The sequence below is a fragment of the Streptomyces sp. NBC_00887 genome (assembly GCF_045207585.1).
On record NZ_CP108788.1, the window covers coordinates 3429426 to 3890798 of the forward strand.

Here is a 461373-nt window from a genome sequence, read left to right on the forward strand (position 1 = left end):
TGGTCGAGGGCGAGGCCCGCACCTACTTCGCCGGGGACACCGGGCTGTTCGACGACATGGCCGATGCCGTGGGGCCGGTGGATGTGGCGCTGCTGCCCGTCGGCGGCTGGGGTCCGTATCTCGGCCATCACCATCTGGACGCCGCCCGCGCCGCGCAGGCGCTGGCCATGCTGGCGCCGCGCTCCGCGGTGCCGGTGCACTACGGAACGTACTGGCCGATCGGGATGGACGGGGTCCGGCCGCACGAGTTCCACGCGCCGGGCGACGAATTCGTACGGCAGGCCGCGCTCGTGGCGCCGGGGGTGGCGGTGCACCGGCTGGGGCACGGCGAGCATGTGCGGCCGGAGGCCCGTAGATGATCCAGGAAGTCGTGCGGCAGCTGCCGACGGAGTCGACGCAGCAGGCCTTCGGCTATCCGTCGTTGTTCGCGCTGGTGGCTTTGGGGTCGCTGGTGCCGGTGGTGCCGACGGGGGCGCTGGTGAGCTCGGCCGCCGTGGTGGCGTTCCACCAGACGTCACCGTTCGCCCTGCTGGTGGTCTTCGTGGTGGCGGCGGCCGCTGCGTTCCTCGGGGACATGTGCCTGTACTGGCTGGGGCAGCGCGGGGTGCGGTCCAAGAACGGCTCGCGGTGGCTGGAGGCGATCAGCAGCCGGGCCGCTCCGGAGCGCCTTGCGCAGGCGCAGCAGAAGCTGGACGAGCACGGCGCGACGGTACTGGTGCTGTCCCGACTGGTGCCGGCCGGACGGATACCGGTGATGCTGGCCTGTCTGCTCGGCGGAATGCCGCTGCGGCAGTTCGCCCGCGGTGACGTGCCGGCCTGTCTGGCCTGGGCCGCGACGTATCAGCTGATCGGTATCCTGGGCGGTTCCCTCTTCGCCGAGCCGTGGCAGGGCGTGCTCGCCGCGGTCGCCCTGACGCTGCTGATCAGCGGGGCACCGGCGGTGTGGCGCAGGCTGCGGGCACGGCTGGGCCACTGACCCGGAGCGCTCAGCCGCCGAGGACACGTGAACCGCCGACCGGCAGGTCCCAGAGGTCTTCGCGGGGGTATCCGGCCTGGTGCCAGGCGGTGCGGAGCCGGATCAGCGGTTCGAGTACGGGTTCGGCGGAGAGCAGGAACGTCGCCCAGTGCATCGGTGCCATCGCGCGCGCGCCGAGGTCCTCGTACGCCTGGACGGCCTCCTCAGGGTCCGTGTGCACGTCCGAGAGCCACCAGCGCGGTTCGTACGCGCCGATGGGCAGCATCGCCAGGTCGAGTCCGGGGTAGCGGCGGCCGATCTCCTTGAACCAGTGCCCGTAGCCGCTGTCCCCCGCGAAGTAGATCCGCCGCCCCTGCCGGTCGCCGAGTACCCAGCCGCCCCACAGTGAGCGGCAGGTGTCCACGAGGGTGCGCTTGGACCAGTGGTGGGAGGGTACGAAGTCGAACCGCACGCCGCCGAGTTCCGCCGACTCCCACCAGTCGAGCTCGGTGACGCAGGTGAACCGGCGGCGCCGGAACCAGGAGCCGAGCCCGGCGGGGACGAACAGCGGAGTGGCCCGCGGCAGCCTGCGCAGCGTCGGGGCGTCCAGGTGGTCGTAGTGGTTGTGGCTGATGACGACGGCGTCGACGGGCGGCAGTTCCTCCCAGCGGACGCCGACCGGGGTGATTCTCGCCGGGGTGCCGAGGATCCGGCGCGACCAGACGGGGTCGGTGAGGACGGTGAGCCCGCCGACCCTGACGATCCAGCTGGCGTGTCCTGCCCAGGTGACGGCCATCGTGTCCGTCACCGCGGCGGGCAGCGGGCCGGGCGCGTACGGCAGCCGGTGGATCCCCCGCAGCCCTTCGGTGCTGGGCCGGATGGCGCGCTCGCGGGCCAGCCGGGTCATGCCCCGGACACCCGGGAGCGGAGCGGTGAGGCGGTCCGCGAAGCTGCTGGGCCAGGACCGGACCTCGCCGAGGGGGCGCGCCGGGACGACGCGGCCGGTGGCCGCGGGACCGGGATCCGCGACCGGGCGCTCGGTCTGTTCCGTCATCGAGAGGCTCCTGTCATCGGAGTTCATCGAGGGCTGCTGCGAAAATGCTCAACGCATGTGCGACATGGGGCAATTTCAAGGGCTCCACCGCAGTGAGGGACTCCATCTGCTCCTGCGGGGTTGAGCCGAGCAGCGGTCCCGTGCCCAGCCGGACCCTCAGGGCGCCCAGTTCGTCCCCGAACCGGTGCCCGCCCGGAGTCGGCGTGCCGAGGCGTTCCGTCAGGTACTCCTCCAGCTCCATGGAGTCCGTGACGCCCCTGGCGGCCAGTCGGGTGCGCAGCGGGCCGAGGTCGGCGTAGAGGTGCCGGCCCGCCTGCGGAGGCCTGGCGAGCGCGCCGGCGGTGAGCACGGCTCGGTGCGCGGCGGGAGCGACCTGGGCCTGGAGGCCGGCGGCCTGCCGGATCCTGTCCGTGACCCCCTCCGGTTCCCGCAGCGCGTGGGAGGCCGCCCGCGCGACGGGTTCCGCCACGAGGGCGCCGAGTGCGGTGAGGACGTCGAGGGCGCGCGCGCGGCGGACGGCCGCGCGCGGGGTGGCCGGGAAACGCGCGACGGCGACCGGCCACGCGGACGGGGTCAGCGCACCGGCGAGGTCCACGAGGACGGTCACGTCGTCGGGGCACATCTCGGCGGGGCTGAGCAGGACCGTCTCGAGGGGCCGGTACACGGTGTCTCGCCAGGTCTCGTCGCTGACGATGTGCAGACCCTCGCCGACGGCGGCCTCGCAGACCTCCCGGACCAGCTCCGGAGGGGCGACGGTGGCGGTCGGGTCGTCGACCACGGAGATCAGCAGCAGCCGGGGCCTGCCGCCCTCGGCACGCACCCTGCGTACGGTCTCCAGCAGGGCGAACGGGTCCGGTATGCCGCCGCACTCGGCCGGAGTGGGCACGTGGTACGCGGGCCGGCCGAGCAGGCGGGCCTGCGGCATCCAGGTGACGGGGCAGGGACGGGGCATGAGCACATCGCCGCCGTGCGCGGCGATGAGCGCGAGAAGCAGCGGCTGGGCGCCCGGGGCCGCCGCGATGTCCCCGGGGCCGCTGTGCAGGCCTCGCCGCTCCCAGTAGGCGCAGGCAGCCTCGCGCAGGATCGTTCCGCCACCCGGGGGCTCGGGGCTGGTCCTGGCGGCCGAGGCGGCCAGGACGTCGGCCAGCTCCGGGAGCACGGGAAGGCCGGGCTCGGGAGCGGGCGGCCCGTACCGCACGGGGCCGTGGTCCTGCCGGACGGCGTGGGGCTGCTTCCGTTCGCTCCAGTGCATCCCGGGGCCTCCTCCGCCTGCATCACCCTGGGCCCTTTATACGGAGGTTTCACCCGCTCCGCCCCCGCACCGGACCCAGATGTGGCGCCCGGGGCCGACGGAAGGCGACCTGCGGACCGGGCGTCCGGAGACCCGCCGCCGGTCGAGCACGCAAAGGTGCCGGTCACCCCGCGAACGGAACCCCGGCCACCCCTCGCCCCGCGTCTGCCAGCACCAGCAGGGATCCCGACAGCGGATGCGGCGCCACGAGACCGGTCCGGGCCGAGGAGATGTACAGATCGGCGAGGTCCGGCCCCCCGAACGCGCATGCCGTCGGCCGGCGGACCGGCAGCTCCACGACCAGGTCCAGCCGGCCGTCCGGCGTGTAGCGCCGCACCGCCGCACCGTCCCAGAGGGCGGTCCACACGCAGCCCTCGGCGTCCACCGTCAGCCCGTCGGGCCAGCCGGCGCCCGGCTCGACGACGGCGAACGGACGGCGGCTGCGGATGTGCTCGCCCTCCACGTCGAACACGTCGATCCGCCGTGTCGGGCTGTCGATGTGATACATGAGCCGCCCGTCGGGGCTCCAGCCGGTGCCGTTGCTGACCGTCACCGCTTCCGGCACGACCGTCACGCTGCCGTCCGGCCCGATCCGGGACAGGCTGCCGCCCGCCTCCCGCTCGTCGTAGCGCATGGTGCCCGCCCACAGCGCACCGTCCGGTGCCACGGCCGCGTCGTTGCCCCGGCGCCCCGGGACGGGGTCGCGGGCCAGCCACGAGAAGGCCCCGTCGGGGTCGTACAGGCCGACGCCGTCCCGGAGGTTCACCACGAGCCCACCGCCGGCCCGCGGCTTCGCCGCTCCGACGTGCTGCTCGGTGGCCATGACCGTACGGCGACCGCTCGACGGGTCGTACGTGTGGATCCGGGAGGAGAGGATGTCGACCCAGATCAGCCGTCCGGCAGCCGGGTCCCACGTGGGACCCTCACCGAGCTCGGCCCGTTCCCGTACGGCCACCTCCGCGGTGTGCCTCACCCCTGCGCCCGGTGGTGTCCGAGCCTGCCGGACAGCGCGTCCGCGCCGCCCGCGGCGAGCTGCGCGAGCTCCTCCTCACGCTCCTCGCTCCAGCGGATCATCGGCACGGAGATGGAGAGCGCCGCGACCACACGTCCCGAACGGTCCCGGACGGGCGCCGCCACACAACTCACATCCGGGTTCGACTCCCGGTGCTCGACCGCTATCCCCCGCTTGCGCACGGCGGCGAGCGCGGCGCGCAGCTCCGTCGCGTCGGTGAGGCTGTTGTCCGTCATCGCGACGAGTTCGCGTCCGTCGAGCCGGGCGTCGAGCTCCGCCTCGGGCAGGGCGGCCAGGAGCAGCTTGCCCACGGAGGTGCAGTGTGCGGGAAGCTTGCGCCCGGCGGCCGAGACCATGCGGACGGCGTGCGTGGAGTCCACCTTGGCGATGTAGATGACCTCGGTGTCCTCGAGGATCGCCACATGGACCGTCTCGCCGCAGGTCTCGGCGACCTCCCGGGCCACCTGCTGCCCCTCGGCCGCCAGGTCGAGCTGTTCCGCGTACCGGCTGCCGAGCTGGTACGTCCGCACGCCGAGCCGGTAGCGGCCGGGCTGCTCGGGGACCGTGACGAGGTAGGAGCGCGCGGCCAGCGTGGTCAGCAGTTCGTGGACGGTGGTCCTCGGCAGTTGGAGCTTGCGGGTGACCTCCGGGGCGGAGAGGGTTCCCTCGCCCTGGAGGAAGAGCTCGAGTACGTCCAGCGCCCTGGTCACCGCAGGGACGAGTCGCCCCATGATCGCCCACCCATCTCGTTCGACACTCCGGCCATTGGCCGGAATTACGAACGCAGGCTAACGGCAGGGAACTTGTCCGGGCAATGTCCATGACGCCGTAGAGGCCGGACACCGGGGCAATTCATCGGATTGTCCTCGATCCGACCGGGTTCCGACAGGGGTCGGTGTGCGCGCCTCCTGGTTCACGCCGCTTCGGCAGGGTATTCGCTGTCCCATGTCGACACCGCGCAACCTCTCCTCGCCCACCCGCTGGCAGACCTGGCTCCATCAACGCGACCTCGCCGCCTTCCAGAGCGTGGCCGTACGGCACTGGCCGGGCGCCGAGCCCCTGCTGCCCCGGCTGAGCCGCAGCGCCAATCACGGGCTGCTGTGGTTCGGGGCGGCGGCAGGCATGGCGGCACTGGGCAGCAGCGCACGCTCACGCAGGGCCGCACTACGCGGCATCGCCTCACTGGCCGTGGCCTCGGCCGCGATCAACACCGTGGGCAAGGGCGCGGTGCGCAGGGAACGTCCGATACTCGATCTGGTGCCGGTGATACGACAGCTCAAGCGGCAGCCGTTCACCACGTCCTTCCCCTCCGGGCACGCGGCGTCCGCCGCGGCCTTCGCGACGGGTGTCGCCCTGGAGTCGAAGGGCTGGGGTGCGGTCGTCGCCCCGGTCGCGGTCGCCGTGGCCGCTTCCCGCGTCTACACAGGCGTCCACTATCCGAGCGATGTGGTGGCGGGTGCGGCGCTCGGCATAGGGGCGGCGTTCGCACTGCGGGGCGTCGTACCGACCCGTGGACAGCTGCCCGCGCCCGGGAGACCGCCCGCCGGCGCTCCGGCGATGCCGACCGGGCAGGACCTGGTCGTGATCGTCAACCGGGAGTCCGGTTCGGCGACCGCCACGGCCGGCCTGGTCCGCGAGGCGCTGCCGCTCGCCGAGGTGCTGGAATGCGCGCCCGCCGACCTGTCCGGGGCGCTGGAGAAGGCGGCACGACGGGGCAAGGCTCTGGGCGTCTGCGGCGGCGACGGCACGGTGAACCTGGCGGCGGCCGTCGCGGCGACGCACAGCCTGCCGCTCGCCGTCTTCCCCGGCGGGACCCTCAACCACTTCGCCTACGACCTCGGCATCGAGACGGTGCAGGACACGGTGGCCGCGCTCACCGCGGGTGACGCGGTCCGGGTGGACCTCGGCCGTTTCCGGCCCGGCCCGCAGGGGCCCGGCGGGGCGCACGGCTACTTCCTGAACGCCTTCAGTCTCGGGGTGTATCCGGAGCTCGTACGGACCCGGGAGCGCTGGGCGCCCCGGATCGGCGGCTGGCCCGCAGGAGTGCTGGCGGCCGTCGAGGCGTTGCGCGGCGGACGCCCCCTGACGGCGGAAGTCCAGGGGCGGCGCCGGCCCCTGTGGCTGCTCTTCGTGGGCAACGGACTGTTCCAGCGGGTGGGCCCCGCGCCCGGCCGACGGCACAACCTGGCGGACGGCCTGCTGGACGTCAGGGTGGTGCACGGCGGCCGGACACCGGGCCTGCGACTGCTCGCGGCGGCGGTCGCCGGGCCGCTGACCCGGTCACCCGTCCACGCGGCGGAACGCCGACACAGGGTCCGCATCTCCGGCCTCGCGCCGGGCACTCCGTACGCGTTCGACGGCGAAGTGGCCCACTCCGGGAAGGAGCTGATGATCGACAAGCTCCCGGAGGCGTTGACGGTCTACTGCCCGATGCCGACCTGACCTGTCCGGATCGCAAGACGCCTATCTCAGGATGCGACATCGCGGCGTACCGTTGCCCTACCGCTCGCGAAGTCCCGAGAGAGGACGTTCGGCCATGCCCAAGGAGACCGCCGTGTACACCCACGGTCACCACGAGTCGGTTCTGCGCTCGCACCAATGGCGCACCGCGGCCAACTCGGCGGCCTACCTCATCGGTGAACTCCGCCCGGGTCAGGCGGTGCTGGACGTGGGCTGCGGACCGGGCACCATCACCGCCGATCTGGCGGCGCTGGTCGCCCCGGGCCGGGTGACCGCGGTCGACACGGGTCGCGACATCCTGGACCGGGCGGCCGCGACGGCTGCCGAACGCGGCCTGGACAACATCGAGTTCGCCACGGCCGATGTGCACGCGCTGGACTTCCCCGACGACTCCTTCGACGTGGTCCACGCCCACCAGGTGCTCCAGCACGTGGGCGATCCGGTGCAGGCACTGCGCGAGATGCGGCGGGTGTGCCGGCCCGGCGGTGTGGTCGCGGCGCGCGACAGCGACTACGCGGCGATGACCTGGTACCCGGAAGTGCCGGGCATGGAGCAGTGGCAGGAGCTGTACGGACGGGTGGCGCGCGCCAACGGGGGCGAGCCCGACGCCGGACGCAGGCTGCTGTCCTGGGCCCGGCAGGCCGGGTTCAGCGACATCACCCCCACCGCGGCGGCCTGGTGCTTCGCCACCCCGGAGAACCGGGCCTGGTGGAGCGGCCTGTGGGCGGACCGTACGACGGCATCGGTGTACGCGAAACTGGCGGTGGACGGCGGGCATGCCGACGCCGGCCGGCTGACGGCCGTCGCGGCGGCCTGGCGCGCGTGGGGCGAGGAGCCCGACGGGTGGTTCATGGTGCCGCACGGCGAGGTGCTCTGCCGGCCCTGACCACCGGCGTTCCCGGGCGGATTCGATCACATGCCGTCCGGTCGCCGACTACCCTCGTGGGCATGGAAATCCTGGGAACCACGCTGCGAATCTGCGTCGACGACCTGGAGGCCTCGGTGGCCTTCTACGAGGGCCTCACCAGTACTCCGGCGCTGCGCTTCGAGCGTGGCGGGGTCTCGGTCGCCGCGATCGGCTGCTTCTTGCTGATGAGCGGCCCGGAGTCGGAGCTGGAGATTCTGCGCAAGGTGTCGGCGACCATCGCCGTCAAGGACGTCGACGAGGCCCATGCGGCTCTGACCCGGGTGGGGGCGCGGATCGTCGCGGGCCCGGTCCCCACCCCGGCCGGCCGCAATCTGATCGCCCTGCATCCGGACGGCTCGGTCTTCGAGTACGTGGACCGGAACGTGGCCGCCTGACGCGGATCGGCCGATGAACGCGGTGGCGTCATCGGCCCGATCACGCGCGGCGGCCGCGGTCCTCGGCGCTCGGAGTCTCAACGCAGGGGACGCATCCTGAAGTTGTAGAGGTCCGGCAGTGGATCGTCGGTGACAGCGCGCCAGATCTCGTCCAGGATCTCGGCCCCTTCCCGCAGGTCTGCGACCTCGAAGCCGGCGTCGAAGACCGCGCGCACGGCCGCGGTGTCCCCTTCGGCCAGCAGGACTCGGGCCTCCAGCAGGCGGAAGCGGCCCCGTGCCCGGACCTCCGGGCGCAGGCTTTCGAGCACCGCACGGGAGGCGGCGGTGCGTCCGGCCGTCAGCAGTGCCTCGATCGCCTCACGGCCGAGGGCGGACGTGGCCACCGTCCAGATCTCGCCGTCGTCGCGGCGCTCCGCACACAGGTCGTCGAAGGCTTCCGTGTAGTGGTCGGCGGCCCGTTCGCTCTGGCCGCTCTCCCGTGCCGCCACGGCGAGACAGCGCAGCAGGGGCCAGCGGGACGGCGCGAGTGCGAGCCCCCGCTCCCAGCTGCGCACCGCCTGGGCCCGGTCGTCGGCGTGCCACTGGGCGATGCCCAGGTGGTATTCGGTGAGAGGTTCGGCGGGGGCGGTCTCCAGCATGTCGCGCCAGTGCGGGGAGACCAGGGACGGTCCGGGCGGAGCCGCCTGGAGCGCTTGCGGGAAGGTTCCCTGTTCCAGCAACTCCACCCAAGGGGCCTGCTGTTCGCCGAGCGTGGACCGGTCGAAGGGCGTACCGGGAAGTTTGTGGCCGGCCCGCCGGACCTCCAGGGCGCCCCAGCCGGAGCCGGTGGCGAGCACCTCGCCCGGTTCGATGTCGGCGCAGCGGCGCCACGCCTCGTACGCTCCGTCCACGTCGGCACGCGGCAGGGCGCGGGCGAGCTGCTGCTCGGTCTCGGCCCGGGCCGCCGCCCAGTCGTCACCGTGTACGGCGGCGGGGTCCGCGGACAGCGGACCGTACGCCTCCAGCCAGCTGAACTCGGCGCCGGCTTCGAGGGGAACGTGCTCCAGCTGGGTACGGGCGAGTCCGGCCTGGATCTCGGCGTAGCCGCCGGTGCCGGGCTCGGTCAGCCACCGCTGCCAGCGGCGTCCGCCGGTGCCGCTGCCCCAGAGGAAGAGCTTCCGGCCGCGCAGGACGTCGGTGGAGGTCTGGACGAGTCCGTGGCCGTCCCCGTCGAGGGAGGCGATCCAGCGCCGGGCGCCGTCGGGGACCTCGTAGAAGTAGTCGGCGGGGTATTCGCTGCGCAGGGGGTATGTGCGGTCGGTGCCGTCGGTCACCGGGACGGGGACCCGGGTCAGGGCGTGTTCGTAGCCGAAGTGCCAGGCTTCGTCGGCGGGGGCCAGGACGCGGGTGTGCTCGTCCTCGGGGACGGCGATGTTGGACCACCAGTAGACGGGCGCGGGATGCTCGTGCGGGTTGCGCACGCGCACGCCGACGTACAGGAAGTCGGAGTCCTCGGGCAGCCACAGGTCCACTTGGAAGGGCAGGTCGCGCAGCCGTTCCCACTCCCAGAGCCGCAGCATGTCTCCGCCGTCGGGGGCGGTGACGAGGGCGGCGTGGACCGGGGCGCAGGACAGGGTGGTGTGGCCGGTCGCCCCGATGTTCCACTCGATGCCGCCGGAGAACCAGGCGCCGTTGAGCGCGAAGTCCGCGGGCTGCAGGACCGGGTTGCGGTACACGAGTTCGCGGCCGGTCGGCTTGTGGTGGAGGGAGTGGATGCGGCCCCCCAGTCCTGGCAGGACGGTGGCGCGCAACCGGTCGTTCTCGATGACGATCGCGTCCAGGTCGGTGGGCGTGCGGTCGCGGTCGTACCCGTCGAGAATCCGGACCGGAAGGACGGTGCGCAGCGGCTCGTGCCCGAGCTGCCGCGCCATGTCCCGGGGCAGACCGTCCCGTTCGCGGCTCCCGACGGCGTGCATCTCGTCGAGTGGCCGCAGCGCCGCCAGTGGGTTCTCCGGCCCGGTGTGCGCTGCGGGCAGGGTAAGTACGGCACGTCGTACGGTCGTGGCCAAGACAACCTCGCTCCCTCGCGGGCCGCCACAGGTCCGGGCGCCCCCCCGATGACCATGGAACACGCTGGACGGCGCCCCGGCCAGGGGGTCGAGGTGTCAGTCTTCGGCAAAGGCGGCGACGACAAGGTCGGTGAGCAGGGCGCCCGCGGTGGCGTCGGGGTCCAGATCCGGGTCGTAGACGGTGACGTTGAGCCCGGCGCAGCGCGGCGAGCGGACCAGGATCCGGAGCAGCGTCCCGAGCTCGTCGGGGAACAGCCCGCCCTCGTCGGGGCTGTCGACGGCGGGCATCACGCCCGGATCGAGCACATCGGCGTCGAGGTGCACCCAGAAGCCGTCGAGGAGGGGGATCTCCAGGGTCTGCAGCACGCCGTTCGCGAGTTCTTCGACGCCCCATTGCCGGAGCTCCCCGACCGTGGCGTTGGAGATCTTCAGCGCGGTCATCTCGGCCCGGTCCTCGTCGTGGTCGCGCATTCCGAAGAGCCGGATGTCCTCGTCCCTGAGATAAGGTCCGAGCCCTTCCAGGTCGCTGAGGTCTGCCTGCCCGCGCCCGGTGGCGAGGGCCAGTTCCTCCCCGGCCGCGGCGCCGATCCGGGTGCTGTTGCCCGGGTGACGGAAGTCCGCGGAGCCGTCGACAGCGGCGAGTCCGTACCGCCCGATGCGGCGCAGGGCGAGGGTCGCGCCCAGCTGGATGGAGCAGTCGCCCCCGAGCACGAGCGGGAACTCACCGGCTCTCACGTGGCCCTCGATACGGTCGGCGAGGGTGCGGGTGTAGCCGGCGATGGCCGCCGCGTTGAAGACCCCGTCGCCCTCCTGCCAGTCACCGAGGTCGTAACGCGGAGGTACGACGACACCGCCCTCGAACGCCCCGAGCCGCTGCACGATCCGCTGCTCACGCAACGCGCCGGCCAGTTTGTAGCAGCCGGGGACGGTGCCCGGCGCCGGAGGCCGGAGCCCCAGGTTGGAAGGGGCGTCCAGGACCACGATATTCCGCATGCGCTCCATCCTGACCGCCGTAGCCTTCGTCCTCAACGGTTTTCCAGCAGAGGGCAGGCAGGACGATGGACACGCAGCACACGTACCGGGTGATCGTGCGGGGCACCTGGGAGGAGCTGACGGACACGGACCGGGAACGGTTGCTGTCCGAGGCGTCGGACCACGGGCTGACGGGGATGCAGTTCACCGAGGAGGGCACCCTCACCTACGACTCCGCCCTGAAGCACTTCAGCTTCCGCTACGTGGTCGTCTCGGATGCCGCGGACGGCGAGGAGATGGCGGTGGCGATCGCCGAGGACCGTGCGCAGACGCAACTCGCGGAGCGGGGCCACGGCCACGGGGTGCTGCGCTCCACCGCGACGGACATGGACACGATGAAGATCAACTACAAGGGGCGGCGGGGTCCGGGGGCGGCGTGACGGTTCGCTCCCGGGCCGGCTCAGCGACAACCCCAGGTGTCTCCTTGAACTTCTACAGATCGGGCGCTCGCGGTTGGTCCATGGTGGTGCCGTCAGGTCTCCGCCCGAAGGCTGCTTCGAGAACGGCGGGGAGGTCTGCCTCGGGGACCGTGGCGCGCACCTCCGGTAGGACCTGCCGAAAGGTGTCATCGTCGATGGCACCCATGTGCTCCTGACGGAGTCGGTGGATGATCTCGACGAGATCGGGCCTCAGCCGCATCCAGGCACGGGAGGTGCGGACTTCTTCATCGACTTGGTGCATGAACCACGTCATGACCTCGTACGGGAGGTCCACGTGCCCTCCGTGAGGGTTGAAGCACACTGTCGGCTTCCGTCCCGGATCCTCGTCGGGGACGATCGCGATCACGAGATTCCGATTCTCGGCCACGAGGTCCAGTTCCAGATACCAGGCGTCATCGGGCACGGAGTACATCGTGGTGATCGCGTAGTCGCCGTCGGGGTGTCTGAAGGCCATTGCCGCATGCTGTCACGCCGGCTGTGCTTCGCCGCAGGCGGTGGCAGATCAGGTCATGGGGCGGGGCTGAGATGGCTGCCGGATCCCGCGTCGGAGAGGCGATCGGGCACATCGAGACCACTCGTCCACCTGACGCATGCGGTAGAACTTGCTCCACTTCATCAAGGCTCCTCGCTCCGCTCGACGCGCACTCCCCGGCTACGCCGGTCGCGCAACTGGAGTGAGAGAAACGACGACCTTGGTCGTCAGCCAGTCGCCTTGGCGATGATGCCCTCCATCTCCTCTGCGCCGAAGGCCCGCAGAGTGGTGGAACGAATATTGCCCACACCACCAAGTTGCAGGAGTGCAGCCGTGGCAGTTTCGTCGTCGGGCGCCTCGACGACGGCCACGAGGTCGTACGGACCGACGGTCCAGTAGATACTCAGGAGCTTCGCACCGAGCTTGTGTGCCGCTGACCTGAAGGCCTCGGAGCGCTTTGCGGTGTCCTTGTAGTTTCGGACCCCTTGATCGGTCCAGTTCAGCAGGGCGACGTACGTCGGCATGTTCTTGCACCTCCACGAGGAAACATGGTGTGAGACCAAGCATGGACATCTGGTCTGGAAGCTGCACGAGATGTGCACCCGAACGAGCAATGCGCGCGGTCAGTGCTGCTCTTCACTCCGCAGGGGTGTCGGAGGCAACGGAGACGGGCTGCCTGCCACGGTCGGTCCGGCACGTCGCAGTCCCAGGGTTCTGACATGCTTTCCTCCGGTGCTCGGAAACCCACTTCTGGAGGCGTGTTCTCGTCGCTGCCGCGCCCAGGACGACGGCGGCGGCTCGCCGCGGCTACCGCGGCCTGTCTCGCGCGATCGCCGGCGGCATGTGGCTTCTGAAGAGGCCACCGGTTCAAGCCCTGCAGCCGGCCAGGCGCCCAGCCTTACGGCTGCTTTCTCTGCAGGACGTACGTACTGCGGGAGTCAGGGTCGCCGAAGAAGAAGTAGAGCTCCAGGTCTTCCCTGTTGTCGCGCCGCAACTCGAACGTCCACGTGTAGACCTGAGGCGCCGAGGGGCGTTCGGTCTGCTCGGTGAGCGGCTCGGTCGGATCCGATGCGCGAGTGGTCGATGCCGTGCGCGAGGTGAGAGCCACCCGGACATGCTGACCGTCGTTCCATCCCATGCGCTTGCCGGTCAACTCCCACGTTCCTGTGCCCGACAGTCGCCACCTGTCGTCGAAGTCGAACTCCTGCCCGTCCAGGAGGTGAATGACGGCTTCTCCGTCAGGGCGGAGAGTGATCTCGGTGTGGTCGACGGAGTGCCACGAACCCGCAATGTCCGCCCGCTTCGCGTCACGCAGCGCGGGTACCTCGTCGTACATGTGTGGATTGCATCCCACCAATGCGAGCAGGCAGGCGACAGCACTCACGGCTCGGCACCTTGGCAGCAGGCCCGGTGATCTGATCTCCACGAGCCTGCCCCCGTCGCGGCACCAAAACAATGGCGGTTCGATGAGTCGTCGAGCCTGTGCTCATCATCCTGTCAGCAGTAATGAACATGTTCAACTCCTTCGTCGGACTGCGCGCATGAGCACGGTGCGGCAGGCCTCCCAGGCGGCGGCTCGACCAGGCCGGTGTGCAGTTGCTCGACTCCATCCGCTGCCGTACCCAGCATGCAGCGCAGCCATCCGGCGCGTCCGAGTCGCGCAGCAGCCACACACTGACGAGCCGATACCCGGCACACCACCCGGGCAACGCCCGACAGAGGTGCTCCCGATTCCCCCTCGGATGACACCACGCACCCCCGCCCCGTGCGGTTGCGAGGCCCTCGCACCCGGCCCGGACCGCGGAACGGGCACGTGAGCTGCGGTGTCGCGGTGTGAAGTATGGTGACGAACCGTACGGAGGGAGCGTGTGCGTTGGCAGTTCGGGTCACCATGGCCGATGTCGCCCGTGCGGCCGGGGTGTCGACGGCGACCGTGTCCTACGTCCTCTCCGGCAAGCGAGCCGTCGCGGACGAGACCCGGCGGGTGGTCGAAGCAGCCATCGCCGATCTGGGCTTCACCGTCAACACGGTGGCTCGGAGCCTGCGGACCGGGCGTTCCAGCATCGTGGCACTGGTCGTCCCCGACCTGTCCAACCCCTTCTACGCCCAGCTCGCGGCCTCCCTCCAGGAGGAGCTGCGGACGCTCGGTCTGCACGTCATGGTCTGTGACACGAAGGCGGACCGGGACGAGGAGCGGGCGTTCCTGCGGGAGGCGGTCCAGCAGCGGTTCGCGGGGGTCGTGATCACCCCGTTCCGGCTGGTGGCGAAGGACTTCCTGACGCTGTCGGAGGCAGGTATCCCGGCGGTCGTCAGCGCCGACCTGCGTTTCGGGGAGACAGACCTGGTGACGCCGGACGCGCGGGCCGCCATGCGCGCGGCGCTGACGGAGGTGACGGGCGCCGGACGCCGGCGGATCGCCATGATCGCCGGCCCGCGGGACGCCACCGGCGGCGACCCCCGGATGGAACTGCTGCGGACCCTGGCCGTCCAGTTCGGCACCACGCTCCCCGGCCGACTGGTCGTGCGCGGTGAGCACACCCGGGAGGCCGGCGCGACGGGGTTCGGGCACCTGATGCGCATGAAGCACCGCCCGGACGCGGTCTTCTGTGCGAACGATGCGGTCGCGATCGGCGCGATGGACAAGGCGGAGGAACTCGGCGTCGGCATCCCCGGCGATGTGGCGCTGATCGGCCACGACGACGCGTCGTTCGCATCGCTGGTGCGTCCGCGTCTGACCACGGTCAGATATCCGGCGGTCGACGTGGGAAAGGCCGCTGCGCGGCTACTCATCGAGCGCCTCGACGGACGCGTCGCGCGGAAGACCGTGCACGTGAAGGCGGAGTTCGTCTCGCGCGGGACCGTCTGAACCGGCTCGTCCGCCGACCCACCCGCCGGGATGTCCGCCGGCCCGTCGGCCCGCCCCTCTCGCGGCACTCACGGCGGTGAGCAGCACGCTCCCCCGCCCCACCGGACGGCGCGATCATCGCCCGGAACCGGCCCGCTACGTAATCGATTACGTCACCTTCTCCGCGAAGACTCACGGGATCGCTCCCACCACCATATTCGCAGCTCAAAGCACGTTCGAGGGCAACAGCACCACACTCTTCCGCATTACGAAACGGTCGCGGTGGACACCAAAGTTCACCACAACTGTTGACTTCTGTTGATCTCTGTTGTGAAGGTAGCCGCCATTGCCTCACTCAGGCGTGACAGCGTCGGCTCAAAGGAGAGCACTCTCATGGCAGTTCTTAAGCACGGCCCGGTCGCCCGGCGCGGCTCCCTCGTCCGGCGCAGCTTGGCCGGGGGCGTGGTTCTCACCCTCGCGGCGCTGACCGCGTGCGGCGGCGGCGCGGACGACAGCACGGACTCGGCGGGCTCCGCGTGCGAGCCCGCTTCCGGCAAGGTCACGCTCGACTACTGGTCCTGGGTACCCGGCATGCAGAAGGCCGTCGACCTCTGGAACAGCGAGAATCCCGATGTCCAGGTCACACTCAAGACGACGCCGTCCGGCAACGCGGGCACGTACCAGAACCTGTCCAACGCTCTGAAGGCCGACAAGGCCCCCGACCTCGGGCAGATCGAGTACGACTCACTGGCCAGCTTCCGCCTCAAGGGCGGCCTGACGGACATCGCGAAGTGCGGCGGCGTCACGGAGGCCGGATCGAAGTTCGTCGACTGGACCTGGTCGCAGGTGGACTTCGGGGCCGACGGCAAGGACGGCGTCTGGGCGGTGCCCCAGGACACCGGTCCGATGGCGCTCTTCTACCGCAAGGACGTCTTCGACAAGCTCGGCCTGGCCGCGCCGACGACCTGGGAGGAGTACGAGGCCGCCGCCCGGAAGATCAAGGCGGCGAAGAAGGGGCAGTACATCACCCACTTCTCACAGACCGACCCGAACTGGTTCACCGGGCTGCTGTGGCAGAACAAGGCCCCCATGTTCGAGCGCGACGGAGACACGTGGAAGGTCAGCATCGATCGGCCCGAGAGCCGCCAGGTGGCCGACTACTGGCAGAAGCTCATCGACGACGAGCTCGTCGCCACCGACCTCCAGGGTTTCTCACCCGCCCTGTACAAGTCGTGGAACGACGGTGAGGTCGTCACCTGGATCAGTGCCGCCTGGGGCTACAGCACCATTCGGGACAACGCGAAGTCCACCTCCGGCAAGTGGGCCGTCGCCCCCATGCCGCAGTGGGAGAAGGGCCAGAAGCAGGCAGGCAACTGGGGCGGTTCGACCACCGCCGTCCTCGCGGGCAGCAAGCACCCGGCCGAGGCGGCGAAGTTCGCGCTGTGGCTGAACACCGACGCGAAGGCGCTGGAGATACTCAACCGGGAGGGCGGCCTCTACCCCGCGGCCACGGCCGGTCTGGAACTGCCGGCACTGCAGCAGCCGGTCGACTTCTACGGCAAGCAGAAGATCTTCGACGTCTTCTCGGAGGCATCGGCGAACGTCGACACCGATTTCACCTGGGGTCCGACCATGACCGACACCTACCGCTTCCTCAGTGACGGCACCGCGAAGGCCACCGGGGGCGGCAGCACGCTCGCCGACGTACTGAAGGACACCGACTCCCAGAGCGTCGAGTCGCTGCGCAAGCAGGCGCTGGACGTGACGGACTGACCCCTCCGGCCGGTCTTCTCCCGCTTCCGCTCCGCCGGTACGGCCCAACCCGAAGGTCACCCGTGACGACCACCCGCACCCCGGTGGCGGCGCCCCGCCGCCACCGCCACACCCTCGCACCACTCGCGTTCCTCGCCCCTTTCCTGATTCCCTTCGTGTTCTTCACGCTCGTGCCGGTCGGCTACGCGTTCTGGCAGAGCCTGCACAGGACCGAGCGCACGGGTGGCACCTTCGGCCGCACCGAGACGGTCTTCGCCGGGTTCGAGCAGTACGGCGACGTGGTGTCCGAGCCGTTCTTCGTGGACAGCCTGCTGCGCGTGGCGCTCTTCGCGCTGGTGCAGATCCCGGTCATGATCGCGCTCGCCCTCGCCCTCGCCCTTCTGCTCGATTCGGCGGTGGCCCGCCTCAAGCGGTTCTTCCGCCTCGTCTACTTCGTCCCGTACGGCATCCCCGGCGTCGTGGCCGCCCTGATGTGGGCATTCCTCTACGACCCGCGCCTCTCCCCCGTCGTCGACCTGCTCCGTTCGGCGCACATCGACGTCGACCTCCTGGGCCCCGACGCCATGCTGTGGTCAATCGGCAACGTCGTCACCTGGACCTACACCGGCTACAACATGCTGATCATGTACGCGGCGCTGCAGGCCGTGCCCGCCGATCTCAGCGAGGCCGCGCGGGTGGACGGGGCCGGGCCGTGGACGATCGCCCTCCGCATCAAGGTGCCGGTCATTCGGCCGGCGCTCGTACTGACGGGCGTCTTCTCCCTCATCGGCACGTTCCAGCTGTTCACCGAGCCGCAGGTGTTCCGTGCCATCTCCACCAGCGTGACCAGCACGTACACCCCGAACCTGGCCGCGTACTCGCTCGCGGCGGGCGACCGCTACAGCGAGGCCGCCGCGCTGTCGGTTCTGCTCGCCGTGGCCACCTTCGTGCTGTCCTTCGTGTTTCTCCGTTTCACTGCCAGGAGGCAGGGATGACCCTCCTCACCCGTACCGACGGTGCGCACGCCCCCGCGCCCGTACGCCCGCGCCGCATCCCCGGCCTGTCGACCGTGCCGGTGTTCGTGTTCATGGCGCTGGTCGCCGGCTACATGCTGCTGCCGGTCTACTGGCTGCTCGTCTCCGCCACCAAGAGCCAGAGCGACCTGGTCAGCACGCCCGGCCTGCTCCCCGCCGACTGGCACCTGGGCGAGAACCTCAGCTCGCTCTTCGCCCAGCAGGACGGGGTGTACGCACGCTGGCTCGTCAACAGCCTCGCGTACGCAGGGGCCGGGGCGGCAGTCGGCACACTGCTCGCCGCCATGGCCGGATACGCGCTGGCCGTCTACCGGTTCAAGGGCCGTGAGGCGGTCTTCTCGGTGATCCTCGGCGGCGTACTGGTGCCCGCCACCGCACTCGCGCTGCCACTGTTCCTGCTCTTCGCCGAGGCAGACGCCACCAACACCTTCTGGTCGGTGTTCCTGCCCAGCGTCGTCAGCCCGTTCGGCGTCTACCTCTCGCGGATCTTCGCCACCGCCTCCATACCCGAGGAGGTCATCGAGGCGGCCCGCATCGACGGCGCCGGCGAGTGGCGCATCTTCCGCAGCATCGCGCTACGCATGATGTCGCCCGCCCTGGTGACCGTCTTCCTCTTCCAGTTCGTCGTCATCTGGAACAACTTCCTGCTGCCGCTGATCATGCTCCAGGACGAGCGTCTCTACCCGGTCACCCTGGGCCTGTTCACCTGGCAGTCGCAGACCAGCCGGATGCCCGAGCTCCAGACGCTGACCCTGGTCGGCGCGCTCGTCTCGGTCGTGCCGATCGTGATCACGTTCCTCCTGCTCCAGCGCTACTGGCGTGCGGGCCTGGCTGCCGGGGCGGTGAAGTAGTGACCTCCCCGAAAAGCGTTCCGACCGGCCCCCTGGACGCACTCTCCGAGCGGCTCGGCGGCATCGCCTACGGAGGCGACTACAACCCGGAGCAGTGGCCCGGGGAGGTCTGGCACGAGGACGTGCGCCTCATGCGCGACGCGGGGGTCAACCTCGTCACCCTCGGGGTGTTCTCCTGGTCCCGCCTCGAACCCCGCGCGGGCTCCTACGACTGGTCGCTGCTCGACACGGTCCTTGACCTGCTGCACGACAACGGCATCGCCGTCGACCTCGCCACCCCCACCGCCGCTCCCCCGCCCTGGTTCAGCAAGGCGCACCCCGCCTCGCTCCCGCAGAACGCGTCCGGCACCCGCCTCACCCACGGCAGCCGGCAGGCGTTCTGCCCCAGCAGTCCGGACTACGCCCGGGCGGCCGACGCCGTCGTCGCCGCGCTGGCGACCCGGTACGCCGCCCACCCGGCCGTCACCATGTGGCACGTGCACAACGAGTGGGGCAACCACAACGCCCTCTGCTACTGCGACACCAGTGCCGCTGCCTTCCGCGACTGGCTGCGCGACCGGTACACCACCCTGGCCCGGGTCAACGACGTCTGGGGTACCGACTTCTGGGGCCAACGCTACGGCGACTGGGACGAGATCGACCCGCCGCGCGACACCACCGCCTTCCGCAACCCGGGCCAGGAACTCGACTACCGGCGCTTCTCCTCCGACGCCCTGCTCACCCGGCACCGGGCGGAGAGTGCGCTCCTGCGTGACCTGGCGCCCGGCATCCCGATCACGACCAACCTGTTGGGCACCCTGGAGAAGAAGGTCGACGGGCACGCCTTCGCCCGGCATTCCGACATCGTCTCCATCGACCACTATCTCGTCGCGGCCGATCCCGGCAACCACGTCGACCTGGCGCTCAACGCCGACCTCGCCCGCGGCATGGCCGGCGGCCGCCCGTGGCTTCTCATGGAACACTCCACGTCCGCGGTCAACTGGCAGCCCGTCAACGTGCCCAAGGCGCCCGGGGAGATGCGCCGCAACAGCCTCACCCACCTGGCCCGCGGCGCCGACGGCATCATGTTCTTCCAGTGGCGGCAGTCCCGGGCGGGTGCGGAGAAGTGGCACTCCGCGATGCTTCCGCACGGCGGCACCGGAACCCGCACCTGGGCCGAGGTCACCGCCCTCGGCGCCGAACTCGCCACCCTGGCCGAGGTATGCGGCACCCAGGTGCAGGCGGACGTGGCACTGCTCTTCGACTGGCACACCTGGTGGGCCCTGGAACTCGGAGCCCGCCCCTCCGAGCGCCTGCGCTACCTGGACACGGTCAGGGACTGGTACCGGGCCCTGTGGGATCTCGGCGTCACCTGCGACCTTGTGGCGCCCGACGCCGACCTCACCCCGTACCGGGCCGTCGTCGCGCCCAGCCTCTATCTGGTGTCCGACGCGGACGCGGACGCCCTGCACGCCTACGTGCGGGGCGGGGGCCACGTCGTGCTCGGCCCGTTCAGCGGCGCCGTCGACGCGTACGACCGGGTGCGGACCGGCGGACACCCCGGCGCGTTCCGGGACCTCCTCGGTCTCGTCGTCGACGAGTACGTCCCCCTGCGGGAGGGCGAGTCGGCCCTGCTGTCAGACGGCGGCCGCGCGCTGCTGTGGACCGAGCGGGTCGAGTCGCGCGGATGCACCGCCCGGCTACGGTTCGCGGCCGGCCCGGACGGGGGCCCTGCCCGCGGCGGCCCCGCCGTGACCCGGCACTCCTACGGTGCCGGTGCCGGCTGGTACGTGGCGGCGGCCCTGCCCGCGCGTTCCCTGCGCGACCTGCTGGCCTCCGTGTGCCGGGAGGCCGGGGCCGCCCCGGTGGCCGCCGTTCCCCCCGGCGTCGAAGCCGTACGCCGCAGCGCAGGCGACCGGTCGTACCTCTTCCTCGTCAACCACACGGACGGCGAGGTGACCATCCCCGTCGACGGCCGTACGCGGCTCGACGGTTCGGCGCTGCCGGGTTGCGCGAGCGTCCCGGCGGGGGATGTCGTGGTCCTGCGGGAACAACCTGTACGGGAACGGGCCGTACGACACCGGGAAGAGGACCGCTGATGTCTCTCGTCGAGATCGACCGACCCTCCGGGACCGTACTCCTGCGCGCCGCCGACACCGGCTACGTGCTGCGGGTCGACGCGTCCGCCGGGACCGTCCGCCTGCTGCACTGGGGAGCGCCCCTCGCCCTGGAGGACGCCCTCGTCCTTCGGGAAGCCGATTCCGCAGGGAGCAGTTTCGACAGCCCGCTCGACGGTACGGAGGAGCTGGCCGTCGACGGACAGGTGCGGTTCGCCCCGCCTGCCCTGGACGTGCGGTACGCGGACGGCACCAGTGCGACCGAACCCGTCGTGGACGGCTACGAGGTCCGGGAGGACGGTGACAGCGCGATGTTGTCCGTCAGCCTCCGCGACGCCGGCCGCCCGCTCGGGTGGCACCTTCACTACCGGGTCCGCCAGGACTGCCCGGTGATCGAACGGTGGACCGAACTTCAGCACACCGGGGCACGCGGGGAGCCGCCGCTGTCGCTGGTGCGGCACTCCGCCGCGCAGTGGAACCTGCCCGTCCTCCGGGCGTACCGGATGAGCTCCGTGCACGGGCAGTGGGCGGACGAGTTCCACCTGCTGAGGACCCCCCTCGCCGTCGGCGAGACGACTCTCACCAGCAGGCGCGGCCACACCGGCCACCAGAGCAACCCCTGGCTCGCCCTCGACGCCGGGGACGCGACCGAGGAGAGCGGCGAGGTGTGGACCGTCGCCCTCGCCACCGCGGGGAGCTGGCGGATGACGGCGGTGCGGTCCGCGGACGGCCGGTGCAGCGTGCTGGGCGGCAGCGGCCACGAGGGCGTGGAGATCTCCCTCGCACCGGGCGAGACCTGGACGACTCCGGTGAGCACGGGGCAGTACACGCCGGGCGGATTCGGCGGGGCGTCCCGGGCCCACCACGCCTACGTGCGGGACCAGGTCCTGCCCGCACCCGGGGAAACGCGGCCCGTGCTGTACAACTCCTGGGAGGCGACGGCCTTCGACGTCTCCTTCGAGGGGCAACGGAAACTGGCCGATCTGGCCGCGCAGACCGGCGCCGAACTGTTCGTCGTCGACGACGGCTGGTTCGGTGCCCGTGACAACGACCGTGCGGGGCTGGGGGACTGGACCCCCCGGCCCGCCGCCTTCCCCGATGGGCTGCGCCCGCTGGCCGACCACGTCCACGGACTCGGTATGCGGTTCGGGCTGTGGGTGGAACCGGAGATGGTCAATCCCGTCAGCGATCTGTTCCGCGAACGGCCGGAGTGGGTCCTGCATCTGCCCGACCGCACCGCCCACCCCCTGCGGAACCAGCTGGTGCTCGACTTCTCGCGGCCCGAGGTCACCGACTGGGCGTACGACTGGTTGCTCCGCACGGTCGACGGGTTCGATGTCGACTTCCTCAAGTGGGACTTCAACCGGTCCTTCACGGAGGCGGGTTCCGCGGCCCGCCGCCCCGACGGACGCAGGGTCTTCGTCGAGCACGCCCTCGGCGCCCACCGTGTCCTCGATCGGCTGCGCGCCGCACGTCCTGCCCTGCGGATCGAGACCTGCTCGGGCGGCGGCGGACGGGTCGACCTGGCGAGCCTGGCCCGTACCGACCAGGCGTGGACCTCGGACAACACGGACGCGGTGGACCGGCTGACCATCCAGTACGGCTTCGCGCAGCTCTATCCCGCGCAGGTGATGGGCGCCTGGGTGACGGACAGCCCGAACCCGTACACCCGGCGGGCCGTGCCCCTGCGGTTCCGCCTGCACAGCGCGATGGCCGGGGCGCTCGGCATCGGCGGCGACCTGACGCGCTGGCCGCAGGCGGAACTGGACGAGACGGCCGCGTACGTCGCCCTCTACAAGGAGGTGCGGTCCACGATCCAGACCGGCGACCTGTACCGCCTGGGCTCCCCGGCGGACCGTTCTCACGCCGTGCAGTACGTGGCGCGTGACGGCGGCGAGTGCGTGGTCCTCCAGTGGCGGGTGGGACCGGCGGAACGCTCGGCCGTGCCCCGCCTACGGCTGCTCGGTCTCGATCCGGATGCGGTGTACAGCGTCGACGACGACAGCGGGGCGCTCCCGCCGGGGACGGAGCACAGGGGCTCCGCGCTGGCCGCGTACGGGGTGCCGGCGGAGCTGCCGCCCGGTGGGTACGCGAGCCGGATGCTGATTCTGCGCCGGACGGGGTGAAGGCGAGCGGTCCAGGTGTCCGGGCCCTGCCCCGCTCGTGCCCGGGAAGGCGCGAGCGGGGCCGGTCTCATCGACCTCGGGTGGCCTGCCGTCGCGGCCGCGCCCGGAAGAGCAGGACGCCGACGATCAGCAGGACCGCTCCGGCGGCGGAGGGCCACCACTGGGCGCCGGTGGAAGCCAGTGCACCCTTGCCTCCCGCCTGCGGCGCGGAGCCGGCGTTCTGGACCACGCCACCGGTGACCGGGGCGCTCGACGCGCTCTTCGGCGCAGGGGCGGCGGTCCTCTCTCCCGCGTCGGGGGCCGCCTCGGGTGTCACGTCCCGGGCGGGGGCACTTCGCGCAGGGGAGGGCTCGACACCCTCGCCGGACGGAAGCGCGGGCGCCTCGGTGCTCTTTCCCCGCGGCGGCCCGGGCCGCTCGGCCTTCGCTTCGTCGGCGGTGGGCCGCTCGGCCTTCGCTCCGTCGGCGGTGGGCCGCCCGGCCGGCTTGTCGGCGGTGGGCCGCGCTGCCGGTGCGTCCGTGGTGGGCCGCGCTGCCGGTGCATCGGCAGTGGGCTGCGCTGCCGGCGCGTCGGCGGGCGGCGGTTTCTGAGGGCCGGGCTCCTTCTCACCCTCCGGCCGCTCCGGACCGTCCTCACCGCCCGGCCGGTCGGGTTCGCCCTTGCCTGGATCGCCGGCTCCGGCTCCCGGGGCGGCCCCACCCTCGTCGTTGCCGTCGCCGGCGCCGCACTTCCGGCCCTCGTTGAGGCAGCCGACGAGCTCTGCCATCAGCGTCTCGTCGAAGACGTTGATGAAGTCGCCGTGATCCGTCACCGGCTTGTGCAGCTGCTCGGGGAACGAGTCCAGCGCGAAGACCACGGGCCTCTCACCGTCGAAGACCGGAGGCGGCACGTTGTAGACGATCCGCTGCACCAGCTGCGGGATCGCCCGGAACCCCTCCGGGCAGGCGCCGTTGCCGTCCGCGAACGCCACATGGGTCCGGTGGTTCGCACTGTCCGTGTTCCGGCCGTCCCAGCAGCTCTGGAACGCGAAGGTGCGTACGACCTGGCTGCCGGCCGGGCAGATCGGGTACTTGTCGCGCAGCTGCCGGTCCTCCGAACCGGTGCAGCTCCATGAGGCGTTCACGTTCTTGTCGCCGTTGACGAACGCCTTGGCGTCCCCCGTGATGATCCGCAGGAAGCGCGGCATGGCCGTCACCCGGCCGGCCGGGCTGCCGACGAACGTCAGGGTGACCTGCGACGGAGTGAGGATCTTGCCGACGTTCAGGTCGGCTCCACCACCACCCGCCTTGGCGTCCTTCTCCTCCTGCCCGTCCTGCAGCCGCAGCACGGGCCAGTAGTACGTGGAGCGGTCACCCTGGTCGCGGCAGGTCGTCGCACCGGCGGCGAGGTCGTCGTCGCTCGCGAACGCGTCGTTGGCCTGGTTGCCGACGTAATCGTGCATGTGGTGCGCGCCGTTGCTCACGCCGGGCGCGACGATGACGTTGTCAGGGTTGAACTTCCCGTTCGCGTTCACACCGCACTCGGTCACGAAGGTGCCCCGGGAGGCGTCGGGGCCGAAGACCGGCCGGGCCGCCTTCGGCTCGACGGAGGTGATGTCGGCGAAGTCGGACGCTGCGGGGCCGTTGCCGGCCTGTCCGCCACTTTCCTCGGCCTGTCCGCCACCGTCCCCGGCCTGCCCGCCGCTGTCCCCGGGCTGCTCCTGGCCCGGAGCGTCGGAGGCCCCCTCCCCGCCTGTCCCGGCCGCGTCGGCACCCGCGTCCGCCTCGTCCGCTTTCACGGAACACGAGGCCAGCCCGTCGAACCCGGCGGGAGGTGTCCCCCCGGCCTTCTCCACAGCGGAGGCAATCCGCTGGATGCCCGCCGCGCGCTCACTCCTCAGCGGGCCGAGTACCTCCTTCTCAAGGACCTGCGGATCCTTCTCGATCCGCTGCCTGCGGTCGGCGAACCGCCGGTAGGCGTCCGTGATCCGGGAGTCCAGCGTGGCGAGTTCACGGTCGACCTCCGCCCTCGCCGCCTCCGGCACCTCGGTGAGGGTGTCGGCAAGCTCGGGACAGCTGACCGTGGCCGCCCCGAAAGCGGCCTCCTGGGTCCGGGTCCCTGTGTCCCCCCCGGGCCAGGCGCCTTGGCCCTCGCCGGCCGCGGCGTAGGTGTTGACAACGATGAGTCCGCCGCCGCCGAGGATGAGCGCGGCCGAGGCTGCGACCGTGCGTCTGCCTCTCTTCGATCGTTTCCGTGTGGACCTGCTCACCGAGAACTCCTCGCGCCTCTGCCGTGTCGGACGTGACCGTCCCGGCCATGAGCCGGGTGCGCACCCTCATACGTAAGCGAGCGGTGAGGTGTTCAGAGCTCCGGCGGAACGACGAGGCCCACTGTGGCGGGGCGGTGCTGTCGTCTGCGAGCGCTGTCCCTGGGGCCATGAGGCCGAGAATCGCAAAGACCTTCGTCGCCGGAAGGGCCGACAGGATGAAGACCGGCCCCGGAGATCATTTATCGGACGGCCCTTCGGATAAGCACCTTGGGCAACCACTACGTCGACGGCATGAACCGTCGGCGGCGCGAGGGCGAGGAATTGCAGCCGGTCGAGGCCGACACGTTCCGCATCACGCGGCAAGCACGACTCCGATGAACCGTATACCTTCCGGTGCTTCACGCGGAGTTCCGTCGGACATCTATTCGAGAAGTCGGTGCGGGCTCTATAGTCGACGCAGTGCCGGGCCATTCCGGCGCGGGGAGGGGAAAAGAATGCGTAAGCATGCACGCAGTCTCGGAGTTCTGGCGGCTGTCGTCTTGATGGCGGGCGGACTGACGGCCGCAACCACTGCCACGGCAACCGCGGCACCCACCGGGGTCCAGTCCTGCCTGGGCGGCGCCAAGTCGTTCTCCAGCACCAGCACCGCACCGTACCGCTGGCCCGGGTCCGGCTCGGTAACCACCACGTCCACCTGCAACGACATCAACGTCAAGCCCTACTACGGCGACAACGTGCGCACCTGCTTCCTGCCCAGCAGCGGCGGCACAAGCTGCAATGCCTGGCGCTGGATCTCGGGCGGTGTCTGGGGGCTGGCCGCGACCGACGTCAAGGACGGCACCAAGTTCTACCTGGAGTTCCAACTCGGATACGAGTACGGGAGCGTCGCTTACTGATCCGACGCACCCGGTTGTTCCCGAAGGGCCCTGGCGCACCGTGCGCCGAGGCCCTTCGGGGTTTAGTCAGGTGACGGAAAAGGAGTCTCGCGAAACGCGCCTCCGGAAGGGCAGGCGCATGAGCCGCCGCGCACCTCCCAATTCAGGTCGTCGCACGATTCCGGAACGGCTGGGCCGCCGTCAGCGCGATATCCGCACACCCGAATTCACAAAAAGTCGCACCGGTCGACAGGCTCCTATTCCGAATTCACGCCATCTCCTCGTTCGGCACCGTCCCGCTGAGCAGGGCAGCCCCTAACGGCGTCAGGACATGCAGAACGACGCTGCTGTGCCGTTGACTGCTGATGAGCTTCGCGTCCCGGAGCGCCCGGGTGTGAAAGGTGACGGTCGCCGGGGAAATCCCGGCGAGCCGCGCGAGCTCACTGCTGGACGCTCCGTTCGCCACGATGCGCAGCAACACGGCGCGGGTGCTGCCGATCAAGGCCGCGAGAGGAAGGTAGTCCTCACAGTGGCGGCTGGTCGTCGCGCTCGGCTCGTGGTTCAACGGGTAGATCAGCACCGGGGGAAGCGAGGGATCCGCAAGGGCGACCGGATAGTTCCAGCAGAAGTAGGAGGGCACGAGGGTCAGACCACGGCCGTCGAGATGGAAGTGGCGGTCCTCGGCCGGGTAGTCCACCTCAAGGACCGGCGGCCGCCAGCGCATCCTGGGCGTCAGGCTGTCCAGCAGCCCGGCGACGCCCCCGGACAGCAGTGCACGGCTGCGCATCAGCCGATCCGTCGTCACACCTGTAAGGATCCGGTCGCTGTGCGGTGCTATCACAGCGTCGTGATACTCGCGCAGCAGCTGGACCAGGTCTTCCCGCTGGTCGCGCTCCGCGAACCGGCGCAGCCCGGGCGGTGTGGAGATCACCCTCCGGGTCAGCAGGTCGAGCTCGCCCTCGACGTGCTTGGCGGGCGCGTCCAGGACGGCCTTCAGCCCCGGTGTCAGCCCGGCCGCCCCTGCTGCGGGAGTGAGAAAGTCCGGGAAGTACGCCGCCCGCACGAACAGTGGCAGCAGCACGGTGCGTAACGCCCGGGACAGACCGGCCTCGTGGATGCGGGGCCCGAAGTCCCGAAGCCAGTCGGCATAGGCCCAGCGTCCGTTGCGGGTCTGCAGACGATGGAGACTGCCCGTGATCTCCCACAGGGGATCGGGCCTGGTCGCGACCGTGACTCTGGCGAGGTCGGCGTCGGTGAAGTGGATCCGGAGCAAGTGGTCCCCCCAAGGCGGTTCGCGACCGAGGCGGGTCGCGCCCGACGTGCTTCAGCGGATGCGCGGCATGCCGACTGCATGACAGCACCTCAGTTGACCAGATCCTCCGATCGTCGGACAGCTTCGGTGCGCAGGGCAGCCAGCTCCTCCAGCTCCTTCGCCCGGGCGGCCGGAAGCCCTCTGGTGTAGCCGCGCCGGAGCCCCTCGACGGTCCGGGCGAGACCGGCAGTACCGGCCCACTGCGCGTCCACGTCCGCGATCTCCTGCTTCGCGGCGGCTGTTCCGGTGCTGGACTCATGGGTGGCCGCGGCCTGTGGGCGGGCGAGCTGTCCGCAGCTCTCGCCGATGCAGCCGGCGGCGGGGAGCGTTCTCAGGCGCCGAAGTGGCACCTGCGAGATGGTCGTGGACACGTGCGTTCCCTTCTCCTGCCCCACGTTCCGACTGACTTTCGAACGCATAGTGCCCATGCCGACAACCGGTGCGCCACGGTGTTTGACGGGCGTCGAAATCCGCAGGGCAAAAGGCCGTTCAGGGGCGAGTCGCCCCCGGACCGCCAGATCCCCGGTCATCCGCCGCACGCGAGGAAGTCCCGCCACAGCGCCGCGAACCCGCGCCCCTCACAGCGAGGACGGACGCGGTGACCGGGTGCGGTTCAGGCCGCCAGGTGGGCCAGCACCGAGCGCATCGCCCGGTGCACGGCCTCGCGCGACTCCTCCGTCGGGTCGACGGTATCGAAGGAGTGGCGGCCGTTCGGTACGTCGACCACCTCGACGTTCGCCCCGCACTCCGTGGACGCGGTCAGGAACTCCTCGACGGTTGCGGCGATCTCGGGCATCTCACGCCCCACCCTCGTGACCACGACGGGAAGGGTGCCCGCGTCCGCCACCGCGTCCACCGGGTGGAACCGGCTGTCGAGCAGCCCCCAGTTCGGCAGCGGCGCCAGGATCGGGTAGCTGGCCGCCAGGCAGCGCAGCCACGCCGGAGGCCGGCGCAGCCAGTCCGCCGCGATCAGACCGCCGCCCGAGAGGAACCACAGGGCGACCCGGTCCCCGTCCACCCGCGGATCGGCCCGGACCAGCTCCACCGCCGCGGCCACGTCCGCGGCGGCGCGCTTGTAGTCGGCCAGGTCGTGCAGGCGGTGGTCGAGGGTCACGCCCACCACCCCCTGCCCGGCCGCGTACCGGGCGTATCCCCTCAGGCCCGGCCAGTCACGCGGGGTCGGCCGGGCTTCGGCGGGCACCGGCCCGCCGTGCACGAACACCACGGTCGGCCGAGGGCCTTCGGCATCGGGCAGGTACAGGTCGACGTTCCCGGTCCGCTCACGGGGGATGTCGGGCACGTCCAGCAGGAACGGCCGCAGGTGCGCGGGCGGCTCGGCGGAGCCGGGAGGCACCAGCCGGTGCCCGCCGCCCGCGGCGGCCCGCATCAGAACGTCCGCGAGCTCGGCGGGGAGGGAGAGCATCGGCCAGTGTCCGGTGGGGAGTTCGAAGAACGTCACCCGGGGATCGGTCAGCGCCTGGAGGGCGGGGTCACCGAAGCCCACCCGCATCTGGATCAGTTCGATGCTCACACCGTTTCCGTTGCACAGCACCCCGGTGATGGGCAGCGAGGCCGCCGCTCCGGTCAGCCTCAACGGCTGGAGCAGGGTGCGCAGCGGCTGCGGCGCTGCCAGGGCGGTGAGCCGGTCGAGCGCCGCGTCGGGAATTCCAGCGGTGCTGCCCCAGCGCCGCCACTCGTCGCGGGCCGGGGAGGGCAGCTCCCGACGGGGCCCGTCGGCACCGGTGTGCCCGGCCAACTCCTCGCGCAGGGACTGGTCGGGGACCGCGGCCAGGGCGGGAACCCCGTCCTGCGGCATTCCCGAGTCCAGGTGGACGATCCGGTCGATCAGTTCCGCCCGCCGGTCGGCGGCGCCCAGCGCCGGGTGGATGCCGTAGTCGTGGCCGACCAGCACGATCTCCCGGCCGCCCGCGGAGCCGACCGAGTCGATCACCGCGAGGACGTCCGCGATGTGGGTCTCCAGATCGATGCCGGCCGCCTCGGCTGCGCGGGACCGGTCGAGTCCGGTGAGGGCCACGGCGTGTACCTCGGCTCCCTGCGAGGCCAGTTGCGCGGCTGTGTCCTCCCATACGTGCGGGCCGGTGAACATCCCGGAAACCAGGATGAATGCAGTCATGGGCCTCTCCTCCGTGCGCTGTCGTCGGCGGACCGCCACGATCGGCGGGCCGCGCTCGCCGGTACGGTAGAAGCTCCCCCTGAGGGAGGTTCAAGTGTTCACGCCGCACGACGGCCTGTGCAGCATCGGCGAACTCGCCGAGCGCGCGGGCGTCACCGTCAAGGCCGTCCGCTTCTACTCCGACCGCGGGCTGCTGCCGGAAGCCTCCCGCAGTGCCGGCGGGCATCGCCGGTACGGCCCCGAAGCGCTCGGCCGGCTGCGCCTGGTCCGCTCCCTGCGTGCCCTCGGTCTGCCCGTGCGTGAGGTGCACCGCATCCTCGACGAGGAGGACGCGGCGGGCAGTGTGCTGGAGGACGCCGTCGCCGAGCAGCTGCGCGCACTCGGCTCCCAGCTCAAGGCCCTGCGCTGGCGGGAGGCGGGTCTGCAACTGGTGCAGGAGTGCCCGCCCGGGGAGCGGGCCGACCGGCTGGCCCTGATCGGCGCCCTGGCCGCCCCGCCGAGCACGGCCCCACTGGCCCGGTTCTGGCGGTCCTGGCTGCCCCCGCGGATGCCGGCCCGGGCGACGGCCGCGTTCCTGGAGGCGGCGGTCCCTGAGCCTCCCGACGACCCGGAACCGGCCCAGGCGCTCGCCTTCGCCCGGCTGAACGCGTTCGTGACCCGCCCGTGCACGGGCGCCGAGCAGCCCCGGCCCGAGGCGCACAGGACGGCGGGGGCCCACGGACCGGCCGTGCTGTACGCCGGTCTGGCCCAGGCGTACGAACTGGCGGGCACACAGCTGCGTCGCGGCCGGGAACCGTACGCGGGCGAGGAGCTGGACAGTTTCGTGGGCGCGTACACGAGTGTGTACGGCGCCCGGGACACCCCCGCCTTCCGCGAACGGCTGGCCCGGCAGCTCGCGGCCGACCCGCGGATCGACCGTTACTGGGAGCTGGTGACCGAGGTGATCAGCACCCCGGGCGGTCCGCCGGAGCCGACCCCGGGGTCCGCACACGACTGGCTGTTCGCGGCGCTGGACGCGCAGACCAGCGCGGCGGCCTGAGGACCAGGGTGCTACCTGGCCCTGGCCGCCCGCCCACGCCGGTACATCACGTAGCCCCCGCAGAGCAGTCCCGCCACGAACACTCCCAGCAGCGCGGCCCAGAGCGGCATCGTGACCGTCGGGATGATCACGCGGATGGTGACCTCGTCGGTGTTGACGCAGATGAAGACGATCGAGAGGACCGCCAGGACGGTGACGGCGATCCGGGCAGGGCTGAGCGCGCCCGATCTGCCGGTGGATACGTCCTTGGGGCTCATGCGCGGCCCTTTCGCTGGGTCCTGGATCGGCTACCGGGAACGGCGGTCCCCGGACCCCAGGATCTCTCCGTGCGGGGCCCGGGGGCAGTGGAACAGGGCCGTTCGGGTGAGGGTCAGCCGACCACGGGGAGTTCCAGGACCCCGGTGTCCTGCGGGGTGCTGACGACGGTGACCGGCTTGATGCCCCGGTTGCCGAAGTACGCCGTGTCGCTCGCCGCGATCACGAACCGCAGCCGGTGACCCGGCAGGAAGCGGTGGACGATGCCCGGCAGCTCCACGGTGAAGGGGCGCGTGACGTCCGGGACGCGCACCGGCGCGACCAGACGGTTGACCAGCTTCTTGCTGCCGTCGGGCGCCACGTCGTAGAGCTTCGCGAAGAGAACCAGTTTGTCCGCGGCGTCCCCGCTGTTCTGGACCCGCTCCGTCTTCGGTGAGACGACCTTCAGGGTGGCCTTCGGCGCACCGACGACATCCACCGCGGAGGTGAGCGGGGCGCTGGTCCAGCCGAGGTGGGTGCCGTTGGTGTCGTACGGTGCCGGGTCGCCGAGCCCGATCAGGCCGGCCAGCGAGCTCTCGGAGTGGCTGGTCGGCAGGGGCCAGTTCGTGTACTGGCGGCTCCCCCGGGTGACCTGCGCACGGCTGCCGGCCAGGGTGCCGTCGCCGGAGAGGTACATCTTCCGCGAGAGGGCGGGGACGACGGCCGCGGTTCCGTAGCCGCCGGCCCAGTCGCGGTAGTAGGCGAACGCGGGCCCGGTGTCGGTGTCCTCCTCGTGCTGGAGGTAGCGGTCGAACCAGGCGAGGATCCGCTGTCCGACGTAGCTGGTCTCCAGATTGCCTTCCGCAAGGTCGAGTTCGCCGGGCACCTCGCCTCCGCTGTGGCCCCAGGCCTGCCAGATCATCTTCGTCGTCGTGCCCTGCGCCGCGAGCGTCCGGTAGGTGGCGGTGGCCTCGTTGAGGTTGAACAGGCTGTCGGCCTGGCCCTGGACGAGCAGGGTGGGTGCCGTGACGCCCGGCAGGTAGGAGGCCGGTGAGACGCTGCGGGCGTAGTCCAGCATGGCGTCGGCCTCGGCGGCCGGGTAGCGGCCTGAGTTCAGGAGTCGGATGGTGGCGCACGCCTGCGGGGCGAAGTGGAGGCAGGTGAGGTTGCCGAAGCGCGACGGGTCGAGGCTCGGGACCAGGAGCGGCTGGGCCTCGCCCATCAGGTAGAAGCCGTTGGTCCACTGCCACTTGAAGACACCTGGGGTGTCGGAGGAGACACCCCGGGCGGCTCCGGTGGCGTTGGGGGCGAGAGCGTACGCCAGGTCGTTCCAGGTGATCAGCGGAACGAGTGCGTCGACCCGGCGGTCGGCCGACGCGGTGGCCAGCTGGACGGCCCCGCCGTACGAGCCGCCGATCATGCCGACGCGCGGGTCACCCGGGCCGTCGCCCGTGACGTAGTCGACCCTGGTGCCGTCGTCGGCGGCCCGTGTCCCGGCGAGGAAGTCGATGAGCCCGGAGGCCGCCTTTCCGTCGACGGCCGGGTCGTCGAGCGTGATGAGGCAGCCGGACTCGCCGAAGCCCAGTCCGGAGTAGACGAGGCCGACGTAGCCGCGGGAGGCGAAGGCCCTGCCGATGGCGTCGGTCGAGCCGTCGGACTTGCTGCCGCCGAAGCCGTTGGTCGCGAGGACCGCGGGGGCGGGGTGCTCCGCGTCGACACCGGCGGGCCGGTAGAGGTCGGCGTCCACGGTGCAGGAGCGGTCGCCCGCCCGGACGGTGAACTCCAGCGGCGTCACGGTGAACGCGGATGCGGCCGACGCGGGACCGGCGCCGAGCAGGGCGAGCGGGGCGATGAGCGCCGCCCCGGCGAGGAAGGTGAGTGGACTGCGGAACCTGGGGACAGCGCGCGACACATGGACCTCCACACCGAGGACAACTTACTGACCGGTAAGTACCGGACCGGGCCCATGCTGTGACACCCGTCATACCGCTGTCAACGCAACGCACCGGACCGCGGTTTCATGACAGATGTTCAGGAGATCTGCGTGGTGCGGCACTTCACACCAGGGCCGGCACCTCCGTGGTGAGCGTGCAGCGCCCGCCGTCGGACGGCGCCTCCAGCACCGCGGGCACACCGAACGGAATCGTCAGCGCCGCGGCGCAGTGGCCGAAGCCCAGCTCCTCGACGACGGGTATCCCGAGTCCGCCCAGCCGGTCGTGGAGCACGGCCCGGACCTGCTCGTACGGTCCGCACCCCTCCCAGGAGCCGCACGCCACCCCGGATATGCCGTCGAGTGCTCCCATGCGCAGCAGCCGGGTGAGTATGCCGTCGAGCCGGTACGGGTCCTCCGTGATGTCCTCGAGCATGAGCAGGCCGCCCCGGGCGGAGGTCCGGGCCTGCGGGGTCCCCGCGTCGGCCGCGAGCAGGCTCGAACAGCCGCCGTACGTGATCCCCCGGGCACGCCCGGGGACCAGCGCGGCCGCCGCGCCCAGTCCGAGCGTGCGCACCGCCTCGGGCTCGAACAGGGTGGAGCGCAGCGACTCCTGGGTGGCGGCGTCCTTGAGGAAGACCTCGGTGGCGATCATCGGTCCGTGCAGGGTCGAGAATCCCGACCGCAGGGCGAACGCCTCGTGCAGCACGGTGATGTCGCTGTAGCCGACGAACGCCTTGGGTCCGGCCGTCCGCATCGCCGGCCAGTCGAGGAGATCGACCATGCGGGGGACGCCGTACCCGCCGCGGGCGCACAGCACCGCGTCCACGGACGGGTCGCACCACGCCTCCTGCAGGTCCCGGGCACGGTCCTCGTCCGTACCGGCGAGGTAGTCCAACTCCGGGTGCACATCCAGGACGTGGGGTGCGACGACGGGGTCCAGGTCCCAGCCGCGCAGCAGCTCGAGGCCCGTCTCGAGGCGCTCGGCCGGCACGGAACCGCTGGGGGCCACGATCGCGACCCGGGCGCCCGGGCGCAGCCGGGCCGGCCGGGTGAGGGGCTGCAGGGTCACTTCTTCAGCTCCAGTCGGGGGATGTCGGTCCGGTCGATGCCGAACGTCTGCGTGTAGAGGGAGAGTTCGGCCTCCAGGGCCCGGCGTACGGTGTCGGCGCGGCGGAATCCGTGGCTCTCCCCCTCGAAGGTGATGTACGCGTGGGGAATGCCGCGGCCCTCGATGGCGGCGAGGAACCGTTCGCACTGGACCGGTGGGCAGATCGGGTCGTCGAGTCCCTGGAGCAGTACGAAGGGAACGGTGAGCCGGTCCGTGCGGTTGATGGGTGAGCGCTCGCGGTAGCGCTCGGGCACCTCGGCCAACGGGCCCACCAGCGACTCGAGGTACTGCGACTCGAAGTCGTGCGTCTCACCGGTCGCCCAGCCCTCCAGATCGAGGATGGGGTAGATGATCGCCCCGCAGGCGTACACGTCGGTGCCGGTGAGGGACGCGGCTGCGGTCCAGCCGCCGGCGCTGCCGCCCCTGATGGCCAGCCGTTCACGGTCGGCCGAGCCCTCCTCGGCCAGCCCCAGGGCGACGGCGGCGCAGTCCTCCACGTCGACCACGCCCCACTGTTCGCGGAGGCGTTCGCGGTAGAGCCGGCCGTAGCCGGTGGAGCCGCCGTAGTCGACCTCGGCGACGCCGATGCCGCGGGAGGTGAAGTAGGCGATCTCCAGGTCGAGTGCGACCGGGTCGCGTCCGGTGGGACCGCCGTGCGCCCAGATCACGTAGGGCGGCAGCTCGTCACCGGGGCCGGTGACTGCGGGGTGGCGCGGTGGGTGGACGTGGGCGTGGATCTCGCGGCCGCCCGGTCCGGTGAAGGTGCGGATCTGCGGCTCGGGGTAGTACGCGGGGTCGACGGCGTCCCGGTGGGGCGGGCCGATGGTCCGGGTGTGGCCCGTCGCGGTGTCCAGCTCCACCACCTCGTAGGAGCTGTGGGGGCTCGCGGCGATGCCGATGACCCGGGTGTCCTGCACGGCGAGCGTCTCGGCCCACGCGGTCCAGGGCCCGGCGACGTCGACGAGCTCGCCGGTCTCCGGGTCGAGCACTCCGAGCCGGGTGGTGCCCCGGCCGTGGATGACGGCGATCAGCCCGCTGTCCAGCAGCCGGAACCAGTGCAGGCCGATCTTCCACAGCGGCCCGCCGAACTCCTCGCACCGGCCGGAGCAGAGCCGGCTGCTGGGCACCACGGCGCCCGCCACGGCGTCGGGCCGGATCCGCTGGAGCTCCCACCAACCGCCGACGTCCGACACGAAGAGCAGCGAGCCGTCCCGGTCCCACTCCACCTGGACGACCGATTCGTCGATGTCGCCGACGATCGGCCGTTCGCCGGTGAAGGAGCCGTCTTCGGTGACCTCGGCGACCATCACGACCGTGCCGTCCCACGGCATCTGCGGGTGGTCCCAGGCGATCCAGGCAGCCCTGCGGCCGTCGTGGGAGAGCTTCGGCCCGGTGACGAAGCGGTGCCGGTCGCTGCTGAGTTCCCTTACGGCGCTCCGGTCACCGGCCGCCGAGCCGTCCAGGGGGACGGCGGCGATCACCCGGCGGACATCGGTGGGCGACTCGCCGGTGAACTCCTCCAGCACGCACCAGACTTCGCCGTGGGCGCCGCGGTCGAGGTGCAGCTGGGGGTCGACCCAGCGCAGTCCGCCGCCGATGTCCGACACGGGGCTGAGCGGCCAGGGCTCGTCGGGCCCGTCCGGGGCGTAGGCGTACAGCCGCTGGTCGGGGTGGTGGACGAAGACGACCAGCGGTCCGCCCTCCTCGCGCGCCGCCCCGGCCCACGGCCGGCCGCCGTACTCGATGACGCGGCTGCGGGCGTTCCACGGGGCGGGCAGGACGGAGGCTGCGGTGCCGTCGGCCCGGCGGCGTACGAGGGCGCGCCGGCCCCCTTCCGACGGGCGCGGTTCCGTCCACCACACCTCGTCGCCGACGTCGCCGACGAACTCGGGGCGGCCGTCGTGCGAGGCGGCCAGTGCCGCGTCGATCGGTGACGGCCACGCGCCGTACGCCGCTGTGGACACCATGGTCGGTTCCCCCGTAGTCGTCAGGCGTTGCGCAGGAAGTGGTCCAGGACCCGTACACCGAAGTGCAGGGCGTCGACGGGCACCCGCTCGTCGACACCGTGGAACAGGGCCTGGTAGTCGAAGCCGACGGGCAGCTTCAGCGGGGAGAACCCGTAGCCGGTGATGCCGAGGCGGGAGAACTGCTTGGCGTCCGTTCCACCCGACATGCAGTACGGGACGGCATGGGCGCCCGGGTCGAACAGTTCGACGGCGGCGCGCATCTTCGCGTACGTCGGTGAGTCGACGGGAGCCTGGAGCGCCACCTCGCGGTGGTGGAACTCCCAGTCGACGCCGGGTCCGGTCAGCCGGTCGAGGGTCTCGACGAACTCGTCCTCGCCGCCCGGCACCATGCGGCCGTCGACCAGGGCGGTGGCCCGGCCCGGGATCACGTTGACCTTGTAACCGGCTTCCAGCATCGTCGGGTTGGTGCTGTTGCGAATGGTCGACTCGACCAGCGCGGCGGCCGGGCCGAGCTTGCCCAGCAGCTCGTCGACATCGAATCCGGGCGCGTCGAGGTCGACGCGGATGTGGTGGAGCGCGGCGATCTCGGTGAGGGCGGCCCGCACGGTCGGGGTCAGCCGCACCGGCCACTCGTGCTGCCCGATCCGGGCGACGGCGGCGGCGAGCGCGCTGACGGCGTTGGCCCTGTTGACCTTGGAGCCGTGTCCTGCCTTGCCCTCGGCGGTCAGCTTCAGCCAGCCCGTACCGCGCTCGCCCGCCGCGATCGGGTAGAGCGACATGCCGGGTCCGGCGTGGAAGGTGAAGGCACCGGACTCACTGATGCCTTCCGTGCAGCCCTCGAAGAGCTCCGGGTGCCGGTCGGCGAGGAACCCGGAGCCGTCGTCGGCGCTGGCCTCCTCGTCGGCCGTGTAGGCGATGACGATGTCACGGCGCGGGCGGACACCGGCGCGCGCCCAGGCCCGGACGACGGCGAGGACCATCGCGTCCATGTTCTTCATGTCGACGGCGCCGCGTCCCCAGACGACCCCGTCGCGCACCTCGCCCGAGAACGGGTGCACGGTCCAGTCGGCGGCCTCCGCGGGCACCACGTCGAGATGCCCGTGCACGAGGAGGGCGTCGGCGGACGGGTCGGTTCCCTCGATCCGGGCGACCACGTTGGTCCGTCCGGGCGTGCGCTCGAGCAGCGTCGGTTCCAGTCCGGCGCCGGCCAGTCGTTCGGCGACGTACTCGGCGGCCGGGCGCTCCCGGCAGCTTCCGTCGCCACGGTTGGTGGTGTCGATCCGGATCAGTTCGGAGGTGAACGTCACGGATTCGTCGAGCGCCAGGTCGTCGACAGCTCCGGGCGGGTTTGTCGTCTCAGCCATACTGTTCCTCCACGGCGGACGACACGATCGTCGTCACCGCCTTGAACGTGCGAATACCTTCGTACATCGTCCCGCTGGTATAGGCGACGCGCCGCTCGCCACTGGGCGCCACGCCGGGGACCACGGTCGCGGCCGCCGCCAGATGCGCGGCGTCGAATTCGAGCTCCACCGTGAAGGAACCCCCGGTCACGGGTGTGTGGCGCACCGCGAGGGCGGTCGCGTCCTTGGCCGCCGCCCTGATGTCGGCGGCGGTACGGGCAGGGGTGCGGCACACGGCGGCGTACCGCGAGACATGGTCCTTCACGGCGACCTTGCGGGCGTCGGGGGCGTACAGTTCTGCGTCCTTGCAGGTCAGGTCGTCCCCGGTGACCAGGATGACGGGGACACCGTACTCCGCCGCGACATGGGCGTTGAGCAGGCCCTCGCTGGCACGGACACCGTTCAGCCAGACCCCGGTGACGGAGTTGGCGAGATAGGTGTGCGCGAGTACGCCCTCCGTGCCGGCACCGGTGTGGTAGCCGACGAACGCGATGGCGTCGACGTCCCCGTGCTGGATGCCCTCGACCATGGAGAGGGACTTGTGCCGGCCGGTGAGCATCTGCACGCGGTCGTCGAGCCGTTCCAGGAGGAGGTTGCGCATCGACCAGTGGGCCTCGTTGACGAGTACCTCGTCGGCGCCCCCGTCGTAGAAGCCGAGGGCCGCCGCGTTCACGTCGGAGGTGAACAGGGGGCGGCACCTCTCCCACTGCGGGGTGCCGGGCAGCACGTCGGCCGGCCATGTCACACCGGTGGCGCCCTCCATGTCGGCACTGACGAGGATCTTCACGGTGCACGGTCCTGTCGCTGGTCGGTCGGGAGCGGTCGAACGGATACCGCGCCGGTCGTGCGACATCGGTACCCGCACGGCAGACGGATATCCCCCGCCCGCTCCCCGGGAAGAAGATCTTCGTGCCGCATCACGGTACGCGCCGCGAGGGCACCGGACCAGAGCCGTCGGCATCTGTCACTGGTCCAGTCCGGTGACGCCGGGGGGCGGCCGACGGACGAGCCCGCGCCGGTGGCACACTGGCCGCCGATCGTGCGAAGGAGCCCCCCGTGACGATGATCCGCAGCCTCCGCCGCGTGGTGCGCCGTGCCTACCGCAGCAAGGTGGACCTGAGCCACCCCGCGCGCTCCCCGCTCGGCAGCGCGGTGGTCAACTGCGTGCTGTACGAGGACGGGGTGCGGTATCCGTCCGACTGCCCGGCGGACGAGGCCCTGCGCCGGGTCCGTGCCTCCGGCCGGGGCTTCGTCTGGCTCGGGCTCCACGAGCCGACCGCGGCCGAGTTCGCCGGTGTGGCCGAGCTGTTCGCGCTGCATCCGCTGGCCGTCGAGGACGCGGTGCACGCCCATCAGCAGCCCAAGGTGGAGCGGTACGACGAGACGTTGTTCTGCGTGTTCAAGACGTGCCGTTACGTCGAGCACGAGGAACTCACCGCGACCAGCGAGGTGGTGGACACCGGGGAGATCATGGTCTTCACCGGTCCCGACTTCGTGATCACCGTCCGGCACGGCAGCCACGGCTCGCTCGGCCCGCTGCGCGAGGGCCTGGAGTCCGCGCCGGAGCAGCTGGCGAAGGGCCCCGCGGCCGTACTGCACGCGATAGCCGACCATGTGGTCGACGCCTACCTGGTCGTGGCCGAGTCCATGCAGAACGACATCGACGCCGTGGAGACCGCCGTCTTCAGCGAGCACGCCGGCCGGGGCGACGCGGGCCGCATCTACCAGCTGAAGCGTGAGCTGCTGGAGTTCAAGCGGGCGGTGTCCCCGCTGGACCGGCCGCTGCAGGCCCTGGCGAGCCGCACGATGGAGCCGGTGGGGCCGGACTTCCAGCCCTACTTCCGCGATGTCGCCGGGCACCTGGCCCGCACGGCCGAGCAGATCGCCTCGTTCGACGCTCTGCTCGACTCCGTGCTGCAGGCCCATCTCGCGCAGGTGACCGTCGCCCAGAACGAGGACATGCGCAAGATCACCGCATGGGCGGCCGTCATCGCCGTACCCACCATGGTGTGCGGGGTGTACGGCATGAACTTCGACCACATGCCGGAGCTGCACTGGACGTACGGCTACCCGTTCGTCGTGGGTGTGATGGCGGTCGCCTGTTTCGTCATCCACCGCGGCTTCCGGCGCAACGGCTGGCTCTGACCCTTCGGGCCGCCGGTGCGCCGGCCGTCGGGGCGGCGGGCCGCCGGTGCGCCGGCCGTCGGGGCGGCGGGCCGTCAGGGCCGGACCGTGCCCTTGACGAGCTCGTCGATGCGGGCGAGCTCGTCCTCGCCGAACTCCAGGTTGCGGACCGTCGCCACACTGTTCTCCAGCTGGGCGACGCTGCTCGCGCCGACGACGGCGGAGGTGACCCGGCCACCGCGCAGCACCCAGGCCAGCGCCAGCTGGGCCAGCGACTGCCCGCGCTCCCGCGCCAGCTCGTTCAGCGCGGCAAGCCGGCCCACCAGCTCGGGGGTGACGGCGTCGGCCGACAGGAAGGGGCTGGTACCCGCGGCGCGCGAGCCCTCCGGGATGCCCCGCAGATAGCGGTCGGAGAGGATGCCCTGCTCCAGGGGCGAGTAGGCGATGGAGCCGGTGCCGAGCTCGTCCAGGGCGTCCAGCAGCCCGTCCTCCACCCAGCGGTCCAGCATCGAGTAGCGGGGCTGGTGGATGAGGAGCGGGGTGCCCAGGTCGTTCAGGATCCGGGCGGCCTCGCGGGTCTGCTCGGCGGAGTAGTTGGAGATGCCGGCGTACAGCGCCTTGCCCTGGCGGACGGCGGTGTCGAGCGCCCGCATCGTCTCCTCGAGCGGGGTGTCGGGGTCGAAGCGGTGCGAGTAGAAGATGTCGACGTACTCGACGCCGAGCCGGGTCAGGCTCTGGTCCAGCGAGGAGCGCAGGTACTTGGCGGACCCCCACTCGCCGTACGGGCCGTCCCACATGTGGTAACCGGCCTTGGTGGAGATGACGATCTCGTCCCGGAGACGGGCGAAGTCCGTCTTCAGGGCACGGCCCATCGCGATCTCGGCGGAGCCGGGGGGCGGGCCGTAGTTGTTGGCGAGGTCGAAGTGGGTGATGCCCAGGTCGAACGCCCTGCGGAGGATCTCGCCCTGGCTCTCGGGGGTCCGGTCGCCTCCGAAGTTGTGCCAGAGCCCGAGCGACAGCGCGGGAAGCAGCAGGCCGCTGCGTCCTGTGCGCCGGTAGGGCATGGCGGTGTAGCGGTCGGCGGACGGAAAATACATGCGAGCACTCCACGGGAGAGGTCCGGGGGGAGCGCGCCAGGTCTGGTGCGCAGCGTCCAGACTGGCGGAGAACGATCCAGCGGTCCAACAGGAGATTGCGCTGGGATTCATCGATAGGATTGCTCAATCATGGAACTGCGTCAGCTGGAGCACTTCGTGGCCGTCGCGGAGGAGCAGCACTTCACCCGCGCGGCCGAACGCCTCGCCGTGTCCCAGTCCGGGCTGTCCGCGTCCGTCCGGGCGCTGGAGCACGAGCTGAAGACCCCTCTGTTCAGCCGTACGACGCGCACGGTGCGGCTCACCGAGGCCGGTCAGGCGCTGCTCGTGGAGGCGGAGCGCACGCTGGCGGGGGCGAGGGCGGCGCGAGACGCCGTCGACGCCGTACGGGGGCTGCTGCGCGGCACACTGACGCTGGGGGTCGAGCAGTGCGTGGCCGGGGTCAGCCCGGCCCGGCTGCTCGCGGCCTTCCACCGGGACCATCCGCACATGGAGATCCGGCTGCGGCAGGAGGGCACCTCCAGCCTGCTGGAGGGGGTGGCCGGCGGGCGCCTGGACCTCGCCTTCGCCGCCACCGTCAGCCCGCTGGAGTGGCCGGGCGAGCTGATGCCACTGGCGCGGGAGCCCATGGTCGTCCTGTGCGCCCCCGGTCACCGTCTCGCGGAAGCGCCCCGGGTGGCGTGGACCGGGCTGCACGGCGAGTCGTTCATCGACTTCCATCCGGACTGGGGCCCGCGCCGCGCGGCGGACGAGGCGTTCGCCGTGGCGGGGGTCCGCCGTACGGTGGCGCTCGAGGTCAACGACGTGCACAGCCTGCTGGAGCTGGTCCATGAGGGCCTCGGCATCGCGGTGGTGCCGCACCACTTCTCCCGCAAGCAGGAGGCGCGGGGGCTCGTGGTGGTGGAGCTCGCCGGTGCGCACCGGCCGGTCTACGAGAGCGTCGTGCTGCTTCCGCCGGCCAGGGCCATGAGCCCGGGGGCCAAGGCGCTGATGTCGCTGGTCCGGGAGGACCCGCTGCGCTGAGCTCTCGGAGCGTTCGACCGGGCCGCTCAGCTCAGGGCTTCGGCGCGCGCTCCCGGCTCCTGTGCGACGCCGCTGCAGCCGTCGTCGGCCACCGTCGTGTCCTCGCCGTCGGCGCACGGCCGGTCGCGGAAGGACGCCCCCATGGAGAGCGCGCCGACCCCCTTCCGGGTGGCGAAGCCTCGTAGGGAAGCCGCGTCGGCGCGGGCGAAGGTCCCCCCGCCACGTCGTCGACCCCGATCATCACATTGAGGTGAAGCGCCTGCCACGCCGCCGCCTACATCCCGAGTACGTCCACGAGCTGGTCGTGGGCCGCCGCCGCGGCCTGCTCCGCGTCGTCACCCCTGTCGCCGCGGTGGGACGAGCTGTAGTTCATGGCCATGATGTTGACCGCGGAGAGCCGGACTCCCCGGTCGGCCGCGTCCTCGACGAGGGCGAGCCCGGAGTCCTCGAGTCCGTCGGGCGTCACGGGGAGCGTGTACGTGCTGTCGAGGTCGCGCTCCTTCTGGAGGAGGGCCAGGGCCTCGTCGCGGCGGGTGACCGAGGCGCGGCCGGTCGGCGCGTCGCCCTCGATGTCGAAGTCGGCCTCGGTGGCACCGACCGCGTCGAGCACCTCGGCATACTCGTCGGCCAGTTCCTCCGCGCTGTCGCAGGCCAGTGCCGTCTCGGTGCCCGCGGCACCGCCGAAGGAGACCCGGATACCCGCCCCGGTGGCGGTGAGCGCGGCCACCCGCGCCACGACCGCCTCACTGGTGACGGGTTCGGTGCCGCCCCGGACGGGCGGGCAGCCTGAGCCGTCGGCGGTGACGAAGGCCAGGTTGTACGTGTCGGCGGAGACGGCCGTATCGGTGTCGGCGGGGGTCGTGGCGCTCACGTACGGGGTGTAGGCGGTCTGCGGTGCGCGTTGCGGGGAGGGGGCGGGTGGCCAGAGCGCGGGTCTGGGTGCCGTTGCCGCAGCCGAGGTCGACGACCGGCAACGAGGCGTCGGCGTACGGCAGGAGCAGCCTGCTGTGCGGCAGGGCGGCCAGGGCGGGGTCGGCGTCCCGGAGGGGCCTCACCCGGCGGGGGCTGATGTCCTCGGGCCCGGCGGGGCCCGGCGGGGCCCGGCGGGGGCGGCGCGGCCGCGGCGCCTCGTGCGCCACTCGGCTCGTTCTTCACCAGAGTGATCCCACCCACCACGTGACGCTCCCCTCGTCGCTGCTGCGCCGCCCATTTCTCGCATCAGGCGGCAAGGCAGGGCAAACGCGACCGGGCGCGCGGGAGGCGCACACAGAGGGCTTATGCGCCGGTGGGAGGCGCTACGGCGCACAACCGGCCGTCCCGGAAAACCACCCGTTCCGGTGAGGCCGGTTGTGGAACCGACGGGGGCGGCCGACGGGCTACTTCTCGACCTCGGTGGCGAGGTTCTGCAGGAGCTCGTCGTAGATCCGGCCGAGGCCCTTCGGCGCGAAGGTCCTCTCGAAGAAGCCGCCCACGCCGCCGGCACCGTCCCAGACCGTCGAGACGACGGCCCTGGACCTGCCCTCACCGGCCGGAGTGACGGTCCAGGTGGTGACCATGGAGGAGTTGCGGTCCTTCTCGACCAACTGCCCGTCGGTCGGCTCGGTGACCTCGAGCAGGCAGTCGCGGACCCGCTTGCTGGTGGCCTGGAGCTTCCAGTGCACGAGGGTGCCTTCGCCGTCTCCGCCCTCACGCACCTCGTACTCGCTGAAGTGGCCCGTCAGCACCTTGCCCCGGACCTCCTTGTAGTCGGCCAGCGCATCGAACACAGTCTCTGCGTCCGCCGCGATGATCCGCTCCGTCGTGGCCTCGACCTGCGCCATGCCTGCTCCTCAGCACTCGGTTGTTCGGGGTGTAGCTGAGCCAACCACCTCCGGTACGGCCCCTCAAAATCGGGCCTCGTGATCCCACCGCGCACGATCAAGGGAACAAGTGTTCTATTCTCTGCGCAGTGCTACCAAGGAGGCGTCCATGCGCTGGGACAATTTGACCGAGAACACCGCAAAGGCGGGTAACGGCGCGCTCTTCGCCGCGGACGCGGTGACCACGCGCACCTTCGACACCCCCGAATTCCGAGGGATCACCTTCCACGAGATCCGGGCCCGCTCGATCGTGAACCGGGTGCCCGGCGCGTCCCGCATGCCGTTCGAATGGACCGTGAACCCCTATCGGGGCTGCTCCCACGCCTGTGTGTACTGCTTCGCCCGCAAGACCCACAGCTATCTGGACCTGGACACCGGCCTCGGTTTCGACTCCCAGATCGTCGTCAAGATCAACGCCGGTGAACTGCTGAACCGCCACCTCGACTCCCGGCAGTGGCACGGTGCGCACATCGCGATGGGCACCAACGTCGACTGCTACCAGCGGGCGGAGGGCCGCTACCGGCTGATGCCGGGCATCATCACGGCCCTGCGCGATCACGCGAACCCCTTCTCCATCCTGACGAAGGGCACCCTGATCCTGCGCGACCTGGAGCTGCTGCGGCAGTCGGCCGAGGTCACCGAGGTCGGCATCTCCGTCTCCGTCGGCTTCACCGACCCCGGACTGTGGCGCACGGTCGAACCGGGTACCCCCTCCCCCGAGCGCCGCCTGGACGTCGTGCGCACCCTCACCGACAACGGCATCGGCTGCGGTGTCCTGATGGCGCCGGTCATCCCCTTCCTCAGCGACGGCCCCGACCAGCTGCGCACCACCGTCCGCGCCATCGCCGCCGCGGGAGCCACGTCGGTGACCCCGCTCGTGCTGCACCTGCGCCCCGGCGCCCGCGAGTGGTTCATGCAGTGGCTGGGCGAGCACCATCCGCACCTGGTGCGCCGGTACGAGCGGATGTACGCGGACGGGGCGTACGCGCCGACCTGGTACCAGCGCCGCATCACCCGCCGGGTGCACGAACTGGCCGCCGAGTTCGGCATCGGTCCCGCGCACCGGGGCGAGCCCCGCCGGGTCTCCGCGCCCGAGGTTCCGGTACCCCAGCCCGACGGTCCCGCAGGCGGCCCCACCCAGCTGACCCTGCTCTGACCGCGCCCGCGCGACTGCCCGATCGGGTCAACTCTCCGTCGAATCTGTCCTGCCGTGCCCGAATTCGGGGAGCATCCGGCGGGGGCTGTGCCGCTCACAGGCACGTTCCCTCCACCACGGGAGGCCCATATGACGAAACGTGCAGGAATTCTGGTCGCAGTCGGTGCCACGGTCGCGGGTCTGGTGACCGCCGCGCCGTCCACCGCGACCGCCGGAACGGGGACGGGCGCACCGCGCGCCGTCGCACCGCTCAAGTGGACCGCATGCGGGACGGCGACGTATCCGACCCTGCAGTGCTCAACGGTCCGCACTCCGCTGGACCATGACCGTCCGTCGGGCAGAAGGGTCACCCTCGCGCTCTCCCGGATCCCGCACACGGCGAAGACGTCGCAGGGTCCGCTGCTGGTCAACCCCGGCGGCCCCGGCGGCAGCGGGCTCTCGATGGCGGGCTTCGTGGCGGGCTCGCTGCCCAAGAAACTCGCCGCCCAGTACGACGTGATCGGGTTCGACCCGCGCGGGGTCGGGAAGAGCACCCCCGCACTGAACTGTGTGCCGAAGCACTTCGCCCCGGTGCGCCCCGACACCGTGCCGGTCTCCTATGCGGCCGAGAAGGCCAACAGGGACCGGGCCGCGTCCTTCGCCACCGCCTGCGGCCAGAAGCACGGCGACCTGCTGCCCTTCATGGACACCGTCAGCACCGCGAAGGACCTCGACGTGATCCGCAGGGCCCTCGGCTCGCAGCAGATCAACTACTTCGGCTACTCCTACGGCACCTACCTCGGCGCGGTGTACGCGAAGCTGTTCCCGGAGCGCGTGCGCCGCCTGGTCCTCGACTCGATCGTCGACCCGGACGGCGTCTGGTACGAGGACAACCTCGCCCAGGACCACGCGTTCGACTCCCGCCACAAGGCATTCGCGGCCTGGGTCGCGAAGAACGACGCCACGTACGGGCTCGGCACCGACCCGGCGGGCGTCGAAGCCGCTTGGTACGACATGCGCGCCGCGGTGAAGGAGCACCCCGCGGGCGGCAAGGTCGGCCCCAGCGAGCTCGAGGACACCTTCCTGCCCGGCGGGTACTACGACGGCTACTGGCCCTCCCTGGCCCAGGCGTTCTCGGCGTACGTGAAGGACGAGGACCAGGAAGCGCTGGTCTCCGCGTACGAGAACTTCGCGGCCATGGACGCGAGCGGCGACAACGGCTACTCCGTGTACGCGGCCGTGCAGTGCCGCGACGCCGCCTGGCCCCGGACCTGGAGCACCTGGCGCAACGACACCTGGAAGGCCCACCGCAAGGCGCCCCTGATGTCATGGAACAACACCTGGTACAACGCCCCCTGTGCCACCTGGCCGGTGGAACCGCTGGAGCCGGTGCGGGTCACCAACCGCAGCATCCCGCCCGCGCTGCTCTTCCAGGCCACCGACGACGCCGCCACGCCCTACGAGGGCGGTGTCACCATGCACCGCAGGCTCAAGGGCTCCAGCCTGGTCGTCGAGGAGGGCGGCGGCAACCACGGCATCACCCTGAGCGGGAGCAAGTGCCTGGACGCGTACCTGGTGGACTACCTCACCGACGGCAGCCTCCCGCGTGCCGCCGGCAGCGGGGCCGACGCGGTCTGCGAGGCGCTGCCCGAGCCGAAACCGCCGAAGGCCACGAAGGCGGGGACGAGCACGAAGGGCAGCACGCTGCACGGGCTTCTCGGCTTCCGCGACTGAAGCCCGTCCGCGCAGCCGCCGGGAGCGTACGCCAGGACGGACCGAATGACGACACGGCCCACTCCCGCGTACGCCCCCGGCGTTCAGGTCGAGGACATGACGCTCGACGACTGTGCCGCCGTGGCGGAGATCCGGGTGCGCGGCCGGCAGACCGCGTACGCCGGAATGATCCCGCAGCCGTATCTGGACGCGATGGACATCGCGTCGGACGCCGAGCGCCGGCGCGCCTTCCTCACCCGGGTCCGGCCGTCGACGTCGTCTCCCGGACGGCACCGGACTCCACCGTGACCGGCTGGGCCTGTTACGGCCCGACCGTGACGGCACCGGCGGGGCCGGGCGCTGCGAGCTGTACGCGATCTACGTGCACCGGAACGGACCGGAGCGGGGGCAGGCCGCGCACTCCTGGCCGAGCTGACCACCCGTGCCGTGGCCGCCGGTTTCCACGAGATGGCCCTGTGGGTGCTGAAGGAGAACTGGCGCGCCCGCCGCTTCTACGAGCGGGCGGGTTTCCTGCCGGACGGCGCCGAGGAGCCCTTCGAGGTGGGCGGCGCCGTGGTGCCCGAGGTCCGGTACGTGCGGGCTCTCATGGGGCCGGCAGCCGCCTGAGCGCCTCCGCCGCGGCCCGGCCGAGGCGGGGGTGCGGCAGCGCCGCCTCCAGGACCGGCCTGGCCTCGCCGTCCCCCAGGGTCCCCAGCCCCTCCACGCAGGCGAGCGCGACGCGCCAGTGCGGTTCCTCCGGCGTCAGCAGCCGCCGCAGGGTATCGACCAGGGCGGGCACCGATTCCGGCGCGCGCAGGGCGGTCAGCAAGCGCACCGGGTGCATCGCGTAGGCGGTGCGCAGTGTGTTCGTGGCAAGTGCCGCGGCGGCCCTGGGTGTTCGGGGGTCGTCGAGGAGCAGCAGGGCATGGGCGGCCGACACGCAGCGCTCGGGGTCGCGGTGGTTGAGGAGGAGGATCAGCGCCTCGAAGGCCCGTCGGTCGCCCCGGCAGCCGAGCCGGAACGCCGCGATCTCGCGCGCCCACAGCGGGCGCGCGGGCTCGATGAGGACGCGGGCCAGCTCCTCGTCGTCGTCCGTGGCCAGGAGCCGTTGGCAGACCGCCGGTTCCTCGGCCTCGTCCCGCAGTCTGTCCGCCAGCGAGCGCAACTCCTCATCCATGACAGTCAGCTTATCGGCGCACACGCACCGTGTCGGCCCCAACTGTGTGCCAGCGCACATCCGTCCAGGGCTGGCGCGCTCATTACTTGCCGGTTAACCTCATGTGAGCGGGACACACACCCGCCGACTCGGGTGGCCTGGTGACGCAGCCACCCGGAGTGCTTGTCGGTTCGGCAGCTTTGAGAGACGCGACTCGGGACAGAGTCCGTCACCTTTTCCCCGGTCCTGTGCGTGCCCAGCACGCCCCGGGCCCTGAGCACCACGACACAACTCCCGCACGCAGAGCGCCGGTTCTCTTCGACCGCACGCGCCGCCCGTGCTCCTCTCAGTCGTCACTCACCCTGGAGTCCCGTGATGGACACCCCGCTCAGCACCATTGCCGTCGTCGGCCTCGGCACCATGGGAACCGGCATCGCCGAGGTCCTGGCCCGTGCGGGCCGCGAGGTCATCGGCATCGACATCAGCGAAGCCGTCGCCCGTCAGGCCGTCGCGTCCCTGGAGGCCTCCACCGCACGCGCCGTGCAGCGCGAGCGGATCACGGAGCAGGAGCGGCGCGACATCCTCGCCCGCTTCCGCACGTTCTCCGATCTGCAGGCCGCCGCGGACGCGGAGCTGGTCATCGAGGTCGTGCCCGAGTCCTACGAGATCAAGCAGCAGGTCTTCCGGGAGCTCGACGCCGTCGTCTCCCCCACCGCGATCCTGGCGACCGGCACGAACGCCCTGTCGGTGACGCGGCTGGCCGCCGAGTCGCAGCACCCCGAGCGCGTCCTGGGCCTGCACTTCTTCAACCCGGCGCCCGCGATGAAGCTCGTCGAGGTGGTCTCCTCCGTGCTGACCGCGCCGACGGCCGTGGACACCGTCACCCGGCTGGCACGCGAACTGGGCAAGGAGCCGGTCGCGGTCGGCGACCGGCCCGGATTCGTCGCGGACGGGCTGCTGTTCGGCTACCTGAACCAGGCCGCCTCCATGTACGAGGCGAACTACGCCTCCCGTGAGGACATCGACGCGGCGATGAAGCTGGGCTGCGGGCTGCCGATGGGCCCCCTCGCCCTGCTCGACCTGATCGGCATCGACACGGCCCGCACGGTTCTGGAGGCCATGTACTCGGCGTCCCACGACCGGCTGCACGCACCGGCTCCCGTGCTCGGGCAGCTCAGCGAGGCGGGCCTGACCGGCCGCAAGGCGGGCCGCGGCTTCTACACGTACGACGCCCCCGGCGGCCAGACCGTGGTGCCGGACGCCCGTACCCCCCTGGCCAGTGCGGGTTCGGTGGCCGGGCGCGAGGTGTCCTCGGTGGGTGTCGCCGGCTCCGGGACGATGGCCTCGGGCATCGCCGAGGTCTTCGCGAAGGCCGGGTACTCCGTGGTGCTCGCCGCGCGCAGCCAGGAGAAGGCGGACACGGCCAAGGCCCGGATCGCCAAGTCTCTGGACCGTTCGGTCTCCAAGGGACGGCTGACGGCCGAGGCGCGCGAGGAGACGCTCGCCCGGGTCACGCCGGCCGGGTCCCTGGACGCGTTCGCCGAGGTCGACCTCGCCGTCGAGGCGGTCGCCGAGGACCTGGACGTCAAGCAGCAGCTGTTCGCGACGCTCGACAAGGTCTGCAAGCCGGGTGCGGTGCTGGCCACGACGACCTCCTCCCTGCCGGTCGTGGCGATCGCGAAGGTCACCTCACGTCCCCAGGACGTCATCGGGATGCACTTCTTCAACCCGGCGCCCGCGATGAAGCTCGTCGAGGTGGTCCGCACGGTGCTGACCGCCGACGACGTGCACGCCACGGTGCGCGAGGTCTGCATGAAGGTGCGCAAGCACCCCGTCGACTGCGGGGACCGCGCGGGCTTCATCGTGAACGCGCTGCTGTTCCCGTACCTCAACAACGCGATCAAGATGGTCGAGGAGCACTACGCGACCCTCGACGACATCGACGCGGCGATGAAGCTGGGCGGCGGCTACCCGATGGGCCCGTTCGAGCTCCTGGACGTCGTCGGGCTCGATGTCTCGCTCGCCATCGAGAAGGTTCTGCACAGCGAGTTCCGCGATCCGGGCCTGGCCCCGGCGCCGCTGCTCGAGCATCTGGTGGCCGCGGGCTGCCTCGGCCGCAAGACGGGGCGCGGCTTCCGCGAATATGCCCGCCGCTGAGAGGGTCCGGCAGCGGGCAGCGCGGATGAAGGAGCGGGGCTGGGGTGCGTGCATCGCAAGGCGGAGGATTGAGCATGGCGGAGCCATGGTGATTGACGACAACCCTGCGAGGCGCGTGCCCCAGCCCCGCGACGCCGCGAAGCCCGCTGCCGGACCCTCTGAGGCGGGAGCCGGGTGGGGCGGGCTGCTCGGGCCCTCGGGCGACCCGCCCCCACGGGCGCACTCTCCTGCACGGATGAGTTACGTTCACACCATGTCGCAGCCTGCCAGGTCCACCCGTTCCGCCGCCGCGCCCGACGCCACGGAGAGTGCCGCAGGCACCCGCGCCGCTGCCCAACGGCTCAAAATGCGCCGCGAACTGGCCGCCGCGGCGATGGAGCTCTTCGCCACGAAGGGCTACGAGGCGACGACGGTCGACGAGATCGCGGGCGCTGCCGGGGTCGCCCGGCGTACGTTCTTCCGCCACTTCCGCTCCAAGGAAGAGGCCATCTTCCCGGACCACGACGACACCCTCGTCAGGGCCGAGGCCGTCCTCAATGCCGCTCCCGCGCACGAGCACCCGCTGGACACCGTGTGCCGCGGCATCAAGGAAGTCATGCGCATGTACGCGGCGAAGCCCGCGGTCTCGGTGGCGCGCTACAAACTGACCCGTGAGGTCCCCACGCTCCGGGAGGCCGAAATCGCCTCGGTGGCCCGCTACGAGCGGCTGTTCACCCGCTATCTGCTGGGCCACTTCGACGAGCGCGACCATCATGTGGGCAATGACGACCCGTTGCTGGCCGAGGTGGCCGCGTCCGCCGTGGTGACCGCGCACAACCATGTACTGCGGCGCTGGCTGCGGGCGGGCGGCCACGGCGATGTGGAGGCCCAGCTGGACCATGCCTTCGCCATCGTCCGGGACACGTTCGGGACGGGGATCGGCGCCGGACGGACCGCGGGGAGCGAGCCCGCGAAGACCCCGGTCGCCTCCGTGGCCACTGAGGGTGAGGTGCTGGTCGCGGTGGCGCGGACCGACGCACCGCTCGACGAGGTGATGCGCACGATCCAGCAGGCCCTCAAGGACCGCTGAGCGGGCGTTCAGCTCTCGGCGGGCTGTACGGCCTCCCCGGCATGCCAGGGCAGAGGAGCGCCGTACTCACTCCATGCGGTGAGTCCGGCCAGGTCGACGCACACGATGCCGCACTGCTCCGCGTACCGGCGAGCCGGTTCGGTGAATTCACCGGTGGTGACGACGACGGCCGTCCCGGCCTCGTGGACGGCGTAGCACGTACCGCCGAAGCGCTGGAGATCCTGCGAGCCGACCTTGTTCTCGGCCGTGTACCTCTTGCACTGGACGACCAGGCGGCGGCCGTCAGGCGTGGTACCCACGACATCGGCCCCCAGATCTCCGGCACCGCCGACTACTTCGGCGTCCGTGCACCCGTCCCGGCGGCAGAGGGCGGCGACGGCCTCCTCGAAGTCGTACGGGTCCATGCCCTCCCAGTCGACCGGCTCGGGGCGCAGCACAGGTTCGGGGCCGGCTACGGACCGATCCTCCAGCGCGGTGTCCACCACCTCGTACGCGGCGTCCAGAGCCGCCGACGCCGCCCTGGCGGCCACCCTGCGGTTGCGGCGGCGACGCAGGAGCGCCACCGCCCCGGAGACCACCGCGACCACCGAGAAGACGGCCGCCACCGGATGCCGAGGGGCGCTCTCCAGAGCCGTGCGGAGGGTCAGCCCGGCACCGCTGACGAGTACGGCGACAAGAAGGAAACCGAACGCCGTCCGGCGGACGTTGAATTCGGACCGGCGGTCTCTTCGGACGCGTCCGCCCACCTGTATCGGCATCGGGTGCCCCACCCCTGTTCGTCGTGACCGGATCAAGATCACTTCCATCTGCCCCCGCCCGCCCCGTTGACGCACCTGCCCGGGGAAACCCGATGGCCCGATGGCGCACCGCATGGTCGGATGCGCGGATGGATCCCCAGAGCACACTGGCCCTCTTCGACCACGAGATGCGTGAACACGCGCGCCCAGACGGCCCGGGCGTAAGGGTCGAACGCACAGGAGACCTCGTACGGCAGACCGGCGGCGCCGACGACTGGAACGGCGTCGTCTGGACCGCTCCGGATCTCGGTCCCGAACAGGCGGACGCGGCGATCGCGGCGCAGGTGGAGCACTACACCTCGCTCGGGCACGACGAGTTCGAATGGAAGCTGTACGCACACGACAGCCCCGCCGATCTGGGCGGACGCCTGGCCGCGGCCGGTTTCGAGGCCGAGCCGGCGGAGACGCTGCTGGTCGCCGAGGTGGCGGAGCTGCCCACGTCCGTGGAGCTCCCCGCAGGCGTCGAGCTGCGCACCGTGACCGACGCGGCCGGGGTGGAGCTGATGGTCCGGGCCCACGAACTGGCCTTCGGCACCGACGGCTCACGACTGCGTCACCAGACGCTGGCCAGGCTCTCCGAGGCCCCTGACACCTTCGCGGCCGTCCTGGCCGTGGCCGGCGGCGAGCCGGTGAGCTCTGCCCGTATGGAGCTGTATCCGGGCACCGGCTTCGCCGGCCTCTGGGGCGGCGGGACTGCCGCGCCCTGGCGGGGCAGGGGCATCTACCGGGCACTGATCGCCCACCGGGCCCGTATCGCCGCCGAGCGCGGCTACCGATATCTGCAGGTCGACGCGACCGACCAGTCGGCCCCGATCCTGCGCCGGCTCGGCTTCACGGCCCTGAGCACGACGACCCCGTACGTCTACCGCACCACGCCGTAACCGCACCATCTCCGGGAGCTGTCGGGCATAGCGCCCATCATGTTGCTCACGCGTGCCGTGCAGATGACAAGTGAGAGAAATTGTTGGCACTCGGTGCCTTGCCACCTGTCACGGAGTGCCATACGTTGAAGGTGTCCGGGCGGCCGGCGTGCAGAGACCTCTCGTACGTCGGCTGTCCCCGCAATCCACCGTGTCTGCGCGCCCGGACGCCTGCGTCACAGGCAACCCTTCTGCTCCACCGAGCAGGCCGAAGCACCACCCCGCCGAACCGACGGCACACCTCCACACCGCACCGCCCCCCCCTGTCCACAGGGGTCCCTCCAGCGTTCCCTCGGCGTTGGAGACCCGATCTGCCGGAGGCATCACCGTGAAGGAAATCCTGGACGCGATCCAATCGCAGGACAGCACCGCTGCGGATTTCGCGGCCCTGTCCATCCCCGAGTCGTACCGCGCGGTGACCGTGCACAAGGACGAGGCGGAGATGTTCGACGGGGTCGCCAGCCGCGACAAGGACCCGCGCAAGTCCCTCCACGTCGAGGACGTGCCGGTTCCCGAGCTCGGCCCGGGCGAGGCCCTCGTCGCGGTCATGGCCAGCTCCGTGAACTACAACTCCGTCTGGACCTCGATCTTCGAGCCGGTCTCGACCTTCGGCTTCCTGGAGAGGTACGGCAGGCTCAGCGACCTCAGCAAGCGCCACGACCTTCCGTACCACGTCATCGGCTCCGACCTCGCGGGCGTCGTGCTGCGCACCGGCCCCGGCGTCAACGCCTGGAAGCCCGGCGACGAGGTCGTCGCGCACTGCCTGTCCGTCGAGCTGGAGTCCTCCGACGGCCACAACGACACGATGCTCGACCCCGAGCAGCGCATCTGGGGCTTCGAGACGAACTTCGGCGGACTCGCCGAGATCGCGCTCGTGAAGTCCAACCAGCTGATGCCCAAGCCGGACCACCTCAGCTGGGAGGAGGCGGCGGCCCCCGGTCTCGTCAACTCGACGGCGTACCGCCAGCTCGTCTCGCGCAACGGCGCCGGCATGAAGCAGGGCGACAACGTGCTGATCTGGGGCGCGAGCGGCGGACTCGGCTCGTACGCCACGCAGTTCGCCCTGGCCGGCGGCGCCAACCCGATCTGTGTCGTCTCCAGCGACCAGAAGGCGGACATCTGCCGGAAGATGGGCGCGACCGCGATCATCGACCGCAACGCCGAGGGCTACAAGTTCTGGAAGGACGAGCACAACCAGGACCCGCGCGAGTGGAAGCGCTTCGGCAAGCGCATCCGTGAGCTGACCGGCGGCGAGGACGTGGACATCGTCTTCGAGCACCCGGGCCGCGAGACCTTCGGCGCGAGCGTGTACGTGACCCGCAAGGGCGGCACGATCGTCACCTGCGCCTCGACCTCGGGCTACAACCACGAGTACGACAACCGCTACCTGTGGATGTCCCTCAAGAGGATCGTGGGCTCGCACTTCGCCAACTACCGCGAGGCCTGGGAGGCCAACCGGCTGGTGGCCAAGGGCAAGATCCACCCGACGCTCTCCAAGGTCTACTCCCTCGAGGACACCGGCCAGGCCGCGTACGACGTGCACCGCAACCTCCACCAGGGCAAGGTCGGCGTCCTCGCGCTGGCGCCCCGCGAGGGCCTGGGCGTGCGCGACGAGGAGCTCCGCGAGCAGCACATCGACGCCATCAACCGCTTCCGCAACGTCTGAGGTTCATCGATGACCGAACGTCAGAAGGACCGCCCGTGGCTCATGCGGACGTACGCCGGTCACTCGACCGCCGAGGCGTCCAACGAGCTCTACCGGCGCAACCTCGCCAAGGGTCAGACGGGTCTGTCGGTCGCCTTCGATCTGCCGACGCAGACCGGGTACGACCCCGACCACATCCTCGCCCGCGGCGAGGTGGGCCGGGTGGGCGTGCCCGTCTCACACCTCGGTGACATGCGGCGTCTGTTCCAGGACATCCCCCTGGAACAGATGAACACCTCCATGACGATCAACGCCACCGCCATGTGGCTGCTGGCGCTCTACCAGGTGGTCGCGGAGGAGCAGGGCGCCGACCCCGACAAGCTCCAGGGCACGACGCAGAACGACATCGTCAAGGAGTACCTCTCGCGCGGGACGCACGTCTTCCCGCCGGCCCCCTCGCTGCGGCTGACCACCGACATGATCACGTACACGGTCAACCGCATCCCGAAGTGGAACCCGATCAACATCTGCAGCTACCACCTGCAGGAGGCGGGAGCCACTCCGGTCCAGGAGATCGCGTACGCCATGTCGACGGCCATCGCGGTCCTCGACGCGGTGCGCGACTCCGGACAGGTGCCCGAGGACACGTTCGGCGAAGTCGTCGCCCGTATCTCCTTCTTCGTGAACGCGGGTGTCCGCTTCATCGAGGAGATGTGCAAGATGCGCGCCTTCGGCCGTATCTGGGACCGGGTCACCCGCGAGCGGTACGGCATCGTGAACGCCAAGCAGCGGCGCTTCCGATACGGCGTGCAGGTCAACTCCCTCGGGCTGACCGAGGCGCAGCCGGAGAACAACGTGCAGCGCATCGTCCTGGAGATGCTCGCGGTGACGCTCTCCAAGGACGCCCGCGCCCGCGCCGTGCAGCTGCCCGCCTGGAACGAGGCACTGGGGCTGCCGCGCCCCTGGGACCAGCAGTGGTCGCTCCGCATCCAGCAGGTGCTCGCCCATGAGAGCGATCTGCTGGAGTACGAGGACATCTTCGCCGGGTCGCACGTCATCGAGGCCAAGGTGGACGAGCTGGTCACCGAGTCGCTCGCCGAGATCGACCGGATCCAGCAGATGGGCGGCGCGATGGCCGCCGTCGAGTCCGGCTACCTCAAGTCGGAGCTCGTCTCCTCGCACGCCGCGCGGCGGGCACGGATCGAGGGCGGCGACGAGAAGATCGTCGGCGTCAACATCTACGAGACGACGGAGCCGAACCCGCTGACCGCCGACCTGGACGCGGCGATCATGACGGTGGACCCCGCCAACGAGGCCCGGGTGGTCGCGGCGCTGCACGAGTGGCGCGACAACCGCGACGAGGCCCGTGCCTCCGAAGCGCTCGCCGCGCTCAAGAAGGCTGCGGCCGGCACCGAGAACATGATGGAAGCGACCGTGGAGTGCGCCCGCGCGGGTGTCACCACCGGCGAGTGGTCCTGGGCGCTGCGGGACGTCTTCGGCGAGTTCCGGGCCCCGACGGGCGTCTCGTCCGCGCCGGTCGCGGTGACCGCCGAGGCCGGCACCCCGCTCGCCCTGGTCCGTGAGAAGGTCGCGCGCACCGCCGACGACCTGGGCGCGGGCCGGCTGCGCCTGCTGGTGGGCAAGCCGGGCCTGGACGGACACTCCAACGGCGCCGAGCAGATCGCCGTACGGGCCCGCGACGCGGGCTTCGAGGTGGTCTACCAGGGCATCCGGCTCACGCCGGAGCAGATCGTCTCGGCCGCCGTCGCGGAGGACGTGCACTGCGTCGGCCTGTCGATCCTGTCCGGCTCGCACGCCGAGCTGGTGCCGGACGTACTGACGCGGCTCCGCGAGGCGGGCGCGACCGACATCCCGGTGATCGCGGGCGGCATCATTCCGCCCGCCGACGCCGCCGCACTGATCGGGGCCGGCGTCGCCGCCGTCTTCACCCCGAAGGACTTCGGTATCACGGAGATCATCGGCCGTATCGTCGACGAGATCCGGAAAGCCAACAAGCTCGACCCTCTGGAGGTCCCCGCATGACCACGCCCAGCCCGTCGCCCGCCACCACCCCGAATTCGGGCGGCTCCGGCGCGCATCCCTTGAATCGTCTGCGTCCGCGCCGCTCCTGCCTGGCCGTGCCGGGCTCGAACCCGCGGTTCCTGGAGAAGGCCCAGGGCCTTCCCGCCGACCAGGTCTTCCTGGACCTGGAGGACGCCTGCGCGCCGCTCGCCAAGGAAGGCGCCCGACACCACATCGTCGACGCGCTCAACAACGGCGACTGGACGGGCAAGACCCGGGTCGTGCGCGTCAACGACTGGACGACGCACTGGACGTACCGCGATGTCATCACGGTCGTCGAGGGCGCGGGCCCGAACCTCGACTGCATCATGCTGCCGAAGGTCCAGGACGCCCAGCAGGTCGTCGCGCTGGACCTGCTGCTGACCCAGATCGAGAAGACGATGGGCTTCGAGGTCGGGAAGATCGGCATCGAGGCGCAGATCGAGAACGCCAAGGGCCTGGTGAACATCGACGACATCGCCGCCGCCTCGCCCCGCCTGGAGACCCTGATCTTCGGCCCGGCCGACTTCATGGCCTCGATCAACATGAAGACCCTGGTCGTCGGCCAGCAGCCGCCCGGCTACCCGGCGGACGCGTACCACTACATCCTGATGCGCATCCTGATGGCGGCCCGTACGCACGACCTCCAGGCGATCGACGGCCCGTTCCTGCAGATCCGCGACGTGGACGCGTACCGCGAGGTCGCGGGCCGTGCCGCGGCGCTGGGCTTCGACGGCAAGTGGGTGCTGCACCCCGGTCAGGTCGACGCGGCCAACGAGGTCTTCTCGCCCTCGCAGGAGGACTACGACCACGCCGAGCTCATCCTCGACGCGTACGACTGGTGCACCTCGGAGGAGGGCGGCAAGAAGGGCTCGGCGATGCTCGGCGAGGAGATGATCGACGAGGCCAGCCGCAAGATGGCGCTGGTGATCGCGGGCAAGGGACGCGCCGCCGGCATGCAGCGCACCTCCAAGTTCGAAGCCCCGGAGGCCTGATCATGCAGTTCGGCCGCACATACGAGGAGTTCGAGGTCGGTGCTGTCTACAAGCACTGGCCCGGAAAGACGGTCACGGAATACGACGACCACCTCTTCTGTCTGCTGACCATGAATCACCACCCGCTGCACATGGACAGCAACTACGCCGAGAAGACGACGGATTTCGGAAAGAACGTCGTCGTCGGCAACTACGTCTACTCGCTGCTGCTCGGCATGTCGGTGCCGGACGTCTCCGGCAAGGCGATCGCCAACCTGGAGGTCGAGTCGCTGAAGCACGTCGCGCCGACCTTCCACGGCGACACGATCTACGGCGAGACGACCGTGCTCGACAAGACGCCGTCGAGGTCCAGGAGCGACCGCGGCATCGTCTACGTCGAGACGAAGGGCTACAAGCAGGACGGCACGCTGGTCTGCGTGTTCCGCCGCAAGGTGATGGTCCCCACCGAGACGTACATCAAGGAGCGGGGCGGCGAGCAGCCCGGCCGCCCGGAGCTGGTCCAGCCGCCGCAGAAGAACGTGGAGAAGTAGCCATGAGCCGACTCGCGCAGACCGCCGGTCTGACCGATATCCAGCAGGAAATCCTCTCCACGGTCCGGGATTTCGTCGACAAGGAGATCATTCCTGTCGCGACCCAGCTGGAGCACCGCGACGAGTACCCGACGGAGATCGTCGAAGGACTGAAGGAACTCGGCCTGTTCGGGCTGATGATTCCCGAGGAGTACGGCGGTCTGGGCGAGTCGCTGCTCACCTACGCGCTGTGTGTGGAGGAGATCGCCCGCGGCTGGATGAGTGTGTCGGGAATCATCAACACGCATTTCATCGTGGCGTACATGCTCAAGCAGCACGGCACACAGGAGCAGAAGGACACCTTCCTGCCGCGGATGGCACTGGGCGAGGTGCGGGGCGCCTTCTCGATGTCCGAGCCGGCACTGGGCTCCGATGTCTCCGCGATCACGTCCAAGGGCGTCAGGGACGGCGACGAGTACGTTCTCAACGGCCAGAAGATGTGGCTGACGAACGGCGGAACGTCCACTTTGGTGGCCGTCCTGTGCAAGAGTGACGAAGGACACCCCGAGGGCACCGCCCCCCACAAGTCGATGACGACCTTCCTGGTGGAGAAGGAGGCGGGCTTCGGTGAGGTCCGCCCCGGTCTCACCATCCCGGGGAAGATCGACAAGATGGGCTACAAGGGCGTCGACACGACCGAGCTCATCATGGACGGACTGCGCATTCCGGCCAATCGCGTGCTGGGTGGCACCACCGGCCGAGGTTTTTACCAAATGATGGACGGTGTCGAAGTCGGCCGCGTGAATGTCGCCGCGCGTGGCTGCGGTGTCGCACAGCGTGCATTCGAACTGGGCGTTTCGTACGCCCAGCAGCGGCACACCTTCGGAAAGCCGATCGCCCAGCACCAGGCGATCCAGTTCAAACTGGCTGAAATGGCTACCAAGGTCGAAGCAGCTCATGCGATGATGGTGAATGCAGCGCGCAAAAAGGACTCCGGGGAGCGAAACGACCTGGAGGCAGGGATGGCGAAGTACCTCGCATCCGAGTACTGCAAGGAAGTCGTCGAGGACGCCTTCCGTATCCACGGCGGCTACGGCTTCTCCAAGGAGTACGAGATCGAGCGCCTCTACCGTGAGGCACCGATGCTGCTGATCGGTGAAGGTACCGCCGAGATCCAGAAAATGATCATCGGTCGCCGGCTCCTCGAGGAGTACCGGTTCCAGGGCTGATTGTCCCCTTCGGGGCGATTTGGTGGCGAAGAACATCACACCGAGTCACCCTCGTCCGGAGCCTTTCAGCTGTCCGACTCGGCTGCTGGCTTGCCCAGTTGCCGCTCGCACCCGATAGCATCGCCGGAAAGCCGCCGTCCCCCCGTTGCCAGCGCGGCATCATCCGCTACGAAGGTCATCCATGCCCGACAGCCAAACCTCTGCACCACGCGGCGGGGTCCGCCTTGCGCGCGGAGCATCGCCGTGGCTCCTCCCGACCGTCGCCACCGCGGCACTCAGCCTCGCCCGGGCCCGCAGGTCCGGGCGCTGGGCCGCTGTGGCCGTGCCCACCACCGCGCTCGCGGCGGGCATGCTGTGGTTCTTCCGTGACCCCGAGCGCGAGATCACCCAGGGCCGCGTCATCTCGCCGGCCGACGGTGTGGTGCAGAGCATCATGCCGTGGAAGGACGGGCGCACCCGCGTCGCGATCTTCATGAGCCCGCTGAACGTCCACGTCAACCGGGCACCCCTGGCCGGCACCGTGACATCGGTCGAGCACATCCCGGGTGGGTTCGTCCCGGCGTTCAACAAGGAGAGCGAGAACAACGAGCGCGTTGTCTGGCACTTCGACACCGAGCTCGGCGACATCGAGATGGTGCAGATCGCGGGAGCGGTCGCCCGTCGCATCGTCCCCTACATCCCGCAGGGTACGAAGGTGGAGCAGGGCGAACGCATCGGTCTGATCCGGTTCGGCTCGCGCGTCGACATCTACCTTCCGGAAGGTATCGATGTCGCGGTCGAGGTCGGACAGGCCACCACCGCGGGGGTGACTCGCATTGACCGTGATTGATCCTGATACACAGGCCGGCTGGGTACCGGAGGCCGAAGAGGATGCCGACGCCGAGGACATGCCGCTCTCGATGCGGCTGTCGATTGCGGACACCCTCACTCTCGGTAACGCCACGTGCGGATTCATGGCGGTGTACTTCACCACCACGGGGATCCTCATCCCGCACCTCACCGGCAGCGACGAGACGGGCATGGCCCGTCACTCCGCCGCCACCGCGGTGATCCTCATGCTCATGGCCGCGGTGTTCGACCTCTTCGACGGGCTCGTGGCACGCAAGCTGCGTTCCTCGCCGATGGGCGCGGAGCTGGACAACCTCTCCGACCTGATCAGCTTCGGGCTCGCCCCGGCCTACTTCGTGCTCGTGTACGGGATGGTCGCGGACGACGCGCACCAGCGGGTGTCGGCACTCGCGGCGATCGTGGTGCTGCTGGCGGTGGTGCTCCGGCTTGCGAGATTCTCCTGCGTGACGCTGAAGGACGGCATGTTCCAGGGCATGCCGAGCCCCTTCGGAGCACTGACGGTCGTCTCGATCGTGCTCCTGGAGCTGCCCTTCGTGCCGACGCTGCTCGCGATCGTCGGAGTGGCGTGGCTGATGGTCAGCCGGGTCGAGTACCCGAAACCGCGGGGTGTCCTCGCGGTGGCGATGCTCGGCTGGATCGTGGCCGCGATGGGGCTGCTCGCCGCATGGGCGTTCGACGCCCCCGGCGGCCAGCTGCTCCTGCAGACCGGCTGCGCGCTTCAGGTCGTGCTGGGTGCGGTGATCCCGCTCTTCGCCACGGCGCGGCGGGTGAACACCTTCCGCGACAACCGGCGTGAGGCGCGGGCGGCCCAGCTCCCGTAACGCACGGCACAGACAGTCACGAGGGCCCGGATGCTCCCCGGCATCCGGGCCCTCGTGCGTCCCGGTACACCGCGATGTCCTCAGGACCCAGTGGGCGTATTGTCCATATATGCCGCATTCGGTAATGGGCGCCCCGCCGCTCGTCACGGTGAGGGGTTGAAGCGTGCAGGACCAAGCCGCCTCCGTCGCCGCCACGGGGGCCTGGACGGAGCTGCTGGACGGCCCCGTGGCCCGTGTCGTCCAGGAGGCCGACGCGTCCGTGGCCATGCTGTACCTGCTGCCGAGGAACGAGACCACGCTGCGCCTGACGGTGCTGGCCGGAGCGCCGGGCCAGCTGGCCATTCCCTGGAACCGGGTGACGCTGTCCGCACCGATGCCGGTGTCCGACGCCATGCGCCACCGGTGTCTGATCTGGCTCGGCAGCCAGGAGGAACTGGCGCGCCGCTATCCGCGCCCCGCACTGGTGCTGCCCTACAGGTTCTCCCTGGCCGCCGCACCGATCCGTACGGGAGACACCGACTGGGGCGGGCTGGTCCTGCTGTGGCCCGGCTCGCACCCTCCTCAGCTGGCGCCCCAGGAGCGTGATGCCGTGGTCCGCGGCTGCCGCAACATCGGCATGCTCATGCAGCAGTCCGAGAGCAGCGGCTACCCCGTGCTGCCGGGGACCCAGCCACGTGTGCTGCCCCCGCCCGAGCCGCCTGTCCCGGATCCGGCCGAAGGCACGGCAGCGATGGAGTTCGTGCGGCGGCTGCCCGGGGGGAGCTGCGCGCTCAGGATGGACGGGACCGTCGGTTTCCTCACCCCCGCGGCTGCGGAACTGCTCGGGGCCCGCCCTGAGGACGTCCTGGGCACCCTGCCGTGGGTGTCGCTCCCCTGGATGGACAATCCCGCCGTCGAGGACCACTACCGGGCCGCGGTCATCAGCCGCCAGCAGACGTCCTTCACCGCTCTGCGCCCACCGGACCGGTGGCTGTCCTTCCACCTCTTCCCGAACGCCACGGGCATCAGCGTCCGGATCCTTCCCGCCGTCAAACCCGAGTCGGCGGACTCCCCGCTGCCGCAGGCCGCGCCGACGCCCACGACGCCCAGCCGGGCCACCGCCCTCTACCACCTGATGCACCTCGCCGCGACCCTCACCGAGGCCGTCGGTACCCGGGACGTGATCGAGCTGGCCGGTGACCAGCTCATGCCCGCCTTCCGGATCCACTCCCTCGTCGTGCTGACATCGGACCAGGGACGGCTGCGGATCGAGGGCGGCCGCGGCAGTCATGCCGCGCTCGTCGACGGCTTCGACGGTGTGGCGCTGTCCGCGGACAACCCCGCCGCGCACGTGCTGACCACGGGCGTCCCCGCCTTCTTCGCCACCGCGGGAGAGCTGGAGCGCGCCTACCCCGCACTCGTCCTCCGGGAGACGGTCGCCGCCTGCTCCTTTCTCCCCCTGGTCGTCTCCGGGCACCCCACCGGCTCTCTGGTGCTCTCCTACGACCGTCCCCACGACTTCCCGCCCGAGGAACGTGCCCTGCTCACGTCCATCGCCGGTCTGCTCGCCCAGGCGCTCGACCGCGCACGCCTCTACGACACCAAGGACAGGCTCGCGCACAGCCTGCAGGCGCACCTGCTCCCCCACACCCTGCCCCGCATCCCCGGACTGGACGTCGCGGCCCGCTACCTCCCGGCCGCCCGTGGCACGGGCATCGGCGGGGACTTCTACGACCTGATCCGGCTGGACGACACGACGGCCGCGGCAGCCATCGGCGACGTCCAGGGCCACAACGTGAACGCCGCCGCTCTCATGGGCCAGGTCCGTACGGCCGTGCACGCCTCCGCCGGAGCGCCGCCCGACGAAGTGCTCGCCCGCACCAACCGGCTGCTCACCGATCTCGACCCCGGCCTGTTCACCAGCTGTCTGTACGTCCATCTCGACCTCGCCGGGCACCGTGCGGTCCTGGCCACCGCCGGCCACCCCGCACCGCTCCTGAGGCAGCCGGACGGACAGACCGAGGTGCTCGATCTGCCGCCCGGCCTCCTGCTGGGCATCGATCCGGCGTCCCGGTACCCGACGGCCGAGATCCCGCTGCCGCCGGGTGCGACGCTCGCCCTGTTCACGGACGGCCTCGTGGAGGCTCCGGGGGTGGACTTCGAGGACGCGACGGCCGAGCTGGCCGAACACTTCGCGCTGGCCCTCGACCAGGACATGGACGACGTGGCCGACACGCTCGTGCGGTACGCGGAGCGGTACACACCCGGCACCGACGACATCGCCCTGCTCCTCATCAACGCTCTGGGGACGGACGCCCCACCGCGGCCGGAGCGGTGAGGCTCGGATTCTTGAGGCGCCCGGGGCATCCGGCGGCTTCCGGAGCGGCGGCCTGCCACTACCGGAGGACGGATGCGCCGTGGGTGTCCCGGGGTGCCGAGGCGGTGGGGTTTCATCGGCACCCCAGGACGGTCAACGGGTTGTGCTGTGTGCGCTGTTCGGGATTCAGCCGCCGTACAGGTCGCCCAGGCTGATACCGGTGGTGGCGGTCGCGCCGCCGAGCCTCACCTGGTGGTCGAGGCTGACGAACTTGCCGCCCGACTGCCAGAGCGCCGGCTTGAGCAGGGCGTACTTGGCTTCGTCCCACGTCGTCCAGTCGTGGTTCAGCAGCCCGCCGGTGTCACCGGAGTTGGGGTTGATGCACCAGAAGGTCTGGTGGATCCCGTTCTCGACGATGAGGTCGCGCAGCGCCGTCATCCACTTCTGGTTCGGGCCGTTGTCGAGGAAGCCGCCCCATTCGCCGATGAGCAGGGGTGCGGTACCGGTCTTGTGCACGAAGAGCCAGTTCGGGTCCCAGACGTCGCGCTCCAGTGTGGTGCGGCTCCACTCGCCCTGGAACCAGGGCTGTTGGTAGACCAGCGGCCCGTAGTCGTGGGGCGAGTAGACCAGCTGGTCCTGCTGGGCACCCAGGTCGACCGGGTGGTCCTCGACGCCCCGCAGGTTCCCGCCCCACCACATGTTGTGGTAGTCCGTCGCGGTGGTGGAGGACCAGTTCGCGCCGTCCTTGGGGTAGATCTCGATGCCCTCGCACAGGACGAGGACATCGGGGTTGATCGCGAGGATGCGCCTGCCCGTGGTCTCACAGGTGTACTTGAAGTTGTCCTGGTCGGTGGAGCTGTCCCACTTCGCCCGCGGGCTGTCGGACTGCTTGCCGTGCGGCTCGTTCTTGATGTCCATCGCGACGAGGGTGTCGTTGGTCCGGTATCGGGCGGTCACCCACTCCCAGGCTGTGGAGAACTGCTCGGTGGTGATCGCCCCCTTCCACCACACGGGGTACACATGGCCGGAGTTGTCGGCCTCCGCGCTGTGCACGTCGAGCATCACCTTGATGCCGTACTTCTCGGACACCGCGAGGAAGGCGTCGAACACCTGGAGTGTCGTCCTGTCCTTGAGCTCGGGGTTCGCCCATGTGTTGACCGCGCTGGAGACCGCGGCCCGGCCGTCCTTCCACTCCAGCAGGAGCTGGGTGGAGATCGGTACGCGGACGATGTTGATGCCCCGTTCCGCCATCTGCCGGGTGACCGTCTCCAGATTCGCGGACCACAGTCCGTGGAAGACGCGTTCGTTGGCGTTGAAGCCGAACCAGTTGGCTCCGGTCAGCCAGACCCGGTTGCCCTGCTCGTCGACGATCCGGTTGCCCTCGGTGTGCAGCCAGTCCTTGCCGGTTCCGGCAGCGGCCTTCGTCTGCGCGGCGGGGACCGCCGCGGTCGCCGACGGTGAGCCGGTCGCCGCCTGCGCGTCAACCGGGCCCGACAGCGTCATCAGCACGGCTGTCGCCGTGACGGCCGCGGCAACCGCCGCACCCAGGCGCTTTCTCATCGATAACTTCATCCGTCGTTGCCTTTCATGGGGTAAGGCAGGCAATGGATCATGGGAGCGCTCCCATTCATCGCTCACATGAAGCCAGCGCGGCGGATGCGCTGTCAATGGGCATGTCAACCTTCACTTGTTGAAGGCGGCGGACAGGGTGCCCGAGGGTCGAGCGCAAGCAACACCCGACCCGCACGCCCCGACAGCCCCCGCCGCACCTGGGCCACACCTCCGGACGATCGGTGCACACGGGGTGTGCGCCCTGGACGGAGCTCAGTATTCACGCATCCGAGTCATTAATTTGAGTTCTGAACACAAAATCTTGCGCAGCAGCGTGGACTTCCTTGCGGAGATGCTCCTAGCCTGTGGGGCGTCCGCAGAGCCCCCACGAGCCGCAAGGACGACCGACACGTGACCTCACCACCTGGACGACGCCTGCTCAGGCGCTCCCTGTCCGCATCCCTCTCCCTGGCCCTCGCAGCCGTCGGCACCGCTGCCGCCGTCGTGATGGCCGGCGCACCGCCCGCCCAGGCCGCCGGTGTCCCCGCACCGTCGCCCGTCGGGATACCCGGCCGGGGCGCCACCGTTCCGTTCACGGAGCAGGAAGCCGAGTACGCCGCCACCAACGGCGCGCTCATCGGCCCCGACCGGCTGTACGGTTCGCTGCCCTCGGAGGCATCGGGCCGGCAAGCCGTCACGCTCGACTCGGCGGGTGAGTACGTGGAGTTCACCCTCACGGCCCCCGCGAACGCGATGACCTTCCGCTACTCACTGCCGGACAACTCCGCCGGGACGGGCCGGGACGCCTCGATCGACCTACGGGTGAACGGCTCCTCGCTCAAGAGCGTGCCGGTGACCTCGAAGTACGGTTGGTACTACGGCGGTTACCCCTTCAACAACAACCCGGGCGACACCAACCCGCACCACTTCTACGACGAGACCCGCACCATGTTCGGGTCCACGCTGGCCGCCGGCACGAAGGTCCGGCTCCAGGTGACCTCCACCGCCGCCTCCCCCTCCTTCACGATCGACCTTGCGGACTTCGAGAAGGTCGGCGCGCCGGTCGGCAAGCCCTCCGGCGCCCTGGACGTGGTGGGTGACTTCGGTGCGGACCCGACGGGCAACACCGACTCCACCGCGAAGTTCCAGGCGGCGGTCGACGCGGGCCGCAGCCAGGGCAAGGAGGTGTACATCCCGCAGGGCACCTTCCAGGTCAACGACCACATCGTCGTCGACAAGGTGACGCTGCGGGGCGCCGGTCCCTGGTACAGCGTGCTGACCGGACGCCACCCCACCGACCGGAGCAAGGCGGTCGGCGTCTACGGCAAGTACGCGGCCCAGGGCGGCAGCAGCAACGTCACCCTCAAGGACTTCGCCATCATCGGCGACATCCGCGAGCGCGTGGACAACGACCAGGTCAACGCCATCGGCGGGGCCATGTCGAACTCCGTCGTCGACAACGTCTGGATGCAGCACACCAAGTGCGGCGCCTGGATGGACGGTCCGATGGACAACTTCACCATCAGGAACAGCCGGATCCTGGACCAGACCGCCGACGGCGTCAACTTCCACTACGGCGTCACGAACTCCACCGTGACCAACACCTTCGTCCGCAACACCGGCGACGACGGTCTGGCCATGTGGGCGGAGAACATCCCGAACGTGAGGAACAAGTTCACGTTCAACACCGTCATCCTGCCGATCCTCGCCAACAACATCGTGACCTACGGCGGCAAGGACATCACGATCTCCGACAACGTCATGTCGGACACCATCACCAACGGCGGCGGCCTGCACATCGCCAACCGCTATCCGGGCGTCAACTCCGGTCAGGGAACCGCGGTATCGGGCACCCACACGGCAGCCCGCAACACCCTGATCCGCACCGGCAACAACGACTTCAACTGGCGCTTCGGCGTCGGTGCGATCTGGTTCAGCGGTCTCAACGAGCCGATCAGCAACGCCACGATCAACATCACCGACAGCGAGATCCTGGACAGTTCCTACGCCGCGATCCACCTGATCGAGGGCGCGTCCAACGGGCTGCACTTCGACAACATCAAGATCGACGGCGCCGGTACGTACGCCCTGCAGATCCAGGCGCCGGGCACGGCCTCGTTCAACAGGGTCGTCGCCACGCACCTCGCCCAGTCCAACCCGATCCACAACTGCGTCGGCAGCGGCTTCCGGATCACCCAGGGCACCGGCAACTCCGGCTGGTACGCGAACCCTCCCGCCTGCACGGGTGTCTGGCCGGACCCGGTGTGGACGAACGGCGGGGTGCCCGGGAGCGGCGGTCCCACGGACCCGACCGACCCCCCGGACCCGACGGACCCGCCCGAGGAGACGGGCAACCTCGCCCAGGGACGTACGGTCACCGAGACCAGTCACGTCGATGTGTACGGCGCGGCCAACGCGGTGGACGGCAACGCCAACAGCTACTGGGAGAGCCGTAACAACGCCTTCCCGCAGTCCGTCACCGTGGACCTCGGTGCCGCCAAGGCCGTCAAGCGGCTGGTGCTGAAACTGCCTCCGGCCGCCGCCTGGGCCACCCGCACGCAGACCCTCGGCGTCACGGGCAGCACCGACAACTCCACGTACAACTCGCTCAAGGCCTCGGCGGGTTACACCTTCAACCCGTCGAGCGGCAACACCGCGACCGTCACCCTGCCGGGTACGCCGACCCGCTATGTGCGGCTGACCTTCACCGGGAACACCGGCTGGCCGGCGGCTCAGCTCTCCGAACTGGAGGCCTACACCAGCTGATCGGACGACCGCAGTGACGGGCCCGGCCTTCACGGCCGGGCCCGTCATCGCGTACAGGGGTCAGGACTTCGACGCGAAGCCCTCCGCGGCCGTCGACACCTCGGCCGGGCGGACCACCTTGAGACCACCGGGGGTCTTGGCATCCGGCTTCATGATGACGGTCTGGTTGGTCGACGGGGCCGCGGGGTCGGTGAAGTCGTGCGAGATCCCGAAGTCGCTGCCGAAGCCCTTGACGGTGAGCAGGGCCTTGTCGACGCCCTCACGGGTCAGGTCCTTGGACTCACAGGCCTTCTTCAGCGCCTCCCCGAAGACGGCCGCCGCGTTGTATCCGGCGACGACCCCGTTGTCGAGACCGTCCTTCGGGTACTGGGCCTTGTACGCCTTGGAGAGCTTGGACGGGCCCGCCGCCGCGTCGCCGATCGGCAGGGTGGAGGAACCGATGTAGTAGTCCTTCTGCAGGGCCGGGCCCGCCTGGGTCGCCAGGAGCTGCGGCGCGTAGGCCGAGTTGTTGCCCACGACGGGGACGTTGAAGCCCGTGGCGGCGGCGACGCCGACCAGTGAGGCCGCCTGGCGCGGTCCGGCGCTGATGACGATCGCCTTGACGCCCGCCTGCTTGAGCGCGGAGACCTGGGCGGTCATGTCGTTGTCGGTCGGCTTGATCTTCTGCTCGACGACGGTGAGGCCCGCCTCCTTCGCCGCGTACTTGGAGCCGGCCAGGGCGTTCTCGCCGTAGTCGCCCTCGAAGTACACGTGACCGATCTTGTCACCCTTGGCGATGCGCTTCTCGTCGAGCAGGAAGTCGACCAGGTTGATCGTCTCGACGTCGTACGTGGCGCCGATGACCCGGACGTACTTGGAACCGAGGAGGTTCGCCGACCAGGCCTGCGGCAGGACGATGCCCTTGTCCTGGCCGTCGATGCGCTGCTCGACGGCGGCGACGAACGGGGAGCCGATGAACTGGGCGAAGCCCAGCACGTCCGGCTCCAGCTCCGTGTAGGCCGCGATGGCCTTCTGCGGGTCGTAGCCGTGGTCGCGGACGGTCAGTTCGATCTGCCGGTCGCAGATGCCGCCCGCGGCGTTGGTCTCCTTCACCCACAGCTGCTGGGCCTGGGTGACGCTCTTGCCGAGCGAGGCGTACACCCCTGTCATGTCGGTGAGGGCACCGAGGGTGATCTTGGAGTCGGTGACTCCTTCACCGGTCTTCACGCCGCTCTTGTCGGTACCGGCGGCGTCCCCCTTGCCGGCCTTCTCGCTGCACCCGACGAGGGTGAGGGTGAGGGCCGCAAGGACCGCTCCGTACACACGCATTTTCATTTCTTCTCCCCTGGATTCTTCAGACGCGTAAGGCCGCCGGGCAGGAACAGGACCACCGCGACCACCGCGGCGCCGTACAGATAGCGGGACGCCTCACCCGGTGTGAGTCCGCCCGTACCGGGGGCGGAAACCAAGGGCAGGGAGTCGCTGTAGTGGGTGAGCACCTGCGGGAGCAGTGATACGAACGCGGCGCCGACGACGGCCCCCGCGACACTGCCGAGCCCGCCGATGACGATCATGGCGAGGTACTCGAGGGACAGGACCATGCCGAAGTACTCGGGCACGGTGCGCTGGAAGACCAGCGCGAGCAGGACACCCGCGAGGCCCGCGTACATCGAGGAGAGGACGAAGACCCCTGCCCGGTACTTGGCCACCGGCACGCCCATCACGCCTGCGGCGATCCGGTGGTCGCGGATGGCGTTGAGCGCGCGGCCGGGCCTGCCTCGCAGCACCCCGCGGGCGAAGAGCCCGCTGAAGGCGAGGGCGAGCAGTCCCACGTACCAGAGCTTCTCGGAGGACTGGAAGGGCACCGCGGCGACGATCACCTCGGTGTCGTCGAAGGTGAACCCGAACAGTGAGAGCGGGGGCACGGCACGGCCGTTGAAACCGCCGGTGAGGGAGCCCGCGTTGAACAGCACGTGCTGGCCGATGAAGATCAGCGCGAGCGTGGCGATACCGAGGTACGCGCCACGCAGGCGGCCCGCGATCGGGCTGAACAGTCCGCCCACCACACCCGCCAGCAGGACGGCGAGGATCGCGGCGAGCCAGGTGGGCAGGCCGAGCCCGGAGAGTTCGTGACCGTTCTCGGTGCTGCTCTCACCGGCCAGGATGCAGTAGCTGTACGCACCCACGGCGAGGAAGAAGGCGTGGCCCATGGAGAGCTGGCCGGTGCTGCCGGTGAGCAGGTTGAGGCCGATCGCCCCGATCGCGGCGGCCATCGCGAACAGTCCGGCCTGGAGCCAGAAGCGGTCCAGGTAGAAAGGGAACAGGAGAAGCAGGACGGAGCCGACGAGCCACAGGTAGGGGCGGGGGTGCCGCAGCCGTCCGGTGAGCGACTGCCCCGAGCCGGGCGGCACGGGAGCCTGGGTGACGCCGGCTTCGGCGGGCGTCCCGGCGTCCTTGACGGTTTCAGACACGGGCCAGCTCCTTCGTACCGAAGAGTCCCGCGGGCCGGATGAGCAGGACGATCACCATCACGAGATAGGGCGCGAGGTCTCCGATGCCGCGTCCCAGGAAGGAGAGGTCGCTCTGGTAGCCGGTGGCGAGGGACTCGGTGACTCCGACGACGAGCCCTCCGACCAGCGCGCCGGTCGTCGAGTCGAGGCCGCCGAGGATCGCCGCCGGGAACGCCTTGAGCGCGGCGAAGGACGTGGCCCGTTCGAGGCCCGGGGTGGGGAAGACGGTGAGGAAGAGCGCGGCGACCGCGGCGAGTGCCCCGGCGACCGCCCAGGCCGACAGCGACACCCGGCCGAGCTTGATGCCCATCAGGGCCGCGGTCTGCGGGTTCTCGGCGGCGGCCCGCATCGACACGCCCCACGAGGTGTAGCGGAACGCGAGCAGGAACACCGTGATGAGCAGCCCCGCGACGATGAACGCCGCGATGCGGGTCTCGGCCAGGGTGATACCGCCGATGGTGACGACATCGTCGCCCCACGGGTCGCCGAGCGACATGACCTCGGTGCCCATCTGCCGGACGAGTTCCGTGGTGATGAGGATGTCGACGCCGATGGTGACGATGGCCAGGACACTGTGGTCGCTGCCCCGGTAGCGGCGCATCACGAAGAACTCGACGGCGGAGCCGACGACCGCGGCGCCCGCGATCCCGACGCCGAGCGCCGGCCAGAAGCCGATGTCGTCGTGCAGTACGGCGGTGACGTATCCGCCCGCCAGCAGGAGGGAGGCGTGGGCGAAGTTGACGACCTCGGTGGCCTTGAAGATGACGACGAAGCCGAGCGCGATCAGTGCGTAGACCGATCCGATGGAGAGCCCGCCGAGGAGGAGTTCGATGAAGGTGGTCATTCCTGTGTCCCCAAGTAGGCCTGGACGACGGCCGGATCGTTCTGGACCTCGGCGGGGGTGCCGCCCGCGATCCTGCGTCCGAAGTCGAGTACGGTCACGGCGTCCGCGAGCCGCATCACCACACCCATGTCGTGTTCGACGAGCACGATGGAGATGCCGAGGCTGTCGCGTACGTCCGCGACGACGGCCGCGACGCGACGGCGTTCGTCGGCCGTCATGCCGGCGATGGGCTCGTCGAGCAGCAGCACCTGCGGCTCCATGCAGAGCGCACGGCCGAGCTCCACGAGCTTCTGCTTCCCGTACGGGAGCGCGCCCGCCGGCCGCTCCAGTTCCTTGTCCAGGCCGATGAACTCGGCGATCTCGCGCACCCGTTCGCGATGGCGCCGCGCTTCGCGGGCCGCCGACGGCAGCCGCAGTCCGCTGGCGAGGAAACCGGCGCGGGTGAGGCGGTGCCGGCCGAGCAGCAGGCTGTCGGCGACGGTGGCGTGCGGGGGCAGCGCCAGGTTCTGGAAGGTGCGCGCGACGCCGAGACCGGCGATCTTGTGCGGGGCGAGGCCGGTGAGTTCGGTGTCGCCGAGGTGCACCGAGCCGGAGGTGGCGCGGTAGACGCCGGAGAGCACGTTGAAGGTGGTGGACTTGCCGGCGCCGTTGGGTCCGATGACGGCGTGCACGCTGCCGGGTTCGACGGTGAACGAGACCGCGTCGAGGGCGGTGAGCCCGGCGAAGCGTACGGTCACGTCGCGCACGGCGAGTGCGGCCGGGGCGGTGACGGGGGCCGTGGTGGCCGGAGCTGTTGTCACGCGGACCACCTGCTCAGGGTGCGTGAGGGGCCGCCGACGGCCTGCCGCGCGACCTCGGCCGCCTCCTCGTCGACGACGCCCAGATAGCGGCGGCGTACCTCGTCGGAGGCTGCGAGGTCGTCTGCCGGGCCCTCGATGGCGACCTCGCCGACGTCCAGGACGTACGCCGTGGAGGCGAGCCTGAGCGCGATCGCCGCGTTCTGCTCGACGAGCATGACGGAGGTGCCCGCCGCGTTGATCTCCTGGATCGTCTCGGCGATCCTGGCCGCCATCAACGGCGCCAGGCCGAGGGAGGGTTCGTCGAGCAGGAGCAGGCGGGGCCCGGCCATCAGGGCCCGTCCCATCGCCAGCATCTGCTGCTCCCCGCCGGACAGCAGCCCGGCACGCTGGTGGGCACGCTGGGCGAGGACGGGGAACAGCTCGTGGACGCGTGAGAGCGCCGCGGTCGTCGCCTTGCGTCCGCCCCGGGCACCGAGTGCACCGGCCCGCAGGTTGTCCGCCACCGTCATGCGGGCGAACACCTGTCGCCCCTCCGGCACCTGGATCACTCCTGCGGCCACCACCTGGGCTGGGCGCAGCCCGTCCAGGGGTACGCCGTCGAAGCGGATGGTGCCCGTGCCCGTCCCGCGGTGGAAGCCGAGGGTCCGCGACACGGCCCGCAGCAGCGTGGTCTTGCCGGCGCCGTTGCCGCCGAGTACCGCGGTGATCGCGCCGGCCGGCACGTCGACGGAGACGTCGCGCAGTGCCCGTACCGGGCCGTAGCCCACGGACAGTTCGCGGATCTCGAGCGTTGCCATGCGTCCTCCTCCTTCCGACTGGTCGTTGTGGTGCCACAGACCAGCAGGGGGCGGGCCGCGCGTCCACGGTCCGCGGCGCAATCGCTGCGGCTGACCAGCGTTCGAAGGGTGCGGTTGTGCACACGCACAGAGCCACGTGATCCGCTGTCGCACGCCTCGCGGCGGGTGGCATCGTCACGAGCCATGAGCGGCCCGGCTGCGGAACGGAGCGATGACATGCAGCGGCGCAGTGACGAACGGGTCCAGGCGCTGCTCGACGCCCTCCTCGAGGACCGGTCCGCGCCGGGACTCGCGGCGCGTGCGGCGGCCGGTCTCGGGCTGCCGGAGCAGGGCCGTTACGCGGTGGTGGTGCTGCGGAGGGGCGGCGGGCCGGACCGACCGGTCATGGACGCGGACGGGATGACGTTCCTCCGGCGGATGCGGGCGGACTGCGAGATCGTGGTCGTGGCCCTGGGCGAGCGGGGTACGGACGAACTCACCGCGGTCCTGGTGGAGCGGTGTCCGGGTCCTGGCGGGATCAGTCCTGTGGTGGACTCGCTCGCCGAGCTGGGATCGGCGCGCCGACTGGCCGATGTGGCGCTGCTGACCTGTCCCCCGGGCACGGCCCGGATCGTGCGGCTGGAGGAGCGGCTGCCGGCGGCGCTGGTGGTGAGCCGGCCGGAGCTCGCGGCCCGGCTGGTCGCGAGTGTCTTCGGCCCGCTGCTGGGCCTGGACCCGGCGGACCGGGAGCTGCTGGTGCGGACGCTGGAGGCCTGGCTGGACTGCGGAGGGTCTGCGGGGCGGGCGGCGGGACTCCTGTACTGCCACCGCAACACCGTGCTGAACCGGTTGCGGCGGCTGGAGCAGCTGACGTCGCGGTCGCTGTCACGGCCGCGTGAACTGGTCGAGATCATGCTGGCCCTGGAGGCCTTCAGGCTCTCGGTGGCGGCACAGCGGTGAGGGGGGTCCGCGGACCCCCCTCACCGCTGTGCATCACGACAGGAAGCTGTGCGTCACGACGACAGGAAGTCGCGGGCGATCGCCTCGGCCACGCGTTCCAGCAGGGGGCCTGCCTGGGCCATGCAGAGCGCCGGGTCGGGTTCGAGTTCCATCAGGGCGTAGGCCCGCCGGATCCCGGCCCCTTCCAGCGCCTCGGGCGGCAGGGCGAGCCGTCCGCAGACGGCGACGACCTCCACGCCCGCGGCACGGGCCGCCGCGGCGACGCCCGCCGGGGCCTTGCCGTGCAGGGTCTGCTCGTCGAGCGATCCCTCGCCGGTGACGACGAGCGTGGCGCGGGCGAGCGCCGGGGCGAAGCCCAGGACGTCGAGCATGACCTCGATGCCGGGCCGGAAGCGTGCCCCCAGCGCGACCAGTGCGCCGTAGCCGATGCCTCCGGCGGCGCCCGCCCCGGGGAGCGCGGCGTGCTCGGGTCCCAGGACGGAGGCGTAGTGGGCGAGCGCCGCGTCGAGGACCGCGATGTCGTCCTCGGTGGCGCCCTTCTGCCGCCCGTACACCTCGGGGGCGCCCTTCGGGCCGGTCAGCGGGTTGTCCACGTCGCTGGCCAGGATCAGGTCGATGTCCGTCAGCCGGGGGTCGAGCCCCGACAGATCGGCCTCGGCCAGCTCGGCCAGCCCTCCGCCGCCGGGGCCGACGGGCTTGCCGTCCCTGTCCAGGAAGCGGGCACCGAGCGCGGCGAGCATACCGGCGCCGCCGTCCGTGGTGGCGCTCCCGCCGACCCCGAACACGATCGTCCGCGCGCCCGCGTCGAGTGCGGCCCGCAGCAGTTCGCCGGAGCCGTACGTGGTGGCCGTGAGCGGGGCGAACTGCCCCGCAGGAAGGTGCTGGAGGCCCGATGCCTCGGCCATCTCCACCACGGCCGTGGTGTCGCGCACCGCGTACGCCGCGTCGACGGGTGTGCCCAGCGGTCCGGTCACCCGCGCCTCGCGGCGCTCGAATCCGGCGGCCACCGCCGCCGCGACCGTGCCGTCGCCGCCGTCCGCGACGGGCAGGGTCTCCACCTGCACCCCGGGTACGACGCGCCGCAGTCCGGCCGTCACCCGCTCCGCGACCTGTACGGCCGTGAGCGAGCCCTTGAACTTGTCCGCCGCGACGAGCACGCGGGCGGTCTCGATCACTGCTCCGTCCGTCACCTTGCATCCTTTGCTTTCGAACAGGCAGTCGCGCCGCCCCGACCCTATCCGGACCACCCCCTCTCTGCCCATGGCTGTCCAGGACCGTCCGGCATGCCTCTACGCTGCCGCCATGACCTCCACTGACTACGCCATGTACATCGCGGGCCTGCCCCGGGTCCTGGCCGCGGCGGCATCGCTCTTCCTCGACGGGCAGGGGCGGATCCTGATCGTCGAGCCGAACTATCGCGAAGGCTGGGCGCTGCCCGGCGGCACGGTCGAATCCGATGCGGGCGAGAGCCCCCGGCAGGCCGCGCGCCGGGAGACGGCGGAGGAGATCGGCCTCGATCTGGAGCCGGGCCGGCTGCTCGCGGTCGACTGGACGCGCGGTCCGGCGCGTCCGCCGATCGCCGCGTACCTGTACGACGGCGGCGTCCTGTCGGCGGAGCAGTTCGCGTCGATCCGCCTCCAGGAGGAGGAGCTGCTGTCCTGGAAGCTGGTGGACCGCGGCGACCTGACCGGCCATCTGCCCGGGTCGCTCGGCCGCAGGGTCCTGGCGGCGCTGGAGGTACGGGACTCCGGGGCGGGCACGGCCGAGCTGGAGGACGGCGAACCGGCAGGGCGGTGACGAAACCTGATCGCGGGCGGTACGGGCCGGTGCGTACGCTCGTTCCATGACTCTCGTCGCGATCCTCAGCGGCGCCGGCATCTCCACGGACTCCGGCATCCCCGACTACCGTGGGCCGCAAGGGCTCTGGCGGAAGGACCCGGAGGCGGAGAAGCTCGTCACCTACGACTTCTACATGGCCGATCCGGAGATCCGGCGCCGCTCCTGGCAGATGCGCCGCACGAGTACGACCTGGAAGGCCGAGCCGAACGCGGCCCACCGTGCCGTCGCAGCACTCGAGCGGTCGGGTACACCGGTGCGGGTCCTCACGCAGAATGTGGACGGACTGCACCAGCTGGCCGGTCTGTCCGCACGCAAGGTCGTCGAGCTCCACGGCACGGCGCGCGAAGTCGTCTGTACGCGGTGCCATGTCCGGTCCTCCATGGAGGAGGCCCTGTCCCGGGTCGATGCCGGCGAGGCGGACCCGCCGTGTGCTGTCTGCGGCGGGATCCTGAAGTCCGCGACGGTCATGTTCGGTGAGCGCCTGGATCCGCAGGTCCTGGCCGAGGCGATGGCGATCACCAAGGCGAGCCAGGTGTTCGTCGCGGTGGGCACGACCCTTCAGGTCCAGCCGGCAGCCTCCCTGGCAGGCATCGCCGTGGAGCACGGCGCCCGGCTCATCGTGGTGAATGCCGACCCGACCCCGTACGACGAGCTGGCGGAGGAGACGATCCGCGAACCCATCGGGACGGCCCTGCCGGCACTGCTGGAGCGGCTGTCCGCCGGAGAGGGCCCGTAGCCGCCGCCGTCACGCTGTGATCGTTTTCGTACGGGCGGCTGGGCGGTGCCGGCTGCGCCGCCGGCGGCCGTCTGCTTCGGCGCCTACGGCGTCTTCCTCCGGTGGAAGGACTCCTCCCGGCGGAGCCGGCACCGCGGCGGCACAACTCCGACGCCGCCTAGTCCTCCAGGCCTCCCTGGACCCGGCGCGACGGCGTGAACACGTACAGGTCCAGGATCTCGGGCGCCTCGGCGAGACCGGGTCCGCCGTCCCCCGCCCAGGTCACGATGTCCGCGACGGCGTGCGGATCGTTCACCAGGCCGAGCCAGACCGGCCTGCCACCGGCGCCGCGCCCCTCGGCGGAGGGCTGCACCACGATGACGTTGCCCTGCTCGCAGGCGTCCAGACACTCCACGGCACGCACGGTGGCGACCCCGTCGAGGGACTGCCGCAGCTCTGCCAGCTGTCCGGCGTGGTCCACACCGGGGATCTTCGGGGTGCCGCAGCAGCAGCCCCGGCAGACGCTGACGGTGGGCCGGGAGGGTCCCGGCCCGGCGGCGGGCCTGCGGGTACGGCGGCTCATGCGGAGGAACTCCCGGTGGTGGCGCGGCTGATCACCGTAGGACTGTACCGAGCAGCTCCCATGACGCTCCGGGCGCCGGGGTGGGGTAGTGTTGACGGCTGCGAAGGGGAGTAGCCCCGCAAACCGGTCGTCGACACACTGGAGCCCTCGGGTTCCCGGTGGCCGGGCTCGTAGATCGTTACGGGTGGGCGAGACCTTCGGTCAGGTATGACACGCCCGCGTCTGCGGGCGCTGCCGTCATGCCGGGCCGAGTGGTCCTCCGAAAAGCCCGAGCGGCGCTTCGCGAAAGGCCCGGGGCCCGGCTCGTACAGAAAGCCACCCGGAATGCATCTCGACCTCCTGGCGATCCTCACCGCCTTCGGGCTGATCTTCCTCGCGGAGCTCCCCGACAAGACGATGTTCGCCTCGCTGGCCATGGGCACGCGCATGCGGCCGCTGTACGTCTGGTTCGGTACGTCGTCCGCCTTCATCGTGCATGTCGCCATCGCGGTCGGCGCGGGCGGTCTGATCGGCCTGCTGCCCGACTGGATCGTCAAGCTGGTCTCGGCCTCCCTCTTCGCCTTCGGCGCGTTCATGCTGCTGCGCAGCGGCGGCGGTGGCGAGGACGACGAGGACGAGATCAAGACCGTCACCGGCTTCTGGCCGGTCTACTCCACCGCCTTCATGGCCGTCTTCATCAGCGAGTGGGGCGACCTGACGCAGATCACCACCGCTAACCTCGCCGCGAGCGACGGCACCTGGTCCACGGCCGTCGGGGCTGCCGCCGCCCTCATGTCCGTCTCGGCGCTGGCACTGCTGGCCGGGCGCTTCATCGCCAAGCGGGTGCCTCTGAAGACCGTGCAGCGCATCGGCGGGGTGTGCATGCTCGGGCTCGCGATCTGGTCGGTCGTCGAGATCTTCACGGGCTGATCCGTACGACGGGCCGGGCGGGCCCTCAGAACAGGACGTGCACCTCGTCCCCGGTCCCCCGCTCGAAGTCCAGCAGCCGCTGCTTGCGCTCCAGCCCGCCGCCGTACCCCGTGAGGCTCCCCGACGCTCCGACGACCCGGTGGCAGGGGACGATGATCCCGATCGGGTTCTTGCCGTTGGCGAGGCCCACCGCACGGGAGGCGCCGGGCTTGCCGAGGTGTTCGGCCAGTTCACCGTACGAGCAGGTCTCGCCGTACGGAATCTCCTGGAGCCCGGCCCAGACGCTGCGCTGGAACGGGGTGCCCGCCAGGTGGATCGGCAGGTCGAACGTCCTCAGCTCTCCGGCGAAGTACGCGCCCAGCTGGCGGACCGTCTCGGTGAAGGGCCGCGGGTCGGGCTCGCCGAAGGTCTCCTCCGGCGGCCGGTGGCGCTGTCCGGTCATGTACAGGCCGGCCAGTACGCCGTCGGTGGCGACCAGGGTGAGGGCCCCGTACGGGCTGTCGATGACCGTGTGCTGTCTGGTCACCGCAAGTGTGGCGGTCATGGTTCGTCCTTACGCCCTCAGACGGGCAGGTGGTTGATGGGGTGGTCGTCGACGGTCCACAGGTACTGGACGGCGTACGCACGCCAGGGCCGCCAGTGCGCGGCGCGTGCGGTGAGCGCCGCGGGGGTCGCGGGGAGCCCGAGTTGCTCGGCCGCCCGGCGGATGCCGAGGTCGGTGGGGAGGAACGCGTCCGGGTCCCCGAGCGCCCGCATGGCGATCACTTCGACCGTCCAGGGGCCGAAGCCCGGCAGGGCGGTCAGTTCCGCCCTGGCCGCGTCCCAGTCGGTGCCCTCCCCCAGGTGGAGCGAGCCGTCGGCGAGCGCCCCGACCAGGGTGGTGAGCGTGGTGCGGCGGCTGCGCGGCAGGGCGAGGGTCTCGGGATCGAGTCCGGCCAGGGCCTCCGGGGTCGGGAAGAGGTGGGTGAGGCCGCCCTCGGAGTCCTCGACGGGCACACCGTGGGCGGTGACCAGGCGGGCGGCGTGGGTGCGGGCGGCGGCCGTGGAGACCTGCTGGCCGAGGACCGCGCGTACGGCGAACTCCGCGGCGTCGACCGTGCGCGGCACACGGCGGCCGGGGGCCGCGTCGACCAGCGGCGCGAGCAGCGGATCGGAGCGCAGTTGCTCGTCCACGGCCACGGGGTCGGCATCCAGGTCGAGCAGTCTGCGGCACCGGCTGATGGCCTGGGTGAGATCACGCGGATCGGTGAGGGAGAGCCGGCAGGCGATGTGGTCGGGCCGCGGGGTGAGCGCCACGATGCCGTGTCCGTGCGGGAGGGTGAGCGTGCGGCGGTAGGCACCGTCACGCCATTCCTCGACCCCGGGGACCGCCGTCGCGGCGAGGTGCCCGAAGAGGTTGCTGGGGTTGAGCGGGGCGCGGTACGGCAGCCGCAGAGCGATGACACCGGGGGCCTCGGCCGCCCCGGCCCCGCGTGCCGCACGGGTGCGCAGCTCTCCGGGAGCGAGCGCGAAGACCTCGCGAACGGTGTCGTTGAAGGTGCGGACGGAGGCGAATCCGGCCGCGAACGCCACCTCGGCCATGGGGAGTCCGGTGGTCTCGATGAGCACCCGCGCGGTCTGGGCACGCTGGGAACGGGCCAGCGCGAGCGGGCCCGCGCCGAGCTCCGCGAGCAGCTGGCGCTCGACCTGCCGGGCCGAGTAGCCGAGCCGCGCGGCGAGACCCGGTACGCCCTCCCGGTCGACCACCCCGTCCTGGATGAGGCGCATGGCGCGGGCCACGGAGTCGGCTCGGGCGTTCCACTCCGGTGAGCCGGGGCTGGTGTCGGGCCGGCATCGCTTGCAGGCCCTGAATCCGGCCTGCTGGCAGGCGGCGGCGCTGGGGTAGAACGTCATGTTGCGGACCTTGGGCGGCACGACGGGACAGCTGGGCCGGCAGTAGATCCGGGTGGTCAGGACAGCGGTGAAGAACCAGCCGTCGAAACGGGCGTCCTTCGACTGTACGGCCCGCACGCAGCGCTCGGTTTCGGTGTGCATGCTTCAAGCATCGGGCATCGACGGCAGCAGGGCTGGCGGAAATCCGACGTCAGCCTTGCGCTGCCAGGGCCTCCTCGAACTCGGCGTAGGCATGTGCGTCGAACAGCACGAAGCGCACCTCCTCGACGGGCGGAGTCGCCTCGGCCAGCACCGTACGGACGGCGATGCGGGCGCCGTCGTCCATGGGCCAGCCGAAGATACCGGTGGACACGGCCGGGAACACCACCGTGCGCGCACCCAACTCCGCTGCCACGCGCAGGGATTCGCGGTAGCAGGAGGCGAGCAGCTCCGACCGGTCCTCGGCGCCGCTCCAGACCGGTCCGACGGTGTGGATGACCCACTTGGCGTCGAGCCGGCCCGCGGTCGTGGCTACGGCCCTGCCGGTCGGCAGCCCTTTTCCGTAGTGCGAGGCGCGCAGTTCACGGCAGGCGGCCAGGATCTCCGGGCCGCCGCGGCGGTGGATCGCGCCGTCGACGCCGCCCCCGCCCAGGAGACTCGAATTCGCGGCGTTGACAAGGGCGTCGGCCTTCTGCCGGGTGATGTCGCCGCGGGCCAGGGTGACGGTGACGGCCTCAGATCTGCTCATGCGGACATCATGCCGTTGCCGGGCGGGGCAGTGCGGGACGCTCACGTGGCCCGCAGACGGCGCCACACCGCCTTCGCCGCGTGATGGCCGGACATTCCGTGCACGCCGGGGCCGGGCGGGGTGGCCGAGGAACAGAGGAAAACCGCTGGGTGGGCGGTGGCGTACGGGACGCGGGCGAGTTTGGGACGGATCACCGTCTGGAGTCCGGCGAACGCCCCGGTCGCGATGTCTCCGCCGACGTAATTGGCGTTGCGCACGGCGAGTTGGGGCGGGCCGGCGGTCGCGCGGGCGAGGACGAGATCACGGAACCCGGGGGCGAAGCGCTCCAGCTGCCGCTCGACGACCTCCGTCGCGTCGCCCTCCCAGCCTGCGGGGACATGTCCGTACGCCCAGAAGACATGGCGGCCCTCGGGGGCGCGGGACGGGTCGACGAGGCTCGGTTGCGCGGTGATGAGGAAGGGGACGTTCGGGTCGCGGCCCGACACGGCGGCGCGCAGGGCGGCGTCGATCTCACCGGCCGTGGGGCCGACATGGACCGTGCCGGCCCGCCTGGCCTCCTCGGCGGTCCACGGGACGGGGCCCGACAGGGCGTAGTCGATCTTGAAGCAGGAAGCGCCGTAGCGGTAGCCGCTGTAGGCGCTTCCGAGTCCCGCGATGCGGGCGAGTGCGGTGGGAGAGGTGTCGAAGATGTACGCACGGGCGGGCGGAAGCTCGTCCAGACGCTTGACCTCGATGCCCGTCCGGATCTCGCCCCCCATTTCACGCAGGTACGAGGCGAGGGCGTCGGAGATGGCCTGTGAGCCGCCGCGGGGCACCGGCCAGCCCCTTTCGTGCGCGGCGAGCGCGAACATCAGGGCGACTCCGCTCGTCGCGATGCCGCTGGTGGGGGCGATGGCGTGGGCGGCGAGCCCGGCGATGAGTCCGCGTGCCCTGGCGCCCTTGAAGCGGCGGGAGAGCAGCGTGGCGGGCTGGATCGCGTCGAGGCCGAAGCGCGCCCAGCGGTAGGGGTCGCGGGGCAGCCCGTCCCACGGGGTCCGCAGGAAGTCCGCGGCGAGTGTGCCCCAGTGGCCGGTGTAGGGCTCGACCAGCCTGCGGTACGCGCCCGCGTCCTCGGGGCCGAGGGACATGGCGCTCTCTCCCACGGACCGGGTGAGCACGGCGGCGGATCCGTCCGGGAAGGGGTGGGCGAGCGCCAGCCGGGGCTGCAGCCATTCGAGGCCGTGCCGGGCCAGCGGCATCGCGTCGAAGGCGGGTGAGCCGATACCCAGAGGGTGCACGGCGGAACACGGATCGTGTCGGAAGCCCGGAAGGGTGAGCTCCTCGGTACGGGCACCGCCTCCGACGGTCTCCGCAGCTTCGAAGACCTCGACGGCGAAGCCGCGGCGGGCCAGTTCTGCCGCGGCCGTCAGCCCGTTGGGGCCCGCCCCCACGACGACGGCATCCAGCATCGATGGCACCTTCGGACTCCTCTGTCAGCCGGTGGCGAGGACACCCAGGATATTCCGGCGCGCCGACAGCTGGCCCGCGGGTAGCCTCCCGACCGATGAACAACACTTCCGCACCGTCGCCCGCCGTCTCCGTGATGGCCTCGCGGCTTGCCGCGCTGCCCGGTGTCAGGGCCGTCGTCCTCGGCGGCAGCCGGGCCCGCGGCACCCACCGGCCGGATTCCGACTGGGACCTGGGTGTCTACTACCGCGGCACCCCCGACCTGGCAGGACTGACCGCGCTGGCCTCCGAGTCCCAGGGTTCCCCGGTGGCGGTTGCGGGGCCGGGCGGCTGGGGACCGTGGGTCAACGGCGGTGCGTGGCTGACGGTGGACGGCGTCGCGGTCGACTGGATCCTGCGCGACCTGGACCGGGTGGAGTCGGTCTGGTCCGACTGCCGCGAGGGCCGCTTCGAGGTGGGCGTGCAGCCCGGCCACCCGCTGGGCTTCTGGTCCCCCTGTTATGCGGGTGAGGTCGCGCTCGGGCGCGTACTCGAGGATCCTTACGGGGAGTTGACGGCGCTTCAGGAGGCGGTGCGCTCCTACCCTGAGCCCTTGCGCAAGGCGCTCGTCGACGCCGCGTGGGAAGCCGGCTTCTCCGTGGCCTCGGCCCGCAAGTCCGCCCCGTCCGGCGACACGCTCCATGTGGCCCTGTGCCTGTCGAGGGCGTTCGGCGTCCTCGCCCAGTCCCTCCACGCCCACCACCGCACCTGGTGCCTCAACGAGAAGGGCGCGCTCGCGGCGGCCGCCGCCCTCCCGGACACCCCGGCCGGCTTCGCGGACCGGGCATCCCGGGCGCTGCGCGGCCTGGACCCGGACGCGGTGGAGACGGCGGCCGCCGTCGTGCGGGAGGTCCAGCGGGTGCTGGACGGCGGCGACGCGGCCTCAGGCGCCGGAGAGGCCTGAACCGGCCGTGCCGTTGCGCAGCGCGGTGAGGACCGCTTCGGCCGTCGCCGCGTCGCGGGCAGCCGTGAAGGGGAGGGCGTTGCCGCCGGTGATGCGGTACGGGACCCCGGCGAGCGTGGACTGGGTGCCGCCCGCCTCGGCGACCAGGAGCAGGCCGGCCGCGTGGTCCCAGGCCAGTTCCCAGTTGAAGGCGACCGCGTCCTGCGCACCGCAGGCGACGGCGAGGTACTCGAGGCCCGCCGATCCGCAGGAGCGCGCCTCGATGCCTTCGGTGCGCAGGCCGAGCAGTGCACGCTTCTGGGCGTCGGAGGTGTAGTCGGGGTGGGACATCGCCACCCTGAGGACGGCGCCCGGAACGGGCGAACCGCTGTGCAGCGGCGTGCCGTTGAGCGTGGCCCCACGGCCTCGTACGGCGACGGCCATCTCGCGCAGCGCCGGGGCGTACGTCCAGGAGGCGAGCACCTCGCCGCGGTGGGCGAGGGCCACCAGGGTGCAGAAGCCGGGTTCTCCGTGGACGAACTGGCGGGTGCCGTCGACCGGGTCGACGATCCAGACGGGCGCGTCCTCGCCCAGTGCGTCGTACACCGACGGGTCGGCGTGGACGGCCTCCTCGCCGACGACGGCCGAGCCGGGCAGGAGCCGGGTCAGCGACGCGGTGAGGTGCTCCTCGGCACGCCGGTCGGCCGCGGTGACGAGGTCGTGCGGGCCACTCTTCTGCACGATCTCGTGCGTGGCGAGCTGCCGGTACCGCGGCATGATCTCGGCGGCGGCCGCTGCGCGGACCGCCGCCTCGACCTCGGTCAGGTTCCCTGCGTCCGCAGCGAGGAAGTCATCGATCATGCCTCCAGCTAAGCACGGTCGCCGGGGGACATCGCAGGTGGGCGGTCAGCGGCCGACCGCGTACCCCTGCATGCCGCGCGGATTGGCGGCGGCCGACAGCACTCCGGTCTCCGGGTCGCGGGCGACGGCGCACATGCGCCCTTCGGACCACGGGTCGCCGACCGTGACGTCGTGGCCGCGGCGGCGCAGCTCCTCGATGACCTCCGGGTCCATTCCCTCCTCGACGGTCATGCTGCCGGGCCTCATTCCCCGGGGGAAGAAGGAGCCGGGGAAGCTGTCGTTGTGCCAGTTCGGGGCGTCGATGGCGCCCTGCAGGTCGAGACCGCCGCGGACCTCGGAGCGCAGGGCGACGGCGAGGAAGAAGTGGAGCTGCCACTGGTCCTGCTGATCGCCGCCCGGCGTGCCGAACGCCATGACCGGGACGCCGTCGCGGAGCGCGAGGGACGGGGTCAGGGTGGTCCGGGGACGGCGGCCCGGGGTGAGGGAGTTGGGCAGCCCCTCGTCGAGCCAGGCCATCTGGAGGCGGGTGCCGAGCGGGAAGCCGAGCTCGGGCACGACCGGGTTGGACTGGAGCCAGCCACCGCTGGGGGTGGCGGAGACCATGTTGCCCCAGCGGTCGACGACGTCGAGGTGGCAGGTGTCGCCGCGGGTCGCGCCGTCCTTGGCGACGGTCGGCTCGCCCGCGCCGGCGGCCGGTATGCCCATGGCGTCGAAGCCGGACTCGCCGGATGCGACGGCGTGGGCGTGGGCGCTGAGGACGGGGGTACGGCCCCCGGGGCTGCCGGGGCGCAGCTCGCACGAGGCCTCGGCGGTGACGAGGTCGCGGCGTGCCGCGTTGTACGGCTCGGAGAGGAGCACGTCGAGGGGGACCTCGGCGGCGTCGCCGTACCAGGCCTCGCGGTCGGCCATGGCGAGCTTGCAGCCCTCGACGAGGAGGTGGACGTAGTCGGCGGAGCCGTAGGCGGGCAGCTCGGCCGGCAGCAGGGCGAGCTGCTGGAGGAAGGCGGGGCCCTGGCTCCAGCCGCCCGCCTTGGCCAGGGTCCAGCCGTTCCAGTCGTACGTGGCCGGGGCCTCGTAGGACGCGGACCAGCCGGCCAGGTCGGCGGCGGTGAGGGTGCCCGTGTGGTGGGCGCCGCTGGTGTCCAGGGTGGGTACGGCGGCCTGGCGGACGAGCGCCTCGGCGATGAAGCCCTCGCTCCAGACCTTCCGGGCGGCCTCGATCTGTGCGACGCGGTCGTCGCCGCCGGTCTCCTCGGCCTCGGTCTGCAGGCGCCGCCAGGTCGCGGCGAGTGCGGGGTTGCGGAACAGCTCACCGGGCCTGGGGGACTTTCCACCGGGCAGGTACACCTCGGCGGACGACTGCCATGCGTTCTCGAACAGCTCGCGGACCGTCTCGACGGTCTGCCCGATCCGCTCGACCGGTGCGTGGCCGTCCTCGGCGTAGCCGATCGCGTACCGCAGCACCTCGGCGAGCGTCTTGGTGCCGTGGTCGCGCAGGAGCAGCATCCAGGCGTCGAACGCGCCGGGCACTGCGGCCGCGAGGGGCCCGGTCCCGGGAACGAGCTCGAGGCCGAGCCCGCGGTAGTGGTCGATGGTCGCCGCCGCGGGCGCCGGGCCCTGACCGCACAGGACCTGTACGTCGCCGTCCCTGGGCGCCAGGATCATCGGCACCTCACCGGCGGGCCCGTTGAGGTGCGGTTCGACGACGTGCAGGACGAATCCGGCGGCGACGGCCGCGTCGTAGGCGTTGCCGCCGTCCTCCAGGACTGCCATCGCGGACTGCGAGGCGAGCCAGTGGGTGGAGGACACCATGCCGAATGTGCCCTGGAGGGTGGGCCTGGTGGTGAACACGGGATAGGGCTCCTTGGTGCGGTGGTGCTGTGAGGTGCGCTGTTCGGATCGTAGGGACGACGCGTCAGGATGCCGCGGCCGGGGCCACGGCATCAGGGGCAGCCGCGTCCGGGGCAGCCCCGTCGTCGTCGACGAGGTGGCAGGAGACCTGGCGCCCGCCGGGCAGCTCGCGCAGCACGGGGACCTCGGTGCGGCACCGGTCGGTGGCGAGCGGGCAACGGGTGTGGAAGCGGCAGCCGGGCGGCGGGTCCAGCGGGCTGGGCAGCTCGCCGTGGAGAACGATGCGCCGGCGGGAGCGCTGGTCGACCGGGTCCGGGACGGGAGCGGCGGAGAGCAGCGCCTGGGTGTAGGGGTGCTTGGGCGCGGCGAACAGTTCGGCGGTCGGGGCCTGCTCGACGATCTGGCCGAGGTACATCACCGCGATCCGGTCGGCGAGGAACTCGACGGCTGCCAGGTCGTGGGTGATGAAGAGGCAGCCGAAACCGCGGTCGCGCTGGAGGTCGGCGAGGAGGTTGAGGACGGAGGCCTGGACGGAGACGTCCAGGGCCGATGTCGGCTCGTCGGCGACGACCAGGTCGGGGTCGCAGGAGAGCGCGCGGGCGATCGAGATGCGCTGGCGCTGCCCGCCGGAGAGTTCGTGCGGATGCCGGTCGGCGTGTTCGGGGCGCAGGCCGACCTGGGCGAGGAGCTCCTCGACCCGGGCGCGCACGGCGGGCCCGCGGGCCTGCCGGTTCAGTCTCAGCGGTTCGGCGATGATCTGGCCGATGGTCATGCGGGGGTCGAGCGAGGACGACGGGTCCTGGAAGACCAGGTGGAAGTCCTTGCGCAGTGGCCGCAGGGCCCGGCGGGAGAGGTGGGTGATGTCGGTGCCGTTGATGCGGACGCTGCCGCCGGTGGGTTCGTCGAGGCGTACGGCGCAGCGGCCCACGGTCGACTTGCCGCTGCCCGACTCGCCGACGAGGCCGACGACCTCACCGCGGCCGATGGTGATGGAGACGCCGTCGACGGCGCGGACGGTACCGCCGCCGGAGGCACCGAAGTGCCGTTCCATGGCCTCGATCTCGAGCACCGGCCCCTGGGGGCGGGGCGCGTTCTCGTCGTCGCTCCCGCGCGGTGCGGGGACGGTCTGCGCTGTGGTCACTTTCCGGCCTCCTGGGTGGTTCGCGCGGTCTCGCCGGCGGCGGCCGGGGCTCCGGCCTCTCCGGCCGGGTCCGCGGTGTGCGGGTGCCAGCAGGCGGCCCTGTGCGCCGCGTCGGCGCCCGCCTGAAGGTCGATGGCCGTGAGGCCGGGCCGGGACGAGGTGCAGGTGTCGTCGGCCCGGGCGCAGCGCGGCGCGAACGTGCAGGCGTCGGGCTGGGTGTCGAGGCTGGGAACCAGTCCGGGGATCTCGGGGAGCCGCCGCTTGCCCTCGCCGCCGGGCCGCAGTACGGCGCCGAGCAGACCCCGGGTGTAAGGGTGGCGTCCCGAGCCGAACAGATCGTGGACCGGGGCCTGTTCGACGCCCCGTCCCGCGTACATCACGAGCACCCGGTCGGCGGCGTCCGCCACCACACCGAGGTCGTGCGTGACCAGGACGATGGCGGTGCCGAGCCGCTCGCGCAGCGACTGCAGGACCTCCAGGATCCCGGCCTGCACGGTCACGTCCAGCGCCGTCGTCGGCTCGTCCGCGATGAGTACCGCCGGGTCGCAGGCCACGGCGATCGCGATCATCACGCGCTGGCGCATGCCGCCGGAGAGCTGGTGCGGGTATTCGTCGATGCGGCGCGACGGGGCCGGGATGCCGACGAGTTCGAGGAGTTCCACGGCACGCGCCCTGGCCTCCTTCTTGCTCAGCCCCTGGTGCCTGCGGACCACCTCGCCGATCTGCCGCCCGATGGTGAGGACCGGGTTCAGCGAGGTCATCGGCTCCTGGAAGATCATCGCGATGTCCTTGCCGCGGACCTTCTGGAGCTCCTTCTCGGATGCCCCGACCAGCTCACGGCCGCCGAGCCGTATCGAGCCGCCGATGTGCGCGGTGGGCGGCAGCAGCCCCATCACGGCCATCGAGGTCACGGACTTGCCGCAGCCCGACTCCCCCACCACGGCGAGGACTTCGCCGGGGGCCAGGTCGTAGGAGACCCCGTCGACGGCGTGCACGGTGCGGGAGTCGGAGCGGAAGGACACCGACAGGTCGCGCACGCTCAGGATGGGTTCGCGCACGGGTGTTCCGGTCATCGGGTTCCTCCACGGGGGTCGAGGACGTCACGCAGCCCGTCGCCGAGCAGATTGAAGGCCAGCGTCGCCGCGACGATCGCCAGGCCGGGGAAGACCGCCAGCCAGGGGGCCGGGGCCAGGAAGGACTGGGCGCCGGACAGCATCACGCCGAGTGAGGGGTCGGGCGGCTGGACACCGAGGCCCAGGAAGCTGAGCAGTGCCTCGCCGATGATCGCGGCGGGGATGCCGACGGTCGCCTGGACGATCAGGGCGGAGGTGGCGTTGGGCAGGATGTGCCGGAAGAGCACGGTGGCGTCGCCGCCGCCGTTGGCGATGGCCGCCGCCACGTAGTCGACGTGCTTGAGCCGCAGTGTCTCGGCGCGGGTGATGCGGATGACCGCGGGGATCTGCGAGATGCCGATCGCGAGGGTCGCGTTGGTCAGCGACGGGCCGAGGATGGCGGCGAGCCCGACGGCGAGCACCAGGAACGGGAACGCCAGCATCGTGTCGGTGAGCCGGGAGATCGCACCGTCGGCGAACTTTCCGTAGTAGCCGCCGATGAGCCCGAGCGGTACGCCGATGACGAACGCCAGCACGACGGCGACGAGACCGACCTGCATGGAGGCCCGTGCGCCGAACACGATGCGGGACAGCTGGTCACGGCCGAGGTCGTCGGTGCCGAGCCAGTGGGCCCCGCCGGGTTCCGCGAGTACGTTGCCGAAGTCGGGCTGCGAGGGGTCGTACGGGGCGATGAGCGGGGCGAACAGTGCGACCAGGATGAAGACGGCCGCGATGATCCCGCCGGTGAGGGCGAGCCGGTTCTTCCGCAGGGCCCGCAGCCGTCCGCCGCCGGCACGCCGCCCGGTGACCTTCGGCGTGGCGGGGAGCGATGGGGTAACTGTGGTCACCGGGCACCTCCGAGCCGGATGCGCGGGTCGATGACCGAATAGATCACGTCGACCAGCAGGTTGATGAGGATGTACGCGGCCGAGGTGCAGAGCACCACGGCCTGCAGCGTCGCGTAGTCACGGGTGAAGACGGCGTCGATGGTGAGCTTGCCGAACCCGGGCAGGACGAAGATCTGCTCGGTGACGACGGCCCCCGAGATCAGATGGCCGAGCTGCAGGCCCAGGACGGTGACCACGGTGACGAGGGAGTTGCGCAGGGCGTGACCGCCGATGACCTCGCGCCGGGAGAGGCCCTTGGCACGTGCCGTACGGACGTAGTCGGCGGACAGCGAGTCGAGCATCGCGGCCCGGGTCTGCCGCATCACGACGGCGGCGAGCCCTGACCCGAGGACGATCGCGGGGAGCACCATGCGGCGCAGGTTGTCGACCGGGTCGGTGCCGAAGGGGACGTAACCCGAGGCGGCGAAGACGGGGACGGCGATGGCGAGTCCGAGGACGAGCACGATGCCGAGCCAGAAGGTCGGGACGGAGAGGCCGATCAGCGCGATGGCGTTGGCCAGCCACTCCTCCGGCCTGCCGCGGCGGACCGCGGCGACCACTCCGGCGCCGATGCCGACGACGACCGCGAGGAGGAGGGAGAGCGCGGCGAGTTCCAGGGTGACGGGCAGTGCCTGGGCGATGGCGTCGCCCACGGGGAGTCCGGTACGGGAGGAGGTCCCGAGGTCGCCGGTGAGCGCGTGGCCGATGAACCGGGCGTACTGGACGACGATGTTGTCGTTCAGTCCGTAGCTCTCGCGGATCGCGGCGAGCGCCTCCGGGCTGCGTTCCTCACCGGCGAGGGCGAGTGCCGGGTCTCCGGGCAGCGCCCGGATCCCCGCGAAGACGACCATGCTGACGAGGAAGAGGGTGATCAGGGACTGGCGCAGGCGCGTCAGCAAGTACTTGGTCATCGTGTGTACCCCGCAGTCGTGACGCGCACCAGTCCGTCGCCGTAGACGCGGATGCCCGCGACGTTCTTGTTGGCGACGACGTAGTTCTTCTGCCGGTAGAGGTAGATCAACGCGTGGGCGTCCTGGACCTTGCGGGTCAGTTCGTCGTAGATGCCTGCGCGCTCGGCAGGGTCCGCGACGGAGCGGCCTTCGGCGATGAGTTCGTCGATCTCCGGGTCGCCCAGACCGTAGGCGTTCATCGCGCCCGCGGTCTTGAGGAAGTTGGAGACGTTGCCGTCCGGGTCGAGCCGGCCGGACCAGCCGCTGGTGAAGACGTCGTACTTCCCGGCGTCCGTCTCGGCCAGCATCGTGGCGTACTCGGTGGGCCGCAGGGAGAGTTCGAAGCCCGCCTCCTTGACCATGGCCTGGAGGACCTGACCGACGCGCCCCTGTTCCGGGGTGGTGGAGGTCTTCAGTTCGACCTTGACGGGGGTCTTCACCCCCGCCTCCTCGAGCAGCTTCTTCGCCTTGGCGACGTCGCGCTCGGGGCAGTCCTGCGGCGGTACGCCGGGGGCGATGGCGGACTGCGGGGAGATCGGGCCGCAGGCCGGTTCGTACATGCCCTGGAAGACGACCTTGTTGATCAGTTCGCGGTCGATGGCGAGCTCGAGGGCCTCCCGTACCCGGACGTCACGGCCGAGGGGGGTATCGATCTTGCCGGGCTTCTCGCCGAGGCCCTTGACGTTGCCGACGTTGAGGCCGATGCCCTGGTAGCCGAGCGAGGGCGAGTTGAAGAGCTGCAGCTTGGGCTCGGTGAGTGCGCTCCGCACGTCGACCGGGGCCATCTGGTCGCCGATCTGCAGGTCGCCGGAGCGCAGATTGGCCAGCCGGACGTTGCCGTCGGGGATGGGCTTGTAGACGACTTTGTCGAGGTGCACCTTGGCGGCGTCGTAGTAGTGGGGGTCCTTCTCCAGGACGATCCGGTCGCCGCCGACCCGCTCGACGAAGCGGAAGGGGCCGACGCAGGACGGGTGGTTGGTGAAGCTCTTCCCGTACTTCTTGAGCGCGGTCGGCGACATCACCATCCCGGCGCGGTCGGCGAGCACTCCGGTGAGCGGGACGTAGGGATGGTCGAGCACGATCCGTACGGTGTGCGGACCGGTGGCCTCGATGGTGCGCGCCGGAGCGAGCTCCGTACCGCGCGCCGAGCCGGGGAGATCGCGGTGGCGCAGCAGTGAGGTGACCACGGCGTCGGCGTCGAGTGCCGTTCCGTCGCTGAAGGTGAGGCCGGACCGCACCTGGACCGTGACCGTGAGGCCGTCGGCCGAGGTGGTGGGCAGGGCCGCGGCGAGCTGCGGCACGAGGGTGCCGTCCTCGTCGATGTCGTAGAGCTTCTCGCACATGCCCGCGAAGACGGTGCGGCCCACGAGCGTCTGGGCGAGCGTGGGGTCGAGCTTGTCGGGATCCGAGTTGAGAGCCACCGTGATGGTCCCGCCGTCGCGCACGGACCGATCATCGGTCTTCCGTACACCGCCGACCTCGGTCGCCGAGGACTGCAGCGAAGCGCAGCCCGAGGTCAGGAACACCAGGGCAACCGCCACCATGGCAACCGCTTTTCGGCGCACGAAGGCCTACCTCCTGCCAGGAGTGATCAAAGGAATATCGCAGACCGTATTTCGCATACAGTCCGCAGTGCAAGGGGGTCTCCCACATAGCGGACGGATATTTCTGACGATCGGGTAACTGAGCGGGCAGGTCGCCCAGGGATGCGCGGATTGCCTGAACTGTGCAGGTGGGAGCTGGTCACCCGCCGCTTTCGGATGCGCCGGCCCGGGATGACGTCCGGTGAAAGTCAGGTACCTGACAAGCAATGCGTGGTGGCTGCACACATGCGGGAGCGGGCCTCCGGGGCTTCCCCGGGCCGGCCGGAGCCGGAGCACGGGGAAGCGACGGGACCCGCTGTCCGCACGCCTCGTTCTATCGCGAGGCCTTGGACCGCCACAGCAGCCAGCCGAAGTACGGGGCTCCGATCACCGCCGTGACGACGCCCACGGAGATCTGCGCGGGCGCGATGACCGTACGGCCGACGGTGTCGGCGACGACCACCAGCAGGGATCCCATCAGGGCGGCCACCGGAAGCACCCGCCCGTGACGCTGCCCCACCAGGGCGCGCGCCGCGTGCGGTGCCACCAGTCCGACGAAACCGATCACGCCTACCGCGGCCACCGCGGCCGCGGTGAGGACGACGGCGATACCGAGCAGCCCGAGCCGTGCCCTGCCGAGCCGGATCCCGAGCAGCCTCGGGGTGTCGGCGTCCAGACCGATGAGGTCGAGCTCCCGGCGTCTGACGGCGAGAACCGGCAGTGACACGGCGAGCGCCGCAAGGACGGGAAGGACCTCGGGGAACGTGCGCCCGTAGGTCGAGCCCGAGAGCCAGACGAGCGCCTTGGTCCCGTTGTACGGGTCGGTGAGCACGATCATCAGACTGACCAGCGCCGCCGTACCCGCGGAGACACCGATACCGATGAGCACCAGCCGGTCCTGCTCGAGTCCGCCCCGTGCCGCGAGTCCGAAGACCAGCGCCGCGGCGGCTGCCGCCCCGGCGAGCGCCGATCCGCTGATGAGCCAGAAGCTCGCGAGCGGGACGACGGTCAGGGTGATGACGGCGCCGACTCCCGCTCCCCCGACGACCCCGAGGATGCCCGGTTCGGCGAGCGGGTTCCGTGAGACGGCCTGCACCACCGTTCCCGCGGTCGCCAGCGCGGCACCGGCGAGCAGTGCCGCGGCGATACGCGGCATGCGGGTGTCGAGTACGAAGGTGACGAGCCTCCCGGAACGGCCGGTGAGCCAGTTCCCCACGTCGCCGAGCAGCAGGGGGGCGTCGCCGAGGAGGGTCGCCGCGACGACCGCGAGGACGAGGGCGGTGCTCACCACCGTGAGGGTGAGGACGAACGCGCGTCGGCTGCGCAGCCGGGCGAAGGCCGCCTCGGGACCGGTGGATCCGCCTCCCCGGGACCGGTGGGCGAGGAGGACGAGCACCACGGCGCCGAAGAAGCTCGTCACGATGCCGGTCGGCACGGACGCGCCCGCCTGGGCACCGAATACGGCGCGCAGCAGCACATCGGCTCCGAGCACGACGAGGACGCCCGCCACCGCCGAAGCCGGGATGAAGGCGCGGTGCCGGACGAGTGCGGGCACCTTGGCGCCGACCAGCCGGACGATCGCGGGCGCGCAGAGTCCGACGAACCCGATGGGTCCGGCGACGGTGACGGAGACGGCGGAGAGAACCACGGCCAGGACGACGGCCGTTGCCCGCGTGAGACGCGGGTTGACGCCGACCGCGACGGCACCGTCGTCGCCGAGTGCGAGGATGTCGAGCCGCCGGCCGAGCACGACCAGCCCGATCAGCGCGAGGAGCGCGACCGGGGCGAGCCGGTCGATCGCCTGCATGCCGATCTGTGCGAGGGAGCCGTTGCCCCAGGCGTAGAGACCGGTGGTCTGCTGGGCGCGCAGCAGGAGGAGCATGTGGCTCAGACCGCCGAGCCCGAGGGTGAGTGCCGATCCGGCGAGTACGAGCCGGGTGGTTCCCGCTCCGGCGCGGGCGAGTCCCAGCACGATCCCGGCGGCCACGAGTCCGCCGATCAGGGCCGTGCCGCCGGCCGGGAGCGGCGGCAGGCTGATGCCGAACGCGGCGACGGCGACGACCGCGAAGTAGGCGCCGGCGTTCACGGCGAGCGTGTCGGGCGAGGCCAGCACGTTGCGGGACACCGACTGCAGTACGGCTCCTGCCGCGCCCAGGGCGCAGCCGACGACCAGCCCCGCGGCGAGCCGCGGCAGCCGGGATGCCACCAGTACGGCGTCCGCCTGGTGGGTCCCGTCGGTGTCGGTCCACAGGGTGGCGAGGGCGCCCCACAGGGTGCGCAGTCCGACGGGTGCCGTGCCCTGGCTGATGTGCACGACCGCCAGGGCGAGCAGGGCGGTCAGCGCCCCGAGCGCGAGGAGGAAGAGGGGCCCACGGCGGGCGGGCCGCCCGGCCCCGACGGACGACGCGTCCTCCGTCGGGGCGGTCGACGACGCCGGCTCGGCCTTCGTCGTAAGGGTGCTCACGTTCACTTGGTCAGTGCGTCCACAAGCGCGTCGACGTACTGCGTCATCGACGCCGTGCCACCGAACATCCAGATGCCGTCGGGCAGTCGGTGGACGTCGCCGTTCTTCACGAAGGGCAGCGACTTCCACACGGCGTTGTCCTTGAGGCCGTCGGCGAACGGGTCGGCGGTGTCCGCGCTGTTCGTGATGTAGACGAACTGGGCGTCGCCGATCTTCGTGAGGCCCTCGACGTCCGTGGCGGCCAGGCCGTAGCCCTCGTCGCCCTTCATGGACCAGGGGCTGACCAGGCCGAGTTCGGTGTTGATGTCGGTGAGCAGTGCTCCCTTCACGTACGGGCGCACCGAGACCTGGCTCCCTTCCTTCCAGCCGTCGGCGAAGGCGACCTCCTCGCCGCCGAGGCCGGCGGTGGCGAGCTCCTTCTTGCCCTCGGCGAGCTTCTTGCGGAAGGCGGCGATCTCCGTCTTTGCCTTGTCCTCGGTCCCGGTGGCCTCGGCGATGAGGTTGACGTTGTCGGTCATCTGGTCGATCTGCCGACTGGCGTCCGCCGCCTTCACCACGATGAGCGGGGCCACCTTGGAGAGCTGCTTGACGGCGGCGTCCGGCAGGTCGGTCGTCGCGACGATGAGGTCGGGCTTCAGGGCGGCGACGGTGTCGACGCTGGGTTCGCCGCGGGTGCCTATGTCCTTGACGTCGCCGGTCAGCGGCGCCGCGGTGTCGTAGGCCCGGTAGCCCTTCACGTCGGCGACGCCGACCGGGTCGATGCCCAGCGTGATGAGCGATTCGACGACGTTCCACTCGGTGCCGACAACACGCTTGGCGGGCCCGTCCAGCTTCACCTTCGTGCCGCGTGCGTCGGTGACGGTCAGCGTGGAGTCGGAGGCGGACGCCTCCTTGGGCGCCTCGGTGGTGCCGCAGCCGACGAGGGTCAGCGCCGCGGTGCCGGCGATCACAGGCCATGCCCAGTGCTTGGTCGTCATGAGGAGTTCAGGGCCTTTCGAGCCGAAGGTGGTGTCTTCCCACCGCGCGGGTGCGGGGGATGCCCGTCGAAGGGTCGGGTTCGACCTCGATACGGATGCCGTAGGTGTCGGTCAGGAGCCCGGGTTCGTAGACCTGGGCGGGGGTTCCGGCGGCGGCGACGCGTCCGGAGGACAGCAGGACGACCTGGTCCGCCACTGCGGCTGCCTGGTCCAGGTCGTGCAGGACGACCCCGATCGTCACGCCGTGCGTGTCGGCGAGGCTCCGGATGAGGTCCAGGATCTCCACCTGGTAGCGCAGGTCGAGATAGGTCGTCGGTTCGTCGAGCAGCAGCACGTCGGTGTCCTGCGCCAGGCAGCAGGCGAACCAGACACGTTGCAGCTGGCCGCCGGAGAGACTCTCGACGCCGCGGTCGGCGAGATCGGTGACGTTCGTGACGGCCAGGGCGTGCTCGATGAGCCGCGCCCCGTCCGGGTCGCTCCCCCGCACACGGCTGCGGTACGGATGCCGTCCGAAGCCCACCACTTCGCGGACGCTGAGGCCGGCCGGGGTCGTACGGCTCTGCGCGAGCAACGTGACGCGCCGGGCGAAATCGGTGCGCGAGAGGGCGAGGGCGTCGACCGGGTCGTCGTCGGCGCCGACGGTCACACTCCCGGTGCGGGCCCGGTGCAGGCGCGCGACGGCACGCAACAGGGTGGACTTCCCACTCCCGTTCGGGCCGATCAGCGCGGTGACCTGCCCTCGCGGAAGACGGAGGTCCGCCGCGTGTACGACGTCGACGCCGTCGTAGGCGACCGTGACTCCCGTGGCGGCGAGGCCGGACGGGGCAGCGGTACCCCCGGCGGGAACGCCGGGGTCTGCCACGGCGCGGGGAGGCGGTGGCGATTCTTCTCGGTCGGGTGCAGTCACGATCACCCGGCAGAGGTTAGTCTAACCTAACTTGAAGGCGAAATTCGGCCCCACGGATGGCCCTGTGGCTGGAAACGGACCATCACCCTGCCGCGGTCGGCAGACTGTTCCACCAGCATCGGAAACCGGGCCCCGGATCACGAACCCGCAGGAGCCGCACCCCCTCGAAGCGCGGCGCAGGTTCGGCTCGGTGGGGCGGAGTCGGCGAACGACGGGGAGAATTGATACTGCGTCACCATCCGTGCCTGCAGGGGCCGGAGCCAAATGGCTCGCTCAGGCATGAAGAGCCCGGAGGTGCTGGTGGCAGCACCGGCCACCGGACACCCACTTCGAGTCCGGTTCGTCGACGCCCGCCGCCTCGGCGTATCCCTGGGGCCCCACCGCCGGTTCCGTCCGGCGCCTTGGCCACGGACGGTGTCCTCCAGGTCCGTCATGGCCCCGTTTGCCCTCAGTTGCCACTCGATGCCGTTTCCCGGCCCAGCCTGTCGACGGGCCTTACGACCTGTCAGCGCGGCCGTCCGGGAGCGTCGGCACCCTCAGGGAGGAAAGCTTCCCCAAACCCCCCACCCACCTCCCGGATGAACGCACGGCTCGAATCCCGGCGTTCGACCCGCGACCCTCGAGCGTCGGCCCGCGCACCTTTCCCGGACCCCCGAACGAGTGAATGAGGGCTTTCGAACCCCGAGATTCAAGACCCGAGCGCCGCAAGGGCGACCGCACCACCACGACGGGATCGCAGTGGACTCGACCACACGTGATCTCCCTCGTCCACGGCCTGAGCCGCTAGGAGGCCCAAGACCTCGACGCCGCACCCGTCGAGGCTGGCCGCCTCCCGGGGCCAGGCATCGATCCGGAGCCCGAATGCCCAGGTCGGCCCAGCCGCCCGCACGAATGAGGGGGCCGTCGTATTCGACGGCCCCCGTTCGGGGTGACCAGCAGCGCAGGGCGGCCGCGATGTCGCTGCCGTGTGCGCCGCTTCAGGCCCGGTGGATCCAGAGGTGCCGGTCCCGGACAACGGGACCGCGTCAACTAGCTCGCGTAGGTCTCGAACTCGGCGACCTTCGGCGTTCCGGTCGAGCCGGTGATCTCGAAGGTGATCTTGCTCAGCGAGGTGCTGGGAACCGCGATGGCGCCCGCGCCGGTACCGGACTTCAGGACCGCACCGGTGTCGCCGTTGAGGACCCTCCAGGATCCGATGCTGCCCGCGGAGCCGGATGCCTCCCGGATGTTGATGCGGGCCACGGTGGTGGCGGAGGACCACTTGACCGAGACGGAACCGGTCGAGCCCGCCGGCGACCAGAAGGTGCTCAGGTTGCCGTCACGCACGTTGCCGAAGCTCGTCCCACTGGCCTTGCTGGAACCGTCGGCGCCGGCGCCGATGCTGAGGTTGGTCCCGCTGGGCTGGGTCGGGTCAGGCGTGGGGGTGGTGGGGTCGGGAGTGGGGGTGGTGGGGTCCGGCGTGGGAGTGGTCGGGGTCGGCGACGGGTTCTGCGGCGTGCAGCTTCCGTCCGACACCTTCAGGCCCTTGTTGGCCCCTGCCGTCTGGCCGACGACGCTCGGCACGCAGTTGGCCGCGTCGAGGCTGAAGGAGTAGGGGATGCTGACCGTGGTCGTGGACTGCACGTTGGGCCCGGCGGGCTTGGTGTCGGTACCGGGGGCGGACCATGTCACGTTGTCGAAGATGTTCCCGGCGACCTGCCAGTAGCCGGCCGCGTCGGTGTAGAAGGTGCCCAGGACGTCCTTGGAGTCCTTGAAGTAGTTGTTGTCCACCTTGGCGCGAGCCCCGGCACGGGAGTTGATCCCGGACTCGTTGAGCTTCAGGTAGTAGTTGTTGTACATGTGGGCGATGCCGCCGCGCAGCAGGGGCGCACGGGAGTCGATGTTCTCGTACAGGTTGTGGTGGTAGGTCACAAAGCCGTTGGAGAGCTCGGTCTCGCTGGACCCGATGAGGCCTCCGCGGCCGGAGTTCCGCAAGGTGCTGTAGGACAGCGTCACGTACTGGGTGTTGTCCTTCATGTCGAAGAGGCCGTCGTAACCCTCCGACTCACCGCCCGATGCCTCAAGGGTGGTGTGGTCGACCCAGACGTTGCGGACGTCGCTCTCCATGCCGATGGCGTCACCGCCGTTGGACGTGGGCGAGCCCGACTTCTTGACGTTCTTGACGGTCACGTTCTGGATGATGATGTTGCTGGACTGGCGAATGTGGATGCCCAGCTGGTCGAAGACGGCTCCGCTGCCGACGCCGACGATCGAGACGTTGCTGATCTGCTTGAGCTCGATGACGCCGTCGGCCGTGTTGCAGCTGTCGCCCGACACCTTGGCGGTGTTGCCGTGGTTGATCGTGCCCTCGACCTGGATGACGATCGGGGTGCTGGCGCTGGCCCGGCCGCACAGGGCCTGATGGATCGCGGTGCCCGTGGTGGCACGCACGGTCTGCCCGCCGGCCCCGCCTGTGGTCCCACCGTTCTGGCTCGCGTAGCCGGTGGCGCTGCCGGTCACTGCCGCGGATGCCGAGGGCATCGCCACAACCACACCGGCCGCGGCGGCCAGGGCCGTCGTGGCGAGCGCCGCAGAAAGTCGCAGTGCGACTGGTCGTCTCATGTCCGTCTCCCGATTCGTCTTCGAACTCTGGGTGTTGGTACTTGTACGGTGGTCATATTCATGAACGTCCGAGACTGCGTCCTGCCACTGGGCAGTCCCTCGTCGGTCCGATTGCGGGCGCCCTCCCCGTCGCGGCCGGGCCGACAGTTCCGCCGCACAGGTACCGGCCCATGCGAAAGTCGCGGTCGATGCCATGGAAACCACATCAACCGGAACGAGGCTCGCGAACGAGGAAAGCGCTTTCTGTCCGCGAGGATAGGGCCGTCCACGGCGGGCTGACAAGGTTCTTGTCACATGCGGAATGCGTCGCGCCACGCTTCGGGCGACACCGCCGCCCCACCCGGCCACCGCTCCGGAGAAGCTGTTCCCGCCGCCCGGCACTCCAGCCGCAGGTCTTCCCGGCCGACGCACACCGGACGGACCGATCGCCTCGGGAGAGAAATCGCCGAGGTTCACAAGGGTAGTCATCGTTCGAGGACATGAACTTTGTGTTATCGCCGGACCCCTCGGGACCGCGAGCCGGCTCGCGAGGGTCCGATTCCCGACACCCGGCACTCTCCTCGGTGTTGAGCTGGTGGGCGGAGCTGTTCGGACGAAACCGCGTCCGCACGACGCATGGCGCGGACAAACCGGCCGGAAGCGGAGTTCAGGTCCGGCACCTACGAGTGGAGAGTCGGCCCGGGCACCCTGAGACCTCCCGGCCTCAACGCAGACCGCCCCGGCAGGCGGGTGCCTGCCGGGGCGGTGCTTGCGCTTCCAGGAAACTTCCCGGAGCGCGGTGACGGGATCTAGCCCAGGGTCGCGATGGCCTGGTTGAAGGTGGCCGACGGACGCATGACGGCCGCGGCCTTCGCCGGGTCGGGCTGGTAGTAGCCGCCGATGTCGACCGGCGAGCCCTGCACGGCGATCAGCTCGTCGACGATTGTCCGCTCCTGCTCGGCCAGCGTCTTGGCCAGCGTCGAGAACGCTTCGGCGAGCTTGGCGTCCGCGGTCTGCTGCGCCAGCTCCTGGGCCCAGTAGAGCGCCAGATAGAAGTGGCTGCCGCGGTTGTCGATGCCGCCGAGCCTGCGGCTGGGCGACTTGTCCTCGTTGAGGAACGTGGCCGTCGCACGGTCCAGCGTGTCCGCGAGGACCTGGGCGCGGGCGTTGTCCGTGGTCTGCGCGAGGTGCTCGAAGCTGACCGCGAGGGCGAGGAACTCGCCCAGGCTGTCCCAGCGCAGGTAGTTCTCCTTGACGAGCTGCTGGACGTGCTTCGGGGCGGAGCCGCCGGCGCCCGTCTCGAACAGTCCGCCGCCGTTCATGAGCGGAACGACGGAGAGCATCTTCGCGCTGGTTCCCAGCTCGAGGATCGGGAAGAGGTCGGTGAGGTAGTCACGCAGCACGTTGCCGGTGACCGACACGGTGTCCTCGCCGCGGCGGATGCGCTCCAGGGAGAACGCGGTGGCCTTCACCGGCGACATGATCTCGATCTGCAGACCGTCGGTGTCGTGGTCGGCAAGGTACGTGCGGACCTTCTCGATGAGCTTGGCGTCGTGCGCGCGGTCCTCGTCGAGCCAGAACACGGCCGGGTTGCCGGTCGCACGGGCGCGGCTGACGGCGAGCTTGACCCAGTCCTGGATCGGCAGGTCCTTGGCCTGGCACATCCGGAAGATGTCACCGGCGCCGACGGCCTGCTCCAGCACCGCGTTGCCGGCGGCGTCCAGGACGCGCACCGTACCCGTGGTGGGGATCTCGAAGGTCTTGTCGTGGCTGCCGTACTCCTCGGCCTTCTGCGCCATGAGGCCGACGTTGGACACCGAGCCCATCGTGGCCGGGTCGTAGGCGCCGTTCGCACGGCAGTCGTCGATGACGACCTGGTAGACGCCCGCGTAGCTGCTGTCAGGCAGGACGGCGAGGGTGTCGGCCTCCTGGCCGTCCGGACCCCACATGTGACCGGAGGTGCGGATCATGGCCGGCATGGAGGCGTCGACGATCACGTCGCTGGGGACGTGCAGGTTGGTGATGCCCTTGTCGGAGTCGACCATCGCCAGGGCGGGGCCCTCGGCGAGCTCGGCCTCGAAGGACGCCTTGATCTTCGCGCCCTCGGGCAGGGCCTCCAGGCCCTTGAGGATGCCGCCGAGACCGTCGTTCGGGGTCAGGCCGGCCGCGGCGAGCGCCTCGCCGAACTCGGCGAACGTCTTCGGGAAGAACGCACGCACCACGTGACCGAAGATGATCGGGTCGGAGACCTTCATCATCGTGGCCTTGAGGTGCACGGAGAACAGCACGCCCTCGGCCTTGGCCTTGGCGATCTGCGCGGTGAAGAACTCGCGCAGCGCGGCCACCCGCATCACGGCTGCGTCGACGACCTCGCCCGCCAGGACGGGTACCGAGTCGCGCAGGACGGTGGTGGTGCCGTCGTCGCCCACGAGCTCGATGCGCAGGGTGCCGGGCTCGGCGATGACGGCGGACTTCTCGGTGGACCGGAAGTCGTCGACGCCCATGGTGGCGACGTTCGTCTTCGAGTCGGCCGTCCAGGCGCCCATGCGGTGCGGGTGCGCCTTCGCGTAGTTCTTGACCGAGGCGGGGGCCCTGCGGTCGGAGTTGCCCTCACGCAGGACGGGGTTGACCGCGCTGCCCTTGATCTTGTCGTAGCGCGCGCGGACGTCCTTGTCCGCGTCGGTCTTCGCGTCGTCCGGGTAGTCCGGCAGCGCGTAGCCCTGCTTCTGCAGCTCCGCGATCGCGGCCTTCAGCTGCGGGATCGACGCCGAGACGTTCGGCAGCTTGATGATGTTGGCGCCGGGAGCCTTGGCCAGCTCGCCGAGCTCGGCGAGTGCGTCATCGATACGCTGACCGGCCTCGAGGTGCTCCGGGAAGCTGGCGATGATCCGGCCCGCCAGGGAGATGTCGCGGCTCTCCACCGTGACCCCTGCGGTCGAGGCGTAGGCCTCGACGACGGGCAGGAACGAGTAGGTCGCCAGGGCAGGGGCCTCGTCGGTGTGCGTATAGATGATGGTCGAGTCAGTCACCGGGTGCTCCGCTCCACGTCTGCAACATTGCTTGATATCAAGATATCTCGTGCCCGCCCCCCTCTCCACAGGGGCCCGCCCTCGTTTTCGGCCGGAACCGGTCAGTCGCGTCCGGCCGCGGAGGGGGCGGACCCCTGCGCCCCTGGCGGCCTGCGCGCCTCGACCAGCCCCGACTCGTACGCGAAGACGACCAGCTGTGCCCGGTCGCGGGCGCCCAGTTTGATCATGGCGCGGCTGATGTGGGTCTTGGCCGTGAACGGGCTGATCACCATGTGGGCGGCGATCTCCTCGTTGGTCAGCCCCCGGGCGGCAAGGGCGGTGACCTCTCTCTCGCGGCGGGTGAGGGCCTCGAGGCCCGGAGCGGTGGCACGGTCCGGGGGCCGGGAGACGAACGCGCCGATGAGCCGGCGGGTGATGGCGGGCGACAAGAGGGCGTCGCCGCGGGCCGCGACCTCGATGGCCCGCAGGAGTTCGGCCGGTTCTGTGTCCTTGAGCAGGAATCCGGCGGCCCCGGCGCGCAGGGCGTCGAAGACGTACTCGTCGAGGCCGTAGTTCGTCAGGATGACGACGTGCACAGCGGCCAGCAGGGGGTCGGCGGCGATCTCGCGAGTCGCCTCGATGCCGGTCATCACGGGCATCTGTACGTCGATGAGTGCCACGTCCGGGGTGTACCGGCGGACCAGCTCGACGCCCCGCCGCCCGTCGGCGGCCTCCCCGACGACCTCGATGCCGTCCTCGGCCTCCAGCAGGGCCCGGAACCCGGCACGCATGAGGGCCTGGTCGTCGACGATCAGCACGCGGATCATCCTGTGGACTCCCCTGACACCCCGGACACCCTCGACTCCCCCGGCATCCCGGGCGACAGGGGCAGCTCGGCACGTACCGAGAAGCCTCCGTGCGCGCCCGGCGCGGCCTCGAGGGTGCCGCCGAGCGCGGTGACGCGCTCCCGCATGCCTGTCAGCCCGGTGCCCGGAGTGATCCGGTCGCCGGGCAGGCACGGCCCCCGGTCGTCGACGCGGAGGGCGAGCGTCGAGTCCGTGTAGAGGAGACGGACGGTGGTCTCGGCGCGGTCCGCGTGCCGGGCCACGTTGGTCAGGGCCTCCTGCACGATGCGGTACGCGGCTCCGCCGACATCGGCGGAAGAGGCCGTTCGACGCCGTCGACGGTGACCACGAGCGCGATGCCCGCGGCCCGCGCCCGTTCGGCCAGCTCGTCGATGCGGTCCAGCCCCGTGCCGGGGTCGAGCACGTCCGTGCGCAGCACCTCCAGCGTCGAGCGGAGTTCCCGCATCGCCTCGCCGCTGGCCTCCTGGATGGCGAGCAGGGCGGGCTCCACCTCGGTGCCGCGTTTGCGGGCGAGATGCACGGCAACGCCCGCCTGGAGCTTGACGATCGAGATCGAGTGGGTCAGCGAGTCGTGCAACTCCCGTGCGATGCGCAGCCGTTCTTCCCCGGCACGACGCAACGCGGTCTCCTCGCGGGTTCGTTCGGCGTCGAGTGCCCGCTGTTCGGTCTGGCGCAGGTAGGCCTGCCAGTTCTTGTCGATGAGGCCGGTGACCCCCGCGCAGAGGAACCAGCCCAGCAGGAGCAGCGTCCGCTCGACGGTGTCCTGGACTCCCGGTACGGCGACGATCAGCACCACGAAGTAGCCGAGGAGGAACAGGGCCCCGGCCCCGACCGCCTCCGCCCGGTGTCCGCCGCGCGCGGCGGCGTGGACGGCGACCACGACAGGCAGCGCCACCCAGCTGCCCGGGTGGGCGTGGAGGACGTACGCGAACATGCTCAGGGTGGTCACGGCCAGCACCGTGCGGGGTGCCCGGCGGTGTGCGGCGAGGGCCAGGGAGCCGGCCGCGACGAGCAGCAGGTCCAGGCCGTCCGGCGAGGACGCCGCCCAGGCCGCCGCGGTCACGGCAGCACCGATCACCGCGGCACCTGCCGTGTCCAGCAGGAGTGCCCGCCGGTCGATGTCCCCCCGCACCTGCATGAGCCGCACCCTAACTCCCGTACGGGTGCGGGCGCGTCGTCCTCCGGGACGGGTTCCGGGCTGCTCCCCGGGGAGTAGTGGGGTCGCCCACCCGTCGGGCCGGCGCAGCCCGGACCGCCTTCCGCCGTACGACGACGGGAGGGGGTGGCGGGGACGAGCATCGTCGCCATGACCGGACCTTTCCGATACACCTCGCCCGAACCTCCGAAGTCGGCCACCGGTGCGGTGGCCGACGTCTACGCCCAGCTGGCCACCGACTTCGGCATCAAGGACGCCACGACCTTCGTCGTCCTGTCCGCCTCCCCTCCGCTGCTCACCGCCACCTGGGCCCTGATGCGGGAGTCCCTGCTGGCCGGGCAGGCGTCCCGTACCGGGAAGGAGGTGGTGGCGGCGGGGGTCTCGCTCGCCAACCGCTGCCCGTTCTGTGTGCACGCGCACGCCGTGCTGCTGCACGCCACCGGTGATCACCGGCTGGCCGAGACGATCCTGCGGGGCGACGATCCGGACGAGCCGGGCCATCGCCGACTGCTGGCCTGGGGCAAGGACATGAGTACGCCGCAGCCGTTCCCGGCGGGGGAAGCACCCGAGTACGTGGGGACGGCGCTCGCCTTCCACTTCATCAACCGCGTCGTGTCCTCGTTGTTGTCCGAGGTGATGCTGCCGGGTGGCGCCGAGAAGTACCGGCTGGTGCGGAGCACGGCGGGCCGTTCGCTGGCCCGCACGGTGCGCCGCGAGCTGCGGCCGGGCGACAGCCTCGCGCTGCTCGACACGGCCGGCGACCCGCCGCGGTGGGCCGGGGACACCCCGGTGGGTACGGCGTACGGCGCGCTGCGCACGGCGGCGCAGCTGGGTGCGGGCCTGTTGAGCGACGAGGACGCCGCGCTCGTACGGGAGTCTGTGGCCGGCTGGGACGGCGTCACGCCCCTGCCCCTGACCGCCGCGCTGCCCGACCGGGCGCAGCGGCCGGGCGCGCGGCTTGCCCTGCTCGCGGCGCGCGCCCCGTACCGGATCACCGACGAGGACGTGGCGGCGTGGCGTGTGCCGCCGTTCACCGATCACTGCCTGGTCCACCTGGTGGCCTTCGGCGCGATGTGCGCCGTCGAGCGGGTCGAGGCCAATCTGCGGACGGCCGCCGGGGAGCGGGCATGAGCGTCGCCGCCGTGTGGAACGGTCCGGTCGGGATGCACTGGGCGGCCAACTCCGAGCGCTACGACGCGATGCCGGCACCGTTCGACGCGCCGTTGCTCGACGCCGCCGCGATCAGGGCCGGCGACCGAGTGGTCGACATCGGCTGCGGCAGCGGCCACACGACCCGGATGGCCGCCCGCCGGGCCCCGCGGGTCCGGGTCACCGGCGTGGACATCTCGGCACCTCTCCTGGAGCGGGCCCGCGCCCTGACTGATCTCCCGCATGTTTCCTACGAGTTGGGGGACGCCCAGGTCCATCCGTTCGAGCCGGGCGGCTACGACGTGGCGATCAGCCGGGGCGGTGTCATGTTCTTCGCGGACCACATCGCGGCGTTCACCCGGATCGGCGGGGCGCTGCGTCCGGGCGGCCGGCTGGCATTCGTCTGCCCGCAGCCCTCGCCTCCGCAGGGCGAGGAGTCCGTCACGCTCGGCCTGATCGTTTCCCTGCTGGGGCGGGACCACGCTGCGGAAGGCGACGTGGCGGCTGCGATGGCCTCCCTCTCGGAACCCGAGCGGATCCGGCAGGTGCTGGGGGCGGCGGGATTCGAGGACATCGGAACGGCCCCGGTGACCGCCGCGGCCTGCTGGGGCAGGGACGCGAGGGACGCGGTGGAGTTCTTCGTCTCGCGTGCCCCGGGGACCGTGGTCTCCGACGCGACCCGGGCCGCGATGCTGGAGGCCCTGCTGCCGTACGAGACTGCGGACGGTGTGTTGCTTCGGGCGGGGGTGTGGGTGGTCAGCGCCCGTCGGCCGTTGTGAGCGGACGCGGGGTGTGGGTCACCGGGACAAGGGCATCTGATGTGTGGGCCGGGGCGGGCCCCTGACGGCTCCCGCTCCGGCCCGCACCCGATCAGGCGCGCTCGCCCCTGGGCGGCCGGTGCTCGTACCAGCGCTGATCGGCTTCCAGCTGGGCGGCGAGCGAGACGAGCCGTTCCTCGCTGCGCGACGGGCCGAGCAGCTGGGCCCCGAGGGGCAGGCCGTCGCCGGTGAAGCCCGCCGGGACGTTGACGCCGGGCCAGCCGAGGACGTTCCAGGGCCAGGCGTACGGGCATGCCGCGGTCATCGCCAGGTCGGTGCGCCAGGCGCTCAGGTCGTCGAAGGTGCCGACCCGGGGCGGCGGGGCGGCGGTGGTCGGGGTGAGCAGCACGTCGTATCCGCTGCTCGTGGCCGTGTCGAAGAAGGCGCCGATCCTGCGGTGCTGGCGCACCTCGCGGGCCCGGGCCGCCCGGACCACCCGGCCGCCGAGGCGTGTCCCGGTGCGCAGGGCGCTGCGGGTGCGCGGGTCCAGCAGCGCGGGGTCGGGGTGCAGCGCTGCGAGTTCGGCGATTCCGGCGGTGGCACGGGGGACGAAGGAGAGACCGATCAGTCCGTAGCGGGGGCGGGCCTCCTCGACGTGATGGCCGAGGCGGGCCAGGACTTCGGCGAGTGCGGTGACGGCGCGCACCACCTCGGGGTGGGGTGCGTTCCGGGTGAGGGTGAGCGGGGGCCGCAGGGCGACGCCGATCCGCAGCGTGCCGGGGTCGCGGCGGGCGGCTGCCGACGCGCTGACGGCGGGCGGCCGGTGCGGGTCGCCGGGGTGCGGGCCCGCGGCGGCGTCCAGGAGCAGCGCCGCGTCGGCGACCGTACGGGCGAGGGGGCCGTTGACGGTGAGGCCCTGGAAGGCGTCACTGTTGGGGTGGACGGAGATGCGGCCGCGCTGTGGCTTGATGCCGACGAGGTGGGTCCAGGCGGCGGGGATACGGATGGATCCGGCGCCGTCCGAACCGAGTGCCGCCGGGACGAGTCCCGCGGCGACGGCCGCCGCGGAGCCGCCGGAGGAACCACCGGGCGTGTGAGCGGTGTTCCACGGGTTGCGGGTGACGCCGAAGGCGGGCCCCTCGGTGAAGGCCCACTGGCCCAGCTCGCAGGAGTTGGTCTTGCCGACGATGACGGCTCCGGCCGCACGCAGCCGGCGGACCGCCTCGCTGTCGGCGGTGACGGGCGGCAGGTCGCCCGCGCAGCCGAAGTGGGTGGGCATACCGGCGACATCGGTGTCGTCCTTGACGGCGACCGGCACGCCGAGCAGGGGCAGCCGTTCGCCGGCCGCGAGCCGCCGGTCGGCTTCGGCGGCTTCTTCGAGTGCGGCTTCGGTCCGCAGGTGGCGGAAGGCGTTGAGGGTGTCGCGGCTCGCCTCGATGCGCGCGAGCGCGGCGGCGACGAGCTCCTCGGATGTCGTCCGGCCGTCGGCGAGTTCCTGTGCGCTGCCGACGAGTCCGTGGGGTTCGGCGGGTTCGTCCGGCCTGCTCGGTCCGGTCCGCTCCGCGGGGTCTGCCGAAGACATCGCTGCCGCCTCCTCGCTGCCGCCGGAGCACTCCCCGAGGTCCACCCCAGGGCCGCCCGAGCGGTCCTACTGGAGAGTAACCATGGGGCGGGGTCCACTCAAGCATGCCTGCCGGACGGACCGTCCGCGCCGCGCGCGGCGCAGACGGCGCGAAGGCCTACGGCCTCACATGGATCTCGCCGATCCCCGAGCCGAGACCGGCGCAGTGGGCGGTCGACTGTCCGGACTGGCCCGGGTTCAGCGTGACGTGCTCACCGTCCACGTCCGGGGACCAGCCGCAGACCAGATGGACCCAGAAGGTCTGCGGCGACGATCCGTTGTTCCGGCACAGCGCGTACCCCGTGTAGTCGTCGATCGCATGCTTCCCCGTGTGGCAGGACAGACCGGGCGGCACCGCGGCCGGTGCCACGGCGACCGCCGCGGTCACCGGCACGGCCAGCGCCACGGTCAGGCCCGTGACGGCCGCACCGCGCAGCAGGGTGCGAACGGCGTTCCCCCTGGACAGCTTCTTCATGACTCCCCTTTGATCCCTTGCTCTTCACGACAGCTCTCCCCCACGTTCCGTAACCGAAAACACCGCCGAACCTCACTTTCCGTGCACCCTTTCCGCCGCGCGGGCGAAGAATCTCCGGCGTACGCTCGCTTCGGGGGAACGCACGCTCGAATGAAGCCTGGACAAGGCTGTTTCCGAGGAGGCGCCGTGACCGGACAGCGCATCACCGCCCGTGCGGCCGCCTGCGCGGCGGTGGTCGTACTCACCGTGACGAGTGGCGCGGTGGCCCACGCGGACGACGACATCGAGTCGCTCCCCGCCCGTGAGATCGCCGACCGCTCCCGTGACGCCCTGCTCGACGCCCGGTCGCTGCACCTGCACTCGGAGGGCGATCCGGGCGAGGGACGTTCCTCCATGACGGTCGACCTCACACTGGACCAGGACGGCAACTGCGTGGGCGGTATCGAGCTGGGCAAGGACGAGGGCTCGGTCGAGATCGTCAAGCGTGGCGACATGGTCTGGCTGAAGCCGGATTCGAACTTCTGGAAGAACCAGGTCCCGGTCGGGGGCACGACCTTCGACGCGATTCTGGCCGGGCGGTACATGAAGGGCGAGGCCTCGGACGCGAGGCTGCGCACCATGGTGCAGGTGTGCGACCTCGACACGTTCCACGAGCTGCTCTCCGACCATGCCGATGCGCCCGGGGGAACGCTCACCAAGGGCACCCGCACGACGGTCGACGGGGTACGGGCAGTCCCCGTCACCCGGACCGGGGACGACCAGGAGCTGACGTTGTACGTGGCCACCGAGGGCAAGCCCTACCCGGTGCGGATCACCGTGGAGGGCAACGGGGCGGACGCGGCCGTGGACTTCTCCGGTTTCGACAGGCCGGTACCCGCGGCCACGCCGCCCGCGGAGGACACGGTGGACGTCAGCGCCCTGCTGGGCGAGACGCCCGCGCCCGTCTGAGGCGCCCAGGCAGCAGTCCGGTCCAGCCTGCACCAAGTCCCCCGGCAGTACTTCGCAAAGACACGACGTCGTCCAACTACCGCCCGAGGTAGTGCCGTTGCCCCACAATGGCTGTGGTTATGGCGACGGGAGACATGAATGCGGGCGCTCGTGGTCGGGGTGGAGTCCTACGAGGCGGGGTCGGCCTGGAATCTCGACGGGCCGGTGCACGACGCGTTGGGGTACGCGGACTGGCTGAGGGAGATCGGGGTGAGGGACGAGTCCCTGACCCTGTTGCTCTCTCCACTCGAGCGCAACCGCGAACTCGCCGACGGCTTCGGCCTGCCGTACCGCCCGGCCGACCGGAACACCGTGCACCAGGTGCTGACCCGGGAACTGGCGGACGAGCGGACCGACTGGCTGTTCGTCGCCTGGTCCGGGCACGGCCTCATCGACGCCGATCACAGCCGCCGACTGCTCTTCGCCGATGCGGTCCACCGGGACCTGCGCGGCCTGGACGTCGAAGCGGTGCTCGCGATGTACCGGTCGGACGGCGCACCGGGGCATCCGCGCCAGCTCTGGCTGTTCGACGCCTGCCAGACCTACGCCGACCCGGCGACGACGGCTGGGACCCTGCGGCCCGACCCGATACCGCGTTCGACTCCACGTCAGCAGGCTGATCAGTACGTGCTGTTCGCCTGCGGTCCGGGCGAGGCGACGCGCAATGGACTGCGCTCGGGCGTGTTCAGTGCCGAGGCTCTGCGGATGCTGCGCGAGCACCCCGACTGGCGGCGGTCTCCGCGCCCCCTGGCCGAAGCGCTGCGCCGCCGGTTCGGGACCACCACCTCTCTCTGGTTCGAAGGGGACGGGGAGGCCGGGCGGACCGCCGTGAGTCGGAGGATTCCTCGGCAGAGACTCGAACTGTCCGACAAACGCCGTCTGCGCGACGCACTGGCGGCGGTGGGAGTGATGCGGCAGCCGGAGTCGCGTAGTCAGGTCATCGCCTTGCTTCCTGCCGAGATGGCGGGAAGTGTCGCCAGATCAGGGGTCATGCTCCTGGAAATCCTGGATCTCGTCGAAACCTGTCTGGCATTCGGTGACGGACTGACGCACTTGTGGTCGGCGGTGTCCCTGGTCGACCCTGGTACGACCGCGCTCGACGACCTCCTGGAGGCCTTCCGGAGTTATCCGGAGTGGTTTACTCCGCCTCATCTCGACGCGAATTGACGCTTCGTGATTCAGCCACTTCAGGCCTGTGATGGCGCAGGCTTGACCGGTTGAGCATGTTTCCAGCAGCGCATGCATAGGACATCATGTAAGTGCGGGTCGAACATCGCATCGCACTGACTCGGGGGAGGTCTCACGGCAGTGGTAAAGCCGAAAAGCGCCGCCATATCGGATCTGCCTGATCTCACCGGCACGTCCCTGGAGGCGTTGCGCGCTCGATCGAACGACGACAGAGCGGCCGCCAAGAAGCGGCTGCTGGAGGAAGTCGGGCGGTCGGCCAGAAGCGTTGCAGGCGGGGAGAACAGCTGGACCGCCTGACGTCCCCGGCCCGTCCTGATCCGGCGCCAAGGCAGAGGGAGCGTATGTGCCCTGACTCACTGCACGAAGCGGAGTCGCGGCATTCACTGACACCTCAGCAATTCCGTGAACTCGCGCGCGCCGACGGCAGTCCCGCCACGCTCGCCGCGCTGTCGCGAGCCGAGTACAGCCACCGCCTGCTGTTGTTCGATCTGCTGATGGACGCTCTCAGCCCTCTGGCCGGGGTGACCGGCCGGCTCCCTTCCGCCCAGCGGGCCTGGGACCTGCTCGCCGCGGCACAGCACCGGAATCCGGCAGCGGTGGAGGAATTGCTCCTCCTTCCGGAAACCGGGCTGTGGCTTACCCGTCTGCTGACCCGGCTGCGCTCCGCCGGCCGCGCCGAGACCCCTTTGTGGGCCGAGGCAGGACATCTGCACACCCTGGCCGCCGTGGCCGCCGCACGGGCGGGCCTCACCTTCAGCTTTCCCGTCCCGGCCCTCCAGGAGAGCGTCTGGCTGCCCACGATGGGACTGGCACGGCTGCCCTCGGTGCACCGGCAGCGGAACGCCTGGACCGTGGCAGAGGTCCGGTCGGTGGGCGGCCGGCTCACCCTCATGGGCGCATACGGCCATCTCCGTCTGCCCTCCGGCCCGGAGCGCCCTGCGCGTGGCTGGCTGCCCCAGCGTCGGCCGGCTCTCGGCGCAGGCGCTTCCCGCCGGATCACCCTGGACGACCTCGGCCACCACCGGCTCGCCCCTCTGCCGGACGGTGCGGCCGAGCGGTTGACACAGAGCGCGTACGACTCCTGGAGCAGACTGCTGCAGGACGCGTACGGGCTGTTGACCACCGCGGATCCGCCGACGGCCTACGCGGCCGTCGGGTTGCTGCGCTCCCTCCAGCCGATGCCGGCCCACGAACGGTTCCGGGTACGCAGCGTCAGCAGCGGGCACGGCGTCGGCGGACTGGCATCGTCCATGCCGGATACGGCGCCCCTCTGTGCGGCCACGCTGGTGCACGAACTCCAGCACAGCAAGCTCAGCGCACTGATGCACCTGTATCCGCTCCACGAGCCCGCGCCCCCGGCCGAGCAGCAGCGCTTCTACTACGCTCCTTGGCGAGATGACCCCCGACCGCTCGGGGGAATGCTGCAGGGCGCCTACGCCTTCACGGCGGTGGCGCGGTTCTGGAGTGCCTGCGCCGTACGGCTCACCGGTCACATCAGCAGCCTCGCCCGCTTCGAAAGTGCCCTGTGGCTCGGCCAGCTGGCCGACATCGTGCCGGACCTGACCACGGACCCCACTCTGACCGCGCTGGGACGTGACGCCTTGCAGGACCTGCTCGGGGCGGTCCTCAGGCTGCACGACCGGACCCGTGAGGGCCCTGAGGTGACGATGGCCCGCCGGATGGCCGCCGATCACCGGGCGACGTGGAGGCTGGCCCATGTGCGGCCTCATCCGGACGACGTGGGGCGGCTGGCGGCCGCCTGGTGTGAGGGCCGGAAGCAACCGCCCGCGCTGCCACCACGTCCGCACGCGGACATCCGGGAATCCGGGGCGCGGCACCTCGACGCCCGCGCCGTGCTGGTGCGCGTCGGCCTCGCCGACCCCGCTGCACTCGACAAGATGCGCGGCAGCCAGGGTGACCACGTGCCCGGGGTCGCCGGGGCCCGGCCGGCCGATGTCCTTTGGGCCTGCGCCGACTTCGCCGCTGCGCGACGCCTCTACGCGCGGGAGATCCGGAGCGCATCCGCCGGCCCCGGGGCATGGACGGGCCTGGGGCTGGCCCTGGCGGACGCCGGCCGCGCTCCGGAGGCCGTCCAGGCCCTGACGGCGGTGCCTGAAGTGGTCGCGGCCGTTCACAGTGCCGCCCGGCGGATGTCACAGCGGGCCCCGGACCCGATCGCCCTGGCTGCTTGGCTCGGCCAGGGCGATACCGGTCCACCCGGCGTCCGTTAGATCGGCATGGGGTCGACATCGCAGTTGGCCCGGCGCCAGGCGAGCGTGTCGGCGCTGGCCCGGTGATCCGGTCCCAACTGCTCGTTGATCGCGTCCACAGCACTCCGGTGCAGTTCCTCGGCCTCCCCGGTACGGCCCAGCGCCCTCAGGTCCGACGCGGTGTTGCCACGCAGCACCAGCACGGTGGGGTGGGATTCGCCGAACTTCTCGATCAGCGCTGCCGTCGTCCTCCGGTCGAGTTCCAGAGCGGCGGCGGCATCTCCCTGGGCGAAGAGGTCGTTGGCCAGGTTGATCGCGCAGATCAAGGTGTGCGGGTGTGTGTCGCCGAGCGGTGCCCGGAAACGGGCCAGTGCCGACTCGTTCAGCTTCCGCGCCTCGTCCACCCGGTCGAGAAGCCGCAGCGTCACGGCCAGATTGGCATCGGCCGCGACGGTGTGCGGATGGTCCTTGCCGAATACCTCCGCGTACAACGCCCGGGTCCGCTCCCCCAGCGTCAGCGCCTCCTGGAGCTTCCCGTTCTGCCGCAGGTCGATGGAGAGGTTGAGCGAGGCCTGCAAACCGTCGGGGCTGCGCTCGCCGTACCGGTCGATGAGCGCGGTCCGGGCCAGCTCGGTGCTTGCCTGCGCAGCCTCGTGATGGCCCGCCTTGCGCTGCGCCACCCCGAGCCTCGCCACCGCCCGCAGTGCGGACGGGTGGAATTCGCCGAACGTACTGCGGAACGTGTCGACCGCGTCCTCGCAGGCCTTCTCCGACGCGGCGTACTCCCCGAGTTCCTGCTTGTCCAGGGTGAGTGAGACCTCCGAGTTGAGGGTGGTGGGAGCGTCCGCGCCGAACATCTGCACCTTGGTGCGCCAGCTCGCCTCGTCCAGGTCCCGCGCTTCGCGGAAGAGGCCGTTGCCGCGCCGGGTCACCGCGAGGTTGTGGGCGTGGAGCAGGGTCTCGGGGTCCTCGTCGCCGTACGATCTGACGGCCCGCGCGTAGACCTCCTCGTCGAACTCCAGCGCGCCTCGGAAGTCCCCGCGCGCTCGGCGGTCACCGGACACCTGGCCCTTGACGCGCAGGTACTCCTCCTCGAGATCCGGGCTGGCCCCCTCCAGTGTGGCAAGCATGCGCTCCCCGAGGGCCGCGGCCTGCGGATAGCGGCCCATCGTCCACATGATGAAGCGCACATGCCGACCGAGAATCAACGTCTGGGGGTCGTCCTCGCCGAAGAGCCGGCACCAGTTCTCGTACGTCTCGCTGGAGAAGTCCAACGCCGCCTCGTGATCGCCCCAGTAGAAGAGGTACTCCGCGACGTTGTAGACCATCTGGCGCACATTGCGGTGGGGTGAGAGCGACGCCTTGGAGGCGATGACATGCGGGTAGAGCTCACCGAAACGCGTCCAGTTCTGCGGGGCACGCGGGTCGCTGGGAGCGTTCGCCGCGAGGAGCAGGTGCGCTCCGTGCCGGAACGTACGGCGTTGCTCCTCGGCCATGCGCGCTTCGAGCACCGCCTGGACCAGCCGGTGCATCTGGATCGAGTTGGTGCGGTGGTCGATCTTCGCCAGGGAGTAGCGGCTGATCTCGCGGATGGCCCGGCTGAGCCGGATCGGGTCGGTGAAGATCCGGTCCAGCTCCGGGGCGATCGGCTCGGAAACCGCATTGGAGAAGAACTGCCTGGAAACCGGTTCCGGCGCAAAATAGGCGCAGAGTTCCAGGAGTTGGATGGCCCCGGCGTTCTTCCCCTCGACATGGTCGAGGGAGACGTTCCACGCGGTGGCGACGGTCTTCTCGTACTGAGTCGGCGGGGACACCGCCATCAGCTCAGCGCTCTTCTCTTCGAACACCCTCAGATATTCGGCCGGAGGCATGCCGGTCTCTGCGCGCCACGCCGATGCCTGCTCCACCGCGAGCGGCAGGTCGCCGAGGACCTCGGCGAGCATGTCCGCGTCCGCGGTGGACAGATCGGGGTTGCGCCGCCGCAGCAGCTGGATGCTTTCTTCCCGCTCGAACACATCGACTTCCAACGGGTGGGCCAAGGTGTTCCACTGGGGATTACGCGATGTCACGATTACGGAGCCTACCGGTCCGCCCGCAGGCGTGCTCGGGAAGTATTCCTGCACCGCGGCCGGACTTTCGGCATTATCGAACACCAGAAGCCATTTACCGTACGGGTTTCCGATACGCAGCGCCTCCAGGACCGCCGGCACTGCGGTAATCGCCTCGCTGCTCACCGGAAGGTGGAGTCGCCGGGCCAGTTCGACAAACGCCTGTTGAATTTGCGTGGGCCGTTCTGCCGGGATCCAGCAGACAACTTCGTATTCGGCGGCATGCCGGTATACGTATTCGAGTGCGAGTTGTGACTTCCCGACACCGCCCATTCCGTGCAGCGCATGCGGGAGCACCGCGGTCGGCCCGTCCTGCAGACCGCGTTCCAGATTGATCAGCAATTCTTCGCGTCCGGTGAATACGAGGTTCCTCGGAGGCATGTTGCCCCAGACGGCGGGCATGGGCGGCCGCGCACCGCCTCCGGCCGGGGGTGCCGGGGGTACCGGGGCCGGGCTCTCTACCGAGGGGCGGACCGTACTCACTTGTGGGCCTCCAGGGGCGGGGATCGTACTGTCGGTGTCGTCGGGGAGTGTCTCATCGGGAGAAGGCCGTGAAGGGTTGCGTACGGCATCGGACCCGGGCGTGTTCTCAGCGGCCGGCGGACCGGCCCCGATGTGCTCGCCGAGGCGCCGGGCGCGGTGGAGATGGTTTCCGGAAATCGCCTGCAGAGCCGCATGTTCGGCCTGCCGGAAGCGAAGGTTCTCCGTGGTCGACTCGACCGTCGTGAGCGCTTCCTCATGGTGCGGCGATTCTTCGGAACCATGTAAGTAGCCGAGGAACTCACGCGCCGCTTCATTACGCGGGGCCAAAAACTCTGCCGCCTTTTTCAGTGCTCGTGCCGTGGCCGTTCTGCTGCCTGCGGCGAGTAGCTCCTCGCGGGCACCGTCGACGAATACGTAGGATTCCCCGTCACACCCGGGCAGGGGATCGACCAGTGGGCTGATCAGCAGCTCCGCGAGATGCGCTCGCGAAGCGCGTGGCATGACCTGCCGCTTCACCTCGGACATGGTTTCCAGGTCCAGCTGTACCGCGGCCAGGCGCGTGGCCAGCGAAAACGCCTCAGCCGAAGCCCTCGTGCGGAACCGCGCAACCAATTCGGCGGCGGTCAGCCCCTGAACGGGTGACGGCGCGGGGGACGGCAGCGGCCGGGTGCTGGTGAGGATCGCCGCCATGTCCGCCCAGCGCGGCGTGGTTCCCGCCACGAACCGGGCCCAGGGACCGAGCCACTCGGCGCCCAGTTCCAGCACCGGGACGAGGACGACCTGGTCGGAGGGATCGCGCGGGAGCGACGCGGCAAGCGGTTCTGCGGGCTCCCAGTGCACCTGCGCATTGGCCGACCAGGGCCCTTGGGCACGGAGTCTCACCCGTACCGGAAAGAGTCCTGTGCTGGGCCACAGGCGCTGTGGCAGCAGCTGGAGCACCACCACGGGCTGGAACTTCCCCCAGAGGGCGGCCAGTCGTTGCGCGGCCCCGGAGCGCCAGGCCGGCGCGACGCCGTCCGTCACCAGGAAGACGATCTGCCGCGCCGTCGGGTCGACGAGGCCGCGTGGCGGCTGCGGGTGCGACGCCTGCCCGTGGCCACGCAGCAGCACACGCGCGGCATCGGCGGTGTCGAGCGTCATCATCTTCACGTCGCGCATTCCGCCGTACCGGCTCAGCATCGTCCGGAAGTGCTTCACCGCCGGCCGCCACATGGTCATGTGCGGGGCCGTGTCGATCACCAGGACCGCGCTCCGTTGCCGCTCCGGCTCGGGCGTGAGCACCGGTGGCAGGTGCGGGGCCGCCGCGATCCGTTCCGCCGTCGCCGATTCGTCCAGGACGTCGGAGTGGGCGGACGCGACGAAGGAGCGCAGCGGACGCAGCGCACGACCGAGGCTCAGACGGTCGCGCGGAGGGCGGTCGGCCGCGCCGGGGCCGACGGCGGTACGCAGCTGCGGGACCGCGGGCAGTTCGGCCGTCGGCGCGAGGGTGTCCCTCGTACCCGGCCCGTCGACGGATGGCGGTCCGTCGCCCCCTGCGGCAGGCGGCAGCGGTTCGGGCCTCGGAGGCCGCTGCTGTTCCGGTTGCGGCGCATCGTCACCGTCTACCTGCTCCGGCTCGGTCACCCGGTCGTCGTCCTGCCGTGCGGGCGCAGGATCCGACGGCTCGGCGTCCTCACGACCGGTGTCCGCCAGGTCCTCGTCGGTGGCGAGTCCAGGATGGTTTGCCGCCAGCCATAACGAGTCGGCCACCTCCCATGGGTACAGACCGGTGAGAGGCAGCGGATCGCCGTCAGGCGGGCTCATCGGACCGTCGCGACGGTGCTGCGCACCAGTGCCTCCGGCCCTCGAAGATTCCCCGGTCACCCCGAATCCGCCCCTTCACCGCCCAGCGGGTGCCAAATGGCGGCGAGGACCGATTGCCACTCGTTGGCGTCGCTTCCGTCCTGCTGGTAGAGGCCCGATGTCGCCAAATGCGCGGCATTCAGCAACTGATCGGCGGCCAGCCCGCCCATCCGGGAGCTCCGTCGGAGAAAGTCACGGATCAGCGCGTCCTGCCTGTCGCCGAGAAGATCGCCGAAATGTCCGGAGACGAGTTCGCCCAACGTCTCCGCGTCGGGGTCAGGAATGTTGAGCCGCAGACAGCGCCGCATAAACGCTTCGGGGAAATCGCGTTCACCATTCGAGGTCATGACGACGACGGGGAAGACGTGCGCCCTGACCACTCCGTTCTCGACCACCGCGCTGTGCCCGGGATCAGCCGTATGGACGGTGGTTGATGCTTCCGCCTGCTTCACCCGTACGAGGGGTGGCACTTCGAACCAGGCGTCCTCGAACAGGGTCAGCAGGTCATTGGGCAGATCGGCGTCGCACTTGTCGATCTCGTCGATGAGGACCACGCGCGGCAGCCGGTAGGGGAGCATGCCCGTGCCCAGCGGCCCCAGCTGGACGTAGTTCCCGACGCCGGGCCGTCCGGCGCCCTCGGCCGCGTCCTGGGTGGCCTGCGCCCGTCCGATGGCGTCGTACTCGTACAGACCGGAGGTCAGCGTCGTCCGGCTGGTGACGGGCCAGTGCAAGACCCGTCCGAGCCGTAACTCCCGGGCGATCCGGTAGGCGAGGCCCGATTTTCCCACACCTGGCCGGCCGGTGACCAGCAGGGGCCTGCGAAGCAGGAGCGCGGCGTTCACCAGGCGAAGCTCCTCGGCGCGAGGGACCCGCCGTCGTCCTGGCGGGCCGAGCCGGCGGTCGGCCTCGTCGTCGTCCGGTGGCTGAGGCATGGTCGCCGCGCTGCGGAAGGTGCGCCACGGCGGCCCTTCGGGCCAGGTGCGCTGCTCGTACGCCTCGTCGGGTAACGGGTCTCCGGTGCCCCGGTAGAGCCGGCCGTCGTTGTCCGCCGCGTTCACTCGGTCCCCCCTACAAAGGTGGCAGGAGCGTTCTGCCCGCCCTCAAGAAGATGCTCGGGGTCGTCCCAGATCATGCTCATCGAACGGATCGCGTCAACGTCTCGCTCCCGTACAGCACTTGACTCGCCTGCGACCGTGGCGCGGACGGCAACGTCGGACTTCCACTGTTGCGCACTTTCCGGAAGGTGTGCCAGCCCCTCATTGGCCAAGCTTTCACGAATAATGCTCCGGAACACCGCTGACGCGGGATCCGCCCGGTGGTAGACGACTATGGGCACTCCGAGGTCCAGGGCGAGACTCAGCTCGCGCAGTCCCAATTCGCTCTCGCGGTGCGGCGGCCTGCTGAGCACCATGCCGACCACGTCGTCGTCCCGCCCGATCTTCGCGTCCAGCAGGGCGAGGTGCTCGGCATCCGTCAGCCCTTCGGGAGCGCATTCGTACATCTGGCCCCGGCCGTCGCCGGTCCGCCAGTGCGCCCAGCGGGCGCGCCACGCGTTGTGGAAGGTGGGACGCTGTACGCGCTCCAGGCTGTGCAGCATGATCTCCCGGTATCGGCTCAGCAGAGCATTGGGAAAGCCCAGCGAGGGATCACGATCCCACCACTCCACGGGCTCGGTGAGCAGCTCCGCCGGAAGGAAGACCTCCAAGGCGGCGTTGTCCGCGCGGGAGTGGCGCAACTGCGTCATGTGAGTGAGTAACTTGGCCATTTCATATGGTAGTTGAGATCTGGTCACTGATACCAGCGGCTCGGTGTGAGGATCCCGCTGGAGTGCGTTCGAGTCCGGATATCTGACACAGGCGGAGACGTAGTAGCGCTGCGCCCTGCTCATCCGCCGCCTGCCCGCGCCGCTGTGGGGAGTACGGTCCGGCTCCACCTTGACGTAGATCCTGATCAGCGGCCGGGCCTGGCCACCCCGCCCGCGTTCCGGGACGTCATCGGAGCCGGCGGTGCGGGAGTCGGTGCCGTCCCTGAGGGCGGCCCGCAGATCGGCCAGCGGCGCGGACAGGTTCCACAGGTCGGCGAAGTGATCGTTCCACGTACGCAACTCCCCCACCCCCGAAGCTACTTCGGAGAAGGGTGACAGGTGCTCCAGGAAGGCCATGGCGGGCATCAGTTCGCCGGGGCGCCCGTTCTGGTCAGCCAGATGCAGGAACGCCTCCCAGGGCGTGGCGCAGTTCTCGGGCAGGCGTGCCAGACCGTCCGTCGCCCGGTCCACCAGGGCACCGAAATCGGCCACCGGCACATCCAGCACGCGGCGCAGTGGCTCCCAGTCAGGACCCGGGAACGCCAGCCGCGCCTTCCACTGCGACAGCAGGAGGAGCAGCGCCGGCTCCAGAGCGGGCGTGACCAGGCAGGTGGCCTCGACCAGGAGGTCCATGCCGTCGTCCAACGCCGCGCAGCTGTACACGATGCTGACGAATTCCTGACGTGTCACGGTGAAGCTCGCAGGCGTCAGGCCGGGAATGTGCTGGTGGATCATCTGACGCCACAGGTCCCGGCTGCTGTCGTTGAGGAGCCGCCCCGCCGGGTCCTCCAGCACGGTGATCACCGCGCGCAGGACGCGGTGTTGTACGGCATCGAATCCTCCCGTGGCCACGCGCGTCCTCTCTTGCACCGTGACGTGTGTCCGAGTCGAGGTGGGGGCCCAGGGTAAGGGCTCCCCGATCAGCCGGGAAGTGCATCGGCCAGGACCTGGTAGAGATCCGCGTTGGCCCAGTAGGAGCTGTGGGCCGCGGAGACCGGCTGGCGGTTGTCCACCGCCACATCCGTGACGCGCGGGTCGTTCCCGAAGGCCTCGGCCGCAACGTAGGAGAGCAGGTCGCGGCGGTCGTGGACGTTGAGCCAGCGGGGGAACGCGCCGGGCAGTCCGGTGCCGTAGGGAAGGGACGGCAGCGCGTCCAGTTCGTACAGCAGGGGCGCCTGCGAACCCACGGTCACCAGCATGTCCGCGACGGGGTTCGAGGCCTGGGCCGCCAGCAGGTCGAAGGCGATGATCCCACCCAGACTGTGCCCGAGCAGGACCACGGGCCCCCGGTCGGGAAGCGCCCGAATGGTGCCGGCCACGTGGTCACGCACTGCCTGGCCACGTGTCAGATAGCTGAGTATGTCTCCGAAGAAGCCCACCGAGCGATTGCTGAGCCGGGCTCGCCGGGACACCAGCATCCGCGAGCCGAACGAACGCTCGAAGAGTCGTGCCGAATACCCGAGGGCGGAGACCAGGGCGTCGTTCAGCCCCTTGGCGTCGCCTCCGAGTTCGTTCGTGAGGAGGTCCACGAGATCGTCCCGCTCCGGGACCGGGAACGTGCCGGCCTCCCTGGGCGACTGCGTCATCGCCCAGGCGGTCAGAGCACGGGCGGCCAGCCGGGGAAGGGCGTCGCCCCCGGCGGGCGCGACAACGACGGCCCGGCGCAATTCCTGCGCGGCCAGCAGGGCTGCGACTCCTTCGGTGAGTGAAGGGCCGGACACGAAGGATGCCCACGCCTCACGCACGGCATCGGACGCCTCCAACCGGGACAGCACCGCCAGGAGTTGGTCGCCGGTGGAGATCACACCCGGGGTGAAGAGGGCCGGGGATCCGGAACCGGACGGCTTCCCCGACATGGCGTACACGCCGAGCTCGGCGAAGGGATCGGCGTACAGCATCGCCCAGCGCAGCCGTGCCTCGTCCGTTTCACCGCCACCCTCGAAGCCGTCGGAGGGAAGCGGGTGCGACCCGGCCGCCACCACCCCGGATTCCGCCGTTCCCGCTCCTGCCTCCTCGGCGGTAGCCGCCAGGTACTCCGGGTATCCGGGTATCGACACGCCGCCCGCCCTCAAGTACGACCCGAGTGAGGTGCCCCAGTCACAGGGTTCGACGTGGGCATCGGGGCGGACGCGGGCCATGCCGTTCCGTATCTCTTCCAGCGCCTGGCTGTAGGACGGCTCGCGCACGCCCGTACCGTGTACGAATAGAACCGTGACCATATTCGAGGACCCCCGTCCGAACTAGCCCGCAACGCGCGCCACTTGGCGATACTAACGGGGCTCGTGACGGCATGCAGCAGGGTCGGGGCGCCCTGTAAGGTCACCTGTCGCACAGCCTGAGAACCGCGGTGCCTGCCGCGGAAATGCCTGGGCACCGAGGCGAAAGACCTCATGGTGCCCATACATCTGCTGGGATGCGCAAAGGCCGTCCACGCAGTCACGACGCCCAGCTACTTCGAACCCTGGGATCGATCCCGGCCACGCCGTACGACGAAGGGACACCTCATCGATGCGCCTCCTCCTGATCGGGCCGCCCGGAGCCGGCAAGGGCACGCAGGCACTGCGCCTTGCCGCGCAGCTGTCGATCCAGCACATCTCCGCCGGTGACCTGTTCCGCGAGCACATCGACCAGGGCACCGAGCTCGGGCGGAACGCCCGCACGCACATGCGTGCCGGCCTCCTGGTGCCGGACGAGGTCACGATCGGGGTGATCGAAGAGCGGCTTGCCCGCCCGGACACCACGCGCGGGTTCCTGCTGGACGGCTTCCCCCGCAACCTGGTCCAGGCGGAGGCGCTGGACGGCATTCTGGCCGATTCGGAGTCGAGGCTGGATGCCGTGCTCGACCTGGAGATCTCCGAGGCCGAGGTGGTGAGGCGGATCGCTGGACGGCGGCTCTGCCGTCGGGACCGCGAACATATCTTCCATGTCGGCCACAGCCCGCCCGAAGTGTCAGGAGTCTGCGATGTATGCGGCGGTGTGCTGTACCAGCGCGATGACGATCGCGAGGCAACTGTCCGTCAGCGACTGGAGGTTCATCGCAGCCTGACGGCGCCGGTCGTCGACCGCTACCGGGCCCAGGGTCTGGTGACCACGATCTCGGCCCTCGGCCACGTCCAGGAAGTCCTGGACCGCGCCCTGGTCGCGATCGGCCAGGGCCAGGCCGATGCCTCCGGCGCGTCGAGCTGCTGACCCCTCCACCGGGAAAGTGCGTGGCTGCGTGCCTGACGGCCGCCGTCGAGGACCGCGGGCTTCCGCCCTCCCCCTATGAAAGGAGCACCGTCGCGCAGGCGCCCAACCGGCAGCTGCTCCGAGCCTCGTTTCCCAGAGACTGTCGAGGGGCGCCCAGAAGGGGCCTCCGATGCATCCGATGCAGGTCAGAGGCCCTTCCAGGGCAGAACCGCTGGTAGCGGCAGACGGGTCGGGCCGTACGCCGGGTACAGGCTCCCCAAGGGCTCTCAGCGTCTGGTTCGTTCGCCGGCGCTGAGGAGGGTGTAGAGGAGGAGGGACGAGGCGAGGCCGACAGCCCAGCCGTAGTCGGCGAGGGGCTTCAGGAACGGGATCAGGCCGTCGGCGGGGAACGGCCCCTTGCCCGGGGCGGAGTGGGAGCCGCCCACCGCGAGAACGCCGCCGGTCACGAAGGCCGCCACGGCACGCCCGTTCCAGCCGTTCGTGTACCAGTAGCGGCCGCCGGGCCGGTAGAGGTCGGGCAGGTCCAGGACGGTGCGGCGGATGATCCAGTAGTCGGCGATCAGGATGCCTGCCACCGTGCCGAGCAGACCCCCCACCAGGCCGAGCCAGGTGAAGATGTACAGCTCGGGGGTCTCGGTGAGCTTCCACGGCATGATCAGGACGCCGACAACTCCCGTGATCAGGGCACCCGTGCGGAAGTTGATGTACTTCGGGGCCAGGTGCGCCAGGTCGTACGCCGGTGACACGACGTTCGCGGCGATGTTCACGGAGATCGTTGCGATCAGCACCGTGATCAGGCCGAAGAGGAGCCCGAAGACGTTGTCGGTCTTGGCGACGAGCTGCACCGGGTCCCAGATGGCCTCCCCGTACACCGCCTGCGAGCCGGAGGTGACGAAGACGGAGAGCAGCGCGAAGAACGTCATGGTGGTCGGCAGTCCGAGCGACTGGCCCCAGATCTGGGCGCGTTGACCCGCCCCGAAGCGGGTGAAGTCGGGGATGTTCAGCGACAGCGTGGACCAGAAGGCGATCATGCCCATCAGGGACGGGAAGAAGACCGGCCAGAAGTCGGACCCCCAGCCGAGCGCGGACGGCTGGTCCAGGAGCGGGCCGAGACCGCCCGCCTTGACCGCGATCCACACCAGGAGGACCACCGCGCCGACGATGACGAAGGGCGCCGCCCAGTTCTCGAAGCGCCGCAGGGTGTCCATACCCCGGTAGATGATCGCGAGTTCGAGTACCCAGAAGAGGGCGAAGCAGAGCCAGAGCGTCCACGGCTGCCCACCGATCTCGTCGGCCTGTGCCCAGCCGCCGAAGATCTTGCCGAGCAGTGTGAAGATGCCGACTCCACCGATCCAGGTCTGGATCCCGAACCAGGCGCAGGCGACACCCGCCCGGATCAGCGCGGGCAGGTTGGCTCCGCGCAGCCCGAAGGAGGCCCGGGCCAGCACGGGGAACGGTATCCCGTACTTGGGTCCGGCGTGCCCGGTGAGCAGCATCGGTGCCAGCACGATCAGGTTGGCCAGGGCGATCGTGAAGACGGCCTGCTTCCAGTCCATGCCGAGGGCGACGAGCCCCGAGGCCAGGAGCCAGGACGGGATGTTGTGCGCCATCCCGATCCACAGGGCGGCGAAGTTGTACGTCGTCCAGCGGCGCCGCTCCAGGGGGACGGGCAGCAGGTCGTCGTTGACGAAGCGGGGGTCGCCGGGGACGGACCCGGGGGCGAGTTCGATCCGGCCGGACGGGTCGACTATCTGCTCCCCGGGACCGGACGGTGTGCCGGCTGGGCCGGGTGGGACGGTGGCGGTCATGGCGACGGGACCCTTCGCTCGGGAGCGGTGCCGTGCGGGGCGCGGGGGGTTTGCGGTGCGGACGGTGGGTGGAGACGGTGGCGTGGGAACGGGTCAGGCGGAGAGCGCGGGAATGATCGTCGAGCCGTAGGCGTCGATGGTCGCCTCCCGCGCGTCGTGCATGTTGTAGACGGCGAACTGGTCGACGCCCAGGTCCCGCAGGGCCTGCAGCTTCTCGATGTGCGCCTCGGCCGGGCCCAGCAGGCAGAACCGGTCGACGATCTCGTCGGGAACGAAGGCCGTGTCCGGGTTCCCGGTGCGGCCGTGATGGCTGTAGTCGTATCCCGACCGTCCCGCGATGTACGCCGTGAGGGCCTCGGGCACGAGGTCCGAGTGCTCCCCGTACCGGGAGACGAGGTCGGCGACGTGGTTGCCGACCATCCCGCCGAACCAGCGGCACTGCTCGCGGGCGTGGTCCAGGTCCTCGCTCACGTAGGCGGGCGCGGCAACGCAGATGGTGATGGAGTCCGGGTCACGGCCGGCCTCGGCCGCCGCGTCCCGCACCGCCTTGACCATCCACTCGGTGAGGTAGGGATCGGCCAGCTGCAGGATGAACCCGTCGGCCTTCTGTCCGGCGAGTGCGAGGGCCTTGGGTCCGTACGCCCCCATCCAGACGGGAAGTCGGCCGTTCTTCACCCAGGGGATCTGGACGGGCTGCCCGTCGACGGTGGCCTCGCGCCCCTCGGCGAGGTCGCGGATCACGTCGATGGCCTCGCCGAGCCTGGCCAGGGTGTTCGGCTTGCGGCCGGCCACGCGCATCGCCGAGTCGCCGCGCCCGATGCCGCACACGGTGCGGTTGCCGTACATCTCGTTGAGGGTGGCGAAGGTGGAGGCGGTGACTTCCCAGGTGCGGGTGCCGGGGTTGGTGACCATCGGGCCGACGACGAGCCGCTCCGTGTGTTCCAGGATCCGGCTGTAGATGACGAAGGGCTCCTGCCAGAGCACCGCCGAGTCGAAGGTCCATCCGTAGCGGAATCCGTTCCGCTCGGCGCGGCGCATCAGCCCGACCACGGCCGAGGCGGGCGGATCGGTCTGGAGGACGAGTCCGAAGTCCATGGCGGTTGCTCCTAGTCCAGGTACTGACAGGTGGCGCGCGGGGTGTACATACCGTGACCGGCCCGGCCGGTGAACTTCCGTTCGTCGACGACGACTTCACCGCGCGAGAGGACGGTCTCCACCTGGCCGGTGAGCTGCCGTCCCTCGTACGCCGAGTAGTCGACGTTCATGTGGTGCGTTTCCGCGGAGATCGTCTGCCGGGCATGCGGGTCGTAGATGACGACGTCGGCGTCCGCGCCCGGCGCGATGGTGCCCTTCTTCGGGTAGAGGCCGAACATCCGTGCCGGAGAGGCACAGGCGATCTCGATCCAGCGGCGCCGGGTGATGTGGCCGTCCACGACGGCCTGGTGGAGGAGGTCCATGCGGTTCTCGACGCCGGGCATGCCGTTGGGGATCTTCGAGAAGTCGCCCCGGCCCATCTCCTTCTGCCCCGAGAAGCAGAACGGGCAGTGGTCGGTGGAGACGACCTGCAGTTCGTTGTTCCGCAGACCGCGCCAGAGCACCTCTTGGTGTTCCTTGGGGCGCAGCGGGGTGGAGCAGACGTATTTCGCGCCTTCGAAGTCGGGCTCGGCGAGGTTGTCCGTGGAGAGGAAGAGGTACTGCGGACACGTCTCGCCGAAGACCGGGAGCCCTTTGTGGCGGGCTGCGGCGATCTCCGCGACGGCTTCGTCGGCGGAGACGTGGACCACGTACAGCGGCGATCCGGCGACCCTGGCGAGCTGGATGGCGCGGTGAGTGGCCTCTGCTTCCAGCGCCACCTTGCGTACGTCACCGTGGTAGCGCGGGTCGGTGCGGCCCTCGGCGAGTGCCTGCTCGACGAGGACGTCGATGGCGATGCCGTTCTCCGCGTGCATCATGATCAGTCCGCCGTTGCCGGAGGCCCGCTGCATGGCGCGCAGGATCTGCCCGTCGTCGCTGTAGAAGACGCCGGGGTAGGCCATGAACAGTTTGAACGAGGTGATGCCCTCGGCCACAAGGAGGTCCATCTCCTTGAGCGAGGACGCGTTCACGTCGGAGAGGATCATGTGGAACGCGTAGTCGATGGCGCAGTTGCCGTCGGCTTTCGCGTACCAGCTGTCGAGGCCTTCGCGCAGGGACCGGCCCATGCTCTGGATGGCGAAGTCGACGATCGTCGTGGTTCCGCCCCAGGCGGCGGCCCGGGTGCCGGTCTCGAAGGTGTCGGCGGCGAAGGTCCCGCCGAACGGCATCTCCATGTGCGTGTGCGCGTCGACACCGCCCGGGATGACGTATTTCCCGGTGGCGTCGATTCTCCTGTCGGCGCTCCAGCTCTCGGCCGCGTCGGTGCCGTGGGCGGCGAGAGCGACGATCCGTCCGCCCTCGATGAGTACGTCGGCGTGGATCTCGTCGGACGCGGTGATGACCAGGCCGCCGTGAATGACAGTGCGACTCATGTGCCTCTCCTCGCGGTGGCGGAATGGGTCTACGCACGTAGACACGGTGCGTGGTGAAGAACGTAGAAGTGGGTTACCCACTGTGGCAATACCGCTGCTGCTAACCCATGAAGACGTTTCTGTTTCCGGCCCGGCACACCCCACCGGCCCAACGGACGGGGGACGCGCTGCCCGCCGGGAGACGGAGCGCTCCGGCGCCCGGCGGGCAGGGGTCAGGTCGCCGCTTGCAGGGCGTCGGCCAGGATCGCCGCGCCCTCCTCGGCCTCGGCGACGGTGAGCGACAGGGGCGGTGCGATCCGCAGGACGCTGGTGCTGTGACCGCCGCCCTTCCCGATGAGCAGTCCGCCCGCGCGGGCCGCTTCGAGCACGGCGGCCGCGGCATCCGGATCCGCCTCGTCGGTGCCGGGTTTCACCAGTTCGATGCCGATCATGAGGCCCCTCCCCCGCACCTCGCGCACGGCCGCGCAGCCCGCGCCGACCGCCCGGATGCGCTCGATGAGCAGTCCGCCGACCCGGCGCGCGTTGCCCTGGAGGTCGTGCTCCAGGTGGTACGAGAGGTTGGCCAGGCCCGCCGCCATGGTGACCGGAGAGCCGCCGAACGTCGAAATGGAGTTGGCGTCCAGGCAGTTCATGACCTCGGCGCGGGCGACGACACCGCCGATGGACATGCCGTTGCCGATGCCCTTGGCGAAGGTCAGGATGTCCGGCGGCCCGCTCGAAGCATGCGCCTGCCAGCCCCAGAAGTGCTCACCGGTGCGTCCCCAGCCGGTCTGCACCTCGTCGGAGATCCACAGGATGCCGTGCCGGTCGAGTACCTCACGGAAGGCCGCGTACAGCCCGTCGGGCGGCGCGGTGAATCCGCCCACGCCCTGGATGGGCTCGGCGATCAGCGCCGCGGGCTCCCTGGTGTGCCCGAGCAGGTCCTCCAGATCGGCCACGCACGCCTTGATGAACCGGTCGTCGCTCAGCTCCGCGTACGGTCCGCGTGTCCGGACGCCGCCGTGTACGTACAGCGTCTGGAGCGGTGACAGGCTGGTGGGCGACCAGGCCTGGTTGCCGGTGATGGACACCGCGGAGAACGACCTGCCGTGGTAGCTGTTGCGCATCGCCAGGATCTGGTTCGACCTGCGGTATGCGGTGGCGAGCAGCAGCGCGGTGTCGTTGGCCTCGGTGCCCGAGGTGGTGAAGAAGACCCGGGCGTCGGGGATGCCGGAGAGCGTGGCGATGCGCTCGGCGAGCTCCACCATCGGCCGGTTGAGGTAGAGCGTGGAGGAGTGGATGATCCGGCCGGCCTGCTCGGTGACGGCCTTGGTCACCTCGGGCAGGGCGTGCGCGGTCATGGTGGTGAGGATGCCGCCGAAGAAGTCGAGGTAGCGGTTCCCGTCCGCGTCCCAGACGTGGCGCCCCTCGCCGTGGGTGATCTCCAGCGGCTGCCGGTAGTAGAGGGCGAGCCAGTCGGGGCTGACGGCAAGGTGCCGCTCGTGCAGTCCGGTCACGGCTCCACCAGCCCGTCGTACGCGTCCGGCCTGCGGTCCCGGTAGAACGCCCACTGCTGGCGGACTTCGTCGATGAGGCCGAAGTCGAGGTCGCGTACGAGGAGTTCCTCCGCCTTGTCGCTGGCGACCTCGCCGACGAACTGGCCGCGCGGGTCGACGAAGTAGCTCGTGCCGTAGAAGTCGTTGTCGCCGTACTCCTCCTGGCCGACGCGGTTGATCGCGGCGATGAAGTACTCGTTGGCGACGGCGGACGCGGGCTGTTCCAGCTGCCACAGGTAGCTGGAGAGGCCGCGCGAGGTGGCCGACGGGTTGTACACCAACTGGGCACCGTTCAGTCCGAGTTGGCGCCAGCCCTCGGGGAAGTGACGGTCGTAGCAGATATAGACGCCGACCCTGCCGACGGCGGTGTCGAAGACCGGCCAGCCGGCGTTCCCGGGCTTGAAGTAGTACTTCTCCCAGAAGCCCTTGACCTGGGGGATGTGGTGCTTGCGGTACTTGCCGAGGTACGAGCCGTCGGCATCGATCACCGCCGCGGTGTTGTAGTAGAAACCGGACTGTTCGAGCTCGAAGACCGGCACGACGATCACCATGCCCGTCTCCCGGGCCAGATCCTGCATCCGCCGGACGGTCGGCCCGTCCGGGACGGCTTCCGCCCAGCGGTAGTGCTCGGGCTCCTGCACCTGGCAGAAGTACGGGGCGTTGAACACCTCCTGGAAGCCGATGATCTTCGCGCCCTGCCGGGCTGCCTCGCGAGCATGGTCCTCATGCTTGGCGATCATGGATTCGGTATCGCCGGTCCAGGTCGCCTGGACAAGTGCGGCGCGTACGACGTGGGACATGAGCTGCTCCTTCGACGCGGCGTCAGAGAGCCTCTACGCGATTTCTACGCCCGTAGACACGATGCATAGGAGGAGAACGTAAGCCCCGTCACACAGCGGGGCAAGACCATCGCCGTGAACCGGCGGAGTCGATCATGTTTCACACCCGAGCGGTCCACACCGCTTCCGGCGGCCCGTCCAGTGCGCGCAGGGTCCCGTAGGCGGCCTGGACGAAGGGCGCCAGCGGGGTGGCGGCCGAGTTCGTCCACGCGACGAGTCCGGTACCGGAGCCGGGGAGGAAGCCCGCGAACGCGGTGAAACCCCGGGTCCCACCGGAGTGGTGGAGCAGTGCTCCGTCCGGGCGCGGCCGGAGGTTCCAGATGAGGCACAGCCGCGAACCGGTCCGCGGAACGCTCAGCCGGGGACGCTGGACCTCCGCGAGCGCGGTGCGCAGCACGGGGCTCGGAGCGGTGTCCGGGTCGATCAGCGCGGCGAGGACGTGGAGCAGGTCCCGGGCGCTGGACCGCACCGCGCCCGCGGCGGCCAGCCCGGGCATCACCAGGGCCGGACGTGCTCTGCCGTGCCAATGTCCGGTCGCCTGGGGCCGGTTGGAATCGCAGTCGGTGTCTGTCAGGCCGAGGGGGTTGATGACGCGCTCGGCCAGCAGCGCGGCGTAGTCGCTCCCGGCGCCGCCCACCGCACGGGCGAGCACGTGACCCAGCAGGCCACCGCCGAAGTTGGAGTAGTGGACTCTGGAGCCGGGCCGGTGCCGGAGTCTGGTGCGGGCGAGCGACACGAGCAGGTCCGTCTCGGAGAAGCCCGCGTACGGATTGCTGAACCATCCGCTGCGGACCGCGCGGGCGAGGAGCCCGGGCGGCAGCCGGGGCAGCCCGGAGGTGTGGGTGGCCAGGTGCAGAAGGGTCATGGGCGGCCCGGGAAGCCTGAACGGCAGGTAACGGTCGGCGCGGTCGCCGTAGCTGACCTCGCCCCTGGCGGCCAGTTCGGCGAGCAGCAGGGCGGTGAACGTCTTGGTGAGCGAGCCCGTCTCGAACCGGGTGTCCGCCGTGACCGGCCCGTGGCAGAGCACCGCACGTTCGTCGCCGCGGAGGGCCGCCACCGCTGCACCCGGCCCCTTGGCCGCCTCCAGCAGGGGCTGGAGGCAGCCGGCCAGCGGCAGTTCGGTCACCGCGGCCCCGCCGCCCTGGCCAGTGCGACGGATCCGGCGACGGCGGTGACGACGACGGTGTGCTGGTGGTCCGTGAAGCGGCGCTGCGGGTCGGCGTCCACCGGGTCGCTGTCACGGGGCACGAGTCCGTCCTCGTGCTGGAGCGCGGCCAGGGCCTCCCAGTCCTCCGGAGCGCAGTAGGGCTCCGGGAGCGAGGCGCCGACGATGAGCAGCTCCGCCACGAGGTCCCACTGGCCGACCTCGCGCCAGATGTCGATCCATACCGGCAGCCATGTGGTGACGTACGCGGCGAGTTCGGGCGGCAGTCCGTCCGGGTCCGCACCCCAGTCGGTGAGGTGGAAGACGGTGTGGGTCATCGCGTAGGCGGTGATCCAGTTGATGGCCCAGGGTTCCGGCGTCGCGCCGAGCCAGGTGGCACCGGCCAGCGCCGTCAGGTCCTCGGCGTGCTCCAGGCCGACGACGCGGGCGGCGTTGGCGACGGCGAGCCGGCGGTTGGGCAGCATCTCGACGCTGTTCGCCGACCGCATGCGGGCCCGGTGGGCCAGCAGCTTGTCGAGGCCTTCGTGGCGGTACCCGCAGCGGACGAAGGGGGCGTACATCTCCAGCGGGTCCGTCATCAGGGTGTGGCGGAGCTGGCGTTCGTAGATCATGTCGCCGCGCCGGAACTGCTCCCAGGTGAAGTCCATCAGGCTCTGGGCGGCGACCAGCCGGCCCGGTCCGGCAACGCCGTCGCGCAGGATGAGCGATGCGGCGAGGGTGGTCTCCCCCAGAGGTTTGTAGACGCTGTCGGGGTCGGCCATCGTCTCGGTGGTGTCGGACGGCAGGCCGCCGAGGGCTCGGTTCGCGTGCAGCCACGACAGGGCCCGGTCGGCCATGCTCCGGGCGGCCCGGGTCACGGGCTCGGGAATCGTCATCTGTGTGCCGCCTTCGGGACCGTACCGGGGCGCCGTTCGAGGAGATGACGCACGATCGCCAGATCGAGGGCCGTGCGCGCCCCCGCCCCGCCGACGAGCCATACGTGTTCCGCAGCGAGAGCCGGGTCCAGCGGCAGTTCCGTGCCGTCGTACCGCAGCCGGGCGAGCCAGCGGATGAGCCGTACGGCCGTCGGGAAGTCACGGCGCAGGATCGAGCGGCTGACGCCCCGGCTCAGCGGGAGGGCACCGCCGCGCGCAGCGTCGTGCACCGGCCCGTCGAGGCCGAGGGTGGCGAGCGGGGAGAGTTGGGCCATACGGACGGACCACGTCTGCCAGTGCCCGGTTCCGGCGAGCTCCGCATCGTCCGCGGGCGGGGGCGCGACGGCCCGGAGGGTGTCGTCCCCGGTGAGGCGGGCGAGGAGCTGCGCGGTCGCCCAGTCGCGGCGGGCGGCCGTTCTCTCTTCCATGGCATCCAAGGCCGGGAAGGACTCGAAGGCCTTGGCCACGATGGCCGCGTCCTGCGCCGGGAACGGATGGCCCGCCAGGAGCTGAGGGCTGAGGGCATCGACCCCGAGCACCCGGACGGCGGCGAGGGCCGCCAGGGTGTCAGGGGCGTCGTCGACGTACCGCGCCAGCTGTACAGCGTCCCCGGTGCCCGTGAGGGCACCGAGGACACTGCCTGCCAGGGCATCGGTCGCCGCGGCGAATGCTGACTGGGAACTCACTTGCCCCGGGGCTCCTTCGGCTCCTTCGGAGACAGGAGCAGGAGCGCGAGCAGGAAGCCCGCGGCTTCCGGGGTGTAGAGCGGGGCATCACTGACGGCGGCCTCGGGCTCCACCATCAGCGCGCCGAGCGCCCTGGTCTCGGTCGTCGTTGCGGTGAGAGTGATTTCCTGGGCAAGCATGGTGCCTCCTCATCACTGGGACATGCGGGGACATACCCCTTTTACAGGGATACGCCTCGACCGAGCCTAAAGGGTGGAATGAGATTTCTCTCCCCAAGGCCGGGCTCATGGGGATCTCGTACGGGAGGGCACGCCAATTCGTAGCCTCCGGTAACCATCCGACGGAAGGGGTTCCCTTGCGTTGCGCACTGATCGGCAGGACCGGATGGCGGGTCAGCGCGAGAGTGGTCCTGAAGTCGGTCCTTACCGTGTCGGTACGGGCACATCACCCTGACGCCGCACCCGCACGCCTTCCACGGCAGCCACGGCAGCCACGGCACAGCCTGCCCGGGGGACGAGGTGGCAGAACCGGTGAGGCACGACTATCGGTTCATGGAACATCGTGCTCGGTCAGCCAGACCCTTCCCGATTCATCGGAATTGTCGAAGGCCGAGCGCAGCCCTCTGCGGATGACCAGCGCGCGCAAAGGGCGAGGAATCTCGTTGGGGAGGGGGATTCTGTGGCAGGCATCCGAAACCGTCTCGATGCGTGACCACGGCCCCTCGTCCGCATGGCCATCACCTCCCGGCGGCAGCGGCAGCCCACCACGGGCGAGAGCGTGAATCTCCTCCATGCCGGCCAGCAGCAGTGCGTGGGCGGCCTGTTCCGGCGTCGCCGGTACGGGCATCCGCCACGGACCGGCCTTCAGCGCCACATCGCTGGCACGCAACAGTTCACCGAGTTGCTCGTCACCGCTTCTCGGGGTGGACCGCCAATCGCTCGAGTACCACTCACTCGAACGAATATGGCCGAGGTCCTCCGCGCACCACTTGATCCATTGACGACCACCGGCTTCAGACTCTCCCCAGGCAAACGCCACCAAAGCTGCCGCTCCGCCCGGAATTCGACTTTCACTCGAAACAACCCAGGTAAGGAAGTGATGCACACGAGCGACCTCTGCGATCAACTCGCCCACGACGTCGAACCCAGGAGCACAGCCGAGTTCCTCCGCTTCCTCACTCCCGATTCCGTACCGCGCCAGCACCCGCACCTGCGAAAACCCGCGGCGTTGCAGACGAGACAGCACCTGGCGACAGTTGCTCTCCAACGGGGACACGTGGACCTCTCCCTCCAGGCCCTCAACCCGAATCCCAGGATGGCCGAAGAACACGGCTTTGCCTGCGGCGGGTGAGGTGCACTTGGGGCAACGATCCCAGTGCGGCCTACGGTGCCGCGATGCCCGCCACCCGCAGGGCGTGGACCAGGTCCCACTCCCGCGCAGCGGACACCTCCCGGGCGGCGGCGAGCAGTTGGGGGACGAGATGGCTCGGGCCGCCCTCGGCGATCAGCGCAGCGTCCTGTGCCGTCCGTACGCGTACGAAGGCGCCCAGCAGGGCCCGCGCCTCGGGTTCCAGGCCGGCCCGGTCGAGGGCGACCACGGCATCGGCGATCTCCGCAGCGGGCCGGGCCACGCCCTGCCGGAGCAGCTGGCCGCAGTCCTCGGCGCGGCCCGCTGCGGCCAACGCGCCTGCGGTTGCGGCAAGTTCGGCGGGTGGTAGAGAGGACACCTCCCACAGCAGGGTGCCCCAGTCGGCGGCCAGACCGGCCCGGTGCAGGGCTACGGCGAGTACCGGCAGATGCCCGGCCGGCCAGGCCGCCGCCTCGCAGATCACCACGTGCGCCTCGCCGCTGCGGCCCTCCGCACGCAGCCGTACGAGCCGGGCGACGGCGTCCTCGGCGGCGCGGTGGGCGGCCGGGTCGGGGGCGGCCTGCGGCGCCGACGCGGTCGCGTCCTCCGCGTGAGCACCGCCGAAGCGGGCGCCGCGCGGTACGGCGGTGGCCTGTGAGGGCTCGGGCAGCACGGGAACGACGGACGGGGCGGGGGCCGCTTCCGTGTCGTCCTCCAGTTCCAGGCCGGCGAACCGGGCTCCGCGCGGCTTCTTGCGCCTGGGGGCGGGCCGCGCCTCCGGCTCGGGGCCGGTGTCCTGGGCCCGCGCGCCGGAGGGGCGGCGGGGTTCGGGGACCAGAGGCGTACTCCCGGCTTGTACCGCTTCCGGTGTGCGCCCGTCCCCGTCCGCACGGAACCAGTTGTCGGGGACGGTGCTCTCCACGGCAGCCAGCCGGTTGCGGAGTTCCGCGCAGCGGGCCGTGGCGCGGGCATGGTCGTCGCGTGCCCAGGCCAGGGCGTCAGGCTCCGCACCCAGCGTGTGTCCCCCGTCGCCCCGGGCGGCCCGCAACCGCCGGTCGGCATGGGCCTGTTCCCGGAACATGAGCCCCAGGCGGTCGACGAGGGCCTGCCGTCCGCCCGGCCGCAGGTCGTGCGCACGGGCGGAGGCTGTGTACAGCGCGGCGGCCCAGACGGATTCCTGCGCGGCGACTTCGTGGCCGCGGGCCGCGGCGAGGTCCTGGAGGAGTGATTCGACCACGTCCCAGGGGGGCACCTCCACACCGTCGAAGCATGCACGCATGCCCTCCGGATCGCGCGCACAGAAGACCCCGTACCAGCCCCGCCCCGGATCGAGCAGGGCCGCAAGATCTCGTAGGTATTGTGCGAACTTCCTTACGTCCCACGCATGTTGATGCACTGTCACCGTCGCCCTCACCGACTGCCGACTGGAACATTCCAGCCGCTGGCATTCGACCGCAGGCGTGTTACGGGCGGGCTACGCAAGCTTTTCGGGCGTGGTGCGTCCGGAGCGCAGGACGGATGGCGCGCGCCCCTCAGAAGGTGACGGCGATCCCGGTGTGGGGGCGCTTGCCGAGCCGTACGACCATGGCGGGCCAGTCCGCGATCCAGAACTTCCAGGTGTACTTGCGGGCCAGCAGCTTGCGCACCCCGGCCATCTCCGTCCCGTCGAGCAGGCGCGCGGTCCCGTCGGCGCTCGGCGCGCCCTCGGCGATCCGGCCGCGGACGTCGCACACGGTGACGACGACCCGGGGGTCGTTGCGCAGCCGCTTCACCTTCCACGAATCGCTCCGCGTCCAGACATACAGGACGTCGCCGTCCGCCGCGGCCCAGACGGGCGTGGCGACGGGCGTGCCGTCCTTCCGGTACGTGGTCAGGCTGACGTACTCGCTGCGGGCGAAGTCCTGGAGAGTCACGGGCGTGACCCTACTCCGCCCTACGCCGTGAGCGGCAGCGCCCCCGCTGCGGGCAGCACCCCGGGGAGCGGTCCGGACGCGGGTACGGGCCGGGACGACGGCCGCGGTCCGGCCACCGGCTCCGGCGCGCACCGCGTCATCACGTCGTCCATCGACAGGCCGAGGACACCCGCCACCGCCGCCACGGTGAAGAAGGCGGGGGTGGGGGCCCGGCCCGTCTCGATCTTGCGGAGGGTCTCGGCGGAGATTCCGGCGCTCGCGGCGACCGCCACCATGCTGCGTCCGCCGCGTGCCTCACGCAGCAGTTCGCCGAGCCGCTCGCCGCGGCGGCGCTCTTCCGGGGTCAGGGGTGTCCGTACCATGCCGTCATTGTAATACCGCTTCGACCGGTATAGTAATTGGCATGGTGCAGCTCAAGACAGACACACATATCGAAGCCATGCGTGAGGCCGGCCGGGTCGTCGCGCAGGTACTCACTTCCGTACAGAAGGCGGCCGCGGTCGGCGTATCGCTGCGCGAGCTCGACGGGACCGCGCGCGAGATCCTGCGGGAGGCGGGGGCCGCCTCGCCGTTCTTCAACTACCGGCCGCACTTCGCTCCCACCCCGTTCCCCGCGGTGATCTGCGCGTCCGTGAACGACGCGATCGTGCACGGCATCCCGAACGACTACCGGCTCCGCGACGGCGATCTGGTGAGCATCGACGCGGGCGCGACGCTGAACGGCTGGGTCGGCGACTCGGCGGTCAGCTTCACCGTCGGCCGTGCCCGCCCCGCCGACACCCGGCTGATCGACACGGCCTTCGCGGCCCTGGACGCCGGCATCGCGGCGGCGCGCGTCGGCAACCGGATCGGCGACATCGCCCACGCGATCGGCACCGTGTGCCGGGACGCCGGCTACGGCATCATGGAGGACTTCGGCGGCCACGGTGTGGGCCGGACGATGCACGAGGACCCGTCCGTGCCGAACGAGGGGCCGGCAGGCCGCGGCATGCCGTTGCGGCACGGGATGGTCCTCGCCATCGAACCGATGCTGATCGGCAGCGGCCGCGACGACTTCCGTCCGGACCCGGACGGCTGGACCCTCCGCACGACCGACGGCAGCCGGGCCGCCCACGCCGAGCACACGGTGGCCATCACGGACAGCGGCCCCAGGATCCTGACGGCGCTCTGAGCGTCGGCCGGCCGCAGGACCGCGAGCCGGACCTCCGCATCAAGCCCCGTCGGCAACGAACTTCCGGGCCAGCTCCCGACCGGCGGTGACAGCCGCTTCGGGGTTCTCGATCGGCGACACCCTGGAGTTCTTGAACAGGATGTAGGTGACGCCGGACGCGGTACCGCCGGTCTTCGGGTCGGGATCGACACCGAGCGCCTCCGCGGCGGCGTACGACGCCTCGCCGATGATCCCGGTGGGACCGGTGTCCCCGACGACGGCGTACTGGACCTTTCCGCGGTAGATGACGGCGGCCACGCCGCCGCCCACTATTCCGGACCTGGTGTGGTTCCAGAGCGGGCCGGGGCCGGGCACGACGACGTACGGCAACCGGGCGGAGTCCAGGGGCTTGCCGCCCGAGGTCCGGAACGCCGTGTCGGGCAGGAAGGAGGGGTCGGTCTTCCCGCTGCAGGCAGCGGTGACCCGGCCGTCGCAGTCGATGTCCATGTCCGCCTCCCAGAACACGGCTCCCTTCGTCCCGCACACCGGCACCTTCGCCGGTCCGCCCTGGTCCGTTCGGTACTTCCCGTGCGAGATCGGGGTGCAGGTCTTCACCCGCGCCAGCAGGTCGGCAGCGCTCACCGCGTCCGTCCCGGTCTCCCCGCCGTGGCCCCCGGCGACGGCGGGGAGAGCCGCGGCCGGAAAGGCCGCGGCGGCGAGCAGAGCGGCGCCTGAGACGACGGAGAGAACGAGCATTCGTGTACGCACCGTGGGGGATGCCCTTTCACTGGACGCGAAGAAGCCCGGCGGGTCCTTCCTTGCCGACGCGGCCGGGACAGACCCGTCCGCGTCATGCCTCGGGGCCGGTACGACGCGGCTGAGCGCGTCGTACCGGCCCCGAGGGCACTGCTACTGCCGATCGGTCATGAACGTCCGCTCGGATGCACCACCATGGCCGAGCCGCCGCCCCGCCGCACCTTTTCCGCAGCCGCGAGCCAGCGCCCGTCGGGCAGCCGCTGGACACCCGTGGCCGCCCCGATCTCCGGGTTCACCCTGAAGACGTGACCAAGCGATTCCAGCTCCCCGCGCACCTTGCTGTCCCACAGCCCGGGTTCGATCTCGGTCGTGGCCGAGTTGCGCTGACTGGCACGGGGCGCCGCGATCGCTTCGACGAGCGGCAGCCCCCGGTCCACATGCCCGGTCAGCGACTGCAGCACGGTGGTGATGATCGTCGCACCGCCCGGCGATCCCAGGGCCAGTACGGGCTTGCCGTGCTCCAGCACGATGGTCGGCGAGATCGACGACCGCGGGCGCTTGCCGGGACCGGGAAGGTTCGGGTCGTGGACCGCCGGGTTGGCGGGCGCGAAGGAGAAGTCCGTCAGCTCGTTGTTGAGCAGGAAGCCGCGCCCCGGCACGGTGATGCCGCTGCCGCCCGTCGACTCGATGGTCAGCGTGTACGCCACGACATTGCCCCACTTGTCGGCGGCGGTCAGATGCGTCGTGTTCTCGCCCTCGAACGTCGTCGGGGCTGCGGCGTCCCCGGCAGCGCACGGGACGGGGTTTCGGGGGTCGCCCGGCGCGAGCGGGCTGGTGAGCACGGCGTCGTCCTTGATCAGGCATGCGCGCGAGTCGGCGAAGCGCCGACTGAGCAGCTCCCGTGTCGGCACGTCCTCGAACGCGGGGTCGCCGAGCCAGCGTCCCCGGTCGGCGAAGGCGATCCTGCTCGCCTCGATGAGCCGGTGCAGGTACTGCGCCTGGCTCGCCTTCGAAAGGTCCGTCGACTCGAGGATGTTGAGCGCCTCGCCCACGCTCGTGCCACCGGACGAGGAGGGCGCGATGCCGTAGACGTCGAGGCCGCGGTAGCCGATCTTGGTGGGGGCCTGGCGCAGGGCACGGTACGACTTCAGGTCCTTGGCCGTCAGATCCCCGGGACGGACCACACGGGTGGCGGCCGGGTCGACGGGGGGCCTGCGCACCGTCTCCACGATGTCCTCGGCCAGCTCGCCGCGGTACAGCTCGTCGATGCCCTCGCGGCCCAACGTCTCGTACGTACGGGCGAGATCGGGGTTCTTGAAGACCGATCCGACCACGGGCAGCTGCCCCTCGGGCAGGAAGAGCTCCGCGGACGCGGGGAAGTCGGCGAACCGCGCCTGGTTCCCCGCGGTCTGTGAGCGGAAGGTCGCGTCCACGACGAATCCGTCGCGGGCGAGGCGCTCGGCCGGCTTCAGCAGTTGCCGCAGCGGCTTGCTGCCCCAGGCGTCCAGGGCCTTCTCCCAGGTGGCCGGGGTGCCGGGGGTACCGACTCCGAGGCCGCTGGTGACGGCGTCGTTGAACGGGATCGGCTGCCCGTTCTCCAGGAAGAGCGAGGAGTCCGCGCTGCGCGGCGCGGTCTCACGGCCGTCGATGGTCTGCACGGTGCGCTTCTCGGCGTCGTACAGGACGAAGTAGCCTCCGCCTCCGATGCCCGCCGAGTAGGGCTCGGTGACACCCAGTGCGGCCGCGGTCGCCACGGCCGCGTCGACCGCGTTGCCCCCCTTGCGGAGCACCTCGATCCCGGCCGCCGAGGCGTCCACGTCGACGCTCGCCACCGCTCCCCCGTATCCCACCGCGACAGCCGACTTGGGTGGTGGTCCGGACGGCTCCGATGCCGCCGGGGCCGCGGCACCGAGCGAACCGATGACAGCGATGACGCTCAAGAACGACACATTCCGGCCGACGGAACGACGCATCCGTACCTCCAGTGAAGGATCGTCCGCGCAGGGTAACGCCGCCCCGCCCTGATCCACAGGACCGCCTCGGACACGGGCTCGGATGACCGCTAATATGCCCGCCCATGACTGACGACGTGCGCAACATCGTGCTGGGTGTCATAGCCGCGGGACTCAGCGCCTCCCTGGGCTGGATCGCCCGTACCTACCTGTGGCGGCGCAGACTCCGCCGCAAGCAGGCCTTCTTCGGACTGCCCGGGAACTCCGAGTGCATGCTCGTGGTGAATCGTGAGGCCGGCGGCGACGGCGCTGTCCACCGGCACGACGTCTTCGCCCTGCTCGAGCTCTCGGCGCTGATCAAGGACTGCCAGGCCCATGCGCAGATCGTGTCCCACGACGTGACCCAGCAAGGGTTCGGTGAGCGTACGGAGTTCTGTGTCGGCGGCCCGGTGTCGAACCGGCGGATGGCCGCTCACCTGCAGTCCCTGCTGCCCGGTGTGAAGGTCAACACGGATCCCGAGCCCGGTCCGGACCGCGCCGCCTTCCAGGTGGGATCGGAGCGCTACCGGCTGGAGTCCGGCGTCGCCGAGCACGTGCTGCTCGCGCGCCTGACGGGTGGTCAGGACGCCCGCCCGGTCTTCCTGTTCTGCGGACAGCGCGCCATCACCAATCAGGCAGCATCGCGTTACCTCGCCCGCAACTACGAGAAGTTGCAGCGCAAGCACCGCAACAACAGCTTCGTCCTGCTGCTGAAGGTGGTCAACACCCATGCGTACGGGCCCGATGTGGTGGAGCTCATCGGCGATGTGACGCGCACCGCGCAGGCCCCGCTGCCCGTCGCACCCCCCGCCTCGCACCGAGCCGCCGACTGAGCCCTGCCGACGGGCACGCAGCGGCACTCATTGTCATACGATTGTCACGTCCGTACGCCCTCGGTGCCGAACCGCACGCCACGGTCGCCGGACCGAAGGAGAGCGGCACCCCCGTCGCCTCCTCCGCGACGTGGGCCCGCTCGGCCTCCATGCTGGTCGGCAACGCCCCCTATGGGTTCCACGGACGGACACGGGCCCGCCTGATGATCGACACCGTCGATCCGCTCCGCGTCGAGCGCGATCCGACCGGCACACAGCTGACCTTCCCCCCGCCCGGCGCGGAGCCGGGGCCTGTCCCGGTTCCGCTTGCACGAGGAGTGATCACCGGCTGCTGCCGGGCGGCACTGCCCTTTCCGGCCCGCCCCGCGGGGCGGCTGTCGGTTACTTCGCGCCCGGCAGGAACGTCCCCGGTTCGGTGGGGGTCACGCCCACCGCCTTGGTCTTCGGGTTGCGGCGCTCCCGTCCGGCCACCCAGTTGGCGAACCAGGAGAGCAGCATGCACATCCCGATGTAGATGGGCGAGATCACCATCACCACGGGGATGAACGGGAGCCCGTAGTCGAGGTTCGAGGCGATCAGCTTTCCCGCGTGGAGGAACTCCTCGTAGGTGATCAGATAGCCGAGAGAGGTGTCCTTCAGGGCCACCACCAGCTGGCTGATGATGGTGGGCAGCATGGCGCGCACGGCCTGCGGGGCCAGGACGAAGGTGGTGACCTGTGTCTTGCGCATGCCGAGGGCGTACCCCGCCTCCCGCTGGCCCCGGTCGACCGAGTTGATTCCGGTACGGAAGACCTCGGCGAGCACGGAGCCGTTGTAGAGCGTCAGTCCGGCAACCAGCGCGGGCAGCGGCTGCACCTTCAGCGCGACGAAGATGAAGAAGATCATCACCAGGACGGGCATGGCCCGGAAGAACTCGACCAGCAACGTCGAGACCCAGCGCACCGGGCGGTGCACGGACAGCCGCCCGACGGCGAGCACCGCCCCGAGGGCCAGGGAGAGCACCGCCGCGTACGCGAACGCCTTGAGGGTGTTGCCCAGCCCGCGGAGCAGCAGCTCCTGGATGCCCTTGTACGTGAAGGGCCGCCACTTCTCGCTGGTGAACTGGTCGGTGTCGAAGAGCAGGTACAGCACCCAGCCGACCAGCGCCAGGAGCACGATCGTCGAGATGACGCCGTAGGCGAAGTGTCTCTTGCGGGTGACCGGCCCCGGAATGTCGTAGAGGGCGGTCGCGGAGACGGTGGAGTGGGTCATCGGGCGACTCCCCAGCGCTTCTCCATCACGTTGAAGAGCGCACTGATGGTCAGGGTGATGATCAGGTATCCGACGGCGATCCAGACGAAGGTCCAGATGATGCTGTAGCCGAGTTCGTTGAGGGGCTTGTACACACCGAGCAGCTCGGTGACGCTGAACGCGCCGGCGATCGCCGAGTTCTTGGCGAGGGCGATGAGCGTCGATCCGATCGGCGGGATCACCGAACGGAAGGCCTGCGGCAGCACGACGCTGCCGAGCGTCTGGCCGAAGGACATGCCGAGGCTGCGGGACGCCTCACCCTGTCCCGTGGGCACGGTGTTGATGCCGGAGCGCAGCGCCTCGCAGATGAAGGCCGAGGTGTAGCAGCCGAGGGCGAGGACTGCGAAGACCTGGAACGGCAGCACCAGCCCGAAGCGCGGCAGCCCCAGCAGGACGGCGAAGAAGAGCAGCGTCAGCGGGGTGTTGCGGAGCACCGTCACCCAGACGGTGCCGATCACCCGGAGCGAGCCGACGGGCGCGACCCGGAAGGACGCCATGAGGAAGCCGAGCACGAGCGCCAGGATCGAGGCGTAGACGGTGAGCTCGACGGTGCCGATGAAGCCCTCGCCGTAGAGGGAGAAGTTCTCTGTGAGTACATCCATGGCGGCCGGCCCCTCAGTTCGCCGGATAGTTGTCGATGGGCGGAGGTGTCGGCGCGGGCACCCCGGACAGGCCCAGCGTCGCCTCGAAGGCCTTCGTCCAGTTGCCGTTCTTCTCGTTCTCCTCGAGGGCGTCGTTGAGGGCGAAGCGGAGCGCGTTGTCGCTGCGCGGGACGCCGATGCCGTAGGGCTCCTCGGAGAAGGGCTTGCCGACGACCTTCATCTCGTCCGGGGCCTTGGCCGCGAAGCCCAGCAGGATGGCGTCGTCGGTGGTGACGACGTCGACCTGGTAGGTCAGGAGGTTGTCGACGCAGATCGAGTACGTGTCGTAGGCGACGAGGTCCGCCTTCGGGTAGTCGGCGGCGATGCGCTGGTACGGGGTGGATCCGGCGGCCGAGCAGACGGTCTTGCCCGCCAGGTCCTGCGGCCCCTTGATGTCGTTCTCGTCGGTGCGCACCAGCAGCCCCTGACCGGCCATGTAGTACGGCCCCGCGAAGCCGACGAGCTTCTTGCGCATGTCGTTGATCGTGTAGGTGCCGACGTAGTAGTCGATCTGCCCGTTCTGGAGTGCCGTCTCACGGTTGGCGGAGGCGATGGTCCGGAAGCGGATCGTGTCCGGTTCGAAGCCGAGGGACGCTGCCATCATGCGGGCGATCTCGATGTCGAAGCCGGAGAAGATGCCGGTGGCCGGATCCTTCTCGCCGAGATAGGGCTGGTCCTCCTTGGCGCCGACGACCAGGTATCCACGCTTCTTGGCCTTCGTCCAGGTCTTCGACTCGGGCAGCTCGAAATCCTTGTCGACCGTGTACCGGGGCAACGCTCCGGCCTTCGGACCCTTGACCGGCGGGCTGCCCTCCCGGCCGCAGCCGGCGACGAGCACGGCGAGCAGGAGGCAGGCCAGCGCGGCCGCGAGGTTTCTCGTACGCAACACGGTGCCCCCTGTCAGTGCTTGAGGATCTTGGACAGGAAGTCCTTGGCGCGGTCGCTCTCCGGGGCGGTGAAGAAGTCCTCCGGGGTGCGGTCCTCGATGATGCAGCCCTCGGACATGAACACCACGCGGTTGGCCGCGGACCGGGCGAACCCCATCTCGTGGGTGACGACCACCATGGTCATGCCCTCCCGGGCGAGTTGCTGCATGACCTCGAGCACTTCGTTGATCATCTCCGGGTCGAGCGCCGAGGTGGGCTCGTCGAAGAGGAGCGCCTTGGGATCCATCGCCAGCGCGCGGGCGATGGCCACGCGCTGCTGCTGGCCGCCGGAGAGCTGGGCGGGGAGCTTGTCGGCCTGCGAGGCGAGCCCGACCCGCTCCAGCAGTTCACGGGACCGCTGGTCGGCCTCGTCCTTCTTGCGCTTGCGGACCTTGATCTGGGCGAGCGAGACGTTGTCCAGCACGGTCTTGTGCGCGAACAGGTTGAACGACTGGAAGACCATGCCGACTTCGGCCCTGAGCTGAGCAAGCCCCTTCCCCTCCTCGGGAAGGGGTGTCCCGTCGATGGCGATGTAGCCGGACTCGATCGTCTCGAGTCTGTTGATGGTCCGGCAGAGCGTTGATTTGCCTGATCCGGAAGGGCCGATGACCACCACCACCTCCCCGCGGCCGACGGTGAGATTGATGCTCTGCAGAACGTGCAACTCTCCGAAATACTTGTGTACGTCCCGCAGCTCGATCAACGGATCGACGGCCATACGCTGCCCTACCCACTTATCGCTGTGTCGAGGTCAGCGCAAACTATCCAGGCCCGCAACGGACTTCTCGCCCGACACGCACCGAGAGCGCATAAGGCTGCTTATCGCGCTTTGGGTCCTGGCCCGATCTCGGCCGACTCCGCGTACATCTCGGAGAGCTCCGGGCTGCCCGTCATCGCCCAGTCCAGACCTGCCGCGACGACGTCGATCTCCCGGCCCGAGGCCAGGCGCACGACCGGCCGGCCGCCGGCCAGGATGTCCCACACCGCGCCGGGGACGGTGCGCACCAGAACGGTGCCGAGGTACAGGCCCGCGTCATTGCCCAGCCAGGGCAGCTCCTCCGGGTCGTCGCGCCACAGCGGCGGGAGCTGGTCGAGCGCGGACAACGAGGCGGGGCTGTCGTCGAGTTCGAGTCCGGCCTGCCCTGCCCGGGCACGCAGCAGCTCGCATTCTGCGAACAGTTCGGCGATGCCGTCCGGATCGGTTCGGACGGCAGCCGCGAGAGCCACCCCCTGCGTACCGCCCTGACGCTTACGCCAGTTGTCCAGGAAAGGGATGTTCATACCACTAGGATCCCACCTCAGGCCTGTTCCTCGCCGCAGGGCGCGCGACTGTTCCTGTTTCGGGACCCGGGACGGGTTGCCCCGGGCGACCTACCTAGGCTGCGGATATGACATCGCAGAACTACCTCTCCGAACTCTTCGCCCTGGACGGCCGGGTCGCCGTGGTGACCGGCGGCAGTTCCGGCATCGGCCGGGCGATCACCGGGGCTCTCGCACACGCGGGCGCGAGCGTCGTGATCGTGGCGCGCAGGGAGACGGAGTTGAAGCGGACCGTCGACGAGCTCACGGCGGACGGCTGCCGGGCCGCGTGGGTGAGCGCGGACCTGGGGACGAGCGAGGGTGTGCGTACGGCGGGCGACGCGGCGGCGGCCGCGTTCGGCGAGCCGGACATCCTTGTCAACTGCGCGGGGATCAATCTGCGGCCGCCGATGGACGAGCTCGACGAGGACGTGTGGGACACCACGATGGCGGTGAACCTCAAGGCTCCCCATCTGCTGGGCCGGCGGTACGGACCGGGCATGGCGGAACGGGGTTACGGGCGGATCATCCACATCACGTCGCAGCAGGCGCACCGGGCGTTCGTGCAGAGCGGTGCCTACGGGGTCTCCAAGGGTGCGCTGGAGTCACTGGCCCGCTCGGAGGCCGAGGCCTGGTCCCCGCACGGCGTCACGTCCAACACCCTGGTGCCCGGCTTCGTCATGACGCCGCTCAACCGGCGGCTGTCGTCCGATCCCGGAAAGGTGGCGGCACTGGCCGCCCGCACCATGGTCGGCCGTAACGGCCTGGCCGAGGACTTCGCCGGCGCCGCGGTGTTCCTGGCGAGTGCGGCCTCGTCGTACGTCACCGGGCAGTCGATCTTCGTGGACGGCGGATTCTCCGTCCACTGACCGGTACGGGAACGCGCGATGCCGCCCCCGACGGGGGCGGCATCAAGGCGTACGGGCGCCCGAGATCGGAGTCGGCGACGGAGACAAGATGCTGGGCCGCTGCACCACAGCCCGGCCGGAGCCGGACCGCCAGGATTCGAACCTGGGTCCTCTTTTTTGCAGAAAGAAGTATCCGTTGCCTGCGCACCGGGCGCTCGACGACCTCACCCTAGTTGTCGGTGCCCCCGGCCGCCGCACCTTTTTCCCCGGCGGCGGTCTCCGCGGCGATGGACGCCGTCGCCGACTCCTTGTCGACGCCCAGCCCCGTGAGCACGCCCGAGCCGCCCTCGAACTCCAGCAGGGCCAGCAGGATGTGCTCCGTCCCCACGTAGTCGTGGCCCAGTCGCAGCGCCTCCCGGAACGTCAGCTCCAGGACCTTGCGCGCTCCCGCGTCGTACGGGATGAGCTCGGGGACCTCGTCGGCCGCGGCCGGCAGGGCGAGCGCAGCTGCCTCGCGGACCGCGGCCGGTGACACGCCCTGTCCCGTGATCACCCGGGCGGCGAGGGTGTCGGGATCTCCGAGGAGCCCGAGGACCAGGTGCTCGGTGCGCACCTCGTCGTTGCGGGCCGCGTGGGCCTCGTTGTGCGCGCCCACGGCGACGTTCCGGGCCTGCTCGGTGAACCGCCCGAATCCCTGACTCGGATCCAGGTCCGCCGTCTCGTCGGGCTTCTTGGCCACGAACCTCTTCTGGGCGGCCTGCCGGGTGACGCCCATGCTCCTGCCGATGTCCGTCCACGAGGCGCCCGAGCGCCGCGCCTGGTCGACGAAGTGGCCGATGAGGTGGTCGGCGATCTCGCCGAGGTGATCCGCGGCGACAACTGCTCCGGAGAGCTGCTCCAGTGCGTCGGCGTGGGTCTTCTTGATCGCCTCGATGAGGTCGTCGAGACGGATGGGAGGGTTGGGCCCGAGCGGCTTCGTCATGGGGCAACCCTAGGTTGACAGCGAGAGGGTGTCAACCGATGGTTGACACCCGTAGTCCCTTGCCCCTGCCGCCGCCGCGGGGTTGGCTGAGTCCGAGCAACGGGCGTGAACACAACAGAGGGGCATTCGATGACCGGGGACCGCGACGGCATGGTCGTCTACTGGCGGCCCGGCTGCCCGTTCTGCATGAACCTGCGGCTGCGGCTGCGCTTCTCGGGGCTGGCCTACGACGAGGTGAACATCTGGAGGGACCCGGAGGCCGCCGCCTTCGTGCGCTCGGTCGCAGACGGCAACGAGACCGTGCCGACGGTCCGGGTGGCTGGGCACGCGATGGTGAACCCGTCCAGGCGCGAGGTGGTGCGTGCGGTCACCGAGCACGCCCCGCACCTGCTCCCCACGAAAGGCGGCTGAGTCGCCTCCCCTCAGAAAAGGCCCTCCTGGTTCACGGGAGCGACCGGGCGCCGCTCGGTGCGTGCGGGGCGCGGTGCGGGTTTCTCCACCCCGAACAACGGCGGCGTACCGCACTCGGCCGGCTCGGCCGGGATGACGACGGGGCCGGTGCCCACGTCCAGCAGGAGTGGGGCCTCGGGATCGAAGTCCGCAGGGGTCATGGCCGTCCAGTCGCGGCCCTCGCGTTCGTTCACCGGACTCCCCCGCCCGGCACTCAGAGGTCGAGGTCCACGACCACCGGGGCGTGATCGGACGCGCCCTTGCCCTTGCGCTCCTCGCGGTCGACGTAGCTGTCCTTGACCGCCGCCGTGAACGGGGCGTTGCCGTAGACGAGGTCGATGCGCATGCCCTTGTTCTTCGGGAAGCGCAGCTCGCGGTAGTCCCAGAAGGTGTACGGGCGGTCGTACTTGAGCGGGCGGGGCACCACGTCCGACAGCCCCTCCTCGCGGAGCGTGGCCAGCGCGGCGCGCTCGGCGGGGGTCACATGGGTGGCCCCCTCGAAGAGCGCCGGGTCCCAGACGTCCTCGTCCGTCGGCGCGACGTTGAAGTCACCGAGGACGGCGAACGGCAGGGTCCCGGCGGCGTCCGCGGCGACCGCCTTCTGCAGGGCCTCGAACCAGCTCAGCTTGTACGCGTAGTGATCGTGCGCGATCTCGCGGCCGTTGGGGACGTAGACCGACCAGACGCGGACCGGACCGCACGTCGCGGAGATCGCCCTCGGCTCCTGCACGCCTTCGTAGGCGGGCCCGTCGGGCAGGCCCGTCACGACGTCCTGGAGGCCCACCCGGGAGACCAGCGCCACCCCGTTCCACCGGCCCGTGGCGTTCACGGCGGACTCGTAGCCCAGTTCGCGCAGCGCTTCGGCGGGGAACTGCTCGGCCGTGCACTTGGTCTCCTGGACGCACAGCACGTCCGTGCCGGTGCTCTCCAGCCAGGCCAGCAGCCTCGGGAGCCGGGCGGTGATCGAATTGACGTTCCAGGTGGCAATGCGCATGCAGTAAACCTATCCGCTCCCACTGACAGTCGTACTGCGGTCCCCCGCTCCCGGCGGGTCAGAGCCGGGTCGTGTCGCCCGGAGTCAGCCGGCCGTGATCGGCTCCGCCCAGGCCGCCGATCTGCCTGTCGTAGATCGGGCGGGCAAGATCGGTGAGCAGGGCGTCATGGATGTCGATCGCGCGGCGCGGCTTCACCTCACGTACGTAGTCGATGACCTCCGAGATCTTGTTCCAGGGGGCCATCACCGGCAGCATCAGCGTGTCCACGGGGTGGTCCGGCACGGTCAGGGCGTCGCCCGGGTGGAAGACCGAACCGCCCACCAGGAAGCCGATGTTGGTGACCCTCGGGATGTCCGGGTGAATCACCGCGTGCAGCTCGCCGTGCACCTGTACCTCGAACCCGGCGGCGGTGAACGTGTCACCGTGGCCGACCGTGTGGACGCGCCCGGGGAACGCGGCGGACAGCTGCCCGGCCACGCTGCGCAGGGTCCACACCTGCGCGGCCGGGTTGGACTCCAGCCCTGCCCGCACCCGGGCCTCGTCGAAGTGGTCCGGGTGCTCGTGCGTCACCAGGATCGCGTCGGCGCCGACGGCGGCGTCGTCCTCGGAGAAGCCGCCGGGGTCGATGACGAGCGCCTGGCCGTGTCGCTCCAGCCGGATGCAGGAGTGCGTGTTCTTCGTGAGGGTGAGAGACGGTGCGTTCATACCCACATCCTGCTACGCGGGAGGTGTGGTTTCCTCCTGGATCACGGACTGCGCGATGGCGAACGCGGCGCCGGCTGCCGGGATGCCGCAGTAGACGGCCGTCTGCAGCAGCACCTCCTTGATCTCGACGGGGGTGAGTCCGTTGCGCAGCGCCGCCCTCACGTGCTGCGCAAGGGTCTCCAGATGGCCGGAGCCCACCACCGCGGTGAGCGTGACGCAACTGCGGGCCCTGCGGTCGAGACCTTCACGGTTCCAGATCTCGCCCCAGGCGTAGCGGGTGACGAGCTCCTCGAAGTCGTCGGTGAAGGCGTCCGACGCCGCCGTGGCAGCATCCACGTGGGCGTCGCCGAGCACCTCGCGCCGGATCTTCATCCCGCTGTCGTACCGGTCCGGCCGCCCCATGGTGGCCGCTTCGGGTGCGGCCCCGGATCCGATCTCCGCGACCGGCACCACGGGCACGAACGGAGCGGCGAGCCCCGGCGCTGCCGGTACCGGGATCGAGGCCAGGGTGTCCTGCCAGGCCGAGGAGAAGTGCATGAGGAGCAGATCCGTGACGGCACCGGGCTGCTCGACGGGGGCCAGGTGGGAGGCTCCGGGGACGAGGGCGAGCCGGGCGTCCGGGATGCCGGCGACGAGGGTGCGGGCCTCCGCGGGTCCGGTGACCTCGTCCTCGGCGCCGACCAGGACGAGGGTGGGGACGCCGATCCGGGAGAGCTCCGTACGGATGTCGAAGGCGGCCAGGGCCTCGCAGGAAGCGATGTAGCAACCGGGGTCGGTGGTGCGCACCATCTGGACGGCCCACTCGACGATGGCCGGCTGGGCGGCGGCGAAGTGGGGGGTGAACCAGCGCTCCGGGGCGGTGCGGGCGATCGGCTCCAGTCCGTTGCTGCGGACGATCACGCCACGCTGCCGGAATTCGTCGGCGGTGCCGAAGCGGGGCGAGGCGGCGACCAGCACGAGCGAGGCGACCCGGTGCGGGTGGCGCAGCGCGAGGTCGGCGCCCACGGCGCCGCCGATGGAACAGCCCGCGTATCCGAAGCGCTGGACGCCCACGCTGTCCAGCGTGGCGAGCAGACGGTCGGCGAGGTCGGTGACGGCCGCCGCGGGGTGGGCGGGGGCTCCGCCGTGCCCGGGCAGGTCGTACCGGAAGATTCTCCAGTGCTGCGAGAGCTCGGGTATCTGGCGGTCCCACATGTGCCAGGTCGTACCGAGGGAGGGACCGATGACCAGGACAGGTGCGTCGTCCGGCCCGTCGAAGCGGTACTGGAGCAGCTGACCCGCCTGCGAGGCCTGGGGCTGCGGGATCGGCCGGCCCTGAGGCTGCGGGCTCTGGGGTTGTGGGATCGGCTGGCTCTGGGGCTGCGGGACCGGCTGGCCCTGCGGCTGCGGAGCCGCCTCGAAGCTCTGCGGGCCGTGCGGCGCCCGGCTGTGCTGCGGGGCGCTGTGCGTTGCCTGCGACGGCCCGGGGTACTGCGGTGCCTGCGAGAGCCCCTGCTGCCGCGACGGCTCCGGGTGCTGCTGCCCCTGCGAGGGCCCGGGGTACTGCGGAGGCGCGGCAAGCTGAGGCGCCTGGGCCGACTGCGCCTCGGCCGGGGCCCCCGGGTACTGCTGGAGCGGCCGGAGCAGCTGCAGGGGTGCGAGCTGCTCCGCCGAGAGCGGCTGAGTGGTCTCGACGGACCGACCCGGCTCCGCGTGCCGTGGGCCCGGTGGCGTACCGAGGTGCTGCGGCGGGACGACCTCCCCGTGCGCCGGTGCCGCGCCTGCGTACTGCTGCCCGGGTATCGCCTGCGGGGTCAACTGGACCGGCTCGCCCTGCACCGGCTGTGCCGCCGTCCGCGGCCGGCCGTCCCCGTGCGGGGGCTGCGGCGCCGGTTCGTGCGCGGGGCCGGGCTGCCGGCTCCGGTCGCCCTGTTCCGGATTCACGGGGTGCGGGGGCTGCGGTTGCGCGGGGTGGGGGGCTTGGGCGGGCTGCGGGGTCGTCTCGCTCACTTCACTCACTCGCTCCAGGGTAATGAGCAGCCCGGCCGCTCCCTGTCAGGGGGTCGCCGCAGACACGACGTAGACCACCGGGGCGGCCGGATCCGTCATGTTGACGGTGATGTCCTGCGTGGGGCGGGGGTCCTTGTTCTTGTGGACGGTTCCCGCCCAGTCGACACCTGGCCCGAAGTACCAGCCGGTGATCTTGACATCGCGTTCGGCGATGGTGACCTTGCCGGTCTCCAGCGCCGCGCGTCCGGTCCCCACACCGCTCAGGAACCGGTCGAGCCCTGCCGATGTCGTACGGAACTTCACGTACATCCGGCTGGCCTTCCAGTTGTTCGTCTCGTAGTACTGGACCCCGATCGCGTTGCCGGGGATCGGCAGCTCGAAGATCCGGCGCTGCATGCCGGACGGCCAGCTCTCGCGCAGGCCCTGCGCGGCGGCCTCGGCCTCCTTGTCCTTGCCCGAGCGCCGGCTCTGCCCGGCGGAGATCACCAGGTAGCCGGCCGGGATGCCGATCAGCAGCACGATGATCGTCAGGGTGATGAGCCGTCGGCGGATCACCCTGCGCCGGTCCGGCGGAGGTGTCCCGTCACCGCCGGAATCCGAAGACCCGGGAGGAGGGGACTGGCGCGGCACGGCGCGGTGCTCGGCTGCGGTCATGGTCGGTGGTCCCTCGAAGCTACGGTGCGGAGGTGCGGAGCACGGGCGGAGTACGGCTGGCCAAAGGTGCCGCTGATCAGTCGGCGGCGCGGGTGCTCCGCGAGTTGCGGATGGTGCTCGCCGCCTGGTCGTAGAACTGCGCGTACCGCTCGTACCGCTCGACGCGCCGACGGTTGGTCCGGCGGAATCTGCGGGCGACCAGGCGTGCCAGGTCCGCGGCGCCGACCATACCCGCCTCCGGGCCGAGCTGGGCCTTCGCGATCCGGGCCTCGGGTCGGTATCCGCGGCCGGTGAGGTGGCGCTTGAAGGCGTCCCTGGCCGGGCCGATCAGGAGGTCGTCGGCCGCGCTCACACCACCGCCGATGACGAAGCAGGACGGGTCCAGCGCGGCCGCGAGGTTGGCGATGCCGACACCCAGCCACTGGCCGATGTCCTGGAGGAGCTCGACGCACATCGCGTCGCCCTCGCGGGCCAGTTCGGTGATGAGCGGCCCGGTGATGTCGGGGATGTTGCCCTTGACCCGGTCGATGATTCCGTGCGCCACCGGGGAGTCCGCCACGGCCAGTTCCCTGGCTTCGCGCACCAGGGCGTTGCCCGAGCTGTACTGCTCCCAGCAGCCGCGGTTCCCGCAGGGGCAGCGGTGCCCGCCGGGCACCACCTGCATGTGCCCGAACTCACCCGCGACGCCGTACTTGCCTCGCTTGACGTGCCCGTCCTCCAGGATCGCGCCGCCGATGCCGGTGCCGAGCGTGATCATGACCAGATGGTCCTCGCCGCGGCCGGCGCCGAAGCGCCACTCCGCCCAGGCCGCCGTGTTGGCGTCGTTGTCGACCATGACGGGGACCACGAGGCGGGAGGCGATGGCGTCCCGGAGGGGTTCGTCGCGCCAGGCCAGGTGCGGGGCGAACAGCACCTTGGAGCGGTCGGCGTCGACCCAGCCCGCCGCGCCGATGCCGACGGCGTGCACGTCGTGCCGGTCGGAGAGGTCCAGGACCAGTTCGACGATGGTGTCCTCGACGACCTTGGGGCTCTTGGACTTGTCCGGCGTCTCGGTGCGCAGGGTCTCCAGGATGTTGCCGTCCGCGTCGACGACGCCGGCCATCACCTTCGTACCCCCGATGTCGATGCCGACGGTGGGGACACGGGGCGCGGTGAGGTGCGAGCGCCGCTCCCGGGTTCCTACGGTCCGCAGGACGGTGGCGCGGGCGGAGCCGCGGTGTGCGAAGTCGCGGTACGTGCTCATCGTCCCTGCGCAGGTCGGGGGGCCGGCTGGTCGTTCTTCCGGCGGCGGACGGTGCCCGCCGTGCTCGATTCTGCCATTCCCGCGCCCCCGTGACCGGTGGACGGCCCGGGGGCGGGGAACATCAGGGACGTCTACGGGGTGTCGTCGCCGGCCGGACGGCCGCCGATGTGGCCCGGCGCGGGGGCCCGCTCGAGCTCGTGGCTGAGCTCCTCCAGCTCGCTGCCACCGGCCATCTGACGGGTCAGTTCGTCGAGCGTGACGTTGTCCCGGGTGTGGCTGCCGGACATCGCGCCGCGCTTGAGCAGGACGAAACGGTCGCCCACGAGGTAGGCGTGGTGCGGGTTGTGCGTGATGAGAACCACGCCGAGCCCGGCGTCCCGGGCGGCCGCGACGTACTTCAGCACGACACCGGACTGCTTGACCCCGAGCGCCGCGGTGGGCTCGTCCAGGACGAGGACCTTGGCGCCGAAGTACACGGCGCGGGCGATGGCCACGCACTGGCGCTCGCCGCCGGACAGGGTGCCGATCGGCTGGTCGACGTCCCGCAGGTCGATGCCCATGCGCAGCAGCTCCGCGCGGGTCGTCGTCCGCATCAGATCCACGTCGAGGCGCTTGAACGGGCCGGCCCCCTTCGTCGGCTCCGAGCCGAGGAAGAAGTTGCGCCAGACCGGCATCAACGGGACGACGGCGAGGTCCTGGTAGACGGTGGCGATGCCCCGGTCCAGGGCGTCGCGCGGGTTGGCGAGCGTGGTCTCCTCGCCGTCGATCAGGAACGTCCCGGAGTCGTGCCGGTGCAGTCCCGCGATGATCTTGATGAGGGTGGACTTGCCCGCGCCGTTGTCCCCGAGGACGCAGGAGATCTCGCCCGCGTGGACCTCCAGCGAGACGTTCTCCAGGGCCTTGATGTTGCCGTAGAACTTGCTGACGTGCTCGAGCGCGACGAGCGCCCGCCGGGCCGAGTCCCGGGGAGCCGGATCCTGGGGGGCCGTCATTTCGTCGCCTCCGCGCGCTTGCGTACCCATGCGTTGAGCAGGGTGGCCAGGAGCAGCATCGCTCCCAGGAAGAACTTGAACCAGTCGGGGTTCCACTCCGCGTACACGATGCCCTTGCTGGTCATGCCGAAGATGATCGCGCCGACCGCGGACCCGATCGCGGACCCGTAGCCGCCGGTGATCAGGCAGCCGCCGATGACGGCCGCGATGATGTACGTCAGTTCGTTGCCGACGCCCTCGCCCGACTGCACCACGTCGTAGGAGAACAGCAGGTGCTGTCCGGAGACCCAGGCGGCGAAGGCGACCCCGAGGTAGAGCCCGACCTTCGTACGGATCACCGGTACGCCGACTGCGCGCGCCGCGTCGGCCTCGCCGCCGACGGCGAAGATCCAGTTCCCGAAGCGGGTGCGGAGCAGGATCCAGGTGGCGACGGCGACGATCACCACCCACCACAGGATGGTGACCTTGAGCTCGATGTCGCCGATCGTGAGGTGGGAGGCGAAGACCTTGCGGGCCGAGTCGAAGCCCTCCATGTCGCCGATCGCCTTGGTCGACACGGTGCCGCTGATCAGCTTGGTGAAGCCGAGGTTGAGACCGGTCAGCATGAGGAACGTGCCGAGCGTGATGATGAAGCTGGGCAGTTTGGTGCGGGTCAGCATGAAGCCGTTGAACGCGCCGAAGCACAGGGTGACCAGCAGCGACACGAAGACGCCGACCCAGACGTTAGCCGTCATCTGGTAGCTGAACATCGACGAGATCAGCGCGGAGCTGGTCACCATCACACCGGCGGAGAGGTCGAACTCGCCGCCGATCATCAGGAGCGCCACCGGCGCCGCCATGATCCCGATGGTGGACGCCGCGTACAGCACCGTGCCGAAGCTGGACATCTGCAGGAAGTTGTCGGCGACGATCGCGAAGAAGAGGAAGACGGCCACGGCGCCGACGACGGAGCCGAGCTCGGGGCGGCCGAGGAGCCTGCGCAGCGGTGAGGTGCGCAGCAGCCGTTCGTCGGTCTTCTCCGGGGCCACCGGTTGCCCGGTCGCTGTCATCGGGTCCCCCGCTTCGTGTACTCGGCGAGCTCGTCGGCGTCGTCGGCGGTGATGATCTGCGGCCCGGTCAGGACGGGCAGGCCTCCGCCGAGCACATTGCGGTTGTAGCGGTAGAGCCAGAGCAGGTCGACGGCCTCGTACCCCTGGAGGTAGGGCTGCTGGTCGACGGCGAAGCCGAGCGTCTTGTTCTGCAGGCCGGTGGCGACACCGGCGTTCAGGTCGAAGGTGTCGATCTCGGCCTTGCTGCCCGCGGTCTCCTTCGCCTTGACCGCGGCCGCGGCGAACGGGGCGCCGAGGGTGACGACCGCGTCGATGCTCTTGTCGGCGTCGAGCTTCGCCTCGATGGAGGCCTGGACGTCGGGCATGTTGGTGCCGTCGACGTACAGGTTCTGCATCGTGCCGTCGAAGCTCTCCTTCGCTCCGCCGCAGCGCTGCTCGTGGCCGACGTTGCCCTGCTCGTGCAGGACGCAGAGCGCCTTCTTGCGGCCCCGCTTGTCGAGCTCGTCGCCGACTGCCTCGCCCGCGATGGCCTCGTCCTGCCCGATGTGGGTCAGGGCGCCGAAGGACTTGGACTCGGCGGAGCCGGAGTTCACCGTGATCACGGGGATGCCGGCCTCGGTGGCCTTGGCGACGACGGCCTTCATCGCGTCGGGTTTGGCAAGCGAGACGATCAGCCCGTCGACGCCCTTGTCGATCGCGGTCTGGACGAGCTGGGCCTGCTGCTGCGCCTCGTCGTTGTGCGAGTACAGGAAGTTGATGTTGTCCTTGACTGCTGCCTGCTCGGCGCCCTTCTGGACGATGTCCCAGAAGGTGTCGCCGTCGCCCGAGTGCGTGACCATGGCGAAGGTCCAGCGGGGCGTGTTCACCGCGGACCGGCCCTCTGCCGCCTCCTCGGCCGCGCGCTCCTCCGCCCGCTTGCCACCGGTGCTGCTGCATCCCAGGAGGGAGGCTCCCAGGACCGCTGCCAGCACGGCACCCATCGCACGTACCCCTGTCCGAACCCTTGCCACGACGCCGTGCCCTTCTTGTGCTGCTCGCTGTGCTGCCTGGTGGAGCCGGGGAGAGTGGACTCCCGGCCCGGCCGCCCAAGTATCCCCGAGCCGGTGCCGTCGTCGCTCGGCAGGGGCTGGGCGGCGATTCGGCGTGGCCACGGCCGGGCCCGTCATCGGGTTCCGCGAGCGGTGTACTTCTCGAGCAGCGGTACGTCGTCGGCGGTGACGATCGCGGGACCGGTGAGTACGGGCTTCCCGCCGCCGATGACGTTTCCGTTGGACCGGTTGAGCCAGAGTTCGTCGACGGCGAGGTACCCCTGGAGATAGGGCTGCTGGTCGACGGCGAAACCGATCTCCTGCGCCTTCAGCTGCCTAACGACCTCGGCGTTGAGGTCGAAGGTGTCGATCTCGGCCGTGCTCCGGGCGCCGGCCCGGGCCTTGACCGAGGCGGCGGCGAAGGGGGCGCCGAGGGTGACGATCGTGTCGATGCCCTTGTCCGCCTGCAGCTTCGCCTCGATGGAGGAGGTGGCGGCGGGCATGTCGGTGCCTTCGACGCCGAGGTTCTCCACCGAGCCGCCGAACGTCTTCTTCACGCCGGCACAGCGCTCCTCGAGGGACACGTTGCCCTGTTCGTGGATGACGCACAGGGCCTTCTTCCGGCCGCGTCCGTTGAGTTCCTCGCCGACCGCCTGGCCCGCCACCGCCTCGTCCTGCCCGATGTGGCCGAGGGCGCCGACCGCCTGGGAGTGCTGCGCGCCCGAGTTGATGGTGACGACGGGGATGCCCGCTTTCACGGCCTTGGCCACGACGTCCCGGACGGCTTCCGGTTTGGCGAGTGTGACGACGATGCCGTCGACCTTCTGGTCGATGGCGGCCTGGACGAGCTGGGCCTGTTCCTTGCCCTCCTTGTTGGCCGAGTAGAGGAAGTCGACGTTGTCCTTGGCCGCGGCCTGCTCGGCGCCCTTGCGGACGATGTCCCAGAAGGTGTCGCCCTCGCCCGAGTGCGTGACCATCGCGATCCTCATCTCCGGGGTGGAGACACCCTGGGTGCCTTTCGGGGCGCCGTCCCCGGAGCCGGCCTCCGAGTCCTTGCCGCCGGAGCCGCTGCATCCGGCGACCGCGAGGGCGCATACGGCGATCAGGACTGCTGCCGTGCGAGTCGTACGCATCGTGGGCCCGCCTTCTCTCCCGGCCGCCCGAGTGCGGCTGGGGGAGTTCTAGCCGCCTTACATGACCCCGTCAAGAGTTTGTCCGAACATTCTTACCCGAGGGTGGTGCGGGGAGAAGGGCTCAGGGCCGTACCAGCAGCTGGAATTCGAACGCGTACCGCGAGGGGCGGTAGACGTGGGAGCCGAACTCGACCGCCCTGCCTCCGTCGTCGAAGGTGGTCCGCTCCATTGTCAGCAGGGGCGCCCCTTCGGCCTCCGTGAGCCGCTCCGCCTCCTCCGCCGTCGCGGCGCGCGCCCCGACGGACTGGCGAGCGCTGTGCAGCGTGATCCCCGACAGGCGCATCATCCGGTAGAGCCCCGTCGACTCCAGCCGCTCGGTGGTGAGGTCGAGCAGGCCCGGCGGCAGATGGTTGCACAGGAGGGCCATGGGCTCGTCGTGCGCGTACCGCAGCCGTTCCACGAGATGGACGTCACTGCCCTCCTCGACACCGAGCGCCGCGGCGACCTCGGCCGTCGCCGCCTCGACGGTGTTGCGCAGGACCCGGGTCGCGGGGTGCTGACCGGCCGCCTCCAGATCGTCGTAGAGGCTGCTCAGTTCGAGCGGGCGCCTGATCCGGCTGTGGACGACCTGGGTGCCCACGCCCCTGCGGCGCACCATCAGCCCCTTGTCGACGAGCGACTGGATGGCCTGGCGGACGGTGGGCCTGGACAGGCCGAGCCGTGCGGCGAGTTCCAGCTCGTTGCCGAGGAGGCTGCCGGGTGTGAGCCGGCCCTGCTCGATCGCCGCCTCCAGCTGCTGGGCCAGCTGGTAGTAGAGCGGGACGGGGCTGGTGCGGTCCACACCCAGCCCCAGAGCGGCGGAGTCGGCGGTGGGTTTGGACACGGCACGGAGCGTACCCCGTCCCGCACCACACCACCCCTCGATTTGTCAGGACATATAGTTGACAGGGCACCCGGCGGGCGGCACGTTGGGTCCATGCGCATCGGACTCATCGGCACCGGCCGGATCGGCTCCTTCCACGCGGGCGTCCTGGCACGCCATCCCCGGGTCGGATCCCTCGTGGTGACGGATCCCGACGCGGCCCGCGCCGCACAGGTCGCGGACCGGACGGGCGCCACGACCGTCGCTTCCGCGGCCGACGTCCTCGGCGCGGGGGTGGACGCCGTGGTGATCGCCTCGGCCACCGCCGCGCACGCGGAGCTCATCGGCCGGGTGGCGCGGGCGGGTCTGCCCGCCTTCTGCGAGAAGCCGATCGCGCTGGACCTGCCGGGGACGCTGGGCGCTCTGCGCGAGGTCGACCGCGCGGGCAGTGTGCTCCAGCTCGGTTTCATGCGCCGGTTCGACCCGGGCTACGCCGCGGCACGCGCGGCCGTGCGCAGCGGCGCCCTGGGCCGGCTGCACACCGTACGGGCGACGACCGCCGACCCCGCTCCGCCGCCCGCCGCGTATCTGCCGCTCTCCGGGGGCCTGTTCAGGGACTGTCTCGTGCACGACTTCGACATCCTGCGCTGGGTGACGGGCCGTGAGGTGACGGAGGTGTACGCCACCGGGTCGGATGCCGGGCACCCGATGTTCCGGGCGGCGGGCGACGTGGACACGGCGGCCGCCCTGCTCACCCTGGACGACGGGACGCTCGCCTCCGCCACCGCGACCCGGTGCAACGGGGCGGGGTACGACGTACGGATGGAACTGGCGGGCGAGCAGGACCAGATCACGGTCGGCCTCGACGACCGTACGCCGCTCACGTCGGCCGAGCCGCAGGGTCCCGCCGCTCCGGACAAGCCGTGGCCGGGCTTCCTGGAGCGGTTCGCCCCGGCGTACGAGGCCGAGCTGGACGCGTTCGTACGCGTCGTCCGCGGTGAACTGGCGAACCCCTGCGACGGCCGGGAGGCCTTGCACGCCCTGCGCATCGCCGAGGCCTGCGAACTGTCGCGCCGCGAGCGCCGCCCGGTGGCGACGGCCGAGCTGGCCGGGACCTGACGTCAGGCTGCCGGCCCGGTCGGGAGAACCGTTCCCTGGGCCACCGCGCACAGCACTTCGGCCCCCTCTTCGTCGACGGCGTAGACCTCGCAGCGCACGACGGCCTGTCTGCGGCCGGTGTGCGCGACGGCGGCCCTGGCAATGAGGGTACGGCCGGCGGCGGGACGGACGTACTGGATGGAGAAGCCGCCCGTGAGCACGGCGGGGCCGAGCGTCGTCCCCGCCGCGAAGGTGATCGAGTTGTCGGCCGCGTAGGCCAGCACACCTCCGTGCAGGTACCCGTTCTGCTGCTTCAGGTCCTCGCGGACGTCGATCTCGAGGGTGGCGACCCCGTCCCCGAACTCCGTGATCCGCGCACCGACGAGCCCACTGAAGGGCTGGCTGTCGAGGATCTTCTGTGCCATCCGCAGAGTTGGTTCCGTCACAGCGCTTCTCCCGATTCCGTTCCTACCAGGTCACGGGCAGACTACGGACCCCCGGATCAGCATCCCCGGCAGCCGGTCCGGCTCCCCGGCGTCCGGATCCCGTACGAGGCCGGGGCACCGGTCCAGCAGGGCGCGGAGCGCGATCCGCCCCTCCATCCGGGCCAGCGGTGCGCCCATGCAGAAGTGCATGCCGTGCCCGAACGCGAGATGCCCCTGGGCGTCGCGCCGGATGTCGAAGGTGTCCGGGTCCGGGTAGCGGTCGGGGTCGCGGTCCCCCGAACCCAGGGCGACCAGGACCGCCTCCCCCGCCGGAATGACACGGGAGCCGACCGGGACCGGCTCCCTGGTGAAGCGGAGCGTCGCGTTCTCGACCGGTCCGTCGTACCGCAGCATGTCCTCGACCGCCCCGTCGATGAGCTCCGGACCGGCCCGGAGCACGGCGAGTTGATCCGGGTGGTCGAGCAACGCGCGTACCCCGTTGGAGATCAGGTTCACCGTCGTCTCGTGGCCCGCCACCAGGAGCAGAAAGGCCATGCCGACCAGTTCGTCTGACGACAGCCGGTCGCCCCCCTCGTCGCGCGCCTGGATCAGGGCGCTCAGCAGGTCGTCGCCCGGGGCGCAGCGCTTGTCCTCGATCAGCTCGTCGAGGCAGGCGCCCATGGCATGGACCGCCGCGTCCTCCTTCTCGTGCGAGACGGGCGCGACGATGGCGTTCGACATCTACCGGAAGGCGTCCCGGTCCAGGTCGGGTACGCCGATGAGTTCGCAGATCACCGTCATCGGCAGGGGGAAGGCGAGCGCGTCGACGAGGTCGGCGCTCCCCGCGGGCACCATCGCGTCGAGGAGTCCGGCGGTGATCTCCTCGACCCGCGGACGCAGCGCCTCGATCCGCCGAGGTGTGAACTCACGGGCGACGAGCCGCCGCAGCCTGGTGTGATGGGGTGCGTCCATCTCCAGCATGTTGGCGTTGATCGGATTGCCCGCCGCCGACCAGCGCTCCGTCCCCCGCCAGTCCTTGCTGAACCGCTGGTCCGCGAGGGCCGCGCGGGCCTCCTGGTAACCGACGATCAGCCAGATGCGGTCGACGGTGTCGGTACGGACGGCGTGCACCGGTCCCTCGGCGCGCAACTTCGCGTAGTGCGGATACGGATTCGCCCTGAAGTCCGGCACCTCGCGCAGATCGATCACCGACATCGGCCCGCCCCCTGTTGCCGGTCTGATCCGTTCAGCGTAGGCCGCCGTCGGGCGGTCCGTCCTCGTCCAGCAGGCCCGCGTCGTGGACCAGCAGCGCGATCTGGACACGGTTGTTGAGCCCGAGTCGGGCGAGGATCCGGGAGACGTGCGTCTTCACCGTGGCCACGCTCAGGTAGAGGGCGGCGGCGATCTCCGCGTTGGAACTGCCGCGTCCGACCGCCACCGCCACGTCCCGTTCGCGGTCCGCGAGCTCGGCCAACCGTTGCCGAGCGCGGTCCGCACGGGCCGGCCGGTCGTCCGCCGTGCCGCCCGCCGCGTGGGCCATGAGGCGGCGGGTGACGGCGGGTGAGAGGACGGGTTCGCCGGCTGCGACCCGTCGGACCGCCTCGACGATCTGGGCGGGAGGGGTGTCCTTCAGGACAAATCCTGCCGCCCCCGCGCGGATGGCCCGCAGCACCTGCTCGTCGGCGTGGAAGGTGGTGAGGACGACGACCTCGGGGGCCTCGGGCCTGAGCCGCAGCGCCTCGGTCGCGGCCAGCCCGTCCATGACCGGCATCCGGATGTCCATCAGCACCACATCGGGGCGCAACCGGTCGACCAGGCCGTCGACCTCGGTGCCGTCGGCGCCCTCCCCCACGATGTCGATGCCGTCGGCTCCGCCGAGCATCAGGGTGAGCCCGGCCCGGACGAGCGGGTCGTCGTCGACGATGAGCAGCCGGACCGGTGGCGGTGCGGGCGTGGGGGTGTTCATGCGGGCCACGGTAGCCAGGCCCGGACAACGAATCCGCCGTCGGCCCCGGATCCGTGCTCCAGGCGGCCACCTGCCAGGGTGGCGCGCTCGGTGAGGCCGATGAGTCCCTGGCCCGATCCGGGGACCCTCTCGAAGGGTTCGGTGGGAGCGGGGTTGCGGACCTCGATCGTGAGCCCGTCGCCCGGGCCGCCGGTCACGGTCACGGTGACCGGGGCGCCGGGTGCGTGTTTGCGGGCGTTGGTGAGGGCTTCCTGTGCGATGCGGTAGACGGTGCGTCCGGTGGCCGCGGGCGCCCGGGCCGGGTCGGCGACGCGGTTGTCCAGGGTGACCTTCGCCCCGGCCGACACCGACTCCTCGACCAGCGCGTCCAGGGTGACGAGCGTGGGCTGCGGCCGGTTGCCCTCGTCGCCCTCCCCAGGGCCGCGCAGGACGCCGATGATCTCGCGGAGGTCCTGGAGCGCCTCGTGGGCGCTGTCCCGGATGACTCCGGCGGCCCTGCCGACCTCGGCGGGGGGCGCGTCGGGCCGGAATTCGAGGGCGCCCGCGTGGACGCTGAGCAGGGTCAGGCGGTGGGCGAGGACGTCGTGCATCTCGCGGGCGATGGCCTCACGGGCAAGCCGCTGGGCCTGTTCGGCCCGGAGCGCCGCCTCGGCCTCCGCCCGGCGCGCCCGTTCGCGCAGGGTGACCACGAGCTGGCGCCGTGACCGTACGACCATGCCCCAGCTGACCACCAGCAGGACCAGCAGCACCCCGATGATCGTGGAGGCGATGAAGGAGGTGGCCGGGTCCGGCCGCAGGAGGGGCTGCAGGGGGGCCACGGCGAGAGCGCCCGCGCCGACGATCGCCACCGGCTTGAACGGCCGGTGCACGGCCAGGCTGAACAGGGCGATGAGCAGCGCTCCGACCGCGACGGGTTCCAGGATGCCGACGACGGTGAGCGACACCGCGAGCCCGACGGGCCAACGGCGCCGGAGCCAGAGGGCACAGCAGGCCGCGGCCCCGACCAGGGAGTCGAGGAAGACGACCCCGTCCGGGGTGGTGTGGTCCGCGTCGATCGCGGCGAGGGCGAGCATTCCGATGAACGCGGCGCACAGGAAGGCGGTGATGTCGTCGATCCAGTCCCGTGCGGTACGGCGCGACCGGCCCCGGTCGCCGCCGGACAGCTCGTGGTCGGCGAGGGCCGAGGGCAGCAGCCAGCGGTACTCCGTGCGCGTCATATCGACAAAGCTACGCAGGCCGGACCCGCCGCAGACCTGTTGCGGCCCGGGCAGAGACCAAAGTCGCACGATCCCAGACTTTCGTCGGGCCCCGCACGACCGGTGGCCGATGCCGGGGCTGGGCCGTGCGCGACAGGCTAGGATCATGAAGAAATTCGTGGAGACGGCCGGGTTCATCGTGTTCGTCCAGGGAGCCGCCGGACTGCTCCACGAGTGGACGGGGTGGTTCCGGCTGTGGACCGTGGTGGCGCGACTGGACTTCCTCGAGGACTACGGGCTCTTCGTCAGCATCGTGCTGGTGGTGACCGGCGGGGCGATCATGATCGCGGCGGACGGCATCAGGTCGTAGCCGACGGCCTGTCCACGCTGCGGCGCCCCCAGGCGGTTCCCCCCAGGACGAGCACCGCTCCCAGCCCCCCGAGGATCCCCAGCCGTTCGCCCCCGAGGGAGATGCCCACCACTGCCGCCCAGAGCGGTTCCGTACCGAGCAGCAGGCTGACCCGGGACGGCGAGGTGCGGCGTACGGACCACGCCTGCACGAAGAACGCGAAGAGCGTGCAGAAGACGGAGAGGAAGACCAGCCCGGCCCACTCGGCGGCGCCGAAGTCCGCCGCCACCGTCCAGGGGGCGGGGCCCGTCCCGGGGACCGCGGCCAGCACGGCGAAGACGGCGACCGCGCTGCCGAGCTGCACGGTGGTCAGCGACAGTGAGTCCGCCTCCTGGACCGCTTTGATGCGGGCCATGGCCAGGACGTGGACGGTACGGGCGAGAGCGGCGAGCAGCATCAGGAAGTCGCCCGCCGAGGGGCTGGTGAATCCGCCGCCCTGGGTCAGGAGCACCACACCGGCGACGGAGAGGCCGGCTGCGGCGAGAAAGGCCCTGGGCGGCCGGATCCGGGTGACCGCGGCCTCGGCGAGCGGCGTGAAGATCATGGTGAGGCTGATGATGAGCCCGGCGTTGGTGGCCGAGGTGTGCACGACGCCGTACGTCTCCAGCAGGAAGATCCCGCTGAGTGCCAGCCCCAGCAGCCCGGCACCCCGCCACTGCTGCGCACTCAGCGCCCGCAGCTTGCGCCGGCCGGCCACGGCGAGGACCGGCAGCACGATCGCGAAGCGGAGCACGAGTACGGCGATCACGGTGTGCGTGGTGGTGATGCCCTTGGCGGCGAGGTAGCTGGCGCCCCAGACGAAGGCGACGAGCAGCACGGGCAGATCGGTGGCCCACGCGCGGCGGGGCGGGGCGAAGGCGGGCAGGGCGACGGAGGACATGTCGGCTTCTCCTGGTTCTCCACAGCGGGAAACGATGTGGAGACTTCGCCGGCTCACACGCGGAGCGATCACCGTATCGAACGGCCGCCCCCTCGAGAACCCCTGTCCACGGGGTGAGTCGGCCACCTGTTCGCAGGGGTCGTCAGCAGCAGAAGCGGTCCTACGGTGGTGCCGGCTCCTCCTAGGATGTCGGTCCTGGGACGCTCGGACACACGGAGTTGGCACATGGGTGGAGCGCGGCTGGACGGACGGGTCGAGCGGGGGAACCAGACCAGGCAGCTGGTGCTGGGGCGCGCGGTCCACGTCGCCTCGAGCGAGGGACTGGAGGGCCTGTCGCTCGGCCGGCTGGCCACGGAACTGAAGCTGAGCAAAAGCGGTGTGTTCGCCCTCTTCGGCTCCAAGGAGGAACTGCAGCTCGCCACCGTGCGCGCCGCCGTGACCGTCTTCGTCGAGCACGTGCTGACTCCCACCAGGGCGGCACCGCCCGGACTGGGGCGCGTCTGGCGCATGTGCGAGAGCTGGCTGTCCTATTCGCAGCGCCGGGTGTTCAGCGGCGGTTGCTTCTTCTACGCGACCATTGCCGAGTTCGACTCGAGGGAAGGCAAGGTCCACGACGCGCTGGCCTCCACCCAGACGGGCTGGGTCACCTTCGTGGAGGAGACCATCGAGGAGGCCAGGGTGCGGGGTGAACTCGCGGCCGGCACGGACGTCTCGCAACTGGCCTTCGAGCTCATCGCGTTCATGGAACTGGCCAACGCCGAATCCGTACTGCACAACAACAACCCCGGCTACACCAAGGCGGCCCGGGCCATCCTGGGACGGCTGCAAGTGGCCGCCACCGACCCGTCCCTGCTGCCGACGGCTCCGTGAACGAATGTAGGTGCACGACCGTTCGTTTAGTTATACGGTCGGCGTGAGGCCGGGCACAGGTCCGGCCCGTCCACCTCGACGGAGGGGTCCCGCCATGCCGTCCGGCATCTTGAAGACGTCCTGGAGCTACGGTCCGGCTGCGCACGGCACCGGCCCCCGCGCGGCCCTCGTCGTCAGCGTCACCGAATTCGTCACCCACCGCGCGTGGGGCACTCCTGCCGTCGCCGCCGAGGGCATGCGGCTGCGGCGCAGCTGGCCGCTGACGCCCGGGGCGGTCGCCGTCCGGCTCTGGATGGACAAAGGCTTCCGACTGAACCGCTCGGGGTCGGTCACGGTCTGGACCGACGAGGCATCCCTGATGAAGTTCGTCGCCCGGCCGGACCACATGCGCGTCGTCAGGGCGTTCCGGGGGCGGGGCGTGATGCGGTCGGCCCTCCGCGAGACCGTGGCTGCCGCACCCTCAGGACCGGCCGCCGGTCCTGACCTGACCCCGGTCTGGGCCTACGCGGAACGCATACTGACCGGCGCCGAACCCTGGAGCCGAGAGGACGTCGTGGGCCTCGACCCTGGGCCGTGAAAGCGGTGACCTGCGGGCCGGTGGGTACGGATCGCGATGCCGCTCACGGTGGTCCGGGCACCGGTCAGCTCGAAGGGCGTCGGCTGCCCGCCGTCCGCCCCTTGAGCCCGGCGCGTGCCCCGGGCTCGGCGTCCGTTTCCCGCCGGTACGCGTACCCCCGAAGGGCTTTCCTTGTTCTTGCCGCCGCCGAACGGGCGCGGCAGCCCCGGCAGACAGGGAAGTACGCGATGACCAGCACCACCAGGACCGCGCTCGTGACGGGCGGAAGCCGCGGCATCGGTGCGGCGACCGCTCTCCGCCTCGCCCGCGACGGCGTCGACGTGGCACTGACGTACGTCCGTGACAAGGAGGCCGCCGAGGCCGTCGTCCGCCGGATAGAGGGGTACGGGCGCCGTGCGGTCGCCCTCCAGTCGGACGCGGCCGACGCCGGCGCGGCAGAAGCGGCCGTGCACGAGGCGGCGGACACCCTGGGGCGGCTCGACGTCCTCGTCAACAATGCGGGAATCGGTGTCCTCGGCCCCATCACGGACCTGACCACGGCCGATGTCGACCGGGTACTCGCCGTCAACGTGCGCGCCGTCTTCCTGGCCTGCCGGGCGGCGGCGGGACGAATGGCGGACGGCGGACGCATCATCTCGCTCGGCACCGCGCTGAGCAGGCACGCGGGCGGGCCCGGCGGCACGCTCTACACCATGAGCAAGTCCGCCCTGGCCGGCCTCACCAAGCCGCTGGCCCGCGAGCTCGGCCCGCGCGGCATCACGGTGAACATCGTCCAGCCGGGCCCGGTCGACACCGACCTCAACCCGGCCTCCGGCCCGTTCGCCGCCGGACAGCGGTCCGCCACCGCACTGGACAGGTTCGGCACGGCGGACGAAGTTGCCTCCCTGATCGCCTACTTGGCGAGTACCGAAGCCGCGTACATCACCGGGACCGAGGTGGTGGTGGACGGCGGCCACGCGGCCTGATCGTCACGGATCGAACACTTCGGCCGCGACTCGCACGGAGGTGGGGTGGGATGGCTCCATGCGAGCCGTACTCACCACCGCCGCCGGAGTCTGCGCACTGCTGGCACTCAGCGCATGCACGCATGAGGCGGCGACGTCGCCCGGGCAGCGCCCGACCACGGCCGCTTCGGCGCCAACGAGCCCGCCGGTGGACATGGCGGCGCTGGAATCGTCCGTACGCGCCTATGTGAAGGCCTACTACGAGCCCGACACCGCCGCCGCCTACCGGCTTCTCTCCGCGACGTGCCGGGACGAGTGGACGGAGGAGTCCTTCGCCGGACTCCCCGAGCGGGCGACGGCGACGGCCCGGCAGCTCGGAACGACGTACACCCTGCGGCGACTGATCGTGGGCAGGGTCACGAAGGACACCGCACAAGTGGCCTACGGCGTCGGTGAACCGAGATTCGACGAGATGTCCACATGGGTCCTGGAGGACGGCGGGTGGCACAACGACTCCTGCTGACCGGGGCCGCTCCGCGCTGCCCCGTGTCGCTGCCGGTCCTACGCTGGCCGGGACGACAGCGAACGAAGTGGGAGACCATGAGCCAGACCCCGATCCCGGTCCACACCCTCAACGACGGCCGCTCCGTTCCCGCGGTGGGGCTCGGCACCTGGCCGCTCGACGACGAGGCGGCCGAGCAGGCTGTCGCCGGGGCACTGGGCCTCGGCTACCGCCTTGTGGACACCGCTCTGAACTACCGCAACGAGACCGGCACCGGACGCGGGATCGCCCGCAGTGGCGTACCGCGCGAGGACGTCTTCGTGACGACCAAGGTGCCCGGCCGGCATCACGGGTACGAGGAGACGCTGGCCTCATTCGAGGAGTCCCGTGGCAATCTCGGGCTGGAGTACGTCGACCTGTACCTCATCCACTGGCCCCTGCCCGGCGTCGGCAGGTACGTGGACACCTGGAAGGCGATGATCAAGCTCCGTGCGGAAGGGCTCGTACGTTCCATCGGCGTCTCCAACTTCACCGCGGCCCATCTGGCCCGGCTGGAGCAGGAGACGGGCGTGCTGCCCGCGGTGAACCAGATCGAGATGCACCCCCTGCTGCCGCAGGAGGAGTTGCGGGCGGTGCACACCGAGAAGGGCATTCTCACGGAGAGCTGGAGCCCGCTGGCCCGGGGGCGCAAGGTGCTCGAGGCCCCGGAGGTCGTGGCTGCCGCCGGGGCGCACAGGGTAACACCGGGCCAGGTCGTGCTCCGGTGGCACACCCAGCTCGGCGCGGTACCGATCCCGAAGTCGGCCGATCCCGGGCGGCAGCGCGAGAACCTGGACCTGTTCGGGTTCGAGCTGACGCCCGAGGAGCTGGCACGGATCGGGGGCCGGCCGCAGCATCGCTTCGGCGGCGACCCCGAGTCGCACGAGGAGTTCTGACGTCCGGCCGGGTGCCGCGAACGGTCGCCGTCGGCGGCAGGCGTTCGCCGCGGCGGGTCACCGGTTGCGCGGGGTGACCTCCGACATCCGGGACCAGTCGTCGCCCGGCACCTCGACGTTGATGATCTCCGGGACCTCGGCGACGAGCCCGGACATCGTCTCGATCGCCGCCTTGAAGTGCTGCGAGTTCACATGCGCCACGCCCGCCTCCTGCGAGGCGAAGGCTTCGAGCAGGACGAACTGGTCCGGGTTCTCGACGCTGTACGACCACTCGAAGAAGAGGTTGCCCGGCTCCTGACGGGTGGCGAGGGTGAAGTCGTCGACCGCCGGAAGCCAGTTGTCACGCTCGGCGGTACGGACGGTGAACCTGACGGCGATGAAGATCATGGCGACTCCTGGTCGACGGCGTGCCGCGGTGCGGGCGTCGACCAGGGTCCCATATGCCTTCAATCAGGGCATGCCCGGCACACCCGTGTGCCTCCGACGGGCCCTGCGATTCCTAACCGCCCAGCTCCTCGTGACGGGCGGCGAGCTTGTCCGCTCCTAGCGCGGTCAGCGAGCCGAAGAGCCGCAGCCTGGAGATCCCGCCGTCCGGGAAGATGTCGATCCGGACGTGCGTGCCGAGCGCGGGCTCCGGTAGGACGAAGCGGTGGTTCGTGTCGGGCTGCAGCCGGGTGCGGGGAAGGATCTCGGTCCAGTCACCGCCGCTCCCGTCGCGTACCGAAAGGGTCGCCCAGCCCGCCGCGTTGCCCTTGAGGTAGGCGGTGTCGATCTCGACGGCCCGGATCTCCGACTGCGCCGCGAGCCGGTAGCGGATCCAGTCGTTGCCCTTGTCCCGCCTGCGCCGCGTCTCCCAGCCGTCGTCCATCTTGCGGGAGCGGCCCGGGGCGATGGTGTTCGTGGCCGGGGAGTAGAAGCGGTCGGAGGCGTCCTCGACCTGGCCGCCGTTCTCCAGGGCCACGAGGTCGAACGTGCCCAGGGCTGACAGCCAGGCGGGGTCGGGGGCCACCTCGCCGTGGACCCTCAGCCGGGCTATGCCGCCGTCCGGGTGCTGGTTGACCCTGAGGTGGGTGAAGCGCTGCCCGGCATCGACCGTGAAGCCGTTGGCCGCGTGGCCGCCGACAGCCGTACGGGGCACGAGCGTTGTCCACTTCACATCGGGCGCGAGGAGGTCCTCGGGCGACGGGGAGCCGGGCACCGAGGTCGCTTCGACGGAGACCGACTGCGGGTAGTTGCCCCGGAAGTGGGCGGTGTCGACGACGAGTCCGCGCACGATCCCGGGGGCGCCGAGGCGCACGAGGGCCCAGTCGTGGTCCTCGTCGGTGGGGTGCGGCTCGGCGGCACCCGTACCGCGTCGGCGGCGGGTCTCCCAGCCGTCCATGATCTTGCCCTTGTGGCCGAAGCGCTCCGGGTCGAACTCGGCGGGCTCCGGCTTCAGCAGGTTCTCGCGCTCGGCGAAGAACTCGTCGTTGGCGGCGATCACCCCGGCGCCGAGCCGGCGGTCCGCGAGGTCCACGAGATGGGTGAAGGGAAAGTCCGCGGTCCGGTAGTCGGCGTACGGGTCGCCACCTCCGTACGGGCTCGCGTCGCCGGTGAAGTGGGGTGTCGCCGTCATGGTCAGTGGTTCCTTTCGAGGAGGCGGCCGGCGGGTTCGCCGAGTACGCCGTCGGCCGCGATCCGCTGCCCGCGCAGCCATGTCGACCTGACGACGCCGTACAGCGTCCGGCCCGCGTAGGCGGTGACCTGGTTGCGGTGGAAGAGCTCGGCCGGGTCGACGGTGAAGGTCTCGTCGGGGGCGAGGACCGCGAAGTCCGCGTCGCGCCCCGCCTCGATGGCGCCCTTGCGGGTGAGACCGGCGAGCGCGGCGGGGGCGGCGGACATCCAGCGCGCGACGTCGTCGAGCGTGTGGCCGCGCCTGCGCGCCTCGGTCCAGATGGCGGGGAGGCCCAGCTGGAGGGAGGAGATGCCGCCCCACGCGGAGGCGAAGTCCGGTGTCTTGAGGTCGGTGGTGCAGGGCGAGTGGTCGGAGACGATGCAGTCGATGGTCCCGTCCGCGAGTCCCGCCCACAGGGCGTCCTGGTTGGCGGCCTCCCTGATGGGCGGACAGCACTTGAACTCCGTCGCGCCGTCCGGGACTTCCTCCGCCGTGAGGGTGAGGAAGTGCGGGCAGGACTCGACGGTGACGCGTACACCCTCGCGCTTGGCGGCGGCGAGCAGCGGCAGGGCGTCGCTGGAGGAGAGGTGCAGGACGTGGACGCGGGCGTTCAGCCGCTCGGCGTGGGCGATGAGGCCCTCGATGGCGGTGTTCTCGGCGTCGCGCGGCCGGGAGGCGAGGAAGTCGGCGTAGGCGCGGCCGCTGCGCTGCGGTGCGGACGCCAGGTGGTGCGGATCCTCGGCGTGCACGATCAGGAGTCCGCCGAAGCCGGCGATCTCGGCCATGGAGCGGGCCAGTTGCTCCTGGTCCAGCTCGGGGAACTCCTCGACCCCGGAGGGCGAGAGGAAGCACTTGAAGCCGAAGACCCCGGCCTCGTACAGCGGACGCAGGTCCTTCGTGTTCGACGGGATCGCGCCGCCCCAGAAGCCGGTGTCGACGTGTGCCTTGGGCGCCGCCACCTGCTGCTTGGTACGCAGGTGCTGGACGGTGGTGGTCGGCGGGAGGGAGTTGAGCGGCATGTCCAGCAGAGTGGTGATGCCGCCTGCCGCGGCTGCCCGGGTGGCGGTCCAGAAGCCTTCCCACTCGGTGCGGCCCGGGTCGTTCACATGGACGTGGGTGTCGACGAGGCCGGGCAGCAGTACGTCGTCGCCGAAGTCCTCGGTACGGGCCCCGTCGGGCGCCTCGGTGTCATAGGGCAGGACCGCCTCGATCGTCCCACCGGCGACGACGACCGCGGCCGCGCGGGTCCCCTCGGGGGTGACGACGCGCGTCGAGCGCAGTACCAGTTTCATGTCCGCCTTCACGTCCGCACCGGGCACCCGTGCTCCTCACTCAGAATTTCAACGAATTGTTGAAGGAGTCTTCACTCGGGAAAGCACCCCGTCAAGACCTCACCTTCCCCGCGGGGCGCCGAGCGGGCCACCGGCGACCCAAGAACGGCACTACATGGAGAATTCCACAAAGTAGAAGTCACATTTCATCATGCGGAACGTAGAATGGGCCAAGGGCGGCGCCACCACACTCCGGACCGACCGTGGCCCGGACTGTCGACACCGGGACAAAACAGGTTCTGACCGGCAAGGACGCCGCACCGGGAGCAGTGGGCCGATCGGGAACAGCCCGGTAGGCTGCTGCCTTGCCTCCGCTTCGAAAGGACCGTTGACGTGCCGCCGTCCCACGCCAGCACATCCGACTCCAAGCCCGCCGGTCCCAGTGGCGGGGTGCAGTCTCTCGAGCGCGCCTTCGATCTGCTGGAGCGCATGGCGGATGCCGGGGGCGAGGTCGGACTCAGCGAACTCTCCGCGAGCAGTGGCCTTCCGCTGCCGACCATCCACCGGCTGGTGCGCACACTGGTCGTGTGCGGATACGTACGCCAGCAGCCCAACCGCCGTTACGCGCTGGGCCCGCGGCTGATCAGGCTCGGCGAGTCGGCGTCCCGGCTGCTGGGCACCTGGGCACGCCCGTATCTCCAGCGCCTGGTCGAGGAGACCGGCGAGACGGCGAACATGGCGCTGCTCGACGGGGACGAGATCGTCTACGTCGCGCAGGTGCCCTCGAAGCACTCGATGCGCATGTTCACCGAGGTGGGCCGACGGGTGCTCCCGCACTCCACGGGGGTGGGCAAGGCCCTGCTCGCGAACACGCCTGCCGACGAGGTCCGGGCGCTGCTGGCCCGTACCGGAATGCCTGCGGCCACCGAGAAGACGATCACCACGCCGGACGGCTTCCTCGACGCGCTCGAACAGGTGCGCAGGGCGGGGTACGCGGTGGACGACAACGAGCAGGAGATCGGGGTCCGCTGCCTCGCGGTGTCCGTACCCAACTCCCCCACCTCGGCCGCCATCTCCATCTCGGGTCCGGCCGGACGGGTGACGGAGGCGGCGACGGAGCGGATCGTGCCGATCCTCCAGCAGATCTCGAAGGAACTGTCCGAGGCCCTGGCCAGCAACGGCTCGACGGCCTGAGCCTCAGGGGCCGTGACGGCCCTTGAGGCTCAGACCCGCAACGGTGCCGACAGACAGCCGTCCTCCATCGCCACCGTCCCGTCCGCCCGGTCCAGGTGGGCCCGGTCGTGGGTGACCATCACCGTCGCCGTCGACCGTTGCCGGGTCAGCCCGATCAGCAGGTCGAGGACCGCCGCGCCCCGTTCGTGGTCGAGCGCGCTGGTCGGTTCGTCGACGAGCAGCACCGCAGGGGCGTTCATCAGGGCCCGCGCGATGTTGACCCGCTGACGCTGACCACCGGACAGCTGGTGCGGTCTGCGGTCGGCCTTGTCCGCCAGGCCCACCGCGTCCAGCAGCTCCAGTGCCCGGCGCCGTGCTGCCCGCGCCGAGCCGCGCGACAGGTGGGTCATGACCTGCAGCTGCTCCGCGGCCGTCAGGGACGGCAGCAGGTTCGGCTGCTGGAAGACGATGCCGATGCGCTCCCGGCGCAGTGCCGCCCTGTCCGCGCGGCTGAGCCCGGCGGTCTCCGTACCGGCGACGACGACACGTCCCCGGTCCGGGGTGACGAGCGTGGCCGCCACCGCGAGCAGGCTGGACTTGCCGGAGCCGGACGGTCCGACGACCGCCGTCAGCGAGCCCGCGGCGACATCCAGCGAGACCCGGTCGAGCGCCGTGAGCCGGGCATCCCCGTCGGGGTAGGTCAGGGTGACGTCTCTGAGGGTGAGGGTCATCGGGCACTCCCGAGTGCGGTGAGCGGGTCGACGGCGGTGATCCGCCGGATGGACAGGGCGGCCCCGAGAGCACCGAGTGCGGTCATCACAGCGGCGGGCACGAGGACGGTCGACGCGTCGAGGACGAACGGCACGGTGCCGTCCGGGCCCCCGACCAGCGCCCCGATGCCCGCGGTGAGCGCGGTGCCCGTCCCCGTACCGACGACGAGCATCACCACGGCCTGCCCGAGCGCGTCCCGCAGCAGGTACGGGGTGGAGGCGCCCAGGGCCTTGAGTACGGCGACGTCGCCGCTGCGCTGGATCGTCCAGACGGTGAAGAAGGCGCCGGTGACCAGCGCGGAGATGGCGAAGAGGGCGCCGCGCATCAGCTGGAGCGAGCCGTTCTCGGCCTGATACGAACCGATCGCCGCGAGGGAGCCGTCGAGGGTCAGGGTGCTCGTGCCCGCCGCCTCGTCACCGGCCGCCAGATCGGCGCCGGGGGTGGTGGTCAGGGCGACGACGGTGGCCTGGTTCCCGGTGCCGCCGATGCTCTGCCAGTCGGCGAGGGACGTCCACACCACCGGCGTGTGGCTGTAGGAAGCGTTGCCCCGGACCGCGTCCACGGTCACTTCCGCGGCGCCGAGCAGGACCGCGTCACCGACCCCGGCGCCGAGGTCGGCCGCGGCCTTCTCGGAGAGCACGACCCGGCCGGTCCCCACATCGCCCGGTGCGAGGCCGCCGTGCGGTTCGACTCCGAACGCCGAGACCGCGGCCGTCCTGTCGCCGTCGGCCGTCCCCGCGTTCAGCGTCCGGATCCCGAGCGGTTCGGCGGCGGTGACCCCGGGCTGGCCGGTCCAGGCACGCCAGGCGCTCTCCTCGACGGTCGAATTCGTGAACGACTCCGACTGGCCGTCCGGCGGGGCCGCGAACGCGAGACGGTCGGCTTTCAGCCCTGTGACGGCCGAGGTGTTCTCCCTGGCCAGGCCGGCCGTGAGACCGGACAGCAGGCCCACGAGCAGTGTGATCAGCACCACCACCGTGCCCATGAGGGCGAACCGGCCCCTGGCGAACCGTAGGTCTCTCCATGCAACGAACATGACTCCAGACTCGGGCCGCGGGACTCGGGAAACATCGCGCGCCGGAGGGGGCGGACATCAACCTTTCGATTGACCGGCCGCGCGTCCGGTGCGCCTAGGCTGGAACGACCATGGATTCGCGTTCGCACACCCCCGTCACCGCCGCGCTGCGGCTCTGCCTGCACGCGCTGCTGATGGGGCTGCTGGCACTGGCCGCGGCCCGCGCGGTGAGTGACGGCACGGCGCACTCCACGGCCGTCGTCATCGTGGCGGGGGTGATGGCCGCGCTGTACGCAGCGGGCGCGTCGGCCCCCGCCGTACAGCCGCGGACCCGCGCCGCCGCCGTGTGGCTCGCCGCTCTGGGCGCGGTCTGGCTCGCCCTGCTCGCGCTGTCGTCCGACGCCCTGTGGGTGGCCTTCCCGCTCTACTTCCTGCAGCTGCACCTGCTCCCCGTGCGGTGGGGCCTGCCCGCCGTGGCGGCCACGGCGGCGGCTGCGATCACCAGCTTCGTCCTGCACGGCGATGCCGTCACGCCCGGCACCTTCATCGGGCCGCCGCTCGGTGCGGCGGTGGCCGTGGCGACCGTGCTCGGGTACGACGCACTGTTCCGGGAGAGCGAGCGACGCCGCGAGCTGATCGAGGAGCTCGTCTCCACCCGGGCGGAGCTCGCCGACGCCGAACGCACCGCGGGCACCCTGGCCGAACGGGAGCGGCTGGCCCGCGAGATCCACGACACCCTCGCCCAGGGCCTGTCCAGCATCCAGCTACTCCTGCGGGCGGCCGAACGCACGCTCCCCGAGGATGCTCCGGCCACCGCGCACGTCCGCCGGGCCCGTGAGGCGGCGCAGGACAATCTGGCCGAGGCCCGCCGCTTCGTACGCGCACTGAGCCCGCCGGACCTGGAGCACGGTTCGCTGGCCGCGGCACTCGCACGTCTCTCGTCGCGCACCTCGGCACCGGAGCTCACCGTGCAGTTCGCGGTCAGCGGTACGCCGGTGGAGCTGCCCACTCCGTACGAGGTGGCGTTGCTCCGTACCGCCCAGTCTGCGCTGGCCAACGCGGTGCGCCACTCGGGTGCGCGGCGGACGGAGATCACCCTCAGCTTCATGGAGACAACGGTGGCCCTGGACGTCGTCGACGACGGGAAGGGCTTCGACCCGGCGGTCGGCGGGGGGCCGGGGGGCACGGAGAGCGGGGGCTTCGGGCTGCCCGCCATGCGCGCGCGGGCCCGCTCGCTGGGCGGCACCCTGAGCGTGGAGTCGGCGCCTGAGCAGGGTACGGCCGTCGCCGTCACACTGCCGCTGCCGGCCGCCGAGCCGGAGGGCGCCGCCGGATGACCGACCCGATCCGGCTGCTGCTCGCCGACGACCACCCGGTGGTCCGGGCAGGCCTGCGCGCCCTCCTGGACACCGAGCCGGACTTCCGGGTCGTCGCCGAGGCGGCCACGGCGGAGGAGGCCGTCGCTCTCGCGGCGACCGGGCGGTTCGACGTCGTCCTGATGGACCTGCAGTTCGGTACGGGGATGCACGGCGCGGAGGCCACGGCCGCGATCACCGCGGCGGCGGACGCACCCCGGGTGCTGGTCCTCACCACGTACGAGTCGGACGCGGACATTCTGGCCGCGGTCGAGGCGGGGGCCGGCGGCTACCTGCTGAAGGACGCCCCGCCGACGGAGCTGGCGGCAGCGGTGCGTACGGCGGCTGCCGGCCGTTCGGCGCTCGCCCCGACGGTCGCGCACCGCCTGATGGACCGGATGCGGACCCCTGCCCAGGCCCTGACCAAACGTGAACTCGAAGTGCTCCAGCTGGTCGGTGAGGGTCTGTCGAACCAGCAGATCAGCAAGCGGCTCTTCCTGAGCCAGGCGACGGTGAAGTCCCATCTGGTGCACATCTACGCCAAGCTCGGCGTCGACTCACGCACCTCGGCGGTCGCCGCGGCGACCGCACGCCGCCTGATCCGCCGCTGACCGGCGCGCTTCCCCCACGGGCGCGGCGGCGGACCCGGCCCGTCTCGCTGCCCTCACGGGCGGGGCGGCTCCCCGAAGAGGTCCACGGCGATCCTCACGTCCCGCAGGCCGGGAGCGAGTGCGCTGACCGAGCCGATCGCCCCCGCGACCAGCAGGAGGGAACGGCGCAGCCGGGGAATCTCGGGCGTGCCGCTGACCGCCATGGCGTCCAGTGCGGCCAGCTCGTCCTCGGCGATTCCGCGGTCGGGGAACTCCACGGGGTGTCCGGCCAGTTCACGGCGGAGCCGGGACACGGCCGTACGCAACTCCGCGACTCTCGGATCCTCATCACTGCCGGTCAACCGCTTCTGCCCCACGCTTCGCAACAAAGCACTCCCCCTCGCACGTCTCTGCGCCGGTGTCCCGACCAGGTCCCTGGCGGCGGTCAAGTGCCCGGGGCCGTCGTCAAGTTAACGCCATGAAAGGTGGCGTGCGCCACTCAGCGGCCGGAAAATGAGGGTACTCCCTGAGAGTGACCTCCATTTCGCCAGTGCGAACGGAGCAGTGGTATCCAGAGCGCATGGCTGACAAACAAAGGATCCCCGTGGTCGCCGGGGTACTGCTCGCCGCAGGTGGCGGCCGCAGGCTCGGCGGCCGGCCGAAGGCCCTGCTGGAACACCGCGGGCGCCCCCTCGTCGAGCACGCGGTCCGGGCGTTGCGTAACGGCGGGTGCGGGCCGGTCCATGTGGTGCTGGGCGCCTCGGCCGACGAGGCGCGGGAACGGGCGGACCTCTCCAGGTGCACGGTGACCGTGAACCCCCGTTGGGAGGACGGCATGGGCTCCTCGCTGCGTGCGGGGCTCGACGCGCTCACCGGTTCGGACGCGGACGCGGCCCTGGTCCTGCTGGTCGACCAGCCGGGTATCGGCGCGGAGGCGGTGGCGCGGGTGCGGTCGGCGTACCGGTCCCGGACGAGCCTCGTCGCGGCGGTGTACGACGGGCGGCGGAGCCATCCGGTGATGTTCGGCGCCGAGCGGTGGGCGGACGTAGGAGCGGGCGCGGTCGGCGATCAGGGCGCGCGGGCGTATCTGGAGGCGCACCGCGATGCGATCACGCTCGTCGAGTGTTCCGATGTGGCTCAGGCGTACGACATCGACACGGCGGAGGATCTGGGGCACCTGGAATGAACGGAGGGTACCCGCCCTGGCACTTTGCGCCATCCTCTCCCCACTTCTGTCGACCCGGAGAATCTCGATATCAACAAACCATTGAACTTCCACCATGAGGAAACTAATATCCACTGATCAGAAGCGCGGAGTACCACTTCCGCAACCGGACAGCATTCACGGCCGCATCCCGGAGCCATGGCACGCAGTGCCGTAGTCCCAGGCGACCCGGCAGCCGTGGGCCGCCGTCCGCACCACCGCTGAAGGAGTGACAGCTCATGTCCGCACCAGCGCCGTCCCCGCTGGCCATCGTCGACGCCGAGCCCCTGCCCAGGCAGGACGAGGTCCTGACCGATGCGGCTCTCGCGTTCGTGGCGGAGCTGCACCGGCAGTTCACGCCCCGGCGTGACGAGCTGCTCGCCCGCCGCGGCGAACGCCGCGCCGAGATCGCCCGCACCTCCACGCTGGACTTCCTGCCGGAGACGGAAGCGATCCGCGTGGACGACACCTGGAAGGTCGCCCCGGCCCCGGCCGCGCTGGACGACCGCCGGGTGGAGATCACCGGTCCGACCGACCGCAAGATGACCATCAACGCCCTGAACTCGGGCGCCAAGGTCTGGCTCGCCGACTTCGAGGACGCGTCCGCCCCCACATGGGAGAACGTGATCACCGGCCAGCTCAACCTGATCGACGCGTACACCCGGAACATCGACTTCACCGACCCGAAGTCCGGAAAGTCGTACGCCCTCAAGCCCGCCGGGGAGCTCGCGACCGTCGTCACGCGCCCGCGCGGCTGGCACCTGAACGAGCGCCACCTCCAGCTGGACGGCACCCCGGTGCCCGGCGCGCTGGTCGACTTCGGCCTCTACTTCTTCCACAACGCGCAGCGGCTGATCGACCTCGGCAAGGGTCCGTACTTCTACCTCCCGAAGACGGAGTCGCACCTGGAGGCCCGCCTCTGGAACGACATCTTCGTCTTCGCCCAGGACTACGTCGGCATCCCGCAGGGAACGGTCCGCGCGACCGTCCTGATCGAGACGATCACCGCCGCGTACGAGATGGAGGAGATCCTCTACGAGCTGCGCGACCACGCCTCCGGGCTGAACGCGGGCCGCTGGGACTACCTCTTCTCCATCGTCAAGAACTTCCGTGACGGCGGCTCGAAGTTCGTCCTGCCGGACCGCAACCTCGTCACCATGACCGCCCCGTTCATGCGCGCCTACACCGAACTCCTGGTCCGCACCTGCCACAAGCGCGGCGCGCACGCCATCGGCGGCATGGCCGCCTTCATCCCCTCCCGGCGCGACGCCGAGGTCAACAAGGTCGCCTTCGAGAAGGTCAAGGCGGACAAGGACCGAGAGGCGAACGACGGCTTCGACGGCTCCTGGGTCGCGCACCCCGACCTCGTCCCGATCGCGATGGCCTCGTTCGACGCGGTCCTCGGCGAGAAGCCGAACCAGAAGGACCGGCTGCGCGAGGACGTCTCGGTGGCGGCGGGCGACCTGATCGCCATCGACACCCTGGACGCGAAGCCCACGTACGACGGCCTGCACAACGCCGTCGCGGTCGGCATCCGTTACATCGAGGCGTGGCTGCGCGGTATGGGCGCGGTCGCCATCTTCAACCTGATGGAGGACGCGGCCACCGCGGAGATCTCGCGCTCGCAGATCTGGCAGTGGATCAACGCGGACGTGGTCTTCGAGAACGGCGAACACGCCACCGCGGACCTGGCCCGCAAGGTCGCCGCCGAGGAACTGGCCGCGATCCGCGCGGAAGTCGGCGACGAGGCGTTCGCCGCGGGCAAGTGGCAGCAGGCCCACGACCTCCTGCTCCAGGTCTCCCTGGACCAGGACTACGCGGACTTCCTGACACTGCCGGCGTACGAGCAGCTGCGCTGACGCACACCCCGGAGCGCCGTACCCCGCGGGTCACCGCGCCGGGGTACGGCGCTTCCGGCATACGGGCAGGTCGGCAGCGACCATGCGCCCGAAACACACCACGGCCCGGACGAGCAGCACATTCACGACCGCCCCGAGCCCGCACGAGAGGGCCAGGCTGAACGGACCGGCGTCGCCCCCACCCCCACCGAGGTCGCCGAACACCACGGTGAGCGGCACGAGGACGAAGACGTACAGGAAGTTCAGCCCGGGCTGCGACAGCCAGACCAGCGACGACCCCCCGTGCGAGGGGCCCTGGGCACCCAGGACCAACCCGCCGACGACCATGGCGACGACGTACACGAGGGCCACGGCCCGGGCGGTACGGGGACGGATGGTACGGCTCATCACTGCGGGCCTCTCGTCACGGCGCACCGAGGTGTGGCCGCGCGACCCGGCCACACCCTCATTACTGAACACGTTCGAAACGTATCATCACTGAGAGGAGGGTCGGTGGGTGTCACCGGTTGAGCCGCGGCCCGGAAACCGGCTGCGCTGCTCCCGGGCGGTCCGGGAGCAGCGCAGCCGTGTGTACGGTCTCCGACTCAGTGCGGTGCGGCGACCCCGCCGGACGGGATGTCCGCGTAGTCCCTGAACAGGAGCGACACCGCGTGCTCGTCCGAAGGCCAGTTGGGCACCGCGATGGTCGCGTCCGCCCCGCCGGTCCCACGCATCGTCTGGGTGACGGAGATCGTTCCGCCGGCCCGGGCGTCGGCCGGGAGGTAGAGGTCGGTGGCCGTCAGGAACGGGACCCGGTCGAAGGGCGGCAGGGGCGCGTCGAGGTGGCTCGCGCGGTCGCAGTCCTTGTCGAACGCGAACATACCGAGGATCTGCCGCAGTTGGGGTGCGACGGCCGGGTTGAGCACGTCGGCTCCGGCGATGCGGAGCCGGTCGTCGTCCGCCGTGCCCGACCGCCACTCGCGGGCGCGGACGATGGTGAGCGCCGTGTGACCGGGGCAGGCGTCCATGTCGTCCGCGACACCGCCGGGCGGGGAGACGAGGAGCCGTAGGAAGCGGTCGCTGCGTTCGAACGGTTCGAAGTAGAAGTGGCTGGTGCGCTCACCGCTGCGGATGAGGGCCAGTTCGTAGTGTCCGCGCCCGTTGACGCCGAGCGGGCCGAAGGCGCCGTCGGCACCCACCCGCACGATGTGCTGCGGCAGGTGGCCGGCACGGGCGCCGGTGGCGGGGTCCAGCCTCCATACCTCGAGGCGGCCCTGGAGCCCCGCGTTCTGCGGGAAGTGCACGACGCGGCCGGCGATCTTCACGAGGCCGGGCAGTTCGGGCAGCACGCGGGTGGTGAGGGGTGGCCTGCCGCGGAGGAACTCATAGATGTGCGCGAAGCTTTCGGCGGATGTGGCGCTCTCCGTGTGTCCCGCCTGTGGCTCGTGGACGTTGACCGCTCCGCCGATCGATCCGTTCGGCTGGAGGCTGCTCCAGATGGCGAGCGTGGGGACCCCGCCGGGAGGCGCGGTTGCCGTACGGCCGTCCAGATTGACGTACTTGGCGACCTCGGCCGCCCGTTCCGGCACGGAGAGGTACGCGTGCACGACCCTCGTGCCCCGCGAGTGCGCCAGGATGTCGACCTGCGCCGCTCCGGTGCGTGCCCGGACGGAGTCGACCAGCGCCTCCAGCCCGGCGATCGCGTGGTCGTCGGTGGCGATGGAGGTGTCGTACTCGTGGACGTACAGCAGGTCGTCGCGGTAGCCGTTGCCGGAGAACCGCTTGGCCTGGGACTGCCATTGCTGCGCCGAGCCCTGCTGGCCGTGGACGAAGATCACCGGGTTGGCCGTCGTGCGCGGTGCGGCCGCGGACTGCGTCGGGGTCGTCAGGGCGGTGATCGTCCCTGCGATGGCCAGGAACACAGCGAGCAGGACGGTCCGGGCCGGTAAGGAACCGGTCATGATCTCCTCCGGGTGGCGTGTGCGGGGTCGTTGTGCCGTCGGAGTCGGAAACTACGGCCGGCGCCGACGGCCCACCAGTCGCCGCCGCGAGCGTGAGACTGCGGTCTCAGATCCGTCCCGGTGCGGTGCGGAGGGTTTGGTGGAGTACGGCTCGGGCAGTGCGTTCGGCCAGGGCGGGGTCGAGCCGGCGGCTGCTCAGCAGCTCGGCGTACAGCGCGGATTCGACCACCCGGACGTAGAGGTAGGCCAGCTCGTCGATGCCCGACGCGGGCCAGAGCGGTCCGCTCTCCCCCGACTCCTCCAACAGGATGCCCCGCTGGGCCAGCACGGCCTGGCGGTGCACGCCCCCGCCCGTCAGCAGACGCCTGGCGGTCTCGGGCTCGGCACGGAGAAAGTCCCGGAAGGGGGCGGAGCCGCGCAGGGCCGTGACGAAGTACCGGGTGATCTCCAGGACCCCGTCCACGCCCGCGCTGGTGCGCCGGCGCCGCGCCCGGTCCAGCAGGTGGTCCGCCAACTGCCACAGCACGTCCTCCAGGAGGCCGTCCCGGCTGCCCACCACGCGGTAGAGCGTCGCCCGGCTGATCGCGAGGTCCTGGGCGAGCGCGTCCATGTCCACCGTGCCGTGCCGCAGGAAGTACCGGCAGGCGCTGTGCACGACGTGGCCCCGGCTCACCACGCGTCGGGCAGGTGCCGCACCCGGCATGGCAGGCTCGCCTCCTCCTGGGCCGGCGCCCCGAGCGGCCCCGGGGCGGGGGCCGGTACCTTACCGCGTGCGCCCCCACCCGGGCGCCCCCACCCGGGCGGCGCCCTCAGCCGGTGAGCACGACCGTGCGCTGGGCCGAGAAGTCGCCCCACGTCCCGTCGGGCAGTTTGGGCCGGATCTTGAGCGAGTAGCGCGTGCCGGGCGGATCGCTGAGGGTGAGCCGGTACGTCGCGCGGCCTGCGGGCGGGGTGCCGCCCCAGACGATCGTGGTGGTCAGCTTCCCGTTCAGGTACAGCTCGTACGCAGGGATCGTGCCGCCGGTGTCCGGCTGGTCCCAGGAGAGGTCGACCAGGAACTCCTTGCTCCCGGCGGTCGTCCTGGTCCGCAGCCCGGTGGGTGCCGTGCTCGCGGGGGCTCCGGGGGCGGCGGCGGTGGTCAGGTCGAGCGCGTTGCTGTCGGGTGAGGACCTGTCGGCGGCGTCCCTGGCCCGGACGGTGAAGGTGTAGACGGTGCCGGGGCGCAGTCCGGTGAGCCGGGCCGTCGTCTGCGTGCCCGGCACGGTGTGGATCCTGGCGTCCTCCTGGTAGACGTCGTACGCGGTGACGCCGACGTCGTCCGTGGCGCCGCCCCAGGAGAGGGTGGCCGTCCTGCTGCCGTCGGCCGTGCCGCGCAGTTTCACCGGGCGGGTCGGGGGCTCCTCGTCGGCGGGGGTGGGAGCGGGGGTGGTGACGGGGACGGCCGCGCTCGGTGCGGACAGGTTTCCGCTGCCGTCACGGGCGCGGACGGTGAAGGTGTAGGCGGTGGCCGGGGTCAGGCCGACGACGTCGGTCATCTGCTGGGTGGCCGGGACGGATGCCGCCTTCTTCCCTTCGCGGTAGACCTCGTAGCCGGTGATCTTCTTGTTGTCCGTGGCCTGCTCCCACATGACGTGGACGGACGTGGCGCTGCCCGCCTGCGCGGTCACCCCCTCGGGTGCCGTCGGTTTCTGGGTGTCCGCTTCCGCGGCGCCCGCGCAGGCGGTGAGAGAGGCGAGGAGCAGGGCGGCGGAGCAGGCCAACGCGGTGCGTGCGTGGGGGCGTTGCACGGTGATGCCTTCCATCCGGCAGCAATTGGTCCAGACCTGTATGCCATGCAGGTGGGGGTGTCCACAAGGGCGTGGATCAGAACGTTCCGCAATGTCCCGCGATATGTGCGATGAGTTCCGGGCGCCGGAGCAGTCTGAGGAGTATGGATACGCTCAGCGGGAACGCACCCGCCCTCGATCTGGAACCGGCGGCCAGGCAGATCAGCGAACTGATCAGCTCCATCGACGACCACCAACTCTCCGGGCCCACGCCCTGCCCGGACTATTCGCTCCGTGAGCTGCTCGCCCATGTGCTCGGCCTGTCCGTCGCCTTCCGTGACGCGGCACGCAAGGACCTGGGGCCGACGACGGGCACTCCGCCGGGCTCGGCGCTGCTGGTCCTCCCCGACGACTGGCGGAAGTCGCTGCCTCCCCTGCTGGACGAGCTCGTCGCGGCGTGGCGCGCTCCGGCCGCCCTGGAGGGCATGACCCAGGCCGGCGGGGTGAACCTGCCCGGCCCGGTGGCCGCCAGGGTCGTGTCGAACGAGTTGGTCGTGCACGGCTGGGACCTGGCCCGGTCGACCGGTCAGGAATTCCGGGCGGACGAGGCGAGCCTGCGCTCGTCGGAGGCGCTGCTCGCGCCCGGGGACGACGACAGGTCCGGTCCTGACGCGCCCTTCGGCCCGCCGGTCCCCGTCCCGGCCGACGCACCGCTGCTCGACCGCGTGATCGCACTGAGCGGTCGTCGGCCCGACTGGAAGCCGGGCGACTGACGGACGGCGGGAGCCCGGGACGGCAGGCGGGAGTCCGGGACGGCTCAGCTGGTGAAGAACTCGGTGATCTGCTGGGCCACCTCGTCCGCGTGCCGCCGGTGCACCTGGTGCCCACCGCCCAGCGTGATCAGCCGGCAGTCGGGGATGAGGGAGGCCATGTCCGGAAGACGCTCCTGCGGCATTCCGCTCTCCGGCCCGCCGGCGATCATCAGCGTCGGTGCGACGATCTGTCCCAGCTCCTCCTCCCACCGCGGGTCGGGCGCGGTGATCTGCGCCCTGACGGCCGGGACCACGTTCTCGTCGTAGTCCACGGGGCCGGTGGGGCGATCGTCCAGCTCCTGCCCCGCGAACGGCGGAGGGGTCTCCACCAGCACCAGCCGCTCGACCCGGTCGGCGTGCTCCTCGGCGAGCAGGTAGGCGACGACTCCGCCCATCGAGTGGCCCACGACGCCCACCCGGTCGAGGTCGCACTCGTCGAGGAAGCCGAGGACGTCGTCCCGCATCTGCTCGAGCGCGTACTCGTCGGGCCAGTCGCTCTCGCCGTGCCCGCGCATGTCGAGTGCGTACACCCGCCATTCCTCGCCGAGCAGCCGCGCCGCCGGCTCCCAGCTCGCGCCGGAGCCGCCGAGGCCGTGCAGCAGCACCACCGGCGAGCCGAAGGGGTCACCCCAGGTCCGGTACGCCAGCCGCATATCGCCGACATCCACGACAGACCGATCGTCCATGCCTCGCACGCTACAGCCGTCGGCCGCGGTCCGGTCCCGGATCCCCGCCTGGCAGGCTTGTCGCGTGAAGCACCTATGTCGCGCCCTCGCCGTTGCCGTGGCCCTCGCCCTGTCGGGCTGCTCCGGAACGGACGCCGCCGCCCCGGAGAAGGGACTCGACGATCCCGCGAAGAAGGACGTCGCCATGCAGCTGGTGTCCAGCGCGGAGAACTCCTCACTGGACTGGAAGGCCCAGTACGACTACATCGAGGACATCGGCGACGGCCGCGGCTACACCGCCGGCATCATCGGATTCTGCTCCGGCACCGGCGACATGCTGAAGGTCGTCGAACGCTACGGGGCGGCTCGCCCCGGAAACGCGCTCGCACGCTTCCTGCCGGCGCTGCGCGCGGTGAAGGGCAGCGACTCGCACGCGGGGCTCGGCGACCCGTTCACCGAGGCCTGGGCGAAGGCCGCGTCGGACCCGGCGTTCCGAACCGCACAGAACACGGAGCGTGACCGCTCCTACTTCGATCCCGCGGTCGGCCAGGGCGAGGCCGACGGGCTCAGCGCCCTGGGCCAGTTCATCTACTACGACGCCTATGTGATGCACGGTTACGAGGACGCGGAGGGCACGGTCGGCTTCCGCACGATGCGCGCCCAGGCCGTCGCGGCTGCCGAGCCGCCCTCCGCAGGAGGCGACGAGGAGGCCTATCTCAACGCCTTCCTCGATGCCCGGGTGGCCGCGATCCGCAAGGAGCCCTCCCACAGCGACACCAGCCGCGTGGAGACCGCCCAACGCGTGTTCGTACGCGAAGGAAAGCTTCAGCTGGAATCGCCCCTGCGGTGGAAGGTGTACGGCGAGACCTACCACATCGACTACTGAGCGTCACCGTTCCGGGCCCCGCACCGCGTGTCTGCACGCGGCGCGGGGCTCTTGCGTGTACGGAAAAGGAGTCCCGCGCATCCGTGTCCGGGGTCTGTACCGCAGGCTCAACTACCTGATAGGAAAGCTTCCTAACAGAACATCGGAACGACGAACTCCCGTTTGGAGGACTGGTGCACTACCCCCACAATGGCACCGCACGTCGCACCACCCGTCTCACCCGTCTCCCCCGCCTCACCCGACCCCTCGGTCTCGCCGCAGTGGCCCTCGGGCTGACGCTCACGGCGATCCCGTTCACCGCTCAGGCCGGCGCCCCCACGCCGTCGGCCGCGCACCACCTGGAGGCCGCCGCGACCGGGCTCGACGACCCCGCGAAGAAGGACATCGCCATGCAGTTGGTGTCCAGCGCGGAGAACTCCTCACTGGACTGGAAGGCCCAGTACGGCTACATCGAGGACATCGGCGACGGCCGCGGCTACACCGCCGGCATCATCGGGTTCTGCTCCGGCACCGGCGACATGCTCGGTCTGGTCGAGCTGTACACGGAGCGCAAGCCGGGCAACGTACTCGCGAAGTACCTGCCCGCCCTGCGCGCGGTGGACGGCTCCGACTCGCACGAGGGACTCGACCCCGGCTTCACCGGTGACTGGGCCGAGGCGGCGTCCGACCCCGCCTTCGAACAGGCACAGAACCACGAGCGGGACCGGGTGTACTTCGATCCGGCGGTGAGTCAGGGCAAGTCCGACGGCCTCGGCACGCTGGGCCAGTTCGCGTACTACGACGCCATCGTCATGCACGGCGGCGGCAGCGACAGCACGAGCTTCGGCTCCATCCGCCGGATGGCTCTGGAGCAGGCACGGCCGCCGTCGCAGGGCGGCGACGAGGTGGCCTACCTCGACGCGTTCCTGGACGCGCGGGTCTGGGCGATGAAGCAGGAGGAGGCCCACTCGGACACCAGCCGGGTGGACACCGCCCAGCGTGTCTTCCTGCGGAACGGCAATCTGCATCTGGATCCGCCGCTGGACTGGCACGTGTACGGCGACAGGTTCCACATCGGCTGATCCCGCCAACACCCGATGCGCGTACGGCGGTTCCGGCAAGGTTCCGTCGTACGCGCCTCGGGCGCACGGCCGTCCGGTCAGTGGGCGACGGGCAGGGCGACCGGATCCTTCGACGGTTCGCTTCCGGCTGCCTCCTCGGCGCCCTCCGGCTTCCGGCCCAGGTGGTTGAAGGCCAGGTTCAGCAGGATCGCCACGACACAGCCCGTGGAGATGCCCGAGTCGAGGACGACGAGCAGGTCCTCGGGGAAGGCGTGGTAGAAGTCCGGCGCGGCGATCGGGATCAGGCCGATGCCCACGGCGGTCGCGACGATCAGCGCGTTCTCGCCCTTCTCCAGGGCCGCGGCGGCCAGCGTCTGGATACCGCTCGCGGCGACCGAGCCGAAGAGGACGATGCCGGCGCCGCCGAGTACGGGCAGCGGTACGAGGGCGATGACGGACGCGGCGACCGGGACCAGTCCGAGCACCACCAGGATCACTCCGCCGGCGGCGACGACGAAGCGGCTGCGGACCTTGGTCATCGCGACCAGCCCGATGTTCTGGGCGAACGCGCTGCACATGAAGCCGTTGAAGAGCGGGCTGATGGCACTGCCCAGCGTGTCGGCGCGCAGACCGCCCTCGATGGTCCGCTCGTCCGCCGGACGTCCGACGATCTTGCCGAGGGCCAGCATGTCCGCGGTGGACTCGGTCATGCAGACCAGCATCACGATGCACATCGAGACGATCGCGGCGATCTCGAACTGCGGGGCACCGAAGTGGAACGGCGTCGGGAAGCCGACCAGGTCGGCGTCTCCCAGGGTCCCGAAGTCGGTGATGCCGACCGGGATCGCGATCAGCGTGCCGATGACCAGGCCGAGCAGGATCGCGATCTGCTGGAGGAAGCCGCGCAGGAGTTTGCGCAGGGCGAGCACGATCACGAGGGTGACGGCGGCCATCGTGATGTTGGTCGTCGAACCGTGGTCGTCGGCGCCCGCGTTGCCGCCCTGGGACCAGTTGAAGGCGACCGGCAGCAGCGAGACGCCGATCAGGGTGATGACGGTGCCGGTGACGACGGGCGGGAAGAACCGGACGAGTTTGCAGAAGTACGGGGCGAGCAGGAAGCCGAGGAGGCTGGCGACGATGATCGCGCCGAAGATGACGGCGATGCCGTCGTGCCCCCGGTCCTTGCCGATCGCGATCATCGGGGTGACCCCCGCGAACGAGACCCCGTTGACGAACGGCAGCCGGGCGCCGATGCGCCAGAAGCCCAGGGTCTGGAGGAGGGTGGCGATGCCCGCGGTGAAGAGGCTCGCCCCCATCAGGAAGGCGGTCTCCTTCGCGGTGAGGCCTACGGCGGGTCCCACGATCATCGGCGGGGCCACGACACCCGCGTACATCGCGGCCACGTGCTGCAGACCGCTGGTGAACATCTTCAGTGGGGGAAGTGTCTCGTCGACCGGGTGTTTCCGGTCGGTTCCTTCGGATATCTCTGTGCGAAACCTGGGCGTAGCTGCCACGGCGGCTTCCTCCGGTCGGGTACGCGTCGGGGACGCGGGTGTCAGGGAGGTGGTGCTGAGTGGTGCGTTGGTGCAGGTCGTGCAGCTGATGCGGCAGCTTTCGTCACCGGTGCGGGGGCGGGTACGTATGGGTACGCGCCCCCGCACCGGCTGCCGTGGACCCGTTTCGGGGCCACGGCGGCCGGCCCAGGGCCGTCCCCCTCGGCCGGCCAGTCGGGGGAAGGGTGCGGAGCGTCAGGCTCCGGCCGACATGCGTCAGGCTCCGGCGGCGATCTGCGCCAGGCGCCTGGCCTCGTCGCGGGTCGCGCGGGCGATGGCGTCCTCGTCCACCGTGGTGAGGTGGTCGTCCTCGACGACGGTTCTGCCGTTGACGAGGGAGAGGGTGACGGGTGCCGCAGCGCCGAAGACGAGTGCGGTCACCGGGTCGGCGATGGAGGCGTGGGCGAGGGTGTCGAGCTTCCACAGGACGAGGTCGGCGAGCTTGCCGGCCTCCAGGGAGCCGATCTCCTCGGCGCGGCCGAGGACCTGTGCGCCGCCGTACGTCCCCAGGCGCAGTGCCTGGCGGGCGTTGAGTGCCTTCTCGCGGTGTGCGCCGAGACGGTTGATGAGGAGGGCGTTGCGCAGTTCGGTGTGGAGTTCGCCGGACTCGTTGGACGCGGTGCCGTCGACGCCGAGACCGACCGGGACGCCCGCGGCGAGCATGTCGGGGACACGGGCGATTCCTGCGGCGAGGCGGGCGTTGGAGGACGGGCAGTGCGCGACGCCGGTGCCGGTGCGGGCGAACGCGGCGATGTCGGAGTCGTTCATGTGGACGCAGTGCGCCATCCACACGTCGTCACCGAGCCAGCCCGTCGACTCGAAGTAGTCGGTGGGGCCCATGCCGAAGAGTTCCTTGCAGAACTGCTCCTCCTCGACGGTCTCCGATCCGTGCGTGTGCAGTCGCACTCCTCGCCGACGGGCCAACTCAACTCCCTGCCTGAGGAGTTCGGTCGAAACGGAGAAGGGCGAGCAGGGCGCGACGGCAATGCGGGTCATCGCGTCGAACGAGGCGTCGTGGTGTGCGTCGATGGTCGCCTCGGTGCCGGCGAGGGCGCCTTCGAGCGTCTCGACCGCGAAGTCCGGCGGCAGTCCGCCGTCCTTCTCGCTGCGGTCCATGGAGCCGCGGGCGAGGGTGAACCGCACGCCCATGTCGCGGGCGGCGCCGATGATCGCGCCGGACAGGTCGCCCGCGCCCCGCGGGTAGACGTAGTGGTGGTCCATCGCGGTGGTGACACCGCCGCGGGCCATCATGGCGAGCGAGCCCTGCGCGGCCACGCCGGCCATCCGCTCGTCGATGCGCGCCCACGTCGGGTACAGGGCGACCAGCCAGTCGAAGAGGTTGTGGTCGGTCGCGAGCCCCCGGGTGATCCACTGATAGAAGTGGTGGTGGGTGTTGACCAGTCCGGGTGTGACGAGGTGGCCGGTGCCGTCGATGCGTCGTACGACATCGGTGAGGCCTTCGGGCGCCTTGCCCGCGCCGACGGATTCGATGCGGTTGCCCGCCACGACGACATGGCCCGAGGCGTACTCGGTGTCGTGGGCGTCGACGGTCGCGATCGAACAGTTCTCGATGACGATGCGCTGTGTGGGCCTGGGGTCCGCCGAAGCTGCCATGGTGCTTCCTTCTTCTGTCTCTGGCGATGTGGGCACGGCAGGACCCTAGGAGGATTTGAGTGCCACAGCGTCGGGGCCGTGGGTGCCGAGGGGTGAGGAGGACGTCCGGCCCCCCGCACGACTGCGGGGTGTCGGGAGGCCGGCTCGGTGCTGTGTCAGAGGTTGGTCATGTCGACCGGGATCCTCGGCTCGACACCGTCCCGGAGCACCGTCGCCTCGATGAGGCCGTACGGCCGGTCGGCGGCGAAGTAGACGGCACCGTCGGCGGTATCGTTCTTGAGGCCGAAGGGCTCCAGGTCCACCAGGAAGTGGTGGTTGTTCGGCAGCGAGAAGCGGATCTCGTCGATCTCGCTGCGGCTGTTGATGACCCGCGAACCCATCTGGTAGAGGGTCTGCTGGAGCGAGAGGGAGTACGTCTCGGCGAAGGCCTGCAGCATGTGCTTCTTGGCCTGCTCGTACGACTTCTCCCAGTTGGGCATCCGCTCGTCGTCGCTGGTCCAGTTGTAGCGCCAGGCGGCCGACACGTCGGTGCACAGGACGCGGTCGTACGCCTCCTTGAGCGTGGTGTACCTGTCCTTGACGTAGCCCCAGAACTCCGAGTTGGTCGAGTTCATGACGGTGAGGTCCTTGAGACCGGAAATGATCTCCCAGTTCTCGCCGTCGAAGGTGATCTGGGTGGTGCGCAGCTCCTGACCCTTGCGGGCGAAGGAGTGGTTGACCTCGTCGGCGCCGATGAACCTGGAGTTGCCGTCCGAGGTCGCGATGCGCTCCCAGGCGTACTCCTCGATCCGGATCCGCGCCGTCTTGATCGGCTCCTGGGAGGTCACGAAGTGCCGGGCGAGGTGGATGCCGAACTGCTCGGCGGACGCGATGCCGTGTTCCTTGGCGAACGCGAACACCGTGTTCTTGGTGGTGTCCGTCGGCAGGACGTTCGCGTTGGAACCGGAGTAGTGGACCTCGTCCATGTCGCCGGAGAGGGCGACCGAGACGTTGAGGTCCTTGATGTGGTGGGTGTCGCCGTCCCGCGTGATCCTGACGACGCGGTTCTCTGCTTTGCCGTACTGGTTCTGGCCGAGAATCGTGGGCATTGTCTGCTAGCTCCCTCGGTAAACGGAGTAGCCGAACGGGTTGAGCAGCAGCGGTACGTGATAGTGCTCGCCCGGCGTGACGGCGAACGCGATCGCCACCTCCGGGAAGAACGCACCGCTGTCCCTTACGCGGGGGGCGTCCTGCTGCGCCTCGGCTTGCTTCTGACTGGTGAAGTACGACTCGGTGTCGAAGACGAGCCGTACGTGGGTGGTGCCTTCCGGCAGGGCCGGCAGGTCCTTGCAGCGCCCGTCCGCGTCGGTCGCGGATCCGCCGAGCGTCACGTACTGCGCGTCGCCGCCGCGGGCGGCGAGCGAGACGGTGACGGCTTCGGCGGGGCGGCCGATGCTGGTGTCCAGGATGTGGGTGGACACCGATGCGGTGGTGTCGGTGCTCAAGGCCGTCACGCTCCTTGTTCCGGGGTTTCCTGTACGAGGCGGGTCAGCCGGATACGGTTGATCTTGCCCAGTTCGGTGCGTACGATCTCGCGCTCCTGCTCGGGTGAGTTCCCGATCCGGGACTTCACCGCGTCGCGCATCTGCTCACCGGTGGCTCCGGTGGCGCAGATCAGGAAGACGTGGCCGAACCGCTCCTGGTAGGCCAGGTTCAGTTCGAGCATCTCGGTCCTGAGCTCCTCGGACGCTCCGGCCATCCCCCGCTGTTCACGGGCGGAGGCCGGATCCCCGGGCTTCGGGCGGCCGATCGGCGGGTGGCCCGCCATCGCTTCGGCCAGGTCCTCCGGGGAGAGCTCGGCCGTGGCGGCGTCGCTCGCGGAGAACAGGGCTTCCGCGGTGGCGTACGGCCGGTGGGCGAGAACCGCGCTCCCCCATGCCGCGCTGGCGCACACCTCGTGCAGCTCGGCAGCGGCCTCTGCGGCCGTCAGGGTGTTGAACCGGGTGAGGCCCGGTGTGGAGCTCGAAGTCACGGGAGCCTCCGTGGCTGTTTTTCGCTGTGCGTTGTACGGGCTGCGGATAGCTAACGCCTTTCACAACATCACGTCAACAGTTTGTTGAAATTCCGCGAACGCGGAGAGCCGCCGTCCCGGCATCCGGACAGCGGCTCTCGGTGCGCTCGGCTCACCTCTGGGTCAACTACTCACTCTTGGCGCCGTTCTCGCGGTTGAGGTAGTTGTAGACGGTGAAGCGGCTGACGCCCAGGGCGCCCGCCACGGTCTCCACGCCGTGTCTCACGGCGAAGGCACCGCGTGCCTCCAGAGTCCGGACGATCCGCTGTTTGGTCTTGCGGTCCAGGTCGGCGAGCGGCATCCCGTGCCGCCGCTCCATTCCGGCCAGGATGTGGTCGAGCGAGTCGGAGAGCTGCGGGAGCCGCACGGCTATGACGTCCTCCCCCTCCCAGGCGAGCACGACGTCGTCGGCCTGCGCCTGCTCGGGCCCCAGCAGCTCGGCGCCCATGGCGTCCACGAGCGGCTTCACCGCGGCGACCAGGGGGTGCTCCCCCTGTCCGGTCACGGGGTGTCCTCCCCGATCACGTTGACCTGGAGCGACACTCGGGTGGCACCCGAGGCCAGCGCCTTGCGCAGCAGGGAGTCCACGGCTGTGAGGACCTGGTCGGCGCCGCCCTCGGCCGTGTTGCCGAACGGGCCGACGTCCACCGAGTCCAGTTCGGCCGTCCGGATCACCTCGCGGGCCACCACCGCATGGGCGGGCGCCTCGTCGAGATCGAAGGGCTCGGTGGTGAATTCCACCCTCAAGCGCACAGTGCCTCCCTCATGTCCCCGCCGCGCTCGTCGGCTCGCACGGCTGGCTCCCGACCCTATGGCACGGCGGTCAGGAGCCCGACTGGATGTCCCCCCGGGTGGAGGAGGTGATCGGGTCGCCGTGCGCGAAGTCGCCGGGCGGGATCCCGGGGTGGTGCCCGTCCCTGACCAGCCCCGCGGCGGCAGCCGCGGGACCGAGCGCGAGCCGGGAGACGATCCGGTACCGGTCGCCCCGGTAGAGCGAGTGGACGTACTCCACGGGCCGGCCGCCGGTGTCCGAGGTCAGCCGCTCGAAGAGGAGCGCCGGGGACAGTTCCGGGACCTCCAGGAGCCGTGCCTCCGCCCGGGTGACGACGGTGGGCTCGATGGCCTGGACCGCCTCGTGGACGTGCACGTGGTGGGTGTCGCGCAGATGCTCGTACAGGTCGCCGTTCTCCAGTTCCTGGGCCGAGAGGCCGGGGACGAGCGCCGCCCTGATGTGCAGGTGCTCGATGGCCATCGGCGCCCCGTCGACCAGGCGCAGCCGGGCGACGTACACGATCTCCTCGGCGGGCGACATCCGCAGCTTACGGCCGACCCGGGCGCCGGCCTGGAGGGTGGTGAACTCCAGCAGACGGCTCGACCACGCTCCGGCCGCCTGCGGGACGCTCAGGGCGAGGTCGGCGGAGACGAGCTCCTGGGTGATCTTCTCGGGTGCGACGAACATGCCGCGGCCGTGTTCGCGGACCAGGAGCCCGGCGGCCACCAGCTCGTCGATCGCGGCGCGCACCGTGGGCCTGGACACGCCGAGCAGGGTGCAGAGGGCGCGCTCGGAGGGAATGGCGTCCCCCGGACTGCGCGACTCGATGAGCTCGAGGACGGCGTCGCGGGCCCGCTCCCGTTTGAGCACCGTCCCCGGTACGTCGTCTGCCATGCCCTCACCCTCCTGACGTCAGGTTTTCCTTACCAGTTGACCAACTGGTGGCCACTGGTCAGGGCAGTGTAGCCGCCTTTCGCGAGGAGGGTAGGGGTCTCCGGCACTCGGAGATCTTCAAGGGCCCTTTGTGCACAAGGGGTTGACGGCCCCATTGGTCTATGCCACCTTCATCCACCATCAAGAGGTGAGCTGTCCAGTGGGCTTCACTGGTCAGGTGGTCAGGTCTCGTTCTCGTTGAGGTGAACCGTGAAGTACCGCTTGCTCGCATGTGGTTCCGCGCTGGTGATGGCCGCCGCACTCAGTGCCTGTAGTTCCTCCTCGGACGACGCCGATGAGGCCGGGGGTGTGACGACGGTCGACGTCTGGCTGATGCGTGACAGCGTCTCGGCCGCGTTCCAGGAGGAGTTCGTCAAGGGCTTCGAGGCCCAGCACCCGGAGATCAAGGTCAAGGTCCAGATCCAGGAGTGGGACGGCATCGGGCAGAAGATCACCGCGGCACTGGCCAGCAACGACGCCCCGGACGTGATCGAGGCGGGCAACACCCAGGTGGCGCAGTTCGCCGAGAGCGGCGGGCTGCTGGACCTCAGCGACAAGAAGGCCGAGCTGAACGGCAAGGACTGGCTGAAGGGCCTGGCCGAGCCCGGCTCGTACAAGGGGAAGCAGTACGGCATCCCGTACTACGCGGCCAACCGGGTCGTCATCTACCGCACCGACCTGTTCGAGAAGGCCGGGGTCGACGCCGCTTCCATCACGACGCGCGAACAGTGGATCGCTGCCACGACCGAGCTCAACAAGGGCGGTACGCAGGGCATTTATCTGCCCGGCCAGCTCTGGTACGCGCTGGGCGGTTTCATCTGGGACGAGGGCGGCGACTTCGCCACGGAGTCCGGTGACAGCTGGAAGGGCGCGCTGGACTCGCCCGAGGCGCTGCGCGGCATGGAGTTCTACGCACAGCTCCAGGCACTCGGCAAAGGCCCCAAGGACTCCGACGAGGACGATCCGCCGCAGGCCGAGGTGATGGCTCAGGGGCAGGTGGCCCAGGTGATCTCCACCCCGGGCGGGGCGAACGTGGTCATGGAGAACAATCCTGAGCTCAAGGGCAAGCTCGGCTTCTTCCCGATCCCGGGCAAGACGGCCGGCACCCCGGGCGCGGTGTTCACCGGGGGATCCGATCTGGTCGTGCCCGCCGCGGCCGGCCATCCCGACGAGGCGCTGACGTTCATCAAGGAACTCACGGGCGACGCCTGGCAGAAGAAGCTCGCCGTGGCCATGAGCTACGTGCCCAACCGGACCACGCTGGCCTCGTCCGTGGCCGGTGACCCGGGCGCCTCCGCGATGGCGGTCGGCGCGGCGAACGGCCACGCGACGCCCAACACGCCCGGCTGGGCCGCGGTGGAGGCCGAGAACCCGATCAAGGACTACATGACCGCGGTCCTCACCGGCAAGAACGCCGCGGAGGAGGCCGCCAAGGCCTCGGCGGACATCACCAGGGCCATGAACGCCGGCTCCTGACCCTGCCCGCTTCCGCCCTGCCCTTCCTCTCATCGAAAGGAGGCCTGCCGTGCCGGTCGTCCGTGAACGGACCGCACCACGCGTCCATCATCCCGCGGGAGCACCGCCGGGGCGGCGGCCCCGCCCCTCGCGCAATCTCTGGCCGTACGCCCTGATCGCCCCCGCGATCGGCGGCATGCTCTACCTGCTCGTGTACCCGCTCGCGCGGGCCGTGCTGATCTCCCTGCAGGACTTCCGGCTCCGCCAGCTGATCAGTGGGGACGCGGAGTTCGTCGGGCTTCGGAACTACCGGACGCTGCTGTCCGACCCGCGGTTCTGGGAGGTGGTCGGCCGCACCTTCGTGTTCATGGCCGTCAACGTCGTACTGATCATGGTCATCTCCACCCTGGTCGCGCTGATGACGGAGCGGCTCGGCCGGGCGGGGCGCACGGCGGTGCTCTGTGCGCTGGTGCTCGCCTGGGCCATGCCGGTGGTCGCGGCCACCACGGTCTTCCAGTGGCTGTTCCACTCCGAATTCGGCATCGTCAACTGGTCGTTGACCTCGCTCGGCTTCGGTTCGTTCGACCGCTACCCGTGGTTCGCGGACGGTACGGCGGCCTTCGTGATCCTGGTCGTGCTCATCGTCTGGCAGTCCGTGCCGTTCGCGGCGATCACCCTCTACTCGGCACTCACCACCGTCCCGGCCGAGCTCTACGAGTCGGCCCGGCTGGACGGTGCGTCCGGCGTCCGGATCTTCCGCTCGGTCACCTTCCCGATGCTCCGGCCGATCTTCATGCTGGTCTTCTCCCTCGAGGTGATCTGGACGTTCAAGGCGTTCGTCCAGATCTGGGTGATGACCCGCGGCGGTCCCGGCGACTCCACCACGATCCTGCCCGTGTACGCGGTCCAGACGGCACTCTCCAGCCAGCGCTACGACCTGGGGTCCGCCGCTTCGATGGTCACCGTGGTCCTGATGTCCGGGGTGCTCGTCCTCTACTTCCGCCAGATGTTCCGCCAGGAGGACGAACTCCGATGACCCTGCTACGCCCCCGGATCCGGCGGATCCCGCTGAACGCCGCCGCTGTGGTGACCGTCGTCGTCTGTCTCTTCCCGGTGTACTGGATGATCTCGACGGCCTTCAAGCCGTCCCGGGACATCCAGTCGGCCGACCCGCAGCTCGTTCCGTACACCTGGACGCTGGACCACTTCCGGCGGGCCGTACAGGCCGACGGGTTCGAGCTGTTCTGGCGCAACAGCATCCTGGTCACGCTCGGCGCGGTGCTGCTGGCGCTGGTCGTGGCGCTGGGGTCGGCGTTCGCCGTGGCCAGGATGAGGTGGAAGGGCCGGCGGCAGTTCATGCTGCTGGTCTTCATCGCCCAGATGGCGCCCTGGGAGTCGCTGATCATCCCCATCTACATCATCTCCCGCGACACGGACATGCTCGACCGGCTCCCGACGCTGACCCTGGTCTACTTCATGATCACGCTGCCGTTCACGATCGTGGTGCTGCGGGGCTTCATCGCGACCATCCCGCCCGAGCTGGAGGAGGCGGCACAGGTCGACGGCTGCACCCGGACCGGTGCCTTCCGGCGGGTGGCCCTGCCCCTGCTCGCTCCCGGTCTGATGGCCACCTCGCTCTTCGGATTCATCACCGCCTGGAACGAGTTCGCGTACGCCAACTTCCTGATCATCAAGCAGCAGGACAACCGCACCCTGCCGGTCTGGCTGTCGTCCTTCCAGAACACCTTCGGCACGGACTGGGGCGCCACCATGGCCGCCTCCACGCTCTTCGCCCTGCCCGCGCTGGTCATCTTCCTGCTCCTCCAGCGCCACGTCACCTCCGGCTTCGCGGCCGGCGCCGTCAAGGGCTGAACCCCGCTCGCCGTACCCGCGAACCGCCCGAGATCCGATTCCGGAGGCCCCCCATGCCCGCATCACGCCCCGAGCTCTCCCTCGTACCCCGGCCCCGCAAGGTCTCGCCCCGCCCCGGCCGCTTCGTCCTCGACGCCGGCACCTGTGTCCGGGCCCTGCCGGGCACCGAAGCGGCGGCCGAGCTGCTGCGTACGCTGCTCGGCCCGGCCACCGGCCTGCCGCTGGCCCCGGCGGCCGACGGCCGGATCGTCCTGGCGCTCGACCCGCAGCTCGGCGGGCTCGGCGACGAGGGGTACGGCCTCACCGTCGGACCGCAGGCACTCCTGCTGCGCGCCGCCCGGACGACGGGTCTGCTCCGCGGCGTGCAGACGGTCCGTCAGCTACTGCCTTCCGAAGCCCTTTCGGGCGGTGCCCGGGCCGAGTCCTGGGAGCTGCCGTGCGTCGAGATCAGCGATGTGCCGCGCTACCCGTGGCGCGGCGCGATGCTCGATGTGGCCCGGCACTTCCAGCCCGTCTCGTATCTGCACCGGTACGTCGACCTCCTGGCCTTCCACAAGCTCAACACGCTCCATCTGCACCTCACGGACGACCAGGGCTGGCGGATGCCGGTGGACGCCTTCCCGCGGCTGACGTCGGTGGGGAGCCACCGGGCGCAGTCCCTGTCCGACGGCGTCCCGCACTCGGGGGCGTACACCAAGCAGGAACTGCGGGACCTGGTCGACCATGCCGCGGCCCGCGGGGTGACGGTCGTACCCGAGATAGAGATGCCCGGTCATGTGCGCGCGGCCCTCGCCGCCTACCCCGAGCTGGGCAACCACCCGGGCCGGAGTCTCGATGTCTGGACCGAATGGGGCGTCTGCGACACCGTGCTCGGCGTCCACGAGCAGGTCTTCGACTTCTGCCGGACCGTGCTGGAGGAGGTCATGGACGTCTTCCCGTCCCCGTACATCCACATCGGCGGCGAGGAGTGCCCGACCACCGAATGGGAGAACAGCCCCGCGGCCCGCGAGCGGGCGGCGGCCGAGGGTCTCCCCGGCCCCGGTGCGCTGCACGGCTGGTTCATGGGCAGGATCGGGTCGTTCCTCGTGGAGCGGGGGCGCAGGCCCACCGGCTGGGCCGAGACCGGCACCGAACTCCCCCTCGACTTCACGGTGATGACCTGGCGCGACCCGGACCACGCCCGCGCCGCCGCCCGCCGCGGCCACCGGGTGGTGAGCGCGCACCACCGTGCCACGTACCTCGACTACGCCCAGTCCACGGATCCGGGCGAGCCGCCCGCGCAGCCGGGGGCTCCCGTAGGTCTGCACACGGTGTACGGGAACGAGCCGGTGCCGGAGGACTGGGAGGCCGGCGAGGCCGAGCTGATCCTGGGCACGCAGGCGCAGTTGTGGACCGAGTACGTGCGGACGCCGGACCGGATCGAGTACCTCACCTACCCCCGGCTGTGCGCCCTGGCGGACCGCGCCTGGTCCGGCAGCGGCAGTGACTGGCCGGGGTTCGTCGAGCGCCTGCGCCACCACACCGCGCGGCTGGACGCCCTCGGTGTCCCTTACCACCCCCTGACCCCGCGGTCCCTCACGACCGCCTCCGCAGGTACAGCGCCATCCCCTCGGTAGCTCAATCCCCCACCACTGTTCCGGAGAGGAACATCCCCATGAGGAAGATCGACAGGAGCCGGATCCGTTCGGCCGCGGCTGCCGCCGTCACCGTGGCGCTGGGCTGCACCGCCCTCGCCGCCCTGCCCTCGACCGCCGGCGCCGCTGCCGCCGCCGACGGGCTCGTCGTCCAGTACCGCACGAGTGCGTCCGGGGCGACGGCCGACCAGAGCGAACCCTGGCTGAAGGTGCGCAACACCGGCAGTACGAGCGTGCCGCTCAGCAACGTCAAGGTGCGGTACTACTTCAAGTCCGACTCGGCCTCGACGGCCTACCGGTTCGCCTGCTCCTGGGCGGTGAAGGGCTGCGGGAACATCACCGGTACGTTCGGGACGCTCGCGAACCCGACGGCCGACGCCGACCGCTACCTGGAGATCGCGTTCACCTCGGGCGCGGGCTCGCTGGCACCCGGTGCGGACACCGGGGACATGCAGCTGCGCTTCCACCGGGCGGACTGGCAGTCGCTGCGGCAGAGCGACGACTACTCCTTCGGCGCCGGGCGGACCGCGTACGGCGACTGGCCCAGGATCACCGCCCAGCTGGGCGGGGTCACGGCCTGGGGCGAGGCTCCCGGCGGCAACGGCCCGACCGATCCGACGGATCCCCCGACCGATCCGCCGGCGAACGGGCCCAGGCTGTTCGACGACTTCAACTACAGCGGCCACACGGACCCGGGTATCGCGGCACACGGCTGGAGCGTCCGCTCCAACTCCGGCGGTCCGGGTGTGCCCGGTGCCGTGTGGGCTCCCGAGAACGTCACCTTCAGCAGTCAGAGCGGCAATTCGGTGATGAACCTGGAGACGTCGACGGCGGGTACCGGCGCCTCGACGGAGCACACGGAGATCCTCACGCAGGCCACGAAGTTCCGTAACGGCACCTATGCGGCCCGGGTGAAGTTCAGCGACGCCCCCCGGTCCGGGCCCGACGGCGACCACCTCGTCCAGACGTTCTTCACCATCAACGACCTCAAGGCGCCGATGGCGGACGACTACGCGGAGTACGACTTCGAGTACCTGCCCAACGGCGGCTGGGGCGAGCCGGCCAACATCCTCTACACGACGTCGTGGGAGACCTACCGCCCCGACCCGTGGGAGGCCGTCAACCAGCACAGCGAGGCACGGCAGAGCTATGCGGGCTGGCACGACCTGGTGGTGACCATCGACAACAGCGCCATCACGTACTACGTCGACGGGCAGCACTTCGGCACACACGGGGCGGCGTATCTGCCGGAGCGGCCGATGTCGATCAACTTCAACCAGTGGCTGATCGACCTGGCGGGCCAGAGCAGCACCACCCCCCGGTCCTACGACCAGCAGGTGGACTACGTCCTGCATGTGAAGGACCAGGTCCTGTCCCCGGCCCAGGTGTCCGCGCTGGTGGGCCAGTACCGGGCGGCGGGCACGACCTTCCAGGACACGGTGCCGGCCGGCTGACCCGGCGGGTGTGACCCGGCGGCGGGGTGGAGGCGGGTGGCCTCCACCCCGCTTCGGCGTGTCCGGAAGTCAGGACCCCTCTTGACAGCCCCACCCCCTTCCGGGCAATCTTCCGTTAAGCAGAAACTAACTTCCGCAATACGGAAGGAGCGCACTATGGGTTACTCGGACCAGCGCTTCGATGTGAACCTCTCGATCCTCTTCACCGAACTCCCGCTCCTGGAGCGCCCCGCGGCGGCCGCCGCCACGGGCTTCACCGCGGTCGAGCTCTGGTGGCCCTGGACGGAGACCCCCACCCCGGCGCAGGCCGAGCTCGACGCCCTGAAGGGGGCGCTCGACGAAGCGGGCACGCAGCTGGTGGGGCTGAACTTCTACGCGGGGCAGCTGCCCGGCCCCGACCGCGGCGCGCTGTCCGTGCCCGGCGCGGAGTCGGACCGCTTCCGCGCCAACATCGCGGTGGCGGCCGGATTCGCCGCCTCGGTCGGCTGCCGGGCGCTCAACGCGCTGTACGGCAACCGCGTCGACGGCGTGGACCCGGCCGCACAGGACGCACTGGCCCTGGAGAACCTGACCGCCGCCGCCCGCGCGGCCGACGGGATCGGCGCCACCCTCCTGATCGAGACCCTCAACAAGCCGGAGTCGCCGCTCTACCCGCTGGTGAGCGCACCGGCGGCGATCGAGGTCGTCGACCGGGTCAACGAGGCGACGGGGCTGGGGAACGCCGCTTTCCTGCTGGACCTCTACCACCTGTCGATGAACGGCGAGGACCTCGGCCAGGTGATCAAGGCGTACGCCGCCAAGACCGGTCACGTCCAGATCGCCGACAACCCGGGCCGCGGCGCGCCGGGCACCGGCTCGCTGCCGCTGGAGCAACTTCTCGACGAGCTGGCGCAGGCCGGCTACGAGGGCTGGGTCGGCCTGGAGTACAAGCCCGGCGACCGGCCGAGCGCGGAGTCCTTCGACTGGCTCCCGGCCGCGGTCCGGCCCGCCCGCCGAGGGGCTGCCGGGTGACCTCGGACCGGAAAGCGGACGCGGTCCGGTGCGTGCGATTCCAAGGCGGAGGAGGGAGGCGACGCGGAGCGTCGCCGACCGACGACAACGCGCGAAGCGTGCGTGCCAGGGCGTGGCCGCCCGGTCAGAGATCACCCGACAGCCCCCGAGGCCCCGGCCCTCTCGTACACACGCTTATCGGAAGGCACCCTCATGAGCAACAACCTCCCCAAGGTCGCGTGGATCGGGCTCGGCATCATGGGCTCACCCATGTCCGAGAACCTGATCGAGGCCGGGTACGACGTCACCGGGCACACCCTGGAGCAGGACAAGATCGACCGGCTGGTCGCGGCGGGCGGCAAGGGTGCCGCCTCGATCGCGGACGCGGTGCGCGACGCCGACGTCGTCATCACGATGGTGCCCGCGTCGCCGCAGGTCGAGGCCATCGCGTACGGCCCCGACGGCATCCTGGAGAACGTGCGGCCCGGCGCACTGTTGATCGACATGTCCTCGATCACGCCGCAGACCTCCGTGGACCTGGCGAAGAACGCGAAGGCCAAGGACATCCGCGTACTGGACGCCCCGGTCTCCGGCGGTGAGGCCGGAGCGATCGAGGCCGTGCTGTCCATCATGGTCGGCGGCGAGCAGAGCGACTTCGACGCCGCGCGGCCCCTCCTGGACGCCCTGGGCAGGACGATCGTGCTGTGCGGACCGCACGGCTCCGGCCAGACGGTGAAGGCCGCCAACCAGCTGATCGTCGCGGTCAACATCCAGGCGTGCGCCGAGGCCGTGGTCTTCCTGGAGAAGTCCGGCGTCGACCTGGCCGCGGCCCTCGACGTCCTGAACGGGGGGCTCGCCGGCTCGACGGTCCTGACCCGCAAGAAGGACAACTTCCTCAAGCGGGACTTCGCTCCGGGTTTCCGGATCGACCTGCACCACAAGGACATGGGCATCGTCACGGACGCCGCCCGCAACGTCGGTGCCGCCCTGCCCGTCGGCGCGGTCGTGGCCCAGCTGGTCGCCTCGCTGCGCGCACAGGGCGACGGCGGCCTGGACCACTCGGCGCTGCTGCGTGCCGTCGAGCGCCTCTCCGGCTCCCAGGTCTGACACCCCCGGCCCTGCCACAGGGCCCTCCGAAACTCCGGGTCGCGGTGGCGCCGACACCTGTCCTGTCGCGCCCAGGCGCCGCCGCGGCCCGGAACCATCTCCTCCAATTTCAACAAACTGTTGACGCTCCGTTCCCGGCGAATCTACGCTCCTGGGGCCGTCAGCAGCCCCAGTACGGAAGGTCTCCATGTCGAAGCGTGTGCTCACGACCGAGTCAGGCGCCCCGGTCGCCGACAACCAGAACTCCGCCACGGCCGGCGCCGGTGGGCCGATCCTCCTCCAGGACCAGCACCTGCTGGAGAAGCTCGCCCGCTTCAACCGCGAGCGCATCCCGGAGCGCGTCGTCCACGCCCGCGGCTCCGGCGCGTACGGCTACTTCGAGGTGACGGACGACGTCACCGGCTTCACCCGCGCCGACTTCCTCTCCGAGGTGGGCCGACGCACCGAGACGTTCATCCGGTTCTCGACGGTCGCCGACTCCCTCGGCGGCGCGGACGCCGTACGCGACCCGCGGGGTTTCGCCCTCAAGTTCTATACGGACGAGGGCAATTACGACCTCGTCGGCAACAACACCCCGGTGTTCTTCATCAAGGACCCGATCAAGTTCCCCGACTTCATCCACTCGCAGAAGCGCGACCCGTTCACGGGCCGCCAGGAGCCGGACAACGTCTGGGACTTCTGGGCGCACTCCCCCGAGGCGACGCACCAGATCACCTGGCTGATGGGTGACCGCGGCATCCCCGCCTCGTACCGCCACATGAACGGCTACGGCTCGCACACCTACCAGTGGACGAACGCGGCGGGCGAGGCCTTCTTCGTGAAGTACCACTTCAGGACGAATCAGGGTGTGCGCTCCCTCTCCGCCGACCAGGGCGCCGAGCTCGCCGGCAAGGACGCCGCCTCGCACCAGACCGATCTGCTCCAGGCCATCGAGCGCGGGGTCAACCCGTCGTGGACGCTGCACGTGCAGGTCATGCCGGCCGCGGAGGCCGCCGACTACCGCTTCAACCCGTTCGACGTCACCAAGGTCTGGCCGCACAGCGACTATCCGCTGCAGCGGGTGGGCCGCCTGGTCCTCGACCGCAACCCGGACAACGTGTTCGCCGAGGTCGAGCAGGCCGCGTTCTCCCCGAACAACTTCGTGCCGGGCATCGGCCCGTCGCCGGACAAGATGCTGCAGGGCCGGCTGTTCGCGTACGCCGACGCGCACCGTTACCGGCTGGGCATCAACCACACCCAGCTCCCGGTCAACGCGCCGAAGGCGGCCGTCGTCGACAACTACGGCCGCGACGGACTGCACGCGACGCGCTACGGCTCGCGCCGGGACAAGAACTACGAGCCCAACTCGTACTCCGGTCCCGCGGAGACCGGCGCGGCCCTGGCCGCCCCGCTCGCCGTCCACGGCTGGACGGGCACGCACGAGGCGCCGGCCCACACGAAGGACGACGACTTCTTCCAGGCGGGTGAGCTCTACCGGCTGATGTCGGCGGACGAGAAGGACCGTCTGATCGCCAACATCGCAGGCGGCCTCTCCCAGGTCACCCGTGACGACGTGATCGAGAAGAACCTGGCCCACTTCCATGCCGCGGATGCCGACTACGGCACCCGTGTGGAGGAGGCGGTCCGCGCGCTGCGCGAGGACTGAGCCCCCCCTCCCCCATGGGCCCTGCCCGTGCCGCGCACACCCGGATGAGGGGTCATGCGCGGCGCGGGCAGGACGAGGCCGCGGCGGCGGACGACGCCAGTGCGGTGGCGAAGGGCCCGGACGGCCCGGCTTCTGACCTGAAGAAGCCGGGTCACCGGCCCGGTCACCGCCGCCGCGGCCCCCTGCTCACAGGGGCGCGGCGCACGGACGACTCCGTGCGCCGCGCCCCTTTTCGACGTCGCCGGACGAACCGTCTGAGTACGGGTACGGATGGATGCCGCCGACGGCGTCCCGACAATGCCCCATGACCACGACGCGGTTACCGCGCGCCGCACCCGGCGGGCGCACGGTCCTCAGATGCCTCCTCGGCCTCCTCCTCGTCCTCGCCGTTCCCGCCTGCTCCGCCGACGAGCGCGCCACGAGCCCCGAAGAGGTGCGCGAACTGGCGGGCGGTACGCAGGCGCAGGAGGCCCGGAAGGTGGCCGAGGACCATCTCCGGACCGCCGTGCGCGCCTATGACGAGGACACTCCCCTCGTCCTCGGCCTGACCACGGTGAACGACCAGTGCATCGGCGGAGCGGCGAAGGAGTGGTTCTTCCCGACCGGCGACGACCGGTACAGGATCCGCTGCTCCCAGAACATCACCGCCTACTACGGCGCCGACCCGAAGCGGATCGGTGACCACCTGGACGCCGTCCTCACGGCCGGCGACCACGACGTCTCGGCGTCTCCCACGGGCCCGATCCCGTTCGGTCACGACGACTACCGCACACGCCTCGTCTCCTACTACCGGGGACACGGCCCGAACCCGACGGGCCCGGACACCCCGGAACCGTTCCACCTCTCCGTCGCTCCGCAGACCCTGACCTGGGACACCCTGCGCAGCAGCCCGAAGACACTCCTCGCGGAGTCGGGTCCGTGTACGGAGAACGATCCGCCGGTCGCCCGGTGCCTGCGCGAGCCCGCCTCGACCACGGTCGCGGACCTGCGCAGGCGGTACGGAATGGTCTTCAGGCTGGAGATGTCGGCCTCCGACTACCACCAGGTCTTCAAGGACGGCCGCTGACACGGCTCAGGCCCCGGGACTCGCCGACAGGGTCGGAAATCCCGGGGCCGGAGCTCCGGACGGGTGGCCGGGTGGCCGGGTGGTCAGGAAGCCGTCAGCGCACGGATCGACGTCGGCGCGTGGCCGGGCTCCGTCGCCACGTCCTCGAACTCGTTGACCGACGCGATGTCCGTCCCGCTCATCGAGATGTTCGTGACGCGCTCCAGGACCGCCTCGACGACCACCGGCACCCGGAACTCCGCGGCCAGCTTCTTCGCCTCCTCGAACGCGGGCAGCAGCTGGTCCGGCTCGGTGACCCGGATCGCCTTGCAACCGAGGCCCTCGACGACCTTGACGTGGTCGACGCCGTAGACGCCCAGCTCCGGGGAGTTGATGTTCTCGAACTCCAGGTTGACCTGGAAGTCGATGTCGAAGTTGCGCTGCGCCTGGCGGATGAGCCCCAGGTAGGAGTTGTTCACCAGCACATGGACGTACGGGATGTGGTGCTGCGCGCCGACGGCGAGCTCCTCCAGCATGAACTGGAAGTCGTAGTCGCCGGAGAGCGCGACGACCGATCCTTCCGGGTCGGCCGTGGCGACGCCCAGCGCGGCCGGGATCGTCCAGCCCAGCGGCCCGGCCTGGCCGCAGTTGATCCAGTGGCGCGGCCGGTAGACGTGCAGCATCTGCGCGCCCGCGATCTGGGAGAGGCCGATCGTCGTCACGTACCGGGTCTCGGGCCCGAAGGCCCTGTTCATCTCCTCGTACACCCGCTGCGGCTTCAGCGGCACGTCGTCGAAGTGTGTGCGGCGCTGCAGCGTGGCCCGCCGCTCCTGCGTGGACGCGGCCCATGCCGACCGGTCCTTCAGGATGCCCGCGGCCTTCAGCTCGCGCGCCACCTCGACGAAGAGCTCCAGCGCGGCCCTGGCGTCGGAGGCGATACCGAGGTCCGGGGCGAAGATCTTGCCCAGCTGGGTGGGCTCGATGTCGACGTGGACGAACGTCCGGCCCTGCGTGTAGACGTCCAGCTTGCCGGTGTGGCGGTTGGCCCAGCGGTTGCCGATGCCGAGGACGAAGTCGGACTCCAGGAAGTTCGCGTTGCCGTAGCGGTGCGAGGTCTGCAGGCCGACCATGCCCGCGTTGAGCTCGTGGTCGTCGGCGAGGATGCCCCAGCCCATCAGTGTCGGCACGACCGGGACACCGGTCAGCTCGGCGAACTCCACCAGGAGTTCGGAGGCGTCCGCGTTGATGATCCCGCCGCCCGCGACGAGCAGCGGACGCTCGGAGGCGTTGAGCATCTCGACGGCGCGCTCGATCTGCCTGCGGGTCGCGGCCGGCTTGTGGACGGGCAGCGGCTCGTACAGATCGGGGTCGAACTCGATCTCGGTGAGCTGCACGTCGATCGGCAGGTCGATGAGGACCGGGCCGGGACGGCCGGTGCGCATCAGGTGGAAGGCCTGCTGGAAGACGCCGGGGACCTGGGCGGCCTCCAGGACGGTCGTGGCCGCCTTGGTGACCGGCTTGGCGATCGACGCGATGTCGACGGCCTGGAAGTCCTCCTTGTGGAGCACCGCCGTGGGGGCCTGGCCGGTGATGCAGAGGATCGGGACGGAATCGGCGATGGCGGAGTAGAGGCCGGTGATCATGTCGGTGCCGGCCGGCCCGGACGTACCGATGCAGACACCGATGTTGCCGGCCGCCGCCCGGGTGTAGCCCTCGGCCATGTGGGAGGCGCCCTCGACATGGCGGGCGAGGGTGTGGTGCACCCCGCCGGACGCCTTGAGTGCCGCATAGAACGGGTTGATCGCCGCACCCGGCACACCGAACGCGTTACTGACGCCTTCGCGCTTGAGGATCTCAACTGCCGCTCGGGCAGCGGTCATACGAGGCATTGAGTGCTCCTGCTCGGACCTGGTGGATTCGGGCTCTGTCGCGCCACCTGAGAGCACCAATTCCGCATTACGGAAGTTCAGTTCTGCTATGTGGAATCAATCTAAGGCGGAGTCGTACGGTCGTCAAGGGAGGACGCCGGGACGAAGTGCGCCAACCTCCCCCCCAGGACCTCGCTCCTGGTGGACCATGGGGGTACGGAGCGCAGTCGCCGCGACCATCACGGCAGGAGGGGGCGGACGGTGGAGTCCTTACCGGTGCACTGCCCGGCCTGCGGCCGGGACCACGCGTACATCACGCCCGTCTACCCGTGCCCGTGCGGCTCCCCGACGGCCCCGCCGCTGATGCGGGGCGCACCGGTCGAACCCATCACCCACCGCACCTGGAACGACGACTGGGTGAGCGTGCGCTGCACCGCCTGCGGGCGGCGCGACCAGTGGCCGCATCCCGAGCTGTGCTGCCCCTGCGGCGCCGTGCTGCGGATACCCGTGCGCCCGGTGACCGCGCACGGCGCCGCACCGCCCGCCGCGGGCCGGCCGCCCGGGCCCTCCCACATCCCGCTGCCGCGCACGGCCGCGCACCCTCGCCCCTCGTTCCGGCCGATGGTGATCCGTACCGCGCGCGACGCGGTGAGCGCCGCCGCGCTCTATCTGAAGTGGCTGGGCTACCGCGAGGTCGTCCAGCCCGAGGTGCGCCCCGCGTCCCGGATAGACCTCCGTGCGTCCGGGCTCATCGCGCAGGTCGACTCCACCACCCGGCCGACCGCTCTGCGCGATGTCGAGTGCCTCTGGCTCAACGCCCTCAACACCTCGGTGTCGGGCCTGCTCTTCTCCCTGGCCGGATACGCGGAGGACGCCCGAGCACGCGCCGACGGTCTCGCCATCCCGCTCTTCGTCATGGACCTCACCGGGACGCCGCAGCCGGTGAACAGCCCCGCGGACGAACTGATCAGCACGGGACCCTGACCACCCGTCATACTGGACCCATGTGCATCCGCCCGGCCCGGCGCCCGGAACTCCCGCTGCTCCAGGACATCGAGCGCGCCGCGGGCGAGCCGTTCCGCGCGGTCGGCATGCCGGCCGTCGCCGATGACGAGCCGCCGCCGCTCGCCCTGTTGGAGAACTACCGTCGCGGCGGGCGCTGCTGGGTCTCCGCGGACGAGACCTCGGACCTCCCGGTCGGGTACCTGATCGCCGACCGCGTGGACGGCGCCGCCCACATCGAACAGATCTCCGTCGATCCGGCGGCCGCCCGCCGGGGTGTCGGCCGCGCCCTCATCGACCATCTCGCCGACTGGGCCGAGGCGGAGGGGCTGACCGCTCTCACACTGACGACCTTCGCCGAGGTCCCGTGGAACGCGCCGTACTACACGCGCCTCGGTTTTCGGACACTGGCGGAGGACGAGCTCGGTGCCGGGCTCCGCGGGATCAGGTCGCAGGAAGCCGAACACGGCCTGGACCGCTGGCCGCGCGTCTGTATGCGCCGCGATCTCCCCAGCGTGAACTCGAAATGATTTCGGTCACGTGTGCCCCGCGAGCCTCGTATGTTCGGACCGTTGTCAGCATGGGGACGTACAGTGAAGGCATGGTCTTAACTCCTCGGCTTTCACCTCACTCCACCCCCGTTTTCGCGACCCAGCCCACCCACCCGTCCGCCGTCGAGGCGAACGAGGCGATTCGCGCGCTCGTGGACGCCCGCGCGGGCCAGGACTGGTCGTCCGTGGAGTCGGCGACGTACGAGGTGCTTCTGATCGAGTGGGCGGCCGCGACCAAGGGCATCGACTGCGACATCATCGAAGCCGCCTGACCCCGCCCGACCGCCCCACCCGGCGCCGTAGGCGACGCGCACCGTCCACCCAGTGCGCTACGCGCCGTAGCTCTCCCGCAGTTCGACCTTCCGGACCTTCCCGCTGACCGTCATCGGGAAGGTCTCCAGGATCTGCAGCCGGCGCGGGATCTTGTAGTGCGCCAACTGCTCACGGCAGTACGCCGTCACCTCCTCCAGCGTCGGCGGATCGGCCGGGTCGCGGGGGATGACGCAGGCCAGGATCTCCTCGCCGTACGTGGCGTCAGGCACCCCGACCACCTGGACGTCGGCGATCTTCGGATGACCGTGGAGGAACTCCTCGATCTCCCGCGGGTACACGTTCTCGCCGCCTCGGATGATCATGTCCTTGATCCGGCCGACGATCTGGACGTATCCGTCCTCCCGCATCACCGCGAGGTCCCCGGTGTGCATCCAGCGTCCCGCGTCGATCACCTCCGCGGTCCGCTCCGGCCGGTTCCAGTAGCCGAGCATCACGCCGTACCCGCGGGTGCACAGTTCGCCGGGTTCCCCGCGCGGCAGGGTCACGCCCGTCACCGGGTCGATCACCTTGACCTCCACATGCGGCAGCACCCGGCCGACGGTCCCGGTACGGCGCTCCAGGTCGTCGTCCCGGCGCGTCTGGGTGGAGACCGGTGAGGTCTCCGTCATCCCGTAACAGATCGACACCTCGTCCATGTGCATCTCGGCGACGACCCGTTTCATCACCTCCACCGGACACGGCGATCCGGCCATGATGCCGGTGCGGAGCGAGGAGAGGTCGTAGTCGTCGAAGCCGGGGAGGTTCAGCTCCGCGATGAACATGGTGGGCACGCCGTAGAGGGAGGTGCAGCGCTCCTGCTGCACGGCCGAGAGCACGGCGGCGGGCTCGAAGGACGGGGCCGGGATCACGATGCAGGCGCCGTGCGAGGTGATACCCAGGTTCCCCATGACCATGCCGAAACAGTGATAGAAGGGGACCGGCAGACAGACCCGGTCCGCTTCGGTGTAGCCGACCGTCTCCCCAACGAAGTAGCCGTTGTTCAGGATGTTGTGGTGGGAGAGCGTGGCCCCCTTCGGGAAGCCGGTGGTACCCGAGGTGTACTGGATGTTGATCGGGTCGTCACAGGACAACTCCGCCTCACGGTGCGCGAGTTGCTCCGACGTCACGGTTGCCGACGCAGCCGTCAGCTCGTCCCAGGTCGGGTCGCCGATGTAGTGGACCGCGCGCAGGTCCGGGCAGTTGGCGCGGACCTGGCCGACGAGGGCGCGGTAGTCGCTGGTGCGGTGGGCGAGCGACGCGATCAGCAGGGAGATCCCGGCCTGGTTGAGCACGTACTCCAACTCGTGTGCCCGGTAGGCCGGGTTGATGTTGACCATGACGGCACCGATACGGGCCGTCGCGTACTGGACGAGCACCCACTCCGGGCAGTTGACCGCCCAGATCCCGACCCGGTCGCCCTTGGCCACCCCCGACGCCATCAGTCCGCGGGCCAGTTCCTGGACGGCGGCGCCGAATTCGGCGTACGTCCAGCGGCGCCCGGACACCACGTCGACCAGGGCCTCGCGCTCCGGGAAGGCGTCGACCGCCCGGTCGAGGTTGCGGCCGATGGTGTCGCCGAGCAGTGCGGTACCGCCGGTGCCGTGCCCGTAGGACGGCTCGGTCATCGCAGGTCCCCCTCGTCGAACTCGGTGCCCGCACCCTGGGCCGTACGCTCCCGCAGTTCGATCCGGCGGATCTTGCCGGAGACGGTCTTGGGCAGCTCGGCGAACTCCAGCCGGCGGATGCGCTTGTACGGGGCGAGGACCGCCCGGGAGTGCTCGAACAGCACCTTCGCCGTTTCCGGGCCGGGCTCCCAGCCCTCGGCGAGTACGACGTACGCCTTGGGGACGGCGAGGCGCACGGGGTCGGGTGCGGGCACGACCGCGGCCTCGGCCACCGCTTCGTGCTCCAGCAGGGCGCTCTCCAGCTCGAACGGCGAGATCTTGTAGTCGGAGGCCTTGAACACGTCGTCGGCGCGGCCCACGTACGTGATGTAGCCGTCCTCGTCCCGGGCGCCGATGTCCCCGGTGCGGTAGTAGCCGCCCGCCATGGCCTCGGCCGTACGTTCGGGGTCACCGTGGTAGCCGGTCATCAGCCCGACGGGGGCGGCCGACAGGACGAGGGCGATCTCGCCCTCCGCCACGCCCGCCCGCCCGGAGACCGGGTCGAGCAGCTCGACCTCGAAGCCGGGGCTGGGGCGCCCCATCGAGCCGGTCTTCAGCCGCTGGCCCGGCGTGTTCGCCACCTGGACGGCGGTCTCCGTCTGGCCGAAGCCGTCCCGGATGGTGACGCCCCAGGCGCGCCTCACGGTCTCGATGACCTCGGGGTTGTGCGGCTCGCCGGCCGCGACGACCTCCCGCGGCGGTGTCCTCAGCTGCGCGAGGTCGGCCTGGATGAGCATCCGCCACACGGTCGGCGGCGCACAGAAGCTGGTCACCGCGGAGCGGTCCATCTCCGCCATCAGCCGGGCGGCGTCGAAGCGTGTGTAGTTGAAGATGAAGACGGTGGCCTCGGCGCTCCAGGGCGCGAAGAGGTTCGACCAGGCGTGCTTGGCCCAGCCGGGCGAGGAGATGTTGAGGTGCACGTCGCCGGGCTTGAGGCCGATCCAGTACATCGTCGACAAGTGGCCGACCGGGTACGAGACATGGGTGTGCTCGACCAGCTTGGGGCTCGCTGTCGTACCGGAGGTGAAGTACAGCATCAGCGGTTCGTCGGCGTCTGTCTCACGGTCGGCGGTGTAGGTGTCGGGCGCCTCGTCTGCCCCGCTGTACGGGAGCCAGCCCGCCACGTCCTCGCCGACGGTGATCCGGGTGTAGTCGCCGGGCACCTCGTCGAACTTCGGCGTGTCCTCGGACCGTACGAGAACGTGGCGGACCTTGCCGCGCTCGACCCGGTCGCGCAGGTCGACGGGGCCGAGCAGCGGGGTCGCGGGGATGACGACGGCACGCAGCTTCATCGCGGCGAGGGCGGTCTCCCACAGCTCGGTCTGGTTGCCGAGCATGACCAGGATCCGGTCGCCCTCCCGTACCCCCTGGGCACGCAGCCAGTTCGCGGCCCGGTGGGAACGGGCGGCCATCCGGGCGAAGGACACCTCGGTGCGCCGGCCGTCCTCCTCCACGATGTGCAGGGCGGTCCGTTCGTTGTTCTCCGCGATGACGTCGAACCAGTCCAGCGCCCAGTTGAAGTGGGCCGGCCTGGGCCATTCGAAGCCGGCGTAGGCCTTCGCGTAGTCCTCGCGGTGTTCCAGCAGAAAGTCCCGAGCGGCCCGGAACGTCTCCGTCGCGCTGGTTGCCGGCATGTGCCCTCCTCGTTGCGGACCCGTCCTTTAACATCATGTGAACAGTGACCCGGATCTCACCACCCCCGGACGGGGGTGGTGGGGCAGGACCCCACGGGGCGGAGGGGCATCGGCGTGCCACAACCGGCTGAGGCGACGGAGATGCAGGCGGCTCTGCTGAGGCTGCGCCGTACGAGCGGGCTGCCGGTGGTCTTCGGCGGGCTGCTGTCCGACGCACGCCACGCGCGGATCGCCGAGCTGAACGGGGCGCAGACCGGTGCGTTGCGCGGGCTCGTCATCTCCGCGGGCAGCGGGCTCGGCGGCAAGGCGATCGCGCTGTCGCGGCCGTGCGCGGTGACCGACTACGCCTCCTCGCGCCACATCAGCCACGAGTACGACACGGCTGTCGCGGCGGAGGGTCTGCGCTCGGTCGTCGCGGTGCCCGTCGTCGTACGCCGCAAGGTGCGGGGCGTGCTGTACGGGGCGCTGCGCGAGCCGCTCACGCTCGGCGACCGCACGTTCGACGCGGCGGTGTCGGCGGCCCGTGACGTGGAGCAGGCGCTGGCCGTACGGGACGAGGTGCAGGAACTCCTGGCGACGGCCCTGGAGCAGGTGACCGGTCCGCACGCGGATCCCGGCACCTGGGAGGACGTCCGCGAGGCGCATCGCGAGCTGCGTGCCCTGGCGCCGAGGATCGTCGACCCGGCCCTGCGCGCCGAGCTCCTCGTGGTGTGCGGGCGGCTCGCCTCCGCGGCGGGGGCGAGCCGGTCCCCGGCGGCCCGGCAGGTGAGGCTGGCGCCGCGCGAGACGGATGTGATCGCCTGTGTGGCGGCGGGGGCGACGAACGCTGCGGCGGCCGAGCGGCTGGGGCTGCGGCCGGAGACCGTGAAGGGGTATCTGCGCTCCGCGATGCGGAAGCTGGGGGCGCACACCCGGCTGGAGGCGGTGGTGGCCGCGCGCCGGGCGGGGCTGCTGCCGTAGGGATCCTGGCGAACCGGAGGGCGACGTACCCATGGTGACTGCCGATCAGTACCTGGCCTTTGCCGCGATGTCCCTGCTGGTGATCGGGATCCCGGGGCCGAGCGTGCTGTTCGTCATCGGCCGGGCGCTGGCCCACGGACGCCGTACGGCGCTGGCAACGGTTCTGGGCAACGTCACCGGTTCGTACCTGCTGGTGGTGGCGGTCGCGCTGGGGGTCGGTGCTTTGGTCGAGCGGTCGTTGGTGTTCTTCCTCGTGGTGAAGCTGGCGGGAGCCGCCTATCTCGTCTTCCTGGGCGTGCAGGCGTTCCGCCACCGCAAGGAGATGCGCCTGACGGCGGTGGCGGGGTCAGGCCGGGCCGCGCACGGCGATCTGCGGACCGTGGCGGACGGAGTGGTCGTCGGCGTCACCAATCCCAAGGGCATCGTCTTCTTCGCCGCGGTCCTGCCCCAGTTCGTGGATCACTCCGCGGGACATCTGGTGGCTCAGATGCTCCTTCTCGGCCTGGTACCGATCGCGATCGGTACCGTCACGGACACCCTGTGGGGGCTGGGCGCATCGGCCGCCCGGGCCTGGTTCGCCGGGTCGGACCGCCGGCTGTCGATGATCGGCGGCGCGGGTGGGTTCGCGATGATCGGCCTGGGCGTGACGGTGGCGGCCACGGGCCGGGCGGACTGACGCGCTCAGTCGCCGAAGTCGACGAACGGGGCGAACCTGACGTCGTACGCGACTGCTTGCGACATCACCGTCAGCAGGTCCACGGCCTCCTGCGTGATCTCCTCGCGCTGCGCCCGGCCGAGTCCGCCGAGGGGCTGGACGGTGACCGTCGCGTCGTCGCCCGTCTCCTCGAGGCGCCAGAGCGCGGCCAGGAAGCCGTCCACCAGGACCGTTCCGTAGGCCTGGTTGCCGACGCCGTTGCGCCCCTTGTACGCGGCCGGGATGATCCGTGTCCGGTCGGCGTGGCCGAGCAGTACGTTGTCGAACTCGGGCAGGAAGCGGGGCGGCGCCGGTACGTCCGGGCCCGGACGCGGGGCATCCGGCAGGTCGAAGAGCTCGACGCCGTGTTCGTCGCGGAAGGTGACCAGCTGGGGCCGCAGCCGTTCGAAGACCTCGCGCAGCCGGGTGAGGCCCGCCCACATCTGCATGTCCTTCACGGAGGCCGGCCCGAAGGCGCCGAGGTAGCGCAGCACGGTCCCGTCGGGCGCGGCGGCCTGCTGCGTGGGCCTGCCGAGCCAGTGTTCGACCGTTGTCAGTGCGACCTGTCCGCTGCGTCCCCACATTCCACGCGGGGTGACCTGGACGAGCGGCAACAGGCAGCGGGCGGCGACCGACAGGGCCTGCGGGTCTGCGTCCGGCCAGTGCACCGTCAGCTCCTCCCGCAGCTCCTTCATCGTGCGGGGCCGTTCCTCGACGAGTTCCTTGCCGAGGGAGGCGAGCCGGTCCAGGTCCACCCCGGTGAGTCCGCGCCGGAATATCTGCAGCTCCCGGTCTCGGGCCGGCTGGACCAGGGGACGCAGGGTCAGGGCGTCGTCGGCGGTGTGCGTGTGGATGGTGGAGCGCAGGGTGACGATCCTGACCACTTCGCGGGACTCCATGAGCGCGGAGAGCTCGGCGGGATCGAAGCCTTCGAGCCGGGCGAAGAGCTGGAAGTACGGCGGTCTGGTGTTCTGCGCCTGCAGCCCCACCAGACGGGTGACGGCGTCCTTCGCCGGCAGGGCGGTACGCCGGAGGAGCAACTGGCGCTCCAGCGTTGCCCGGTTGAGCGCGCGGCGGGAGAGCACGGGAGCATTGTTCGCGACCATGGACCGCACGCTACGCGGCAGGGTGCACACCGGCGCTCGAAGCCGACACACGTGCCGGGCGGCGGCACCACGGACCGGGGGCCGCCCGCCCCCATGATGGTGCCCGTGATCAGTGTCCTCTTCGCCGTTCTGACAGCGCTCAGCAACGGTGCCGCGTCCGTGCTCCAGCGTCGCGCCGCCCTCAACGTGCCCGCCGACGAGGCCATGCGCCTGTCGCTGATGGGGCATCTGCTGCGTCAGAAGGTGTGGCTGTGCGGGATCGCCCTGGTGATCGTCGCCGCCGTCTGCCAGGCGGTCGCGCTGGCCACCGGGCCGATCGCCGTGGTCCAGCCGATCTTCGTGATCGAGCTGCCCGCGACGCTGCTGCTCGCCGGGGTCGTCTTGCGGGTCCGGGTGTCGCGGACCGTCTGGTACGGGGTGGCCGCCGTGACGCTGGGGCTGGCCGTCGGCATGGCCGCAGCCGCGCCGGTCGGCGGCCATGACAGTGTGCCGGGCGAGGACTGGATCCCCGCCCTGGTGGTCACCGGCCTCTTCGAGGCCGCGCTGATCACCGCCGCGCTCGGTACCGGCGGCAACGCGAGGGCCGCGCTGCTGGGTCTGGCAGCGGCATGCGGGTACGCGCTGACGGCGGCCCTGATGAAGGACGCCATGGCGCAGCTGGACGAAGGGGGTGTGACCGCCCTGCTGACGGCCTGGCAGCTGTACGCCACGGCTGCGGCCGGAGTGGGGGCGCTGTTCCTCCTCCAGAACGCGCTGCACGCCGGCAGTCTGGCGGCCGTACAGCCGATGCTGACGCTCGGCGACGCGCTGATCAGCATCACGTACGGGGTGACGCTGTTCGGGGAGGTCCTGCGCACCGGCTGGTGGCTGATGCCGCAGCTGGCCGGTGTGGCGCTGATCGCCGTGGGCTGTGTGGTGCTGGCCCGTTCCCCGCTGGCCGCGGCGAACGCGGGGGACGCCGCCTCCGCGCCGCCGGTGGAGTGAGGGCGGCTCAGGGGCGCCCGCGGGCCGGTACGCCCTCGCCGGGCGGCACCGGGCCCGGCGGGGTGCCGTCGCCGAACGGGCGGCCGCCCAGCTGCTCCCGGTGGTGCGGGGTCAGCCAGCCGGACAGGTCGGGGCCCAGCGGCACGATGCCGGTCGGGTTGATGCCCGTGTGCACGCGGTAGTAGTGCTGCTTGATGTGGTCGAAGTCGACCGTGTCGCCGAAGCCCGGGGTCTGGTAGAGGTCGCGGACGTACGCCCACAGGACGGGGTCCTCGGCCAGCTTCGAGCGGTTGCACTTGAAGTGGCCGTGGTAGACGGCGTCGAACCGCACCAGGGTGGTGAAGAGCCGGATGTCCGCCTCGGTGAGGGTGTCGCCGACGAGGTAGCGGCGCCCGGCGAGCCGCTCCGAGACGTCGTCCAGGCGGCGGAAGACATCGAGGCAAGCGGCCTCGTACGTGCTCTGGGCGTCGGCGAATCCGGCCCGGTAGACACCGTTGTTGACGTCGCGGTAGATGCCCTCCATCACCTCGTCGATCTCCTCCCGCAGCCGCTCCGGGTAGAGGTCGGGGGCGCCGGGGCGGTGCAGCGCCGTCCATTCGGTGGCCAGGTCCAGCGTGATCCGCTGGTAGTCGTTGGTGACGAGCCTGCCGCTCGGTACGTCGACGATCGCGGGGACACTGACCCCGCCGGGGTAACCCTCCTCCCGCGCGTCGTACGCCTCGCTGAGGTAGCGGATGCCGAGCACCGGGTCGCGGCCGCCCTCGTCCAGGGTGAAGCGCCAGCTGCGGTCGTCCTGGACGGGGTCGGCGACGGCCAGCGAGAGGGCGCTCTCCAGTCCGAGGAGCCGCCGTGAGACGAGGGCGCGGCTCGCCCAGGGGCAGGCCCTGCTGACGACCAGCCGGTAGCGGCCCGCCTCGACGGGCCAGCCGTCGCGGCCGTCGGCGGTGATGCGGTCGGCGAAGTGGCTGCGCGACCGCTTGAAGGGCTTGTGGCCGTACGAGGTGTTCCCGTCAGGCTCTGCTTCCTCGCCGCTCATCGTGTTCCTCTCTGCGCGTCGGGTGTTTCGGATGTCTCCTGCCGTCTTCTTCCCCGGCGGCCCGCTCCGACATCGGCCAGGGCCACGACGAGCGCGGCCAGGACGAACACGATGGAGACGACGAGCCCGCTGTCGTACGCATCCGCCCAGCCGTCGGGACCCAGCTGGGCGAAGAAGACCGAGCCCACCGCGGCGATCCCGATGGCCGATCCGACCCGCTGGCTGGTCTGGAGGGTGCCCCCGGCACTGCCCGCGTTCTGCACCGGCACCTGGGAGAGGGTCAGGGTCTGGTTGGGGGCGATGACGAGTCCGCTGCCCAGTCCGGCGAGCAGCAGCGGAGCCGCCATCGCCAGTCCGGCGCCCCTGCCCGGCACCAGGTGCGCGGCCAGCGCGGTGAGACCGAGCCCGACGGCCACCATGATCAGTCCGACGACGATCAAGGGCCGTCCGAACCGGCCGACGAGCCGGCCGCCGATGGTCGCCGCACCACCCGCGCCCAGTGCGAACGGGGTGATCGCGAGACCTGCCTCCAGGGCGCTGTAGTCCAGGCCCGACTGCAGGTACAGCGTGTTGATGAAGAAGATGGAGGTGAAGCCCGCGAAGTACAGCAGGACCATCAGACAGCCCAGCCAGAAGGACCGGAGCCGGAAGAGCGCGAGGTCCACCACGGGCTGGACGCCCTTCTTCGCGCAGCGGGACTCCCAGCCGACGAAGGCGGTCAGCAGGACCAGGGCGACCACGACGAGCAGCCATTTCCCGTTGCCCGGCCACTGCTGGGCCTGGACGAACGGCAGCAGCAGGGCCAGCACCCCCGCGCCGAGCAGCAGCACCCCGACCGGGTCCAGATCGCGCGGCCCGACCCGTCCCGCGGACGGGGTGTCCGGGAGGAGCCGGTGGGCCAGCAGGAGGCAGACGGCTCCGATCGGCAGGTTGACGTAGAAGATCCAGCGCCAGCCCTCCTGCGCCCCCGCACCCTGGATCAGCAGCCCTCCCAGGAGCGGGCCGACGGCGGTGGAGATGCCGACGACGGTGCCGAACATACCGAAGGCCCGGCCCCGCTCGCGTCCCGAGAACATCTGCTGGATCAGGGCGGAGATCTGGGGCGAGAGGAGCCCGCCCGCCGCGCCCTGGAGCAGCCGGGCGACGACGAGCCAGACGCTGGACTGGGCGGCCCCGCAGGCGGCGGAGGCCAGGGTGAACAGGGTGAGGCCCCACATGAACATCGTGCGCCGGCCCCGGGCGTCTCCCAGCCGTCCGCCGGGGATGAGGACGAGCCCGAACGCGAGCGCGTAGCCGGACAGGACCCACTGGAGGTCGGACTCCGGGGTGTGGAGGCCTTCCTTGATGGACGGCAGCGCCACATTGACGATGGACACGTCGAGGAGCGTCATGAAGCCCGCCACCAGGCAGACGGCGAGGGCGCGCCAGCGACGGGGGTCGGAAGGTCCGGGAGGAGAGCCAGGGTCCCGGTGCGCCACGCTCTCTGCCATGGTCCGAACCCTAGGCCGCGGCTCCTGATTCCGGCGGACCCGTCGGCGGGGTCCGGCGTGTTCCGCCCTACCGGGGGTACCCGGGGGACATGACTGTCGGGAAAACGAGTGTTCTGGTCCTGGACTGTGCCGAGCCCATGGAGCTCGCCGGGTTCTACGCGGATCTGCTGGGCGCCGAGATGCGGGTGGGGAGCGATCCGGACTTCGTCGAGGTCGTCGGCAACCCGGGTGTGCACCTGGCCGTCCGCCGCGACCACGGCTACGCGCCCCCCAGCTGGCCCCGCCCCGAGGACTCCCAGCAGGCGCATCTGCGCATCCTGGTCGACCAGGGGGACATGGACGAGGCCGAGCGCGAGGCGATAGGCCTGGGCGCCCGGCCGGTGGACACGAAGGACAGCAACAGCGGTCCACGCGATGTCCGCGTCTACACGGATCCGGCCGGGCACTCGTTCTCCCTGGCCGTCTACCCCTCCTTCAGCCCCGAACGGCGTCGCAGCGAGGACTCGGTGAGCACGGACGGGGTGTAACCGGAGTCGCGGACGGACAGGTTGGTGCCGGGCGGGACGATCTCGTCGATCCGGTCGAGGACGTCCCGGCCGAGCCTGACCTTGTCCGCACCCAGCTGGCTGTCCAACTGCTCGAAGGTGCGCGGCCCGATGATGGCCGAGGTGACGGCCGGGTGCTCCAGGACGAAGGCCAGGGCGAGCTGTACGAGGGTGAGTCCGGCCTCTTCGGCGAGCTCGGCCAGGGCTTCGGTGGCGGCCAGCTTGGCGGCGTTCTCCGGCGCGGTGATGTCGAAGCGGGCTGCCTGGCGTTCGGCGCGGCTGGAGGCGGGCTGCGCGGCGCCCGTGCGGTAGCGGCCGGAGAGCCAGCCGCCGGCCAGCGGGCTCCAGGACAGGACCCCGAGTCCGTACCGCTGGACGACGGGCAGTACCTCTCGCTCGATGCCGCGGGCGAGCACGGAGTAGGGGGGCTGTTCGGCGACCACGCGTTCGCGGCCCCGGCGCTCGGCGAGCCACTGGCCCTCGACGATCGCGGAGGGCTCGAAGGTGGAGGTGCCGATGTAGCGGATCTTGCCCTGGTGCACCAGGTCGGAGAGGGCGCCGAGGGTCTCGTCGAAGTCCGTGTCCGGTTCGGGGCGGTGCACCTGGTAGAGGTCGATCCAGTCGGTGCCGAGCCTGCGCAGGCTGTTCTCGACCTCGCGGATGATCCAACGGCGGCTGTTGCCACGCTCGTTGGGGTCCTCGCCGAGGCTGCCGTGGAACTTCGTGGCGAGCACCACGTTGTCGCGCCGCCCGCCGGCCAGTGCCTTGCCCACGATGGTTTCGGACTCACCGGCGGAGTACACGTCGGCGGTGTCGACGAAGTTGATGCCCGAGTCCAGGGCGTGGTGGATGATCCGGACGCTGTCGTCGTGGTCCGTGTTTCCACGGGCGCCGAACATCATGGTGCCCAGGGCCAGCGGGCTTACCTTGACGCCTGTGCGTCCGAGGGTGCGGTATTCGGTCATCCTGCGTTCTCCTTGACGAGTTCGTCGGTGGTGAGGTGGTCCGCCGGTGCGGGGTTCCCGGTCTGCCGGAAGGCTTCCCAGAGGCGGTGGTAGGCGCCGCGCGCGGCGAGCAGTTCGGTGTGCGTGCCCGACTCGACGACGGTTCCGGCGTCGATGACGACGACCCGGTCGGCCCGTGCGGCGGTCGTCAGCCGGTGGGCGACGACCACGGTGGTCCGCCGCCTGGCCAGTGCCTCCGTCGCCGCCACGACACGGCGCTCGGTCGCCAGGTCCAGCGAGGCGGTGGCCTCGTCGAGCAGCAGGATGTCGGGGTCGACGAGTTCGGCGCGTGCCAGCGCGAGGAGTTGGCGCTGCCCGGCGGACAGGCCCCGGCCCCGCTCCCCGACCGGCTGGAGGTATCCGAGCCGTAGCCCTGCGACCATCTCGTGCGCGCCGACCGTACGGGCCGCCGCCTCCACCTCGGCGTCGGTGGCGTCGGGGCGCCCGTAGGCGATGGCGTCGCGGACGGTGCCGCTGAAGAGGTGTGCCTCCTGCGGGACGATGCCGAGCCTGCGGCGGAAGCCGGGGAGATCGAGTTCACGCAGGTCCTGGCCGTCGACCCGGACCGTGCCGGCCGTCGGGTCGTAGAACCGGGCGAGGAGCTTGACGACCGTCGACTTCCCGGCGCCGGTGGCGCCGACCAGGGCGACGCTCTCGCCGGGGGCGATGCGCAGGGAGAGCCCGTGCAGCACCTCCTGGCCGCCGCCGCCCGCGTATCCGAAGGAGACCCCGTCGAACTCGACGTCCCCGCGCAGTTGCCGGACGGGCCGGGGGCTCTCGGCGGGCGGGGTGCCGGCCGGGGTCCGCATCAGGCTGCGCAGCCTGCCGAGGCCGATGACGGCCTGCTGGTAGCCGTCGAACACCTGGGAGAGCTGCTGGATCGGTGAGAAGAACAGTTCGACGTAGAGCAGGAACGCGATGAGGGTTCCCGCGCTCAGCTCACCCGCCCTGACCTGTCCCGCACCGATCACGAGGACGGCCGCGGTGGAGAGGGTGCCGAGGAATTCGACGAAGGGGAAGAAGGTGCCCATGTAGCGCTGGGCGCGCAGTCTCGAAGTGCGGAAGGACCAGGCCAGTTCGGCGAAGTCGCGTGCGTTGCGCTGTTCGCGCCCGAAGGCCTGGGTGACGCGGATGGCGGTGACGTTCTCCTGGAGGCAGGCGTTGACGGCGCTGATGCGCTCCCTGGCCTCCCGGTAGGCGGGTACGGAGTGGTGGCGGAACAGTGCGGTCGCGCCGATCAGTACGGGCAGCGCGACGAGCAGGACGACGGCCAGGCCCGCGTCGATGACGAGGAGCGCGACGAGGACGCCGAGGATGGTCAGCAGACTGACGACGGCGGTGATCAGCCCGGTCTGCAGGAAGTTCGACAGGGCGTCCACGTCGGTGGTCATCCTGGTCATGATCCGGCCGCCGAGCTCCCGCTCGTAGTAGTCGAGGCCGAGGCGCTGGAGCTGCGCGAAGGTCTTCACACGAAGGGTGTAGAGGAGGCGTTCCCCGGTGCGCCCCGTCGTGCGGACCTGCGCGACTCCGATCAGCCAGTTCACGGCCACGACGAGCGCGGCCGCCGCGGCGGCGGCGAGCAGGACTCCTCCGGCCTGGCGTGCCACGCCGTGGTCCACTCCGTGCCGCACGAGGACGGGTACCGCGATCTGTGCGGCGGCGTCCAGGGCGACGAGGAGCAGCCCCAGCAGCAGCGGCACCCGGAAGGGCCGCAGCAGGGTGCCCAGGTGGAAGTCGGGGTCGGCGGCGACCGCCTGTGCGGTGGGCACCTTGGGATCGGCCGCGGGCAGCGGCAGTCTGGCGAGGCCCGCGATCAGTTCGGCGCTCGGCGGGGCGGAGCCGAGCACTCCGCCGCCGGGCCCGCCCCGGCCGGGTCCTGAGGTGGCCGCCGCTTCGGCGAGGGCCTGGGCGGCCCGGACCGCGGTGCCTTCCTCGGTGGCGGTGTCGGCGCTTTCGGCACGGTGCCACAGGTGCGCGGTGACCCCGTCGGCCGCGGGGCCCGCAGGTGCGTCGGCCGCCTGCTCCGAAGCCTGCGGGCTCTCGGCTGTCGACAGCAGCGTACGGAACAGGGCCGAACGCGAGCGGAGTTCGTCCAGGGTGCCGGTGTCCGTGATCCCGATCTGCGGTGCGCGACGATCAGGGTGGTGCGGCGGCGGGTGGCCTCGTGGAGGCCCGCGTGGATCTCGGCCTCGACCCGGGCGTCGATGGCGGAGGTGGCGTCGTCGAGTACGAGTACGGCGGGGTCGCCGACCAGGGCGCGGGCCAGTGCGAGGCGCTGGCGCTGGCCGCCGGAGAGGGTGAGTCCCTGTTCGCCCACGACGGTGTCGTAGCCGTGGGGCAGCCGCTCGATGAACTCGTCGGCGCGGGCGGTCCGGGCGGCCCGGCGGATCTGCTCGTCGGTGGCGTCCGGAACGCCGTAAGCGATGTTGGCGCGCACGGTGTCCGAGAGCAGCAGGCTGTCCTCGAAGACGAAACCGATACGGGAGCGCAGCGAGGCCAGGGTCAGTTCGGTGACGTCGGTGCCGCCCACCCGTACGGATCCGGACGGCACGTCGTAGAACCGGGGCAGCAGGGCGGCCGCGGTGGACTTGCCGGAGCCCGCGGAGCCGATCAGGGCGAGGGTCTCACCAGGTTCCACGTGAAGGGTGAAGCCGTCCAGCAGCGGGGCGCCGTCCCCGTAGCCGAAGGTGACGTCCTGCCAGGAGAGGGCCGGTGGCCGGTCGGGGAGGTCCCGGGCGCCGGGGGCGTCGGTGATCACCGGTGCCTCGTCGACGACCTCCAGGACGCGTTCGGCTCCGGCTCGTGCCTGCTGCCAGACGGTGAGCAGCGTCGCCACCTGGCGTACGGGGGTGACGAAGGAGCCGAGATAGGTGGTGAAGGCGAGGAAGGTGCCCAGCGAGATCCGGCCGTCCAGGGCCATCCAGCCGCCGAGGGCGAGCACGGCGACCTGTCCGAGTGCGGGCACCGCCTGGAGGGCGGGGTTGTAGCGGCTGGTGAAGCGGACGACCCGCAGGCGGGAGGCGAACAGGGTGCGGGCGCGCTCCTCGAGGCCGTTCAGTTCCCGTGTCTCCTGGCCGAAGCCCTTGACCACGCGGACGCCGGTGACGGTGGCCTCCACGGAGGAGGCGACTTCGGCGGCCTCCTGCTGGGCGTGCCAGTTGGCGGGGAACAGGTCGCGGCGGCTGCGCAGGGCGATGAGGTAGAGCAGCGGTCCGACGACCAGGGCGACCACGGTCAGCAGCGGCGAGAGCACCGCCATGAAGATCACGGAGCAGAGGAACATCAGGACGTTGCCCGTGAGGTTGGGCAGGAACTGCAGGAGCGTCTGGATCAGGGTGATGTCGGAGATGGAGCGGCTGACGACCTGCCCGGTGCGCAGGTCGTCCTGCTGGGCGCCGCCGAGCCGCAGCAGTGCGGCGAAGGCGTCGTTGCGCAGGTCGTACTGGACGCCGAGGGAGAGCCGTCCGGAGCGGTAGCGCCGGGTGAAGCTCGCCGCGAAGCGGATCGCGCCGAGGCCGGCGAGCAGGACGGTCCAGGGGAGGAGCGATCCGGTGGTGCCCCCTGCCACCCCGTCCACGACGTGACGCAGGACGAGGGGCAGGGTGGCGGTGGCGACGGCCGCGACCAGGGCCGCTCCGAACGCGAGGAGCAGGTCGGTGCGGTGGCGCAGGCAGTACCCCAGCAGCCGCCGGGCCCAGCCGGGCGGATGCTGCGGGGACGTGCCCGGCTGCGGAGACGTTTCGGTCTGCGGCGCGGACGTGCCGGTCTGCGGTGGCGGACAGTCGGTCACCGGGCCGCCGCCGCGAGGCCGATGCCGGTGTGGCCCTCGGAGGTGTCGACGGTGTCGAAAAGCCGGTTGGCGGGGCGCGGCAGACCGTAGTGCTCGCGCAGGGTGCGGCCGGTGTACTCGGTGCGGAACAGGCCCCGCTCCTGGAGGATGGGGACGACCCGGTCCACGAAGACCTCAAGACCGGAGGGGAGCACGGCGGGCATGATGTTGAACCCGTCGGCAGCCCCGCTGTCGTACCAGTGCTCGATGGTCTCGGCGACCTGCTCGGCCGTTCCGGCGAAGGTGCGGTGGCCGCGCCCGCCGCCGAGCCGGCCGATGAGCTGACGCACCGTCAGCTTCTCTCGTCTGGCGAGCTCCACGATGAGCGTGTAGCGGCTCTTGGCCCCCTCGATCTCGTCCTCGGTGGGGATGGACTCGGGGAGCTCCCTGTCGAGGTGGAGCTCGGAGGGGTCGAGCTTCAGCTTCTGCGCCAGCTGGCGCTTGGCGTACTCGGGGACGATGAGCCGGTCGAGCTCGGCGTCCAGCTCCAGGGCCTCGGCCTCGGTGTCCCCGATGACGGGGACGATGCCGGGCAGGATCTTGATGCCGTCCGGGTTGCGGCCGAGGGCTTCGGCGCGCTGCTTGACGTCCTTGTAGAAGGCGATGCCCTCCTCGAGCGTCTGCTGCGCGGTGAACACCGCCTCCGCGTAGCGGGCCGCGAAGTCCTTGCCGTCCTCACTGGACCCCGCCTGGACGAGCAACGGGTAGCCCTGCGGGGGGCGCTGGACGTTGAGCGGACCGTCGACCCGGAAGAACTCGCCGGTGTGGCCGATGGCGCGGACCCGCTCGGCCAGCGCGTGGACGCCGCTCTCCTTGTCGGCGACGACGGCGTCGTCCGCCCAGCTGTCCCAGAGCTTGGTCGACACCTCGACGAACTCGCCTGCGCGCCGGTAGCGGTCGCGGTGCAGCGGGGTGTCGTCCAGACCGAAGTTGCGGGCCGCGTCGGCCCCTGCGGTGGTGACGATGTTCCAGCCCGCCCGGCCACCGGAGACGTGGTCGAGCGAGGCGAACCGGCGGGCCAGGTTGTACGGCTCGTTGTAGCTGGTGGAGGCGGTGGCGATGAGGCCGATGTGCTCGGTCGCCCCGGCGAGTGCGGTGAGCAGGACGGTGGGTTCCAGCTTGGCTGCGGGGCGGCGGCCGGGGTCGCCCATCAGGACGGGGCTGTCGGCGAGGAACAGGGAGTCCAGGCGGCCGCGTTCGGCGATGCGGGCGAGGTTCTTGTAGTGCTCGAGGTCGGAGTTGGCCTCGGCGGCGCTCTCGGGGAGCCGCCAGGACGCCTCGTGGTGGCCGGTGGACATCAGGAAGGCGTTCAGATGGAGCTGCTTGCGCGGCATGGTGTCTTCTCCTCGGGAATTCAGATCGTGAGCTGGGGCTGCGCCACACCGAGGGCGCCGAGCAGCGTGTCGCGGTACTCCTGGAAGCGCGGGTCGCGACGGGAGCGCGGGGACGGCAGGTCGATCCTGAGGTCCACCGAGATCCGGCCGTCCTCGAGTACCAGCACGCGCTCGGCCAGTTCGACGGCCTCGTCGACGTCATGGGTCACCAGGAGGACCGCGGGGCGGTGGCGTTCGTACAGTTCGCGCAGCAGACCGTGCATCTTGATCCGCGTCAGCGCGTCCAGGGCTCCGAACGGCTCGTCCGCCAGCAGGAGTTCGGGGTCGCGGACCAGGGCCCGGGCCAGGGCTGCGCGCTGCTGTTCGCCGCCCGACAGCTCGTGGGGCCAGGAGCGGTCGCGGCCTTCGAGACCGACCTCGGCCAGCGCGGTCAGGCCCCGCTCACGGGCCTTCGGGCCGCGCAGACCGAGGATGACGTTGTCGAGCACACGCAGCCAGGGCAGCAGGCGGGAGTCCTGGAAGGAGAGGGACACCCGCTCGGGTACGAGGAGTTCACCGGAGCCCTCGACCGTGTGGTCGAGGCGGGCCACGGCCCGGAGCAGGGTGGACTTGCCGGAGCCGCTGCGCCCGAGGAGCGCGGTGAACTCCCCCGGTGCCACGGTCAGGTCGAGGTCCTTCAGGACGACCCGGTCGCCGAACCTGCGTACCAGCCCCGTCGTGCGTACCGCGGGCCGCTCGCCCTCGGTGCGGGGCAGGACCTCCGTCAGCCCGCCAGTGTGCGTCGCCATGACAGGACCCTCCTTTCGACTGCGCGTACCGCCGCGTCGGAGGCGAAGCCGAAGATCCCGTAGGCCACCAGCCCCACGATGATCACGTCGGACTGGGCGTACTGCTGGGCCTGGAACATCATGTAGCCGATGCCGCTGGTGGCGTTGATCTGCTCGACCACGATGAGGCCGAGCCAGGACGAGGTGACTCCGAGGCGCAGGCCGACGAAGAAGCCGGGGAGCGAGCCCGGGGCGACGACCTTGCGGATGAACTGCCAGCGGCCCAGGTCGAGTCCCTCGGCGAGTTCCACGTACTTGCTGTCGATGCCGGTCAGCGAGGCGTACGTGTTGATGTACATGTTCACCGCGACGCCGAGCGCGATCACGGTGACCTTCATCTGCTCGCCGATGCCCAGCCAGAGGATCAGCAGCGGGAGCATGGCCAGGGACGGGATCGCCCGCTTGATCTGGAGCGGGCCGTCCAGCAGGTACTCACCGCTGCGGCTCAGTCCGGCCGCCACGGCCAGGACCACGCCGGCCGACACCCCGAAGAACAGGCCGAGTCCGGCACGCTGGAGCGAGATCAGGACGTTGTCCTGGAGCCGGCCGGTGGAGACCAGATCGCCCGCGGTGGCGAGCACGGTCCCGGGCGAGGACAGGATGCGGGGGTCGAGATAGCCGGATGCGGACGCCGCCCACCATGCGGCGACGAGCAGCACGGGCCCGATCAGCCGCCCGAAGGGCAGGGACCGGCCGGGGCCGAGCCGCCGCCGGGTGCCGCGGGATGCGGGCGCGGCCTCCGTGGCGGCCCGTGGAGCCTCCACGGCCTCCGGCCGGGCCTCGCGTGCCTTGGACAGCAGATCGGTCATGACCCCTCCCGGTACTCGGCGGCCACGGCCGCGGCCGCCAGCCCTTCGAAGCGGCGGTCGAACAGCTCGGACGCCTTCTGCTCGGGTACGAAGCCGCCCTCGGCCAGCAGGTCGGCGGTCTCCTGCTCCCAGGCGATGGCCTCGTCCCAGTTGGCGGGGAAGTGCGGCTTGTTGAGGGAGGCGACGATGCGCTTGCCGTCCTCCTTGGTGACGCCCTGGTCCTTCACGTAGTACGTGTCGATCCACTCGTCGCCGTTCTCCCACGCCCACACCTGGCCCCGCGCCCACAGCGGTATGAAGCTGCGCACCGCCGCCGCCTTCGCCGGGTCGTTGAGGACCTCGTTCGGCGCCCAGAGCACGGTCAGCAGGTCCACGACCTCCGTCTTCACCCCGCGGGCGCCGTCCTTGGCGTACTGGCTGAGGTACTTGGTGATGGTCGGCTCGCCCAGCGGGGCCACGTCCACCTGCTTGGACTGCAGAGCGGTCAGGAACTGGGTGCTGGGCAGGGCGACGAGCTCGACGTCGCTGTTGCTCAGACCCGCCGCCTTCAGTGCGCGCAGGACCACTACGCCCTGTGCCTGCCCCTGGGAGAACCCGATCTTCTTGCCCCGGAAGTCCTCCACGTTCCTGATGGACGATCCGGGTGCCGTGGCGAAGACGTACGTCGGCTTCTTACGGACCTGTACCCCGACGATTTTCGCTCCGACACCGATGGCGTGCGCCTGGATCGGCGGGATCCCCGCATTGGTGGCCAGGTCGATCGATTTCGCGCGGAATCCCTGGATGATGTCAGGGCCCGCGGAGAGATTCGGCCATTCCGTAACGGTGAAGTTCAGCTCTTTTGCGAGCCCGGCCGGCTCCAGTTGGAGTCGGGCCGTACGGACCGCGACGGTCAGTTCCGTGCCGGCCGGCGGATCTCCGGTGGGCAGGGCGCCGGCCGGTTCCGCACCGGCCACGGCTTTGGTCTGCGGAGAGCAGGCGGCAAGGCTCAGAACGGTTCCGACCCCCAGTGCGAGGAAGGATCGGCGGGCAAGGATCCGCTGTGTGTCTTTGCGTGTCATGGTGAATTCCTGATCACTGGTCGTGCGTGGGGCGGATGGAGTGGTAGGAGCCGTCGTGGAACAGCAGCGGGCTGCGCCCCTCGTCGAGCCAGGACTCCTCGACCCGGGCGACGACGATGCGGTGGTCGCCGGCCGGGAGGAGGTGCTGGACGGTGAGCCGCAGCCAGCCCGTCACCCCACCGAGCACGGGCTCACCGCCCGCCAGCCGGCTCCACCGGGTCGGCGCGGCGAAGCGGTCGATGCCGCTGGTCGCGAACGTGGTGGCCAGCGCCTCCTGTTCGACGCCGAGGAAGTTCACGACCGCGGAGGAGGCCCGCTCGATGTGGGGCCAGGACGAGGTCGACGTCCCGATGCCGAAGGAGACCAGCGGCGGGGCGAGCGACAGCGAGGTGAGCGAGGTGGCGGTGAAGCCGATCGGCCCGTGGCCGGCGTCGGCGGTGACGACGACCACACCTGCGGGATACCTGCGGAATGCCCGCTTGAAGCGTTCCGGGGAAATTCCGGGCTCGGCGGTTTCGGTTGGTTGGAAAGCGGCATACGAAGAAGACACAGTGACGGTCAACGTCTCTCCCAGGTCGGAAAGGCGGAAAATGGGTGCACGAAACAGACGGGCGGCAAGGTGAACACGCACGGGGTGCGGACCGCCCGGAAATTCAGCTGAGGGTTATCGGTTACCCGGACAGGGGCGACAACAGGAACGCCGGGCGATATCGCTCACCGGCGCAGCCGCGCGGCAGGAACGTGCCACCTGGGGCACATTCCTCGAATTCCGCTGTCGGCTGGTCATGAATCCATCTTCCCGTTCGGGGTGAGGGCGGGTCAACAATGCAACGATCTGAATTAAGTCGGTGTTCGCCGAGGCGTCAGGACACCGCGGGCAGTGCGGGCCACGGCCCCAGCGGGTCGGTGTACAGCGCGCCGAGCGCGACCGCGCCACCCGCGGTGGCCAGGACCGATCCGGTGAAGCTGCTCGGCACCACGGCGCGTTCGGGGTCGTCGCACAGCCCGGAGCGTTCGGCCACCTCGGCCCGCAGGTCGGCGAGGCACTGCGGCAGCCTGCCCGCTCCGGGCTCGACCACCACCAGGCACTCCGGGTCGAACATGTCCAGCAGCAGTGCGGCGGCCCGGCCCACCAGCCGGGCGCGGCGGCGGAACAGCGCCACTGCGCGCGGCTCGTCCGCCATCGCATGGTCGAGCAGTTCACCGAACGACGCGACGTGCAGGCCCTGTTCGGCGGCCCGGCGAATCATGGCGCGCTCGGAGACCTCGGACTGGAGGCATCCGGTACGGCCACAGCTACAGGGCTCCGCGTCACCCGATCCGCCGGGCCCGAGCGGCAGATGGGCCACGCTGCCCGCTCCCGAGCGGGGGCCCCGGTGCAGCTCGCCCGCGGTGGCGAAGGCGGCGTCGACGACCGCGCCGATGAACAGCAGCACCGTGCTGGCCCGTGTCGAGACCTCACCGAACATCTGCTCGGCCCGTGCCAAGGCCCTTGAGTGGCTGTCCACATGGACAGGCAGCCCGGTGGCGGCGGCCAGGATCTCCCGTACGGGCACCGCGCGCCAGCCGAGATGGGGGTGCTCCACGACCACTCCGGCGGCGGAGTCCACCCGGTGGCCGGTGGCCACACCCAGGGCCAGTACGGTCCGGCCGGCCGCGTGAGCGGCCGTCAGCCGGGGCAGCCGGGCGGCCACGTCGGCCAGGATTCCGCGCGGTTCGGTACTGAGGTGCGGCCGGCGGTCCTCGGCCACCACCCGGCCGCGCAGATCCATCAGGGCGACCGTCGAGTGCGCGACGGCGATATGGGCCCCGGCCACCAGGAACCTGCCGGTGTCGATCTCCACCGGTATGTGGGGGCGTCCGAGCCCTCGTGGTCCGGTGGTCTCCTCTCTCTCACGGACCAGACCGCGGGACAGGAGGTGTCCCACGTGTCCGGTCACCGAGGCGGGCGACAGGCCCGTGACGCGGGCGACGGTGGAGCGGGCCACCGGGCCGTGGTCGAGGATGGCGCTCAGCACGGATCCCGTGCCGGAGACACGGCGGGCGGCTCCGGCCGCGGGGATGTCCGAGCGGCGCAGCGGACCGGTGCGGCGGGCGGGCGCAGGCAGACTCTTCACAGGTGTCTTCCGGGTCCTCGGTGGCAGCGGGCGGTACGGGTCGGTCTCGCCCCGGCAAACTGCGGGGGGCCTCGTGGCGGAACCGGCCGGAATCGGTCCGGTGCGGGTTCCGCTTCTCCCGTGCGGCGGGGCGCCCGCGGCGCGCAGGGGGAGCGTGTCCCCGTGGGCGGCTCGCGCGGGCTCCGTGTGTTCAGGCCCGGTGACACGCCGCGGAGCACACGCGCTTCAGGTCGACATGACCTCGCGTCGTCAGGTGTGCGGATCGCTGCATGCCGCGCAACGTAGCCGGAACGGCGTAAGCCGGTCAAACCACTGCCCGCATGCTGGGACGCCTGTCCAGGGACGCGTGTTGCGCGCGTGTTGCGCTGCGTTGAAGGGGTGTTGAGAGCGTGTGGCGGCACCGTTTCGGCGCTTGACACGAACCGGCCGCAGCTTCCGCGCACCCGGGCGTTTCCAGGAATTAACCTCTTGATGCCTTGTCACTCCTGGTCTACGCGCATAGCTTTTGCCACCTCACTACAACTTGGGGGCAGTTCCCGTGCACATAGCCAGACCCGGCTCCGCCCTGCTGGCCGGCGCCGTCGCCGTAACCCTCTCGGTGACCGCGCTGCCCGCCGCTTTCGCGGCCCCGTCCTCCACCGCCGTGATCTCCGAGGTGTACGGAGGCGGCGGCAACTCCGGTGCGACGCTCACCCGCGACTTCATCGAGCTGGCCAATGCCGGCTCGAGCCCGTTCGGCCTGTCGGGCTTCAGCGTCCAGTACCTGCCGGGCACCCCGTCCGCCGGCTCGCTGTGGCAGGTCTCCGAGCTGTCCGGCGCGGTCGCGCCCGGTGGCCGCTACCTCGTCGCGCAGGCCGCAGGCACCGGCGGCACGGTGGCACTGCCGGCCGCCGACGCCACCGGCACGGTCGCGATGTCCGCTGCGAGCGGCACCATCGCGCTGGTCTCGGGCACGACGCCGCTGACCTGCAAGACGGCCGCGGACTGTGCCGTCGACACCCGGATCGTGGACCTCGTCGGCTACGGCTCGGCGGTCGTACGCGAGGGCACCGGCCCGGCGACGGGCACCTCGGCCACCGCCTCCGTGGCCCGCGGCGCGTCCCTGGCGGACACCGACGACAACGCGGCGGACCTGGCCGCGGGCACCCCGACGCCGGTCAACGCGGCCGGCGAGACATCGGGCGGATCCGGCCCCGGCGAGCCCGGCGGACCGACCGAGCCCGGCACCGTACGGGTGCACGACATCCAGGGAACGACCCGTGTCTCGCCGCTCGCGGGTCAGGCGGTGACCGGTGTTCCGGGCGTCGTCACCGGCGTACGGACCAGCGGTTCGCGCGGCTTCTGGATCCAGGACACCGCACCGGACGCCGACGCCCGTACGAGCGAGGGCCTGTTCGTGTACACCGGCTCCGCCGCCCCCACCGTCGCCGTGGGCGACTCGGTGCTGGTCAGCGGCAAGGTGGCCGAGTACTACCCGTCCTCCACCACCCAGTCGCTCACCCAGCTCACCGCCCCGAGCACCACGGTCCGGTCCTCGGGCAACGCCCTTCCGGCGCCCGTCGTCCTGGACGCCGCCTCGGTACCGGACGCCTACGTACCGTCGGCGGGCGGTGGGTCGATCGACGCGCTGGCCCTGGACCCGGCCACGTACGCCCTGGACCTGTACGAGTCGGTCGAGGGCGCCCGTGCCACGATCGCAGACACCCGGGTGACGGGAGCGACGACCGCGTACGACGAGGTCTGGGTGACCGTCAAGCCGGAGGAGAACCGCACCCGGCGCGGCGGCACGCTCTACGCCTCGTACGAGGACCAGAACACCGGCCGCATCAAGGTGATGTCGCTGAACGCCGCGCAGCCGGTACCGGTGGCGGACGTGGGCGACGAGCTCTCCGGCTCGACCACGGGCGTCATCGACTACGCGTCGTTCGGCGGGTACAACCTCCAGGCCACCGAGCTCGGCACGCTCACCGACAACGGTCTGCGGCGCGAGGTGACACGGAAGCAGAAGCACAAGGAGCTCGCCGTCGCCACGTACAACGTGGAGAACCTCGACGCGCTCGACGAGCAGGCCAAGTTCGACACGCTCGCCGAGGGTGTCGCGATCAGCCTCGCCTCCCCCGACATCGTGTCGCTGGAGGAGATCCAGGACGACAACGGTGCCACGAACGACGGCACGGTCGGCTCCGACGCGACGCTGCAGCGGTTCACCGACGCGATCGTCGCCGCGGGCGGACCGCGCTACGCGTGGCGTTACGTCGCACCCGAGGACGGCAAGGACGGCGGCGAGCCCGGCGGCAACATCCGTAACGTCTTCCTCTTCAACCCCCAGCGGGTCGAATTCGTGGACCGTGCGGGCGGCGACGCGACCACGGCCGTGACGGCCGTGAAGACCAAGAAGGGTGCCACGCTCTCCGTCTCGCCCGGCCGGATCAACCCGACGAGCGCCGCCTGGGACGACAGCCGCAAGCCTCTGGTGGGCGAGTTCCGCTTCCGCGGGAAGCCGGTCTTCGTCATCGGCAACCACTTCGCGTCCAAGGGCGGCGACCAGCCCCTGCACGGGCGCTACCAGGAGCCGGTGCGCAGCTCGGAGACGAAGCGGGTCCAGCAGGCTGCGGAGGTCAACACCTTCGTCCGCTCGCTCCTGAAGGCGGACAGGACGGCGCAGGTGATCACGCTCGGCGACCTGAACGACTTCGCGTTCTCGCCGACCATGGACGCGCTGACCGGTGGCAAGGTGCTCAAGCCGCTGATCACGACGCTGCCGAGGAGCGAGCAGTACAGCTACGTGTTCGACGGCAACTCGCAGACGCTGGACCACATTCTGACCAGCCCCGCGATCCGCCGCTTCGACTACGACGTGGTGCACATCAACGCGGAGTTCGCCGACCAGGCGAGCGACCACGACCCGCAGATCGTGCGGGTCGACGTGCACGGCAACGGCGGCCACCAGCACTGACCGCCTCCGGGGACGGCCGCCACAGGCCGTCCCCGGATCCCGTTGCGCAGACCGCGTTCATGTGCCCGCCCAGGTCGCTGCCACGCCGTCCGGGGCCGGGATCTGGCGCGGAAGTGCGCGGGCTGCGGGCGGATCCGGTGGCCCGTCCTGCGGCCCGTCGGTGAAGAAGCGTGTGGCGAGTGCGGCGACCTCGTCGGAGCGTTCCGGTACCACCCAGTGGTAGGCCTCCGGCAGCGTGAGGAAGCGGCTCCCCTCGATCGTCGCGGCGAACTCCCGCTGCCGCCGGGGCGAGGCACCGTGTCGTGCTCCCCGGCGAAGACCAGGGCCGGTACGCCGGCCAGCCCCCCGGAGAAGTCGGGCCGGTCTCTTCCGAGGTGCTCATGGGGACGCTCCTCCGCTCTCGTACGCGGTGACGCCGGCCGCGTTGGGTTGGGGACGGCCATCGGGGGCCCCGGCTGCTCCGGAGGCGCCTTCACAGGCGGGATTCCGGCCCCCGTTCCCCCGTGAGGAGGGGGGACGGCCAGGTGTGCGCATCCGACGTGCCGCCGGAACGGGTGACACGATGGGTGCGCGCAGAGAGCCTCGAGAGGGAGAAGCGGTCATGGCGACGGAGCAGCACGACGGTCCGGTACGGCTCAGCCCGACGAACTGGGTGGCCAAGCAGGCCGAGTTGTACGAGTCGTCCGGCGGGACCAAGGGCACCACCCAGCTCGGCGTCCCGTGCCTGCTGCTGGACTGCGTGGGCAGGCGCAGCGGGGCGGTTCGGCGCACGGTCCTGATGTACGGGCGCGACGGCGACGACTACCTGATCGTGGGATCGAACGGCGGCTCCGACAGCCATCCGCTCTGGTACCTGAACCTGCTGTCCGAGCCCGCCGTCGACATCAGGGTCGGCACGGAGCGCTTCCCCGCACGCGCCGAGACCCTCACACCCGAGGAGAAGGCCCGGGTGTGGCCGCACCTGGTGAGGGTCTTCCCCCGGTACGCGCAGTACCAGGAGGGCACCGGCCGCGACATCCCCGTGGTACGGCTCCGGCGCCGCTGACCTGCCCGGACGGTCCGGTCCGCCGGCCTGGCGGTGCCCGGGTCCAACGGGGGTCCCTGCAGGGCTTCCTGATGCGTACACTCCGCGATCATGACCTTCGAAACGGTTCAGTCCGACGCGTCCGCCCTCGACGGGCCCGCACTCTTCCCGACCATGTCCACCATGCGCGCCATGCGCCGTCTCAAGCCGGACGCCGTGCCGGACGAGACGATCGAGAAGCTCATACAGGCTGCCGTCTGGGGACCCAGCGGCGGCAACATGCAGTGTTACGAGTACGTCGTCGTCACCGACCGCGAGGTGATGACCCGTCTGGCCCCCCTGTGGAAGCGCTGCGTGGACGCGTACCTGGCGACCACGGGCAAGTACGCGCCGAAGGGCATGGACGACGCGGCGTACGGCCGGATGGTGGCGGCCATCGAGTACCAGCGCGACCACTTCGCGGACACACCGGCGCTGATCATCCCCTGCTACCGGTTCCCGGAGCCTCAGTTCGACGACGAGGGCCTCCAGGTCTACGCCGAGTCGCTCGGCCCGGCGGGGCTGGCGCACATGACGGACACGCAGACGCGCTTCCAGGCCCTCGCCGAGGGTTCCTGCGTCTATCCCGGCGTCCAGAACATGCTGCTCGCCGCACGCGCGCTGGGGCTCGCGGCCAACGTGACCATCTGGCACCTGATGCTGGAGCAGGAGTGGAAGGAGGCGCTCGGGATCCCCGAGGACATGGAGACCTTCGCCGCCATTCCCGTCGGGTGGCCGCAGGGCAACTTCGGGCCCGTCCGGCGCCGCCCGGTGGCGGACGTCATCCACCGGGACCGCTGGTAGCAGCACGGCGCTCCGGCACCCCCGTCGGGGGTGCCGGAATCACTCCAACTCCATTGGAGTGAAAGGGATTTGGACACGCACGCGCCGCGTTGTCATGCCCTGATCCGGTCGATAGCCTGCGCGGGCTCGCGCCCTCGGCCCACCCCACCCAGGCCCGGGGGTCCGTCCTCCCCCACAGACCAGGAGCAGGTATGCCCAGAAGCCCCGCCGGCCACGCCCGGGGTCGCGCAGCTGTTCTGGCGGCTCTCACCGTCACCGCCGTCGTCGCCGCCGGCCACCCGGCTCCCGCCGCCCCTGCCGCGCCGGATCCCATGAACCAGGCCTTCACCCGGGCAGCCGAGCAGTACGGCGTACCGCGCGATCTGCTCGCCGCCGTGGGCTACGGCGAGACCCATCTGGACGGGCATTCCGGACGCCCGAGCCAGGCGGGCGGCTACGGCGTGATGCACCTCGTCAGCAACCCCACGAACCGCTCCCTGGAGAAGGCCTCCGCCCTGACCGGCGAATCCGCGGCCGATCTGCGCCAGGACACCGGGGCAAACATCCTGGGCGGCGCGGCCCTCCTGCGGAGCGACGCCGACGCACTCGGCCTGGACGGCGCCGAGCGCCGTGACATCGATGCCTGGTACCCGGCCGTCGCCCGCTACAGCGGGGCAAAGGGCGCCGTGTCCGCGCTCTACGCGGACAACGTCTACACCTTCCTCGCCCAGGGGCTGCGGGCGACGGTGCCCGGTGGCGAACGGATCTCGGTCACCTCCCGCCCGGTCTCCCCTGACAAGCGCTCCCTGGCCGCGGCCGGCATGACAGCCCAGAGCCCCGACTACCCCTCGGCGCTGTGGATCCCCGCCCATGCCGCCAACTATGCGGTCAACCGGACGGCGACCATCGACAAGGTGGTCATCCACGTCACGCAGGGCTCGTACGCCGGGACGATCAGCTGGTTCCAGAACCCTGATTCGCAGGTCAGCGCCCACTACGTGGTCCGTTCCTCCGACGGCCGGATCACCCAGACGGTGCGCGACAAGGACACCGGCTGGCACGCCAAGAGCGCCAACGCCTCGTCGCTCGGGATCGAGCACGAGGGCTTCGTCGACGACCCGTCGTGGTTCACCGACTCGATGTACCGCTCCTCGGCGGCGCTGACCGCGTACCTGTGCGACCGGTACGGGATCCCGAAGGACCGGTCCCACATCATCGGGCACAACGAGGCACCCGGGAACGACCACACCGACCCGGGCGTCAACTGGAACTGGACCTACTACATGCAGCTGGTCGGGGGCAGCGGCAGCGTCGGGCTGGACTTCACCTCGTACGCGACCCAGCGGTCGGGCTCGACCGGTCCCCAGGTGAAGGCCGTCCAGTACCTGCTCAACAAGCAGGGGTACCACGCGGGTGCCGAGGACAGCGTCTTCGGACAGACCACGCAGAACGCCGTCAAGGCGTTCCAGACGGCCCGGAAGCTCTCCGCCGACGGGACGGTCGGCCCGAAGACGTGGACGGCTCTGCTGTCGACCGGGACCACACCGACGCTCACCAAGGGTGCGAGCGGCGATGACGTGAAGCGACTGCAGCGGGCGCTGACCGCGGCGCTCGGATCGACGGTCGCCATGGACGGAAACTTCGGCTCGGGGACGGACACGGCCGTGCGTCTCTACCAGGACGGCCGGGGTCTGGACGTGGACGGCAGCGTGGGCCCCGACACATGGAAGGCACTGCAGGCCGGGCTCTGATTCCCCCGGTTCTCCGTCACCTCCGGGCGGGCCCGTGCGCACGGCGCACGGGCCCGCCCGTCCCTCTGAGTACCGGTACGCGAGTCCGCCGCACGGAGACCGCCGTGTCCCGTCGAATGGCACGACGGGTTCCGGCTCGGCATCGATGAGTCGCTGCGCCGACCCGGCTACCGAGGACAGGAATACGTCGATCTCGGCGCCTCGCTCGCGGTCGACGGGTACCTCGACCCGCGGATGATCGGGTACGCGGCCCGCTCCGGCCTCCACGACGGGCAGGACCTCAAGAAGGTCTGGCACTGCCTGGCCCGATTCGGGCGGAACGCCACCGGCGGCAGAGCGTGAGAAGAGGTGGCTCCACACCCTGAGCAGGGTGCGGAGCCACCTCGGACGGGTCCCTCAGCAGATCACTTCAGGCCGAAGGCCCGGATGATCTCCTGGTCGACGGCGAGGCCGCCGGGTCCCTCGGTGTGCGCCTTGAGCGACACGAAGCCGCCCGCCTTCGCCGGGGTCCTGAACCCTGCGGTCCACCTGCCCGCCGAGTCCTTGTGCAGCTGCACGGCCGACCAGGTCTTGCCGTCGTCGTAGCTGACCGACAGCGAGGCCCTGTCGGCCTTCACCGCGCCGTCCATCCACTCCTGCGTGCCGGAGGCGAGACCCACCTCGGTCCACCGGCCGCCCTCGACGTCACCGGCCAGGTCGGTGTCGACGTCGAAGTCCAGCTGGAGCATCGGGATATCGGCCTGGTACGGGCCGTTCTCGTCCAGGGCGCCCGAGACGAAGCTCCACTCGCTGTGGGTCCGGGTCGAGGTCTTCCACACGTCGCCGTCCCGGACCGAGTCGAGGACCAGCCGGTACGGGAGCTTCTCGGACGAGAGGTCGCCCGCGTATCCGGCGCGGCCCGCTCCCTTCCTCAGCAGCGTGTCACCCTGGTAGAAGGCGTACGACGTGGTGTCGTACTCGTCCTCGGGCATCGAACCGGAGTGGCCCGCGCCGGAGTCGCTCCACATCGGGATGTTGAACTGCAGGTCGTTGTACGTCGTGCGGAACGGACCCCAGTAGCCGGTGCCGAGCCGCGGACGGGTGATCGGCGCGAACCACTCGGCCTCGTAGCTGCGGCCTGCCGTGTAGTCCAGGTCGCCGCTGCGCATCTCGGCGGCGAAACCTGTCGCCTGCGCGTTCAGAACCGAGTGGTTCTCGTACCAGAAGGAGTCGCCCGGCAGCGGGGTGACCCACTCGGTGCGGACGCCCGGGAACTTCTCGTACTCCTCGAAGCCGAGGCCCGGTCCGTAGTCCGGGATGTCGTAGCGGTAGCCGCCGCCGAGCGTCGCCTTGTGGCCGTAGAAGGTGTTCTCCACCGTCGCCAGCTGACCGGTCGACGGGGCGAAGGCCAGTGAGCGGTCGGGGATGGTGCCGTTGTGACGGTCGACCAGGTCGTACACGTAGCTCGTGTACCTGCGCTGGTCGATGTCGAGCTTCCGCCCGCGCTCGGCGGCCTTGATCAGCGTCCCGCCCGCGATCCTCTGCACGGTGGCCACCGGGATCGTGGTCTCGGTGCCGTACGGGACGTAGCTCTCCATCAGGACGCCGCTGCCGTCGTTGACGACGAACAGCGCCTTGGCGCCCGCGGCGAGCGCGTTCGCCAGCCGCTCCTCGGGGCTGACCGCGTCGCTGCGGGTGACCACGACGGCCTTCCCCTTGACGCTGCGGCCCTCGTAGTCGGCCGCGGCACCGTTGCCGGCGAAGAAGCCGGTCAGCTTCTGCTCGCTGTCCTCGGCGAGCAGTGAGCCGCCCTGCACGGTGACCGGCACGTCACGGCCGTCGGCCGCCAGGTCGATCATCTTCTCGCCCTGACGCCAGCGGGTCAGGAAGCTGAAGGTGCCCTGCGTGACCTTCTCGGTGGGGCTCGCCCACAACTGGTCGTACGTCAGGGGAATCTGGAACGCATCGCGCAGGACGACCCCGTTGGGCGCGGTGCGTGCCATGTCGTAGCGCAGCTGCCGTGTTTCGGTCTCCTTGGGCGTGCGTACGCTGACCTTGCGGGCCTTGGAGGCGTCCAGGGTGACCGTGGTGGGCTTGTCCAGGACCGTCTCGGGGTCCGCCAGGAAGGCGACGGCCTTCGAGTCGGCGCGGTCACCCTCGACGTCGACCGAGGCCCAGGTGGAGTAGTTGCCGGGCTGCAGGCGCAGCGTGGTCTCGCCGGAGACCGCGACGACGCCGAGGTCCGGGCTGCCGAGCTCACCGAGGACGACGTAGCCGTCCATCGGCTTGCCCTCGCGGTCGCGGAGCTCGAGCGTCAGGTCGTAGAGCTCCTGCTCCTTGTTCATCGCGAAGCCGGTGTGCGCGACGACCGTACCGGCCGCGTCCTTGGCGACGACCTGGCCGGAGAACTGGGTGTTGTTCGGGACCTGGGCCGGGTCGAGGGAGAGGACCACGTCGGCGGTGGAGCCGGCCGGGACGGTGACGGTGGACGCGGACAGCTTGTAGGCGGCCGAGTCCGTGCCGGTTGCCAGGTCCAGAGTGACGTCCTGCGCACCGGAGTTGCGGTAGGTGATCTTCCGCTCGGCGACCGGGTCGGTCGTGGCGTGCGGCCAGTCGTAGGAGGCGACCTCGACGGAGCCGGTGGCCTCGATCGTCGTGTCGATCGCCGCCTTCACGTCGAGGCGGCCGGTGCCCTGTTCGTACGGGGTGTAGTCGGGCAGCACCTTCGAGGAGGTCATCAGCGCGTCCTTGATGCGCTGGCCCGACCAGTCGGGGTGCCGCTGCTTCAGGATCGCGGCGGCGCCGGCGACGTGCGGCGTCGCCATCGACGTACCGGACATCTGCTGGTACATCTCGGTCATGCCGGGGATCGCCTGCGAGGCGGCCGCGTTGATGTCGACGCCGGGGGCGGACAGGTCGGGCTTCAGCCCGTGCGACCTCACCAGCGGGCCCATGGAGGAGAAGTCCGCGCGGTTGTCCTGCTTGTCGACGGCGGCGATGGTGAGTGCCTTCGCCGCGGAGCCGGGAGCGCCGATCGTGCCCGCGCCGTACGCGTTGCCGGCGGCGATCACGAACAGCGGTCCGCCGTCGGCCGAGAGCGCGTCGACGGCCTGCGCCATCGGGTCGGTGCCGTCGTCCGGGATGCTGGATCCGAGGCTCATGGAGACGACGTCGGCGCCTTCGGCCTTCGCCCACTCCATGGCTTCGATGATGCCGGAGTCCGCGCCGGATCCCTCGTCGCTGAGGACCTTGCCGACGATCAGGCCTGCGCCGGGGGCGACGCCCTTGTCGGCACCGTCCGACGCGGCGCCCGAGCCTGCGATGGTGGACGCGACGTGCGTCCCGTGGCCGTGCTTGTCGACGACCTCCTCGCCGGGTACGAAGCTCTTGGACTGAAGGATGCGGTCCTTGACGTCCGGGTGCGTCGCGTCGATACCGGTGTCCAGGACGGCGACCGTGGTGCCCTTGCCGTCGAAGCCGGCGGCCCATGCCTGCGGGGCGTTGACCTGCGGCACCGAGTCCTTGAGCGCCGCCTCGACCCGGCCGTCGAGCCACAGCTTGGCGATGCCGTTGTCGAGCGAACGGCTCTTCTCCGTGCGGGCGATGTCGCTCCAGAAGGCGCGCGCGTCGTCCTTGTCGGCCTTCAGCGCCGCACCGTGGATCGATTCGAGGGTGCGGACCGTCCTGCTGCCGCGCGGTGCCGCGGGCAGCGAACGTGCCGAGCCCGCGGGGTAGGTGGCGATCAGCGGGATGCCGCCGGAGCGCTTGTCGTCGTACCCCATCTCGACGAGGGCGGAGACGTTGAAGAGCCGGCGGTCCAGCTTCCCCGCCGCGATCAGGGCGGTCGCCTCGTCGGGCAGGACGTAGATGTCGTCGCCCGCCTGCTGCATGTGCACGCCGCCCGACACGCCGTCGGGGCGGTCCACGGTCACGGTGTCCTGGTTACCGGCGCCGTCCGTGTAGTGGACGACATCACCGGTGACGAGGGTGACGTCGTAGCTCCGGGCCGGGGCCTCGGAGCGGCCGTCGGTGGACGACGGCTGCGGAGCGGCGGTGGCGGAGCCCGCCGCGGGAAGCATGACGCCGCTCACGAGGGCGACGGAGGTCGCTATGAGCAGTGCCCTGCGTCCCGCGCGAACGGGTCTCGCCCGGCCGGAAACGGAGGAGGGGAGGAATGTCATGCAGCAGATCTACCGGCCGCGACACACCGATGGCGGGTTCACACCTGGCGTGAACCTGCCGTGGCGGTAATCCGCCCCCGCCGATGACCGCGGCCGGGCGGCCGGTTCAGGCCACGGAGACGAGCGGTGGTCCGTCCTCGTGGTGGATGGGGGTGTGGGCGCCGGAGAGCGGTACACCGCTGCCGCCGCGCCGGTCGGCGACGATCTCGGCCGCGATCGACAGGGCCGTCTCCTCGGGCGTACGCGCTCCGAGGTCCAGCCCGATCGGCGAGTGCAGGGAGGCCAGTCGGCGCTCGGTCACGCCCGCTTCGCGAAGTCGCTCGTTGCGCTCCAGATGGGTGCGGCGCGACCCCATCGCGCCGACATAGGCGACCGGCAGCCGCAACGCCAGTTCCAGCAGCGGTACGTCGAACTTGGCGTCGTGCGTGAGTACGCAGAGCACCGTGCGCGCGTCCACCTCGGTGTCCGCGAGGTAGCGGTGCGGCCAGTCGACGACGATGTCGTCGGCCTCCGGGAAGCGTGCCGCGGTCGCGAAGACGGGGCGGGCGTCGCAGACGGTGACGTGATAGCCGAGGAAGCGGCCGGCCCGGACCAGGGCGGCGGCGAAGTCGATGGCCCCGAAGACGATCATCCGGGGCGGCGGGACGCTCGATTCGACGAGCAGGGCGAGCGGCCGGCCGCAGCGCGAGCCGTCGGCGCCGACGGTGACCTCGCCGGTGCGGCCCGCGTCCAGCATCGCCCTGGCCTCGGCGGCGGCGGTGCGGTCGAGTTCGGGGTGCCCCCCGAGCCCGCCCTCGTACCTGCCGTCGGGGTGGACGAGCAGGGGTCGGCCGAGCAGCTCCGCGGGCCCGTCGGTGATTCGGGCGACCGCTGCCGCCGCACCCCCGGCGGCGGCGGCGAACGCTGCGGCGAACACCGGGCGCGCGGGATCGTCCGCGCGCACCGGGGTGACCAGGATGTCGATGACGCCGCCGCAGGTCAGGCCGACCGCGAAGGCGTCGTCGTCGCTGTAGCCGAAGCGCTCGCGCACGGTGGTGCCGTCCTCGAGAGCCTGCAGGCACAGTTCGTACACCGCACCCTCCACACATCCGCCGGAGACCGATCCGATGGCCGTGCCCTCGCTGTCGACGGCGAGCGCGGCGCCCGGCTGCCGGGGCGCGCTGCCGCCGACGGCCACCACGGTGGCCACGGCGAACGCGCGTCCCTGCCCGACCCACCGGTGCAGTTCTTCGGCGATGTCCAGCATGGCGTGTCTCCTTCTGACAGGGGTGCGGAGGGGCGGTGGCGTCAGTGGACGCCCAGCCAGCTCTCGATCGGATTCAGGGCGAAGTAGACGACGAAGACGAGCGTCAGGACCCACATGAAGGCGCCGACCTCACGGGCCCTGCCCTGGGCGAGCTTGATGGCGGCGTACGAGATGACGCCCGCGGCGACACCCGTGGTGATGGCGTACGTGAACGGCATCAGGACCACGGTGAGGAAGACCGGGATGGCGACGGAGCGGTCGCTCCAGTCCACGTGCCGGGCGTTCTGCATCATCATGGCGCCGATGACGACGAGGGCGGCCGAGGCCACCTCGGCCGGCACGATGGCCGTGAGCGGGGTGAAGAAGAGGCAGGCGGCGAAGAAGAGCCCGGTGACGACGGAGGCCAGCCCGGTGCGGGCGCCCTCCCCGACGCCGGTGGCCGACTCGACGAACACGGTCTGGCCGGAGCCCCCGGCGACACCGCCGATCGCTCCGCCCGCTCCGTCGATGAACAGTGCCTTGGACAGGCCCGGCATCCGGCCCTTGTCGTCGGCGAGCTTCGCTTCCGTGCCCACTCCGATGATGGTGGCCATCGCGTCGAAGAAGCCGGCCAGCACCAGGGTGAAGACGATCATTCCGACGGTCATCACCCCGACGTCGCCCCAGCCGCCGAACTCGACGTCCCCGAAGAGCGAGAAGTCCGGTGGGGAGACAGCGCTGCCGCCCAGTTCGGGCGGGCCGCTGCTCCAGGACGTGGCGTCGATGTCGCCGACGGCGTTGACCACGACCGCGACCAGGGTGCCGACGACGATGCCGATCAGGATCGCGCCGGGGATGTTGCGCGCCTGCAGCATGAAGATCAGCAGCAGGGTCACGGCGAAGATGAGGACGGGCCAGCCGGCGAGTTCACCGGCTGGGCCGAGTGAGAGCGGGGTCGCGGTGCCCTTGTGGACGAAGCCGGCCTTGTAGAGCCCGATGAGGGCGATGAAGAGGCCGATGCCCATGGTGATGCCGTGCTTCAGCGCGAGCGGGATGGCGTTCATGATCATCTCGCGGAGGCCGGTGACGACCAACAGGCAGATCACCAGGCCGTAGACCACGCACATGCCCATGGCCTGCGGCCAGGACATGGCCGGGGCCACCTGCGAGGCGAGCACGCCGGAGACGCTGAGACCGGCGGCGAGCGCGAGGGGCACCTTGCCGATGAAGCCCATCAGCAGGGTGGTGGCAGCCGCCGCGAACGCGGTGGCGGTGATGAGTCCCGGCTGGCTGAGCAGCTGGCCGTCGACGTCCTTGCCGCCGAGGATGAGCGGGTTGAGCAGGAGGATGTACGCCATGGCCATGAAGGTCGTGACGCCGCCGCGCACTTCGCGCGCGACGGTCGATCCCCGTTCGGATATGTGGAAGTAGCGGTCGAGCCAGGACCGTCCGGCGGGGACACGCGAGCCGGGGCCCGCGTCCTCCGCACTCGTCTTGACTTGCACTGACTGCTGGGTCATGTTGCCTGACTCCCAAGGTTCACAGGGGCACCCGCGTGGAGCTTCGTGACTGCGGGATTTGGGATGCTGCTCGGCGGCACGACCCGGGGGACGGCCCAGGACGAACTCTTCTTGCAGGTGGAGCGGTTGTGCGTGGACTCCGGACGGTGCGCGGCGCGGGGAAGTGTGACGTTCACGGCAGGCGCGCACCGCCCGGAGGGTTCTGAGTGGCCGTCAGGTACCGGTGAGGTGCTCGGGGCGTACCGGTGTCCTGTTCAGCTCCAGACCCGTCGCGTTCCGGATCGCCGCGAGGACGGCCGGGGTGGACGACAGGGTCGGGGCCTCGCCGACGCCGCGGAGCCCGTACGGGGCGTGGTCGTCGGCGAGTTCGAGCACATCGACCGGGATGGCCGGGGTGTCGAGGATCGTGGGCAGCAGGTAGTCCGTGAAGGACGGGTTGCGCACCTTCGCGGTCTTCGGGTCGACGACGATCTCCTCCATGACGGCGATGCCCATTCCCTGGAGGGTGCCTCCCTGGATCTGGCCGATGACCGACAGCGGGTTGAGCGCCTTGCCGACGTCCTGGGCGCAGGCCAGTTCGATGACCTTGACCAGACCGAGTTCGGTGTCGACCTCGACGACCGCGCGGTGGGCGGCGAAGGAGTACTGGACGTGGCCGTTGCCCTGGCCGGTCCGCAGATCGAACGGCTCGGTGGGCCGGTGGCGCCACTCCAGCTCGATGTCGATCGCCTCGTCCTCCAGTACGTCGACCACGTCGGCCAGTACCTCGCCGCCGTCGGTGACGACCTTGCCGCCCTCCAGGAGGAGTTCGGCGGTGGCCCAGGCCGGGTGGTACGTACCGAACTTGCGGCGGCCGAGCTCCAGCACCTTCTCCCGGACGGCTTCGCAGGAGTTCTTCACGGCGCCGCCGGTGACGTACGTCTGGCGGGAGGCGGAGGTCGATCCCGCGGAGCCGACACGGGTGTCGGCGGGCTGGATGGTGACTTGGTTGACGCCGAGTTCGGTACGGGCGATCTGCGCGTGCACGGTGACGCCGCCCTGTCCGACCTCGGCCATCGCGGTGTGCACGGTCGCGACCGGCTCGCCGTTGATGACCTCCATCCGCACCCGGGCGGTGGAGTAGTCGTCGAAGCCCTCGGAGAAGCCGACGTTCTTGAGGCCGACCGCGTAGCCGACCCCGCGTACGACGCCTTCGCCGTGGGTGGTGTTGGAGAGTCCGCCGGGCAGGGCGCGCACGTCGACGCTGCTGCCTTCGGCGTCCACCGCCAGCCACTGCTGCTCGGGCGGCATCGGCCGGGACTTGACCCGGCGCAGCAGCTCGGCGACCGGGGCCGGCGAGTCGCAGGGCTGCCCGGTCGGCAGGAGGGTGCCCTGCTCCATGGCGTTGAGCTGCCGGAACTCGACCGGGTCCATGTCGAGCTTCGCCGCGAGCTTGTCCATCTGCGCCTCGTACGCGAAGCACGCCTGGACGGCGCCGAAGCCGCGCATGGCGCCGCAGGGCGGGTTGTTGGAGTAGAGCGCGAGGGCCTCGATGTCGACGTCCTCGACGACGTACGGGCCGACGGAGAGCGAGGAGGCGTTGCCGACGACCGCCGGGGAGGCGGAGGCGTAGGCGCCGCCGTCGAGCACGATCCGGCACTTCATGTGGGTGAGCTTGCCGTCCTTGGTGGCGCCGTGCTCGTACTGGAGCTTCGCGGGGTGCCGGTGGACGTGTCCGAAGAAGGACTCGAAGCGGTTGTAGACGATCTTGACCGGCTTGCCGGTGCGCAGCGCGAGCAGGCAGGCGTGGATCTGCATGGACAGGTCCTCGCGGCCGCCGAAGGCACCGCCGACGCCGGAGAGCGTCATGCGGACCTTGTCCTCGGGCAGGCCCAGGACCGGGGCGATCTGTCTGAGGTCGGAGTGCAGCCACTGGGTGGCCACGTACAGCTCGACGCCGCCGTCCTCGGAGGGCACGGCGAGGCCGGACTCCGGGCCGAGGAACGCCTGGTCCTGCATGCCGAAGGTGTACTCGCCTCTGACGATCACATCGGCGCGCTTCGCCGCCGCGTCGGCGTCACCGCGGACGATCGGCTGGCGGTGGACGATGTTCGGGTGCGGGACATGGCCGATGTGGTGGTCGTCGCGGCCTTCGTGGACCAGGATCGCGTCAGGTGCGGTCGCGGACGCCTCGTCCGTGATGACCGGCAGTTCGACGTAGTCGATCTTGATCTTCGCGGCGGCGCGGCGTGCGGTCTCCGGGTGGTCGGCGGCGACGAGCGCCACCGGCTCACCGTGGTGCCTGACCTTGCCGTGGGCGAGGACCGGGGTGTCCTGGATCTCCAGGCCGTAGTTCTTCATCGCGGCGGGCAGGTCGTCGTAGGTCAGCACGGCGTAGACGCCGGGCGTCGCGACGGCCTCGCCGATGTCGATGGACCTGATCTCGGCGTGGGCGACGGTCGAGCGGAGCGTGTGGCCCCACAGCATGTCCTCGTGCCACATGTCCGAGGAGTAGGCGAACTCACCGGTCACCTTCAGGGTGCCGTCGGGGCGCAGCGTGGACTCGCCGATGCCGCCCCTGGTCTGAGAGCCCTGGGTGATCTTGGTGGGGGTGCCGGCCGGCACGGAGGCGGCCCGTGGATGCAGAGCCATGGCTATCGCACCGTCTCTTCCTGACGGGCGGCCGCGAGGCGGACCGCGTCGAGGATCTTCTCGTAACCCGTACAGCGGCAGAGGTTGCCGGAGAGCGCCTCGCGGATGTCCTGGTCGGACGGCGAGGGGTGGGTCTCCAGCAGTTCGTCGGCGGCGACCAGGAGGCCGGGGGTGCAGAAACCGCACTGCACGGCACCGGCGTCGATGAACGCCTGCTGAATCGGCGAGAGCTCGGTCGCCTCGCCGCTCTGTCCGTCGGCGGGCTTGGCCTGCCAGCGCCGGGCGGCGTCGAGCGTCGTGCCGCAGGCGCCGGAGGCGCAGCCGTTGCCCGGGTGGGCGTCCTCGCGGTGCTTCGCGTAGTCCGCGAGGCCCTCGACGGTGACGACCTCGCGGCCCTCGGCCTGTCCGGCCGCGACCAGACAGGAACAGACGGGCACGCCGTCCAGGCGGACCGTACAGGACCCGCATTCGCCCTGTTCACAGGCGTTCTTCGAACCCGGAAGACCCATGCGCTCACGCAGGACGTACAGGAGGGACTCGCCCTCCCACACGTCGTCGGCTTCCTGCTTGCGGCCGTTGACCGTGAAATTCACTCGCATGGTTAAGCAGCTCCTTCGAGGGTGCGGCCCGTGCCGCGGTACTGCTCCCAGGTCCAGCCCAGCGTGCGGCGGGCCATGATGCCGACGGCGTGCCTGCGGTAGGCCGCGGTACCCCGTACGTCGTCGATGGGGTTGCAGGCGCCGGAGGCCAGCTGCGCGAACTGCTTGGCGACGGACGGGGTGATGATCTTGCCGTTGTCCCAGAACCCGCCCTCTTCCAGCGCGGCGTTCAGGAACTCCTCGGCCTCCCTGGCCCTCACGGGCGTGGGGGCGGCGGAGCCGATGCCGGTCCGGACGGTGCGGGTCTCCGGGTGGAGGGCGAGGCCGAAGGCGCAGACCGCGATGACCATCGCGTTGCGGGTGCCGACCTTGGAGTACTGCTGAGGGCCGTCGGCCTTCCTGATGTGCACGGCCCGGATCAGCTCGTCCGGTTCGAGGGCGTTGCGCTTGACGCCGGTGTAGAAGGCGTCGATGGGGATCATCCGGGTGCCTCGCACGGATTCGGCCTCGACCTCGGCGCCCGCGGCGAGCAGGGCCGGGTGGGCGTCACCGGCGGGCGACGCGGTGCCGAGGTTGCCGCCGACGCCGCCGCGGTTGCGGATCTGCGGCGAGGCGACGGTGTGCGAGGCGAGGGCGAGGCCGGGCAGCTCGGTCCTGAGGTGCTCCATGATGGCGCTGTACGGCACCGAGGCGCCGAGCCGGACGTCGTCCCGGCCCACCTGCCACTCGGACAGCTCACCGATGCGGTTCAGGTCCAGGAGGTACTCGGGCCGCCGGTGGTCGAAGTTGATCTCGACCATCACATCGGTTCCACCCGCGATGGGTACAGCCGTCGGGTGCTCGGCCTTGGCGGCGAGCGCCTCCTCCCAGCTGGCGGGGCGAAGGAAGTCCATGAGTGGCTCTCTTCTTCTCAATGGGGTCGTTCGGCTGGGGGCTGGGGACGGCCGGCCCTCGACTGGTCGTTCCTGTGTTGTTGACGCGGTGTGTGACTCAGTACACAAGCCTTGCTCCACTCGGTGCAGTCACCGAAACCATGAAGGAATTGGCTGGTCCTCATCCCCGTCTTGTAGATTCGAACGAATGGTGGGGAACATGAACCTCACCGCAACTCACAGGTATCCCCAGCTGTCCCCCGGACCAACGAAAAAGATCGGCGGCAATCGAGATGCGGCTGCGCGCACTGCTGGACACCGACGCGCTGGGCCTGCGGCTGCTCGGCGGCGAGGACGAACTGGACCGCTCGGTCCGGGGCGTCATGACGACCGATCTGCGAGACCCGAGCCGCTATCTCTCCGGGGGTGAGCTCGTCCTCACGGGCCTGGCCTGGCGCCGGGACGCTGCGGACTCGGAGCCGTTCGTCCGGATCCTGGCGAATGCCGGCGTCGCCGGTCTCGCGGCGGGCGAGGCGGAGCTCGGGGCCATTCCCGACGATCTCGTCGAAGCATGCCTGCACCACCGGCTCCCACTCTTCGCGGTCAATGAAATTGTCGCATTTGCAACGATCACCGAACATGTGGTGCGCCAGGTCTCGGGCGAGCGTGCCGGTGATCTCGCCGCAGTCGTGGACCGGCACCGCCGACTGATGACCTCCGGCCCGGCCGGCGGCGGCCCCGAGGTGGTCCTCGACCTGCTGACCTCCGACCTGGACCTGCGCGCCTGGGTCCTCTCCCCCACGGGCCGCCGGATCGCCGGAGCCGGCGAGCCCCTGTCCGGTCCCGTGGGCGCGGCACTGGCCGCGCAGCACCTCGCGGCCACCCGCACGGGCCGCCGGGGCCCGCACCGCGCCGAGGCGGGCGGTACGACGTATTCGCTGTTCCCGATCCGGAACAACGGCCGGGGTACCGTCCCGGCCCCGTCCCGTGACGTGCGGGAGTCGGTGCTCTCGGACTGGCTGCTGGCCGTGGAGGGCGACGCGAGCGACTGGCCCGCGCCGCGGCTCGACCTGCTCCAGGGCGTCACGCAGCTGATCGCGGTCGAACGGGACCGCCGCGACGCGGCCCGTACGGTACGCCGCAGGCTCGCCCAGGAGGTTCTGGAGCTGGTCCAGACGGGCGCTCCCCCGGCCGAGATCGCGGCCAGGCTGCGGGTCGCTGCCCCGGTCCTGCTGCCCGGCCTCGGGACGGCGCCGCACTGGCAGGTCGTGGTGGCCCGGGTCGAGTGGGCGGGCGAGGGCACGGACTCGGGCCCTGAACTTCCGGGCGGCCAGGTCGCGCAGGCGCTGCTGGAGGAGATCCTCGTCGACCCCGCCGTGGCGGGACCCGACTCCGCGGACCGGATCGCCGTGGCCCACACGGGTGACGAGGCCGTCGCCCTCGTTCCCCTGCCCGCCGTGACCGCGCCCGCGGCGGAGCCCGCTTCCGGCTCCGGTCCGGACGCGCCCGAGGAGGCCCCGCAACGGCGGGACAACGCGCTGCACGCCGACGCCCTCCTCGCCACCGTCCGTGAACCGCTCTCGGCGGGGCTCGCGGACGACGGCCGTCTGACACTGGGTGTCAGCGCCGCCGTGCATTCGGCCGAAGGGCTGCGCGGCGCACTGGAGGAGGCCCGGCACGCACGCCGCGTCGCGGCGGCACGCCCCGGCCGGGTCTGCGCGGCCGGCCACCACGAGCTCGCCTCGCACGTCCTGCTGCTGCCCTTCGTCCCCGACGACGTCCGCCGGGCCTTCACCGCCCGTCTGCTGGACCCGCTGCGCGACTACGACAGGCGGCACCGCGCGGACCTCATCGAGACGCTCGAGGCCTTCCTGGACTGCGACGGTTCCTGGACCCGCTGCGCGGCCCGGCTGCACCTGCACGTCAACACGCTGCGCTACCGCGTCGGCCGAATCGAGCAGTTGACGGGGCGTGACCTTTCGCGCCTCGAGGACAAGCTCGACTTCTTCCTCGCCCTGCGTATGAGCTGACTTCCGGGAGCCGTCACGGCACCGCCACGTTCCGGTCGATTGTGAAATCTTTCACCTGAGATTGATCCCACCCCTTGGCCCGGCGTGCCATTCCGTGCTGAGATGCGGCCACACTCAACAGCTCAAGGGCGCGCTCGGGGAGGGCAACGTGGCGCATACCGCCATGTCTGGTTCCGGAACGACAGCAGATGACGATCCGCCGCTCCAGACAGCGGTATGGCGGCTGCGGTCACGCGCCTGCTGGACGGATGCGGCCGCACTGCTGGAACACCACGCGGCCACGGATGCCGCCGCCGCTCTCCAGCGGACGTCCCTGCTGACCGAGCAGTGCCTCTACACCAGTAAAGGCTGGACCGAGGCCGAGGACGCGCTGCGCACGGCCGAGGCACTCGCCCACGACGACACCGAGCGCGGGGCGGCCGCCTGCGAGCGCGGCTACCTCGCGTACGCCTCGACCCTGCTCGGGGTGCGGGACCGGGCCGACGAGGCCAGCGTGGCGCTGAGCAGGGCCGCGGCCCTGCTCGCCCCGGGGGCCGCCGGCCGCCCCCTGCTGGACTTCCGCCGGGGCCTGATCGCCCAGAACATCTCCGATGCGCCCCAGTCCGCCCGTGCCGCGTACCGCAGGGCCCACGCCGGGGCCACGGCCCAGGGCGACGAGCTGCTGCTCTCGTTCACCTGGCGGCACCTGGCCTCGCTCGCCCTGCGCGAGGGCGAGCTCGCGGAGGCGCGGCACGGCTTCGCGGAATCGCTGCGGATAAGGGAGGAGCTGGGCTATCTCGTCGGGACCGCCCCGGCCCTCCTCTCGCTGGCGGACGCCGAGACGGAACCCGAGGCGGGGCGGCTGCGCGCCGAGGCGGGCCGGCTGTTCCGGCTGCTCGGTGGCGTACCGACGTGGCTGGCCCCCCGCCTCGAGCCACCCGCCCCGGAGACCGTGGAGGCCAACTGACACGCGCGGCCGGTGCGCCGTCCCCGGCCGGGGACGGCGCGGGGTCAGCCCTCGGCGCCCGTGAAGTGTTCGCGCACGAGCGACTGCACGACCGTGAGATCCCTCGCGATGAGCGCGTCCAGCAGCGCGGTGTGCTCGGAGGCGTCGGCGAGAAGGTCGGCCCGCCGGGTGGCGGGGTTGCTGACCAGGGGCCACTGGGAACGGCGGTGGAGCTCGTCGGCGACCGTCACGAGCTGCTGGTTGCCCGAGAGTGCGAGAACGGCGCGGTGGAAGGCACGGTCGCTCTCCGCGTAGCTCGCCCGGTCACCGACCGCCGCCGCCGCGACCGTCGCGTCGGCCAGCGGGCGCAGCACGCACCAGTTGCCCGCCGGCACGGTACGGGCCAGCCGCAGCATCACGGGGACCTCGATCAGGGCGCGCACCTCGGCGAGCTCGGCCAGCTCGCGCGGACCCCGCTCGCTGACCCGGAAACCCCGGTTGGGTACGACCTCGACGGCGCCCTCGACGGCCAGCTGCTGCATCGCCTCGCGCACCGGCGTCGCGGAGACGCCGAACCGCGCGCCGAGCGCCGGGGCGGAGTAGACCTGCCCCGGTGCCAGCTCGCCGTCGACGAGGGCGGCACGCAGGGCGTCCAGGATCTGGCCCCGTACGGAGTGCCGCTGCACCACGCGGGGGGCGGGCGGCTCGCTGTGGGTGTGCTCGCCACGCGCCTGTTCGGGCACGCGGACGTCCTGCGGGATCCCCGCCGACGCGTACGGCGGGCGTACGCCTTCGCGCGCTCTGCGCTGCTCCACCCGGACCTCCTCGGCCTGCCGCGGGCCCGGCTCACACCTTGCCTGCCCTCCGTGCACGATAGGCGGAGGAGGCCGCAGTTCAAACATCGATCAATTCGGGTAAGGTAAGGCTTACCTGCAAACGATCGTGATTCGGTGGTCCCTGCATGACCGTCCCCACCCTGCTCACCGCCCCCGCCCCGTCCCCCGTGACGGCGGCGTACGTACGCCTGGCCGAGGTGTTCCCCGGACTGCGGGCCGAGGTGCTCTCCGACGACGCGGCGGCGCCGTCGGGCGCCGGCTGGGTGGGCGCGGCCGAGCTCGCCGAGGGCGGCGCCGCCCTGGACGCCTTTCTGGCCTGGGACGACGCGCAGGTACTCCGGGACTACGGCACGCGGGCCCGCCCCGACGTGGTGGCCGGCTTCGGATTTCACCGCTACGCCTGGCCCGCCTGTCTGCTGGTGACCGTTCCGTGGTTCCTGCACCGCCGGGTGCCCCGGATTCCCGTCCAGGACGTCTCCTTCCAGCGGGCGCTGGGACATCTGACCGTCCGGGTGAGCGAGTTCGCCTGCCTGCCGGACGATCCGGCGGCGACGCTGCCGGGCGCCCGGATCGTCCCGGACGAGGCGGCCCTGCGGGCCGAGGTCCGCGACGCCGTGGCGGAACACCTCGGCCCCGTCCTCGACGGCTTCGGCCCCCGCATGCGGCGCGGCAAGCGGGCCCTGTGGGGCATGGCGACGGACGAGATCGTCGAGGGCCTCTGGTACATCGCGCATCTGCTCGGCGAGGAGCGCCGCGCGATGGAGGAGCTGGAGCTCCTGCTGCCCGGCACCACCACGCCGTACGCGGGAACCGCGGGCTTCCGCGAACTGACCGGCCCCGACGGTGAGGCGCTGCCGACCCGCGACCGGGCGAGCTGCTGCCTCTTCTACACCCTGCGGCCCGAGGACACCTGCGTCACCTGCCCGCGCACCTGCGACGCCGACCGCGTCCGGAAGCTGACACCCGCCCCCTGAGGGCGTCGGCTCACACCGCCCGTCCGGGCGACCCGAATTCGAACGCAACTCACTTGCCTTATAAGGATGTTCGAGAAGATTCCGCCCAACGGTGAGCCCGGCCACCCCAATGGCGTTCACTTGCCCCGAAACCCCCCTGAGCGGTCCGGTACTTCCGTCACGATGGCGTCCGAAACGCCCTACGCGACGCAAGGGACCGCGCATGAGACTGACCGACATATCGCTTGACTGGCTGCTTCCGGGCGCCGTACTGCTCGTGGGGGTCATGGCGGCGGTCACGGTGGTCGCGCGCGGCAAGCGCGCCGCTGAGAAGGCCGCGGCCGAGGACACCTGGGAACGCAGCGAGGACCGCCGCAGGCGCAAGGAGGCGCTCTACGCGACCGCCTCGTACGTCCTTCTGTTCTGCTGCGCCGCGGTTGCCGCCGCTCTCTCCTTCCACGGACTCGTCGGCTTCGGCCGGCAGAACCTCAGCCTCTCCGGTGGCTGGGAGTACCTCGTCCCCTTCGGCCTCGACGGGGCCGCCATGTTCTGTTCGGTGCTCGCGGTGCGCGAGGCCAGCCACGGTGACGCGGCGCTGGGCTCCCGGCTGCTGGTGTGGACGTTCGCCGGCGCTGCCGCCTGGTTCAACTGGGTGCACGCGCCGCGCGGGATGGACCACGCGGGCGCCCCGCACTTCTTCGCGGGGATGTCCCTCTCGGCGGCCGTGCTGTTCGACCGGGCGCTCAAGCAGACCCGCAGGGCCGCCCTGCGGGAGCAGGGGCTGGTACCGCGGCCCCTGCCGCAGATCCGGATCGTGCGGTGGCTGCGGGCGCCCAGGGAGACCTTCGGCGCCTGGTCGCTGATGCTCCTCGAGGGCGTACGCACCCTGGACGAGGCGGTCGACGAGGTACGCGAGGACCGCCGGGAGAAGGAACAGGACCGGCACCGCAGGAAGGACCAGGCGAAGCTGGACCGGGCCCGGATCAAGGCCCTGAACCGGCAGAACCGGGCCTGGAGCCGCGCCGGGAGGAACGCCCACGAGGTGGACGTCCAGGCCATCGCCCCCGCACAGGGCGGCGGCACACCGGCCGTCGCGGAGCCTGCCATAACAGGGCCGGGACAGCTGCCCCTGCGTCCCCGGCCATCCCTGCAAGCCGTCAACGGCCAGAAATCCAGGAGTACTTCGGCACAGAACCCGAACGGTGAACCCGTGACCGTCGACCTCACCGCGGAGGACGACACCCAGACCCTGCCCCGGCTCGACTCGCTGGAGCAGAAACTCAAGGATCTGGAGCAGCAGTTCGGCTAGGGCCTCGTTCGGATCTGTCCGGATCCTGACGGGAGGCCCAGGGCCTCAGGCCTTTTCCCTGTTCAGCTCGAACCAGACCACCTTGCCCAGCGCCTGTGCGGTGACTCCCCAGGAGTCGGCCAGGCTCTGCACGAGGAGCAGTCCCCTGCCGTGCGTACCGTCGTCGGCGTTCGGTACGTACGGCTCGGGCTCCTGCCCCGCCAGGAAGTCGCGCACTTCCACCCGTAATCGTCTGGGCGCCGCCGTCACCGTGACCACTGCGCCGGTGCGGGTGTGGATCAGGGCGTTCGTCACGAGTTCACTCAGCAGGAGCTCTGCCACGTCGGTGTCCTCGGGGCGCGAGCGGTACCGCAGGAACTCCCGCAAGGCGCCTCTCACTTCCCCCACACCCGAGAGATCCGCGTGGCCCAGTCTCCGGTGCAGCCGCACCGGCCGGCTCTCCTGTCGCTTCTTCATGTCCCCCGCGCGCACAGTGAATCGACCTCCTTCGAGTCGTCATCCCTCGAACACCTTCACGGGATGCATGCCCCACAGGCGGGCACTCACGCTTTCGCGGGCCGTCAACAGGTGAACGGATACCGGCGCCACCGCGGGCGGAAGGCCAGTGCGTCACGTTTCCGTACCCACGATTAACTTCCAAGAAATTCACATGAGTCGGCGTTGACGGATGGGGATCTACGCGCGTCATCATGGTGCCCATGCGAATCCCCCCACGCATCACCACGCTCGGCGGCATCGCCGCCCTCCTGTCCGTCCTCTTCGTCGGCGGCCCGGTCACCGCGACGGCCGCGACCGTCCCCTCGGTCACGGCGGTCGGCAGCATCTGCTACTCCGCCCTGCCGTCGCAGGCGCACGACACCCTCGACCTCATCGACGCGGGAGGTCCTTTCCCGTACGACCAGGACGGCACCGTCTTCCAGAACCGGGAAGGCATCCTGCCGAGCCAGGGAACCGGTTACTACCATGAGTACACGGTCGTCACGCCTGGTTCCCCGACCCGTGGGGCCCGTCGGATCGTGACGGGTGAAGAGGTCCAGGAGGACTACTACACCGCTGACCACTACGAGTCCTTCGACCTGGTCGACCACGACTGCTGATCAGCGATCCCCCGGTCCGGTCCGCGCCGTTGTCCCCCACCTGCGGCGCGGATCACCGGACCGGCGGCGGGAGAACCGCGCTTGTACCCTCCACGCATGACCGTGATCTATGTGATCGACGGCTCCGAGGTCACCGGCCTGGAGCGCTTCTGGGACATGGTCGGCGAGGCGGTGAACGGCCCCGGCGGCTATTTCGGCCGCAGTCTCGACTCGTTCGCCGATTGTCTGAGCGGCGGCATGGGCACCCCGGACGACGCCGCCTTCGTCATCGAATGGCGCGATCACGCGCTCTCCGCCCGTGCGCTGGGCCACGAGGAGACCGCACGCCATCTGCGCAGCACCCTCACCCGGGTGCATCCCACCGGGAGGGCCGCTGCCGAGCACGCGCTGGCCGAGGCGCTGGCCGGCCGGGGCCCGACGCTCTTCGACACGCTGGTGGACGTCATCACGGAACGGACCGCGCCCGGGACTCTGCGGCTGAGGTGATCACGGGTGCCGTACGGGGAAGTGAAGCCCTGTGACACCCCGCAGGCACCGACCCCGAGGAGCCGTGATGCATGACGACCGCACACTGGTGGAGGGCCGCCTGGAGCGGGCGCTCCAGCAGTTCGTCCGCCCCGCCCAGTACGCGGCCCGGATCCCTCTGGCCCTCTCCGCCTGGCACGCCCCCGGTGAACCCGTACCGGTGGCCGACGCTCTCGATCAGGCGTACGAGCCCTTCGTGACCGGTACGGCGTGGGGGAAGCCGTGGTCCACGACCTGGTTCCGGCTCACGGGCAGCGTTCCCGAGGAGTGGTCGGGACACCGGGTTGAGGCGGTCGTCGATCCCGGGTTCTCCTGCCAGGGGCCGGGTTTCCAGGCGGAGGGGGTGCTGTACGGCTCCGACGGCGTCCCCCTCAAGGGCATCCATCCGCGCAACCGGCACCTCACGATCGCCGCGGCGGCGAAGGGCGGCGAGCCGGTCGCCCTGCTTCTGGAGGCGGCGGCCAACCCCGCCGTTCTGGAGCACGGCTTCGAACCGACCCCGCTCGGCGACGTGCTGACCGCCGGGGACCGTCCCCTCTACACCTTCGCCTCCGCCGACCTCGCCGTCCTCGACGAGGACGTCTGGCATCTCGTCCTGGACATCGAGGTGCTGTCCGAGCTGATGGCCGAACTGCCCGCCGACCGGTCCCGGCGCCACGAGATCCTGCGGGCGCTGGAACGCATGCTGGACGCGCTCGATCTGCACGATGTGGCAGGCACGGCGACGGCGGCGCGGGCGGAGCTGGCCCAGGCCCTGTCCAGACCCGCCTCGGCGAGCGCGCACCGCGTGTCGGCGGCCGGGCACGCGCACATCGACTCGGCGTGGCTGTGGCCGCTGCGCGAGACGGTGCGCAAGGCCTCGCGCACCTTCGCCAATGTCACCGCCCTCGCCCAGGACTATCCGGAGCTGGTCTTCGCGTGCTCCCAGGCCCAGCAGTACGCCTGGGTGAAGGAGCATCAGCCGCACATCTGGGAGCGGATCAAGCAGGCGGTCGCCGACGGCCAGTGGGCACCGGTCGGCTCGATGTGGGTGGAGTCCGACGCCAACATGCCCGGCGGTGAGGCGCTGGCCCGGCAGATCGTGCACGGCAAGCGGTTCTTCACCGAGGAGCTCGGCGTCGAGACGGAGGAGATCTGGCTGCCGGACTCCTTCGGCTACACGGCGGCCTTCCCGCAGCTGGCCCGGCTGGCCGGGGTCCGGTGGTTCCTGACGCAGAAGCTGTCCTGGAACCAGCACAACAGGATGCCGCATCACACGTTCTGGTGGGAGGGCATCGACGGGACCCGGGTCTTCACCCACTTCCCTCCGGTGGACACGTACAACGCCCAGTTCCACGCGCGCGAACTAGCCCGCGCCGAACAGAACTTCGCGGAGAAGGGCCGCGCCTCGCGCTCCCTGGTGCCGTTCGGCTGGGGCGACGGCGGGGGCGGGCCGACCCGCGAGATGCTGGAGAAGGCCCGCAGGCTCCGGGATCTGGAGGGTCGCCCCGGGTCGAGATCGAGAAGCCCTCGGCGTTCTTCGCGGCGGCCGAGGAGGAGTACGGGGCCGAGGCGCCGGTCTGGTCGGGCGAGCTGTACCTGGAGCTGCACCGGGGGACGTACACCTCCCAGGCAGCCACCAAGCGGGGCAACCGGCGCAGTGAACACCTCCTGCGTGAGGCGGAGTTGTGGACGACGGCGGCGGCCCTGCGCAACCCCGGCTACCGCTACCCGTACGAGGCGCTGGAGAGGATCTGGAAGACCGTTCTGCTGCTGCAGTTCCACGACATCCTGCCCGGCTCGTCGATCGCCTGGGTGCACCGCGAGGCCCGCGACACGTACGAGGCGGTGCGGGCGGAGCTCGCCGACGTGGTGGCCGAGGCGGTGACGGCGCTCGGCCGGCCGGAGGGCCTCGTGGCGCTCAACGCATCGCCGTACGAACGCGGTCAGGTCCTCGAACTGGACGCGGACGCGAGCGGAGTGCTGCCGTCGGGTGCCCATGTGCAGGCACTGGGCGACGGGCGCACGGCGGTGGCCGTTCGGACGCCGGCCCTGGGTGCGGGGCTGCTGGACGGCTCGGTGGTGCCCGCGTACGCGGCCACGGCGACCGGGGCCGCGGACGACGGCGGAATCGTTCTGGACAACGGTCTCCTGCGGGTCACGGTCGTCCGGGACGGGCTGATCGCCTCGGTGCGCGACCTGGTGGCGGGCCGGGACGTCCTCGCCCCCGGTCACCGGGCGAACCTCCTTCAGCTGCACCCGGATCACCCCAACCACTGGGACGCCTGGGACATCGACCGGCACTACCGCCGCTCGCGCACGGACCTGACGGACGCGGACTCCGTCGAGACGGTCGAGGCCGGGCCGCTGCGGTCCGCCGTCCGCGTGGTGCGCTCGTTCGGAGCGTCCCGGATCGTGCAGGAGCTGCGGCTGTCCGCGGGCAGCAGGCAGCTCGACATCGACACCGAGGTGGACTGGCAGGAGTCGGAGAAGGTCCTGAAAGCGGCCTTCCCGCTGGACGTCCATGCCGAACGGTCCACGGCCGAGATCCAGTTCGGCCATGTGCACCGGGCGACGCACGACAACACCGGCTGGGACGCCGCGCGTTTCGAGATCTGCGCACACCGCTGGCTGCGCGTCGCCGAACCGGGCTACGGCGTCGCGGTCCTCAACGACTCCACGTACGGCCACGAGGTGACGCGGACCCCGCACGGGGCCGGGCTCGGCACGACCGTACGGCTGTCGCTGCTGCGCGCACCGCACAGCCCCGACCCGCACGCCGATCTCGGGACGCACCGCTTCCGCTACGCCCTGGCCCCCGGTGCGGAGGTCACCGACGCGGTGCGGGAGGGGCTGGCGCTCAATCTCCCGCTGCGGGCGGCGGTGGCCCCGGCCGTGCCGTCGCTGGTGACTACGGGGCATCCGGCCGTGACCGTGGAGTCGGTGAAGCTCGCCGAGGACCGTGGCGGTGATGTCGTCGTGCGGCTGTACGAGTCGGCCGGAGGGCGGGCGGACACCACCCTGCGGGTCGGCTTCCCCGTGGTGCGGGCGCAGATCACCGACCTGCTGGAACGGCCGGTGGAGGAGGCCGTGGCCGGTGAGGACGGTCTGGTGCTGTCGCTCAGGCCCTTCCAGATCCTGACGGTGCGGCTGACACCCGCCTGAGCGGGCCGCAGGTCAGGGGCGTGGCATGTTCCGGAGGTTGGAGCGGGCCATCTGGAGCATCCGTCCCACTCCGCCGTCCAGCACGATCTTGCTGGCGGAGAGCGCGAATCCGGTCACCATGTCGGCGCTGATCTTCGGCGGGATGGAGAGCGCGTTCGGGTCGGTGACCACGTCGACGAGCGCGGGGCCCTTGTGCTTGAAGGCGTCCTTGAGGGCGCCTTCGAGCTGCTTGGGCTTCTCCACCCGCACCCCGTACGCCCCGCAGGCACGGGCCACCGCCGCGAAGTCCGGGTTCTTGTTGGCCGTACCGAACGAGGGCAGCCCCGCGACGAGCATCTCCAGTTCGACCATGCCGAGCGAGGAGTTGTTGAACAGGACCACCTTCACCGGCAGGTCGTACTGGACCAGGGTGAGGAAGTCGCCCATCAGCATGCTGAATCCACCGTCGCCGGACATCGACACGACCTGCCGGTTCCGGTCGGTGAACTGGGCGCCGATCGCCTGCGGCAGTGCGTTGGCCATCGAACCGTGGCTGAACGAACCGATCACCCGGCGCTTGCCGTTGGGCGTGAGATAGCGGGCTGCCCACACGTTGCACATGCCGGTGTCGACGGTGAACACGGCATCTTCGTCGGCGAGTTCGTCGAGCACCGAGGCGACGTACTCCGGGTGGATCGGAACGTGCTTCTCGACCTTGCGGGTGTACGCCTTGACCACGCCCTCGAGCGCGTCCGCGTGCTTCTTCAGCATCCGGTCGAGGAACGTGCGGTCGGTCTTGGCGTTCACGCGCGGTGTGAGCGACCGCAGGGTCTCGCGTACGTCACCCCAGACCGCCAGATCGAGCTTGGAGCGACGGCCCAGGTGCTCGGGGCGCACATCCACCTGGACGATCTTCACATCGGTCGGCAGGAACGCGTTGTACGGGAAGTCGGTCCCCAGCAGGATGAGCAGGTCGCACTCGTGGGTGGCCTCGTAGGCGGCGCCGTAGCCGAGCAGCCCGCTCATCCCCACATCATACGGATTGTCGTACTGAATCCATTCTTTACCGCGCAACGCGTGCCCCACCGGGGCCTTCACGCGCCCTGCGAACTCCATCACCTCGGCGTGCGCGCCCGCGGTGCCGCTACCGCAGAACAGCGTTACCCGCTCGGCCTCGTCGACCATCCGGCAGAGCTTCTCGATCTCCTCGTCGCCGGGCCGCACGGAGGGCCGCGTGGTGACCAGGGCGTGCTCGATCGACTTCTCCGGGGCGGGCCGGGCGGCGATGTCGCCGGGCATCGAGACGACGCTGACCCCGCCGCGCCCGATCGCGTGCTGGACAGCGGTCTGGAGCAGCCGGGGCATCTGCTCCGGGTTGGAGATCATCTCGTTGTAGTGGCTGCACTCCTGGAAGAGCAGCTCGGGATGGGTCTCCTGGAAGTAGCCCAGCCCGATCTCGCTCGAAGGGATGTGCGAGGCGAGGGCGAGGACCGGGGCCATGGAACGGTGGGCGTCGTAGAGGCCGTTGATCAGGTGCAGATTGCCCGGGCCGCACGACCCGGCGCAGGCCGCCAGGGTGCCGGTGATCTGGGCTTCCGCACCGGCGGCGAACGCGGCGGTCTCCTCGTGCCTGACCTGGATCCATTCGATGGCGGCGTTGCGCCGGATGGCGTCGACCACGGGGTTGAGGCTGTCCCCGACGACGCCGTACATCCGCTTCACCCCCGCACGCACGAGAATGTCGACGAACTGTTCCGACACGTTCTGTTTGGCCATGGGTGTGCGCCCTCTCTGCGTGTGCTCGGCGCACATGCGGCTGTCCCGGCTCCGGGGCCGGGGCAGCCGGCCGTCGGACTCCGGAGTCCATCAACCCATGGCGCGCGGCGTTACGCCTCCCAGACCGCGGCGCTCGTGCGGTCGTCGGCGTACCCCTTGGCCCTCGTCTGGACGTCCGCGAGGAACGCGGCCAGCCCCGGGGGCGCGGCGGCGCCCCAGCGTTCGGCGAGCGCCTCGGAGAGGGCGGGCTCGCCCCGCATCGGTTCGGCAAGACCGTTGCTGCAGAGCAGCAGCGTGTCCCCCGGACGGGCGACTGACGCGCGGAACCGGAAGGGCTCGGCGGGCGGCGGCACAGGACTCTCGATGTACGGGGACGGCGGCGTCGCGATCTGCAGGTCCATCGTCAGCCGGTCGCCGCCGGGTCCCTCTTCGCTCACCGCACCGGCCTGGGGTGCCGAGCCGAAACCGACGACGGGTTCCCCCCGGCCGGCACCGGCGGGCGGTACCGGCGGTTCGAGGTCCTGCCAGGCACCGTCACGGAGCCGGAACAGGCCCCCGTCACCGATGCCGAAGAAGACCCGGGTGCGGCACTCGGGGTCGGCTGACAGGAGCAGGCAGCGCAGGCCCACGGTGTAGGCGTCGGCTTCGATGCCCAGCTCCGCCGCGCGGGCGCGCAGCTTGCCGTAGGTCCGGTCGGTGAGACGGTGCAGACCCGACTTGAGATCGCCCCTGCGTCCCGCCCTTATGTCGTCGGAGAGCCTGGCGTGACTGCGGCCGACGGCACCCCCGATCCAGCGGCACGCGTCGGCGGCGGCGAGATGCGCGTGCTCGGCGGCCCGGGCACCACCGGCGACGGCGACCAGGACGAGGGAACCTTCACCGGCACCGAAGCGGGCCGTCAACATGGCGTCACGCCGGGGCTCGCCCCGGAAGCGCGCCGAGTCCCCGCGTACGGAGGCGGCCCGCAGGGTGTACGTCCCGTACCGGGCGCCGTCGAGCACCGTGTCGGCGACGAGCCCGTCGAGGTCACCGGGGCCTGATACGGGCAGGGCCACGGGTTCGGCGTCGTAGGTGGGCGGCCGGTCCCCGATGTGGCCGACGACGGGGCGGGACGCCGGGACGGGGTCCGAGGGCTGTCCGGGGGAACCGTCGGGGGTGAACTCGGGCTGCGCCGCCGCGGCACCGGCGGGGCCGGCAGCCGGCTCGGACGGCGGCGCGGCGGAGAAGGTACGCGGCTGCGGGGATCCGGCCGGGGGCTCCCACGGGGCGGGGCACGCCACCGTGCGCGTCGGCACGGGGGGCGGCGGCCCGGCAGGTGTCGGCGGCACGGCCGGTACGGATCGCGGTGGCGCGGGCACGCCGTCCGCGGCGGCCCGCTGCGGCACCGGGGGCACCTCCGGTGCGGTCTGCTGTCGCCGGTGGGCGCCGGTGGGCGGCGCACCGGGAGCCGAAGCCCTCGCAGGCAGGCGGGGATCGGGTACCGGGACAGCGGCTCCGCCCTCCTGGACGGCGGCGAAGGCATCCGGTGCCGGGGCGGTGCCCTGGCGGTCGGCGTCCGGGCTGCCGACGCCCGGGCCCGCGGGCGTTCCCGTGTCTGCGTCCGTGACCAGGCCTGCGTCCGTGACCGGGCCTGCGTACGTCCCCGGGTCTGCGTACGTCACCGGCTCGACGCGGCCCTCCGGCGTACCCACCGCATCCGACGCGGAGTCGAAGCGGTCGTCGAGACTGTCGGCCGCGCTGCTGGGCCCCGTGTCCGGCGCGGTCTCGTCGTACAGCCTGCGCCACCAGTCGTCCTCGTGGGCGGCGGGCGTCTCCCCCTGCTGACTCATGCCCTTATTGTCCACCGCGCGGGCCGTGCGAAAACGGTTCATCCGGAAAAGAGGCCCGGAATTGACGGCCGGAAACAGGTCCGCCGGGCGGCCCACCCCCCACGGGAAGGACGCCCGGCGGACCGGTCGGGGTGACGTCAGCGCACCGCGTACGCGTCGGTCACGGTCTGGATGACGGAGTTGCCGTCGGCGTCCGTCAATTCCGTCCTCAGGGTGACGGGCTTGCCCGCCGCACCCGCGTGGTTGACGGTCGCGGTCCACTTTCCGCGCTTCTCCGCGGTGGTGGCGGCGGTCCAGGTCTCACCGTTGTCGTACGAGTAGGAGACCTCGGCGGCGGTCAGCCTGCCGGGCGTGTAGCCCGCGTGGCCGGTCACGCTCAGGGCGATCTCCTGACCGTCCTGCGCCGCCAGGGTCTTCAGTCCGTCCGTCGCCAGGTCGTAGCCCGGGAAGAGCAGCGGGATCCCCTGGGAGTAGGTGTTCTCCTCACGGTGCGAGCGGAACTTCCAGGTCGTCTCGGTTCGGGTCGACCGCTTCCAGACGGCGGCCGGCTGACCGGACTTGAACGTCACCATGGTGAGTTCGTACGCCGCGTCCTCGGCCGGGACGGTGAAAACCCCGGACGGCCAGCCGGACTGGCCGAGCACCTCACCACCGCTGGTGAGCGTCATACTGCCCAGGTCTCCGAAGGAGCCCTGCAGCCCGGCGTGTTCGGTGTCGGCCCAGAAGCCCGGGGCGACGCCTATCAGGTTGTCCTGACGCTCGGCTGCGAGCTGCTGCTCACCCTGCAGGCTGAGCGGCGTCGACGGGCCGAGGATGCCCCGGTACCAGCTTTCCGAACGCTGCTGGCCCGCCTTGTACGTACGGGGCTTGTCGAACATGGTCTCGCCCCAGGGGAAGCTGGAGGAGAGGTAGCGCTCCCAGCCGCTGTCGCCCGCCGAGTAGTACTCGGTTCGCTTGCCGGGGGCTGCGACGGTGTCGAACATTCCGACGGAGAAGCGTGTGCCGTACGGCCGGGAGACGACCATCGAGTCGACGTAGTCGGCCGCGATGCCCATTGCCTCGTACGTGGCGGTGGACCTGCCGAGCTTGCTGCCACGGACCTTGTACGTGCGGTCCGAGGTGACCGGGCCGCTCTCGGGGAAACCGAGGTTGTAGACGAAGGGGCTGGAGGCAGTGCCCTTCCAGCGCAGCGTCACGGGACCGTCGGCGAGTGCGGCGGTCAGGCCGGCGGCCTCGCTCGCCTCGACCCCGAGGGAGGGCAGCGGCGCCTGACCGTAGCCGACGGACGGCAGCCAGGGGCCGGCGGACGGCCGGTGCACGATGATCGCCTTTGCGCCGGCGGCCTTGGCGTTCCGCGCCTGGACGGTCATGTAGCCGTCGTCGGCCACCTGCACCAGGGCGATCCTGCCCGTGACACCGGCGGCCTTCAGCTCGTCGGGGGTGCCGGTGCCCGCGTCGACGAGCGCGGCCTCACCCGTACCGTCGAGGTTGACGGACCCGGTGCTCGCCACCAGCGGGTGCAGTGCCGCACCGCCGACGACCGACAGTTTCTCGATCTGCGGAGCATACGCACGCCAGTAGCTGGCGAACTCGAAGTCGCCGTCACTCGCCCTCCCCTGAACGTCGACCACGTAGTTCTTGATGGCGCGACCGCCGGCGATGGAACCCGAGTGCAGCCAGACGTCGTCCCAGCTACGGCCGAAGGTGAGCGTCGTGGAGCGGTTCTCGGACGTACGGTCCTCCGTCCGCACCTGGAGCCGATGGGCCTCGCGGGCGTCCAGGACCAGGAGTGTGTCCTTGGCGACGTTCAACTGCGGCCTGGCGAGGTAGCCGACGGACTCGACCATCCTGCCGATGGCGTCCTTCGGGTCCGGCGAGGTGATGAAGCTGGAGACGAAGTAGGCACCGGGGCGCACCTCGTAGACCTGGTCGGTCGAACCGTCGTTGAAGCGGCGCTCGCCGGAGGCGGTGTCGGTGCCGATGACGTCCACGGAGGAGTTGCCGGCGGCGGGCTTGCCGGTGCGGTCGACGAGCTTGACGCGCAGGGTGACCGTCTCGGCACCGACGTACAGCGAGAACGGGGTGGAGACCTTGGCCCCGCCGGGGCCGGTGGCCAGCACGCGTCCGGTCACATCGCCGTACTGGGCGGCCTTCAGGCTCGCGGTCGGGTCGATCCTCAGAGGAACCTTGACGGTCGCTCCGGCGGGGACGGTGACGGTGCTCGCCTCGAGCCTGGCGACCGAGGAACGGACGCCCGAACCGTCGTTGCCGGTGACGCCCTGGACCTTCAGCGACAGCTTCACCGGCTCGGTGCCGGAGTTGGTGTACGGGACGTCGACCGTGGTGCGGTCGCTCTTGTCCTGCGGCCAGTTGAACGTGCCACCCTGGAGCGCGGGTGCGCCGACGACGGCGGTGTCGATGGCGGCCTTGACGTCGAGGCGGCCACCGCCGGTCTCGCGCACGTCGCCGGGGATGTCGCTCTTCGCGGAGGAGACGAGAGCGGCCTTGATCTGCTGTGCTGTCCAGTCCGGGTGACGCTGCTTCACGATGGCCGCGGCGCCCGCGACATGGGGGGTGGCCATCGACGTACCGGACATCGTCCGGTACGCGTACACCCCGCGGCCACCGGCCGCCGCGGCCGAGATGTCGACGCCGGGAGCGGAGATCTCGGGCTTGAGGGTGTGCGAGCCGATCGCGGGTCCGCGACTGGAGAACTGAGCCGTGGAGTCGTCGCGGTCGACGGCGCCGACGGTCAGGACGCTGGGGGCGCAGCCCGGCGAGGAGACGGTGTTGAGCGTCGGACCGGAGTTGCCGGCCGCGATGACGAACAAGGTGTCCTTGCTCCGGGCGAGCTCCTCGGCGGCGACGCTCATCGGGTCGGTGCAGTCGGTCGGGGTCTGGCTGCCGAGGCTCATGGAGACGACGTCGGCCTTCTGGTCGACGGCCCACTGCATACCCGCGATGATCCAGGACTCGGCGCCGGAACCGCTGTCGTTGAGGACCTTGCCGGCGAGCAGGTCGGCGCCGGGGGCGACGCCCTTCTTCTTGCCGTCGCTCGCCGCACCGGAGCCGCCCACGGTGGAGATGGTGTGGGTGCCGTGGCCCTGGCGGTCGTCCGTGGTGTCGGAGTCCGTGAAGTTCTTGGAGTCGGCGATCCGGCCCTTGAGGTCGGGGTGTTCGGCGTCGACACCGGTGTCGAGGACGGCGACCTTGGTGCCCTTGCCGTCGTATCCGGCGGCCCAGGCGAGGTCGGCCCCGACCTGCTTGGTCGACCGGTCCAGGGTGGCCTGGACCTTGCGGTCGAGCCAGAGCTTCTTGAGCCCGTCGGCCGAGCGCGCACGCGTGCCGGTGACGTCGGCCCAGAAGGCGGCGGTCTGCTTCTTGTCGGCCTTGAGCGCGACGCCGTCGATGGCCGCGAGGTCGAGTCCGCGCTCGGCGCCGCGCGGGGTGACGGGAGTGCTGCGCGCGGCCTGCCCGGTGTACGTGGCGATCAGCGGGACGGTCGTGGAGTGAGCGTCGTCGTAGCCCTGGCGGATCAGTCCGGTGACGTTGAAGAGTTCCTCGTCGACCGTGCCGGAGGCAAGGGCGGCGACGGCGGCTTCGGGGTAGACGTACAGGTCCTTGCCGGCCTGCCTGGTCTGGACGAGGGGGACGCTGCCGTCCTCGCGGGGCAGGGCGGTGGCGGACGCGGCGCCCGAACCGTCCGTGCTCACCAGGACCTTGTCGCCGGTGACGAGGGTGACGGTGACCGGGGCGTCCTCGGCAGTCGCGGCCGCGCTGCCGGTCAGCGGTCTCTTTGCGGTCGAGTCGTCCTGTGGCGCCGCCACGGACGGTGCGATCGCGGTGACGGCCAGGACGGCGGCGGTGGCCGCTCCCAGCGCCGTGCGCGATATCGGGCGCATCGCTCTCCCCAGATCATTCCGGAACGTAGCAGCACAAGGCGCCACATTCGAAAGGTTGTTGGTGCTGCGGTGGCGCCACATTGGCAGAGGCGCCGGTGGTACGGGGGATGATGTGTCCGGCGGGTTTGCGCCGTGGCTGTTTCCCGCCACGGTCGGTCGGCCGGACAAGCGCGGAGACTCGCGCACACCATCCCGGGGAGGGTCGGAGATGCTGGCAGCGATAGGTCTCGACGAGAGACAGGAAGCGGCCTACCGGGCGCTTGTCGCGGCGGGCGCCGCAGAGCTCTCCGATCTCGCGCGCCGGCTGGCGCTGCCCGAGGCGGACACGGAGCGGGCGCTGCGCCGGCTGGAGCAGCAGGGTCTCGCCGCCCAGTCGTCGTCACGGACGAACCGCTGGGTGGCTGCGCCGCCCGGGGTCGCACTGGGCGCGCTGCTGACTCAGCAGCGGCACGAACTGGAGCAGGCAGAGCTCGCGTCGGCACTGCTCGCCGAGGAGTACCGGGCGGAGGCGGCCGAGCCCGCGGTGCACGACCTGGTGGAGGTGGTGACCGGTGCGAGTGCGGTGACGCATCGCTTCCATCAGTTGCAACTGGGCGCCGTCTCGGAGGTCTGCGCACTGGTCACGGGAAAGCCCATCGCGGTCACGGGCATGGAGAACGAGTCCGAGGAACAGGCTGCGATGCGCGGAGTGGCCTACCGGGTCGTCGTCGAGCGCGATGTGCTCGCGCTGCCGTCCGGGATCGTGGAGCTCTCGGCGGCGCTGAGCCGTGACGAGCAGTGCCGGGTGGTCGACCGGGTGCCTACCAAACTGGTGGTCGCCGACGCTTCGCTGGCCATGGTGCCGTTGACGGGACGCGGTGCCGAGCCGGCCGCGCTCGTCGTCCATGGCAGCGGTCTGCTGGAGTCGCTGATGGGACTGTTCGAGGCGGTCTGGCGCGATGCGATGCCGTTGCGGCTGGGTGAGAGCGGCGTCCGCGAGGAGGAGGGCCCCGGGCCGGATTCCACCGATCTGGAGATCCTTTCGCTGCTGCTGTCCGGTCTGACGGACGCGAGTGTGGCGAAACAGCTGGAACTGGGCCTGCGGACCGTGCAGCGGCGGGTGAAGGGGCTCATGGAACTGACCGGGGTGTCCACACGGCTGCAGCTGGGCTGGCACGCGTACGAACGTGGCTGGGTGGCCCGGGCGCCGCGCTGACCGGCCGGGGAGTTCGCCCCCCTGCGGACCTGCGCTGACGGGCGGGACCGGGCGGACTCCGGCAGGCTGGTCGAATGAGTGGTTGGCAGCTCGTTGCCGTGGGTGCGGTGATGGTGCTCGGACTGGTCGGTGTGCTGGTACCGGGTGTGCCCGGGCAGGCGATGGTCTGGGCCGCGGTGCTGTGGTGGGCGCTGACGGACACGACGCCGCTCGCCTGGGGGGTACTGATCGGGGCGACGTGTCTGCTCCTGCTGAACCAGGCACTGAAGGCGCTGCTGCCGTCACGCCGCCCGCAGGAGTCGGGCGCTCCCCGCCAGACGCTGATGATCGGCGGGGTCGCTGCGATCGCCGGGTTCTTCGTGGTGCCGGTGATCGGCGGGCTGCTGGGCTACGTGGGCGCGATCTACGGGGCCGAGCGACTGCGGCTGGGCACCCGCAGGGCGGGCTGGACCTCGGTCAGGTCGATCATGCGGGCGACGGGCTACTCGGTGCTCCTGGAGCTCTTCGTCTGCCTGCTCGTGGTCGGGGCCTGGCTGGGCGCCGTGATCTGGGGCTGACCGGCCTCGCCGCCTCCTCGCCGCCTACAGCCCCGAGGCTGCTCGGCCCGCGAGCTCCAGGTGACGTACGGCGTACGAACGCCACGGCCGCAGGCTGTCGGTCCCGCGCGTCCCGAACGGGTCCACATCGGGATCGCCCAGTGCCCGCATGCGGATCAGTGCCGCGGTCTCCGGGTCGATCGCACGCAGCCGCAACAGCGCCTGCTCCGCCTCGTCCCGGTCGGCTCCTGCCTCGAGCCGTACGGCTCCGACGGCCAGTGCGCCCGCAAGCTCCCGCAAGGCCGGATCCTCGGCTCCGACGGCCAGCACACCAGGTTCGGGGAAGACATGGGTGAGCCCGCCGCACGGCACGTCAAGGACCTTCCCGTACCGCTCCACCAGGCTCTCGGCGGCCTCCGTGCCCACGAGCGCGCGCACGGCGAACTCCTCCGGGTCCGCGGCGCCCGGCGAGCGCAGGCCCGGGCGTGCGGCGACGAGCGGCGCCAGACGCGGATCGGCTCCGAGGGCCTCGTCGACGGCGTACGGATCGGCGTCGAGGTCGAGGAGCCGACGCAGCCGCTGTACGGCGGTCGTCAGGTCGCGGAGGTCGGTGAGCGAGATGCGGGCTTCCAGCCACGGCCCCGCGGAGGCCTCGTCGACGGCCACGACTCCGGCGCCGTACGGAAGCCGCAACGTGCGCCGGAAGGTGCGTGCGCCGGGGGCTCCGCCGATCTCCTCGATCCTGGCCACGGCCTCGGCCCCGAGGAGATCGAAGACCTCGCGGGCGGCGTACGGGCCGCGGTGGGCGAGCCGGAGCGGGATTCCGGCCCGTCGTCCCTCGCGCAACCCCCCGCCGGTGCCCGTACCGGCCTCGGTCCGAAGAGCGCTGGGGGTGCGGGCGTAGATCTGCCGGATCGTGTCGTTGAACTGGCGCACGCTGGCGAAGCCGGACGCGAAGGCGATCTCGGTGACGGCCAGGTCCGTGGTCTGCAGCAGGACCCTGGCGGTGTGGGAGCGCTGGGCGCGCGCGAGGGCGACGGGGCCGGCTCCCAGCTCGGCGTTGAGCTGGCGCTGGACCTGACGTGCGCTGTAGCCGAGCCGCCCCGCGAGCCCGGGGACGCCTTCCCGGTCCACCACGCCGTCGCCGATCATCCGCATGGCACGGCCGACGACATCGGCACGCACATTCCACTCGGCGGAGCCCGGCACGGCGTCCGGGCGGCAGCGTCTGCACGCCCGGAAGCCGTTGCCCTGGGCCGCGGCCGCGGTCGGGTAGAACCGCACGTTCTTCCGCTTGGGGGTGACGGCGGGGCAGCTCGGCCGGCAGTAGATGCCGGTGGTCGCGACGGCGAAGAAGAACTCTCCGTCGAAGCGCGCGTCGCGGCTGCTCACCGCCTCGTACCTGGTCTGTTCGTCCATCACACCGTCCAGTGTGCGCCCCCTCACGGAGGTGCACTCGCGGTTTTCGGACGTCGAACCCGGTGGCCCACCCGCGCTACCGCATCCGGCCCTCCCGCTTGAACGCCATGGCAGCCCGGCCCTCCACGCCTCTGCGCTTCCATTCGCGCATGGTCTCGCTGCGCAGCCGGGCGTCCGTCTTGGCCGCGATCCGGTGGTTCTCCCTGAGCAGCTTGCGGTAGCTGTCGAGACGCCGCTCCGGCAGCGTCCCGTCCTCGATCGCGCCGAGCACGGCACAGCCCGGCTCGGCCTCGTGGCCGCAGTCGTGGAAACGGCACTGCTGCGCCAGGTCCTCGATCTCCGAGAAGACCTGGCCGACGCCCGCCTCCGCGTCCCAGAGCCCGACCCCGCGCAGCCCGGGGGTGTCGATCAGCACGCCGCCGCCGGGCAGCACGAGGAGGTTGCGTGTCGTGGTGGTGTGCCGGCCCTTGCCGTCCACGTCGCGCGCCGCCCGGACATCCATGACGTCCTCGCCGAGCAGCGTGTTGGCGAGGGTCGACTTGCCCGCGCCGGACACCCCGAGCAGCACACTCGTACCGCCCGCGACGATGGCACCGAACACATCGACCCCTTCGCCGGTGGCGGAGCTGACGGGCAGCACCTGCACCCCGGGGGCGATGCGCTCGATGTCCTCGACCAGATGGGAGAGCGTGGCGGCGTCCGGGACGAGATCGGCCTTGGTGAGCACCACGAGCGGGTGCGCCTCGTACTCCTCGGCCTGTTTCCCGTCGCCCAGCAGGGCGGCACCGGCGGTGCTGGACATGGCCAGCGCCAGGAACCGTTCCAGCCGTCCGAGATCCAGCTCGACGGCGAGCGAGACGCAGATGACGATGTGATCGATGTTGGTGGCGAGCACCTGGCCCTCTGAACGCTGCGAGGACGTCGAGCGTACGAAGGCGGTGCGCCGTGGAAGGAGGGTGCGGACGAACTGCGGGTCGCCGTCGGGGTCGACGGCCACCCAGTCGCCGGTGCAGACGATCCGCATCGGATCGCGGGGCACCACGAACGCGGTGTCCGCCCTGAGGGTGCCGTCCGGGGTGACCACGTCGCACTGCCCGCGGTCCACCCTGACCACGCGGCCGGGCAGGAGTCCCTGCTCGGCGTACGGGGCGAAGGCGGCGGCCCAGTCGTCGTCCCAGCCGTACGGAGCCAGCGGGTGCGACGAAACGGAAACCGGAAGAATGGGGAAAGACAAGGGAAACCCTTCACAAGGGTGGTCCCGGCACCGCGCGCTCGGGCGCGGAGAAGAAAGGTGAAGGTCAGCCGGAGGCCACGGGGGTGAGAACGATGCTCTTCTGGTTGTGGGCAGCGCCCATCGCAACGACAGTCATCAATGTCCTCACCTCCTGATTCCTTGAACTCCGCACACCCTAGCCCAGGGCCACCCAGCAGCGTCAACGGCTTTTTGCCGACGCGGCTATGTCCCGCTGCCCATGCCTTCGGCGGAGATCCGGGCACCGGGAACCAGAACAGTTCCGTGGCCCGGGTTGGACACAGCGGGCGACGCGGACGCCCGCTCCTTGCGCCTCGCCGCCTCTTGCCATTCGGCGAGGAGACGGTCATAGACAGGTGTATCGGAATCGGTGCGCCACGACGGTCGGCGGCTGTCGTATTGGTCCATGAGGATGCCCTACCCACCGCGCCGGGAAACGTAGCGCCCGTTACGTCAACCGGCTCAACGCACACTCGGCCGATTGGCCCGAAGGCCCGGCCACGGCAAGGACGTTGACGACGACTGATCCGCAACGCCAGAACCCGGGCCCGGTGCGGGCGCGTTCGGACCGCTTCGGCGCCCCGCCGAGCCGATACCACCGACACGCCCACTAAGGATGGGTCGTCACGAAAGGTGGTGCAATGGGAGGATCGTGAGATTCAACCTCAAACTCATTCCACTCCCCTGGGGGCCCCATGCGTTCCGACATCAGCGCCGCACAGGACACTCCAGTGCCGAACCCTGCCCTCGATGCCGAGTCACCGGCCGTTGTAAGGGTCGAGGAACGCGCGCTCGTCTTCGAGGGATTCACCTACCGCTGCCGCATCGTCCACCAGGACCGCCCGCGAGCCGAACCGCTGGTCCTGCTGGGCGGTTCCTCGCAGAACCGGTACGCGTGGTCGCGGCACGAGAAGTGGCTGGCCGACTACTGCACCACGGTCACTGTGGACCTCCCCGGTTACGGCACGGCGGACTTCCTCCCCGCCCGTCACGGCATCGACTTCCTCGCGGCCAACGTGCGGCACATGCTCGGGGAGCTGCGCATGCCGAAGGTCAACCTCGTCGGCAGTTGCTTCGGTGGGGCCATCGCCACGCGTTTCGCCCAGCAGTACCCGGAGCACGTGGCCAAGCTGGGGCTGGTCGGGATGACCCTGGTGATTCCGGACGACTATGCCGCCGCGGTGCCGCGCTGGACACGGATGCTGGCGCGCGGCGACCGGGCCGGGATCGCCGGTGAACTGGTCGAGCGGTTCATGTCGCCCGCCGGCACCGGCTCCGTGCGCAAGCACGCGGTCGTCTCCCGACTGCTCCTGCGGCAGTTCATGGCGCAGTCGGACGAGGAACTCCGGATGTCGGTGGAGCACAACGCGCGCCTGATGAGCCACGACTGGTACCGGAACGAACCGCTTCCGTCCGTACCGTCCCTGGTGTTCACCGGCGAGCACGACACGCTCTGCACTCCCGCCATGGGACGCGATGTCGCCGCTTCGCTGCCCACGGCGACCTTCACCACCATCAAGGAAGCCGACCACCTGGCGCCGGTGGAACGTATGGAGGAGTTCTCCGATCTGATCAGCAGGTTCTGCACGCTTCGGCCGCTGAACGGGCTGCCGTACTGCAATCAGTTCGAGACGCTGGGCACCACCGTGCGGCGGCCCCTCGTCCCCGCACCGGCGGGTGCGAGCCAGGCGGCGCCGACAGCCCCCTGAGGGCCCCTGGAAGCGCGTGAGCAGACGAATGGCCGAACCCGGTTCACTCGGGTCCGGCCATTCGTCTCTTCATGCGCGCCGGGCTCGAGGCCCGGGCTCAGCGCCCGACGGCGGGGGCGACGAAGCCCTCAGGCGCGGGCGCCGAGTTGGAGCAGTCCACAGAGGGGCCGACGTGCTTGGTCCCGCTCTGCCCCACATTGATCCCCGGCCGCTGCACCGTCTCGCGGGTAACCGTCGTACAGTTCGACTTCTGGTTGAGGTGGTACGTGCCGTCCTCGCTGGTGTACGAGGTCTCGCTCTTCTGAACGCAGACGAGGTTGCCGTAGGCGTCCTGCGAGCAGTCGCCCTGCGGACCTCCGGCGTAAGCCTGAGTGACACCCAGCCCCGCGAGGGCGAGGCCCCCCATGAGCATCGATGCGACTGCGATCTTCTTACGACTGGACATGCTCTGCGTTCCTTCGTGATAAGAAAGCGGGCCCGGCCCCCGGCCTCTTGGCTCGGAATCCGGACCCACTCTCAGGTGCTTACTCGACTACCGGACGCTCAGAAAGCGTCGTTACCCGCGGCACACTGCGAGCCGATGTTCTGGTCCGAACGGCCCGGGTCACCCTCGTTGCCGATCAGGCCGCTCAGCACGCCGTTGAGGGCGCTGAGGTTGCTGAGGACGTTGACGCTCGTGTCGTGCTGCTGGCAGGACGCGCTCTGCTTGACCTCGATGTCCGGCTCACCGTGTCCGCCGGCGACGGCGGTGCCGGCGCCGATGAAGCCGACGCTGCCGAGCATGGCAACCACGACAGCAGCCTTCTGAAGCTTACGCATTTTTCTCTTCTCCGTTTTCGACGGGCACGCTCCGTACCGGTGCGCGCACTCACAGTGATGACGATAGAGGAATGGATCTTCCGGCGCCAACGGCGTGCCGGAAATCGAGGCGATGCCCACCGTTCAGCCGAGCGCACGTCACGGCGCACGCCGGGGGGGAGTGACGCCGCACAACGAGACGGCGGACAACCCCCCCCGGGGGGCTGCCCGCCGCGATGCCGTTCCAGGTGTTCAGCTACTCACCGACACTCAGAAAGCGTCGTTGCTCGCTGCGCACTTCGAGCCGATGTTCTGGTCCGACGCGCCCGGGTCACCCTCGTTGCCGATCAGACCGCTCAGCAGGCCGTTGAGGGCGCTGACGTTGCTGAGGATGTTGACGCTCGTGTCGTGCTGCACACAGGACGCGGTCTGCGTCACGTCGATGCCGGGGCCGTCGTCGCCGGCGAAGGCGGTGCCGGAACCGATGAAGCCGATGCTTCCGAGCATCGCAACCACGACGGCGGCCTTCTGGAACTTGCGCATTTCTTCTCCGTTTGACTAGAACAACACGGACCACTGTTGGCCGTGTTCGTACAGTTACGAGATGTTAGAGCAAAATGTCCGGCAGATCACCGAGCCGCACTCGGCGTGGGGGCGAACGTTGACGGTCATCCGTCGCATGAAGCCAACTCCCCCTTGGGGTGCAAGGATTCCGCTGGATCGGGAAAGCACTTGACGCCCCGGGGAATGCACTCGTTCGGGCCACATCGCGAGGCGTGTCGGCGGCGAATCCCTCGGCGGGCATTCACGTCCGCGGCACAAAGAAACCGCCGCCGCCGGGGGAGGAAACCCGGCAGCGGCGGTGGCGCATCAGGAACGAAGTCGGCTTCAGCGACCTCTCTCGTCCCTGTTTTAGTTCACCCTGAGGCGCACCCCTGGAGCCATCGAGAGAGCCGATATTACTATCGGTCTACCACTGAAATGGAGCGGTGCCGGCAGGGGACAATCCCGAATCCCGGATGACACGGCGCCCAATCAATCGCCCCGCTCTTCCACTTTTTATCGAACGCAAAGCGCCGCCTGGAATTCGGGGTGCAACGCAAAAGCAACTACCCGGCGGAAGAACTCCAACCGGATACCCGCTAGTCCTGAGTGAGGCCCAGCTCCTCGACGGGCGCCCCTACGAGAGCCTGCGCCTCAACGGGAGCCTGCTCCTCCAACGGCGTCTGCACAACGGCCTGAGCCTCGACGGGCGCAGAGAGGGGAGCCTGCTCCTGAACCGGGGCCTGCTCCTGGACCGGAGCCTGCTCCTGAACCGGGGCCTGCTCCTGGACCGGAGCCTGCTCCTGAACCGGGGCCTGCTCCTGAACCGGAGCCTGCTCCTGAACCGGAGCCTGCTCCTGAACCGGAGCCTGCTCCTGAACCGGAGCCTGCTCCTGGACCGGAGCCGCAGCCGGAGCCTGGACCGGAGCCGCAGCCGGAGCCTGGACCGGAGCCTGCTCCTGGACCGGAGCCGCAGCCGGAGCCTGGACCGGAGCCGCAGCCGGAGCCTGGACCGGAGCCGCAGCCGGAGCCTGGACCGGAGCCGCGACCGGAGCCGCAGCCGGAGCCTGGACCGGAGCCGCAGCCGCAGCCGGAGCCTGGACCGGAGCCGCAGCCGGAGCCTGGACCGGAGCCGCAGCCGGAGCCGCAGCCTCGGCCGGCGGTCCGCCGGCGTCGATCACCGTCGTGTTCGTGTTCGCCTGGGTGTTCCACTCGTAGTTCGTGGAGCAGTCAAACTGGGGGCTGGACTTCGATGCGATCGGGATGTTCAGGGCTTCCAGGCTGAAGCAGGACAGGACGTGCCCGTTGTTCTCGAACTTGGGGCCGTCGTCGGCCTGGGCCGAAGCCGCCCCGATCGCCATCAGGGCCACGGCCGACAGGGATGCAACGGCAGTTCGCTTTCCGAACACGGAGATACCTTTCGTTGTGTGCATGAATGCATTCACGAATGCACTGGGGGGGAAAATCTTCGCAACTGTTATAACAGCCAGACTTTCCCACGGCGTACCACAACAATGAACGACACGGACTCGTCAGGGTAATGCTGCTGAACGAGTGAGAGGCGAGTCGGGCCGTACGCACGTACGAGAGCGCGTCCCGGACGCGCTGTCAGCGGCGCCTGCCGGTGCACCCTGGAACACTTGCGCGTAGCCCGTCCGGACGATTCTGCAATTCACCGAGTTTCGCGAGTTTCCCCGGCGCAGTTCGCTCGTTATGACTGTCGTCCAGCGCACTGGAGATGACGATCCGCCGAGGTCATGACCTCACACAGCAACGGCACCACTCGTCACACACGCGTCACTTGCGGGTGCATCACCCGCGCAGAAATGTTGAGGAAGGCCCATTCAATGCGTCAAGTATTGAACAAAAGCATGATCGTCATGGCAGCGGCGTCCGGCATCCTGACCGCCGTCGGCGGATATGCCCACGCCGACGCCTCGGCCGAGGGCGCCGCTGTCAACTCTCCGGGCGTCGGCTCGGGCAACGTCGCCCAGGTACCGGTGCATGTCCCGGTCAACGCCTGCGGCAACACCGTCAACGGGGCCGCCCTTCTGAATTCCTCCTTCGGTAACGAATGCGCGAACGTCGGCTCCGGCAAGGGTGACTGGCACGGCCAGGACGCCGAGCAGAGCGACCGTCACGGTGACAACCGCAGCGTTCCCAGCGACAACGGGTACGACGGCGGGAACGACGACGCTTCCAGCGAGCACAGCGACCGCGGTCACGGCGCCCCGAGCGCCAACAGTTACGAGGACGACGCCTACCAGGGGTACGGCGGAGCGCACGCCGAAGGTGTGGCCACCAACTCCCCCGGAGTGCTTTCGGGCAACGTGATCCAGGCCCCCGTGCACATCCCGGTCAACGCCTGCGGCAACAGCGTCAATGTGATCGGTGCGCTCAACGCGGCCGCCGACAACGAGTGCTACAACGAGAGCGGCCCGGCCGAGCCGCCGGTCGACGAGCCCCCGACCGCAGCCAAGCCGCCGACGGACAAGCCTCCCGTCAGCGACACCCCGGCCGGCGACCCCGCGCCGAACGTCCCTGTCGAGCAGCTGGCGCACACCGGTGCCGGTGACATCGGTCTGGCTGCCGGCGCGAGCGCGGCTCTGCTGCTCGGCGGAGCGGTGCTGATGCGCCGTACCCGCAGTTCGCGCAACTAGTCGCGACACACACGGAGAGGGCCGCCCGGCAGCACCTGACGCTGCCGGGCGGCCCTCTCCTCATGTCCTACAGGCGGGAGAGTCCCGCACGGTCCAGGTACGCCGCGATCCTGGTCGTCTCCGCCGCGTCCAGCTGGTCGGCTTCGACGTACCGGCACGGCTGAACCGGCTGACGGACCTCGGTGCCGAGAGGGATCATCTGGCCGCGCCTGCCGAGGTAGGAAGGGCGAGGCGGAAGGCCGAGGTCGGCTGGTACCACGTCGGGCAGTCGTCCTGCCCTGCCTTGTCTCCCCCGGCGCGGGCGGGCCCCCGATCATGGTCGGGGGCCCGCCCGGTTCCACCTCTGCCTGCGATTCACGCCCGGCGCAGTGCGGAGCGGCCCGCGTAGCGCGCCGAGTCGCCCAGCTCCTCCTCGATCCGGATCAGCTGGTTGTACTTCGCCGTGCGGTCGGAGCGGGAGAGCGATCCGGTCTTGATCTGACCGCAGCCGGTCGCCACCGCCAGATCCGCGATGGTGGTGTCCTCCGTCTCGCCCGAGCGGTGCGACATGACAGCCGTCCAGCCCGCCCGGTGGGCCGTGGCCACCGTGGCCAGCGCCTCGGTCAGGGTCCCGATCTGGTTGACCTTGACCAGGACCGAGTTGCCGACGCCCGTGCGGATGCCCTCGCGCAGCAGCGTCTCGTCGGTGCAGAACACGTCGTCGCCGGTGAGCTGGCAGCGGTCGCCGACGCGGGCGGTCAGCTCGCGCCAGCCGTCCAGGTCGTTCTCCGCCATCGGGTCCTCGATGGAGACGACCGGGTAGCCGTCGATGAGCTTGGCCAGGTAGTCGGCGTTCTCGGAGGGGGTGCGGCGCACCCCCTCGCCGGCGTAGTCGTACACCCCGTCGCGGAAGAACTCGGACGACGCCGGGTCCATGACCAGGCCGATGTCCGTGCCGGGGCGGTAGCCGGTGCGCTCGATGGCGTTCATCACGAAGTCGAGCGCCTCCTCGGCGGTACGCAGTGCGGGCGCGAAGCCGCCCTCGTCGCCGACACCCGTGGAGAGCCCGGCGGCCAGCAGATCACGGCGCAGGGTGTGGAAGACCTCACTGCCCATGCGGACGGCTTCGGCGAAGGTGTCCGCGCCCACGGGCGCGATCATGAACTCCTGGAAGTCCAGCGGATTGTCGGCGTGGGCGCCGCCGTTGACGATGTTCATCATCGGCAGCGGCAGGAGGCGGGCGTCGGCGCCACCGAGGTAGCGGTAGAGGGGCAGGCGGTGGGCCGCCGCGGCGGCCTTGGCTGCGGCGAGGGAGACGCCGAGGATCGCGTTGGCGCCGAGCCGGGCCTTCGTGGCGGTGCCGTCGAGGGCGATCAGCGCGGCGTCCAGACCTGCCTGGTCCGCCGCGTCCCGGCCGCGCACGGACACCGCGATCTCCCCGTTGACGTGGGCCACCGCGCGGTCGACGCCCTTGCCGTGCCAGCGCGTGGTGTCCCCGTCGCGCAGTTCCACGGCCTCCCGGGTACCGGTGGAGGCGCCGGAGGGAACCGCCGCGCGCCCCAGGGACCCGTCCGCCAGGACGATGTCGACCTCGACCGTGGGGTTGCCCCGGCTGTCGATGATGCGGCGGGCTGTGACGGTCTCGATGGTGACGTCGACGGTTCCGACTACCTCTGCGGACATGGGAGTTCCTCCCCGTTGTCGTGTGCCGTGGCCCCGGCTGCGACAACGCTGGCGCTGAGCCCGACGAGACCAAACCATACAGCAATGCTGTTCAGTTTTGCTGTACAGCATGGCTGTGCAGGTCAACGGCACAGCCATGCAGACACCGGGGTAAAGTGCCCTATGCCCACCCCGGAAGCCGCCGCCATCGCCGCCGAACTGCGCACCGCGATGGGCAAGCTCACCCGACGCGTCAAACACGAGGACCACATCCCGCTGGGCCAGGTCGCCGTCCTCGGCGCACTCGACCGCGACGGCGCCATGACCACCAGCGACCTCGCCGCCGATCAGCGCGTACGCCCCCAGTCGATGGCCCGGGCGGTGGGACTCCTCATGGAGCAGGACCTGATCACGCGCCGGGCGCACCCCACGGACGGCCGCAAGTCGCTGGTCGAGCTCTCCGAGGCGGGCCGGGCCGCGCTCGAAGCGGAGCGCGGCCGCAGGGCCGGCTGGCTCGCGCAAGCCATCGAGGCCGAACTCACCGATGAGGAAAGGGCGTTGCTGGCACGGAGCGCGGCCCTGCTGGAGCGGCTCGCCACCCGCTAGTGCCCCGGCCCGCACTGTTCGGGACGTAGGTTCGCTGCCCGTGATCGCCTTCGCCCCTGACACCCGGGTCTGGCTGCTCTCCACTCCGCTCACCTCGTACGCGCTCCGCATCGACGCGACCGGAGCGCCCTGTCACCTCGCGTGGGGGCCCCACGGCTGACCCTGGAGGACGCGCAGGAGCTCGCCACTCCCCCGGCAGAGGCCTGCCAGCAGCTTCGAGGGTCGCCCGTCCGCGGGCGAGGAACTGCCGGTGGACAGGGGCGCGCGGTACGGGCCGCCGTCGCTGCAGGTCCGCTTCGCCGACGGCACCCGGGCCTTCGCATGGCAGCCGACAGGCCATCGTGTCCAGGAGCCCGCGCCCGGATCCGCCGAGCTCGTCCTGGAGTTCAGGGACCGTCACCACCCCTGGGAGGTGGCTCTCCACTCCCGCGTGCACGAGGGCACCGATGTGATCGAGCGCTGGTCCATGCTGCGCAACACCGGCGAGGAGACGATCGCCGTACTACGCGCGGACTCCGCGGCGTGGTCGCTGCCGGTCGCGGAGGACCACCGGCTCAGCCACGTCACGGGGCAGTGGTCGGCCGAGAACCGACTGCACCGGGACCGGCTGCCGTTCGGGGAGACCGTGCTCACCAGCCGGTGGGGCATCACCGGCCATCACGCGAATCCCTGGGTGATGCTGGACTCGGGGGGCGGGGCGACCGAGGGACACGGCCGGGTGTGGAGCGCGGTGCCGGCCTGGAGCGGGAGCTGACGGAGGGGGCCACCCTCGTGGCGCAGTACAAGCGTGTGCGCCACCTGGTGCAGCACGGGATCACGCACCGGCCGCGCGGCCCCGTCGACGAGGGGTCCGCGGCCGTGCAGTACACGGCTGCGGACCGGAGCGAGGCCCTGCTGCCGGTCTGGCAGCGGGCGCCCCGCCACGGCGGTCCCCGGCCGCCGCTGCGGCTTGCGGGACTCGATCCGACGGCCCGCTACCGGGACGTCCGCACCGGCACAGTCCACTCCGCGACCGTGCTCGGAGAGTACGGACTGCTGCCGGACCTGCCGCCCGGCGACCGGGCGAGCACGGCGGTGCACCTCGTGCGGACGCCCTGACAGGCCTCACGGCAGGAAACGGCCCTCACGGATAGAAGTGCGTCAGCGACTCCGCGGCGCAGGCCGGCTTCTGCGACCCTTCGAGTGCGAAGGTGAAGGTCCGCGTCATCTGTACGCCGCCCCGCGGGACCTCCTTCACCTCGGTGACGGAGGCGTGCAGCCGTACGCGGCTGCCGACGGGGACGGGCGCCGGGTATCTGACCCGGTTGACCCCGTAGTTGAGCGCGCGTCCCACGCCGCTCACCTGGAGCAGCTCGCCGAACATCGGGATGCCCCAGCTCAGGACCATGTAGCCGTGGGCGATGGTGCGCCCGTACGGGCCGGCCGCGGCGCGTTCGACGTCGGTGTGGATCCACTGGTGGTCACCGGAGACGTACGCGTACGTGTCGATGAGCTCCTGGGTGACCTCCTTCCAGGCGGAGTGCCCGAGGTCGCGCCCGCCGAGGGCGAGGATCTCCGGGATGCCGTGCACGGTCAGGGGCATGGGGCGGTACTCCGTTCTCTTCGTACGGGGGCGGTCAGGCGGTGACGGGCGCGGTGCGGCGGGCGGCGACCGGCTCCGCTGCCTGCTCGTCGTGGTTGGGGCGCTTGAGCAGGAGCAGCATGCAGCCCAGGGTCAGCGCCACCTGGAAGACGGCGTACGCGATGACCGCGGTGATCGAGCCCGTCCGGTTGAGCAGGAACTGGCCGATGATCGGGGTCGTGCCGCCGAGCAGGGTGCCGCACAGCTGGTAGCAGAGCGAGATGCCGGTGTAGCGCAGATGGGCGGGGAAGCGGCTGGCGAGCATGCCGGCGAGGGCCGCGTAGTAGAGGCAGTGCGGGATGGTGGCGACGGCGACCCCGAGCATCGCGAGCCCGTAGTTCTCGGTGCTGATGAGGACGAACATCACCGGCATCAGGACCAGTTCGGGCACCAGCATCACGATCACGGCGCGGGACCAGCTCTTCATCCGGGTGGCGATGACGGCACCGAAGGGCTGGACGATGATCTGGGTGATGTTGGCGACCAGGATGATCGTCAGGAACGAGCTGCGGTCGAAGTCGAGCGACGTGGTGGCCCAGGACAGGGCGAACGTCGACTTGAAGTAGGTCGCCGACAGGCCGATCGTGCAGGCGCCGATGCCGAGGACGATCAGCATGGGGTGGCTGCGCAGGACCTCGGTCAGCGGGAGCTTGACGACTTCCTTCTTCTCGATGAGCTTGGCCATGGCCGGGGACTCGGTGACCTTGAGCCGGACCAGCAGGCCGACCATGACGAGTGCGGCGGAGGCGAGGAACGGCACCCGCCAGCCCCAGGAGACGAAGGCGGCGTCGGGCAGCTGGCTGATGGCCAGGAAGCTCACCGTCGAGAGGGTGTTGCCGACGGGCGAGCCCTGCTGGGCGAAGGCCCCGTACAGCACGGACTTGCCCCTGGGGGCGTGCTCGGAGGCGATCAGGACGGATCCGCCCCACTCACCGCCGAGGCCGATGCCCTGGATCATGCGGATGCAGACCAGCAGGATCGGGGCGGCGATGCCGATGGAGGCGTATCCGGGGAGCAGACCGATCGCGGTGGTGGAGATGCCCATCATCAGCAGGGTGATGACGAGGGTCTTCTTGCGGCCGAGGCGGTCGCCGTAGTGGCCGAAGACGATGCCGCCGACGGGGCGGGCGAGGAAGCCGACCCAGAAGGTCGCGAAGGCGACCAGGGTGCCCATGGGGCCTTCGAGTTCGGGGAAGAACACCTTGTCGAAGACGAGCGCCGCCGCGGTCCCGTAGATGTAGAAGTCGAACCACTCGATGGTGGAGCCGATGAAGGCTCCGAATCCTGCGCGGTTGGCGGCTTTCGTCTTCTCGCGTGCGGTTGCGGTGGACGCACTCATAGGTGGCTCCCGTGAACATCGTCGATCAAGCGGATGGGGGCATGGCGGACAGGGACGTCTCCCGGGAGACGCCCGGTGTCACGCGAGGGGGAAGGGAAAAAGTCCTCGAAGAGGGGACGGGGACGGGGGGACGTTCAGACGGTGATGCGCTCGAAGACCGCGGCGAGGCCCTGGCCGCCGCCGATGCACATGGTCTCCAGGCCGTAGCGGGCCTCGCTGCGGTGCATCTCGCGGGTGAGCGTGGCGAGGATGCGGGCCCCGGTGGCGCCCACCGGGTGGCCGAGCGAGACTCCGGAACCGTTGACGTTGATCCGCTGCTCGTGGTCCTTCTCACCGAGGCCCAGCTCCCGGGTGCAGGCCAGGACCTGGGCGGCGAAGGCCTCGTTGATCTCGATGAGGTCGAGGTCGGCGAGGGTGAGGCCGGCACGGCCGAGGGCCGCGTGGGTGGCCGGTACGGGACCGATGCCCATGGTCGCGGCGGGGACACCGGCCCGGGCGAAGGAGACGAGCCGGACCAGTGGGGTCAGCCCGAGCCGTTCGGCGGTGGCGGCGCTCGTGACCAGGCAGGCTGCGGCAGCGTCGTTCTGGCCGCTGGCGTTGCCCGCGGTGACGGTCGCCTCCGGGTCGGACTTGCCCATGATGGGGCGCAGCGCGGCGAGTTGCTCGGCGGTCGTGTCGGGGCGGGGGTGCTCGTCGGCGGTCACGACCGTATCGCCCTTGCGGTTCCGTACGGTGACGGGGACGGTCTCGGCGTCGTAGCGGCCCTCCGCGGCGGCGCGGGCGGCGCGGGCCTGCGAGCGCAGGGCCAGGGCGTCCTGGTCGGCGCGGCCGATGGAGTAGGCGCGCCGCAGGTTCTCGGCGGTCTCGATCATGCCGCCGGGTACGGGGTGGTTGGCGCCCCCGGCGGTGACCCGGCCGCGGGCCAGTGAGTCGTGGAGCTGCAGTCCGGGGCCCTTGATGCCCCAGCGGCCGTCGTGCGTGTAGTAGGGGGCTGCGCTCATCACGTCGACGCCGCCGGCGATCACGACGTCGCTGAATCCGGCCCGGATCTGCATGGCCGCGTCCAGGACGGCCTGGAGGCCGGACCCGCAGCGCCGGTCGATCTGGGCGCCGGTGACGGAGTCGGGGAGCCCGGCGTCGAGCGCGGCTACCCGGCCGATGGCCGGGGCGTCCGACGTGGGGTAGGCGTGGCCGAGGATCACCTCGTCGACCCGGGCCGGGTCGATCCCCGTACGGGCGACGACCTCGGCGATGACGCGTGCGGCGAGCGCGGCCGGCGTCTGCTGGGCGAAGGCTCCGCCGAAACGTCCGATGGGGGTGCGCAGCGGTTCGCAGATGACGACATCGGTCTGGTCGGGCACGGGGGACACCTTTCGGCGGTTTCGGGTGTGTGGGGCGACCTTCGCACCCGACCACTGAGTCGGTCCAATATCGAGTTGCCCCCTCTTCAAGACGCAGCGCGTCTCAATCGCCCCGGGGGGCGTGCCCTACGGCGTCGGCAGGGCCTCCTCGGCGACCGCCAGCACCGCGCGGAGCGCCGCGGAGGGATTGTCGGCGCGCCAGGCCAGCGCCGCCTGCCGCCGGATGGGCGGGCCGGCGAGGGGCCGATACACCAGCCCGTTCTGCTGGATGTGCCGGCAGGAGGAGACGGTGAGGGTGACACCGACGCCCGCGGCGACCAGGGCCAGGATCGTGTACGAGTCGGGGGCCTCCTGCACGACACGCGGATTGAAGCCGGTGGCCTCGCACGCCTCGACCATGGCGTCGCGCACGGTGGATCCGGTGTTGGCCGGGAAGGAGACGAAGGGCTCGTCGGCGAGGATCCCGATCGGGATGCTCTCGAGGTGCGCCAGCCGGTGGTCGGAGGGCAGCGCGCACAGCAGCTCCTCCTCGTCGATCACCCGGTAGGCCACTCCCGGCTGGGTCACCGGGAGGCGGACGAAGCCCAGGTCGAGCGATCCGTCGGCGACCCGGGACAGGGCGACGTTGGCGTACGTCTGCCCCTTCATGACCAGCTCCAGCGCGGGGTGGGCGGCACGGACGGCCCGGGTCAGCTGCGGCAGCGTCTCGTGGCTGGAGGCGCCGGCGAAGCCGATGGTGACCCTGCCGTACTCGCCGCGTCCCGCGGCCCTGGCCGCCCGTACCGCCGTGTCGAGGTCGTCGAGCACGGTCCGTACGGGTTCGAGGAACGACTCCCCCGCGCTGGTGAGCCGCACCGAGCGGGTGTTGCGCTCGAAGAGCTGGACGCCGAGCTCCTTCTCCAGCTGCCGGATCTGCTGGCTGAGCGGCGGCTGCGCCATCTGCAGCCGCTTGGCGGCCCGGCCGAAGTGCAGCTCCTCGGCCACGGCGGTGAAGGCGGTCAGATGACGCAGTTCCATACGGGACACCCATTCATTAATCAGCGGTCTTGATCCGACCTTAATTTGGTATTGGACAGCAATCAATGGCCGCTGACACGGTAGGGCGACCAGCACACACTCGCCGAGGAGCACCGTGGACCGGACGGACAGGACCGACGACGGGCCGGACAAGACCATGTCGATGAAGGCGGCCGTCGCCGCCTTCGTCCAGGACGGCGCCACCGTCTGCCTGGAAGGCTTCACCCACCTCATCCCCACCGCGGCCGGGCACGAGATCATCCGCCAGGGCCGCCGGGACCTCACGGTCGTGCGGATGACGGCGGACATCGTGGTGGACCAGATGATCGCCGCGGGCTGCGTCTCGCGGCTGGTCTCCTCCTTCGTGGGCAACTCCTCCGCCGGTTCGCTCGGTGAGCTGCGGCGCCGGATCGAGAGCAGCGACCCCGCACCCCTCGCCTTCGAGGAGTACAGCCACTACGGCATGATCTGCCGCTATCTCGCCGGAGCCCAGCGGCTGCCGTTCTATCCGCTGCGCAGCTACGGGGGCAGCGATCTGCCGTCCGTCAACAGCGATCTGCGCAAGGTCGCCTCGCCCTATCCGGGGCCGGACGGCGAAACGGAGCAGATCTATGTCGTGCCGCCCGTGAACCCGGATGTGACGTTCATCCACGCCCAGCGGGCCGACCGCAGGGGCAACACGCAGATGTGGGGACTGACGGGCATCCAGGCGGAGGCCGTGTACGCGGCCGGCAAGGCCGTCGTCGTCGTGGAGGAGATCGTCGGCGACGAGGTCGTCCGCTCGGACCCGAACCGCACGCTCGTCCCCGCCCACGCGGTGGACGCCGTCGTCGTCTGCCCGCGCGGCGCGCACCCCTCGTTCGCGCAGGGCTACTACGACCGGGACAACGACTTCTACCGGGCCTGGTCGCACATCAGCAAGGACCCGGAGCGGCTGCAGGAGTGGCTGCGGGAGTGGGTGTACGGCACGGCCGACCACTCCGAGTACGTCGCCAGGCTGGGCGAGGACTTCTGGGCAGGGCTCGCGGTCGGCGAGGCGCTCAGCGAACCGGTGAACTACGGACGTCGGCTGTGAGCGCGGAACACGAGAAGGAGCTGGTCATGACCACCACCACCGAGCCGGGCACCGTCACCTCCTCGGAGCTGCTCTCCGTCGTCGCCTCCCGCGAACTGGCCGCGCGCCGAACGGTCTTCGCCGGAATCGGACTGCCGACGCTCGCCACCGAGCTGGCCCATCTGACGGTGGCCCCGCAGATCGAGGTCGTGTACGAGTCCGGGGTCTGCGGGGCGCACCCCTCACATCTGCCCGAGACCATCGCCGACGCCGTGCTCATCTCCGGCGCGGAGGCGGTGCTGTCGATGCCGGCCCTGTTCGGCAACGTCCTGCAGGGCGGCCACATCGACGTCGGCTTCCTGGGCGCGGCGCAGATCGACCGGTGGGGCAACCTGAACACCTCCGTGATCGGCGACTGGGAGAGCCCCTCGGTGCGGCTGCCCGGCTCCGGCGGCGGCATCGAGGTGATGGCCAACTCCCGCGAGGTCTTCGTGGTGATGCGCCGCCACAATCCGCGCTCCTTCACCGAGACCCTGGACTTCTGCACCACACCGGGCCCGGACCGCGCGCTCGCCGAGGGCATCCGGCCGCTGGGGGTCGGCGTCACCCGGGTCATCACCGAACTGGGCATCCTGGCCCGCGAGGGCATCGGCGAGGAGCTCCGGCTGGTCTCGGTGCATCCGGGCGTCACGGTGGAGCAGGTGCGGGCGGCGACGGGCTGGGACCTGAAGGTGGCCGATCCGGTCGGTACCGTGCCACCGCCCACTGCCGCGGAGCTGCGGCTCCTGCGGGAGGACGTCGACCCCGACCGCGTCTATCTTCGCTGAGACGACTCACCGTCCCGACCCCCGAGAGGACCCCATCTTCCATGCGTATCAGGATCGTCGGCGCCGGAGCCATGGGCCGCGGTATCGCCCAGTGGGCGGCGTCCGCCGGACACACCGTCGAGCTGTGCGACGTCCGTACGGAGGCGGTGACGGCGGCCGTGGACTTCGTACGGTCCATGCTGGAACGCGCCGTGGACAAGGGCCGGATGTCCGCCGGGGACTGTGCCGCCGCCCTGGAGCAGTTGGTCCCCCTGGACGATCCCTGGGCACAGGGACCTGACGTCGACCTGGTCATCGAGGCCGTACGGGAGGACCTGGACACCAAGGCGGAGGTGTTCGGGAAGCTCGAGCAGGCCCTGCCCGGCTCCGCCGTCTTCGCGACCAACACCTCGTCCCTGTCGGTGACCCGCATCGCCGCGTCGCTGAAGGACCCGACGCGGCTGGCGGGGCTGCACTTCTTCAACCCCGTACCGCTCATGAAGATCGTCGAGATCGTGCCGGGAGCCGCCACCCGCCCCGAGATCCCGCCGGCGCTGACCGAGCTGGTCGAGAGCTGCGGGCACCGTGCGGTCACGGTCGCCGACACCCCCGGCTTCCTGGTCAACCACGCCGGGCGCGGTCTGGTGACCGAGGCGCTCGCGCTGCTGGAGGAGTCGGTCGCCGACCCGGCGGGCATCGACCGGATCGCCCGGGACGTGCTGGGGCTGCGGATGGGTCCGTTCGAGCTCATGGACCTCACGGGGCTCGATGTGACCGCGGCCGTGATCGACTCGATCTGGCAGGGCTTCCGGTACGAGGACCGGCTCCGCCCCTCCTACCTGACCCCGAACCGGGTGGCCGCGGGCCTGCACGGCCGCAAGACCGGGCAGGGCTGGTTCGCGTACGGCTCCCAGGCGCCCGCCCCCGCCGCGGAGGCGCCGGTGACAGGCGACGCCGACCGGCCGGTGTTCGTGGTGGACACGGACACGGGCACGACGTCCGACACGGGCACGGGCGCGGTGTCCGGCGCCGGCGCCCTCCGTGCGGCGCTGACCGCCGCGGGAGCCGCCGTCGGGAGCGGCCCCGCGCCCTCCGACGACGCCGTCGTCCTGGTCCCGGTCTGGGGCACCGCGGTGGCCGCCGCGGTGGCCTCGCTGGGCCTGCCCCCCGGGCGCACCTTCGGCGTGGACCCGCTGCCTGCGGCAGGCCGCCGCCGCGTGCTCGCGGTGACGCCCGCGGCCGACCCGGCGGCCGCTCGGGACGCCCGTGCGGTACTGGCCCGCGCGGCGGACGGCGAGGAGCCGTACGCCGTGTCGGTGGTGCGGGACACGGCCGGTTCGGTGGCGCAACGGCTGCTCGCCTCGGTGGTGTCCGTCGCGGCGTCGATCGCCGAGCGCTCGCTCGCCACCCCGGCGGACATCGACCTGGCCGTGACGGCCGGGCTCGGCTACCCGGTGGGACCACTCGCCTGGGGCGACCGGATCGGTGCCGCACGGATGCTTGAGCTGCAGCGCGCCCTGCACGCGACGACCGGCGACCCCCGCCACCGGCCGACCCGCTGGCTCACCGAACGCGCCCAGCTCGGCCTTCCGCTGACGGACCCGGGTACCTCGCCCTCCGCCTGCACCGGGTGACCTCGGTGACCGTTTCGTACAAGACCTGCGAGCGGTGACCCGCATACCTTCGGTCCATGACTCCACGACTCGACGCGATCGGCATCACCACCGCGGACCTGGCCGCATCGCTCGCCTTCTACCGCCGGCTCGGACTCGACATCCCCGCCGACGCCGAAACCGCACCCCACGTCGAAGTGGCCCTGCCCGGCGGGCAGCGTCTGCTGTGGGACACGGAGGACGTCGTCCGTACCTTCGATCCGGACTGGACCGGCTCGAAGGGCGGCGAGCGTGTCGGGCTCGCCTTCCTGTGCGACAGCCCGGCGGAGGTCGACGCCGTGTACGCCGACCTGACCGGTGCCGGATACCAGGGCCACCTTGAGCCCTGGGACGCCGTGTGGGGGCAGCGCTATGCCGTCGTGCTCGATCCGGACGGCAGCGCGGTGTCGCTCTTCGCCGGCGCCTGACCGGCCCCGCCCAGCGCGGCGAGATGGCCGCCGAGCGTCGTACCGGCCAGGTCCCGCACCTCACGGGCCAGATGGGCCTGGTCGGTGCACCCGGCGAGGCAGGCGGCCTCGGCGTACGGCGTTCCGGCCCGTACGAGGGCGAGGGCGCGCTGCAGCCGCAGGATTCTGGCGAGGGTTTTCGGCCCGTATCCGAAGGCGGCCAGGGAGCGCCGGTGCAGCTGGCGGGCTCCCAGGCCGACCGAGCCGGCCGTGTCGGCGACGGAGAACCCTTGCCGGAGCCGCTCCGCGACAGACGCCGCGAGCGGGTCCGGCGGGCTCGCGTCGGCGGCCCTGCGCAGGGCGATGTCCTCCAGCGCGGCGGCAGGGTCGGCGGCCCCGTCGATCCTCTCGGCCAGTCTGCGGACCTCCGCGCCCGGCCACACGGCGTCGAGGGGGACCCGCCGGTCGCGCAGTTCGTGCGCGGGTACGCCGAGCAGTGCGGGCGCCGTTCCGGGCGCGAAGCGGATGCCGGTGCACGGTCCGGGGCCGGCCTCATCGGCAGTGAACGCATGGGTGTCGGGGCCCGCAACCAGGAGCCGGCCGCCGGTCCAGAGCAGATCCATGCAACCGTCGGGCAGGACGGCCCGTGCCGGGTCGCGCGGCCCGCTCCACTTCCAGACCGTCGCGCCGCCGAAGCGCGACGACCGCTCCTCGTACCGTGCGCCCGCACCCATGGGCACCACGCTACGGCGTCACTGCTCCTTGGCGTCCTTGTCCCGGTTCGCATGGAGCCGGGACTTCACGTCGTCCGGCGGCAGGAAGCGGGACCAGCGCTCGGGGAACTCTGACGGCATGTACACGTCGTCGTCCTCGTCGTCCGCGTAGGCGTCCCAGTTCGCCGACTGGGTCCGGGCCACGAGTTCGGCGGCCTGGGCCGCCCGCAACCGCTCGTTGGCCGCACGTGCCGCGGCGGTGGCGAGTGAGGGCCATACCCGGTCGATCGCGGCATTCACCGCAGCACCGACGAGTACGGCGAATGCTGAAATACCTATCCAGAGCAGGACGGCGATGGGCGCGGCCAACGAACCGTAGATCGTGGGCCCTTCGACCGTGTTCGTGAGGTAGATCCGCAGCAGGAAGCAGCCCACCACCCACATACCGAGCGCCACCAGCGCACCGGGAACATCCTCGATCCACGGCGAACGGACGGGTACCGAGACGTGGTAGAGCGTCGTCAGGAACGCGATCGACAGCGCGATGACCAACGGCCAGTACAGGACGGCGAGTACCTCGGTGCCCCACGGGATGAACTCCACCACCCGGTCGGGACCGACCACCAGCAACGGCAGAACCACCGCTCCCAGCAGCAGGGCGACCACGTACAGCAGGAAGGCGAGCAGGCGGGTCTTGACGATGCCCCGGTGCCCGTCGAGCCCGTACATCACGGTGATGGTGTCGATGAAGACGTTCACCGCACGGGAACCCGACCAGAGGGCGATCGCGAAGCCGATGGAGATGACGTCGGGGCGCGCACCGGTCGTCACGTCGTCCATGAGCGGTCTGGCGATGTCCTTCACCCCCCGCTCGGACAGCACGGTCTGCACCGCGCCGAGGATGTTGCGCTCGATGGAGGCGACCGTGGTGGTGGCTGTCCAGTCGTCGACGTAGCCGAGCAGGCCGATCAGCCCGAGCAGCAGCGGCGGCAGTGACAGCAGGGTGAAGAACGCCGCCTCGGCCGCGAGACCGAGGATGCGGTATTCGATGCACGAGTTGACCGTGTCCTTGAGCAACTGCCACGCCATCTGCCGCTTGGATACATTGCGGTAGAGGACTCGAGCCCGGTGGAGCCGACCCGGTGGCCGCTCGGGTGTTTCGTTTGCTGCCTGCACCTCCTTACCGTATCGGCATGGCACCAAGCACCCACACAGTGACCAACCAGGTTCCGCCGCTGGTCGGCTATGACGTCTTCGCCACCGACCGCGCTCTCACCGAAGCGGTCGAGCGGCACCTCGCGCCCGAGATCCTCCCCGAGGCGCGGAGGGAACTCGGGGCGCTCGGTCTGTCCGCCGGCTCCGCCCAGGCGCAGCGGTGGGGTGCTCAGGCGAACGAGAATCCGCCCGGCCTTCACACGCACGACCGTTACGGACACCGCGTCGACGAAGTGGAGTTCCATCCGGCCTGGCACCGGCTGCTCGGTCATGCGGTCTCGGCCGGTCTGACGGACGCCTGGGGCCGGCCCGCCGGACACGTCCGGAGGGCGGCCGGGTTCCTGGTGTGGACGCAGGCCGAGGCCGGCCACGGCTGCCCGCTGTCGATGACGCACGCCGCCGTCCCCGCGCTGCGGACCGATCCGGCGCTGGCCGCCGAGTGGGAACCGCTGCTGACCTCGCACGTGTACGAGGAGGGATTGCGGCCTCCGTCGCAGAAGGCCGGCGTGCTCTTCGGGATGGGCATGACGGAGAAGCAGGGCGGCACCGATGTGCGCTCCAACACGACCCGCGCCGAGCCGCTGGCCGGCGACGGCGAATACCTGCTCACCGGCCACAAGTGGTTCTGCTCGGCACCCATGTCCGACGGCTTCCTGGTGCTGGCGCAGGCGCCGGGCGGGCTGAGTTGCTTCCTCGTCCCGCGCGTCCTGCCGGACGGGGACCGCAACGCGTTCGCGATCCAGCGCCTCAAGGACAAACTGGGCAACAGGTCCAACGCCTCCGCCGAGGTCGAGTTCGACGGGACCTGGGCGCGCCGGGTGGGCGAGGAGGGGCGCGGGGTGCGCACCATCATCGAGATGGTGGCGGCGACCCGGCTGGACTGTGTGGTCGGATCGTCGGCGCTGATGCGGCAGGCGGTGGCGCAGGCGATCCATCACACCGCGTACCGCAGCGCGTTCGGTGGACTGCTGATCGACAAGCCGCTGATGCGCAACGTCCTGGCCGATCTGGCCCTGGAGTCGGAGGCGGCGACGACGCTGGCGCTGCGGCTGGCCGCCGCGTACGACGCGGACACGGACACGGAGCGCGCCTTCCTGCGGATCGCGGTGCCGACCGCCAAGTACTGGGTGACGAAGCGGTGCGGCGCGGTCGTCGGCGAGGCCCTGGAGTGCCTCGGCGGCAACGGGTACGTGGAGGAGTCCGGGATGCCCCGGCTGCTGCGCGAGGCGCCGCTCAACTCGATCTGGGAGGGCTCGGGCAACGTACAGGCGCTCGATGTGCTGCGCGCGCTCCAGCGCGAGCCGCAGGCCCTCAACGCGTTCCTGGTGGAGGTCGGCAAGGCGCGCGGCGCCGACCACCGGCTCGACGCGGCGATCAAGGGCCTGCTGACCGAGCTGGCGGATCTGGATGCCGTGGAGGCGCGGGCCAGGCGGCTGGTGGAGCGGATGGCGCTCGTGCTCCAGGGCTCGCTGCTGCTGCGCTGGGCTCCCGCAGAGGTGGCGGACGCGTTCTGCGCCTCGCGGCTCGGCGGGGACTGGGGCTCCGCGTTCGGGACGCTGCCGCACAGCCTGGACCTGGCGTCGATCGTGGAGCGGGCAAGGCCCCAGGAGCGCTAGGGCCAACGATGGAAGGTGGTGCTGCGCCGACACGGCACCACCCTCCACCTTTGTGGACCACCGGACGGCGGAGCCGAGGACTCCCAGTCCGGTGTTCTGCCACTCTCATACGATCTGCGGCCTGTCACCAGAGTTGCAAAGGGTTGCAACCATTGTGGCGAGTGCGCGGCGCCGCGTGCCCATGCACGGCAGGATGGCCTTCTGGACCCGGTGCTTTCCCGCCCGGACCGGGTCCACGCTTTGTTTTGGGGGAACCCGTCATGGAGTCAAGCCGTGCCGTGGCAACGCGACCGGCAGCAGGCCCGCAGTCGGTGGTGACCGCCACCCGCCTGGTGCACCGGGCCAGGGAGGCCCGTCTGGCAGGCGCGCGCGGGGTGCCGGTCCCGCGCGCGGAGATCGACGCGTCCTGGGACCGGGTGCTCCGCAGCGGCATCGATCCCGAGCAGTCGCCGGAGAGCGAGCTGCTGGAGGCGGACGAGATCGAGCACCGGCGCCGGAGCACGGTGCTCGGCGACGTCATGCCGCTGCTGCGCGACGGGCTGGCCGCGATCGCCGACGCGGCCCAGCAGATCCTGGTCGTCACGGACAACGAGGGCCGGGTGCTGTGGCGCCAGGGCCACACGGCCGTGATGCGCCTTGCCAAGGACATCTGCCTGGAGGAGGGCGCCGCCTGGTCGGAGTCGACGACCGGGACGAACGCGATCGGCACGGCGCTCGCCACCCGCACCCCGGTGCAGGTCCACTCGGCCGAGCACTTCATCCGCGCCCTGCACAACTGGACGTGTGCGGCGGCCCCGGTGCGCGATCCGCGCGACGGACGGCTGATGGGCATCGTCGACATCAGCGGACCCGCGTCCACGTTCCATCCGACGACGCTGGCATTGGTCGGCTCGGTGGCCTCGCTCGCGGAGAGCGAACTGCGGACTCGGCACCTGGTGGCGATCGAACGGCTGCGGTCGGTGGCGGCGCCCATCCTGTGCCGGCTGGGCGGCCGTGCGCTGGTGGTGGACACCCACGGGTGGCTGGCCGCCGTCGTCGGGATGCCGCCGGTGGACCGGCTGCCGCTGCCGAAGTCGCTGCAGCCGGGCCGGGTGTGGCTGGCGTCGCTCGGGATGTGCCTCGTGGAGCCGTTGCCGGGGGGCTGGCTCGTGCAGGTGGCGGACGGCCGGGCCGACGGACCGCCGCGCCGTGTGGTGCTCGACCTGAGCCGGGAGCGTGGGCTCGCGGTGCATGTGGCGGGCCCGGTGGGCACCTGGACCCAGCGTCTCTCCCCCCGCCACGCGGAGCTGCTGTACGCCCTGGCCCTGCACCGGGAGGGGCGCACCGCGGCGGAGCTGGCCCAGGACATATTCGGCGACCCGACCCGGACGGTGACGGTCCGGGCGGAGATCTCCCGTATACGGCGCCATCTGGCGGAGGTGCTCGCCCATCGCCCGTACCGCTTCGGCGAGGGGGTGGAGGTGGAGGTGATCCATCCGGACCTGCCGGCGGACCTGCTGCCCCGTTCGACCGCTCCGGTGGTGGTCAGGACGCGTGCGTCCGCGGGTACGGTCTGAGACCGGCCGGACAGCGGTGGGCGGATCCCTGGACGGGCAGGGCGGGGGTGGCCGGACAGCGGGCCGCAGGTCCGGGACGGCGCGGGTCCGGGGCGGCGCAGGTCCTTCGTGGACCGGGTTTGGCGCGGCGCGGGCGGCGTGGTTTTCTGGCGGCCATGAGCAACCCCACCCTTCCCATCGCCCCTGCCGCTCCGACCTCCGAGGTGACCATCTGGTCCCTGGAGCAGACCTCGCCCGACGATCTGCGCCCCGCGGCCGCTCCCACGGGCGATGTGCGGATCGTCCGGTCGCAGACGGCACTGCCGGAGTTCAGCCGGTTCCTCTACACGGCGGTGGGCGGGGACATCCGGTGGACCGACCGGCTGGGGCTGACGTACGCACAGTGGCAGGAGGTCCTGGACCGGCCGGGCACGGAGACCTGGGTGGCGTACGAGAACGGGACCCCCGCCGGTTTCATCGAGCTCGACTCGCAGGAGGGCGGTGTGGTCGAGATCGGCTACTTCGGGCTGATCCCGGCCTTCCGGGGGCGCCGGATCGGTGGCCATCTGCTGTCGTACGGAGTGGCGCGCGCGTGGGACCTGGCCGAACGCCACCCCGAGCGGATGCCCACCGAGCGGGTGTGGGTGCACACCTGCTCCAACGACGGCCCGCACGCCATGGACAACTACCTGCGCCGCGGTTTCCGGCTGTTCGACACCCGGACCGAGCGGGAGCCCGATGCCGTGAGCCCCGGCCCCTGGCCCGGCGCGTACGACGACTCCGCAGCCTGACAAAGTCGCTTTGCCGATATCCCGGAAGTGATGGACGCCACAGCGCATCTCACATTTCGGGACCATCCGGTCCACATACTGAATAGTGGTGGACTCCCCCGAGATCCACGTGACAGGCTTCCTTCATGTCTGGAACTGGAATTGCCTTGGTGAGTCGGCGGCACGTCGACCTCGGCCGCATGTCCAGCGCCATCTGTCCGGCCCGCTGAGAGTCTCCAGCACCGCCGCCCTCCTGATCACGCTTCATCCCTGCGCACCGCCCCGCTTCACGCGAGTGTGCCGTTCAGAGCCGCCCTCCTGCAGTCCCAAAGGACGTATTTGCCATGGCCGCCACCCCCGAACAGCCTGCTACCGCCACGCCTCGCCGCAAGGCCGGACGTCACCGTGGTGAAGGTCAGTGGGCCATGGGTCACTACACCCCGCTCAACGGGAACGAGCAGTTCAAGAAGGACGACGACAGTCTCAACGTGCGGACACGCATTGAGACGATCTACTCCAAGCGCGGCTTCGACTCGATCGACCCGAACGATCTTCGCGGCCGTATGCGCTGGTGGGGTCTGTACACCCAGCGCCGGGCCGGCATCGACGGCGGCAAGACCGCGGTCCTCGAGCCCGAGGAGCTCGAGGACTCGTACTTCATGCTGCGGGTCCGCATCGACGGCGGCAGGCTGACGACCTCCCAACTGCGGGTGATCGGTGAGATCTCCGAGCAGTACGCGCGCGGGACGGCCGACATCACCGACCGGCAGAACGTCCAGATGCACTGGATCCGCATCGAGGACGTCCCGGCGATCTGGGAGAAGCTGGAGGCCGTCGGGCTCTCCACGACCGAGGCCTGCGGTGACTGCCCCCGCGTGATCATCGGCTCGCCCGTCGCGGGCATCGCCGCGGACGAGATCGTCGACGGCACGCCCGCGGTGGACGAGATCCACGACCGGTACATCGGCAGCCCGGAGTTCTCCAACCTGCCGCGCAAGTTCAAGACCGCGATCTCCGGCTCGCCCGTCCAGGACGTGGTGCACGAGATCAACGACATCGCCTTCGTCGGTGTCGACCACCCCGAGCACGGTCCGGGCTTCGACGTCTGGGTCGGTGGCGGCCTGTCCACCAACCCGCGACTTGCCGAACGCCTGGGCACCTGGGTCCCGTTGGACGAGGTTCCCGATGTGTGGGCCGGTGTCGTCGGCATCTTCCGCGACTACGGCTACCGCCGTCTCCGCACGCGCGCCCGCCTCAAGTTCCTGATGGCGGACTGGGGTCCCGCGAAGTTCCGTCAGGTGCTGGAGGACGAGTACCTGAAGCGTCCGCTGCTGGACGGCCCCGCGCCCGCCGAACCCTCGTCCCGCTGGCGCGACCACATCGGCGTCCACGAGCAGCAGGACGGCCGTTTCTACGTGGGCTTCGCCCCGCGCGTCGGCCGGGTGGACGGTTCCACCCTGGCCAAGATCGCGGAGCTGGCCGAGGCACACGGCTCGGGACGGGTACGCACCACCGTCGAGCAGAAGATGATCATCCTCGATGTGGAGCGGGACCAGGTCGAGTCCCTCTCCGCCGGGCTGGAGGCACTGGACTTCCAGGTGAAGCCCTCCAGCTTCCGGCGCGGCACGATGGCCTGCACCGGCATCGAGTTCTGCAAGCTGGCGATCGTCGAGACGAAGGCGCGCGGCGCCGCGCTCATCGACGAACTGGAGCGCCGCCTGCCGGACTTCGAGGAGCCGCTCACCATCAACATCAACGGCTGCCCGAACGCCTGCGCCCGCATCCAGACGGCGGACATCGGTCTCAAGGGCCAGCTCATGCTCGACGCCGAAGGCAACCAGGTCGAGGGCTACCAGGTGCACCTCGGCGGCGCGCTCGGCCTGGAGGCCGGCTTCGGCCGCAAGGTCCGCGGCCTGAAGGTCACTTCGGCCGAACTGCCCGACTACGTCGAGCGGGTCCTCGGCAGGTTCCAGGAGGAGCGCGAGGACGACGAGCGCTTCGCCACCTGGGCGGCGCGAGCCAGTGCGGAGTCGCTGTCATGAGCGAACGAGCGGCCCCCTTCTACTGCCCGTACTGCGGCGACGAGGACCTTCGGCCGCACGAGGCGGGGCACGGCGCCTGGGAATGTGCTTCCTGCAATCGCGCGTTCCAGCTGAAGTTCCTGGGCCTGCTGGCCCACGGACTCCAGCGCAACGACGTGGAAGGGGACGGGACATGACGGACACAGTGCAAGCCGGCGAGCTCACCGACGAGGCCCTGAAGGAGCTGGCGGTACGTGCGGGGCGCGAGCTGGAGGACGCCTCCGCGCTCGACATCCTGAAGTGGGCCACCGACACCTTCGGCCAGAGGTTCTGTGTCACCTCCTCCATGGAGGACGCGGTCGTCGCGCACCTCGCCTCCCGCGTCGCGCCCGGCGTGGACGTGGTGTTCCTCGACACCGGCTACCACTTCGAGGAGACGATCGGGACCCGGGACGCGGTGGACGCGGTGATGGACGTCAACGTCATCACGCTGACCCCGCGCCAGTCGGTGGCCGAGCAGGACGCCCAGCACGGACCGAAGCTGCACGACCGCGACCCCGACCTGTGCTGCGCGCTGCGCAAGGTCAAGCCGCTGGAGGACGGCCTGACCGCGTACGGGGCCTGGGCGACCGGCCTGCGCCGCGACGAGTCCCCCACCCGGGCGAACACCCCGGTCGTCGGCTGGGACGAGAAGCGCCGCAAGGTCAAGGTCTCGCCGATCGCCCGCTGGACCCAGGACGACGTGGACGCGTACGTCGCCGAGCACGGCGTACTGACCAACCCGCTGCTGATGGACGGTTACGCCTCCGTCGGCTGCGCGCCCTGCACCCGGCGGGTGCTGGAGGGCGAGGACGCACGGGCCGGCCGCTGGGCCGGACGCGGAAAGACCGAATGCGGACTGCACGGCTGATGACGACTGATCAGGAGATTTCGATGAGCGTGACGGAGACGGGAGCCACCGTCTGGCTCACCGGTCTGCCGAGCGCGGGCAAGACCACCATCGCGTACGAGCTGGCGGGCCGACTGCGCAGCGACGGCCACCGGGTCGAAGTTCTGGACGGCGACGAGATCCGGGAGTTCCTCTCCGCGGGCCTCGGCTTCTCCCGCGAGGACCGGCACACCAACGTCCAGCGGATCGGCTTCGTCGCCGAACTGCTGGCGGCCAACGGCGTGAAGGTGCTCGTGCCGGTCATCGCCCCGTACGCCGACAGCCGGGACGCGGTGCGCAAGCGCCACGGCGCCGAGGGCACCGCCTATCTGGAGGTGCACGTGGCGACGCCGGTCGAGGTGTGCTCCGCACGCGATGTGAAGGGGCTGTACGCCAAGCAGGCGGCGGGCGAGATCAGCGGCCTCACCGGGGTCGACGACCCCTACGAGGCACCCGAGTCGCCGGATCTGCGGATCGAGTCGCACCAGCAGACCGTGCAGGAGTCCGCAGCGGCGCTTCGCGCGCTGCTCACCGAGAGGGGCCTGGCGTGAGCATTGTCGCCACCGTGCCGGAAGGCACTGTCAATCCGTACGCGCTCAGCCACCTCGACTCCCTGGAGTCCGAGGCAGTGCACATCTTCCGCGAGGTGGCGGGAGAGTTCGAGCGGCCGGTGATCCTCTTCTCCGGCGGCAAGGACTCGATCCTCATGCTGCACCTGGCCCTCAAGGCGTTCGCCCCGGCCCCGGTCCCCTTCACGCTGCTGCACGTCGACACCGGGCACAACTTCCCCGAGGTCCTCGAATACCGTGACCGCACCGTCGAGAAACACGGGCTGCGCCTGCACGTCGCCTCCGTCCAGGAGTACATCGACGCAGGCAAGCTCCGCGAGCGTCCCGACGGGACCCGCAACCCGCTGCAGACCGTCCCGCTGACCGAGGCGATCCAGCAGCACCGCTTCGACGCCGTGTTCGGCGGCGGCCGCCGCGACGAGGAGAAGGCCCGGGCCAAGGAGCGGGTCTTCTCGCTGCGCGACGAGTTCTCCCAGTGGGACCCGCGCCGCCAGCGCCCCGAGCTGTGGCAGCTGTACAACGGCCGGCACGCCGCCGGTGAGCACGTCCGGGTCTTCCCGATCTCCAACTGGACCGAGCTCGACGTCTGGCAGTACATCGAGCGCGAGGGCATCGAGCTCCCGCAGATCTACTTCGCCCACTACCGTGAGGTCTTCAACCGCTCCGGCATGTGGCTGACCGCAGGCGACTGGGGCGGCCCCAAGGCCCACGAGACCGTCGAAACCCGTCAGGTCCGTTACCGCACGGTCGGCGACATGTCCTGCACCGGCGCCGTCGACTCCGACGCCACCACTCTCGACGGCGTGATCACCGAGATCGCCGCCTCCCGGCTCACCGAGCGGGGCGCGACCCGCGCCGACGACAAGATGTCCGAAGCCGCGATGGAAGACCGCAAGCGCGAGGGGTACTTCTAAATGACCACGACTTCTGAGCAGTTGTCGGCCACCACTCTGCTGCGGTTCGCCACCGCGGGGTCCGTCGACGACGGCAAGTCCACCCTGGTGGGACGGCTCCTGCACGACTCCAAGTCGGTCCTCACCGACCAGTTGGAGGCCGTCGCGCTGGCCTCGACCAACCGCGGCCAGGAGGCGCCCGACCTGGCGCTCCTGACCGACGGTCTGCGGGCCGAGCGCGAGCAGGGCATCACCATCGACGTCGCGTACCGCTACTTCGCCACCACCCGGCGCCGGTTCATCCTCGCCGACACCCCGGGGCACGTGCAGTACACCCGCAACATGGTCACGGGTGCCTCCACGGCCGAGCTGGCCGTCGTCCTGGTCGACGCCCGCAACGGCGTCGTCGAGCAGACCCGCCGGCACGCCGCCGTCGCGGCGCTGCTCCGTGTCCCGCACGTCGTGCTCGCCGTGAACAAGATGGACCTGGTCGAGTACGCGGAGCCCGTGTTCGCCGCCATAGCCGAGGAGTTCACCGCGTACGCGGCCTCCCTCGGTGTCCCCGAGATCACCGCGATCCCGATCTCCGCACTGGCCGGCGACAACGTCGTGGAACCGTCCGCCCACATGGACTGGTACGGCGGCCCGACGGTCCTGGAGCACCTGGAGACCGTGCCGGTCAGCCACGACCTGACGGCCTGCCACGCGCGCTTCCCGGTGCAGTACGTGATCCGCCCGCAGACCGCCGAGCACCCCGACTACCGGGGGTACGCCGGTCAGATCGCCGCCGGTGCCTTCCGGGTCGGTGAGACCGTCTCCGTGCTGCCGTCCGGGCGCACGACGACGATCGAGGGGATCGACGCGCTCGGCGAGAGCGTCGACATCGCCTGGGCCCCGCAGTCGGTGACGATCCGTCTGGCCGACGACATCGACGTCTCGCGCGGCGATCTGATCGCCCCCGCGGACGACGCTCCCGCCATCACGCAGGACGTCGAGGCGACCGTCTGTCACGTGGCCGACCGGCCGCTCACCGTGGGTCAGCGGGTGCTGCTCAAGCACACCACCCGTACGGTCAAGGCGATCGTCAAGGACATCCCGTCGCGGCTCACGCTGGACGACCTCTCCCAGCACCCGGCTCCCGGGCAGCTGGTGGCCAACGACATCGGCCGGGTCGTGGTCCGTACGGCCGAGCCGCTCGCGCTCGACGCCTATGCGGACTCGCGGCGCACCGGTTCGTTCCTGCTGATCGACCCCGCGGACGGCACGACGCTGACGGCCGGCATGGCGGGCGCCTCGTTCACCGCCGCCACGGACGCGGCCGCGGACGCGGACGCCGCCGCCGAGGATGCGGAGTGGAACTTCTGATGATCACCGATTTCTTCTCGACGTTCGCGAAGGAGGGCGGCCGGGTCGGCAGCGGCGCCCTCGGCAGCGGCCAGGGCGGGGTCGGGCGATGTGCGTGATGACGTACGCGCACTGCCTGCGCGCCCGCTCGCACCAGCTGCTCCGCCCGCACCACCCGTTCAGACGAAGACCTGCCGACCTCCCGGTCGCGTCCCCGGACTTCCGGGGGACGTGAGTACCGGGCCGACGAGAGGAAAGCCTCCCGTGTCTGCCCCCCGTACCACTTTCCGCCGCAGCCTCGCCGCTGCCGCCGCTCTGCCGCTGCTCGCCGTGGCGCTCACCGCCTGCGGCTACGGCTCCGAGGCGAAGGACGACGACGCCAAGAAGTCGAACGTCTCCGCCGACGGAAAGAAGCTCTCCGCGGACACCGTGAAGATCGGCTACTTCCCGAACCTCACGCACGCCACCGCCCTGGTCGGTATCCAGGAAGGCCTGATCGCCAAGGAGTTGGGCGGCACCACGGTCAAGCCCTCGACGTTCAACGCCGGGCCCTCGGAGATCGAGGCGCTCAACGCGGGTTCGATCGACATCGGCTTCATCGGCCCCTCCCCCTCGGTCAACGGCTTCGCCAAGTCCCAGGGCAAGAACCTGCGGATCATCAGCGGTTCGGCGTCCGGCGGAGTGAAGCTGGTCGTCAACCCGAAGAAGATCAAGACGCTGGACGATCTCAAGGGCAAGAAGATCGCCACCCCGCAGCTCGGCAACACCCAGGACGTCGCGTTCCTCAACTGGATCTCCGAGAAGGGCTGGAAGGTCGACGCCCAGAGCGGCAAGGGCGACGTCTCCGTGGTCCGCTCGGACAACAAGGTGACCCCGGACGCCTACAAGTCGGGCTCCCTGGACGGCGCCTGGGTCCCCGAGCCGACCGCGTCCAAGCTGGTCGCCGAGGGCGGGAAGGTCCTCCTTGACGAGTCGACGCTGTGGCCCGACAACAAGTTCGTGATCACGAACATCATCGTGTCGCAGAAGTTCCTCTCCGAGCACCCCGATGTCGTCGAAGCGGTGCTGCGCGGCACGGTGAACACCAACAAGTGGATCACCGCCAATCCGGACGAGGCGAAGGCCTCGGCCAACGCCGCGCTCAAGGAGCTCAGCGGCAAGGAACTGCCGGCAGAGGTCCTCGACCCGGCATGGGAGTCCATCCAGATCACCGACGACCCGCTGGCCGCGACGCTCCAGGCGCAGGCTGACCACGCGGTCAAGGCCGGTCTCCTCGAGGAGCCCGACCTCAACGGCATCTACGACCTGAAGCCGCTGAACAAGATTCTCAAGGCTGCGGGTCAGCCCGAGATCGCCGACGCCGGTCTCGGCGTCAAGTAACTTGACCCGTACCCGGATTCCCCAGGAGGTGACGACCATGGCGACCACCACCCTCAACAAGGCCGAGGACCGTGCAGCGGTCGAGCACGCCGCTCGTATCACGCACGTCTCCAAGTCCTTCGCCGGACCGACGGGGCAGCAGCTCGTCCTGGACGACATCACGCTCGATGTCGCTCCGGGCGAGTTCGTCACCCTCCTGGGAGCCTCCGGGTGCGGCAAGTCGACGCTGCTCAATCTGGTGGCGGGACTCGACCGCCCGACCGCGGGGTCCATCGAGACCCCCGGCGGGCGGCCGGCCCTGATGTTCCAGGAGCACGCCCTCTTCCCGTGGCTGACCGCGGGAAAGAACATCGAACTGGCACTGCGGATGCGCGGCGTCCCCAAGACTGACCGCCGCACGGAGGCGGAGCGGCTCCTCGAACTCGTACGGCTCGGCGGAGCGTACGGGAAGCGGGTGCACGAACTCTCGGGCGGCATGCGCCAGCGTGTGGCGATGGCCCGGGCCCTCGCCCAGGACAGTCAACTGCTGCTGATGGACGAGCCGTTCGCGGCGCTCGACGCCATCACCCGCGACGTCCTGCATGACGAACTGACCCGGATCTGGCGCGAGACGAACGCCTCGGTCCTCTTCGTCACCCACAACGTGCGTGAGGCGGTACGGCTCGCGCAGCGCGTCATCCTGCTGTCGTCGCGGCCCGGCCGGATCGCCCGTGAGTGGACGGTCGACATCAAGCAGCCGCGCCGCATCGAGGACGCCGCCGTGGCGGAGCTGTCCGTCGAGATCACCGAACAACTGCGTGGGGAGATCCGCCGTCATGGCCAGCACTGACACGAAGTCCGACGATCTGGCCGGGCTGGAAGCCGGGCTGGACGCGCTGGACGCCGTCCAGGTGCCGCGGACACCGGCCCGTGAGGTCCTGCTCAACAAGGTCCTGCCGCCGGCCGTGGCGGTGGTTCTCGTCATCCTGGTCTGGCAGCTGCTGGTCTGGGCGAAGGTCACCGAGGACTACAAGCTGCCGCCGCCCTCCGCCGTGTGGAACAGCGTCGCCGACATGTGGGTGCAGGGAACACTGCTGGAGGTCGTCTGGACCAGCGTGTCGCGCGGTCTGCTCGGTTTCCTGATGGCCGTCGCCATCGGCACCCCGCTGGGTCTGCTGGTGGCCAGGGTGAAGCTGGTCCGCGCGGCGATCGGACCGATCCTTTCCGGACTGCAGTCCCTGCCGTCGGTGGCCTGGGTGGCACCGGCCGTGATCTGGCTCGGGCTCAACGACTCGATGATGTACGCGGTGATCCTGCTCGGTGCCGTCCCGTCCGTCGCCAACGGGCTGGTCTCGGGCGTCGACCAGGTGCCGCCGCTGTTCCTGCGCGCGGGCCGCACGATCGGTGCGACCGGACTGCGCGGGACCTGGCACATCGTCCTGCCGGCCGCTCTGCCGGGCTACCTGGCGGGTCTCAAGCAGGGCTGGGCGTTCTCCTGGCGTTCGCTGATGGCCGCCGAGATCATCGCGTCCTCGCCCGATCTCGGTCTGGGACTCGGCCAGTTGCTGGAGAACGGCCGCAACAACTTCGACATGCCGGGGATCTTCCTGGCGATCATCCTCATCCTGTTCGTCGGCATCGCGATCGACCTGCTGATCTTCAGTCCGCTGGAGCGGCGGGTGCTGCGCAGCCGCGGTCTCCTCGTCAAGAGCTGAGTCTCCATGTCTGCCCCGGTCCTTCTCGTCATCGCCCACGGCAGCCGCGATCCGCGGCACGCGGCGACCGTGCACGCGCTCACCGCGCGGGTGCGGTCGCTGCGGCCGGGGCTGCGCGTGGAGACGGGCTTCCTGGAGTTCAACGCCCCGTCCGTGCCCAGGGTGCTGGAACGCCTGGCCGCGGAGGGGGCGGGCGAGGTCGTCGCGCTTCCCCTGCTGCTGACGCGGGCCTTCCACGCCAAGTCCGACATCCCGTCGGTGCTGCACGAGGCCCGGACACGGCTGCCGCGGCTGGGTATCCGTCAGGCCGAGGTGCTCGGCCCGTCCCCGCTGCTGAACGCGGCGCTGGAGCAGCGCCTGCACGAGGCCGGGGTCTCCCCCGCCGACAAGCGCTCGACCGGGCTCGTCCTGGCCTCGGCGGGCTCCACAGACCCGGAGGCGATCGCAGTGATCGCTGAAATCGCGCGGGAGCTGCGGCACACCGGTTGGTGCGCCGTGCGGCCTGCGTTCGCCTCCGCATCCCTTCCCCGCACCGCCGACGTGGTGCGTGCCCTGCGGGCCGACGGGGCGCGGCGGGTGGCGGTGGCCCCGTACGTCATCGCACCCGGCCGGCTCCCCGACCGGATCGCCGCGGGCGCCGAGGAAGCCGGGGCCGATGTGCTCTCCGGCGTGCTGGGCCCCTCGCCGGCCCTCGCCCGGCTGCTGCTGGACCGGTACGACGAGGCGTCCGTCCCGGCAGCCCGGATGACGTCGCTCAGCGCGTGGCAGGGAGGGCTCAGCCGCAGTCGAGGCTTCCGGTACGGGTGCGCTTGAGCTCGAAGAAGTCCGGGTGGCCGGCCAGGACGCGGAAGCTGTCGAAGAGCCGCGCCGCCTCCTCGCCGTGGGGGATCGAGTTGAGGACCGGGCCGAACCACACCGTGCCGTCGACATGGATCGTGGGCGTTCCGACGTAGGAGTCCGCAGCCGGGTCCTTGCCGCGGTCGTGGCTGCGGCGCACGGCCTCGTCGTGTGCCGGGGAGTGCGCGGCGGACGCGAGGGCGGCGGGCAGGCCCAGCTCGGCCAGCGACTCGGCGGTCACCGCGTCGAAGTCCTCGTTCTTCTGCTGGTGGATGCGGGTGCCGAGTGCGGTGTAGAGGTCGCGCAGGACTTCGTCCCCGTGGTCCGCCGCCGCGGCGACCAGGACCCGGACCGGCCCGATCGACTTGTCGACGAGCTCCCGGTACCAGCCGGGGAGTTCGTTGCCTGTGTTGTGCAGGTAGAGGCTCATCACATGGAAGCGGAGCTCGATGTCGCGTTCCCGCTCGACCTCCAGCATCCAGCGTGAGGCGATCCAGGCGAAAGGGCAGGCGGGGTCGAAGTAGAAGTCGACGACCGTTCCGCCCGTCGCGGCGTCTGCGTGTGTGCTCATGGAACGAGCCTAAGGAACCGGTGGCCCGCCTCCCTGGGCCAATCAGCCATCGACGGGCTGGGCCACTGTGCCGCGATCCGCCGTTCCGGTGGTGGCCGGAGGGCGGGCACGGCAACGGGCCGCGCCGGGAGGCGCGGCCCGTCGGGGTGAGCCGGGTCAGTGGTGCCCAACGCCCGTGAGTCCGCCCTAGAAGACGCTGACGCCGTAGGCGCTCAGCGCCTCGGTGACGGGCTGGAAGAAGGTGGTGCCGCCCGAGGAGCAGTTGCCACTGCCGCCCGAGGTGAGGCCGAGCGCCGTGCTGCCGGCGAACAGCGAGCCGCCGCTGTCCCCGGGCTCGGCGCAGACGTTGGTCTGGATCATGCCGTAGACGACGTCGCCGCCGCCGTAGTTCACCGTCGCGTTGAGACCGGTGACGGTGCCGCTGTGCACGCCGGTGGTGGAACCGCTGCGCTTGACCGCCTGGCCGACCCTGGCATTGGCGGCCGTGGTGATGTCCTGGTAGCTGCCGTTGTAGAGGTAGACCCTGCCGTCCGCGTTGGCGGAGTTGGAGTGCCGGATCAGCCCGTAGTCATTGGTGGGGAAGCTGGTGCCCGCCCGCGAGCCGAGGACGGCGGTCTGGCCGGAGTTGGTGTACCAGGTGCTGCCTATCTCGGTGCAGTGCCCGGCAGTCAGCGCGTAGTAGGTGCTGCCACTGCGTACGTTGAAGCCGAGGGAACAGCGGCCGCCGCCACCGGCGTAGATGGCCTGGCCACCGGCGATGAGCTTGTTGAACGTGCCCGGGGTGTGCTTGAGATCGATCTTCGCTCCGGAGTCGGTGACCGACTTCTTGATCGTGGCGATCTCGGACGCGGTCACCGTGCTGTCGACCGTCACGACGACCTTGCCGGTGCTCGCGTCGGTGTACCAGGCCGTACCGGCGACGTCGGCACCGCGCACGGCGGAACTGGCGTCGGCGAGCTCGGCCTTCGTCACGGTGGTGTCCGCTGTCGTCTGGGCGACCGCGGTCGGTGCGGCAAGCGCGACGGCGGTGACCAGACCTGAGGTCACGGCGATGAGCCGGGCGTGTCTGGAGATGGCGCCGAGGGGTGCGAAGCGCTTGAAGGTCACAACATCCTCCATTGATGGGGGGATTCACGGCCCGCTGGGTGGGCGGACCGACAGCGTGCGACTGTCCGGGACCCGTGGGTTCTGGTCGTGGACCTGCCAATCGCACGCCCCGAATCCTTGACTCCACTTGGTCCGGTGGCAAGGTCGCCTTCCGGACTCGACACCGGAGAACGGGCAGTGAACCCCGATACGCGACCAGGTGACCTCCGAACGCCCGCGTCCGCTCACCGAACGGACACCCGCAGCGAATTGCAGCAAACCGTGAACCATGGGCCCCACCCGGCTCCACAGGGGCGGGCGTCGCGATCACACACGCCGCAACGGTCCGCCGAGCCGGCGCGCGCACGGCCGCGGGGCCCGCATCCAGCCCTGCACGGCCTCGCCCGTTCGGATGGCTTACCGCCGAATTGCCCGGGCGATCCAGGTGGCCGGAATCATCCCCACCGGCGAGAATCGGCCGGTTCTGACGCAGACATCAGACCGGGGCGGCACTCTTGCGGACCCACCCCGGCCTGTGCTGCACGGCGACGTGGCGCGGTCAGACCTCGGCAAAGGGGTCGTCGATGAACGGGGTGGCCTGGTGGAAGTAGAGCTGCCAGCCGTTTCCGGTCAGCCTCCACAACGAACTGCGGTGCGAACGCAGCCCTTTGGACTCCGTGTCGAAGGTGAGCTGCACCAGATCCGCGGCGAGCTGCTCCCCCCGCATCCGTGAAGCGGTCAGGGGACTGGGCGTGGCCGCGTCATCGGCGGTGAGTGCGGCGATGATCGTGTCACGGTCCCACAGCCGGCCGCTGGTGCCGATCTCCCGGAATCCGGGGTGCAGCATGGTGGCCAGCAGATCCGCGGAGGCACGTACCGTCGGGTCGAGGAGGCGGAGCTCGCCCTCGATGGCTGCGGCCACGGCGGGCGAAGGCTCAGTCACGCGTCATCTCCACGAGTTTGACCACCGTGTTCCAGTTACGAGTGGTGCCGATGAGGTCCTTGTTGAGGGCGGGCCGCGCAAGGGCTTCAGCCAGCTTGGAGCGGCCGAGCCCTTCGGGGGCGTACAGATAGAGCTCACGCTCGCCGAGCCGGAATTCCTCGGGGCGGAACGCGGCCGTGTCGAGCGGGGCGAAGCGGGCGGCGGCGACGGGCCCGTCGAAATAGGTGACGTGCAGCTGCTTGCCCTCGAGCTCGGCTGCCGGGAACGGGCAGGCGTCGGCCACGGCGGCCAGATAGGGACCGGAGCGCACCAGACAGGTCACCGTGAATCCGAACCGCGCCTCGATGGCCTTCTCCAGCTCCGCGGCCAGGGTCTTCTCGTCACCCGACGCGCTGCTGAAGACGGCGTTCCCGCTCTGCAGGTAGGTGGCGACGTCGCCGTGCCCCAGTTCCGTGAGCAGCGTGCGGAGTTCCGCCATCGGAACTTTCCGGTGCCCGCCGACATTGATCCCGCGCAGCAGCGCCGCGTACATCGTGCTCATGCCCCCACCTTAGGTCGGTCTTCCTGCCGGTGACGGCCGCCGCGCCCCGTGGGGGAGGGCGCGGCGGCCTGCGTACCTGTTACTCGACGATCTTCAGGAGCTTGTTCGCCGTGCCTTCGGTCGCATGGGAGATCACGTCCGGGGTGGCCCCCTCGGTGAGCGCCGCGGTGACCGCCTCCGGGGTGGCGTCCGGGTGCCCGCCGAGGTAGACGGCGGCGGCCCCGACGACGTGCGGGGTCGCCATGGACGTACCGGAGATGGTGTTGGTGCCGTCGTCGCTGTCGTTCCAGGCCGACGTGATCTCCGAGCCGGGAGCGTAGATGTCCACGACGGAACCATAGTTGGAGAACGACGACTGCTCGTCGGCCTCGGTGGACGAGGCGACCGTGATGGCCTCGGGGACGCGGGACGGGGAGCCCTCGCCCGCGTCGCTCGACTCGTTGCCCGCCGCCACCGCGAAGGTGACACCGGAGGCGATCGCCTTCTGGACCGCGGCGTCGAGGGCGGGGTCCGCCCCGCCGCCGAGGCTCATGTTGGCGACGGACGGGCCCTGGTGGTTCCCGGTGACCCAGTCGATGCCCGCGACGACCTGCTCGGTGGTGCCGGAGCCCGCGTCGTCCAGGACGCGCACGGCCACGATCTTCGCCTTCTTGGCGACACCGTGGGCCGCGCCCGCGATCGTGCCGGCCACGTGGGTGCCGTGTCCGTTGCCGTCGTTCGCGTCGTCGTCGTTGTCCACCGCGTCGAAGCCCGACGTGGCACGGCCCTCGAAGTCGGTGTGCGTGACACGGACACCGGTGTCGATGACATACGCCGTGACGCCCTCGCCCGCTGCGTCCGGGTAGGTGTACGCGCCGTCACCCGCGGTCTCGGCCTGGTCGATCCGGTCCAGACCCCAGGACGGCGGGTTGTCCTGCGTGGCGTTGATGCTGAACTTCTTGTTCTGGACGACCTTGGAGACGGCCGGGTCGGCCGCGAGCCGCTTGGCCTCGGTCTCCGAAAGGCCGCTGGCCGAGAAGCCGTTGATGGCCGAGGTGTAGTTCCGCTTCAGCTTGCCGCCGTACTCCTCGGCGAGCTCGGCCTTGTCGGCCTTCTGGTCCAGCATCACGATGTAGCTGCCCGAGACGGCGGTGGCCGCGTCGGCCCCGTAGACCGTGCCGAGCGCGGGAGCCGGCGCGGCTCCGGCGAACGAGGTGTTCATCAGGGTGACACCGGCTGCGGCTGCCACGGCAGTTATCGCGGCGGTCAGCTTGATCCGGCGTGCGCGCTTGTGAATTGCCATGAAGAGGGCGCTCCTCGTCATTCTTTGTGGGGGGATTGACCCTCGGCCGGAAATCCTCCGGGGGTTGCCTCGAAACCCTGCTCGATTGACGCGCCCAGATCAAGACCTTCATGCAGCCGTCACGCAGTCACCAGACTTTCGACATAAAAAACACAGCACCTCCCGGCCGGGTCAGGCAACCGGACCAACCGCCTTTACATGTAAGGGGCTTGCATCCTCCTCGTCGGGGATCCACCCACCCCGCAAGGAGGAGAAACGCCCCGCACCGGTTCACCAGGGAGCAGGAGGAGCGGCCCTTATTCCGCCCTTAGCTTCGAAGTGGAGACGGTGGCACCCCGCCGGCGTCGCTCACGAGGGGGCTGTCCCGGTCATGGGAAAAACGGATTCGGCGCGCAAGGGAAGGCCGCGGGTACACGGCATCGCCGCCCGGGCGGGTGGCTGGAGTGCGCGGCACCGGTGGGCTGCCGTGGGCATCTGGGTGCTCTTCGTCGTCCTGGCGATGGGACTCGGCACGGCTGCCGGCCGGGTCGACGTCAAGGACAGTGAGGCGATGTCCGGGGAGGTGAGCCGGGCAATCCAGATCACCGAGAGCGCGGGGCTCAAGAACTCGGTCGACGAAACGGTGCTGATCCAGGCGGAGGACGCCTCGGTCAAGGCGACGGCCCCGGAGGTCCGCGCCGCGGTGGACTCGGTGATCGAGGCGGTCGAGGCCACCGGCGAGGTCACCGGGGTGACCTCGCCCTACGACTCGAGGTCCATCTCCGACGACGGGCGGACCGCGCTCGTCCAGTTCGAGATCACCGGTGACCGGGAGACGGCGACGGAGCGCATCGAGCCCGTCCTCACCGCCGTCGAGAGGGTCCAGGGGGAGCACGACGGGCTGGTGATCGAGGAGATCGGCGACGCCAGCATGAACAAGACCTTCGACGACGCGTTCGGCGAGGACTTCAAACGGGCCGAACTCTCCGCCGTACCGGTCGCCCTGGGAATCCTCCTGATCGCCTTCGGGGCGCTGGTCGCCGCGCTGCTGCCGGTGGCCCTGGCCATGACGGCGATCGTCGCGACCATGGGGCTGATGGCCCTGGTCAGCCATGTCCAGCCGATGAGCGAGACCGCCGACTCGGTGATGCTCCTGGTCGGCCTCGCCGTCGGCGTCGACTACTGCCTGTTCTATCTGCGTCGTGAACGGGAGGAGCGGGCTGCCGGACGTGATGCCCGAACGGCCCTGATGATCGCCGCGGCAACCAGCGGTCGTGCCGTGATCGTCTCCGGAGTGACGGTGTGCGTCGCGATGGCGGGCATGCTGTTCACCGGGATCGCGGAGTTCGAGGCGATGGGCCTGGCCTCGTTGATGGTCGTCGCGGTGGCGATGGTCGGCTCGGTGACGGTGCTGCCCGCGCTGCTCTCCCTGCTGGGTGAGCGTGTCGACAAGGGCCGCCTGCCGTTCATCGACCGGATCAAGCGCTCCCGGGGCAAGGGCTCCGGCGGGGGCGAGAGCCGGGTGTGGCGTGCCGTGCTCTCCTCCGTGCTCCGCAGGCCGTGGACGTCCTTGGTCCTCGCGGCCGGCGCCCTGGCCGCCATCGCCCTGCCCGCCCTGGGCATGAACACCCAGAACCTCACCCTGGACCAGGAGTTCGGCGACTCCCTGCCGATCGTGCAGACGTACGACCGGCTCAACGAGGCGTTCCCCGGCGGCGCCGACCCGGCGCGGGTCGTGGTGAAGGCGGACGACATCAGCGCGGCCCCGGTGCGTGAGGCGCTGGCCGAATTCCGCCGTCAGGCCGTCGCTTCGGGGGCCTCCAAGGGCCCCGTCGACATGGTGACGCACGACGCGGAGAACGTCGCGATCATCTCCGTTCCGCTGGTCGGGGGTTCCGATCAGGAGAAGGCGGAGAAGAGCCTGGACCTGCTGCGCGACCGCGTACGGCCGGACACACTGCTCAAGGCCGAAGGGGTGGAGGCACCGATCACCGGCCAGGTCGCCGGCTCGAAGGACTTCAACGACCAGATCGTCGGCTCGGTCGTCCCGGTCTTCGCCTTCGTGATCGTCTTCGCCTTCGTCCTGATGCTGCTCTGCTTCCGCTCCCTGACGATCGCGGTGACGTCGATCCTGCTCAACCTGCTCTCGGTGGGCGCGGCCTACGGCATCCTCACCGCGGTCTTCCAGCACGGCTGGGGCGCCTCGCTCGTCGGCGCCGAGGGGGTCGGCGCGATCATCTCCTGGCTGCCGCTGTTCCTCTTCGTGATCCTCTTCGGGCTCTCGATGGACTACCACGTGTTCGTGGTGTCGCGGATCCGTGAGGCCCGGATGCAGGGCCGCACGACCCGGGACGCCATCGCCCACGGAGTGGTCTCGACGGCGGGCGTGGTGACGAGTGCGGCGGTCATCATGGTCGCGGTCTTCGCCATCTTCGGCACACTGTCCATGCAGTCCATGAAGCAGATGGGCGTCGGCCTCGCCGCCGCCGTCCTGATCGATGCCACGATCATCCGCGGGGTGCTGCTCCCGGCGGTCATGGCGCTGCTCGACGAGCGCAACTGGTACATGCCCAGGTGGCTGCGCTGGCTGCCGGACCTCACCCATGACGAGTCGGCCCTGACCGATGCCGCTCCGGCCGCCGCGCCCGCGGTGCGCGGGGACGACGAGCCGGAGCGCGTCACGGTCTGACCGGTCGCGGAAGCCGCGTCACGGTGCGGCCGCGTCCGGACCCGGGTGCGGGACGGTCCGGCCGCGTCGCGCGCGGGACGGTCCGGCCGCGTCCGGAATCAGGCGGGCAGTTCGGCCTCGATGAGGTCGGCTGCCCGCTTCGTGCCGCCCTCCCCCGCCATCCGTTCCCGCACCCGGGCGAGCTTCTCGGCCACCTCCGGGTCATCCACCAGGGCGAGCACGGCGGCGCGCAGGGACGTGGCGTCGGCCTCCTCCTTGGGAAGGTGCCTGGCCACGCCGAGCGCCTGGAGCATGTCCGCGTTGCCGTACTGGTCGACGGCCTGCGGGACGGCGACCATCGGGGTGCCGGTGGCGAGTCCTTCCTGGCTGCCGCCGGCGCCGGCGTGGGTGATGAAGGCGTCCGCCTGCTTGAGCACGGACAACTGCGGCACCCAGGAGTGCACTTCGATGTTCGCGGGTACGTCCCCGAGCGCGGACGGGGCGACATGCGTACCGATCTGGAGCACGACGTGCCAGCCCGGCAGGCCCCCGAAGGCCTTGACGCACTCGCGGTAGAACTCCGGCTCGTTGGTGAACGACGACCCGAGCGACACCAGCAGGACCTTCCCGGCGTCGGCGGGGCGCTTCCACCCGCCCTGGTCGGCACGCTCGCCCTGGCAGGCACCGACGAAGGTGTACACGTCGTGGTCCACCCGGTCGGCGTGGGGCTGGAGCGCCTCGGGGATCAGGACCACGGCACGGCGCGGCCGGGCGACGAAGTCGTCCGAGGAGACGTCCCCCAGGCCGTTCTCCGCGAGCCAGCTCTGGAAGCGCGCGTAGTAGGCCCGGCCCCGCTCGGTCTCCTTGAGCCCGGCCGTCATCGGCTCGCCGATCTCCTTCTCGTACCCCTCCCACGGGACCAGGTTGGGCCAGAGGGAGACGGCGGGGACGCCCCAGCGGTGGGCGAGGACCCGCGCCGGGTAGGAGGTGATGTCGTGCAGGACCAGGTCCGGTTCGTCGCCGGCGAAGGCCTCGGCGAGCTGGGGGAGAGCCTGCACGGCGTCCTCCAGGAACGGCTCGATGTTGTCGATGAGTTCCGTGCCCCAGTCCTCCGGGTTCTCCTCGGTGGGCAGCACGGAGGAGTAGATCACCGGATCGGCTCCGGTGGCGGCGACCTTCTCGGCGAAGGAGGCCGGGATGGCGTAGCTGACGCGGTACCCACGGGCGACGAGCTCCCGGATCACCTCCAGGCTCGGGTTCACGTGCCCGTGGGCGGCGATGGAGAACATGGCGACATGGGCGCGCGGGGTCGGTGTCATGCCCGCCAGCATAAGCGAGACGATACGTCTCGTCCAGTCTATTGAGGTCTCCGGATCAGCGCTGGTACCGGGCCAGCACCCGATTCCCGTCCTCGACCAGGCGCTTCTTCAGCTCCTCGGTGTCGATCGCCCCGCTGTAGTACTCCTGGAGTGCGGGTGTGGCGACCTTGTCCTTCCATTCGGGGTAGCCGCGCACCGACTGCGCGGGGGCGGGGCGCAGCGCGCGGGCGAGTGCCGTGCCGGTTGCCCAGCCGTTCTCGGCGGTGTGCAGCGCGGGGTCGGCCAGGGCCTTCGTGCCGGTCGGCAGCATCCAGTCGCCCCGTGCGAGGCGCACCATGTTCTGCGGGCGCAGCAGGAAGTCGATGAACTGCACGGCCTCCTTCTTGTGGGCGCTGTCCTGCGCCACCGAGAGCGTCTGCGGGCTCACGCCCTGGGCGAGGCCCTCATTGCCGGCCGGGGCGGGCAGGACCGTCCAATCGAAGCCCTCCGGGGCCTGCTCGACGACCTGCTGACGGTACGAGAACCCGAGCGGCACCATGGCGTACGTGCCGCCGAAGAACCCGGGGAGGGTGTCCGAGCCGCTCATGCCGAGCGCGGTGCGGGCGGCGCTGTGGTCGGTGTCGACCTGGGCCCGGACCGTGCCGGGCATGACCTGGTCACCGTCCTCGAAGCGGATGGCCGCCTTGCCGTCGGCCCCGCGGTGGAAGAGCTGTCCCCCGGCGGAGAGGCCGAGGTTGAGGGTGACGGAGACCGGCTCCTTGAGCGGCCAGGCGACTCCGTACCTCCCCTTCTCCGTAAGCTTTCCGGTGATCTGCCGGAACTCGGGCCAGCTCCACGGCTTCTCGGGGGTCGGGATCCGTACGCCCGACGACTCGAGAATCTCGGTGTTGGCGATCAGGACCCGGGGTTCCTGGAGGAACGGCACCCCGTAGACACCGTCGCCGAAGGTGGTGGTCCGCCAGGACTGCCGCGGGATGTCCTCGGCCAGCCGCTCCGGCAGGAGGGTGCGCAGATCGGCGAGGTAGCCGCCGTACGCGAAGTCCGCGAGGTCGTCGGAGGCGTCATGGATGATGTCCGGCGCCTCCCCGCCCTCGAAGGAGGTGAGCAGCTGGTCGTGGACGTTGTCCCAGCTCCCCTGGACGTAGTCCACCTGGATGCCGGGGTGGGTCGCGTTCCACTCCCGGACCAGCTGCTTGTTGGCGTCGACGGACTCCTTCTGCCAGGCCAGTGACTGGAAGCTCAGCCGGATCGTGCCGTCGGCGTCCTTACCGCCGCCGTCGCCCGAACAGCCGCCGAGCAGGAGGACCAGCGCGGCAGCCACGGCGGCGGCCGCCCTCGCCACGGTGGGCGCGCGCATCAGTTCTTCACCGCCCCGGCCGTCAGTCCGCCCGTGATCCGCTTCTGGATGACCGCGAAGAGGACGAGGGAGGGGAGGGTGGCGAGGAACGCGGCGGCGGCCAGCGGCCCGAGGTCGGCCGCGCCCTCCGCACCGAGGAAATGGGTGAGTACGACCGGCAAGGTCTGCTTCTCCGGTGTCTTGAGCAGGACGAGAGCGAAGAAGAACTCGTTCCATGCGGTGATGAACGCGAAGAGTGCGGTGGCGACGATTCCGGGTGCCAGCAGCGGGGCGGTGACCGAGACGAGTATGCGCACCCTGCCCGCCCCGTCGACGGCGGCGGCCTCCTCCAGTTCGGGCGGCACGGCCCGCACATATCCGGCCAGCATCCACAGCGCGAAGGGCAGCGACCACACCACGTAGACCATGACCAGCCCCCACAGCGAGTTGATCAGGTGCAGGTTCTTGAGCACCAGGAAGAGCGGAATGATCACCAGCACGAACGGGAACGCCTGGCTGACCACGACCCATCCGGTGGCGGCGGTGGAGAGCCTGCCCCGGTGGCGGGCCATCACGTACGCCATGGGTGTGGCGATGACGACCGTGATGACGGCCGCCGAGAGCGCGGTGGTGAGCGAATTGGCGGCGGCGGAAAGAAGCGGCTGCTCGTCGAAGGCCTGCCGGAAGTTGTCCAGCGTCGGGGCCTCGGGAATCCACGTGGGATGCAGCGACCCCAACTCGCGGGCCGGCTTGAACGCGGTCGAGACCAGCCAGAGGAACGGGAACGCCAGGAACACGAGGTAGCACAGGAGCGCGGCGTACTGCCCCGCCCGTGCGGTACGGCCGGTGCGCAGACTCATGCGTCGTCCCCTCCCCTGAGCCGGCCGACGAGATGGAACGCGAAGATCACGGAGATCACCGCGACCATCACGCAGCCCATCGCCGCGGCATATCCGAACTGCCCGTAGCGGAAAGCCTCTTCGTAGGCGAAGAGCATGGGGAGCCGGGTCCGCCCTCCCGGACCTCCGCTGGTCAGCACATAGACCAGGGCGAAGGAGTTGAAGTTCCAGATGAAGTTCAGCGCGGTGATCGCGAGCGCGACCGGCTTGAGCGCGGGCCAGGTGACGGTACGGAAGCGACGCCAGGCCCCCGCGCCGTCGAGCGCCGCCGCCTCGTGGAGTTCGTGCGGGGTGTTCTGCAGTCCGGCCAGCAGCGCGACGGTGGTCTGCGGCATGCCCGCCCAGACGCCCACGACGATCACCGCGGGCAGGGCGGTCGCGAGCCCGGTGAGCCAGTCCCTGCCGTCGCCGAGGCCCAGGTCGCGGATGGTCTCGTTGAGGATGCCCGCGTCGGGGTTGTAGACGAGGCGCCACATCATGCCCACGACGACCTCGGGCATCGCCCAGGGGATGATCGCCAGCGCTCTGGCCAGCCAGCGCATCCGCAGGTTGGCGCTGAGCAGCAGGGCGAGGCCGAGCGCGAGCACGAACTGCGGGACCGTCACGCCGACGGCCCACAGCAGACCGATCCGGAAGGAGTCCCAGAAGAGGGTGTCGTGCAGCAGGTCCTGGAAGTTGAGTCCGCCGATCCACTGCGTGGAGCGGGTGCGGCCCGACTGGGCGTCGGTGAAGGCCAGCGCGATCCCGTACAGAAGGGGTCCGACGCTGAGGATGAGGATCGGTATCAGCGCGGGAAGCACCAGGAACCAGGACGCCCCGTCCCGTCTGCCCCGTCCGTTGCGTGGAGTTCCGCGCCCGGACCGCGTCATTGCGGTCGCCAATGTCATGAATACGACCCCTTCACATCATTGGATCGGTTTCGTACCCGTATGGCCGATCGGGCGGCCTCCGTCATCGTGCTGACGGGCCGTCCGTTCGTCAAGGTGGCCTGCACGGATGCGAAAATCGGGCCATGGACGAATTGCGTGCGCGCGAGGTACTGACCGCCGCCGGGCTGCCCGGCGGCGCGGCGCTGCTCGCACTGGGCGAGAACGCGGTGTTCGCCGTGGACGACCTGGTGGCCAAGGTCGGCCGGGATGCCACGCTGCATCCGGAACTACGGGAACGCGCCGAGCGCGAGACGGCCGTCGCCCAGTGGCTCGCCGCCTCGGGGGTACCTGCCGTCCGGGCCGCCGAACCCGGCGTACGCATGACCATGGGCCACCCGGTCACGCTGTGGCACCGGCTCCCCGAGGCCGTGCGCCCGACCGAGCCGCAGGATCTGGCCCCCCTGCTCGCGCGGGTGCACGCCCTGCCCGCCCCGGACGGCTTCACACTGCCGCGCCGGGAACTGCTCGGCGGCGTCGAGCGCTGGCTTCGGCTCGCGGGCGATGCGATCGACCCGGCCGACGCCGACTATCTGCGCGGCCGGCGCGACGGCTTCGCGAAGGCCGCCGCGGCACTTGCCCCGCACCTGACGCCTGGCCCCATCCACGGCGACGCGCTCCCCCGCAATGTCCATGTCGGCCCCGACGGGCCGGTGCTGGTCGATCTGGAGACCTTCTCCGCCGACCTGCGCGAGCACGACCTGGTGGTCCTCGCGCTCTCCCGCGACCGGTACGGCCTGCCCGCGGCGTCGTACGACGCGTTCACCGAGGCCTACGGCTGGGACGTCCGCAGCTGGGAGGGCTGTGCGGTCCTGCGCGGCGCCCGCGAGACGGCCAGCTGCGCCTGGGTCTCCCAGCACGCCCCGGCCAGCCCGAAGGCACTGGCGGAGTTCCGGCGCCGGGTGGAGTCATTGCGCGAGGACGATCCCGAGGTCCGCTGGTACCCCTTCTGAGGCGACCTGGGGGTGCCGGTCCGGCACCCGGTGATCCTTCCGTACTATGCCTCTTGGCCGGGAGGCCGAACAGGTGCGATTGCAACGGGGGTTGCCCATGGGAACCGGAGAAGGCGGCGAGCAGAAGCTCGCGAGCTCGGCGAGCGACAAGAAGCGCGCGGCGACGTACATGGAGGGACACCTGATGCCCGACACCCAGGCCGCCGGCCGCATGGCAGCCGGCGGCGGAACGGCGCGGACACCCTTCCTCGCCCCGTCCGCGGCTCCCCCGAGCCCTCTCATCAAGCAGGACACCGGGCTGAAGGGCCTCTCCGGCTGGGCCACGGACCAGGGTGTCTCCGACGCGCTGGGCGCCTGGCAGGGACAGGCGAACCGGCTGATGGCCCGGTTGCAGCAGGAGCTGAGCGGGCTGAAGGGCGCGAAGAACATCCTGCACAACCAGGACCTCGCCACCGGCGCCCAGGCGAACTCCATACGCCTCCCCAGCAGTTTCGACGGGATGTGACGGGCACGCCATGACGCTGAACTACCAGGACGTGGTGACGGCCGACCTGTCCTCCCTCGCGGACGTGTCCGGGGCGTGGAAGAAGATGGGCGAGCGCTTCGGTGAGCTGAAGACCGATTACGAGCAGAACGTGCAAGGCGTGCTGGCCAACGGGAACTGGCAGGGCCAGGCCTTCGGCGCCCAGCAGAACAACGCCGCGGCCACTGCCTTCGAGTTCGGGGCTGCGAAGACGGAGGCGCTGGCGATAGCCAGCCTGATCACGGATGCGCAGACCGAGCTGACCCGCCTGCAGAAGGCGGTCAAGGACCTGGTCGAGGACGCCGAGAAGAAGGAATACAAGGTCGACAGCGCCGGCAAGGCGACCTACATCGGGTACGACAACCTCTCCACGCAGGAGCGGTTCGCCTTCAACCACGACCCCGATCACGGCCGGCTGCTGGCCGATGCCCGGGTGAAGGCGCAGGGCTGGACCGACGAGATAGCCAAGGCGGTCAAGGCCGTCGACGCCGCCGACCAGAGCGTGAAGCGGGCACTGTCCCGCGCGACGAGCGATGTCTCGTTCGACGGTATCGGGATCGGCGGGTTCAACACGCAGGCCGAGGGCGATCTGGCGAAGGCCGGTAAGCCCGACCCCAAGCCCGAGAAGAAGGACGGATGGGTCGCCGAGGGCGAGTCCGAGGCCTCTGGACCGGGAGTCGGGACGGACGCCAGCGGTCCGAACATCGGGAAGGGCAAGCTGGCCGAGGCGGAGGCGCACGCCGACCTGGGCCGCGCCAAGGCCGAGGGAACGCTCACCAACGGTCCGTTCAAGCTGGCCGGAGAGGCCGAAGCCTATGCGGGCGCCAAGGCCTCGGCGGCCGCCGGCGTCACCAATGAGGGGGCCCAGGCCGAGGCCATGGCCTTCGCGGGCGGCGAGGCTTCGGCCAACGGCACCGCCGACGCCGGCCCCGTCGGCGTGTACGCGCGGGCGGAGGCCATGGCCGGCGCCGAGGCCGGGGTCAGCGCGCAAGCGGGTCTGGACGGCATACAGGTGGGCGCCGAAGCCTTCGCCGGCGCGAAGGGCAGCGTCGGCGCGGGCGCGGACATCGGTGGAATCGGCGCGGGTGTCACGGCCGAGGGCTGGGCCGGTCCCGGCGCGGAAGCCAGTCTGAACGCCAGCAAGGATGCCAACGGCGTATGGCACTTCGGCCCGAAGGTGGGCATCTCCCCCGGCCTCGGTGGGGCCGTCGGCTTCGAGTTCACCGTCGACCCGGGGAAGGTCGTCGATACCGTGGGCGATGCGGCCGGGGCCGTGGGAGACGCCGCGAACTGGGTAGGCGACGGAATCGGCAGCCTGTTCTGACACTCGCAACCGCGGACCCGCTGCCGTAAGCACACCGTTGCCGTAAGGAGAGACCGGGATGACCACCACCCTGCCCGTACCGATCGCGTTCGAACTGCCCGACGGCTGGCGCGCCACACCGCCGGACGGAGTGGGCGCGACGGGCTCGGCGTTCGTCGCGCTGCACCCGCATCCCGATGAGGGATTCACCGCGAACATCACGATCGACGGCGAGTTCCGCCCGGACGAGGCGACGCTCCCCGAGATCGCGGACGAATCGGTGGAGAACCTGCGCCGGTCCGCCGCCTCGGCCGAGGTCCTGGAACGCCGCGAGGTCGGTTCCGTGGAGGCTCCGGGCCTCACCCAGACCCTGGCCGTCTCGGCCGTCGCCGGCGGCTCGCTCCGCAGCCTCGTGCAGTCGCAGGTCTACCTGTCCCTGCTGGACGTCACGGACCCGAGCAAGCGGGCGGTCATCCGACTGATCCTGACGGTGACCGCGTCCCAGCACCGCGACGTCCTGGAGGACTTCCGGGACTTCGTGCGCACGGTCCGCCCTGACACCGACGCGGCCTCCTAGGGCGTCCCACCGGGACGGCCCCTCCTTGCACCCGCAATCCGACCCCTCATAGGTTGATCTCATGGGATTCTTCGACATGCTGACCGGAACCAAGCGCCCCGAGGACGGGGTCGTGCCACGATCGGCCGAGGAGTTGCGGACGGCCCTGCTCGGTCTCAACCGGCCCGATGCCCCCTTCGTCATCAGCGACGGCGCAGCGCATGACGCCGATCTGGTGGCGGAGTGGCGGCTCTCCGAGCCCGCCTGGCAGACCTTCTTCATCGGGTCCCAGCTGACGCACGCCATCCGGATCCGGATGCGCCTGGCCGAGGACGTCCCCGAGGTGCGTGCCATCGAGGAGCAGTGGGAGGTCACCCGCGTCGGAAATCCTCCGCGGCTCCAGACGTCGGCGGAGTACGGGCGCGGCGCGGGCAGGACCGTCTCCCGCCGGTGGTCGCTCCAACGGGGGGAGAACGGCCGCCTCGAAGCGACGGAGACGTTCAGCTTCGACAGCGCGCAGCTGACCGGCCCCCTGCGGAACACCGCCGTCGAATCGGGCTGGACCTGGCGCGGCGTGATCTTCGGCAAGCTCTGAGTGGGCGGGCGCCGGCGTCGCCGGCCGCCTCCCGGCAATACGGTGCCGCGTATGATTCCGGCATCTTCCTCTCTTGATCACCCGGAAATGGACTCCCCCATGCCCATAGCCCGCTTGACCACAGCAGCGACGTGGAGTCTCTCCGCCGCGGCAGCCGGCGTGCTGCTCGTCGGCTGCTCGGGGTCGGTCAGCGTCGGAAGCTCCGATCCGAAGCTGTCCTCGGACAAGCTGGCCGACACGGTCGCCGAGAAGCTCGCCAGTACGACGGGTCAGCCGAAGCCGGACATCACCTGTCCCGAGGACCTCGCCGGGAAGGTCGGCACCACCACCCGCTGCACGCTCACGGCGAAGGACGGCAGCACGCTGGGCGTGTCGGTCAAGGTCACCTCTGTCGAGGGAGACCAGATCAACTTCGACATCAAGGCCGACGACACGGCTTCACCGGCCACGAACTGACCTCCGGTCCTCCCCGGCCACGGCGTCGGATCGTCCGCTCCCGCGAACAGATCCTCTCCCGGACCGCGGTGACCGCCCGGGTCATCGCATCCGGGGGATGAGCGGCCAGGCCGGTTCGACGACCGCCGCCGGATCCGCGGTGCGCCGCAGATAGGCCTGCAGGGAGAGCGACTGCTCGGCCGCCGCGTGCACCTGAAGGCCGTGCAGATCCTCCAGCGGCATCACTCCGACGGGCTCGTGCTCCTCCCCCATGCGTCGCACCACGCGGGCAGCGGCCACGGCGTCCGCCCGCGCGTCGTGCGCGTCGTCGAGCGACACCCCGTAGTGGGCACACAGCGCGTGGAGGGCCCGCTTCCCCTTCCGGTACTTGTCGACGTGCTTGTCGATCACCAACGGGTCGATGACGGGCGAAGGTGCGTCGCCCAGCCGCTCACTGACCGACTCGATCCCGTACCGCAGGCATTCACGGTCGAGCAGGGACAGGTCGTAGCGCGCGTTCATCACCACCAGTGGCATCCCCGAGCGCAGCCCGTCGGCGACCGCCCGGGTGATCTCCTCGACCGCAGAGGCGGCCGGCAGCCCGTGCTCGCGGGCGCGCTCCGTCGAGATGCCGTGGATGGCCGATGCCTGCTCGGGTATGGCCACACCGGGATTCAGCAGCCAGGTCCGCTCCTCCGAGATGGATCCGTCCGCCTCCAGCCGGACGACCGCCGCCGTCACGATCCGGTCGGTCTCGACGTCCGTCCCCGTGGTCTCCAGGTCGAACGACATCAACGGGCCGCTGATCCAGCTCACTCCCGTACCTCCTTCTGTGGTGCTTTCGCCCAAGTGACGACCACCTTCGCACGCACCACTGACAACGCGGGTGGAGCGTCAGGAGACCGGCCTGGAGTCCGTCCACACCGACTCGAACTCCTCGCGGTACGTCTCGAAGAGGCCGTGCTCGCTGTCCTGCCCCGCCCGGACGACCGCACGGCCGCCGCCGCGAAGCACCAGCACGGGCGCCTCCATGCCGCGTGCGCGCCGCAGGTACGGCTGGATGACCCCCACGGCGTCCGGCCCGTCGCCGTCCACCAGGTAGGCCGTGAAGCGCGGGGTCTCGTCGAAGACGTGGATCTGGAAGGCGCCCGGGTCGCGGAGCTTGGTACGGACCCGGCGCATGTGGAGGATGTTCATCTCCACGGAGCGGCTCAGCTCGCCCTTCTTGAGGCCCAGTTCCCGCTCCCTGCGCTTGACCGCGCTGCTCGCCGGGTTGATGAACAGCAGCCGGACCCGGCAGCCCGACTCGGCGAGGCGGACCAGTCGGCGCCCGGAGAAGTTCTGCACGAGCAGGTTGAGCCCTATGCCGATCGCGTCCAGCCGGCGTGCGCCGCCGAACAGGTCCTCGGCGGGCAGCTGGCGCTGGAGCCGAACCCGGTCCGGGTGGACGGAGACGACGTCGGCGTACCGGTCGCCGACCAGCTCCTCGACAGCGTCGACGGGCAGCCGGTCGGCGGACGGGACCGCCGCGCCGCTGCCGAGGATCTCCAGGAGCCGGGCGGAGGCCCGCTCGGCCTGGGCGAGGACCGCCTCGTTCAGCGCCCGGTTGCGGGAGACGACGTTGCGCGCCACCTCCAGCTCGTCCAGAGCGAGCTCCACCTCGCGGCGGTCGTCGAAGTACGGCTCGAAGCAGGGCCAGTGCTGGACCATCAGCTCGCGCAGCTGCGGCAGCGTGAGGAAGCTGAGGACGTTGTCGTCGGCGGGGTCGAGCAGATACCCCTTGCGGCGCGAGACCTCGCGGACCGCGACGGCGCGCTGCACCCACTCCTGCCCGGCGGGTCCCGCCGCGGCCACCACCCAGTCCTCGCCGTGCACCGGCTCGTAGATCGGCCGGATCACGGCGGCGACCACGGCACGCAGCCGCTGTTCCACCAGATTCAGCCAGATGTACGCCCGCCCGGCGCGCTGCGCCCGTGTGCGCACCTCGTTCCAGGCGTCCGCGCCCCAGTCCAGTTCCGCACCGATCTCCATGGGCTGCGCCAGGGACACCGCCCCCGGCGGGGCATCGGTCGATTCCCCCTCGTGACCTGCGTCACCTGGGGGCAGCTCGAACCCGCCCGAGCTCACCCGCGTACCGCCTTCCACTCCCCCACCAACGATCAAGGAAGGGTACTCCGGGACCGGGAGCCGGTGCAGCCGGATGCACAGGCTCCTTACTCAACTCCCCTATGACACAGGCTTGTTCCCTGCGGCAGGATCGGGTGGAGTGAGACGATTCATAGCGGTTAGGCACCCCCGCGCATGCCGCATACCGGACGGGAGCCGCTGCCTGTTACCCGCGGTCCCTGTACGGGCGACACCGAAGTGTCCGAAGTTGACCGGTCCCGTGGGACGCGAGCCGACCGGACCCGGCCGCACCGGTCGACGTACTAGGTAGGCGCACTTCTTTCGGGGAGTATTCGGGTCAAGAAGCCCGCAACACCCGGATCAGAAGTGGAAGAGTCATATCTATGCAGGTCTGGCCGGGACAGGCGTATCCCCTCGGTGCCACGTACGACGGCGCCGGGACCAACTTCGCGGTCTTCTCGGAGGCCGCCGACCGAATCGAGTTGTGCCTGCTGCACGACGACGGTTCAGAAACGGCGGTGGAGCTCCGCGAGGCCGATGCCTTCGTCCGTCACGCCTACCTGCCCGGAGTGATGCCGGGTCAGCGGTACGGTTTCCGGGTGCACGGCCCGTACGAGCCGCAGCGCGGGCAGCGCTGCAATTCGGCGAAGCTGCTCCTCGATCCGTACGCGCGTGCGATCTCCGGGCAGATCACGTGGGGCGAGGCGGTGTACGGCTACCCCTTCGGCAGGCCCGACGCGCGCAACGACCTGGACTCCGCGCCGCACACCATGAGCTCCGTGGTGGTGAACCCGTACTTCGACTGGGGCGACGACCGCCGCCCCCGTACCGACTACCACCGCACGGTGATCTACGAGGCCCATGTGAAGGGCCTGACGATGCTTCACCCGGGTTTACCCGAGGAGCTGCGCGGCACCTATGCGGGGCTCGCCCACCCGGAGATCATCGCCCACCTCACCGAGCTCGGCGTCACGGCGATCGAGCTGATGCCGGTGCACCAGTTCGTCCAGGACCACCGTCTCGCCGACGCGGGCCTCGCCAACTACTGGGGCTACAACACCATCGGGTTCTTCGCCCCCCACAACGCGTACGCGTCCTGGGGCGACCGCGGCGAGCAGGTGCTCGAGTTCAAGCAGGCCGTGCGGGCGCTCCACCAGGCCGGCATCGAGGTGATCCTCGATGTCGTCTACAACCACACCGCCGAAGGCAACCACCTGGGGCCGACGCTCTCGTTCCGGGGTCTGGACAACGCCTCCTACTACCGGCTGGCGGACGACCAGCGGTACTACATGGACACCACGGGCACCGGGAACTCGCTGCTGATGCGGTCGCCGCACGTGCTGCAACTGATCATGGACTCCCTGCGGTACTGGGTGACCGAGATGCACGTGGACGGCTTCCGCTTCGATCTCGCCGCGACACTGGCACGCCAGTTCCACGAGGTGGACCGGCTGTCGTCGTTCTTCGACCTGGTGCAGCAGGATCCGGTGGTCAGCCAGGTGAAGCTGATCGCCGAGCCGTGGGACGTGGGCGAGGGCGGCTACCAGGTGGGCAACTTCCCGCCGCTGTGGACCGAGTGGAACGGCAAGTACCGCGACACGGTGCGGGACCTGTGGCGGGGCGAGCCCCGGACGCTCGCGGAGTTCGCCGGGCGGCTCACCGGGTCCTCCGACCTGTACCAGGACGACGGCAGACGTCCTCTGGCCTCCATCAACTTCACCACCTGCCACGACGGCTTCACGCTGAACGACCTGGTCTCGTACAACGACAAGCGCAACGACGCGAACGGCGAGGGCAACCGGGACGGCGAGAGCCACAACCGCTCCTGGAACTGCGGTGCGGAGGGTGAGACCGAGGACAAGGAGATCCAGGAGCTGCGCAGCCGTCAGATGCGCAACTTCATCGCCACGCTGATGCTCTCCCAGGGCGTCCCGATGCTGAGCCACGGCGACGAGTTCGCCCGCACCCAGCGGGGCAACAACAACGCGTACTGCCAGGACAACGAGCTCTCGTGGGTCCACTGGCCCTATCCGGCCGCCGCGGTCGCGCAGGACGGCGACGGCGACGGCGCGGCCACCGACGGCACGGACACGAGCCTGCTGGAGTTCACCCGGTTCATGGTCTGGCTGCGCCGTGACCACCCGGTCTTCAGACGCAGGCGCTTCTTCCACGGCCGTCCTGTGGAGGGTACGCACGACGAGCTGTCCGACATCGCCTGGTTCACCCCCAGGGGTGAGGAGATGACCCAGCGGGACTGGCAGGCCGCGCACGCCAAGGCCATGACGGTCTTCCTGAACGGCCATGCGATCTCGGAGCCGGGGCCGCGGGGCGAGCGGATCTCCGACGACTCGTTCCTGCTGATGTTCAACGCGGGCGCCGACACCCTGGAATTCGCCGTTCCGATGAACCACGGGAGGCAGTGGCAGGTCGTCGTGGACACGGCCATCCCGGACGGAGTGGCGCCGGGTGCGGGTCCCAAGGTCTCCGCGGGTGACCGGGTGACGCTCATCGGGCGCAGCCTGACGGTGCTCAAGCGTCCGGCGTAGGCCAATGGTGTGCCCGGGGTGACCCGGGCGCCGCCGGTGGAGCCCTGGTACGTGGTCGAGTGACACAGAAGCCGTCAGGCTGGGTACGTACGTGTCCATGACGCCCACCGCCACGTACCGGCTCCAGCTCCAACCGGACTTCCCGTTCGCCGCCGCCGGACTAGCCGTGCCGTACATCGCCGCGCTCGGCGTCTCCCATCTGCATCTGTCCCCCGTCCTGGAGGCCGTGCCCGGCTCCGGGCACGGCTACGACGTCGTCGACCACGGCCGGGTGCGGGCCGAGCTCGGCGGGGAGGAGGGGCTGCGGCAGCTGGCCGCCACGGCACGCGCGCACGGTCTCGGGCTGATCCTGGACATCGTGCCCAACCACATGGCCGCCGCGCCCAGGCACAACCGGCAGCTGTGGGAGGTACTGCGCGAGGGGCCTTCGTCGCCGTACGCCCACTGGTTCGACATCGACTGGGCGGCGGGCGGCGGCAAGGTGCTGCTGCCCGTGCTGGCGGGCCGGATCGGCGACGAGGCCGGCCGCTTCGAGGTCGGCGCCCGCGACGACGGCTCGCCGGTGCTCCGCTACGGCGACCAGGAGTTCCCGCTGCGCGAGGGCACCGCGGGCCTGCCCCTGCCGGAGCTCCTCGCCGCCCAGCACTACCGGCTCGCCTGGTGGCGACTGGCCCGTACGGAACTGAACTACCGGCGGTTCTTCACCATCTCCGAGCTGATCGGCGTCCGTGTCGAGCACCCGGAGGTCTTCGCCGCCACCCACGCCAAGGTCCTGGAACTGGTCGGTGAAGGAGTCCTCGACGGTCTGCGCATCGACCATCCGGACGGCCTCGCCGACCCCGACGCGTACCTGGAGCGGCTCGGCGGGGCGACCGGCGGGCGGTGGACCGTGGTCGAGAAGATCCTCACCGGCTCCGAACCCCTGCCCGCCGGCTGGGCGGTCGCGGGGACGACGGGCTACGACGCGCTCCACCGGATCGACGGCCTGTTCACCGACCCGATGGGCGCGGCGGACCTGCTCGGCCGCTACCGCGACTTCGCGGGCCCGCCCGGCGACCGCGGCGGCTACTGGACCGCGACCGTCCGACGGGCGGCGCACCGCGTCGTCACCCATGAGCTCGCCTCGGAGACGGAGTGGCTGACCCGCCTCGCCGTGCAGGCGTGCTCCGGGGATCCCGCACTCGTGGACCACGCCCCGTGGGCCCTGCACACGGCGGTGCGCGAGCTGCTCGTCCGGGTCCCTGTCTACCGTCCGTACGTCACGGCGGGCGGCCCGCTCACGGAGGTGGCGGAGTCGGCACTTCCGGCCGAGGCGGTCCAGGAGGCCAAGGCGGTCTTCTCCGTACCGCAGGAGGCGGCGGCCGTCGACGTGGTGCGGGCTCTGGCGCTGGGCCGGCTCGGTGACGGGCCGGAGCACTCGGCCTTCTGCGCCCGGTTCGCACAGACGGCGTCCGCGCTGCACGCCAAGTCGGTGGAGGACACCGCCTTCTACCGCTACGTGCCGCTGATCTCCGCGACCGAGGTGGGCGGTGATCCCGGACGGCCGGCGGTGAGCCCGGAGGAGTTCCACGCCTTCTGCGCCCGGCTGTCCCGCGACTGGCCGGCCACCGGCACGGTCCTGACCACGCACGACACCAAGCGCAGCGGGGACGTACGGGCCCGGATCGCGGTCCTGTCGGAGTGCCCCGAGCGGTGGGCCTCGCTGGTGGCGCAGCTGGCCCGGGCGACGACCGTGTCCGCTCCGGACCCTCAACTGGCTTGGCAGGCCTGGCAGTCGGCGTACGGCTGCGCGAGCCTGCCGACCGGGGGGATGACGGGCCGGCTGGAGCCTGCGCTGCTGAAGTCCGTACGGGAGGCGGGCCTGTTCACCAGCTGGACGGAGCCGGATCCGGCGTACGAGCACGCGGTGAGCGAGTTCGTCGCGGCGGGTCCGGGCGCCGACACGGGCCAGGCGCGGGCGATGATGACGCGGTTCGCCGACACCCTCGCCCCCTTCGTGCGCGCCAATGTGCTGGGCGCGGCGCTGGTGCACCTGACGATGCCGGGCGTGCCCGATCTGTACCAGGGCACGGAGCGGGAGTACATCGCCCTGGTCGACCCCGACAACCGCAGGCCGTTCAGCCGGCCTCCGGCCGACGTGCCCGACGAGAAGGCCGGTCTGACCGTGGCGGCGTTGGGGCTGCGGCGGGAGCGGCCCGGGCTCTTCGGCGAGTCGGGCACGTACGCCCCGCTGGCCGCACACGGGCCGGCCGCCGCCCACTGTCTGGCGTTCTGCCGCTCGGGCGAGGCCGTCACGGCGGTGACCAGGCTCTCGCTGAGGCTGGAGGAGGAGGGCGGCTGGGGCGATACGACACTGACGCTGCCCGACGAGGGCCCGTGGCACGACCTGCTGTCCCCCGGCCGGGAGTTCACGGGCACTACGGTCGCGGTGGCCGAACTCTTCGCCGAACGGCCGGTGGCGCTGCTGGTGAAGGCAGCGGGAGGAGAGCCTGCGGACGGCGGCTGAGCCGCGCCTCCCCTCAGGCCGGGGGTCCGGGCAGGGGTGCGGAGAGCCGGAAGGTCATCCGGCCGAAGCTCACCTGGTCGCCGTCGCGCACGGCTGCCGATCCGATGACCCGCTGGCCGTTGACGCAGGTGCCGTTGGTCGAGCCGAGGTCACGCAGGATCCACCGGCTGCCGTGCGCGGTCAGTTCGGCGTGCAGCCGCGACACCGTCTCGTGGCTGAGCCGCAGTCCGTTGCCCGGGTCCCTGCCGATGCGCAGCGGGTGCGGCCCCGGCACGGGCAGGAGCAGTTTGGGCAGCCGCTCGGACTGCCAGGCCCTGCGCACCCCCGCGGGGAACGCGGAGACGCCGCCCACCGCACGGAAGAGCCTGCGGGACCAGCGCCCGCGGGTCTCCAGGTCGGAGGTGAGCGCCGCCAGTTCCTCGGAGCGCCGGGCCGTAAGGGCCAGTTCCATGCGTCGCAGGAAGGTGTCGTGGGACAGCTTCCCCTGTGCCGCGCCGTCTCTGAGCACACCGAGGACACGGTCGCGCTGGGCGTCGGACAGCCGCGCGGGGTACGTGTAGGGCTCGAAGGAGGACGTCACAGGACCGATTGTCGGGCCGAGAGGCCTGGGGTGTCCAGAAGGAGCCCGGTTCCGGCCGTTCTGACCTGCGGGGCGGCGGATAAATACCGCACACCGGCCACACGGATGTTGTTATCGTCGCCCGCTGCCGTCCTTCGGCGGCGCACACCGCATCCAGGAGCCTTTGTGACCCTTGCACCAATGGAATTGACCGTCCGTCCGCTCACCGGAGCGGACGAGCTCGGTCTCTTCTGCCGTCTTCCGTACGTCCTCGACCACGAGCTCGCCGACGACCTCGCCACCGGCCGCCGCCGCCCCGAGTGGATGTGGGTGGCCCTGCGCGGCGACCGTCTCGTGGCCCGGATCGCCTGGTGGACGGGCCAGGACGGGGGCGCCCCGCAGTTCCTGGACTTCTTCGACCTGGACGACACCCTGCCGGAGCCGGAGCGCGGCGCGATCGGGCTGGAGCTGCTGGAGAAGGCGACCGCCGCGGTCGTGCCCGCCGGGGCTGTCCCGCCCGAGTACGGCCGCTACATCCCGCCGGACTGGCGCGAGGACCCGGCGGCGCGCGATGTCGTCGAGGCCCGGATACGGGTGATGGAGGCGAGCGGCGCGCGGTTGCTGGTCGAGCGGCTGCGCCTGGAGTGGCGGGCGGGTACGCCCGTGCCCGAGGACACCGGCAGGCTGGTGTTCCGCCAGGTCTCCGGACGCGAGGACCTCGTGGCCCTGATGACCCCGGTGATGGCGGGCACCCTGGACGCCCACGGCCAGGCGGACCTGGCGTCCGGCCTGAGTGCCCGCGAGGCCGCGGAGAAGCAGTACGACGAGGAGTTCGCGGGTCTCAGGACTCCGCAGGAGTGGTGGCGTATCGCGGAGCTGCCGGACGGCGAACCGGTCGGCTTCGTCATTCCGGCCCGCAACAACTACCACCCGATGATCGCGTACATCGGGGTTCTGCCGGCGCACCGCGGGCACGGATACATCGACCACATCCTGGCCGAGGGCACCCGGGTGCTCGCCGCACAGGACGTGGAGCGCATCAGGGCGAGCACCGACGTCGGGAACGTCCCGATGGCGAAGTCGTTCGAGCGCCTGGGCTACGTCAACTTCGAACGCTCCTTCGACATGGTGTGGGACCGACCGTAAATCGGGTGGACGACCGGGCTCGGGGGCCGTACCGTCGGTGCGGAACCCAGGCCCCGGATGCGGAAGGAGGCGAGTCGGATGCGTACAGCTTCGTTCCCGCGCTCCCGTCCCGTCCGCAGGGCGGTGTCGGACTCGGTCTGACCGGGAGCGCACCACGCTTCTCGTCACGAGTCCCGGAGGACACCCATGACCGATACGGTCATCCGCGCGCTCACCCAGAGCGACGCACACCTTTTCGATTCCCTGCAGGCTCCCTGCCTCGTCGGCCGCGCCGCGTTCGGCCACCGCTACGCCACTGTTCACGACGGCGGTGAGTACCGCCCCGAGTGGACCTGGGTCGCTCTGCGCGACGGGGTCGTCGTCGCCAGGGCGGCCTGGTGGGGCGGACCCGGCGACACCGAGCCCGTGCTGGTCAACTACTTCGACTTCGCCGAGGGCGAGGAGGAGACGGCCGCCGAACTGCTGCGCCGTGCGCCGTGGTCCGTCGAGTACGAACTGATCGTGCCGGCCGGCTGGCGGGACACCCCCGAGGTGCGGGCAGCCGTGGGGGCACGGATCGCCGCGGCCGAGGCGGCCGGCATGAAACTGCTGGTCGAGCGCTACCGCTACGAGTGGACGCCCGGGGACGGTCTGCCCGCGCGGCCCGGCAGGCTCGAATTCCGGGAGGAGCCGGACGACGCGGTGATCCTGGACGTCCTGCGGCGGGTCCACTCCGTGACGCTGGACGCCCATGCCCGGCGTTCCATCGAGGGGCCGGGCGGTCTGGAGCAGGCCGCCCGGGAAGAGCTCGACTTCTTCAACTGGTGTCCCTCACCGCGCTCCTGGTGGCAGCTCGCCCACACCAGGGACGGCAGGCTCGCCGGGATCCATGTGCCGGCACGCAATCCGGGCGGGCCGTGCGTCGGCTTCATCGGGGTCGTGCCCGAGGCCCGCGGTCACGGCTACGGATACGACCTGCTCGTGGAGACCACGCACTTCCTGGCCGACCAGGGTGCGACGTCGATCGCGGGCGCGACCGACCGGGGCAACACGCCGATGGCTGCCGCGTTCTCCCGGGCCGGTCACCGCATCGTGCAGGAGCGCATCCACCTGGTGTGAGCCGCCCGTGGCCGCCGGGGTGTCAGCCCGTCCCGGCGGCACGCTGGGCGCTGATCACGTCGCGGTACCAGGCGTACGACTGCTTGGGAGTGCGCCGCAGGGTCTCGTAGTCGATGTGGACGAGACCGAACCGCTTGCTGGCGCCCTCGGTCCACTCCACGTTGTCGGTCAGTGACCAGGTGAAGTAGCCGCGCACGTCGACGCCCGCGTCGATGGCCGTGCGCAGCGCCCCCAGGTGTCCCTCCAGGAAGGCGATGCGCCGGCCGTCGGCCACGGGCTCGTCGACCGCGCAGCCGTTCTCCGTGATGTAGACGGGCGGCAGCCGGTCGCCGAAGCGGCTCTGCAGCTCGCCGAGCGTCTCGGCGAGCCCTTCGGGGACGACGGGCCAGCCGAAGTCGGTCGTGTCGTACCCCTCGATCTCCCTTATTCCGAAGGGGAGTTCGGGCGGCATCGTGTAGCCGGAGAAGGAGTCCAGCGCCTCGGGCCTCGGGGCGCCCACGAGGGTGGGGTTGTAGTAGTTCACCCCGTACCAGTCGAGCGGCGTCGAGATCACCTTCAGGTCGTCCTCGACCGGGCCCGGCATCAGGGCGGCGAAGCCCTCGTCGGGGTAGCGGCCGGTGAGGACCGGGTCGGCGAACAGCCAGTTGGTGAGGGTGTCGTAGAGCTGCGCCCCCAGGCGGTCCTCCTCGGTCTCCCCCGCGGTCCACACGGGCGTGTGCGAGAGGGCGATGCCGATGTTGTCGGCGCCCGCGGCGCGCAGCGCCCGTACGGCCAGTCCGTGCGCCAGGAGTTGGTGGTGCGCGGCGGGCAGCGCGTCGAACAGGAGGGTGCGTCCGGGGGCGTGCTCACCGAGTGCGTAACCGAGCATCGTCACCTCGGCCGGCTCGTTGATGGTGATCCACATGGGTACGCGGTCGGCGAGGCGCTCCGCGACGATGCCCGCGTACTCGGCGAAGCGGTAGGCGGTGTCCCGGTTGAGCCAGCCGCCGGCCTCGTCCAGCGGGAGCGGGGTGTCCCAGTGGTAGAGCGTCGGGGCGGGGGTGATGCCGTGGGCGCAGAGCTCGTCGACGAGCCGGTCGTAGAAGTCCAGCCCCGCGGGGTTGAGCGCGCCGCTGCCTCCCGGCACGACGCGGGGCCAGCTGATGGAGAAGCGGAAGGCGTCCGCGCCGAGTCCGGCGAGCAGGGCGACGTCCTCGCGGTAGTGCTCGTGGAAGCCGGTGCCGCGGGTGGTGTCGGTGCCGTCCTTGATCCGGCCGGGCTGCGCCGCGAAGGCGTCCCAGCCGGAGGGCCCCTTTCCGTCGGCGTCGAACGCCCCTTCGGTCTGGAAAGCGGACGCGGAGGCTCCCCAGAGGAATCCGGGTGGGAACGTCGGCACGGTCATCTCGGCCTCCAGCAGCCGTAAGGGGGACCTTGGATTACTGCCCGGGCTCTCTACGTATGAGCAGAACCCGGTAGGGCAATGATCAGGACCAGACCCTAATCGCCAGCGATGGGCTCACTCCAGTCTCCCGGGGCCCCGAGTGCGACTTCGGCCGATCATTGGGCCCGTTGGAGGGCATCCGGTTCATGGACGAGGAGTGGTGAATGCAGTTCGAGGTGTGGGCCCCGCGAACCGAGTCGGCCGTGCTGCAGACCGCGGGCGGGCGGCAGCCCATGGAGCGTGATCCGCTGCGGGAGGGCTGGTGGACGGCCGAGGCCGAGGCGGCCGACGGTGACCGCTACGGCTTCGTGCTCGACGACGGTCCCCTGCTCCCCGATCCGCGTGCGCGCCGCCAGCCCGACGGGCCCGACGGACGGAGCGCGGTCGTGGACCCGGCCGCGTACACCTGGCGCAACGAGTGGGCCGGGCGGGGGCTGCCGGGCGCCGTCCTGTACGAGCTGCACATCGGCACGTTCACGGAGCCGGGCACCTTCGACGCCGCGGCCGAGCGCCTCGGGCATCTCGTGGAGCTCGGTATCACCCATGTGTCGCTGATGCCCGTCTGCCCCTTCCCCGGAACCCATGGCTGGGGGTACGAGGGGGTGTCGCTGTGGGCCGTGCACGAGCCGTACGGCGGCCCGGACGGACTGAAGCACTTTGTCGACACGGCGCACGGCCTGGGTCTCGCGGTCGTCCTGGACGTGGTCCACAACCACCTCGGCCCCTCGGGCAACTACCTGCCGGCCTTCGGCCCGTACTTCACCGACACGCACCACACGCCCTGGGGCTCGGCCGTCAACCTCGACGCCCCGGGCTCGGACGAGGTCCGCGCGTATCTGCTGGGCAGCGCGCTCGCCTGGCTGCGGGACTACCGCCTGGACGGACTGCGCCTGGACGCCGTGCACGCGCTGGCCGACAGCCGGGCGCTCACCTTCCTGGAGGAGCTGTCCGGGGCCGTCGACGCCCTCGCCGCCGAGCTCGGCCGGCCGCTCTCCCTGATCGCCGAGTCCGACCTCTGCGATCCGCGCACGACCACCCCGCGCGAGGAGGGCGGCCTCGGGCTGCACGCCCAGTGGAACGACGACTTCCACCACTGTCTGCACACCGCGCTCACGGGCGAGTCCACGGGCTACTACGCCGACTTCGCCGCCGCCCCGCTGGCCGCCCTCGCCAAGACCGTCACCAGCGCGTTCTTCCACGACGGTACGTACTCGAGCTTCCGGGGCCGTACGCACGGCCGTCCCGTCGACGTCACCCGCGCCCCCGCCCACCGCTTCGTCGGCTACGCCCAGACCCACGACCAGATCGGCAACCGGGCCCTCGGCGACCGGCTCGCCGCCACCCTCTCCCCCGGGCTCCAGGCCTGCGCGGCGGCCCTCGTTCTCACCGGCCCCTTCACCCCGATGCTCTTCATGGGCGAGGAGTGGGGCGCCCGCACACCGTGGCAGTTCTTCACCGACCACACCGACCCGGAGCTCGCCCGGGCCGTACGCGACGGCAGGCGACGTGAGTTCGCGGCGCACGGCTGGGCGGAGGAGGACGTCCCCGACCCGCAGGACCCGCTCACCCGCGCCCGTTCCTGCCTCGACTGGAGCGAACCCGAACGCGAGCCGCACGCCCGCATCCGGGCCTGGTACCGCGAGCTGATCGCGCTGCGCGGGGCCATGCCCGACCTCTCCGATCCCGATCTGGCCTCCGTCAGGACGGCGTACGACGAGGAGGCGCGCTGGCTGGCGTTCCGCAGGGGAGATCTGCGGGTCGCGGTCAACCTGTCCGGGAAGCCGGCCACGATCGCGCTGGGCGGGGGCCGTCACCGCAGCGGCGGGGGCAGGGTCCTGGCAGCCTGGGATCCGGTCGACGCACCGGGCAGCGACGGGCTGCTGCACCTGCCGCCGGAGTCGTGCGTGGTCCTGGCCGACGACTGAACAAGTCCCTCGGTGCTGAACAAGTCCCTTGCCTTCGGGTGCACTTCAACTCGTAGCTTCACCACTGAGCAACGGGAACAAGCGAAGGGGACCCAATGAAGCAGCGATTCCTCGGCCGTTCGGGGCTGCGCGTCAGTGAGCTCTGCCTGGGGGCCATGACCTTCGGCCAGGACACCGACGAGGCGAGCGCCCACCGGATCCTGGACGTCTTCACGGAGGCGGGCGGGACGTTCGTCGACACCGCGGACGTCTATCACCGCGGCGTCTCCGAGGAGATCGTCGGCCGCTGGCTGAAGGGCCGCAGGCGGGACGATCTGGTCGTCGCCACCAAGGTGTTCGGGACGATGGGCGAGGCGCCCAACGCGGGCGGCCTGAGCCGGAAGCACATCGTGTCGGCCGTGGAGGCGAGCCTGCGGCGGCTCGGCACGGATTACATCGACCTCTACCAGACCCATGTGTGGGACGCCACGACGCCCGTCGAGGAGACCCTCTCGACACTCGACACCCTGGTGACGTCGGGGAAGGTGCGCTACCTCGGCGCGAGCAACCTCTCCGCCTCCCAGCTCCAGCGCGCGCAGGACCTGGCCGGGCGGAGCGGCTGGGAGCGCTATGTGAGCCTCCAGCCGCTCTACAACCTGCTGGCCCGCGAGCTGGAGTGGGAGCTCGTCCCGGTGAGCCTGGCGGAGGGCGTCGGCATCATCCCCTGGAGCCCGCTCCAGGGCGGCTGGCTGACCGGGAAGTACCGGCGGGGCATGACGGCCGCGGCGCCCGGCACCCGCGAGGCCCGCTACCAGGAGGAGCTCGGCCGCGAGGCCTGGCGGGAGCGGGACAACGAGGAGACCTGGCGGGTCGTCGAAGCGCTCGTCGCGGTCGCCGAGGAGGCGGAGCGCACCCCCGCACAGGTGGCGCTGCGCTGGCTCCTCGGCCGTCCCGGCGTGACCGCACCCATCATCGGGGCCCGCACGGTCGAGCAGCTGTCCGACAATCTGGGCGCCGTGGGCTGGGAACTGACGCCGGACCAGGAGACCCGTCTTGACGAGGCCAGCGCGCGTCCGCTGCCCTACCCGTACGACGTGCTGCACCGCTTCCGCGACCGTGAGCCGCAGGACTGATCAGTCGACGACCGCCAGCTCGCGCGGGGTGTTGTTGAGCCGCCGGCCGCCGTCCTCGGTGACGGTGACGATGTCCTCGATCCGGACGCCGAAGCGGCCCGGGAGGTAGATGCCGGGCTCCACGGAGAAGCACATCCCGGGTACCAGCGGCTGCTCCTCGCCCTCGATCATGTAGGGCGGCTCATGGGTGGTGACACCGATGCCGTGGCCGGTGCGGTGGATGAAGCGCTCGCCGTAGCCGAACTCGGTGACGACGGCGCGCGCCGCCCGGTCGATCTCCTGGCAGGCGATACCGGGCCGCACCGCGCGGAAGCCCGCCTCCTGCGCCTCCCGTACGACGTCGTGCACCCGCTGCTCCTCCGCGGTGGGCGCGCCGACGTGCACCGTACGGGAGGTGTCCGAGCCGTAGCCGTGCTTGAGTCCGCCGAAGTCGAGGACGACCATGTCGCCCTCCTCGATGGTGCGGTCGCCGGCCTCGTGGTGCGGGTTGGCGCCGTTCGGACCGGAGCCGACCACGGTGAAGTCGACCTGCGCATGGCCGAACTCCATGAGCAGGGCGGCGAGATCCGCGGCGACGTCGGTCTCCTTCCGGCCGGAGAAACGGACCTTGAGGATCTGTTCGTACGTGGCGTCGGCGGCGGCCCCCGCCGCCACGAGCCGCTCCAGCTCGGCGGCGTCCTTGACCGCGCGCAGCATCGGCAGGGCGGCGGTGAGGGAGGCGTACGAGGTGGCGGGAAGGAGCTCCTGCAGCGCGAGCAGGTGCAGCGCCCAGGCGTTGTCACTGACACCGAACCGGCCCTTGTCGCCGAGCAGTTCGGCGGTCAGGGCGTACGGGTCCGCGGCGTCGGTCCAGTCCCGCAGGGTGAGGGCGGGGGCGCCGACGGCGCGTTCGGCGTCCGCGGCCTCCAGCGCCGGGACGACGAGGACGGGGTCGTGGCCCGCCCTGATGACGAGCAGGGTGAGACGTTCGGTGGCCGCGGTCGGCCGGTATCCGGTGAGGTGGACCAGATCGGGGCCCGGCGCCACGAGGACGCCCGCGAGGCCTGCGGCGTCGGCGGATTCGGCCGCCCTGGTCATCCGGGCCCTGTAGTCGTCGGCGGTGAAGGGTACGGGCTGGTCGGGGCTGGACATGGCGGACCTCCTGGCGGGACGACGCGGCACACAGCATCCTGCCCGTACGTGCCGGTGGATGCGAACGCATTCGGAACGCGCCGTCGAGGCGCACGACAGGGCCGCCCGGCAGCGACGCCGGGCGGTCGCGACCGGGCCGGCCGCTTCGTGCGGGATCCAGAAGCTGAGCGTGCGCCGAAACAGGGGGACACCGACGGTGTCAGGGCGTGTCCGGCAGCCGCACGAACAGGTCGGCGCGGTCGCGGTACCGCTCCACCAGCCGGGCGTTGGGTTCGTCGGAGCGGGCGACCCAGCGCTCCGCGTACGGGCGCGGCTTGCCGAACCGCACGTGCCGGTCGACGAGCCTGCGCGTCCGCAGCCCGGGATCGACGTCGACGAACCACACCTCGTCGAGCAGCCCGCGCACCGGCGCCCAGGGCCCCTCGGCCAGGAGCAGGTAGTTGCCCTCGGTCACCACGAGCGGGGTGTCCTGAGGGACGGGTACCGCCCCGGCGATCGGCTCCTCCAGACTCCGGTCGAACGCCGGCGCGTACACAGGATGGGGACCGTCGGGGAGGCGCAGCCGCCGGAGCAGGGCCGCGTATCCGGCGGCGTCGAAGGTGTCCGGGGCTCCCTTGCGGTCGGCACGGCCGAGGCGCTCCAGCTCGGCACCGGCCAGATGGAAACCGTCCATCGGGACGAGGACGGCGTGTCCTTCGAGCGACTCGACGAGCCGGGCGGCCAGGGTGGACTTCCCGGCTCCGGGCGGTCCCGCGATGCCGAGGATGTGGCGCCGGCCTGAGGCGGCGAGGCTGCGGGCGCGGGCCGTCAGCTCGGTGAAGTCGCTCGTGACCATGCCGGGCATTGTCCCCGGGTGCGGCGGGACGGCGACAGTGTTACGTATAACCTGCGTGCAGCCGTACAGACGTGCATCCGTCCACTCGAGGAACCCGAGGCCCCCATGTCCCACATCGCCCTGGTCACCCTGGTCGTCCGCGACTACGACGAGGCTCTCGCCTTCTACACGGACGCGCTCGGATTCGAGCTCGTGGAGGACACGGACCGGGGCGACGGCTCGCGGTGGGTCGTGGTGCGTCCGCGCGGCACGCAGGGCACGGGGCTGCTGCTGGCGCGCGCGAAGGGCGACGCGCAGCTGGCAGCCGTCGGGGCTCAGGCGGGCGGCCGGGTCGGCCTCTTCCTGCACACCGAGGACTTCGCCGGCGACCACGAGCGGATGCGCGCCGCCGGGGTCCGCTTCCTGGAGGAGCCGCGCCACGAGGTCTACGGCTCGGTCGCGGTCTTCGAGGACCTGTACGGCAACCGGTGGGACCTGCTGCAGCCCGCCTGAGCTGTGCCGGGGCGTGCCCGAGCTGCCACGATCCGTGCGCGGCCCGCGGGCTACGCCAGCCCCGCCGCCGACCCCAGCGCGTCCAGGACCGGCCTGATCAGCGGATGCCCCTCGGCGCCCTGCCGCACCGCGGCGAAGACCCGCCGGGTCGGGGCGCTGCCCTCCACGGGCCGTACGACGACACTGCCGAGGTCCATGCCGCGTAGCGCCGAGCGGGGCACCAGCGCCACCCCGGCGCCCGCCCCGGCCAGTGCTACCACCGCGTGGAAGTCGTCCGAGGAGTGCTCCAGCTGGGGTTCGAACCCGGCGTACTCGCAGGCCAGGACCACCACGTCGTGGCAGGGGTTGCCGGGGTACGGGCCGATCCACGGGTCCTTGGCGAGGTCGGCGACGGCGACGTGCTCCTGCCCGGCGAGGCGGTGGCCGACCGGCAGCACCGCGTCGAAGGGCTCGGAGTAGAGCGGCACCCGGGTGAGGCGCCGGTCGTCGTCACCGGGCGCGCCCCGGTACTCGACGGCGACGGCCACGTCGACCTGCCGGTCAAGCACCATCGGCACGCTCGCGTCGCCCTCGGCGTCCTGCACACGGACCCGGATGCCGGGGGCGGTGCGCGTCAGCTCGGCGATGGCGGGCGCCAGGACGAGGCCGATGCCCGTGGCGAACGCGGCGACCGTGACCGTGCCCGCCACACCTGCGCCGTAGGCGGCGAGCTCCGCCTCCGCCCGCTCCAGCTGGGCGAGCACCTCGTTGGCGTGGGTCAGCAGGATCTCCCCCGCCGCGGTGAGCCTGGCACCCCGCGCACCGCGCTCGACCAGGCGGTGTCCGGTCTCCTGCTCCAGGGCGGCGAGCTGCTGGGAGACGGCGGAGGGAGTGAGGTAGAGCGCGGCGGCTGCCGCGGTCACCGTGCGGTGGTCTGCCACCGCACGGAGAATGCGCAGCCGCCGTGCATCGATCATGCGCTCATTGTCCCAGGTCGGCGAAGACCGGCGACTACTCCCCCAGCGCGGCCCGCGCGTCGACGAACGCGTCCACCGCGCGGTTGACGTCGTCGGTGGAGTGGGCGGCGGAGAGCTGGACGCGGATGCGCGCGGCTCCCTGCGGGACGACGGGGTACGAGAACCCGATCACGTACACACCGCGCTCCAGGAGCAGCTCCGCCATCCGGCCTGCCTTCGCCGCGTCCCCGATCATGACGGGGGCGATGGCGTGGTCACCGGGCAGGATGTCGAAGCCCTCCGCCGTCATCCGGGACCGGAAGAGCGCGGTGTTGGCGTTGAGCCGCTCACGCAGGTCGCCGGCGGACTCCAGCAGGTCGATGACCTTGAGGGAGGCGGCGGCGATGACCGGGGCGAGCGAGTTGGAGAAGAGGTACGGGCGCGAGCGCTGGCGCAGCAGTGCGACGATCTCGGCGCGCGCCGCGACGTAACCGCCGGACGCGCCGCCCAGTGCCTTGCCGAGCGTGCCGGTGATGATGTCGACGCGGTCCATGACGCCGTGCAGCTCGGGGGTGCCCCGGCCGCCGGGTCCGACGAAGCCGACGGCGTGCGAGTCGTCGACCATGACCATGGCGTCGTAGCGGTCGGCCAGGTCGCAGATCTCCGCGAGCGGGGCGACGTATCCGTCCATGGAGAACACGCCGTCGGTGACGACGAGGCGGCGCCGGGCCCCGGAGGCCTCCTTGAGCTGCTGCTCCAGGTCTGCCATGTCGCGGTTGGCGTAGCGGTACCGCTTCGCCTTGGAGAGCCGGATGCCGTCGATGATGGAGGCGTGGTTGAGGGCGTCGGAGATCACCGCGTCCTCGGGGCCGAGGAGGGTCTCGAAGACACCGCCGTTGGCGTCGAAGCAGGAGGAGTAGAGGATCGTGTCCTCCTGGCCGAGGAAGGCCGAAAGGCGCTGCTCCAGCTCCTTGTGGACCTCCTGGGTGCCGCAGATGAAGCGGACCGACGCGAGCCCGTAGCCCCAGCGGTCCAGTGCCTCGTGGGCCGCGGCGACGACCTCGGGGTGGTCGGCGAGGCCCAGGTAGTTGTTGGCGCAGAAGTTGAGGACCGCGCCTGAGCGCCCTTCCCCAAGCTCTCGGCTTCGCTCGAGCAGGGGAGACCCCATCGAGGTGACGCTGACGGTGGCGGACTGCGGGGTCCCGATCACCCGCTCGGGCTTCTGGAGTCCGGCGTCCCTGATCTCGTCGAGGGTGAGGCGCAGGTCGTCGCGTACGGAATCGAACATGAAGGATGTCTCCCAGGTGGGTACGGGCCGGGGGTACGAGGTGGGGCCGGTGGGTCAGGCGGTCCAGTCGAGCAGGACCTTGCCGCCGAGGCCGCTCGCGGCGTCGTCGAAGGCGGCTTCGAAGTCGCGGTACCCGTACCGTCCGGTGATCACGGGGGCGAGGTCGAGTCCACCCTCCAGCAGGACGGACATGGCGTACCACGTCTCGTACATCTCACGGCCGTAGATGCCCTTGATGGTGAGCATCGAGGTGACGACGCGGGACCAGTCGACGGGGAATGCGGTGGCGGGCAGACCGAGCATGGCGATGCGGCCGCCGTGCGTCATGTTCGCGATCATGTCCTGCATCGCCTCGGGGCGGCCGGACATCTCCAGACCGATGTCGAAGCCCTCGCGCAGTCCGAGGTGGCGCTGGCCGTCGGCGATGGTCTCCTTGCTGACGTCGAGGGCCAGGCTGACGCCGACCTTCCTGGCCAGTTCGAGACGGGCCTCGCTGACGTCGGTGATGACGACGTTGCGGGCGCCCGCGTGGCGGGCGACGGCGGCGGCCATGAGGCCGATCGGTCCCGCGCCGGTGATCAGCACGTCCTCGCCGACCAGCGGGAACGACAGCGCGGTGTGCACGGCGTTGCCGAACGGGTCGAAGATCGCGGCGATGTCGAGGTCGACCTTGTCCCGGTGCACCCACACGTTGGAGGCGGGCAGCGACAGGTACTCGGCGAACGCTCCGTCCCGGCCGACGCCGAGGCCGAGGGTGGAGCGGCAGAGGTGGCGCCGTCCGGCCAGGCAGTTGCGGCACTTCCCGCAGACCAGGTGGCCCTCGCCGCTGACCAGGTCACCGATCTTGATGTCGACGACGTCGGAACCGAGGTCCGCGACCTCGCCGACGAACTCGTGGCCCAGGACGAGCGGGGTGCGCACGGCCTGCTGCGCCCAGCCGTCGTAGTTCCGGATGTGCAGGTCGGTGCCGCAGATTCCGGTGCGCAGGACCTTGATCAGCACGTCTGCGGGGCCGATCTCCGGCTCCGGCACGTCCATCAGCCAGAGTCCCGGCTCGGCCTTGTGCTTCACGAGTGCCTTCACGGCTGCGGCTCCCTGTACCTGGTACCTGGTGAATACCCCGGGCCGGGGGCATGCCGAAGGCGGCCTGCGGCCCGGGGTGCATGGGGGTGCGGCGACGGGAAAGGGCGACATACGTTCGTACGTCCTACGAACGCCGTGTCCCGCCGCCCACTGCCGTCACAACGACAGTGCCGCACGCCGGGCCCCAGGTCCATCGAGGATTTCTTAAGCTCCGCCGCAGCTGTGCTTCACACCGCGGTGCAGAGGCCGAGCCGGCGGGGCCGGCCGTCCTCGACCCGGTAGAGATACGCGTCGTCGCCCACCGCGTTCTGCTTCTCGTCGAAGGCGTACGTCCCGTCCGCCGGACTTCGCCACGCCGCTGCCGGCCGGTTCGTCACGCAGGGCCTCCCCTGCGGCGAAAGCGACGTCTGCCCGGTGGTGCGGGCACGGTGTCCTCGGCGATCGTGGGTTCGATGTCGGGCAGGGCGAGCATCGCGGCGGACCGGTCCGCTATCAGCTGTACGACGTCCTCGGGCAGCCAGACGATCGACCCGTGCGTGGCGTCCTCGACGATGCGCTCGTCGAGCTGTGGTGCTGTCGGCCGGTCCGCGGGGTTCTTGGCCAGGCAGTCGGCGACCAGGGCGCGCAGTTCGGTGTCGCCGATCCCGTCCAGGTCGGGTTCGTCGTGCACGGTGCGGTACAGCAGTGCGTCCACGGCCCCGCTGCCGAAGGGCGGCCTGCCTGTCGCGGCGTACGCGAGGAGGCAGCCCAGTGAGAACACGTCGCTCGTGGGGCCCGGCGCCGTACCGTCCGCGGAGGCCTGTTCCGGTGACAGGAAGCCGGGGGTGCCGACGACGATGTCGGTGGCGGTGAGCGCGGTGGCGTCACCGGCCCGCGCGATGCCGAAGTCGATGAGCCGCGGCCCGTCGACCGCGAGCAGGACGTTTCCGGGCTTCACGTCGCGGTGGACGAGTCCGGCCGTGTGTACGGCGGTCAGGGCACGGGAGAGCAGCTGACCGAGCACCCGCACGCTGCGGGCGGGCAGCGGTCCGCAGCGTTCGACCGCCTCGGCGAGCGAGGGGCCCGGTACGAACGCGGTGGCCAGCCAAGGACGTTCGCCCTCCGTCTCGGCACCGATGACCGCGACGGCCCAGGGGCTGCGCACCCTGCGCGCGGCCTCCACCTCACGGCAGAACCGGGCCCGGAACTCGTCGTTCCCGGCGTACTCCGGGAGGATCACCTTGATGGCGGCGGTCGCTCCCGCGTCCGTACGGCCCAGGTAGACCACCCCCATGCCACCTGCGCCGAGGCGTCCGAGCAGGCGGTGTTCGCCGATGCGCGCGGGGTCCGTGGGCCGAAGCTCGTCCATGGGTCCTCAACTCCGCTTCTCGACGGCGGACCCGAGCCGTACCAGCATGTCGGCCTGCCCCTCGGTCACCAGGTCGGAAGTTTCCCCCCTCGGTACGCCCCTCGGCCCCCTTGCCCGGGTGCGCCACGAACCCCTGACCCCCATCTCCCGGATGCGGCTTCGATCATAGGAGCGCCGTTTCGACGGGCACGGGGATCCGGCCAACTGTTGCACCTGGTGGGAGAGCGGGGACATGGCGTAACAGACCGCCCGGTCACCGCACTTGGCTCGTGCCGGATCAGGGGCGCGGCCAGGGCCGCCCGTCGAGGTGCTCGATGTCGGTGTTGAAGCGCTTGAGATACGTGGCGAAGGCGGCGACCTCCTCCGGATCCCACTCGGCCATGACCTTCTCCAGGCCGCGGATGTTCGCGGACCGCTCGGCGTCGAGGCCGTGCGAGCCCTCTTCGGTGATGCGGAACTTGCGGGCGATCCCCCCGTCGGGGTCCGGGATGCGCTCGACGAGCCCGGCCCGCAGCATGGCGGCGGTCTGCCGGTTCAGGGTGGAGGCGTCCAGCCCGAAGGCGTCGCTGAGCTGGCCGATGGACATCGGGCCCTCCATCCGGATGCGGCTGAGCAGGGTGTACGCGCTGCGGTCCAGGTTCTGGCTGTTCCGCCGCAGCCGGGGCGCGCTCAGCTGGAGGTGCCGCCCTAGCAGCATGGTCTCGAACTCGATCAAGTGCGTGGGCTTGTCCATGGTCCTTCTCTCGGCTGTCTTCACCGTGCGCCGGGGCTCTCAACTGCAGATATACCACCACGGCGAAGGGCCCCGCGTCAGCCGTCCGGCCGGTGCCCGGGTGCACGCCAACCGACGGACGGACCATTTGGCGTCGGCCTCGTCGCCCTGATCTTCGGCGTGGTCAAGGGTGAGACCTGGGGCTGGACCTCGGGCGGAACGCTGGGGTCCCTCGCCGCGGGCCTGGTCCTGCTGGCCTACTTCTGCCGGTACGAGAGCCGCCACGATCACCCGCTGCTGCCGATGCGCCTCTTCCGCAACCGTTCCCTGGCCATCGGCACGATCGTCACCGCGATCAACTTCTTCGTGATGCTCGGTGTCATCTTCTTCGTGATGCTGTACCTGCAGAACGTGCGCGGCTTCTCCCCGGTGGAATCCGGTGTCCGCACCCTGCCGTTCAGCCTGGCCACCGTGGTGGCGGCGCCGCTCGGAGCCGCCCTGACCCAGCGCTTCGGCCCGCGGCTCACCATGCCCCTCGGCATGGCCCTCCAGGCCGCGGCAGCCCTGTGGATGCTGACCTGGGACACCGGTTCCCCGTACGCAGCCCTGTGGCCGCCGTTCCTGGCCATCGGCCTGGGCGTCGGCATCGTGATGTCCGCCTCCTCCGACGCCATCGTCGGCAACGCGCCGAGGAAGGACGGCGGAGTGGCGGGCGGGCTGCAGGCCACCTCGCTGCAGATCGGAGGTGCGTTCGGCACGTCCGTGCTGGTCTCCCTGATCAGCGGGAAGGTGGGTTCCTCCCTGACCGGCGAGCTGACGTCCGCCGGTGTCCCGGCCGCGGCGGCGACGGGCTTCGAAGAGGCCGAGGACGCGGTGTCCATGGGTGTCCCGCCCGTTTCGGCCGATATGCCGGCGCAGCTGAAGGCCGCGGTGATCGAGGGCAGCGGAAACGCGTTCATGAACGGTGTGCACACCGCCGTGGTCGTCACCGCGGTCCTGTGCGCCGCCGGCGCGCTGCTGGCCGGGGTCGGCATGCGCCGTCGCACCGGGTCGGAGGGCGTGGAGGACTGAGTGCCCGTCCGGTGCCCGTCTCCGCCGCCTCCCGGCGTCACGCGGCGCAGTCCACCCGCTCATGGCGCTCCCGCATGCGGGCGATGACGCGCTCACGTCCCAGCTTCTTCGCCTGGCGGAGTTCGGCCTCCGCGGCCAGTACCGGGATCCAGAGCAGCCAGCCCCACAGGCTGTACGTCAGGGTGCCGCCCGGCACCAGGGCGTAGTTGACGCGGACGCGGAGCGCGAGGATCAGCACGTGCGCCGGGGCCCGACGGGCGAGGAGCAGGCGCAGAGGGGCGTTGCGGGGCCCTCGCGGGAGCTCGACCGCCGCCGCCGGTTCGGCGGCGGCGAGGTCCTCTCCGCACTCGTCGTCGGACTCACCATGAGCGGCTCGCCGCCACGCGTCGGTGACCAGAACGCTCTGTGCGGCAGCCCCTTCGTGTCGCGCACGCCCCTCCGCGGTGGCCGCCTCGATGTCGTCCCAGTACCCGCGGCCGGCCCACCCCGTCACCTCGTCCACGCGCGCCCGTTCCGCCGACCCGGGCGGGGCCAGCTCCTCGAGCCGCACCTTCATGGCCGCGGCACGGGCCGCGCGCCCCGGATTCCCTTGATCACGATTTACGCGGGCACGGGGGCGCCGGGACTTCTCAGGCCTCCTGGGGTGCGGGCTCCTTGCCCGCGGCCCCGGCAGGCTTCGCCGAGTCGGTCATGAGGATCGGGGCCGTGAGGCAGGCGATGACGCAGAAGGCGACCGGCAGGAGGAAGGTGAGGTTCAACGGCATGAAGTGGGTCATCGGCCCGATCACCGCAGGGCCCGCCAGGATGCCGATGTAGCCGAGGCCCGCCACCCGCGAGACGTTCGTTCCCGCGGCGGCCGGGTCGATGTGGCCCGCGGCGCTGAAGAGTTGAGGGATGGTGCCGGACAGGCCGATGCCGAAGAGCGTCCAGCCGATCAGGGCCGGGGGGATCGTGGGCGAGAGCGCGGCCAGGACGAGCCCTGCGGCGGCCAGGCCTGATCCGTAACGGAGGATGGCCACCGGTCCGAAGCGGGCGGAGACCCGGTCGGCGAGCAGGCGGCCGATGGTCATCGCGGTGGCGAAGGCGCCGTAGGCGAAGGCAGCGGTGGACGGGGAGGCGTCCAGGACGTCCTTGAGGTGCAGGGCACTCCAGTCTCCGGCCACCCCTTCGGAGAGCATGAGCATGAGGGCGAGTGCCGCCATGATCCAGATCCGGCGTGGCACGGGGCCCTTGGCGGACTTCGGGGCGCCGTCCGCCTCCGCCGGAGCGGCGTCCGGGGGCAGCAGCGCCGGCATCGCGGCCAGGGTGACGACGAGGCTGAGCACCGCCATGGCGCCGAGCGTGACCGCCGGACTCCAGTTCCGGCCGAGGGTGAACGCGCCGACCAGCGCCGCGAAGACCCCGCCGATGGAGAACATGGCGTGGAAGGCGGACATCACGGGCCGGCCGTAACCCCGCTCGACCTGCACCGCATGGGCGTTCATGGCGACGTCCAGGCATCCCGTGACGCAGCCGAGCACGAACAGCGAGGCACCCAGGGTCCAGGCATCGGTGGCCAGGCCCGGCAGGACGAGAGCGGCGCAGGACAGTAGGGCGCTGACCGGGACGACCTTGCGGGCGCCGAAGCGGTCGCTGAGCGGACCGATCAGCTGCATCCCCGCGAACGCTCCACCGCCGAGCAGCAGGAGGAGCCAGCCGAGGACGGCATGACTGACACCCACCCGGTGCTCGATGGTGGGGATGTGGACGATCCACATCCCCAGGATGAAGCCGCAGAGGGTGAAGTACACGAAGGTGGCCAGCCGACCGACCCGCAGAAGTCTTTCCATGCGCGCAAACCTAACAAACAGATTTTCTGTTCGTAAGTTTGTTTTACGCACATCAATGGTGTTCACTTTGTCCATGGCGAGCGCAGACCGACTGAAACAGATCACGCACGCGGTACTTGCGGCGGGCCGGCAGACCGTGACGGAGCTGGCCGAGCTCACGGGCGCCTCGGAGATGACCGTCCGTCGTGATCTGGAGACCCTGGCCGGCCAGGGAGTCCTGGAGCGTTACCGGGGCGGGGCCAGAAGCCTGGTGCTGCGGGGCGAGGAGCCGCCGTTCGCCCTGCGGGCGCAGGAGGGCCTGGAGACGAAGCGGCGCATCGCGGCGGAGGTCGCCTCACTGATCGCGGACGGTGAGTCGGTCGTCGTCGACAGCGGCACCACGTGTCTTGAAGTGGCCCACGCCCTCGCCCACCGCCGACTGACCGTCATGCCGCTGTCCCTGCACGCGGCCAACGCCCTCACCGGGGCGGACCGGCTGACGTTGCTGCTGCCCGGAGGCCGCCCGCGACCCGGTGAGCTCGCGCTGACCGGTCCGTTGACCGAGGCGTCCCTGGCCTCGCTGCGCTTCGACACCGCGGTCATCGGCTGCTGCGGCCTGACCGCCGCCGACGGGCTGACCGCCTACGACCTCGAGGACACGGCGGTCAAGCGCGCGGCGATCGCGTCGGCCCGCCGTGTCATCGCCGTGGCGGATGCCCCGAAACTCTCCCGCACCGCCCTGGCCCTGGTCACCCCCGCCGCCGCCCTGCACACGGTGGTGACCGACGCGGCGGCGCCCGATGACGAGGTCGAGGCGCTGAGAGCGGTGGGCGTGGACGTACGGAGGGTGTGACACGGCAGTCCGGTTCCGCGCGGGCCGTGCGGCGGGATCACCTGGCGCCCGGGAGAGGGCTCAGGCCCCTGCGGTCTTGAGCAGGAACGCTCTGATCGCCGCGCTCAGCCGCTGCGGCTGGTCCTCCGGGATGAGGGTGCAGCTGTCGGCGATCTCCACGAGCTCGCCCTGCGGCAGCAGCTCGGCGAGTCTGCGTCCGTGGTCGAGCGGCATGACCTTGTCCTCCGTCGCCCAGACGACGAGTGCGGGACGGTCGAACGCGCGCAGCCCTTCCGCCCATCGCAGGAGTTCGTCCTTGGGCGGTACCCCGAGAACGTACGCCCTGAGGTCCCGTCGGATCTCGGTGGAGGTCCACAAGGGCTGGAACCACGCGTCCATCACCTCGTCCGGGACGGGCCGCTTGCTCATCCACCCCCATGTCATGGGCAGTCTGCGCATCGGCTTCAGTTTGAGGAGCGCGAAGGCGAGCTGGATGCCACCGGGCATCTTCGCCGCGGCGTACAGATTGCGGCCGGGCAGGCCGGGCGGGAAGTTGTCGAACGCCTCGCAGGACGTGATCACGAGCCTGCCGATCCGCTGGTCGCGACCGTCCGCGACGAGGGCCTGCGCCCCGCCCCAGTCGTTCATCACCAGCGTGACGTCGGTCAGGTCCAGTGCGTCCAGGAACTCCGCCACCAGCCGCGCGACCCCGGGGACCGTCAGATCGGCGTCCGGGCGCATGGGCCTGCGGTGGCCCCCCAGGGGCAGCGTGGGCACGATGCACCGGAAGTCGTCGCGCAGCTCGCCGACGACGTGCCGCCAGAGCGAGCCGTTCATCGCGACACCGTGCAGCAGGACCACCACCGGTCCGTCGCCACCGGTGTCCTCGTACTCCACCACTCCTGCGGAAAGCAGCGCATCGGTCATGCGACCAACCTAAACCGCCGTCACCGCCCGGGAGGGGTGGCGCGGGATGCGGGTTCCGGCCATGTCGAGGGTGCCGCGGATACCCCGGATTCCGGTACGTCCGGCGCCACACAGCACCCGCGTACCGCCCTCGTACCGCGACAACGAGAGCTCATGGCCCGGGCCTTGATAGCGTCGCCCACGCGACTACGGACCGCTCCCTTCACGGAGTTGTGACCGCGGTGGGCCCGGACGGACGTGGCACGGAAAAGGACCGACTCACATGAGCCTCGCTCAGCTGCACTACACCTCCGCCGCGGCCGGGGACGGGGAGCCCGGCGGACGGTTCACCGCCGTCGATCCCGCGATACCCGGGCCGGTACGCGCGGAGGCCGGGCAGCTCCTCCGGTACGAGCCTCCGGCAGGGACCCCGGGCACCTCTGGGATACCTGGGGCACCCGGGCGTCTCACGGATGCCGAACTGCGCGCACTGCCGGTCGCGTTCAGCTTCAGCGCACTGTCCGACGGCAGTCATCTGCTCGGCCGCACCGTGGCCGTCGGCTCCGGAGCGTTCCACGCGCACGGCGTACACCTGCCGGCCGGGACGCCGCTGCCGGGCGGTGCGCTCCCGGTCGCCGCATGGGGAGCCGCGGGCTGGCTGGCCTCCACACCTGACCGTGTGCTGCCCGATCCGCTGACCGCGCGCTCCACCTCACCGTCCGCCTCCGGCGGCCTCTCCCGCGAGGGGCTGGGCGACTTCGCCGTGTCCCGTAGCCCTTGGCTCGCGGCCGTACTCGCCGACCTGCGCCGGGTGAGCGAGGATCCGTCCGCGCCGCCGGTCGTCCTCGTCGAGCGCCACAGCGCGGACGTGGCCCGGTGGGTCGCACTGGCCGCCGCCGTACTGCCACGGGAACACGCCGAACGACTGACGTTCACCACGTACACCCGGCATCCGGAACGCGCGTCGCACCAGGTGATCGGCGTACTGCCGCAGGACGCCCCCGACGCGGGCGACCACCGCTTCCGGGTGCACGCGAGCACCGGCCCGCGCCCCGCGTCTCCCGTCGACGACGCCTGGGCCGGGACCGCTGCCCGCATCTGGCGCAGCCGGGCACCCGAGCTCTTCCGGGACGCGGCGGAGCTGCCGGGCGAGCCCTTCGCCGCCGGGCCGCTCGCCGTGACAGCGCTCGGCGCCGGCATCGCGCTCGGGTCCAACGAGCGTGCCGCGGCGGCTGATTGGGCGGCTGAACGGCCGTATGCCCTGGACGAGAAGCAGACCCGGCAGCTGACCGACGCGCTGACGGCGCCCGCCGACGACCGGACGGCCGCCGAATGCGCCTCCGCGCTCCGGCTGCTCACGGCCCTCGACGGCCGCTCCCCCGCCGCTGTCACGGCGCCCTTGGCCGCGCTGCTGGTGACGGAGGCGGTACGGGGCACCGATGTCGCCCTCGAACCGCCCCCGCGTTCGGCATTCGCCGAGCCGGCCGGGGAGCGTGCCGTCGCCGCGCTGGTCACGGAGCTCGGCGAGGACCTGCTGGCGGAGCTCGCGGCCGGAGTTCCGCGGGGTGTCGCGCGGACCGTGCAGGTGCTGCGGATCGTGCGGCTGCTCGGCATGGACTGTGCGGATCTGCTGCCCGGTGTCGTGGGCAGGCTGGCGCGTGCGCTGCTCGACGACCCGGAGGCCGGCGCCTGCCCCGCGCTGCTCGACCTGCTGGACGAGCAGTTCGACGTGCGTACGGCGCTGCTGGGCGAGCTGGACCGGCTCGCGCCGGACGACCCCGCCGGGACGGAGCGGCTGTTGGTCCGGGTCGCCCTGCCGTTCACAGGGACGCAGGCGCTGCCGCATCTGCGGATGTGTGCCGGGGCTCCCGGCGCCAAGGCCCGCGGCGCCGACCGGGTGATGGTCCTGCACACGGTGCTGCGGGCGGCCGGCATGTCCCCGTTCGCCGAGCCGCTGGTGCTGCGGACCGCAGTGGGCCTGGTGTGGGGCGAGGACACCCCGACGGCGGGCGAGGCGCGTTCGCTGCTGGGCGAGACGACGTCGGACGCGCACCGGACGGCCGGCACCTGGAGGCATCTCGTCGCCGCCGCGCTCGCCGCGCCCTTCGACGACGAGGCCGCCCCGGAACTCGCCCACGACCTTCTGCGCAGCTTCCCGCAGGACATCGGCGCCCGGGTGCGTGCCTCGCTGCTGCTGCTGGACTTCGCCCGGGACGTCCGCTCCGGTGCGGTCGAGCCCGGCTGGGCGGAGCGGGCCAGGTCGCTGCGCGCCCTCGCCGAGCCGGTGGAGCCGCTGGTGCTCGAGCACGCCCACGGTGCCCTCGCCCAGCGGCTGCTCGCCCCGGACCGGCCGGAGGCGGAGCTGTACGCGTTCGTGCACAGCGGGGACGAGGACCTGATCGCGGCCTACGGCAGGGTCGCCCGCCGCGACGAGGTCCTGACCCGGCTCCGGGCCGAACCCGCTTACGTGGCGGACTGTTTCACCGTGTGGACCGCACACCCGCACGCCGGCGACGCCTGGACCAGGACCCGCACCGCCCTGCTGGACGAGGTGCTGCGCCCGGCGGTGCGCGCCCTGTCTCCCGACGGGGTCGCGGCAGTGGAAGGGGCCGTCGAGCGCGAGGTCAACAGCCGCACGCTCGAGGCCTTCCGCACCTGGAACCGCCGGCCGTCCCGCTCGATCGGGCGGCTGGGCAAGCGGATCGTCGGGCGGGTACGCCGGGGGTGAACCGGGCGGTCCGGCACCCGGGGGTACCGGACGCGGCGGGTGATCCGGGCGGTCCGGCACCCAGGGGTACCGGACGCGGCGGCTCAGACGTTGGGCACCTTGAGCTTGTCCCAGCTGGCCTTGCCCGGAATGCCGTCCGCGCCGCTTCCCGAGTAGCCCAGCTTGCGCTGCCAGGCGGCGTACGACGTGCGGTCCGCCTCCGACCAGGCGGGGCCCGGGCCGACCTCGTACGTTCCGCAGCCCTCGGCCACCAGTCTCCTCCCCATCGCCGTGATGACGGCGCTGCTCCGGCCCGCCCGGAAGTACGCCGCACCGGGGAACGGCTCGTACTTCGGCGCGGGCGGCTCGGAGGGGCCGTCCGGCTGTCCGCCGAGGCGTGCCTTGATCCGGCTGCGCATCGAGTCCATCGTGAACCCGCGCGGGTCGATCTTCCCCGGCTGCCACTCCTTGTGGCCGATCACCGAGCGGTTGTTCCAGCCGTGCGCCCGGCAGATCGCGGCGGCGGCCTTCTCGATGGCCTCCAGTTGAGCTGCCGGCCACGGGTCCTTGCCGTCGCCGAGGTTGACGCACTCGAAGCCGTAGAAGGAACGGTTGCCGTCGGTGTTGGCCTCGTTGTCGGCGGGCAGCGTCGTTTCGTCGATCACCGCGCGCAGGACGTCGTCGTCGCCGAGTCCGGCGTGGTTGGCGCGGCCGTGGCCGACCAGGTGGACCGAACCGTCCTTGGCGATCACACCGTGGCACAGCGGGCCCGGCAGGGTCGAATGGCCGTCGTAGCAGAGGTCGACGGAACTCTGGGTGCCTGAGGTCACGGTGTGATGGATCATCACCCCGTGGACGGGCCCCCACGGGCCCTTGTGGTTGCGGTTGTGCGTGCGCCAGCTCCGGTGCTCGACGACGTGCAGACCTTCGTCCCGGAGGGCCTTGAGCAGTTTGTCGGCGGACAGAGGCGTTGCCATCGTGGTGCTCCTTCTACCCAGGTGGTGCGTCATTTCTCGGGCTGTCCACCGTCGTCCTGCCCCGCCGTGAGCCCGCCCGAACCGGCGGCTCCGGCCGTCTTCGCCGCCTTGGCAGCCTTCGCCGCCGCAGGTACGGGTACCGGACGGACGGTCGCACTGTGGGTACACGGGGCCGCCCGGGCTGCGGGCCGGGGCCGGGGCGGCGGGGGTGGTGCGCCAGGTACCGTAGGGAGAACGATTTCGTGGGCCTCCTGACGGGCTGCGTACACCCAGGAGGAACACATGACGACGAACCGCGGACGCAAGGACGTCATCCGGGACCGGATGGCCGCGACCGGCGAGTCGTACAACGTCGCCGCGCGCAATCTGAAGGCCATGAAGGACATGGGCGCGACCCGCGAGGCCAGGCTGATCCAGCGCTGGCAGCCCGCGGAGTCGCTGGACGTGCCCTGTCCGTGCGGCGGCACGTGCGAGCCGGGCGAGACGTGCGACCACTGCCATGCCAGGCACCTGCACGTGAAGCGGTATCCGGGCAGCGTCACGGACGTGGAGATCTGGGCCGACCGCTACGAGTGCACCGGCTGCTCGTCCTCGTACACGCTGACCGTGCGGCTGGCCGGCCGGCCGTGGGGCGTCGCGGAGACGGTGGTCCAGGGCGGGTCCGCCGAGGAAGTCGTGCGGGCCCGGGTGTTCCCCGGCGTCGCGCACCCGCTGCTGCGCCCCGAGACGTCCGCGGAGCCCGACGAGGACTGACCGGCGGCGCCCGCAGAGTCCCAGGAGGACCGACCGCGGCGCCGCCCCGTCTCCGTGCTCAGCCCTCGTCCGGCGCCAGGGTCAGCGAGATCGAGTTGATGCAGTAGCGCTGGTCCGTCGGCGTGGGATAGCCCTCGCCCTCGAAGACGTGGCCCAGGTGCGAGCCGCAGCGGGCGCAGCGGACCTCGGTACGGGCCATGCCCAGACTGTTGTCCTGGATCAGCTCGACCGCGTCGGTGTCCTTCGGGTCGTAGAAGGACGGCCAGCCGCAGTGCGACTCGAACTTGGTGTCGGAGCGGAACAGCTCCGCCCCGCATGCGCGGCACGAGTAGACGCCCGCGGTCTTGGTGTCGGTGTACTCACCCACGAACGCGGGCTCGGTGCCTGCCTTGCGCAGCACCGCGTACTCGGCGGGGCTCAGCTCCGCCCGCCACTGCTCGTCGGGCTTCTCGACGTCGTACGACACGGTGGCTCCTCAGCTCGACAGGTGGTCCAGGATCTGCGGGCCGAGGTCGGTGACATCGCCCGCTCCCATCGTGAGAACCAGATCGCCCGGCTTCGCCATTCCCGCGATGACGGCGGGGATCGCCGCCTTGTCGTGGACGGCCGTGACGTCGGCCCCGGCCGCCTTGGCGGCGTCGACGATCAGGGTGCTGGTGATGCCCGGGATCGGGTCCTCGCGGGCCGGGTAGATGTCAAGGACCACCGAGGCGTCGGCGAGGGCCAGGGCCTGGCCCATCTCGGTGCCGAGCTCCTGGGTGCGGGAGAAGAGGTGGGGCTGGAAGACGACCAGGAGGCGGGCCTCGGAGGCCGCGCCGCGCATGGCTTCCAGGTCGGCGGTCATCTCCGTGGGGTGGTGCGCGTAGGAGTCGATGACCTGGACCCCCGCGGCCTCGCCCTTGAGCTGGAGACGGCGCTTGACCCCGGTGTACTTGCCGATGGCGGAGGCCAGGTTGTGCGCCGGGATGCCGAGGGCGACACCGGCGGCGAGGGCGGCGACCGCGTTGTGGGCGTAGTGGCTGCCGGGCACGGAGACCGTGAAGGTGAGGTACTTGGCGCCCAGGACGACGGTGACCTCGCTCGTCAGCCCGCGCGGGGTGACCTTGTGGACCCGTACGTCGGCGGTGTCGGACTCGCCGTAGGTGACGACGTTGAGCGAGGAGATGTCGCGGACCCGCTGGACCAGCTCCACCGCGCCCGGCTGGTCTGCGGAGATGACCAGGGTGCCACCGGGGACGATCTTGCCGACGAACGTCTCGAAGGAGTCGTAGATCTCCTCCATCGACGCGTAGTTCGCGTGGTGGTCCAGCTCGACGTTGAGGACGATCGCGACCTCGGGGTCGTACTTCTGGAAGCTGCGGTCGCTCTCGTCCGCCTCGGCGACGAAGATGTCGCCGCCGCCGTGAGCGGCGTTCGTGCCCGGACCCTCCAGGTCGCCGCCGATGGCGTACGAGGGTTCGAGGGCCAGCTCGGACAGGGCCACGGCGAGCATCGACGTGGTGGTGGTCTTGCCGTGCGTACCGGCGACCGCGAGGGAGCGCAGACCCTGCATCAGGGCGGCGAGCGCGTCGGAGCGGTGCACGACGGGCACGGACAGCTCGGCGGCGCGGACCAGCTCGGGGTTGTCCGGGCGGATGGCGCTGGAGACGACCACGCAGGACGCGTCGTCCGCCAGGTGACCGGCGGCGTGCCCGATGTGGACGGTGACCCCCAGCGCCCGCAGGGCCTCGGCGGTGGCGGACTCCTTGGAGTCGCTGCCTGCCACCTTCGCTCCTCGCTGGGCGAGGATCTTCGCGATGCCCGACATCCCGGCGCCGCCGATGCCGATGAAGTGCGGCCGTTCAAGGGCGGCAGGAATACCGGGTGCCATGCGTGTGTCTCCCGAAGGTGTGACGTCGATGTGGTCCGCCCAGCCTATTCGCTGTGCGCGAAGAGCTTGAGCACCGGTACGCCGACCTTGTGACGGGCCCGGGACGCCCAGTCGCGGTGGAAGAACTCCTCCACGTAGTGCGGTGCGGTCAGCACGATGACCTCGTCCGCCCCCGCGTCGTCGACCACGGTCTTCAGCTTGTCCAGGGGGTGGTCCTCGATCACTTGTCCGACGGCCTCGGACCCTGCCTTGCGCAGTTCCTGGAGCGAGTACTCCAGGGCGACCGCGGCGGGCTCCTGCGCCGCCCTGCCCTCCGGCTCATCGCCCTCGCGGACCGCTTCTCTCAGTTCGCCGAGCGCCACGTCGTCGATCGCCCGCAACAGGACATCGGCCTGGTCACCGCGTGGCTGCATCAGTACGACGAACGAGATCCGCTCCTCACCGTGGAGGGTGGTGACGAACTCCACGTCCTCGGGAGTGAGGGGCTTCTCGATCATCAAAACGCTTGTGAACACGGCAGGCGCCCTTCCGTTTCATCTCGTCGGCCCTGGACGGCCGCTGCTGCTGAAACCATCCTTCCCCGCAATTGCACGAGGTCTGCAGGACTAAGTGTGCCCATCCGAAGCTAACCGGAACGGAAAATTCCGCTACGTGTCAGATCTTCCCGTACCGGGTGAAGAGGAATCCCGACTCTTCCAGCAGGGAGGTGAGGAAGAAACGTTCCGGCAAGGTCACCCCGGGGCCTCCCGCGATGCGCTGCGCATCCCCGGCGGTGAGCATCGGGGACACGGTCAGACAGAGCTCGTCCAGCACCCCGGCCGCCACGAACTGCCCCAGCAGCCGGGGGCCGCCCTCCGTGAGCAGCCGGGTGAGGCCGCGCGCGCCCAGCTCCGCAACCGCCCGCGCCGGCTCGACGCCGGCGCCGTCCCCGGCGATCAGCACCTCGGCACCCGCGTCCCGGGCCGCATGGATCCGGTCCGAGGGTGCCGCCGCCCCGGTGATCACCAGGGTCGGGACCAGGGGGGAGACGAAGAGCGGGAGCGAGAAGTCCAGGTCCAGGCTCGCGCTCACGACGGCGATCGCGGGGGCGGGGCCCTGCCCGGCCGCCGCGCGCCGGGCGGCGAAGGCATCGCGGGCCCGGGCGGGCCGGTAGCCCTCCAGCCGCACTGTCTCCGCGCCGACGACGATCACATCGGCCAGCCCGCGCAGCGTGCCGAAGATCCGCATGTCCGTCGCACTGGAGATGCCCTGGGAGCGGCCGTCGTGCTGGGCCGCGCCGTCCAGGGTGGAGACCATGTTGGCGCGCAGCCAGGGGCGGCCGCCCTCGGGGTAGGCGTAGGCGTCGGCCAGCTCGTCGAGTGTCCACTCGCGATCGCTGGTTGCGGATGTCCTCCCGGCCGCCATTTCCGGGTCCGCGATTGTCAGGTCCGTCACAGGGAGCAGGCGTCGCATGCCCCGCAGTCTGGCACGGCCCTTAAGGTGGAGAGTTGTGTCGTCCTCCACCGCCGTGCCGGGGCAGAGCCCCATAGCCGAAACGGCCCCGCAGTCCCTGTGCGCCCTCGAGCCGCGCGTCCCCGCCGACCGCCTGGTCGCGGAGATGGTGCCGCCGCCGCGCTTCGACGCGGTGCGCTTCGATACGTACGTACCCGACCCGAACCAGCCGAGCCAGACCGAGGCCGTCAAGGTGCTCAGCGCTTTCGCCGGTGGTCTCGGCGGGGCGCACGCCAGTGGTGCGGGCAGACGCAAGTGGTTCAGCAAGAAGCCCGCGCCGCCCACCGGCCCGCGCGGGGTCTATCTCGACGGCGGATACGGCGTCGGCAAGACCCATCTGCTGGCCTCCCTCTGGCACGCCACTCCGGCCGCCCCCTCGCTCAAGGCCTTCGGCACGTTCGTCGAACTGACGAACCTGGTCGGCGCGCTGGGCTTCCAGCAGACCGTGCAGACCCTGAGCGGCCACCGGCTCCTGTGCATCGACGAATTCGAACTGGATGACCCGGGCGACACGGTTCTGGTGTCGTCGCTGCTCAGCAGGCTCGTCGAGGCGGGTGTCGCGCTGGCCGCCACGTCGAACACCCTGCCCGGCAAGCTCGGCGAGGGCCGTTTCGCCTCCGCCGACTTCCTCCGCGAGATCCAGGGGCTGTCCTCGCACTTCCGGCCGTTGCGGATCGACGGCGAGGACTACCGTCACCGCGGGCTGCCCGAGGCCCCGCCGCCGTACTCCGACGAGCAGGTCACCAGGGCCGCGTACGCCACCCCGGGCGCCGCCCTGGACGACTTCCCCGGCCTGCTCGACCATCTCGCCCGGGTCCATCCGAGCCGCTACGGAGCGCTGACCGACGGCATCACGGCGGTCTGCCTGACCGATGTGCAGCCGGTGCCGGACCAGTCGACGGCGCTGCGTCTGGTGGTGCTCGCCGACCGGCTGTACGACCGCGAGGTCCCGGTGCTCGCGTCCGGTCTTCCGTTCGACCAACTGTTCAGCGACGAGATGTTGAACGGCGGGTACCGGAAGAAGTACTTCCGGGCGATCTCCCGACTGACGGCACTGGCGCGTGACGCAAAGGGACTGGTGGCGCAGTAGGTTCGGGGGCGTACCGCGTACGAGGAGCCTCACAGCCCCTCGTACGTCCCGTATAACCGCGCACACCGTTTGAAGGGATCCAGCATGGCTACCACGCGTCAGGCGCACACGGTCTGGGAAGGCAACCTGCTCGAGGGCAAGGGCGTTGTCACCCTCGACTCCTCCGGGATCGGGGAGTTCCAGGTCTCCTGGCCGTCCCGCGCGGAGGAGGCGAACGGCAAGACCAGCCCGGAGGAGCTCATCGCGGCCGCGCACTCCAGCTGCTTCTCGATGGCTCTGTCCAACGGCCTGGCCAAGGCGGGCACCCCGCCGACCAAGCTGAACACCCAGGCGGACGTCACCTTCCAGCCCGGTACCGGCATCACCGGCATCCACCTCACCGTGGAGGGCGAGGTCCCGGGTCTGGACGAGGCGGGCTTCGTGAAGGCCGCCGAGGACGCCAAGGTGAACTGCCCCGTCAGCCAGGCGCTGACGGGCACGACGATCACGCTCAGCGCTTCGCTGGCCTGATCCCACCTGCCCTGGGGGCCACGTCCGTCCCTGCGGCACATCGAGGCACGGTGGCCCGCATGGTTCCCGCGCGACACTACGCGTGGTACACACATGCGGGTCACTGCACCTGTCCGCCAACAGGGAGTTGCCTCATGTCATCAGCACCTCAAGGACACGCGACACGACGACAGGTCCTGGCCGGCACCGGCGCGACCGCCGCCTCGATCGCCTTCGCCGGGGCCTTCACCGAACTCTTCGCCGGCACCGCCGCCGCCCGGGGCCACGGCGACTACGGCCCCCTCGTGCCCGACCCCGACGGACTGCTCGATCTGCCGAGGGGTTTCCGCTACCGGGTCCTCTCCCGGGAGGGGGACCCCCTCCGCTCCGGCGAGGGCCGGGTCCCGAGCAACCACGACGGTATGGCCGCCTTCGCCGGCCGCCGGGGCCGGGTCCACCTCGTGCGCAACCACGAGAACCGGCCCACCGGCAAGATCGGCGTACCGACGGTCGAGGGACTCACGTACGACCCGACGGCCAAGGGCGGCTGTACGGCCCTGGAGCTCGACAGCCGGGGGAACGTACTCGGGGAGCGCGTCGCCATCGCCGGTACGGCGGTCAACTGCGCGGGCGGCCCGACCCCGTGGAACACCTGGCTGACCTGCGAGGAGACCGAGGACAAAGCCGGCACCAACGGCTACACCAAGGACCACGGGTTCATCTTCGAGGTGGACGGCGCCGATCCGCGCCGTACCGGAGCCGTACCGCTGACGGCGATGGGCCGCTTCCAGCACGAGGCGATCGCGGTCGATCCGAAGAACGGGATCGTGTACGAGACCGAGGACGCGTTCCAGCAGCCGTTCGGGCTCTTCTACCGCTTCCTCCCCGAGAAGCCGCTCGGCGGCACAGGCTCGCTGCGGGCGGGGGGCGCGCTCGAGGCCATGCGGGTGCCCGGGGTACCCGACCTGTCCGCCGTCCAGGAGACCGGGGCGAGCTTCGACCGGATCGAGTGGGTACCCGTCCCCGATCCCCAGGCCGTCGGGACTCCGATCCGGCTGCAGGACTTCGGCCCGAAGGGCATCACGCACGCCCAGAAGCTGGAGGGCTGTTACTGGGGCGGTTCGTCCGTCTACTTCGTCTCCAGCTTCGCCCACAGTTCGGAGGGGTCGGCGGCCGACCACTTCGGCCAGGTCTGGCGGTACGAGCCGAAGCGGCGCCGGCTCACGCTGGTGGTGGTCTTCGGCCCGGACTCGGACATCCAGCTGCCCGGCGAGTCCCCGGACAACATCTGCCTGGCCTCCGACGGCGGGCTGATGGTGTGCGAGGACGGCGGCGGCGCACAGCATGTCCTCGGGGTGACCCGGCGCGGCGAGGTCTACCCGATGGCGCGGGGGCGGCAGAACATCGGAACGGCCGAGGAGCCGGAATGGGGCGAGTTCGCCGGGGTGACGTTCTCGCCGGACGGCGAGACGATGTTCTTGAACTGCTACACGCCGGGGACGACGTTCGCCGTGACGGGCCCCTGGCGCTGAGCGGCCGGTAGCTGGACCGGGGCCGGGCAGCACGCCGCTGCCCGGCCCCGGTGCGTTGCGGCCGGGCCGGACACGTCGGCTCCGGGACCTGTAGACCGGAGCGCCGGAGCCCCGGGGTGCCGGGGTGCCGGGGTGCCGGGGTGCCGGGGTGCCGCGAGGAGTTGTTGACCACCCATCAGCTAACGTCCTTCAGTGATCAAATCAGTTCGTACGATGACCCTGCTGACGATTCTGAGTGCGGTGCTCGCAGGCTGCGGGACACCGGAGGCCGCCCGCACCCATGCCCTCGGGCCCTCGGCCGCCCCGAGCCCGAGCCACGCGGCGAAAGCGCAGGGCACGCGATCGAAGCCGCCCACGATGGCTCCGGGGCCGGCCGGGCTCACTCCCGTCTTCGAGCGCCGCTCCGACGGATCCGGTCGACGGAACGGCCAGGCAGGCAGCACCGACAAGGTCGTGGCGTTCACCTTCGACGCGGACATGACGGCAGATCAGGGTCCGCGCGCCGCCGCGGGCGAGCACTTCGACAACCCGGGTCTGGTCACGCTGCTGCGTCGGCTGAAGGTGCCTTCGACGGTCTTCATGACCGGTCGGTGGGCCCAGGAGTACCCGGTCCAGGCCCGCTCGATCGGCACGGACCCGCTGTTCGAGGTCGCCAACCACTCGTACAGCCACTACGCCTTCTCCTCCCCCTGCTACGGGCTGCCGACCGTCGCGAAGGGCGACATGCGCGGCGAGGTGGAGAGGGCGTTCACCGCGATCCGGAAGACGGGGGCGCGCAACGTCGTGCCGTACTTCCGCTTTCCCGGCGGCTGTTACGACGACGCCTCGCTGAAGGCCCTGGCGGCCACCGGGGTGACGGCGGTCCAGTGGGACGTCGTCAGCGGCGACGCGTTCGCCACGGACCCGGACGCGGTGGCCGAGCAGGTACTGGCGGGCGTGAAGCCGGGCTCGCTGGTCGTCATGCACTGCACGCGCAGCGCGGCGCCGGTCACCGACGAGGCCGTGCGGCGCGTGGTCCCCGAGCTGCGCGCGCGGGGTTACCGCTTCGTCAAGGTCTCCGAGCTGATGCGGGGCTGAGGGCCGATTCAGCCAGAGCAGGCGGTGCGCCCCGCCTCCTGCCACTCGCAGACGGGGCAGAGGGTGCTGCCCTTGGTCGCCTCCGGGTACTCGGTCGGCTTCCGGCACAGCACGCACTCGGCGTACGGCGGGCCCGAGTCGACGGGTGCGGGGGCCGGCGCGGGCGTCTCGCAGTACGCATCGTCCATGCCTGCGAGCGTACTCACCCGCGCAGTGAAGTGAGCCGAGAGGTGACGGCGGCCACCGCTGCGGCGATGACAGCGGCCCCGACCAGCGGAAGGACGGGGACCGGGACGGTCCCGGCCGACGAACCGGTGACCAGGCTCGTCACCGCGTACCTCGCGGGTGAGCCGCCGGCCACCAGGGCGAGCAGGCTCCCGAACACGGTGGCGACCAACGACCAGCCGTGGCGCTGCAGCAGCGGCCGGGAACAGAGCGCTCCGACCGCCGCTCCCAGCAGGGCGCAGCAGACGGCGGCGAGCAGGCCGGCGCAGGCTGCGGGCAGGATCGGCAGGTCGACGGTTCTGTCGGTGCTGGTCGGCCTACTGATGAGGAGTACGATCCCGTCGGCCACGACGCCCAGGGCAAGTGCGGATCCGAGGGCGGTGAGCAGGGCGGCGCAGTGGACCTGCGGCTGCCCGGCGGCGGCGGCCGCGACCGTCCGGGCGGCGGGCGGTTCCTGGGTGACGCAGAGCCGTACGAACCACGCGGCGACGGGCAGCAGAGCGGCGGCCGCGTAACCGAGCGAGTCCAGCAGGGGTTGCCCGGCCCCCACACCGACGCCGAGAAAGGTCGCGTAGAGGAGGACGGGCGCGAGCCAGCGCTGCGAGCGCGCCAGCAGTCCGGCCTGATAGCGCGTCAGAGCAGCCGTGGCGCCCCGGCGTGCGGGCCGGGGCGCCGGGGACGACGCGATGACCGGGACGGGGGCAGGGTCCGGGAACTGTGTCACTGCCACGGCCCGGTCCGCTGCCGCACTGCGGTCCGGGGCCAGATCCGGGGTCGGTGCCGCACCGCGGTCCGGGGCCAGATCCGGGGCCGGTGCCGCACCGCGGTCCGGGGCCAGATCCGGGGCCGGTGCTCGGCCCGGTGCCCCAGCCCGGTCCGGGTCCCGGTCCCGCGTGACCGCCCGGTCCGTGAGCGGGATCGGCGCGACCTCGGCGATGTGCCAGGGCGGGCGGGCCGCGAGCAGGACCCGCAGGGCAGCGTCCGAGTGTGCCGCGGTGACGGTGAGGCGCACCCGTTCCGTGGCGTCGCCCCCGGTCCGTTCCACGGCGAGCGCACCCCGGAGTCCGGGCGGGAGGGCTCCGCCCGCCGGACCTGTCGCGTCGATCCGCACGCGGGGGCCGGGCTGTGCGAGCGGAAGCGGGAGCCCCGCCGGGGCCAGGGTGCGGCCTTCCAGCCGGTACGCGGCATCGACGCTGCCGGCCAGGCGGCGCGGATCGTGGTCGACGAAGGCGACGGTGGCCCCCGCCAGGACCCGCTCGCCGACGGCCCGGTCCAGTTCGTCCCGGGCCCCGGTGTCCAGGCCGGTCCATGCCTCGTCCAGGACGAGAAGGTCCGGCTCGGCCAGGAGCGCCTGAGCGACGGCGACCTTCTGGCTGGTGCCCTTGGACAGCTCAGAGAGCGGTGTACGGGCGTACTCCGCCGCACCGAAGCGCGTCAGCCACTCCTGAGCACGCGAGGCCGCCTCGGCGGTCCGCAGTCCGTGGATCCGGCCGAGGTGGACGAGGTAGCCGGCCGCCGTGAAGGGCAGGGCGGCCGGAAAGCGCTCGGGGACGTACGCCGTACGCGCCCTGCCCGTGATCCGCCCCTCGGACGGCACGTCGATGCCGGCGAGCAGCCGCAACAAGGTCGATTTGCCCGTCCCGTTGGCGCCCTCGATCCGGACCAGGCCGCGCGTGGGCAGCACCAGATCGACCCCGCGCAGCACCCAGGCGCCGCGGAGGCCGTACCGGCGGCCCACCCCGTGGAGGTTCAGTTGGCCGACGCCTTCTCCGGCTTGAGCTCGCTGGGCCGTACGATCACGAACCCCTCGCCCTGGAGCATCAGCTGGACGGCCTCTCCCGAACCGCCGCGCACCATCGAGCCGAAGCTCTGCGAGCGGTGCAGCGAGGTGGAGAGCTGGGCGCTCCAGCCGACGACCGCGTCCGTGTCGACGTACACCGGCTGCTGGGCGGTCACGGGTATCACGATCGGCTGGCCGTCACAGATCAGGCCGAGTTTGCCGTAGCCGCTGAAGACGCTGTTGAAGAGGCCGCCGCCGGTCATGCCGGCACCCTTCACGGTCTTGATCTCGTACGAGAGGCTCGCGTCGAAGCAGAGGACGTTGCGGCCGTTGATGGTCAGGACGTCACCCTGTTCCATCTCGACGATGAAGCAGTTGGCCGCCTCGTGGGCGAACCACGCCTCGCCCTGGCCGCGGACCGCCATGAGCGCCAGCCCCTCGCCGGTGACCGCGCGCTTGAGCATGCCGCCGAGGCCCTGGCCCTTGCGTTCGAACTGAAGACTGCCGCGGAAAGCGATCATCGATCCCTGACGCGCGTGCATCTCACCGTTGACGGCGTACTTGATGGACTTGGCGTTCTGCAGGGACATACCGGGGGCGGTGGCCTGCTGGGCCATGTGCTCGCTGGAAAAGAGATCGCTCTTCATGCCGTGCATCCTCACCCGGAGCCCTTCGTTCCGCCAAGAACCGGTTTGCGGGGGCCTGGCAGACTGGGCTCCGTGAGCAGCGACGACCTTCCCGAGTCCCTTCCCGCAGATCCTGCGGACAGTCCGTTCCGCACCGAGCCGACGGCGCGCGACGAGGCACCTCAGTTCGTGCTGCCCCTGGTGGTGCACATCGAGAAGACGGATCCCCCGGCACGCACCGACGCGCTGCGGACCGCCGCCCGCGCGGTGCTCACGATGCTCTCCGACGAACGTTCGCTCGGTGAGGGCGAGTGGGCGCAGCTCATGCGGGACTGGCAGGACGCCCGGATCCGCAAGGTGGTGCGGCGGGCACGCGGTGCGGAGTGGCGCAAGGCGTCCGCGCTGCCCGGGATCACGGTCACGGGCGAGCGGGCCGAGGTGCGGGTGTACCCGCCGGTGCCTCTGGACGGCTGGCCGAAGGAGCTTGCCAAGCTCCAGGTGTCGGGCACGGACCTCGACGATCCGGAGCCGCCGGCCGCACCCGACGGTACCGGCCCGGTGCTCTGGCTGAATCCGGAGCTCGGCATGTCGGCGGGCAAGACGATGGCCCAGGCCGGGCACGGCGCGCAACTCGCCTGGTGGGAGTTGTCGGACACGGAGCGCAAGGCGTGGCGGGAGGCGGGTTTCCCTCTCTCCGTGGCGACCCCTGCCCCGGGCCGCTGGAGCGAACTCACCGTGAGCGGCCTGCCGGTGGTGCGCGACGCCGGGTTCACGGAGATCGCGCCGGGGTCCTGCACGGTGGTCGCGGACCATCCGGCACTGCGCCGCTGAAGATCACTCGCCCTCCTGCTGAACATCCCTGCGCCGAAATACGTACCTCCGGGTACTGCCGCACCGCCATTACCGACGAGTAGGTTGAATCACGAGTCAGTTGGCGGTTGGTTCAGAGCTGCCACGTATCGGCCCGGGAGACACTCTTGTTGCGACGCATCAACGGAACGGCCCTCATCATCGCGGCACTTGTCGCCACACTCGGCGCGCTCGCCTATCCCGTCTGGTCGTACGCCGACCGCTCGGGGACCGGCGAGGCCAATCTGAACGCGTCCAGTGTCGCCACCCAGTGGGGCCCGCTCTCAGCGACCGACCGGGACTTCCTGGTCAAGGTGCGCCTCGCCGGACTGTGGGAGCTGCCGGCGGGACAGCAGGCCATCGAACGCGCCCCGAGCGAGGCGGTGAAGGAGGCGGGCGACCACCTGGTGGTCGGGCACACGGATCTGGACCGGCGGGCGCGGGACGTGGCCGCCAAGCTCGGCGTGGAGCTGCCGAACCAGCCGTCGGACATCCAGCAGGGCTGGCTGCGCGAGCTGACGGCGGCGAGCGGCCAGGAGTACGAGCGCAAGTTCGCCAATCTGCTGCGCAACGCGCACGGCAAGGTCTTCGCGCTGGTGGCCCAGGTCCGGCACACCACGCGCAACTCGCTGATCAGACAGCTTGCCTCGGACGCCAACCAGACCGTCCTGGACCACATCACCATGCTGGAGCGCACCGGGTTCGTCGACTTCGACGGCCTGGCCCGCGAGGCGGCGGGCGCGTCGACCGCCAGCCCCTCGGGCCCGCCCGTGTCGAACGGAGGAGTCCCGCAGGTCCCGGTGCCGGTGACACCGACGGGGGACCAGTCGTTCACCTCGCGCCCGGTGCCGCCCACGATGGAGCCGCTCCCGCAGCCGTAGGCCCCGGGAACCTCAAATCAAGCTCTGAACGTCCCCCTTTTCGGATTCACCGCCGCGTGGCGGGGCCATGACCCCTGCACGGAGCGACGGACCGAGGAGGGGGACGGATGAAGCTGGGAACAGGAATCGGCTGGCGGCCTGAGATCGAGGACGCCATCGAGGCGCTGCCCGGGATCGACTGGGTCGAGGCGGTGGCGGAGAACATCTGCACCGACCACCTCCCCGCGTCCCTCGCCCGCCTCAGGGAGCGCGGCGTCACCGTCGTCCCGCACGGCGTCTCGCTGGGCCTCGGCGGGGCCGACCGCCCGGATGCGGGCCGCCTCGCCGACCTGGCGGCGCGGGCCACCCTGCTGGGCGCGCCGCTGGTGACGGAGCACATCGCGTTCGTACGGGCCGGAGGGCCGCTCACCGCGTCGCCGGGGCTGGAGGCGGGGCACCTGCTGCCCGTGCCGCGGACCTGGGACGCGCTGGAGGTGCTCTGCGAGAACGTGCGGATCGCCCAGGACTCGCTGCCCGTGCCGCTGGCCCTGGAGAACATCGCCGCGCTGATCTCCTGGCCGGACGAGGAGCTGACCGAGGGGCAGTTCCTCGCGGAGCTGGTCGAGCGCACCGGCGTACGGCTGCTGATCGACGTCGCCAATCTGCACACCAATCACGTCAACCGGGGCGAGGACCCGGCGAAGGCCCTCGACGAACTGCCGGTCGAGGCCATCGCGTACGTCCATGTGGCGGGCGGCACGGAGAGGGACGGAGTCTGGCACGACACGCACGCCCATCCCGTCACGCAGCCGGTCCTGGACGTGCTCGCCGAGCTCCGCTCCCGAATCGATCCGCCCGGCGTGCTGCTGGAGCGCGACGACGACTTCCCGCCGACCGCGGAACTGGCGGGCGAACTGGCCACGATCCGCGCCACGCTGGCCGGGGCGGCCGACGTGCCGGCACCCGTGCGACGGCCGCCCGCGCGGTCCCAGGAACCGGCCGGCCGGGCCGCAGGTGCCCGCGACCGCGTCGCCGTCGCCCAGACCGCACTGCTCTCGTCGCTGGTCGCCGGCACGCCCGGGCCGGAGGGCTTCGACCACCGGCGCCTCGGTGTGCAGAGCCGCGCCCTGGCCGCCAAGCGGGCCGAGGTCGTCGCCAAGGTGGCACCCGAGCTCCCGGAGATCCTCGGCGACGGCTACCGGGGCGCGTTCCTCGCGTACGCCAGGACCCGGCCCATGTCCGGCGGTTACCGTCGTGACGCCCTGGCCTTCGCCGAGCAGCTGCTCGTCGCGGGGGCTCCGGCCGACGACGCAGCCCGCCGCAGGCTGACTCACTGGTGGCAGGACCGCGCGGCCGCGCGGCCGCCGCGCCGCGGCACCCGTCTGGTCCGGGCAGCCCGTACCGCTCTCATGGGAAGGTGACCCCGATGAACGCCCTTGCCCTTGCGATGACCGTCGCCGTGGTGGTCTCCTCGACGCTCCTGATCGTCGCGACCCGCAAGGCCGGCCGCAGCGGCGCCGGCCCCGACGCGTACGTGCACGACCTCTCCGAGGCCGCCTTCCTCAACGGCGGTCCGGCCAGGGTCGTGGACACCGCGCTCACCGCCCTGCACACCGACGGGCGACTGGCCATCGGCGGTCCGGGCATCGTCGCCGTACAACGCCCGGAGGCCCGGGACGCGGTGGAGCGTGCCGTGCTCCAGGAGCTCGGCGCCGCCCCGAGCGGCGCCCTGCACACGCTGCGGCAGGCCGTGATGCGGCATCCGGCGGTGCAGGAGATCGGCGACGGTCTGGCGGCGCGCGGGCTGCTGGTCGCACCGGAGGAGAACCGGACCCGCCGCCGGTGGGCCATCGCCCAGCTGTCGGTGTGCCTGGTGGCCGGGCCCGTCAGCCTTCTGCTGACGTTCCTCCAGTACGTCCTGCACGAGGGCTACGCGGACGTTCCGGTCCCGTTCATCGTGAAGGTGCTGCCCGCACTCGCCGGCGGGGCCCTGGTGGGCGGCCTCACGGCCGCGTCGGCCAAGGCCCGGATCACCCGGGCGGGGCGCCGGGCCGCCGACGGCTACACGGCCGCCCACGCCTACGTGGGCGACCCGGCCCACCTGGTGGCCACACGAGGGCTGGGCGCCCTCCCCGACCCCGCGCTCCAGGGGCAGTTGCTCGCAGCCGCGCGCCACCTGCCCGCCAGGCGCTCCTCGTCGTCCTTCCGGACGTCCTCCTCCCCCTCGACGGACTCCTACGCCGCGAGCACCGCGCTCCTGCCGGTGATGTGGTGCGCCGGGTCGAGCCCCGGCGGTGGCGGGGGCTGCGGAAGTTCCAGCGGGGGTGGCGGCCACGGGTCGGGGTCGTCCTGCAGCTCCGGATCGAGCTGCAGCTCCGGATCGAGCTGCGGCGGATCGAGCGGCGGGTCGAGCTGTAGCAGCAGCAGTGGTTCGAGTTGCAGCAGCAGTGGTTCGAGCTGCGGCAGCAGTTCCTGAACGCATGGTTTCGGCCACCGATGACCGTCCGTGACCACAATTCGTCCATATCGTGAACAGCCCATGGCGCCCACACGCCCGTCTCGCATAGAACTCCGCCATGCTCTGGGTCTTGTTCCTTCTGGTCGCGTGGGGCGCGGCGGCCATCTCCTGCATCCGGCTCTGCCTCGTCACCGCAGGTACGGCCCAGCGGCCGTCAGAGGCCGGGCGCGAACCCGCCCCTCACGAACTCAACCTGTACGAGACGGCCTTCCTGGCCGGCGGCCCGCACCGGGTCGCCGACCTGGCACTGGTCTCCATGCACCTGCGGCGCCGGCTGCTGCTCGCCCACACGGGCTGGGCGACGGTCGTCGACCCGGAGGGCAGGGACGAGGTCGAGCGCACGGTGATCCGTGCGATCGGCCCGGAGGGGCAGTCCCGGATAGCCCCGATACGGGCCGCTGCCGCGGCCGCCGAGGCCGTACGCGCCCTCGCCGACCGGCTCGTCGCGGCGGGCCTCGCCGTACCGCACGGGACCCGGACGTCCCTGGGGTCCGCGGTGCGGGCGGTGCGGGGTGCGGCGGCGTTGGTGGTGGTGCTGGCCGCTGCCGCCGCGCTGATCCCAGGTCAGGACCCCGGGTACGCGGGTCCGGTGGTGGCCTGGTTCGGGCTGCCGCTCGTCCTCACGCTGGGCTGCCTGGCCATAGCCCGTGTCGAGAACCATCCGTACAGCCCGTGGGCCTCGCCGTCCGGGCAGCGGTGGCTGGACTCGCTGCCGGCCCCGGCGCACGGAGCGGACCGCGACCTGCTGGCGGCGGTGGCGGTACGGGGTGTGGGGGCCGTCGAGGACCCGGAACTGCGTGCGGCCCTGCGCAGCGGCCGCACGGCGCATTCGGGCCAATGAACGCCCCAAACGCACCGGCCGCTCACCGGCCGTGAAAAACGAGAAGCGGCGGCCTGCGGGGAGGTATGGCTGACTCCCCCGCAGACCACCGCAGTTCGCCGGTCCGAGGCCGAAGTGGCCCCGGAGCCGGACCCGGTGTCGCTGGAACGGCGGGCGGCGTCATTGCACGCCGTTGCCCGCCAACTGATCTTCCGGGTCGGGTGATCGGAAACGCTGGCTATGCGAGCCCGGCCACCAAGTCTGCGACGGACTTCCTGCGCCCGGTGTAGAACGGGACTTCTTCGCGCACGTGCAACCGCGCCTCGGAGGCCCGCAGATGACGCATGAGGTCGACGATGCGGTACAGCTCGTCGGCCTCGAAGGCGAGGACCCACTCGTAGTCGCCGAGCGAGAACGAGGCGACGGTGTTGGCACGCACGTCGGGGTAGCCGCGGGCCATCTTGCCGTGGTCCGCGAGCATGCGGCGGCGGTCCTCGTCCGGCAGCAGGTACCAGTCGTAGCTGCGCACGAAGGGGTACACGCTGATGTAGTCGCGCGGGGTCTCGTCGGCCAGGAACGCCGGCACGTGCGACTTGTTGAACTCGGCGGGACGGTGCAGCGCCATGTTCGACCAGACCGGCTCCAGTGCCCGTCCCAGCCTGGTGCGCCGGAAGAGGTTGTACGCCTCCTGCAGTTCGTCGGAGGTCTCGGCGTGCCACCAGATCATGAGATCGGCGTCGGCGCGCAGACCGGACACGTCGTAGGTGCCGCGGACCGTGATGTCCTTGGCTCCGAGCTGGTCGAACAGCTCCTGGACCTCGTCGGCGTAGCCGGCGCGGTCGGCGGGGAGCACATCTCGCAGCTTGAAGACGGACCACAGCGTGTAGCGGATGACCTCGTTGAGGTCCTTGGCCTTCTTACCGGCGTTCGGAAGCTTCTCTGGCGCACTCATACGGCTATTGTCCCGCCTCGCTCCGAGTGCCCTGAACCGGGGGCGGCGTGGCGATGATCTCCCCCGCGCTCCCCGGCGTGATCCCGTCGGCGGTCCTCCCCGTCAGGTCCTGTACGACCTCGTCCACGGCCCGCCGGGCGCTCGCGATGCAGGCGGGGATCCCGACCCCGTCGTACACCGCGCCGCACACCCGCAGTCCCGGCAGCTTGGCGACCTCGTCGCGGATCCGGGCGACGCGGGTCAGATGCCCGACGGGGTACTGCGGCAGGCCGCCGATCCACCGGGTGACCTCCGTGTCGACCGGCGAGGCCGTGAGCCCGGTCGCGGCTGCGAGGTCGCTCCGCGACACGTCGACGAGCTCGGAGTCCTCACGGTGCAGGTGCTCCTCCTCGCCGTAGCGTCCGACGGACGTGCGCAGCACGAAGAGGCCGGGGTCGGCATCGGCGGCCCACTGCCACTTGTTGCTGGAGAAGGTCGACGCCTTGATCGTGCGCCCGTCGACCGGCGGTACGAGGAATCCGGAGCGCCCCCTCAGCGCTTCGGTACCGGCGATGTCGGAGCGCCGGAAGGCCATGGTGATCAGGGCCATCGAGGCGTACTCGACCGCGGCCAGGTCGGCCGAGGCGGCCGGGCACTCGGCGGCGAGCAGCGTGGACGCGGACCAGGCGGGGGTGGCCAGGACGATGCCGTCGGCGGAGATCACCCGGGTGTCCGTGCGTACGTCCCAGCCCCGGGCACTCCGGGTCAGCCCGAGTACCGGGGTGGCGGTGAGGATCTCCGCGCCCCCGGCGCGTACGGCGTCGGCCACGGCGTCCGGCAGGGTGCCGATGCCGCCGTCGATGCCCTGGAAGACCGGTCCGGTCTGCTGCCGGGCGGCGGCCCTCTCCTGGATGCGGAGCACACCGTCGAGGAGCGAGCCGCCCTCCTTCACCGCCGCGAAAAGCTGCGGTACGGCGGCACGCATCGAGATCCGGTAGGCGTCGCCCGCGTACACCCCGCCGAGCAGCGGCTCCACGAGCCGGTCCACGACCTCGCGGCCGAGCCGGTCGGCGACATAGGCACCGACCGCGACGTCGTCGCCGACGGTGGTCGGGGTGAGGTCGCGCTCCTGGGCGATCCTGGCCAGCCCCTCCGGCGAGAGCACACCGCCGAGGGCGGCCGGGTCGCCGGGCACGCCCATGACGTGTCCCTTGGGCATGGGGCGCAGGGCGTCACGCGTCCAGAGGGACGCGGTGGCGGTGGCGGGCGGCTGCAGCCGGTCGCCGAGGCCGACGGCGGTGGCGAGCTCCACCGCCTCCGGGCGCCGCGCGAGCATCGACTCGGCACCGAGGTCGACCCGGGTGCCGGCGACCTCGCCGGTCATCAGCTTGCCGCCGAGCCGCTCCGTCGCCTCCAGGAGGGTGACCCGCAGACCGGTGGAGAGCAGCCGGTGGGCGGCGGCCAGTCCGGCGATGCCGCCGCCGATGACGACGACATGACCCGTACGCGTGTTGTCGCGCTGAAGAGAACCCTGCATGGGTCCACTCTCTCAAACCCGGACCGAGTCCCGACCGTGACCGCTTCGAAACCGCTGACAGGCAACCCTCACAGGCCCCTCGTACGTCGAACCGGCACCATCATCAACGGCCCTGGGGGGACGCGTTATGCATATCGAACGCCACACGGACATTCATCCACCCGCCCATGTCCTCCGACGCCGCTCACGCGCGGCCCTGGCCGCCGGACTGCTCGTGGTGCTGCTCGGCACCGGTGCGTGCGGTGCCGGCAGCGGTGCCGATTCGCAGAGCAAGGGCGTCGCGGCCGACCAGAAGCAGGGGGCGCCGGGCGCGGAGGGGGCCGCCCAGGCGGACGCGGACGGCGGGAAGTCCGCGGACGGGGCTTCCTCCGCGCCGAAGCCGGGCAGCGCGATCGCCGTGCACGTCATCCGCACGGCGACGCTCGTCGTCGAGGTGAAGAGCGTGCCGAAGGCGGTCACCGCCGCCCGCAGCGCCGCGGAGGGCGCCGGGGGGCTCGTCGCGGACGAGACCACGGAACGGCTCGACGACACGCACGACGTGTCCCATCTCGTCCTGCGTGTCCCGCAGGACGAGTACGACGCGGTCCTGCGCAAACTCGCGGGCTCCGGGAAGCTGTTGTCCCGTACGTCGAACGCGAAGGACGTCACCGGCCAGGTCGTCGACGTCGAGAGCCGTATCGCCACCCAGCGGGCGAGCGTCAACCGGGTCCGCGCGCTGATGGACCAGGCCACCAGGCTCACCGATGTGGTGACCCTGGAGGGTGAACTGAGCAACCGCCAGGCCTCCCTGGAGTCACTGCTGGCCCAGCAGGCCTCCCTCAAGGACCGCACCTCGCTGGCGACGATCACGCTCGAACTCAGCGAGCCGTACGGGCGGGACGAGGATCCCGAGGACGAGGACACGGGCTTCCTGGACGCGCTGGGCGGCGGCTGGGACGCGTTCGTGACGATGCTGCGGTGGATCGCGGTCGCCCTAGGCGCCACCGCGCCGTTCCTGGCCGCCGCGGCCGTCCTGGTGCTCCTGTGGCGACTTCTGCGCGGGCGCCTGCCGCGCCGCCGTACGTCGGCCCGGGCGCCCGCACAGGCCCCCGCGGCCGCGCCGGGGGCGGCATCAGGTCCGGAGGTCCCACCGGCCCCGTGAGCGCCGTAGCGTGGGCTCCCTGACACCACGGCGAAGGGACCCGGCATGGCAGCGGAGCGACTTGTGGTCATCGGGGGCGACGCGGCGGGCATGTCCGCCGCGTCGCAGGCCCGCAGGCTCAAGGGTCCGGACGAACTGGGCATCGTCGCCTTCGAGCGGGGCCACTTCACCTCGTACTCCGCGTGCGGCATCCCGTACTGGGTCGGCGGCGACGTCGGCAAGCGCGACGACCTCGTCGCCCGTACGCCCGAGGAGCACCGGGCCCGCTCGATCGACCTGCGCACCCGCACCGAGGTGACGGAGATCGACGTCGCCGGCCGACGGGTGCGGGCCCTGGACCGCGAGAGCGGCGAGACGTACTGGACCGGCTTCGACAAGCTGGTGATCGCGACCGGAGCCCGGCCCGTGCGCCCCGGGCTTCCGGGCATGGACGCTCCCGGAGTGCACGGGGTGCAGACGCTCGACGACGGACAGGCTCTCCTGGACTCGCTGGACCGGGCCCCGGGGCGCCGGGCCGTCGTGGTCGGCGCGGGATACATCGGCGTCGAGATGGCCGAGGCGATGCTGAAGCGCGGTTTCGAGGTGACGGTGCTCAACCGGGGCACACAGCCCATGGCCACGCTCGACCCGGACATGGGCCGCCTCGTCCACGACGCGATGGACGGCCTGGGCATCACGACCGTCAACGGCGCCGCCGTCACCGGGATCCTCACCGGCGAGGACGGCCGTGTCACGGCGGTCGCGACGGAGGACGGCACCTACCCCGCCGACGTCGTGGTGCTCGGCATCGGCGTCGAGCCGGAGACCGCTCTGGCCCGCGCCGCCGGTCTGCCGGTCGGTCCGCACGGGGGGCTGCTGACGGATCTGTCCATGCGGGTCGTGGGCCACGACACCATCTGGGCGGGCGGCGACTGCGTCGAGGTGCTCGATCTGGTGGCGGGCCGCACCCGGCACATCGCCCTGGGCACCCATGCCAACAAGCACGGCCAGATCATCGGCTCCAACGTGGGCGGCGGCTACGGCACGTTCCCCGGTGTCGTCGGTACGGCGGTGAGCAAGGTGTGCGACCTGGAGATCGCCCGGACCGGGCTGCGCGAGAAGGACGCGCGCGCGGTCGGGCTGCGCTACGTCACGGCGACGATCGAGTCGACGGGCCGGGCGGGCTACTACCCGGGAGCGAAGCCGATGACGGTGAAGATGCTTGCGGAGTACCGCACCGGCCGGCTCCTGGGGGTGCAGATCGTGGGCCGCGACGGGGCGGCCAAGCGTGTGGACGTCGCGGCGGTGGCGCTGACCGCCGGTATGACGGTGGAGGCCATGACGGCGCTGGACCTCGGCTACGCCCCGCCGTTCTCGCCGGTCTGGGACCCTGTGCTGGTGGCCGCCCGCAAGGCGGTGACCGCCGTGCGGGAGGCGGGCACGTCCTGAACCGCGGACGGCCCGGCCGCGTCCTCCCGTGGAGGACGCGGCCTGCCGGAGCCCCGGGCTGCTGCTGCGCCGCGCCCGAGTCAGCGCGCCGTCTGCTCGTGCACGTACGCCACGAGCCGCGTCAGCGCGTCCGGATCGGTCGTCGGCATGACTCCGTGGCCCAGGTTGAAGACATGGCCCTCGAGCCCGGCGGCGGCGTCGAGCACCTCACGGGTCTTCGCCTCCACCGTCGCCGTCGGCGCGAACAGCACCGCCGGGTCGAGGTTGCCCTGCAGTGCCTTGCCGGGGCCGACCCGTCGAGCGCCCTCGTCCATCGGCACGCGCCAGTCGACGCCCACGACGTCCGCGCCCGCCTCACCCATCAGTCCGAGCAGTTCGCCGGTGCCGACGCCGAAGTGGATGCGGGGGACGCCGTATCCGGCGACGGCGTCGAACACCTTCGCGGAGGCCGGCATGACGGAGCGGCGGTAGTCGGCGGGTGCGAGCGCGCCGACCCAGGAGTCGAAGAGCTGGACCGCCGAGGCGCCCGCCTCGATCTGGACCTTCAGGAACGCACCTGTGATCTCCGCGAGCCGGTCGAGCAGATCGGCCCAGAGCTCCGGGTCGCCGTACATCATGGCCTTGGTGCGCTCGTGGTTCCGCGACGGACCGCCCTCGACGAGGTAACTCGCGAGAGTAAACGGCGCACCGGCGAAACCGATGAGCGGCGTGGCACCCAGTTCGGCCGTGAGCATGCCGATGGCCTCGGTGACGTACGAGACGTCCTCGGGCGTGAGGTCGCGCAGCCGGGCGAGATCGGCGCGGGTCCGGACAGGCTCGGCGATCACCGGGCCGATGCCGGGCTTGATGTCGAGATCGATGCCGATGGCCTTGAGCGGGACGACGATGTCGCTGAAGTAGATGGCGGCGTCGACCTTGTGACGGCGCACGGGCTGGAGCGTGATCTCCGTGACCAGCTCCGGCATCATGCAGGAGTCGAGCATCGCGATGCCCTCACGGACCTTCAGGTACTCGGGCAGCGAACGCCCCGCCTGGCGCATGAACCAGACCGGCGTGTGCGGTACGGGCTCGCGCCGGCACGCCTTGAGGAACGCCGACTCATGGGTGGCGGATGTCGTCTGCGGGCCCGAGGGGCCTTCGTTGGCACTCACACCAGAATCTTCGCATGAAGCGGGTACGGAGCCGCCCCGGCCGGGTGTCCCTCCCTGCGCGAGGCTCCGGTTCCGCCTACTCTTCCCCGCATGGCTCCGGCTCAGGGACAATTCTCCGATCATTCCGATGGCGCTGACACCAAGAAGAGTGCGGAGGGTGATTCCGTCCCACCCGCGTTCCGGTCGGCTGTCGATGCGCTCCGCTCCGCGCGTCTGCGACCCGAACTGGAGGTGGAGCCGACACGACCGCCCCAGCGGCTCGCCCCGCATGCGTACGCACTGGAGGCCGCGGTCGTCGACGGAGAGGACGATCTGGCCGACGGCCGCCTCGTGCTGCTGCACGATCCGTCCGGGCACGACGCCTGGCAGGGCACCTTCCGCCTGGTGACGCTCGTGCGGGCGGAACTGGAACCTGAGATGGCGGCCGATCCGCTGCTTCCCGAGGTGTGCTGGTCCTGGCTGACGGGTGCGCTGGACGCGCGTGGGCTGTCGTACGGCGAAGCCGGCGGCACGGTGACCCGCGCCGGATCGCACTACTTCGGCGCGCTGTCGGAGAGGCAGCCGGCGACCCAGATCGAGATCCGGGCCTCCTGGACGCCGCGCGAGGGGCGCGGCGGGGTTCCGGACGTGGCTTCGCACCTGGTCGCCTGGGGTGACCTGCTCTGCCAGATCGCCGGCCTGCCGCCGTCGGGAACGTCCGACGCGGCGGTGGTGACCCTGCCTCAGCGGCGCGGTCCGCAGGTGTCGTAACACCGCGTCGCCCCAGGGAGAGCCGGTCACACAGAGGCCGGCTCTCTTTTCGTACAATCGATCGCGCGTCCTATTTGCCCGAATTGTTACTCATCAAATCGTGATCTTCCTCTAAAGGAGGACGGGTCTGCTGCCGAAGAGGTCAATGACCCTTCAAGCACGGTTCGCCCCGGCTTCATCCCCGAGCCGGCCCGTCCCGCCACTCCCCAGGAGGCCTGGTGTCCGTTCTCCTCGAGCAGCCCGCAAGCCTGGTCGCCTACCGCCCGAACAAGCCGACGGCCATGGTCGTCGTGGCCGACCCGCGCGTCCGTTCCACCGTCACCCGCCATCTGTGGGCACTCGGAGTACGTGACGTCATCGAGGCGTCGTCCATCGCGGAGGCCCGCCCCCGCGTCGGCAACCCCCGCGACATCTGCGTTGCCGACGTCCACCTGCCCGACGGTTCCGGGCTGACCCTGCTGTCCGAGACCCGAGCCGCCGGCTGGCCGAACGGCCTCGCCCTCTCCGCAGCCGATGACATCGGCGCCGTTCGCAACGCCCTCGCGGGCGGCGTGAAGGGCTACGTCGTCACCGGTACCCGCACCAACATCGGTCACCCCACCCGCCCCGGCGTCGCCCCGATCGGCGCCAATGCCGCCCGTATGCACCGTCGGCCCCCCGGTTCCCCGAGCCACCCGGGCGGCTACCGCGAACTGTCCGGCCGTGAGGTGGAAGTACTCCGCCTGGTCGCCGAAGGCCAGTCCAACAAGGCCATCGGCGTCTCCATGGGCCTCTCCGCCCTCACCGTCAAGAGCCACCTCGCCCGCATCGCCCGCAAGCTCGGCACCGGAGACCGAGCAGGAATGGTCGCCGTCGCCCTGCGCACGGGCATCATCCACTGACCCCGGTCCCGCGGTGCGCGCACAGATGCGTACCAGGCCGGTTTACGTGCATCATCGCCCGTCGACGGAAGGTTCCGTCGGCGGGCGCCGTACATACACAGATACCCTTGGCATGTGACCGACGCCCAAGAGACCGCAGCAGACACCTCACTGCGAACCACCGGGGGCGCTCCCCCGGACGACGTCGCCCCGGCGCCGATCCCCTTGCTCGAGCCGCGCGAGGGCATTCCCCCGGTGGTGGCGACCGACGACGCGCTGGCCGAGGTCATCGCGGCCTTCGCCACGGGCACCGGCCCCGTCGCCGTCGACGCCGAGCGTGCGTCCGGCTATCGCTACGGACAGCGCGCCTATCTCGTACAGCTGCGCCGCGAGGGTGCGGGTAGCGCGCTGATCGACCCGGTGGGCTGCCCGGACCTGTCGGGTCTCGGCGAGGCCCTCACCGGCACCGAGTGGATCCTGCACGCCGCCACCCAGGACCTGCCCTGTCTTCGCGACATAGGCATGGTCCCCACCTCGCTCTTCGACACCGAGCTCGCCGGGCGCCTGGCGGGATTCCCGCGGGTCGGCCTCGGCGCCATAGTCGAGAACGTGCTCGGTTACGCCCTGGAGAAGGGCCACTCCGCGGTCGACTGGTCCACCCGCCCGCTGCCCGACCCGTGGCTGCGCTACGCCGCGCTCGATGTCGAGCTGCTGGTCGACCTGCGCGACGCCCTGGAGGAGGAGCTGGACCGGCAGGGCAAGCTGGAGTGGGCGCGGGAGGAGTTCGACGCGATCGCCTCGGCACCGCCCGCACCCCCGCGCAAGGACCCGTGGCGCCGCACCTCAGGCATGCACAAGGTGCGCCGGCGCCGTCAGATCGCGGTCGTACGGGAGCTGTGGACGGCCCGCGACCAGGTCGCGCAGCGCCGTGACATCTCCCCCGGCAAAGTGCTCGGTGACGCCGCGATCGTCGAGGCGGCCCTCGCCATACCGGTCAACGTGCAGGCCCTGACCGCGCTGCCCGGTTTCGGCCACCGCATGGGCCGCCGTCAGCTGGAGCAGTGGCAGGCGGCCGTGGACCGGGCCAAGGAACTGCCCGACTCCGAGCTCCCGCAGCCCGGCCAGCAGCCCGCCGGACCGCCGCCGCCCCGTTCCTGGGCGGACAAGGACCCGGCCGCCGCGGCCCGGCTGTCTGCGGCCCGCACCGCGGTGTCGGAACTCGCCGAGCGGCTGCACATGCCCCAGGAGAACCTGATCACCCCGGACACCGTGCGCAGGGTCTGCTGGGAGCCGCCCAGGAACCTCACCCCGGACGCGGTCGAGAGCGCCCTGGCCGGGCACGGCGCGAGGCACTGGCAGATCGAGCAGGTCGGCCCGCTGCTGCTGCGTGCCCTGGGCGCCGGCGCGAGCGCCTGACCGCTCACCCCTTGCACTCCTGAACACCCCTGGCCTCCGGGCCGGGGGTGTTCTGTTCGATTGCGCCGGCATCGGGGGACGGCTGAGGCACGGGGGCTGCGGGGACTTCGGTGGCTGTGCACCCGTGGAGCCGGTCGCACCGCACCGTGCGAGGAGCGAATTCACGCCACGTTCGCGGCCCGGATCGCGGCCGTACAGCTCCCCACGCGCCCCTCCGCCGTACGCGGCCCGTCGACTTCCGGCATGTGACCTTCGCCGCTCCGGCCGTGGGGACTGGGCAGTCTGGTTACCCGCAAGTAGCATGAGGGTGGCGGCGCGCTCCTGGCGCGCCCCGCAGCAGTGCCATCCCGCACCCTGGAGGAGAGCCACCGTGCCTCGTACCATCCGGGACGTCGTCTTCGTCGACGGCGTCCGCACCCCGTTCGGCAAAGCGGGCCCGAAGGGCATCTACCACGAGACCCGCGCCGACGATCTCGTCGTGAAGGCCATCCGGGAGCTGCTGCGCCGCAACCCGGACCTGGACCCCGCCAAGATCGACGAGGTCGCCATCGCCGCGACCACGCAGATCGGCGACCAGGGCCTCACCCTCGGCCGCACCGCCGGAATCCTGGCCGGTCTGCCGCAGTCGGTCCCCGGCTACTCGATCGACCGCATGTGTGCGGGCGCCCTGACCGCCGTCACCGCGACGGCCGGTTCCATCGCGTTCGGCGCGTACGACGTCGTCGTCGCCGGTGGTGTCGAGCACATGGGCCGCCACCCGATGGGCGAGGGAGTGGACCCGAACCCGCGCTTCGTGTCGGAGAAGCTGGTCGACGAGTCCGCCCTGTTCATGGGCATGACCGCGGAGAACCTGCACGACAGGTACCCCACGATCACCAAGCAGCGCGCCGACGAGTACGCGGTGCGTTCGCAGGAGAAGGCCGCGAAGGCGTACGCCAACGGCAAGATCCAGCAGGACCTCGTGCCGGTCTCCGTGCGCCGCACCAACGCGGAGGCCGGGGAGACGGGCTGGGGCCTGGTCACCGCCGACGAGCCGATGCGTCCGGGCACCACGATGGAGTCCCTGGCCGGTCTGAAGACCCCGTTCCGCGCCCACGGCCGCGTGACGGCCGGCAACGCGGCGGGTCTCAACGACGGCGCCACCGCCTCGCTGCTCGCGGCCGAGGACGTCGCCCGCGAGCTGGGCCTCCCGGTCAAGATGCGCCTCGTGTCGTACGCCTTCGCGGGCGTCGAGCCGGAGGTCATGGGCTACGGCCCGATCCCGGCGACCGAGAAGGCCCTGTCCAAGGCGGGCCTCTCCATCTCCGACATCGGTCTCTTCGAGATCAACGAGGCCTTCGCCGTGCAGGTGCTCGCCTTCCTGGAGCACTACGGCATCGCCGACGACGACGCGCGCGTCAACCAGTACGGCGGCGCGATCGCCTACGGCCACCCGCTGGCCTCCTCCGGCGTCCGCCTCATGACTCAGCTGGCCCGCCAGTTCGAGGAGCAGCCGGAGGTCCGCTACGGCCTGACGACCATGTGCGTCGGCTTCGGCATGGGCGCGACGGTCGTCTGGGAGAACCCGAACTTCAACGGAGGCAACAAGTGAGCTCCACCACTGAGCTTCTGAAGGGTGCGGCCGAGCTGTTCCCCGGCGAGGTCGTCACCCAGGCGCACGTACGCCACCTGGAACTTCCGGCCGGTGCGGGCAACTTCGCCCTCATCACGCTGGACAACGGCCTGGACCACACCAAGCCGACCACCTTCGGACCGCAGTCGCTGGCGAACCTGAACGCCGCCATCGACCAGGTCGAGAAGGAGGCCGCCGAGGGCACGATCACCGGTATCGGCATCACCGGCAAGCCGTTCATCTTCGCGGTCGGCGCCGACCTCAAGGGTGTCGAGCTGCTCAAGGAGCACAAGGACGCGCTGGCCATCGGCAAGGGCGGCCACGACGTCTTCCGCCGGCTGTCCGGCCTCGCGGTCCCGACGTTCGCGTACTACAACGGCGCGGCCATGGGCGGCGGTGTCGAGGTCGGTCTGCACTGCTCGTACCGCACCGTCTCCAAGGCGCTGCCCGCGTTCTCGCTGCCCGAGGTCTTCCTCGGCCTGGTCCCCGGCTGGGGCGGCTGTGCGCTGCTTCCCAACCTGATCGGTGCCGACCGCGCGGTCTCGGTGATCATCGAGAACTCTCTGAACCAGAACCGCCAGCTCAAGGGCAAGCAGGTCTTCGAGCTCGGGATCGCCGACGCACTCTTCGAGGGCGCGGACTTCCTGGAGCAGTCGCTGATCTGGACCGCGTCCGTGCTGAACGGCTCGCTCACGGTGGAACGCCCGGAGATCGACCGCGGGGAGGCCTGGGACCAGGCCGTCGCCCGCGGCAGGGCCATCGCCGACTCCAAGGTGCACGGCGCGGCCCCGGCCGCGTACCGCGCGCTGGAGATCATCGCCGCGGCCAAGGACGGCGACCTGAGCGCCGGCTTCGACGCCGAGGACCAGGCCCTCGCGGACCTGATCATGGGCGGCGAGCTGCGCTCCGGGATCTACTCGTTCAACCTGGTCCAGAAGCGCGCCAAGCGCCCGGCCGGTGCCCCGGACAAGGCCCTGGCCCGTCCGGTCACCAAGGTCGGCGTGGTGGGCGCGGGTCTGATGGCCTCGCAGCTCGCCCTGCTCTTCCTTCGCCGCCTCGAGGTGCCGGTCGTCCTGACCGACATCGACCAGGCCCGCGTCGACAAGGGTGTGGGCTACGTCCACGCCGAGATCGAGAAGCTGCTCGGCAAGGGCCGCATCAACCAGGACAAGGCCAACCGCCTCAAGGGCCTGGTCTCCGGTGTGCTGGACAAGGCCGAGGGCTTCTCCGACGCCGACTTCATCATCGAGGCCGTCTTCGAGGAGATCGGCGTCAAGCAGCAGGTGTTCGCGGAGGTCGAGGCGGTCGCCCCGGCGCACGCGATCCTCGCCACCAACACCTCGTCCCTCTCGGTCACCGAGATGGCGTCGAAGCTGAAGAACCCCGAGCGGGTCGTGGGCTTCCACTTCTTCAACCCGGTCGCGATCCTCCCGCTCCTGGAGATCGTCCGCGGCGAGCTGACCGACGACGCCTCGCTGGCCACGGCCTTCGGCGTCGCCCGCAAGCTGAAGAAGACCGCGGTCCTGGTGAAGGACGCCCCGGCGTTCGTCGTCAACCGCATCCTCACCCGCTTCATGGGCGAGATCCAGAACATCATCGACGAGGGCACCTCGGTCGAGACCGCGGAGAAGGCCATCGAGCCCCTCGGTCTGCCGATGTCCCCGCTGGTGCTGCTGGAGCTGGTGGGCCCGGCGATCGGCCTGCACGTCTCCGAGACCCTGAACCGCGCCTTCCCGGAGCGCTTCACCGTCTCCGAGAACCTGGCCGCGGTGGTCAAGGCCGGCAAGCGCGGCTTCTACGTCTACGACTCCGGCAAGCCGGAGCTGGACCCGGAGGTCGCCGCCCTCCTCAAGCAGGGCGGCACCGTCCTGTCCGAGGAGCAGGTCCGCCACCGCGTCCTGGACGCGGTGGCGCAGGAGATCGGTCTGATGCTGGACGAGGGCGTCGTCGCCGAGGCCCAGGACATCGACCTCTGCCTGATCACCGGCGCGGGCTGGCCCTTCCACCTGGGCGGCATCACGCCGTACCTGGACCGCGAGGGCGTCTCCGAGCGGGTCACGGGCAAGAAGTTCCTGGCGCAGGGCGTGGCGAGCGTTCCGGCGTAACCGCGCACTTCTGACACGGACGGGCCGCACGGGGATCTTTTCCCCGTGCGGCCCGTCCGTGTGTGCGGAGCGGGGCCCGCGAAGCCTCGCCCACATCGACCAGGTCGTTCGGGCGAAGTCGTTCGACACGTCACCCGCATCATCCGCCCCATGTTCACTTGGCTCATATGTTCCAACGCTCGCCTGTTCTATAATGCTCGGTCAGTCGAACTTTTTTACGGACCGGCAAAGCCCCCCACCCGGGTCCCAGTTACTCCCCTGCCCGCAACGGGCAACGAGATTTGAGGACTCGAGCACGATGAGCCACGACCAGAGCACACCCGGCCCTCGCAACGGTTCCTCGGCTTCGCGAGCGGGAGGCCGTGGCCTCAGGAAGGAACGCAGGCGCCGCCGCGGCCTCAAGATCGCTCTTGGCGTCCTGCTCGTCCTGCTGCTCGCCGGCGGCGGCACGGCGTACTGGATGTACCAGGACCTCGACGGCAACATCAAGGGCGTCGACATCAACAAGGCGCTCGACGAGAAGGACCGCCCCGAGAGGCTCCCCACCACCGGGCAGAACCTGCTGGTGCTGGGATCGGACTCCAGGGCCGGGGCGGAGAACAAGGAGCTGGGCGGTGGCGGCAGCGTCGGCGGCGCCCGGTCCGACACCGCGATGGTGGTGCACATACCCGAGGGCCGGACCGAGGCCGTCGCCGTGTCCATTCCGCGCGACACCCTGGTGACCCGTCCGCAGTGCAGCAAGGCCGACGGTTCGAAGGTGCCGTCCGCCGAGCGCGTGATGTTCAACTCCGTGTACTCCCAGGTCGGTCCGGCCTGTGTGGTCAAGACCGTGGAGAAGATGTCCGGGGTCCGGATCGACCACTACCTGGAGATCAACTTCGCCGGGTTCAAGGATCTGGTCGACGCGATCGGCGGCGTCACCGTCGAGGTCGAGGAGCCGATCCGGGACAAGGCCTCCGGTCTCGACCTGGCCGCCGGTTCGCACAAGCTCAACGGCACCGAATCCCTCGCCTACGTCCGGACCCGGCACGGGATCGGTGACGGCAGCGACCTCGGACGGATCGGGCTCCAGCAGCAGTTCCTGCTCGCGCTGCTGACCGAGATCAAGTCTCAGGACCTGCTCGGCAGTCCGACGACCGCGTACAAGATCGCCAATTCGGCCACCAAGTCGCTCACGACGGACGAGGAGCTCGCCTCCCTGACCTCGCTCAGCGAGTTCGCCCAGTCGATGAACGGTGTCGACCCCGGTTCCATGGAGACCATCATGCTGCCGGTGGCATACGACAAGCAGGACCCGAACCGCGTGGTGGCCTCGGAGCCGCAGGCCGGCGAGCTCTGGAAGGCGATCCGCCAGGACGGCACGATCCCCGAGTCCGCCAAGAAGTCCCCGGCGACCGGCGGCTGATCCCGCCTCGTCCTCGAGGGACCGGCACGGGGCGACCGCGGTCCGATCCGGCCGGTTCCGGAACAGCAGCGGCCGCAGTCGTACGGGACCCGGTGGACGGGTCCGCGTACGACTGCGGCCGCGGCCGCGTCATGGGGGGCCGGGCAGGGTCAGGAGATCTTGTCCTTCTGCATACGGCTGTTCCGGCGCCCGTACAGGAAGTAGACGGCCACGCCGATCACCATCCAGATCGCGAACCGGAGCCACGTCTCGGCCGGCAGGTTCAACATCAGCCACACCGAGGCGGCGACGGAGACGATCGGGAGCACAGGCACCCAGGGGGTGCGGAAGGCCCGGTGCAGGTCGGGGCGGGTGCGGCGCAGGACGATCACGCCGAGGGCGACGACCACGAAGGCGAAGAGCGTGCCGATGTTCACCAGGGTCGCGAGCTCGTTGATGCTCGTGAATCCCGCCACGATCGCGATGACCACGCCGAGCAGGATGGTCGGGCGGTACGGGGTGCCGAAGCGCGGGTGCGTCACCGAGAAGAACCGCGGGAGCAGCCCGTCACGGCTCATCGCGAAGAACACCCGGGTCTGGCCGAGGAGCAGGATCATGCAGACCGTGGTGAGGCCGACCGCGGCGCCGAAACTGATGACGCCCGCGTAGAAGGGGTGGCCGACGGCCTTGAAGGCGTCCGCGAGCGGGGCGCTGACGGAGAGTTCGGAGTAGTGCTGCATGCCGGTGACCACGAGCGACACGGCGACGTAGAGCACGGTGCAGATGAGGAGCGAGGCCAGGATGCCGCGCGGCATGTCCCGCTGGGGGACCTTGGTCTCCTCGGCCGCGGTGGCCACGACGTCGAAGCCGATGAAGGCGAAGAAGACGACGGAGGCGGCGGTGAAGATGCCCATGATGCCGAAGTTCGTCGGTTCGTAGCCGAACATCAGCTGGATCAGCGGGGCGTCCAGGCCCGAACCGGATTCCTGCGGCACCGCGTCGGGGATGAACGGCGAGTAGTTGGCCGACTCGATGAAGAACAGGCCCGCCACGATCACGATGCCGACCACGGCCAGCTTGATGGCGACCACGACCGTCGTCACCCGGGCGGAGAGCTTCATCCCGAGCACGAGGATGACCGTCAGGATCAGGACCAGGGCGAAGGCCAGGATGTCGAAGCCGAATCCGTCCGTCGCGTCGGGACCGGAGAGCGCCTCGGGCATCGTCCAGTCGACATTGTCCATGAGGGAGCGGACGTAGCCGGACCAGCCGACCGCCACCACCGCCGTGCCCAGGGCGAATTCGAGCACCAGGTCCCAGCCGATGATCCAGGCGACGAGTTCGCCGAGGGAGGCGTACGCGAAGGTGTACGCGGATCCCGCCACGGGAACGGTGGAGGCGAATTCGGCGTAGCAGAGTGCGGCCAGGGCGCAGACGATACCGGCGGCCACGAAGGCGAGAGCGGTCGCGGGGCCCGCGGTCTCCTTGGCGACCTTGCCCGTGAGGACGAAGATCCCGGTGCCGATGATGACACCCACTCCGAAGACCGTGAGGTCCAGCGCGGAGAGGGATTTCTTGAGCGCGTGGTCCGGTTCCTCCGTGTCCCTGATCGACTGTTCGACCGTCTTCGTCCGAAACAGTGTGTTCACCGGTCTGCCTCCGTGATCGTCCGTCGCCGCGTCCTCGCGCTACCCGAATCACGGTCATGATCGAGACGACGCGCGGCTGAAGGGAGGCTGAAGGGGGCGATTCACCCGATGGGGCACGGGAGAGGGAAGTTCTCTCGGCCGAACGGAGTATCGCGGGCACACACGGCACCCGGGCGCGCCCCCGCCGGTGAAGGCGCCCACGGGACGCGCCCCCACCCCCCGGTGCCCACATGACTGCGCCCCTCGCTCCGTACGGAGCGAGGGGCGCAGTCGGAGTGCCGGCCGGCGCGGGTCAGTCGCGCACGGGCTCCACGGCCCGGCTCTCGTACCGGCCGTCCAGCTTGGCGACCAGTCCGGTGACCTGACGGGCGATGTCCGGTGCGGTCAGGCCGATCTCTGCCATGACCTCCTTGCGGGAGGCGTGGTCCAGGAAGACCGGCGGGATTCCGAAGTCGCGCAGGGGTACGTCCACCCCGGCGTCCCGCAGGTTCTGGGCGATGGCGGAGCCGACGCCACCCGCCCTGCTGTTGTCCTCGACGGTGACGACGACGCGGTGCTGTGCGGCGAGCGGGGCGAGCGCCTCGTCGACGGGCTTGACCCAGCGCGGGTCGACCACCGTCGTGGAGATGCCCTGGGCGTCCAGCAGCGCGGCGATCTCCAGGCACATCGGGGCGAGCGCGCCGACGGAGACCAGGAGGACGTCCGGAGCGTCCGTGCCCGCGTGGCGCAGCACGTCCATGCCGCCGACCGTGCCGACGGCCTTGACCGCCGGGCCGACCGCACCCTTGGAGAAGCGGACGACGGTCGGCGCGTCGTCGACGTCGACGGCCTCGCGCAGCTGGGCGCGGACCTGGTCGGCGTCGCGCGGGGCGGCGATCCGCAGGGTCGGCACGCACTGCAGTATCGACATGTCCCACATGCCGTTGTGCGAGGCGCCGTCCGTACCGGTGACTCCGGCGCGGTCCAGGACGAAGGTCACACCGCACTTGTGCAGGGCGACGTCCATCAGGACCTGGTCGAAGGCGCGGTTGAGGAAGGTCGCGTAGACCGCGAAGACGGGGTGGAGTCCACCGGTGGCGAGGCCCGCGGCGGAGACCGCGCCGTGCTGCTCGGCGATTCCGACGTCGTAGATCCGGTCCGGGAAGGCCTCCTCGAACCTGCCGAGGCCCACGGGCTGGAGCATGGCCGCGGTGATCGCGACGATGTCCTCGCGCTCGTGGCCGAGCTTGACCATCTCCTCGCCGAAGACCGAGGTCCAGTCGAGACCGGAGGTGGAGATGGGCAGGCCGGTGTCGGGGTGGATCTTGCCGACGGCGTGGAAGCGGTCGGCATCGTCCTGGAGGGCCGGGGTGTAGCCGCGGCCCTTCTCCGTGAGGCAGTGGACGATGACCGGGCCGCCGAAGCGCTTGGCACGCGTCAGCGCGGATTCCAGGGCCTCGATGTCGTGGCCGTCGATCGGGCCGACGTACTTCAGGCCGAGGTCCTCGAACATGCCCTGCGGGGCGATGAAGTCCTTGAGGCCCTTCTTCGCGCCGTGCAGGGTCTCGTACAGCGGCCTGCCGACGACCGGCGTGCGCTCCAGGAGGTCCTTGCCGCGGGCCAGGAACCGCTCGTACCCGTCGGTCGTGCGCAGGGTGGCGAGGTGGTTCGCGAGGCCGCCGATGGTCGGGGCGTAGGAGCGCTCGTTGTCGTTGACGACGATGACGAGGGGGCGGTCCTTGGCTGCGGCGATGTTGTTCAGCGCCTCCCAGGCCATGCCGCCGGTGAGCGCGCCGTCACCGATGACCGCGACGACGTGGTCGTTCTTCTTCAGGACCTCGTTGGCCTTGGCGAGGCCGTCGGCCCAGCCGAGGACGGTCGAGGCGTGCGAGTTCTCGATGACGTCGTGCTCGGACTCGGCGCGGGACGGGTATCCGGAGAGGCCGCCCTTGCTCTTGAGCTTCGAGAAGTCCTGCCGGCCGGTGAGCAGCTTGTGCACGTAGCTCTGGTGGCCGGTGTCGAAGAGGACCTTGTCCTGCGGGGACTCGAACACCCGGTGCAGGGCGATGGTCAGCTCGACCACGCCCAGGTTCGGGCCGAGGTGGCCTCCGGTCTTGGACACCGCGTCGACGAGGAAGGTGCGGATCTCCTCGGCGAGCTGGTCCAGCTGCTCGAGGCTGAGCCGGTCCAGGTCGCGCGGTCCCCCGATGCGGGTCAGCAGGTCCACCCGTGCCTCCTTGCGTTTGAGCTGGTCGAGCGTGCCGATCCGATGAGTCTAATGTTCCGTCGGCGGCATCCGTCATCGGGCGGCGCTTTGGTCCGCCCGGCGGCGCGTCGCGACGGACGCGCCTGTGCCCGGCATCACGGGGACGCCGGGCACAGGTGTGCAGGTACGACGGTCAGGCGCGGCCTGCGGTCTTCTGCGTCTTGCGGGTGACGGAGTCGATGACGACCGTGATGAGAAGAACAGCGCCGGTGATCATGTAGTTGATCGGTGTGGCGATGCCTTCCAGCGCGAGGCCGTACTGGATCGAGACGATCACCATGACACCGAGGAGCGCGTTCCAGGTGCGGCCCCGGCCTCCGAAGAGGCTGGTGCCGCCGATGACGGCCGCGGCGATGACGTTCATCAGGAGGTCGCCGCCCCCGGAGCCCTGGTTGGCCGCCGCGATCTTGGAGGCCCAGAACAGGCCCCCGATCGCCGCGAAGGTCCCGGCGATGGCGAAGACCGAGATGCGGATGGCGGTGACGTTGATACCGGCGCGGCGGGACGCCTCGACGCTGCCGCCGAGCGCGAAGATCTTCCGCCCGTAGGAGGTGCGGCGCAGGACGAAGTCCGTACCGACCAGGACTATGAGGAAGAGGACCAGGGCCAGCGGGAGACCGCGGTACTGGTTGAACATGAACGCCGCGCCGAAGCCGAACGCCGCCAGGATGACGGTGCGGACCACGATGTCGACGAGCGGCCGCGACGGGACGCCCGCGGCCTCACGGCGGCGGGTGTCCAGGAACGCGGAGAGGAAGTAGGCGATCACCGCGACGGCGGCGAGGCCGTAGGCGGCGGCGACGTCCGCGAAGTAGTACGTGGTCAGCTTGCCGACGACGCCGTCGCTGTCCAGGTTGATCGTGCCCGTGTCACCGAGGAGCTGGAGCATGAAGCCCAGCCAGAACAGCAGACCGGCCAGGGTGACGGCGAACGCGGGGGCGCCGATCCGTGCGAAGAAGAAGCCGTGGATGGCGCCGATGACCGCGCCGCTGACGATCGCGACGAGGACGGCGAGCCACTCGTTCATACCGTGCGTGACGCTGAGCACGGCGACGACGGCACCCGAGACACCGCTGACGGAGCCGACCGAGAGGTCGATCTCCCCGAGCAGCAGCACGAAGATGATGCCGACGGCCATCATGCCGGTGGCCACCATCGTCACGGTGATGTCGCTGATGTTCTTCGCGGAGAGGAACTCGGAGTTCAGGCTCTGGAAGACCACGCCGATGATGATCAGGCCGATGATCACGGGGATCGAGCCGAGGTCACCACCCCGTATCTTGCGCTTGAACTCGGTGAGGTAGCCGCCGAAGCCCTGCTCCCGCACGAGGAGCCGGGGGTCGACCGCGGTGTCGGCGCCCTTGGCCGCCTCCGGGTTGACCACTGGGGTGGATGTCTTGTGCCTGGTCACTTCTGGGCCTCCGCGTTGCGCGCCGCACGACGGGTCACGGCGTTCTCCGTGGCACCCGTGATGGCGGAGATGATCTCTTCCTGCGAGGTGGTCTTCACGTCGAAGACCCCGTTGTTCCGGCCCAGCCGGAGCACGGCGACCTTGTCGGCGACGGCCTTCACATCGGCCATGTTGTGGCTGATGAGGATGACCGCGTGACCGCGCTCGCGCAGCCGCTCGACGAGGTCGAGGACCTGTGCGGTCTGCTCGACACCGAGGGCGGCGGTGGGCTCGTCCAGGATGACGAGCTTGGGGTCGCCCAGCATCGAGCGGGCGATGGCGACGGTCTGTCGCTGACCGCCGGAGAGCGAGGCGATCGGGATGCGGACGCTGGGGATGCGGATCGACAGCGTGCTGAGGAGCTCGCGGGAGCGCCGCTCCATCTCGACCTCGTCGAGGATTCCGAACTTGCGGAGCTCCCGGCCGAGGTAGAGGTTGCCGACGACGTCGATGTTGTCGCAGAGCGCGAGGTCCTGGTAGACGGTCGCGATCCCGAGATTCTGGGCGTCGTGCGGCTTGTTGATCTGAACCTGCCGACCGTCCCACTCGATGACTCCGTCATCGATCGGGTGGACCCCGGCGATCGTCTTGACCAGCGTTGATTTTCCGGCTCCGTTGTCACCCACCAGGGCGACCACCTCACCGGCGTGGACCTCAAGCTCTACGTCGGTGAGCGCCTGGACGGCACCGAATCGCTTGGAGACCCCTCGCAACGCCAACACGGGCGTAGCGGACACGTGAACCATCTCCTTCGCCGCCTGACCCGGCGGGGGTACCGCGCCGCCCGAGGGGCACGGTGGTTGAGCAGAAGAATAAAAACAGCGGAAATGTCCGTCCGGCGCCCCGCCCGTAGCGGGACATGTGATGGGCGGGGCACCGGACAGGCTTCGGGTGCAGGCCTCGCGGGGCGCCTTTGGCGGGCGCCCCGCGGTGGGGCCTACTTCAGACCGGCGGCGTCGCAGGCGGCCTTGTACTTGGCCGTGCAGATCTCGTCGATCGTGTAGATGCCGTCCTTGATGACGGTGTCCTTGATGTTGTCCTTGGTCAGCGAGACGACCGGGACGAGGACGCTGGCGATGCCCTTCGTGCCGGCGTTGTCGACCTTGGACGTGGCGATGGTGTCGAGCTTCTCGCCCTTGGCGAGCGCGACGGCCATCTCCGCGGCGACGACACCCTCCTGCGGGTACGGCTTGTAGACGCTCATGAACTGCTCACCGGTGACGATGCGCTGGACACCGGCGAGTTCGGCGTCCTGGCCGGTGACCGGCGGGAGCTTGGAGAGACCGGCGGACTTGAGGGCCTGGATGATGCCACCCGCCATGCCGTCGTTGGCGGAGTAGACGCCGGCGATCTTGTCCTTGCCGAGGGCCGTGATCGCGCCCTCCATGTTGGCGTTGGCGTTCTCCGGCTTCCACTCCTTGGTGTCGTACTCCTTGCCGTACGTCACCTTGCCGTCGAGGACGGACTTGGCGCCCTTCTTGAAGAGCGCGGCGTTCGGGTCGGTGATCGACCCGTTCATCATCACGATCGTGGGCTTGCTCGCGGAGCCCAGGGCCTCCAGCAGGGCCTTGCCCTGCGCGCGGCCGACCTCTTCGTTGTCGAAGGAGGTGTAGGCGTCGATCGGGCCCTCGGCGAGGCGGTCGAAGGCGACGACGGGGATGCCCGCGTCCTTGGCCTTCTTCACGCTGTTCTCGATCGCCTTGGCGTCGACCGCGTCGACGATCAGCGCGTCGACCTTGTTCGTGATCATGGTGTCGACCTGCTGCGCCTGCAGCGTGGCGTCCTGCTTGGCATTGGCGTAGACAACCTCGCCCTTGCCACTGGTCAGCTCGCTGACCTTCTTCTCGATGATCGGCTTGTCGAACTTCTCGTAGCGGGCTGTGACGTTCTCGGGCAGAAGCAGCCCGATCTTGATTGCGTCACCCTTCTTGCCCGACTCCGTGTTGGTCGTCTTGTCGCCGGACTCCTTGGCACTCCCGCAAGCAGCGAGCGAGACGGCCATGGTGGTGGCGGCAACGGCAACGGCGGCACGACGCATACGCGTGTTCATTTCGAACCTCCCTGACGAGGCCGCGACGTTGCGGCCGAGGTGGGTTGGAGTCAACTCGGCCACGCCGTCAGCGTCAAGGAGTAAATCCTTAACGAGATGACAACGGTGCCATTCGTTATCTAAGTGAAGGCAGGCGTCCCGGCGGGGGTCGTGCTCTCCAAAAGGGTTGAATCGCCCATCTCGCTGAGAACGAGGGCCAGCGCCCCCAGCACTTCTGCCCTGCCGCCGAGCGCTCCGGGCAGCACCGAGAGCTGTCGCGCGGCACTGGGGATCGCGTACCGGGAGACCGAGTCGCGGATGGGTCCGAGCACCAACTCGCCCGCCTCGGCGAGTGATCCACCGAGCACCACCCGGCTGGGATTGAGCAGGTTGCAGAGGTTGGCGACACCGCTCCCGATGTGCCGCCCGACGTCCCCGATCACCCTGCGGCATCCCGGATCGCCCTCACGGGCCAGCTGGACCACCCGCTCCATGGTGAGTTCGGGCCCGTGGCTGGGCTGCAGAAGGGGCAGGACGTACCGTGCGGCGGTGAAGGTCTCCAGGCAGCCGCGGTTGCCGCAGCGGCACACAGGGCCCGATTCGTCGAGCGTGATGTGCCCGATCTCGCCGGCCGTGCCGCCGGGCCCGCGGTAGATGGTTCCGTCGATCACCAGACCGGCGCCCACACCGCTCGCGACCTTGATGTACGCGAGGTCCTTGACCCCCCTGCCGCTGCCCCAGACCAGCTCCCCCAGGGCTCCGAGGTTGGCATCGTTGTCCACGTACACGGGCACGCCGAGGCGGCCCGAGAGCTCCTGGCTGGGGTTGATGCCCGTCCAGCCCGGCAGGATCGATGTGGAGCCCAGCGTGCCGGACTCCACATCGATCGGGCCGGGAACGCCGAGGCCCACCCCGATCACCTTGCCCGGGCTGATCCCGGTCGTCTCGATCAGCCGGTTGACCAGCTGTTCCGCCCGTCCGAAGCCCTCCGCCGACGAGGCGTCGACGTCCAGCGGCTCGGATTCCTCCGCCAGTACCTGGTGGGCGAGGTTGCCGATGGCCACGCGAAGGTGAGTATGTCCGAAATCTACCCCGATGACAATGCCCGCGTCCCCGCTGAGGGAGACGCTCCGGGCGCGGCGTCCGCCCGCCGAGGTGGGGGTCACCTCGACCGTGCCGCCGTCCTTCAGTTCTCGAACGATGTTGGAGACAGTGGCCGCGGAGAGGCCCGTACTCCTGGCGATCTCCGCCTGGGTGAGCGAACCCGCCATACGCACGGCACGCACAACCCGCTCAAGGTTGGCGCGATGCAGAGATGTCTGCGACCCCGGAGTCTCCATTGACCCACCCTTATCCGTGGTCCGCGTCACCCTGGGTGACCGAACCTTGTACAAGTTATGAACTCCAAAGCTCCGCTGAGGATACCTATGCCGTCAACCCCTTGACGGAAATCTGCTCCTGCCCCTTACACAGGGGTCGGGCCCCGGAGAGTTGTCTCTCCGGGGCCCGATCCCTGTGCGCAACGGGTGAAGCAGCGGTTACGTGATGGCGCCGGCCGGCGGACCGACGAAGCGACCCGGCCGGCCGTACGGCGCGACGGTGGGCGTCAGCGGAAGGTGCCCTGTGACACCGAACCGGCAATCCGGCGCTGGAAGATGACGTACACGACCAGTACAGGCACCACCGTGACCACGATCGCCGCGAACAGCGCACCGTAGTCGACGTCGTAGACCTGCGAGGACGCGTACGCGGCCATCCCCTGGGTCAGGACCCACATGTCCTGGTCGGTGTTGAGCGCCACCGGCAGCAGGAACTGGTTCCACAGCCCCAGGAAGTTGAAGATCGCCACCGCGGACATGCCCGGACTGGCCATCGGCAGCATGACCTGGAAGAACGCCCGCCAGTCACCGGCACCGTCGATCAAGGCGGCCTCGTAGACGTCATGCGGCAGTGACCGGAAGAACGAATAGAGGAAGAACATCGTGAACGGCAGCGCGAACGCGACGTAGGTGAGGATCAGTCCCAGACGCGTGTTCAGCAACCCGAAGTTCTGCAACTGGAAGAACAGCGGCACGATCGCCAGGAAGACCGGGAACGTCAGTCCGGCCAGCATCGTGTAGTAGATCAGCCGGCGCCCGGGGAACTGGAACCTGGCCAGGATGTAGGCGCACATCGCACCCAGCAACATCACCAGGAACAACGCAGAGACAACGACGATCACCGAATTCAGGAAGTACTTCCCGATGTTCGCGTCGGTCCACGCGTTCGCGTAGTTCTCGACCCTCCAGTGGTCCGGGAGCGAGAACGGCGACGACAGGATCTCGCCGGTCGACTTGAACGACGACATCAGTACCCACAGCATGGGCACGATCACGACCACGGACCATATGACCAGCAAGACGTGCGAGATCGTGGCGAACCTGCGGTCGCTGCTTGCGGTGACTCTGACCAGTTTCCGGTCGGCGGCTATGGCGCTCACTGAGCACCTCCCTTGGCTCCAGCACGCCGAGCCTTGAACCCACGCGCATTCTCTTTGCCCTCGCCACCGCCGGTCAGGCGGAAGACGGTGAACACCAGCGCCGCGAACACCAGGGTGACGACGGCGAGGACGACACCCATCGCGGTGGCGTATCCGAACTGCTGCTTCGCGAAGGCGACGTTGAACAGCCGCTGGCTGATCGTCAGGGTCGAGTTGGCCGGCCCGCCGTTCGGCAACAGTGCCTGTACGTAGACGAACGCGTCCAGCGCGGCGATGCCGAGATAGATGTACGCCGTCTGCACACTGTCCCGGATCGCCGGCAGGGTGATCGAGATCGTGGTCCGGAACCGTCCGGCCCCGTCGATCCTGGCCGCCTCGTACAGCTCGGCGGGAACTCCCTTGATCGCGGCGATGAAGAGCACCGCGTAGAACCCGACGAGTCCCCAGACGAAGACGAACATCAGGGACGGCATGGCGGTCGAGACCTCGCCCAGCCAGGCGAACGCCACGAAGCCGTCAAGACCGATCTTGGTGAGGAAGCCGTTGACCAGGCCGGCGTTCGGGTCGAACATCTGCGCCCAGATCAGGCCGACGATGATCGCCGGCACGACGTAGGGGAAGAACGAGATGATCCGGTAGAACGACGCGCCCCGGATCCCCCGGACGGGGCCCTTGCTGGGCCCGCCCAGCGTGATGGCCACCGCGACCCCGAGGGCGAGCGTCAACGTCACCAGCGGTACGACGGCCGCCAGCAGCACCACGTTGCGCAACGCCTTCAGGAAGATGTCGTCCTCGAACATCTTGATGAAGTTGTCCAGCCCGACGAAGTTGTAGTCCGGGCTGAAGCCGCGCCAGTCCGTCATCGCCCAATAGATCGCCTGGACGAACGGCATCAGGACGAAGAGGATGAAGACGGTCAGCGGGATACCGAGGAACGCGAGGAAGAACGTCACCCGGTCGAAGGTGAGTTTGCGGCGCCCGGGACGCCCGCCGCGAGCGGCCGACTTGAGCCGGCCGCTCGTGGGTTCGGATTTGGTGATCGTGTCACTCATCGCGCTACTAGCTGACCTTGATCTTCTCGATGGAGGCGTCTTCCCGGATCTTGTCGGAGATCTTCTGCAGAGCCGAGGTCAGACCCTTGCCGTCGATGTCGCCGGCGAGGAACGAGTTCCACGGCACCAGCTGGTCGGTGTTCATGCCGTAGGCCTCGACGAACGTGTAGTTGAAGATGTTCTCGCCCGCGGCCTCGAGCATCTGCGTCTGCGAGACGAGGGCCGTGGAGCCGTAACCGTCGGCGGGCACGGTGCCCTTGACGATCGTCGGGGCCAGCTTCGTCTTGGAGAAGTTGGCGGCCGCCTTCTCGGACAGCATCGCCCGCAGGACCTCCTTGCCGCCGGCCGGGTTCTTGCCCTGCTTGGGAACGATGAACGGCTCGCCCGCGGCCGCACGGAGCGCCTCGTAGGGGATCTTCGGCTTGGCCGTGAGCGTCATCGCCGGAACACCGGTCATCTGGAAGTCGGCCTTGGTGGCGTCCTTCATCTCGTTCTCGATCCAGCCACCGGACGGGTAGAGCAGCGCCTTCTGGTCGTTGCTCCAGATCGCCTGCGCCTTCTGGAACTGGGTGCCGGAGCCGCCGGGGACGAACATCTTCTCCTTGACCATGGTCTCCATGACCTTGATGACGCCCTGGACCGCCGGGTGCGACCAGCAGCCCTTCTCCAGGTTCCCCAGCGCGATCCGGACCTCGTCGCCGCCCTCCTTGATCGCCGAGTCGATCAGGAGCGTCCGGTAGTAGGTCGCCGCTTCCTTGCCGTGGACGAAGAGATACTTGCCCTTCTTCTTCGCCGCCTGGCCGAGGTCGAGCGCCTCGTCCCACGTCTTCGGCGGGGTCCAGCCGTTCGCCTCGAACAGCGTCTTGGAGTACCAGACGCCGTACACCGTCATCACGTAGTTGAGCGCGACGAACTTGTCCTTGAACGTGCCGGGGTCCTTGACGCCGGGGTAGACGATGTCGGCGATCTTCTTGCCCTCGTAGGTGTTGGCCTCGAAGACGTCGTCGAGCTCCTCGAGCTGGTCGAGAATGCCCAGGAAGCCGATCTGGTCCTCACCGGAGTTGTCGATGAGGTCCGGCGGGTTGCCACCGACGAAGCGGGGCTGGAGCTCCGGGCCGATGTCGACGACCGGCTTGACGTCAACCTTGGTGCCGGCGACCTGGGCCCCGACGACCGTGTTGACGAACTCGACGTAGTCGGTGCCGTAGCCGCCGTCGAAGATGGCCGCCTCGACCTTGGAGTTCTTGGCGACGCCGAACGGGTTCTTGGCACCCTTCTCGCCCTTCGGGCCGCCGCCACCGTTGTCGTTGCTGGAGGGAGAGCCACACGCAACCGCGAACGAACCCATGGCTGCCGTCGCGATCGCCCCGCGCAGGAGCGTTCGCCTGTCAAGAGAGCCGGCACGAATGGTCATCTCTGCATCCTCACTGATCGATTGGATCTCTACGGGTTTGCTGCGTGTACGGCTGCCGGGCCGGGTTGGCCCCGTGCTTGCCGCACTTCTCTTTGAGCGCGTCCTGATGTGGGTCTCCGCCTGCGATGTCGGCGGAGATGCACATCGGGTCGTTCAGCCGTCGTCCCGGAGCCGCTCAGCGGCACCGATGGTGATCACCTGAGCGATGTCGGAAAGGCGGTCGCCGTAGCCGCGGCCCGCGCGACAGTCGCGCTCCGCTTGATCAGATCGCAATGGCCTACGCCGGGGGTGGATCCCATGCTCAAGTCCTCGCCTTCTCCAGGACTCAGGCGGTGTACCGGTCACCCGTCGATATCGCCTCAGGCGAAGGGTCCCGCCACCGCAATCAGTTGCGCTTGGGTCATGCGGAATTGCAGTTCTTCCGTGCAGTGCGGGTTTTCGGAGCCGTACGGCGAAGTCGCTGACAGCGGCCCCGCAGACGTCCCCCGTCCCCCTTGCCCGTGACGCACGAACGGCCGTCCAGGTGCCGACAGGTATAGTCCACTTGTCGCCAACTGAGCAAGATCGAATGCAGGTTTGAGCGGCAGTCTTTCCCGAGTTGAGACCTCGCGGACACTTCGGCACCGTGCGCCCTCTCGCCGGAACCCACATTTCCGGATTGCGGCCGATTCGGCAGGGCGACACCTCGCAACACTCTTGACACATCTGGCCACTTGGCTCCCTACTGGTACCCGAGTCCCGTAATGACAACGTTGTCCAAGCGCGCCCCCCGGGAGGATCGGCTCCGTATGCAGCCCCTACGTGGTCTTCAGCAAGGCCCTCGCAAGAGACACAGCACCTCCGCCGCGGTCATCGCGGCCTCTCTCGTCCTTGTGGCGGCAGCCCCTACCGCGGCCTTCGCACAACCGGCCGGACCGTCCCAAAAGCCTTCCGGGGAGCGTTCGTTCAGTTCTTCCTTCGAAGAGGACGAAAAGCAGCCGGACTGGCGCAATACCGTTGAAGAAGGCTCTGACGGAAAGAAGAGGGCATCGGGTATCGATGGCGGATTCTCCGCCGGAATACCGGGCAATGTCACCGATCAGGTCACCGATGTGCGGGCCAGCGGCGAGAACTCCGGGGGCGGCGAGGGGAAGGAGAACCTCGTCGACGTGGAGTCCGCCACCAAGTGGCTGGCTTTCCAGCCGTCCGGATGGGTCGAGTTCGATCTCGTCGAACCCGTCAAGATAGTGACATACGCGCTCACTTCGGCCAACGACCACGACGAGCGCGACCCCAAGGACTGGACCCTGAAGGGTTCCGCGGACGGCAAGACCTGGACGGACCTGGACACCCGGACCGGCCAGACCTTCTCGGAGCGGTTCCAGACGAAGTCGTACGATTTCACGACGGACACGGCCTACAAGCACTTCCGCCTGGACATCACGAAGAACAACGGCGCCGGGGACGCGATCCAGCTCGCCGACGTCCAGTTCTCCGACGGCGACACCTCCCCGCCTGCGCCCGGCGACATGCGCAGCCAGATCGACCGCGGCCCCTCCGGCTCCCCCACCGCCAAGGCGGGTGCGGGATTCACCGGAAAGAAGGCCCTGCGCTACGCCGGCACGCACAAGCCGGACGGCCACGCGTACTCGTACAACAAGATCTTCGACGTCGACACGGCCGTCACCAAGGACACCAAGCTCTCGTACCTGGTCTACCCCCAGATGGGCCAGACGGATCTCAACTACCCGGCCACCCACGTCGCGGTGGACCTCGCCTTCACCGACGGCAGTTACCTGAGCGAGCTGAAGGCCACCGACAGCCACGGCGGGCTGCTGACCCCGCAGGGCCAGGCCGACGCCAAGCGGCTGTACGTGAACCAGTGGAACAAGGTCGCCTCACGCATCGGCACCGTCGCGGCGGGCAAGACCGTCGACCGGATCCTGGTGGCGTACGACTCCCCCAAGGGTCCCGCGAAGTTCCAGGGCTGGCTCGACGACATCAAGATCGCCCCGAAGGCCCCGGAGAAGCGCAAGGCGCACCTCTCGGACTACGCGTCGACGGTGCGCGGCACGAACTCCAGCGGCGGCTTCTCGCGCGGCAACAACTTCCCCGCGACCGCGGTCCCGCATGGCTTCAACTTCTGGACGCCGGTCACCAACGCCGGCTCCACGAGCTGGCTGTACGACTACTCGCGCGGCAACAACGCGGACAACCTGCCGACGCTGCAGGCCTTCAGCGCCAGCCATGAGCCGAGCCCTTGGATGGGCGACCGCCAGACCTTCCAGATGATGCCGTCGGCGGCCTCCGGAACCCCGGACGCCTCCCGTACGGCACGCGGGCTGCCGTTCCGCCACGAGAACGAGACGGCGAACCCCCACTACTACGGGGTGACGTTCGAGAACGGTCTCAAGGCCGAGATGACGCCCACGGACCACGCGGCGCGGATGCGGTTCACCTACCCGTCCGACGACGCCAGCATGGTCTTCGACAACGTCTCCAACGATGGTGGTCTCACCCTCGACGCGAAGACCGGCTCCTTCACCGGCTACTCCGACGTGAAGAGCGGCGGTTCCACCGGGGCCACCCGGCTCTTCGTGTACGGCTCCTTCGACGCACCGGTCACCGACAGCGGCAAGCTGAAGGGCGGCGGCGGTGACGACGTGACCGGATTCTTCCGCTTCGACGCGGGCAAGGACCGCACGGTCAACCTGCGCCTGGCCACCTCGCTGATCAGCGTCGACCAGGCGAAGAAGAACCTCGCCATGGAGCTGCCGGAGAAGACCTCCTTCGACACGGTGCGGAGGAACGCGCAGAAGGCCTGGGACAAGATCCTCGGCAAGGTCGAGGTCGAGGGCGCCGACGCCGACGCCGACCAGCTGACCACGCTCTACTCGAGCCTGTACCGGCTGTACCTCTACCCGAACTCCGGCTTCGAGCAGGTCGACGGGAAGAGCACCTACGCGAGCCCGTTCTCGCCGCAGACCGGCACGGACACCCCGACCCACACCGGTGCGAAGATCGTCAAGGGTGAGGTGTACGTCAACAACGGCTTCTGGGACACCTACCGCACGACCTGGCCCGCCTACTCCTTCCTCACCCCGAAGCAGGCCGGCAAGATGGTCGACGGCTTCGTCCAGCAGTACAAGGACGGCGGCTGGATCTCCCGCTGGTCCTCCCCCGGGTACTCCGACCTGATGACCGGCACGAGCTCGGACGTGGCCTTCGCCGACGCGTACGTCAAGGGCGTGGACTTCGACGCGGAAGCGGCCTACGACGCGGCCGTCAAGAACGCCACCGTGGCCCCGCCGTCCTCCGGTGTCGGCCGCAAGGGCATGAAGACCTCGGTCTTCACCGGATACGCCGACACGGAGACCCACGAGGGCCTCTCCTGGTCGCTGGAGGGCTACCTCAACGACTACGGCATCGCGCAGATGGGCCAGGCCCTCTTCAAGAAGACGAAGAACGAGCGCTACAAGGAGGAGTCCGAGTACTTCCTCAACCGCGCCCAGAACTACGTCAAGCTCTTCGACGACAAGGCCGGCTTCTTCCAGGGCAAGAAGCCGAACGGCGACTGGCGCCTGCCCTCCGACACGTTCGACCCCCGCGTCTGGGGCTACGACTACACGGAGACCAACGGCTGGGGCTACGCCTTCACCGCCCCGCAGGACAGCCGGGGCCTGGCCAACCTGTACGGCGGCCGCGACGGCCTGGCGAAGAAGCTGGACACCTACTTCTCGACCCCCGAGACCGCCGGACCCGAGTTCGTCGGTTCGTACGGCGGCGTCATCCACGAGATGACCGAGGCGCGTGACGTACGGATGGGCCAGTACGGCCACAGCAACCAGGTCGCACACCACGCCACGTACATGTACGACGCGGCCTCGCAGCCCTGGAAGACGCAGGAGAAGGTCCGCGAGGTCCTCGGCCGCCTGTACACGGGCAGCGAGATCGGCCAGGGCTACCACGGCGACGAGGACAACGGCGAGCAGTCGGCCTGGTTCCTCTTCTCCTCGCTCGGCTTCTACCCGCTGGTCATGGGCAGTGGTGAGTACGCGATCGGCTCGCCGCTCTTCACGAAGACCACCGTGCACCTGGAGAACGGCCGCGACCTGGTGGTCAAGGCTCCGAAGAACAGCGCGAAGAACATCTACGTCCAGGGCCTGAAGGTCAACGGAAAGAAGTGGACGTCCACTTCTCTGCCGCACGACCTGCTGGCCAAGGGCGGCGTGCTGGAGTTCGACATGGGCTCCAAGCCCTCGGCGTGGGGCACGGGCAAGGACGCGGCCCCGGTCTCCGTCACCCAGGACGACAAGGTTCCCGCCCCGAAGGGCGACGTGCTCAAGGGCGACGGCGCACTGTACGACAACTCCTCGGCCACCTCGGCCGCGGTCGAGTCGGTGGACCTGCCGGTCGCCTCGGCCACGAAGGCGATCCAGTACACGCTGACGTCCTCCGCGGCGGCGAAGGCCCCGACGGGCTGGGTGCTGCAGGGCTCCTCGGACGGCACCACCTGGAAGGACCTCGACAAGCGGTCCGGCCAGACGTTCACCTGGGACAAGCAGACCCGGGTGTTCTCGGTGCACACGCCGGGCTCGTACACCAAGTACCGGCTGGTGAGCACGGCGGCGGCGACGCTGGCGGAGATCGAGCTGATCTCCTGACCACCTGACCGGAGTTACGGAGCCGGGGGCCGGCCACTCGCACGTGCGGGTGGCCGGCCCCCGGTGCCGTGGTGCCGAACGTCGCGGACGACACGGTGTACGGAGCCACCGGCCGTCCGGAGCTCAGGCTCCTGACGTGCGGCGGACGCTTCGACAGGAAGGGACGCGGCTACGCGCCGCACGCGCTCTCGTCTGCCCGGGACTGCTTGACGTCCACCTTCTTCGGCGGGGCGACCGGCGTTCCGGCCTTCTTGAAGTCCGGCCCGAGGACGAGCGTCATCGGCTCCGCCGCAGCGGCGTCCGTGGTACCGGGCTTCAGCGCCGAGGCGGGCAGGCCCATGAGGTCCGCGAGCTCACGCGCCTGGTCGGCCTGGTTCGGCGCGTACTCCAGTGTCGTCCTGGCCACGTCCTCCGGGGCGTTGCCCCCGTTGCTGGACTTCGTCACGCCCTTGGAATTCTGCAGCCAGCCCAGGACGGCACTCGCCGATCCGCTCGGAGCGCCGCCGTTGAGGAGGTCCACGCGCACGGCCGACGCCTCCGCCCGAGGACCTTCGAGCAGCGCGGCCTGCTTGTCCTGGGCCGCCTTCTGCTCCTTCTTCACGTCGGTGAAGGACACGTCGTTCTGCATCATGCTGAAGACCTTCGGCGCCTCGGCCGGGTCCAGGACGACAGTAATGGGGGTGGGCTCGTCCGGGTTGTCGACCACCGGCACCGTCATCAAGGTGATGTTCTTCAGGTTGATCCTGCCGAGCTCCCTGGCAAGGGTGACGAGCTTGGCGGCGCTGCCTATCCCCTTGTCCACGGTGAGGGCGTTGGTGGCCGCCTCGGCGATGTCGAGCATCTTCGTGGGACTGCCCAGGGTGTCTTCCTTCAGCTGGCGCATCATCGATGCGACGAACTGCTGCTGCATCTCGATCCGGTCCAGGTCGCTCTCGTTCTTCAGACCGTGCCGGTTGCGGAGGAACGACAGCGCGTCCTCGCCCGCGATCCGGCTCTCCCCGGCCGGCAGGTCGAGGTCGGTCCCGCCGTCCACGTCTTTGATGGGCTCCTTCAGACACACCTTGACGCCACCGACGGCAGTGGACACGGCCTTGACCGCGTTGAAGTCGAACATCATGAAGTGGTCGACCTCGAGGTCCGTGATGCCCTCGACCGTACGCATCGTGCAGCCCGGGTCACGGCCGTTGACTCCGAAGGACTCGTTGAACCTGGTGGGAACCGTCGAGCCGGCGATGACCTTGGTGGAGCCGTCGGGCTGTCCGGTATCGCAGTCCGGGATCTTGATCATGAGGTCCCGGGGGATGCTCACCACGGTCGCGTTGGAGCGGTCCTCCGATATGTGGAAGAGGAGGGTCGTGTCGGCGTGGCCGGTGAGGTTGCTCCGGTTGCCGTAGGCCTCGTTGCCCTTGCCCACACGTACATCGTTGCCGATGATCAGGATGTTGACCGGCCCGTCCCCCAGGACGGTGTCGCTCCCCACGTCGCCCACGTCGACGGTGCTGATGTTCCCGTCGAGTCGGTCGTACCAGTAGTACGCGTACGCCGATGTACCTACGAGGACCAGGGTGAGGGCGCCCCCGGTCCACATCAGCACCTTCTTCCTGCCCTGCTGCTTGGGCTTGCGGCGGGGCGACCTGGGCGTGGTGTCCGCAGCGGGCGATTCGCGACGGCTGCGCTGCCGGGGAACCCGGGCGGGTGCGGAATCGGTGGTACTGCCGCGGGAAGCGGAGTCGACGTGGGGGTCGCTGGCGGACTGAGTTGCCCCATGACCGTTCAGGCGCAGTTCGTACGTACCGGTCTCGGGGTTGACCACCCACTGATCCGCGGGATCGACCTCGTCCGCCCCTCCATAGGTCTGCACGCCCATGCTCCCCAGTCCTCCGCCGGGCGCCACCTGCGTCGCCCAACTGTTCGACGCACCATGGTATCGGGGCCGCGTGCCGCTCATGGGCTTCTGCAGCATGTCTGTTAGACGCTCAACGCAACACGGCTTCGGGCCCACCCGTCCGAGTGATCGGGAGCGGATCCACCTACACCGGGGGCGGGGTAACCACTAGGTTCCGCAACATGCCGCAGCCCAAGGAGCTCGACCCGTACGCGAACCCACGCGCCTTCTACGGCGCGGAGTTGCGCCGTCTGCGGGAGGCTGCGGGCCTTTCACAGAACCAGCTGGGCGAGCGGGTGTTCTGCTCCGGCACGTACATCGGCCTGTTCGAAGCAGCGGAACGGCGGCCCCAGTTGGAGCTGTCGCGTGCGCTGGACGAGCTGCTGGGGAGCGGCGAGCATCTGCAGCGGCTGTGCACGCTGGCGCGGAAGTCGAAGGTGGCGGGGTACTTCGCGGACGCGGCGGAGCTCCAGCAGCGCGCCGCGTCTGTCGCGGAGTACTCATCCATGGTGGTTCCGGGGCTACTTCAGACCGAGGCGTACGCGCGAGCCCTCACCCTGGCCGCGCACCCGTTCGCCGCCAAGGACGTCGTCGAGGATCACGTACGTGCCCGGATGGAACGCGGCGGGCTGCTCGACTCACCCACTGCGCCCGTACTTTGGGTGGTGATTCACGAAGCCGCCCTGCTGGTGACCGTGGGCGGGGACGCCGTGATGGCCGAGCAACTCACCTACCTCGCCCAGCAGTCAGCCTCCCGCCCTCGGGTCGTCACTCAGGTGCTGCCGTTCTCCGCCGGGGCTCACCCCTTCCTCGACACGTCGGTGACCTTGATGCACTTCGACGACGCCCCGCCCGCCGTATACACGGAAGGCGCCTACAGCGGCCAACTCATCCAGGATTCACCACTGGTGGACCAATTCTGTTCCGCCTACGATCTGGCCAGGGCTTCCGCGCTGTCCCCGGAGACGTCCCTGTCCCTGATCAAGTCGGCGGCGAAGGGTCATTCGACCGATGCTCACCTCACATGACCTGTGCAGAGCGGTCTGGCGCAAGTCGTCCTACAGCAACGGCGACGGCGGGAACTGCGTCGAAGTGGCCGACGGATTCCCCGGCCTCGTCCCCGTCCGCGACAGCAAGTCCCCCGCCGGCCCCGCACTGGCCTTCACCGCCGCGCACTGGACCCCGTTCGTGGACGCCCTCAGGAACGGCACCCTCTGACAGTGCGGCTCGTCGCTGACTCCGGCTCCGGCTCCGGGAGAGGCGCTGCCTCCCGGCGGGGGAGCAACAGCGGGGTCGCCAGCAGGAGCACGCCGGCAAGGCCGATGGCGGTACGCGGGCCGAGCAGGCCACCCAGTACGCCCCAGACGGCCGTCAGGAGCGCGGTCGAAGCCTTGGTCGTCACCGCCCAGGCCGACAGCGTACGGGCGACCCCGTCGGTCGCGGTGCGCTCGAGGCGGTAGGTGGCGGAGACGGGGTTGAAGACCCCGCAGCAGAGGATGAGCCCGAACTCGACGCCCATGACCAGCAGCAGTCCTCCGGTTCCCGGCCCCAAGAAGGCCAGTCCGATGGGCCAGAACGCGCGCAGCGTCCCCGACAGGACCAGGACCCGGTGCTGCCCGAACCGGGTGACGAGGGGTGGGGCCAGCCGCGAACCGAGCAGCCCGCCGATCGCGGGCAGGGCGAAGGCCAGGCCGTACTGCCACGGCGCGAACCCGAGTCTGCCGAGCATGAGGACGGCCAGCAGCGGCGAGGCGGCCATCACCAGGCCGTTGAACAGGGCGGCGTTGATGAACAGCGGGCGGAGCGTCGCGTCGGCGTGGATGTACCGCCAGCCGTCGAGCAGGTCGCCGGCCCGCATGCGTGCGGCCTCCCGTGGTTCGGGCCGGGGTTCGTGCCCGCCGATCGCGCGGATGCCCAGGGCCGAGAGCAGGTAGCTGACGGCGTCGGCCACCAGTGTCGCCACCGGACCGAGGAGCCCGATCGCGGCGCCCCCCAGCGGCGGTCCGATGATCGTGGTCGTCCATGACGTGGACTCGAATCTGGCGTTGGCCACGAGCAGGTCCTCGGGCGGCAGCAGCGTTTTCAGGTACGCGCCCGAGGCTGCGCGGAAGGTGATGTCGGCCGCCGCGACGACGACCGAGACCAGCAGGAGCTGAAGGAAGGTGAGGACGCCGAGCGCGAACGCTGCGGGGATCGTCAGCAGCGCCGCGAACCGCACCAGGTCCATCGCGATCAGCACCGGCCGCTTCCGGCGGAACTCCACCCACGGGCCGAGCGGGACCGCCGCGACCGCGCCCACCGCGGCGCCGACGGAGGAGAGGGCGGCGACCTCGCCCGGTCCGGCGTGCAGTACCTGGATGGCGATCAGGGGGAACGCGCCGAAGGCGAGCCACGTGCCGAGCGCGCTGGTCCCGTACGCTCCCCAGAGCCATCCGAACCGCCTCCCGAGCCGGTGTCCCCTCCTCATGCCCGAGCCCCTCTCCGCTCATCCGCACAACCGATCCGCGATCGGAAGCATCAAAGCGAGCACGACACCCAGGGATCAAACAACCAAAGGAGCGTCCGTCCACAACCAACGGTTGTGACCGTAGGGTGTCGACGTGGATCTCGACACCGTCCGGACCTTCGTCGCCGCCGCCGAGGCGGGGCAGTTCCAGGAGGCCGCCGCCGAGCTGGCGGTCACCCAGCAGGCCGTCTCCAAGCGCATCGCCGCACTGGAGCGCAGCCTCGGCGTGCGATTGTTCACCCGCACGCCGAGGGGCGCCGAGCTCACCATCGACGGGCAGGCGTTCCTGCCCCACGCGCGCGAACTGCTGCGTGTCGCCGAACGCGCGGTCGCGTCCGTACGCACCGGCCGCCGTCCGCTGCGCGTCGACGTGATCGCCTCACGCGGCGCGGCGTCCGGCCTGATGCGCGGCTTCCACGACGCGTACCCCGGGATCGAGCTCGACGTGGTGTGGCTCTTCGACATCGACACGGCCGTCGCCGCCATCCGGTCCGGCGAGATCGACGCGTCGTTCCGCGCCGTCGCCGTGCCCGGCCGGCCCCTGCCCGAGGACATCGAGTCCGTCCGGGTGCTCGACGAGCCGCTCCAGCTCCTCACCGGCCCCGCACACGCGCTGGCGGGCGCCCGGTCGGTGCCCCTCGCGAAGCTCGCCGGGCACCGGATCTGGATGCCGGGCATCGTCCCCGGTACCGAGTGGGCCGCCTACTACGACGACCTCGTCGCCGAGTTCGGTCTCACGATCGAGGCGACCGGCCCCAACTTCGGCTCCGACGCGCTCCTGGACACCATCGCCGACACCCCGGCCCTGGCCACCTTCATGGGCGGGAAGACCCGTCTGGTCTGGCCCGTCGGCCACGGGCTGCGCCTCATCCCGGTCACCGACCCGACGCCCGTCTACCCGCACTCGCTCCTCTGGCACCGCGACAACCCGCACCCGGCGCTGGCCACCCTGCGCGCCCACCTCGCCACCACGGCGAGGCGCGACGACGAGACCGGGACCTGGGCACCGAGCTGGGTGACTCCGCGCTGACGCCCCAGCCACGCGCTCAGGCGCGCGCCGCCTCGTACAGGCTCTCCGGGAGTGCGAGGTTCAGTGCCGTGACGACCGGCAGGCCGTGTTCCTTGCCGAGGCGGGAGACCGCGCCCGTGGCGAGCTGGAACAGGGCGCCGCTCGCCGGAGTCAGTCGCAGGTAGCGGGCCGTGAGGACCCGCAGGAAGTGGGAGTGCGCGACCAGCGCGATGTCGGCATCGCCCAGGCGTGAGGCGGCTGCCCGTACCTCTGCCAGGATCCGGTCCGCGCGGGCGCCCACCTCTGCCGGGGTCTCGCCCGGGTGTCCTTCGGGGCCGGGTGCGACGCCGTCGGTCCACAGGTTCCAGTCGGGCCGGGTGCGGTGGATCTCGACCGTGGTCACGCCCTCGTACGCCCCGTAGTCCCACTCGTGCAGGTCCGGTGTGACGCGGGGCGTCCGCAGGCCCGCCAGTTCCGCGGTACGCCTGGCCCGGATCAGGGGGCTGACCAGGGTGAGCCCGATGTGCCGGTCGGCCAGGAGGGGGACCAGCGCGCGGGCCTGGCGTTCGCCGAGGTCCGTGAGCGGCAGGTCGGTGTGGCTCGTGTGCTGTCCGGAGCGGGACCATTCCGTCTCGCCGTGCCGGATCAGGATCAGCTCGCCCATGGACTCCACCTTCGCGCCGAGGAGCCGGCCCCGGGCCGGGGCCGGCTCAAAGGATCAGCCTACGACCGTGACCGTGTACGGCTGGTCCGTGTCCGTCACGACCCGGACCTCACCGCCCTTGCGGATCACTTCGTACGTCGCCGCGGGTGCGCCCGTGAGGTCGGGGACCGTGACCGTGCGGGTGAAGTCGCCGGTTCCGGCCGGGGCGAAGACACGGAGCTCCAGGTTGTCGAGCCACTCCCCGTCAGGGCGCGACTCGTCCGCGCCCAGCGCCAGGACCGCACCCGGGCGGACCAGGACCGGCAGGCTGTCGAAGCCGTGGGTCTCCCGGCGCCACCCGGGGCCGGTGACCGTGTCGCCGGTCAGGAGGTGGGTCCAGGTGCCCTCGGGGACGTAGTACTCGACCTGGCCGTCCTCGCTGAAGACGGGCGCGACCAGGAGGTCCGGGCCGAGCAGGTACTGGCGGTCCACGGTGCGGGCGGTCGGGTCGTCGGGGAACTCCAGCAGCATCGGGCGCATCGTCGGGACGCCCGTGCGGTGGGCCTCCACGGCGGCCCCGTACAGGTAGGGCATCAGCCGGTGCTTGAGGCGGGTGAACTGCCGGGCCACGTCGACCGCTTCCTCGCCGAACTCCCACGGCACCCGGTACGAGGAGGAGCCGTGCAGCCGGCTGTGCGAGGAGAGGAGGCCGAAGGCGAGCCAGCGCTTGAAGACCGCCGGGTCGGGGGTGCCCTCGAAGCCGCCGATGTCGTGGCTCCAGAAGCCGAAGCCGGAGAGCGACAGGGAGAGGCCGCCCCGCAGCGACTCGGCCATGGCGCCGAAGGAGGACCAGCAGTCGCCGCCCCAGTGGACCGGGAACTGCTGGCCGCCGGCGGTCGCCGAGCGGGCGAAGAGTACGGCCTCGCCCTGACCGCGCTCCTTCTCCAGGAGTTCGAAGACGGCCTTGTTGTAGAGGTGCGTGTAGTAGTTGTGCATGCGCTCCGGGTCGGAGCCGTCGTGCCAGACGACGTCCGTGGGGATGCGCTCGCCGAAGTCGGTCTTGAAGGCGTCGACGCCCTGGTCGAGGAGTCCCTTGAGCTTGCCCTGGAACCAGGCGGTGGCCTCGGGGTTGGTGAAGTCGACCAGCGCCATGCCGGCCTGCCACTTGTCCCACTGCCAGATGTCGCCGTCGGCGGTCTCGACGAAGTAGCCCTTGCGGGCGCCCTCCTCGTACAGCGCGCCCTTCTGCGCGATGTACGGGTTGATCCAGACGCAGATCCGCAGGCCCTTCTCCTTGAGCCGGGCGATCTGGCCCACCGGGTCGGGGAAGGCTGCCGGGTCCCATGCGAAGTCCGACCACTGGTACTCGCGCATCCAGAAGCAGTCGAAGTGGAAGACGCTGAGCGGGATTCCGCGTTCGGCCATCCCGTCGACGAAGGAGTTGACGGTCTTCTCGTCGTAGGAGGTGGTGAACGACGTGGACAGCCAGAGACCGAACGACCAGGCCGGCGGCAGGGCCGGGCGGCCGGTGAGTGCGGTGTAGCGGGCGAGGACGTCCTTCGGCGTGGGGCCGGCGATGACGAAGTACTCGAGCGTCTGGTCCTCGACGCTGAACTGCACCTGGCCGACGGCCTCGGAACCCACCTCGAAGGAGACCTTGCCGGGGTGGTTGACGAAGACGCCGTAGCCGCGCGAGGAGAGGTAGAACGGGATGTTCTTGTAGGCCTGTTCGCTGCTGGTGCCGCCGTCGGCCTGCCAGATGTCGACGGTCTGACCGTTCTTCACGTACGGCGTGAAGCGCTCACCGAGACCGTGGACGGTCTCACCCACGCCGAGAGCGAGCTGGGCGACCATGTGGTGGCTGCCGTCGGGGAGGGTGGCGAACGCGCTCCCCTTGCGTCCGGCGGAGGTCAGGACCTGCCCGTCGCCGCCGAGGAACTCCAGACCGAAGGCACCTTCGGTGGGCAGCCGCAGCGTGAGGGGGCCGCTGGTCAGCTCGGCGGTGGCACCCAGGTCACGTGCCGTGGCGGCGGACTGCGCGGCGGCGCCCACCAGTTCGAAGTCGGGGCCCTTGCGGCGCCTGCCTGCGTGGTGGGTGAGCCGTACGGCGATGACTCCCTCGGCCGGAGCGTGGGCCTCCACCGTGATCAGCGGGGCGTTGAGAGTGTCACCGCGCCGCTCGACCCGCTTGACGGCCGCGTAGGCGGCGAGGCGGTCGGTGTCGAGGCGGACGTCACGGACTTCGGTGGCGTACGAGGCGTGCACACCGCTGCGCAACTGCCAGAAGCCGTCGGTGAACTTCATGGGGGGGTCCTTAGCCGTTCAGGAAGTACGGAAGTCGGGACGTCAGGGCGTCTGCGGCGAGCGCGCCAACGGGTCCTCTCAATTTTGATCGTACACAAAACAAATGTGCGCACGAGGGCCCGTACGCAACAGGAACACCCGGAATGCCCGAATAACTGGACTACCGACGAAGGCCGCAGATCAGACATGCTGCCACCACGTGACCGATACGTCACGGAAACGGTATGGAAACCAACGGCGGGATGGAGTATTAGTACTGCAAGCAAACAAATAGGTCGGTCGGCTGATCCGCCGCCCGCGCCTTCGTCGACAAGAGGCTGATCAATGTCGGAACGCTTCACCCCCACCGCCGCGGACAGGTTCACCTTCGGTCTCTGGACCGTCGGCTGGCGCGGCAACGACCCGTTCGGCGACGCCACCCGTCCCGCGCTCGACCCGGTCGAGTCGGTCGAGCGCCTGGCCGAGCTCGGCGCCCACGGTGTGACGTTCCACGACGACGACCTCATCCCGTTCGGCTCCTCCGACAGCGAGCGCGACGCCCACATCGCGCGCTTCAAGGAGGCGCTGGAGCGCACCGGGCTCAAGGTCCCGATGGCCACCACCAACCTCTTCACGCACCCCGTGTTCAAGGACGGCGGCTTCACGTCCAACGACCGCGACGTGCGCCGTTACGCGCTGCGCAAGGTCATCCGCAACATCGACCTCGCCGCCGAGCTGGGCGCCGAGACGTACGTCGCCTGGGGCGGCCGCGAGGGCGCGGAGTCCGGCGCCGCCAAGGACGTCCGGGTGGCGCTGGACCGCATGAAGGAGGCCTTCGACCTGCTGGGCGACTACGTCACCGAGCAGGGCTACGACCTCCGCTTCGCGATCGAGCCGAAGCCGAACGAGCCCCGCGGCGACATCCTCCTGCCGACCATCGGGCACGCCCTGGCCTTCATCGAGCGCCTGGAGCGCCCCGAGCTGGTCGGCGTCAACCCGGAGACCGGCCACGAGCAGATGGCCGGCCTCAACTTCCCGCACGGCATCGCCCAGGCCCTGTGGGCGGGCAAGCTCTTCCACATCGACCTCAACGGCCAGTCCGGCATCAAGTACGACCAGGACTTCCGCTTCGGCGCGGGCGACCTGCGCCAGGCGTTCTGGCTCGTCGACCTGCTGGAGAACTCCGACTACGCGGGCCCGCTCCACTTCGACTTCAAGCCGGTGCGCACCGACGGCATCGACGGTGTCTGGGAGTCCGCGAAGAACTGCATGCGCAACTACCTGATCCTCAAGGAGCGCGCCGCGGCCTTCCGCGCCGACCCGGCCGTGCAGGAGGCCCTGACCGCCTCCCGCCTGGACGAGCTGGCCCAGCCGACCGCCGCCGACGGGCTCAAGAGCCTGCTCGCGGACCGCTCCGCGTTCGAGGAGTTCGACGTGGACGCCGCCGCCGAGCGTTCGATGGCCTTCGAGGCCCTCGACCAGCTCGCGATGGAGCACCTGCTCGGCGTCCGCTGACGCACCGGGTGCCCGGCGGTCCGCCGCCGGGCACCCGGCCTTCCGCGTGCGGCCTCGCCGAATCCGCGCACGGTCTTGACGATCAGCCCGTGGGAGCGTTCCCATGGGTCGGCCACCCCCTCATGCAAGGGCACCACCGTGACAGAAATATCCCCGGACGGTACGGACCGACGCCCCAGCCGCCGCACCAGGCGGATCGTCGTCCCCCTCGCCGTCGTCTCCGCGATCCTCACCGGCGCCGTTCTGTCGGGGTGCGGGCAGCAGAGGGACGGCGACGTCTACACCGTCATGAACTCCTCGACCGACGAGTCGTACCACCGCTGGGACGGCGACACCCTCGCGCGCTGCAGCAAGCAGCTCGGGATCACGATCGAGCAGCAGAGCGTGCCGGCCCCGCAGGTGATGACGAAGGCGCTGCGCATGGCCTCGTCGAAGTCGCTGCCGGACGTCCTCCAGCTGGATGCCTCGGAGATGCCGACGTTCGCCGAGGCCGGCGGGCTGATCCCGCTGAAGGATCTCGGACTGACCACGACGGACATCCCCGAGGGGATCGTCGACTTCGGCTCGTTCGACGGGAAGTACTACGGGGCCGCGCGCACCGTGAACACCCTGGCGCTGTTCTACAACAAGGACACCCTCGACAAGGCCGGCCTGAAGGTGCCCACCACCTGGGCCGAGATGCAGTCGACGGCCAAGAAGCTGACCCAGGGCAAGCGTTACGGTCTGGCGCTCAGCGCGGGCGGCGCGGAGGACGGTGTCTTCCAGTTCACCCCGTTCATGTGGTCCAACGGCGGCGACGAGTCGAAGCTCGACACCCCCGAGGTCGCCGGTGCGCTGGACTACTGGAAGGCACTCCTGAAGGACGGCTCGCTCTCCAAGTCGACGGTCAACTGGACCCAGGCCGACGTCAACGACCAGTTCATGGCAGGCAACGCCGCCATGATGATCAACGGCCCGTGGCAGGTCGAGACCCTGAACGCCAAGAAGGGCCTCCACTGGGGCATCGCCGAGATCCCGGTACCCGAGGCGGGCGACGACTCCGTCGGTCCGCTGGGCGGCGGTGTGCTGACCGTGCCCAACACCGGCGACACCGAGCGCGAGAAGACGGCCGCCAAGATCATCGGCTGTATGGCGGGCGAGCAGGAGCAGATCACGTACGCCCTGAACAGCTGGATGGTCCCGGCGAACACCAAGGCCGCCGCGGTCTGGCGTACGAAGGCCCCGGAGCTGGCGGCCCTGGCCGGCCAGGTCTCGACGGCCCGTTCCCGTACCGCCAAGGTCGGCGCGCAATGGTCGTCCGTGTCGCTCGCCCTGCAGAGCGCCTTCCAGTCAGCCCTCACCGGTGAGTCCAGCGAGGCCGCTCTCAAGCGTGCCCAGCAGCAGGTCACGAGCGGGAACTGAGGTAACGAACCATGTCATCCACCACAGCCTCCGCCGCCGCGCCGCACGCCGAGCCGAAAGCCCCGGCGGCCGAGAAGCCCGTGAGCCCGCAGCACGCCAAGCGCCGCAGGCAGCTCTCCCAGTGGGGCTTCATCGCCCCCGCCGTGATCTTCATGGCGCTGTTCTTCGGCTACCCGCTCGTCCGCAACATCGTGATGAGCTTCCAGGACTACTCGCCGTCCACCTTCTTCACCGGTGAGGCGCCGTTCAACGGCACGGACAACTGGAGCAACGTCTTCGACGACGGGCTGTTCGGCAAAGCCCTGTGGCAGACGATCCTCTTCACCGTCGGATCGCTCGTCGGCCAGTTCTGCATCGGTCTCGCCCTCGCGGTCTTCTTCAGCCGCCGCTTCCCGCTGAACGGGGTCCTGCGCTCGCTGATCCTGCTGCCGTGGCTGGTCCCGATGGTCGTCTCCGGCATCGTCTGGCGGCGCATCTTCGACCAGGACACCGGCGTCCTCAACTCCTTCCTGGGCACCATCGGCATCGGCGGCGACACGCCCTGGCTGACCAGCACGAGCATGGCGCTCGTGTCCGTGATCCTGGTGAACATCTGGATCGGCATCCCGTTCAACATGGTGATCCTCTACGGCGGCCTCCAGGAAGTCCCCAAGGAGCTGCACGAGGCGGCCTCGCTCGACGGCGCCTCGGCCTGGCGCACCTTCCGCTCGGTGACGCTGCCGATGCTCAAGCCCGTCATCACGGTGGTGCTGGTGCTCGGCTTCATGTCGACGGTCAAGATCCTCGACCTGGTCCTCGCCCTCACCGACGGCGGCCCCGCCGACTCCACGCAGACGCTCGGCACGCTCACGTACCAGAACTCCTTCGTCCAGATGGACTTCGGGGCCGGCGCCGTGGTCGGCAACATCCTGATCCTGATCTCCGCCGTCTTCGCGGTGTTCTACCTGCGGGTCAACCGCAACGAGGGGAAGTGACCGGCATGGCGACCACCACCCAGATCCCCGCCGCCCCGGCTCCCGCCGTCCACCGGCCCGAGCGCCGCTGGGGTGCGACCGTATTCGGCGTCGTCATCCTCGCCGTCATGCTGTTCCCGCTGTACTGGATGGTCAACACCGCCCTCCAGCCGGACGCGAGCCTGGTCGACGTCGCCCCGGTGCCGACGGGCATCGACTTCTCCGGCTTCACCTCGGCAGTCACCGACCAGGGCGCGAACCTGCTGACCTCGCTGGCCGTGGCACTCGGCGCCGTGGCCATCTGCCTGGCGATCTCCGCGCCGGCGGCGTACGGGCTGGCGCAGTTCAAGCTGCGCGGCAGCAGGACGATCGTCTTCGGCACGCTCATCACCCAGATGGTGCCCGGCATCGTCATCGCCAACGCCCTGTACAGCGCGTACGTGGACCTCGGTCTGGTCAACTCCTACTTCGGCCTGATGCTGGCGGACGCCTCGCTGGGCATCCCGTTCGCGATCGTGCTGATGCGCTCGTTCATGGTGTCCATCCCGCGCGAGGTCGTCGAGGCCGCCGAGGTCGACGGTGCGGGCCGCGTCCGCACGTTCATCCAGGTCGTCCTGCCGATGAGCCGCAACTCCCTGATCACCGCGGGGCTGTTCTCGTTCCTGTACGCGTGGAGCGACTTCATGTTCGCGCTGACGCTGAACACGACGGACGACGTCAAGCCGATCACGCTCGGCATCTACCAGTACATCGGGGCCCACGTCGGCGACTGGGGTTCGGTCATGGCCGCGTCCGTGCTCTCCGCAGTGCCCGCTGCGGTCCTCCTCGTCCTGTCCCAGAAGTACATCGCCGCCGGAATCACCGGCGGCTCGGTCAAGTAAGGGTTCCCATGCATGACTTCCCTGTCTTCCCGCCCGGATTCGTCTTCGGCGCGGCCACGGCCTCGTACCAGATCGAGGGCGCCGTGGAGGAAGACGGCCGCGGCCCGTCCATCTGGGACACCTACAGCCACACGCCCGGCAGGACCGACGGCGGCGACACGGGTGACGTCGCCTGCGACCACTACCACCGCTACCCGCAGGACGTGGCGCTGCTGCGCGAGCTGGGCGTGGACTCGTACCGCTTCTCGATCGCCTGGCCCCGCATCCAGGCCGAGGGCAGCGGGGCGGTCAACCCCAAGGGGCTGGACTTCTACTCCCGGCTCGTCGACTCGCTCCTGGATGCGGGCATCGAGCCGGCCGCCACCCTGTACCACTGGGACCTGCCGCAGGCCTTGGAGGACCGGGGCGGCTGGCGGGTACGGGAGACGGCGGAGCGCTTCGGCGAGTACACCGCGATCATGGCCGAGCACCTGGGCGACCGGGTGCCGCGCTGGATCACCCTCAACGAGCCGTGGTGCAGCGCGTTCCTCGGCTACTCCGTGGGCCGTCACGCGCCGGGCGCGCAGGAAGGGCGCGGGGCCCTGGCCGCCGCGCACCACCTGCTGGTCGGCCACGGCCACGCGATGAACGCGCTGCGTGCCGCGGGCGTCCGCGAGGCGGGCATCACCCTCAACCTGGACCGCAACGTCCCGGCCACCGAGTCGGATGCCGACCTCGCCGCCGTCGTCCGGGCGGACACCCAGCACAACCTGGTGTGGACCGAGCCGCTCCTCGCGGGCCGCTACCCGGCCACCGAGGAGGAGACCTGGGGCGAGCTGATCACCGGTCAGGACTTCCGCCGTGAGGGCGACCTGGAGCTGATCTCCCAGCCGATGGACTTCCTGGGCATCAACTACTACCGGCCGATCGTGATCGCCGCAGCCCCGCACCGCGAGCCGGACCCGGCGCTGCGCGTGGCCACGGACAACCGGTACGCGGAGGGGAGCTACCCGGACGTCCGCAGGACGGCGATGAACTGGCCGGTCGTCCCGGAGTCCTTCACGGACCTGCTGACCGTCCTGAAGCAGACGTACGGTGACGCCCTGCCGCCGGTGCACATCACGGAGAACGGCTCGGCGGAGTTCGACAGCGTCGAGGCGGACGGTTCCATCCATGACACGGACCGGGTGGAGTACCTGCGCGACCACCTGACGGCGCTGCGGGCGGCCATGGACGCCGGCGTCGACGTACAGGGCTACTACGTGTGGTCGTTGCTGGACAACTTCGAGTGGGCGCTGGGCTATGCGAAGCGGTTCGGGATCATCCGCGTCGACTACGACACCCTGGAGCGCACGCCCAAGGACAGCTACCGCTGGTACCAGCAGCTGATCGCGGCGCACAAGGCCTGATCACCCCCTCACACCGGGGGCGTACGCGTGCGGGACGGCGCGTACGCCCCCGGTCGTGTGCGTAGGCGCGTGGCGCGCCCCGGCGCACCCGCGCGGCGTCAGTCCCGGCCCACGTCCGAGGACACCGCGTCCCGCAGGTTCTCGATCGCGTCGGCCGGCAGGAGGTGGCCCTCCCGCACCGCACGGGCGTCGGCCGCAGCGACCCGGGCCGCGTAGCCGGCGTGTGTGGGATACAGCTGGCCCAACTGCTCCCCGGTGAACGGCACATGGGTCCCGAACAGCACGCAGAACGTCTCTCCCGTGTTGTCCCCGGTGTTCAGCGCGGTGGGAACCCCGACCTGCGAGAGCCTGATACCGCCCCGGGCCAGTCCGAGGGCGTCCCGGGCCTTGGTGCCGTCGGGGGCGAACTCCAGGGGAGGCGCGGCCGGCGGGAGCACACCGTGTTCGACCCAGCGCTCCAGGTGCGTGTAGGCGGCAGCGATCACGTGGTGCAGCGGCACCTCGCTGTACGGCGGCCGGGCGCAGGAGAACGTCGGCGCCGCTCCCAGGTCACGGGTGAGCAGCGGCTCGCGGTATGCCTGCCCGTACCGGCCGGAGTGCGCGGCCCCGGACACCTCCCAGCGTCGGTAGCCGTTGTCGTCCTCCCGCCGGAGGGGCGTGCGTACGTCGGTCTCCGACAGCACGTGGAACACCGGCTCGCCCCCCTTGCGGGTGGGTGCGGAGCCGACGACGAAGCCGTAACCGTCGAACACCGGCTCCGTCCGGGGCAGCACCCGGTCGTAGTAGACCGTCATCCGGCCCGCCGACTGCGACGCCCCGATGCCCAGCAGCGTGCGTGCCCGGAGCGGGCCGAGTACCCTGCCGGTCCCCGCGCGCAGCGCCGCGGCCGCCTGCGCGTACACGTCGTACGACATCTCGTCGGCCGTGAAGCGCCCCTGTCCCGTCACGTCGAGGTGCCCGTAGCGGGCGGGGCTCCACCCGCGTATCTGGTCGACGCCGACGCGCTGGGCAGACACGCCGACCCAGGCGTATCCGGCGCGGGTGATCTGGTCGGGTGCCCACAGGGCGTCCAGGTCGTAGCCGGCGCTGACGTTCTGCCACTCCGTCAGCACCGTGCCGTTGAACCGCGCCGGGTTGCTCGGCCGCCGCACGATGATGCGCGTCGTGTACGGCACGTCGTCCGCGGCCTTCTCCCCGTCGGGGCCGTAGGCGTCCGCCCGTCCTGACAGGTAGAACTCCTCCTCGACGTAGCCGGTCTCGGCGAGACCGGGCGCGGAGAGCCAGGGATAGGTGTCGGCCACGTCGTCCGCCTTCGGGTCCCCGGGCACGGAGCCGGCGACCGGTCCGCTCACGCGCGGTTCCGCCGGGCCGGCGCGGTGGGCCGCCGGGTCCGCCGCCTCGGCGGGGAGGGCCTCCGCCGTCGCACCCGTGCCCAGAAGGACGGTGGCCAGGGAGACCACCACCAGCCGTAAGGTTGTGCGCCACTTGGTCAAGAGCACGCCTCTCTGCTGCCGGCGGGCCGTCCGCCCGCCCTCCCCCACGACGGTGCCGGGGGACCCGCGAGCGCGCACCGGCGAAACCACCGGCCTTGTGAACGGCGCGGGTGACCTACGCCGCCGGCCCGGGCACGCGATGACGGGTCAACGCGCCGCGTACGCACCCGGGTTCGCCATGACGTCGTGCACCACCCGGGCGGCCGCGCCCCGTGCCGCGTCGCCGGAGACCGACGAGGCCCGCAGCCGGCTGCCGTTCTCGTGCCAACGGCCCGACACCACCCGCGCGGTGAGCTGGGCGTCCGCCGACTCCTCCAGCCACGGCATCAGGTTCCGGTAGATGCCGCCCAGGACGACCGCCTCCGGGTCGAAGAGGTTCACCGCGCCGGCGAGCACCACGCCCATCCGGTCCCCCGCCGTGCGCAGCGCCTCCACGGCCCGCGTCTCCCCGGCCGCGGCCCGCTGCTCCAGCTCACCGATCCCCCGGATCCCCGTGTCAGGGTCGATGCCGGCCGCCTCCAGCAGCGCGGCCCGGCCCGCGTACTGCTCCAGGCAGCCGCGCGCCCCGCACCTGCAGAGCGGGCCCTGCGGGTCGACGACCATGTGCCCGATCTCGCCCGCGAACCCGTGGGCGCCGCGCAGCATTTCGCCGTTCAGCACGAGGGCTCCGCCGACGCCGATCTCACCGGTGAGATAGAGGAAGGTGCGTACGCCGCCGAGCCCGCCGAACCAGAGCTCGGCCAGGGCCGCGAGATTGGCCTCGTTGTCGGAGCCGACGGCCAGGGCCCGCCCGGCGGGGCGCAGCGTGCTGAGCGCCTGCCCGAAGATGCCCTCGGCCGCGACCCTGTTCCAGCCGAGGTTGGGTGCCTGGCGGACCACGCCGCCCGAGACCAGGCCGGGCAGAGCCAGTTCGACTCCGACGACGCGCAGTTCCTGCTCGCGGGTGGAGCCGATGACCCGGTTGGTGAGCCTGGCGGCGTGGGCCAGCACGTCGGCTGCCGGGACCCCCCGGTGATCGGTGTGCTCGGTGACGCGGACCCGGTCGGTGCCGGTGAGGTCGACGGCGCACACCGACACGTAGTCGATGTTGATCTCCACGCCGAGCCCGGCCGGCCCGGTCCGGGACAGCTTCAGTACGGTGCCGGGGCGCCCGGCCACGCCGCTGGAGGTCTTGCCCGACTCGCTGAGGCAGTCCAGGGCGAGCAGTTCCTCGACGAGCGAGGAGACGGCGGCCCTGGTGAGCCCGACGAGGCTCGCGACCCTGGCCCGGGTGACCTCGCCCTCGTCGCGCACCGTCCGCAGGACCAGGCTCAGGTTGTGCCGCCGTACGGACTCGTGTCCGGCCTTGGCCGCAGGCGAGGTGAGGTGGTTCTTCATCAGGGCTTCGAGCCTAGCTTCCGGCCTGGTCCAGCAGGAGTTCCGCCATCCCTCGGGCGGCGAGTGCGGGGTGGGCGTCGGGACGGGTGACGGCGTGGGCCAGGGTGCCGTCGACCAGGACCAGGAGCTGGTCCGCGCCGAGGTCCGGGGCAGGGTGGCCGTGGCCGGTGAGCTCCGCGGTGAACATGTCGTGCAGGCCGTCCTTGAAGGCGCGTACCTCCGCGTGGGCCGGGTGGGCCGGGTCGGTCAGGGCCAGATCCGCCGAGGTGTAACGGCATCCTCGGAACGCGGCGCGCTGGGTGATCGCCTCCAGTTCGTCGAAGACCGCCAGGATTCGGTGCCGTGAGTCCTCTCCCGCGTCGTCCATGACCTGGCGGTAGCGGGCGTCACCGGGGTGGCTGCGCAGGAGTTCGGCGATCAGGCCGTCCTTGCCGCCGAAGTGCTGGTAGAGGGATCGCCGGGCCACTCCGGCCTGTTTGAGGATCGCGTCCACCCCGACGTGGACCCCGTGGGTGTAGGTGAGGTCGCGGGCGGCGTCCAGCAGCCGTTCGCGGGGGCCCGGTCTCGTCGTCATGAGCCCGATTCTGACACGGGCTTGACGGTAGAACAACCGGTCTATCTACTATGACCACACGTAGACCGACCGTTCTATCTCCCACCCTTTCCCTCGCTGTCCGTTCCACCTCATGTGGGGAGTGGCCATGCCTCGTGCGGGCACCCTGCCGGCTGTACTGACCGGCTTGTTCGTCACCGTTCTCGACTTCTTCATCGTCAATGTGGCCGTTCCGACGGCCCAGCGTGACCTCCATGCCGATTCGGCGACGGTCGAGTGGGTGGTGGCCGGGTACGCCCTCGCCTACGGGTCCATGCTGATCGTCGGCGGCCGGCTCGGCGACATCCATGGCCGCCGCCGCATGTTCTCGGCAGGCATGCTGTTCTTCACCCTTGCCTCGATCGCGTGCGGGCTGGCTCCGGGCCCCGAAGCCCTGGTCGCCGCCAGGGTCGCGCAAGGGGTGTCGGCCGCCCTGCTCGCGCCACAGGTGCTGGCCGTCGTGCGCACCGTCTACACCGGGCGCGAGCGGGCTCGCGCCATCAACGCCTATGCGCTGACCATGGGTTCCGCGGCCGTGTTCGGGCAGCTCATCGGTGGCGCACTCATTCACGCCGATGTGTTCGGGCTCGGCTGGCGCGCCTGCTTCCTGATCAATGTGCCGATCGGGATCGCCGTACTGGCCGTCGCGCGGCGGGTGATCCCGGAGAGCCGCGCCACGGGCGCCGTGCGGCTCGACCTCCCCGGCGCCGCCCTCCTGAGCCTTTCCCTGGTGGCGCTACTGCTGCCGTTGATCGAAGGCCGCGAGCAGGGCTGGCCCCTGTGGACCTGGGCGTCCTTCGCCGGATCGGTGGCACTGGCCGGCGCCTACCGCGCACGACGGCACCGCGAATCGCCCTTGATCGACCTTGCCCTGTTCCGTGAACGAGGCTTCACCGTCGGCCTGTTCACCTACACGGCGTTCACGATGGGGATGGCCGCGTACTTCCTGGTCCTCGCCCTGTACGCCCAGGAAGGGCGCGGCCTCGACGCCATGGGGGCCGGGCTCCTCTTCGTACCGATCGGTGCGGGGTATCTGGCGGCCTCGCTGTTCGCACCCTGGCTGATGCTTCGCCTGGGGCGCCAGGTGATCGCGATCGGCGCACTGGTCCGGGTGGCGGGTCTGGCCCTGCTGTTCGTCATGGTGGCTCAGGACGCCGCGATCGGATGGCTCGCGTCCGCGCTCCTCGTCGACGGAGTCGGAATGGGCCTGGCCCTTGCCCCGATCATGGCCACCGTTCTGGCCGAGATCCCCCCGCACCATGCCGGTGCCGCCTCCGGGGCCCTCAACACGGTGCAGCAGGTGGGCGGGGCGCTCGGGGTCGGTGTGATCGGGATCCTCTACTACGGCAGTCTCGCCGAGGGCTCGTCCACGGCCTTCCTGCACGGACTGACCTACCTGATCGCCGTGGCGCTGGTCCTCGCAGGGCTCGCACAACTGCTCCCCCGGGCCGCCTCCGCCTCTTCCACCTCTTCCACCTCTTCCACCTCTCCCCGCGCTTCCAGCTCTTCCCGAGAAGGAGTTCAGTCATGACCGCGATCGACAGCAGCGACTTCAGCGAATTCGCGCGCCGCTACGTCGCCATGTGGAACGAGCCCGACGCGGCGTTGCGGCACGCCACCGTGGACGCGTTGTTCGCGTCCGGCGGTTCGCACTACACCCCGACCCGAGAGTTCCACGGACACCACGCGCTCCGCAGCCGGGTCACCGAAGGGTACGAGCAGTGGGTCGAGCCAGGGACGCACGTGTTCCGGTTCGTTCCCGGCGCCGACGGGCACCACGGCACCGTCCGGTTCAACTGGGAGATGGCGGAGACGGGTTCGGGCAGGAGTGTCGCCGTGGGCTTCGACTTCGTCGTGCTCGACCAGGACGGCCTGATCGTCAGTGATCACCAGTTCATCGACCGGTGAGCGAAGGGCCGCATGACAAGGGCCGCACCCCCGTTGCCGGGGATGCGGCCCTTTTCGTCCGTACGCCGACCCTACTTGCGGATCAGGCTGCGGAGCACGTACTGCAGGATGCCGCCGTTGCGGTAGTAGTCCGCCTCACCGGGGGTGTCGATGCGGACGACGCCGTCGAACTCCACACCGGTGTCGGTGGTGACCTTGACCGTGCGCGGCGTGGTGCCGTTGTTCAGCTCGGTCACACCGGTGAAGGAGAAGCTCTCCTCGCCGGTCAGGCCGAGGGTCTCCGCGGTCTGGCCCTCCGGGAACTGGAGCGGCAGGACGCCCATGCCGATGAGGTTCGAGCGGTGGATGCGCTCGTAGGACTCGGCGATGACGGCCTTGACGCCGAGGAGCGCGGTGCCCTTGGCCGCCCAGTCGCGGGACGAGCCGGAGCCGTACTCCTTGCCCGCCAGGATCGCGAGCGGGGTGCCCGCGGCCTGGTAGTTCTGCGAGGCGTCGTAGATGAACGACACCGGCGCGTCGGGCTGGGTGAAGTCGCGGGTGAAGCCGCCCTCGGTGCCCGGCGCGATCTGGTTGCGCAGGCGGATGTTGGCGAAGGTGCCACGGATCATGATCTCGTGGTTGCCGCGGCGCGAGCCGTAGGAGTTGAAGTCACGGCGCTCGATGCCGTGCTCCGTGAGGTACTTGCCGGCCGGGGTGTCGGCCTTGATCGCACCGGCCGGGGAGATGTGGTCGGTGGTGACCGAGTCGCCCAGCTTGGCCAGGACCCGGGCGCCGGTGATGTCCTCGACCGGGGTCGTCTCCATCGTCATGCCCTCGAAGTACGGGGGCTTGCGCACGTAGGTGGACTCGGCGTCCCACTCGAAGGTGTTGCCGGTCGGGATCGACAGCGCCTGCCACTGGGCGTCGCCCGCGAAGACGTCCTGGTAGGACTTGTTGAACATGTCCTCGCCGATGGAGTTGGCGACGACGTCGTTCACCTCGGCCTCGGAGGGCCAGATGTCCTGGAGGTGGACGGGCTTGCCGTCCTGGTCGACGCCGAGGGCGTCCTTGGTGATGTCGACCTTCATCGAACCGGCGATGGCGTACGCGACGACCAGCGGCGGGGACGCCAGGTAGTTCATCTTGACGTCGGGGTTGATCCGGCCCTCGAAGTTGCGGTTGCCGGAGAGCACCGAGGTGACGGCCAGGTCGTGCTCGTTGACCGCCTTGGAGACCTCTTCCGGCAGCGGGCCGGAGTTGCCGATGCAGGTGGTGCAGCCGTAGCCGACGAGGTTGAAGCCGACCTTGTCGAGGTACGGGGTCAGGCCCGCCTTGTCGAAGTAGTCGGTGACGACCTTGGAGCCCGGGGCGAGGGTGGTCTTGACCCACGGCTTGCGGGTCAGGCCCTTCTCGACCGCCTTCTTCGCCACGAGCGCCGCGGCGACCATGACGTACGGGTTCGACGTGTTGGTGCAGGAGGTGATCGCGGCGACGGTGACGGCGCCGTGGTCGATCTCGTACGTCGTACCGTCGGGGGCGGTGACGGTGACCGGGTTCGACGGGACGCCGTCGGTGGCGGCCGGGGAGTCGGAGGCCGGGAAGGACTCCTTGCCCGCCTCCTCGTCGTCCGCGACGTAGTTGCGGACGTCCTGGGCGAACTGCGCCTTGGCGTTCGCGAGGACGATGCGGTCCTGCGGGCGCTTCGGGCCGGCGATGGAGGGGACGACCGTGGAGAGGTCGAGCTCCAGCTTCTCGGAGAAGTCCGGCTCGGCGGCCGGGTCCAGCCAGAGGCCCTGCTCCTTGGCGTACGCCTCGACGAGCGCGACCTGCTGCGCGTCGCGGCCGGTCAGGCGCAGGTACTTCAGCGTCTCGTCGTCGATCGGGAAGATCGCGGCGGTGGAGCCGAACTCCGGCGACATGTTGCCGATGGTGGCGCGGTTCGCGAGGGAGGTGGCGGAGACGCCCTCACCGTAGAACTCGACGAACTTGCCGACGACGCCGTGCTTACGGAGCATCTCGGTGATGGTCAGCACGAGGTCGGTGGCGGTGGTGCCGGCCGGGAGCTCGCCGGTCAGCTTGAAGCCGACGACACGCGGGATGAGCATGGAGACCGGCTGGCCGAGCATCGCGGCCTCGGCCTCGATGCCGCCGACGCCCCAGCCCAGCACACCGAGGCCGTTGACCATCGTGGTGTGCGAGTCGGTGCCGACGAGGGTGTCGGGGTAGGCCTGGCCGTTGCGGACCATGACCGTGCGCGCCAGGTGCTCGATGTTGACCTGGTGGACGATGCCGGTGCCCGGGGGGACGACCTTGAACTCGTCGAAGGCGGTCTGGCCCCAGCGCAGGAACTGGTAGCGCTCCTTGTTGCGGCCGTACTCCAGCTCGACGTTCTGCGCGAACGCGTCGTTGGTGCCGAACTTGTCGGCGATGACGGAGTGGTCGATGACCAGCTCGGCCGGGGCCAGCGGGTTGATCTTCGCCGGGTCGCCGCCGAGCTCCTTCACGGCCTCACGCATGGTCGCGAGGTCCACGACACACGGAACGCCGGTGAAGTCCTGCATGATCACGCGGGCCGGCGTGAACTGGATCTCCTGGCTGGGCTGGGCCTGCGAGTCCCATCCGCCGAGCGCCCGGATGTGGTCGGCGGTGATGTTCGCGCCGTCCTCGGTGCGGAGCAGGTTCTCCAGCAGCACCTTCAGGCTGTAAGGGAGGCGCGCGGAGCCCTCGACCTTGTCCAGCTTGAAGATCTCGTACGACTCGTCGCCCACGCGCAGCGTGCTGCGGGCGTCGAAGCTGTTCGCCGACACGACAGTCTCCTTCTTCAATGTGCGCGTTCAACCGCGCCGCGCCTCATGTGCGGCCGGCGCCGCCTACGGCCCCCACCATCCGCTAAGGTAAGGATTAGTTAGGTAACCCTTACCGGCGGCGACTGCGGTGCGCCTCGGCAGATATCTCGATGTCGAGATAACTCTAGTACATCGCCGCCGCGCGGTCATGCCCGGGAGCCCGTGTCCGGCGCCACTCCGCGATGCCGCACCTCCCCCGGCGAAGATCGCGCGGATTCCGCCGGACGTGCGGAGAGGGTCGAACATCTCCACGAAGCTCGGATGCGGGTACCCCACACTTGGCACCTGACGCACTGCACATCCACCCTGGGACCACCACCTGCCGCGAAGAGGCGTCTTGTCCTTCATCAACACCTCCGAAGCCGTACGGGCCTGGGTCCACGGCTGGGCCGTCTCACGCGGAGCAGCCGAACCGTTCTCCCGCCCCTGGGGTTTCACCGTCGACATCGGCCTCCCCGGACATGTCATGAGCCATGTCCTGCCCACCGCCGACGAAGCGACCGTAAGAGCCCTCACCGGGAACGCCGCCGCCCCCGGGGTCCGGCTGAAGGCCCTCGTGCCACCTGCGACGCTCGCGTCCTGGCTCGCACCCGGCTGGTCCCTTCCCGACGGACCCGGTTTCCTGATGTCCGCTCCGCTGCGTGCCACCCGTGACCACGCCCGGACCACCCTCCCCGAGGGGTACCGGCTCCGTACCTGGACCCAGGCCGACGTCACCCGCGCCGTTGTGTCCACCCTCGACGGCGCCCGTGCCGCGCGCGGCCAGATCGCCGTCACCGGCACCACCGCCGTCGTCGACAAGGTGGAGACCAGCCCTGCCCACCGGCGCCGCGGCCTGGGCCGGCTGATCATGCACACCCTCGCCGACGCCGCCGTCGTACGGGGCGCCACGGTGGGCACACTGGCCGCGACACCGGAGGGCCGCGCCCTGTACGAGGTCTCCGGCTGGACCGTACTGGCCCCGCTGACCAGCGCGTTGCGCGGAGCCGACCCGGCATAGAGGCCCGCCACCCCGGCAGGGCGAGGCACTCCCGACCGGAGCGCTCTCACCCCGCAGGCATGGACGGACAGCTTCGGGATACCCGTACTCCTGACAGAGGAGGCGCAGATGCCGCTCACATTCCGCAAGAGCTTCCGGATCCTTCCGGGCGTCCGGCTGAACATCAACCGTCGTTCGTGGTCCGTCACGACCGGCGGCCGGCACGGCCCGAAGCGCACCACCAGCAGCACCGGCCGGCGCACCACGTCGATGGACCTGCCGGGACCCTTCGGCTGGCGGAAGACCACCACTCGCCGCCGCGGCTGACCGCTCACCCGTTCGGCCGAGCCCCGCGCGCCGGACCGCATGGCGCGAACGACCGTGTAGACGGGCGTCCGCCTGCGGTCCGGCGCCGCTCGGCGTGCCGTCCGGCCCGTTCGACGCACCGCCCGAAACGGCCCGACACGCCGTCCGGCACCCGACGTCCACTTCAACCCCACACCCCCACTCGATCTTCATCTCATATGTGAGATAGCGTGCAGCCATGGAAGACGACTACCTCGCACGTATCGGCAAGCTCATCCGTGACGCCCGCCAGCACCGTGGCTGGACACAGACTCAGCTCGCCGAGGCGCTCGCCACCAGCCAGAGCGCCGTCAACCGCATCGAGCGCGGCAACCAGAACATCAGCCTTGAGATGATCGCCCGCATCGGCGAAGCCCTCGACAGCGAGATCGTGTCGCTCGGCTATGCCGGGCCCATGCACCTTCGGGTCGTCGGCGGACGCCGGCTCTCCGGCTCCATCGACGTCAAGACGAGCAAGAACGCCTGCGTCGCACTGCTCTGCGCCTCGCTGCTCAACAAGGGCCGCACCGTACTGCGCCGGGTGGCCCGCATCGAGGAGGTCTTCCGACTCCTGGAGGTGCTCAACTCCATCGGTGTGCGCGCCCGTTGGGTCAACGACGGTGTGGACCTCGAGATCCAGCCGCCCCCGCGCCTCGACCTGGAGGCCATCGACGCGGACGCCGCGCGCCGGACCCGGTCGATCATCATGTTCCTCGGCCCGCTGCTGCACCGCCTGGACCGCTTCACGCTGCCTTACGCGGGCGGCTGCGACCTCGGTACGCGGACGATCGAACCGCACATGATCGCGCTGCGCCGCTTCGGCCTGGAGATCGCGGCGACCGACGGCCTCTACCACGCACAGGTCGACCACGAGGTCAGGCCCGACCGCCCCATCGTGCTGACCGAGCGCGGCGACACCGTGACCGAGAACGCGCTGCTGGCCGCCGCCCGGCACGACGGCACGACCGTCATCCGCAACGCCTCCTCCAACTACATGGTCCAGGACCTGTGCTTCTTCCTGGAGGCGCTCGGCGTGAAGGTCGACGGGGTCGGTACGACGACCCTCACCGTGCACGGTGTGCCGGAGATCGACGTGGACGTCGACTACTCCCCCTCCGAGGACCCGGTCGAGGCGATGAGCCTACTGGCCGCCGCCGTGGTGACGGAGTCCGAGCTGACGATCCGCCGGGTCCCGATCGAGTTCCTGGAGATCGAGCTCGCGGTCCTGGAGGAGATGGGCGTCGACTGCGACCGCACGACGGAGTACGCCGCCGACAACGGCCGCACCAGGCTGGTGGACCTGACGGTCCGGCCCTCCAAGCTGGAGGCGCCCATCGACAAGATCCACCCGATGCCGTTCCCCGGCCTGAACATCGACAACGTGCCGTTCTTCGCGGCCATCGCCGCTGCCGCGCACGGCAAGACCCTGATCCACGACTGGGTCTACGACAACCGCGCGATCTACCTCACAGACCTCAACCGCCTCGGCGGCCGACTGCAACTCCTGGACCCGCACCGGGTCCTGGTCGAGGGCCCGACCCGCTGGCGCGCCGCGGAGATGATGTGCCCGCCCGCGCTGCGGCCGGCGGTGGTGGTACTGCTGGCGATGATGGCGGCCGAGGGCACGTCCGTACTGCGCAACGTGTACGTGATCAACCGCGGGTACGAGGAACTGGCGGAGCGGCTCAACTCGGTGGGTGCGCAGATCGAGATCTTCCGCGACATCTGAAAGCCTGCAGAAAAGGCACCGTTGCACCCCTCCTGACCTGCACAAATTCGAGGTGAGGCGGGGTGCGACGGGGTCCCTGGGACTTCTCTGGGACTTTGAACCAGGAGCGACGACGTCGCGCTGGGCTCCAGTCAACGTGGTCCTGGCCGTCAGGCGCGGATCCACGCTGGAGGTGGCCGACCACACCTCCAGCCCGCCCGGCTCGACGACCCGGGATTGTCCCGTCCGGCGAAGGAGGCGAGGTCAGCCGGGACCGTGGACACAGAGGCGGCGCCGCCCGGCGAAGGGACTTCGGCGGGGAGGTAGTCGCGGGAGGGAGTATCGGACAGCGTCGGTGAATCGGTCGGGCTGGTAGGGGTAGGCGTCGCCCACCCCCGCGCTCCGTCGCTGTATGAGCGCTGACGTTGTTGCGCGAACCGGGCGGGCTCGGCCTTCCGCCGAGCCCGCCGCGTCGGCCCCATACCGGGGACATGTGTCACGTCGTCAGCGCTGCAGTGTCAGCAGACCAGGACGGTAGGGCAGGAGGCCGTAGTCGCCGCCGGAGTTGGGGCTGCGCCCCTGGTAGAGCAACTGGAGGCTGCAGGGATCGACGGTCATGGTCTGGTCAGGGCTGGTGCGGATCAGTTCGCCGTGGCTGATGTCGTTGGTCCAGGAAGCGCCACTGTTGGCCTTGCCGGCGAAGGGGTTGGTCTCGGTCGCGGCCTGGGGTGTCCAGGCACCGTTCAGACTGGTTGCCGTGAACGAGCGGAAGTAGCGACCCTGCGAGCCGATCGCCTCGACGATCATGAGGTAGCGGTTCTGGCCCTGCAGCTTGTAGACCTGCGGGGCTTCGAACAGGTTGTTCGTCGTATCGCTCATGATCACTGTCGAGGTCGCGCCGAAGCTGCCCGGGAAGTTCCCGATCGGCATACCGGCCCGGTAGATCTTGCCGTTGTCGCCGGCGAAGAACAGGTACATGTTCGTCCCGTCACCGATGAGCGTCTGGTCGATGGGTCCTGTTCCGGAGTCGGGGATGCTTCCGGAGAAGAGCACCTGCGGGGATGACCAGCCGTTCGGGTTGGTGGGATCGCTCGATGTCCGATAGGAGAAGGCGGACCCGCCCCACTGGTAGGCGAGCACCCAGATACCCTTCGGCGCGAAGTAGAAGAGCGTAGGCGCGACGGTGGAAGCTGACATCGTGTTCTGGCCGGCCGAGGCCATCTCCGACCAATCGGCGAACAGGCCGAAGTTCATCGAACCCCAACTCGTCCCCGTGTCGTGCGTCGTCGCATAGACGAGCTGTTTGCCGTCGTAGGGGACGACGGTGAAGTCCTTCAACGAGACCCACCCCGGCTTGGGCTGCACCAACGGGCCCGATGATGTCCAGCGGTACGTCCCCGGCAGATCGCACGGGCCGGTGTTGCCGCCGCCGACCTTGACGAGCTGCCACTGCTGGTTGGTGCCGCCCCAGTCGTCGTACTGGACGGTGTTCGCGTTGTCGGCGGTGGAGGCACCTTGTACCTCGAGGGCCTTGCCGCTGTGGCGCGAGATGAACCTTACGTAGCCATCCGAGCTGTCCGCGAGTCGCCATTGCTGGTTGGCGGCATTCAGGTCGGCCCACTGGACGATCGATCCGCCGTTCGCGGTAGACCAGTTGTAGACGTCCAGCACCTTGCCCGAGTGGCGGGACTTGATGCGGTAGTAGCCGCCCCCGGAATCGACGAACTGCCACTGCTGCTGGCTCTGATCGTTCCTGGTCCACTGAGTGATGCGGGCGCCGTCGGCGGTTGCCATGTTGTAGACGTCCAGGGCCTTGCCGCTGTTCCGATTGACCAGCACGTACGAGGCGTTGGGGTCCACGGTCGCCGCCTCCGCCGGCTGGGCGCCGAGGAAGGTGGCCACGAGCAACAAGGGTGCAAGGACCGCGAGCAGGCGTCTCGGCCGGGCCGAGAACGAGTGGCGGTACCACATGAGCTGCGCCTCCTAAGGGCTGGGTTGAGGTGACCCTGATGAACAGCGGAGCGGAAGTGCCGTGGGTCCGGGACGGTTTCGAAAGTTTCGAGAATTCCCGGATACTTTGAGGCCACAAGCTAGGGATGCGGGGTACTCCGGTCAAGGCTTGTACCTGATCTGTCCACAAACAGCACCTCCCCTTAGGGCCTGACAAGGGATCGCGCCGACCGGACCTCTCCTGAGTGTGCGCATACAATCCGCCAGCCCAAGGCGCATGCGCGGAGGAGGGAGGCCGAGCAAGCCTCGTCCGCACACTCGCCTGGCCGCGGCCCTACGGCATCCGACGGCGGCGGCGCGGGGGCTGCATTCCGACTCACCAGGGTGTCGGAAAGTTTCGGATGACCAATCGAAACTTCTTCTGCGGAGAGTATTGACGGCCCATCACCGATGCCTCAATCATCCCTGTCTGAGGAACTGGCCATGGTCCGAGATACCGAACGTCGGCCTCGGCATTCCGTGCTGCACGGCAGATCCGCGCACCGCACCAGTCCTTTCGTAATTTCCACCTTGGAGGCACAGTCATGGGCTCCTACGCCCTTCCCCGACCCGTTGTCCGCCGGAAAACTCGCAGCCTGCTGTTGGCGCTGGTCCTCGGCGTCCTCGGTGCGTCCGCCGCGCTGGTCGCGCCACCGGGAGCACACGCCGCCGAGAGCACGCTGGGCGCCGCGGCGGCGCACAGCGGTCGCTATTTCGGCACCGCCATCGCCTCGGGCAGGCTGGGCGACTCGACGTACACGTCGATCGCGAACCGCGAGTTCAACATGGTGACGGCCGAGAACGAGATGAAGATCGACGCCACCGAACCGCAGCGGGGACAGTTCAACTTCAGCTCCGCCGACCGCGTCTACAACTGGGCGGTGCAGAACGGCAAGGAGGTGCGTGGCCACACCCTGGCCTGGCACTCCCAGCAGCCCGGCTGGATGCAGAGCCTCAGCGGCAACGATCTGCGCCAGGCGATGATCGGCCACATCAACGGCGTGATGGCCCACTACAAGGGCAAGATCGTCCAGTGGGACGTCGTGAACGAGGCCTTCGTCGACGGAAATTCGGGAGCCCGACGCGACTCCAACCTGCAGCGCAGCGGCAACGACTGGATCGAGCTCGCCTTCCGCACCGCGCGCACCGCCGACCCGTCCGCCAAGCTCTGCTACAACGACTACAACGTCGAGGACTGGACCTGGGCCAAGACCCAGGCCATGTACTCCATGGTCCGGGACTTCAAGCAGCGTGGCGTGCCGATCGACTGCGTCGGCTTCCAGTCGCACTTCAACAGCGGCAGCCCCTACAACAGCAACTTCCGCACCACACTGCAGAACTTTGCCGCCCTCGGCGTCGACGTGGCCGTCACCGAGCTGGACATCCAGGGCGCCTCGCCCATGACCTACGCCAACGTGACCAACGACTGCCTGGCCGTCGAGCGCTGCCTCGGCGTCACCGTCTGGGGTGTGCGAGACAGCGACTCCTGGCGAGCGGAGCACACACCGCTGCTGTTCAACAACGACGGCAGCAAGAAGGCCGCCTACTCCGCCGTCCTCAACGCACTCAATGCCGGCGACACAACTGAGCCCCCTGCGGGTTCCGGACAGATCAAGGGCGTCGGTTCGGGCCGCTGCCTGGATGTGCCCAACGCCAGCACCAACGACGGCACCCAGCTCCAGCTGTGGGACTGCGGCAGCGGCACCAACCAGCAGTGGGTGGCCACCGACTCGGGTGAGCTCCGGGTCTACGGCGACAAATGTCTGGACGCCGCCGGCACGAGCAACGGCAGCAAGGTCCAGATCTACAGCTGCTGGGGCGGCGACAACCAGAAGTGGCGCGTCAACTCCGACGGATCCATCGTTGGCGTCCAGTCCGGCCTCTGCCTCGACGCCGTCGGGACCGGCACCGCCAACGGCACCCGGATCCAGCTCTACTCCTGCTCGAACGGCAGCAACCAGCGCTGGACCCTCACCTGACGGGACCTACCACAGACGAACGGGCGAGCCGATGACGGCCTGCGGTGCGGTTTCTCCCGCCCCCCAGTAAGACATCGGACTGCAGGGGCTCCTGGGACTTTTCTGGGACTTTCGGCCGCATCAACGTGCACGCGCAGGAGACATCAGAAAGTTGATCCACGCAGGTCAACGCCCTGCAACCGCGTATCGCCGCAGGTCATGGAACTGCGCGGCGTCTTCCGCGACATCTGAAAGTCTGCAGAAAAAGCGCCGACATACCCCACCTGACCTGCATAAACGTGGGCGAGGCGGGGTGTGCCGGAGTCTCTGGGACACTTCTGGGACTTTGAACCGCCAGCGCAGGGTTCCGAGCACCGCGCTCTTCACGTAACGAGTCATCGGAAAGATGTCGCACGCACCCTAATCGCATATAGTCACAGGTCAGGACAGGTTCACAGCCCACCAGATCTGTCACTTGGCCCGCGGAGCGTCACATGAGCGTCAGGGCAGGTCGAAAAGGGTCTGTGAGTCAGTCGCCCAGGACGTACACCACTACCTCCCAGGCAACGTCAGCTGATAGGCCCGGCTGCCCGCGGCCCAACCATCGTTCGCGGGCCGGCCCATCTCCCCGTCCTGCTCCGACAACCGCCAACTCGAGGCGCCGGCCTGTCGATGGCCGAGCAGCTCGCGCTACCCGTACGTGACATTCGCGTGCCCTCGTGCGCCTTCCCTCAGGATCTGCACGACGCCCAACTCGCCCCCCATGAGCAGTACGCGCGAAGCCTGCCGTGGTCAGCCGGACCGATGCCCAGCTGTACAGACAACGAGCAGCTGCACAGCGAATGCCGCTCCACCAAAGCCGACGGCCCCGGCTGCACCGAAGCGTCCAACAAGAGGTCGCCCGGTACCGGGTCCAGCTCCTGTACGCTCCACGCCCGTGGACGACATACGGCAGACGGTCATCACCTACAGCGGAGTCCTGACGAGGGCGGAGTTCGACGAGGCCTTCGTAGCAACCGGATGGTTCCGACGCCTGCGCTGGCTCATTGTCGTGGCTGCGGCCCTGATGGCGGCGCTGAGCCTGAAGCCCTCCGCTGACGGCGACCCGATCAACGCGGGGCTGCTGACGCTCGCCCTCGTCTACGGCGCGCTCGGCGTGTTCCTGCCCCCGATGCTCGCCGGCCGTATGTTCCGTGCCGACCAGGCCACAGGGGAGAAGCAGGCCGTCATCGACGCCGTCGGCTGCGTCATCTCACGAGGCTCCGAGGAACTCATGCGGGTGCCGTGGCGCACCATGAACCGCTACTACGAGACGGAGCGGGCTTACGTCGTTACCGGCCGCCTCGGCTGGAAGGTCGGCCTGTTGATCGTGCCCAAGCGGCTACTCACCGGGGCCGGCGAGACGGAACTGGTGGACGTCCTGCTGGAGGCCGCCGTCCGCCGCTCGAAGGGCAAGCGGGCACACGGCCGTTGAACCTCTCCGAACCAGGGGCGAGTTGCTGAGATCCGTATCCGGACCGCACACGCGACGTGCAGCCACAATCCCGAACGAGACAGCAGATCAGGCATCGGTCGTGATGTCGGCGAGGTTGGGTACCCCGGGCCAGTGGACACCAGGATGCGTGCGGCATCCGGATCGACCTCTGCGCGCCAGGCCGGCGTGCCGCCGAGCGCGGGCTGCACTCCGGGGGGCCGGTCCGCCGTTACCCGAGCAGAGTGAGCCAATCAGCGGAGGCCGCGTGCGGGTGGTCTGCACGTCACCGGCTCCGCACGATCGGAGCTTGCTGTAGCCGAGTGGGAGGCTGAGAGCGGACGGAGCAGGGGCGGCCCGGATCCCGCAGATCCCAATTACGGCGGAGGGCGGAATACCGAGGCACCGTCAGCCCTATCGGGCTTCCAGCCTCATGCCCGCACGTCGCCGACGATCAGGTACGGGCCCCGGTGCTGCCCCCGTTCCGGCCCGTTGCGCAGGGAGAAACCGCCTTGCGGAGCCTGGCACCAGAGCCTCGTACTCCCTGAAGGGACTGGTGGTGTGACGTCTGGGATGGTGACAGCGCTGCATGAACTGTGAATACATCTACGTGCAGCGCACCCGTCCCTTCGCCTGCCTACCTCGCGGCGCTGCGTTCACCGGTCGGTCTGGGGGTGGCCGCCTCTCTTCTGCTTGTCGCCGTGATCATCACGGACATCCTGTCCATCGCGTCGGGTGGCTATCTGTACGTCCTGCTGCGCGGTCTGCCGGACTCGGCGGCGGCCCTGGACGCTGTCTCGCACGCTGGGAACAGACAGCTCTACTACGACCTCGCCGGCATGCTTCAGAGCTTGCTCTATCTCTCCACGGGGATCGTTTACGTGTGCTGGCTCTACCGCCTGCGCGACAATGCCGAAGTCTTCGCCCCCGGCGCTCACCGACGCGGTCGCAGCTGGACCGGTTGGTGCTGGCTCATCCCGGTCGTCAACCTGTGGTTCCCGCGTCGGGTCACTCTGGACATCTGGAACGCGAGCCGATCCGCGGAGGCGCAAGCAACAACCAGCCGTCCGGGCCATGAACTGATCAATCTGTGGTGGGGCTTCTGGCTCGCCGAGGGCCTCTTCGCGCTGGTCGGAGGCGTGGCCTACGAGGTTGCCGCATCCATCGGCCAGGCCACCGCGGGTATCGGTCTGCTCGCGATCTCCGACGTTTTCGACATTGTCTGTGCCGTGCTCGCGCTCCGGCTGGTTCGCACACTTACGCACATGCAGCACATCAAGATGCTGGCCGGACGGTCTGCCCTGGACGGAGGAACCGAAGGTCCGAGGCGGAACATGACATGGCCGTCCAGACGGCGCTGAACGTCGCGGGTGTGCAGGACGGTTACAACACCGACCAGACGGCGCAGGCAGGCAAGGACGCGCTGCAGATCAACTCGGTGGACGGGTCCGGCCGCCCGGGTACCGGTGGCGGCCCGGTGATCGACCACGATGCGCACAGCAAGGCCGGGATGCACCTGGCCGGTGTGCAGATCACGATGCGTGAGAAGACGGGCGGCACTCGCAGGCCGTTGACCGGCGCACCCGGCGCCGCGCCCGCGTCTCGACGCGACCTCCTGCCCACGCGGCGCGACGGGCCGATCACTTCGAGCTGACCGAGGGAGTACGGCGGCTGCAAACGTTCTGTCTGACATGCGTCTTTCGTACGCACATGCGAATCTGGAGGTGCCCCATCGTTCAGGACGATGGCAGGAGGCACGATCATGAGCAAGAAGCAGAGCCGGCAGAACCGCGGTGCTCGCACCGGCGGCCATGAGCGCAGCGCCGCCACCGCGGAGACGAAGGAACAGACGCCGTCGGCGACTACGCCCGACGCGGCGCGTGCGATCGGGGAAACCGTTTCGCACAAGAAGGAACGGAAGTTCGGTCACAACTGATCGGCGCCCCTTCGAGCCGACCAACCTGCGGCCAGAGGAAGACCGGGCCGTCAGTATGCGCGTGGTGACATGATCCGGGGTTCGGCGTCCGGCGTCTCGAAGAGGCAGCTGGGAACGCCGGGGCCCGGCTTCACGCGTACGGTGGCCGACTCCGGAGGGTCGGTCGGCAGTTCCACGTGTACGACGATCGGGCGGTCACCGTGCGCCGTGACCGAACCCGTCTCCTTGCCGTCGACCAGCACCTCCACCAACACGGTGTGGCCCGTCTCGACGGTCGCGGTGACCGAGTGGCCCGCATGGTCGGTGTGGAAATGATGGCGCTGCCCCATGGACGTGGCCTCCCTGCGGCGCGCTTCACGGTTTCCGCGTCGCCTCGGCAAGCGTAGCCGCGGCAATCGGTGCGCGCCGTTGACGGGGCCGGGAGAGGGGAACGGATCCCGGGGGCGAGAGATGTGGGCCGTGAGCCACTCCGCACAGGCGGCAAGGCCGGGCCGGGGATCAGACGGCTGCCAGGGAGATCTCGGTCGACTTGATCAGGGCGACGACGGGCATTCCGGGGGCGAGGCCGAGGTCGGTCACCGCGTCCTCGGTGATCGCCGAGGTGAGCTCGCCGCCCTCGACGGACACCTTGACGCTCGCCATGGCACCGCCGGTTGCCACGTCCGTGATGGTGCCGGGGATCTGATTGCGGATGCTCAGTCCCGCGACGGCGCCGGTGGCCAGGGACACCTCGGTCGACTTGACCAATGCGCGGACAGAGACCCCTTCGGTGAGGGCGAGCTCCTGGACGGCCTCGAGCGTGATCGCGGCCGTGACCTCCTGGCCGCCCGCCAGGCGGACCTTCACGGTGGCCATGACCGCACCTGTGGTGACGGCGGTGACGGTGCCGGGGAACTGGTTACGGATGCTCAGGCTCATGAGGGGGCGCCTCTGATTCGTAGCGAAATGCCAGGTATTTACTGGTCTGATATTTCACTGTAGACATCCTCGACGTGGCTTTGCCCGGATCGGCCCCGCCGGCCTTCGGGCCATCCTCCAGACCGATACGCATGCGCCATGGAGTTTCGCATAAAGCTTTGTAAATGCGAACTCAGTGCGTCTAATCTGTCGCACATGCAGTCCTACACGATCGGCCAGGCAGCACGTCTGCTCGGCGTCAGCCCCGACACCGCCCGCCGCTGGGCGGATGCCGGTCGGGTCGCGACCCACCGTGAGGAGAGCGGGCGCCGCCTCATCGACGGCCGGGATCTGGCCGCGTTCGCCATCGAGGTCGCCCAGGGCGGCGTCGGTGAGGACGAGACGTCGTACACCTCGGCCCGCAACGCCTTTCCCGGCATCGTGACCGCCGTCAAACTCGGCGACGTCGCGGCCCAGGTGGAGATCCAGGCCGGCCCGCACAGGCTCGTATCGCTCCTGACCCGGGAAGCGGTCGAGGAGCTGGGGCTGGAGGTCGGCATGCAGGCCACCGCGCGCGTCAAGTCGACCAGCGTGTTCATCGACCGCACCTGATCCACTGCCCCACCCAGCGGCGTCGCCGTCCCTGACGCGGCTCACCCACCCGCCCAGGCCCATCGCGTCCCCAAGGAGTCCCGCCCCTCATGTCCTGCACCCTCACCGGCCGCCGCACCGCGGCAGCGATCCTCACAGCGGCCCTCCTCGTACCGCTGGCGGCATGTGGCAGCGACGACGCCAAGGGCTCGGGTGACAAGGGCACCGCCTCCGGGGCTCCGAAGGCCGATCTGACGGTTCTGGCCGCCTCCTCGCTCACCGATGTCTTCAAGACCGCCGGTGCCGTGTACGAGAAGGGGCACCCCGGAACCGAGGTGACGTTCTCCTTCGCCGGCTCGCAGGAGCTCGCCGCCCAGGTCAAGCAGGGCGCACCCGCCGATGCCCTGGTCACGGCGGACACGAAGACCATGGACGGGCTGAAGTCGGACACCGGAGCGCCGACCGTCATCGCGAACAACCGTCTGGTGATCGCCACGGGCAAGGGCAACCCGGAGAAGGTCGAGAGTCTGAAGGACCTCGCCGACCCCGAGCTGAAGGTGGTGCTCGCGGCCCCCGAGGTTCCGGTCGGGCGCTACAGCAAGCAGATCCTGGACGCGCAGAAGATCGAGGTGAAGCCGGTCTCCCAGGAGCCCAATGTCCGCGCCGTCCTCAGCAAGGTCGAGCTCGGCGAGGCGGATGCCGGTCTCGTGTATAGGACGGACGCAGCCACGGCTACCGACAAGGTCGACGCCATCGACATCCCGGACGCCCAGAACGCCGTCGCCTCCTACCCGGCGGCGACCCTGAAGACCTCCAGGAACGGCGAGGCCGCGACGGCATTCGTGACGTGGCTGTCCACGCCCGAGGCTCAGAAGATCCTCGCCGCCGCCGGCTTCCAGCAGCCGTAACGGGCCACCGCCCCCTGCGGGTGGCCCGGTCCGGGGGGCCGGGCCGCCCGCAGGGCACTTCCAGCATCGGGGACCTTCGATGAGACGCCTTCGCCGCCACGCAACCGGCCCCCGCGCGCCGATCGCCCTGGCGATCCCCGCGCTGCTGGCCATCGCCTTCCTGTTGCTGCCACTGGTCGGGATCCTCGCCCGCACCTCCTGGCACGACCTGGGCGCTCATCTGACCAGCCCCGGGACGACCGAGGCGCTGACGTTGTCCTTGATCGTGTCCGCCTGGGCACTGGGCCTTTCCGTCGTCCTCGGTGTCCCGCTCGCCTGGCTGCTGGCCCGCGTCGACTTCCCCGGGAAGGCGTTCGTCCGCTCGCTCGTCCTCCTGCCGATGGTGCTGCCGCCCACGGTCGGCGGTGTCGCGCTCCTCCTGGCCTTCGGCCGGCGCGGGCTGCTGGGGCCCTGGATGGAGGACACGTTCGAGCTCACCCTGCCGTTCCACACGTCCGGCGCCGTCCTCGCAGCGACCTTCGTCGCGATGCCGTTCCTGATCATCAGCCTCGAAGGGGCCCTCGGCGGACTGCGTCCCCGCTACGAGGAGACCGCAGCCTCCCTGGGGGCCTCGCCGGTACGGGTGTTCTTCACGGTCACCCTGCCCATGGTCGCCCCCGGGCTCGCCGCAGGAGCGGCGCTGACCTGGGCGAGGGCCCTGGGTGAGTTCGGCGCGACCATCACCTTCGCCGGGAACCTCCCCGGCACCACGCAAACCCTGCCGCTCCAGGTCTATCTGCTGCTCCAGGACAACCCGGAGGCCGCCACCTCGGTCTCCCTGCTTCTTCTGGCCATCGCCATGGTCGTGCTCGTCGCCCTGCGCGGACGCTGGACCGGCACCCCTCGTACGGCCACGGCACAGCCGCGGACCCCGGCAGCCGAATCGGCTCCCGCCCCGCAGGAGGAGGCGCATGCCGCTCCGGAGCTCGCGCACGGGCCCGGCGGTACCGGTGACAGCTGGCCGCTGCGGACCACCGTCACCGGATTCAACAACCTCACCCTCGACGCCGATGCCGGAACCACCATCGCCGTCGTCGGACCCAACGGCGCGGGCAAGACCACACTGCTGCGCGCGCTCCTCGGCCTCACCCCACGCGCCCACGCCGAACTCCGGCTGGGCGACACCGATGTCACCGCGCTCCCGCCGCACCGCAGGGGCGTGGCCTGGGTCCCGCAGGACGGAGCCCTCTTTCCCCACATGAACGCGCTGGCCAACACCGCGTACGGGCTCCGCGCCCACGGCGTGCCGCGCGCCGAAGCCCGCCACAGTGCCCAGCGGTGGCTGGACCGTCTCGGCGTGGGTCATCTCGCACACCGCAGGCCGGCTCAGATCTCCGGAGGCCAGGCCCAGCGTGTCGCGCTCGCCCGGGCCCTGGCCGCCCGCCCCCGGCTGCTCCTGCTCGACGAACCGCTCGCCGCCCTCGACCAGACCACCCGCGCCCAAGTCCGGCACACCCTTCGCCGCCATCTCGACAGCTTCGGCGGCGTGTGCCTGATCGTCACTCACGATCCCGTCGAAGCCGTCGCGCTCGCCGACCGGGTCCTCGTACTCGACGAGGGCAGGGCCCTGCAGGACGCCCCGCCCGCCGAGGTGACCCGCCACCCCCGCTCCCCCTGGGTCGCCCGGATGCTCGGCCGCAACGCCTGGCCCGGCGTCGCCACCGCCGAAGGCATACAACTCACCGGCGGCGGGACCCTCGTGGTCGCGGAGCCGCTCCCGGCCGGCACGGACTCCCTCGCGGTCATCGCCCCGGAGGCCGTCGCCGTACACCGGGACAGACCGACCGGTAGCCCCCGTAACGTCTGGCCCGGAACCGTCCGGGAAATCACCACCAGCGGCAGCCGGCTGCGCGTCCTGATCACCTCGGACCAGGCACCGGACCTCGTCGCGGAGATCACGCCGCAGGCTGTCGCCGAACTGGGTCTCGCCGAGGGGACGCCCGTCTGGACCAGCGTCAAAGCCACGGAGGCAACCGTCGTGGCCCTCTGAGCCGATCCCGTCGAAGGCGGACCGGGCGGAAGCTCACCACCGAGCCACCGAGCCACCGAGCGCCTGCTCCGCCCCCGCCGATCAGTAGACGTCGCGGACGTACCGCTTGTCGGCGGCGAGCTGCTTGACGTACAGGGCTGCGCCCGTGTGATCGAGGCCACCGTGTGTGACGGCGATGTCGCGCAGCGCCTGGTCGACGTCCTTGGCCATGCGTGCGGCGTCCCCGCAGACGTAGAAGTGGGCGCCGTCCTGGAGCCAGGACCACAGCTTGGCACCGTGCTCGCGCATCCGGTCCTGTACGTAGACCTTGGCACGCTGGTCGCGCGAGAAGGCGGTGTCCAGGCGGGTGAGGGTGCCGTCGGCGAGGAAGGCTGTCAGTTCCTCCTCGTAGTAGAAGTCGGTGGCACGGTGCTGCTCGCCGAAGAAGAGCCAGTTGGGGCCGCGGTGGCGGTGTGCGCGGCGTTCCTCCAGGAAGCCGATGAACGGAGCCACGCCGGTACCCGGGCCGACCATCACCATCGGGGTGTCGGGGCCCGCGGGCGGCCGGAAGTGCGGGGCGCGCTGGACGAAGACCGACACCGGGGCGCCGGGGGCGGCGTCGGCGAGGAAGGGCGAGCACACCCCGTTGCGGGGCCGGCCGTGCAGGTTCTCGTACCGGACGACGGAGACGGTCAGGGACACCTGGTGGGGGTCGGTGAGCGGACTGGACGATATCGAGTACAGGCGGGGCTGCAGTCGTTTGAGGATGCCGGCCCATTCCTGCGGTGTGGCGCGGACGGGGTACTCGGCGAGGACGTCCACGGCTTGGCGGCCCCAGGACCAGCGGGCGAGTTCGCCCTTGTTGTCGGGACGCAGCATCTTCTTCAGGGCCCGGTCGCCGGTGCGCTCGGTGATGAAGCCCAGCAGGGCCGGAGTGAGCCGGGTGATGTCCAGATGCCTGTGCAGGGCGTCGGCCAGCCGGACCTCGCCGAGGCCGGCGACATCGACGGCGGTGGCGGCGTCGAGACCGGTGACGGCCAGCCATTCGGCCACCAGGTCGATGCTGTTGACGGGGTGTACGCCGAGGGCGTCACCGGCCTCGTGGACGAGAGGGGAGTCGGCGTCCCGGGTGTCGAAGGTGAACCGGCGGACCTCCTTGCCCGCGCCGGGGAGGCTGAGGAGCCGGTTGCCGGCCAGCCGGGCCGTGGCAGGTGCGGGCTTGGCGCTGCGGACGGGCGTGGCTGCGGGGGCGGGCGCGGCAGCGACCGCAGCAGTTGGTGACACGGCGGTCGTCGGCTGTGCGGTGAGGCCGGCCAGCACCTGGTCCAGCCATGTGCGGGCGGAGGGCTCGTAGTCGGGTTCGCAGTCGGTGCGCGGGGCGAGGCGTACGGCCCCCAGCTCGTCGAGGCGCTGGTCCAGGCGCCGGCCGTGCCCGCAGAAGTCGTCGTACGAGGAGTCACCGAAGGCCAGCACCGCGTACCGTCTGCCGTCCAGGGGCGGGGGGTCGGCGGCGGTCAGGGCCTCCCAGAACCCGGAGCCGTTGTCGGGCGCGTCACCGTCCCCGAAGGTGCTGGTGATCAGCAGGAGGTCGGCCGCGGGCGGGAGGGCACGCGGATCCGCCTCGTCCATGCCGACGAGCTGGGCCCGGTGTCCGGTTTCGGCGAGCCGGGACGCGGCGGCCGCGGCGAACTCCTCGGCGTTGCCGGTCTGCGAGGCCCACAGCACGACCACGTCACGGCCCGGAAGGGCCTGCGCCACCGGTTCGTCCGCGGGCTGCGGGGCACGCGAGTACATGCCGGCGAGCACCCCGTTCACCCAGCGTGCGTGCTCCGCGGTGAACGGCGCACCGGCCGGGAGCACCGGGACTCCGGGCATGCCCGACGGCAGCCCGGCGAGGAATCCGACCAGGTACTGGCGTTCGTGCTCTGCGAGTACGGGCGGCGGTGCGTCCTCCAGCCCGAACGCGGCTGCGGCGCCGGACCGGATCGTGGTCGGCGCGACCACGACCGGGTCCGCGGCGGGGGCGGCCACGACGGGTGCGGGGAAGATGCTGACCGCGGTGGCGACCTTCGTGAGGGTCACCGCACACATCTTGAACTCGGGCTGGAAGGAGATCGGGTCCACGGCGTCGCTGGTCACCGCGTTGACACTCAGGTACTCGCCGAACAGGTCGTTCCAGTGGAACGGCGCGAAGGAGCAGCCCGGCCGCACCCGGTCCGTCACCACGGCGGGAAGTACGGCCCGGCCGCGCCGGGAGGCGACCTCGACCGAGTCCCCCTCTTCGATCCCGAGCCGGCCCGCGTCCTCGGGGTGCAGTTCGACGAACGGTGCCGGATCGAGCTTGTTGAGCTTGGCGACCTTGCCGGTCTTGGTGAGGGTGTGCCACTGGTGCTGCAAGCGGCCGGTGTTGAGGACGAACGGATAGTCGTCGTCGGGCATTTCGGCGGCCGGTACGTGCGGACGGGCGAAGAAGACGGCCCGTCCGCTCGCTGTCGGGAACACCGGGCGCCCGTCCTCGGCCAGGTAGCGGATCGGATGGCGATCGGGGCCGTCGGCCGTCGGTGCGGGCCACTGGACGGAGGTGGTGCGCAGACGCTCGTACGTCACGCCCCGCAGGTCGTAGCCGGTCTTCGGATTCGCGGCACCCTTGATCTCCTCGAAGATCTCCTCGGCGCTGCTGTAGGTGAACGCGTCGGCGTAGCCCATCTCGCAGGCGATGCGCGCGATGATCCGCCAGTCCGCGAGCGCCTCACCGGGAGGGTCCACCGCCGGCCGGGCGAGAGTGAGGTTGCGTTCGCTGTTGATCAGTACGCCCTCGCTCTCGCTCCACAGTGCGCCGGGCAGCACGACGTCGGCGTAGGCGTTCGTCTCGGTGTCGGCGAACACGTCCTGGGTGATGACGAGTTCGGCCGTCTCCAGGGCCTCGATGACGGTCCGGCGATTGGCGACCGAGGCGACGGGGTTGGTGCAGATGATCCAGCAGGCCTTGATCTCACCGTCCGCCATCCGCTGGAACATGTCGATGGTTCCCTTGCCGGACCCGTCCTTGCGGACGGTGCCGGGTTCCAGGCCCCAGAGTTCTTCGACGAAGGCACGGTCCTCGTCCACGAGCACCGATCGCTGACCGGGCAGACCGGGCCCCATGTAGCCCATCTCGCGACCGCCCATGGCGTTGGGCTGGCCGGTGAGGGAGAACGGGCCGCTGCCGGGACGGCAGATCGCACCGGTGGCCAGATGCAGATTGATCAGTGCGTTGGTGTTCCACGTGCCGTGCGTGGACTGGTTGAGCCCCATGGTCCAGCAGCTCATCCACTCCCCCGCCCCGCCGATCCACTGCGCCGCCCGGCGGATGTCCGCCTCGGGGATGCCCGTGATCCCGGAGACGGTGTCGGGCGCGTAGTCCGCGAGGAACCCGGGCATCGCCTCCCAGCCCTCCGTGCGCGCGTCGATGAACACGGTGTCCGTGTGCCCGTTCTCGTGGAGAAGGCGCAGCAGGCCGTTGAGGAGGGCCAGGTCGGTTCCGGGTTCGATCTGGAGGAAGATGTCGGCCTTGTCGGCGGTGGCGGTACGCCGCGGGTCCACGACGATCAGCTTGGCTCCCGCCTTCACCCGTTCCATCAGGCGCAGGAACAGGATCGGGTGGCAGTCGGCCATGTTGGAGCCGATGACGAGGAAGACGTCCGCCTTCTCGAAGTCCTGGTACGAACCGGGCGGCCCGTCGGCGCCCAGGGAGAGCTTGTAGCCGCTGCCCGCGCTCGCCATGCACAGCCGTGAGTTGGACTCGATCTGGTTGGTCCGCACGAAGCCCTTGGCCAGTTTGTTCGCCAGGTACTGCGCCTCCAGGCTCATCTGCCCGGACACGTAGAAGGCGACAGCATCCGCCCCGTGCTCGTCGATGATCGTCCGCAGCCGTCGTGCCGTGCCGGTGATGGCCTCGTCCACAGGCGTGGGTACGGGCTCGGCGCCGCGCTCGGGACGCGTCAGTGCGGTGGTCAGCCGGCCGGGGGCGGCGAGCATGTCGGCCGTTGTCACGCCCTTGGTGCACAGCCGGCCGAAGTTCGCCGGGTGTGCCTTGTCGCCCGACGCCTTGATGACCTTGCGGCGGCCGTCCGGGCCGGAGGCGATGTCGAGCACCAGGCCGCAGCCCACCCCGCAGTACGAGCAGACCGTCCGTATCGGGGCGACGGCTGTCGACGAATCCTGTGGGGGCACCGAAGGGCCTCTCTGTTGGTCGAAGCGTGCCCCCGACGGTACGAAACGCCCATTACGTCGATGTGACCTCGACCGATCATGGGTGGTAACACGCGTCACACATGCGCTGGACCAGCACTGTGAGGTCCGAGAAGAACCACCCATATGCCAGGAAATCGCGCAGAGGCTCTTGCAGATGCGGCGCCCATACCCACCACAAGATTGCACCTGCGGATCGCGCGAACCACGACGGCCCGCCTCAGCCTCTCCGATGCCCGCTCACGTGGAGCGGTCGCGAACCCTCCTTGCCATCCCTAGGGCTCCTAGGTTAAAACTAGGGCCCCTAGGAAACGGTGGTGGGTGCATGGTGCGGGCAGGGCTGACGGCTCAGCGGGTGACGGTCGCGGGCGCCGAGCTGGCGGACGAGGTGGGGCTCGACCGGGTGACCATGTCGCAGGTTGCCCGGCGGCTCGGCGTGAAGGACGCGAGTCTCTACACGCACGTCCGCGGTCTGGAGGATCTGCGCGGACGCATCGCGCTGCTGGCGGCGGACGAGAAGACCATCCGTATCGCCGAGGCGACCACCGGCCGGTCGGGCAAGGATGCTCTGGTCGCGTTCGCCGACGCCTGGCGGGAGTACGCCCACGAGCATCCGGGCCGCTACACGGCCACGCAGATCCCGATCGAGATCGACCCGGAACTGGCCGCGAACGCGCCAGGACCGCGGCGCGCGGTCGAGCTGACCTACGGCATGCTGCGCGGCTACGGACTGGCCGAACCGGACCTGACCGACGCGGTCCGGTTGCTGCGCAGCACGTTCCACGGGTTCGTCGCCCTGGAGGCCGCGGGCGGGTTCGCCCACCGGCGTTCACCGCAGCAGTCCTGGCTCCGCGCCCTCGACGCCCTGCACACGCTCCTGGAGCGCTGGCCCCCGTCCGGAGAAGGGCCCTCCTCATGACCGGTCCCACCATCGGCAGGCTGCGCGTGAACGGCGCGACTCTCCACTACGAAGTGCGCGGCCACGGCCCACTCCTGCTCCTGATCCCCGGAGGGACGGGCGGGGCGGCCTCCTTCGACAACATCGCCGACGACCTCGCCGCCGCGCACACAGTCGCCACCTACGACCCGCGCGGCATGTCCCGAAGCACGCTGGACGACCCCGAGGCCGAACAGCGCGTCGCCGAACACGCTGACGACGCGTTCCGCCTGCTGGAACTGCTGTCGCCCGGTGAGCCCGCGCGCGTGTTCGGCGCCAGTTCGGGCGCGATCGCCGCCCTGCACCTGCTCACCACCCGTCCCGAACGCGTCGAACGCCTCGTGGCGCACGAACCCCCGGTGGTCATGGTCCTGCCGGACGCCGACGGCCATCGCCGGTTCATCGCCCGGGTTCAGGAGACCTTCCGCGCCCACGGACTCGGGCCGGCGATGGCCGTGTTCGCCGAAGGGCTGAAGAAGGACGGCGACGACACCGCGCCGAAGGCCGACATCGAGCTTCCACCGCGGGCGGCGGCGAGAGCCGGACAGTCCATGGAAGACCTGCCGTACTTCGTCGGGCGCATCGTTCCCGCCTTCATGTCCTACACCCCGGACACGAACCGGCTGGCGGCCCTGTCGGACCGGCTCGTACTCGCGGGCGGCCAGGACTCCCGCGGCGAGCCGGCCTACCGTCCGGCCGCTCTCCTGGCAGAGCGTCTCGGCCAGGAGCTCCTGCACTTCCCCGGCGGCCACATCGGCCTGACCACACACCCCGCCCGGTTCGGCGAACTCCTGCGCAAGGCGCTCCTCGATTAGGGGCAGTCCCTCGGATCATGTGCGGAGCCGGACCTGTCCGTGGTGCGGCGGAGTACGCCGGCGGGGCGGCGCCCGCCGACACGGTGTCGGGGTGCGCCGCCCTGGGGCGGCACCGGTTGCGGGAGCCGCCCCGCGTGGGCAGGGGGCTACTTCGGGTCCTCGTTGAACTTCGAGGTCGACCAGAAGTAGCCGAGCACCACGAGGCCCAGGCACCAGGCCACGGCAAGCCATCCGTTGTGGCCGATCCCGCTGCCGAGCAGCAGCCCGCGGAGGGTTTCGATGGCGGGGGTGAAGGGCTGGTACTCGGCGATCGGCCGGAACCAGCCGGGCATGGATTCGACCGGGGTGAAGGCGCTGGACAGGAGCGGCAGCAGGATCAGTGGCGTCGCATTGTTGCTGGCCGCTTCGGCATTCGGGCTGACCAGGCCCATACCGACCGCGATCCAGGTGAGCGCCGTGGCGAAGAGCACCAGCAGCCCGAATGCCGCCAGCCACTCCAGGGCGGTCGCGTCCGTGGATCGGAAACCGATGGCCACGCCGACGGCACCCACGAGGACCACGCTCATGACCGACTGCAGCACGCTGCCGACGACGTGCCCGACGAGCACCGAAGGACGGTGGATCGCCATCGTCCGGAAACGGGCGATGATGCCCTCGGTCATATCGTTCGAGACGGACACCGCGGTGCCCACCACGGTGGAGCCGATGGTCATCAGCAGCAGGCCGGGGACGACATAGGCGATGTACGCGGAGCGGTCCGCCCCGCCGCCACCGATGCCCGAGCTCATCGCGTCGCCGAAGATGTAGACGAAGAGCAGCAGCAGCATGATCGGGGTGAGCAGCAGGTTCAGGGTGAGGGACGGATAGCGGCGCGCGTGCAGGAGGTTGCGGCGCAGCATCGTCGACGAGTCGCGGACGGCGAGGGACAGGGCACTCATCGGACGGTCTCCTTGTGCTGGTCGGGGATGGTGGTTCCGTCGGTCAGGGCGAAGAAGACGTCGTCGAGGTCGGGGGTGTGCACGGTCAGTTCGTCCGCCTCGATGCCGGCCGAGTCCAGCCAGTCGAGGATGGAGCGCAGTTCGCGCTGGCTGCCGTCGCTGGGGATCTGCAGGGACAGTGCCTCGTCGTCACGGGTCACCTCACGCAGGGCGGAGGCGGCGGACCGGTAGGCGGCCGGGTCGGTGAAGCGGAGGCGGACGTGCCCGCCGGGGACGATCCGCTTCAGCTCGTCGGCGCTGCCTTCGGCGGCGATCTTTCCGTCGTTCAACACGGCGATGCGGTCGGCGAGTTCGTCGGCCTCCTCCAGGTACTGGGTGGTGAGGAAGACGGTGACGCCGTCGGCGACGAGCTCGCGGATGATCTTCCACATGTTGTGGCGGGAGCGCGGGTCGAGGCCGGTGGTCGGTTCGTCGAGGAAGATGATCCGCGGGTTCCCGACCAGGGTCATCGCGATGTCGAGGCGGCGCTTCATGCCGCCGGAGTAGGTGGAGGCGGGCTTCTTCGCCGCCTCGACGAGGTCGAAGCGCTCCAGAAGTTCGGCGGCGACCCGCCGCCCCTCCTGCTTGGACAGGTGGTGCAGATCCGCCATGAGGAGCATGTTCTCCTCGCCGGTGATCAGCCCGTCCACGGCGGAGAACTGCCCCGTGACACCGATCGCGGCACGAACCGCCTGCGGATCGGCGGCGACGTCGTGACCGCCGACCTGGGCCTGCCCGCCGTCGGCGGTGATGAGCGTGGAAAGGATCTTCACCGCGGTGGTCTTGCCGGCGCCGTTCGGCCCCAGCAGCGCGAACACGGACCCGGTCGGGATGCGCAGATCGATGCCGTCGAGGACGAGCTTGTCACCGTACGACTTGCGCAACCCGACGGCGGAGACTGCGGCCGGCGACGGGTCAACGCCACCGTTCTCTGATGCGGACATGACAGATGAAGGCACGGGGCCCTCCCGTTCGAAGTCTGAGATGACTCAGGGCGTAGGCGAGTTGAGACAGGTCGGTGGTGCTGGTACCGGGGTCAGACCTTGGCGCGGCGGATGTCGATGCTGCCCCAGCGGGTGCGGGCGCGGATCTTGACGGTGTCCTCGGCCCCCTCCGGCGTCTCGGACGCGGTGAGACTGTTGCGCACCTGCCCGCGGTGGGACTTGACGTCGAGCCAGGCGGCCGTGCCCTCGCGCACACCGATGCCGATGGCTCCGAAGGAGGTCTCCAACTCGACTGTTCCGCGGGCGATTTCGTCCACGCGCAAGGTGCCGTGGGCGGTGGTGGCGGTGACGGAGTCCTCGGCGCGCCGGATCTCGATGTCACCGTTGGCGCCGCGCACCCGCAGTTCGCCGGTCACGGCACCGACGGTCGTGGTTCCGTGCGAGTTCTTCAGGACGGCGGGGCCGTCGACGACGCCGACGCGCAGGCTGCCGGAGCTGGTGGTGATCTCGGCCGCACCCTCGACCCGGTCCACGGTGATCGAGCCGTGCGACGCGGTCAGGTTCAGCGGGCCGGTCGTGTCGAGGCGGACGTCCCCGGACGAGGTCTTCACGCGGACCTCGCCGAGCCTGCCCTCGCCGAGCACCTGGGCCCAGGAGCCGGTCATGTCGATGCGCGAGCCCGTGGGCAGTTCGACCGTCACGTCGACGGCTCCGGTGCGGCCGAGCAGATTGGCCTTGGGCGTCCTGACGGTCAGTGCGCCGCTTGCGAAGGTGACCTCCGTCTGGTCGGCCGCCCTTACGTCCTGGTCCTTCTTCGGGTCGCGGGGCCGCACCTCGATCACGGTGTCGAGGCGGTCGCCCGCGGTGAACTGGATGGAACCGGCCTCCACGTGCGCCGTGGCCGAGATCGGTTCGGGAGTGTCGAAAGAAGGCATGGCTGTCCCGTCCTCTGGGTCTCTGGGGCGTCCCCGCTGGTGGGACGTGGTGTGGTGTGGGTGGTACGGGCCGGGCGCGGCTAGCGCACCCAGCCCGTGAAGCTCTGTCCGATGGTCTGGGTCTTCTCCGTCGTACGCGGCCGGGCGCCGCCGTCCACAGCTGCCGACACGGCGCGTACGAGCCAAGCGTTGACCGACAGGCCCTCACGGGTCGCGGCCTCCTCGGCGCGTGCCTTGAGGTGGGCCGGCACGCGCAGGTTGATGCGGGCGGTGCCGCCCTCGTCGCCGTCGGCCGGGACCGGGGCCCTGAGTGGCTCGGCGGGCCCGGCCGGCTCCGCGGCGGCACCGCCGTCGGTGGGCGGCAGTGTCACCACGAAGTCGGGTTCGAGCCCGCGCAGCCGCACGTCGACCGAACCGGGGGCGAGTTCGCGGGTGACCTCGTCCATGGCGGCGGACAGCACATTGAGCAGGGTCAGCCGGGTCGCCGACTCCAGAGGAGCGGTGAGCCTCTCTGCCAGCTCGCGTGCTTCGTCGCCGCCGGCTTCGGCGGCCACCGCGAGTTCGCGGCGGAGGGTGTCGACATAAGGCGTGAGGTCCATGACGCCATCATGGCACCATGACGGCGCCACACGCAAGCCATACAGCACCACCTCCGGGTCGGCGACCAAGAGAAGTGCTCTGACCTGCATAAATATGGTGGCACCCCTTCGGGCGATCGTGGCGCCACGGCCGCTCACGCACTTCCGCGCATACGGAGTGGCGCCGGATGGCGCCGAGTGGCGCCACGCGGCGCCATGCGAGGTCGCCACGAAACCGGATCCGTTCACCCCGTGGAGCAGATCGCGACCCCGGTCCGGACGCCGCGAACCATCACGCGCACTCCGTTGCGGATCGCGGCAGATCATCACTGCCCTTTCACGGAAAGGTCCTTTCGGTGCGCAGGATCATGCGCCTCCACGGGCGGCGCCGGCGTCCGCGCATGGCGGACAGTCCGCTCGCCGTCGCCAGGCGCCGAATGGACCCAACCTTCCACAACGACATTCGGACATCGGACGGGCAGTCAAGTCGGCGCGCCGGGGTTCTCCGCGAGTGGCCCGCGGACCCCCGGGCGGACCTCCGGCGATGCGGCGGACCGCTGGTCAGGCTCGGTCTCCTGGGACTTCCCCGAACCTGCAAGCCGCGTTCAAGAGCCTTTGTTTTCAGAGCAGTTGTGGCCGATTCGGGCCGCTCCCGTGCTGCTTCTGCGCACAATTTTCGACGTTGTACCCGTCCGTAGCCACGTCCTACGGCATAGGATCATGCCGCGCCACTGGGGCCCCACCTGCCCCAACTGCCCCGTCTGTCCCATCCACATCGGTGCAGACGATGTGCCGACGTTCCCACCGACACCCCCAACCCGTTAACAGGTATCTGCGTGTCACCGATACTCAGCACCGGCTCCGGCGATGGAGCCGCGCAGTGAAAATCAATCGTCGCCTCGTCCTCCTCGTCACCGCGCCTCTCACCGTGGCCGTCACCTTCTCGGTTCTGGCCCTCGCGCCCGCGACCAACCAGGCGCTGCAGGCAAACCGGCTGACCGCGATGGTCGATGCCGCAACCGGCGCAGGCGAGTTAACCCACCAGTTACAGAGGGAGCGTGCGGCAGCCACCGCACTGGTCTCCGAACAAGGAAATGCGGAAGCGTTCCGGGCAACGTCCGACGCGACCGACAAGAGCATCACCAGATTCCGCGGTCAGATCGAGCGCCTGTCCGAAGTACCGGGCAGTGCACAGGGCGCCCTGGACCGCATCGAGCGCTTCATCGACGAGATGCCCGCCCTGCGCGCCCAGGTGCGCTCGGGCAGCGGCACCATCTCCGCCCTCGCCTTCGGCTATCGGATCGTGATCGCCGACCTCAACGGCTACCGCGACGGCATCGCGCAGGCAGACGGTGTCGACGCCGACATCGCGGACCGGATCCGCGCCGCCGCCGCCCTGTCCGAGGCTGCCGAGTACACCGCCCAGCAGCAGGTCACGGTGATGCGGGCGCAGGCCGCGGGCGGATTCACGACCGCTTCGCAGCGGACGTTCGACGCCGGCCGGCTGGGCTACACCGAGTCGACCGGTGTCCTGTTCGACCTCGGCCCCGGCCAATGGCGGACCTGGCTCGAGCGCACCCTCTCCGGTGCGAAGGCGCTGGAGGCCCGACGACTCGAGGACGAGATCGGGCGCACGGGAGCCGGCAAGGACATCACGGTCACTCCGCAGGAGTGGCAGAAGGCCTCCGACGACCGTCAGAAGCTGCTGCGTTCGGTGGAGAAGCGGATCGACGAGTCCGTCTACGCGACGGTCTCCGACACGCGCACCACGCTCATGTGGTTTGCCGGGGCCGAGGTCGCCCTTGTGCTGCTGACCCTGGTCGGTGCCATCGTCGTCGCCATCCGTCTGGGTCGCGTCATGATCAGACGGCTGCGCGATCTGCGCAACGCCGCGCACGAGGTGGCCCACACCGGACTGCCCGCCGTGATGAACGAACTGTCCCAGCCCGGCGCCCTCAGCGGCGCGACGCCCGAGCAGGTGGCGCGGCGTACGGGCAACCCGGTGAGGACCACGGGCGACGACGAGATCGGCGAGGTCGGTGAGGCCTTCAACGCCGTCCACCACGAAGCCGTCCGTCTGGCCGCCCAACAAGCCCACATCCATGAACAGTTCGCCGAGACATTGGTCGGTGTCGCCCGAAGGGGTGCGCAGTTGACCGCTGTCATGGTGTCCGAGCTGGACACGGTGCAGCGCGACGAGGCCGACCCCGTGCGGATGAAGACCCTCTTCGCTCTCGACCACCTCGCGATCCGCATGGAGCGCAACACCAACAACCTGCTGGTGCTCGGTGGTTACGGGCAGGCTCGGGTGCGCACGGCCGACGTCGCGTGTTCCACCGTCATCGTGGCCGCGGCCCAGCAGATCGAACGCTTCGACCGTGTGTCTCTCGGCGTCGTCGAATCGGGCATCGGCGTCACCGCCCGCGCCGTCCACGACGTGGCACACATCCTGGCTGAACTCCTCGACAACGCGACCCGGTTCTCGCCACCCGACAAGCAGGTCGGGGTCGCCGTGTGGCGGCTGTGGGACCGCGCCGTCGTGCAGATCGTCGACGAGGGGGTGGGCATCACGGCCGAGCGCCGCGCCGTCCACAACGCCGCGCTGCTCGAACCGCAGGCGGGTATCGGAGACGTACGGTCCATGGGTCTGCACGTGGTGGCACGGCTCGCCGCGCGCCACGGCATCGTCGTCGAACTGCGCGACTCGTCCGGCCCCGGCACCATCGCCGAGGTCACCCTGCCCGCGAAGGTCCTTGCCGCGGCGCCCGAAGAGGCCGTACCGCCGCAGCCGGGGATGTCCGGCGAAGATCGCGGCAACGACGGCCGCGACAACGATGTTCGCTACGAATCGCCCCGTCCGGTCACACCACCCGGACCGTCCGCCCGCAGGCAGCCGGCCGGAGTGGGCGGGTGGCCCGACCGCACCGGCGCCCCCGTCGGCAGCGGCGGCGCGCCCACCGGCGGTGACTACGCTCCGGGCCGGGCCGGCAGGACGCCGGGCGCGAACCGGGGTGGCGGCGTGCCGCCCGGCGACAACGGGTCCCACGGTGGCGGGTCCGACGCCGGCACGCGTGAGCGGGAGCGCGGCACCTCGCCGGCCCCGCACCCCGTGCACGACGAACCGGTTTCGCGCATCGCCGGAGTCAGCTCCTCAGGACTGCCCCTGCGCCAGCGCAACACCCCACAGCAGTGGCCCACCTTGGGCAAACGGGACGGCGCGGAACAGCGTTCAGGCGCCACCGCGCCGAGGCCGTCGCCCCGCCGCCGGGACTCCCGGCAGGTCTCCGACGTCCTGGCGGCGTACGCACAAGGGATCAACAGGAGCACGAACCGTGCGCGCTCCGCCACCGACGACGACACCGAACGGACCAAGAAATGACCTCCCCCAACGACCTGAGCTGGATCCTGAGCGGCTTCGCCGGACGCATCCCGGAAGTCACCCAGGCGATAGCCGTGTCCGTGGACGGGCTCGCACTGGCTTACACCGGTGTGGAACGTGACGACGCCGAGCGGCTGGCCGCCATCGCCTCCGGTGTCGTCAACCTGCTTTCCGCCGCAGCCCAGTTGACGAACACCGATCCTGTCGAGCACAGCCTCACCGCGATGGAGGGCGGCTACATGTTCTCGATGGCCGTCTCCAGCGGCGCCTCGCTGCTGGTGACCACCACCAGGGAAGCGGACATCGGCGAGGTCAGTTACATGATGTCCGAACTCATCAACCAGGTCGGTGACTCACTGACCCCCCAGGTCCGCGACCCGAGCCTGCCGCCTTCGCGTTGATCACCGACCGCACAGCACTCACCACCGTACGACCGGCGGCGCCACCCCACGCGTCGGGCCCGCTCGACAGCAAGCCCCGCCCGTTCCACCCGTTCTGACCGATGCCCCCGATACTCCCGATGAGAGCCCCCATGTTCTTTGACATATCCACTTCCCGCCGCCGCAGACTCCGGCCGGCCGGCGCCGCCGCCCTCGCCCTCGGCCTGACAGCCCTGACCGGATGCAGCGGCGACAGCGGCGCCGACGACGACACCGTGAAGGTGGGTCTGGTGGCCTCCCTGTCCGGCACCTACGAGCCGGTCGGCACCGAACTGCGAGCCGGGTTCGAGCTCTACCTGAACACCCACGGCAACAAGCTGGGCGGACGCAAGGTCGAGCTCATCGTGGCGGACGAGGGCGACGGTCCGCCGACCGCCGTTCCCGCGGCCACCAAGCTGGTCAAGAAGGACAAGGTCGACGTGCTGACGGGTCTCGTCAGCGGTGGCTCGGTCAACGCGGTGCTGCCCCTGGTCAACCAGGCCAAGATCCCCTTCCTGGGGTCGAACGGCCGGCCACCCATCAAGGACCTCGAGTACGTGTGGACGACGAGCTTCCTGTCCGACGAGCCGGGCAAGGCCATCGCCCCGTACGTCAAGGAGAAGGTCGACGGACCTGTCTACGCGATCGGCCCCGACTACCAGGGCGGTTACGACGAACTGCGCGGCTTCACCGACGAGTTCAAGCGGGTCAAGGGCAAGCTCGCCAACCCGGGCGGCAAGACCACCTGGACGCCGTTCCCGAAGACCACCAACTTCATGCCGTACTTCGCCGACATCGCCAAGACGGACGCCGAGGCGGTGTACTGCTTCTACGCCGGCAAGGCCGCGATCGACTTCGCCAAGCAGTACGCCCAGTCCGACATCGCCGATCTGCCGCTGTACACGGCCTTCGTCACCGAGGGCAGTGTGCTCCAGGCCCAGGGCCCCGCGGCGAAGGACATCTACTCGGTCCTGAACTACGCGGCCGACCTCGACAACGAGGCCAACCGCAAGTTCGCCGCCGACTGGACCGCCGAGCACGACACGCAGCCCACCACGTACGCGATGGCGTCGTACGACGCCGCTGCCGTACTGGACAAGGCGATCGCCGACGCGGTGAAGGGCGGGGACGTGACGCCCAAGACCATCAACAAGGCCATCGCGGGCCTCGGCCAGATCGACAGCCCACGCGGCGCCTGGGAGTTCGGCGACAAGGCGCACTCGCCGGTGCAGACCTGGTACCTGCGCCAGGTTCGGCCGGACGGCGCCCAGCTGGCCAACGTCATGGTCCAGGACCTGGCCACGCTCGGCGGCTGACATGGAGCTCCTCGATGCCCACCTCATACCGGCGGTGGACGGGGTCGCCTACGGGCTGCTGCTGTTCGTGGTCGCCGCCGGTCTGAGTCTCGCCTTCGGCACCGCGGGTGTGCTGAATCTGTCGCACGGCACGCTGTACGCGATCGGCGCCTACACGGGGGCCGAGCTGAGCGACGGGACCTGGGGCGGCCTCGCCCTCGGGCTGGCCGCCGGAACCGCGGCGGCGTGCGTCGCCGGGGCGGGGCTGTCCGCCGCGACGGCTCCGCTCGCCGGGCGTGGGCATCTCGCTCAAGCACTGCTGACCTTCGGGCTCGCCCTCGTCGGCGGTGACCTGCTCATCCAGTTCTTCGGGGCGGACGAGCTCCCGGTACGCGTGCCCGAGGCGCTCGACTCCTCGGTGACGCTGCTGGGCCACCGGTACCCCGCGTACCGGCTCGGCTTCATCATGATGGCCGTGCTGCTCGCGGCGTTCGGCACCTGGGTGCTGACCCGGACCCGCATGGGTGCGGCAGTACGGGCCGCCGCCGACGATCCGCAGATGCTCGCGACCACCGGCCACAACCCCCGGGCGGTGCACACCGGTGTGCTCGCGGCGGCAGGTGCGCTGGCCGGTGCCGCGGGCGTCCTCGGGGCACCGATCATCGGTCCCGGCCCGGGCACGTCGGAGAACGTGCTGATGCTGTCCCTCGTGGTGGTCGTGCTCGGCGGGCTGCGCTCGCTCTGGGCGACGCTCGCGGCGGCGGTCGCCGTGGGCGAGGTGCAGACGCTGGGCATCTCGGTGGCACCCGACCTGGCGCCGTACCTGCTCTTCGCCGCGATGGCGGCCGTGCTGGTGCTCCGCTCGCGCTTCGCGGAACCGGTGACCGCGCACGGTACGGAGGGCTCCGTCTCGGACCCGGTGGCCCGGCTCCGCCGCCACATCTCCGCGCGGCTGCGACGGCGGCCGAACGGGGTGGCAGGCGCGGACCAGGTCGCCACGGCTTCCGGAACGGGCGACACCAAGGCCTCTCCGGAGAAGGCCCGTTGGACTGATGCGGTGCTGTCGCCAGGAAGGAACAGGGGCGCGCTCGCGGGCATCGGGGGGCTACCGCGCGGGGCAGCGGGGCGGCAGGCCGCCCCGCTGCTCGTACTGCTCGTCGTGTTGATCGCGCTGCCGGGGGTGCTCGACGCGTACAGCATCTCGCTGGCCGGTTCCGCCCTGGCTCTGGGACTGCTCGCGGTCAGTGTCACCATCCTCACCGGCTACGCCGGGCTGCCCACGCTCGGGCAGACCGCGCCGTTCGCCGTCGGCGCGTACGCCACCGCGAACCTCGCGGAGGCCGGATGGACGATGGGTCCGGTCCAGATCATCCTCTCGGCGCTCGCGGCAGCGGTCTTCTCCGTGGTGACGGGGCCGGCCGTGATTCGGGCCCGTGGCACCACCGTGCTGATGATCACGCTCGCCATCGGTGAGCTGAGCGGCGCGGTCATCAATCAGATCAAGTCCGTCACCGGCGGCGCCGACGGTCTCGTCGGTTTCCCGGCCACCCAGGCGCCGTGGGGCGGGGAGGGGATGTCCGAGGAGAGTGAGCTCTACACCTACGCACTCGCCGTCGCCGTCATCGCCGTCACCATCGCTCTGCTCGTGCTGCGCTCCCCGGCCGGGAAGCTGCTGACCGGCACCCGGGGTGCCGAAGCGCGGATGCGTGCCTCGGGGCACCCGGTGGGCCGCTACCTTCTGGTGGCGCACATCTGCGCCGGCGCGCTGGCCGGTGTGGGCGGCTCGCTGATGGTCACCGTCCAGCAGTACCTCTCCCCCGCCGATGTCGGCTTCGAGATCGCCGCGTTCGCCCTGCTGGCGGCCGTCATCGGCGGCACGACGTCCGTCATCGGCGCCCTGATGGGCGCCGGGCTCATCGTCGCCACCCGGGACTGGGTCGCCGGTACGTGGCCCGGCCACGGGCCGCTGCTGCTCGGCGCGCTGTTCGTCGCCGCCGTGTACCTGCTGCCCCGGGGTCTGGCCGGCCTGCGCGGCGGATCCGGCCGGAACGGGCCGGCGTCCGACGGGCCCCGGCCCGACGGCCGTCCCCCGGCCTCGCCCGCCTCCGCACCCACCCCGACCAGCGCCGGGAAGGCCTCCCCATGACGCCCGCACCGACCGCCGCGGCACCACTCCCGGTACTGGACCTCACCCACCTCACCCGGAGGTACGGCAGTCTCACCGCCGTCGAGGACGTCAGCCTCCGGCTCCCCGCCGGTGCCCGGCACGCCGTCATCGGCCCCAACGGGGCGGGCAAGACCACCCTGCTCAACCTCATCGCCGGAACCGACCGTCCCGACCACGGGACGATCGCCCTGGACGGCGCGGACATCACCCGCACGGCCACCGCGAGGCGCAGCCGCCTGGGTGTCGCCCGCAGTTTCCAACAGCCGACGGTCATATCCGAGTTGACGGTGCTGGACAATGTCGTACTGGCCGGCTGGCCGCACCACCCGAAACGCCGGGGAGCCTGGCGCAGCCCGTCCCGCTACCGGCTGCACACCGAGTCCGCGGGCCGCCATCTGGAGACCGTCGGGCTCGCGGACCTCGCCCACCGGCCCGCCTCCACGCTCTCCCACGGACAGCGCCGCATGCTCGACCTCGCCGCCGCGCTGGCAGGCAACCCTCGTCTGCTGCTCCTGGACGAGCCGGCGGCCGGGCTGACCGACGGCGACATCGGGCGGCTGCTCGGCATCCTCGGCGGCCTGCCGGAGAGCGTCGCCGTCATCCTGGTCGAGCACCACGTCGAGGTCGTCGCCCAACTCGCGACGACCGTAACCGTGTTGGCGGCCGGACGCGTGCTCGTCACCGGTCCGACCCAGGAGGCGCTCGCGCACCCGGAGGTCCGCGACGCGTACCACAGCACCGGCATTGAAGCGAGAGGATGACCGACGCCCCCATGCTCGAACTCACCGGCCTGACCGCGGGCTACCACGGCGGCACCGTCCTCCACGGCCTCGACCTGTCGGTGCCGGCCGGCACGGTCCACGCCGTCGTCGGCCACAACGGGGCGGGCAAGACCACGCTCGTCCACACCGTCGCCGGACTGATGCGTCCGGGCGCCGGCACCGTACGCCTCGACGGCCGCGACATGACAGGGCAGCCCGCACACCGGATGGCCCGCGCCGGCATCGGTCTCGTACCGCAGGGCCGCCGCGTGTTCGCCGGGCTCACCGTCGCCGAACACCTGCGGCTCTCCTACCGTCCGCCGCGCCGCGGCGACACCACGCGCCCCAGCGTGTGGACGCCCGCACGCGTCCTGGAGCTGCTGCCCCGGCTGGGCGAGCGCCGGGGCAACCGGGGTGCGGATCTGTCCGGCGGCGAACAGCAGATGCTGGCACTGGCCCGCGCGCTGCTCGGCTCCCCCAGTGTGCTGCTGCTCGACGAGCCGACCGAAGGGCTCGCGCCCGTGCTCGTCCGGCAGGTCCACGAGCTGGTGACCACGTTGGCGGACGAGGGCATCGCCGTGCTCCTGGTGTCGCCGAGCCCGGCCCAGGCGGCCGAGTGCGCCCGTACGCTCACGGTCCTCACCTCGGGGCGGATGACGCTGCGACTGGACGGCGCGGACGCCCGAGCCGACGCCACCGCGCTGCACGCCGCGCTCGAACTCTCGCCGACGGCGGTCTGAGACGCGAGGACGGCGCCCGGCCGGTGTGACGGTCGGGCGCCGCCCCCTTCCGCTCCGGCCTACCCGGCCTTGATGCTGTGGCCGCCGAAGCCGCTGCGGCGGTCGGAGCCCTTGTTCTGGTCCTGCCACCACGCGTCGAACTCCGGCTGGCCCATGGCGGACCAGTCCGGTGTGTTCTCGACCTGCGCGCTGCCCATCCTGCGGGCGAGCGCGACCATGGCTGCCCCGACACTGCCTCGTCGGTCGTCGTACCCCTCCAGGATCTCCTTCCAGCTGTCGCCGGCCACCCAGGCGGCTTCCAGTGCGGTGGCGTCCTGGAGCGCCTTCACGCTGCCGCCGCCGATGTGCGGCCGGGCGACGCTGGCGGCGTCGCCGACGAGCACCATCCGCCCGGAGGTGTAGTGCGGCACTTCGAGGTCGTAGATGGGCTGGATGAACGTGGTCTCGGCGGGGGTACCGAGCACCCTGGCCGCCCAGTACGGCGGGAAGTTGTCGGAGACGAGGGCGCGCAGGTGCGCGGTGAGCTCCGAGTTGAGCCGGCCCGGCGGCAGGGAGGTCGGGGTCCGCAGGTCCGGGTGGAGTCCCTCGGTCCGCGGGGGCGCGGTGTAGAGGACCCAGTTGAGAAGGTGGCCGCCGACGCCGTCCGGGATGCGGTAGATCATGCAGTGGCCGCCGGGGAAGACGATGTTGTGTGCGTCGTTGCCGTCCGAGGGAAGGCCGGCGACGTCCCTCGATGTGCCGCGCCAGCCGATGTACCCGGCGTACGTCGCGTCGGCGCCGGGAAACATGGCCTCGCGGACGACGGAACGGTACCCGTCCGCCCCGATCACGACGTCGAAGTGCTCCTCGTATCCGTCCGCGAGCCGCAGCGTCACACCCTCGGCGTCCGGCTCCACGCCGGTGACGACCGCACCGGACCGGTAGTCGACCTCCTCGGGCACCCGACGGCGCAGTTCGCTCCACAGGGAGCCCCAGCTGTAGGCACGGAACGGGAAGGGCTGCTCGCCGATGGCCCGGCCGTGGTCCGCCTCGCCGTCGCGCGCACTCCACACCCGCCGGGTGAGTGGCGCCCAGGGCATCTCGGGCGCCACGTACCCGGCGTCCCTCAGTTCGTCGTACCGGTCGCTGTGGAGGGCGATCCCCACGCCCCTGTCCCGCAGCCGGGCGTCGGCACGCTCTAATACTGTGATCTTCTCGGCTCCGCCGCGCGACGCGGCCAGGGCCGCGGCACACCCCGCTATGCTGCCGCCGACCACGGCGATGCTGCCTCCACGCATGTCTGGCACTCCACTCACTCGGTTCTCCGGTCGCCGTCCCGGGTGCTGTCGCGTCGGCGTGACCGGTGGCAACTACGCCTGAAACAAAGCATGTTGCTCCGATCCCTGCGGTCAGGACCCGAACGGAACCCTATCGAGGAGCGCCCGGCCGGAAACGGCGCTCCGCGTGTACGGCCCGAGGAGTGCGGCGCCCCCTCAGAGCATGATGAGCAGACGCGTATTCGCCTTGAGCTTCCTGTTCACCGAGCGGCTCTGCACGTACACCTCCAGCTTGGGGTTGTTCCCCGCCTTCACGGACACGGTCCCGTGGATGCCCGTACCGAACAGAAGACTGCGCGCCGCGTCGCCCGTGTAGGCGCGGTCGGTGTCCCTCTCGACCACGATGACTTCCTTGTCGGGCTGCACCTGGACCCGAGTCCCCAACTGGTAGTAGCACGAACCGCGTTCGTAGGTGACGCCCGGATGCGAATCGACGAACGCCCGGATCTCGACCTCCTTGTCGACCTTCAGGAGCCGGTACTTGTCGGCGGAGACCGGTGCGAGGTTCGCCCGAACGTCGTCGACCGATATGTCCTGACCGACGGCGAACAGGTTCTTCGTGCCTCGTACACCCTGCTCACGGCCCCGGAGGAAGCTGGTGGCGGCAGCGCGGACGGTGCCGATCGCCTCCTCGACGCCCTCCTTGGAATCCGCGTCCCAGATGGCGATGTTCCCGGCCGGGAATCCGTAGTTCTGGGCGGTGCGCTTCGCCAGGGAGTTCGGGACGAGGATCGCGGAGGTCCAGTGGCCCGGAAGCGCGCCCATCTTCGACGCGATCCTGTCGAGCCAGGGCCCGAGGATGGTCATGTCGCCGTCGTGCCGCCTGTCGCCGCCGGAGGCGTTCTCCTCGCCGTCCGTCACCACGATCTGGAGGAAGCTGTGCTCCCCGTACTCCTCCCAGATGTGGTCCAGGTCGTCCAGGGACTTGAGAGAGGCCTCGATGAGCGCGGTAGCACCGTTGTTGACCTTGTACAGGCCCCGCATGGACGGCAGATGCTTCACGTCCATGTCCCACACCAGGTTCTCCACCCTGTGGTCGAAGGAGTAGAGGCTGATCCGGGTCTCGTGGCCGAGGTTGTCCGACTCGGCCTTCAGACCTGCCACGAACTCGTCCACGACGCGGATGAGCTGACTCTGGTGCTGGTGCATGGAACCCGAGCAATCCACCACCAGCGCGACGTGATTGACCTTGTGCTGAATCTTGTTGGCGGACACGTGTCCACTCCCCCTCCGTGGCTCCCCGAGTGATGCCTTCACCCTATGAGGAGGCACTGACAGTCGAGCCTGACGACCGATGACCCGCCTGCTCCGCCCCACAACCGGCGTGACCCGGTCACCCTCGCGCGCGCTGCCGGGCACGGGCACCGGACCCCCACCCAGGGACCAGGTTCCCAGCTCCGCGCAGAAGTCGAGGTGGTTCTTGCCGCCTGCAGGACGGAGGCGAGGTACATGAGCCGCCCGTCGGAGTCGCAAGGCTTTCCTGTGACGTCCGACGGGTGAATCCGAGGGCGACGCCCTGGATGACCGGATTCTCGGTCTGCGCTTCGGCCATCTGCCTGTGCATGATCGTGAAGAACGAATCGGCCGTGACTGAGCGGTGTATCGCCTCGGTACGCGACATCGTCGACACGGCTGGTCGGCCGTGGAGGAAATGACGCACTCCTCGATCGGTTCGAAATGCCGTATATCGTACGGGATTTCGCTCACAGAAGATGGCGCCCTTGGTGCACCCCGTCAACACCCATAACCATGAGGGAAGCGCGCCTGCGAGACCACTGAAGCGCTTGCTGCGGAAGGCGGATCATGGTTTCGTCGAAGCGCTTCGACAACCTGCTCACGAGCGAGCACAAGCGCCGACCTGACCGGAACCCCGCCTGGTGCGGCGGCCGAACGTCTGCCCGCTCATGTGCAGGCGACGCCGCAGAAGCATTGACAGTGAGCCGCTCGGGTGCGATCAATGAAGCGCTTCGACGATGGGGTGAGGCCCGTCCTCTCCCCACGGTCCGACCCCACTCCTGAGGACGAGCATGACGTTCTTCGACAATCCGGTGATACCCGGCTTCAGCCCGGACCCGAGCATCTGCCGGGCCGGCGACGACTACTACGTGGCGACGTCCAGCTTCGAGTACGTACCCGGAGTGCCGCTGTGGCACAGCCGCGACCTGGTGCACTGGAAGCTGATCGGGCACGCGCTGGACCGGCCCTCGCAGCTGGACCTGCCCGACGCCGCACCTGCCTCGACAGGGGTGTACGCGCCCACGCTCCGCCACCACGACGGCATGTTCTGGATGATCACGACCGTGGTTGCCGGCGGGGGCAACATCCTGGTGACCGCACAGGACCCCGCGGGGCCGTGGTCGGACCCGGTCCCGGTCGGCATACCGGGCATCGACCCCGACCTGGCCTGGGACGAGGAGGGAAACTGCTGGTGCGTGTTCTCCTCGGACGGGATCCGCAGGGTGCGCATCGACCCGAAGACGGGCGAGCTGCTGGGCGAACCGGTGGCCATGTGGTCGGGGAGCGGGCTGCAGTACCCCGAGGGGCCGCACCTGTACCGGATCGGCGACTGGTGGTACCTGCTGCTGTCGGAAGGCGGCACGGAACGCGGACACGCGCTGTCGGTGGCCCGGTCCCGCTCACTGCAGGAGCCGTTCGAACCGCACCCCGCCAACCCGGTGCTGTCCCACCGCAGTACCGGCCACCCCGTACAGAACACCGGCCACGGCGACCTGGTGCAGGCGCAGGACGGCACGTGGTGGATGGTGCTGCTGGGCACCCGGCCGCGCGGTGACACACCGATGTACCACGGACTGGGCCGGGAGACGTTCCTGGTCCCGGTGCGCTGGGAGGACGAGTGGCCGCTGCCGGGGCCGCTCGAGCTGCACGCGGCTGCTCCGGCGCTGCCGCCGCATCCCTGGCAACACGAGCCGGAGCGGGACGACTTCGACTCCACCGCGCTCGCACCCTGCTGGGTGACGCTCCGGCGGCACGACCCGGCCGCCGTCCGCCTCGACGAGCGGCCGGACCACCTGGTCCTGCACGCCCGAGCCGACGGCCTCGACAAGCCCGGTGCGCTCTTCGTAGGACGGCGCCAGCGCGATCCCGACTGCAGCGCTCGTACGCTGGTCGCCGTCGAAGAAGGCGGCCGTGCCGGGCTCGCGGTACGCATGGACGAGGCTCACCACTACCAGGTGGAGACCGGCGACGGCACGGTCCGCGCCGTCGCCAGGATCGGCCCGCTGCGCCAGACCGTCGCCGAACGGAGCCTGCCGCCCGGTCCCGTGACCCTGCGGATCGACGTCACCACCACCGATGTCCTGCCGCCCACGGTCACCGTCCGCGCCACGGATCCGGAGGCCGCGGTCCCGCCCGGGTTGCGCGTCGGCGGCCCCGACACGCTCCGCCTGGGGTACGAGACGGCCGACGGCGACTTCGAGATCCTGGCCGAGCTCGACGGCCGCTACCTCACCACCGAGGTCGCCGGAGGCTTCACCGGCCGCGTCATCGGCATGTACGCCACCCACGGCAGTGCGGCCTTCGACTGGTTCGAGTTGCGGCCCGCCTGAACGGACCACTCCCCGCGGCCCGGCTTCGCCGCGGCGGGGCAGGGCCGCGCAGGGGCGGCCGGACACCGGCGGCACGGATGGCGCACCACATGTTGCCGCGCCGATCACTCGGGGAAAGGCTGAGCCGAATGTCCCCGGGGCCCAGTGAGCGCGGACGGGCCCGCGCCGGTCGCGGCGGACGGAAGGAGCGATGCCATGAGGGTCATGCTGCGGGCGTGGATGGACACACAGATCTCGAACGAAGCCGTCAGGAACGGCAGTCTGCAGAAGATCATGCAGTCGCTGGCCGAACAGCTCAAGCCGGAGGCGGCCTACTTCGGCCCGGGCGAGGGCGGGCGCTGTTGCACCTTCGTCTTCGACATGCAGGACAGCTCACAGCTGCCCAGCATCGCTGAGCCGCTCTTCGAGGGACTCGGCGCCAGGATCGAGATCCAGCCGGTGATGAACAGCGAGGACCTGCAGAAGGGCCTTGCCGCGGTGAAGCGGGGCTGACCGCTTCCGCCCCGACAGCCCGCTCGTACCGCAGCGAAGTCCCTGCCGTCCCGATGCCCTCCCCGGCATCGGGATGGAAGCATGCCGTGCATGGAACAGCCTGCTGAGACCCTCGCCTTCGACCAGGTCGAGCTGCGCCGGTGGCGCGCGAGCGACGTCGCAACCCTGAACCGGGTGGTCACCGAATCACTCCCCCACCTGCTCCCGTGGATGCCCTGGGCGTCCGCCTACGACCACACCACGATCGCCGAGTACCTGACTCGGAGCGAGGGGGAGTGGGATTCGGGCCACGCCTACAGCTACGCGATCACTTCGAGTGGTGCGGTGATCGGCAGTTGCGGTCTCATGCGTCGGATCGGCCCCGGGGGGCTGGAGATCGGCTACTGGCTCCACCCCGGATGGACGGGGCGGGGCCTCGCCACCATGGCCGCTGCGGCCCTCCTCCGCCAGGGTTTCGCCCTGGCGGAGATCGATCGGATAGAGATCCACCACGATGCCGCGAACAGGGCCAGCGAAGCCGTCCCTCGCCGTCTGGGCTTCACCGAGATCGAACGCGTGCCGGTACCCGGCGGGCCGGAGACGCAGGGGGAGGCGGGGATCGACGTGATCTGGCGCATCGAGTCCTCCACCACGTCCTGACGAGGCCGTTCCGGCGCAGCCGGACCGTGCTGCCCCACCTGCGCGCGGGCCTCCCGCCGTCGACCCGGCCGTTCCGTCCCCCCGATGGGGCGCGCTCCCGTATGCTGGATGCATAAATATACGAGAGAACGCATAAGAAGGAGGCGATCATGGCCGAAACGACCTCCCGGGATCCCGAGGGCTTCGCGGTGCACACCGCCCCGGTGGGGCTGTCGGACGACGGGCGGGACGACTTCACGGTACTGGCGTCGACCGTCCCGGCCCGGATCAGCGCGGTGTTCACCAAGTCCCGGTTCTCGGGCCCCAGCGTGGCGCTCAGCCGGGCGGTCGCCGCCGACGGCCGGGCGCGCGGCGTCGTCGTACTGGCACGGAACGCGAACGTCGCCACCGGCTCCGAGGGTGAGCGCAACGCCCGCGAGGTGCGCGACTCGGTGGCCGCGGCGACAGGGCTCCCGGCGGACGAACTGCTGATCGCTTCCACGGGGGTGATCGGCCTGCTGTATCCCATGGAGCAGATCCGGGCTCACATCAGGACCCTCGCCTGGCCGTTCCCCGACGGCGGGTTCGATCGCGCGGCCCGGGCCATCATGACCACGGACACCCGGCCCAAGGAGGTCAGGGTGCGGTGCGGTGCGGCGACGCTGGTGGGCATCGCCAAGGGCGTCGGGATGCTGGAGCCGGACATGGCCACCCTGCTGACGTTCTTCGCCACTGACGCGCGGCTCGATCCGTCGGAACAGGACCGGATCTTCCGTGGCGTCATGGACCGTACGTTCAACGCGGTGTCCATCGACACGGACACGTCCACCAGTGACACGGCGGTGCTCTTCGCCAACGGGCTGGCCGGCGAGGTCGATCCGGCGGAGTTCGAGGAAGCGCTGTACGAGGTGGCGCTCGCACTCGTGAAGAACATCGCCAGTGACGGCGAGGGCGCGAGCAAGCTCATCGAGGTGCGGGTGAGCGGTGCGCGTGACACCGCTCAGGCCAAGCGGGTGGGCAAGAGCGTGGTCAACTCCCCCTTGGTGAAGACAGCCGTGCACGGCAGCGACCCCAACTGGGGGCGGGTGACGATGGCGATCGGCAAGTGCACCGACGACACCGACATCGTCCCGGAGAACGTCACCGTCCGCTTCGGCGGGACCGATGTCTATCCGCAGCGCACCGGGGGGCCGGACGACACCGCGCTGCGGGCCGCGGTCGCCGGGCACATGCGGGGCGAGGAGGTCGTGATCGAAGTCGGTCTGGGCATCGGAGACGGCCGATTCACCGTCTACGGCTGCGATCTGACGGAAAGTTATGTTCGACTGAACTCCGAGTACACGACCTGATCCCCGGCAAGGTCGTAAGCGCTTGCCCAAAGCGATCAGACCCGAACAACTGCGCACAGACCCCGAGATCCACTCCGGAATGCGGCGGAGCCAGACCCTCCACCGGTGCCTGAACTTCACGAGAACTCCAGCGAAATGGCACGTGTGTGGATATCGTGCACCGAGCGAGGGCGCATCCGTCAGTCCATGGGATCGGCGGATGCGTCCCGTTTGTGGGGATGCAACTGTGGCTGGGGGGTTCATGGGGCATGTCGAAATACCTGAATCAGACATATCCGGGCCGGTGGGACTTGCGGGCGCGCCACGGCCGCGTACCGCTGCGTCCCGGAACCGCACGGCGGCTCTCGAGCAGTTGTGGAGAGCTCCTACCGCACAGCGCGACGACGCGGACCGCCCGCGGACGAGGAAGACGCCCGGCCGGCGCCTGCCGTTCCTGGTCCTGACCGACGCGTTGGGGCTCGGCGTTCCGGCCTGGCTCGTCCTGAGCGCCGACGATCAGCCTCGACCACTGATCATCGGCGCCCTGATGACACTCGTCTGGACCGGGGTGCGCCTGGCGCGCGGCCGGTACACGGACCGGTTGCCGGCCGACTCCGGTGGGGCGCCCGGCGCCGTCGGCGACTGGCTGGTGCTCGTCGGACTGCTCGCCGTGCTGTGCGCGGCGGCGGGCGGATCCCTCGACCCGGCGACCGCGGTGCTGGCGCTGGTACCCGGCCTGGCCGTGACCGTACTCACCTCGGGACTGCGCGGCAGGCCCGGTTCCACACGCCACCGGCAGGCGTCACGCCGGGTGCTGGTGGTCGGCGCGGCTGCGGGGGTGGACCGGGCGGTGACCCTGCTCAACTCCCGTACGGACCACCTGTACACGGTGGCGGCCGCCGTGCCGGTGGGACCGGCGCAGCTGAGTTGCGACACACCGGTACCGGGGCGCCTCGCCCCGGAGCCGGCGGACGACGACGTGTCCACGGTGCTCGGCGGCGCCTTCGCCCATGACGCGGATCTCGTACTCGTGGTGCCCGGGCCGCAGTTCGGCGACGAGAGGCTGCGGCCGCTGTCGTGGGGCCTGCACGACAGCGGGCTCGCGCTCTGTGTGCTCTCGGAGCTGTCGGGCGTCTCGGCGAGCCGCGTGCGGCCCTCCGACGCCGCCGGGCTGACCCTGCTGCACATCGCGCCACCGCTGCGGCACGGTCCGCAGCCCTGGCTCAAGACCGCCGTGGACAGGTGCGGTGCCGCGCTCGGGCTGCTGGTGCTGGCCCCGTTGCTGTTCGTGGTCGCCCTGGCGGTCCGGCTCTCGTCACCCGGCCCGGTGTTCCACCGCCAGATCCGGCACGGACGGCACAGCAGGCCCTTCACCATGTGGAAGTTCCGCACGATGGTGGCGGATGCGGAGACCCGTAAGGCGCAGCTCACCGGGGCGAACGAGAGCGAAGGCCCGATGTTCAAGATGCGCCGCGACCCGCGGGTGACCCGGATCGGCCAGGCGCTGCGCCGGACCTCCATCGATGAACTCCCGCAGCTTCTCAACGTGTTACGGGGTGACATGTCCCTGGTAGGTCCCCGTCCGCCGCTGCCCGAGGAGGTGTCGCGCTACGACGAGCGTGAGCGGCGCCGGCTCGCGGTGAAGCCGGGGCTGACCGGCCTGTGGCAGGTCAGCGGGCGCTCGGACCTCTCGTGGCAGGAGACCGTGTCGCTGGACCTCTGGTACGTCGACAACTGGTCGGTGGTCACGGACATGGGGCTCCTCGCCCGTACGGTCCGTGCCGTCACCGACGGCCGCGGGGCGTACTGATCGCGATGGAGGTACTCGGACGAGGAGCCCACGGATGCCGGGCGGGGCGGTCAGCCCTGCCCGAGCCACCAGGCGTAGGTGCGGGCGATGCCGTCGCGCAGGGGGATCTGCGGCTTGAAGCCGAGGGAGGAGAGCCGGGACACGTCGAGGAGCTTGCGCGGGGTGCCGTCCGGCTTCGAGGTGTCCCAACCGATGGTTCCCTGATACTTCGTCACATCTCGTACGGTCTCGGCGAGTTCCCTGACGGTCAGGTCCTCGCCGCAGCCGACGTTGACCGGCTCGTCCCCGTCGTACGACTCCAGCAGCCGCACACAGGCCGCGGCGAGGTCGTCGACGTGCAGGAACTCACGGCGGGGGGTGCCGGAGCCCCACAGGGTGACCTCGGGCGCACCGTCCCTCTTCGCCTCGTGGAACCGGCGGATCAGGGCGGGCAGGACGTGCGAGGTCTCCAGGGCGAAGTTGTCGCCGGGGCCGTAGAGGTTGGTGGGCATGGCGCTGATGAACGAGGCGCCGTACTGCCGGCGGTAGGACTGGATCTGCACGATTCCGGCGATCTTGGCCAGCGCGTAGGCCTCGTTGGTCGGCTCGAGCGGGCCGGTGAGCAACGAGTCCTCGCGGATCGGCTGCGGGGCGTGCTTGGGGTAGATGCAGGACGAGCCGAGGAAGAGCAGCCGCTCCGTCCCCGCCGCGTGCGCCCCGGCGATCACGCTGAGCTGGATGCGCAGGTTGTCCTCCAGGAACTGCACCGGCCAGGTGCTGTTGGCCATGATCCCGCCCACTTTGGCAGCGGCCAGTACGACGACGTCCGGACGGGCGTCGCGCAGGAACGCCTCGGTCGGTGCCGCGTCACGCAGATCGAGGTCGCCGCGGTCACGGGTGATCACCTCGTGGCCGTCGGCGGCGAGGCGGCGCACCAGCGCCGAGCCGACGAGACCGCGGTGGCCCGCGACGAATATGCGGGAGCCGGGGCGTAGGAGGGGGCGGACGGATTCCTGGGGCGGGCCGGGGATATCGGTCGTCATGGCTCGGATTGTGCCAGCAGCACAGCGTCTGGGTGAGCTTTTGCCCAATGCGCTCAGATGTTGATATTTCGGTGAACAAACCGCCCATCGGGCGACCACAGGAGGGGGGAGTCATGGCGAAGTCCGCACTCATCACCGGCGTGACCGGTCAGGACGGTTCGTACCTGGCGGAGCTGTTGCTCGAGAAGGGGTACACGGTCCACGGTCTGATACGCAGATCGTCGAGCTTCAACACCGAGCGCATAGACCACATCTACCAGGGGCCCGAGGAGGCGAATCGTTCGTTCGTCCTCCATCACGCCGATCTGTCCGACGGCGTCGCCCTGGTGAACCTGCTGCGTGACATCCGCCCCGACGAGGTCTACAACCTGGGCGCGCAGTCGCACGTCCGGGTCTCGTTCGACGCGCCCCTGTACACCGGGGACGTCACGGGTCTCGGCACGATGCGGCTTCTGGAGGCGGTCCGCGCCAGCGGTATCGACACCCGCATCTACCAGGCTTCGTCGTCCGAGATGTTCGGCGCCAGCCCGCCCCCGCAGAACGAGAGCACACCCTTCCACCCGCGCAGCCCGTACAGCGTGGCCAAGGTGTACGGGTACTGGGCGACGGTCAACTACCGCGAGGCGTACGACATGTTCGCCGTCAACGGGATCCTGTTCAACCACGAGTCCCCGCGCCGCGGCGAGACCTTCGTGACCCGCAAGATCACCCGCGGGGTGGCGCGCATCAAGGCCGGGCTCCAGGACCGGCTGCATCTGGGCAACCTCGACGCCGTACGGGACTGGGGGTACGCGCCCGAGTACGTGGAAGCGATGTGGCGGATGCTGCAGTGCGACACCCCGGACGACTACGTGGTGGCCACCGGCGTGGGGGTCAGCGTCCGGCAGTTCCTCGAGTACGCCTTCGAGCACGCGGGCCTCGACTGGGCCGAGTACGTGCGCTACGACCCCAAGTACGAGCGTCCCAGCGAGGTCGACGCACTGATCGGGGACGCTTCCAAGGCCGAGGAACTGCTGGGCTGGAAGCCCGAGGTGACGTCGCAGGAGCTGGCGCAGATCATGGTCGACGCCGATATCCGGCTGCTGTCCGACCAGCTCACGGGCGCGGCTGTGCGGGTGGACCGATGAGAGGGCCAGGAGGCCTCGGACGCACCCGGAGCGCCGTGTTCGCCGCGGTTCTCGCCCTCGGTGCGGGGGCGCTCGGCGCGGGCGCCGCTCCCCCGGCGGCCGCACTGACCCCGCCGGTCGGCTTCACGGCCGACCACCTCTCCACGTACCAGACCAACGGCATCGTCTGGTCGCTCGCCGAGGCGAACGGAGTGGTCTACGCGGGCGGTACGTTCTCCAACGTCCGCCCGGCCGGCTCCCCCGCGGGCAGCAACACGACGCCCGCCGTGAACTTCGCCGCGTTCGACGCGGCCACCGGGGCACCCACCGGCTGCTCGCTCTCGTTCACCCGCAGCAGCGGGACCGCCACGGTCCGGGCCCTCGCGGTCTCCGCGGACAGGTCCACCCTGTACGCGGGTGGCTACTTCAACGCCGTCAACGGGACGGCCGCGAACGGCCTGGTCGCGATCAACACCGCGACGTGTCAGCCGCGTCCGGGCTTCTCGCCCGACTTCGGCGCGACGGTGCGCGCCCTGGACGTCGCCGCGAACGGCACCGTCTACGCGGGCGGTGACTTCCAGACGGTCAACGGCCAGACGCGGCGCTTCTTCGGCGCGGTCACCTCCACGGGCGCCCTGACCGCGTGGAACCCCGACGCGGACGAGCCCGGCCGGACGCTGAAGGTGACCCCCGACGGGGCGAGTGTGCTCATCGGCGGCGAATTCTTCACCGTCGGCGGCGCCGCGTCGCACGCGCTCGCGGTGACGAGCGCATCGTCGGGTGCGCTGACCCGCGCCTACACCGGCAACTTCATCCCGTCGTCCGCGGTGATCAAGGACATCGTCACGGACGCCGCCTCCGACGGCTGGTACGTCGCGGGCGAGGGGGCCGGGGGTGCGTCGTTCGACGGCAGGCTCGCCATGGGCCTCGACGACTTCGACCAGCGGTGGCGTGACACCTGCCAGGGGGCGACCCAGGCGCTGCGGGTCTACCAGGGTGTGCTGTACGCGGGCAGCCACGTCCATGACTGCTCGTCCATGGGCGGCTTCCCCAATCAGGTCCGCAAACACCTCACCGCCCAGTCCGTCGACGACCCGGCGCTGCTGGGCTGGCTCCCGGACACCAACGACGGCATCGGGGAGCCGGTCGGGCCCCGGGCCCTGACCGTCGCCTCGCGCGGCGGCCGCGACTTCCTCTGGGTGGGCGGCGAGTTCACCACGGTCAACGGGGTGTCCCAGCAGGCGCTGACGCGGTTCGCCAACACCCCCGACACGGGTGCGCCCGCCGCTCCGGCCGTGAGTGTGTCCGCACCGCGGGCCGGAGAGGTGAAGGTCCGCTGGCGTTCGAGCCTGGACCTGGACGACAGTCTGCTGACCTACCGGGTCTACCGCGACGGCGGCGCGACTCCCGTACACACCGCGAACGGCTCCTCGCTCTTCTTCAGCCGGCCGCAGCTGACCTTCACCGACACGAACGTGGTGGCGGGCCGGACGTACTCGTACCGGATCACGGCCAGTGACGGGACCAACACCAGCGGGCTGTCCGCCGCCGCCTCGGTGACGGCCGCCGCCTCCGCCTCCCCGTACCAGGAGAAGGTGCTCGCCGACGGCGCCGGCCTGTACTGGCGCTACGACGAGGCGGGCGGTGCCTTCGCGGCGGACGCCTCGGCCGACGACAACTCAGGTGTGTACACGAACGCCCCCACGTACCGCTCCACACCGTCCGCGGTGGCCGGCTCGGCGGCGCTCTCCCTCAACGGCGTCGACGAGTACGTCTACAGCGACCGCCTGCACCGGTACACCTCTCCCACGCCGTACTCGATCGAGACATGGTTCCGGACGACCTCGACGACGGGCGGACGGATCATCGGCTACGGCAGCAACATCGGTACCGCGCAGGGCCAGACAAGCAGCATCTCCGACAAGCTGCTGTACCTGACGGACAACGGGCGCCTCGCGTTCGGCGTCCAGTCCGGCAACAGCAGCACCCGGCCCACCATCACCACGACAGACACGTACAACGACGGTTCCTGGCACCACGCCGTCGCGACCCAGGGGCCGTCCGGCATGGTCCTGTACGTGGACGGGGCGGCCGTCGGCACGAACGCGGCCACCGGCAACCGCTCGTACAACGGGTACTGGCGTGTGGGCGGGGACGCCATGAACAACGCCTGGCCGAACCGGCCCACGAGCACCTACTTCGCCGGACAGGTCGACGAGACCGCGGTCTATCCGACGGCGCTCACCGCCGCCCAGGTCGCCGCGCACCACGCGCTCGCGGACACCCCGCCCGGCCCCGGCGACACCACGCTGAGCGTCACACCGGACGAGGACGCGTACGTCAACAGCGTGTCGGCGAACACGAACTACAACGACAGCCAGCTCGCCTCCCGGGGCACCACGGCCTATCTGAGCTATCTGCGGTTCACCGTTCCGCCGGCCCCGTCCGGCCAGGTGCTCAAGAGCGCCCGCCTCGCCTTCCGCACGTCGTCGGACTCGACGGCGGGATCCCTGGACAGCCACAGCGTCGTGCCGGTCACCGGCACGTGGACCGAGTCGACGGTCACCTACAACACCCGGCCGGCGCTCGCCGCGACCGTGCTGGGGACCATCACAGGCGCGA

At 70.6% G+C, this 461373-nt stretch carries 390 protein-coding genes and 14 pseudogenes (2 of these 404 running past the window's edge); 187 read left to right on the plus strand and 217 right to left on the minus strand.

Annotated features, from left to right (window positions below):
- Positions 1–359: the end of an MBL fold metallo-hydrolase gene (locus OG844_RS15660; RefSeq protein ID WP_406390783.1), read on the plus strand. Its footprint begins 418 nt before the window's first position; 359 of the gene's 777 nt are visible here — the last part of the coding sequence; its start codon lies beyond the left edge, outside the window; it ends in the stop codon at positions 357–359.
- Positions 356–976, plus strand: a complete 621-nt coding sequence (locus OG844_RS15665) for a DedA family protein (RefSeq protein ID WP_406390785.1) — start codon at positions 356–358, stop codon at positions 974–976. Before OG844_RS15660 ends, OG844_RS15665 begins: the two co-directional genes overlap by 4 nt.
- Before the next feature lie 10 nt (positions 977–986).
- Here OG844_RS15665 and OG844_RS15670 read toward each other — a convergent pair whose 3' ends face one another.
- The 4 genes from OG844_RS15670 to OG844_RS15685 all read right to left on the minus strand — a co-directional run bounded on the left by OG844_RS15670 (position 987) and on the right by OG844_RS15685 (position 5043).
- Positions 987–2009: an MBL fold metallo-hydrolase gene (locus OG844_RS15670; protein ID WP_406390787.1), complete on the minus strand. Its 1023-nt coding sequence runs from the start codon at positions 2007–2009 to the stop codon at positions 987–989.
- Positions 2010–2022: 13 nt separating this feature from the next.
- The gene (locus tag OG844_RS15675; RefSeq protein ID WP_406390788.1) at positions 2023–3261 is read right to left on the minus strand and encodes an aminotransferase class I/II-fold pyridoxal phosphate-dependent enzyme; all 1239 of its coding nucleotides are present in this window, start codon (positions 3259–3261) and stop codon (positions 2023–2025) included.
- A gap of 163 nt (positions 3262–3424) precedes the next feature.
- Complete coding sequence (locus OG844_RS15680; RefSeq protein WP_406390790.1) at positions 3425–4273, minus strand: SMP-30/gluconolactonase/LRE family protein; 849 nt, start codon at positions 4271–4273, stop codon at positions 3425–3427.
- On the minus strand, positions 4270–5043 hold the full coding sequence (locus OG844_RS15685; RefSeq protein ID WP_351169510.1) for an IclR family transcriptional regulator: 774 nt from the start codon (positions 5041–5043) through the stop codon (positions 4270–4272). The genes OG844_RS15680 and OG844_RS15685 overlap by 4 nt, the downstream gene beginning before the upstream one ends.
- Before the next feature lie 214 nt (positions 5044–5257).
- Here OG844_RS15685 and OG844_RS15690 point away from each other — a divergent pair, with 214 nt between their 5' ends.
- The 3 genes from OG844_RS15690 to OG844_RS15700 all read left to right on the plus strand — a co-directional run bounded on the left by OG844_RS15690 (position 5258) and on the right by OG844_RS15700 (position 8074).
- Positions 5258–6754: a bifunctional phosphatase PAP2/diacylglycerol kinase family protein gene (locus OG844_RS15690; RefSeq protein WP_406390792.1), complete on the plus strand. Its 1497-nt coding sequence runs from the start codon at positions 5258–5260 to the stop codon at positions 6752–6754.
- Positions 6755–6848: 94 nt separating this feature from the next.
- The gene (locus OG844_RS15695) at positions 6849–7658 is read left to right on the plus strand and encodes a class I SAM-dependent methyltransferase (protein ID WP_406390793.1); all 810 of its coding nucleotides are present in this window, start codon (positions 6849–6851) and stop codon (positions 7656–7658) included.
- A 62-nt stretch (positions 7659–7720) separates the two neighbouring features.
- Positions 7721–8074 (plus strand): VOC family protein, encoded by a 354-nt coding sequence (locus tag OG844_RS15700; RefSeq protein ID WP_406390795.1) that lies wholly within the window; start codon positions 7721–7723, stop codon positions 8072–8074.
- 77 nt (positions 8075–8151) lie between these two features.
- Here OG844_RS15700 and OG844_RS15705 read toward each other — a convergent pair whose 3' ends face one another.
- A complete protein-coding gene (locus OG844_RS15705; protein WP_406390796.1) occupies positions 8152–10122 on the minus strand; it encodes a DUF5107 domain-containing protein in 1971 nt (656 codons plus the stop codon).
- Positions 10123–10218: 96 nt separating this feature from the next.
- Positions 10219–11115 (minus strand): arginase family protein, encoded by an 897-nt coding sequence (locus tag OG844_RS15710; RefSeq protein ID WP_406390798.1) that lies wholly within the window; start codon positions 11113–11115, stop codon positions 10219–10221.
- Between the two features lie 65 nt (positions 11116–11180).
- On the opposite strand from OG844_RS15710, the gene OG844_RS15715 reads away from it, so the two are divergent.
- Complete coding sequence (locus OG844_RS15715) at positions 11181–11534, plus strand: DUF6204 family protein (RefSeq protein ID WP_406390800.1); 354 nt, start codon at positions 11181–11183, stop codon at positions 11532–11534.
- A 52-nt stretch (positions 11535–11586) separates the two neighbouring features.
- On the opposite strand, the gene OG844_RS15720 is transcribed toward OG844_RS15715, so the two are convergent.
- From OG844_RS15720 to OG844_RS15730, 3 genes are all read right to left on the minus strand, one after another.
- Positions 11587–12048, minus strand: a complete 462-nt coding sequence (locus tag OG844_RS15720) for a hypothetical protein (protein WP_406390801.1) — start codon at positions 12046–12048, stop codon at positions 11587–11589.
- A 245-nt stretch (positions 12049–12293) separates the two neighbouring features.
- Positions 12294–12590, minus strand: coding sequence for a GYD domain-containing protein (locus tag OG844_RS15725; protein ID WP_406390802.1), 297 nt, complete (start codon positions 12588–12590; stop codon positions 12294–12296).
- Positions 12591–12964: 374 nt separating this feature from the next.
- On the minus strand, positions 12965–13450 hold the full coding sequence (locus OG844_RS15730) for a hypothetical protein (protein WP_406390803.1): 486 nt from the start codon (positions 13448–13450) through the stop codon (positions 12965–12967).
- Between the two features lie 489 nt (positions 13451–13939).
- Between OG844_RS15730 and OG844_RS15735 the strand changes: the two genes are divergently transcribed.
- The 6 genes from OG844_RS15735 (at position 13940) to OG844_RS15760 (ending at position 22770) form a co-directional block, all read left to right on the plus strand.
- The gene (locus tag OG844_RS15735) at positions 13940–14932 is read left to right on the plus strand and encodes a LacI family DNA-binding transcriptional regulator (protein WP_406390804.1); all 993 of its coding nucleotides are present in this window, start codon (positions 13940–13942) and stop codon (positions 14930–14932) included.
- A gap of 372 nt (positions 14933–15304) precedes the next feature.
- Positions 15305–16684 carry an ABC transporter substrate-binding protein gene (locus tag OG844_RS15740; protein WP_406390805.1) on the plus strand — a complete coding sequence of 460 codons (1380 nt, stop codon included), beginning with the start codon at positions 15305–15307 and terminating at the stop codon, positions 16682–16684.
- Positions 16685–16746: 62 nt separating this feature from the next.
- Positions 16747–17658, plus strand: coding sequence for a carbohydrate ABC transporter permease (locus OG844_RS15745; protein WP_406390806.1), 912 nt, complete (start codon positions 16747–16749; stop codon positions 17656–17658).
- Positions 17655–18548 (plus strand): carbohydrate ABC transporter permease, encoded by an 894-nt coding sequence (locus OG844_RS15750; protein WP_406390807.1) that lies wholly within the window; start codon positions 17655–17657, stop codon positions 18546–18548. Before OG844_RS15745 ends, OG844_RS15750 begins: the two co-directional genes overlap by 4 nt.
- Positions 18548–20626: a beta-galactosidase gene (locus tag OG844_RS15755; protein ID WP_406390808.1), complete on the plus strand. Its 2079-nt coding sequence runs from the start codon at positions 18548–18550 to the stop codon at positions 20624–20626. Before OG844_RS15750 ends, OG844_RS15755 begins: the two co-directional genes overlap by 1 nt.
- On the plus strand, positions 20626–22770 hold the full coding sequence (locus tag OG844_RS15760) for an alpha-galactosidase (protein ID WP_406390809.1): 2145 nt from the start codon (positions 20626–20628) through the stop codon (positions 22768–22770). The genes OG844_RS15755 and OG844_RS15760 overlap by 1 nt, the downstream gene beginning before the upstream one ends.
- 67 nt (positions 22771–22837) lie before the next feature.
- On the opposite strand, the gene OG844_RS15765 is transcribed toward OG844_RS15760, so the two are convergent.
- Complete coding sequence (locus OG844_RS15765) at positions 22838–25018, minus strand: DUF1996 domain-containing protein (RefSeq protein ID WP_406390811.1); 2181 nt, start codon at positions 25016–25018, stop codon at positions 22838–22840.
- Positions 25019–25512: 494 nt separating this feature from the next.
- Here OG844_RS15765 and OG844_RS15770 point away from each other — a divergent pair, with 494 nt between their 5' ends.
- A complete protein-coding gene (locus OG844_RS15770) occupies positions 25513–25914 on the plus strand; it encodes a hypothetical protein (RefSeq protein ID WP_406390813.1) in 402 nt (133 codons plus the stop codon).
- Between the two features lie 247 nt (positions 25915–26161).
- Here the strand turns inward: OG844_RS15770 and OG844_RS15775 are convergent, their stop codons facing one another.
- The 3 genes from OG844_RS15775 to OG844_RS15785 all read right to left on the minus strand — a co-directional run bounded on the left by OG844_RS15775 (position 26162) and on the right by OG844_RS15785 (position 29339).
- Positions 26162–27166, minus strand: coding sequence for a helix-turn-helix domain-containing protein (locus OG844_RS15775; protein ID WP_406390814.1), 1005 nt, complete (start codon positions 27164–27166; stop codon positions 26162–26164).
- 89 nt (positions 27167–27255) lie between these two features.
- Entirely contained in the window at positions 27256–27576 is a 321-nt protein-coding gene (locus OG844_RS15780) for a hypothetical protein (protein WP_406390816.1), read from the minus strand.
- Between the two features lie 242 nt (positions 27577–27818).
- Entirely contained in the window at positions 27819–29339 is a 1521-nt protein-coding gene (locus OG844_RS15785; RefSeq protein WP_406390817.1) for an alpha/beta fold hydrolase, read from the minus strand.
- Positions 29340–29433: 94 nt separating this feature from the next.
- On the opposite strand from OG844_RS15785, the gene OG844_RS15790 reads away from it, so the two are divergent.
- Positions 29434–30378, plus strand: coding sequence for a MerR family transcriptional regulator (locus OG844_RS15790; protein WP_406390819.1), 945 nt, complete (start codon positions 29434–29436; stop codon positions 30376–30378).
- An 11-nt stretch (positions 30379–30389) separates the two neighbouring features.
- Here OG844_RS15790 and OG844_RS15795 read toward each other — a convergent pair whose 3' ends face one another.
- From OG844_RS15795 to OG844_RS15820, 6 genes are all read right to left on the minus strand, one after another.
- Complete coding sequence (locus OG844_RS15795; protein ID WP_406390821.1) at positions 30390–30635, minus strand: DUF1049 domain-containing protein; 246 nt, start codon at positions 30633–30635, stop codon at positions 30390–30392.
- 113 nt (positions 30636–30748) lie between these two features.
- Entirely contained in the window at positions 30749–32524 is a 1776-nt protein-coding gene (locus OG844_RS15800; RefSeq protein ID WP_406390823.1) for a CocE/NonD family hydrolase, read from the minus strand.
- Positions 32525–32669: 145 nt separating this feature from the next.
- Positions 32670–33614: an LD-carboxypeptidase gene (locus OG844_RS15805; RefSeq protein ID WP_406390825.1), complete on the minus strand. Its 945-nt coding sequence runs from the start codon at positions 33612–33614 to the stop codon at positions 32670–32672.
- Entirely contained in the window at positions 33611–35620 is a 2010-nt protein-coding gene (locus OG844_RS15810) for a prolyl oligopeptidase family serine peptidase (RefSeq protein ID WP_406390826.1), read from the minus strand. The genes OG844_RS15805 and OG844_RS15810 overlap by 4 nt, the downstream gene beginning before the upstream one ends.
- A gap of 20 nt (positions 35621–35640) precedes the next feature.
- Positions 35641–36984, minus strand: a complete 1344-nt coding sequence (locus OG844_RS15815; protein ID WP_406390828.1) for a M20/M25/M40 family metallo-hydrolase — start codon at positions 36982–36984, stop codon at positions 35641–35643.
- Positions 36977–37810 carry a M55 family metallopeptidase gene (locus OG844_RS15820; RefSeq protein ID WP_406390829.1) on the minus strand — a complete coding sequence of 278 codons (834 nt, stop codon included), beginning with the start codon at positions 37808–37810 and terminating at the stop codon, positions 36977–36979. Before OG844_RS15820 ends, OG844_RS15815 begins: the two co-directional genes overlap by 8 nt.
- A gap of 275 nt (positions 37811–38085) precedes the next feature.
- On the opposite strand from OG844_RS15820, the gene OG844_RS15825 reads away from it, so the two are divergent.
- Complete coding sequence (locus tag OG844_RS15825) at positions 38086–39168, plus strand: magnesium and cobalt transport protein CorA (protein ID WP_406396152.1); 1083 nt, start codon at positions 38086–38088, stop codon at positions 39166–39168.
- Positions 39169–39242: 74 nt separating this feature from the next.
- Here OG844_RS15825 and OG844_RS15830 read toward each other — a convergent pair whose 3' ends face one another.
- Positions 39243–40244 (minus strand): aldo/keto reductase, encoded by a 1002-nt coding sequence (locus OG844_RS15830; RefSeq protein ID WP_406390831.1) that lies wholly within the window; start codon positions 40242–40244, stop codon positions 39243–39245.
- Positions 40245–40373: 129 nt separating this feature from the next.
- Between OG844_RS15830 and OG844_RS15835 the strand changes: the two genes are divergently transcribed.
- Positions 40374–41264: a LysR family transcriptional regulator gene (locus tag OG844_RS15835; RefSeq protein ID WP_406390833.1), complete on the plus strand. Its 891-nt coding sequence runs from the start codon at positions 40374–40376 to the stop codon at positions 41262–41264.
- A gap of 26 nt (positions 41265–41290) precedes the next feature.
- Here OG844_RS15835 and OG844_RS15840 read toward each other — a convergent pair.
- The 3 genes and pseudogenes from OG844_RS15840 to OG844_RS15850 all read right to left on the minus strand — a co-directional run.
- Positions 41291–42162, minus strand: a pseudogene (locus OG844_RS15840) (hydrolase); the annotation flags it as partial.
- A gap of 19 nt (positions 42163–42181) precedes the next feature.
- A pseudogene (locus tag OG844_RS15845) lies at positions 42182–42334 on the minus strand (SAM-dependent methyltransferase); the annotation flags it as partial.
- Between the two features lie 306 nt (positions 42335–42640).
- Entirely contained in the window at positions 42641–43084 is a 444-nt protein-coding gene (locus tag OG844_RS15850) for an SRPBCC family protein (protein ID WP_406390835.1), read from the minus strand.
- Between the two features lie 148 nt (positions 43085–43232).
- Between OG844_RS15850 and OG844_RS15855 the strand changes: the two genes are divergently transcribed.
- The 3 genes and pseudogenes from OG844_RS15855 (at position 43233) to OG844_RS15865 (ending at position 46598) form a co-directional block, all read left to right on the plus strand.
- On the plus strand, positions 43233–44279 hold the full coding sequence (locus tag OG844_RS15855) for an Rv2578c family radical SAM protein (protein ID WP_406390836.1): 1047 nt from the start codon (positions 43233–43235) through the stop codon (positions 44277–44279).
- Positions 44280–44408: 129 nt separating this feature from the next.
- A complete protein-coding gene (locus OG844_RS15860; RefSeq protein WP_406390838.1) occupies positions 44409–45992 on the plus strand; it encodes an alpha/beta hydrolase in 1584 nt (527 codons plus the stop codon).
- A gap of 45 nt (positions 45993–46037) precedes the next feature.
- Positions 46038–46598, plus strand: a pseudogene (locus OG844_RS15865) (GNAT family N-acetyltransferase).
- Here the strand turns inward: OG844_RS15865 and OG844_RS15870 are convergent.
- The gene (locus OG844_RS15870; protein ID WP_406390839.1) at positions 46576–47148 is read right to left on the minus strand and encodes an adenylosuccinate lyase; all 573 of its coding nucleotides are present in this window, start codon (positions 47146–47148) and stop codon (positions 46576–46578) included. The pseudogene OG844_RS15865 and the gene OG844_RS15870 sit on opposite strands and share 23 nt — an antisense overlap.
- A 354-nt stretch (positions 47149–47502) precedes the next feature.
- Here OG844_RS15870 and OG844_RS15875 point away from each other — a divergent pair, with 354 nt between their 5' ends.
- Positions 47503–49284 carry a 3-hydroxyacyl-CoA dehydrogenase family protein gene (locus tag OG844_RS15875; protein ID WP_406390841.1) on the plus strand — a complete coding sequence of 594 codons (1782 nt, stop codon included), beginning with the start codon at positions 47503–47505 and terminating at the stop codon, positions 49282–49284.
- A 253-nt stretch (positions 49285–49537) separates the two neighbouring features.
- Positions 49538–50353, plus strand: coding sequence for a TetR family transcriptional regulator (locus OG844_RS15880; protein ID WP_356427789.1), 816 nt, complete (start codon positions 49538–49540; stop codon positions 50351–50353).
- Positions 50354–50361: 8 nt separating this feature from the next.
- Here the strand turns inward: OG844_RS15880 and OG844_RS15885 are convergent, their stop codons facing one another.
- On the minus strand, positions 50362–51111 hold the full coding sequence (locus OG844_RS15885) for a restriction endonuclease (RefSeq protein WP_406390842.1): 750 nt from the start codon (positions 51109–51111) through the stop codon (positions 50362–50364).
- Positions 51112–51239: 128 nt separating this feature from the next.
- On the opposite strand from OG844_RS15885, the gene OG844_RS15890 reads away from it, so the two are divergent.
- From OG844_RS15890 to OG844_RS15930, 9 genes are all read left to right on the plus strand, one after another.
- The gene (locus tag OG844_RS15890; protein WP_406390843.1) at positions 51240–52031 is read left to right on the plus strand and encodes a GNAT family N-acetyltransferase; all 792 of its coding nucleotides are present in this window, start codon (positions 51240–51242) and stop codon (positions 52029–52031) included.
- 367 nt (positions 52032–52398) lie between these two features.
- Positions 52399–53736: a crotonyl-CoA carboxylase/reductase gene (ccrA, locus tag OG844_RS15895; RefSeq protein WP_406390845.1), complete on the plus strand. Its 1338-nt coding sequence runs from the start codon at positions 52399–52401 to the stop codon at positions 53734–53736.
- A gap of 9 nt (positions 53737–53745) precedes the next feature.
- A complete protein-coding gene (locus OG844_RS15900) occupies positions 53746–55758 on the plus strand; it encodes a protein meaA (RefSeq protein ID WP_406390847.1) in 2013 nt (670 codons plus the stop codon).
- A complete protein-coding gene (locus tag OG844_RS15905; RefSeq protein WP_406390849.1) occupies positions 55755–56771 on the plus strand; it encodes an HpcH/HpaI aldolase/citrate lyase family protein in 1017 nt (338 codons plus the stop codon). The genes OG844_RS15900 and OG844_RS15905 overlap by 4 nt, the downstream gene beginning before the upstream one ends.
- A gap of 2 nt (positions 56772–56773) precedes the next feature.
- Positions 56774–57301 (plus strand): MaoC family dehydratase, encoded by a 528-nt coding sequence (locus OG844_RS15910; protein WP_406390851.1) that lies wholly within the window; start codon positions 56774–56776, stop codon positions 57299–57301.
- A gap of 2 nt (positions 57302–57303) precedes the next feature.
- Complete coding sequence (locus OG844_RS15915) at positions 57304–58509, plus strand: acyl-CoA dehydrogenase family protein (protein ID WP_329205845.1); 1206 nt, start codon at positions 57304–57306, stop codon at positions 58507–58509.
- A gap of 181 nt (positions 58510–58690) precedes the next feature.
- Entirely contained in the window at positions 58691–59338 is a 648-nt protein-coding gene (locus OG844_RS15920) for a phosphatidylserine decarboxylase (protein ID WP_406390854.1), read from the plus strand.
- A complete protein-coding gene (pssA, locus tag OG844_RS15925) occupies positions 59325–60179 on the plus strand; it encodes a CDP-diacylglycerol--serine O-phosphatidyltransferase (RefSeq protein WP_329205848.1) in 855 nt (284 codons plus the stop codon). The genes OG844_RS15920 and pssA overlap by 14 nt, the downstream gene beginning before the upstream one ends.
- 163 nt (positions 60180–60342) lie before the next feature.
- A complete protein-coding gene (locus OG844_RS15930; protein ID WP_406390855.1) occupies positions 60343–62496 on the plus strand; it encodes a SpoIIE family protein phosphatase in 2154 nt (717 codons plus the stop codon).
- A 165-nt stretch (positions 62497–62661) separates the two neighbouring features.
- Here OG844_RS15930 and OG844_RS15935 read toward each other — a convergent pair whose 3' ends face one another.
- On the minus strand, positions 62662–64035 hold the full coding sequence (locus OG844_RS15935; protein WP_406390857.1) for a glycoside hydrolase family 5 protein: 1374 nt from the start codon (positions 64033–64035) through the stop codon (positions 62662–62664).
- A gap of 402 nt (positions 64036–64437) precedes the next feature.
- Here OG844_RS15935 and OG844_RS15940 point away from each other — a divergent pair, with 402 nt between their 5' ends.
- Positions 64438–66792 (plus strand): discoidin domain-containing protein, encoded by a 2355-nt coding sequence (locus OG844_RS15940; protein ID WP_406390859.1) that lies wholly within the window; start codon positions 64438–64440, stop codon positions 66790–66792.
- 60 nt (positions 66793–66852) lie between these two features.
- Here OG844_RS15940 and OG844_RS15945 read toward each other — a convergent pair whose 3' ends face one another.
- Genes OG844_RS15945 through OG844_RS15965 form a run of 5 tightly spaced genes read right to left on the minus strand, consistent with a single transcriptional unit; the run spans position 66853 to position 71722 of the window.
- A complete protein-coding gene (locus tag OG844_RS15945; RefSeq protein WP_406390860.1) occupies positions 66853–68106 on the minus strand; it encodes an ABC transporter substrate-binding protein in 1254 nt (417 codons plus the stop codon).
- Positions 68103–69242 carry a branched-chain amino acid ABC transporter permease gene (locus tag OG844_RS15950; RefSeq protein WP_406390862.1) on the minus strand — a complete coding sequence of 380 codons (1140 nt, stop codon included), beginning with the start codon at positions 69240–69242 and terminating at the stop codon, positions 68103–68105. Before OG844_RS15950 ends, OG844_RS15945 begins: the two co-directional genes overlap by 4 nt.
- Positions 69235–70125, minus strand: a complete 891-nt coding sequence (locus OG844_RS15955) for a branched-chain amino acid ABC transporter permease (RefSeq protein WP_406390864.1) — start codon at positions 70123–70125, stop codon at positions 69235–69237. Before OG844_RS15955 ends, OG844_RS15950 begins: the two co-directional genes overlap by 8 nt.
- Positions 70122–70934, minus strand: a complete 813-nt coding sequence (locus tag OG844_RS15960; protein WP_406390866.1) for an ABC transporter ATP-binding protein — start codon at positions 70932–70934, stop codon at positions 70122–70124. Before OG844_RS15960 ends, OG844_RS15955 begins: the two co-directional genes overlap by 4 nt.
- Entirely contained in the window at positions 70922–71722 is an 801-nt protein-coding gene (locus OG844_RS15965; protein WP_351174546.1) for an ABC transporter ATP-binding protein, read from the minus strand. The genes OG844_RS15960 and OG844_RS15965 overlap by 13 nt, the downstream gene beginning before the upstream one ends.
- 216 nt (positions 71723–71938) lie before the next feature.
- Between OG844_RS15965 and OG844_RS15970 the strand changes: the two genes are divergently transcribed.
- Positions 71939–72661 carry a PucR family transcriptional regulator gene (locus OG844_RS15970; RefSeq protein WP_406390867.1) on the plus strand — a complete coding sequence of 241 codons (723 nt, stop codon included), beginning with the start codon at positions 71939–71941 and terminating at the stop codon, positions 72659–72661.
- A 53-nt stretch (positions 72662–72714) separates the two neighbouring features.
- Here the strand turns inward: OG844_RS15970 and OG844_RS15975 are convergent, their stop codons facing one another.
- On the minus strand, positions 72715–73833 hold the full coding sequence (locus OG844_RS15975) for a glycerate kinase (protein ID WP_406396153.1): 1119 nt from the start codon (positions 73831–73833) through the stop codon (positions 72715–72717).
- A gap of 130 nt (positions 73834–73963) precedes the next feature.
- On the opposite strand from OG844_RS15975, the gene OG844_RS15980 reads away from it, so the two are divergent.
- Positions 73964–74458: an NUDIX domain-containing protein gene (locus OG844_RS15980; protein WP_406390868.1), complete on the plus strand. Its 495-nt coding sequence runs from the start codon at positions 73964–73966 to the stop codon at positions 74456–74458.
- Between the two features lie 46 nt (positions 74459–74504).
- Positions 74505–75236: an SIR2 family NAD-dependent protein deacylase gene (locus OG844_RS15985; protein WP_406390870.1), complete on the plus strand. Its 732-nt coding sequence runs from the start codon at positions 74505–74507 to the stop codon at positions 75234–75236.
- 157 nt (positions 75237–75393) lie between these two features.
- Here the strand turns inward: OG844_RS15985 and OG844_RS15990 are convergent, their stop codons facing one another.
- Complete coding sequence (locus OG844_RS15990) at positions 75394–75798, minus strand: (2Fe-2S) ferredoxin domain-containing protein (protein ID WP_406390871.1); 405 nt, start codon at positions 75796–75798, stop codon at positions 75394–75396.
- 324 nt (positions 75799–76122) lie between these two features.
- Here OG844_RS15990 and OG844_RS15995 point away from each other — a divergent pair, with 324 nt between their 5' ends.
- Positions 76123–76707, plus strand: coding sequence for a TMEM165/GDT1 family protein (locus tag OG844_RS15995; RefSeq protein WP_406390872.1), 585 nt, complete (start codon positions 76123–76125; stop codon positions 76705–76707).
- 25 nt (positions 76708–76732) lie between these two features.
- Here the strand turns inward: OG844_RS15995 and OG844_RS16000 are convergent, their stop codons facing one another.
- Genes OG844_RS16000 through OG844_RS16015 form a run of 4 tightly spaced genes read right to left on the minus strand, consistent with a single transcriptional unit; the run spans position 76733 to position 80784 of the window.
- The gene (locus OG844_RS16000) at positions 76733–77251 is read right to left on the minus strand and encodes a methylated-DNA--[protein]-cysteine S-methyltransferase (protein WP_406390873.1); all 519 of its coding nucleotides are present in this window, start codon (positions 77249–77251) and stop codon (positions 76733–76735) included.
- A 17-nt stretch (positions 77252–77268) separates the two neighbouring features.
- Positions 77269–78741 carry an AlkA N-terminal domain-containing protein gene (locus OG844_RS16005; RefSeq protein WP_406390875.1) on the minus strand — a complete coding sequence of 491 codons (1473 nt, stop codon included), beginning with the start codon at positions 78739–78741 and terminating at the stop codon, positions 77269–77271.
- Positions 78742–78790: 49 nt separating this feature from the next.
- The gene (locus OG844_RS16010; protein ID WP_406390876.1) at positions 78791–79327 is read right to left on the minus strand and encodes an O-acetyl-ADP-ribose deacetylase; all 537 of its coding nucleotides are present in this window, start codon (positions 79325–79327) and stop codon (positions 78791–78793) included.
- Between the two features lie 41 nt (positions 79328–79368).
- Positions 79369–80784 carry a phytoene desaturase family protein gene (locus tag OG844_RS16015; protein WP_406390878.1) on the minus strand — a complete coding sequence of 472 codons (1416 nt, stop codon included), beginning with the start codon at positions 80782–80784 and terminating at the stop codon, positions 79369–79371.
- An 86-nt stretch (positions 80785–80870) separates the two neighbouring features.
- Here OG844_RS16015 and OG844_RS16020 point away from each other — a divergent pair, with 86 nt between their 5' ends.
- Positions 80871–81716: a nucleotidyltransferase domain-containing protein gene (locus OG844_RS16020; RefSeq protein WP_406390880.1), complete on the plus strand. Its 846-nt coding sequence runs from the start codon at positions 80871–80873 to the stop codon at positions 81714–81716.
- Here OG844_RS16020 and OG844_RS16025 read toward each other — a convergent pair.
- The 14 genes and pseudogenes from OG844_RS16025 to OG844_RS16090 all read right to left on the minus strand — a co-directional run bounded on the left by OG844_RS16025 (position 81696) and on the right by OG844_RS16090 (position 102020).
- Positions 81696–82556, minus strand: coding sequence for an inositol monophosphatase family protein (locus OG844_RS16025; RefSeq protein WP_406390882.1), 861 nt, complete (start codon positions 82554–82556; stop codon positions 81696–81698). The genes OG844_RS16020 and OG844_RS16025 overlap by 21 nt on opposite strands.
- A 45-nt stretch (positions 82557–82601) precedes the next feature.
- A complete protein-coding gene (locus OG844_RS16030) occupies positions 82602–84407 on the minus strand; it encodes a gamma-glutamyltransferase family protein (RefSeq protein ID WP_406390883.1) in 1806 nt (601 codons plus the stop codon).
- A gap of 64 nt (positions 84408–84471) precedes the next feature.
- Positions 84472–85458, minus strand: a complete 987-nt coding sequence (locus OG844_RS16035) for an ABC transporter ATP-binding protein (RefSeq protein ID WP_406396155.1) — start codon at positions 85456–85458, stop codon at positions 84472–84474.
- Positions 85459–85544: 86 nt separating this feature from the next.
- Entirely contained in the window at positions 85545–86621 is a 1077-nt protein-coding gene (locus OG844_RS16040; protein WP_406390885.1) for an ABC transporter ATP-binding protein, read from the minus strand.
- On the minus strand, positions 86618–87508 hold the full coding sequence (locus OG844_RS16045) for an ABC transporter permease (protein ID WP_406390887.1): 891 nt from the start codon (positions 87506–87508) through the stop codon (positions 86618–86620). Before OG844_RS16045 ends, OG844_RS16040 begins: the two co-directional genes overlap by 4 nt.
- The gene (locus OG844_RS16050) at positions 87505–88458 is read right to left on the minus strand and encodes an ABC transporter permease (RefSeq protein ID WP_406390889.1); all 954 of its coding nucleotides are present in this window, start codon (positions 88456–88458) and stop codon (positions 87505–87507) included. Before OG844_RS16050 ends, OG844_RS16045 begins: the two co-directional genes overlap by 4 nt.
- Positions 88455–90062 (minus strand): ABC transporter substrate-binding protein, encoded by a 1608-nt coding sequence (locus OG844_RS16055; protein ID WP_406390891.1) that lies wholly within the window; start codon positions 90060–90062, stop codon positions 88455–88457. The genes OG844_RS16050 and OG844_RS16055 overlap by 4 nt, the downstream gene beginning before the upstream one ends.
- Before the next feature lie 352 nt (positions 90063–90414).
- On the minus strand, positions 90415–92544 hold the full coding sequence (locus OG844_RS16060) for an iron ABC transporter permease (protein ID WP_406390893.1): 2130 nt from the start codon (positions 92542–92544) through the stop codon (positions 90415–90417).
- 2 nt (positions 92545–92546) lie between these two features.
- Positions 92547–93521, minus strand: a complete 975-nt coding sequence (locus OG844_RS16065; protein WP_406390895.1) for an ABC transporter substrate-binding protein — start codon at positions 93519–93521, stop codon at positions 92547–92549.
- 7 nt (positions 93522–93528) lie between these two features.
- Complete coding sequence (locus OG844_RS16070; RefSeq protein ID WP_406396156.1) at positions 93529–94431, minus strand: ABC transporter ATP-binding protein; 903 nt, start codon at positions 94429–94431, stop codon at positions 93529–93531.
- Between the two features lie 1026 nt (positions 94432–95457).
- Entirely contained in the window at positions 95458–97029 is a 1572-nt protein-coding gene (locus OG844_RS16075) for a polysaccharide lyase family 1 protein (RefSeq protein ID WP_406390896.1), read from the minus strand.
- A gap of 788 nt (positions 97030–97817) precedes the next feature.
- Positions 97818–100037, minus strand: a complete 2220-nt coding sequence (locus OG844_RS16080; protein WP_406390897.1) for an NADP-dependent isocitrate dehydrogenase — start codon at positions 100035–100037, stop codon at positions 97818–97820.
- A gap of 101 nt (positions 100038–100138) precedes the next feature.
- Positions 100139–100843, minus strand: a complete 705-nt coding sequence (locus OG844_RS16085) for a response regulator (protein ID WP_406390899.1) — start codon at positions 100841–100843, stop codon at positions 100139–100141.
- Positions 100840–102020: pseudogene (locus OG844_RS16090) on the minus strand (sensor histidine kinase). Before OG844_RS16090 ends, OG844_RS16085 begins: the two are co-directional and overlap by 4 nt.
- Positions 102021–102188: 168 nt before the next feature.
- Here OG844_RS16090 and OG844_RS16095 point away from each other — a divergent pair.
- Complete coding sequence (locus OG844_RS16095) at positions 102189–103169, plus strand: carboxymuconolactone decarboxylase family protein (protein ID WP_406390901.1); 981 nt, start codon at positions 102189–102191, stop codon at positions 103167–103169.
- On the plus strand, positions 103166–103966 hold the full coding sequence (locus OG844_RS16100; RefSeq protein WP_406390902.1) for a class I SAM-dependent methyltransferase: 801 nt from the start codon (positions 103166–103168) through the stop codon (positions 103964–103966). The genes OG844_RS16095 and OG844_RS16100 overlap by 4 nt, the downstream gene beginning before the upstream one ends.
- Positions 103967–104057: 91 nt before the next feature.
- On the opposite strand, the gene OG844_RS16105 is transcribed toward OG844_RS16100, so the two are convergent.
- Together OG844_RS16105 and OG844_RS16110 are read right to left on the minus strand one after the other, a co-directional pair.
- The gene (locus OG844_RS16105) at positions 104058–105527 is read right to left on the minus strand and encodes an amidase (protein ID WP_406390904.1); all 1470 of its coding nucleotides are present in this window, start codon (positions 105525–105527) and stop codon (positions 104058–104060) included.
- A gap of 157 nt (positions 105528–105684) precedes the next feature.
- Positions 105685–106041, minus strand: a complete 357-nt coding sequence (locus tag OG844_RS16110) for a hypothetical protein (protein WP_406390906.1) — start codon at positions 106039–106041, stop codon at positions 105685–105687.
- 186 nt (positions 106042–106227) lie between these two features.
- Between OG844_RS16110 and OG844_RS16115 the strand changes: the two genes are divergently transcribed.
- From OG844_RS16115 to OG844_RS16125, 3 genes are all read left to right on the plus strand, one after another.
- A complete protein-coding gene (locus tag OG844_RS16115; RefSeq protein WP_406390908.1) occupies positions 106228–106989 on the plus strand; it encodes a hypothetical protein in 762 nt (253 codons plus the stop codon).
- Between the two features lie 138 nt (positions 106990–107127).
- Positions 107128–108195: an effector-associated domain 2-containing protein gene (locus OG844_RS16120; RefSeq protein WP_406390909.1), complete on the plus strand. Its 1068-nt coding sequence runs from the start codon at positions 107128–107130 to the stop codon at positions 108193–108195.
- A gap of 362 nt (positions 108196–108557) precedes the next feature.
- The gene (locus tag OG844_RS16125; RefSeq protein WP_406390911.1) at positions 108558–110447 is read left to right on the plus strand and encodes an aKG-HExxH-type peptide beta-hydroxylase; all 1890 of its coding nucleotides are present in this window, start codon (positions 108558–108560) and stop codon (positions 110445–110447) included.
- Here OG844_RS16125 and fxsT read toward each other — a convergent pair.
- The 4 genes from fxsT to OG844_RS16145 all read right to left on the minus strand — a co-directional run bounded on the left by fxsT (position 110444) and on the right by OG844_RS16145 (position 118849).
- On the minus strand, positions 110444–114820 hold the full coding sequence (fxsT, locus tag OG844_RS16130) for an FxSxx-COOH system tetratricopeptide repeat protein (RefSeq protein WP_406390913.1): 4377 nt from the start codon (positions 114818–114820) through the stop codon (positions 110444–110446). The two genes, OG844_RS16125 and fxsT, sit on opposite strands and share 4 nt — an antisense overlap.
- A 56-nt stretch (positions 114821–114876) precedes the next feature.
- The gene (locus tag OG844_RS16135; RefSeq protein ID WP_406390915.1) at positions 114877–115917 is read right to left on the minus strand and encodes an AAA family ATPase; all 1041 of its coding nucleotides are present in this window, start codon (positions 115915–115917) and stop codon (positions 114877–114879) included.
- Positions 115914–117515 carry an effector-associated domain 2-containing protein gene (locus tag OG844_RS16140; RefSeq protein WP_406390917.1) on the minus strand — a complete coding sequence of 534 codons (1602 nt, stop codon included), beginning with the start codon at positions 117513–117515 and terminating at the stop codon, positions 115914–115916. Before OG844_RS16140 ends, OG844_RS16135 begins: the two co-directional genes overlap by 4 nt.
- Before the next feature lie 68 nt (positions 117516–117583).
- On the minus strand, positions 117584–118849 hold the full coding sequence (locus OG844_RS16145) for an alpha/beta fold hydrolase (RefSeq protein ID WP_406390918.1): 1266 nt from the start codon (positions 118847–118849) through the stop codon (positions 117584–117586).
- A 322-nt stretch (positions 118850–119171) separates the two neighbouring features.
- Here OG844_RS16145 and OG844_RS16150 point away from each other — a divergent pair, with 322 nt between their 5' ends.
- Entirely contained in the window at positions 119172–119852 is a 681-nt protein-coding gene (locus tag OG844_RS16150) for an adenylate kinase (RefSeq protein WP_406390920.1), read from the plus strand.
- A gap of 266 nt (positions 119853–120118) precedes the next feature.
- Here the strand turns inward: OG844_RS16150 and OG844_RS16155 are convergent, their stop codons facing one another.
- From OG844_RS16155 to OG844_RS16215, 13 genes are all read right to left on the minus strand, one after another.
- Positions 120119–121660: an NCS1 family nucleobase:cation symporter-1 gene (locus tag OG844_RS16155; RefSeq protein WP_406390922.1), complete on the minus strand. Its 1542-nt coding sequence runs from the start codon at positions 121658–121660 to the stop codon at positions 120119–120121.
- Positions 121661–121753: 93 nt separating this feature from the next.
- Positions 121754–122755, minus strand: a complete 1002-nt coding sequence (locus OG844_RS16160) for a TIGR03842 family LLM class F420-dependent oxidoreductase (protein ID WP_406390924.1) — start codon at positions 122753–122755, stop codon at positions 121754–121756.
- 11 nt (positions 122756–122766) lie between these two features.
- Entirely contained in the window at positions 122767–124167 is a 1401-nt protein-coding gene (gene hydA, locus OG844_RS16165) for a dihydropyrimidinase (RefSeq protein ID WP_406390926.1), read from the minus strand.
- A gap of 212 nt (positions 124168–124379) precedes the next feature.
- Entirely contained in the window at positions 124380–125663 is a 1284-nt protein-coding gene (locus OG844_RS16170) for an aspartate aminotransferase family protein (RefSeq protein ID WP_406390928.1), read from the minus strand.
- Positions 125660–126502, minus strand: a complete 843-nt coding sequence (locus OG844_RS16175; protein ID WP_329205942.1) for a nitrilase-related carbon-nitrogen hydrolase — start codon at positions 126500–126502, stop codon at positions 125660–125662. The genes OG844_RS16170 and OG844_RS16175 overlap by 4 nt, the downstream gene beginning before the upstream one ends.
- Positions 126503–126641: 139 nt before the next feature.
- On the minus strand, positions 126642–127667 hold the full coding sequence (locus tag OG844_RS16180) for a serine hydrolase domain-containing protein (RefSeq protein WP_406390930.1): 1026 nt from the start codon (positions 127665–127667) through the stop codon (positions 126642–126644).
- On the minus strand, positions 127664–128581 hold the full coding sequence (locus tag OG844_RS16185) for a DUF6895 family protein (protein ID WP_406390932.1): 918 nt from the start codon (positions 128579–128581) through the stop codon (positions 127664–127666). The genes OG844_RS16180 and OG844_RS16185 overlap by 4 nt, the downstream gene beginning before the upstream one ends.
- On the minus strand, positions 128578–129306 hold the full coding sequence (locus OG844_RS16190; protein WP_406390934.1) for a hypothetical protein: 729 nt from the start codon (positions 129304–129306) through the stop codon (positions 128578–128580). The genes OG844_RS16185 and OG844_RS16190 overlap by 4 nt, the downstream gene beginning before the upstream one ends.
- The gene (locus OG844_RS16195; protein ID WP_406390936.1) at positions 129303–129485 is read right to left on the minus strand and encodes a hypothetical protein; all 183 of its coding nucleotides are present in this window, start codon (positions 129483–129485) and stop codon (positions 129303–129305) included. The genes OG844_RS16190 and OG844_RS16195 overlap by 4 nt, the downstream gene beginning before the upstream one ends.
- Positions 129486–129855: 370 nt before the next feature.
- Positions 129856–130581: a hypothetical protein gene (locus tag OG844_RS16200; protein WP_406390937.1), complete on the minus strand. Its 726-nt coding sequence runs from the start codon at positions 130579–130581 to the stop codon at positions 129856–129858.
- Between the two features lie 106 nt (positions 130582–130687).
- A complete protein-coding gene (locus tag OG844_RS16205; RefSeq protein WP_406390938.1) occupies positions 130688–132055 on the minus strand; it encodes a hypothetical protein in 1368 nt (455 codons plus the stop codon).
- A 130-nt stretch (positions 132056–132185) separates the two neighbouring features.
- Positions 132186–132566, minus strand: a complete 381-nt coding sequence (locus OG844_RS16210; protein WP_406390940.1) for a PPOX class F420-dependent oxidoreductase — start codon at positions 132564–132566, stop codon at positions 132186–132188.
- Positions 132567–132586: 20 nt separating this feature from the next.
- Positions 132587–132928, minus strand: coding sequence for a helix-turn-helix domain-containing protein (locus OG844_RS16215; RefSeq protein WP_406390941.1), 342 nt, complete (start codon positions 132926–132928; stop codon positions 132587–132589).
- A 41-nt stretch (positions 132929–132969) separates the two neighbouring features.
- Here OG844_RS16215 and map point away from each other — a divergent pair, with 41 nt between their 5' ends.
- Entirely contained in the window at positions 132970–133737 is a 768-nt protein-coding gene (map, locus tag OG844_RS16220; RefSeq protein WP_406390943.1) for a type I methionyl aminopeptidase, read from the plus strand.
- Between the two features lie 39 nt (positions 133738–133776).
- Here the strand turns inward: map and OG844_RS16225 are convergent, their stop codons facing one another.
- Positions 133777–134484, minus strand: coding sequence for a glycoside hydrolase family 75 protein (locus OG844_RS16225; protein WP_406390944.1), 708 nt, complete (start codon positions 134482–134484; stop codon positions 133777–133779).
- Between the two features lie 155 nt (positions 134485–134639).
- Positions 134640–136445, minus strand: a complete 1806-nt coding sequence (gene ggt / locus OG844_RS16230) for a gamma-glutamyltransferase (RefSeq protein WP_406390946.1) — start codon at positions 136443–136445, stop codon at positions 134640–134642.
- 104 nt (positions 136446–136549) lie between these two features.
- Between ggt and OG844_RS16235 the strand changes: the two genes are divergently transcribed.
- Positions 136550–137296, plus strand: coding sequence for a hypothetical protein (locus OG844_RS16235; RefSeq protein ID WP_406390948.1), 747 nt, complete (start codon positions 136550–136552; stop codon positions 137294–137296).
- A 381-nt stretch (positions 137297–137677) separates the two neighbouring features.
- Here OG844_RS16235 and OG844_RS16240 read toward each other — a convergent pair whose 3' ends face one another.
- The 5 genes from OG844_RS16240 to OG844_RS16260 all read right to left on the minus strand — a co-directional run bounded on the left by OG844_RS16240 (position 137678) and on the right by OG844_RS16260 (position 141434).
- Entirely contained in the window at positions 137678–138547 is an 870-nt protein-coding gene (locus OG844_RS16240; protein ID WP_406390950.1) for an amino acid ABC transporter permease, read from the minus strand.
- Positions 138544–139188: an amino acid ABC transporter permease gene (locus tag OG844_RS16245; protein WP_406390951.1), complete on the minus strand. Its 645-nt coding sequence runs from the start codon at positions 139186–139188 to the stop codon at positions 138544–138546. Before OG844_RS16245 ends, OG844_RS16240 begins: the two co-directional genes overlap by 4 nt.
- Before the next feature lie 13 nt (positions 139189–139201).
- Complete coding sequence (locus tag OG844_RS16250; protein WP_406390952.1) at positions 139202–140116, minus strand: glutamate ABC transporter substrate-binding protein; 915 nt, start codon at positions 140114–140116, stop codon at positions 139202–139204.
- An 11-nt stretch (positions 140117–140127) separates the two neighbouring features.
- Positions 140128–140871: an amino acid ABC transporter ATP-binding protein gene (locus OG844_RS16255; RefSeq protein WP_356421038.1), complete on the minus strand. Its 744-nt coding sequence runs from the start codon at positions 140869–140871 to the stop codon at positions 140128–140130.
- 101 nt (positions 140872–140972) lie between these two features.
- Positions 140973–141434, minus strand: coding sequence for a DUF6278 family protein (locus tag OG844_RS16260; RefSeq protein WP_406390954.1), 462 nt, complete (start codon positions 141432–141434; stop codon positions 140973–140975).
- Between the two features lie 107 nt (positions 141435–141541).
- Between OG844_RS16260 and OG844_RS16265 the strand changes: the two genes are divergently transcribed.
- Positions 141542–142321 (plus strand): SDR family NAD(P)-dependent oxidoreductase, encoded by a 780-nt coding sequence (locus OG844_RS16265; RefSeq protein WP_406390956.1) that lies wholly within the window; start codon positions 141542–141544, stop codon positions 142319–142321.
- Positions 142322–142529: 208 nt separating this feature from the next.
- On the opposite strand, the gene OG844_RS16270 is transcribed toward OG844_RS16265, so the two are convergent.
- Positions 142530–143282 (minus strand): Clp protease N-terminal domain-containing protein, encoded by a 753-nt coding sequence (locus OG844_RS16270; RefSeq protein WP_406390958.1) that lies wholly within the window; start codon positions 143280–143282, stop codon positions 142530–142532.
- Positions 143283–143411: 129 nt separating this feature from the next.
- Between OG844_RS16270 and OG844_RS16275 the strand changes: the two genes are divergently transcribed.
- The gene (locus tag OG844_RS16275; RefSeq protein ID WP_406390960.1) at positions 143412–143693 is read left to right on the plus strand and encodes a mycoredoxin; all 282 of its coding nucleotides are present in this window, start codon (positions 143412–143414) and stop codon (positions 143691–143693) included.
- A gap of 11 nt (positions 143694–143704) precedes the next feature.
- Here OG844_RS16275 and OG844_RS16280 read toward each other — a convergent pair whose 3' ends face one another.
- The 11 genes from OG844_RS16280 to OG844_RS16330 all read right to left on the minus strand — a co-directional run bounded on the left by OG844_RS16280 (position 143705) and on the right by OG844_RS16330 (position 154361).
- Positions 143705–143926, minus strand: a complete 222-nt coding sequence (locus OG844_RS16280) for a hypothetical protein (RefSeq protein ID WP_406390961.1) — start codon at positions 143924–143926, stop codon at positions 143705–143707.
- Positions 143927–143946: 20 nt separating this feature from the next.
- The gene (locus OG844_RS16285) at positions 143947–144726 is read right to left on the minus strand and encodes an exodeoxyribonuclease III (RefSeq protein ID WP_406390962.1); all 780 of its coding nucleotides are present in this window, start codon (positions 144724–144726) and stop codon (positions 143947–143949) included.
- Positions 144727–144784: 58 nt separating this feature from the next.
- The gene (locus OG844_RS16290; protein ID WP_406390963.1) at positions 144785–145432 is read right to left on the minus strand and encodes an MBL fold metallo-hydrolase; all 648 of its coding nucleotides are present in this window, start codon (positions 145430–145432) and stop codon (positions 144785–144787) included.
- A 12-nt stretch (positions 145433–145444) separates the two neighbouring features.
- Positions 145445–147430: an alpha/beta fold hydrolase gene (locus OG844_RS16295; RefSeq protein ID WP_406390964.1), complete on the minus strand. Its 1986-nt coding sequence runs from the start codon at positions 147428–147430 to the stop codon at positions 145445–145447.
- 36 nt (positions 147431–147466) lie between these two features.
- Complete coding sequence (locus tag OG844_RS16300) at positions 147467–148075, minus strand: hypothetical protein (RefSeq protein ID WP_406390965.1); 609 nt, start codon at positions 148073–148075, stop codon at positions 147467–147469.
- Positions 148076–148151: 76 nt separating this feature from the next.
- Positions 148152–149318, minus strand: a complete 1167-nt coding sequence (locus tag OG844_RS16305; RefSeq protein ID WP_406390967.1) for an ROK family glucokinase — start codon at positions 149316–149318, stop codon at positions 148152–148154.
- 131 nt (positions 149319–149449) lie between these two features.
- Positions 149450–150310: an ATP-binding cassette domain-containing protein gene (locus tag OG844_RS16310; protein WP_406390969.1), complete on the minus strand. Its 861-nt coding sequence runs from the start codon at positions 150308–150310 to the stop codon at positions 149450–149452.
- Positions 150307–151359: an ABC transporter permease gene (locus tag OG844_RS16315; protein WP_383804136.1), complete on the minus strand. Its 1053-nt coding sequence runs from the start codon at positions 151357–151359 to the stop codon at positions 150307–150309. Before OG844_RS16315 ends, OG844_RS16310 begins: the two co-directional genes overlap by 4 nt.
- Positions 151356–152339: a sugar ABC transporter substrate-binding protein gene (locus OG844_RS16320; protein ID WP_406390971.1), complete on the minus strand. Its 984-nt coding sequence runs from the start codon at positions 152337–152339 to the stop codon at positions 151356–151358. Before OG844_RS16320 ends, OG844_RS16315 begins: the two co-directional genes overlap by 4 nt.
- A gap of 182 nt (positions 152340–152521) precedes the next feature.
- Positions 152522–153520 (minus strand): sugar ABC transporter substrate-binding protein, encoded by a 999-nt coding sequence (locus OG844_RS16325; protein ID WP_406390972.1) that lies wholly within the window; start codon positions 153518–153520, stop codon positions 152522–152524.
- 121 nt (positions 153521–153641) lie between these two features.
- Positions 153642–154361 carry a GntR family transcriptional regulator gene (locus tag OG844_RS16330; protein ID WP_406396158.1) on the minus strand — a complete coding sequence of 240 codons (720 nt, stop codon included), beginning with the start codon at positions 154359–154361 and terminating at the stop codon, positions 153642–153644.
- Positions 154362–154496: 135 nt separating this feature from the next.
- Between OG844_RS16330 and OG844_RS16335 the strand changes: the two genes are divergently transcribed.
- Positions 154497–155501 carry a Gfo/Idh/MocA family oxidoreductase gene (locus OG844_RS16335; RefSeq protein ID WP_406390974.1) on the plus strand — a complete coding sequence of 335 codons (1005 nt, stop codon included), beginning with the start codon at positions 154497–154499 and terminating at the stop codon, positions 155499–155501.
- Between the two features lie 2 nt (positions 155502–155503).
- On the opposite strand, the gene OG844_RS16340 is transcribed toward OG844_RS16335, so the two are convergent.
- The 4 genes and pseudogenes from OG844_RS16340 to OG844_RS16355 all read right to left on the minus strand — a co-directional run bounded on the left by OG844_RS16340 (position 155504) and on the right by OG844_RS16355 (position 159088).
- A complete protein-coding gene (locus OG844_RS16340; RefSeq protein WP_406396160.1) occupies positions 155504–155905 on the minus strand; it encodes a PaaI family thioesterase in 402 nt (133 codons plus the stop codon).
- 43 nt (positions 155906–155948) lie between these two features.
- Positions 155949–157120 (minus strand): annotated as a pseudogene (locus OG844_RS16345) (cytochrome P450 family protein).
- 31 nt (positions 157121–157151) lie between these two features.
- The gene (locus OG844_RS16350; protein WP_406390975.1) at positions 157152–157871 is read right to left on the minus strand and encodes a response regulator; all 720 of its coding nucleotides are present in this window, start codon (positions 157869–157871) and stop codon (positions 157152–157154) included.
- Positions 157868–159088: a sensor histidine kinase gene (locus tag OG844_RS16355; RefSeq protein WP_406390977.1), complete on the minus strand. Its 1221-nt coding sequence runs from the start codon at positions 159086–159088 to the stop codon at positions 157868–157870. Before OG844_RS16355 ends, OG844_RS16350 begins: the two co-directional genes overlap by 4 nt.
- Positions 159089–159233: 145 nt before the next feature.
- On the opposite strand from OG844_RS16355, the gene OG844_RS16360 reads away from it, so the two are divergent.
- Positions 159234–159437, plus strand: coding sequence for a hypothetical protein (locus OG844_RS16360; RefSeq protein WP_406390979.1), 204 nt, complete (start codon positions 159234–159236; stop codon positions 159435–159437).
- On the opposite strand, the gene OG844_RS16365 is transcribed toward OG844_RS16360, so the two are convergent.
- Complete coding sequence (locus tag OG844_RS16365) at positions 159427–160356, minus strand: DMT family transporter (protein ID WP_406390981.1); 930 nt, start codon at positions 160354–160356, stop codon at positions 159427–159429. The two genes, OG844_RS16360 and OG844_RS16365, sit on opposite strands and share 11 nt — an antisense overlap.
- A 225-nt stretch (positions 160357–160581) precedes the next feature.
- On the opposite strand from OG844_RS16365, the gene OG844_RS16370 reads away from it, so the two are divergent.
- The 5 genes from OG844_RS16370 to OG844_RS16390 all read left to right on the plus strand — a co-directional run bounded on the left by OG844_RS16370 (position 160582) and on the right by OG844_RS16390 (position 164184).
- Positions 160582–161226, plus strand: coding sequence for a TetR/AcrR family transcriptional regulator (locus OG844_RS16370; RefSeq protein WP_406390983.1), 645 nt, complete (start codon positions 160582–160584; stop codon positions 161224–161226).
- A 94-nt stretch (positions 161227–161320) separates the two neighbouring features.
- Complete coding sequence (locus OG844_RS16375; protein ID WP_406390985.1) at positions 161321–161803, plus strand: hypothetical protein; 483 nt, start codon at positions 161321–161323, stop codon at positions 161801–161803.
- Between the two features lie 227 nt (positions 161804–162030).
- Positions 162031–162768 (plus strand): SDR family oxidoreductase, encoded by a 738-nt coding sequence (locus OG844_RS16380; RefSeq protein WP_406390986.1) that lies wholly within the window; start codon positions 162031–162033, stop codon positions 162766–162768.
- Between the two features lie 58 nt (positions 162769–162826).
- On the plus strand, positions 162827–163270 hold the full coding sequence (locus tag OG844_RS16385; RefSeq protein WP_406390988.1) for a hypothetical protein: 444 nt from the start codon (positions 162827–162829) through the stop codon (positions 163268–163270).
- A 77-nt stretch (positions 163271–163347) separates the two neighbouring features.
- Positions 163348–164184, plus strand: a complete 837-nt coding sequence (locus OG844_RS16390; RefSeq protein ID WP_406390990.1) for an aldo/keto reductase — start codon at positions 163348–163350, stop codon at positions 164182–164184.
- Positions 164185–164241: 57 nt separating this feature from the next.
- Here OG844_RS16390 and OG844_RS16395 read toward each other — a convergent pair whose 3' ends face one another.
- From OG844_RS16395 to allB, 3 genes are all read right to left on the minus strand, one after another.
- Complete coding sequence (locus OG844_RS16395) at positions 164242–164571, minus strand: putative quinol monooxygenase (protein WP_406390992.1); 330 nt, start codon at positions 164569–164571, stop codon at positions 164242–164244.
- Positions 164572–164683: 112 nt separating this feature from the next.
- Positions 164684–165799 carry an allantoicase gene (gene alc, locus OG844_RS16400; RefSeq protein ID WP_406390994.1) on the minus strand — a complete coding sequence of 372 codons (1116 nt, stop codon included), beginning with the start codon at positions 165797–165799 and terminating at the stop codon, positions 164684–164686.
- Between the two features lie 2 nt (positions 165800–165801).
- On the minus strand, positions 165802–167130 hold the full coding sequence (allB, locus tag OG844_RS16405) for an allantoinase AllB (protein WP_406396162.1): 1329 nt from the start codon (positions 167128–167130) through the stop codon (positions 165802–165804).
- Between the two features lie 372 nt (positions 167131–167502).
- Here allB and OG844_RS16410 point away from each other — a divergent pair, with 372 nt between their 5' ends.
- Entirely contained in the window at positions 167503–168303 is an 801-nt protein-coding gene (locus tag OG844_RS16410) for an IclR family transcriptional regulator (protein WP_406390996.1), read from the plus strand.
- A gap of 29 nt (positions 168304–168332) precedes the next feature.
- On the opposite strand, the gene OG844_RS16415 is transcribed toward OG844_RS16410, so the two are convergent.
- Both OG844_RS16415 and OG844_RS16420 read right to left on the minus strand, forming a co-directional pair.
- A complete protein-coding gene (locus OG844_RS16415; RefSeq protein WP_406390998.1) occupies positions 168333–169013 on the minus strand; it encodes an ABC transporter ATP-binding protein in 681 nt (226 codons plus the stop codon).
- A complete protein-coding gene (locus OG844_RS16420) occupies positions 169010–170089 on the minus strand; it encodes an ABC transporter permease (RefSeq protein WP_406391000.1) in 1080 nt (359 codons plus the stop codon). The genes OG844_RS16415 and OG844_RS16420 overlap by 4 nt, the downstream gene beginning before the upstream one ends.
- Before the next feature lie 110 nt (positions 170090–170199).
- On the opposite strand from OG844_RS16420, the gene OG844_RS16425 reads away from it, so the two are divergent.
- Positions 170200–171405, plus strand: coding sequence for a sensor histidine kinase (locus OG844_RS16425; RefSeq protein ID WP_406391002.1), 1206 nt, complete (start codon positions 170200–170202; stop codon positions 171403–171405).
- Positions 171402–172034 carry a response regulator gene (locus OG844_RS16430; RefSeq protein ID WP_406391004.1) on the plus strand — a complete coding sequence of 211 codons (633 nt, stop codon included), beginning with the start codon at positions 171402–171404 and terminating at the stop codon, positions 172032–172034. The genes OG844_RS16425 and OG844_RS16430 overlap by 4 nt, the downstream gene beginning before the upstream one ends.
- A gap of 53 nt (positions 172035–172087) precedes the next feature.
- Here OG844_RS16430 and OG844_RS16435 read toward each other — a convergent pair whose 3' ends face one another.
- Positions 172088–172390: a DUF5955 family protein gene (locus OG844_RS16435; protein ID WP_329214973.1), complete on the minus strand. Its 303-nt coding sequence runs from the start codon at positions 172388–172390 to the stop codon at positions 172088–172090.
- A 203-nt stretch (positions 172391–172593) separates the two neighbouring features.
- On the opposite strand from OG844_RS16435, the gene OG844_RS16440 reads away from it, so the two are divergent.
- Both OG844_RS16440 and aceB read left to right on the plus strand, forming a co-directional pair.
- On the plus strand, positions 172594–173199 hold the full coding sequence (locus OG844_RS16440; RefSeq protein WP_406391007.1) for an NTP transferase domain-containing protein: 606 nt from the start codon (positions 172594–172596) through the stop codon (positions 173197–173199).
- Between the two features lie 257 nt (positions 173200–173456).
- Positions 173457–175076 carry a malate synthase A gene (gene aceB / locus OG844_RS16445; protein WP_406391009.1) on the plus strand — a complete coding sequence of 540 codons (1620 nt, stop codon included), beginning with the start codon at positions 173457–173459 and terminating at the stop codon, positions 175074–175076.
- Between the two features lie 30 nt (positions 175077–175106).
- Here aceB and OG844_RS16450 read toward each other — a convergent pair whose 3' ends face one another.
- The 4 genes from OG844_RS16450 to OG844_RS16465 form a co-directional block, all read right to left on the minus strand.
- Positions 175107–175535, minus strand: coding sequence for a hypothetical protein (locus tag OG844_RS16450; RefSeq protein WP_406391011.1), 429 nt, complete (start codon positions 175533–175535; stop codon positions 175107–175109).
- Positions 175536–175660: 125 nt separating this feature from the next.
- A complete protein-coding gene (locus OG844_RS16455) occupies positions 175661–177016 on the minus strand; it encodes a hypothetical protein (protein ID WP_406391013.1) in 1356 nt (451 codons plus the stop codon).
- A 106-nt stretch (positions 177017–177122) separates the two neighbouring features.
- A complete protein-coding gene (locus OG844_RS16460; protein WP_406391015.1) occupies positions 177123–177719 on the minus strand; it encodes a QsdR family transcriptional regulator in 597 nt (198 codons plus the stop codon).
- A 106-nt stretch (positions 177720–177825) separates the two neighbouring features.
- Complete coding sequence (locus tag OG844_RS16465) at positions 177826–178818, minus strand: fibronectin type III domain-containing protein (RefSeq protein ID WP_406391017.1); 993 nt, start codon at positions 178816–178818, stop codon at positions 177826–177828.
- Between the two features lie 128 nt (positions 178819–178946).
- Here OG844_RS16465 and OG844_RS16470 point away from each other — a divergent pair, with 128 nt between their 5' ends.
- The gene (locus tag OG844_RS16470) at positions 178947–179555 is read left to right on the plus strand and encodes a TIGR03086 family metal-binding protein (protein WP_406391019.1); all 609 of its coding nucleotides are present in this window, start codon (positions 178947–178949) and stop codon (positions 179553–179555) included.
- A gap of 44 nt (positions 179556–179599) precedes the next feature.
- Here OG844_RS16470 and OG844_RS16475 read toward each other — a convergent pair whose 3' ends face one another.
- Positions 179600–180280, minus strand: coding sequence for an alpha/beta fold hydrolase (locus tag OG844_RS16475; protein WP_406391021.1), 681 nt, complete (start codon positions 180278–180280; stop codon positions 179600–179602).
- A gap of 64 nt (positions 180281–180344) precedes the next feature.
- On the opposite strand from OG844_RS16475, the gene OG844_RS16480 reads away from it, so the two are divergent.
- Both OG844_RS16480 and OG844_RS16485 read left to right on the plus strand, forming a co-directional pair.
- Positions 180345–181145 (plus strand): chitosanase, encoded by an 801-nt coding sequence (locus OG844_RS16480; RefSeq protein ID WP_406391023.1) that lies wholly within the window; start codon positions 180345–180347, stop codon positions 181143–181145.
- Positions 181146–181318: 173 nt separating this feature from the next.
- Positions 181319–182206, plus strand: a complete 888-nt coding sequence (locus tag OG844_RS16485; protein ID WP_406391025.1) for a chitosanase — start codon at positions 181319–181321, stop codon at positions 182204–182206.
- Between the two features lie 77 nt (positions 182207–182283).
- Here OG844_RS16485 and OG844_RS16490 read toward each other — a convergent pair whose 3' ends face one another.
- The 8 genes from OG844_RS16490 to OG844_RS16525 all read right to left on the minus strand — a co-directional run bounded on the left by OG844_RS16490 (position 182284) and on the right by OG844_RS16525 (position 189068).
- Positions 182284–183699 carry a nucleobase:cation symporter-2 family protein gene (locus tag OG844_RS16490; protein WP_406391027.1) on the minus strand — a complete coding sequence of 472 codons (1416 nt, stop codon included), beginning with the start codon at positions 183697–183699 and terminating at the stop codon, positions 182284–182286.
- A gap of 255 nt (positions 183700–183954) precedes the next feature.
- Entirely contained in the window at positions 183955–185352 is a 1398-nt protein-coding gene (locus tag OG844_RS16495) for an 8-oxoguanine deaminase (protein ID WP_406391028.1), read from the minus strand.
- Between the two features lie 155 nt (positions 185353–185507).
- Positions 185508–186440 carry a factor-independent urate hydroxylase gene (pucL, locus tag OG844_RS16500; protein WP_406391030.1) on the minus strand — a complete coding sequence of 311 codons (933 nt, stop codon included), beginning with the start codon at positions 186438–186440 and terminating at the stop codon, positions 185508–185510.
- A gap of 6 nt (positions 186441–186446) precedes the next feature.
- Complete coding sequence (uraH, locus tag OG844_RS16505; RefSeq protein ID WP_329206056.1) at positions 186447–186836, minus strand: hydroxyisourate hydrolase; 390 nt, start codon at positions 186834–186836, stop codon at positions 186447–186449.
- A gap of 5 nt (positions 186837–186841) precedes the next feature.
- Positions 186842–187363 (minus strand): 2-oxo-4-hydroxy-4-carboxy-5-ureidoimidazoline decarboxylase, encoded by a 522-nt coding sequence (gene uraD / locus OG844_RS16510; RefSeq protein ID WP_406391032.1) that lies wholly within the window; start codon positions 187361–187363, stop codon positions 186842–186844.
- A 166-nt stretch (positions 187364–187529) separates the two neighbouring features.
- The gene (locus OG844_RS16515) at positions 187530–187850 is read right to left on the minus strand and encodes a helix-turn-helix domain-containing protein (protein WP_384611290.1); all 321 of its coding nucleotides are present in this window, start codon (positions 187848–187850) and stop codon (positions 187530–187532) included.
- A 53-nt stretch (positions 187851–187903) separates the two neighbouring features.
- Positions 187904–188155 carry a hypothetical protein gene (locus tag OG844_RS16520; protein ID WP_329206061.1) on the minus strand — a complete coding sequence of 84 codons (252 nt, stop codon included), beginning with the start codon at positions 188153–188155 and terminating at the stop codon, positions 187904–187906.
- Between the two features lie 70 nt (positions 188156–188225).
- A complete protein-coding gene (locus OG844_RS16525; protein WP_406391034.1) occupies positions 188226–189068 on the minus strand; it encodes a GntR family transcriptional regulator in 843 nt (280 codons plus the stop codon).
- Between the two features lie 249 nt (positions 189069–189317).
- Between OG844_RS16525 and OG844_RS16530 the strand changes: the two genes are divergently transcribed.
- The 9 genes from OG844_RS16530 to OG844_RS16570 all read left to right on the plus strand — a co-directional run bounded on the left by OG844_RS16530 (position 189318) and on the right by OG844_RS16570 (position 200330).
- Positions 189318–190583, plus strand: coding sequence for an extracellular solute-binding protein (locus tag OG844_RS16530; RefSeq protein WP_406391036.1), 1266 nt, complete (start codon positions 189318–189320; stop codon positions 190581–190583).
- Positions 190584–190632: 49 nt separating this feature from the next.
- A complete protein-coding gene (locus OG844_RS16535; RefSeq protein ID WP_406391038.1) occupies positions 190633–191598 on the plus strand; it encodes a carbohydrate ABC transporter permease in 966 nt (321 codons plus the stop codon).
- Complete coding sequence (locus tag OG844_RS16540) at positions 191595–192434, plus strand: carbohydrate ABC transporter permease (RefSeq protein WP_329206068.1); 840 nt, start codon at positions 191595–191597, stop codon at positions 192432–192434. The genes OG844_RS16535 and OG844_RS16540 overlap by 4 nt, the downstream gene beginning before the upstream one ends.
- 53 nt (positions 192435–192487) lie before the next feature.
- Positions 192488–194050: a beta-N-acetylhexosaminidase gene (locus OG844_RS16545; RefSeq protein WP_406391040.1), complete on the plus strand. Its 1563-nt coding sequence runs from the start codon at positions 192488–192490 to the stop codon at positions 194048–194050.
- Between the two features lie 38 nt (positions 194051–194088).
- Positions 194089–195522: a cellulose binding domain-containing protein gene (locus OG844_RS16550; RefSeq protein WP_406391041.1), complete on the plus strand. Its 1434-nt coding sequence runs from the start codon at positions 194089–194091 to the stop codon at positions 195520–195522.
- A 156-nt stretch (positions 195523–195678) separates the two neighbouring features.
- Positions 195679–196533 carry a TIM barrel protein gene (locus OG844_RS16555; protein WP_406391043.1) on the plus strand — a complete coding sequence of 285 codons (855 nt, stop codon included), beginning with the start codon at positions 195679–195681 and terminating at the stop codon, positions 196531–196533.
- Positions 196534–196725: 192 nt separating this feature from the next.
- Positions 196726–197619 (plus strand): 2-hydroxy-3-oxopropionate reductase, encoded by an 894-nt coding sequence (locus tag OG844_RS16560; RefSeq protein WP_406391045.1) that lies wholly within the window; start codon positions 196726–196728, stop codon positions 197617–197619.
- 187 nt (positions 197620–197806) lie between these two features.
- Positions 197807–199264 carry a catalase gene (locus OG844_RS16565; RefSeq protein WP_406391047.1) on the plus strand — a complete coding sequence of 486 codons (1458 nt, stop codon included), beginning with the start codon at positions 197807–197809 and terminating at the stop codon, positions 199262–199264.
- 304 nt (positions 199265–199568) lie between these two features.
- On the plus strand, positions 199569–200330 hold the full coding sequence (locus OG844_RS16570; RefSeq protein WP_406391049.1) for a hypothetical protein: 762 nt from the start codon (positions 199569–199571) through the stop codon (positions 200328–200330).
- Between the two features lie 83 nt (positions 200331–200413).
- On the opposite strand, the gene gcl is transcribed toward OG844_RS16570, so the two are convergent.
- A complete protein-coding gene (gene gcl / locus OG844_RS16575; RefSeq protein WP_406391051.1) occupies positions 200414–202198 on the minus strand; it encodes a glyoxylate carboligase in 1785 nt (594 codons plus the stop codon).
- A 240-nt stretch (positions 202199–202438) separates the two neighbouring features.
- Between gcl and OG844_RS16580 the strand changes: the two genes are divergently transcribed.
- From OG844_RS16580 to OG844_RS16590, 3 genes are all read left to right on the plus strand, one after another.
- Complete coding sequence (locus tag OG844_RS16580; RefSeq protein WP_406391053.1) at positions 202439–203161, plus strand: hypothetical protein; 723 nt, start codon at positions 202439–202441, stop codon at positions 203159–203161.
- Positions 203162–203181: 20 nt separating this feature from the next.
- On the plus strand, positions 203182–203709 hold the full coding sequence (locus tag OG844_RS16585; RefSeq protein ID WP_406391054.1) for a GNAT family N-acetyltransferase: 528 nt from the start codon (positions 203182–203184) through the stop codon (positions 203707–203709).
- Between the two features lie 71 nt (positions 203710–203780).
- A complete protein-coding gene (locus tag OG844_RS16590; RefSeq protein ID WP_351174271.1) occupies positions 203781–204002 on the plus strand; it encodes a hypothetical protein in 222 nt (73 codons plus the stop codon).
- Positions 204003–204059: 57 nt separating this feature from the next.
- Here the strand turns inward: OG844_RS16590 and OG844_RS16595 are convergent, their stop codons facing one another.
- Both OG844_RS16595 and OG844_RS16600 read right to left on the minus strand, forming a co-directional pair.
- On the minus strand, positions 204060–205667 hold the full coding sequence (locus OG844_RS16595) for an AMP-binding protein (RefSeq protein WP_406391056.1): 1608 nt from the start codon (positions 205665–205667) through the stop codon (positions 204060–204062).
- Positions 205664–207340: an AMP-binding protein gene (locus OG844_RS16600; protein WP_406391058.1), complete on the minus strand. Its 1677-nt coding sequence runs from the start codon at positions 207338–207340 to the stop codon at positions 205664–205666. Before OG844_RS16600 ends, OG844_RS16595 begins: the two co-directional genes overlap by 4 nt.
- 141 nt (positions 207341–207481) lie before the next feature.
- On the opposite strand from OG844_RS16600, the gene OG844_RS16605 reads away from it, so the two are divergent.
- Positions 207482–208300, plus strand: a complete 819-nt coding sequence (locus OG844_RS16605) for a response regulator transcription factor (protein ID WP_406396164.1) — start codon at positions 207482–207484, stop codon at positions 208298–208300.
- Between the two features lie 31 nt (positions 208301–208331).
- Positions 208332–208976 carry a LysE family translocator gene (locus OG844_RS16610; RefSeq protein ID WP_406391060.1) on the plus strand — a complete coding sequence of 215 codons (645 nt, stop codon included), beginning with the start codon at positions 208332–208334 and terminating at the stop codon, positions 208974–208976.
- 5 nt (positions 208977–208981) lie between these two features.
- On the opposite strand, the gene OG844_RS16615 is transcribed toward OG844_RS16610, so the two are convergent.
- Positions 208982–210100: a winged helix DNA-binding domain-containing protein gene (locus OG844_RS16615; protein WP_406391062.1), complete on the minus strand. Its 1119-nt coding sequence runs from the start codon at positions 210098–210100 to the stop codon at positions 208982–208984.
- Between the two features lie 105 nt (positions 210101–210205).
- Between OG844_RS16615 and OG844_RS16620 the strand changes: the two genes are divergently transcribed.
- Positions 210206–211084 (plus strand): DMT family transporter, encoded by an 879-nt coding sequence (locus tag OG844_RS16620; protein ID WP_406391064.1) that lies wholly within the window; start codon positions 210206–210208, stop codon positions 211082–211084.
- Positions 211085–211091: 7 nt separating this feature from the next.
- On the opposite strand, the gene OG844_RS16625 is transcribed toward OG844_RS16620, so the two are convergent.
- Positions 211092–212120, minus strand: coding sequence for a glutathione S-transferase family protein (locus OG844_RS16625; protein ID WP_406391066.1), 1029 nt, complete (start codon positions 212118–212120; stop codon positions 211092–211094).
- The gene (locus OG844_RS16630; RefSeq protein ID WP_406391068.1) at positions 212117–213610 is read right to left on the minus strand and encodes an MFS transporter; all 1494 of its coding nucleotides are present in this window, start codon (positions 213608–213610) and stop codon (positions 212117–212119) included. Before OG844_RS16630 ends, OG844_RS16625 begins: the two co-directional genes overlap by 4 nt.
- Positions 213611–213699: 89 nt before the next feature.
- Here OG844_RS16630 and OG844_RS16635 point away from each other — a divergent pair, with 89 nt between their 5' ends.
- The gene (locus OG844_RS16635) at positions 213700–214137 is read left to right on the plus strand and encodes a VOC family protein (RefSeq protein ID WP_406391069.1); all 438 of its coding nucleotides are present in this window, start codon (positions 213700–213702) and stop codon (positions 214135–214137) included.
- On the opposite strand, the gene OG844_RS16640 is transcribed toward OG844_RS16635, so the two are convergent.
- The 8 genes and pseudogenes from OG844_RS16640 to OG844_RS16675 form a co-directional block, all read right to left on the minus strand.
- Complete coding sequence (locus OG844_RS16640) at positions 214074–215120, minus strand: aldo/keto reductase (RefSeq protein ID WP_406391071.1); 1047 nt, start codon at positions 215118–215120, stop codon at positions 214074–214076. The two genes, OG844_RS16635 and OG844_RS16640, sit on opposite strands and share 64 nt — an antisense overlap.
- A pseudogene (locus OG844_RS16645) lies at positions 215117–218949 on the minus strand (ABC transporter ATP-binding protein). The gene OG844_RS16640 and the pseudogene OG844_RS16645 overlap by 4 nt, the downstream one beginning before the upstream one ends.
- Positions 218946–220322, minus strand: coding sequence for an LLM class flavin-dependent oxidoreductase (locus tag OG844_RS16650; protein WP_406391073.1), 1377 nt, complete (start codon positions 220320–220322; stop codon positions 218946–218948). The pseudogene OG844_RS16645 and the gene OG844_RS16650 overlap by 4 nt, the downstream one beginning before the upstream one ends.
- 20 nt (positions 220323–220342) lie before the next feature.
- On the minus strand, positions 220343–221110 hold the full coding sequence (locus tag OG844_RS16655) for an ABC transporter ATP-binding protein (protein WP_406391075.1): 768 nt from the start codon (positions 221108–221110) through the stop codon (positions 220343–220345).
- Positions 221086–221958, minus strand: a complete 873-nt coding sequence (locus OG844_RS16660) for an ABC transporter permease (protein WP_406391076.1) — start codon at positions 221956–221958, stop codon at positions 221086–221088. The genes OG844_RS16655 and OG844_RS16660 overlap by 25 nt, the downstream gene beginning before the upstream one ends.
- Positions 221955–223019: an ABC transporter substrate-binding protein gene (locus OG844_RS16665; RefSeq protein WP_406391079.1), complete on the minus strand. Its 1065-nt coding sequence runs from the start codon at positions 223017–223019 to the stop codon at positions 221955–221957. Before OG844_RS16665 ends, OG844_RS16660 begins: the two co-directional genes overlap by 4 nt.
- 13 nt (positions 223020–223032) lie before the next feature.
- Complete coding sequence (locus OG844_RS16670; RefSeq protein WP_406391081.1) at positions 223033–223581, minus strand: flavin reductase family protein; 549 nt, start codon at positions 223579–223581, stop codon at positions 223033–223035.
- Between the two features lie 301 nt (positions 223582–223882).
- Positions 223883–225136 carry an ROK family protein gene (locus OG844_RS16675; RefSeq protein ID WP_406391083.1) on the minus strand — a complete coding sequence of 418 codons (1254 nt, stop codon included), beginning with the start codon at positions 225134–225136 and terminating at the stop codon, positions 223883–223885.
- 538 nt (positions 225137–225674) lie between these two features.
- Here OG844_RS16675 and OG844_RS16680 point away from each other — a divergent pair.
- The gene (locus OG844_RS16680; protein WP_406391085.1) at positions 225675–228092 is read left to right on the plus strand and encodes an endonuclease/exonuclease/phosphatase family protein; all 2418 of its coding nucleotides are present in this window, start codon (positions 225675–225677) and stop codon (positions 228090–228092) included.
- Between the two features lie 57 nt (positions 228093–228149).
- On the opposite strand, the pseudogene OG844_RS16685 reads toward OG844_RS16680, so the two are convergent.
- Positions 228150–228457 (minus strand): annotated as a pseudogene (locus tag OG844_RS16685) (alpha/beta fold hydrolase); the annotation flags it as partial.
- Positions 228458–228693: 236 nt separating this feature from the next.
- On the opposite strand from OG844_RS16685, the gene OG844_RS16690 reads away from it, so the two are divergent.
- The 4 genes and pseudogenes from OG844_RS16690 to OG844_RS16705 form a co-directional block, all read left to right on the plus strand.
- Entirely contained in the window at positions 228694–229137 is a 444-nt protein-coding gene (locus OG844_RS16690) for a nitroreductase family deazaflavin-dependent oxidoreductase (protein ID WP_406391088.1), read from the plus strand.
- A 90-nt stretch (positions 229138–229227) separates the two neighbouring features.
- Positions 229228–229959, plus strand: a complete 732-nt coding sequence (locus OG844_RS16695) for a nitroreductase family protein (protein ID WP_406391090.1) — start codon at positions 229228–229230, stop codon at positions 229957–229959.
- A gap of 191 nt (positions 229960–230150) precedes the next feature.
- Positions 230151–231689: an N-acetylmuramoyl-L-alanine amidase gene (locus OG844_RS16700; RefSeq protein ID WP_406391092.1), complete on the plus strand. Its 1539-nt coding sequence runs from the start codon at positions 230151–230153 to the stop codon at positions 231687–231689.
- 81 nt (positions 231690–231770) lie between these two features.
- Positions 231771–232031, plus strand: a pseudogene (locus OG844_RS16705) (DUF3626 domain-containing protein); the annotation flags it as partial.
- Between the two features lie 62 nt (positions 232032–232093).
- Here OG844_RS16705 and OG844_RS16710 read toward each other — a convergent pair.
- The 6 genes from OG844_RS16710 to OG844_RS16735 all read right to left on the minus strand — a co-directional run bounded on the left by OG844_RS16710 (position 232094) and on the right by OG844_RS16735 (position 242717).
- Complete coding sequence (locus OG844_RS16710; RefSeq protein ID WP_406396165.1) at positions 232094–235747, minus strand: S8 family serine peptidase; 3654 nt, start codon at positions 235745–235747, stop codon at positions 232094–232096.
- Positions 235748–235955: 208 nt separating this feature from the next.
- Positions 235956–237095, minus strand: a complete 1140-nt coding sequence (locus tag OG844_RS16715) for an XdhC family protein (protein WP_406391094.1) — start codon at positions 237093–237095, stop codon at positions 235956–235958.
- 41 nt (positions 237096–237136) lie between these two features.
- Complete coding sequence (locus tag OG844_RS16720) at positions 237137–238594, minus strand: NCS2 family permease (protein WP_406391096.1); 1458 nt, start codon at positions 238592–238594, stop codon at positions 237137–237139.
- A gap of 213 nt (positions 238595–238807) precedes the next feature.
- Positions 238808–241225, minus strand: coding sequence for a xanthine dehydrogenase family protein molybdopterin-binding subunit (locus OG844_RS16725; RefSeq protein WP_406391098.1), 2418 nt, complete (start codon positions 241223–241225; stop codon positions 238808–238810).
- A gap of 2 nt (positions 241226–241227) precedes the next feature.
- A complete protein-coding gene (locus OG844_RS16730) occupies positions 241228–241824 on the minus strand; it encodes a (2Fe-2S)-binding protein (RefSeq protein ID WP_406391100.1) in 597 nt (198 codons plus the stop codon).
- Between the two features lie 2 nt (positions 241825–241826).
- Positions 241827–242717, minus strand: coding sequence for an FAD binding domain-containing protein (locus tag OG844_RS16735; RefSeq protein ID WP_406391102.1), 891 nt, complete (start codon positions 242715–242717; stop codon positions 241827–241829).
- Between the two features lie 272 nt (positions 242718–242989).
- Between OG844_RS16735 and OG844_RS16740 the strand changes: the two genes are divergently transcribed.
- Together OG844_RS16740 and OG844_RS16745 are read left to right on the plus strand one after the other, a co-directional pair.
- Positions 242990–244726, plus strand: coding sequence for a PucR family transcriptional regulator (locus tag OG844_RS16740; protein WP_406391104.1), 1737 nt, complete (start codon positions 242990–242992; stop codon positions 244724–244726).
- Between the two features lie 163 nt (positions 244727–244889).
- The gene (locus OG844_RS16745) at positions 244890–245672 is read left to right on the plus strand and encodes a hypothetical protein (protein WP_406391106.1); all 783 of its coding nucleotides are present in this window, start codon (positions 244890–244892) and stop codon (positions 245670–245672) included.
- 44 nt (positions 245673–245716) lie between these two features.
- Here OG844_RS16745 and OG844_RS16750 read toward each other — a convergent pair whose 3' ends face one another.
- On the minus strand, positions 245717–246466 hold the full coding sequence (locus OG844_RS16750) for a GntR family transcriptional regulator (protein WP_406391108.1): 750 nt from the start codon (positions 246464–246466) through the stop codon (positions 245717–245719).
- Between the two features lie 146 nt (positions 246467–246612).
- Between OG844_RS16750 and OG844_RS16755 the strand changes: the two genes are divergently transcribed.
- Positions 246613–247461: a (2Fe-2S)-binding protein gene (locus OG844_RS16755; protein WP_406391110.1), complete on the plus strand. Its 849-nt coding sequence runs from the start codon at positions 246613–246615 to the stop codon at positions 247459–247461.
- Between the two features lie 202 nt (positions 247462–247663).
- A complete protein-coding gene (locus OG844_RS16760) occupies positions 247664–248749 on the plus strand; it encodes a DUF2637 domain-containing protein (RefSeq protein WP_406391112.1) in 1086 nt (361 codons plus the stop codon).
- A 45-nt stretch (positions 248750–248794) separates the two neighbouring features.
- Here the strand turns inward: OG844_RS16760 and OG844_RS16765 are convergent, their stop codons facing one another.
- On the minus strand, positions 248795–249205 hold the full coding sequence (locus OG844_RS16765; protein WP_406391114.1) for an ATP-binding protein: 411 nt from the start codon (positions 249203–249205) through the stop codon (positions 248795–248797).
- A 242-nt stretch (positions 249206–249447) separates the two neighbouring features.
- Between OG844_RS16765 and OG844_RS16770 the strand changes: the two genes are divergently transcribed.
- The 3 genes and pseudogenes from OG844_RS16770 (at position 249448) to OG844_RS16780 (ending at position 253515) form a co-directional block, all read left to right on the plus strand.
- The gene (locus OG844_RS16770; protein WP_406391117.1) at positions 249448–249846 is read left to right on the plus strand and encodes a ribonuclease domain-containing protein; all 399 of its coding nucleotides are present in this window, start codon (positions 249448–249450) and stop codon (positions 249844–249846) included.
- Positions 249847–249942: 96 nt separating this feature from the next.
- A complete protein-coding gene (locus OG844_RS16775) occupies positions 249943–250332 on the plus strand; it encodes a barstar family protein (RefSeq protein WP_406391119.1) in 390 nt (129 codons plus the stop codon).
- Positions 250333–250399: 67 nt separating this feature from the next.
- Positions 250400–253515 (plus strand): annotated as a pseudogene (locus OG844_RS16780) (alpha-mannosidase).
- 12 nt (positions 253516–253527) lie between these two features.
- Here the strand turns inward: OG844_RS16780 and OG844_RS16785 are convergent.
- From OG844_RS16785 to OG844_RS16795, 3 genes are all read right to left on the minus strand, one after another.
- A complete protein-coding gene (locus OG844_RS16785; protein ID WP_406391121.1) occupies positions 253528–255270 on the minus strand; it encodes a pyruvate dehydrogenase in 1743 nt (580 codons plus the stop codon).
- Between the two features lie 110 nt (positions 255271–255380).
- Positions 255381–257099 carry a protein phosphatase 2C domain-containing protein gene (locus OG844_RS16790; protein ID WP_406391123.1) on the minus strand — a complete coding sequence of 573 codons (1719 nt, stop codon included), beginning with the start codon at positions 257097–257099 and terminating at the stop codon, positions 255381–255383.
- 137 nt (positions 257100–257236) lie between these two features.
- Positions 257237–261001: a S8 family peptidase gene (locus OG844_RS16795; RefSeq protein ID WP_406391125.1), complete on the minus strand. Its 3765-nt coding sequence runs from the start codon at positions 260999–261001 to the stop codon at positions 257237–257239.
- A gap of 208 nt (positions 261002–261209) precedes the next feature.
- Between OG844_RS16795 and OG844_RS16800 the strand changes: the two genes are divergently transcribed.
- Together OG844_RS16800 and OG844_RS16805 are read left to right on the plus strand one after the other, a co-directional pair.
- Positions 261210–262196 (plus strand): helix-turn-helix domain-containing protein, encoded by a 987-nt coding sequence (locus OG844_RS16800; RefSeq protein WP_406391127.1) that lies wholly within the window; start codon positions 261210–261212, stop codon positions 262194–262196.
- A 74-nt stretch (positions 262197–262270) separates the two neighbouring features.
- Positions 262271–262753 (plus strand): DUF456 domain-containing protein, encoded by a 483-nt coding sequence (locus tag OG844_RS16805; protein WP_406391129.1) that lies wholly within the window; start codon positions 262271–262273, stop codon positions 262751–262753.
- Between the two features lie 24 nt (positions 262754–262777).
- Here OG844_RS16805 and OG844_RS16810 read toward each other — a convergent pair whose 3' ends face one another.
- Entirely contained in the window at positions 262778–264151 is a 1374-nt protein-coding gene (locus OG844_RS16810; RefSeq protein WP_406396166.1) for a DNA-3-methyladenine glycosylase 2 family protein, read from the minus strand.
- A 76-nt stretch (positions 264152–264227) separates the two neighbouring features.
- Positions 264228–265385, minus strand: coding sequence for a ribosome small subunit-dependent GTPase A (gene rsgA / locus OG844_RS16815; RefSeq protein WP_406391131.1), 1158 nt, complete (start codon positions 265383–265385; stop codon positions 264228–264230).
- A gap of 749 nt (positions 265386–266134) precedes the next feature.
- Here rsgA and OG844_RS16820 point away from each other — a divergent pair.
- Positions 266135–267112 (plus strand): alpha/beta fold hydrolase, encoded by a 978-nt coding sequence (locus OG844_RS16820; RefSeq protein WP_406391133.1) that lies wholly within the window; start codon positions 266135–266137, stop codon positions 267110–267112.
- A gap of 97 nt (positions 267113–267209) precedes the next feature.
- On the opposite strand, the gene OG844_RS16825 is transcribed toward OG844_RS16820, so the two are convergent.
- From OG844_RS16825 to OG844_RS16840, 4 genes are all read right to left on the minus strand, one after another.
- A complete protein-coding gene (locus OG844_RS16825) occupies positions 267210–267557 on the minus strand; it encodes a hypothetical protein (RefSeq protein ID WP_406391135.1) in 348 nt (115 codons plus the stop codon).
- Positions 267558–267655: 98 nt separating this feature from the next.
- Positions 267656–267931, minus strand: coding sequence for a hypothetical protein (locus OG844_RS16830; RefSeq protein ID WP_406391137.1), 276 nt, complete (start codon positions 267929–267931; stop codon positions 267656–267658).
- Between the two features lie 249 nt (positions 267932–268180).
- Positions 268181–268453 carry a hypothetical protein gene (locus OG844_RS16835; RefSeq protein WP_406391139.1) on the minus strand — a complete coding sequence of 91 codons (273 nt, stop codon included), beginning with the start codon at positions 268451–268453 and terminating at the stop codon, positions 268181–268183.
- A 599-nt stretch (positions 268454–269052) separates the two neighbouring features.
- Positions 269053–269862 carry a hypothetical protein gene (locus tag OG844_RS16840; RefSeq protein ID WP_406391141.1) on the minus strand — a complete coding sequence of 270 codons (810 nt, stop codon included), beginning with the start codon at positions 269860–269862 and terminating at the stop codon, positions 269053–269055.
- Positions 269863–270300: 438 nt separating this feature from the next.
- On the opposite strand from OG844_RS16840, the gene OG844_RS16845 reads away from it, so the two are divergent.
- The gene (locus OG844_RS16845; RefSeq protein WP_406391143.1) at positions 270301–271113 is read left to right on the plus strand and encodes a chaplin; all 813 of its coding nucleotides are present in this window, start codon (positions 270301–270303) and stop codon (positions 271111–271113) included.
- 67 nt (positions 271114–271180) lie between these two features.
- On the opposite strand, the gene OG844_RS16850 is transcribed toward OG844_RS16845, so the two are convergent.
- Together OG844_RS16850 and eno are read right to left on the minus strand one after the other, a co-directional pair.
- Positions 271181–271312, minus strand: coding sequence for a hypothetical protein (locus tag OG844_RS16850; protein ID WP_406391144.1), 132 nt, complete (start codon positions 271310–271312; stop codon positions 271181–271183).
- A 155-nt stretch (positions 271313–271467) separates the two neighbouring features.
- Positions 271468–272775, minus strand: coding sequence for a phosphopyruvate hydratase (gene eno, locus OG844_RS16855; RefSeq protein WP_406391146.1), 1308 nt, complete (start codon positions 272773–272775; stop codon positions 271468–271470).
- A 162-nt stretch (positions 272776–272937) separates the two neighbouring features.
- Between eno and OG844_RS16860 the strand changes: the two genes are divergently transcribed.
- The 3 genes from OG844_RS16860 (at position 272938) to OG844_RS16870 (ending at position 274458) form a co-directional block, all read left to right on the plus strand.
- A complete protein-coding gene (locus tag OG844_RS16860; RefSeq protein WP_406391148.1) occupies positions 272938–273360 on the plus strand; it encodes a MarR family winged helix-turn-helix transcriptional regulator in 423 nt (140 codons plus the stop codon).
- Positions 273361–273610: 250 nt separating this feature from the next.
- Positions 273611–274114, plus strand: coding sequence for a glycoside hydrolase family 36 N-terminal domain-containing protein (locus OG844_RS16865; protein WP_406391150.1), 504 nt, complete (start codon positions 273611–273613; stop codon positions 274112–274114).
- Positions 274081–274458, plus strand: a complete 378-nt coding sequence (locus OG844_RS16870; protein WP_406391152.1) for a GH36 C-terminal domain-containing protein — start codon at positions 274081–274083, stop codon at positions 274456–274458. The genes OG844_RS16865 and OG844_RS16870 overlap by 34 nt, the downstream gene beginning before the upstream one ends.
- A gap of 25 nt (positions 274459–274483) precedes the next feature.
- Here OG844_RS16870 and OG844_RS16875 read toward each other — a convergent pair whose 3' ends face one another.
- The 4 genes from OG844_RS16875 to OG844_RS16890 form a co-directional block, all read right to left on the minus strand.
- A complete protein-coding gene (locus OG844_RS16875; RefSeq protein WP_406391154.1) occupies positions 274484–274942 on the minus strand; it encodes a MaoC family dehydratase in 459 nt (152 codons plus the stop codon).
- A gap of 34 nt (positions 274943–274976) precedes the next feature.
- The gene (locus tag OG844_RS16880; RefSeq protein WP_406391156.1) at positions 274977–276320 is read right to left on the minus strand and encodes an MFS transporter; all 1344 of its coding nucleotides are present in this window, start codon (positions 276318–276320) and stop codon (positions 274977–274979) included.
- Positions 276321–276454: 134 nt separating this feature from the next.
- Positions 276455–277681 (minus strand): acetyl-CoA C-acetyltransferase, encoded by a 1227-nt coding sequence (locus OG844_RS16885; RefSeq protein ID WP_406391158.1) that lies wholly within the window; start codon positions 277679–277681, stop codon positions 276455–276457.
- 126 nt (positions 277682–277807) lie between these two features.
- Entirely contained in the window at positions 277808–278698 is an 891-nt protein-coding gene (locus OG844_RS16890) for a LysR family transcriptional regulator (RefSeq protein ID WP_329206192.1), read from the minus strand.
- A 157-nt stretch (positions 278699–278855) separates the two neighbouring features.
- Here OG844_RS16890 and OG844_RS16895 point away from each other — a divergent pair, with 157 nt between their 5' ends.
- The 4 genes from OG844_RS16895 to OG844_RS16910 are packed head-to-tail and all read left to right on the plus strand — an operon-like array spanning position 278856 to position 282638.
- Entirely contained in the window at positions 278856–279773 is a 918-nt protein-coding gene (locus tag OG844_RS16895; protein WP_329214984.1) for a CoA-transferase, read from the plus strand.
- A 26-nt stretch (positions 279774–279799) separates the two neighbouring features.
- On the plus strand, positions 279800–280579 hold the full coding sequence (locus OG844_RS16900) for a CoA-transferase subunit beta (protein ID WP_406391160.1): 780 nt from the start codon (positions 279800–279802) through the stop codon (positions 280577–280579).
- 41 nt (positions 280580–280620) lie between these two features.
- Positions 280621–282192 (plus strand): 3-hydroxyacyl-CoA dehydrogenase, encoded by a 1572-nt coding sequence (locus OG844_RS16905; RefSeq protein WP_406391162.1) that lies wholly within the window; start codon positions 280621–280623, stop codon positions 282190–282192.
- A gap of 56 nt (positions 282193–282248) precedes the next feature.
- Complete coding sequence (locus OG844_RS16910; protein WP_406391164.1) at positions 282249–282638, plus strand: VOC family protein; 390 nt, start codon at positions 282249–282251, stop codon at positions 282636–282638.
- Here the strand turns inward: OG844_RS16910 and OG844_RS16915 are convergent.
- Together OG844_RS16915 and OG844_RS16920 are read right to left on the minus strand one after the other, a co-directional pair.
- Positions 282581–283351, minus strand: a complete 771-nt coding sequence (locus OG844_RS16915; RefSeq protein WP_406391166.1) for a DUF6597 domain-containing transcriptional factor — start codon at positions 283349–283351, stop codon at positions 282581–282583. The two genes, OG844_RS16910 and OG844_RS16915, sit on opposite strands and share 58 nt — an antisense overlap.
- An 18-nt stretch (positions 283352–283369) precedes the next feature.
- Complete coding sequence (locus OG844_RS16920; protein WP_406391168.1) at positions 283370–284506, minus strand: YihY/virulence factor BrkB family protein; 1137 nt, start codon at positions 284504–284506, stop codon at positions 283370–283372.
- 17 nt (positions 284507–284523) lie between these two features.
- Here OG844_RS16920 and OG844_RS16925 point away from each other — a divergent pair, with 17 nt between their 5' ends.
- From OG844_RS16925 to OG844_RS16990, 14 genes are all read left to right on the plus strand, one after another.
- Positions 284524–286161, plus strand: a complete 1638-nt coding sequence (locus tag OG844_RS16925; protein WP_406391170.1) for an acyl-CoA dehydrogenase family protein — start codon at positions 284524–284526, stop codon at positions 286159–286161.
- A 260-nt stretch (positions 286162–286421) separates the two neighbouring features.
- Positions 286422–287717 (plus strand): GAF domain-containing protein, encoded by a 1296-nt coding sequence (locus tag OG844_RS16930; RefSeq protein WP_406391172.1) that lies wholly within the window; start codon positions 286422–286424, stop codon positions 287715–287717.
- 155 nt (positions 287718–287872) lie between these two features.
- The gene (locus OG844_RS16935; protein WP_406391174.1) at positions 287873–288487 is read left to right on the plus strand and encodes a GNAT family N-acetyltransferase; all 615 of its coding nucleotides are present in this window, start codon (positions 287873–287875) and stop codon (positions 288485–288487) included.
- A 125-nt stretch (positions 288488–288612) separates the two neighbouring features.
- Positions 288613–288696: a putative leader peptide gene (locus OG844_RS16940; protein ID WP_310591794.1), complete on the plus strand. Its 84-nt coding sequence runs from the start codon at positions 288613–288615 to the stop codon at positions 288694–288696.
- Between the two features lie 114 nt (positions 288697–288810).
- Positions 288811–290508, plus strand: coding sequence for a nitrite/sulfite reductase (locus OG844_RS16945; RefSeq protein ID WP_406391176.1), 1698 nt, complete (start codon positions 288811–288813; stop codon positions 290506–290508).
- Positions 290505–290684 (plus strand): hypothetical protein, encoded by a 180-nt coding sequence (locus OG844_RS16950; RefSeq protein ID WP_329206208.1) that lies wholly within the window; start codon positions 290505–290507, stop codon positions 290682–290684. The genes OG844_RS16945 and OG844_RS16950 overlap by 4 nt, the downstream gene beginning before the upstream one ends.
- Complete coding sequence (locus tag OG844_RS16955; protein ID WP_406391178.1) at positions 290681–291397, plus strand: phosphoadenylyl-sulfate reductase; 717 nt, start codon at positions 290681–290683, stop codon at positions 291395–291397. Before OG844_RS16950 ends, OG844_RS16955 begins: the two co-directional genes overlap by 4 nt.
- Positions 291397–291966 carry an adenylyl-sulfate kinase gene (gene cysC, locus OG844_RS16960; protein ID WP_406391180.1) on the plus strand — a complete coding sequence of 190 codons (570 nt, stop codon included), beginning with the start codon at positions 291397–291399 and terminating at the stop codon, positions 291964–291966. Before OG844_RS16955 ends, cysC begins: the two co-directional genes overlap by 1 nt.
- Positions 291963–292898, plus strand: a complete 936-nt coding sequence (gene cysD / locus OG844_RS16965) for a sulfate adenylyltransferase subunit CysD (protein WP_406391182.1) — start codon at positions 291963–291965, stop codon at positions 292896–292898. Before cysC ends, cysD begins: the two co-directional genes overlap by 4 nt.
- Entirely contained in the window at positions 292899–294242 is a 1344-nt protein-coding gene (locus OG844_RS16970; RefSeq protein ID WP_406391184.1) for a sulfate adenylyltransferase subunit 1, read from the plus strand.
- Positions 294243–294485: 243 nt separating this feature from the next.
- A complete protein-coding gene (locus OG844_RS16975) occupies positions 294486–295601 on the plus strand; it encodes an aliphatic sulfonate ABC transporter substrate-binding protein (RefSeq protein WP_406391186.1) in 1116 nt (371 codons plus the stop codon).
- Between the two features lie 37 nt (positions 295602–295638).
- Positions 295639–296430 (plus strand): ABC transporter ATP-binding protein, encoded by a 792-nt coding sequence (locus OG844_RS16980; RefSeq protein WP_406391188.1) that lies wholly within the window; start codon positions 295639–295641, stop codon positions 296428–296430.
- Positions 296417–297295: an ABC transporter permease gene (locus OG844_RS16985; protein WP_406391190.1), complete on the plus strand. Its 879-nt coding sequence runs from the start codon at positions 296417–296419 to the stop codon at positions 297293–297295. The genes OG844_RS16980 and OG844_RS16985 overlap by 14 nt, the downstream gene beginning before the upstream one ends.
- Positions 297296–297301: 6 nt before the next feature.
- Positions 297302–298108 (plus strand): sirohydrochlorin chelatase, encoded by an 807-nt coding sequence (locus OG844_RS16990; protein ID WP_406391192.1) that lies wholly within the window; start codon positions 297302–297304, stop codon positions 298106–298108.
- Here the strand turns inward: OG844_RS16990 and OG844_RS16995 are convergent.
- The 5 genes from OG844_RS16995 to OG844_RS17015 form a co-directional block, all read right to left on the minus strand.
- A complete protein-coding gene (locus tag OG844_RS16995; protein ID WP_406391194.1) occupies positions 298071–298703 on the minus strand; it encodes a DsbA family protein in 633 nt (210 codons plus the stop codon). The genes OG844_RS16990 and OG844_RS16995 overlap by 38 nt on opposite strands.
- A gap of 186 nt (positions 298704–298889) precedes the next feature.
- Complete coding sequence (locus OG844_RS17000) at positions 298890–299810, minus strand: S1 family peptidase (RefSeq protein WP_406391196.1); 921 nt, start codon at positions 299808–299810, stop codon at positions 298890–298892.
- Positions 299811–300348: 538 nt separating this feature from the next.
- Positions 300349–300732 (minus strand): DUF4440 domain-containing protein, encoded by a 384-nt coding sequence (locus OG844_RS17005; RefSeq protein WP_406391198.1) that lies wholly within the window; start codon positions 300730–300732, stop codon positions 300349–300351.
- Entirely contained in the window at positions 300725–301273 is a 549-nt protein-coding gene (locus tag OG844_RS17010) for a DUF1697 domain-containing protein (RefSeq protein ID WP_406391200.1), read from the minus strand. The genes OG844_RS17005 and OG844_RS17010 overlap by 8 nt, the downstream gene beginning before the upstream one ends.
- A 79-nt stretch (positions 301274–301352) precedes the next feature.
- The gene (locus OG844_RS17015) at positions 301353–302555 is read right to left on the minus strand and encodes a S8 family peptidase (RefSeq protein ID WP_406391202.1); all 1203 of its coding nucleotides are present in this window, start codon (positions 302553–302555) and stop codon (positions 301353–301355) included.
- Between the two features lie 370 nt (positions 302556–302925).
- On the opposite strand from OG844_RS17015, the gene OG844_RS17020 reads away from it, so the two are divergent.
- A complete protein-coding gene (locus OG844_RS17020) occupies positions 302926–305223 on the plus strand; it encodes an MMPL family transporter (RefSeq protein WP_406391204.1) in 2298 nt (765 codons plus the stop codon).
- A 98-nt stretch (positions 305224–305321) separates the two neighbouring features.
- Here OG844_RS17020 and mgt read toward each other — a convergent pair.
- The 4 genes and pseudogenes from mgt to OG844_RS17040 all read right to left on the minus strand — a co-directional run bounded on the left by mgt (position 305322) and on the right by OG844_RS17040 (position 309643).
- Positions 305322–306558, minus strand: a pseudogene (gene mgt, locus OG844_RS17025) (macrolide-inactivating glycosyltransferase).
- A gap of 18 nt (positions 306559–306576) precedes the next feature.
- Positions 306577–307878, minus strand: coding sequence for an ABC transporter substrate-binding protein (locus OG844_RS17030; protein WP_406391206.1), 1302 nt, complete (start codon positions 307876–307878; stop codon positions 306577–306579).
- On the minus strand, positions 307878–308717 hold the full coding sequence (locus tag OG844_RS17035) for a carbohydrate ABC transporter permease (protein ID WP_406391208.1): 840 nt from the start codon (positions 308715–308717) through the stop codon (positions 307878–307880). Before OG844_RS17035 ends, OG844_RS17030 begins: the two co-directional genes overlap by 1 nt.
- Positions 308714–309643 carry a carbohydrate ABC transporter permease gene (locus tag OG844_RS17040; RefSeq protein ID WP_406391210.1) on the minus strand — a complete coding sequence of 310 codons (930 nt, stop codon included), beginning with the start codon at positions 309641–309643 and terminating at the stop codon, positions 308714–308716. Before OG844_RS17040 ends, OG844_RS17035 begins: the two co-directional genes overlap by 4 nt.
- Before the next feature lie 125 nt (positions 309644–309768).
- On the opposite strand from OG844_RS17040, the gene OG844_RS17045 reads away from it, so the two are divergent.
- The 6 genes from OG844_RS17045 to OG844_RS17070 all read left to right on the plus strand — a co-directional run bounded on the left by OG844_RS17045 (position 309769) and on the right by OG844_RS17070 (position 314068).
- Positions 309769–310635, plus strand: coding sequence for a phosphotransferase enzyme family protein (locus OG844_RS17045; RefSeq protein WP_406391212.1), 867 nt, complete (start codon positions 309769–309771; stop codon positions 310633–310635).
- Between the two features lie 97 nt (positions 310636–310732).
- Complete coding sequence (locus OG844_RS17050) at positions 310733–311140, plus strand: hypothetical protein (RefSeq protein ID WP_406391214.1); 408 nt, start codon at positions 310733–310735, stop codon at positions 311138–311140.
- A 10-nt stretch (positions 311141–311150) separates the two neighbouring features.
- Positions 311151–312482 carry a hypothetical protein gene (locus OG844_RS17055; protein WP_406391216.1) on the plus strand — a complete coding sequence of 444 codons (1332 nt, stop codon included), beginning with the start codon at positions 311151–311153 and terminating at the stop codon, positions 312480–312482.
- A 58-nt stretch (positions 312483–312540) separates the two neighbouring features.
- A complete protein-coding gene (locus OG844_RS17060) occupies positions 312541–313038 on the plus strand; it encodes a hypothetical protein (protein ID WP_406391218.1) in 498 nt (165 codons plus the stop codon).
- 61 nt (positions 313039–313099) lie between these two features.
- Positions 313100–313612, plus strand: coding sequence for a hypothetical protein (locus tag OG844_RS17065; RefSeq protein ID WP_384614510.1), 513 nt, complete (start codon positions 313100–313102; stop codon positions 313610–313612).
- 99 nt (positions 313613–313711) lie between these two features.
- Entirely contained in the window at positions 313712–314068 is a 357-nt protein-coding gene (locus tag OG844_RS17070; protein ID WP_351173687.1) for a DUF4333 domain-containing protein, read from the plus strand.
- An 81-nt stretch (positions 314069–314149) separates the two neighbouring features.
- Here OG844_RS17070 and OG844_RS17075 read toward each other — a convergent pair whose 3' ends face one another.
- Together OG844_RS17075 and OG844_RS17080 are read right to left on the minus strand one after the other, a co-directional pair.
- On the minus strand, positions 314150–314863 hold the full coding sequence (locus tag OG844_RS17075; protein ID WP_406391221.1) for a 3'-5' exonuclease: 714 nt from the start codon (positions 314861–314863) through the stop codon (positions 314150–314152).
- A 78-nt stretch (positions 314864–314941) separates the two neighbouring features.
- The gene (locus OG844_RS17080; protein WP_406391223.1) at positions 314942–316174 is read right to left on the minus strand and encodes an SAV2148 family HEPN domain-containing protein; all 1233 of its coding nucleotides are present in this window, start codon (positions 316172–316174) and stop codon (positions 314942–314944) included.
- A gap of 383 nt (positions 316175–316557) precedes the next feature.
- Between OG844_RS17080 and glgX the strand changes: the two genes are divergently transcribed.
- Both glgX and treY read left to right on the plus strand, forming a co-directional pair.
- Entirely contained in the window at positions 316558–318720 is a 2163-nt protein-coding gene (glgX, locus tag OG844_RS17085) for a glycogen debranching protein GlgX (RefSeq protein WP_406391225.1), read from the plus strand.
- A 97-nt stretch (positions 318721–318817) separates the two neighbouring features.
- Positions 318818–321226, plus strand: coding sequence for a malto-oligosyltrehalose synthase (gene treY, locus OG844_RS17090; protein ID WP_406391227.1), 2409 nt, complete (start codon positions 318818–318820; stop codon positions 321224–321226).
- A gap of 13 nt (positions 321227–321239) precedes the next feature.
- On the opposite strand, the gene OG844_RS17095 is transcribed toward treY, so the two are convergent.
- Positions 321240–321806 (minus strand): DUF1707 and FHA domain-containing protein, encoded by a 567-nt coding sequence (locus tag OG844_RS17095; protein WP_329206252.1) that lies wholly within the window; start codon positions 321804–321806, stop codon positions 321240–321242.
- 180 nt (positions 321807–321986) lie between these two features.
- Here OG844_RS17095 and OG844_RS17100 point away from each other — a divergent pair, with 180 nt between their 5' ends.
- Both OG844_RS17100 and OG844_RS17105 read left to right on the plus strand, forming a co-directional pair.
- Positions 321987–322931 (plus strand): GNAT family N-acetyltransferase, encoded by a 945-nt coding sequence (locus OG844_RS17100; protein WP_406391229.1) that lies wholly within the window; start codon positions 321987–321989, stop codon positions 322929–322931.
- A 186-nt stretch (positions 322932–323117) separates the two neighbouring features.
- Positions 323118–324029, plus strand: coding sequence for a GNAT family N-acetyltransferase (locus OG844_RS17105; protein ID WP_406391231.1), 912 nt, complete (start codon positions 323118–323120; stop codon positions 324027–324029).
- 22 nt (positions 324030–324051) lie between these two features.
- Here OG844_RS17105 and OG844_RS17110 read toward each other — a convergent pair whose 3' ends face one another.
- On the minus strand, positions 324052–325410 hold the full coding sequence (locus OG844_RS17110; protein ID WP_406391233.1) for a GH1 family beta-glucosidase: 1359 nt from the start codon (positions 325408–325410) through the stop codon (positions 324052–324054).
- Between the two features lie 203 nt (positions 325411–325613).
- On the opposite strand from OG844_RS17110, the gene treZ reads away from it, so the two are divergent.
- Both treZ and OG844_RS17120 read left to right on the plus strand, forming a co-directional pair.
- On the plus strand, positions 325614–327374 hold the full coding sequence (gene treZ / locus OG844_RS17115; protein ID WP_406391235.1) for a malto-oligosyltrehalose trehalohydrolase: 1761 nt from the start codon (positions 325614–325616) through the stop codon (positions 327372–327374).
- Between the two features lie 95 nt (positions 327375–327469).
- Entirely contained in the window at positions 327470–328486 is a 1017-nt protein-coding gene (locus OG844_RS17120; protein ID WP_406391236.1) for an aldo/keto reductase, read from the plus strand.
- On the opposite strand, the gene OG844_RS17125 is transcribed toward OG844_RS17120, so the two are convergent.
- Positions 328487–329617 (minus strand): M24 family metallopeptidase, encoded by a 1131-nt coding sequence (locus OG844_RS17125; protein WP_406391237.1) that lies wholly within the window; start codon positions 329615–329617, stop codon positions 328487–328489.
- A 199-nt stretch (positions 329618–329816) separates the two neighbouring features.
- Positions 329817–330452, minus strand: coding sequence for a nucleoside/nucleotide kinase family protein (locus tag OG844_RS17130; protein WP_406391238.1), 636 nt, complete (start codon positions 330450–330452; stop codon positions 329817–329819).
- A gap of 105 nt (positions 330453–330557) precedes the next feature.
- Here OG844_RS17130 and OG844_RS17135 point away from each other — a divergent pair, with 105 nt between their 5' ends.
- The gene (locus tag OG844_RS17135) at positions 330558–330944 is read left to right on the plus strand and encodes a VOC family protein (protein ID WP_406391240.1); all 387 of its coding nucleotides are present in this window, start codon (positions 330558–330560) and stop codon (positions 330942–330944) included.
- Between the two features lie 50 nt (positions 330945–330994).
- On the opposite strand, the gene OG844_RS17140 is transcribed toward OG844_RS17135, so the two are convergent.
- From OG844_RS17140 to OG844_RS17165, 6 genes and pseudogenes are all read right to left on the minus strand, one after another.
- Positions 330995–331900: a LysR family transcriptional regulator gene (locus OG844_RS17140; protein WP_406391242.1), complete on the minus strand. Its 906-nt coding sequence runs from the start codon at positions 331898–331900 to the stop codon at positions 330995–330997.
- 34 nt (positions 331901–331934) lie between these two features.
- On the minus strand, positions 331935–333167 hold the full coding sequence (locus tag OG844_RS17145; protein WP_406391244.1) for a glycine C-acetyltransferase: 1233 nt from the start codon (positions 333165–333167) through the stop codon (positions 331935–331937).
- 54 nt (positions 333168–333221) lie between these two features.
- The gene (tdh, locus tag OG844_RS17150; RefSeq protein WP_406391246.1) at positions 333222–334250 is read right to left on the minus strand and encodes an L-threonine 3-dehydrogenase; all 1029 of its coding nucleotides are present in this window, start codon (positions 334248–334250) and stop codon (positions 333222–333224) included.
- 227 nt (positions 334251–334477) lie between these two features.
- Complete coding sequence (locus OG844_RS17155; protein WP_406391247.1) at positions 334478–334627, minus strand: hypothetical protein; 150 nt, start codon at positions 334625–334627, stop codon at positions 334478–334480.
- A 20-nt stretch (positions 334628–334647) separates the two neighbouring features.
- A pseudogene (locus OG844_RS17160) lies at positions 334648–335598 on the minus strand (serine/threonine-protein kinase); the annotation flags it as partial.
- Positions 335599–335875: 277 nt separating this feature from the next.
- A complete protein-coding gene (locus OG844_RS17165) occupies positions 335876–336331 on the minus strand; it encodes a MarR family winged helix-turn-helix transcriptional regulator (RefSeq protein WP_406391249.1) in 456 nt (151 codons plus the stop codon).
- A 132-nt stretch (positions 336332–336463) separates the two neighbouring features.
- Here OG844_RS17165 and OG844_RS17170 point away from each other — a divergent pair.
- A pseudogene (locus OG844_RS17170) lies at positions 336464–337381 on the plus strand (MFS transporter); the annotation flags it as partial.
- Positions 337382–337418: 37 nt separating this feature from the next.
- Here the strand turns inward: OG844_RS17170 and OG844_RS17175 are convergent.
- Positions 337419–337937: a hypothetical protein gene (locus OG844_RS17175; RefSeq protein ID WP_406391251.1), complete on the minus strand. Its 519-nt coding sequence runs from the start codon at positions 337935–337937 to the stop codon at positions 337419–337421.
- A gap of 73 nt (positions 337938–338010) precedes the next feature.
- Positions 338011–339210, minus strand: a complete 1200-nt coding sequence (locus OG844_RS17180) for an MFS transporter (protein WP_406391252.1) — start codon at positions 339208–339210, stop codon at positions 338011–338013.
- A gap of 73 nt (positions 339211–339283) precedes the next feature.
- On the opposite strand from OG844_RS17180, the gene OG844_RS17185 reads away from it, so the two are divergent.
- Entirely contained in the window at positions 339284–340042 is a 759-nt protein-coding gene (locus OG844_RS17185; RefSeq protein ID WP_406391253.1) for a DeoR/GlpR family DNA-binding transcription regulator, read from the plus strand.
- A gap of 60 nt (positions 340043–340102) precedes the next feature.
- Here the strand turns inward: OG844_RS17185 and OG844_RS17190 are convergent, their stop codons facing one another.
- Positions 340103–340948, minus strand: a complete 846-nt coding sequence (locus OG844_RS17190) for an alpha/beta fold hydrolase (RefSeq protein ID WP_406391255.1) — start codon at positions 340946–340948, stop codon at positions 340103–340105.
- 262 nt (positions 340949–341210) lie between these two features.
- On the opposite strand from OG844_RS17190, the gene OG844_RS17195 reads away from it, so the two are divergent.
- Complete coding sequence (locus OG844_RS17195; RefSeq protein ID WP_406391257.1) at positions 341211–343655, plus strand: GTPase-associated protein 1-related protein; 2445 nt, start codon at positions 341211–341213, stop codon at positions 343653–343655.
- An 83-nt stretch (positions 343656–343738) separates the two neighbouring features.
- Here OG844_RS17195 and OG844_RS17200 read toward each other — a convergent pair whose 3' ends face one another.
- Positions 343739–344611 carry a peptidoglycan-binding protein gene (locus tag OG844_RS17200; RefSeq protein WP_406391259.1) on the minus strand — a complete coding sequence of 291 codons (873 nt, stop codon included), beginning with the start codon at positions 344609–344611 and terminating at the stop codon, positions 343739–343741.
- Between the two features lie 282 nt (positions 344612–344893).
- Between OG844_RS17200 and OG844_RS17205 the strand changes: the two genes are divergently transcribed.
- The gene (locus OG844_RS17205) at positions 344894–345364 is read left to right on the plus strand and encodes a hypothetical protein (protein WP_406391260.1); all 471 of its coding nucleotides are present in this window, start codon (positions 344894–344896) and stop codon (positions 345362–345364) included.
- A 58-nt stretch (positions 345365–345422) separates the two neighbouring features.
- On the opposite strand, the gene msrB is transcribed toward OG844_RS17205, so the two are convergent.
- The 4 genes from msrB to OG844_RS17225 all read right to left on the minus strand — a co-directional run bounded on the left by msrB (position 345423) and on the right by OG844_RS17225 (position 348686).
- Positions 345423–345830 (minus strand): peptide-methionine (R)-S-oxide reductase MsrB, encoded by a 408-nt coding sequence (msrB, locus tag OG844_RS17210; RefSeq protein ID WP_406391262.1) that lies wholly within the window; start codon positions 345828–345830, stop codon positions 345423–345425.
- Positions 345831–345839: 9 nt separating this feature from the next.
- Entirely contained in the window at positions 345840–347234 is a 1395-nt protein-coding gene (murC, locus tag OG844_RS17215) for a UDP-N-acetylmuramate--L-alanine ligase (protein ID WP_406391264.1), read from the minus strand.
- Positions 347235–347278: 44 nt separating this feature from the next.
- Positions 347279–347731, minus strand: coding sequence for an indole-3-glycerol phosphate synthase (locus tag OG844_RS17220; protein WP_406391265.1), 453 nt, complete (start codon positions 347729–347731; stop codon positions 347279–347281).
- Positions 347732–347888: 157 nt separating this feature from the next.
- Positions 347889–348686, minus strand: coding sequence for a pyrimidine reductase family protein (locus OG844_RS17225; RefSeq protein ID WP_406391267.1), 798 nt, complete (start codon positions 348684–348686; stop codon positions 347889–347891).
- A 37-nt stretch (positions 348687–348723) separates the two neighbouring features.
- Between OG844_RS17225 and zapE the strand changes: the two genes are divergently transcribed.
- From zapE to OG844_RS17245, 4 genes are all read left to right on the plus strand, one after another.
- The gene (gene zapE, locus OG844_RS17230; RefSeq protein ID WP_406391269.1) at positions 348724–349815 is read left to right on the plus strand and encodes a cell division protein ZapE; all 1092 of its coding nucleotides are present in this window, start codon (positions 348724–348726) and stop codon (positions 349813–349815) included.
- A gap of 84 nt (positions 349816–349899) precedes the next feature.
- Positions 349900–350325, plus strand: coding sequence for an OsmC family protein (locus OG844_RS17235; RefSeq protein ID WP_351171086.1), 426 nt, complete (start codon positions 349900–349902; stop codon positions 350323–350325).
- Between the two features lie 134 nt (positions 350326–350459).
- Positions 350460–351836, plus strand: coding sequence for an alkaline phosphatase PhoX (locus tag OG844_RS17240; protein WP_406391271.1), 1377 nt, complete (start codon positions 350460–350462; stop codon positions 351834–351836).
- A gap of 213 nt (positions 351837–352049) precedes the next feature.
- A complete protein-coding gene (locus OG844_RS17245; protein WP_406396167.1) occupies positions 352050–352913 on the plus strand; it encodes a polysaccharide deacetylase family protein in 864 nt (287 codons plus the stop codon).
- Positions 352914–352921: 8 nt separating this feature from the next.
- On the opposite strand, the gene OG844_RS17250 is transcribed toward OG844_RS17245, so the two are convergent.
- The 4 genes and pseudogenes from OG844_RS17250 to OG844_RS17265 form a co-directional block, all read right to left on the minus strand.
- Positions 352922–353101 (minus strand): hypothetical protein, encoded by a 180-nt coding sequence (locus tag OG844_RS17250; protein ID WP_406391272.1) that lies wholly within the window; start codon positions 353099–353101, stop codon positions 352922–352924.
- 14 nt (positions 353102–353115) lie between these two features.
- Positions 353116–353826 carry an ABC transporter gene (locus OG844_RS17255; RefSeq protein ID WP_406396168.1) on the minus strand — a complete coding sequence of 237 codons (711 nt, stop codon included), beginning with the start codon at positions 353824–353826 and terminating at the stop codon, positions 353116–353118.
- A gap of 681 nt (positions 353827–354507) precedes the next feature.
- A pseudogene (locus tag OG844_RS17260) lies at positions 354508–354876 on the minus strand (ATP-binding cassette domain-containing protein); the annotation flags it as partial.
- Between the two features lie 11 nt (positions 354877–354887).
- The gene (locus OG844_RS17265) at positions 354888–355565 is read right to left on the minus strand and encodes an AIM24 family protein (protein WP_406391273.1); all 678 of its coding nucleotides are present in this window, start codon (positions 355563–355565) and stop codon (positions 354888–354890) included.
- 72 nt (positions 355566–355637) lie between these two features.
- Between OG844_RS17265 and OG844_RS17270 the strand changes: the two genes are divergently transcribed.
- From OG844_RS17270 to OG844_RS17290, 5 genes are all read left to right on the plus strand, one after another.
- Positions 355638–356375 carry a peptidyl-tRNA hydrolase gene (locus OG844_RS17270; RefSeq protein ID WP_406391275.1) on the plus strand — a complete coding sequence of 246 codons (738 nt, stop codon included), beginning with the start codon at positions 355638–355640 and terminating at the stop codon, positions 356373–356375.
- Between the two features lie 149 nt (positions 356376–356524).
- Positions 356525–357274, plus strand: a complete 750-nt coding sequence (locus tag OG844_RS17275) for a DUF4142 domain-containing protein (protein WP_406396169.1) — start codon at positions 356525–356527, stop codon at positions 357272–357274.
- Positions 357275–357381: 107 nt separating this feature from the next.
- On the plus strand, positions 357382–358674 hold the full coding sequence (locus OG844_RS17280; RefSeq protein WP_406391277.1) for a DUF692 domain-containing protein: 1293 nt from the start codon (positions 357382–357384) through the stop codon (positions 358672–358674).
- Between the two features lie 5 nt (positions 358675–358679).
- Positions 358680–359729 carry a TIGR04222 domain-containing membrane protein gene (locus OG844_RS17285; RefSeq protein ID WP_406391278.1) on the plus strand — a complete coding sequence of 350 codons (1050 nt, stop codon included), beginning with the start codon at positions 358680–358682 and terminating at the stop codon, positions 359727–359729.
- A gap of 100 nt (positions 359730–359829) precedes the next feature.
- The gene (locus tag OG844_RS17290) at positions 359830–360612 is read left to right on the plus strand and encodes a TIGR04222 domain-containing membrane protein (RefSeq protein WP_406391279.1); all 783 of its coding nucleotides are present in this window, start codon (positions 359830–359832) and stop codon (positions 360610–360612) included.
- 217 nt (positions 360613–360829) lie between these two features.
- Here the strand turns inward: OG844_RS17290 and hemQ are convergent, their stop codons facing one another.
- Together hemQ and hemG are read right to left on the minus strand one after the other, a co-directional pair.
- Complete coding sequence (hemQ, locus tag OG844_RS17295) at positions 360830–361543, minus strand: hydrogen peroxide-dependent heme synthase (protein WP_329206337.1); 714 nt, start codon at positions 361541–361543, stop codon at positions 360830–360832.
- A 4-nt stretch (positions 361544–361547) separates the two neighbouring features.
- On the minus strand, positions 361548–363059 hold the full coding sequence (gene hemG / locus OG844_RS17300) for a protoporphyrinogen oxidase (protein ID WP_406391281.1): 1512 nt from the start codon (positions 363057–363059) through the stop codon (positions 361548–361550).
- Between the two features lie 127 nt (positions 363060–363186).
- On the opposite strand from hemG, the gene OG844_RS17305 reads away from it, so the two are divergent.
- Together OG844_RS17305 and OG844_RS17310 are read left to right on the plus strand one after the other, a co-directional pair.
- On the plus strand, positions 363187–364200 hold the full coding sequence (locus OG844_RS17305; protein WP_406391283.1) for a DUF4349 domain-containing protein: 1014 nt from the start codon (positions 363187–363189) through the stop codon (positions 364198–364200).
- Positions 364201–364245: 45 nt separating this feature from the next.
- Positions 364246–365628 carry an FAD-dependent oxidoreductase gene (locus OG844_RS17310; protein WP_406391285.1) on the plus strand — a complete coding sequence of 461 codons (1383 nt, stop codon included), beginning with the start codon at positions 364246–364248 and terminating at the stop codon, positions 365626–365628.
- Between the two features lie 80 nt (positions 365629–365708).
- On the opposite strand, the gene hemE is transcribed toward OG844_RS17310, so the two are convergent.
- Positions 365709–366779, minus strand: a complete 1071-nt coding sequence (hemE, locus tag OG844_RS17315; RefSeq protein ID WP_406391287.1) for a uroporphyrinogen decarboxylase — start codon at positions 366777–366779, stop codon at positions 365709–365711.
- Between the two features lie 90 nt (positions 366780–366869).
- Between hemE and OG844_RS17320 the strand changes: the two genes are divergently transcribed.
- The 6 genes from OG844_RS17320 to OG844_RS17345 all read left to right on the plus strand — a co-directional run bounded on the left by OG844_RS17320 (position 366870) and on the right by OG844_RS17345 (position 374927).
- The gene (locus OG844_RS17320; protein ID WP_406391289.1) at positions 366870–367529 is read left to right on the plus strand and encodes a DUF3000 domain-containing protein; all 660 of its coding nucleotides are present in this window, start codon (positions 366870–366872) and stop codon (positions 367527–367529) included.
- A gap of 218 nt (positions 367530–367747) precedes the next feature.
- On the plus strand, positions 367748–368410 hold the full coding sequence (locus OG844_RS17325; protein ID WP_033300087.1) for a response regulator transcription factor: 663 nt from the start codon (positions 367748–367750) through the stop codon (positions 368408–368410).
- 114 nt (positions 368411–368524) lie between these two features.
- Positions 368525–369805: an HRDC domain-containing protein gene (locus tag OG844_RS17330; protein WP_406391291.1), complete on the plus strand. Its 1281-nt coding sequence runs from the start codon at positions 368525–368527 to the stop codon at positions 369803–369805.
- A gap of 370 nt (positions 369806–370175) precedes the next feature.
- Positions 370176–371396, plus strand: coding sequence for an acetyl-CoA C-acyltransferase (locus OG844_RS17335; RefSeq protein ID WP_351180318.1), 1221 nt, complete (start codon positions 370176–370178; stop codon positions 371394–371396).
- Positions 371393–373522: a 3-hydroxyacyl-CoA dehydrogenase NAD-binding domain-containing protein gene (locus OG844_RS17340; RefSeq protein ID WP_406391293.1), complete on the plus strand. Its 2130-nt coding sequence runs from the start codon at positions 371393–371395 to the stop codon at positions 373520–373522. The genes OG844_RS17335 and OG844_RS17340 overlap by 4 nt, the downstream gene beginning before the upstream one ends.
- A 298-nt stretch (positions 373523–373820) precedes the next feature.
- Complete coding sequence (locus OG844_RS17345; RefSeq protein WP_406391294.1) at positions 373821–374927, plus strand: LCP family protein; 1107 nt, start codon at positions 373821–373823, stop codon at positions 374925–374927.
- A gap of 149 nt (positions 374928–375076) precedes the next feature.
- Here the strand turns inward: OG844_RS17345 and OG844_RS17350 are convergent, their stop codons facing one another.
- The 9 genes from OG844_RS17350 to ngcE form a co-directional block, all read right to left on the minus strand.
- Entirely contained in the window at positions 375077–376546 is a 1470-nt protein-coding gene (locus tag OG844_RS17350; RefSeq protein WP_406396170.1) for an amino acid permease, read from the minus strand.
- A 301-nt stretch (positions 376547–376847) separates the two neighbouring features.
- Positions 376848–378761, minus strand: coding sequence for a 1-deoxy-D-xylulose-5-phosphate synthase (dxs, locus tag OG844_RS17355; protein ID WP_406391296.1), 1914 nt, complete (start codon positions 378759–378761; stop codon positions 376848–376850).
- 172 nt (positions 378762–378933) lie between these two features.
- Positions 378934–380211: an ABC transporter permease subunit gene (locus tag OG844_RS17360; RefSeq protein ID WP_351179668.1), complete on the minus strand. Its 1278-nt coding sequence runs from the start codon at positions 380209–380211 to the stop codon at positions 378934–378936.
- Positions 380208–380996: an ATP-binding cassette domain-containing protein gene (locus OG844_RS17365; RefSeq protein ID WP_351179665.1), complete on the minus strand. Its 789-nt coding sequence runs from the start codon at positions 380994–380996 to the stop codon at positions 380208–380210. The genes OG844_RS17360 and OG844_RS17365 overlap by 4 nt, the downstream gene beginning before the upstream one ends.
- A gap of 191 nt (positions 380997–381187) precedes the next feature.
- On the minus strand, positions 381188–382300 hold the full coding sequence (locus OG844_RS17370; protein WP_351179662.1) for a substrate-binding domain-containing protein: 1113 nt from the start codon (positions 382298–382300) through the stop codon (positions 381188–381190).
- A 119-nt stretch (positions 382301–382419) separates the two neighbouring features.
- Positions 382420–383619 carry an ROK family protein gene (locus OG844_RS17375; RefSeq protein ID WP_406391298.1) on the minus strand — a complete coding sequence of 400 codons (1200 nt, stop codon included), beginning with the start codon at positions 383617–383619 and terminating at the stop codon, positions 382420–382422.
- 266 nt (positions 383620–383885) lie between these two features.
- The gene (locus OG844_RS17380) at positions 383886–384758 is read right to left on the minus strand and encodes a carbohydrate ABC transporter permease (protein WP_406391299.1); all 873 of its coding nucleotides are present in this window, start codon (positions 384756–384758) and stop codon (positions 383886–383888) included.
- Complete coding sequence (locus tag OG844_RS17385; protein ID WP_406391301.1) at positions 384755–385810, minus strand: carbohydrate ABC transporter permease; 1056 nt, start codon at positions 385808–385810, stop codon at positions 384755–384757. Before OG844_RS17385 ends, OG844_RS17380 begins: the two co-directional genes overlap by 4 nt.
- A gap of 7 nt (positions 385811–385817) precedes the next feature.
- Positions 385818–387224: an N-acetylglucosamine/diacetylchitobiose ABC transporter substrate-binding protein gene (gene ngcE / locus OG844_RS17390; RefSeq protein WP_406391303.1), complete on the minus strand. Its 1407-nt coding sequence runs from the start codon at positions 387222–387224 to the stop codon at positions 385818–385820.
- A gap of 788 nt (positions 387225–388012) precedes the next feature.
- Here ngcE and OG844_RS17395 point away from each other — a divergent pair.
- Both OG844_RS17395 and OG844_RS17400 read left to right on the plus strand, forming a co-directional pair.
- The gene (locus OG844_RS17395; RefSeq protein WP_406391305.1) at positions 388013–391867 is read left to right on the plus strand and encodes a GH92 family glycosyl hydrolase; all 3855 of its coding nucleotides are present in this window, start codon (positions 388013–388015) and stop codon (positions 391865–391867) included.
- Between the two features lie 86 nt (positions 391868–391953).
- Positions 391954–392055, plus strand: a pseudogene (locus OG844_RS17400) (class F sortase); the annotation flags it as partial.
- Here the strand turns inward: OG844_RS17400 and OG844_RS17405 are convergent.
- The gene (locus OG844_RS17405) at positions 392037–393734 is read right to left on the minus strand and encodes an LCP family protein (protein ID WP_406391306.1); all 1698 of its coding nucleotides are present in this window, start codon (positions 393732–393734) and stop codon (positions 392037–392039) included. The pseudogene OG844_RS17400 and the gene OG844_RS17405 overlap by 19 nt on opposite strands.
- A 200-nt stretch (positions 393735–393934) precedes the next feature.
- Here OG844_RS17405 and OG844_RS17410 point away from each other — a divergent pair, with 200 nt between their 5' ends.
- Positions 393935–394780, plus strand: a complete 846-nt coding sequence (locus tag OG844_RS17410; RefSeq protein ID WP_406391308.1) for a Scr1 family TA system antitoxin-like transcriptional regulator — start codon at positions 393935–393937, stop codon at positions 394778–394780.
- Positions 394764–394970, plus strand: a complete 207-nt coding sequence (locus tag OG844_RS17415; protein WP_406391310.1) for a DUF397 domain-containing protein — start codon at positions 394764–394766, stop codon at positions 394968–394970. The genes OG844_RS17410 and OG844_RS17415 overlap by 17 nt, the downstream gene beginning before the upstream one ends.
- Here the strand turns inward: OG844_RS17415 and OG844_RS17420 are convergent.
- The gene (locus tag OG844_RS17420; protein ID WP_406391311.1) at positions 394951–396219 is read right to left on the minus strand and encodes an MFS transporter; all 1269 of its coding nucleotides are present in this window, start codon (positions 396217–396219) and stop codon (positions 394951–394953) included. The genes OG844_RS17415 and OG844_RS17420 overlap by 20 nt on opposite strands.
- Positions 396220–396352: 133 nt before the next feature.
- On the opposite strand from OG844_RS17420, the gene OG844_RS17425 reads away from it, so the two are divergent.
- On the plus strand, positions 396353–397288 hold the full coding sequence (locus OG844_RS17425) for a LysR family transcriptional regulator (RefSeq protein ID WP_406391313.1): 936 nt from the start codon (positions 396353–396355) through the stop codon (positions 397286–397288).
- A gap of 16 nt (positions 397289–397304) precedes the next feature.
- Here OG844_RS17425 and OG844_RS17430 read toward each other — a convergent pair whose 3' ends face one another.
- Positions 397305–397931 carry a histidine phosphatase family protein gene (locus OG844_RS17430; protein ID WP_329206377.1) on the minus strand — a complete coding sequence of 209 codons (627 nt, stop codon included), beginning with the start codon at positions 397929–397931 and terminating at the stop codon, positions 397305–397307.
- 54 nt (positions 397932–397985) lie between these two features.
- The gene (gene yicI, locus OG844_RS17435) at positions 397986–400214 is read right to left on the minus strand and encodes an alpha-xylosidase (protein WP_406391315.1); all 2229 of its coding nucleotides are present in this window, start codon (positions 400212–400214) and stop codon (positions 397986–397988) included.
- 324 nt (positions 400215–400538) lie between these two features.
- On the opposite strand from yicI, the gene xylA reads away from it, so the two are divergent.
- From xylA to OG844_RS17460, 5 genes are all read left to right on the plus strand, one after another.
- Positions 400539–401708: a xylose isomerase gene (xylA, locus tag OG844_RS17440; RefSeq protein WP_406391316.1), complete on the plus strand. Its 1170-nt coding sequence runs from the start codon at positions 400539–400541 to the stop codon at positions 401706–401708.
- 138 nt (positions 401709–401846) lie between these two features.
- On the plus strand, positions 401847–403109 hold the full coding sequence (locus OG844_RS17445) for an ABC transporter substrate-binding protein (protein WP_406391318.1): 1263 nt from the start codon (positions 401847–401849) through the stop codon (positions 403107–403109).
- A gap of 11 nt (positions 403110–403120) precedes the next feature.
- Entirely contained in the window at positions 403121–404083 is a 963-nt protein-coding gene (locus OG844_RS17450) for a carbohydrate ABC transporter permease (RefSeq protein WP_406391319.1), read from the plus strand.
- Positions 404084–404088: 5 nt separating this feature from the next.
- On the plus strand, positions 404089–404943 hold the full coding sequence (locus OG844_RS17455) for a carbohydrate ABC transporter permease (RefSeq protein WP_406391320.1): 855 nt from the start codon (positions 404089–404091) through the stop codon (positions 404941–404943).
- An 8-nt stretch (positions 404944–404951) separates the two neighbouring features.
- Positions 404952–406331, plus strand: coding sequence for a GH1 family beta-glucosidase (locus OG844_RS17460; protein ID WP_406391321.1), 1380 nt, complete (start codon positions 404952–404954; stop codon positions 406329–406331).
- Positions 406332–406429: 98 nt separating this feature from the next.
- Here OG844_RS17460 and OG844_RS17465 read toward each other — a convergent pair whose 3' ends face one another.
- The 3 genes from OG844_RS17465 to OG844_RS17475 form a co-directional block, all read right to left on the minus strand.
- On the minus strand, positions 406430–407794 hold the full coding sequence (locus tag OG844_RS17465) for an alpha/beta hydrolase domain-containing protein (RefSeq protein ID WP_406391323.1): 1365 nt from the start codon (positions 407792–407794) through the stop codon (positions 406430–406432).
- Between the two features lie 177 nt (positions 407795–407971).
- Positions 407972–409201: an ROK family protein gene (locus tag OG844_RS17470; protein ID WP_406391324.1), complete on the minus strand. Its 1230-nt coding sequence runs from the start codon at positions 409199–409201 to the stop codon at positions 407972–407974.
- Positions 409202–409214: 13 nt separating this feature from the next.
- Complete coding sequence (locus tag OG844_RS17475; RefSeq protein WP_406391326.1) at positions 409215–409775, minus strand: TetR/AcrR family transcriptional regulator; 561 nt, start codon at positions 409773–409775, stop codon at positions 409215–409217.
- A gap of 127 nt (positions 409776–409902) precedes the next feature.
- Between OG844_RS17475 and OG844_RS17480 the strand changes: the two genes are divergently transcribed.
- A complete protein-coding gene (locus tag OG844_RS17480; protein ID WP_406391327.1) occupies positions 409903–411324 on the plus strand; it encodes an MFS transporter in 1422 nt (473 codons plus the stop codon).
- Positions 411321–411701, plus strand: coding sequence for a nuclear transport factor 2 family protein (locus tag OG844_RS17485; RefSeq protein WP_406391329.1), 381 nt, complete (start codon positions 411321–411323; stop codon positions 411699–411701). Before OG844_RS17480 ends, OG844_RS17485 begins: the two co-directional genes overlap by 4 nt.
- A 71-nt stretch (positions 411702–411772) precedes the next feature.
- On the opposite strand, the gene acnA is transcribed toward OG844_RS17485, so the two are convergent.
- Positions 411773–414487 (minus strand): aconitate hydratase AcnA, encoded by a 2715-nt coding sequence (acnA, locus tag OG844_RS17490; RefSeq protein WP_406391330.1) that lies wholly within the window; start codon positions 414485–414487, stop codon positions 411773–411775.
- Between the two features lie 376 nt (positions 414488–414863).
- Between acnA and OG844_RS17495 the strand changes: the two genes are divergently transcribed.
- The 3 genes from OG844_RS17495 to OG844_RS17505 all read left to right on the plus strand — a co-directional run bounded on the left by OG844_RS17495 (position 414864) and on the right by OG844_RS17505 (position 417579).
- Positions 414864–415526, plus strand: coding sequence for a GNAT family N-acetyltransferase (locus tag OG844_RS17495; protein WP_406391332.1), 663 nt, complete (start codon positions 414864–414866; stop codon positions 415524–415526).
- Positions 415527–415634: 108 nt separating this feature from the next.
- On the plus strand, positions 415635–415832 hold the full coding sequence (locus tag OG844_RS17500) for a DUF4236 domain-containing protein (RefSeq protein ID WP_329206393.1): 198 nt from the start codon (positions 415635–415637) through the stop codon (positions 415830–415832).
- A gap of 217 nt (positions 415833–416049) precedes the next feature.
- On the plus strand, positions 416050–417579 hold the full coding sequence (locus OG844_RS17505; RefSeq protein ID WP_406391334.1) for a helix-turn-helix domain-containing protein: 1530 nt from the start codon (positions 416050–416052) through the stop codon (positions 417577–417579).
- Positions 417580–418062: 483 nt separating this feature from the next.
- On the opposite strand, the gene OG844_RS17510 is transcribed toward OG844_RS17505, so the two are convergent.
- Complete coding sequence (locus tag OG844_RS17510) at positions 418063–419529, minus strand: non-reducing end alpha-L-arabinofuranosidase family hydrolase (RefSeq protein WP_406391335.1); 1467 nt, start codon at positions 419527–419529, stop codon at positions 418063–418065.
- A 563-nt stretch (positions 419530–420092) separates the two neighbouring features.
- Here OG844_RS17510 and OG844_RS17515 point away from each other — a divergent pair.
- From OG844_RS17515 to OG844_RS17535, 5 genes are all read left to right on the plus strand, one after another.
- Positions 420093–421526 carry an endo-1,4-beta-xylanase gene (locus tag OG844_RS17515; RefSeq protein WP_406391337.1) on the plus strand — a complete coding sequence of 478 codons (1434 nt, stop codon included), beginning with the start codon at positions 420093–420095 and terminating at the stop codon, positions 421524–421526.
- A gap of 916 nt (positions 421527–422442) precedes the next feature.
- Entirely contained in the window at positions 422443–422979 is a 537-nt protein-coding gene (locus tag OG844_RS17520; protein WP_406391339.1) for a hypothetical protein, read from the plus strand.
- 698 nt (positions 422980–423677) lie between these two features.
- Positions 423678–424337: a DUF4328 domain-containing protein gene (locus OG844_RS17525; RefSeq protein WP_406391341.1), complete on the plus strand. Its 660-nt coding sequence runs from the start codon at positions 423678–423680 to the stop codon at positions 424335–424337.
- Positions 424316–424630, plus strand: a complete 315-nt coding sequence (locus OG844_RS17530) for a hypothetical protein (protein ID WP_406391343.1) — start codon at positions 424316–424318, stop codon at positions 424628–424630. The genes OG844_RS17525 and OG844_RS17530 overlap by 22 nt, the downstream gene beginning before the upstream one ends.
- Positions 424631–424738: 108 nt before the next feature.
- On the plus strand, positions 424739–424912 hold the full coding sequence (locus tag OG844_RS17535) for a hypothetical protein (RefSeq protein WP_351172512.1): 174 nt from the start codon (positions 424739–424741) through the stop codon (positions 424910–424912).
- A 50-nt stretch (positions 424913–424962) separates the two neighbouring features.
- On the opposite strand, the gene OG844_RS17540 is transcribed toward OG844_RS17535, so the two are convergent.
- Positions 424963–425241 carry a hypothetical protein gene (locus OG844_RS17540; RefSeq protein ID WP_406391345.1) on the minus strand — a complete coding sequence of 93 codons (279 nt, stop codon included), beginning with the start codon at positions 425239–425241 and terminating at the stop codon, positions 424963–424965.
- A gap of 169 nt (positions 425242–425410) precedes the next feature.
- The gene (locus tag OG844_RS17545; RefSeq protein WP_406391347.1) at positions 425411–425830 is read right to left on the minus strand and encodes a molybdopterin-binding protein; all 420 of its coding nucleotides are present in this window, start codon (positions 425828–425830) and stop codon (positions 425411–425413) included.
- Positions 425831–426025: 195 nt separating this feature from the next.
- On the opposite strand from OG844_RS17545, the gene OG844_RS17550 reads away from it, so the two are divergent.
- The 3 genes from OG844_RS17550 (at position 426026) to OG844_RS17560 (ending at position 429337) form a co-directional block, all read left to right on the plus strand.
- Positions 426026–426421: a molybdopterin-binding protein gene (locus OG844_RS17550; RefSeq protein WP_406391349.1), complete on the plus strand. Its 396-nt coding sequence runs from the start codon at positions 426026–426028 to the stop codon at positions 426419–426421.
- Between the two features lie 89 nt (positions 426422–426510).
- On the plus strand, positions 426511–427308 hold the full coding sequence (gene modA, locus OG844_RS17555) for a molybdate ABC transporter substrate-binding protein (protein WP_406391351.1): 798 nt from the start codon (positions 426511–426513) through the stop codon (positions 427306–427308).
- A 79-nt stretch (positions 427309–427387) separates the two neighbouring features.
- A complete protein-coding gene (locus tag OG844_RS17560; RefSeq protein ID WP_406391353.1) occupies positions 427388–429337 on the plus strand; it encodes an ABC transporter permease in 1950 nt (649 codons plus the stop codon).
- Between the two features lie 81 nt (positions 429338–429418).
- Here the strand turns inward: OG844_RS17560 and OG844_RS17565 are convergent, their stop codons facing one another.
- The gene (locus OG844_RS17565; RefSeq protein WP_406396171.1) at positions 429419–433453 is read right to left on the minus strand and encodes a molybdopterin-dependent oxidoreductase; all 4035 of its coding nucleotides are present in this window, start codon (positions 433451–433453) and stop codon (positions 429419–429421) included.
- A 418-nt stretch (positions 433454–433871) separates the two neighbouring features.
- Between OG844_RS17565 and OG844_RS17570 the strand changes: the two genes are divergently transcribed.
- Positions 433872–434465 carry a TetR/AcrR family transcriptional regulator gene (locus OG844_RS17570; RefSeq protein WP_406391355.1) on the plus strand — a complete coding sequence of 198 codons (594 nt, stop codon included), beginning with the start codon at positions 433872–433874 and terminating at the stop codon, positions 434463–434465.
- On the plus strand, positions 434462–435298 hold the full coding sequence (locus OG844_RS17575) for an alpha/beta fold hydrolase (protein WP_406391357.1): 837 nt from the start codon (positions 434462–434464) through the stop codon (positions 435296–435298). Before OG844_RS17570 ends, OG844_RS17575 begins: the two co-directional genes overlap by 4 nt.
- 146 nt (positions 435299–435444) lie before the next feature.
- On the opposite strand, the gene OG844_RS17580 is transcribed toward OG844_RS17575, so the two are convergent.
- The 4 genes from OG844_RS17580 to OG844_RS17595 form a co-directional block, all read right to left on the minus strand.
- Positions 435445–436236 (minus strand): ABC transporter permease, encoded by a 792-nt coding sequence (locus OG844_RS17580; RefSeq protein WP_406391359.1) that lies wholly within the window; start codon positions 436234–436236, stop codon positions 435445–435447.
- Positions 436233–437219, minus strand: a complete 987-nt coding sequence (locus OG844_RS17585) for an ATP-binding cassette domain-containing protein (protein ID WP_406391361.1) — start codon at positions 437217–437219, stop codon at positions 436233–436235. Before OG844_RS17585 ends, OG844_RS17580 begins: the two co-directional genes overlap by 4 nt.
- A 92-nt stretch (positions 437220–437311) precedes the next feature.
- Positions 437312–438154, minus strand: coding sequence for a DUF4097 family beta strand repeat-containing protein (locus tag OG844_RS17590; RefSeq protein ID WP_406391363.1), 843 nt, complete (start codon positions 438152–438154; stop codon positions 437312–437314).
- Positions 438155–438234: 80 nt separating this feature from the next.
- Positions 438235–438753: a toxin-antitoxin system HicB family antitoxin gene (locus tag OG844_RS17595; protein WP_406391365.1), complete on the minus strand. Its 519-nt coding sequence runs from the start codon at positions 438751–438753 to the stop codon at positions 438235–438237.
- A gap of 859 nt (positions 438754–439612) precedes the next feature.
- On the opposite strand from OG844_RS17595, the gene OG844_RS17600 reads away from it, so the two are divergent.
- The 6 genes from OG844_RS17600 to OG844_RS17625 all read left to right on the plus strand — a co-directional run bounded on the left by OG844_RS17600 (position 439613) and on the right by OG844_RS17625 (position 447493).
- On the plus strand, positions 439613–442111 hold the full coding sequence (locus OG844_RS17600) for a nitrate- and nitrite sensing domain-containing protein (RefSeq protein ID WP_406391367.1): 2499 nt from the start codon (positions 439613–439615) through the stop codon (positions 442109–442111).
- Positions 442108–442512 (plus strand): roadblock/LC7 domain-containing protein, encoded by a 405-nt coding sequence (locus OG844_RS17605; protein ID WP_406391369.1) that lies wholly within the window; start codon positions 442108–442110, stop codon positions 442510–442512. Before OG844_RS17600 ends, OG844_RS17605 begins: the two co-directional genes overlap by 4 nt.
- A gap of 131 nt (positions 442513–442643) precedes the next feature.
- Complete coding sequence (locus OG844_RS17610) at positions 442644–443846, plus strand: ABC transporter substrate-binding protein (RefSeq protein WP_406391371.1); 1203 nt, start codon at positions 442644–442646, stop codon at positions 443844–443846.
- A gap of 1 nt (position 443847) precedes the next feature.
- Positions 443848–445971: an ABC transporter permease gene (locus OG844_RS17615; RefSeq protein WP_406391373.1), complete on the plus strand. Its 2124-nt coding sequence runs from the start codon at positions 443848–443850 to the stop codon at positions 445969–445971.
- On the plus strand, positions 445968–446753 hold the full coding sequence (locus tag OG844_RS17620) for an ABC transporter ATP-binding protein (RefSeq protein WP_406391375.1): 786 nt from the start codon (positions 445968–445970) through the stop codon (positions 446751–446753). Before OG844_RS17615 ends, OG844_RS17620 begins: the two co-directional genes overlap by 4 nt.
- Before the next feature lie 11 nt (positions 446754–446764).
- Positions 446765–447493: an ABC transporter ATP-binding protein gene (locus OG844_RS17625; protein WP_406396172.1), complete on the plus strand. Its 729-nt coding sequence runs from the start codon at positions 446765–446767 to the stop codon at positions 447491–447493.
- Positions 447494–447552: 59 nt separating this feature from the next.
- On the opposite strand, the gene OG844_RS17630 is transcribed toward OG844_RS17625, so the two are convergent.
- Both OG844_RS17630 and OG844_RS17635 read right to left on the minus strand, forming a co-directional pair.
- A complete protein-coding gene (locus OG844_RS17630) occupies positions 447553–448770 on the minus strand; it encodes an FAD-dependent monooxygenase (RefSeq protein WP_406391377.1) in 1218 nt (405 codons plus the stop codon).
- A gap of 195 nt (positions 448771–448965) precedes the next feature.
- Positions 448966–450024 carry a VWA domain-containing protein gene (locus OG844_RS17635; protein ID WP_406391379.1) on the minus strand — a complete coding sequence of 353 codons (1059 nt, stop codon included), beginning with the start codon at positions 450022–450024 and terminating at the stop codon, positions 448966–448968.
- A gap of 812 nt (positions 450025–450836) precedes the next feature.
- On the opposite strand from OG844_RS17635, the gene OG844_RS17640 reads away from it, so the two are divergent.
- The 5 genes from OG844_RS17640 to OG844_RS17660 all read left to right on the plus strand — a co-directional run bounded on the left by OG844_RS17640 (position 450837) and on the right by OG844_RS17660 (position 456623).
- On the plus strand, positions 450837–452375 hold the full coding sequence (locus OG844_RS17640) for a glycoside hydrolase family 43 protein (RefSeq protein ID WP_406391381.1): 1539 nt from the start codon (positions 450837–450839) through the stop codon (positions 452373–452375).
- A gap of 195 nt (positions 452376–452570) precedes the next feature.
- Positions 452571–452867: a DUF3303 family protein gene (locus OG844_RS17645; protein ID WP_406391383.1), complete on the plus strand. Its 297-nt coding sequence runs from the start codon at positions 452571–452573 to the stop codon at positions 452865–452867.
- Positions 452868–452957: 90 nt separating this feature from the next.
- Positions 452958–453506 carry a GNAT family N-acetyltransferase gene (locus OG844_RS17650; protein ID WP_406391385.1) on the plus strand — a complete coding sequence of 183 codons (549 nt, stop codon included), beginning with the start codon at positions 452958–452960 and terminating at the stop codon, positions 453504–453506.
- A 149-nt stretch (positions 453507–453655) separates the two neighbouring features.
- Positions 453656–454834, plus strand: coding sequence for a bifunctional glutamate N-acetyltransferase/amino-acid acetyltransferase ArgJ (gene argJ / locus OG844_RS17655; protein ID WP_406391387.1), 1179 nt, complete (start codon positions 453656–453658; stop codon positions 454832–454834).
- A gap of 241 nt (positions 454835–455075) precedes the next feature.
- Positions 455076–456623: a sugar transferase gene (locus OG844_RS17660; protein ID WP_406391389.1), complete on the plus strand. Its 1548-nt coding sequence runs from the start codon at positions 455076–455078 to the stop codon at positions 456621–456623.
- A gap of 50 nt (positions 456624–456673) precedes the next feature.
- Here the strand turns inward: OG844_RS17660 and OG844_RS17665 are convergent, their stop codons facing one another.
- The gene (locus OG844_RS17665) at positions 456674–457645 is read right to left on the minus strand and encodes a GDP-L-fucose synthase family protein (RefSeq protein WP_406391391.1); all 972 of its coding nucleotides are present in this window, start codon (positions 457643–457645) and stop codon (positions 456674–456676) included.
- A 113-nt stretch (positions 457646–457758) separates the two neighbouring features.
- Between OG844_RS17665 and gmd the strand changes: the two genes are divergently transcribed.
- Together gmd and OG844_RS17675 are read left to right on the plus strand one after the other, a co-directional pair.
- On the plus strand, positions 457759–458772 hold the full coding sequence (gmd, locus tag OG844_RS17670; protein WP_406391393.1) for a GDP-mannose 4,6-dehydratase: 1014 nt from the start codon (positions 457759–457761) through the stop codon (positions 458770–458772).
- Positions 458769–461373: the 5' portion of a DNRLRE domain-containing protein gene (locus OG844_RS17675; protein WP_406391395.1), read on the plus strand. It continues 179 nt past the right edge of the window; only the first 2605 of its 2784 coding nucleotides appear in the window; its start codon is at positions 458769–458771; the stop codon falls past the right edge of the window. Before gmd ends, OG844_RS17675 begins: the two co-directional genes overlap by 4 nt.

Coding starts and splice junctions, on each gene's coding strand:
- OG844_RS15665 (WP_406390785.1), top strand. CDS start 356: ATGATCCAGGAAGTCGTGCGGCAGCTGCCGACGGAGTCGACGCAGCAG.
- OG844_RS15670 (WP_406390787.1), bottom strand. CDS start 2,009: ATGACGGAACAGACCGAGCGCCCGGTCGCGGATCCCGGTCCCGCGGCC.
- OG844_RS15675 (WP_406390788.1), bottom strand. CDS start 3,261: ATGCACTGGAGCGAACGGAAGCAGCCCCACGCCGTCCGGCAGGACCAC.
- OG844_RS15685 (WP_351169510.1), bottom strand. CDS start 5,043: ATGGGGCGACTCGTCCCTGCGGTGACCAGGGCGCTGGACGTACTCGAG.
- OG844_RS15690 (WP_406390792.1), top strand. CDS start 5,258: ATGTCGACACCGCGCAACCTCTCCTCGCCCACCCGCTGGCAGACCTGG.
- OG844_RS15695 (WP_406390793.1), top strand. CDS start 6,849: ATGCCCAAGGAGACCGCCGTGTACACCCACGGTCACCACGAGTCGGTT.
- OG844_RS15700 (WP_406390795.1), top strand. CDS start 7,721: ATGGAAATCCTGGGAACCACGCTGCGAATCTGCGTCGACGACCTGGAG.
- OG844_RS15710 (WP_406390798.1), bottom strand. CDS start 11,115: ATGCGGAATATCGTGGTCCTGGACGCCCCTTCCAACCTGGGGCTCCGG.
- OG844_RS15715 (WP_406390800.1), top strand. CDS start 11,181: ATGGACACGCAGCACACGTACCGGGTGATCGTGCGGGGCACCTGGGAG.
- OG844_RS15720 (WP_406390801.1), bottom strand. CDS start 12,048: ATGGCCTTCAGACACCCCGACGGCGACTACGCGATCACCACGATGTAC.
- OG844_RS15725 (WP_406390802.1), bottom strand. CDS start 12,590: ATGCCGACGTACGTCGCCCTGCTGAACTGGACCGATCAAGGGGTCCGA.
- OG844_RS15740 (WP_406390805.1), top strand. CDS start 15,305: ATGGCAGTTCTTAAGCACGGCCCGGTCGCCCGGCGCGGCTCCCTCGTC.
- OG844_RS15750 (WP_406390807.1), top strand. CDS start 17,655: ATGACCCTCCTCACCCGTACCGACGGTGCGCACGCCCCCGCGCCCGTA.
- OG844_RS15760 (WP_406390809.1), top strand. CDS start 20,626: ATGTCTCTCGTCGAGATCGACCGACCCTCCGGGACCGTACTCCTGCGC.
- OG844_RS15770 (WP_406390813.1), top strand. CDS start 25,513: ATGCGTAAGCATGCACGCAGTCTCGGAGTTCTGGCGGCTGTCGTCTTG.
- OG844_RS15785 (WP_406390817.1), bottom strand. CDS start 29,339: ATGACTGCATTCATCCTGGTTTCCGGGATGTTCACCGGCCCGCACGTA.
- OG844_RS15795 (WP_406390821.1), bottom strand. CDS start 30,635: ATGAGCCCCAAGGACGTATCCACCGGCAGATCGGGCGCGCTCAGCCCT.
- OG844_RS15810 (WP_406390826.1), bottom strand. CDS start 35,620: ATGGTGTCCACAGCGGCGTACGGCGCGTGGCCGTCACCGATCGACGCG.
- OG844_RS15815 (WP_406390828.1), bottom strand. CDS start 36,984: ATGGCTGAGACGACAAACCCGCCCGGAGCTGTCGACGACCTGGCGCTC.
- OG844_RS15825 (WP_406396152.1), top strand. CDS start 38,086: ATGATCCGCAGCCTCCGCCGCGTGGTGCGCCGTGCCTACCGCAGCAAG.
- OG844_RS15830 (WP_406390831.1), bottom strand. CDS start 40,244: ATGTATTTTCCGTCCGCCGACCGCTACACCGCCATGCCCTACCGGCGC.
- OG844_RS15835 (WP_406390833.1), top strand. CDS start 40,374: ATGGAACTGCGTCAGCTGGAGCACTTCGTGGCCGTCGCGGAGGAGCAG.
- OG844_RS15850 (WP_406390835.1), bottom strand. CDS start 43,084: ATGGCGCAGGTCGAGGCCACGACGGAGCGGATCATCGCGGCGGACGCA.
- OG844_RS15855 (WP_406390836.1), top strand. CDS start 43,233: ATGCGCTGGGACAATTTGACCGAGAACACCGCAAAGGCGGGTAACGGC.
- OG844_RS15860 (WP_406390838.1), top strand. CDS start 44,409: ATGACGAAACGTGCAGGAATTCTGGTCGCAGTCGGTGCCACGGTCGCG.
- OG844_RS15870 (WP_406390839.1), bottom strand. CDS start 47,148: ATGGATGAGGAGTTGCGCTCGCTGGCGGACAGACTGCGGGACGAGGCC.
- OG844_RS15875 (WP_406390841.1), top strand. CDS start 47,503: ATGGACACCCCGCTCAGCACCATTGCCGTCGTCGGCCTCGGCACCATG.
- OG844_RS15880 (WP_356427789.1), top strand. CDS start 49,538: ATGTCGCAGCCTGCCAGGTCCACCCGTTCCGCCGCCGCGCCCGACGCC.
- OG844_RS15885 (WP_406390842.1), bottom strand. CDS start 51,111: ATGCCGATACAGGTGGGCGGACGCGTCCGAAGAGACCGCCGGTCCGAA.
- OG844_RS15890 (WP_406390843.1), top strand. CDS start 51,240: ATGGATCCCCAGAGCACACTGGCCCTCTTCGACCACGAGATGCGTGAA.
- OG844_RS15900 (WP_406390847.1), top strand. CDS start 53,746: ATGACCGAACGTCAGAAGGACCGCCCGTGGCTCATGCGGACGTACGCC.
- OG844_RS15905 (WP_406390849.1), top strand. CDS start 55,755: ATGACCACGCCCAGCCCGTCGCCCGCCACCACCCCGAATTCGGGCGGC.
- OG844_RS15910 (WP_406390851.1), top strand. CDS start 56,774: ATGCAGTTCGGCCGCACATACGAGGAGTTCGAGGTCGGTGCTGTCTAC.
- OG844_RS15915 (WP_329205845.1), top strand. CDS start 57,304: ATGAGCCGACTCGCGCAGACCGCCGGTCTGACCGATATCCAGCAGGAA.
- OG844_RS15920 (WP_406390854.1), top strand. CDS start 58,691: ATGCCCGACAGCCAAACCTCTGCACCACGCGGCGGGGTCCGCCTTGCG.
- OG844_RS15935 (WP_406390857.1), bottom strand. CDS start 64,035: ATGAGAAAGCGCCTGGGTGCGGCGGTTGCCGCGGCCGTCACGGCGACA.
- OG844_RS15945 (WP_406390860.1), bottom strand. CDS start 68,106: ATGAAAATGCGTGTGTACGGAGCGGTCCTTGCGGCCCTCACCCTCACC.
- OG844_RS15955 (WP_406390864.1), bottom strand. CDS start 70,125: ATGACCACCTTCATCGAACTCCTCCTCGGCGGGCTCTCCATCGGATCG.
- OG844_RS15965 (WP_351174546.1), bottom strand. CDS start 71,722: ATGGCAACGCTCGAGATCCGCGAACTGTCCGTGGGCTACGGCCCGGTA.
- OG844_RS15970 (WP_406390867.1), top strand. CDS start 71,939: ATGCAGCGGCGCAGTGACGAACGGGTCCAGGCGCTGCTCGACGCCCTC.
- OG844_RS15980 (WP_406390868.1), top strand. CDS start 73,964: ATGACCTCCACTGACTACGCCATGTACATCGCGGGCCTGCCCCGGGTC.
- OG844_RS15985 (WP_406390870.1), top strand. CDS start 74,505: ATGACTCTCGTCGCGATCCTCAGCGGCGCCGGCATCTCCACGGACTCC.
- OG844_RS15990 (WP_406390871.1), bottom strand. CDS start 75,798: ATGAGCCGCCGTACCCGCAGGCCCGCCGCCGGGCCGGGACCCTCCCGG.
- OG844_RS15995 (WP_406390872.1), top strand. CDS start 76,123: ATGCATCTCGACCTCCTGGCGATCCTCACCGCCTTCGGGCTGATCTTC.
- OG844_RS16000 (WP_406390873.1), bottom strand. CDS start 77,251: ATGACCGCCACACTTGCGGTGACCAGACAGCACACGGTCATCGACAGC.
- OG844_RS16005 (WP_406390875.1), bottom strand. CDS start 78,741: ATGCACACCGAAACCGAGCGCTGCGTGCGGGCCGTACAGTCGAAGGAC.
- OG844_RS16010 (WP_406390876.1), bottom strand. CDS start 79,327: ATGAGCAGATCTGAGGCCGTCACCGTCACCCTGGCCCGCGGCGACATC.
- OG844_RS16020 (WP_406390880.1), top strand. CDS start 80,871: ATGAACAACACTTCCGCACCGTCGCCCGCCGTCTCCGTGATGGCCTCG.
- OG844_RS16025 (WP_406390882.1), bottom strand. CDS start 82,556: ATGATCGATGACTTCCTCGCTGCGGACGCAGGGAACCTGACCGAGGTC.
- OG844_RS16035 (WP_406396155.1), bottom strand. CDS start 85,458: ATGGAACGGCACTTCGGTGCCTCCGGCGGCGGTACCGTCCGCGCCGTC.
- OG844_RS16040 (WP_406390885.1), bottom strand. CDS start 86,621: ATGACCGGAACACCCGTGCGCGAACCCATCCTGAGCGTGCGCGACCTG.
- OG844_RS16050 (WP_406390889.1), bottom strand. CDS start 88,458: ATGACCAAGTACTTGCTGACGCGCCTGCGCCAGTCCCTGATCACCCTC.
- OG844_RS16065 (WP_406390895.1), bottom strand. CDS start 93,521: ATGACGACCAAGCACTGGGCATGGCCTGTGATCGCCGGCACCGCGGCG.
- OG844_RS16075 (WP_406390896.1), bottom strand. CDS start 97,029: ATGAGACGACCAGTCGCACTGCGACTTTCTGCGGCGCTCGCCACGACG.
- OG844_RS16085 (WP_406390899.1), bottom strand. CDS start 100,843: ATGATCCGCGTGCTGATCGTCGACGACCAGGCCCTCATGCGTGCCGGG.
- OG844_RS16095 (WP_406390901.1), top strand. CDS start 102,189: ATGACCGGACCTTTCCGATACACCTCGCCCGAACCTCCGAAGTCGGCC.
- OG844_RS16100 (WP_406390902.1), top strand. CDS start 103,166: ATGAGCGTCGCCGCCGTGTGGAACGGTCCGGTCGGGATGCACTGGGCG.
- OG844_RS16105 (WP_406390904.1), bottom strand. CDS start 105,527: ATGTCTTCGGCAGACCCCGCGGAGCGGACCGGACCGAGCAGGCCGGAC.
- OG844_RS16110 (WP_406390906.1), bottom strand. CDS start 106,041: ATGAAGAAGCTGTCCAGGGGGAACGCCGTTCGCACCCTGCTGCGCGGT.
- OG844_RS16120 (WP_406390909.1), top strand. CDS start 107,128: ATGCGGGCGCTCGTGGTCGGGGTGGAGTCCTACGAGGCGGGGTCGGCC.
- OG844_RS16125 (WP_406390911.1), top strand. CDS start 108,558: ATGTGCCCTGACTCACTGCACGAAGCGGAGTCGCGGCATTCACTGACA.
- fxsT (WP_406390913.1), bottom strand. CDS start 114,820: ATGAGCCCGCCTGACGGCGATCCGCTGCCTCTCACCGGTCTGTACCCA.
- OG844_RS16150 (WP_406390920.1), top strand. CDS start 119,172: ATGCGCCTCCTCCTGATCGGGCCGCCCGGAGCCGGCAAGGGCACGCAG.
- OG844_RS16155 (WP_406390922.1), bottom strand. CDS start 121,660: ATGACCGCCACCGTCCCACCCGGCCCAGCCGGCACACCGTCCGGTCCC.
- OG844_RS16160 (WP_406390924.1), bottom strand. CDS start 122,755: ATGGACTTCGGACTCGTCCTCCAGACCGATCCGCCCGCCTCGGCCGTG.
- hydA (WP_406390926.1), bottom strand. CDS start 124,167: ATGAGTCGCACTGTCATTCACGGCGGCCTGGTCATCACCGCGTCCGAC.
- OG844_RS16175 (WP_329205942.1), bottom strand. CDS start 126,502: ATGTCCCACGTCGTACGCGCCGCACTTGTCCAGGCGACCTGGACCGGC.
- OG844_RS16185 (WP_406390932.1), bottom strand. CDS start 128,581: ATGACGATTCCCGAGCCCGTGACCCGGGCCGCCCGGAGCATGGCCGAC.
- OG844_RS16195 (WP_406390936.1), bottom strand. CDS start 129,485: ATGCTTGCCCAGGAAATCACTCTCACCGCAACGACGACCGAGACCAGG.
- OG844_RS16215 (WP_406390941.1), bottom strand. CDS start 132,928: ATGGTACGGACACCCCTGACCCCGGAAGAGCGCCGCCGCGGCGAGCGG.
- map (WP_406390943.1), top strand. CDS start 132,970: ATGGTGCAGCTCAAGACAGACACACATATCGAAGCCATGCGTGAGGCC.
- ggt (WP_406390946.1), bottom strand. CDS start 136,445: ATGCGTCGTTCCGTCGGCCGGAATGTGTCGTTCTTGAGCGTCATCGCT.
- OG844_RS16235 (WP_406390948.1), top strand. CDS start 136,550: ATGACTGACGACGTGCGCAACATCGTGCTGGGTGTCATAGCCGCGGGA.
- OG844_RS16240 (WP_406390950.1), bottom strand. CDS start 138,547: ATGACCCACTCCACCGTCTCCGCGACCGCCCTCTACGACATTCCGGGG.
- OG844_RS16245 (WP_406390951.1), bottom strand. CDS start 139,188: ATGGATGTACTCACAGAGAACTTCTCCCTCTACGGCGAGGGCTTCATC.
- OG844_RS16255 (WP_356421038.1), bottom strand. CDS start 140,871: ATGGCCGTCGATCCGTTGATCGAGCTGCGGGACGTACACAAGTATTTC.
- OG844_RS16260 (WP_406390954.1), bottom strand. CDS start 141,434: ATGAACATCCCTTTCCTGGACAACTGGCGTAAGCGTCAGGGCGGTACG.
- OG844_RS16265 (WP_406390956.1), top strand. CDS start 141,542: ATGACATCGCAGAACTACCTCTCCGAACTCTTCGCCCTGGACGGCCGG.
- OG844_RS16270 (WP_406390958.1), bottom strand. CDS start 143,282: ATGACGAAGCCGCTCGGGCCCAACCCTCCCATCCGTCTCGACGACCTC.
- OG844_RS16275 (WP_406390960.1), top strand. CDS start 143,412: ATGACCGGGGACCGCGACGGCATGGTCGTCTACTGGCGGCCCGGCTGC.
- OG844_RS16285 (WP_406390962.1), bottom strand. CDS start 144,726: ATGCGCATTGCCACCTGGAACGTCAATTCGATCACCGCCCGGCTCCCG.
- OG844_RS16290 (WP_406390963.1), bottom strand. CDS start 145,432: ATGAACGCACCGTCTCTCACCCTCACGAAGAACACGCACTCCTGCATC.
- OG844_RS16300 (WP_406390965.1), bottom strand. CDS start 148,075: ATGACCGCAGCCGAGCACCGCGCCGTGCCGCGCCAGTCCCCTCCTCCC.
- OG844_RS16305 (WP_406390967.1), bottom strand. CDS start 149,318: ATGAGCACGTACCGCGACTTCGCACACCGCGGCTCCGCCCGCGCCACC.
- OG844_RS16310 (WP_406390969.1), bottom strand. CDS start 150,310: ATGACGGCCCCCCAGGATCCGGCTCCCCGGGACTCGGCCCGGCGGGCG.
- OG844_RS16315 (WP_383804136.1), bottom strand. CDS start 151,359: ATGACAGCGACCGGGCAACCGGTGGCCCCGGAGAAGACCGACGAACGG.
- OG844_RS16320 (WP_406390971.1), bottom strand. CDS start 152,339: ATGGGTGCCGTGCTGGCAGCGGTCCTGGGAGCCTCCCTCCTGGGATGC.
- OG844_RS16325 (WP_406390972.1), bottom strand. CDS start 153,520: ATGCGTACGACTCGCACGGCAGCAGTCCTGATCGCCGTATGCGCCCTC.
- OG844_RS16335 (WP_406390974.1), top strand. CDS start 154,497: ATGCGCATCGGACTCATCGGCACCGGCCGGATCGGCTCCTTCCACGCG.
- OG844_RS16340 (WP_406396160.1), bottom strand. CDS start 155,905: ATGGCACAGAAGATCCTCGACAGCCAGCCCTTCAGTGGGCTCGTCGGT.
- OG844_RS16350 (WP_406390975.1), bottom strand. CDS start 157,871: ATGAACACCCCCACGCCCGCACCGCCACCGGTCCGGCTGCTCATCGTC.
- OG844_RS16355 (WP_406390977.1), bottom strand. CDS start 159,088: ATGACGCGCACGGAGTACCGCTGGCTGCTGCCCTCGGCCCTCGCCGAC.
- OG844_RS16360 (WP_406390979.1), top strand. CDS start 159,234: ATGAAGAAATTCGTGGAGACGGCCGGGTTCATCGTGTTCGTCCAGGGA.
- OG844_RS16365 (WP_406390981.1), bottom strand. CDS start 160,356: ATGTCCTCCGTCGCCCTGCCCGCCTTCGCCCCGCCCCGCCGCGCGTGG.
- OG844_RS16370 (WP_406390983.1), top strand. CDS start 160,582: ATGGGTGGAGCGCGGCTGGACGGACGGGTCGAGCGGGGGAACCAGACC.
- OG844_RS16375 (WP_406390985.1), top strand. CDS start 161,321: ATGCCGTCCGGCATCTTGAAGACGTCCTGGAGCTACGGTCCGGCTGCG.
- OG844_RS16380 (WP_406390986.1), top strand. CDS start 162,031: ATGACCAGCACCACCAGGACCGCGCTCGTGACGGGCGGAAGCCGCGGC.
- OG844_RS16385 (WP_406390988.1), top strand. CDS start 162,827: ATGCGAGCCGTACTCACCACCGCCGCCGGAGTCTGCGCACTGCTGGCA.
- OG844_RS16390 (WP_406390990.1), top strand. CDS start 163,348: ATGAGCCAGACCCCGATCCCGGTCCACACCCTCAACGACGGCCGCTCC.
- OG844_RS16395 (WP_406390992.1), bottom strand. CDS start 164,571: ATGATCTTCATCGCCGTCAGGTTCACCGTCCGTACCGCCGAGCGTGAC.
- alc (WP_406390994.1), bottom strand. CDS start 165,799: ATGACGGCGACACCCCACTTCACCGGCGACGCGAGCCCGTACGGAGGT.
- allB (WP_406396162.1), bottom strand. CDS start 167,130: ATGAAACTGGTACTGCGCTCGACGCGCGTCGTCACCCCCGAGGGGACC.
- OG844_RS16415 (WP_406390998.1), bottom strand. CDS start 169,013: ATGACCCTCACCCTCAGAGACGTCACCCTGACCTACCCCGACGGGGAT.
- OG844_RS16420 (WP_406391000.1), bottom strand. CDS start 170,089: ATGTTCGTTGCATGGAGAGACCTACGGTTCGCCAGGGGCCGGTTCGCC.
- OG844_RS16425 (WP_406391002.1), top strand. CDS start 170,200: ATGGATTCGCGTTCGCACACCCCCGTCACCGCCGCGCTGCGGCTCTGC.
- OG844_RS16430 (WP_406391004.1), top strand. CDS start 171,402: ATGACCGACCCGATCCGGCTGCTGCTCGCCGACGACCACCCGGTGGTC.
- OG844_RS16440 (WP_406391007.1), top strand. CDS start 172,594: ATGGCTGACAAACAAAGGATCCCCGTGGTCGCCGGGGTACTGCTCGCC.
- aceB (WP_406391009.1), top strand. CDS start 173,457: ATGTCCGCACCAGCGCCGTCCCCGCTGGCCATCGTCGACGCCGAGCCC.
- OG844_RS16455 (WP_406391013.1), bottom strand. CDS start 177,016: ATGACCGGTTCCTTACCGGCCCGGACCGTCCTGCTCGCTGTGTTCCTG.
- OG844_RS16460 (WP_406391015.1), bottom strand. CDS start 177,719: ATGCCGGGTGCGGCACCTGCCCGACGCGTGGTGAGCCGGGGCCACGTC.
- OG844_RS16465 (WP_406391017.1), bottom strand. CDS start 178,818: ATGGAAGGCATCACCGTGCAACGCCCCCACGCACGCACCGCGTTGGCC.
- OG844_RS16470 (WP_406391019.1), top strand. CDS start 178,947: ATGGATACGCTCAGCGGGAACGCACCCGCCCTCGATCTGGAACCGGCG.
- OG844_RS16475 (WP_406391021.1), bottom strand. CDS start 180,280: ATGGACGATCGGTCTGTCGTGGATGTCGGCGATATGCGGCTGGCGTAC.
- OG844_RS16495 (WP_406391028.1), bottom strand. CDS start 185,352: ATGGCAGCTTCGGCGGACCCCAGGCCCACACAGCGCATCGTCATCGAG.
- pucL (WP_406391030.1), bottom strand. CDS start 186,440: ATGCCCACGATTCTCGGCCAGAACCAGTACGGCAAAGCAGAGAACCGC.
- OG844_RS16515 (WP_384611290.1), bottom strand. CDS start 187,850: ATGGGCGCCGAGCTGCTGGGGCCCGAGCAGGCGCAGGCCGACGACGTC.
- OG844_RS16525 (WP_406391034.1), bottom strand. CDS start 189,068: ATGGCAGACGACGTACCGGGGACGGTGCTCAAACGGGAGCGGGCCCGC.
- OG844_RS16540 (WP_329206068.1), top strand. CDS start 191,595: ATGACCCTGCTACGCCCCCGGATCCGGCGGATCCCGCTGAACGCCGCC.
- OG844_RS16545 (WP_406391040.1), top strand. CDS start 192,488: ATGCCCGCATCACGCCCCGAGCTCTCCCTCGTACCCCGGCCCCGCAAG.
- OG844_RS16550 (WP_406391041.1), top strand. CDS start 194,089: ATGAGGAAGATCGACAGGAGCCGGATCCGTTCGGCCGCGGCTGCCGCC.
- OG844_RS16555 (WP_406391043.1), top strand. CDS start 195,679: ATGGGTTACTCGGACCAGCGCTTCGATGTGAACCTCTCGATCCTCTTC.
- OG844_RS16560 (WP_406391045.1), top strand. CDS start 196,726: ATGAGCAACAACCTCCCCAAGGTCGCGTGGATCGGGCTCGGCATCATG.
- OG844_RS16565 (WP_406391047.1), top strand. CDS start 197,807: ATGTCGAAGCGTGTGCTCACGACCGAGTCAGGCGCCCCGGTCGCCGAC.
- OG844_RS16570 (WP_406391049.1), top strand. CDS start 199,569: ATGACCACGACGCGGTTACCGCGCGCCGCACCCGGCGGGCGCACGGTC.
- gcl (WP_406391051.1), bottom strand. CDS start 202,198: ATGCCTCGTATGACCGCTGCCCGAGCGGCAGTTGAGATCCTCAAGCGC.
- OG844_RS16585 (WP_406391054.1), top strand. CDS start 203,182: ATGTGCATCCGCCCGGCCCGGCGCCCGGAACTCCCGCTGCTCCAGGAC.
- OG844_RS16590 (WP_351174271.1), top strand. CDS start 203,781: ATGGTCTTAACTCCTCGGCTTTCACCTCACTCCACCCCCGTTTTCGCG.
- OG844_RS16595 (WP_406391056.1), bottom strand. CDS start 205,667: ATGACCGAGCCGTCCTACGGGCACGGCACCGGCGGTACCGCACTGCTC.
- OG844_RS16600 (WP_406391058.1), bottom strand. CDS start 207,340: ATGCCGGCAACCAGCGCGACGGAGACGTTCCGGGCCGCTCGGGACTTT.
- OG844_RS16605 (WP_406396164.1), top strand. CDS start 207,482: ATGCAGGCGGCTCTGCTGAGGCTGCGCCGTACGAGCGGGCTGCCGGTG.
- OG844_RS16610 (WP_406391060.1), top strand. CDS start 208,332: ATGGTGACTGCCGATCAGTACCTGGCCTTTGCCGCGATGTCCCTGCTG.
- OG844_RS16615 (WP_406391062.1), bottom strand. CDS start 210,100: ATGGTCGCGAACAATGCTCCCGTGCTCTCCCGCCGCGCGCTCAACCGG.
- OG844_RS16625 (WP_406391066.1), bottom strand. CDS start 212,120: ATGAGCGGCGAGGAAGCAGAGCCTGACGGGAACACCTCGTACGGCCAC.
- OG844_RS16630 (WP_406391068.1), bottom strand. CDS start 213,610: ATGGCAGAGAGCGTGGCGCACCGGGACCCTGGCTCTCCTCCCGGACCT.
- OG844_RS16635 (WP_406391069.1), top strand. CDS start 213,700: ATGACTGTCGGGAAAACGAGTGTTCTGGTCCTGGACTGTGCCGAGCCC.
- OG844_RS16640 (WP_406391071.1), bottom strand. CDS start 215,120: ATGACCGAATACCGCACCCTCGGACGCACAGGCGTCAAGGTAAGCCCG.
- OG844_RS16650 (WP_406391073.1), bottom strand. CDS start 220,322: ATGCCGCGCAAGCAGCTCCATCTGAACGCCTTCCTGATGTCCACCGGC.
- OG844_RS16655 (WP_406391075.1), bottom strand. CDS start 221,110: ATGGCGACGCACACTGGCGGGCTGACGGAGGTCCTGCCCCGCACCGAG.
- OG844_RS16660 (WP_406391076.1), bottom strand. CDS start 221,958: ATGACCGATCTGCTGTCCAAGGCACGCGAGGCCCGGCCGGAGGCCGTG.
- OG844_RS16665 (WP_406391079.1), bottom strand. CDS start 223,019: ATGACACGCAAAGACACACAGCGGATCCTTGCCCGCCGATCCTTCCTC.
- OG844_RS16690 (WP_406391088.1), top strand. CDS start 228,694: ATGGCGACGGAGCAGCACGACGGTCCGGTACGGCTCAGCCCGACGAAC.
- OG844_RS16695 (WP_406391090.1), top strand. CDS start 229,228: ATGACCTTCGAAACGGTTCAGTCCGACGCGTCCGCCCTCGACGGGCCC.
- OG844_RS16700 (WP_406391092.1), top strand. CDS start 230,151: ATGCCCAGAAGCCCCGCCGGCCACGCCCGGGGTCGCGCAGCTGTTCTG.
- OG844_RS16710 (WP_406396165.1), bottom strand. CDS start 235,747: ATGCTTCCCGCGGCGGGCTCCGCCACCGCCGCTCCGCAGCCGTCGTCC.
- OG844_RS16715 (WP_406391094.1), bottom strand. CDS start 237,095: ATGCTGGACATCGCCGAAGAACTGCACCGGTGGGTCGGGCAGGGACGC.
- OG844_RS16720 (WP_406391096.1), bottom strand. CDS start 238,594: ATGACCCAGCAGTCAGTGCAAGTCAAGACGAGTGCGGAGGACGCGGGC.
- OG844_RS16725 (WP_406391098.1), bottom strand. CDS start 241,225: ATGGCTCTGCATCCACGGGCCGCCTCCGTGCCGGCCGGCACCCCCACC.
- OG844_RS16730 (WP_406391100.1), bottom strand. CDS start 241,824: ATGCGAGTGAATTTCACGGTCAACGGCCGCAAGCAGGAAGCCGACGAC.
- OG844_RS16735 (WP_406391102.1), bottom strand. CDS start 242,717: ATGGACTTCCTTCGCCCCGCCAGCTGGGAGGAGGCGCTCGCCGCCAAG.
- OG844_RS16740 (WP_406391104.1), top strand. CDS start 242,990: ATGCGGCTGCGCGCACTGCTGGACACCGACGCGCTGGGCCTGCGGCTG.
- OG844_RS16745 (WP_406391106.1), top strand. CDS start 244,890: ATGTCTGGTTCCGGAACGACAGCAGATGACGATCCGCCGCTCCAGACA.
- OG844_RS16755 (WP_406391110.1), top strand. CDS start 246,613: ATGACCGTCCCCACCCTGCTCACCGCCCCCGCCCCGTCCCCCGTGACG.
- OG844_RS16760 (WP_406391112.1), top strand. CDS start 247,664: ATGAGACTGACCGACATATCGCTTGACTGGCTGCTTCCGGGCGCCGTA.
- OG844_RS16765 (WP_406391114.1), bottom strand. CDS start 249,205: ATGAAGAAGCGACAGGAGAGCCGGCCGGTGCGGCTGCACCGGAGACTG.
- OG844_RS16770 (WP_406391117.1), top strand. CDS start 249,448: ATGCGAATCCCCCCACGCATCACCACGCTCGGCGGCATCGCCGCCCTC.
- OG844_RS16775 (WP_406391119.1), top strand. CDS start 249,943: ATGACCGTGATCTATGTGATCGACGGCTCCGAGGTCACCGGCCTGGAG.
- OG844_RS16785 (WP_406391121.1), bottom strand. CDS start 255,270: ATGGCCAAACAGAACGTGTCGGAACAGTTCGTCGACATTCTCGTGCGT.
- OG844_RS16790 (WP_406391123.1), bottom strand. CDS start 257,099: ATGAGTCAGCAGGGGGAGACGCCCGCCGCCCACGAGGACGACTGGTGG.
- OG844_RS16795 (WP_406391125.1), bottom strand. CDS start 261,001: ATGCGCCCGATATCGCGCACGGCGCTGGGAGCGGCCACCGCCGCCGTC.
- OG844_RS16800 (WP_406391127.1), top strand. CDS start 261,210: ATGCTGGCAGCGATAGGTCTCGACGAGAGACAGGAAGCGGCCTACCGG.
- OG844_RS16805 (WP_406391129.1), top strand. CDS start 262,271: ATGAGTGGTTGGCAGCTCGTTGCCGTGGGTGCGGTGATGGTGCTCGGA.
- OG844_RS16810 (WP_406396166.1), bottom strand. CDS start 264,151: ATGGACGAACAGACCAGGTACGAGGCGGTGAGCAGCCGCGACGCGCGC.
- OG844_RS16825 (WP_406391135.1), bottom strand. CDS start 267,557: ATGTCCAGTCGTAAGAAGATCGCAGTCGCATCGATGCTCATGGGGGGC.
- OG844_RS16830 (WP_406391137.1), bottom strand. CDS start 267,931: ATGCGTAAGCTTCAGAAGGCTGCTGTCGTGGTTGCCATGCTCGGCAGC.
- OG844_RS16835 (WP_406391139.1), bottom strand. CDS start 268,453: ATGCGCAAGTTCCAGAAGGCCGCCGTCGTGGTTGCGATGCTCGGAAGC.
- OG844_RS16845 (WP_406391143.1), top strand. CDS start 270,301: ATGCGTCAAGTATTGAACAAAAGCATGATCGTCATGGCAGCGGCGTCC.
- OG844_RS16850 (WP_406391144.1), bottom strand. CDS start 271,312: ATGATCCCTCTCGGCACCGAGGTCCGTCAGCCGGTTCAGCCGTGCCGG.
- eno (WP_406391146.1), bottom strand. CDS start 272,775: ATGTCCGCAGAGGTAGTCGGAACCGTCGACGTCACCATCGAGACCGTC.
- OG844_RS16860 (WP_406391148.1), top strand. CDS start 272,938: ATGCCCACCCCGGAAGCCGCCGCCATCGCCGCCGAACTGCGCACCGCG.
- OG844_RS16875 (WP_406391154.1), bottom strand. CDS start 274,942: ATGCCCCTGACCGTGCACGGCATCCCGGAGATCCTCGCCCTCGGCGGG.
- OG844_RS16880 (WP_406391156.1), bottom strand. CDS start 276,320: ATGAGTGCGTCCACCGCAACCGCACGCGAGAAGACGAAAGCCGCCAAC.
- OG844_RS16890 (WP_329206192.1), bottom strand. CDS start 278,698: ATGGAACTGCGTCATCTGACCGCCTTCACCGCCGTGGCCGAGGAGCTG.
- OG844_RS16895 (WP_329214984.1), top strand. CDS start 278,856: ATGTCGATGAAGGCGGCCGTCGCCGCCTTCGTCCAGGACGGCGCCACC.
- OG844_RS16900 (WP_406391160.1), top strand. CDS start 279,800: ATGACCACCACCACCGAGCCGGGCACCGTCACCTCCTCGGAGCTGCTC.
- OG844_RS16905 (WP_406391162.1), top strand. CDS start 280,621: ATGCGTATCAGGATCGTCGGCGCCGGAGCCATGGGCCGCGGTATCGCC.
- OG844_RS16910 (WP_406391164.1), top strand. CDS start 282,249: ATGACTCCACGACTCGACGCGATCGGCATCACCACCGCGGACCTGGCC.
- OG844_RS16915 (WP_406391166.1), bottom strand. CDS start 283,351: ATGGGTGCGGGCGCACGGTACGAGGAGCGGTCGTCGCGCTTCGGCGGC.
- OG844_RS16925 (WP_406391170.1), top strand. CDS start 284,524: ATGGCACCAAGCACCCACACAGTGACCAACCAGGTTCCGCCGCTGGTC.
- OG844_RS16930 (WP_406391172.1), top strand. CDS start 286,422: ATGGAGTCAAGCCGTGCCGTGGCAACGCGACCGGCAGCAGGCCCGCAG.
- OG844_RS16935 (WP_406391174.1), top strand. CDS start 287,873: ATGAGCAACCCCACCCTTCCCATCGCCCCTGCCGCTCCGACCTCCGAG.
- OG844_RS16940 (WP_310591794.1), top strand. CDS start 288,613: ATGTCTGGAACTGGAATTGCCTTGGTGAGTCGGCGGCACGTCGACCTC.
- OG844_RS16945 (WP_406391176.1), top strand. CDS start 288,811: ATGGCCGCCACCCCCGAACAGCCTGCTACCGCCACGCCTCGCCGCAAG.
- OG844_RS16950 (WP_329206208.1), top strand. CDS start 290,505: ATGAGCGAACGAGCGGCCCCCTTCTACTGCCCGTACTGCGGCGACGAG.
- OG844_RS16955 (WP_406391178.1), top strand. CDS start 290,681: ATGACGGACACAGTGCAAGCCGGCGAGCTCACCGACGAGGCCCTGAAG.
- cysC (WP_406391180.1), top strand. CDS start 291,397: ATGACGACTGATCAGGAGATTTCGATGAGCGTGACGGAGACGGGAGCC.
- OG844_RS16970 (WP_406391184.1), top strand. CDS start 292,899: ATGACCACGACTTCTGAGCAGTTGTCGGCCACCACTCTGCTGCGGTTC.
- OG844_RS16980 (WP_406391188.1), top strand. CDS start 295,639: ATGGCGACCACCACCCTCAACAAGGCCGAGGACCGTGCAGCGGTCGAG.
- OG844_RS16985 (WP_406391190.1), top strand. CDS start 296,417: ATGGCCAGCACTGACACGAAGTCCGACGATCTGGCCGGGCTGGAAGCC.
- OG844_RS16990 (WP_406391192.1), top strand. CDS start 297,302: ATGTCTGCCCCGGTCCTTCTCGTCATCGCCCACGGCAGCCGCGATCCG.
- OG844_RS16995 (WP_406391194.1), bottom strand. CDS start 298,703: ATGAGCACACACGCAGACGCCGCGACGGGCGGAACGGTCGTCGACTTC.
- OG844_RS17010 (WP_406391200.1), bottom strand. CDS start 301,273: ATGAGCACGATGTACGCGGCGCTGCTGCGCGGGATCAATGTCGGCGGG.
- OG844_RS17015 (WP_406391202.1), bottom strand. CDS start 302,555: ATGGCAATTCACAAGCGCGCACGCCGGATCAAGCTGACCGCCGCGATA.
- OG844_RS17020 (WP_406391204.1), top strand. CDS start 302,926: ATGGGAAAAACGGATTCGGCGCGCAAGGGAAGGCCGCGGGTACACGGC.
- OG844_RS17030 (WP_406391206.1), bottom strand. CDS start 307,878: ATGCGCGCGCCCACCGTGGCGAGGGCGGCCGCCGCCGTGGCTGCCGCG.
- OG844_RS17035 (WP_406391208.1), bottom strand. CDS start 308,717: ATGAGTCTGCGCACCGGCCGTACCGCACGGGCGGGGCAGTACGCCGCG.
- OG844_RS17040 (WP_406391210.1), bottom strand. CDS start 309,643: ATGACATTGGCGACCGCAATGACGCGGTCCGGGCGCGGAACTCCACGC.
- OG844_RS17045 (WP_406391212.1), top strand. CDS start 309,769: ATGGACGAATTGCGTGCGCGCGAGGTACTGACCGCCGCCGGGCTGCCC.
- OG844_RS17050 (WP_406391214.1), top strand. CDS start 310,733: ATGGGAACCGGAGAAGGCGGCGAGCAGAAGCTCGCGAGCTCGGCGAGC.
- OG844_RS17055 (WP_406391216.1), top strand. CDS start 311,151: ATGACGCTGAACTACCAGGACGTGGTGACGGCCGACCTGTCCTCCCTC.
- OG844_RS17060 (WP_406391218.1), top strand. CDS start 312,541: ATGACCACCACCCTGCCCGTACCGATCGCGTTCGAACTGCCCGACGGC.
- OG844_RS17065 (WP_384614510.1), top strand. CDS start 313,100: ATGGGATTCTTCGACATGCTGACCGGAACCAAGCGCCCCGAGGACGGG.
- OG844_RS17070 (WP_351173687.1), top strand. CDS start 313,712: ATGCCCATAGCCCGCTTGACCACAGCAGCGACGTGGAGTCTCTCCGCC.
- glgX (WP_406391225.1), top strand. CDS start 316,558: ATGCAGGTCTGGCCGGGACAGGCGTATCCCCTCGGTGCCACGTACGAC.
- treY (WP_406391227.1), top strand. CDS start 318,818: ATGACGCCCACCGCCACGTACCGGCTCCAGCTCCAACCGGACTTCCCG.
- OG844_RS17100 (WP_406391229.1), top strand. CDS start 321,987: ATGGAATTGACCGTCCGTCCGCTCACCGGAGCGGACGAGCTCGGTCTC.
- OG844_RS17105 (WP_406391231.1), top strand. CDS start 323,118: ATGACCGATACGGTCATCCGCGCGCTCACCCAGAGCGACGCACACCTT.
- OG844_RS17110 (WP_406391233.1), bottom strand. CDS start 325,410: ATGACCGTGCCGACGTTCCCACCCGGATTCCTCTGGGGAGCCTCCGCG.
- treZ (WP_406391235.1), top strand. CDS start 325,614: ATGCAGTTCGAGGTGTGGGCCCCGCGAACCGAGTCGGCCGTGCTGCAG.
- OG844_RS17120 (WP_406391236.1), top strand. CDS start 327,470: ATGAAGCAGCGATTCCTCGGCCGTTCGGGGCTGCGCGTCAGTGAGCTC.
- OG844_RS17125 (WP_406391237.1), bottom strand. CDS start 329,617: ATGTCCAGCCCCGACCAGCCCGTACCCTTCACCGCCGACGACTACAGG.
- OG844_RS17130 (WP_406391238.1), bottom strand. CDS start 330,452: ATGGTCACGAGCGACTTCACCGAGCTGACGGCCCGCGCCCGCAGCCTC.
- OG844_RS17135 (WP_406391240.1), top strand. CDS start 330,558: ATGTCCCACATCGCCCTGGTCACCCTGGTCGTCCGCGACTACGACGAG.
- OG844_RS17140 (WP_406391242.1), bottom strand. CDS start 331,900: ATGATCGATGCACGGCGGCTGCGCATTCTCCGTGCGGTGGCAGACCAC.
- OG844_RS17145 (WP_406391244.1), bottom strand. CDS start 333,167: ATGTTCGATTCCGTACGCGACGACCTGCGCCTCACCCTCGACGAGATC.
- OG844_RS17165 (WP_406391249.1), bottom strand. CDS start 336,331: ATGGACAAGCCCACGCACTTGATCGAGTTCGAGACCATGCTGCTAGGG.
- OG844_RS17175 (WP_406391251.1), bottom strand. CDS start 337,937: ATGAAGGTGCGGCTCGAGGAGCTGGCCCCGCCCGGGTCGGCGGAACGG.
- OG844_RS17180 (WP_406391252.1), bottom strand. CDS start 339,210: ATGGAAAGACTTCTGCGGGTCGGTCGGCTGGCCACCTTCGTGTACTTC.
- OG844_RS17185 (WP_406391253.1), top strand. CDS start 339,284: ATGGCGAGCGCAGACCGACTGAAACAGATCACGCACGCGGTACTTGCG.
- OG844_RS17190 (WP_406391255.1), bottom strand. CDS start 340,948: ATGACCGATGCGCTGCTTTCCGCAGGAGTGGTGGAGTACGAGGACACC.
- OG844_RS17195 (WP_406391257.1), top strand. CDS start 341,211: ATGAGCCTCGCTCAGCTGCACTACACCTCCGCCGCGGCCGGGGACGGG.
- OG844_RS17200 (WP_406391259.1), bottom strand. CDS start 344,611: ATGGCAACGCCTCTGTCCGCCGACAAACTGCTCAAGGCCCTCCGGGAC.
- OG844_RS17205 (WP_406391260.1), top strand. CDS start 344,894: ATGACGACGAACCGCGGACGCAAGGACGTCATCCGGGACCGGATGGCC.
- murC (WP_406391264.1), bottom strand. CDS start 347,234: ATGGCACCCGGTATTCCTGCCGCCCTTGAACGGCCGCACTTCATCGGC.
- OG844_RS17220 (WP_406391265.1), bottom strand. CDS start 347,731: ATGATCGAGAAGCCCCTCACTCCCGAGGACGTGGAGTTCGTCACCACC.
- OG844_RS17225 (WP_406391267.1), bottom strand. CDS start 348,686: ATGCGACGCCTGCTCCCTGTGACGGACCTGACAATCGCGGACCCGGAA.
- OG844_RS17235 (WP_351171086.1), top strand. CDS start 349,900: ATGGCTACCACGCGTCAGGCGCACACGGTCTGGGAAGGCAACCTGCTC.
- OG844_RS17240 (WP_406391271.1), top strand. CDS start 350,460: ATGTCATCAGCACCTCAAGGACACGCGACACGACGACAGGTCCTGGCC.
- OG844_RS17245 (WP_406396167.1), top strand. CDS start 352,050: ATGACCCTGCTGACGATTCTGAGTGCGGTGCTCGCAGGCTGCGGGACA.
- OG844_RS17250 (WP_406391272.1), bottom strand. CDS start 353,101: ATGGACGATGCGTACTGCGAGACGCCCGCGCCGGCCCCCGCACCCGTC.
- OG844_RS17265 (WP_406391273.1), bottom strand. CDS start 355,565: ATGAAGAGCGATCTCTTTTCCAGCGAGCACATGGCCCAGCAGGCCACC.
- OG844_RS17280 (WP_406391277.1), top strand. CDS start 357,382: ATGAAGCTGGGAACAGGAATCGGCTGGCGGCCTGAGATCGAGGACGCC.
- OG844_RS17285 (WP_406391278.1), top strand. CDS start 358,680: ATGAACGCCCTTGCCCTTGCGATGACCGTCGCCGTGGTGGTCTCCTCG.
- OG844_RS17290 (WP_406391279.1), top strand. CDS start 359,830: ATGCTCTGGGTCTTGTTCCTTCTGGTCGCGTGGGGCGCGGCGGCCATC.
- hemQ (WP_329206337.1), bottom strand. CDS start 361,543: ATGAGTGCGCCAGAGAAGCTTCCGAACGCCGGTAAGAAGGCCAAGGAC.
- hemG (WP_406391281.1), bottom strand. CDS start 363,059: ATGCAGGGTTCTCTTCAGCGCGACAACACGCGTACGGGTCATGTCGTC.
- OG844_RS17305 (WP_406391283.1), top strand. CDS start 363,187: ATGCATATCGAACGCCACACGGACATTCATCCACCCGCCCATGTCCTC.
- OG844_RS17310 (WP_406391285.1), top strand. CDS start 364,246: ATGGCAGCGGAGCGACTTGTGGTCATCGGGGGCGACGCGGCGGGCATG.
- OG844_RS17320 (WP_406391289.1), top strand. CDS start 366,870: ATGGCTCCGGCTCAGGGACAATTCTCCGATCATTCCGATGGCGCTGAC.
- OG844_RS17345 (WP_406391294.1), top strand. CDS start 373,821: ATGAGCCACGACCAGAGCACACCCGGCCCTCGCAACGGTTCCTCGGCT.
- OG844_RS17365 (WP_351179665.1), bottom strand. CDS start 380,996: ATGGTTCACGTGTCCGCTACGCCCGTGTTGGCGTTGCGAGGGGTCTCC.
- OG844_RS17370 (WP_351179662.1), bottom strand. CDS start 382,300: ATGAACACGCGTATGCGTCGTGCCGCCGTTGCCGTTGCCGCCACCACC.
- OG844_RS17375 (WP_406391298.1), bottom strand. CDS start 383,619: ATGGAGACTCCGGGGTCGCAGACATCTCTGCATCGCGCCAACCTTGAG.
- OG844_RS17385 (WP_406391301.1), bottom strand. CDS start 385,810: ATGAGTGACACGATCACCAAATCCGAACCCACGAGCGGCCGGCTCAAG.
- ngcE (WP_406391303.1), bottom strand. CDS start 387,224: ATGACCATTCGTGCCGGCTCTCTTGACAGGCGAACGCTCCTGCGCGGG.
- OG844_RS17395 (WP_406391305.1), top strand. CDS start 388,013: ATGCAGCCCCTACGTGGTCTTCAGCAAGGCCCTCGCAAGAGACACAGC.
- OG844_RS17405 (WP_406391306.1), bottom strand. CDS start 393,734: ATGGGCGTGCAGACCTATGGAGGGGCGGACGAGGTCGATCCCGCGGAT.
- OG844_RS17410 (WP_406391308.1), top strand. CDS start 393,935: ATGCCGCAGCCCAAGGAGCTCGACCCGTACGCGAACCCACGCGCCTTC.
- OG844_RS17415 (WP_406391310.1), top strand. CDS start 394,764: ATGCTCACCTCACATGACCTGTGCAGAGCGGTCTGGCGCAAGTCGTCC.
- OG844_RS17420 (WP_406391311.1), bottom strand. CDS start 396,219: ATGAGGAGGGGACACCGGCTCGGGAGGCGGTTCGGATGGCTCTGGGGA.
- OG844_RS17430 (WP_329206377.1), bottom strand. CDS start 397,931: ATGGGCGAGCTGATCCTGATCCGGCACGGCGAGACGGAATGGTCCCGC.
- yicI (WP_406391315.1), bottom strand. CDS start 400,214: ATGAAGTTCACCGACGGCTTCTGGCAGTTGCGCAGCGGTGTGCACGCC.
- xylA (WP_406391316.1), top strand. CDS start 400,539: ATGTCGGAACGCTTCACCCCCACCGCCGCGGACAGGTTCACCTTCGGT.
- OG844_RS17450 (WP_406391319.1), top strand. CDS start 403,121: ATGTCATCCACCACAGCCTCCGCCGCCGCGCCGCACGCCGAGCCGAAA.
- OG844_RS17455 (WP_406391320.1), top strand. CDS start 404,089: ATGGCGACCACCACCCAGATCCCCGCCGCCCCGGCTCCCGCCGTCCAC.
- OG844_RS17460 (WP_406391321.1), top strand. CDS start 404,952: ATGCATGACTTCCCTGTCTTCCCGCCCGGATTCGTCTTCGGCGCGGCC.
- OG844_RS17470 (WP_406391324.1), bottom strand. CDS start 409,201: ATGAAGAACCACCTCACCTCGCCTGCGGCCAAGGCCGGACACGAGTCC.
- OG844_RS17475 (WP_406391326.1), bottom strand. CDS start 409,775: ATGACGACGAGACCGGGCCCCCGCGAACGGCTGCTGGACGCCGCCCGC.
- OG844_RS17480 (WP_406391327.1), top strand. CDS start 409,903: ATGCCTCGTGCGGGCACCCTGCCGGCTGTACTGACCGGCTTGTTCGTC.
- OG844_RS17485 (WP_406391329.1), top strand. CDS start 411,321: ATGACCGCGATCGACAGCAGCGACTTCAGCGAATTCGCGCGCCGCTAC.
- OG844_RS17500 (WP_329206393.1), top strand. CDS start 415,635: ATGCCGCTCACATTCCGCAAGAGCTTCCGGATCCTTCCGGGCGTCCGG.
- OG844_RS17505 (WP_406391334.1), top strand. CDS start 416,050: ATGGAAGACGACTACCTCGCACGTATCGGCAAGCTCATCCGTGACGCC.
- OG844_RS17510 (WP_406391335.1), bottom strand. CDS start 419,529: ATGTGGTACCGCCACTCGTTCTCGGCCCGGCCGAGACGCCTGCTCGCG.
- OG844_RS17515 (WP_406391337.1), top strand. CDS start 420,093: ATGGGCTCCTACGCCCTTCCCCGACCCGTTGTCCGCCGGAAAACTCGC.
- OG844_RS17530 (WP_406391343.1), top strand. CDS start 424,316: ATGGCCGTCCAGACGGCGCTGAACGTCGCGGGTGTGCAGGACGGTTAC.
- OG844_RS17535 (WP_351172512.1), top strand. CDS start 424,739: ATGAGCAAGAAGCAGAGCCGGCAGAACCGCGGTGCTCGCACCGGCGGC.
- OG844_RS17540 (WP_406391345.1), bottom strand. CDS start 425,241: ATGGGGCAGCGCCATCATTTCCACACCGACCATGCGGGCCACTCGGTC.
- OG844_RS17545 (WP_406391347.1), bottom strand. CDS start 425,830: ATGAGCCTGAGCATCCGTAACCAGTTCCCCGGCACCGTCACCGCCGTC.
- OG844_RS17550 (WP_406391349.1), top strand. CDS start 426,026: ATGCAGTCCTACACGATCGGCCAGGCAGCACGTCTGCTCGGCGTCAGC.
- modA (WP_406391351.1), top strand. CDS start 426,511: ATGTCCTGCACCCTCACCGGCCGCCGCACCGCGGCAGCGATCCTCACA.
- OG844_RS17560 (WP_406391353.1), top strand. CDS start 427,388: ATGAGACGCCTTCGCCGCCACGCAACCGGCCCCCGCGCGCCGATCGCC.
- OG844_RS17570 (WP_406391355.1), top strand. CDS start 433,872: ATGGTGCGGGCAGGGCTGACGGCTCAGCGGGTGACGGTCGCGGGCGCC.
- OG844_RS17575 (WP_406391357.1), top strand. CDS start 434,462: ATGACCGGTCCCACCATCGGCAGGCTGCGCGTGAACGGCGCGACTCTC.
- OG844_RS17580 (WP_406391359.1), bottom strand. CDS start 436,236: ATGAGTGCCCTGTCCCTCGCCGTCCGCGACTCGTCGACGATGCTGCGC.
- OG844_RS17585 (WP_406391361.1), bottom strand. CDS start 437,219: ATGTCCGCATCAGAGAACGGTGGCGTTGACCCGTCGCCGGCCGCAGTC.
- OG844_RS17590 (WP_406391363.1), bottom strand. CDS start 438,154: ATGCCTTCTTTCGACACTCCCGAACCGATCTCGGCCACGGCGCACGTG.
- OG844_RS17595 (WP_406391365.1), bottom strand. CDS start 438,753: ATGGACCTCACGCCTTATGTCGACACCCTCCGCCGCGAACTCGCGGTG.
- OG844_RS17605 (WP_406391369.1), top strand. CDS start 442,108: ATGACCTCCCCCAACGACCTGAGCTGGATCCTGAGCGGCTTCGCCGGA.
- OG844_RS17610 (WP_406391371.1), top strand. CDS start 442,644: ATGTTCTTTGACATATCCACTTCCCGCCGCCGCAGACTCCGGCCGGCC.
- OG844_RS17615 (WP_406391373.1), top strand. CDS start 443,848: ATGGAGCTCCTCGATGCCCACCTCATACCGGCGGTGGACGGGGTCGCC.
- OG844_RS17620 (WP_406391375.1), top strand. CDS start 445,968: ATGACGCCCGCACCGACCGCCGCGGCACCACTCCCGGTACTGGACCTC.
- OG844_RS17625 (WP_406396172.1), top strand. CDS start 446,765: ATGCTCGAACTCACCGGCCTGACCGCGGGCTACCACGGCGGCACCGTC.
- OG844_RS17630 (WP_406391377.1), bottom strand. CDS start 448,770: ATGCGTGGAGGCAGCATCGCCGTGGTCGGCGGCAGCATAGCGGGGTGT.
- OG844_RS17640 (WP_406391381.1), top strand. CDS start 450,837: ATGACGTTCTTCGACAATCCGGTGATACCCGGCTTCAGCCCGGACCCG.
- OG844_RS17645 (WP_406391383.1), top strand. CDS start 452,571: ATGAGGGTCATGCTGCGGGCGTGGATGGACACACAGATCTCGAACGAA.
- OG844_RS17650 (WP_406391385.1), top strand. CDS start 452,958: ATGGAACAGCCTGCTGAGACCCTCGCCTTCGACCAGGTCGAGCTGCGC.
- argJ (WP_406391387.1), top strand. CDS start 453,656: ATGGCCGAAACGACCTCCCGGGATCCCGAGGGCTTCGCGGTGCACACC.
- OG844_RS17660 (WP_406391389.1), top strand. CDS start 455,076: ATGGGGCATGTCGAAATACCTGAATCAGACATATCCGGGCCGGTGGGA.
- OG844_RS17665 (WP_406391391.1), bottom strand. CDS start 457,645: ATGACGACCGATATCCCCGGCCCGCCCCAGGAATCCGTCCGCCCCCTC.
- gmd (WP_406391393.1), top strand. CDS start 457,759: ATGGCGAAGTCCGCACTCATCACCGGCGTGACCGGTCAGGACGGTTCG.